This is a genomic window from Plantactinospora sp. WMMB334, assembly GCF_049179095.1.
Classification (GTDB): Bacteria; Actinomycetota; Actinomycetes; order Mycobacteriales; family Micromonosporaceae; genus Plantactinospora.
Window position 1 is genome coordinate 863,744 of record NZ_JBMHME010000002.1, and the last position, 461,373, is coordinate 1,325,116.

General features: G+C 72.3%; 400 protein-coding genes, 3 tRNA genes and 11 pseudogenes (2 of these 414 only partly in view). 253 read left to right on the plus strand and 161 right to left on the minus strand.

Going from position 1 to position 461,373, the window contains the following annotated elements:
• The 3 genes from ACN27G_RS03665 to arfB all read left to right on the plus strand — a co-directional run.
• Positions 1 to 718, plus strand: the 3' portion of a protein-coding gene (locus ACN27G_RS03665) for a VWA domain-containing protein (protein ID WP_421491367.1). It extends 242 nt beyond the left edge of the window; only the last 718 of its 960 coding nucleotides appear in the window; the start codon falls outside the window, past its left edge; it ends in the stop codon at positions 716 to 718.
• 96 nt (positions 719 to 814) lie between these two features.
• On the plus strand, positions 815 to 1,690 hold the full coding sequence (locus ACN27G_RS03670) for a S1C family serine protease (RefSeq protein WP_421491368.1): 876 nt from the start codon (positions 815 to 817) through the stop codon (positions 1,688 to 1,690).
• A 19-nt stretch (positions 1,691 to 1,709) separates the two neighbouring features.
• Entirely contained in the window at positions 1,710 to 2,132 is a 423-nt protein-coding gene (gene arfB, locus ACN27G_RS03675) for an alternative ribosome rescue aminoacyl-tRNA hydrolase ArfB (RefSeq protein WP_421491369.1), read from the plus strand.
• 24 nt (positions 2,133 to 2,156) lie between these two features.
• Here the strand turns inward: arfB and ACN27G_RS03680 are convergent, their stop codons facing one another.
• The 3 genes from ACN27G_RS03680 to ACN27G_RS03690 are packed head-to-tail and all read right to left on the minus strand — an operon-like array spanning position 2,157 to position 5,953.
• On the minus strand, positions 2,157 to 3,194 hold the full coding sequence (locus ACN27G_RS03680) for an aminotransferase class V-fold PLP-dependent enzyme (RefSeq protein ID WP_421491370.1): 1,038 nt from the start codon (positions 3,192 to 3,194) through the stop codon (positions 2,157 to 2,159).
• Between the two features lie 47 nt (positions 3,195 to 3,241).
• Positions 3,242 to 4,114, minus strand: a complete 873-nt coding sequence (locus ACN27G_RS03685) for a 3-methyladenine DNA glycosylase (protein WP_421491371.1) — start codon at positions 4,112 to 4,114, stop codon at positions 3,242 to 3,244.
• 30 nt (positions 4,115 to 4,144) lie between these two features.
• On the minus strand, positions 4,145 to 5,953 hold the full coding sequence (locus ACN27G_RS03690) for a hypothetical protein (protein ID WP_421491372.1): 1,809 nt from the start codon (positions 5,951 to 5,953) through the stop codon (positions 4,145 to 4,147).
• 147 nt (positions 5,954 to 6,100) lie between these two features.
• On the opposite strand from ACN27G_RS03690, the gene ACN27G_RS03695 reads away from it, so the two are divergent.
• The 3 genes from ACN27G_RS03695 to ACN27G_RS03705 all read left to right on the plus strand — a co-directional run bounded on the left by ACN27G_RS03695 (position 6,101) and on the right by ACN27G_RS03705 (position 7,227).
• Entirely contained in the window at positions 6,101 to 6,904 is an 804-nt protein-coding gene (locus ACN27G_RS03695) for a fumarylacetoacetate hydrolase family protein (RefSeq protein ID WP_421491373.1), read from the plus strand.
• 94 nt (positions 6,905 to 6,998) lie between these two features.
• Positions 6,999 to 7,070: transfer RNA gene (locus ACN27G_RS03700), tRNA-Gln, on the plus strand.
• A gap of 84 nt (positions 7,071 to 7,154) precedes the next feature.
• Positions 7,155 to 7,227, plus strand: a tRNA-Glu gene (locus tag ACN27G_RS03705).
• Positions 7,228 to 7,481: 254 nt separating this feature from the next.
• Here the strand turns inward: ACN27G_RS03705 and ACN27G_RS03710 are convergent.
• Complete coding sequence (locus ACN27G_RS03710) at positions 7,482 to 8,168, minus strand: IclR family transcriptional regulator (protein ID WP_421491374.1); 687 nt, start codon at positions 8,166 to 8,168, stop codon at positions 7,482 to 7,484.
• Positions 8,169 to 8,217: 49 nt separating this feature from the next.
• On the opposite strand from ACN27G_RS03710, the gene leuC reads away from it, so the two are divergent.
• The 3 genes from leuC (at position 8,218) to ACN27G_RS03725 (ending at position 11,056) form a co-directional block, all read left to right on the plus strand.
• A complete protein-coding gene (leuC, locus tag ACN27G_RS03715) occupies positions 8,218 to 9,672 on the plus strand; it encodes a 3-isopropylmalate dehydratase large subunit (protein WP_421491375.1) in 1,455 nt (484 codons plus the stop codon).
• A 31-nt stretch (positions 9,673 to 9,703) separates the two neighbouring features.
• Complete coding sequence (leuD, locus tag ACN27G_RS03720) at positions 9,704 to 10,291, plus strand: 3-isopropylmalate dehydratase small subunit (RefSeq protein ID WP_421491376.1); 588 nt, start codon at positions 9,704 to 9,706, stop codon at positions 10,289 to 10,291.
• 174 nt (positions 10,292 to 10,465) lie between these two features.
• Positions 10,466 to 11,056: an HU family DNA-binding protein gene (locus tag ACN27G_RS03725; protein ID WP_421491377.1), complete on the plus strand. Its 591-nt coding sequence runs from the start codon at positions 10,466 to 10,468 to the stop codon at positions 11,054 to 11,056.
• A gap of 220 nt (positions 11,057 to 11,276) precedes the next feature.
• Here the strand turns inward: ACN27G_RS03725 and ACN27G_RS03730 are convergent, their stop codons facing one another.
• The 5 genes from ACN27G_RS03730 to cofC all read right to left on the minus strand — a co-directional run bounded on the left by ACN27G_RS03730 (position 11,277) and on the right by cofC (position 17,320).
• Positions 11,277 to 12,227, minus strand: coding sequence for an NUDIX hydrolase (locus ACN27G_RS03730; RefSeq protein ID WP_421491378.1), 951 nt, complete (start codon positions 12,225 to 12,227; stop codon positions 11,277 to 11,279).
• Entirely contained in the window at positions 12,215 to 13,744 is a 1,530-nt protein-coding gene (locus ACN27G_RS03735) for a CHAD domain-containing protein (RefSeq protein WP_421491379.1), read from the minus strand. Before ACN27G_RS03735 ends, ACN27G_RS03730 begins: the two co-directional genes overlap by 13 nt.
• 23 nt (positions 13,745 to 13,767) lie before the next feature.
• Positions 13,768 to 16,002 carry an RNA degradosome polyphosphate kinase gene (locus ACN27G_RS03740; protein WP_421491380.1) on the minus strand — a complete coding sequence of 745 codons (2,235 nt, stop codon included), beginning with the start codon at positions 16,000 to 16,002 and terminating at the stop codon, positions 13,768 to 13,770.
• A 357-nt stretch (positions 16,003 to 16,359) separates the two neighbouring features.
• Entirely contained in the window at positions 16,360 to 16,557 is a 198-nt protein-coding gene (locus ACN27G_RS03745) for a cold-shock protein (RefSeq protein ID WP_421491381.1), read from the minus strand.
• Positions 16,558 to 16,648: 91 nt separating this feature from the next.
• Positions 16,649 to 17,320 (minus strand): 2-phospho-L-lactate guanylyltransferase, encoded by a 672-nt coding sequence (cofC, locus tag ACN27G_RS03750; RefSeq protein ID WP_421491382.1) that lies wholly within the window; start codon positions 17,318 to 17,320, stop codon positions 16,649 to 16,651.
• 172 nt (positions 17,321 to 17,492) lie between these two features.
• Between cofC and ACN27G_RS03755 the strand changes: the two genes are divergently transcribed.
• The 4 genes from ACN27G_RS03755 to ACN27G_RS03770 all read left to right on the plus strand — a co-directional run bounded on the left by ACN27G_RS03755 (position 17,493) and on the right by ACN27G_RS03770 (position 21,551).
• Positions 17,493 to 18,260, plus strand: a complete 768-nt coding sequence (locus tag ACN27G_RS03755; RefSeq protein WP_421491383.1) for a lysophospholipid acyltransferase family protein — start codon at positions 17,493 to 17,495, stop codon at positions 18,258 to 18,260.
• Positions 18,257 to 19,252: an NAD(P)H-dependent glycerol-3-phosphate dehydrogenase gene (locus tag ACN27G_RS03760; protein ID WP_421491384.1), complete on the plus strand. Its 996-nt coding sequence runs from the start codon at positions 18,257 to 18,259 to the stop codon at positions 19,250 to 19,252. The genes ACN27G_RS03755 and ACN27G_RS03760 overlap by 4 nt, the downstream gene beginning before the upstream one ends.
• Positions 19,249 to 20,373, plus strand: a complete 1,125-nt coding sequence (locus ACN27G_RS03765) for a cystathionine gamma-lyase (protein WP_421491385.1) — start codon at positions 19,249 to 19,251, stop codon at positions 20,371 to 20,373. The genes ACN27G_RS03760 and ACN27G_RS03765 overlap by 4 nt, the downstream gene beginning before the upstream one ends.
• Positions 20,374 to 20,510: 137 nt before the next feature.
• Positions 20,511 to 21,551 (plus strand): ROK family protein, encoded by a 1,041-nt coding sequence (locus tag ACN27G_RS03770; RefSeq protein WP_421491386.1) that lies wholly within the window; start codon positions 20,511 to 20,513, stop codon positions 21,549 to 21,551.
• A gap of 36 nt (positions 21,552 to 21,587) precedes the next feature.
• Here the strand turns inward: ACN27G_RS03770 and ACN27G_RS03775 are convergent, their stop codons facing one another.
• From ACN27G_RS03775 to ACN27G_RS03785, 3 genes are all read right to left on the minus strand, one after another.
• Positions 21,588 to 21,773 carry a DUF397 domain-containing protein gene (locus ACN27G_RS03775; RefSeq protein WP_421491387.1) on the minus strand — a complete coding sequence of 62 codons (186 nt, stop codon included), beginning with the start codon at positions 21,771 to 21,773 and terminating at the stop codon, positions 21,588 to 21,590.
• A gap of 150 nt (positions 21,774 to 21,923) precedes the next feature.
• Positions 21,924 to 22,109, minus strand: a complete 186-nt coding sequence (locus ACN27G_RS03780; RefSeq protein WP_421491388.1) for a DUF397 domain-containing protein — start codon at positions 22,107 to 22,109, stop codon at positions 21,924 to 21,926.
• Between the two features lie 36 nt (positions 22,110 to 22,145).
• Positions 22,146 to 22,931, minus strand: a complete 786-nt coding sequence (locus ACN27G_RS03785) for a helix-turn-helix domain-containing protein (protein WP_421491389.1) — start codon at positions 22,929 to 22,931, stop codon at positions 22,146 to 22,148.
• 253 nt (positions 22,932 to 23,184) lie between these two features.
• Here ACN27G_RS03785 and ACN27G_RS03790 point away from each other — a divergent pair, with 253 nt between their 5' ends.
• Positions 23,185 to 23,436: a hypothetical protein gene (locus ACN27G_RS03790; protein WP_421491390.1), complete on the plus strand. Its 252-nt coding sequence runs from the start codon at positions 23,185 to 23,187 to the stop codon at positions 23,434 to 23,436.
• Positions 23,436 to 23,876 carry a hypothetical protein gene (locus ACN27G_RS03795; RefSeq protein WP_421491391.1) on the plus strand — a complete coding sequence of 147 codons (441 nt, stop codon included), beginning with the start codon at positions 23,436 to 23,438 and terminating at the stop codon, positions 23,874 to 23,876. Before ACN27G_RS03790 ends, ACN27G_RS03795 begins: the two co-directional genes overlap by 1 nt.
• A 21-nt stretch (positions 23,877 to 23,897) precedes the next feature.
• Here ACN27G_RS03795 and ACN27G_RS03800 read toward each other — a convergent pair whose 3' ends face one another.
• Positions 23,898 to 24,344: a hypothetical protein gene (locus tag ACN27G_RS03800; protein ID WP_421491392.1), complete on the minus strand. Its 447-nt coding sequence runs from the start codon at positions 24,342 to 24,344 to the stop codon at positions 23,898 to 23,900.
• 38 nt (positions 24,345 to 24,382) lie between these two features.
• On the minus strand, positions 24,383 to 26,566 hold the full coding sequence (gene fxsT / locus ACN27G_RS03805) for an FxSxx-COOH system tetratricopeptide repeat protein (RefSeq protein ID WP_421491393.1): 2,184 nt from the start codon (positions 26,564 to 26,566) through the stop codon (positions 24,383 to 24,385).
• 392 nt (positions 26,567 to 26,958) lie between these two features.
• Here fxsT and ACN27G_RS03810 point away from each other — a divergent pair, with 392 nt between their 5' ends.
• A complete protein-coding gene (locus tag ACN27G_RS03810) occupies positions 26,959 to 27,639 on the plus strand; it encodes a DUF998 domain-containing protein (protein ID WP_421491394.1) in 681 nt (226 codons plus the stop codon).
• A gap of 480 nt (positions 27,640 to 28,119) precedes the next feature.
• On the opposite strand, the gene ACN27G_RS03815 is transcribed toward ACN27G_RS03810, so the two are convergent.
• Both ACN27G_RS03815 and ACN27G_RS03820 read right to left on the minus strand, forming a co-directional pair.
• Positions 28,120 to 28,371: a DUF397 domain-containing protein gene (locus tag ACN27G_RS03815; protein WP_421491395.1), complete on the minus strand. Its 252-nt coding sequence runs from the start codon at positions 28,369 to 28,371 to the stop codon at positions 28,120 to 28,122.
• A 1-nt stretch (position 28,372) separates the two neighbouring features.
• The gene (locus tag ACN27G_RS03820; RefSeq protein ID WP_421491396.1) at positions 28,373 to 29,218 is read right to left on the minus strand and encodes a helix-turn-helix domain-containing protein; all 846 of its coding nucleotides are present in this window, start codon (positions 29,216 to 29,218) and stop codon (positions 28,373 to 28,375) included.
• A 469-nt stretch (positions 29,219 to 29,687) separates the two neighbouring features.
• Between ACN27G_RS03820 and ACN27G_RS03825 the strand changes: the two genes are divergently transcribed.
• Together ACN27G_RS03825 and ACN27G_RS03830 are read left to right on the plus strand one after the other, a co-directional pair.
• Positions 29,688 to 29,909, plus strand: a complete 222-nt coding sequence (locus tag ACN27G_RS03825) for a hypothetical protein (protein ID WP_421491397.1) — start codon at positions 29,688 to 29,690, stop codon at positions 29,907 to 29,909.
• Positions 29,910 to 30,309: 400 nt separating this feature from the next.
• Positions 30,310 to 31,404, plus strand: coding sequence for a D-alanine--D-alanine ligase family protein (locus ACN27G_RS03830; protein ID WP_421491398.1), 1,095 nt, complete (start codon positions 30,310 to 30,312; stop codon positions 31,402 to 31,404).
• A gap of 61 nt (positions 31,405 to 31,465) precedes the next feature.
• Here ACN27G_RS03830 and ACN27G_RS03835 read toward each other — a convergent pair whose 3' ends face one another.
• Together ACN27G_RS03835 and ACN27G_RS03840 are read right to left on the minus strand one after the other, a co-directional pair.
• Positions 31,466 to 32,119 (minus strand): DUF3515 domain-containing protein, encoded by a 654-nt coding sequence (locus ACN27G_RS03835; RefSeq protein ID WP_421491399.1) that lies wholly within the window; start codon positions 32,117 to 32,119, stop codon positions 31,466 to 31,468.
• Positions 32,120 to 32,353 carry an Lrp/AsnC ligand binding domain-containing protein gene (locus ACN27G_RS03840; RefSeq protein WP_421491400.1) on the minus strand — a complete coding sequence of 78 codons (234 nt, stop codon included), beginning with the start codon at positions 32,351 to 32,353 and terminating at the stop codon, positions 32,120 to 32,122.
• Between the two features lie 200 nt (positions 32,354 to 32,553).
• Between ACN27G_RS03840 and ACN27G_RS03845 the strand changes: the two genes are divergently transcribed.
• A complete protein-coding gene (locus ACN27G_RS03845; RefSeq protein WP_421491401.1) occupies positions 32,554 to 33,492 on the plus strand; it encodes a thiamine-phosphate kinase in 939 nt (312 codons plus the stop codon).
• 173 nt (positions 33,493 to 33,665) lie between these two features.
• Positions 33,666 to 34,112: a GNAT family N-acetyltransferase gene (locus ACN27G_RS03850; RefSeq protein ID WP_421497220.1), complete on the plus strand. Its 447-nt coding sequence runs from the start codon at positions 33,666 to 33,668 to the stop codon at positions 34,110 to 34,112.
• Between the two features lie 126 nt (positions 34,113 to 34,238).
• Here the strand turns inward: ACN27G_RS03850 and rpmB are convergent, their stop codons facing one another.
• Complete coding sequence (gene rpmB / locus ACN27G_RS03855) at positions 34,239 to 34,430, minus strand: 50S ribosomal protein L28 (protein ID WP_278060137.1); 192 nt, start codon at positions 34,428 to 34,430, stop codon at positions 34,239 to 34,241.
• 199 nt (positions 34,431 to 34,629) lie between these two features.
• Here rpmB and ACN27G_RS03860 point away from each other — a divergent pair, with 199 nt between their 5' ends.
• A complete protein-coding gene (locus tag ACN27G_RS03860) occupies positions 34,630 to 36,261 on the plus strand; it encodes a DAK2 domain-containing protein (protein ID WP_421491402.1) in 1,632 nt (543 codons plus the stop codon).
• Between the two features lie 102 nt (positions 36,262 to 36,363).
• Positions 36,364 to 38,622: an ATP-dependent DNA helicase RecG gene (recG, locus tag ACN27G_RS03865; protein WP_421491403.1), complete on the plus strand. Its 2,259-nt coding sequence runs from the start codon at positions 36,364 to 36,366 to the stop codon at positions 38,620 to 38,622.
• A gap of 105 nt (positions 38,623 to 38,727) precedes the next feature.
• Here the strand turns inward: recG and ACN27G_RS03870 are convergent, their stop codons facing one another.
• Complete coding sequence (locus tag ACN27G_RS03870; protein ID WP_421491404.1) at positions 38,728 to 39,852, minus strand: cell wall anchor protein; 1,125 nt, start codon at positions 39,850 to 39,852, stop codon at positions 38,728 to 38,730.
• Between the two features lie 417 nt (positions 39,853 to 40,269).
• Between ACN27G_RS03870 and rsmD the strand changes: the two genes are divergently transcribed.
• From rsmD to mutM, 9 genes are all read left to right on the plus strand, one after another.
• Positions 40,270 to 40,851, plus strand: a complete 582-nt coding sequence (rsmD, locus tag ACN27G_RS03875; RefSeq protein WP_421491405.1) for a 16S rRNA (guanine(966)-N(2))-methyltransferase RsmD — start codon at positions 40,270 to 40,272, stop codon at positions 40,849 to 40,851.
• Positions 40,848 to 41,333: a pantetheine-phosphate adenylyltransferase gene (gene coaD / locus ACN27G_RS03880; RefSeq protein ID WP_421491406.1), complete on the plus strand. Its 486-nt coding sequence runs from the start codon at positions 40,848 to 40,850 to the stop codon at positions 41,331 to 41,333. Before rsmD ends, coaD begins: the two co-directional genes overlap by 4 nt.
• Positions 41,334 to 41,544: 211 nt before the next feature.
• Positions 41,545 to 42,042: a hypothetical protein gene (locus tag ACN27G_RS03885; RefSeq protein ID WP_101370278.1), complete on the plus strand. Its 498-nt coding sequence runs from the start codon at positions 41,545 to 41,547 to the stop codon at positions 42,040 to 42,042.
• A 91-nt stretch (positions 42,043 to 42,133) separates the two neighbouring features.
• Complete coding sequence (locus ACN27G_RS03890; RefSeq protein WP_421491407.1) at positions 42,134 to 42,697, plus strand: YceD family protein; 564 nt, start codon at positions 42,134 to 42,136, stop codon at positions 42,695 to 42,697.
• An 8-nt stretch (positions 42,698 to 42,705) separates the two neighbouring features.
• Positions 42,706 to 42,879, plus strand: a complete 174-nt coding sequence (gene rpmF, locus ACN27G_RS03895; protein ID WP_089254967.1) for a 50S ribosomal protein L32 — start codon at positions 42,706 to 42,708, stop codon at positions 42,877 to 42,879.
• Between the two features lie 117 nt (positions 42,880 to 42,996).
• Positions 42,997 to 43,977, plus strand: coding sequence for a phosphate acyltransferase PlsX (locus tag ACN27G_RS03900; protein ID WP_421497221.1), 981 nt, complete (start codon positions 42,997 to 42,999; stop codon positions 43,975 to 43,977).
• Complete coding sequence (locus tag ACN27G_RS03905; RefSeq protein ID WP_421491408.1) at positions 43,974 to 44,273, plus strand: hypothetical protein; 300 nt, start codon at positions 43,974 to 43,976, stop codon at positions 44,271 to 44,273. The genes ACN27G_RS03900 and ACN27G_RS03905 overlap by 4 nt, the downstream gene beginning before the upstream one ends.
• On the plus strand, positions 44,270 to 45,211 hold the full coding sequence (gene rnc, locus ACN27G_RS03910) for a ribonuclease III (protein WP_421491409.1): 942 nt from the start codon (positions 44,270 to 44,272) through the stop codon (positions 45,209 to 45,211). The genes ACN27G_RS03905 and rnc overlap by 4 nt, the downstream gene beginning before the upstream one ends.
• A 13-nt stretch (positions 45,212 to 45,224) precedes the next feature.
• Entirely contained in the window at positions 45,225 to 46,085 is an 861-nt protein-coding gene (gene mutM / locus ACN27G_RS03915; protein ID WP_421491410.1) for a bifunctional DNA-formamidopyrimidine glycosylase/DNA-(apurinic or apyrimidinic site) lyase, read from the plus strand.
• A gap of 4 nt (positions 46,086 to 46,089) precedes the next feature.
• On the opposite strand, the gene ACN27G_RS03920 is transcribed toward mutM, so the two are convergent.
• Both ACN27G_RS03920 and ACN27G_RS03925 read right to left on the minus strand, forming a co-directional pair.
• Positions 46,090 to 46,917 carry an endo alpha-1,4 polygalactosaminidase gene (locus tag ACN27G_RS03920; protein WP_421491411.1) on the minus strand — a complete coding sequence of 276 codons (828 nt, stop codon included), beginning with the start codon at positions 46,915 to 46,917 and terminating at the stop codon, positions 46,090 to 46,092.
• 112 nt (positions 46,918 to 47,029) lie between these two features.
• Entirely contained in the window at positions 47,030 to 48,157 is a 1,128-nt protein-coding gene (locus ACN27G_RS03925; protein WP_421491412.1) for a CAP domain-containing protein, read from the minus strand.
• A 475-nt stretch (positions 48,158 to 48,632) separates the two neighbouring features.
• Here ACN27G_RS03925 and ACN27G_RS03930 point away from each other — a divergent pair, with 475 nt between their 5' ends.
• The 3 genes from ACN27G_RS03930 to ACN27G_RS03940 all read left to right on the plus strand — a co-directional run bounded on the left by ACN27G_RS03930 (position 48,633) and on the right by ACN27G_RS03940 (position 53,553).
• The gene (locus ACN27G_RS03930) at positions 48,633 to 48,827 is read left to right on the plus strand and encodes a hypothetical protein (protein ID WP_203858414.1); all 195 of its coding nucleotides are present in this window, start codon (positions 48,633 to 48,635) and stop codon (positions 48,825 to 48,827) included.
• Between the two features lie 434 nt (positions 48,828 to 49,261).
• Positions 49,262 to 52,840 (plus strand): chromosome segregation protein SMC, encoded by a 3,579-nt coding sequence (gene smc / locus ACN27G_RS03935; RefSeq protein WP_421491413.1) that lies wholly within the window; start codon positions 49,262 to 49,264, stop codon positions 52,838 to 52,840.
• Complete coding sequence (locus tag ACN27G_RS03940) at positions 52,840 to 53,553, plus strand: HAD family hydrolase (RefSeq protein WP_421491414.1); 714 nt, start codon at positions 52,840 to 52,842, stop codon at positions 53,551 to 53,553. Before smc ends, ACN27G_RS03940 begins: the two co-directional genes overlap by 1 nt.
• Positions 53,554 to 53,563: 10 nt before the next feature.
• Here the strand turns inward: ACN27G_RS03940 and ACN27G_RS03945 are convergent, their stop codons facing one another.
• From ACN27G_RS03945 to ACN27G_RS03955, 3 genes are read right to left on the minus strand one after another with little or no spacing between them, the layout of a single operon-like run.
• Complete coding sequence (locus tag ACN27G_RS03945; RefSeq protein ID WP_421491415.1) at positions 53,564 to 53,956, minus strand: hypothetical protein; 393 nt, start codon at positions 53,954 to 53,956, stop codon at positions 53,564 to 53,566.
• Positions 53,957 to 53,963: 7 nt separating this feature from the next.
• Positions 53,964 to 55,523 carry a hypothetical protein gene (locus ACN27G_RS03950; protein ID WP_421491416.1) on the minus strand — a complete coding sequence of 520 codons (1,560 nt, stop codon included), beginning with the start codon at positions 55,521 to 55,523 and terminating at the stop codon, positions 53,964 to 53,966.
• Positions 55,520 to 55,828 carry a WXG100 family type VII secretion target gene (locus ACN27G_RS03955; protein ID WP_421491417.1) on the minus strand — a complete coding sequence of 103 codons (309 nt, stop codon included), beginning with the start codon at positions 55,826 to 55,828 and terminating at the stop codon, positions 55,520 to 55,522. Before ACN27G_RS03955 ends, ACN27G_RS03950 begins: the two co-directional genes overlap by 4 nt.
• A gap of 130 nt (positions 55,829 to 55,958) precedes the next feature.
• Between ACN27G_RS03955 and ACN27G_RS03960 the strand changes: the two genes are divergently transcribed.
• Positions 55,959 to 56,405 (plus strand): protease inhibitor I42 family protein, encoded by a 447-nt coding sequence (locus ACN27G_RS03960; protein ID WP_421491418.1) that lies wholly within the window; start codon positions 55,959 to 55,961, stop codon positions 56,403 to 56,405.
• A 37-nt stretch (positions 56,406 to 56,442) separates the two neighbouring features.
• Here ACN27G_RS03960 and ACN27G_RS03965 read toward each other — a convergent pair whose 3' ends face one another.
• Complete coding sequence (locus tag ACN27G_RS03965) at positions 56,443 to 56,961, minus strand: DinB family protein (RefSeq protein ID WP_421491419.1); 519 nt, start codon at positions 56,959 to 56,961, stop codon at positions 56,443 to 56,445.
• 370 nt (positions 56,962 to 57,331) lie between these two features.
• Positions 57,332 to 59,134 (minus strand): alkaline phosphatase D family protein, encoded by a 1,803-nt coding sequence (locus ACN27G_RS03970; RefSeq protein ID WP_421491420.1) that lies wholly within the window; start codon positions 59,132 to 59,134, stop codon positions 57,332 to 57,334.
• A gap of 187 nt (positions 59,135 to 59,321) precedes the next feature.
• Here ACN27G_RS03970 and ftsY point away from each other — a divergent pair, with 187 nt between their 5' ends.
• The 12 genes from ftsY (at position 59,322) to ACN27G_RS04030 (ending at position 73,880) form a co-directional block, all read left to right on the plus strand.
• Positions 59,322 to 60,521, plus strand: coding sequence for a signal recognition particle-docking protein FtsY (gene ftsY, locus ACN27G_RS03975; protein ID WP_421491421.1), 1,200 nt, complete (start codon positions 59,322 to 59,324; stop codon positions 60,519 to 60,521).
• A gap of 45 nt (positions 60,522 to 60,566) precedes the next feature.
• Entirely contained in the window at positions 60,567 to 61,400 is an 834-nt protein-coding gene (locus ACN27G_RS03980) for an aminoglycoside phosphotransferase family protein (RefSeq protein WP_421497222.1), read from the plus strand.
• 251 nt (positions 61,401 to 61,651) lie between these two features.
• A complete protein-coding gene (locus tag ACN27G_RS03985; protein WP_421491422.1) occupies positions 61,652 to 63,010 on the plus strand; it encodes an ammonium transporter in 1,359 nt (452 codons plus the stop codon).
• Positions 63,011 to 63,034: 24 nt separating this feature from the next.
• The gene (locus ACN27G_RS03990) at positions 63,035 to 63,373 is read left to right on the plus strand and encodes a P-II family nitrogen regulator (protein WP_196205300.1); all 339 of its coding nucleotides are present in this window, start codon (positions 63,035 to 63,037) and stop codon (positions 63,371 to 63,373) included.
• A 33-nt stretch (positions 63,374 to 63,406) separates the two neighbouring features.
• Entirely contained in the window at positions 63,407 to 65,818 is a 2,412-nt protein-coding gene (locus ACN27G_RS03995; RefSeq protein WP_421497223.1) for a [protein-PII] uridylyltransferase, read from the plus strand.
• Positions 65,819 to 66,039: 221 nt separating this feature from the next.
• Positions 66,040 to 67,434, plus strand: coding sequence for a sensor histidine kinase (locus ACN27G_RS04000; RefSeq protein ID WP_421491423.1), 1,395 nt, complete (start codon positions 66,040 to 66,042; stop codon positions 67,432 to 67,434).
• Entirely contained in the window at positions 67,431 to 68,108 is a 678-nt protein-coding gene (locus ACN27G_RS04005) for a response regulator (protein WP_421491424.1), read from the plus strand. Before ACN27G_RS04000 ends, ACN27G_RS04005 begins: the two co-directional genes overlap by 4 nt.
• Before the next feature lie 195 nt (positions 68,109 to 68,303).
• Entirely contained in the window at positions 68,304 to 69,851 is a 1,548-nt protein-coding gene (ffh, locus tag ACN27G_RS04010) for a signal recognition particle protein (RefSeq protein WP_421491425.1), read from the plus strand.
• Positions 69,852 to 69,935: 84 nt separating this feature from the next.
• Positions 69,936 to 70,514, plus strand: coding sequence for a Uma2 family endonuclease (locus ACN27G_RS04015; protein WP_421491426.1), 579 nt, complete (start codon positions 69,936 to 69,938; stop codon positions 70,512 to 70,514).
• Positions 70,515 to 70,648: 134 nt separating this feature from the next.
• A complete protein-coding gene (locus ACN27G_RS04020; RefSeq protein WP_421491427.1) occupies positions 70,649 to 71,728 on the plus strand; it encodes an amidohydrolase family protein in 1,080 nt (359 codons plus the stop codon).
• A gap of 77 nt (positions 71,729 to 71,805) precedes the next feature.
• Positions 71,806 to 73,212: a proline--tRNA ligase gene (proS, locus tag ACN27G_RS04025; protein WP_421491428.1), complete on the plus strand. Its 1,407-nt coding sequence runs from the start codon at positions 71,806 to 71,808 to the stop codon at positions 73,210 to 73,212.
• Between the two features lie 23 nt (positions 73,213 to 73,235).
• Positions 73,236 to 73,880 (plus strand): DUF402 domain-containing protein, encoded by a 645-nt coding sequence (locus ACN27G_RS04030; RefSeq protein ID WP_421497224.1) that lies wholly within the window; start codon positions 73,236 to 73,238, stop codon positions 73,878 to 73,880.
• Positions 73,881 to 73,944: 64 nt separating this feature from the next.
• On the opposite strand, the gene ACN27G_RS04035 is transcribed toward ACN27G_RS04030, so the two are convergent.
• Positions 73,945 to 75,021, minus strand: a complete 1,077-nt coding sequence (locus tag ACN27G_RS04035) for a LacI family DNA-binding transcriptional regulator (protein ID WP_421491429.1) — start codon at positions 75,019 to 75,021, stop codon at positions 73,945 to 73,947.
• Positions 75,022 to 75,163: 142 nt separating this feature from the next.
• Between ACN27G_RS04035 and ACN27G_RS04040 the strand changes: the two genes are divergently transcribed.
• The 13 genes from ACN27G_RS04040 (at position 75,164) to ACN27G_RS04100 (ending at position 84,884) form a co-directional block, all read left to right on the plus strand.
• Positions 75,164 to 76,471: an ABC transporter substrate-binding protein gene (locus ACN27G_RS04040; RefSeq protein ID WP_421491430.1), complete on the plus strand. Its 1,308-nt coding sequence runs from the start codon at positions 75,164 to 75,166 to the stop codon at positions 76,469 to 76,471.
• A complete protein-coding gene (locus tag ACN27G_RS04045) occupies positions 76,468 to 77,469 on the plus strand; it encodes a carbohydrate ABC transporter permease (RefSeq protein ID WP_421491431.1) in 1,002 nt (333 codons plus the stop codon). Before ACN27G_RS04040 ends, ACN27G_RS04045 begins: the two co-directional genes overlap by 4 nt.
• Positions 77,466 to 78,332, plus strand: a complete 867-nt coding sequence (locus ACN27G_RS04050; RefSeq protein WP_421497225.1) for a carbohydrate ABC transporter permease — start codon at positions 77,466 to 77,468, stop codon at positions 78,330 to 78,332. The genes ACN27G_RS04045 and ACN27G_RS04050 overlap by 4 nt, the downstream gene beginning before the upstream one ends.
• A gap of 477 nt (positions 78,333 to 78,809) precedes the next feature.
• Complete coding sequence (gene rpsP, locus ACN27G_RS04055) at positions 78,810 to 79,265, plus strand: 30S ribosomal protein S16 (RefSeq protein WP_421491432.1); 456 nt, start codon at positions 78,810 to 78,812, stop codon at positions 79,263 to 79,265.
• Positions 79,240 to 79,500, plus strand: coding sequence for an RNA-binding protein (locus ACN27G_RS04060; protein WP_421491433.1), 261 nt, complete (start codon positions 79,240 to 79,242; stop codon positions 79,498 to 79,500). The genes rpsP and ACN27G_RS04060 overlap by 26 nt, the downstream gene beginning before the upstream one ends.
• 13 nt (positions 79,501 to 79,513) lie before the next feature.
• Positions 79,514 to 80,083: a ribosome maturation factor RimM gene (gene rimM, locus ACN27G_RS04065; protein WP_421491434.1), complete on the plus strand. Its 570-nt coding sequence runs from the start codon at positions 79,514 to 79,516 to the stop codon at positions 80,081 to 80,083.
• A 66-nt stretch (positions 80,084 to 80,149) separates the two neighbouring features.
• Positions 80,150 to 80,926: a tRNA (guanosine(37)-N1)-methyltransferase TrmD gene (trmD, locus tag ACN27G_RS04070; RefSeq protein ID WP_421491435.1), complete on the plus strand. Its 777-nt coding sequence runs from the start codon at positions 80,150 to 80,152 to the stop codon at positions 80,924 to 80,926.
• Between the two features lie 141 nt (positions 80,927 to 81,067).
• On the plus strand, positions 81,068 to 81,424 hold the full coding sequence (gene rplS / locus ACN27G_RS04075) for a 50S ribosomal protein L19 (protein ID WP_421491436.1): 357 nt from the start codon (positions 81,068 to 81,070) through the stop codon (positions 81,422 to 81,424).
• Positions 81,425 to 81,636: 212 nt separating this feature from the next.
• Positions 81,637 to 82,596, plus strand: coding sequence for a signal peptidase I (gene lepB, locus ACN27G_RS04080; protein WP_421491437.1), 960 nt, complete (start codon positions 81,637 to 81,639; stop codon positions 82,594 to 82,596).
• Positions 82,593 to 83,240: a signal peptidase I gene (lepB, locus tag ACN27G_RS04085; protein WP_421491438.1), complete on the plus strand. Its 648-nt coding sequence runs from the start codon at positions 82,593 to 82,595 to the stop codon at positions 83,238 to 83,240. The genes lepB (ACN27G_RS04080) and lepB (ACN27G_RS04085) overlap by 4 nt, the downstream gene beginning before the upstream one ends.
• Positions 83,241 to 83,290: 50 nt before the next feature.
• Complete coding sequence (locus tag ACN27G_RS04090; protein ID WP_421491439.1) at positions 83,291 to 83,749, plus strand: NUDIX hydrolase; 459 nt, start codon at positions 83,291 to 83,293, stop codon at positions 83,747 to 83,749.
• 2 nt (positions 83,750 to 83,751) lie between these two features.
• A complete protein-coding gene (locus tag ACN27G_RS04095) occupies positions 83,752 to 84,564 on the plus strand; it encodes a ribonuclease HII (protein ID WP_421491440.1) in 813 nt (270 codons plus the stop codon).
• Positions 84,561 to 84,884: a DUF2469 domain-containing protein gene (locus tag ACN27G_RS04100; RefSeq protein ID WP_007075222.1), complete on the plus strand. Its 324-nt coding sequence runs from the start codon at positions 84,561 to 84,563 to the stop codon at positions 84,882 to 84,884. The genes ACN27G_RS04095 and ACN27G_RS04100 overlap by 4 nt, the downstream gene beginning before the upstream one ends.
• 124 nt (positions 84,885 to 85,008) lie before the next feature.
• On the opposite strand, the gene ACN27G_RS04105 is transcribed toward ACN27G_RS04100, so the two are convergent.
• Positions 85,009 to 86,127, minus strand: a complete 1,119-nt coding sequence (locus ACN27G_RS04105) for a sulfite oxidase (RefSeq protein WP_421491441.1) — start codon at positions 86,125 to 86,127, stop codon at positions 85,009 to 85,011.
• Between the two features lie 289 nt (positions 86,128 to 86,416).
• Between ACN27G_RS04105 and ACN27G_RS04110 the strand changes: the two are divergent.
• Positions 86,417 to 87,043: pseudogene (locus ACN27G_RS04110) on the plus strand (murein hydrolase activator EnvC family protein); the annotation flags it as partial.
• A gap of 144 nt (positions 87,044 to 87,187) precedes the next feature.
• Here the strand turns inward: ACN27G_RS04110 and ACN27G_RS04115 are convergent.
• The 6 genes from ACN27G_RS04115 to ACN27G_RS04140 form a co-directional block, all read right to left on the minus strand.
• Entirely contained in the window at positions 87,188 to 88,372 is a 1,185-nt protein-coding gene (locus ACN27G_RS04115) for an aminotransferase class V-fold PLP-dependent enzyme (protein ID WP_421497226.1), read from the minus strand.
• Between the two features lie 64 nt (positions 88,373 to 88,436).
• Complete coding sequence (locus ACN27G_RS04120) at positions 88,437 to 89,453, minus strand: tyrosine recombinase XerC (RefSeq protein WP_421491442.1); 1,017 nt, start codon at positions 89,451 to 89,453, stop codon at positions 88,437 to 88,439.
• Between the two features lie 209 nt (positions 89,454 to 89,662).
• Positions 89,663 to 90,859 carry a DNA-processing protein DprA gene (locus ACN27G_RS04125; RefSeq protein WP_421491443.1) on the minus strand — a complete coding sequence of 399 codons (1,197 nt, stop codon included), beginning with the start codon at positions 90,857 to 90,859 and terminating at the stop codon, positions 89,663 to 89,665.
• Between the two features lie 224 nt (positions 90,860 to 91,083).
• The gene (locus ACN27G_RS04130; RefSeq protein ID WP_421491444.1) at positions 91,084 to 92,604 is read right to left on the minus strand and encodes a YifB family Mg chelatase-like AAA ATPase; all 1,521 of its coding nucleotides are present in this window, start codon (positions 92,602 to 92,604) and stop codon (positions 91,084 to 91,086) included.
• A 207-nt stretch (positions 92,605 to 92,811) separates the two neighbouring features.
• On the minus strand, positions 92,812 to 93,927 hold the full coding sequence (locus ACN27G_RS04135; protein ID WP_421491445.1) for a threonine aldolase family protein: 1,116 nt from the start codon (positions 93,925 to 93,927) through the stop codon (positions 92,812 to 92,814).
• A gap of 151 nt (positions 93,928 to 94,078) precedes the next feature.
• Positions 94,079 to 94,438 carry a YraN family protein gene (locus ACN27G_RS04140; RefSeq protein ID WP_421491446.1) on the minus strand — a complete coding sequence of 120 codons (360 nt, stop codon included), beginning with the start codon at positions 94,436 to 94,438 and terminating at the stop codon, positions 94,079 to 94,081.
• Between the two features lie 297 nt (positions 94,439 to 94,735).
• Here ACN27G_RS04140 and ACN27G_RS04145 point away from each other — a divergent pair, with 297 nt between their 5' ends.
• The 8 genes from ACN27G_RS04145 to ACN27G_RS04180 all read left to right on the plus strand — a co-directional run bounded on the left by ACN27G_RS04145 (position 94,736) and on the right by ACN27G_RS04180 (position 104,094).
• On the plus strand, positions 94,736 to 96,133 hold the full coding sequence (locus ACN27G_RS04145; protein ID WP_421491447.1) for a hypothetical protein: 1,398 nt from the start codon (positions 94,736 to 94,738) through the stop codon (positions 96,131 to 96,133).
• A 372-nt stretch (positions 96,134 to 96,505) separates the two neighbouring features.
• Positions 96,506 to 97,402, plus strand: coding sequence for a 30S ribosomal protein S2 (gene rpsB, locus ACN27G_RS04150; RefSeq protein ID WP_421491448.1), 897 nt, complete (start codon positions 96,506 to 96,508; stop codon positions 97,400 to 97,402).
• 167 nt (positions 97,403 to 97,569) lie between these two features.
• Complete coding sequence (tsf, locus tag ACN27G_RS04155) at positions 97,570 to 98,400, plus strand: translation elongation factor Ts (protein WP_421491449.1); 831 nt, start codon at positions 97,570 to 97,572, stop codon at positions 98,398 to 98,400.
• Between the two features lie 214 nt (positions 98,401 to 98,614).
• On the plus strand, positions 98,615 to 99,382 hold the full coding sequence (gene pyrH / locus ACN27G_RS04160; protein ID WP_421491450.1) for a UMP kinase: 768 nt from the start codon (positions 98,615 to 98,617) through the stop codon (positions 99,380 to 99,382).
• A gap of 83 nt (positions 99,383 to 99,465) precedes the next feature.
• Positions 99,466 to 100,023 (plus strand): ribosome recycling factor, encoded by a 558-nt coding sequence (frr, locus tag ACN27G_RS04165; RefSeq protein WP_421497227.1) that lies wholly within the window; start codon positions 99,466 to 99,468, stop codon positions 100,021 to 100,023.
• Positions 100,023 to 101,495: a phosphatidate cytidylyltransferase gene (locus ACN27G_RS04170; RefSeq protein WP_421491451.1), complete on the plus strand. Its 1,473-nt coding sequence runs from the start codon at positions 100,023 to 100,025 to the stop codon at positions 101,493 to 101,495. Before frr ends, ACN27G_RS04170 begins: the two co-directional genes overlap by 1 nt.
• 106 nt (positions 101,496 to 101,601) lie before the next feature.
• A complete protein-coding gene (gene rlmN, locus ACN27G_RS04175) occupies positions 101,602 to 102,738 on the plus strand; it encodes a 23S rRNA (adenine(2503)-C(2))-methyltransferase RlmN (protein ID WP_421491452.1) in 1,137 nt (378 codons plus the stop codon).
• Between the two features lie 102 nt (positions 102,739 to 102,840).
• Positions 102,841 to 104,094: a DivIVA domain-containing protein gene (locus tag ACN27G_RS04180; RefSeq protein WP_421491453.1), complete on the plus strand. Its 1,254-nt coding sequence runs from the start codon at positions 102,841 to 102,843 to the stop codon at positions 104,092 to 104,094.
• A 409-nt stretch (positions 104,095 to 104,503) separates the two neighbouring features.
• Here ACN27G_RS04180 and ACN27G_RS04185 read toward each other — a convergent pair whose 3' ends face one another.
• Positions 104,504 to 104,728, minus strand: coding sequence for a hypothetical protein (locus ACN27G_RS04185; RefSeq protein WP_421491454.1), 225 nt, complete (start codon positions 104,726 to 104,728; stop codon positions 104,504 to 104,506).
• 242 nt (positions 104,729 to 104,970) lie between these two features.
• On the opposite strand from ACN27G_RS04185, the gene ACN27G_RS04190 reads away from it, so the two are divergent.
• Positions 104,971 to 106,599, plus strand: coding sequence for a Rieske 2Fe-2S domain-containing protein (locus ACN27G_RS04190; RefSeq protein ID WP_421491455.1), 1,629 nt, complete (start codon positions 104,971 to 104,973; stop codon positions 106,597 to 106,599).
• A gap of 65 nt (positions 106,600 to 106,664) precedes the next feature.
• Here the strand turns inward: ACN27G_RS04190 and ACN27G_RS04195 are convergent, their stop codons facing one another.
• The gene (locus ACN27G_RS04195; RefSeq protein ID WP_421491456.1) at positions 106,665 to 108,272 is read right to left on the minus strand and encodes a phytoene desaturase family protein; all 1,608 of its coding nucleotides are present in this window, start codon (positions 108,270 to 108,272) and stop codon (positions 106,665 to 106,667) included.
• 11 nt (positions 108,273 to 108,283) lie between these two features.
• Entirely contained in the window at positions 108,284 to 109,195 is a 912-nt protein-coding gene (locus tag ACN27G_RS04200; protein ID WP_421491457.1) for a TetR/AcrR family transcriptional regulator, read from the minus strand.
• A gap of 107 nt (positions 109,196 to 109,302) precedes the next feature.
• On the opposite strand from ACN27G_RS04200, the gene ACN27G_RS04205 reads away from it, so the two are divergent.
• From ACN27G_RS04205 to ACN27G_RS04240, 8 genes are all read left to right on the plus strand, one after another.
• Positions 109,303 to 111,639 carry an MMPL family transporter gene (locus ACN27G_RS04205; RefSeq protein WP_421491458.1) on the plus strand — a complete coding sequence of 779 codons (2,337 nt, stop codon included), beginning with the start codon at positions 109,303 to 109,305 and terminating at the stop codon, positions 111,637 to 111,639.
• Between the two features lie 150 nt (positions 111,640 to 111,789).
• Positions 111,790 to 112,956 carry an alkaline phosphatase PhoX gene (locus ACN27G_RS04210; RefSeq protein WP_421491459.1) on the plus strand — a complete coding sequence of 389 codons (1,167 nt, stop codon included), beginning with the start codon at positions 111,790 to 111,792 and terminating at the stop codon, positions 112,954 to 112,956.
• A 152-nt stretch (positions 112,957 to 113,108) separates the two neighbouring features.
• Positions 113,109 to 113,651: a GNAT family N-acetyltransferase gene (locus ACN27G_RS04215; RefSeq protein WP_421491460.1), complete on the plus strand. Its 543-nt coding sequence runs from the start codon at positions 113,109 to 113,111 to the stop codon at positions 113,649 to 113,651.
• 52 nt (positions 113,652 to 113,703) lie between these two features.
• Positions 113,704 to 114,894, plus strand: coding sequence for a 1-deoxy-D-xylulose-5-phosphate reductoisomerase (gene dxr, locus ACN27G_RS04220; RefSeq protein ID WP_421497228.1), 1,191 nt, complete (start codon positions 113,704 to 113,706; stop codon positions 114,892 to 114,894).
• Positions 114,894 to 116,135 (plus strand): M50 family metallopeptidase, encoded by a 1,242-nt coding sequence (locus ACN27G_RS04225; protein WP_421491461.1) that lies wholly within the window; start codon positions 114,894 to 114,896, stop codon positions 116,133 to 116,135. The genes dxr and ACN27G_RS04225 overlap by 1 nt, the downstream gene beginning before the upstream one ends.
• 7 nt (positions 116,136 to 116,142) lie before the next feature.
• A complete protein-coding gene (gene ispG, locus ACN27G_RS04230) occupies positions 116,143 to 117,315 on the plus strand; it encodes a flavodoxin-dependent (E)-4-hydroxy-3-methylbut-2-enyl-diphosphate synthase (RefSeq protein WP_421491462.1) in 1,173 nt (390 codons plus the stop codon).
• A 121-nt stretch (positions 117,316 to 117,436) separates the two neighbouring features.
• Positions 117,437 to 118,003 carry an RNA polymerase sigma factor gene (locus ACN27G_RS04235; protein WP_421491463.1) on the plus strand — a complete coding sequence of 189 codons (567 nt, stop codon included), beginning with the start codon at positions 117,437 to 117,439 and terminating at the stop codon, positions 118,001 to 118,003.
• Positions 117,988 to 118,758, plus strand: a complete 771-nt coding sequence (locus tag ACN27G_RS04240; RefSeq protein WP_421491464.1) for a hypothetical protein — start codon at positions 117,988 to 117,990, stop codon at positions 118,756 to 118,758. Before ACN27G_RS04235 ends, ACN27G_RS04240 begins: the two co-directional genes overlap by 16 nt.
• Before the next feature lie 130 nt (positions 118,759 to 118,888).
• Here the strand turns inward: ACN27G_RS04240 and ACN27G_RS04245 are convergent, their stop codons facing one another.
• The 6 genes from ACN27G_RS04245 to ACN27G_RS04270 form a co-directional block, all read right to left on the minus strand.
• Positions 118,889 to 119,458 (minus strand): PadR family transcriptional regulator, encoded by a 570-nt coding sequence (locus tag ACN27G_RS04245; RefSeq protein ID WP_421491465.1) that lies wholly within the window; start codon positions 119,456 to 119,458, stop codon positions 118,889 to 118,891.
• Positions 119,459 to 119,631: 173 nt separating this feature from the next.
• Entirely contained in the window at positions 119,632 to 121,674 is a 2,043-nt protein-coding gene (locus tag ACN27G_RS04250; RefSeq protein WP_421491466.1) for a CotH kinase family protein, read from the minus strand.
• A gap of 3 nt (positions 121,675 to 121,677) precedes the next feature.
• Positions 121,678 to 122,544, minus strand: coding sequence for a polyphosphate polymerase domain-containing protein (locus tag ACN27G_RS04255; RefSeq protein WP_421491467.1), 867 nt, complete (start codon positions 122,542 to 122,544; stop codon positions 121,678 to 121,680).
• On the minus strand, positions 122,541 to 123,143 hold the full coding sequence (locus ACN27G_RS04260) for a DUF4956 domain-containing protein (protein WP_421491468.1): 603 nt from the start codon (positions 123,141 to 123,143) through the stop codon (positions 122,541 to 122,543). Before ACN27G_RS04260 ends, ACN27G_RS04255 begins: the two co-directional genes overlap by 4 nt.
• A gap of 232 nt (positions 123,144 to 123,375) precedes the next feature.
• A complete protein-coding gene (locus ACN27G_RS04265; protein WP_421491469.1) occupies positions 123,376 to 124,959 on the minus strand; it encodes a glycoside hydrolase family 53 protein in 1,584 nt (527 codons plus the stop codon).
• Between the two features lie 190 nt (positions 124,960 to 125,149).
• Positions 125,150 to 127,294, minus strand: coding sequence for a beta-galactosidase (locus ACN27G_RS04270; protein WP_421491470.1), 2,145 nt, complete (start codon positions 127,292 to 127,294; stop codon positions 125,150 to 125,152).
• A gap of 182 nt (positions 127,295 to 127,476) precedes the next feature.
• On the opposite strand from ACN27G_RS04270, the gene ACN27G_RS04275 reads away from it, so the two are divergent.
• From ACN27G_RS04275 to ACN27G_RS04295, 5 genes are all read left to right on the plus strand, one after another.
• Positions 127,477 to 128,778 (plus strand): ABC transporter substrate-binding protein, encoded by a 1,302-nt coding sequence (locus ACN27G_RS04275; protein ID WP_421491471.1) that lies wholly within the window; start codon positions 127,477 to 127,479, stop codon positions 128,776 to 128,778.
• Between the two features lie 68 nt (positions 128,779 to 128,846).
• Positions 128,847 to 129,776, plus strand: coding sequence for a carbohydrate ABC transporter permease (locus tag ACN27G_RS04280; protein WP_421491472.1), 930 nt, complete (start codon positions 128,847 to 128,849; stop codon positions 129,774 to 129,776).
• Position 129,777: 1 nt separating this feature from the next.
• Entirely contained in the window at positions 129,778 to 130,710 is a 933-nt protein-coding gene (locus ACN27G_RS04285; protein ID WP_421491473.1) for a carbohydrate ABC transporter permease, read from the plus strand.
• Positions 130,711 to 130,903: 193 nt separating this feature from the next.
• Positions 130,904 to 131,932 carry a LacI family DNA-binding transcriptional regulator gene (locus ACN27G_RS04290; RefSeq protein WP_421491474.1) on the plus strand — a complete coding sequence of 343 codons (1,029 nt, stop codon included), beginning with the start codon at positions 130,904 to 130,906 and terminating at the stop codon, positions 131,930 to 131,932.
• 210 nt (positions 131,933 to 132,142) lie between these two features.
• Entirely contained in the window at positions 132,143 to 132,982 is an 840-nt protein-coding gene (locus ACN27G_RS04295) for a GNAT family N-acetyltransferase (protein ID WP_421491475.1), read from the plus strand.
• Positions 132,983 to 133,053: 71 nt separating this feature from the next.
• Here ACN27G_RS04295 and ACN27G_RS04300 read toward each other — a convergent pair whose 3' ends face one another.
• Positions 133,054 to 133,752, minus strand: coding sequence for a DUF998 domain-containing protein (locus ACN27G_RS04300; RefSeq protein WP_421491476.1), 699 nt, complete (start codon positions 133,750 to 133,752; stop codon positions 133,054 to 133,056).
• A 236-nt stretch (positions 133,753 to 133,988) separates the two neighbouring features.
• Here ACN27G_RS04300 and ACN27G_RS04305 point away from each other — a divergent pair, with 236 nt between their 5' ends.
• From ACN27G_RS04305 to ACN27G_RS04315, 3 genes are all read left to right on the plus strand, one after another.
• Positions 133,989 to 134,807, plus strand: a complete 819-nt coding sequence (locus ACN27G_RS04305; RefSeq protein ID WP_421491477.1) for an SAM-dependent methyltransferase — start codon at positions 133,989 to 133,991, stop codon at positions 134,805 to 134,807.
• A 107-nt stretch (positions 134,808 to 134,914) separates the two neighbouring features.
• Entirely contained in the window at positions 134,915 to 137,110 is a 2,196-nt protein-coding gene (locus tag ACN27G_RS04310; protein WP_421497229.1) for a putative bifunctional diguanylate cyclase/phosphodiesterase, read from the plus strand.
• 140 nt (positions 137,111 to 137,250) lie between these two features.
• Positions 137,251 to 137,754 (plus strand): DUF456 domain-containing protein, encoded by a 504-nt coding sequence (locus ACN27G_RS04315; RefSeq protein ID WP_421491478.1) that lies wholly within the window; start codon positions 137,251 to 137,253, stop codon positions 137,752 to 137,754.
• 342 nt (positions 137,755 to 138,096) lie between these two features.
• Here ACN27G_RS04315 and ACN27G_RS04320 read toward each other — a convergent pair whose 3' ends face one another.
• The 4 genes from ACN27G_RS04320 to ACN27G_RS04335 all read right to left on the minus strand — a co-directional run bounded on the left by ACN27G_RS04320 (position 138,097) and on the right by ACN27G_RS04335 (position 142,100).
• Positions 138,097 to 139,323, minus strand: coding sequence for an XRE family transcriptional regulator (locus ACN27G_RS04320; protein WP_421491479.1), 1,227 nt, complete (start codon positions 139,321 to 139,323; stop codon positions 138,097 to 138,099).
• Positions 139,320 to 139,997 carry a hypothetical protein gene (locus ACN27G_RS04325; protein ID WP_421491480.1) on the minus strand — a complete coding sequence of 226 codons (678 nt, stop codon included), beginning with the start codon at positions 139,995 to 139,997 and terminating at the stop codon, positions 139,320 to 139,322. The genes ACN27G_RS04320 and ACN27G_RS04325 overlap by 4 nt, the downstream gene beginning before the upstream one ends.
• An 82-nt stretch (positions 139,998 to 140,079) precedes the next feature.
• Positions 140,080 to 141,771 carry a SulP family inorganic anion transporter gene (locus tag ACN27G_RS04330; protein WP_421491481.1) on the minus strand — a complete coding sequence of 564 codons (1,692 nt, stop codon included), beginning with the start codon at positions 141,769 to 141,771 and terminating at the stop codon, positions 140,080 to 140,082.
• Positions 141,768 to 142,100 (minus strand): ArsR/SmtB family transcription factor, encoded by a 333-nt coding sequence (locus ACN27G_RS04335; RefSeq protein ID WP_421491482.1) that lies wholly within the window; start codon positions 142,098 to 142,100, stop codon positions 141,768 to 141,770. Before ACN27G_RS04335 ends, ACN27G_RS04330 begins: the two co-directional genes overlap by 4 nt.
• Before the next feature lie 169 nt (positions 142,101 to 142,269).
• Here ACN27G_RS04335 and ACN27G_RS04340 point away from each other — a divergent pair, with 169 nt between their 5' ends.
• The 6 genes from ACN27G_RS04340 (at position 142,270) to ACN27G_RS04365 (ending at position 148,993) form a co-directional block, all read left to right on the plus strand.
• A complete protein-coding gene (locus tag ACN27G_RS04340; RefSeq protein ID WP_421491483.1) occupies positions 142,270 to 143,871 on the plus strand; it encodes an amino acid permease in 1,602 nt (533 codons plus the stop codon).
• Entirely contained in the window at positions 143,868 to 145,253 is a 1,386-nt protein-coding gene (locus ACN27G_RS04345; protein ID WP_421491484.1) for a glutamine synthetase family protein, read from the plus strand. The genes ACN27G_RS04340 and ACN27G_RS04345 overlap by 4 nt, the downstream gene beginning before the upstream one ends.
• A gap of 180 nt (positions 145,254 to 145,433) precedes the next feature.
• Positions 145,434 to 146,492 carry an FG-GAP repeat domain-containing protein gene (locus ACN27G_RS04350; protein ID WP_421491485.1) on the plus strand — a complete coding sequence of 353 codons (1,059 nt, stop codon included), beginning with the start codon at positions 145,434 to 145,436 and terminating at the stop codon, positions 146,490 to 146,492.
• Positions 146,493 to 146,618: 126 nt separating this feature from the next.
• Positions 146,619 to 147,389, plus strand: coding sequence for a 3-oxoacyl-ACP reductase (locus ACN27G_RS04355; RefSeq protein ID WP_421491486.1), 771 nt, complete (start codon positions 146,619 to 146,621; stop codon positions 147,387 to 147,389).
• Positions 147,390 to 147,410: 21 nt separating this feature from the next.
• A complete protein-coding gene (gene map, locus ACN27G_RS04360) occupies positions 147,411 to 148,268 on the plus strand; it encodes a type I methionyl aminopeptidase (RefSeq protein WP_421491487.1) in 858 nt (285 codons plus the stop codon).
• A gap of 14 nt (positions 148,269 to 148,282) precedes the next feature.
• Complete coding sequence (locus ACN27G_RS04365) at positions 148,283 to 148,993, plus strand: VIT1/CCC1 transporter family protein (protein WP_421491488.1); 711 nt, start codon at positions 148,283 to 148,285, stop codon at positions 148,991 to 148,993.
• A 40-nt stretch (positions 148,994 to 149,033) separates the two neighbouring features.
• On the opposite strand, the gene ACN27G_RS04370 is transcribed toward ACN27G_RS04365, so the two are convergent.
• The 3 genes from ACN27G_RS04370 to ACN27G_RS04380 all read right to left on the minus strand — a co-directional run bounded on the left by ACN27G_RS04370 (position 149,034) and on the right by ACN27G_RS04380 (position 150,646).
• Positions 149,034 to 149,585 (minus strand): nitroreductase/quinone reductase family protein, encoded by a 552-nt coding sequence (locus ACN27G_RS04370; RefSeq protein ID WP_421497230.1) that lies wholly within the window; start codon positions 149,583 to 149,585, stop codon positions 149,034 to 149,036.
• 142 nt (positions 149,586 to 149,727) lie between these two features.
• Positions 149,728 to 150,150 (minus strand): ferritin-like domain-containing protein, encoded by a 423-nt coding sequence (locus ACN27G_RS04375; RefSeq protein ID WP_421491489.1) that lies wholly within the window; start codon positions 150,148 to 150,150, stop codon positions 149,728 to 149,730.
• Positions 150,151 to 150,184: 34 nt separating this feature from the next.
• The gene (locus tag ACN27G_RS04380) at positions 150,185 to 150,646 is read right to left on the minus strand and encodes a hypothetical protein (RefSeq protein WP_421497231.1); all 462 of its coding nucleotides are present in this window, start codon (positions 150,644 to 150,646) and stop codon (positions 150,185 to 150,187) included.
• A gap of 260 nt (positions 150,647 to 150,906) precedes the next feature.
• Here ACN27G_RS04380 and rimP point away from each other — a divergent pair, with 260 nt between their 5' ends.
• The 13 genes from rimP to ACN27G_RS04445 all read left to right on the plus strand — a co-directional run bounded on the left by rimP (position 150,907) and on the right by ACN27G_RS04445 (position 164,026).
• Complete coding sequence (gene rimP, locus ACN27G_RS04385) at positions 150,907 to 151,641, plus strand: ribosome maturation factor RimP (RefSeq protein ID WP_421491490.1); 735 nt, start codon at positions 150,907 to 150,909, stop codon at positions 151,639 to 151,641.
• Complete coding sequence (gene nusA, locus ACN27G_RS04390; RefSeq protein ID WP_421491491.1) at positions 151,638 to 152,693, plus strand: transcription termination factor NusA; 1,056 nt, start codon at positions 151,638 to 151,640, stop codon at positions 152,691 to 152,693. Before rimP ends, nusA begins: the two co-directional genes overlap by 4 nt.
• A 48-nt stretch (positions 152,694 to 152,741) precedes the next feature.
• Positions 152,742 to 153,053, plus strand: coding sequence for a YlxR family protein (locus ACN27G_RS04395; RefSeq protein WP_421497232.1), 312 nt, complete (start codon positions 152,742 to 152,744; stop codon positions 153,051 to 153,053).
• Between the two features lie 93 nt (positions 153,054 to 153,146).
• Complete coding sequence (infB, locus tag ACN27G_RS04400; RefSeq protein WP_421491492.1) at positions 153,147 to 156,134, plus strand: translation initiation factor IF-2; 2,988 nt, start codon at positions 153,147 to 153,149, stop codon at positions 156,132 to 156,134.
• Positions 156,135 to 156,268: 134 nt separating this feature from the next.
• Positions 156,269 to 156,562, plus strand: a complete 294-nt coding sequence (locus ACN27G_RS04405) for a DUF503 domain-containing protein (protein WP_421491493.1) — start codon at positions 156,269 to 156,271, stop codon at positions 156,560 to 156,562.
• A 197-nt stretch (positions 156,563 to 156,759) separates the two neighbouring features.
• On the plus strand, positions 156,760 to 157,263 hold the full coding sequence (gene rbfA / locus ACN27G_RS04410) for a 30S ribosome-binding factor RbfA (protein ID WP_421491494.1): 504 nt from the start codon (positions 156,760 to 156,762) through the stop codon (positions 157,261 to 157,263).
• Complete coding sequence (locus tag ACN27G_RS04415; protein WP_421491495.1) at positions 157,260 to 158,357, plus strand: DHH family phosphoesterase; 1,098 nt, start codon at positions 157,260 to 157,262, stop codon at positions 158,355 to 158,357. Before rbfA ends, ACN27G_RS04415 begins: the two co-directional genes overlap by 4 nt.
• Before the next feature lie 52 nt (positions 158,358 to 158,409).
• Positions 158,410 to 158,817: a hypothetical protein gene (locus tag ACN27G_RS04420; protein ID WP_421491496.1), complete on the plus strand. Its 408-nt coding sequence runs from the start codon at positions 158,410 to 158,412 to the stop codon at positions 158,815 to 158,817.
• Entirely contained in the window at positions 158,814 to 159,023 is a 210-nt protein-coding gene (locus ACN27G_RS04425) for a DUF6186 family protein (RefSeq protein WP_421491497.1), read from the plus strand. The genes ACN27G_RS04420 and ACN27G_RS04425 overlap by 4 nt, the downstream gene beginning before the upstream one ends.
• A gap of 728 nt (positions 159,024 to 159,751) precedes the next feature.
• Positions 159,752 to 160,117, plus strand: coding sequence for a hypothetical protein (locus ACN27G_RS04430; protein WP_421491498.1), 366 nt, complete (start codon positions 159,752 to 159,754; stop codon positions 160,115 to 160,117).
• A gap of 6 nt (positions 160,118 to 160,123) precedes the next feature.
• Positions 160,124 to 161,761: an alpha/beta hydrolase gene (locus tag ACN27G_RS04435; protein ID WP_421491499.1), complete on the plus strand. Its 1,638-nt coding sequence runs from the start codon at positions 160,124 to 160,126 to the stop codon at positions 161,759 to 161,761.
• A gap of 22 nt (positions 161,762 to 161,783) precedes the next feature.
• The gene (locus tag ACN27G_RS04440; protein WP_421491500.1) at positions 161,784 to 162,263 is read left to right on the plus strand and encodes a hypothetical protein; all 480 of its coding nucleotides are present in this window, start codon (positions 161,784 to 161,786) and stop codon (positions 162,261 to 162,263) included.
• Positions 162,264 to 162,670: 407 nt separating this feature from the next.
• Positions 162,671 to 164,026, plus strand: coding sequence for an IS4 family transposase (locus tag ACN27G_RS04445; RefSeq protein WP_421491116.1), 1,356 nt, complete (start codon positions 162,671 to 162,673; stop codon positions 164,024 to 164,026).
• Positions 164,027 to 164,062: 36 nt separating this feature from the next.
• Here the strand turns inward: ACN27G_RS04445 and ACN27G_RS04450 are convergent, their stop codons facing one another.
• A complete protein-coding gene (locus ACN27G_RS04450) occupies positions 164,063 to 164,326 on the minus strand; it encodes a hypothetical protein (RefSeq protein WP_421491501.1) in 264 nt (87 codons plus the stop codon).
• A gap of 275 nt (positions 164,327 to 164,601) precedes the next feature.
• Between ACN27G_RS04450 and ACN27G_RS04455 the strand changes: the two genes are divergently transcribed.
• The 10 genes from ACN27G_RS04455 (at position 164,602) to ACN27G_RS04500 (ending at position 182,449) form a co-directional block, all read left to right on the plus strand.
• A complete protein-coding gene (locus tag ACN27G_RS04455; protein ID WP_421491502.1) occupies positions 164,602 to 166,281 on the plus strand; it encodes a trypsin-like peptidase domain-containing protein in 1,680 nt (559 codons plus the stop codon).
• Positions 166,282 to 166,461: 180 nt separating this feature from the next.
• Complete coding sequence (locus ACN27G_RS04460; protein WP_421491503.1) at positions 166,462 to 168,798, plus strand: tetratricopeptide repeat protein; 2,337 nt, start codon at positions 166,462 to 166,464, stop codon at positions 168,796 to 168,798.
• A 22-nt stretch (positions 168,799 to 168,820) separates the two neighbouring features.
• Positions 168,821 to 170,296, plus strand: a complete 1,476-nt coding sequence (locus tag ACN27G_RS04465) for a vWA domain-containing protein (protein WP_421491504.1) — start codon at positions 168,821 to 168,823, stop codon at positions 170,294 to 170,296.
• Positions 170,293 to 171,447 carry a hypothetical protein gene (locus tag ACN27G_RS04470; protein ID WP_421491505.1) on the plus strand — a complete coding sequence of 385 codons (1,155 nt, stop codon included), beginning with the start codon at positions 170,293 to 170,295 and terminating at the stop codon, positions 171,445 to 171,447. The genes ACN27G_RS04465 and ACN27G_RS04470 overlap by 4 nt, the downstream gene beginning before the upstream one ends.
• Positions 171,444 to 172,850 carry an ABC transporter substrate-binding protein gene (locus tag ACN27G_RS04475; protein ID WP_421491506.1) on the plus strand — a complete coding sequence of 469 codons (1,407 nt, stop codon included), beginning with the start codon at positions 171,444 to 171,446 and terminating at the stop codon, positions 172,848 to 172,850. Before ACN27G_RS04470 ends, ACN27G_RS04475 begins: the two co-directional genes overlap by 4 nt.
• A 100-nt stretch (positions 172,851 to 172,950) precedes the next feature.
• Positions 172,951 to 174,303, plus strand: a complete 1,353-nt coding sequence (locus ACN27G_RS04480; protein ID WP_421491507.1) for an MATE family efflux transporter — start codon at positions 172,951 to 172,953, stop codon at positions 174,301 to 174,303.
• A gap of 143 nt (positions 174,304 to 174,446) precedes the next feature.
• Positions 174,447 to 178,628 carry a BREX system serine/threonine kinase PglW gene (pglW, locus tag ACN27G_RS04485; RefSeq protein ID WP_421491508.1) on the plus strand — a complete coding sequence of 1,394 codons (4,182 nt, stop codon included), beginning with the start codon at positions 174,447 to 174,449 and terminating at the stop codon, positions 178,626 to 178,628.
• Between the two features lie 48 nt (positions 178,629 to 178,676).
• A complete protein-coding gene (locus ACN27G_RS04490; protein WP_421491509.1) occupies positions 178,677 to 179,942 on the plus strand; it encodes an AAA family ATPase in 1,266 nt (421 codons plus the stop codon).
• The gene (locus ACN27G_RS04495; RefSeq protein WP_421491510.1) at positions 179,932 to 180,780 is read left to right on the plus strand and encodes a hypothetical protein; all 849 of its coding nucleotides are present in this window, start codon (positions 179,932 to 179,934) and stop codon (positions 180,778 to 180,780) included. The genes ACN27G_RS04490 and ACN27G_RS04495 overlap by 11 nt, the downstream gene beginning before the upstream one ends.
• Positions 180,781 to 180,793: 13 nt before the next feature.
• The gene (locus tag ACN27G_RS04500; RefSeq protein WP_421491511.1) at positions 180,794 to 182,449 is read left to right on the plus strand and encodes a DUF262 domain-containing protein; all 1,656 of its coding nucleotides are present in this window, start codon (positions 180,794 to 180,796) and stop codon (positions 182,447 to 182,449) included.
• A 20-nt stretch (positions 182,450 to 182,469) separates the two neighbouring features.
• Here ACN27G_RS04500 and ACN27G_RS04505 read toward each other — a convergent pair whose 3' ends face one another.
• Genes ACN27G_RS04505 through ACN27G_RS04520 form a run of 4 tightly spaced genes read right to left on the minus strand, consistent with a single transcriptional unit; the run spans position 182,470 to position 184,832 of the window.
• On the minus strand, positions 182,470 to 183,744 hold the full coding sequence (locus ACN27G_RS04505; RefSeq protein WP_421491512.1) for a hypothetical protein: 1,275 nt from the start codon (positions 183,742 to 183,744) through the stop codon (positions 182,470 to 182,472).
• A complete protein-coding gene (locus tag ACN27G_RS04510) occupies positions 183,741 to 183,992 on the minus strand; it encodes a YbaB/EbfC family nucleoid-associated protein (RefSeq protein WP_421491513.1) in 252 nt (83 codons plus the stop codon). Before ACN27G_RS04510 ends, ACN27G_RS04505 begins: the two co-directional genes overlap by 4 nt.
• A gap of 10 nt (positions 183,993 to 184,002) precedes the next feature.
• Positions 184,003 to 184,587 carry a hypothetical protein gene (locus tag ACN27G_RS04515; protein WP_421491514.1) on the minus strand — a complete coding sequence of 195 codons (585 nt, stop codon included), beginning with the start codon at positions 184,585 to 184,587 and terminating at the stop codon, positions 184,003 to 184,005.
• The gene (locus ACN27G_RS04520; RefSeq protein WP_421491515.1) at positions 184,584 to 184,832 is read right to left on the minus strand and encodes a YbaB/EbfC family nucleoid-associated protein; all 249 of its coding nucleotides are present in this window, start codon (positions 184,830 to 184,832) and stop codon (positions 184,584 to 184,586) included. Before ACN27G_RS04520 ends, ACN27G_RS04515 begins: the two co-directional genes overlap by 4 nt.
• Positions 184,833 to 185,059: 227 nt before the next feature.
• Here ACN27G_RS04520 and ACN27G_RS04525 point away from each other — a divergent pair, with 227 nt between their 5' ends.
• Positions 185,060 to 185,533 (plus strand): hypothetical protein, encoded by a 474-nt coding sequence (locus ACN27G_RS04525; protein WP_421491516.1) that lies wholly within the window; start codon positions 185,060 to 185,062, stop codon positions 185,531 to 185,533.
• A gap of 89 nt (positions 185,534 to 185,622) precedes the next feature.
• Here the strand turns inward: ACN27G_RS04525 and ACN27G_RS04530 are convergent, their stop codons facing one another.
• Entirely contained in the window at positions 185,623 to 186,636 is a 1,014-nt protein-coding gene (locus ACN27G_RS04530) for a DUF5954 family protein (RefSeq protein WP_421491517.1), read from the minus strand.
• Positions 186,637 to 186,795: 159 nt separating this feature from the next.
• Between ACN27G_RS04530 and ACN27G_RS04535 the strand changes: the two genes are divergently transcribed.
• The 3 genes from ACN27G_RS04535 to ACN27G_RS04545 all read left to right on the plus strand — a co-directional run bounded on the left by ACN27G_RS04535 (position 186,796) and on the right by ACN27G_RS04545 (position 193,242).
• Positions 186,796 to 187,746: a GIY-YIG nuclease family protein gene (locus ACN27G_RS04535; RefSeq protein ID WP_421491518.1), complete on the plus strand. Its 951-nt coding sequence runs from the start codon at positions 186,796 to 186,798 to the stop codon at positions 187,744 to 187,746.
• Between the two features lie 50 nt (positions 187,747 to 187,796).
• Positions 187,797 to 191,312: a BREX-2 system adenine-specific DNA-methyltransferase PglX gene (pglX, locus tag ACN27G_RS04540; protein ID WP_421491519.1), complete on the plus strand. Its 3,516-nt coding sequence runs from the start codon at positions 187,797 to 187,799 to the stop codon at positions 191,310 to 191,312.
• A gap of 217 nt (positions 191,313 to 191,529) precedes the next feature.
• The gene (locus ACN27G_RS04545) at positions 191,530 to 193,242 is read left to right on the plus strand and encodes an IS1634 family transposase (protein ID WP_421491520.1); all 1,713 of its coding nucleotides are present in this window, start codon (positions 191,530 to 191,532) and stop codon (positions 193,240 to 193,242) included.
• A gap of 291 nt (positions 193,243 to 193,533) precedes the next feature.
• Here the strand turns inward: ACN27G_RS04545 and ACN27G_RS04550 are convergent, their stop codons facing one another.
• The 4 genes from ACN27G_RS04550 to ACN27G_RS04565 form a co-directional block, all read right to left on the minus strand.
• The gene (locus ACN27G_RS04550; protein WP_421491521.1) at positions 193,534 to 194,514 is read right to left on the minus strand and encodes a hypothetical protein; all 981 of its coding nucleotides are present in this window, start codon (positions 194,512 to 194,514) and stop codon (positions 193,534 to 193,536) included.
• A gap of 391 nt (positions 194,515 to 194,905) precedes the next feature.
• Positions 194,906 to 197,296 carry an AAA family ATPase gene (locus ACN27G_RS04555; RefSeq protein WP_421491522.1) on the minus strand — a complete coding sequence of 797 codons (2,391 nt, stop codon included), beginning with the start codon at positions 197,294 to 197,296 and terminating at the stop codon, positions 194,906 to 194,908.
• A gap of 275 nt (positions 197,297 to 197,571) precedes the next feature.
• Positions 197,572 to 197,715 carry a hypothetical protein gene (locus tag ACN27G_RS04560; protein ID WP_421491523.1) on the minus strand — a complete coding sequence of 48 codons (144 nt, stop codon included), beginning with the start codon at positions 197,713 to 197,715 and terminating at the stop codon, positions 197,572 to 197,574.
• 49 nt (positions 197,716 to 197,764) lie between these two features.
• A complete protein-coding gene (locus ACN27G_RS04565; RefSeq protein WP_421491524.1) occupies positions 197,765 to 197,941 on the minus strand; it encodes a helix-turn-helix transcriptional regulator in 177 nt (58 codons plus the stop codon).
• A 216-nt stretch (positions 197,942 to 198,157) separates the two neighbouring features.
• On the opposite strand from ACN27G_RS04565, the gene ACN27G_RS04570 reads away from it, so the two are divergent.
• Genes ACN27G_RS04570 through ACN27G_RS04580 form a run of 3 tightly spaced genes read left to right on the plus strand, consistent with a single transcriptional unit; the run spans position 198,158 to position 200,969 of the window.
• On the plus strand, positions 198,158 to 198,478 hold the full coding sequence (locus ACN27G_RS04570) for a DivIVA domain-containing protein (protein WP_421491525.1): 321 nt from the start codon (positions 198,158 to 198,160) through the stop codon (positions 198,476 to 198,478).
• Entirely contained in the window at positions 198,478 to 198,789 is a 312-nt protein-coding gene (locus ACN27G_RS04575; RefSeq protein ID WP_421491526.1) for a hypothetical protein, read from the plus strand. The genes ACN27G_RS04570 and ACN27G_RS04575 overlap by 1 nt, the downstream gene beginning before the upstream one ends.
• Positions 198,786 to 200,969 (plus strand): hypothetical protein, encoded by a 2,184-nt coding sequence (locus ACN27G_RS04580; RefSeq protein ID WP_421491527.1) that lies wholly within the window; start codon positions 198,786 to 198,788, stop codon positions 200,967 to 200,969. The genes ACN27G_RS04575 and ACN27G_RS04580 overlap by 4 nt, the downstream gene beginning before the upstream one ends.
• A 63-nt stretch (positions 200,970 to 201,032) precedes the next feature.
• On the opposite strand, the gene ACN27G_RS04585 is transcribed toward ACN27G_RS04580, so the two are convergent.
• Positions 201,033 to 201,614, minus strand: coding sequence for a Uma2 family endonuclease (locus ACN27G_RS04585; RefSeq protein ID WP_421491528.1), 582 nt, complete (start codon positions 201,612 to 201,614; stop codon positions 201,033 to 201,035).
• 190 nt (positions 201,615 to 201,804) lie between these two features.
• Between ACN27G_RS04585 and ACN27G_RS04590 the strand changes: the two genes are divergently transcribed.
• The 9 genes from ACN27G_RS04590 to ACN27G_RS04630 all read left to right on the plus strand — a co-directional run bounded on the left by ACN27G_RS04590 (position 201,805) and on the right by ACN27G_RS04630 (position 219,190).
• Complete coding sequence (locus ACN27G_RS04590) at positions 201,805 to 205,737, plus strand: phage resistance protein (protein ID WP_421491529.1); 3,933 nt, start codon at positions 201,805 to 201,807, stop codon at positions 205,735 to 205,737.
• A complete protein-coding gene (gene pglZ, locus ACN27G_RS04595) occupies positions 205,734 to 208,787 on the plus strand; it encodes a BREX-2 system phosphatase PglZ (RefSeq protein ID WP_421491530.1) in 3,054 nt (1,017 codons plus the stop codon). Before ACN27G_RS04590 ends, pglZ begins: the two co-directional genes overlap by 4 nt.
• Complete coding sequence (gene brxD, locus ACN27G_RS04600) at positions 208,784 to 210,139, plus strand: BREX system ATP-binding protein BrxD (RefSeq protein ID WP_421491531.1); 1,356 nt, start codon at positions 208,784 to 208,786, stop codon at positions 210,137 to 210,139. The genes pglZ and brxD overlap by 4 nt, the downstream gene beginning before the upstream one ends.
• 11 nt (positions 210,140 to 210,150) lie before the next feature.
• Positions 210,151 to 212,283 (plus strand): DEAD/DEAH box helicase, encoded by a 2,133-nt coding sequence (locus ACN27G_RS04605; protein WP_421491532.1) that lies wholly within the window; start codon positions 210,151 to 210,153, stop codon positions 212,281 to 212,283.
• Between the two features lie 102 nt (positions 212,284 to 212,385).
• A complete protein-coding gene (gene truB / locus ACN27G_RS04610) occupies positions 212,386 to 213,390 on the plus strand; it encodes a tRNA pseudouridine(55) synthase TruB (protein ID WP_421491533.1) in 1,005 nt (334 codons plus the stop codon).
• 126 nt (positions 213,391 to 213,516) lie between these two features.
• On the plus strand, positions 213,517 to 214,461 hold the full coding sequence (locus ACN27G_RS04615) for a bifunctional riboflavin kinase/FAD synthetase (RefSeq protein ID WP_421491534.1): 945 nt from the start codon (positions 213,517 to 213,519) through the stop codon (positions 214,459 to 214,461).
• A gap of 173 nt (positions 214,462 to 214,634) precedes the next feature.
• Entirely contained in the window at positions 214,635 to 214,904 is a 270-nt protein-coding gene (gene rpsO, locus ACN27G_RS04620; protein ID WP_421491535.1) for a 30S ribosomal protein S15, read from the plus strand.
• 332 nt (positions 214,905 to 215,236) lie between these two features.
• Positions 215,237 to 217,642, plus strand: coding sequence for a polyribonucleotide nucleotidyltransferase (locus ACN27G_RS04625; RefSeq protein ID WP_421491536.1), 2,406 nt, complete (start codon positions 215,237 to 215,239; stop codon positions 217,640 to 217,642).
• Between the two features lie 198 nt (positions 217,643 to 217,840).
• Positions 217,841 to 219,190 carry a M16 family metallopeptidase gene (locus tag ACN27G_RS04630; protein WP_421491537.1) on the plus strand — a complete coding sequence of 450 codons (1,350 nt, stop codon included), beginning with the start codon at positions 217,841 to 217,843 and terminating at the stop codon, positions 219,188 to 219,190.
• Positions 219,191 to 219,287: 97 nt separating this feature from the next.
• On the opposite strand, the gene ACN27G_RS04635 is transcribed toward ACN27G_RS04630, so the two are convergent.
• Both ACN27G_RS04635 and ACN27G_RS04640 read right to left on the minus strand, forming a co-directional pair.
• Positions 219,288 to 219,944 (minus strand): PaeR7I family type II restriction endonuclease, encoded by a 657-nt coding sequence (locus ACN27G_RS04635; RefSeq protein WP_421491538.1) that lies wholly within the window; start codon positions 219,942 to 219,944, stop codon positions 219,288 to 219,290.
• 8 nt (positions 219,945 to 219,952) lie between these two features.
• A complete protein-coding gene (locus ACN27G_RS04640) occupies positions 219,953 to 221,629 on the minus strand; it encodes an Eco57I restriction-modification methylase domain-containing protein (protein WP_421491539.1) in 1,677 nt (558 codons plus the stop codon).
• A gap of 241 nt (positions 221,630 to 221,870) precedes the next feature.
• On the opposite strand from ACN27G_RS04640, the gene dapB reads away from it, so the two are divergent.
• Complete coding sequence (gene dapB / locus ACN27G_RS04645; protein ID WP_421497233.1) at positions 221,871 to 222,608, plus strand: 4-hydroxy-tetrahydrodipicolinate reductase; 738 nt, start codon at positions 221,871 to 221,873, stop codon at positions 222,606 to 222,608.
• A gap of 79 nt (positions 222,609 to 222,687) precedes the next feature.
• On the opposite strand, the gene ACN27G_RS04650 is transcribed toward dapB, so the two are convergent.
• Positions 222,688 to 223,263, minus strand: a complete 576-nt coding sequence (locus ACN27G_RS04650; protein WP_421491540.1) for a GNAT family N-acetyltransferase — start codon at positions 223,261 to 223,263, stop codon at positions 222,688 to 222,690.
• Between the two features lie 35 nt (positions 223,264 to 223,298).
• Between ACN27G_RS04650 and ACN27G_RS04655 the strand changes: the two genes are divergently transcribed.
• The 4 genes from ACN27G_RS04655 (at position 223,299) to ACN27G_RS04670 (ending at position 228,400) form a co-directional block, all read left to right on the plus strand.
• Entirely contained in the window at positions 223,299 to 224,606 is a 1,308-nt protein-coding gene (locus ACN27G_RS04655) for a glycosyltransferase 87 family protein (RefSeq protein WP_421491541.1), read from the plus strand.
• A gap of 65 nt (positions 224,607 to 224,671) precedes the next feature.
• Positions 224,672 to 225,901 carry a winged helix-turn-helix domain-containing protein gene (locus ACN27G_RS04660; RefSeq protein ID WP_421491542.1) on the plus strand — a complete coding sequence of 410 codons (1,230 nt, stop codon included), beginning with the start codon at positions 224,672 to 224,674 and terminating at the stop codon, positions 225,899 to 225,901.
• Between the two features lie 242 nt (positions 225,902 to 226,143).
• A complete protein-coding gene (locus ACN27G_RS04665) occupies positions 226,144 to 226,749 on the plus strand; it encodes a DUF2752 domain-containing protein (RefSeq protein ID WP_421491543.1) in 606 nt (201 codons plus the stop codon).
• A gap of 367 nt (positions 226,750 to 227,116) precedes the next feature.
• Positions 227,117 to 228,400, plus strand: coding sequence for an IS256 family transposase (locus ACN27G_RS04670; protein ID WP_421490881.1), 1,284 nt, complete (start codon positions 227,117 to 227,119; stop codon positions 228,398 to 228,400).
• Between the two features lie 18 nt (positions 228,401 to 228,418).
• Here the strand turns inward: ACN27G_RS04670 and ACN27G_RS04675 are convergent, their stop codons facing one another.
• The 3 genes from ACN27G_RS04675 to ACN27G_RS04685 all read right to left on the minus strand — a co-directional run bounded on the left by ACN27G_RS04675 (position 228,419) and on the right by ACN27G_RS04685 (position 231,184).
• Positions 228,419 to 228,817: a bleomycin resistance protein gene (locus ACN27G_RS04675; RefSeq protein ID WP_421491544.1), complete on the minus strand. Its 399-nt coding sequence runs from the start codon at positions 228,815 to 228,817 to the stop codon at positions 228,419 to 228,421.
• Positions 228,818 to 229,424: 607 nt separating this feature from the next.
• On the minus strand, positions 229,425 to 230,219 hold the full coding sequence (locus ACN27G_RS04680; protein ID WP_421491545.1) for an SDR family NAD(P)-dependent oxidoreductase: 795 nt from the start codon (positions 230,217 to 230,219) through the stop codon (positions 229,425 to 229,427).
• Between the two features lie 68 nt (positions 230,220 to 230,287).
• Positions 230,288 to 231,184: an oxidoreductase gene (locus tag ACN27G_RS04685; protein ID WP_421491546.1), complete on the minus strand. Its 897-nt coding sequence runs from the start codon at positions 231,182 to 231,184 to the stop codon at positions 230,288 to 230,290.
• Between the two features lie 100 nt (positions 231,185 to 231,284).
• Between ACN27G_RS04685 and ACN27G_RS04690 the strand changes: the two genes are divergently transcribed.
• Positions 231,285 to 232,154, plus strand: coding sequence for a helix-turn-helix transcriptional regulator (locus tag ACN27G_RS04690; RefSeq protein WP_421491547.1), 870 nt, complete (start codon positions 231,285 to 231,287; stop codon positions 232,152 to 232,154).
• A 117-nt stretch (positions 232,155 to 232,271) separates the two neighbouring features.
• Here the strand turns inward: ACN27G_RS04690 and ACN27G_RS04695 are convergent, their stop codons facing one another.
• Both ACN27G_RS04695 and ACN27G_RS04700 read right to left on the minus strand, forming a co-directional pair.
• Positions 232,272 to 235,670 carry a S8 family serine peptidase gene (locus ACN27G_RS04695; RefSeq protein ID WP_421491548.1) on the minus strand — a complete coding sequence of 1,133 codons (3,399 nt, stop codon included), beginning with the start codon at positions 235,668 to 235,670 and terminating at the stop codon, positions 232,272 to 232,274.
• A gap of 147 nt (positions 235,671 to 235,817) precedes the next feature.
• A complete protein-coding gene (locus ACN27G_RS04700; protein ID WP_421491549.1) occupies positions 235,818 to 237,038 on the minus strand; it encodes a hypothetical protein in 1,221 nt (406 codons plus the stop codon).
• A 686-nt stretch (positions 237,039 to 237,724) separates the two neighbouring features.
• Here ACN27G_RS04700 and thyX point away from each other — a divergent pair.
• The 5 genes from thyX to ACN27G_RS04725 all read left to right on the plus strand — a co-directional run bounded on the left by thyX (position 237,725) and on the right by ACN27G_RS04725 (position 243,514).
• Entirely contained in the window at positions 237,725 to 238,468 is a 744-nt protein-coding gene (gene thyX / locus ACN27G_RS04705; RefSeq protein WP_421497234.1) for an FAD-dependent thymidylate synthase, read from the plus strand.
• Positions 238,469 to 238,514: 46 nt separating this feature from the next.
• A complete protein-coding gene (dapA, locus tag ACN27G_RS04710; RefSeq protein WP_421491550.1) occupies positions 238,515 to 239,435 on the plus strand; it encodes a 4-hydroxy-tetrahydrodipicolinate synthase in 921 nt (306 codons plus the stop codon).
• 64 nt (positions 239,436 to 239,499) lie between these two features.
• The gene (locus ACN27G_RS04715; RefSeq protein WP_421491551.1) at positions 239,500 to 241,188 is read left to right on the plus strand and encodes a ribonuclease J; all 1,689 of its coding nucleotides are present in this window, start codon (positions 239,500 to 239,502) and stop codon (positions 241,186 to 241,188) included.
• A gap of 196 nt (positions 241,189 to 241,384) precedes the next feature.
• Positions 241,385 to 243,016, plus strand: a complete 1,632-nt coding sequence (locus ACN27G_RS04720; RefSeq protein ID WP_421491552.1) for a S1 family peptidase — start codon at positions 241,385 to 241,387, stop codon at positions 243,014 to 243,016.
• Between the two features lie 99 nt (positions 243,017 to 243,115).
• Positions 243,116 to 243,514 carry a DUF2784 domain-containing protein gene (locus ACN27G_RS04725; RefSeq protein WP_421491553.1) on the plus strand — a complete coding sequence of 133 codons (399 nt, stop codon included), beginning with the start codon at positions 243,116 to 243,118 and terminating at the stop codon, positions 243,512 to 243,514.
• A gap of 65 nt (positions 243,515 to 243,579) precedes the next feature.
• On the opposite strand, the gene ACN27G_RS04730 is transcribed toward ACN27G_RS04725, so the two are convergent.
• On the minus strand, positions 243,580 to 244,932 hold the full coding sequence (locus tag ACN27G_RS04730; RefSeq protein ID WP_421491554.1) for a YbjN domain-containing protein: 1,353 nt from the start codon (positions 244,930 to 244,932) through the stop codon (positions 243,580 to 243,582).
• 245 nt (positions 244,933 to 245,177) lie between these two features.
• Here ACN27G_RS04730 and ACN27G_RS04735 point away from each other — a divergent pair, with 245 nt between their 5' ends.
• The 10 genes and pseudogenes from ACN27G_RS04735 (at position 245,178) to pspM (ending at position 255,427) form a co-directional block, all read left to right on the plus strand.
• The gene (locus tag ACN27G_RS04735; RefSeq protein WP_421491555.1) at positions 245,178 to 247,646 is read left to right on the plus strand and encodes a DNA translocase FtsK; all 2,469 of its coding nucleotides are present in this window, start codon (positions 245,178 to 245,180) and stop codon (positions 247,644 to 247,646) included.
• A gap of 98 nt (positions 247,647 to 247,744) precedes the next feature.
• Positions 247,745 to 248,443 carry a helix-turn-helix transcriptional regulator gene (locus ACN27G_RS04740; protein WP_421491556.1) on the plus strand — a complete coding sequence of 233 codons (699 nt, stop codon included), beginning with the start codon at positions 247,745 to 247,747 and terminating at the stop codon, positions 248,441 to 248,443.
• A 47-nt stretch (positions 248,444 to 248,490) separates the two neighbouring features.
• Positions 248,491 to 248,994, plus strand: a complete 504-nt coding sequence (locus ACN27G_RS04745) for a DUF3291 domain-containing protein (RefSeq protein ID WP_421491557.1) — start codon at positions 248,491 to 248,493, stop codon at positions 248,992 to 248,994.
• 122 nt (positions 248,995 to 249,116) lie between these two features.
• Positions 249,117 to 249,319, plus strand: a pseudogene (locus ACN27G_RS04750) (ornithine cyclodeaminase family protein); the annotation flags it as partial.
• A gap of 99 nt (positions 249,320 to 249,418) precedes the next feature.
• Positions 249,419 to 250,933, plus strand: coding sequence for a 30S ribosomal protein S12 methylthiotransferase RimO (gene rimO, locus ACN27G_RS04755; RefSeq protein ID WP_421491558.1), 1,515 nt, complete (start codon positions 249,419 to 249,421; stop codon positions 250,931 to 250,933).
• A gap of 226 nt (positions 250,934 to 251,159) precedes the next feature.
• Positions 251,160 to 251,693 carry a CDP-diacylglycerol--glycerol-3-phosphate 3-phosphatidyltransferase gene (gene pgsA, locus ACN27G_RS04760; protein ID WP_421497235.1) on the plus strand — a complete coding sequence of 178 codons (534 nt, stop codon included), beginning with the start codon at positions 251,160 to 251,162 and terminating at the stop codon, positions 251,691 to 251,693.
• A 177-nt stretch (positions 251,694 to 251,870) separates the two neighbouring features.
• Positions 251,871 to 252,413, plus strand: coding sequence for a CinA family protein (locus tag ACN27G_RS04765; RefSeq protein ID WP_421491559.1), 543 nt, complete (start codon positions 251,871 to 251,873; stop codon positions 252,411 to 252,413).
• A 240-nt stretch (positions 252,414 to 252,653) separates the two neighbouring features.
• Positions 252,654 to 252,983 (plus strand): annotated as a pseudogene (locus ACN27G_RS04770) (helix-turn-helix domain-containing protein); the annotation flags it as partial.
• A gap of 716 nt (positions 252,984 to 253,699) precedes the next feature.
• A complete protein-coding gene (locus ACN27G_RS04775; protein ID WP_421491560.1) occupies positions 253,700 to 254,566 on the plus strand; it encodes a PspA/IM30 family protein in 867 nt (288 codons plus the stop codon).
• Positions 254,567 to 254,647: 81 nt separating this feature from the next.
• Positions 254,648 to 255,427, plus strand: coding sequence for a phage shock envelope stress response protein PspM (gene pspM / locus ACN27G_RS04780; RefSeq protein WP_421497236.1), 780 nt, complete (start codon positions 254,648 to 254,650; stop codon positions 255,425 to 255,427).
• Positions 255,428 to 255,556: 129 nt separating this feature from the next.
• Here pspM and ACN27G_RS04785 read toward each other — a convergent pair whose 3' ends face one another.
• The 4 genes from ACN27G_RS04785 to ACN27G_RS04800 form a co-directional block, all read right to left on the minus strand.
• Positions 255,557 to 259,258, minus strand: coding sequence for a hypothetical protein (locus ACN27G_RS04785; protein WP_421491561.1), 3,702 nt, complete (start codon positions 259,256 to 259,258; stop codon positions 255,557 to 255,559).
• A 248-nt stretch (positions 259,259 to 259,506) separates the two neighbouring features.
• On the minus strand, positions 259,507 to 260,337 hold the full coding sequence (locus ACN27G_RS04790; protein ID WP_421491562.1) for a DNA-formamidopyrimidine glycosylase family protein: 831 nt from the start codon (positions 260,335 to 260,337) through the stop codon (positions 259,507 to 259,509).
• Positions 260,338 to 260,500: 163 nt separating this feature from the next.
• Positions 260,501 to 260,746: a CPCC family cysteine-rich protein gene (locus ACN27G_RS04795; RefSeq protein ID WP_421491563.1), complete on the minus strand. Its 246-nt coding sequence runs from the start codon at positions 260,744 to 260,746 to the stop codon at positions 260,501 to 260,503.
• Between the two features lie 157 nt (positions 260,747 to 260,903).
• Positions 260,904 to 261,842: an SAM hydrolase/SAM-dependent halogenase family protein gene (locus tag ACN27G_RS04800; protein ID WP_421491564.1), complete on the minus strand. Its 939-nt coding sequence runs from the start codon at positions 261,840 to 261,842 to the stop codon at positions 260,904 to 260,906.
• Between the two features lie 22 nt (positions 261,843 to 261,864).
• On the opposite strand from ACN27G_RS04800, the gene ACN27G_RS04805 reads away from it, so the two are divergent.
• Complete coding sequence (locus ACN27G_RS04805) at positions 261,865 to 262,803, plus strand: LLM class F420-dependent oxidoreductase (RefSeq protein WP_421491565.1); 939 nt, start codon at positions 261,865 to 261,867, stop codon at positions 262,801 to 262,803.
• A 61-nt stretch (positions 262,804 to 262,864) separates the two neighbouring features.
• Here ACN27G_RS04805 and ACN27G_RS04810 read toward each other — a convergent pair whose 3' ends face one another.
• Positions 262,865 to 267,520: an ATP-dependent helicase gene (locus tag ACN27G_RS04810; RefSeq protein ID WP_421497237.1), complete on the minus strand. Its 4,656-nt coding sequence runs from the start codon at positions 267,518 to 267,520 to the stop codon at positions 262,865 to 262,867.
• A 190-nt stretch (positions 267,521 to 267,710) separates the two neighbouring features.
• Here ACN27G_RS04810 and ACN27G_RS04815 point away from each other — a divergent pair.
• The 11 genes and pseudogenes from ACN27G_RS04815 to ACN27G_RS04865 form a co-directional block, all read left to right on the plus strand.
• Positions 267,711 to 268,046 (plus strand): annotated as a pseudogene (locus ACN27G_RS04815) (hypothetical protein); the annotation flags it as partial.
• 434 nt (positions 268,047 to 268,480) lie between these two features.
• The gene (locus ACN27G_RS04820) at positions 268,481 to 271,381 is read left to right on the plus strand and encodes a Na+/H+ antiporter subunit A (protein ID WP_421491566.1); all 2,901 of its coding nucleotides are present in this window, start codon (positions 268,481 to 268,483) and stop codon (positions 271,379 to 271,381) included.
• Positions 271,378 to 271,866: a Na(+)/H(+) antiporter subunit C gene (locus tag ACN27G_RS04825; RefSeq protein ID WP_421491567.1), complete on the plus strand. Its 489-nt coding sequence runs from the start codon at positions 271,378 to 271,380 to the stop codon at positions 271,864 to 271,866. Before ACN27G_RS04820 ends, ACN27G_RS04825 begins: the two co-directional genes overlap by 4 nt.
• Positions 271,863 to 273,368, plus strand: a complete 1,506-nt coding sequence (locus ACN27G_RS04830) for a Na+/H+ antiporter subunit D (protein ID WP_421491568.1) — start codon at positions 271,863 to 271,865, stop codon at positions 273,366 to 273,368. Before ACN27G_RS04825 ends, ACN27G_RS04830 begins: the two co-directional genes overlap by 4 nt.
• A complete protein-coding gene (locus ACN27G_RS04835; protein WP_421491569.1) occupies positions 273,365 to 274,021 on the plus strand; it encodes a Na+/H+ antiporter subunit E in 657 nt (218 codons plus the stop codon). Before ACN27G_RS04830 ends, ACN27G_RS04835 begins: the two co-directional genes overlap by 4 nt.
• The gene (locus ACN27G_RS04840) at positions 274,018 to 274,278 is read left to right on the plus strand and encodes a monovalent cation/H+ antiporter complex subunit F (protein ID WP_421491570.1); all 261 of its coding nucleotides are present in this window, start codon (positions 274,018 to 274,020) and stop codon (positions 274,276 to 274,278) included. The genes ACN27G_RS04835 and ACN27G_RS04840 overlap by 4 nt, the downstream gene beginning before the upstream one ends.
• Positions 274,275 to 274,634: a monovalent cation/H(+) antiporter subunit G gene (gene mnhG / locus ACN27G_RS04845; protein WP_421491571.1), complete on the plus strand. Its 360-nt coding sequence runs from the start codon at positions 274,275 to 274,277 to the stop codon at positions 274,632 to 274,634. The genes ACN27G_RS04840 and mnhG overlap by 4 nt, the downstream gene beginning before the upstream one ends.
• Before the next feature lie 53 nt (positions 274,635 to 274,687).
• On the plus strand, positions 274,688 to 275,173 hold the full coding sequence (locus ACN27G_RS04850; protein ID WP_421491572.1) for a hypothetical protein: 486 nt from the start codon (positions 274,688 to 274,690) through the stop codon (positions 275,171 to 275,173).
• Positions 275,174 to 275,359: 186 nt separating this feature from the next.
• A complete protein-coding gene (locus ACN27G_RS04855) occupies positions 275,360 to 276,724 on the plus strand; it encodes a hemolysin family protein (protein ID WP_421491573.1) in 1,365 nt (454 codons plus the stop codon).
• Positions 276,721 to 277,785 carry a hemolysin family protein gene (locus ACN27G_RS04860; protein ID WP_421491574.1) on the plus strand — a complete coding sequence of 355 codons (1,065 nt, stop codon included), beginning with the start codon at positions 276,721 to 276,723 and terminating at the stop codon, positions 277,783 to 277,785. Before ACN27G_RS04855 ends, ACN27G_RS04860 begins: the two co-directional genes overlap by 4 nt.
• Before the next feature lie 74 nt (positions 277,786 to 277,859).
• Complete coding sequence (locus tag ACN27G_RS04865) at positions 277,860 to 278,888, plus strand: sporulation protein (protein WP_421491575.1); 1,029 nt, start codon at positions 277,860 to 277,862, stop codon at positions 278,886 to 278,888.
• A gap of 71 nt (positions 278,889 to 278,959) precedes the next feature.
• Here the strand turns inward: ACN27G_RS04865 and leuE are convergent, their stop codons facing one another.
• Together leuE and ACN27G_RS04875 are read right to left on the minus strand one after the other, a co-directional pair.
• Positions 278,960 to 279,628, minus strand: coding sequence for a leucine efflux protein LeuE (gene leuE, locus ACN27G_RS04870; protein WP_421491576.1), 669 nt, complete (start codon positions 279,626 to 279,628; stop codon positions 278,960 to 278,962).
• Positions 279,625 to 281,247, minus strand: a complete 1,623-nt coding sequence (locus ACN27G_RS04875) for a GNAT family N-acetyltransferase (protein WP_421491577.1) — start codon at positions 281,245 to 281,247, stop codon at positions 279,625 to 279,627. The genes leuE and ACN27G_RS04875 overlap by 4 nt, the downstream gene beginning before the upstream one ends.
• A 39-nt stretch (positions 281,248 to 281,286) precedes the next feature.
• Between ACN27G_RS04875 and ACN27G_RS04880 the strand changes: the two genes are divergently transcribed.
• Positions 281,287 to 282,627: an aminotransferase class I/II-fold pyridoxal phosphate-dependent enzyme gene (locus ACN27G_RS04880; protein WP_421491578.1), complete on the plus strand. Its 1,341-nt coding sequence runs from the start codon at positions 281,287 to 281,289 to the stop codon at positions 282,625 to 282,627.
• A gap of 130 nt (positions 282,628 to 282,757) precedes the next feature.
• On the opposite strand, the gene ACN27G_RS04885 is transcribed toward ACN27G_RS04880, so the two are convergent.
• A complete protein-coding gene (locus ACN27G_RS04885; RefSeq protein WP_421497619.1) occupies positions 282,758 to 282,955 on the minus strand; it encodes a hypothetical protein in 198 nt (65 codons plus the stop codon).
• 4 nt (positions 282,956 to 282,959) lie between these two features.
• Positions 282,960 to 283,067, minus strand: a pseudogene (locus ACN27G_RS04890) (sigma factor); the annotation flags it as partial.
• A gap of 171 nt (positions 283,068 to 283,238) precedes the next feature.
• On the opposite strand from ACN27G_RS04890, the gene ACN27G_RS04895 reads away from it, so the two are divergent.
• The 11 genes and pseudogenes from ACN27G_RS04895 to rny all read left to right on the plus strand — a co-directional run bounded on the left by ACN27G_RS04895 (position 283,239) and on the right by rny (position 293,933).
• Positions 283,239 to 283,955 carry a UdgX family uracil-DNA binding protein gene (locus ACN27G_RS04895; RefSeq protein ID WP_421491579.1) on the plus strand — a complete coding sequence of 239 codons (717 nt, stop codon included), beginning with the start codon at positions 283,239 to 283,241 and terminating at the stop codon, positions 283,953 to 283,955.
• 2 nt (positions 283,956 to 283,957) lie between these two features.
• Entirely contained in the window at positions 283,958 to 285,181 is a 1,224-nt protein-coding gene (locus ACN27G_RS04900; RefSeq protein WP_421491580.1) for an acyl-CoA dehydrogenase family protein, read from the plus strand.
• Positions 285,182 to 285,393: 212 nt separating this feature from the next.
• Positions 285,394 to 286,782 carry an MFS transporter gene (locus tag ACN27G_RS04905; RefSeq protein ID WP_421491581.1) on the plus strand — a complete coding sequence of 463 codons (1,389 nt, stop codon included), beginning with the start codon at positions 285,394 to 285,396 and terminating at the stop codon, positions 286,780 to 286,782.
• A gap of 39 nt (positions 286,783 to 286,821) precedes the next feature.
• Positions 286,822 to 287,022 carry a DUF3046 domain-containing protein gene (locus ACN27G_RS04910; RefSeq protein WP_278060421.1) on the plus strand — a complete coding sequence of 67 codons (201 nt, stop codon included), beginning with the start codon at positions 286,822 to 286,824 and terminating at the stop codon, positions 287,020 to 287,022.
• Positions 287,023 to 287,238: 216 nt separating this feature from the next.
• Positions 287,239 to 287,853 (plus strand): annotated as a pseudogene (recA, locus tag ACN27G_RS04915) (recombinase RecA); the annotation flags it as partial.
• A gap of 306 nt (positions 287,854 to 288,159) precedes the next feature.
• Positions 288,160 to 288,717, plus strand: a pseudogene (locus ACN27G_RS04920) (LAGLIDADG endonuclease); the annotation flags it as partial.
• A gap of 171 nt (positions 288,718 to 288,888) precedes the next feature.
• Positions 288,889 to 289,104, plus strand: a pseudogene (locus ACN27G_RS04925) (recombinase RecA); the annotation flags it as partial.
• Positions 289,084 to 289,986: pseudogene (locus ACN27G_RS04930) on the plus strand (LAGLIDADG family homing endonuclease); the annotation flags it as partial. The pseudogenes ACN27G_RS04925 and ACN27G_RS04930, both read left to right, overlap by 21 nt.
• 207 nt (positions 289,987 to 290,193) lie before the next feature.
• Positions 290,194 to 290,703 carry a hypothetical protein gene (locus ACN27G_RS04935; RefSeq protein WP_421497238.1) on the plus strand — a complete coding sequence of 170 codons (510 nt, stop codon included), beginning with the start codon at positions 290,194 to 290,196 and terminating at the stop codon, positions 290,701 to 290,703.
• A gap of 23 nt (positions 290,704 to 290,726) precedes the next feature.
• Positions 290,727 to 291,485: a regulatory protein RecX gene (locus ACN27G_RS04940; protein WP_421491582.1), complete on the plus strand. Its 759-nt coding sequence runs from the start codon at positions 290,727 to 290,729 to the stop codon at positions 291,483 to 291,485.
• Positions 291,486 to 292,157: 672 nt separating this feature from the next.
• Positions 292,158 to 293,933, plus strand: a complete 1,776-nt coding sequence (gene rny, locus ACN27G_RS04945) for a ribonuclease Y (RefSeq protein ID WP_421491583.1) — start codon at positions 292,158 to 292,160, stop codon at positions 293,931 to 293,933.
• A 28-nt stretch (positions 293,934 to 293,961) separates the two neighbouring features.
• Here the strand turns inward: rny and ACN27G_RS04950 are convergent, their stop codons facing one another.
• The 8 genes from ACN27G_RS04950 to ACN27G_RS04985 all read right to left on the minus strand — a co-directional run bounded on the left by ACN27G_RS04950 (position 293,962) and on the right by ACN27G_RS04985 (position 300,103).
• Positions 293,962 to 295,002: an amino acid ABC transporter permease gene (locus tag ACN27G_RS04950; RefSeq protein ID WP_421491584.1), complete on the minus strand. Its 1,041-nt coding sequence runs from the start codon at positions 295,000 to 295,002 to the stop codon at positions 293,962 to 293,964.
• A gap of 61 nt (positions 295,003 to 295,063) precedes the next feature.
• A complete protein-coding gene (locus tag ACN27G_RS04955; protein WP_421491585.1) occupies positions 295,064 to 295,774 on the minus strand; it encodes an amino acid ABC transporter permease in 711 nt (236 codons plus the stop codon).
• A gap of 64 nt (positions 295,775 to 295,838) precedes the next feature.
• Positions 295,839 to 296,729 carry a glutamate ABC transporter substrate-binding protein gene (locus ACN27G_RS04960; protein ID WP_421491586.1) on the minus strand — a complete coding sequence of 297 codons (891 nt, stop codon included), beginning with the start codon at positions 296,727 to 296,729 and terminating at the stop codon, positions 295,839 to 295,841.
• A gap of 62 nt (positions 296,730 to 296,791) precedes the next feature.
• Complete coding sequence (locus ACN27G_RS04965) at positions 296,792 to 297,571, minus strand: amino acid ABC transporter ATP-binding protein (protein ID WP_421491587.1); 780 nt, start codon at positions 297,569 to 297,571, stop codon at positions 296,792 to 296,794.
• Positions 297,572 to 297,823: 252 nt separating this feature from the next.
• Positions 297,824 to 297,919 (minus strand) — tRNA-Sec (locus ACN27G_RS04970).
• 186 nt (positions 297,920 to 298,105) lie between these two features.
• Positions 298,106 to 298,765: a hypothetical protein gene (locus ACN27G_RS04975; RefSeq protein WP_421491588.1), complete on the minus strand. Its 660-nt coding sequence runs from the start codon at positions 298,763 to 298,765 to the stop codon at positions 298,106 to 298,108.
• Between the two features lie 494 nt (positions 298,766 to 299,259).
• Positions 299,260 to 299,553, minus strand: coding sequence for a hypothetical protein (locus tag ACN27G_RS04980; RefSeq protein ID WP_421491589.1), 294 nt, complete (start codon positions 299,551 to 299,553; stop codon positions 299,260 to 299,262).
• A 121-nt stretch (positions 299,554 to 299,674) separates the two neighbouring features.
• A complete protein-coding gene (locus ACN27G_RS04985) occupies positions 299,675 to 300,103 on the minus strand; it encodes a hypothetical protein (RefSeq protein WP_421491590.1) in 429 nt (142 codons plus the stop codon).
• Positions 300,104 to 300,325: 222 nt separating this feature from the next.
• Here ACN27G_RS04985 and cutA point away from each other — a divergent pair, with 222 nt between their 5' ends.
• Positions 300,326 to 300,688, plus strand: coding sequence for a divalent-cation tolerance protein CutA (gene cutA, locus ACN27G_RS04990; protein WP_421491591.1), 363 nt, complete (start codon positions 300,326 to 300,328; stop codon positions 300,686 to 300,688).
• Here the strand turns inward: cutA and ACN27G_RS04995 are convergent.
• Complete coding sequence (locus ACN27G_RS04995) at positions 300,666 to 301,847, minus strand: helix-turn-helix domain-containing protein (protein WP_421491592.1); 1,182 nt, start codon at positions 301,845 to 301,847, stop codon at positions 300,666 to 300,668. The genes cutA and ACN27G_RS04995 overlap by 23 nt on opposite strands.
• Positions 301,848 to 302,382: 535 nt before the next feature.
• Between ACN27G_RS04995 and ACN27G_RS05000 the strand changes: the two genes are divergently transcribed.
• Positions 302,383 to 302,865, plus strand: a complete 483-nt coding sequence (locus tag ACN27G_RS05000; RefSeq protein WP_421491593.1) for a hypothetical protein — start codon at positions 302,383 to 302,385, stop codon at positions 302,863 to 302,865.
• Positions 302,866 to 303,047: 182 nt separating this feature from the next.
• On the opposite strand, the gene ACN27G_RS05005 is transcribed toward ACN27G_RS05000, so the two are convergent.
• Together ACN27G_RS05005 and ACN27G_RS05010 are read right to left on the minus strand one after the other, a co-directional pair.
• Positions 303,048 to 304,622: an IS1182 family transposase gene (locus ACN27G_RS05005; protein WP_421491308.1), complete on the minus strand. Its 1,575-nt coding sequence runs from the start codon at positions 304,620 to 304,622 to the stop codon at positions 303,048 to 303,050.
• A 64-nt stretch (positions 304,623 to 304,686) separates the two neighbouring features.
• Positions 304,687 to 304,917 carry a DUF2277 family protein gene (locus tag ACN27G_RS05010; protein ID WP_421491594.1) on the minus strand — a complete coding sequence of 77 codons (231 nt, stop codon included), beginning with the start codon at positions 304,915 to 304,917 and terminating at the stop codon, positions 304,687 to 304,689.
• 78 nt (positions 304,918 to 304,995) lie between these two features.
• Between ACN27G_RS05010 and miaB the strand changes: the two genes are divergently transcribed.
• Positions 304,996 to 306,483 carry a tRNA (N6-isopentenyl adenosine(37)-C2)-methylthiotransferase MiaB gene (gene miaB / locus ACN27G_RS05015; protein WP_421491595.1) on the plus strand — a complete coding sequence of 496 codons (1,488 nt, stop codon included), beginning with the start codon at positions 304,996 to 304,998 and terminating at the stop codon, positions 306,481 to 306,483.
• 281 nt (positions 306,484 to 306,764) lie between these two features.
• Here the strand turns inward: miaB and ACN27G_RS05020 are convergent, their stop codons facing one another.
• A complete protein-coding gene (locus ACN27G_RS05020; protein ID WP_421491596.1) occupies positions 306,765 to 307,145 on the minus strand; it encodes a VOC family protein in 381 nt (126 codons plus the stop codon).
• Positions 307,146 to 307,334: 189 nt separating this feature from the next.
• On the minus strand, positions 307,335 to 308,543 hold the full coding sequence (locus ACN27G_RS05025; protein WP_421491597.1) for a DUF349 domain-containing protein: 1,209 nt from the start codon (positions 308,541 to 308,543) through the stop codon (positions 307,335 to 307,337).
• Positions 308,544 to 308,791: 248 nt separating this feature from the next.
• Here ACN27G_RS05025 and ACN27G_RS05030 point away from each other — a divergent pair, with 248 nt between their 5' ends.
• The 3 genes from ACN27G_RS05030 (at position 308,792) to dapF (ending at position 311,727) form a co-directional block, all read left to right on the plus strand.
• Positions 308,792 to 309,655 (plus strand): hypothetical protein, encoded by an 864-nt coding sequence (locus tag ACN27G_RS05030; RefSeq protein WP_421497239.1) that lies wholly within the window; start codon positions 308,792 to 308,794, stop codon positions 309,653 to 309,655.
• A complete protein-coding gene (gene miaA / locus ACN27G_RS05035) occupies positions 309,652 to 310,605 on the plus strand; it encodes a tRNA (adenosine(37)-N6)-dimethylallyltransferase MiaA (RefSeq protein WP_421491598.1) in 954 nt (317 codons plus the stop codon). The genes ACN27G_RS05030 and miaA overlap by 4 nt, the downstream gene beginning before the upstream one ends.
• A gap of 243 nt (positions 310,606 to 310,848) precedes the next feature.
• Positions 310,849 to 311,727 carry a diaminopimelate epimerase gene (gene dapF / locus ACN27G_RS05040; RefSeq protein WP_421491599.1) on the plus strand — a complete coding sequence of 293 codons (879 nt, stop codon included), beginning with the start codon at positions 310,849 to 310,851 and terminating at the stop codon, positions 311,725 to 311,727.
• Positions 311,728 to 311,948: 221 nt separating this feature from the next.
• Here dapF and ACN27G_RS05045 read toward each other — a convergent pair whose 3' ends face one another.
• Complete coding sequence (locus ACN27G_RS05045) at positions 311,949 to 313,430, minus strand: NAD-dependent malic enzyme (protein ID WP_421491600.1); 1,482 nt, start codon at positions 313,428 to 313,430, stop codon at positions 311,949 to 311,951.
• 641 nt (positions 313,431 to 314,071) lie between these two features.
• Between ACN27G_RS05045 and hflX the strand changes: the two genes are divergently transcribed.
• On the plus strand, positions 314,072 to 315,496 hold the full coding sequence (gene hflX / locus ACN27G_RS05050) for a GTPase HflX (RefSeq protein ID WP_421497240.1): 1,425 nt from the start codon (positions 314,072 to 314,074) through the stop codon (positions 315,494 to 315,496).
• 81 nt (positions 315,497 to 315,577) lie between these two features.
• Positions 315,578 to 317,329, plus strand: coding sequence for a hypothetical protein (locus tag ACN27G_RS05055; RefSeq protein ID WP_421491601.1), 1,752 nt, complete (start codon positions 315,578 to 315,580; stop codon positions 317,327 to 317,329).
• Positions 317,330 to 317,479: 150 nt separating this feature from the next.
• On the opposite strand, the gene lexA is transcribed toward ACN27G_RS05055, so the two are convergent.
• The gene (lexA, locus tag ACN27G_RS05060) at positions 317,480 to 318,265 is read right to left on the minus strand and encodes a transcriptional repressor LexA (RefSeq protein ID WP_421491602.1); all 786 of its coding nucleotides are present in this window, start codon (positions 318,263 to 318,265) and stop codon (positions 317,480 to 317,482) included.
• Positions 318,266 to 318,532: 267 nt separating this feature from the next.
• On the opposite strand from lexA, the gene ACN27G_RS05065 reads away from it, so the two are divergent.
• From ACN27G_RS05065 to ACN27G_RS05095, 7 genes are all read left to right on the plus strand, one after another.
• Positions 318,533 to 318,859: a LysM peptidoglycan-binding domain-containing protein gene (locus tag ACN27G_RS05065; RefSeq protein WP_421491603.1), complete on the plus strand. Its 327-nt coding sequence runs from the start codon at positions 318,533 to 318,535 to the stop codon at positions 318,857 to 318,859.
• 411 nt (positions 318,860 to 319,270) lie between these two features.
• On the plus strand, positions 319,271 to 319,780 hold the full coding sequence (gene nrdR, locus ACN27G_RS05070) for a transcriptional regulator NrdR (protein ID WP_421491604.1): 510 nt from the start codon (positions 319,271 to 319,273) through the stop codon (positions 319,778 to 319,780).
• 82 nt (positions 319,781 to 319,862) lie between these two features.
• Positions 319,863 to 322,757, plus strand: coding sequence for a vitamin B12-dependent ribonucleotide reductase (locus ACN27G_RS05075; protein WP_421491605.1), 2,895 nt, complete (start codon positions 319,863 to 319,865; stop codon positions 322,755 to 322,757).
• Between the two features lie 204 nt (positions 322,758 to 322,961).
• The gene (locus ACN27G_RS05080) at positions 322,962 to 323,231 is read left to right on the plus strand and encodes a GlsB/YeaQ/YmgE family stress response membrane protein (protein ID WP_421491606.1); all 270 of its coding nucleotides are present in this window, start codon (positions 322,962 to 322,964) and stop codon (positions 323,229 to 323,231) included.
• Between the two features lie 107 nt (positions 323,232 to 323,338).
• Positions 323,339 to 324,277 carry a DUF2332 domain-containing protein gene (locus tag ACN27G_RS05085; protein WP_421491607.1) on the plus strand — a complete coding sequence of 313 codons (939 nt, stop codon included), beginning with the start codon at positions 323,339 to 323,341 and terminating at the stop codon, positions 324,275 to 324,277.
• A gap of 66 nt (positions 324,278 to 324,343) precedes the next feature.
• Positions 324,344 to 324,625 (plus strand): DUF5522 domain-containing protein, encoded by a 282-nt coding sequence (locus tag ACN27G_RS05090; protein WP_421491608.1) that lies wholly within the window; start codon positions 324,344 to 324,346, stop codon positions 324,623 to 324,625.
• A 267-nt stretch (positions 324,626 to 324,892) separates the two neighbouring features.
• Entirely contained in the window at positions 324,893 to 325,435 is a 543-nt protein-coding gene (locus ACN27G_RS05095) for a hypothetical protein (RefSeq protein WP_421491609.1), read from the plus strand.
• 78 nt (positions 325,436 to 325,513) lie between these two features.
• Here ACN27G_RS05095 and ACN27G_RS05100 read toward each other — a convergent pair whose 3' ends face one another.
• Entirely contained in the window at positions 325,514 to 326,203 is a 690-nt protein-coding gene (locus ACN27G_RS05100; protein WP_421491610.1) for a metal-dependent transcriptional regulator, read from the minus strand.
• A 111-nt stretch (positions 326,204 to 326,314) separates the two neighbouring features.
• Between ACN27G_RS05100 and ACN27G_RS05105 the strand changes: the two genes are divergently transcribed.
• Positions 326,315 to 327,178, plus strand: a complete 864-nt coding sequence (locus tag ACN27G_RS05105; RefSeq protein WP_421491611.1) for a sulfurtransferase — start codon at positions 326,315 to 326,317, stop codon at positions 327,176 to 327,178.
• A 116-nt stretch (positions 327,179 to 327,294) separates the two neighbouring features.
• Positions 327,295 to 328,476 (plus strand): acetoin utilization protein AcuC, encoded by a 1,182-nt coding sequence (locus tag ACN27G_RS05110; RefSeq protein WP_421491612.1) that lies wholly within the window; start codon positions 327,295 to 327,297, stop codon positions 328,474 to 328,476.
• A gap of 59 nt (positions 328,477 to 328,535) precedes the next feature.
• Here the strand turns inward: ACN27G_RS05110 and ACN27G_RS05115 are convergent, their stop codons facing one another.
• Positions 328,536 to 329,612 (minus strand): TetR family transcriptional regulator, encoded by a 1,077-nt coding sequence (locus ACN27G_RS05115; RefSeq protein ID WP_421491613.1) that lies wholly within the window; start codon positions 329,610 to 329,612, stop codon positions 328,536 to 328,538.
• Positions 329,613 to 329,730: 118 nt separating this feature from the next.
• Between ACN27G_RS05115 and ACN27G_RS05120 the strand changes: the two genes are divergently transcribed.
• Positions 329,731 to 330,657 (plus strand): ATP-binding cassette domain-containing protein, encoded by a 927-nt coding sequence (locus ACN27G_RS05120; protein ID WP_421491614.1) that lies wholly within the window; start codon positions 329,731 to 329,733, stop codon positions 330,655 to 330,657.
• Complete coding sequence (locus ACN27G_RS05125; protein WP_421491615.1) at positions 330,654 to 332,282, plus strand: ABC transporter permease; 1,629 nt, start codon at positions 330,654 to 330,656, stop codon at positions 332,280 to 332,282. The genes ACN27G_RS05120 and ACN27G_RS05125 overlap by 4 nt, the downstream gene beginning before the upstream one ends.
• A gap of 85 nt (positions 332,283 to 332,367) precedes the next feature.
• Here the strand turns inward: ACN27G_RS05125 and sigB are convergent, their stop codons facing one another.
• Positions 332,368 to 333,318, minus strand: a complete 951-nt coding sequence (gene sigB, locus ACN27G_RS05130) for an RNA polymerase sigma factor SigB (protein WP_421497241.1) — start codon at positions 333,316 to 333,318, stop codon at positions 332,368 to 332,370.
• Positions 333,319 to 333,590: 272 nt separating this feature from the next.
• Between sigB and ACN27G_RS05135 the strand changes: the two genes are divergently transcribed.
• Both ACN27G_RS05135 and ACN27G_RS05140 read left to right on the plus strand, forming a co-directional pair.
• A complete protein-coding gene (locus ACN27G_RS05135) occupies positions 333,591 to 333,785 on the plus strand; it encodes a hypothetical protein (RefSeq protein ID WP_421491616.1) in 195 nt (64 codons plus the stop codon).
• Positions 333,767 to 334,555 (plus strand): sporulation protein, encoded by a 789-nt coding sequence (locus tag ACN27G_RS05140; protein ID WP_421497242.1) that lies wholly within the window; start codon positions 333,767 to 333,769, stop codon positions 334,553 to 334,555. The genes ACN27G_RS05135 and ACN27G_RS05140 overlap by 19 nt, the downstream gene beginning before the upstream one ends.
• Before the next feature lie 56 nt (positions 334,556 to 334,611).
• Here the strand turns inward: ACN27G_RS05140 and dtd are convergent, their stop codons facing one another.
• From dtd to tnpA, 4 genes are all read right to left on the minus strand, one after another.
• On the minus strand, positions 334,612 to 335,034 hold the full coding sequence (dtd, locus tag ACN27G_RS05145; protein ID WP_421491617.1) for a D-aminoacyl-tRNA deacylase: 423 nt from the start codon (positions 335,032 to 335,034) through the stop codon (positions 334,612 to 334,614).
• Positions 335,035 to 335,092: 58 nt separating this feature from the next.
• Entirely contained in the window at positions 335,093 to 336,577 is a 1,485-nt protein-coding gene (locus ACN27G_RS05150; RefSeq protein ID WP_421491618.1) for a DUF7059 domain-containing protein, read from the minus strand.
• 5 nt (positions 336,578 to 336,582) lie between these two features.
• Positions 336,583 to 337,731, minus strand: coding sequence for a CPBP family intramembrane glutamic endopeptidase (locus ACN27G_RS05155; RefSeq protein WP_421491619.1), 1,149 nt, complete (start codon positions 337,729 to 337,731; stop codon positions 336,583 to 336,585).
• Positions 337,732 to 338,037: 306 nt separating this feature from the next.
• Positions 338,038 to 338,454, minus strand: coding sequence for an IS200/IS605 family transposase (gene tnpA, locus ACN27G_RS05160; protein ID WP_421491620.1), 417 nt, complete (start codon positions 338,452 to 338,454; stop codon positions 338,038 to 338,040).
• Positions 338,455 to 338,479: 25 nt separating this feature from the next.
• Between tnpA and ACN27G_RS05165 the strand changes: the two genes are divergently transcribed.
• A complete protein-coding gene (locus tag ACN27G_RS05165; RefSeq protein WP_421491621.1) occupies positions 338,480 to 339,841 on the plus strand; it encodes an RNA-guided endonuclease InsQ/TnpB family protein in 1,362 nt (453 codons plus the stop codon).
• Positions 339,842 to 339,895: 54 nt separating this feature from the next.
• Here the strand turns inward: ACN27G_RS05165 and ACN27G_RS05170 are convergent, their stop codons facing one another.
• Both ACN27G_RS05170 and ACN27G_RS05175 read right to left on the minus strand, forming a co-directional pair.
• Complete coding sequence (locus ACN27G_RS05170) at positions 339,896 to 340,336, minus strand: cupin domain-containing protein (protein WP_421491622.1); 441 nt, start codon at positions 340,334 to 340,336, stop codon at positions 339,896 to 339,898.
• Between the two features lie 180 nt (positions 340,337 to 340,516).
• Positions 340,517 to 340,912 carry a hypothetical protein gene (locus ACN27G_RS05175; RefSeq protein WP_421491623.1) on the minus strand — a complete coding sequence of 132 codons (396 nt, stop codon included), beginning with the start codon at positions 340,910 to 340,912 and terminating at the stop codon, positions 340,517 to 340,519.
• Positions 340,913 to 341,213: 301 nt separating this feature from the next.
• Here ACN27G_RS05175 and ACN27G_RS05180 point away from each other — a divergent pair, with 301 nt between their 5' ends.
• A complete protein-coding gene (locus ACN27G_RS05180) occupies positions 341,214 to 342,752 on the plus strand; it encodes a hypothetical protein (RefSeq protein WP_421491624.1) in 1,539 nt (512 codons plus the stop codon).
• A gap of 142 nt (positions 342,753 to 342,894) precedes the next feature.
• On the opposite strand, the gene ACN27G_RS05185 is transcribed toward ACN27G_RS05180, so the two are convergent.
• Positions 342,895 to 343,479, minus strand: coding sequence for a hypothetical protein (locus tag ACN27G_RS05185; RefSeq protein ID WP_421491625.1), 585 nt, complete (start codon positions 343,477 to 343,479; stop codon positions 342,895 to 342,897).
• Between the two features lie 473 nt (positions 343,480 to 343,952).
• Between ACN27G_RS05185 and ACN27G_RS05190 the strand changes: the two genes are divergently transcribed.
• Positions 343,953 to 344,351, plus strand: a complete 399-nt coding sequence (locus tag ACN27G_RS05190) for a RidA family protein (protein WP_421491626.1) — start codon at positions 343,953 to 343,955, stop codon at positions 344,349 to 344,351.
• A 50-nt stretch (positions 344,352 to 344,401) separates the two neighbouring features.
• Here ACN27G_RS05190 and ACN27G_RS05195 read toward each other — a convergent pair whose 3' ends face one another.
• Positions 344,402 to 344,767 carry a hypothetical protein gene (locus tag ACN27G_RS05195; protein WP_421491627.1) on the minus strand — a complete coding sequence of 122 codons (366 nt, stop codon included), beginning with the start codon at positions 344,765 to 344,767 and terminating at the stop codon, positions 344,402 to 344,404.
• A gap of 44 nt (positions 344,768 to 344,811) precedes the next feature.
• Here ACN27G_RS05195 and ACN27G_RS05200 point away from each other — a divergent pair, with 44 nt between their 5' ends.
• From ACN27G_RS05200 to ACN27G_RS05210, 3 genes are all read left to right on the plus strand, one after another.
• Positions 344,812 to 345,375, plus strand: coding sequence for a Scr1 family TA system antitoxin-like transcriptional regulator (locus ACN27G_RS05200; RefSeq protein ID WP_421491628.1), 564 nt, complete (start codon positions 344,812 to 344,814; stop codon positions 345,373 to 345,375).
• Positions 345,376 to 345,523: 148 nt separating this feature from the next.
• Positions 345,524 to 346,099: an HhH-GPD-type base excision DNA repair protein gene (locus tag ACN27G_RS05205; RefSeq protein WP_421491629.1), complete on the plus strand. Its 576-nt coding sequence runs from the start codon at positions 345,524 to 345,526 to the stop codon at positions 346,097 to 346,099.
• A gap of 162 nt (positions 346,100 to 346,261) precedes the next feature.
• Positions 346,262 to 347,479 carry a low temperature requirement protein A gene (locus ACN27G_RS05210; RefSeq protein WP_421491630.1) on the plus strand — a complete coding sequence of 406 codons (1,218 nt, stop codon included), beginning with the start codon at positions 346,262 to 346,264 and terminating at the stop codon, positions 347,477 to 347,479.
• A gap of 97 nt (positions 347,480 to 347,576) precedes the next feature.
• On the opposite strand, the gene ACN27G_RS05215 is transcribed toward ACN27G_RS05210, so the two are convergent.
• Positions 347,577 to 347,888, minus strand: a complete 312-nt coding sequence (locus ACN27G_RS05215) for a hypothetical protein (RefSeq protein ID WP_421497243.1) — start codon at positions 347,886 to 347,888, stop codon at positions 347,577 to 347,579.
• Between the two features lie 91 nt (positions 347,889 to 347,979).
• A complete protein-coding gene (locus ACN27G_RS05220) occupies positions 347,980 to 348,267 on the minus strand; it encodes a hypothetical protein (protein WP_421491631.1) in 288 nt (95 codons plus the stop codon).
• A 185-nt stretch (positions 348,268 to 348,452) separates the two neighbouring features.
• Here ACN27G_RS05220 and ACN27G_RS05225 point away from each other — a divergent pair, with 185 nt between their 5' ends.
• Entirely contained in the window at positions 348,453 to 348,809 is a 357-nt protein-coding gene (locus ACN27G_RS05225) for a DUF3099 domain-containing protein (protein ID WP_421497244.1), read from the plus strand.
• Positions 348,810 to 348,871: 62 nt separating this feature from the next.
• Here ACN27G_RS05225 and ACN27G_RS05230 read toward each other — a convergent pair whose 3' ends face one another.
• On the minus strand, positions 348,872 to 349,825 hold the full coding sequence (locus tag ACN27G_RS05230; protein WP_421491632.1) for a carbohydrate kinase family protein: 954 nt from the start codon (positions 349,823 to 349,825) through the stop codon (positions 348,872 to 348,874).
• Positions 349,826 to 349,992: 167 nt separating this feature from the next.
• Positions 349,993 to 350,913, minus strand: a complete 921-nt coding sequence (locus ACN27G_RS05235) for a pseudouridine-5'-phosphate glycosidase (RefSeq protein WP_421491633.1) — start codon at positions 350,911 to 350,913, stop codon at positions 349,993 to 349,995.
• Positions 350,914 to 351,020: 107 nt separating this feature from the next.
• On the opposite strand from ACN27G_RS05235, the gene ACN27G_RS05240 reads away from it, so the two are divergent.
• The 3 genes from ACN27G_RS05240 to ACN27G_RS05250 all read left to right on the plus strand — a co-directional run bounded on the left by ACN27G_RS05240 (position 351,021) and on the right by ACN27G_RS05250 (position 353,860).
• Positions 351,021 to 351,239, plus strand: a complete 219-nt coding sequence (locus ACN27G_RS05240; RefSeq protein ID WP_421491634.1) for a DUF3039 domain-containing protein — start codon at positions 351,021 to 351,023, stop codon at positions 351,237 to 351,239.
• 40 nt (positions 351,240 to 351,279) lie between these two features.
• Entirely contained in the window at positions 351,280 to 351,921 is a 642-nt protein-coding gene (locus ACN27G_RS05245; RefSeq protein WP_421491635.1) for a trimeric intracellular cation channel family protein, read from the plus strand.
• Between the two features lie 211 nt (positions 351,922 to 352,132).
• On the plus strand, positions 352,133 to 353,860 hold the full coding sequence (locus ACN27G_RS05250) for a DEAD/DEAH box helicase (RefSeq protein WP_421491636.1): 1,728 nt from the start codon (positions 352,133 to 352,135) through the stop codon (positions 353,858 to 353,860).
• A 96-nt stretch (positions 353,861 to 353,956) separates the two neighbouring features.
• Here ACN27G_RS05250 and ACN27G_RS05255 read toward each other — a convergent pair whose 3' ends face one another.
• Entirely contained in the window at positions 353,957 to 354,190 is a 234-nt protein-coding gene (locus ACN27G_RS05255) for a DUF7455 domain-containing protein (RefSeq protein WP_203860997.1), read from the minus strand.
• A 244-nt stretch (positions 354,191 to 354,434) separates the two neighbouring features.
• Positions 354,435 to 356,084, minus strand: a complete 1,650-nt coding sequence (locus ACN27G_RS05260; RefSeq protein ID WP_421491637.1) for an RNA polymerase sigma factor — start codon at positions 356,082 to 356,084, stop codon at positions 354,435 to 354,437.
• A 288-nt stretch (positions 356,085 to 356,372) separates the two neighbouring features.
• Between ACN27G_RS05260 and ACN27G_RS05265 the strand changes: the two genes are divergently transcribed.
• Positions 356,373 to 357,197: an inositol monophosphatase family protein gene (locus ACN27G_RS05265; protein WP_421491638.1), complete on the plus strand. Its 825-nt coding sequence runs from the start codon at positions 356,373 to 356,375 to the stop codon at positions 357,195 to 357,197.
• Positions 357,198 to 357,258: 61 nt separating this feature from the next.
• On the opposite strand, the gene ACN27G_RS05270 is transcribed toward ACN27G_RS05265, so the two are convergent.
• Entirely contained in the window at positions 357,259 to 357,801 is a 543-nt protein-coding gene (locus ACN27G_RS05270; protein ID WP_421491639.1) for a LytR C-terminal domain-containing protein, read from the minus strand.
• Between the two features lie 422 nt (positions 357,802 to 358,223).
• Here ACN27G_RS05270 and ACN27G_RS05275 point away from each other — a divergent pair, with 422 nt between their 5' ends.
• Entirely contained in the window at positions 358,224 to 358,520 is a 297-nt protein-coding gene (locus ACN27G_RS05275; protein WP_203861001.1) for a DUF4193 domain-containing protein, read from the plus strand.
• A 455-nt stretch (positions 358,521 to 358,975) separates the two neighbouring features.
• Positions 358,976 to 359,755, plus strand: a complete 780-nt coding sequence (locus ACN27G_RS05280; RefSeq protein WP_421497245.1) for a hypothetical protein — start codon at positions 358,976 to 358,978, stop codon at positions 359,753 to 359,755.
• Between the two features lie 61 nt (positions 359,756 to 359,816).
• Here ACN27G_RS05280 and ACN27G_RS05285 read toward each other — a convergent pair whose 3' ends face one another.
• Positions 359,817 to 360,308, minus strand: a complete 492-nt coding sequence (locus ACN27G_RS05285; protein WP_421491640.1) for a DUF3093 domain-containing protein — start codon at positions 360,306 to 360,308, stop codon at positions 359,817 to 359,819.
• A gap of 91 nt (positions 360,309 to 360,399) precedes the next feature.
• Here ACN27G_RS05285 and dut point away from each other — a divergent pair, with 91 nt between their 5' ends.
• From dut to ACN27G_RS05305, 4 genes are all read left to right on the plus strand, one after another.
• Entirely contained in the window at positions 360,400 to 360,933 is a 534-nt protein-coding gene (gene dut / locus ACN27G_RS05290) for a dUTP diphosphatase (RefSeq protein ID WP_421491641.1), read from the plus strand.
• A 205-nt stretch (positions 360,934 to 361,138) separates the two neighbouring features.
• Positions 361,139 to 361,912, plus strand: a complete 774-nt coding sequence (locus ACN27G_RS05295; protein WP_421491642.1) for a DUF3710 domain-containing protein — start codon at positions 361,139 to 361,141, stop codon at positions 361,910 to 361,912.
• 116 nt (positions 361,913 to 362,028) lie between these two features.
• Positions 362,029 to 362,409 (plus strand): OB-fold nucleic acid binding domain-containing protein, encoded by a 381-nt coding sequence (locus tag ACN27G_RS05300; protein WP_421491643.1) that lies wholly within the window; start codon positions 362,029 to 362,031, stop codon positions 362,407 to 362,409.
• Between the two features lie 47 nt (positions 362,410 to 362,456).
• Complete coding sequence (locus ACN27G_RS05305; protein WP_421497246.1) at positions 362,457 to 363,173, plus strand: DUF3159 domain-containing protein; 717 nt, start codon at positions 362,457 to 362,459, stop codon at positions 363,171 to 363,173.
• Between the two features lie 38 nt (positions 363,174 to 363,211).
• Here ACN27G_RS05305 and ACN27G_RS05310 read toward each other — a convergent pair whose 3' ends face one another.
• Positions 363,212 to 363,904 (minus strand): potassium channel family protein, encoded by a 693-nt coding sequence (locus ACN27G_RS05310; RefSeq protein WP_421491644.1) that lies wholly within the window; start codon positions 363,902 to 363,904, stop codon positions 363,212 to 363,214.
• Between the two features lies 1 nt (position 363,905).
• Complete coding sequence (locus tag ACN27G_RS05315) at positions 363,906 to 364,571, minus strand: potassium channel family protein (RefSeq protein ID WP_421491645.1); 666 nt, start codon at positions 364,569 to 364,571, stop codon at positions 363,906 to 363,908.
• Positions 364,572 to 364,801: 230 nt separating this feature from the next.
• Here ACN27G_RS05315 and ACN27G_RS05320 point away from each other — a divergent pair, with 230 nt between their 5' ends.
• Both ACN27G_RS05320 and ACN27G_RS05325 read left to right on the plus strand, forming a co-directional pair.
• A complete protein-coding gene (locus tag ACN27G_RS05320) occupies positions 364,802 to 366,922 on the plus strand; it encodes an APC family permease (RefSeq protein ID WP_421491646.1) in 2,121 nt (706 codons plus the stop codon).
• Complete coding sequence (locus ACN27G_RS05325) at positions 366,919 to 368,322, plus strand: class I SAM-dependent RNA methyltransferase (protein WP_421491647.1); 1,404 nt, start codon at positions 366,919 to 366,921, stop codon at positions 368,320 to 368,322. The genes ACN27G_RS05320 and ACN27G_RS05325 overlap by 4 nt, the downstream gene beginning before the upstream one ends.
• A 556-nt stretch (positions 368,323 to 368,878) precedes the next feature.
• On the opposite strand, the gene ACN27G_RS05330 is transcribed toward ACN27G_RS05325, so the two are convergent.
• The 3 genes from ACN27G_RS05330 to ACN27G_RS05340 all read right to left on the minus strand — a co-directional run bounded on the left by ACN27G_RS05330 (position 368,879) and on the right by ACN27G_RS05340 (position 370,103).
• Complete coding sequence (locus ACN27G_RS05330; protein WP_421491648.1) at positions 368,879 to 369,028, minus strand: matrixin family metalloprotease; 150 nt, start codon at positions 369,026 to 369,028, stop codon at positions 368,879 to 368,881.
• A gap of 535 nt (positions 369,029 to 369,563) precedes the next feature.
• Positions 369,564 to 369,851, minus strand: coding sequence for a hypothetical protein (locus ACN27G_RS05335; protein WP_421491649.1), 288 nt, complete (start codon positions 369,849 to 369,851; stop codon positions 369,564 to 369,566).
• A gap of 3 nt (positions 369,852 to 369,854) precedes the next feature.
• A complete protein-coding gene (locus ACN27G_RS05340) occupies positions 369,855 to 370,103 on the minus strand; it encodes a hypothetical protein (RefSeq protein WP_421491650.1) in 249 nt (82 codons plus the stop codon).
• Positions 370,104 to 370,519: 416 nt separating this feature from the next.
• Here ACN27G_RS05340 and ACN27G_RS05345 point away from each other — a divergent pair, with 416 nt between their 5' ends.
• Together ACN27G_RS05345 and ACN27G_RS05350 are read left to right on the plus strand one after the other, a co-directional pair.
• Entirely contained in the window at positions 370,520 to 371,305 is a 786-nt protein-coding gene (locus tag ACN27G_RS05345) for a helix-turn-helix domain-containing protein (RefSeq protein WP_421491651.1), read from the plus strand.
• Positions 371,296 to 371,484, plus strand: a complete 189-nt coding sequence (locus tag ACN27G_RS05350; protein WP_421491652.1) for a DUF397 domain-containing protein — start codon at positions 371,296 to 371,298, stop codon at positions 371,482 to 371,484. The genes ACN27G_RS05345 and ACN27G_RS05350 overlap by 10 nt, the downstream gene beginning before the upstream one ends.
• A 257-nt stretch (positions 371,485 to 371,741) precedes the next feature.
• On the opposite strand, the gene ACN27G_RS05355 is transcribed toward ACN27G_RS05350, so the two are convergent.
• Entirely contained in the window at positions 371,742 to 371,984 is a 243-nt protein-coding gene (locus tag ACN27G_RS05355; protein WP_421491653.1) for a hypothetical protein, read from the minus strand.
• A gap of 330 nt (positions 371,985 to 372,314) precedes the next feature.
• On the opposite strand from ACN27G_RS05355, the gene dxs reads away from it, so the two are divergent.
• On the plus strand, positions 372,315 to 374,309 hold the full coding sequence (dxs, locus tag ACN27G_RS05360) for a 1-deoxy-D-xylulose-5-phosphate synthase (RefSeq protein WP_421491654.1): 1,995 nt from the start codon (positions 372,315 to 372,317) through the stop codon (positions 374,307 to 374,309).
• A gap of 60 nt (positions 374,310 to 374,369) precedes the next feature.
• Here dxs and ACN27G_RS05365 read toward each other — a convergent pair whose 3' ends face one another.
• Positions 374,370 to 375,566, minus strand: coding sequence for a hypothetical protein (locus ACN27G_RS05365; RefSeq protein WP_421491655.1), 1,197 nt, complete (start codon positions 375,564 to 375,566; stop codon positions 374,370 to 374,372).
• A 281-nt stretch (positions 375,567 to 375,847) separates the two neighbouring features.
• On the opposite strand from ACN27G_RS05365, the gene ACN27G_RS05370 reads away from it, so the two are divergent.
• Both ACN27G_RS05370 and ACN27G_RS05375 read left to right on the plus strand, forming a co-directional pair.
• Positions 375,848 to 377,752: a hypothetical protein gene (locus ACN27G_RS05370; protein WP_421491656.1), complete on the plus strand. Its 1,905-nt coding sequence runs from the start codon at positions 375,848 to 375,850 to the stop codon at positions 377,750 to 377,752.
• Complete coding sequence (locus ACN27G_RS05375; RefSeq protein WP_421491657.1) at positions 377,749 to 379,668, plus strand: hypothetical protein; 1,920 nt, start codon at positions 377,749 to 377,751, stop codon at positions 379,666 to 379,668. Before ACN27G_RS05370 ends, ACN27G_RS05375 begins: the two co-directional genes overlap by 4 nt.
• Before the next feature lie 50 nt (positions 379,669 to 379,718).
• Here the strand turns inward: ACN27G_RS05375 and ACN27G_RS05380 are convergent, their stop codons facing one another.
• A complete protein-coding gene (locus tag ACN27G_RS05380) occupies positions 379,719 to 381,515 on the minus strand; it encodes a hypothetical protein (RefSeq protein ID WP_421497247.1) in 1,797 nt (598 codons plus the stop codon).
• A gap of 301 nt (positions 381,516 to 381,816) precedes the next feature.
• Here ACN27G_RS05380 and ACN27G_RS05385 point away from each other — a divergent pair, with 301 nt between their 5' ends.
• Both ACN27G_RS05385 and ACN27G_RS05390 read left to right on the plus strand, forming a co-directional pair.
• Positions 381,817 to 382,503: a response regulator transcription factor gene (locus tag ACN27G_RS05385; RefSeq protein WP_421491658.1), complete on the plus strand. Its 687-nt coding sequence runs from the start codon at positions 381,817 to 381,819 to the stop codon at positions 382,501 to 382,503.
• A pseudogene (locus ACN27G_RS05390) lies at positions 382,500 to 383,657 on the plus strand (sensor histidine kinase); the annotation flags it as partial. The gene ACN27G_RS05385 and the pseudogene ACN27G_RS05390, both read left to right, overlap by 4 nt.
• Positions 383,658 to 384,178: 521 nt before the next feature.
• Here ACN27G_RS05390 and ACN27G_RS05395 read toward each other — a convergent pair.
• Complete coding sequence (locus ACN27G_RS05395) at positions 384,179 to 385,123, minus strand: DUF2637 domain-containing protein (protein ID WP_421491659.1); 945 nt, start codon at positions 385,121 to 385,123, stop codon at positions 384,179 to 384,181.
• Positions 385,124 to 386,039: 916 nt separating this feature from the next.
• A complete protein-coding gene (locus tag ACN27G_RS05400) occupies positions 386,040 to 387,431 on the minus strand; it encodes an NAD(P)-binding domain-containing protein (RefSeq protein WP_421491660.1) in 1,392 nt (463 codons plus the stop codon).
• Between the two features lie 81 nt (positions 387,432 to 387,512).
• Between ACN27G_RS05400 and ACN27G_RS05405 the strand changes: the two genes are divergently transcribed.
• From ACN27G_RS05405 to ACN27G_RS05430, 6 genes are all read left to right on the plus strand, one after another.
• Positions 387,513 to 387,890, plus strand: coding sequence for an ArsR/SmtB family transcription factor (locus ACN27G_RS05405; protein WP_421491661.1), 378 nt, complete (start codon positions 387,513 to 387,515; stop codon positions 387,888 to 387,890).
• A gap of 140 nt (positions 387,891 to 388,030) precedes the next feature.
• Positions 388,031 to 388,336 carry an ArsR/SmtB family transcription factor gene (locus ACN27G_RS05410; protein ID WP_421491662.1) on the plus strand — a complete coding sequence of 102 codons (306 nt, stop codon included), beginning with the start codon at positions 388,031 to 388,033 and terminating at the stop codon, positions 388,334 to 388,336.
• Positions 388,336 to 389,436, plus strand: coding sequence for an ACR3 family arsenite efflux transporter (gene arsB, locus ACN27G_RS05415; RefSeq protein WP_421491663.1), 1,101 nt, complete (start codon positions 388,336 to 388,338; stop codon positions 389,434 to 389,436). Before ACN27G_RS05410 ends, arsB begins: the two co-directional genes overlap by 1 nt.
• A 198-nt stretch (positions 389,437 to 389,634) precedes the next feature.
• The gene (locus ACN27G_RS05420; RefSeq protein ID WP_421491664.1) at positions 389,635 to 390,051 is read left to right on the plus strand and encodes an arsenate reductase ArsC; all 417 of its coding nucleotides are present in this window, start codon (positions 389,635 to 389,637) and stop codon (positions 390,049 to 390,051) included.
• A gap of 97 nt (positions 390,052 to 390,148) precedes the next feature.
• Entirely contained in the window at positions 390,149 to 390,835 is a 687-nt protein-coding gene (locus ACN27G_RS05425; protein ID WP_421491665.1) for a MarR family transcriptional regulator, read from the plus strand.
• Positions 390,832 to 391,491: an arsenate reductase ArsC gene (locus ACN27G_RS05430; protein ID WP_421491666.1), complete on the plus strand. Its 660-nt coding sequence runs from the start codon at positions 390,832 to 390,834 to the stop codon at positions 391,489 to 391,491. The genes ACN27G_RS05425 and ACN27G_RS05430 overlap by 4 nt, the downstream gene beginning before the upstream one ends.
• 30 nt (positions 391,492 to 391,521) lie before the next feature.
• Here the strand turns inward: ACN27G_RS05430 and ACN27G_RS05435 are convergent, their stop codons facing one another.
• Together ACN27G_RS05435 and ACN27G_RS05440 are read right to left on the minus strand one after the other, a co-directional pair.
• Positions 391,522 to 392,046: a roadblock/LC7 domain-containing protein gene (locus ACN27G_RS05435; RefSeq protein WP_421491667.1), complete on the minus strand. Its 525-nt coding sequence runs from the start codon at positions 392,044 to 392,046 to the stop codon at positions 391,522 to 391,524.
• Positions 392,043 to 392,414, minus strand: a complete 372-nt coding sequence (locus ACN27G_RS05440) for a hypothetical protein (protein ID WP_421491668.1) — start codon at positions 392,412 to 392,414, stop codon at positions 392,043 to 392,045. The genes ACN27G_RS05435 and ACN27G_RS05440 overlap by 4 nt, the downstream gene beginning before the upstream one ends.
• A 421-nt stretch (positions 392,415 to 392,835) precedes the next feature.
• Here ACN27G_RS05440 and ACN27G_RS05445 point away from each other — a divergent pair, with 421 nt between their 5' ends.
• A complete protein-coding gene (locus ACN27G_RS05445; protein ID WP_421491669.1) occupies positions 392,836 to 393,495 on the plus strand; it encodes a hypothetical protein in 660 nt (219 codons plus the stop codon).
• A 123-nt stretch (positions 393,496 to 393,618) separates the two neighbouring features.
• On the opposite strand, the gene ACN27G_RS05450 is transcribed toward ACN27G_RS05445, so the two are convergent.
• Complete coding sequence (locus ACN27G_RS05450) at positions 393,619 to 395,715, minus strand: 3-hydroxyacyl-CoA dehydrogenase NAD-binding domain-containing protein (RefSeq protein ID WP_421491670.1); 2,097 nt, start codon at positions 395,713 to 395,715, stop codon at positions 393,619 to 393,621.
• Positions 395,716 to 395,770: 55 nt separating this feature from the next.
• The gene (locus ACN27G_RS05455; RefSeq protein ID WP_421491671.1) at positions 395,771 to 396,967 is read right to left on the minus strand and encodes a thiolase family protein; all 1,197 of its coding nucleotides are present in this window, start codon (positions 396,965 to 396,967) and stop codon (positions 395,771 to 395,773) included.
• Positions 396,968 to 397,152: 185 nt separating this feature from the next.
• On the opposite strand from ACN27G_RS05455, the gene galE reads away from it, so the two are divergent.
• Positions 397,153 to 398,178 carry a UDP-glucose 4-epimerase GalE gene (galE, locus tag ACN27G_RS05460; protein WP_421491672.1) on the plus strand — a complete coding sequence of 342 codons (1,026 nt, stop codon included), beginning with the start codon at positions 397,153 to 397,155 and terminating at the stop codon, positions 398,176 to 398,178.
• A gap of 47 nt (positions 398,179 to 398,225) precedes the next feature.
• Here the strand turns inward: galE and ACN27G_RS05465 are convergent, their stop codons facing one another.
• Both ACN27G_RS05465 and ACN27G_RS05470 read right to left on the minus strand, forming a co-directional pair.
• Complete coding sequence (locus tag ACN27G_RS05465) at positions 398,226 to 399,545, minus strand: ribonuclease D (RefSeq protein ID WP_421491673.1); 1,320 nt, start codon at positions 399,543 to 399,545, stop codon at positions 398,226 to 398,228.
• Between the two features lie 166 nt (positions 399,546 to 399,711).
• The gene (locus ACN27G_RS05470) at positions 399,712 to 400,284 is read right to left on the minus strand and encodes a DUF3000 domain-containing protein (RefSeq protein WP_421491674.1); all 573 of its coding nucleotides are present in this window, start codon (positions 400,282 to 400,284) and stop codon (positions 399,712 to 399,714) included.
• Between the two features lie 135 nt (positions 400,285 to 400,419).
• Here ACN27G_RS05470 and hemE point away from each other — a divergent pair, with 135 nt between their 5' ends.
• Genes hemE through hemQ form a run of 3 tightly spaced genes read left to right on the plus strand, consistent with a single transcriptional unit; the run spans position 400,420 to position 403,754 of the window.
• Positions 400,420 to 401,502 carry a uroporphyrinogen decarboxylase gene (gene hemE / locus ACN27G_RS05475; protein WP_421491675.1) on the plus strand — a complete coding sequence of 361 codons (1,083 nt, stop codon included), beginning with the start codon at positions 400,420 to 400,422 and terminating at the stop codon, positions 401,500 to 401,502.
• A gap of 18 nt (positions 401,503 to 401,520) precedes the next feature.
• Positions 401,521 to 403,035: a protoporphyrinogen oxidase gene (hemG, locus tag ACN27G_RS05480; RefSeq protein WP_421491676.1), complete on the plus strand. Its 1,515-nt coding sequence runs from the start codon at positions 401,521 to 401,523 to the stop codon at positions 403,033 to 403,035.
• Complete coding sequence (hemQ, locus tag ACN27G_RS05485) at positions 403,032 to 403,754, plus strand: hydrogen peroxide-dependent heme synthase (RefSeq protein WP_421491677.1); 723 nt, start codon at positions 403,032 to 403,034, stop codon at positions 403,752 to 403,754. The genes hemG and hemQ overlap by 4 nt, the downstream gene beginning before the upstream one ends.
• Here the strand turns inward: hemQ and ACN27G_RS05490 are convergent.
• Genes ACN27G_RS05490 through msrB form a run of 3 tightly spaced genes read right to left on the minus strand, consistent with a single transcriptional unit; the run spans position 403,738 to position 404,979 of the window.
• A complete protein-coding gene (locus ACN27G_RS05490) occupies positions 403,738 to 404,235 on the minus strand; it encodes a GNAT family N-acetyltransferase (RefSeq protein ID WP_421491678.1) in 498 nt (165 codons plus the stop codon). The genes hemQ and ACN27G_RS05490 overlap by 17 nt on opposite strands.
• 18 nt (positions 404,236 to 404,253) lie before the next feature.
• Positions 404,254 to 404,514 (minus strand): Prokaryotic metallothionein, encoded by a 261-nt coding sequence (locus ACN27G_RS05495; RefSeq protein ID WP_421491679.1) that lies wholly within the window; start codon positions 404,512 to 404,514, stop codon positions 404,254 to 404,256.
• Positions 404,515 to 404,550: 36 nt separating this feature from the next.
• The gene (msrB, locus tag ACN27G_RS05500; protein ID WP_421491680.1) at positions 404,551 to 404,979 is read right to left on the minus strand and encodes a peptide-methionine (R)-S-oxide reductase MsrB; all 429 of its coding nucleotides are present in this window, start codon (positions 404,977 to 404,979) and stop codon (positions 404,551 to 404,553) included.
• Between the two features lie 142 nt (positions 404,980 to 405,121).
• On the opposite strand from msrB, the gene ACN27G_RS05505 reads away from it, so the two are divergent.
• Together ACN27G_RS05505 and ligD are read left to right on the plus strand one after the other, a co-directional pair.
• Positions 405,122 to 405,655 (plus strand): hypothetical protein, encoded by a 534-nt coding sequence (locus tag ACN27G_RS05505; protein WP_421491681.1) that lies wholly within the window; start codon positions 405,122 to 405,124, stop codon positions 405,653 to 405,655.
• A 70-nt stretch (positions 405,656 to 405,725) separates the two neighbouring features.
• A complete protein-coding gene (gene ligD, locus ACN27G_RS05510) occupies positions 405,726 to 406,766 on the plus strand; it encodes a non-homologous end-joining DNA ligase (protein WP_421491682.1) in 1,041 nt (346 codons plus the stop codon).
• Between the two features lie 189 nt (positions 406,767 to 406,955).
• Here ligD and ACN27G_RS05515 read toward each other — a convergent pair whose 3' ends face one another.
• From ACN27G_RS05515 to ACN27G_RS05540, 6 genes are all read right to left on the minus strand, one after another.
• Positions 406,956 to 407,528 (minus strand): hypothetical protein, encoded by a 573-nt coding sequence (locus tag ACN27G_RS05515; RefSeq protein ID WP_421491683.1) that lies wholly within the window; start codon positions 407,526 to 407,528, stop codon positions 406,956 to 406,958.
• Positions 407,525 to 407,851 (minus strand): hypothetical protein, encoded by a 327-nt coding sequence (locus ACN27G_RS05520; RefSeq protein ID WP_421491684.1) that lies wholly within the window; start codon positions 407,849 to 407,851, stop codon positions 407,525 to 407,527. Before ACN27G_RS05520 ends, ACN27G_RS05515 begins: the two co-directional genes overlap by 4 nt.
• Before the next feature lie 85 nt (positions 407,852 to 407,936).
• On the minus strand, positions 407,937 to 409,052 hold the full coding sequence (locus ACN27G_RS05525) for a helix-turn-helix domain-containing protein (protein WP_421491685.1): 1,116 nt from the start codon (positions 409,050 to 409,052) through the stop codon (positions 407,937 to 407,939).
• A gap of 173 nt (positions 409,053 to 409,225) precedes the next feature.
• Positions 409,226 to 409,702, minus strand: coding sequence for a GNAT family N-acetyltransferase (locus ACN27G_RS05530; RefSeq protein WP_421491686.1), 477 nt, complete (start codon positions 409,700 to 409,702; stop codon positions 409,226 to 409,228).
• A 446-nt stretch (positions 409,703 to 410,148) separates the two neighbouring features.
• A complete protein-coding gene (locus ACN27G_RS05535) occupies positions 410,149 to 411,720 on the minus strand; it encodes an alpha/beta hydrolase (protein ID WP_421491687.1) in 1,572 nt (523 codons plus the stop codon).
• 31 nt (positions 411,721 to 411,751) lie between these two features.
• The gene (locus ACN27G_RS05540) at positions 411,752 to 412,846 is read right to left on the minus strand and encodes an ATP-dependent DNA ligase (RefSeq protein WP_421491688.1); all 1,095 of its coding nucleotides are present in this window, start codon (positions 412,844 to 412,846) and stop codon (positions 411,752 to 411,754) included.
• 141 nt (positions 412,847 to 412,987) lie between these two features.
• Between ACN27G_RS05540 and ACN27G_RS05545 the strand changes: the two genes are divergently transcribed.
• Positions 412,988 to 413,212 (plus strand): hypothetical protein, encoded by a 225-nt coding sequence (locus ACN27G_RS05545; RefSeq protein WP_421491689.1) that lies wholly within the window; start codon positions 412,988 to 412,990, stop codon positions 413,210 to 413,212.
• A 30-nt stretch (positions 413,213 to 413,242) separates the two neighbouring features.
• Here the strand turns inward: ACN27G_RS05545 and ACN27G_RS05550 are convergent, their stop codons facing one another.
• The 12 genes from ACN27G_RS05550 to ACN27G_RS05605 all read right to left on the minus strand — a co-directional run bounded on the left by ACN27G_RS05550 (position 413,243) and on the right by ACN27G_RS05605 (position 427,454).
• Positions 413,243 to 413,446: a hypothetical protein gene (locus tag ACN27G_RS05550; protein WP_421491690.1), complete on the minus strand. Its 204-nt coding sequence runs from the start codon at positions 413,444 to 413,446 to the stop codon at positions 413,243 to 413,245.
• Positions 413,447 to 413,605: 159 nt separating this feature from the next.
• Entirely contained in the window at positions 413,606 to 414,667 is a 1,062-nt protein-coding gene (locus tag ACN27G_RS05555; RefSeq protein WP_421491691.1) for a glutathione S-transferase family protein, read from the minus strand.
• A 75-nt stretch (positions 414,668 to 414,742) separates the two neighbouring features.
• On the minus strand, positions 414,743 to 415,663 hold the full coding sequence (locus tag ACN27G_RS05560; RefSeq protein WP_421491692.1) for a DNA-3-methyladenine glycosylase family protein: 921 nt from the start codon (positions 415,661 to 415,663) through the stop codon (positions 414,743 to 414,745).
• A 147-nt stretch (positions 415,664 to 415,810) separates the two neighbouring features.
• On the minus strand, positions 415,811 to 416,797 hold the full coding sequence (locus tag ACN27G_RS05565; RefSeq protein ID WP_421491693.1) for a Pecanex-like protein 1: 987 nt from the start codon (positions 416,795 to 416,797) through the stop codon (positions 415,811 to 415,813).
• Between the two features lie 664 nt (positions 416,798 to 417,461).
• Complete coding sequence (locus ACN27G_RS05570; RefSeq protein ID WP_421497248.1) at positions 417,462 to 418,094, minus strand: hypothetical protein; 633 nt, start codon at positions 418,092 to 418,094, stop codon at positions 417,462 to 417,464.
• A 251-nt stretch (positions 418,095 to 418,345) separates the two neighbouring features.
• Positions 418,346 to 419,110 carry an anti-sigma factor family protein gene (locus ACN27G_RS05575; RefSeq protein ID WP_421491694.1) on the minus strand — a complete coding sequence of 255 codons (765 nt, stop codon included), beginning with the start codon at positions 419,108 to 419,110 and terminating at the stop codon, positions 418,346 to 418,348.
• Positions 419,107 to 419,799 carry a sigma-70 family RNA polymerase sigma factor gene (locus tag ACN27G_RS05580; protein WP_421491695.1) on the minus strand — a complete coding sequence of 231 codons (693 nt, stop codon included), beginning with the start codon at positions 419,797 to 419,799 and terminating at the stop codon, positions 419,107 to 419,109. Before ACN27G_RS05580 ends, ACN27G_RS05575 begins: the two co-directional genes overlap by 4 nt.
• Positions 419,800 to 420,012: 213 nt before the next feature.
• The gene (locus ACN27G_RS05585) at positions 420,013 to 420,870 is read right to left on the minus strand and encodes a spermidine synthase (protein WP_421491696.1); all 858 of its coding nucleotides are present in this window, start codon (positions 420,868 to 420,870) and stop codon (positions 420,013 to 420,015) included.
• Between the two features lie 65 nt (positions 420,871 to 420,935).
• Entirely contained in the window at positions 420,936 to 421,919 is a 984-nt protein-coding gene (locus ACN27G_RS05590; RefSeq protein WP_421497249.1) for a hypothetical protein, read from the minus strand.
• A gap of 80 nt (positions 421,920 to 421,999) precedes the next feature.
• Complete coding sequence (locus tag ACN27G_RS05595) at positions 422,000 to 424,483, minus strand: AAA family ATPase (RefSeq protein WP_421491697.1); 2,484 nt, start codon at positions 424,481 to 424,483, stop codon at positions 422,000 to 422,002.
• A 48-nt stretch (positions 424,484 to 424,531) separates the two neighbouring features.
• Positions 424,532 to 425,680: an exonuclease SbcCD subunit D gene (locus tag ACN27G_RS05600; protein ID WP_421491698.1), complete on the minus strand. Its 1,149-nt coding sequence runs from the start codon at positions 425,678 to 425,680 to the stop codon at positions 424,532 to 424,534.
• A gap of 16 nt (positions 425,681 to 425,696) precedes the next feature.
• Positions 425,697 to 427,454, minus strand: coding sequence for an ATP-binding protein (locus ACN27G_RS05605; RefSeq protein WP_421491699.1), 1,758 nt, complete (start codon positions 427,452 to 427,454; stop codon positions 425,697 to 425,699).
• 215 nt (positions 427,455 to 427,669) lie between these two features.
• Here ACN27G_RS05605 and ACN27G_RS05610 point away from each other — a divergent pair, with 215 nt between their 5' ends.
• On the plus strand, positions 427,670 to 427,882 hold the full coding sequence (locus ACN27G_RS05610; protein ID WP_421491700.1) for a hypothetical protein: 213 nt from the start codon (positions 427,670 to 427,672) through the stop codon (positions 427,880 to 427,882).
• 20 nt (positions 427,883 to 427,902) lie between these two features.
• On the opposite strand, the gene ACN27G_RS05615 is transcribed toward ACN27G_RS05610, so the two are convergent.
• Positions 427,903 to 428,643, minus strand: a complete 741-nt coding sequence (locus tag ACN27G_RS05615) for a pyrimidine reductase family protein (RefSeq protein WP_421491701.1) — start codon at positions 428,641 to 428,643, stop codon at positions 427,903 to 427,905.
• A gap of 149 nt (positions 428,644 to 428,792) precedes the next feature.
• On the opposite strand from ACN27G_RS05615, the gene ACN27G_RS05620 reads away from it, so the two are divergent.
• From ACN27G_RS05620 to ACN27G_RS05645, 6 genes are all read left to right on the plus strand, one after another.
• Positions 428,793 to 429,338: a plasmid pRiA4b ORF-3 family protein gene (locus ACN27G_RS05620; RefSeq protein ID WP_421491702.1), complete on the plus strand. Its 546-nt coding sequence runs from the start codon at positions 428,793 to 428,795 to the stop codon at positions 429,336 to 429,338.
• A 296-nt stretch (positions 429,339 to 429,634) separates the two neighbouring features.
• Positions 429,635 to 430,945, plus strand: coding sequence for an extracellular solute-binding protein (locus ACN27G_RS05625; RefSeq protein ID WP_421491703.1), 1,311 nt, complete (start codon positions 429,635 to 429,637; stop codon positions 430,943 to 430,945).
• 126 nt (positions 430,946 to 431,071) lie between these two features.
• Positions 431,072 to 432,055: a carbohydrate ABC transporter permease gene (locus ACN27G_RS05630; RefSeq protein WP_421491704.1), complete on the plus strand. Its 984-nt coding sequence runs from the start codon at positions 431,072 to 431,074 to the stop codon at positions 432,053 to 432,055.
• 65 nt (positions 432,056 to 432,120) lie between these two features.
• Positions 432,121 to 432,954 (plus strand): carbohydrate ABC transporter permease, encoded by an 834-nt coding sequence (locus ACN27G_RS05635; protein WP_421497250.1) that lies wholly within the window; start codon positions 432,121 to 432,123, stop codon positions 432,952 to 432,954.
• Positions 432,951 to 434,384, plus strand: coding sequence for a GH1 family beta-glucosidase (locus ACN27G_RS05640; RefSeq protein ID WP_421491705.1), 1,434 nt, complete (start codon positions 432,951 to 432,953; stop codon positions 434,382 to 434,384). Before ACN27G_RS05635 ends, ACN27G_RS05640 begins: the two co-directional genes overlap by 4 nt.
• 82 nt (positions 434,385 to 434,466) lie before the next feature.
• The gene (locus ACN27G_RS05645) at positions 434,467 to 435,510 is read left to right on the plus strand and encodes a LacI family DNA-binding transcriptional regulator (RefSeq protein ID WP_421491706.1); all 1,044 of its coding nucleotides are present in this window, start codon (positions 434,467 to 434,469) and stop codon (positions 435,508 to 435,510) included.
• A gap of 61 nt (positions 435,511 to 435,571) precedes the next feature.
• Here ACN27G_RS05645 and ACN27G_RS05650 read toward each other — a convergent pair whose 3' ends face one another.
• Complete coding sequence (locus tag ACN27G_RS05650) at positions 435,572 to 436,819, minus strand: acyl-CoA dehydrogenase family protein (RefSeq protein WP_421491707.1); 1,248 nt, start codon at positions 436,817 to 436,819, stop codon at positions 435,572 to 435,574.
• A 57-nt stretch (positions 436,820 to 436,876) separates the two neighbouring features.
• A complete protein-coding gene (locus ACN27G_RS05655; RefSeq protein WP_421491708.1) occupies positions 436,877 to 437,998 on the minus strand; it encodes a phosphotransferase family protein in 1,122 nt (373 codons plus the stop codon).
• 283 nt (positions 437,999 to 438,281) lie between these two features.
• Between ACN27G_RS05655 and ACN27G_RS05660 the strand changes: the two are divergent.
• Positions 438,282 to 438,989 (plus strand): annotated as a pseudogene (locus ACN27G_RS05660) (amino acid-binding protein); the annotation flags it as partial.
• Between the two features lie 316 nt (positions 438,990 to 439,305).
• Complete coding sequence (locus tag ACN27G_RS05665) at positions 439,306 to 440,409, plus strand: GNAT family N-acetyltransferase (RefSeq protein ID WP_421491709.1); 1,104 nt, start codon at positions 439,306 to 439,308, stop codon at positions 440,407 to 440,409.
• Between the two features lie 148 nt (positions 440,410 to 440,557).
• Here ACN27G_RS05665 and ACN27G_RS05670 read toward each other — a convergent pair whose 3' ends face one another.
• Positions 440,558 to 442,129: an aldehyde dehydrogenase family protein gene (locus tag ACN27G_RS05670; protein WP_421491710.1), complete on the minus strand. Its 1,572-nt coding sequence runs from the start codon at positions 442,127 to 442,129 to the stop codon at positions 440,558 to 440,560.
• Positions 442,130 to 442,925: 796 nt separating this feature from the next.
• Here ACN27G_RS05670 and ACN27G_RS05675 point away from each other — a divergent pair.
• Entirely contained in the window at positions 442,926 to 445,469 is a 2,544-nt protein-coding gene (locus tag ACN27G_RS05675) for a glycoside hydrolase family 9 protein (RefSeq protein WP_421497251.1), read from the plus strand.
• 117 nt (positions 445,470 to 445,586) lie between these two features.
• Here ACN27G_RS05675 and ACN27G_RS05680 read toward each other — a convergent pair whose 3' ends face one another.
• The gene (locus tag ACN27G_RS05680; RefSeq protein ID WP_421491711.1) at positions 445,587 to 446,261 is read right to left on the minus strand and encodes an SMI1/KNR4 family protein; all 675 of its coding nucleotides are present in this window, start codon (positions 446,259 to 446,261) and stop codon (positions 445,587 to 445,589) included.
• An 86-nt stretch (positions 446,262 to 446,347) separates the two neighbouring features.
• Positions 446,348 to 448,363: a glycoside hydrolase family 3 protein gene (locus ACN27G_RS05685; RefSeq protein ID WP_421491712.1), complete on the minus strand. Its 2,016-nt coding sequence runs from the start codon at positions 448,361 to 448,363 to the stop codon at positions 446,348 to 446,350.
• Between the two features lie 353 nt (positions 448,364 to 448,716).
• Here ACN27G_RS05685 and ACN27G_RS05690 point away from each other — a divergent pair, with 353 nt between their 5' ends.
• Together ACN27G_RS05690 and ACN27G_RS05695 are read left to right on the plus strand one after the other, a co-directional pair.
• A complete protein-coding gene (locus ACN27G_RS05690; RefSeq protein ID WP_421491713.1) occupies positions 448,717 to 451,248 on the plus strand; it encodes an ATP-binding protein in 2,532 nt (843 codons plus the stop codon).
• A 154-nt stretch (positions 451,249 to 451,402) separates the two neighbouring features.
• Entirely contained in the window at positions 451,403 to 453,025 is a 1,623-nt protein-coding gene (locus ACN27G_RS05695; RefSeq protein ID WP_421491714.1) for an alkaline phosphatase D family protein, read from the plus strand.
• 60 nt (positions 453,026 to 453,085) lie between these two features.
• On the opposite strand, the gene ACN27G_RS05700 is transcribed toward ACN27G_RS05695, so the two are convergent.
• From ACN27G_RS05700 to bioB, 3 genes are all read right to left on the minus strand, one after another.
• Entirely contained in the window at positions 453,086 to 455,023 is a 1,938-nt protein-coding gene (locus tag ACN27G_RS05700; RefSeq protein ID WP_421491715.1) for a lectin, read from the minus strand.
• Between the two features lie 243 nt (positions 455,024 to 455,266).
• Positions 455,267 to 455,521, minus strand: coding sequence for a hypothetical protein (locus ACN27G_RS05705; protein ID WP_421497252.1), 255 nt, complete (start codon positions 455,519 to 455,521; stop codon positions 455,267 to 455,269).
• A gap of 31 nt (positions 455,522 to 455,552) precedes the next feature.
• Complete coding sequence (bioB, locus tag ACN27G_RS05710) at positions 455,553 to 456,548, minus strand: biotin synthase BioB (RefSeq protein ID WP_421491716.1); 996 nt, start codon at positions 456,546 to 456,548, stop codon at positions 455,553 to 455,555.
• Positions 456,549 to 456,863: 315 nt separating this feature from the next.
• Between bioB and ACN27G_RS05715 the strand changes: the two genes are divergently transcribed.
• The 4 genes from ACN27G_RS05715 to ACN27G_RS05730 all read left to right on the plus strand — a co-directional run.
• Positions 456,864 to 458,000 carry an 8-amino-7-oxononanoate synthase gene (locus tag ACN27G_RS05715; protein ID WP_421491717.1) on the plus strand — a complete coding sequence of 379 codons (1,137 nt, stop codon included), beginning with the start codon at positions 456,864 to 456,866 and terminating at the stop codon, positions 457,998 to 458,000.
• 151 nt (positions 458,001 to 458,151) lie between these two features.
• The gene (bioD, locus tag ACN27G_RS05720) at positions 458,152 to 458,856 is read left to right on the plus strand and encodes a dethiobiotin synthase (protein WP_421497253.1); all 705 of its coding nucleotides are present in this window, start codon (positions 458,152 to 458,154) and stop codon (positions 458,854 to 458,856) included.
• Between the two features lie 111 nt (positions 458,857 to 458,967).
• Positions 458,968 to 460,839, plus strand: a complete 1,872-nt coding sequence (locus ACN27G_RS05725) for a sensor histidine kinase (protein ID WP_421497254.1) — start codon at positions 458,968 to 458,970, stop codon at positions 460,837 to 460,839.
• Between the two features lie 115 nt (positions 460,840 to 460,954).
• On the plus strand, positions 460,955 to 461,373 hold the 5' portion of the coding sequence (locus tag ACN27G_RS05730) for a response regulator (RefSeq protein ID WP_421491718.1). 229 nt of this gene lie beyond the right edge of the window; the window shows 419 of its 648 coding nt (coding positions 1–419); its start codon is at positions 460,955 to 460,957; its stop codon lies off the right edge, out of view.

Sequence of the window (461,373 nt, forward strand, 5' to 3'; positions counted from 1 at the left end):
TCCCCGGGAACGGGCCACCGTGATGGTCGCGGTGGACGTCTCCACCTCGATGCTCGCCACCGACGTCGAGCCGGACCGGCTGGCGGCGGCGAAGTCGGCGGCGCACCGGTTCGCCGAGACGCTCCCGGACGAGTTCAACGTCGGGCTTGTCGCCTTCGCCGGCAGCGCGGCGGTGCTGGTGCCGCCGGGCACCGACCGCGCGGTGCTGCACTCCGGGATCAGGCGGCTCGCCGAGGGCAGCACCGGCGTGCAGGGCACCGCCATCGGCGAGGCGATCGGCACCTCGCTGGAGGCGATCAGGACCTCCGACGCGCAGGCCGCGAAGAATCCACCACCGGCCAGGATCGTGCTGCTCTCCGACGGGGCGAACACCTCCGGGCGGGATCCGCTCGCGGCGGCGGACGAGGCGGTGCAGGTCGGTGTGCCGGTGCACACCATCTCGTTCGGCACCGCCTCCGGCTACGTGGCCCGGGGTGGCCGGCCGATCCGGGTGCCGGTCGACGGCCAGACCCTGCGGGCGGTCGCCGAGCAGACCAGGGGCGGCTACCACGAGGCGGGCACCAGCGACGAACTGCGCGCCGTGTACGAGGACATCGGCACCTCCGTCGGCTACCGGACGGAGCAGCAGGACGTCTCCGCCCGGTTCATCGGCATCGGCCTGCTGCTGGCCATGGCGGCGGCCGGCGGCTCGATGGCCTGGTTCTCCCGACTGCCGTAGGCGGCACTGCCCACCCGGCCCGCCGCCCGGCCGGCACCGACCTGACCCCGGAACCGCCCGATCCGACCCCGACGACGGAGTGACGAGGAGTGAGCTATGGCAACCCAGACCGGGCTCGGCGAACCGCGCGGCCCATGGTTCGTCTCGCCGGACCTCGAACCGGACGGGCGCGGGGTTCCGGGCGTACCCGGTGAGGTGCTCGCGGCCGACCGGGCGAGCCGGCGGCGGCGGGCGCTGCTCGCCGCGCTGGCGGTGGTGGCGCTCTCCATCGGCTCCGGCGGCCTCGCCGGCGGCTGGGTGGCCAGCCAGGAGACGTCCGCCGAGCGGGGCAACGCGGCGCAGGCCGCCGTGCCGGCCGACCTGGTGGCCGCCGCCGCCCAGGTCGTGCCCGGGGTGGTCTCGGTGATGGTGGCCGGGGACGGCAGGTCCGCCGGCGGTTCCGGGTTCGCCCTCGACGACCTCCAGCACATCGTCACCAACGACCACATCGTGGCCCGGGGCGGTGGCGGGGATCCCGGCGGCGCGGTGCTGGTGGAGACCTCGGACGGCCGGCAGTATCCGGCCCGGGTGGTCGGCCGCGACGCGAGCAGCGACATCGCGGTGCTCCGGGTGCCGCCGTCGGCCGGCCTGACGGCGCTGCCGCTGGCCAGGCCCGGTGCCACCCGGGTGGGCGAGCCGGTGCTCGCGGTCGGCTCGCCGCTGGGGCTCTCCGGCACGGTCACCGCCGGGATCGTCAGCGCGCTGGACCGCCAGGTGAAGCTCGGCGAGAACCGGCACAGCGCGGTACAGACCGACGCCTCGATCAACCCGGGCAACTCGGGTGGTCCACTTGTCAACGCCCGTGGCGAGGTGGTCGGGGTGAACACCGCGATCGCCACCATCGACGGCAACGGTTCGATCGGGATCGGCTTCGCCATCCCGATCGAACAGGCGCAGCAGACCGCGGACACCATCATCGGCAAGGGCGGCTGATGCCCGTACGGTTGAGGACATGGCATCCCTGACCATCCGACCCGGACTCGTCATCCCGGAGACGGAACTGCACTGGCGGTTCTCCCGGTCCAGCGGGCCGGGCGGGCAGGGCGTGAACACCACCGACTCCCGGGCCGAACTCTCCTTCGACGTGGCCCGCTCGTCGGCGCTGCCGGAGCGGCTCCGGGCCCGGGCGGTGGAGCGGCTGGCCGGGCGCCTCTCCGACGGGGTACTGACGATCTCGGCGTCGGAGCACCGCGCCCAACTGCGCAACCGGGAGGCGGCCCAGGCCCGGCTGGTCGCCCTGCTGGCCGACGCGGTCGCGCCACCCGCGCCGCCGAGGCGGGCGACCAGACCGAGCCGGGCGGCGAAGGAACGGCGCCTCTCCGCGAAGAAGCGCCGGGGACAGCTCAAACAGACGCGGCGCCGCGACCAGGAATGACCGGCGCCCGCTGCCGCCACCCCGTCAAGCCGACAGCGCGGTGAGCGCCAGGTCGACGTCGTGTTCGGTGGAGTAGAGGTGGAACGAGGCGCGTACCCGTCCGGCCCGGACCGCCGCCCGCACGCCGGCCGCCGCCAGCTTCTCCGCCGCGCCCGGCACGTCGACGGTGACGATCGCGCTCTCCCCGGGCGGCCGGCCCAGGCCGGTCAGGAACCGGTTCGCCAACCGGACGTTGTGCTCCCGGATCGCCGGCAGTCCCACCTCGGCGAGCAGCTCCATGGCCGGGGCGGCCCCGACGAAACAGAACCAGGCGGGGGAGATGTCGAACCGGCGGGCGTCGTCGGCGAGGCGTAGCGGCGGCCCGTAGTAGGAGGCGTGCGGGTCGGAGCCGGCGTACCAGTTCGCGGCCAGCGGGGTGAACCGGTCGCGGATCCGGGGGCTCAGGTAGCCGAAGGTGGCGCCGCGCGGCGCCATCAGCCACTTGTACGCGCCGACCGCCACCACGTCGGCCCGGCCCGCGTCGAACGGCAGCCAGCCGCAGCCCTGGGTGGCGTCGACCACCACCAGCGCGTCGTGCGCCCGCGCGGCGGCGAGAATGTCGTCGTACCGGGCGATGGTGCCGTCCGCCGACTGCACCAGGCTGAACGCGACGAGGTCGGTGCCGGCGTCGATCGCGTCGACGAGCCCGTCCAGCGGGACGGTCCGGACCCGCACCCCGCGCTCGGCGTGCACCAGCCAGGGGAAGAGGTTGGAGGTGAACTCCACCTCCGGCGCCAGCACGGTGGCTCGGGAGGGCAGCGCCGCCCCGACCGGGGCGAGCAGTTGGGAGACGGTAGCGCCGACGGTCACGTCCGCCACCGGCACGCCGACCAGCTCGGCGAAGGCGGCCCGGGACCGCCCGGTGGCGGAGTCCCACCCCTCCCAGGAGGTGCTCCCGGCCCGCCACTGTGCCAGGGCGTCCTGCACCGCCTCCCAGGCCGGATCCGGCGGGAGCCCGTAGCTGGCGGTGTTCAGCCACCCCGGCTCGGGCCGCCACAGGTGCTGCGCTCCGGCGAGATCCACCGGGCCAGGCTATCCGCCGGCGGCGAGGTGGCGCCTCCGGGTTTCCGTCAGCCGTCTCCGGCTGCCGCCAGCAGCCGGGCCCGCAGCGGGGCGGCCCGTTCCGCGAAGCCGCGCTGTGCGGCGGCGTACTCGGCCCGGCCCTCGGGAGTCTCCACCCGCACCGGCGGATGGCCGAGCGCGGTCAGGTCGTAGGGACTGGCCCGCATGTCCAGGGTGCGGATCTCCCGGGCCAGGGCGAACGCGTCGGCGACCAGCTCGCTCGGCACCAGCGGGGAGAGTTTGTACGCCCACCTGTAGAGGTCCATGTTGGCGTGCAGGCACCCCGGCTGCTCGTTCTCGTGCTGGGTCTCCCGGCTCGGGGTGAGCAGGTTCAGCGGCCGGGCCGGCGCGGTGAAGAAGCGGTACGCGTCGAAGTGGCTGCACCGGATGCGGTTGCCCTCCACCACCCGGGCGGTCTGCTCGGGAGAGAGGCGCAGCGGCCAGGCGTCGTGGCGTACCTCCGCCTGGGTCTGCCGGTAGACCATCGCCCACTCGTGCATCCCGAAGCAGCCGAACTGACCGGGCCGGCTCGCCGTGCGGGCCAGCAGGGTGCGGATCCACTCGACGGAGTCGCCGCGGCGGTGCCGTACCGCTGCGGTGTCGAGGGTGAGGCCGGCGGAGTCGGCGCGGTAGTCCCGGCCGAACTCGGCCGGGTCGGCGTCCCGCAGCACGACGCCCGCGCCCGGATGCCAGCGTCGCAGTTGCGCCGGGCGGTGCGAGTAGTAGGTGAAGAGGAAGTCCTCCACCGGGTGCCGCTCGCCGGTGCCGCGCCGGGCCAGGTGCGGCGCCAGCCAGGCGTCCACCCGCCGCTCGTGGGCCCGCCGCCGGGCCCGCCACCGCGCCGCGTCGAGCACGGCGGTACGGGCGGGAGCGGCGGTCACCGCTCCAGGGTACGGCGGCGGCGGGGCGGGTCAGTGCGGCACGTCCACGCTCACCCCGGCCGAGAAGACGGCGCTGCGCAGCTCGATCCGGGTCGGTGCCGCCCCGCCCGTCGCGGCGAAGACCAGCGGCGTGACCACGCGCTCACCGGCCGGGACCGGGTCGGCGAACGGGTCCCGGCCGGCGTTGGCGATCTGCGTCGCCGGCACGTCGGCCCCGACCCAGTCCCCGTTCGGCAGGTACGCCCGCTGCAGCGTGCCGTGCCACTCCTGGCTCCGGTCGGTCAGGTTGCGTACTCCGACGATCGCCTGGCAGCCGCCGGGCGCGGGCGGGCAGGTCAGCCGGTAGACGGTGAACTCGAAGGCGCTCTCCCGCAGGCTGGTGCCGACCGGCCCGGCCACGGTGCTGCCCACCCACGCCCCGCTCGACGGCTGCCGGTCGCCGTTGATCGCGCTCACCTGGCTGGAGCCGGTCCACGCGGTGAGGGCGGCGAGCGCCACGGCGAGCAGGGCAGCGGTGCCGACCGCGGCCCAGGCCGGGGGCCGGGGACGCCGTCGCGGTGGCCGATAGGTGGTGGCGGGATGCGGTGCGGGCCGGGCCCGCCCCACCACCGGGGCGAGTTCCTCGGCGCTCGGCTCCGGCGGCTCGGCTGCCTCGGCAGCCCCGGGCCCGGGGCCGGCCGGTGTGTCGGGATCCGGCGCGGGGGAGCGGGGTGGAATGGGCGCCCGGCCGACGTATCGGGCGCCGCCAGCGATGCCGACCAGGCCGTCCTCGACCGCTTCGTCGGTCCGGGCCAGCTCGACCGCTTCGTCGGTCCGGGCCAGCTCGACCGCTTCGTCGGTCCGGGCCAGCTCGACCGCTTCGTCGGTCCGGGCCAGCTCGACCGCTTCGTCGGTCCGGGCCAGCTCGACCGCTTCGTCGGTCCGGGCCAGACCGCCGTCGCGCAGCAGGCCCTCGCCCCCCTCGGGGACCTGCTCGGCCGCCGTGGCGGGAGCCGGCTCGGCCGCGCTGCCGGTCCGGGGGTGCCCGGTGGCCCGGCGTACGCTCTCGGGTGCCGGGATCTTGTTGTCGCCGCGTACCCGGGCCCGGGCACGCGCGATCGGACCTCCGGACCTGCGGACCCGCCGGGCCGCCGCGGTGGCCTGCCGCTCGGCGGCGCGCTCCTGCGCCGCACGCCGCTTCGCGGCACGCCGGGCGGCCCGCTTCTCGGTGCGTCCCGGCGGTGCCGCGTTGACCTGGTCGGCGATCCGCCGTCGCCGTCGCCGTCGCCACCAGAGGGCACCGCCACCCGCGAGAAGCAGTGCCAGTGCCGCGACGGCGGTGCCAAGCAGCGTGCCGCGTCGCCACCAGGGCGGCGCGGCCCCCGCACCGGCCTGCACCGAGTCGCCCCTCCCACGCACCCAGGTCGTGGTGGCGCAGTCGTACGGCACGGCGCCGCCCGCGACGAAGGCGCAGGCCGGAGCGGTGACGTCGGCCCCGGCCGCCGGTGGTGCGAGCGTGCTGCTCAGCAGCGCCTGGCTGCGGGCGCCCAGCTGGACCTGCCAGACCACCTCGGTGCCGACCTGGCCCGGCAGAGTGCCGGGCGGGGTGGCCGCACCGCCCTGGCTGATCATGAAGGGGGTGGCCCCGGGCGGCAGCTCCTGCCGCACGGTCGTCCGCACCATGCCGTCGGTGCCGTTGCGCACCCGGATGTCGTACCGGGGCGCCGGGTCGCCGTAGCTGGTCATCGCGACGGTGACCGGCGGGGTGGCCGCCTGGGCGAGGGCTCCGGGCGCGGTGGTGGCCAGCAGGCAACCCGCGATCACCGCCCCTGCCGCACGTAGTCGGGTCGATGCAGGCATCACGAATGTCCTCCCGCCCCGACGCTAGGCCGGTCGGGTGGCGGGCCGGTGGGGAAGGACCGAACCGCCGCCCGTGGCCGCGGCGCTGCGGTATCGTGCGCCGCGGGTGGCGCCGGCCCGCCCCGGGGTGGGGGATAGATTGGCGGCGTGCGTATCGCTCGTTTCGCTCATGCAAAGGGAATGTCGTTCGGCGTGGTCGAGGGCGACCCGGCGGCCGGCCCCGAAGGGTTGACGGTGGCCGAGGTCGAGGGCCATCCGTTCGGCGAGATCCGGTTCACCTCGGCCCGGTGGGCCCTGGCGGACGTCCGGTTGCTCTCGCCGATCCTGCCGAGCAAGGTGGTCTGTGTCGGCCGCAACTACGCCGAACACGCCGCCGAGCACGGCAACGACGTGCCGGCCGAGCCGCTGCTCTTCCTCAAGCCCTCCACCTCGGTGATCGGGCCCCGCGACGCCATCCGGCTGCCGGCCCAGTCGAAGCAGGTCGAGCACGAGGCGGAGCTGGCCGTGGTGATCGGTCCGCCCGGCGCGCGCCGGGCCGACCGGGCGACCGCTGCCCGGGCCATTTTCGGCTACACCTGTGCCAATGACGTGACAGCGCGCGACCTGCAGCGTTCGGACGGCCAGTGGACCCGGGCCAAGGGCTTCGACTCGTTCTGCCCGCTCGGCCCGTGGATCGCGACCGGGATCGACGTCGGCGACGTCGAGGTCCGCTGCGAGGTGGGCCGGGGGGCGGACGAGATGGAGGTACGCCAGCTCGGCCGGACCAGTGACATGGTCTTCGACGTTCCGACCCTGGTGTCCTATATCTCACACGTGATGACGCTGCTGCCGGGTGACGTGGTGCTGACCGGTACTCCGGCCGGGGTTAGTCCGATCGTCGACGGGGATACGGTCACCGTGCGCGTCGGCGGCATCGGCGAGCTGTCGAACCCGGTGGTGGCCCTCGACTGAGGGCCGGCGTGCGGCCGCGGCGGGCGGGTGCCGGGCCGATTTGGTCTCCACCGAGGGGTCCGGTAAAGTTCGCTTTCGGTGCGACGAGCACCGATGGGGTATGGGGTAATTGGCAGCCCGACTGATTCTGGTTCAGTTAGTCTAGGTTCGAGTCCTGGTACCCCAGCAACCGAAGCCCGCAAGGGCGCCGGTAGCTGGTCTCTGATAGAGTTCAGCGGCGTTGATCGCAAGGTCAACAACGGAAAGTCCTGGCCCCGTCGTCTAGCGGCCTAGGACGCCGCCCTCTCAAGGCGGTAGCGCCGGTTCGAATCCGGTCGGGGCTACGATCGACGGCCCGCGTCACTCCGGTGGTGCGGGCCGTTTCCCGTTCCACGGGCCGTTTCCCGTTCCACGGGCCGTTTCCCGTTCCACGGGCGCCGGGCCGGTTCCCGATGTCGAGCATCGCACACCATCCCGGGTCATGGTCGCCGAAACCCTGAGCTGGCCCTCGAAGCCCTTCGCGTGGTTGCCGGGCACGCCCGGCAACCACGGCGGCGTCCGGTGTCCCCCGGCCGGCGCCGCCGGGCACGGGGCCGGGCTACAGGCCGCTCAGGCGTTGGCCGGCCCGGACCACGGCCATCGCGTGCCGGTCGCCGGGACGGCGGCCGAGCCGCTCGATCGGCCCGGAGATGCTGACCGCGGCGATCACCCGACCGGTCCGGTCGCGGATCGGCGACGAGACGCTCGCCACCCCGACCTCGCGCTCGGCCACGCTCTGCGCCCAGCCCCGGCGGCGTACCTCGGCGAGGGTGCGGCCGGTGAACTTGCACCGGGGCAGTAGCGGCATGACCGCCTCCGGCGGCTCCCAGGCCAGCAGGATCTGCGCGGCGGAGCCGGCGGTCATCGGGAGCACCGAGCCGACCGGCACGGTGTCGCGCAGCCCGCTGGCCCGCTCGGCGGCGGCGACGCAGATCCGCTCGTCGGCCCGGCGCAGGTAGAGTTGGGCACTCTCGCCGGTCGCGTCGCGCAGCGCGGAAAGCAGTGGCTCGGCCGCGGTGAGTAGCACGTCGGGCGCCGCGTTGGCCAGCTCGCCGAGCCTGGGCCCCGGGCGCCACCGTCCCTGGGTGTCCCGGACCAGCATCCGATGGATCTCCAGGGCCTGGGCCAGGCGGTGCGCCGTGGCCCGGGGGAGCTTGGTGCGATCGACGAGTTCGGCCAGGCTGGCGCCGTCGACGCAGGCGGCCAGGATGACCACCGCCTTGTCGAGAACGCCGACACCGCTCATACTGTGTCCCACAAGCCGAAACCTACCTCCCAGAATTTAGGATGTCCAGATGGTGGGAGTCACTCCAGAGCCGTCCTCGCCGAGGACCTTGGCCGAGAAGGTCTGGGATGCTCACGTGGTGCGATCCGCTGACGGTGAGCCGGATCTGCTCTATATCGACCTGCACCTGCTGCACGAGGTGACCAGCCCGCAGGCCTTCGACGGGCTGCGGATGGCGAACCGCAAGGTCCGCCGGCCCGATCTCACACTCGCGACGGAGGACCACAACACCCCGACCGGTTACGACGACCCGTCGTTCCGGTCCCGGCGCGGTGACCTGCTCACCATCGCCGATCCGACCTCGCGGACCCAGATCGAGACGCTGCGCCGCAACTGCGCCGAGTTCGGCCTCCGGCTGCATCCGCTCGGCGACGACAACCAGGGCATCGTGCACGTGATCGGCCCCCAGCTCGGGCTGACCCAGCCGGGCCTGACGATCGTCTGCGGCGACTCGCACACCGCCACCCACGGCGCGTTCGGCGCCCTGGCCTTCGGGATCGGGACCAGCGAGGTCGAGCACGTCCTCGCCACGCAGACCCTGCCGCAGATCCGCCCGAAGACCATGGCGGTGACCGTGATCGGCGAGCTGGGCCCCGGGGTCACCGCCAAGGATCTGGTGCTGGCGCTGATCGCGCAGGTCGGCACCGGCGGCGGGCGCGGCCACATCGTCGAGTACCGGGGCGAGGCGATCAGCCGGCTCTCCATGGAGGGGCGGATGACCATCGCCAACATGTCCATCGAGTGGGGCGCCAAGGCCGGCATGATCGCGCCGGACGAGACCACCTTCGCCTACCTCAAGGACCGGCCCAACGCCCCGCAGGGCGCCGACTGGGACGCCGCCGTCGAATACTGGCGGAGCCTGCCGACCGATTCGGGTGCGACCTTCGACAGCGAGGTGGTGCTGGACGCGAGCCGGATCAGCCCGTTCGTCACCTGGGGCACCAACCCCGGGCAGGGCACCGCGCTGGACGCGGCCGTGCCGGATCCGGAGGAGTTCGTCACCGACGCCGAGCAGACCGCCGCCCGCCGGGCCCTGGAATACATGGACCTCAAGCCCGGCACCCCGCTCCGGGACGTCCCGGTGGACGTGGTCTTCGTCGGCTCGTGCACCAACGGCCGGCTGGAGGACCTGCGCGCCGCCGCCGACGTACTGCGCGGGCACCGGGTCGCCGACGGGGTACGGATGCTCGTCGTACCCGGATCGGCGGCGGTCCGCGAGGCGGCCGAGCAGGAAGGGCTGGACCAGATCTTCACCGCGGCCGGTGCCGAATGGCGGTTCGCCGGCTGCTCGATGTGTCTCGGCATGAACCCGGACACCCTGAAGCCGGGCCAGCGCGCGGCCTCGACATCCAACCGTAACTTCGAGGGCCGGCAGGGCCGGGGCGGGCGCACCCACCTGGTCTCGCCACCGGTCGCCGCCGCCACCGCCGTGGTCGGCCGGCTGGCCGCGCCGGCCGACCTGTGAAGGGGCTGACCTGAGATGGAGCTGACCTGAGATGGACAAGTTCACCGTGCACACCGGCACGGCGGTCCCGCTGCGCCGGTCCAACGTGGATACGGATCAGATCATCCCCGCCGTGTACCTCAAGCGGGTGACCCGGACGGGCTTCGCCGACGGTCTCTTCAGCGCTTGGCGGGAGGACTCCGCATTCGTACTCAACGATTCTTCATATTCCGGCGCATCGATTCTGGTTGCCGGTCCGGAGTTCGGCACGGGCTCCTCCCGGGAGCACGCTGTGTGGGCGCTGCGGGACTGGGGGTTCCGGGCCGTCATCTCTCCCCGCTTCGGTGACATCTTCCGGGGGAACGCTCTCAAGGAAGGGCTCCTTCCGGTCGAGCTTGAATTGAAGGCTGTCGAAGCCCTGTGGGAGCTGGTCGAGTCCGACCCCACCGCGCGGATCACCGTCGACCTGACCGCCCGGGAGGTCCGGGCCGGGGAGGAAACCTGGTCCTTCCCGCTCGACGACTTCAGCCGCTGGCGCCTCATCGAGGGCTTGGACGACATTGGACTGACCCTCCGGCACGAGGCCGACATCACCGCGTACGAGACCCGGCGATCCCCCTTCCGGCCCGTGGTGGCATAGGCCGAACCGCCGTCCGCACAGCCGTTTTCGCCCCCGCCGGTTCGCCCGGCGGGGGCGAATCCGTTGCGACACAATGGGTTTTTTCGAGCAGATGTTTGTGTCCCGGTGGCACAGGGCATACCGTGCGCGCAGAATGGCTCGCGTTGAGTCCAGTTGCACATTGGGAGGGAAGTCGTGAACAAGGCCGAGCTCATCGAGGCTCTCGCCGCTCGTCTGGGGGACCGGAAGACGGCGACGTCGGCGCTCGACGCGGTCCTCGCGGAGGTCCAGGCGGCGGTCACCAAGGGGGACCGGGTCGCCATCACCGGGTTCGGGGTGTTCGAAAAGCGCGTGCGCGGTGCTCGAACAGCCCGCAACCCCCGCACCGGGGAGTCGGTGAAGGTGAAGAAGACATCCGTTCCGGCCTTCCGGCCGGGCGCCGGGTTCAAGGAGATGGTGGCCAGCGGCAAGGCCCCGAAGAACACCGTGGCGGCGAAGAAGACCACCACGGGGTCGACGGCCAGGTCGACCGCCGCCAAGAAGACGACGACCAAGAAGGCCGCACCGGCGAAGAAGACCGCCACCAAGGCGGCGGCGAAGAAGACGGCTCCGGCGAAGAAGGCGACCGGCGTCAAGAAGGCCACCACGGCCAAGAAGACGGCGACGGCAAAGAAGACGGCGACGGCCAAGAAGACGACGGCAGCCAAGAGCACGTCCACCCGCGCCACGGCGACCAAGAAGGCGACCGCCAAAAAGGCTCCGGCCAAGAAGGCCGCCAGGCGCTGAGCCGGCTCTGCACCGCAGGGCGCCTCCGGCTGGTCCGGGGGCGCCCTTTCGCGTCGCCCGGCCCGCCGTCGGCTGTCCCCGGCCCGCCGTCTGCCCCGGGACAGCACTGCCCTCGCCTTCCCTGCGGGTGTTGGAGCCGCTCAGCGGCCGCCCAGCGGCGCGAACCCCCGGATCGGATGCCCGGGGTACCCTCGGCCGGTTCGGGCCCGCAGAGCCGCAGTCACGCCGCCAGGCCGCTGCCGCCGGCCAACCGGTCCGCGCCGTCCAGCCGGCTGGCGGCGACCAGCCGGTCGCCGGCAAAGGCGAGCAGCCAGCCGGTGCCCTTGCGGGCCCGGAAGCTTTCCACCGACCCGGGGCCCCGATCCGGGACCGTGGCCGGGTTCGCCAGCAGGGCCAGCGCCGGCGGGATCACCTTGCCCTGACTGCACACCACCGCGGGCGCCCCGGCCCGAGCCAGCTCCAGCAGGGCGCCGGCGGCGGCGAGCGCGTTCTCCCCGGCGTCCTGCCCCGGCCTCGGCTCGTCGTACGCGGAATCCGCCTCCACCGGCAGGTCGAGGAGTTCGGCAAGTGCCTGCAGCGTCTGTACGCAGCGCCGGGGCGTCGCCGAGAGGAGCCGGCCCGGCCGGAGCGGCGCGAGCAGTCCGGCCAGATCCCGGGCCTGTGCCCGACCGGTGGCATCCAGCGGGCGGGCGGTGTCCGGGCCGGACCAGGTGCCCCGCTTGCCGGCACGGGCGTGCCGGACGAGCCCCAGCACCACGCTCACCGGCGGCAGCGCGGCGAAGTCCTCCAGCACCCGGACGTCGTGCGGATAGCTGGCCAGCCGGGCGGCCTCGGGCAGCGGCAGCCAGCGTACGGCGTCCACCTCGGTATCCGGCTGGAAGCCGCCGCTGCCGGCCGCCCGCATCGACCAGTACTCGACCGTCTTCGGCGTGCCGTCGCGCATCAGGTAGCGCACCGGCGGCAGGCGTACCTCCGGCACCGCGCGCACGTCGGCCTCCTCGGCCACCTCGCGTACCGCGGCGGTCAGCGGATGCTCGCCGGGATCCAGTTTCCCCTTCGGTAGGGACCAGTCGTCGTAGCGGGGACGGTGCACCAGGCACACCTGCACGCCGACGGCGGAGCGGCGCCAGACCACGCCACCCGCCGCCCGGACCGGGGTCAGGCCAGCCATGCCGTCCGGCGTCTCCGGCTCGCCCGCTCCCACGCCTCGGGGAAGGCGGCGCGGGCGGTGCGGATGGCGGCGCGCTCCCGCTCCACCAGCCGGCCGGCGGTCACCGCGACCGCGTGGTCGGCCGGATTCTCCGCCGCGATCGACTGCCAGGTCTCCGCCGCGACCGCCGCGTCCTGGTGCTCGCCGAGCAGGTTCTGCACCTTCGACAGCGCCCTGGCCAGCTTCGCCGCGTCCCCGCCGAGCACACCGGCGACGGCGTCGACGGCGTACCGGGCCCGCTTGCCGTTGATCCGGACCGCGTGCCAGCGTTCGTCCGGGGCGTCCCGGCGCAGATCGGCGGCGCCGTCGACCTCGTCGTCGCCGTCGGTGAGCCGGTGCCAGGGCCGGGCGACCAGCCGCGGCAGCACCTCGGCGGCCGGCTCGTCGGCCCGGGCGGTCAGCTGGGGTGCCCGGGCGGCGTCGACAAGCGACTCCACCAGGGCGTGATAACGCGGCGAGCCCAACGCCTCGTCGACCGCGGCCAGCGCCGCGTCGTGCCGGTCGGCGAGGACCCGGTCGATCCGCTCCACCGCCTCCGCGTCGAGCGGGCTGAGCGGGTCGGCGGCGGCCGTCTCGTGCAGCCGGGCCCGCAGCACCTCGGCGTCCCGGGCCTGCCCCAGCACGCCGGCCAGCCACTTCAGCTCGTCGCGCAGCGGCGTGGCCCACGCCTTGCGGACCAGCGGCCCGAAGGTCCGCAGGTCGCTGCGGAGCCGCCGGCAGCCGACCCGCATCTGGTGTACGGCGGTGTCGTCGTCGCCGACCGGTGCCCGCAACCGGACCAGCGGGTCGTGCGCGAGGATCCGGCCGATGCCGTGCCGGATCGCGACGACCACCACGTCACCGGCGCTCGGCGGCTCGGGCAGCTCGCCGGGGGGCACCAGGTCGGGTGGGCCGTCGGCGGCCGGCCCGAGCGCCCGGACGTGCTTCGGGGTGAAACCGCCGGCCCGGGCGCCGGCGTCGGTCAGTGCCGCCTCGACCAGGTCGAGCAGGTCACCGTCGCCCTCCTTGCGCTCCACCTCGATCTCACGGAACGTCGCGCGGATCCGCTTGCCGTCCAGCACCGAGACCGCGTCGTCGGCAATCTCGGCGAGCAGCCGGTCGGCGCCGTCGCGCAGCTCGTACGCCCGGCGGACCGTCCGGACCACCGCGGCGGGCGCCAGCTCCGCGCCCCGCGAGTATGCGGTGACCAGCGCCGTCAGCTCGGCCGGCGGCGACTTCCGCCGACCGGGCCGGGAGACCTCGTGCCGCACACCGGGGCTGTCGGCCGGCAGCTTCACCGTCCAGGGCAGGTCGTCACCGCGCCGGTGCCGCAGCGACACCCCGGCCCGGGCCAGCCGTAGGTCGGCGGTGTCGAGGTAGATCGCCGTGAGCGTCACCGGGGAGAGCTCCACCACGCGTACGCCGTCCGGCAGCGCACCGGCGAGCTCGGGCAGGGTGAAGTCGGGGTCGACGTCGTACTTCCGCTCCTCCTCCAGCATCGGTCCAGCCTAGTCCGGGCGGGTCACTTGGCGGCCCCGGAGAAGCGGCGCAGCAGCGCCTCCTGGAGGTTCACCAGCGGTGCCTCCAGGCTCCCCCTCCGCCGGGTCCAGCCGCCGTCCCCGGTCAGGTCGAACGCCTCGACCTCCGGGCTCATCGCGGCGGTCAGCAGCTCGTCCAGCTCGGCCCGCGCGGTCGGGTCGGTGACCTGCACCAGCGCCTCCACCCGGCGGTCGAGGTTGCGGTGCATCAGGTCGGCGGAGCCGATCCAGAACTCGGCACCGGTCTCCGGCCCGCCGCCGTCGCCGGCGGCCGTGACCCCGCTGCCGAACCGGAACACCCGGGAGTGCTCGAGGAACCGGCCCAGGATCGAGCGCACCCGGATGTTCTCCGACAGCCCCGGCACGCCCGGCCGCAGCGTGCACATCCCGCGGATCAGCAGGTCGACGTGGACCCCGGCCCGGGAGGCCCGGTAGAGCGCGTCCACGATCGCCTCGTCGACCAGCGAGTTGACCTTGAACTGGACCAGCCCCGGCACCCCCTGCCGGGCCTGCTCGATCTCCCGCTCGATCCGCTCGATCAGCCCGCGCCGGATGCCCTGCGGCGCCACCAGCAGCCGCCGGAACGACCTCTGCCGGCTGTAGCCGGTGAGCACGTTGAACAGGTCGGTCAAATCGGCGCCGATCTCCGGGTCGGCGGTGAGCATGCCGAAGTCCTCGTAGAGCCGGGCCGTCTTCGGGTGGTAGTTGCCGGTGCCGATGTGGCAGTACCGCCGGATCTGGCCGCCCTCCTGCCGGACCACCAGCGCGGTCTTGCAGTGCGTCTTGAGCCCGACCAGCCCGTACACCACGTGGCAGCCGGCCCGCTCCAGCACCCGGGCCCAGCCGATGTTGGCCACCTCGTCGAAGCGGGCCTTGATCTCCACCAGCACCACCACCTGCTTGCCGGCGGCGGCGGCGTCGATCAGCGCGTCGACGATCGGCGAGTCGCCGCTGGTGCGGTAGAGGGTCTGCTTGATGGCGAGCACGTTGGGGTCGGCGGCGGCCTGCTCGATGAAGCGCTGCACGCTTGTGGAGAACGAGTGGTACGGGTGGTGCACCAGGATGTCGCCGTCGCGCAGGGTGGCGAAGACGCTGCGCGGCACCTCGCCCTCCGCCAGCCGGGGATGGGTGGCCGGCACGAACGGCGGGTCCTTCAGGTCGGACCGGTGGGACTCGTTGTAGACCTGCCAGAGCGCGGTCAGGTCGAGCAGTCCCGGCACCCGCAGCACGTCCTGGCTGTCCATGTCGAGTTCCCGGACCAGCAGGTCGAGCACGTGGTCGGAGACGGAGGCGGCGACCTCCAGGCGGACCGGCGGGCCGAACCGGCGGCGGGCCAGCTCGCGTTCCAGGGCCTGGAGCAGGTCCTCGTCCCGGTCCTCGTCGACCTCCACCTCGGCGTTGCGGGTCACCCGGAACAGGTGGCACTCCATCACCTGCATGCCGGAGAAGAGCTGGTCGAGGTGGGCGGCGATGAGGTCCTCCACCGGCAGGAAGCGGCTGCCGGGCGCGTCCCGCTCGACCCGGACGAACCGGGGTACGTTGTTCGGCACCTTGACCCGGGCGAAGAGCTCCGAATTGCCGTCGGAGTCCCGGACCACCACGGCCAGGTTCAGCGACCGGCTGGAGATGTACGGGAACGGGTGCGCCGGATCGACGGCGAGCGGGGTGAGCACCGGGAAGATCTGCTCCCGGAAGTACGTCCGCAGCCGCTGCCGTTCCGGGGCGGGCAACTCGTCCCAGTGCAGCACCGCGATGTCCTCGGCGGCGAGCTTCGGCATCACCTCGTCGACGAAGCAGGCCGCGTGCCGGGCCACCAACTCGGCGGCGCGCTCGGAGACCAGTTCGAGCTGGGTGGGCAGCGGCATCTGGTCGCCGCCGCGCACCGGCAGCCCGGCCGAGAGCCGGCGCTTCATCCCGGCGACCCGGACCATGTAGAACTCGTCGAGGTTGTTGGCGAAGATGGCGAGGAACTTGGCCCGTTCCAGCAGTGGGGTGTCCGGGTCCTCGGCCAGGGCCAGCACCCGGGCGTTGAAGTCGAGCCAGGAGAGCTCCCGGTTGAGGAACCGCTCCGGCGGCAGGGGGTCGGCCGGCCCGACCGGCGCGCGGGCGGCGGGCTCGGCAGGAGGTTCGGTGGCGGGCCCGGCAGGGGGTTCGGTGGCGGGCCCGGCAGGGGGTTCGGTGGCGGGCCCGGCAGGGGGTTCGGTGGCGGGCCCGGCCACCGGATCGCGCTCCGGTGCCTTCTCGCCCCGGGTCTCTGCTGTCTTCTCGACCCGTTCGCCGGGGCTGGCCGGCCGGGCAGCGCGGGAGGCACGGCCGGTCCGGGGCGTGCGACCGGGGTCGGCTCGGGCCGTCGGCGTCGAGGCTGACGTCGACCGCCGGGATCGACCCGTCTGCGATGATTCGTCTGGGACGTCCGTGGCGTCCGATACCCGATCGGGAGCCGACCGTTCGGTGGCGCGGGAGCGCTGCTGGCGTGCGGAAAGGGGGCGGCGGGACGGCGGCGTGCTCACGGTCCCATCATTGCCCGAGCCTGGTTAACGGAAAATGAACTTGACCGACCCGCTCGGGGACCCCGCTCAGGGGAAGGTCGGCAGCGTGATCCGGACCAGCGCGCCGCTGGCGTCGTGCTCCAGCCGGACCCGCTGGCCCAGCCGGAGCAGGCGCAGGCCGGAGGCGTCGAACGCGCTCGCGGGAAAGGCGACCCGGCTGCCGTCGTCGAGCAGCAGCGTGCCGGTCCGGGTGCGCGGATCGTAGTCGGCCACCGTGCCCTGCATGCCGAGCACCGTACACCGGCGACCGGCCGTACACCGCTCGCCGGCCGCCAACCGCTCTGCCGGGTCGACGGCCGCCAACCGCTCTGCCGGGTCAGCGGTCCGCGGCGGCCGGTGCCGCCCGCCGGGTCACTGCTGCGGTGTGGCGGCCGAGCCCGAGCGCGGTCGCGGCACGCAGGTCCGCCGGGGTGTCGACGTCCCGGCGCAGCGTCGGCCAGGCGGCGACGAGCGGACGGGCGCCGGAGGCCGCGTGGGCCGCCGCCGAGCGCGGGCCGAACCGGGGATCCAGCGCCGTGCCGGGAGCGGCGGTGAGCAGTACGGTGCCGGTGCCGGGGGCGTCCGCGACGAACCGCCGTACGCCCGCCGGTCCGCCCCCCGGTTCACCGGCCTCGGCGGCCTCGGCGGCCCGGAGCGCCTCGGCCAGTTCGTCCGGCCGCAACGCCGGTAGGTCGGCGGTGAGTGCCGCCACCCGTCCTCCGGGGACCAGCGACGCGCCCCGGGCGAACGCGGGATTGAGCCCGGGAGTCGGCGGTTCCGGCACGATCCGGGCGCCGAGCCGTCCCAGCCTCCGGGCGATCGACGGATCGTCCGTCACCACCAGCAGTTCCCGGACGGCCCGGCAGGCCAGCACGGCTTCGGCGGTGTCCTCGGCCAGCGCGAGGGCGAGCGCCTCGTGCGGTACACCGTCGAGCGCCCCACGCAGCCGACTCTTCGCCGCGTCGAGGCGCTTGACCGGCACCACCACGGTCCAGTTCCGCTCTGCCACGCGGCAATCCTGCCAGTTCACCCGCGACCCTCCCCGTCGACGTACATCCCGTCCCGGCACGGCCGGCCGGATGTGGCGCTTCCGGACCCGCCTGACCCCTGGCTGGCCGTACCGGGGGCGAGCAGGCATGATTTCGCTGCGGGCGGCGAGGTTGGGACGACGAGGAGGCAGAGTGGCACGGCGCAGGCTGGGGTTCTGGCGACGGTTCGCCGTGATGTTGGTCAAGCCCGTGCTGACGGTCTGGACGCGGCGCGACTGGAGCGGGATGGAGCACCTCCCGGCCTCCGGTGGCGTCATCGTCGTGCCGAACCACCTCTCCCACTTCGACCCGCTGGTCTCGGCACACTTCATCTACGACGCCGGCCGCTGGCCCAGCTATCTGGGCAAGGCCAGCGTCTTCAGGGTGCCGGTGATCGGCTGGATCCTGCTGAAGTGCCAGCAGATCCCGGTGGAGCGCGGCACCGTGGACGCGGCCAGGTCGCTGGAGACGCTGCAGCGGGCGGTGCGGGCCGGAAGCGCGGTGGTGATCTATCCGGAGGGCACCACCACCCGGGAGCCCGAGTTGTGGCCGATGCGTGGCAAGACCGGCGCCGCCCGGCTGGCGCTGGCCACCGGCGCCCCGGTGGTCCCGGTCGTGATGTGGGGGCCGGAGCGGATCTTCGATCCGCGGACGAAGAAGTTCAGCCTCCGGCCGCGTACCCCGGTGACCGTGGTCGCCGGTCCGCCGGTGGACCTGAGCCGGTGGGCCGGCGCGACGCCGACCCGGGCGGTGCTCGACGAGATGACCGAGGCGATCATGCTGCGGCTCCGGGACATGCTCGCCGAGGTCCGCGCCGAGACACCTCCGCCGCTCTGGTCGGCCCAGCCGAAGCGGCGGACGGAGGAGCGGCGGACGGAAGACCGGTCGACCCAGCCGAAGCGGACGGAGGACATGGCATGACGCACGCTGTCGTCCTCGGCGCCGGCTCCTGGGGTACGGCCTTCGCCAAGGTGCTCGCCGACGCCGGGCGGGAGGTGGTCGTCTGGGCCCGCCGGCCGGCGGTGGTCGAGTCGATCCGGGCCACCCGGACCAACCCCGACTACCTGCCCCGGCTGCGACTGCCGGCCGCGGTCCGGGCCACCACCGACGCCGCCGAGGCGATCGGCGGCTCCGACCTGGTGGTGCTGGCGGTGCCCTCGCAGACGCTGCGCGGCAACCTGGCCGAGTGGGCCCGGCACCTGGAACCCGACTCGACGCTTGTCTCCCTGATGAAGGGGATCGAACTCGGCACCACCAAACGGATGAGCGAGGTGATCGTGGAGACCGCCGGGGTGGCGGCGGACCGGGTGGTGGTGGTCTCCGGACCCAACCTCGCCCCCGAGATCGCCGACGAACAGCCGGCCGCCACCGTGGTCGCCTGCACCGACACGGACCGGGCGACCCTGGTGCAGACCTCGGTCAACACGCCGTACTTCCGGCCCTACACCAACGACGACGTGATCGGCTGCGAGCTGGGCGGCGCGGTGAAGAACGTGATCGCGTTGGCCTACGGCATGACCTCCGCGATGGGGCTGGGCGACAACACCCGGGCGACCCTGATCACCAGAGGGCTGGCCGAGACCGCCCGGCTCGGGGTGGCCCTCGGCGCCGATCCGCTCACCTTCGCCGGCCTGGCCGGCCTCGGTGACCTGGTCGCGACCTGTTCGTCCCCACTGTCCCGCAACCGCACCTTCGGCGAGCACCTGGGCCGGGGGGAGAACCTGGAACAGGCGCAGACGGCGACCCGGCAGACCGCCGAAGGGGTGAAGAGCTGCCTGGCGATCCGGGACCTGTCCCGGGCACACGGGGTGGAGATGCCCATCACCGAGCAGGTCGAGCGGGTCTGCCACGAGGGCGCCGACCCGCGCGCCGCGATGGCGGTGCTGATGAGCCGGAAGCCGAGGCCGGAATGACCGCGTCGACGTACGGCGACGGCACGCGGTGCGTGCACGCCGGGCTGCCGGAGCCGGTGCCGGGTGAGCCGTTCCTTCCGGGGCCGGTCTTCGCCGCCCCGTACCACCTCGATCCGGCGGCCGGGCCGGAGGCGACCCCGAACGGGTACGGCCGGCCGGACAACCCGACCCGGCGTGGCCTGGAGGCGGCGATCGGCGAGCTGGAGGGCGGAAGCGCGCTCGCCTTCGCCAGCGGGCAGGCCGCGATCACCGCCGTGCTCCTCTCGGTGCTCCGGCCCGGTGACACCGTGCTGCTCCCCACCGACGGCTACTACCCGGTCCGGGCCTTCGCCGCCGAGACGCTGCGCGGCATCGGGGTACGCGTCGACTTCGTGCCGACCGCCGGCCCGTACCCGGCGTTCGACGGCGTACGGCTGGTGCTGGTCGAGACGCCGGCCAACCCGGGCCTGGACGTCTGCGATCTCGCCGACCTGGCGGCGCGGGCACACGCCGCCGGTGCGCTGCTCGCCGTGGACAACACCACCGCGACCCCGCTCGGCCAGCGCCCGCTGGACCTCGGTGCCGACCTGGTCGTCGCCTCCGGCACGAAGGCGTTGACCGGGCACTCGGACCTGCTCCTCGGTTACGTGGCCAGCCGTACCGCCGGGCTGCTGGACGTGATCCGGGCCTGGCGGACCAGCACCGGCGCCGTCCCGGGCCCCTTCGACGCCTGGCTCGCCCACCGGTCACTGGCCACACTGGACCTGCGGCTCGCGCGGCAGAGCGCCAACGCGGCGGCGGTGGCGGCGGCGCTGCGGGACCGTGCCGACGTCTCCGGCGTACGCTGGCCGGGGCTCGCCGACGACCCGGCGTACCCGGTCGCCAGCCGGCAGTTGCGGCGGATGCCCGGCATCGTCGCCTTCGACCTCGGCGACGCCGACCGGGTGGCGCGGTTCCTGACCGCCAGCCGGCTGGTCTTCGCGGCCACCTCCTTCGGCGGCCTGCACAGCAGCGCCGACCGGCGGGCCCAGTGGGGCGACGACGTGCCGGACGGCTTCGTGCGGCTCTCCTGCGGGGTCGAGGACACCGCCGACCTGGTCACCGACCTGACGACGGCGCTCGACGCGGCCGGCGGTGCCTGACACGGTCCGGGCAAGCGGCCGGGGGTGCGGGATAACCCGGCGTGCGGCAGGGTATTGAGATCGGTCGGCTGGCGATGTTGAGATCGGTCTGCCGGCGATGTCGGCCCGAACCGACCGTCGTACCCGGGAGGCACACCATGGCGAAATCCGAGATACCGGTGGTGGTCGGGCTCGACAACGGCGGAAACAGCAACAACGCCACGGTTCTCGACGCGACCGGGCGGTTTCTGGTCGACCAGCTCGTCGAGACGCCGTGCCGGGTGCTGGAGGGGCCCGAGGCGGCCGTCGAGGCGCTGGCGGAGTCGATGGAGCAGGTGCTGACCCGGACCGGCACCCGTCCCGACCAGGTCCGGGCGGTGGGGCTGGACACCCCGGGGCCGGCCAGCGCCGCCGGGGTCATCTCGTCGAAGGGCTCGACGAACTTCTCCCAGCCGGCCTGGCGCGGTTACGACATCCGCAGCGCGCTCGAACGGCGGCTCGGCCTGCCGGTGGTCTATCACAACGACGGCAACGCGGCGGCGCTCTACGCGCACCACTCCTTCTTCGGCGCCGACGCGCCGAACCGGTCGTCGGTCTCGGCGATCGTCGGCACCGGCCTCGGCGGCGGCGTGGTCGAGCGGGGGGAGGTGGTGACCGGCACCGCCGGAATGGCCGGCGAACTCGGGCACGTGCACATCCCGCTCTTCGGGCTGCTCGCCGAGGGGCAGCCGGTGCCGACCTGCAACTGCGGCTTCGTCGGCGACGTGGAGAGCGTCGCCTCGCTCACCGCGATCCGGCGCAACCTGCTGCCGTACTGGCTGACCCGCTACGCCGGGCACCCGCTCGGCGACCTGGACCGGGGGCGCGCCGCCAGGCAGGTGCGGGCGTACGGGATCGACGGCGACCCGATGGCGCGGAAAATCTTCGAGCAGCAGGCGATGGCGCTGGGGCGGCTCTTCACCATCGTCGCCAACTTCACCGACCCGGACGGCTACTTCGTCGGGGGTGGGGTGGTCGAGGCGACGCCGGAGTTCCGGGAGTGGTTCCTGGCGAGGGTGCGCGAGCACACCACGCTCCGCGCCGAGCAGGCGGAGCGGGCGCGGTTCGCGCTCGTACCCGATCTGGACATGGCGGGCGCCCGGGGCGCCGCCATCGCCGCGCTGAAGCTGCTCGACGGCGCGGCGGCGCCGGTCGTCTGAGCGCCGGGCGTTCGCCCCGCCGTCAGCCCTGTGGCGTCAGCCCGGTGACTTCGCCAGGTCGACGAAGGCGCGCCAGGCGGTGGGGTCGAAGGCGAGCGTGCCGCCGTCGCGGTTCTTGGTGTCCCGGACCAGCACGCGGCCGGGGAGGTTGTCGGCAACCTCCACGCAGTTGCCCTGGTTGGTGCCGCTACGGCTGCTCTTGCGCCAGCTCGGCTCGGTCATTGTCGTCTCCGGCATCACTTGTGGCTCAGGCAAGGTTGCGGACCGCTCTCGTAATCAGCTCTTGCGACAAACTTCCGGGCAGGGCCAGACTTCGGACGATGGCGCGGCGACCCCGACCGGATGTGTTGACCGTCGGGCCTGGGCCGGCGGTCAGCCGTGCGACTTCGCCAGGTCGACGAAGGCGCGCCAGGCGGTGGGGTCGAAGGTGAGCGTGCCGCCGTCGCGGTTCTTGGTGTCCCGGACCAGCACGCGGCCGGGGAGGTTGTCGGCAACCTCCACGCAGTTGCCCTGGTTGGTGCTGCTGCGGCTGCTCTTGCGCCAGCTCGGCTCGGTCATTGTCGTCTCCGGCATCACTTGTGGCTCGGGTGCGGCTCAGTCAAGATCGCCGATCGCTCTCGCGATCAGCTCTTGCGACAAGCTTACGGGCAGGGCCAGACCCCGGACGATCTCCCAGGAGCGCTCCAGTTCGTCCACGTCTGCCCCCTCGGTCACGGTACGGCCGCGCAGCTGGTCGTCGAGGTAGACGGCCCGGGTCCGGGCGGGGAGGGTCGCCAGCACGAACGCCCCCGCCAGGCCAGGGTGCAGGCCGGCGGTCCGGGGCACCACCAGGATCTGCACCTGGGGGCGGCGGCTCGCCTCCAGCAGGTGCTCCAGTTGGCCCTTGACGACGTCGGACGGCCCGTAGGTCAGGGCCACCTCCCCGATGAGCGCGGAGAGCATCGGCGGGTTCGGCCGGTCGACGGTGGCGGCCTGCCGTTCCCGCCGGACCTGCACCGTCCGGTCGATCACGTCCTCCGGCAGCCGGCCACTACGCAGGAGCGCCCGGGTGTATGCCTCGGTCTGCAACAGGCCGGGGATCAGGCTGTGCTCGAAGGAGCGGAGCATCGTGGCGCGCAGCTCGTGCTCCGCCCAGGGGCGTAGCCAGGTCGGCCGGGCGTCATCCCGGGCCTCCTGGGCGGCCCGCTGGAACGTGTCGCCGGTCTTGAAATGCGCGTCGAGGCGTTCGGCCGTGTCCGGCTGGGGGATCATCCGGCCCTGCTCGAACGAGGCGATCGACGCTCCGCTGAGCCCGACTGCCGCCCCCACCTGATCCCGGGTCAGCTTCGCCCGCCTCCGGTGCTCCCTGAGGATCTCGCGGATGTCGTTCACGTACTCCACTCCACTCCTGATCAACTGAGCGATATCTCTCGATACTCTCTATGGCTCATCTTCCACTCCGGGTGGCCTCTGGTCCAGGGTGGAGGGCAGACGGAGGAGCCATCACATCGGCCCATCGACACGCCGGGGTGCGGGGCGGCAATCCCGCCCCCGGGTGGGCCACTTCCGTCAACGGGGCGGGGACGGGCTCGAGCGGAACGGGCCCTCCCCGCCCCTTCCTGGTCCTGTTCCCGGCGAGCTGAGAGGTGACCCGATGGCATTCCGGAAGGGGAAGCGACACCGGCGGGACTGGCGGCGGCTCTGGCGGTACTGCCGGTGCGGCCACCGCTGGCGCTGCCCCGACTCGGCCACACTGGTGCCGACGCCGTACCAGCCGTTCGTCCGGCCGATGACCGAGGAGGAGTACCGGGCGGGCCTGCGCGCCTCCTCGCCGGTGCCGGAGGTCGTGCGCTACGAGCCGATCGGCCCGCCCCCAGCGGGCGCCCGGACCGGGACCGACCGGTGATGGGCATCGTCGTGCTGCGGGACCTGGCGGCGCTGACCGACCCGAACCGGCCGCACTCGCCCCGGCGGCCCTTGTGGACCTGCCGCCAGTGCGGTCATCCGTGGCCGTGCGCCTGGGCCAGGGCCGCCCTGCCCGAGGAGTTCCGGCAGGAGCCGCTCTCGCTCTTCGTCTATCTCGGCTCGGCCCTCTTCGAGGCGGCCGGAGATCTCTACCGGCTCTGCCCGAACCCGGCGCCCAACCCGGCCGAGCTGCACGCGCGGTTCCTCGGATGGGTACCGACACACCGCATGATCACGTGGGCGCTCGCCCGCCGGGACGCCGCCCTCCCCGCGCCTACGGCAGTCGATCCACCGGCGATCCCGGCATCCCGACACGCAACAAGCGCGCCGTCGTCGGCCCGGCACCGTCCAGACCGGCGAGGCACCTCCGGCAGCCCGTGACGACTGCGAAGGCCGTGATGACTACCGGACGATCGAAATCGTGGTGAGGATGATCCCGTACGCGGCTATCGCGAGGTTGAGGCTGGTCCAGAGCCAGTGCAGGCGGATGCGGTGCAGCCGAGGATAGGTGTCGTAGTGGGCTTCGCGGCGCTCGGTGATATTGGCGTCGTCGGGCAGGGCGCCGGTGCTCTTGAGCGTGGCGGTGAGCCCCCGGGCCTGGTTGAGGTGGTAAGCGGCCCGCTCGTGATATTTCGCCGCGACGAGGGCGCCGAACAGTCCCACCAGGATGATCAGGGCGCCCAGGGCTATCGTCGTCGTCGCGAACTTCTGCTGGACGATGAGCCCGCTCAGCGCGGCGGTGATGACCAGTACGAAGTTGGTGGTGGTGGCACGCTGGTTCTCGGATTGCCGTAGCTGTTGACGATGCTCGTTCCAGTACGCGAGCACGATGTCCGACGGGTCACTCATCACAGTCCTCTCCGGCGGCTGACACCGGGCCTGTCCCTCTACTCCCGCCCCTCTAATCGATCAAGGTTGTCACGGATGGTCCGGGTCTGCGGGTGGTCGGGGCCGAGGGCGGTCAGGCTGATGGTGAGTGCCTGCTGGTACTGGGTGTGTGCTTCCTCCAGCCGGCCCAGGTCCCGCAACACGTTGCCGAGGTTGTTGCGCCGGATGCCGATGTCGGGGTGGTCGGGGCCGAGGGCGGTCAGGCCGATGGTGAGTGCCTGCTGGAATTGGGTGTGTGCTTCCTCCAGCCGGCCCAGGTCCCGCAGCACGCCGCCGAGGTTGTTGCGCCAGCTGCCGATGTTGGGGTGGTCGGGGCCGAGGGCGGTCAGGCTGATGGTGAGTGCCTGCTGGTACTGGGCGTGTGCTTCCTCCAGCCGGCCCAGGTCCCGCAACGCGCCGCCGAGCGCATCGTGCCGGTTGGCGGTCTCGATGTGGTCGGGGCCGAGCGCGCTGCGGGTGATGGTGAGTGCGTCGCGGGCGAGAGGCTCGGCCTGCTGATACTGACCCCGTTCTCGCAGATAGCTCGACGCCCCGGCGAGCAACCAGCCGACCTCTTCCGCAGCGACGCCTAGCCTTCGGGCGTGACCGGTCACGGCCAGCAGGTGCGGTAGCAGTTGTTGGCACGACGGCCAGCGAACCGGCTCCCGACTGTCGTCCGGGAACTCCTGCCGGATCAGAGTCACGGCCGCCGTCGCCCACTGCTCCTCCTGCTCGCGGCCGAGCCGGGCCTGAACCACCGCTTGGACCAGCCGGTGCATCTCGATCACGTCCGGGTCGAGCCCGACCAACGCATACCGGCCCACCGCATCCAACAGCCGGTTATGAGCCAAGCGGTCGGTCACCGCCGCCGCCAACTCCGCTGGCAGTGTGTCCGGCGCCGCCGCAGGCAACTGCCGGGGGACGCGCGGAGCCAGGAACGCCAACAGCTTCAGCAACTCTCCGGCCAGCGGCTGATCCTCGCCGACCCGGGTCAGTGACAAGGTCCACACCGTCGCCACCCGCCGCCCGTCCGCACCCTCCGCCGCATCGGAGACCGCGAACAACTCCCGCGACCGCTCCCGCACCAGTTCCAGATAGACCGCCAGATCCTCGCCCGTCTGCGACAGGTAGGTGGCGGCCTCCTCCACCGCCAACGGCAGATCCCCCACCAACTCCGCCAACTCACCCAACAACCGCTCGTCGACGTGCTGCGTCCGGGCCCGCAGAAACGCCACCGACTCCTCCCGCGACCACACCTCCAACCGCACCACACGGCCGCGCGCGCGCCAGTCCGGCCAGCGCGAGGTGACCAGCACATGCCCGGCCCCGCCCGCCGGTATCAACCCCGACAGCGACGACGGCCGCTCCGCGTTGTCATATACCAGCAGCCACCGGTCACGACCCCGCAGATGATCGAAGACCGCCGCCACCGCGTCCTGGTCGTCCACCATCTCCGGCAGCACTCCCAGTCTGCGGCCGAGCCCCGTCAGCTGCGCCGGCACCGTCGCCGGCTGTTGCGCGTCGACCCACCACACCACGTCGTAGTCGCTGCCGAATCGGTATCCGTACTCCGTCGCAACCGCCGTCTTGCCCACTCCGCCCAGGCCATGCACCGCGCCCGACACCACTGCGGACGGACCGCCCGTCCGCAACCCCTCCCACACCGACTGGATCACCTCGCTCCGGCCGGTGAAGACCGGATTCCGCGTCGGCAGATTCGTCACCACCGGCCCGGCGCCCGGAAACCGCATTCCGCCCCGGCCAGGAAAATCCACCATCGACGGGCGTGGTCGATCCTCGTCCACGGCGGCCAGCAACTTCTTTCGGGCCGCCGGCTCATCCGTGTCGACCAGATCCGCATACACCCGCGACGCCAGGAAGCCGGTCGGCTCGCACGGCTGCACCCGCACCGGAAGCAACAACCCACGCTCACCCGTGGGATCGCGCAGGTACATCGCCCGCCACTCCGCGCCACCGAAGACCGAGACCAGATAGGCCGGCGTCAGCACCGCGATCATTCGGCGCGCGGACGTGACCGCCCCCTGCATCTCGAAGACGAAATCGCGGCCTGGTCGAAAATCCGCCGACTGGTACACGGTCGAATAGCCCGCCTGCTCCAACTGCACGGCGATCCACTCGGCCCACGCGCGATTTTCGGTCGCGTAGCTGATAAAGAAATCCTTACCCGATGCCGCGTCGCCCACCCACCGCCCTCCCATCTGCCGCGCGTCATCCTACAAAGCCAACATCCATCAGCGACACTCCGCGATGCCGCACAACTGACGAGACGAACGGGCAAGCCCGAGAAAGATGATCAGGAAACGGCACCAGGTCAGATCACCGACTGATAGAAGATCAGCCGAACCGGGATCGGACATACGTACCTGCCACGCTCGGCGGCGGTCAGTCGGAAGCATGACAAGACACGTACGCCGGAAAACCGTGTGCCAGGGCGGCGTGTCGGTGTCGATGGTGCTGGGGGTAGTGCCGGCGGTGAGGAAAACCCGACCCTGACCTGCTCAGGGTCGCCGAACCCCGGGATCGGTCCGGGATCGCGCCGGATTCGCCTCCGTACCGGCGCGACGACGCTTGTCGTATGACGTCCGGATCTCAACCACAGCCATGGACCGCCCGACCGCTCACCCTGGTCGCGGCGCTCGGCCTGCTCGTGACGGCGGTCCTCGGCGTCGCGGCGCACCTTGTGCCCGCCCCCGGGATGAGTCCGCTGACCCTGACCATCAGCGACTACGCGGTGTCGAGCAACGGCTGGCCGATGAACCTGGCGATCCTGGCCCTCGGGGTCAGCTCGCTCGCCGTACCGCTGGCGTTGCGCGCCGTCCGGGTCGACGTGGGACGGCTCGCCGAGACGCTGCTGCTGATCTGGTGCGGAGGGCTGATCGCCTCGGCGCTGATCCCTACCGATCCGCTCCACGTCGTCGAGCTGAGTACCCAGGGCTACGTGCACCGGTTCGTCTCGGTGGCCGCCTTCGTCGCCCTGCCGGTCGCGACGCTGCTGGCGGTCCGGCGGCTCGCCGCCGACGCCCGCTGGCATGATGCCGTACAGCGGCTGCGGGCGCTCGCGGTGACCAGCGTGCTCGCCCTGCTCGCGCTCTACTACGTCGCGTTTCCCGGCGAGCGGGTGATGATGGGGCTGGTCGAGCGGATCCTGGTCCTTGTCGAGCTGGCGTTGCTCGCGGGTCTGGTCGGCAGGCTGTACCGGATCACCGCCGGCCCGCGACGCTTGACCGGATCGCCGGGCCGCGGCCACCGGTCATAGCTGCTCGGAGTGGGCCGCGATGCGGGCGGGCTCCGGGACCCAGGTGTCCGGTTCCGACGCTGTCGAGCTGCCCCGCCTGTGCGCCCATCGGCTCTGTGCGCCCATCGGCATGTGCGCCCATCGGCTCTGTGCGCCCATCGGCATGTGTGGCTGTCGGCTCTGTGCGCCCATCGGCATGTGTGGCTGTCGGCTCTGTGCGGCTGTCGGCCGGTGCGGGGATAGCAGCCGGAATGTCGTGCCCCGTTCCTGCACCCAGCTCGACAGCGTCCCACGGAGGTGTCTGCCGGTCCTGGAGTGGGCGATGAGGCCGGGGCACGCCCGGATACGGAGAGGCGGACGGACGGGCGGGCGTCGCCGTGAACCGCCACGCCCCCTGTCCGCCGACCCGGACCGGGCGGAGCAGGGGGCGTGGGGCACCGTAGCTGGGCGGACCGAGCCTTGCCGGGGGGACTCAGCTCGGGACCGCCGACCTCCCACCCGTCAGGGGAGAATGTGGGAGGCGGGCAGCGCGGTGGTGAATGCGGTCCAGGCGGCCGGTGCGAAGAGCAGCACCGGACCGGTGGCGTCCTTCGAGTCGCGGATCGCCACGGCGGCGTCGGCCGCCCCGGCGTGAGCGGCTCCGACATCGCCGGCCCTGCCGAGCAGGGCGAACTCGACGCAGGCGCCCTGGTCGCCGCTGTAGCTGCTCGTGCGCCAGGTGACCTCGTCGAGCTGGTCGGTCGTCTCCGACATCTCACAGTCCTTTCAGGAGGCGGTTGATGGTGTCGCGGCTTTCCGCGGGGCTCAGGGCGACGGCCCGCAGGTGTTCCATGATCTTCGCGCAGGTCCGCAGGTCGGCCGGCCGGTCGAGGATCAGTTGCCCGGCGACCGTCTCGACCGAGGCCAGGGTCGGGTCCTCCGGGTCTTCGAACTCCAGGATGTGCAGCGAGCCGCGCGTGCCGCGGTGGTAGCCGGCCTTGAGCGGTACGACCTGGATGGTGACGTTCGGCAACTCGGACATCTTGAGCAGGGCCTGGAGTTGCGCCGCCATCACGGCCTCGCCGCCGACCGGGCGCAGCAGCGCGCCCTCGTCGACGATGGCGTCGAAGATCGGCGGGTCGGTCTCCTTGAGCCGCTCCTGCCGGCCGATCCGGATCTGCACCCGCTGCTCCACCTCCTCGTCCCGGAGGGTGTGCGGGCCGCCCCGCATGATCGCCCGGATGTACTCCGGGGTCTGGAGCAGGCCGGGCACCAGCGATGGCTCGAAGTTGGCGATCGCGGTCGCCTCGGCCTCGACCGCGATGAAGTCGATGGTGCGACGGTCCAGGATGTACGAGTAGGAAACCCACCAGCCCGGCTTCCTGGCTTCTTTGGCAAGCGCCACCATGTCGTCCATCTCGCCTTCCGGCCGCTTGTAGAGGGTGAGCAGGGCACGTACCGAGGCTGGGCTGACCATCGTCTGTGCGTTCTCGTAGCGGGAGAGCGTGCTGCGGGTGCTGTTGATCTCGTCGGCGGCCTGTTCGAGGGTGAGGCCGGCCGCCTCCCGGGCGTGGCGCAGGGCGATGCCGAGACGGCGGGCGCGGAACGACTTCGGAGCCATGCATCGATACTGTCACATCGAATCGGGAAAGCGTGCATGAGAGAAGGCTCATGAGAGTTGCATTCATGCGTTCACAACTGGCAATCTGTATCCACGTCCTCACCGCCGGTGGTCGTGTCGACGGTGGCTGTGGGTGACCGAAGGGGAATGAGGCGCACGGCGATCGGACCTTCCCGTACCCGATCGCCGTGTCCCTCCCGCCAGCAAGCGGACCTGGAGGTGACGAATGACGACGACCCCGTGCTGGCCTCGGATCTCCCGATGCCGTTGGTGTGCGCGACCGGTGTTGCGGGACAACGACGGCGCGTGGATCCACGCCGACCTGGCCTACGTGTGCCGGGACCGGTGGGGCGGGTTGGCCGGCACGACAGCAGAGCCGGAGGCGGCTCGCCGTGCCCTCTGACCAGTATGGACGCCCGAGCGGTCGAGGGCGGGGGCAGCACCCGCGGCGGTCGTCGGGGCGGTCGCGGTGACCCGGTTCCTGGTCGTACTCACCGACGTGCGGCCACTGACCAGGGATGGCCGGGACGAGCGGATCGAGCCGGAGCGGCGTCGCCAGGTGGTGGGCGCCACCAGCCGGGAGGCCGCCGACCGGATCGCCCACGCCTTCGCGGCACTCGGGATGGTGCGCGCCGGGCGGCAGCGGGTCAAAGTGCTCGCCGTCGGTCGTCGTCGGTCGCCGGTCGGCTGAGCATCGGTCCGGCCTGTCGATGACCCACTCGTGAGGCACAGGACGAGCAGCCTGGACCGCGCCGGCACCCCGGTGACGACACAGCGGCAACTCGGATCGCTCCGGTCCCTCGAATTCCCGTGCGCCCCCCGTTACCCGTTGTGTTCGTGTCATCTCCTCCCGCGAAGGTTTTCCAATCGCGAAAAGGGGGGTGGACCCGAGAGTTGGCCACGCAGAGTAGGGTCACCCGGTGAGCGAAACGAGGCGACGGTACGGCCGGCCACGGTGACACGGAAACGGCCGGTCATGGTGGCACGGACGACCGCCGAGGAGGTCGCGGTGGCCGTTGCGTGCACCCGTGGTGACCCGTGCGCCGAGTGGTGACGCCGACCAGCGGGAACGCAAAGGAAAGGTGACCGGAGTGACCACCCCAGGCAGAACCCGCGTGGCCGTCGTCTTCGGCGGTCGCAGCACCGAACACGCGATCTCCTGCGTCAGTGCCGGCAGCATCCTCGCCGCCCTCGATCCGGACGAGTACGACGTGGTCCCGGTCGGCATCACCCGGGCCGGCCAGTGGGTGCTGACCGACGGCGACCCGGCGCAGTTCGCCATCACCGAGCGCCGGCTCCCCGAGATCACCGCCGCCGCCGGATCCACCGTGGTGCTGCCGGCCGACCCGACCGGCGACGGCCTGATGGTCCTCGACCCGGCCGAGGGCCCCCGGGCGCTCGCCGGGGTCGACGTGGTCTTCCCGGCGCTGCACGGCGCCTACGGCGAGGACGGCACCATCCAGGGGCTGCTGGAGATGGCCGGCATTCCGTACGTCGGTGCCAACGTCTTCGCCTCGGCCGCCGCCATGGACAAGGAGTTCACCAAGAAGCTCGCCGCCGCCGAGGGTATCCCGGTGGGGCCGTACGCGGTGCTGCGCAGCGGCGTCAGCCTCACCGAGGAAGACAAGGAACGGCTCGGCCTGCCGGTCTTCGTCAAGCCGTCCCGGGCCGGTTCGTCGGTCGGGATCAGCAAGGTCTCCGACTGGGCGGACCTCGACGCCGCCGTAGCGCTGGCCCGGCAGGTGGATCCGAAGGTGCTGGTGGAGGCGGCGATCGTCGGCCGCGAGATCGAGTGCGGGGTGCTGGAGGCCGAGGTCGGTGGCGGCCCCGAGGCGTCGCTGCTGGCCGAGATCCGGGTCGCCGAGCACGAGTTCTACGACTTCGAGGCCAAATACCTCGACGCCAGCGACTTCGACATCCCGGCCGACCTGCCGGACCGGGTGACCCGGCAGGTGCAGGACTACGCCTGCCGCACGTTCACCGCGCTGGACTGTGCCGGGCTGGGCCGGGTCGACTTCTTCGTCACACCGGAGCTGGACGTCTATCTCAACGAGATCAACACCATGCCGGGGTTCACCCCGACCTCGATGTTTCCGCAGATGTGGGCGGCGACCGGGCTGGAGTACCCCAAGCTGGTGAACCGGCTGATCCGGACCGCGCTACGCCGGGGCACCGGTCTGCATTGACGAGCCTCCGCCTGCTGCGCGTCCCCGGCCGGAGGTGCTCCGCGCCCCGGGACGCCGGTGATCACCCGGCGGCGCAGCTGGCCGGTGCGTCGGGCAGCGAGGGAACCGAGGCGACCAGCGTCTCCGACACCGGTGCGGCCCACTGCACCGTCTGTTCCTGCCCGGCCGGCACGGTGAGCCGGACCGGCACCTCCCGGTCCACAGTGGTCAGCACGAGTCCGGCGTTGTCGTGCTCGGCGAGCCAGCAGACCCGGTTGATCACCCAGGTGTCGGCGACATCCGCCAGCACCGGCCTGGCCACCCCGCAGGCGAGCGTGACGGCCGGGTCGCCGTACGCGGCGTTCTGTTCCGGGCCGGCGGTGACCGGCCGCTGGTCGAGGTCGCGGAGAGTGGCCGGCAGCCGGGACATCAGGGCCCGGCAGACGGTGGCGGGCCGCTCGGCCAGGGTCGGGGCGGCCATCTGCACCGGTGCGGTCACCCGCGGGGCGGCGGAGTTCGGGTTCGGCGTGGGCCAGCCGGCCGGATCCGGGCTGAGCTGGCCGAAGACCAGCAGGGCGACCAGGACGGTCAGCGGCACCGCGACCAGGGTCGCCCAGAGCGCCGCCTGCCGGGTGGTCCGGTCCGGCCCGGCATCGGTCGCCGGTTGCGTCGTCCCGGTCCCGTCCGTCGGTGGTCGGCGTGGTTCGAGCTGGTCGGACCTGGTGGCGTGTGCCATCTACAACCGCACCACCGAGCAGGTCAGGGTGCGGGTGATGCCGGGCACCATCTGCACCTTGCTGACGATCATCTTGCCCAGCTCGTCGACGGTGTGCGCCTCGGTGAGCACCACGACGTCGTACGGCCCGGTGACCGCGTCGACCCGGACGACTCCGGCGATATCCGAGATGTGCGCGGCCACGTCACGTGCCCTTCCGACCTCAGTCTGGATGAGGATGTACGCCTGGACCACGACCCGCCTCCCGTCCGCCGCCGAGCGGCTAGACCGTGAAAATACCGTACGGGCCAGGTGGGATTTCGATCGGTGGTCGGAGGAGACACGATGAGCGACCGAAGCGGCCGGCTCGGTGTGAGTGCGGTTCCGGGTTCCGACGTACCTGGTAGCGGGGGCTGTCGGCTCCGGGGCGGGAAGCGGCGTCTCCGGAGGCCGGTGTGAGTGTCGCGCGGGCCGGCGAGTTCGGCCTGATCGCCCGGGTCACCGCCCGACTCAGCACCGGCCACGCCACGCTGCTCGGTCCCGGCGACGACGCTGCGGTGGTGCACGCACCCGACGGCCGGGTGGTCGCCTCCACGGACGTGCTCGTCGAGGGCCGGCACTTCCGGCGAGACTGGTCGAGTGCGGTGGATATCGGGCATCGCGCCGCCGCGGCGAACCTGGCAGACGTGGCGGCGATGGGTGCCGTACCGACGGCGCTGCTCGTCGCGCTCTGCATGCCTCCCGACCTGGAGATCCAGTGGGCGGAGGAGCTTGCCGACGGGCTGGCGGCGGAGGCGGCCCGGGTCGGGGCCAGCGTGGTCGGCGGGGACATGTCGGCGAGTCCCACCCTCACCATCGCGGTCAGCGCCCTCGGTGACCTGGGCGGGCTCGCCCCGGTGGTACGCAGCGGGGCGCGGGCCGGCGACATCGTCGCGCTCGCCGGCCGGCTCGGGTACGCGGCCGCCGGCTACACCGTGCTCTCGCGCGGCTTCCGCACCCCGAAGGTGCTGGTCGAGGCGTACCGGCGGCCCGAGGTGCCGTACCCGGCGGGGCCGTCCGCCGCCCGGTTCGGCGCCACCGCCATGATCGACGTCTCGGACGGGCTCCTCGCCGACCTGGGGCACGTCGCGACGGCGAGCCGGGTCGGCATCGACCTGCTCGGCGGCGCCTTCGAGGTGCCGGAGCAGATGCGGGACGCGGCACACGCGCTCGGGGTGGACCCGCTGGCCTGGGTCCTCGCCGGCGGCGACGACCACGCGCTGGTGGCGACGTTTCCCGAGGACCAGCCGCTGCCCGGGGGCTTCCGGCTGATCGGCCACGTGGTGCACGGCACCGGAGTGACCGTGGACGGCCGCCCCTTCCGTGGCCCAGGCGGCTGGGACCACTTCCGCTGACCCCACCACCGCCGCGCGTGAAACGGCTTTGTGCGTAGCGTCCGGCTCGTCGGGGCGAGCCGGCCGCAACACGATCACGATCCCGGGTGTGGGGGGCTGTGGGTGGGGCCCGGGTGGGGGTGGGGCGTGGAGCGGGTCGTAGCCTTCGTCGCGTGGGTGAGCTGGACATTCGGATGATGCGCTACGACTCCCCGGTAGCCCGGGAGTTGGTCGCCGCCGCCCTGGCGGACCTGGCGCAGCGGTACGGCGGTGAGGGCGACGAGACCCCGGTAGCGGCGTGCGAGTTCGAGCCACCGGCCGGCGCATTCCTGATCGCCTATCTCGACGGCGCCCCGGTCGGCTGCGCCGGATGGCGGACCCACGGCAACACCGGTCACGTCGCCGAACTCAAGCGGATGTACGTCTCACCGGCAGCTCGCGGCCGGGGCGTTGCTCGGCGGGTGCTGGCCGGGATCGAGGAGTCGGCCCGGAAGCACGGGCGTAGCCGGCTGATCCTGGAGTGCGGCGCCCGGCAGCCGGAGGCGATCGCGCTCTACCGGGCCAGCGGCTATGAGCGGATCCCCGACTTCGGCTACTACCGCGAGGAGCCGGAGGTCATCTCGTTCGGCCGCTCTCTGTGAGCGGCCCCGGCATCCCGCTCAACCCAGCCGTAGGCGGGAGTGGTCGCACAGAAGTAATGGTGCACACAGCAATAGCCGCCGGAGCGGTGCTCCGGCGGCCATCCGTGTGTCACGGCTTGCGCAGGCTCAGGCGCGGGTGACCTTACCGGCCTTGATGCACGAGGTGCAGACCTTGAGCTTGCGGGTCGTGCCGCCACCCGCCGGCGTCCGCACCGACTGGATGTTCGGGTTCCAGCGACGGTTGGTCCGCCGGTGCGAGTGGGACACGTTGTGGCCGAAGCCAGGCCCCTTGCCACAGATGTCGCACACGCTAGCCACGGGATACTCCTGGGAATTGATCGTCGTCAGGTTGCCGGCGAGGCGCAGGCCGGGCAACCTGGTCAGGGTACCCGATCCCCCGGTCGCCCGGCGAATCGGCTCGGTCGGCATCGTGACCATGGCAGGAAGTGCTCCCGCCGACCGGCCCCGCCCGGCGCGTGCCGGCGCGGCGTCGGGGCGCGCCAGTAGGCTTCTCGCCGTGCTGGAGACCCTTGACGCCACGGCCCTGCACCGGTGGTGCGCCGCCGGGTTGGCCGCGCTCAAGCGGCACCAGGACGAGATCAACCAGCTCAACGTCTATCCGGTTCCCGACGGTGACACCGGCACCAACCTGGTGCTCACGATGACCTCCGCCGAGCAGGCGCTACGGCTCGGCCGCGACGATCCGGGCGTCGACGGGCAGCCGCCGCACGCCCGGGTGCTGCGGCTGCTGGCCCGGGGTGCGCTGCTCGGCGCCCGGGGCAACTCGGGCGTGATCCTCTCGCAGATCCTGCGGGCCCTGGCCGAGGCGCTCGGCGACATCCCGGTGGTCCGGGGCCGGGCCCTCACGGCGGCGCTGCGGCGGGCCAGCGTCGCGGCGTACGCGGCGGTGGCCGAGCCGGCGGAGGGGACGCTGCTCAGCATCGCCGCCGCCGCCGCGAGCGCCGCCGGAGAGGCCGACACCGACGATCTTCCGACCGTGGCCAGGGCCGCCGCGACCGCCGCCGACCAGGCGCTGGCGCGTACCCCGGAGCAGTTGCCGGCGCTGGCCCGGGCCGGCGTCGTCGACGCGGGCGGGCGCGGTCTCTGCGTCCTGCTGGACGCCCTGGTCGAGGTGGTCACCGGCAGCGCGCCGGAGCGGCCGGAGTTCGTGCCGGCACCGCCCCGCCGGCCGCTGACGGCCGCCCGGGAGGCCGGCTCGACGGAGTACGCCTACGAGCTGCAGTTCCTGCTCGACGCCGACGCCCCGGCGGTACGCCGGCTCCGGGCCGAGCTGGGCCGGCTCGGTGACTCGCTGGTGGTGGTCGGGGACGGGGCGGAGGCCGCCGGCACGTCGACGTGGCAGGTGCACGTGCATGTCAACGACGTCGGGGCGGCGATCGAGGCCGGGTTGCGGGCCGGCCGGCCCTATCAGATCTCGGTCACGCGTTTCGAGGACGAGGTGCCGTCCGGCGTCGGAGGCAGGGCGGTACGGCCGCAGCCGGAGCGGGCTGCGGTGGTGGTGGCCGCCGGCAGCGGCCTCGCCACGATCTTCGCGGCCGAGGGTGCGACGGTGGTGGACGGCAACCCGTCCGCGGGTGAGCTGCTCGGGGCGATCCGGTCGACCGGCGCGTCCCGGGTCGTGGTGCTGCCGAACGATCCGGACACCCAGGCGGTGGCCCGGGTGGCGGCCGAGGAGGCCCGGCCGCTCGGCGTCGAGGTGAGCGTGGTGCCGACCCGCTCTCCGGTGCAGGCCCTCGCCGCGCTCGCGGTCCGGGATCCGGCCCGCCCGTTCGCCGATGACGTGATCGCGATGGCCGAGGCGGCCGGCGCCTGCCGCTACGCGGAGGTCTGTTCCGCCGGCCGCGAGGCACTGACGGTGGCCGGCCGGTGCCAGCCGGGTGACGTGCTCGGCCTGGTCGACGGCGAGGTGCACCTCATCGGCAGCGACCTGGTGCCGACCTGCACGGCGCTGCTCGACCGATTGCTCGGCGGCGGCGGCGAGCTGGTCACGCTGCTGCTCGGCGCCGACGCGCCCGACGAGCTGGCCGAGCTGCTCCGGACGCACCTGGCCCGGCAGTGGCCCTTCGTCGAGGTGCAGGACTACTCCGGCGGTCAGCCGTTCTACCCGCTGCTGGTGGGCGTCGAATGACGGCGGTGGCGGAGGACCGGACGGCACGCTGCGGGGATGGGGCGGGGGCCGGATGACAGCGCACGTGGCCGGGGGCCGGACGACAGCGCACGTGGAGGGCGGATGACCGGAACGGAGTCGACCTCGGCCGGCCTGGAGACGCCGCTGCGCAAGCTGCTCGGCGACAAGACGGCGAAGGCGCTCGCCAGCCACCTCGACCTACACACCGCCGGGGACCTGCTCTATCACTTCCCCCGCCGCTACGACGAGCGGGGCGAGCACACCGACATCCGGTCCCTGGAGGTGGGTGAGCAGGTCACGGTGCTGGCCCAGGTGCAGCGTACGGCCGTGCGGCCGATGCGCCAGCGCCGGGGAAAGCTGCTGGAGGTGACCGTCGGGGACGGCTCCGGCGGCGTACTGACGCTCACCTTCTTCGGCAACCAGGCATGGCGGGAGCGGGACCTGAAGCCCGGCCGGTGGGGGATGTTCGCCGGCAAGGTCACCGAGTTCCGGGGCAGGCGCCAGCTCAACGGCCCTGAGTACGTCCTGCTCGGCGACGGCGGCAGTGAGTCGGACACCGGCGGTGGTGCTGGCAGCGGGTCCGGTACCGGCGCTGACGGTGGCGTTTCGGGCGAGGAGATCGAGGAGTTCGCCGGTGCGCTGATCCCGGTCTACCCGGCCGCGGCGGCGGTGCCGACCTGGGTGATCGCCCGCTGCGTCCGGGTGGTGCTGGACACCGTCACGCCGCCGGGAGATCCGCTGCCGGCGACGCTGCGCGCCACCCGCAACCTGGTCGGGCTGGCCACCGCCCTGCGGGAGATCCACCGCCCGGCCAGCAGGGAGGAGCTGTACCGGGCCCGTCACCGGTTGAAGTGGGACGAGGCGTTCGCCCTGCAACTGACCCTGGTGCAGCGCAAGTACCGGGCGGCGGCCTGGCCGGCGAAGCCGCGTCCGCGCCGCGAGGACGGCCTGCTGACCGCGTTCGACGCCCGGCTGCCGTACGAGCTGACCGAGGGGCAGCGCAGGGTCGGTGAGGAGGTCGCCGCCGACCTGGGCACCGCGCACCCGATGCACCGGCTGCTCCAGGGCGAGGTCGGCTCCGGTAAGACGGTCTGCGCGCTGCGCGCGATGCTCCAGGTCGTCGACGCGGGCGGCCAGGCGGCGCTGCTGGCCCCGACCGAGGTGCTCGCCGCACAGCACTACCGGGGCATGCTCGACCTGCTCGGCCCGCTCGGCCGGGCCGGCGAGCTGGACGGCGACCCGGACGGCACCCGGCTCGCCCTGGTCACCGGCTCGCTCGGGGCGGCGGCCCGGCGGCGGGCACTGGAGACCGTCGCGGCCGGCGAGGCCGGCATCGTGGTCGGCACCCACGCGCTGCTCTACGAGGGGGTCGACTTCGCCGACCTCGGGCTGGTGGTGGTGGACGAGCAGCACCGGTTCGGGGTCGAGCAGCGGGACGCGCTGCGGGCCAAGGCCGAGCAGCCGCCGCACGTGCTGGTGATGACGGCGACCCCGATTCCGCGCACCGTGGCGATGACCGTCTACGGCGACCTGGAGATCTCCACCCTCTCCCAGTTGCCGCGTGGGCGGTCGCCGATCGCCTCGCACGTCGTACCGGCGGCGGAGAAACCGGCCTATCTGGACCGGGCCTGGCGCCGGCTGCGCGAGGAGGTCGCCGCCGGCCATCAGGCGTACGTCGTCTGCCCGCGCATCGGTGACCAGGCGGCGACCGCCGAGGAGGTCGGCGCGGCCGGCGAGGACGGTCGACGCCCCCCGCTGGCGGTGGCCGAGGTGGCGCCGTTGCTCGCCGAGGGGCCGCTGCACGGGCTGCGGATCGGCGTACTGCACGGCCGGTTGCCGGCCGACGAGAAGGACTCGGTGATGCGGACCTTCGCCGCCGGTGAGCTGGACGTGCTGGTGGCGACGACGGTGATCGAGGTCGGGGTGGACGTGCCGAACGCCACGGTGATGATCGTGCTCGACGCGGACCGGTTCGGCGTCTCGCAACTGCACCAGTTGCGCGGCCGGGTGGGGCGGGGCACAGCGGCCGGGCTCTGCCTGCTGGTCACCGAGGCGGTCGAGGGTACGCCGGCCCGGGAGCGGCTGGACGCGGTCGCCTCCACCACGGACGGGTTCCGGCTCGCCGAACTCGACCTGGAACAGCGCCGCGAGGGGGACGTACTCGGGGCGACCCAGTCGGGGCGGCGCTCGCACCTGCGGCTGCTCTCGCTGCTCCGCGACACCGACCTGATCCGGGACGCCCGGGTCGAGGCGATCGCCCTGGTCGAGGAGGATCCCGAGCTGGCGCGGCACCCGGCCCTGGCCGCCTCGGTGGCCGCACTGGTTGACGAGGAGCGTGCCGAATACCTGGAGAAGGGCTGAGATCCGGCGAAGGCTGAGATTAGGTGCGAAACGCTGAGGGCGCGCCGACCGTTTCCGGTCGACGCGCCCTCAGACGGTTGGATCAGTTGACGCGGTGGTTACCGATCAGGCGGTGAAGGTGACCCGACGGCGACGGGCCATGATGAACAGCACCACGCCGGCTCCGATCAGCAGCGCGGCGCCGACCGCGATGCCGCCGGCAGCGGCACCCGTCAGCGGCAGCTCCCCGCCGCCACCGCCGGACTCGCAGTTCTCCGGCTTCTCCCAGGCGAGCGGCTCACCCTCCTGGCCCTCGCTGCTGGGCGTGACGGTCAGTCCCTCCTCGGCCGGGAACGTGACGGTCTCGACCGTGCCCGGCTCGGCGGTGACCGTCTTGGCCTCGCCCTTGCTCGGGGTGAAGGTGACGGTGACGCTCTCGCCATCCTCCGGGTTGTCGATCTCGAAGATGAACTCGTCACAGGTCATCGCGTAGCTGAGGGCCGGCTCGCCGGGCTCGACGCAGTCCTCTGCAGCCGGCGGAGCGGCGTCGTAGAGGGGTTCCTCCTGGCCCTCCTCCGTGACAGTGATCTTGCCGGCGTTGGCGGCCGGCACGTTGATTGCCTTCTCCTCGCCGGCGGCGACGGTGGCCTTCTCCTCGAAGCCCTCGCTGCCCTTCACGACGAACTTGGCCGGCGCGGTGGCGTCCTCGCCGTTCTGGAGCTTGACTACGACGCTGCCCTCGCAGTCCGAGCCGACCGTGGCCGCCGGGCTGGCGGTCGCCGGTGGCTCCTCTTCTTCCTTCTCACAGGAGCCGGCGAACTTGACTGCCGCGCCGGCCCACTTGTCCTCCTGGAACCCGTTGTTCCACTTCGCCTTCACCTTCAGGGAGACGCCCGTGACCTCGCCGGGAAGGCTCTGCTTGAACTCGAGGTTCTGGTTCACCGGGTGCGGGTAGTCCCTACCCGAGGTGACCTCGATGCCCGGAATCGTGAGCGGGGACGGTGCGACTCCGACGAGCTTGAAGGCCTCGACCTTGGTGAACTTGAACGCCCGCACGCCAGGTGGGGCGACGCTGCGGACAGTCCAGGTAACGTCCCATTCGCCGGTGGTGGTGTTGCACACACCCTCGACCTTGACCTCGCTGTGATGGGCGCTCGCGGGTGCGGCGACAGCTAGTGCCGCGGTGAGGCCGAGGAAGGCAGCCCCGACGATGGCGAGCGGCCGCCGGAGCGGCAGCTTAGGACGGATCACGCATACTCCTGAGAGATGAGGGCGTCACGGTACGACGCGGAGGCGAGGCGAGCTGGGGCGCCATGGGGTGGCGCTCGACCTGCGAGAACTGCCTCTCCGACGTCGTCGGCCGGCACGACGCAGCCGGCACAGCGCACGACCTTAGCGATTGGCGTGGTACAGGAACACCCTTCAGAGTCTTCTAACGATGATGTTGTCAATTCGAGATGATTGATATACAGGGGGTAGCAGAGCTATCTCCCACGGTGTGTGTGTCGTATCTGTTCGTCCGTTGTCAGGTGACGAAAGGCCCTTGACCCGGACGGAAGAGTCCCACCCTGTGTCCGAAAGACGATCACCGCTGCCAGAAGGGGTGCGACCTGCCGCAGCGGTGGTCCGGCGGTCGCGTAGCGTCGGGGTCATGCGGAAGGCGGTGCGATGACCCGGATCGTGGCCGGAGTGCTCGGCGGCCGCCGGATCGCCGCGCCGCCCGGCGGGCGGACCCGGCCGACCAGCGACCGGGTCCGCGAGGCGCTGTTCAGCGCGGTCGAGGCGAGCACGGAGCTGGCCGGGGCCCGCTTCGCCGACCTGTACGCCGGCTCGGGCGCGGTCGGGCTGGAGGCGCTCTCCCGGGGCGCCGCCGAGGTGCTGCTGGTCGAGTCCGATCCCCGCGCCGCCCGGGTCGTCCGGGAGAACCTCGCCGCGTTGCGCACCAGCCCGGCCAGCCCGGTCGCGGGCACGGCTCGGCTGGTCACCGCAAAGGTCGCCCAGGTGCTCGCCACCCCGCCCGAGGGCGGTCCCTACGACGTCGTCTTCGCCGACCCGCCGTACGCCGTACCGGACTCGGAGCTGGCGCTGGTGCAGGCCGCGCTGCGCGACCACGGCTGGCTGGCCCCGGGCGCGCTGCTGGTGCTGGAACGGTCCAGCCGCGGCGGGCCGGTCGAATGGGTGCAGGGGATCACCGCTGATCGCAGCCGCCGGTACGGCGAGACCACTCTTTGGTACGGTCGCCGATCGTGAGACGTGCGGTCTGTCCCGGCTCCTTCGATCCGGTCACCAACGGTCACCTCGACATCATCGGCCGGGCGAGCCGGCTCTTCGACGAGGTGATCGTCGGTGTGTTGATCAACGAGTCCAAGCGCGGGCTGTTCACCGTCGACGAGCGGATCGACATGCTCCGCGACGTGAGCGGCTCCTACGGCAACGTCCGCGTGGAGTCGTTCCAGGGCCTGCTTGTCGACTTCTGCCGGACCCAGCGGGCCGGGGTGGTCGTCCGTGGTCTCCGGGCGGTCAGCGACTTCGACTACGAGTTGCAGATGGCCCAGATGAACATCGGGCTGGCCGGCGTCGAGACCCTCTTCATGCCCACCAGCCCGCTCTACTCGTTCCTCTCGTCCAGCCTGGTGAAGGACGTGGCGAAGTGGGGTGGGGACGTGTCGCCGCACGTACCGGACGTGGTCCGCGAGCGGCTGCGGGAGCGTCTGGTGCGTCCCGGCTCCTGACCGGCCGCCTCCGGGACCCGGCTAACGGAGCGCGTACCGCCGAACACCGGCCGACCGGCGCCGCGGAGCAGCCCGTCGGCGACGGCGACGCGCCGTTCCCGGGTCGATCACCGACCGGGTACGGGCCGCACCGCATCATTGGTTGAGCAGTAATCCGGTCCGACACCTCATCATGTATGTCGACCGACGTAACGACGGGAGTGAGGTACCGGTGGACCCGCTCGATCGCATAGACGAGATCATCGCCATGGTGGAGACGGCGCGCTCCGTCCCGATGTCCCGCAACAACGCCATGGTCGACCGCGCCGAGATGATCGGTGCCCTTGAGGAGCTGCGCGTCGAGCTGCCCGTCGAGCTGCGCCGGGCGGCGGCGCTGCTGGAGGAGCGCGACAAGATCATGGACGCCGGCAAGCGCGAGGCGGACCGGATCATCAGCGAGGGCGAGGCGGAGCACGCCCGGCTGGTCTCGGTCAACGAGATCACGGTCTCGGCCGAGCACGAGGGTGCCCGGATCATCGCGGAGGCCCGGGCCGAGGCCCAGCGGCTGCGCGAGGAGGTCGACGACTACGTCGACACGGCGCTGGCCAACTTCGAGCAGTTCCTGACCCGGGCACTCGCCTCGATCGAGCGCGGGCGGGACAAGATGCACGCGCTGCGGGAGATCGGCACCTTCGTGGGCGAGGAGAACGAGCGCCCCCTGCCGTTCTGAGTCGGATGCCGGCGGGCTCGCCCCGGTTCGACGCTAGGGCCGCTGCTCAGGTAACCTGTTACGTCGGCCTCGCACAGGCCGGAGTCTGACTATGCCCAAACATCTGCCGACCCATCTCAACCCCAGGTCGCCGCTGGTCCTCGACACGAGGGAACTGCCGCGCCGACCTGGCGTGTTGCGTGCGGTCAATCGGACGGTGGCGGCACCGGCGGACCTCGGCGTGGAGCTGATCGGCGTGCCGGAGGGCGCTGACCTGAGCCTCGATCTGAGGCTGGAGTCGGTGTCCGAGGGCGTACTCGTCTCGGGGACCGTCACCGGTCCGGTCGAGGGCGAGTGCGGCCGTTGCCTGCGCCCGATCACGGACTCGCTGGTCGTCCCGATCCAGGAGCTGTACGCCTACGCGCACAGCACCACGGACGAGACGACCGACGAGGACGAGGTGGGCCGGATGCAGGGCGACCTGATCGACCTGGAACCGGCACTGCGGGACGCGGTGGTGCTCGCACTGCCGACCAACCCGGTGTGCCGGGAGGACTGCCCAGGACTGTGCCCCGAGTGCGGGGTGCATTGGGACGAGCTGCCGGCTGGGCACAGCCACGAGCAGGTCGACCCGCGCTGGGCGGGCCTGTCGCAACTGACCCGTCAAGAGGAGTAGGAAGAACCGTGGCCGTCCCCAAGCGCAAGATGTCGCGCAGCAACACCCGGTCCCGCCGGGCGCAGTGGAAGACCACGGCGGTCGCGACCGTGGCCTGCCCGCAGTGCAAGTCGCCGAAGCTGCCGCACGCGGCCTGCAGCGTCTGCGGCACCTACAACGGCCGCCAGGTCATCGAGGTCTGATCCCCTGGAACTCGAGTGACGCCACCGACCTCCGGTCGGGCGGCGCACCCGCCCTGGCGACTGCCCGGTGCACCGGCTCCCGCCGACGCCGACCGACCCCGGTCGGCCGGCGTTCCCGTGGAGCCGGGCACCGTGCGGATCGCCGTCGACCTCCTCGGCGGGGACGAAGCTCCCGACGTCGTGGTTGACGGCGCTCTGCGGGCGTTCGGCGCCGATCCCGACCTGCGTTTTCTGCTCGTCGGCCCCGCCGAGGTGGCCGACGAGCTGATCGCCGCGCTCCCACCCGCCGACCGGGACCGGGTCGCCGCCCGGCCGGTCCGCGACGCGGTCACGGTGAGCGGTCATCCGGCCGCGATCGTCCGCTCGGAGAACACCATCCAGGCCGCCGTGGCGGCCGTGCGCGAGGGTACGGCCGACGCGGTCGTCTCCGCCGGTGCCACCGGCGCGACCGTGACCGCCGCCGTGCTCGGCTTCGGCCGCTGGCCCGGCGTACGCCGGCCGGCCCTCGTCGCCACCCTGCCCGCGCTCGGCGGCCCGGTGGTGCTGCTCGACGTCGGCGGCTCCCTGGAGGCCCGACCGGCCACCCTGGCCCGGCACGCCGTGCTCGGCGCGGCCTTTGCCGCGGTCACGCACGAGGTGCGCAGGCCGCGGGTCGGGCTGCTCTCCATCGGCACCGAACCGGGCAAGGGCGACCGGACCCGGCGCGCCGCCGATCCGGCCCTGGCCGGGCAGGCGCTGCCGGCCGACGCCCGCTACGTGGGCCTGGTCGAGGGGTACGACGTGGCGTTCGGTAGCCGGGCGGACGTGGTCGTCACCGACGGGTTCACCGGCAACATCCTGCTCAAGGGGATCGAGGGCGCGTACGCGATGGCCGGCGGCCCACCGGCCGGCGGCGGGGCGCCGCGGGCGGCCGTCCTGCTCGGGGTGGCCGGTGCCGTGGTGGTCTGCCACGGCGCGGCCCGGGACGACGACGTCGCCTCGGGGATCGCGCTCGCCGCCCACCTGCACCGGCGCCGGACCATCCCGGCGGTGTCGGCGTTGCTCGCCGACTCCGCCGCCGTGGCCGGCCGTGTCCCCGATCGCGAGGTGCCGGCATGAGTGGCGGAACCAACCAGCTCAGGACCTGGTCCCGGGACGCCCATCGGCTTTCGTGCCGGGGCCGGGACCTCTGCCGACGGCGCGGGGAAGTCGCCGTCGACGCGCACGGCGAGCGCGTCGGCCATCGGCACGGCGAGCGCGTCGGCCATCGGCACGGCGAGCGCGTCGGCCACCGGCGCGGCACGCGCATCGGTTACCGGCGCAGCGCGCACATCAGCCAGCGGGGCAGCGAGTGCATCAGCCAGCTCAGTCGCCGGGGTCGTGGCGGCGACGGGCGAAGCGAGGAGACGGCATGACCAAGGAGAAGCGGCGGCGGCCGCCGATCACGCATCTGGAGGCGGCGTTCGGGGTCGCCCTGGACCCGGAGCTGCTGGAGCGGGCCCTGACGCACCGGTCGTTCGCGTACGAGAACGGCGGCCTGCCCACCAACGAGCGGCTGGAGTTCCTCGGCGACTCCGTACTCGGCGTCGTGATCACCACGGCGCTCTTCCACAACCACCCGGATCTCCCCGAGGGGCAGTTGGCGAAGCTGCGGGCCAGCGTGGTCAACATGCGTGCCCTGGCCGATGTCGCGCGGCGGCTCGGGCCGGCCGGGCTCGGCCCGTACCTGCTGCTCGGCAAGGGCGAGGAGAGCACCGGTGGCCGAGACAAGGCGAGCATCCTCGCCGACACCCTGGAGGCGCTGCTCGGGGCGATCTATCTCCAGTACGGGCTGGACACCGTCGCCATCGTCATCCATCGGCTCTTCGACCCGCTGATGGCGGAGTCCGCCGGCCGGGGCGCGGCGCTGGACTGGAAGACCAGCCTCCAGGAGTTGACCGCCGCGCTCGCGCTCGGCGTGCCGGAGTACCGGATCGACGAGGCGGGGCCCGACCACGCCAAGACCTTCACCGCGTGGGTGGTGGTGGCCGGCCGTAAGTACGGGGGTGCCGACGGACGCAGCAAGAAGGAGGCGGAGCAGCGGGCCGCCGAGGCGGCCTGGCGGACCCTCTCCGAACAGCAGAACGCGTCCGTGGTCGCCGCCGCCTCGTCCGAGGCCGCCGGACCCGCCGCAGCGCCGGCCGACCCCGCCGCGGCGGCCGGAGCGGCGGTGGCAACGCCCGCCTCCACGCCTGCCGGACCGGGCTCGGGTGGGCCGGCCGTCGCGGCCTCCGGCGCACCGGTCGATCCGGACGCACCGGTCGATCCGGACGGCCGCGTCCCGGGTACGGCGGCCGGCGCCGTACCGGACTGAACGAAGGTGGTACATGCCTGAGCTGCCCGAGGTGGAGACGGTCCGGGAAGGGCTGTCCCGCTGGGTGACGGGTCGGCGGATCGCGGCCGTCGAGGTGCGGCACCCGCGTGCCGTACGCCGGCATCTCCCCGGTGCCGGACACTTCGCCGCGGTGCTCGCCGGGCGGACGATCCTGGGCGCCCGGCGTCGCGGAAAATATCTCTGGCTGCCGCTGGACAGCGGCGACGCGGTCGTCGGGCACCTGGGGATGTCCGGGCAGCTGCTGGTCCGGCCGACCGAGGCGGCCGACGAGATCCACCTGCGGATCCGGTTCACCTTCGACGACGGCGGGACCGACCTGCGCTTCGTCGACCAGCGCACCTTCGGCGGGCTGGCCGTCTCCGAGGGCGGCGCGACGCTGCCGACCGAGATCGCGCACATCGCCCGGGACCCGATGGATCCCGAGTTCTCCGACGCCGCCTTCGTGGCCGCCGTACGCCGTCGGCGTACCGAGATCAAGCGGGCGCTGCTCGACCAGACCCTGATCTCGGGCGTCGGCAACATCTACGCCGACGAGGCGCTGTGGCGGGCCGGCCTGCACGGGGCACGACCGACGGAGGCGCTCACCGGTCCGGCGGCCGCCCGGCTGCTCGGCCACGTCCGGGACGTCCTCGCCGAGGCGATCAAGCAGGGCGGCACCAGCTTCGACGCCCTCTACGTCAACGTCAACGGCGAGAGCGGCTACTTCGACCGCGAACTCAACGTCTACGGCCGGGAGGGCCTGCCCTGCCGGCGGTGCGGTACGCCGATCCGGCGGGAGGCGTTCATGAACCGCTCGTCGTTCAGTTGCCCCCGCTGCCAGCCCCGGCCGCGCGGGGTGCGACCGGCCGGCTGACCCGTCACGGCGGCAGGCAGGTGTCCCGGCGTACCCCGAGGTCGCGGTCCTTGCGGATCGAGCTGAGGCCGTAGCCGACCGCGGTGCTGCAGAAGTCTGCCGTGGACCCCTGGTATTCGACGTGGAAGACCGGCTTGCCGGCCCGGGTGAACGGCACCAGCCGGGCGCACTCGGTACGCCGGACGCACTCCTCGTTGACCGCGAAGTCGAAGTACGGCTCCAGGGCCAGCACCTGGTCGATGTCGTTGCCGAGGCCGGGCGCCAGACTCGCCTGTCGGGCCAGGTCGGCGACCCGGCGGTTGAAGGTGAGCTGGTCGTCGAAGGTCAGTGGAAAGCCGGACCGCTGCGCGTAGCCGTCCAGCCCGACCGGCAGCACGGCGACGAACCCCTTGCCGCGGCAGAGCCGGAACCGGTCGGCGAGCACCGGTTCCAGCATCGACCACTGCCGGATGTCCAGCCAGCGGCCGCGCGGTGCGCCCGCCGGCTGTCCCGGCACCCGGGCCGGCGCACCGAGCACGGCGGCCGGAAGGCGCGCCGCGTCCGGGCGGGACTCCTGGTGGATGCCGGCCTCGACGTGGCAGACCAGGCGCCGCCCGTCCGCCCGCAACCGCCGCGCTGCCTCCAGCGACGTCCGGAACCCGTCGAGCACGTACACCTGGGCGTCGACGGTGCTGTCGAGCGTGCCGGTGAGCTGCCACTGCCAGGTCGGCGCCGGCCCGCCGGGCCAGGGTGGCACCGGGGCGGACCGGTCCGGCAGGAGGCGGCACCCCGGGGTGGCCAGCAGCAGCACGGCGGTGACGAGCAGGCCGGCGCTCCGGCGTACCCCGGGCACCTCATCCCGCAGCGCTCAGCACGACCGCGCACCCCCTCGTACGGGCCCAACGAGTCAGGCCGGGCCCGGGGCACGGCGGGCGATCGGGGGTCGGTGGGTGGGCGGGTCGGCCTCAGGCGGCCGAGCCGAACATCTGGGTCCAGTAGAGCCGTCCGTCGGGCCCGGTGGCCACCCCGACGCCCATCGCCCTGGCGTCACAGTTGAGGATGTTGGCCCGGTGCCCGGAGCTGTTCATCCAGCCCTCCATCACGGCGGCGGCGTCGCGGTAGCCCATGGCGACATTCTCGCCGATCGGCCGGTCGTAGCCGGCCCGTCGGGCGCGTTCGACGAAGTCGCTGCCGTCGCTGCCGGTGTGCGACATGTCGGTGTTCTCCGCCTGGTCCTGACTGTGCAGCCGGGCCGCCTCGGCGAGATCGTTGTTGATCACCACGGCAGCACAGCCGTTGGCGGCGCGTTCGCGGTTGACGATCGTCAACACCTGCGTCTCCTGGCTGCTGCTGCCCGCCCCGCTGGCTCCCGACCCGGACCCGGGACCCGGGTCGGAGCCCGAGCCGCCGGGGGTACGCCGGGCAGGTGGAGCGGACGTCCGGGCCGGCTTCGGCGCGGTCGTGGTGACCCTGGGCTTCGGGGAGGTACGGGTGGTGGTCGGGGTCGTGGTCGGGCCGGGAGTCTCCTCGTCGACGTCCGCCGGTTCCGGCGTCGCCAGGTCGATCGGCTCCTCCGGGCCGGCCGCCTCGACCGCCGACTCGTTGCCCCGGGTGCCGGCCGGCGCATCGGTGAGGCCGGCCGGTAGCAGGGCGGCTCCGGCGCCGATGACGCCGAGCAGCGCGGTGACCGCCACGCCCAGTCCGATCGGGCCGCGCAGTGAGGTCGGCCTGCGGTGCCGGCCGGCGCCCGCCCGGTCGGGCCGCTCGTCGTCGTCCCCGCCGCTCTGGACGCTGCTCCAGCCCGGGTACGCGTCGGACAGGTCGGCGTAGGCCCCGGACCGGTCGGCGTAGGCCCCGGACCGGTCGGCGTGCCCGGCGACCGCACGGCGCTCGCCGTCCCGGTCGCGTTCGCCGCGCCGCTCGTCCCGGTGGCGCTCGTCCCGGTGGCGCTCGTCGCGCTCGCCCCGGGCGTGCCGGGACGGGGGCGGATCATCCGGATAACCGGCGCGACCGGCCGGGTCGGCATGACCGGCGGGCGGGGTGGGCCAGTCGGCGCCATCCTCCCAGTCGGCCTCTTCGCTCCACCCCTGCACGCGACGCCTCCACTGATTCCGGAATCCGGGCCACTGCTCCCGGAGGCCACTGCCGCCGGACACTCCCGGGTCACTGCTTCCGAGATCTCGGCACGGCCTGATCACTGTCCGTGCGGACGCTACGCGGGCCCTCGGGCCAGGAGCAACGCGGCTAAGGAAGAAATAAGGGGGGACCCATCGGCGGGATTACGTCCTTGGCCAGGGCTCTTGCTGATCCAGACATCGATCGGGGATAGACTGTGGTCGTCCGGACAGCGTCCTGTTCGTGCCGCTGCGGCAGCTCTCGGTCAGCGAGTGGTTGACGGCACAGGTGGCTCATGCCCGGGGAAACTTGACTCCGCCGGGACATCGGCACACTATGTAAGTGTCGCCAGTCGCGCCCGACCGTGCCCGCGTTTTCGCGCGGGTGGGCAGTCGCGTACGAGTTGGGCGCGCGTTGGCCGGCCTTTCCGGCAGCGCATTACAAGGAGACGATATGGCGAAGGCCCTCTACGGCCACGTCGGTGCGGCGCCAGACCGGCGCCTCCTCGACGAGGTCACCCGACTGCGTGCCAGGGTTCAGGCACTGGAGTTCGAGACAACGCGGTTGCGTGCCGAGAACGATCGGCTCGCGGCGGCGGCGGCCGAGGCAGACGATCTGCTGCGGCTGGCCGAGCCCGCGCTGACCTGAGCTTCGGGCGCCGGGTGACCGGCGCCCCGCCTGGACAACTGAATCGCACCAGAAAACGCGCGCCGACACATCCGTGACGGCGCGCAGTTCTGTTCCCGGCGTCGCCGCAACCGTCTCCTCCCCGGGGCCACGTCCCCGCCGACGGCCGTGTTCCACCCGAACGGCCGTCCCCGCCGGCGGCCGTTCGATCCGAACGGCCGTTGAACGCTGCGCAGACGGTTTTCGGCGATCCGATACGCTGGGCGAGGCGTGCCACGTCGGGCATGACGCCCAGCCCCGGGTTACTCTGCGGGTTGACCAGGCTCCCACCGCCGGGGGCAGGCAGTCTCCGCCGAGCCGGGGCGCGGCCGAGCGGCTGACGATCCGGTCGTGGCGGTGCCGGACCGGGAAACGCTGCGTCTGCCCGGCGGTCGCGCCGGACGAGGATCGGGAACGTGTATCTCAAGAGCCTGACGGTGAAGGGCTTCAAGTCCTTCGCCTCCAGCACGACCTTCAAGCTGGAGCCGGGGATCACCTGCGTGGTGGGTCCCAACGGCTCGGGCAAGTCGAACGTGGTCGACGCGATCGCCTGGGTGCTCGGCGAGCACAGCGCCAAGGCGCTGCGCGGCGGCAAGATGGAGGACGTGATCTTCGCCGGCACCGCCGGCCGGGCGCCGCTGGGCAGGGCCGAGGTCACCCTGACGATCGACAACACCGACGGTGCGCTGCCGATCGACTACACCGAGGTGTCGATCACCCGCCGGATGTTTCGGTCCGGCGAGAGCGAATACGAGATCAACGGCGACTCCTGCCGGCTCCTCGACATCCAGGAACTCCTCTCCGACTCCGGGATCGGCCGGGAGATGCACGTCATCGTCGGGCAGGGCCAGCTCGACGCCGTGTTGCACGCCAAGCCGGAGGACCGGCGGGCCTTCATCGAGGAGGCTGCCGGCGTACTCAAGCATCGCAAGCGCAAGGAGAAGGCCCTGCGCAAGCTCGACGCGATGCAGGTCAACCTCAACCGGCTGACCGACCTCACCGCCGAGCTGCGCCGGCAGCTCAAGCCGCTGGGCCGGCAGGCCGAGGTGGCCCGGCGGGCCCAGGGCATCCAGGCCGACCTGCGGGACGCCCGGCTGCGGCTGCTCGCCGACGACCTGGCCACGCTCCGCTCGACCCTGGACAAGGAGATCGCCGACGAGGCCGCCCTGCGGCAGCGCCGCGAGCAGGTCGAGGCGGAGCACGGCGAGGTGCAGTCCCGGCTCGGCGAGCTGGAGGCGGCGCTGGCCGAGGACGCCCCGCTGCTCGCCCGCGCCCAGGAGACCTGGTACGCACTCTCCGCGCTCACCGAGCGGTTCCGTTCCACCGAGCAGCTGGCCCGGGAGCGGCTGCGGCACCTCAGCACCACCCCGGACGACGAGCGCCCCGGCCGCGACCCCGACCGGCTCGACGCCGAGGCCGAGGAGGTCCGCGCGCACGAGGAGGAGCTGCGCGCCGCGCTCACCGAGGACCAGGTGCGGCTGGCCGAGGCGGTGGAGAACCGCCAGCAGCTCGAACGCCAGCTCGCCGAGGCCGAACGGGCGCTTGTCGCCGCCGCGAAGGCGATCGCGGACCGGCGGGAGGGGCTGGCGAAGCTGACCGGGCAGGTCAACTCGGCGCGGGCGCGTACCGGGTCGGCGGCCGAGGAGATCGAGCGGCTCGCCGCCGCGCACGCCGACGCGCAGCTGCGGGCCGAGCAGACCCAGGCCGAGCTGGACGCCGTCGCCGAGCAGTCCTCCGAGGCGGACCGGGACAACGCCGAGCTGGACGCCCGGCACGCCGAGGCGGTCGCCGCGCAGGAGGAGGCGGCGGCCCGGGTGCGTACCCTCTCCGACGCCGAACGGGCGGCGGAGAAGGACGCGGCGACCTGGAAGGCCCGGGAAGAGGCGCTGGCGATGGGGCTGCGCCGCAAGGACGGCGCCGGGGCGCTGCTGGCCCGCGCCGACCAGGTGCCGGGGCTGCTGGGCGGGCTGGCGGGAATGCTGACCGTGGCACCCGGGCACGAGGCGGCGCTCGCCGCCGCGCTCGGCTCGCTCGCCGACGCGGTCGCGGTCGCCGGGGTCGACGAGGCGGCGGAGGCGATGCGCTGGCTGCGGATCCAGGACGCCGGCCGGGCCGAGCTGCTGGTCGGCGGCCAGGCCGGACCGGGCATGATCGGCTCACCGGACGCGCTCCGCCCGGCCCTGCCGGCCGGCGCGCACTGGGCGCCGGACCTGGTCGGCTGCCCCGAGGACGTCCGCCCGGCGGTGCATCGGGCGCTGCGCGACGTGGTGCTTGTCGACACGCTGGAGACCGCTAGCCGGGTGGTGGCCGGCAACCCCGAACTGCGGGCGGTCACCGCCGACGGTGACGTGCTCGGCGGCTACGCGGCGGCCGGCGGCGCGGCGAAGGCGCCGAGCTTCATCGAGGTGCAGGCCGCCGTCGAGGAGGCCCGCACCAACCGGGCCGTCGCCGAGCAGACCATCGCCGAGCTGCGCGACCAGCTCGGTGAGGCGCGCGAGGAGGTGGCCGAGCGCAAGCAGGCGGTCGCCGCCGCGGCGGCGGTGAAGCGGGACGCGGAGGGGCAGCGCAACGCCGCCGCCCGCCGGCTCGCCGAACTGGGTGCCGCCGCCCGGTCGGCGAAGGCGGAGATGGACCGGCTCGCCGAGTCGCGCGGCCGGGCCGAGCAGGCGCGGGAGCGGGATCTCGCCGGCCTGGCCGAGCTGGAGGAGCGACTCCGGCTCGCCGAGGCGACCCCGGTCGACGCCGACCCGTCGACCGAGGAACGGGACGAGCTGGCCGCGTACCTGCCGCAGGCCCGGCAGAACGAGATGGAGGTGCGGCTCGCGGTGCGTACCGCCGAGGAGCGGGTCGCCTCGATCGCCGGCCGGGCCGACTCGCTGGCCCGGCAGGCCGCCGCCGAGCGGGCCGCCCGGGAGCGGGCCGCCGCCCGGCGGGCGGCCAGGGCCCGGGGCGCCGCCATCGCCCGCGCCGTCGAGTTCGGCGCCCGCGAGGCGCTGACCCGGCTCGCGGTCTCGCTGGCGGCGGCCGAGCAGACCCGGGACGCCGTGGCGCAGGCCCGCTCCGCCCGCGAGGCCGAGCTCCAGGAGGTACGCGGCGCGGCCAAGCGGCTCGGCGCCGACCTGGAGCGGCTGACCAGTGCGGTGCACCGGGACGAGGTGGCCCGGGCCGAGCAGCGGCTGCGGATCGAGCAGTTGGAGGCGAAGGCGGCCGAGGACTTCGGGCTCGACGTCGAGGCCCTGGTCGCCGAGTACGGCCCCCAACAGCCCGTCCCGCCGAGCCAGGCGGAGATCACCGCCGCCGAGCGGGACGAGCGGCCGGCGCCCGAGCCGGTGCCGTTCGACCGGCCGGTGCAGGAGAAGCGCGCCGCCAAGGCGGAACGCGAGCTGGCGCTGCTCGGCAAGGTCAACCCGCTGGCCCTGGAGGAGTTCGCCGCCCTGGAGGAGCGCTACAAGTTCCTCTCCGAGCAGCTCGAAGACCTCAAGGCGACCCGCCGGGACCTGCTCACCGTGGTCAAGGACGTGGACGACCGGATCCTGGAGGTCTTCGCCAGCGCCTACCAGGACACCGCCCGGGAGTTCGAAGAGGTCTTCACCGTCCTCTTCCCCGGCGGCGAGGGGCGGCTGGTGCTCACCGACCCGGAGGACCTGCTCACCACCGGTGTCGAGGTCGAGGCCCGGCCGCCGGGCAAGAAGATCAAGCGGCTCTCGCTGCTCTCCGGCGGCGAGCGGTCGCTGACCGCCGTCGCGCTGCTGGTGGCGATCTTCCGGGCCCGGCCCAGCCCGTTCTACATCATGGACGAGGTCGAGGCGGCGTTGGACGACGTCAACCTGGGCCGGCTGATCACCCTGATGGCCCAGTTGCGGGAGAAGAGCCAGTTGATCGTCGTCACCCACCAGAAGCGGACGATGGAGGTGGCCGACGCCCTGTACGGCGTGACCATGCGCAGCGGCGTGACCCAGGTGATCAGCCAGCGACTCGGCAACGAGGAGGAGTGATGCCGCGCGAGCGCGCCAGCGCCCTGCTGGTGGACCTGGACGGGGTGCTCCGCCGCTGGGACCCGGAAGCGACCGCCGCCGTCGAACGACGCCACGGCCTCCCGGCCGGCGCCCTCTACGAGACCGCGATGCGCTGGTCGCTGCTGCAACCGGCGGTCACCGGCCGGCTCAGCCACGCCGACTGGCTGGCCGGGGTCGCCGACGCGCTCGCCGAGGCCGCCGCCGGAGCGGACCGTGCCGGGACGGCGGACCGTGCCGGGACGGCGGACCGTGCCCAGGCGGCGGTGCGGGCCGAGGCGACGGCGAACCGGGCCGAGGCGGCGGTGCGGGCCGAGGCGGCGGTGCGGGAGTGGCAGGCCGACCGGGGCACCGTGGACCCGGAGGTGCTGGCCTTCGTCCGGGAGGTCAGGGCGGCCGGGATCCGGGTCGGGCTGGCCAGCAACGCGACCGACCTGCTCGACGCCGACCTGGCCCAGCTCGGCCTGACCGACGAGGTGGACGTGGTGGTCAACTCCTCGGCGCTGGGCGTGGCGAAGCCGAGCCGGGAATACTTCGAGCGGGCCTGCCTGGCCGTCGGCACCCCGCCGGCCCAGGTGCTCTTCGTCGACGACGAGGACCGGTCGGTGCGCGGGGCCCGGGTCGCCGGGCTCTCGGCGTACCGGTGGAACGGGCCGGCGGACCTGCGCTACCTGCGGGCGGCGCTGGCCGCCTGAACGAGCCGCGTCAGGTGTCGGCCGTGCCGGTGCCGGTGGCGGCCCGGCGGCGGGCCGCCACGACGAGGGCGACGTTCTCCAACCAGCGGGCCAGCGTCTCGTCGTGCTCCGGGCCCTGCTCCGGCACCGCGTACGCCGCCGCCAACCAGCTCGCGGCGAGCGCCGCCTGCTCCGGTGTGGGGAGCGGTTCCGGCAGCGTGACCGCGTAACCGGTGCCGCCCCGGCGGACGACCTCGGCCAGGAACGTCAGCGACCGCGGCCGGGTGCCGAGCCGGTCGGCCGCGAGCGCCGCCGCCACCGCCACCTCGCCGGGCGGCCGGCCCCCGTCGCGCAGCCCGGCCGCCAGCGCCGCCGGCACGTCCAGGGCCCGCAGCTCGTCCTCGCCGATCCTCGGATAGCTCATCTCGTCCTCACCCGGGCAGCCGGACGCTTGTCAGCTCGTGCGGTACGCCGTTGCCGATCGAGTCGAGCCGGCCGTCGACGAAGTCGTCCTCGTCGACCCAGACCGTGTAGCCCCACGGGTTGTAGACCTGCAACCGGTCGCCGTCGTGGCCGATGACCAGCATCTGGTGCCCGCCGTTGTCGTCGTGGCTGGAGAAGGGGACGGCGTGCCCCTCGTCGACCGCGCGTTCGATCTCCGGCAGCACCGCGCGGCGCTCCTCGGCGTTGTCGACGCCCCGGTTCTCGTAGTCGACGCCGGTCCGGGCGCCGATCTCCTCGTCGGCGATCGTCTCGGACTGGTCGTTGCTCATCCCGTCGCTGCCGAGCACCGGCAGGTCCTGGTACCAGGAACGGCCGCCGTCGTAGACGCGTACCTGCTCGTCGCGGAGGCGTTCGGCGAACGCGGCACCGTTGTCGTACGCCGGGTCGCCCGGGTGGCCGCCGGTGGTGAGCTGGAGGGCGTAGAGGGGGTCGACGTGGGCCCGGGCGGTGACCGTGGAGGACGCCACGCAGGTCGGGTACTGCCCCTGCGTCCACTCCGTGCCGTCGAAGACCGTGTCCTGCCGCAGCCCGGTCGGCATCGGGCCACCGGCGTCCAGCGGGCTGAGGTGATCGCGCAGCCAGGCCGGGTCGTCGCCGTACGGGCCGATCAGCCGGTCGAACTCGGCGATCCTGTCGAGGTCGTAGCCGGCGGCGAGGGCGCGCATCAGGTATGCCCGGTGCTCCGGGCTGCCCGCCCCGGCCAGCAGCGCCGCCAGCCTGGCCTGGTCGGCCTCGCTCAGCGCGGCGAGCCGGTCGGCCGCCCGGTCGGCCATCGAGGCCGACAGGATCGCCGAGTCCATGCCGGTGCCGGTGCTGCCCGCGTCGGTCAGCAGCAGCTCGTCCAGGGCGGGGAGCGGCGAGTCGCCCAGCCGCGGCAACCGGGCCTGCGAGGCGAGGTCGAAGAAGGTGCTGCTGGTCTCCCGGGACGACTCCTGCACGGCGGCGTGCGCGGCGACCCGTTCGGCCATCGCGCCCTTCGCGAGCTGGTGGGCCCGGTACATCGTGTCGCCGTCGTAGTGCAGTGGGTCGGTGAAGGGCCCGGCGGTGACCTCTTCGGTCAGGTCGTACGCCTCGCGTAGCGGGGTGAGGGCGGCGGTGTCCCGCTGCTTCGCGGTCTCCAGGGTGCCGGCCAGCGAGCGCAGCCCGTGCGCGACCTTGCCCATGACGCCGACACCGCGCTCCAGGGCCCGTTCGGCGGCGGCGAGCGCGTCCGTCGCCGCGACCCGGGTCTCGCCCGCCCAGACCGCCGGGAGCCGCCGCTGCCGGATCTCGCTCACCGCCATCAGCGCGGTGTCGAGGCGCTTCTCGGCCCGGTCGTGGTCGGCGGCGAGCGACTCCAGTGTCGACGGTTCGCCGCCCGGCCCGGAGACGCCCAGGGCCTCCCGGGTGGAGTAGTGCAGCGCGCCGGCGTTCCAGAAGCCGTTCTGGTCGTCGATGTCGCGCTTCAGCTCCCTGAGCCGGGGCAACGGGGTGTCGTCGTCGCTCATCGGGGGCCTCCGGGACCGAACCGGGCGCTGGCGTTCTCGTCGGACCGGTCGTAGTTGTCGGCCGCCGTGTCGAGTGCGTCGGCGAGCTGGCGCAGTGCCTCGGCGATGCCGCTCAGCTCGCCGCGCCAGGCCTGCGAGACGGCCTTGTAGCCGTCGTGACTGCCGTAGCGGTCGAAGGCGAAACCGACAAGCGTGCGGTCCTCGGTCGACCGGGTCGCCCTGCCCGCCTCGCCGACCGCGTCGGCGGCCTCGTCCCGGAGTTGTTTCGCCGCCGCCCGCAACGCGGCGGTGTCCACCCGCACCATCGCCCGTCCCCTCGTCGCCCCGCACCATATCGCCCGGACGCCTGCCGCGTGGCCCCGTGCCGGACGCCTGCCGCGTGGCCCCGTGCCGGACGGCGGTGCGGTGAGCCGAGCAGCGGTATCGTGATCGGCCGTGGCCCATCCCAGACGCGTCGTGCTGATCTGCGCCGCCCTCGCCCTGCTGGTCGTCGTGGCGGCGGTGGTGGGGCTGGTGATCCGCCGGCAGATCCGATACGGCGCGATCGCCGACCAGGAGACCGGGTCGATCAGTGTGGACGTCGGCGACCGGTTCTCGCTGCGGGTGCCGGACCGCGGTCCGTCGGTCGGCGACCGGTGGTCCGCGTCGACGGAGCCCGCCGGCCTGGTGGAGCAGGTCGGCGACGAGCTGGTCTCGGACAGTCTCGGTGACCGGTTGCTCGGGCCGGCCCTCGGCGGTGGCGGCGGCTTCCGTTATTTCAGGTTCGACGCGGAACGGGCCGGCCAGGTGACGATCACCCTGTCGAACTGCTTCCAGGGCTGCCGGAACGAGCGCACCCGGAGCCGGTCGACGGCCACCGTCTGGACGGTGACGATCTCCTGAAGCCGTCCGGACCAGCACCGTCCGGACCTGCGCGTGGCTATTCGCCGGTCGTACCGTCGATACGTTCGCGGATTAGGTCGGCGTGGCCGTTGTGCCGGGCGTACTCCTCGATCATGTGCAGATAGACCCAGCGCAACGTCATGTCCCGGCCACGCGGGCCGACGAAAATCTCCTCCAACGACCGGCCGTCGACGGCTTGGCGAACGAGGCCGATCTCGGTCCGCAGGGTGTCGAGGTCGGCCGACGGATCGGCGTCGTCGAGCGCTTCGAGGTCGCGGTCCGGTTGCGCCTCCGTGAAATAGAGCGGCGGCAGGTCGAGCCGGGCGAACCACTTGCGGAACCAGTGCCGCTCGTTGTCCGCGGCATGCCGGACCAGGCCGAGCAGGGTCAGCCCGGAGGGCGCGACACTGGCGGTGCGAAGCTGCTCGGAGGTGAGGCCGGCGCACTTGCCGAGCAGGGTCTGCCGGTGGAAGTCGAGCCAGCCGTCGAGCATGGCGCGCTCGTCGGCGACGAGGGGTGCGCGCTGCCGCTCGACCTCTGGTGCGGTCCAGTCCATCGGCACATGATCGCACGATCCCCCCGGGGCCCTCCCCGCCGTCGATGACCTCCCTGACCGCCTGTCTGCGGCCAGCAACCGGCGCCGCTGCCGGCAACGGACGTCGCCCGTCAAGATCTTGGTAATCCGTGGTTCGCGTCGAACCACGGATTACCAGGATCCTTTCGGGTCCTGTCGCTTGTGCACGTGAGGCAGCCGGAGGGTGCGGTGATCGTCTACACCAGAGCGGAGTGGGACGCCTTCCTGACCGGTGCCAAGAGACGGCCAGTTCGACTTCTGACTCGTTCGACTTCTGATGCGGGTCCCTGGTCCTGGGCTGGCCGCCGGTCCGCCGATCGCCGATCCTCTCCGTCTGCGGGGCCGTGGGGGATCAGCCGGTGAGCGCGCGCCGGGCGACCGTGCGCAGGCTGCCGTCCGGCGCGGTCCCCTCGATGGTCACCTCGGCGGCGCGGTCCTCGTGGCGGAGCGTGCTGACCGCGTTGCCGAAGTAGGGGCCGTCGAGCTTGCGCCAGCGCACCGGCGGGCGGCGGATCCCGGCCGTGCGCGCCAGTGCCCGGGCCGCGACGGTGGGGCCGCGCCACCAGCCGAGCCGGAGCAGCGGTCGCATCGGCCCGGGTATCTGGTTGTGGATCGGCGAGCAGGTCAACTGGTGCACCGGGGTGGTGACCGACCCGCCGGGGAAGCGGGCCCGGGCGACGTACGAGTGGTGCACGTCGCCGGAGAGCACGCTGATCGACGCCGGTGGCGGGTACGCCGGTCCGGCTCCGACCCGCGCACCCGGCCGCCCGCCGCCGGGTTGCTCCGGCCCCCCGCCGCCGGGTTGCTCCTGCGGTCCGGTGCCGAGTCGGACGAAGACCTGGGCCAGCGCGTCGAAGGACCGGCGGAAGGCGGCCCAGTGCTCCAGGTCCAGCGCCCGGCGCAGCCGCTCGGCGAAGGCCGCGACCCGGGGCCGCTCCGAGTCGGCGAGCCGCTCGTTCCAGGACTCCAGGTGGTGGATGCCGGGCGGCAGCAGCCAGGGCAGCGAGGAGCCGACCACCAGGTGGTCGTAGTCGCCGTGCACCTGGTCGACGAACCACGCCCACTCGGTCGGCGGCAGCATCGCCCGGTGCCGGCGGTCCAGTACCCGGCTGCACCGGTTGTCCAGCACCACCAGCCGGGTCCGGCCGACGTCCAGCGAGTAGCTCCACTGGTAGCGGCCGGGTACGGCGGCCTCGGCCGGCGACCCGCCCCGGCCCAGCGCGGCATCGTAGCCGGTCGCCTCGGCGTCGACGCGCTCGCCGAACTCGCGCAGCACCGAGGTGGCGTCCTCGGCGGCGACGACCTTGGCGTACACCGGGTCGGCGGCGAGCTCGTCCGGCTCGAGGTTGCCCAGGTGCTGGTAGACCCAGTACGACGCGAGGCCGCTGGAGATCCGCTCCGCCCACCACGGCTCGGCGTGGGTGGCGCTCCGCCACGGCGTCGAGGTGTTCCAGTCGTCGATGATCTCGTGGTCGTCGAAGATCATCACGCTCGGCACGGTGGAGAGCAGCCAGCGGATCTCCGGGTCGCGCCACGACTCCAGGTAGAGCTTCGTGTACTCGTCGAAGCTGACCACCTGGTCGGCCGGGGCACCCGCGCTCCGGTCACGGCGGCGGCGCAGCAGCTTGCGTACCGTCGGCGAGGTCTGGTCGGCGTAGACCTGGTCACCGAGGAGCACGAGGAGGTCGGGCCACTCGCCAGCGGCGTCCGCGGTGGCGCCGGCGCCGCCCGCCCCGCCGGCACCGGTCGACGCCATCAACCGCCGGGAGTACGCGTCGAGCGCGTCCGGCGGCAGCTTCCGGGCGGTGGCGTGCTGGGTGGTCTCCCGGCAGGAGCCGAAGACCAGGCGCGCCCCCGGATCGCCGGCCGCGCGGGTCCGGATCACGCTCGGCGGAAACGTCGTCCCGGGCTCCGGCCAGACCTGCTCACCGTCGAGGAGGACCTGGTACGGGACGGCCCGGCCCGGCTCAAGCCCTTCCACCACGACCAGTGCGTAGTGGTGGTCGAAGGCGCTGAACGTGGCCGCCTCGCCGGCCGCGCCCTCCGTCGTCTCGACCCGGACCAGGGCCGGCCCGCTGGTCTCCACCCAGACGGTGGCCCTGGAGCCGACCACCCGGCGCAGCACCGGGCCGATCAGTAGCCGGGCGGTGGACATGCGGGACCTCCGAGCGGGGAAGGGTGACGACCTCGATCCTGCTGTCCGGTCGGCCGCGACACCCGCCCGTCCCGGCGGGCCACGGCATTACCGGAGTCTCGGCGGCGAGCCTACTCGTCCGGGGTAACACCCGGGCAGAGGTGCGGCGGCTGCGCCGAGCCGTTCGGTGTCTGACAGGATCGCCCGTATGGACAACCTCGTCGTCATGCTGATCGTGGCCGGCGTGCTGGTGCTCCTCGCGGTGGGCCTGACGATCGGTCTGGTGGTGACCCGCCGGGGTGGCCGGGCGGCCCCGCCGCTCCCGCCGATCCCGCCCGCGCCGCCGGTGCCGCCGGTGCCGCCCAGCCCGCCGGGCGCACCGCCGACGGAGCTGGTGGCCCCGCCGGTCGAGGCGCCGCCGGCACCCACCGACGTCGAGACCCCGGTGGTGGTGGAGCGGCCGGAGCCGACCGCCGGGCGGTTGGTCCGGCTGCGGGCCCGGCTCTCCCGCTCGCAGAACGTCTTCGGCAAGGGGCTGCTCAGCCTGCTGAGCCGGGACCACCTGGACGAGGAGGTCTGGGAGGAGATCGAGGACAGCCTGATCGGCGCCGACGTGGGGGTCGAGGCGACCCAGGAGATCGTCGACCGGCTGCGGGAGCGTACCGCCGTGCTCGGCACGCGCAGCGCCACCGAGTTGCGCGCACTGCTCGCGGCCGAGCTGGTGGACGTGCTCGACCCGACGCTCGACCGTTCGCTGCGGGCGACCCGCTCCGGCGGGACCCCGGCGGTGCTGCTGGTCGTCGGCGTGAACGGCGCCGGCAAGACGACCACCTGCGGCAAGGTGGCCCGGGTGCTGATCGCGGACGGTCGTACGGTGCTGCTCGGCGCCGCCGACACCTTCCGGGCCGCCGCCGCCGAGCAGCTCACCACCTGGGCCGGCCGGGTCGGCGCCGAGGTGGTCCGGGGCCCCGAGGGTGCCGACCCGGCCAGCGTCGCCTTCGACGCGGTGCAGCGCGGCATCGAGGCATCGGTCGACACGGTGCTTGTCGACACCGCCGGTCGCCTGCAGAACAAGGTCGGCCTGATGGACGAGCTGGGCAAGATCAAGCGGGTGGTCTCCCGGCACGGGCCGGTGGACGAGACGCTGCTGGTCCTCGACGCCACCACCGGGCAGAACGGCCTGGAGCAGGCCCGGGTCTTCACCGAGGTGGTGGACGTCACCGGCGTGGTGCTGACCAAGCTCGACGGCACCGCCAAGGGCGGCATCGTGATCGCGGTGCAGCGCAAGCTCGGCATCCCGGTCAAGCTGGTCGGGCTCGGCGAGGGTCCGGACGATCTGGCGCCCTTCGATCCGGCACAGTTCGTCGACGCGCTCCTCGGCACCGAGCCGCTTGGCGCCGACGCGTAATCTCGGGGGACTGTTCGGATACCGCGCCCATTCCCGGGCGCGGGCCTGGTGACGCTGTTTCCCAGCGCCGCTCCGGTAGGAGAGACGTACGTGACATCGCAGGAGATCCCGCTGCACGGCGGGAACGTCAGCACCGTCGTGCGGGTGGGCGACACGGTACGCCGCAACGCCGGCCCGTGGACGCCGTCGGTGCACGCCCTGCTGCGACACCTGGAATACGTCGGCTTCACCGGCTCGCCCCGGGCCCTCGGGATGGACTCGCGCAACCGCGAGGTGCTGTCGTATCTGGAGGGGGAGTGCGGGGAGTATCCGCTCGCCCCGCACTGGGTCACCGACGAGGCGCTGGTCACCGTCGCCACCATGCTGCGGATGTTCCACGACGCGCAGTACGGCTTCCAGCCGCCGCCGAACGCGGTGTGGCGGTCGTTCGGGCCGCCGCCGCCGGACACCGAGGTGGTCTGCCACCACGACGCCGCCCCGCACAACGTGATCTGGCGGCCGGACGGCACCCTGGCGCTCATCGACTTCGACCTCGCCTCGCCCGGTGCCCGGATCTACGACGTCGCGTACGCGGCCTGGACCTGGGTGCCGCTCTTCTCGGACCGGGACTCCTACACCCTCGGCTGGCAGCGCCCCAACCGGCCGCGCCGGCTGCGGCTCTTCGCCGACGCGTACGGGCTGATCCCGAGGGACCGGCACCGGCTGGTCCGGACCATCCGGAAGCGGATCGTGGACCACGTCGAGGGGATCCGCCGGATGGCGGCGGCCGGTGACCCGGCCTTCGTCCGGATCGTGCACAAGGGTCACCTCCGGCGCCCGATGCGCGATCTGCGGCTGCTGGACTACGAACGGCACACCCTGGAGTACGCGCTTCGCTGATCCGGGTACGCGCTCCGGTAACCTCGCGTCGCTTTCCGTACACCTACTCCGGGCTATTCGGCTGGTATGCCCCTGTCCGTTCCATCGATTGTGCGGACTTCTTCACACGTTGGAAACAACCCGTGACAGGGCAGAAACCAACTGGGCACCACGGGTGAAACCTCCAGCCACGAAGCTTCCGCGCAACCGGCGTACGGGCGATGCTGCCTCGGTGGGCCGGGAAGGAGGGTAACCAACTTTAGGAGGCCAGCGTGCCTGAAGCACCGACGATCGATACCGGCAATACCGCCTGGTTGCTGATTTCCAGCGCGATCGTGCTGCTCATGACACCGGGTCTGGCGCTGTTCTACGGCGGCTTGAACCGGTCCAAGGGCGTCCTGAACATGATGATGATGAGCTTCTCCGCCATCGGGCTCGTCTCCATCCTCTGGCTTTTTTACGGCTTCACCGTCGCCTTCGGCGACGACCAGAACGGCATCTGGGGTGACCTCGGCCAGTACGTCGGCACCAAGACGTTCATGGCCGAGACCGACCTGTGGGGCGAGACCGGCATCCCGCTCTACGTGTTCATGGCCTTCCAGATGATGTTCGCGATCATCACCGTCGCGCTCATCAGCGGCGCCATCTCCGACCGGGCCAAGTTCTCCGGCTGGCTGATCTTCGCCTTCGGCTGGGCCACGCTTGTCTACTTCCCGGTCGCGCACATGGTCTGGGGCGGTGGCTTCATCGGCGCGGGTCTCGGCGCACTGGACTTCGCCGGCGGCACCGCGGTGCACATCAACGCCGGTGCGGCGGCGCTCGCCCTGGCGATCGTGCTCGGCAGGCGGGTCGGCTGGCCCAAGGAGAGCATGAAGCCGCACAACGTGCCGATGGTGGCGCTCGGTGCCGGCCTGCTCTGGTTCGGCTGGTTCGGCTTCAACGCCGGCTCGGAGCTGACCGCCGACGCGACCACGGCGATCGCGTTCATGAACACCCAGGTCTGCACCGCCGCGGCCGTGCTCGGCTGGATCATCGTGGAGTGGCTGCGCAACGGCAAGCCGACCCTGGTCGGTGCCTCCTCGGGTGCCATCGCCGGCCTGGTGGCGGTCACCCCGGCCTGTGCCTTCATCGCGCCCTGGGCGGCGGTCGTGCTCGGCCTGGTGGCCGGCGCGGTCTGCGCCCTGGCGGTCAGCCTGAAGTACGCGCTCGGCTACGACGACTCGCTCGACGTGGTCGGCGTGCACTTCGTCGGCGGCTGGATCGGCTGTCTCTGGATCGGCCTCTTCGGCACCAGCACGGTGAGTTCGCTGGTGGAGAACGAGGGGCTCTTCTACGGTGGTGGACTCACCCAGCTCGGGATCCAGGCGCTCAGCGCGTTGATCGTCACGGCGATCTCCTTCGTGATCGCCCTCGGGCTCGGCTTCCTCATCGAGAAGACCATCGGCTTCCGCACCTCCGCCGAGGCCGAGGTCGAGGGGATCGACATCGCGGAGCACGCGGAGAGCGGATACGACCTCTCCACGGCGACCGGCGGTGGCGGCGCGTTCGCCATGGCCGGGATCGGCTCCCCGAACAGCAGCACTGCGGCGGGGGAGCCCGCCGCTCCGGTCAGCGAAAAGGTCGCCGGTTAAGTTTCTCCGATGGAGGGGTTGGACATGAAGCTGGTGACTGCGGTCATCAAGCCGTACCAGCTGGACGCGGTCAAGGAGGCCCTGCACGCCCTCGGCGTGGCCGGCCTGACCGTCAGCGAGGTCCAGGGGTACGGACGGCAGAAGGGGCACACGGAGGTGTACCGGGGAGCCGAGTACACCGTCGAGTTCCTGCCGAAGATCCGGGTCGAGGTGCTGACCGACGAGATCGACGTCGACAAGGTGGTCGACGCGGTGGTCACCGCCGCCCGTACCGGCAAGATCGGTGACGGGAAGGTCTGGGTGACCGGCGTCGAGGACGTCATCCGGGTCCGGACCGGCGAGCGCGGCCTCGACGCGCTCTAGGAGATCATGACGATGACCAGGGGACCCTCGCCGTTGACCGTCGGAGAGGTCGACCCGAGGCCCCTGGTCATCCCCGGCATCGGCGCCGCCGCGCGCGAGCAGCGTGCGGCGGCGCTCGACGCCTGGTTGGCCGGGCTGCTCGCGGCAGGGTTGCGGGACACCGCAGCCGCGCGAGGCGGTGCCGACCTGACCTCGGTCGAGGGTGTCGCCCTGATCGCGGTCGGCGGGCTGGGCCGCCGGCAGTGCGCACCCTGTGGCGACCTCGACCTCGTGCTGCTGCACGCCGGTGTGCCCGGCATGGACGAGCTGGCCACCGCGCTCTGGTACCCGATCTGGGACGCCCGGCTCGGCCTGGACCACTCGGTGCGGACCATCCCCGAGGCGCTCTCGGTCGCGCACGACGACGTCAAGGTCGCGCTCGGCCTGCTCGACGCCCGGCACGTCGCGGGCGACCGGGACCTCTCCGCCCGGCTCGTCACCGCCGCCGCGGACCAGTGGCGGCGGACCGCCGTGCGGGTGCTCCCCGCACTGCGCGAGATCACCGTCAACCGCTGGCGGGCCCACGGCGAGCTGGCCTTCCTGCTGGAGGGCGACCTGAAGGAGGCGGCCGGCGGGCTGCGGGACGTGGCGCTGCTCCGGGCCATCGCCTTCGCCGGCATCAGCGACACGCTCCGCCCGGCCGTCCGGGCCGCGCACCTGCGGCTGCTCGACACCCGGGACGCCCTGCACACCTCGGTGGGGCGGCGGGTCGACCGGCTGCTCGCCCAGGAGCGGGCCGCCGTCGCCAACCTGCTCGGCCTGCGCCAACCCCGCCCCGGCGGCACCGGAGCGCCGCGCCAGCTCCCGACCGGCCGCCCGGACACCGGTGGGTTCGACAACGCCGGATCGGATATCGGCGGCGTGGGGACCGGCTGGCCGGACGGGAACGTCACCGACGCCGGGGACGCGCTGCTGCGCAAGGTGGCCGGCGACGCAAGGACGATCAGCCACGCCCTGGACGACGCCTGGCGGGCCGCCGACCGGCTCCGCTCCGGCCGGCGCCGGGGTGCCGACGGCCGGCCGCTGCGCCGCCCCATCGCCCGGGACGTGGTGGAGCAGGACGGCGAGCTGGTGCTCGCCCGTACCGCCATCGGGGCCCGCCCCGACCCGAGCCTGTCGCTGCGGGTCGCCGCCGCCGCGGCCAGCGCCCGGCTGCCGATCGCCAGAGCCACCTGCGAATGGCTCGCCGCCTACTGCCCACCGCTGCCGACGCCCTGGCCCCCCGGGGCCCGCGCCGCGTTGATCACCCTGCTCGGCGCCGGGCCCGGCCTCGTCGCCACCTGGGAGACCTGCGACCGGTACGGCCTGGTCGACGGCTGGCTGCCGGAGTGGCCCCGGATGCGCAGTCTGCCGCAGCACAACCCGGTGCACCGCTACACCCTGGACCGGCACCTGGTGCAGGCCGCCGCCGAGGCGACCGGGTACGCCCGCGAGGTCGACCGGCCCGACCTGCTGCTGCTCGCCGCCTTCCTGCACGACGTCGGCAAGGGACTCGGCGGCGACCACAGCCTGGTCGGCGCGCCGATCGCGGCCCGGATCGCGGCCCGGGTCGGGCTGCCGCCGCCCGAGGTCGACCTGATCGAGAGGCTGGTCCGGCTGCACCTGCTGCTGCCCGAGGTGGCGACCCGGCGCGACCTGGCCGACCCGGTCACCATCGCACGCGTCGCCGAGGCGGTGCAGGACACCACCACACTGAGCCTGTTGCACGCCCTCGCCAGGGCGGACGCGAAGGCGACCGGGCCGGCTGCCTGGTCGGACTGGAAAGCCCGCCTGATCGCCGAACTGGCGCGCCGGGTGCACACCCGGCTCGACACCGGCGAGCTTCCCGAGCCGCCGACCCCGGATCCGGCGCTGGTGGCGGGGCCGCTGCCCGCCGTACACCTGGAGGGGGACCGGGTGGCGGTGGCCGCGGCGGACCGGCGCGGCCTGCTCGCCGCGGTCGCCGGATGCCTGGCCCTGCACCGGCTCGAAGTCCTCGCCGCCGACGCCAGCATGGTCGAGCAGACCGCCCTGGTCGAGTTCCTGGTCCAGCCCCGGTACGGCACCCCGCCGGACCCGGTCGCCCTCGCCGCCGACCTCCGCAAGGCGGTCGGCGGCGACATCTCCGTCACCCAGCGCCTGCGGGGCCGCGCCCTGACCACCCGGGGCGGCGGCTCGCCACCCCGGGTGGTCTGGCACCGTGCCGCCGCGACCGACGCCGTGGTGCTGGAACTGCGCGCCGCCGACTCCGGCGGGCTCCTCTACCGGGTCACCAGCGCCCTGGACGAGGCGGGTGCCCAGGTCAGGGCGGCCCGGATCTCCACCCTCGGCGGCGACGTGGTCGACGCCTTCTACCTGGTCGGCGGCTGGCCCGACGACGCCGAGCGGGCCCGCGTCGAGGCCGCCGTCCTGGCCGCCGCCGGCTAGCGCGCAAGGAAGCGCAAGGAAGCGCAAGGAAGCGCAAGGAAGGGCCCCCGCTTATCGTTTTCTGTAGAAGAAGGGCCCCCGCCTAACCACCGTCGGGACGTACGTCGGCGGGCGTACGCGCACAGCCGCCCGACGGCCGACGCCGTCGGACCGCCGGGGCGGGATCGTCGGTGGCATGACGGATTCGCCCGCGTTGCCGGCCGCCGTGGTGGAGCGTCGGCGTGACATCCTCTGAACCGATGGCGCAGAACGATCCGGTGCCGGAGCCCGACGCGGCGGACGACGGCCCGCACGGCGTGGCGGGTGCGGTGGCGGCAACCGGCGCAGCGGACGCGCGTGGCTCAGCGGGTGCGCGCGGCGCAGCGGGTGCGCGCGGCGCAGCGGACGCGCGCGGCAGGGTGGGTGCGCGCGGCAGGGTGGGTGCGCGCGGCAGGGTGGGTGTGCGCGGCAGGGTGGGTGTGCGCGGCAGGGTGGGTGCGGGGCGGGGTGGCCGGGTCCGGCTGGCCGACGCGGCGCTGGCGGTCGGGCTGTTCGCGCTGACCGTGCCGGTGACGACGGTGATCAGCCGGAACATGCCCGGCGCGGTGCCGGCGGACGGCTGGTGCTACGTCCTGATCGCGTCCGCCACGCTCACCCTGGCGGTACGCCACCGCTGGCCGCTGGCCACGCTCGCGGTCGCCACGGTGGCAGTCTCCAGCTATCTGCTGCTCGGCTATCCGTACGGGCCGATGTTACTGAGCTACTTCGTCGCGCTGTACACGGTGGCGGCGCACCTTCCGGTGCGGCGGGCGGCGTTCGGCGGCGCCGCCTCCCTGCTGGCGCTGACGGCTCACACGGTGTTCGCCGTCCGGACCGCGCCACAGGGGCTGATCGGAGTACTTCCCGCCTCGGCCTGGGCCGTCGTGCCGTTCGCTCTCGGGGTCACCGTCCGGGTCAGCCGCGAGTCCGCCGCCCGGAACCGGATCGAGCAGGCTCGCCGGCTGGCCGACGAGGAGCGGTTGCGGATCGCCCAGGAGGTGCACGACGTGGTCGGGCACGGGCTCGCCGCGATCAACATGCAGGCGGAGATCGCCCTGCACCTGCTGGCCAAGCGTCCGGAGCAGGCGGAGACGGCGCTGACCGCGATCAGCCGGACCAGCCGGGAGGCGCTGGACGAACTGCGGGTCACCCTCTCGGTCGTCCGCCGCGACGCCGCTGTCGAGCGTGCACCGGCGCCGGGGCTGGACCAGGTGCCGGCGTTGACGGCCCGGCTGCGCGGCAGCGGCCTGCCGGTCACCCTGGAGGTCGTCGGGGAGCGGCGGGCGCTGCCGGTGGCGGTGGACCTGGCCGCGTACCGGGTGGTGCAGGAGTCGCTGACAAACGTCCTGCGGCACGCGGGGGCGGCGAGCGCCAGCGTGCGGATCGGTTACCTGCCGGCGGGGGTGACGGTCGAGGTGCTCGACACCGGCCGGGGCGGGTCCGGCCGGGGCGGGTCCGGGGTGGCCGGCCCCGGAGCCGGTCACGGGCTGACCGGGATGCGGGAGCGGGTCGCCGCCCTCGGCGGTGTGCTGGAGGTCGGCTCTCGGGCCGGCGGCGGGTTCCGGGTCTTCGCCCGGCTACCGACGGGGGTCCGATGAGCGGGGAGAGCGCTCCGACGATCGGCGTGCTGATCGCGGACGACCAGGACCTGGTCCGGTTGGGGCTGCGTGCGCTGCTGGAGAGCGAGCCGGACCTGCGGGTGGTCGGTGAGGCGGCCGACGGGCTGCGCACGCTGGCGCTGGCCCGCAGCGAGCGCCCCGACGTGGTGTTGATGGACGTCCGGATGCCGGGGATCGACGGCATCGAGGCGACCCGGAGGATCGTCGCGGATCCGGAGCTCTCCGGTACCCGGGTGGTGGTGCTTACCACCTTCGAACTCGACTCGTACGTCTTCGAGGCGCTCCGGCACGGCGCCAGCGGCTTCCTGACCAAGGACACCAGGCCGGTCGAGCTGCTCCGGGCGATCCGGCTGGTCGCCGCCGGCGAGGCGCTGCTCTCCCCGTCGGTCACCCGGCGGGTGGTCCGGGAGTTCGCCACCCGGCCGTCCCGGGTGCTCCGCCCGCACCCCCGGCTGGAGACTCTCACCGAACGGGAACGGCAGGTGCTCGGGTTGGTCGGCGAGGGGCTGAGCAACGACGAGATCGCCCGCCGGCTGCTGGTCAGTCCGGCCACGGCACGTACGCACGTCAGCCGCGCCATGGTCAAGTTGGGCGCCCGGGACCGCGCCCAACTGGTCGTGTACGCGTACCAGTCCGGCCTCGTCGACCCCTGACCCGGGTCCTCCCACGCCTTGTCGGGGATGATCGGTGAAGTGCTACCACGACGGAGTTCCCCGTTCGGGGAGCGGCGGGTGGAAGCGGCGGGAGAGGCGGGCGGCTACCCTTGCGGTGGCTGGGAACCGTTGTGCCCGGCACGCCACGCTCGGGCAACCGTGCTCGGGTAAATACGACAAACGGGATGCTGCGCCGTGTTTGACACTTTGAGTGACCGCCTCTCCGGGATCTTCGGAAAGCTGCGCGGCAAGGGTCGCCTCACCGACGCCGACATCGACGCCACCGCCCGGGAGATCCGGCTGGCGCTGCTGGAGGCGGATGTCGCCCTGCCCGTGGTCAGGTCCTTCATCGCCAACATGAAGGAGCGGGCCCGGGGCGCCGAGGTGTCGCAGGCGCTCAACCCGGCCCAGCAGGTCATCAAGATCGTCCACGAGGAACTCGTCGCCGTGCTCGGTGGCGAGAGTCGCCGGTTGCAGTTCGCCAAGCAGTCGCCGACGGTGATCATGCTCGCCGGCCTCCAGGGCTCGGGTAAGACCACCCTCGCCGGCAAGCTGGCCGGCTGGCTGAAGGGGCAGGGGCACCAGCCGATGCTGGTCGCCGCCGACCTCCAGCGGCCCAACGCGGTCAACCAGTTGCAGGTGCTCGGCGGCCGGGCGGGGGTCGAGGTCTTCGCGCCGGAGCCGGGCAACGGCGTCGGCGACCCGGTCCAGGTCGCCAAGGCGTCGATCGAGCACGCCCGACGGGCCGCCCGGGACATCGTCATCGTCGACACCGCCGGCCGGCTCGGCATCGACGCCGAGATGATGGCCCAGGCCGCCGCCATCCGGGACGCGGTCGACCCGGACGAGGTCATCTTCGTCATCGACGCGATGGTCGGCCAGGACGCGGTACGCACCGCCGAGGCGTTCCGGGACGGCGTCGGGATCACCGGCGTGGTCCTCTCCAAGCTCGACGGTGACGCCCGGGGTGGCGCCGCGCTCTCCGTCCGGCAGGTCACCGGCCAGCCGATCCTCTTCGCCTCCACCGGCGAGAAGTTGAGCGACTTCGACGTCTTCCACCCGGACCGGATGGCCAGCCGGATCCTGGGGATGGGCGACGTGCTGACCCTGATCGAGCAGGCCGAGCAGGCCTTCGACGCCGATCAGAAAGAGAAGATGACCGCCAAGCTGATGGGCGGCGAGCAGTTCACCCTGGAGGACTTCCTCGACCAGCTCATCGCGGTCCGCCGGATGGGCCCGATCGCCAACGTGCTGGCGATGATGCCCGGCATGGGGCAGATGAAGGACCAGTTGGCCGAGGTCGACGACAAGCACTTCGACAGGGTCACCGCGATCATCCGGTCGATGACCCCGGGCGAGCGGACCAACCCGAAGATCATCAACGGTTCCCGGCGGGCCCGGATCGCGAACGGCTCCGGGGTCACCGTGATGGACGTCAACCAGTTGCTCAACCGCTTCGCCGACGCGCAGAAGATGATGAAGCAGATGGGCGGCATGATGGGCCTGCCCGGCAGCCGGCGCAAGGCGACGAAGTCGCCGAAGAACAAGCGGAAGGGGACCAAGGGCGGCGGCCGGCCCCGGGTCGGCGGTCCGGCCGGCGGCTTCCCGGGCGGCATGCCGCAGTTGCCGCCGGGGCTGGACCCGAGCGCGCTGCAGGGTGGCCAGGGCCTGCCGCCGGGCTTCACGCCGCCGAAGCTCGACTTCAACAAGTTCACCAAGCGCCGGGACGACAAGGACCGCTGACCGACGGACAGGGCGTCCGTCGGCAGGGACAGCGGGCGATAATCTGAGCGCGTAGGGTGACGGCGTCACCGGGAAGGAGTGGTCATGACCGCGGCGCCGATGTTGCCGGAGCGGCAGGAGTGGACGGTTGACGACCTCGGCGAGCTGCCGAAGGACCTTCCGTACGAGTTGATCAACGGAAGGTTGATCGTGCCGTCCCCCACCCACCTGCACCAGGACCTCTGTGTCGAGATCCTGCTCGCACTGCGAGCGAACTGCCCGCCGGAGTACGTCGTCAGCATCGACCTGTCGATGCGGGTCGACCGGCGCAACGAGCCCCGGCCCGACGTGGTGGCGCTGCGCCCCGAGCACGTCACCCGCAGCCCGGTCCCGATCGGTGACGCGATCCTCGCCGTCGAGGTGATATCGCCCGACTCCACCTTCCGGGACATGTACGACAAGGCGCGGATCTATGCCCACGCCGGGGTGCCGACCTACTGGGTGGTCGATCCGCTGCACGAGCGGATGACCCTCACCGAGTTCGTCCTCGGGCCGGCGGGCGAATACGAGCCGGCCACGCACACCGACGACGTCCACAACACCGAGCGGCCCTGGAAGGTGACCCTCGACCTGCCGGCCCTGACCGGCCGCTGGACCGGCCTGCGGGGCCGCGCCGAGTCGTGAAGCCGGCGGGCCACACCGGGACGCCGGTCTCCGGCGCGGCGCGGCGCAACGGGCACGCGCGGGCGGGCGTGATCTTCGGCGGGACCCGGCGGGGTGCGGCGGGCGCCCGGGCGCCGATCGGGTAGGAATGGCGCATGGCGCTGCACGTACGAGGGGTCGTGCTCCCGGACGACGAGGTCCGCGATCTGTGGCTGGTCGGTGACCGGGTCACCTTCACCCCGGTCCCCGACGCGGTCACGGTGGCCGATCGCGGTTTCGTGCTGCCGGGGCTGGTCGACGCGCACTGCCATCCGGGCATCGCGCCCGGGGCGGTGCCGGTCGGCTCCCTCGACCAGGCCCGTGAGCTGGCCCGGATCGACCGGGACGCCGGGGTGCTCGCGATCCGGGACGCGGGATCGCCGTTCCCGTACCCGGAGTTGGAGGACGAGCCGGACCTGCCGCGACTGGCCCGCGCCGGGCGGCACGTCGCGCCGCCGAAGCGATACCTGCGGGGCATCGCGGTGGAGGTCGAGGCCGCCGACGTGGCGGCGACCGTGACCGAGCAGGCCCGGGCCGGCAACGGCTGGGTCAAGCTGGTCGGCGACTGGATCGACCGGAGCGTCGGCGACCTGGCGCCGTCCTGGGACCCGGAGACGATGGCGGCGGCGGTCCGGGCCGCGCACGCCGCCGGAGTCAGGGCCGCGGTGCACACCTTCTCCGAGGCGGCGGTCGAGGTGATGGTCCGGGCCGGGGTCGACTCGGTGGAGCACGGCACGGGCGTGGGGCTCGACCTCGTCGACGAGATGGCCCGGCGCGGCACGGCCCTGGTGCCAACGATGATCAACATTGCCACCTTCGGCGGGATCGCCGAGCAGGCCGCCGGGAAGTTCCCCGGGTACGCCAAGCACATGCTCGCGCTCCGCGACGGCTTCCCGGCGGTGGTCCGGGCGGCCCACGAGGCGGGGGTGCCGATCTACGTCGGCACCGACGCGGGCGGCGGGATCGACCACGGGCTGGCTGCCGAGGAGATGCTGCTGCTGCACGAGCAGGCCGGGATGTCCCCGGTCGACGTCCTCGCCGCCGCCTCCTGGCGGGCCCGGGACTGGCTCGGCTTTCCCGGCCTGGTCGAGGGCGGCCTCGCCGACCTGGTGGTCTACCCCGAGGACCCCCGCGCCGACCTACGGGTGGTACGGGCACCCGAGCGCATCGTGCTGCGCGGCCGCGTGCTCCGCTGACCGTCTGTGCCCCCGGGCGCGGGCCGGGCGCGGGCCGGGCGCGTCGGTTCCGGCGTCGGCGCCTAAGATGTGCCCTCATGGCACGCGTGCTCACTCCCCGGGCGGAGGACTTCCCCCGCTGGTACCAGGATCTGATCGCCAAGGCGCAGCTCGCCGACAACGGCCCGGTCCGGGGGACCATGGTCATCCGACCGGCCGGCTACGCCATCTGGGAGCGCATGCAGGCCGAGATGGACGCCCGGATCAAGCTGGCCGGTGCCGAGAACGCGTACTTCCCGCTCTTCATCCCGGAGAGCTACCTGCGCCGCGAGGCACAGCACGTCGAGGGCTTCTCGCCGGAGCTGGCGGTGGTCACCCACGGTGGCGGCAAGCAGCTCGCCGAGCCGGTCGTGGTCCGGCCGACCAGCGAGACGGTGATCGGCGAGTTCATGGCGAAGTGGGTCGACTCCTACCGTGACCTGCCGCTGCTGCTCAACCAGTGGGCCAACGTGGTCCGCTGGGAGCTGCGGCCCCGGGTCTTCCTGCGGACCAGCGAGTTCCTCTGGCAGGAGGGGCACACCGCGCACGCCGACGAGGCGGACGCGCGGGCGTACGCCCGGAAGATCCTGCACGAGGTCTACGAGGACTTCATGGTCGGGGTGCTCGGCATCCCGGTGCTGGTCGGGTTGAAGACCGCCCGGGAGCGCTTCGCCGGCGCGACCCGCACCTACACCCTCGAAGCCATGATGGGCGACGGCAAGGCGCTGCAGATGGGCACCTCACACGAGCTGGGCCAGAACTTCGCCCGCGCCTTCGACATCACCTACACCTCGGCCGAGCGGAGCGTCGAGCACGCCTGGACCACCTCCTGGGGCAGCTCCACCCGGATGCTCGGTGGACTGATCATGTGTCACGGCGACGACAACGGGCTGCGCGTGCCGCCGAGGCTGGCGCCGGTGCAGGCGTACGTGATGGTGGTCAAGGCCGGCGACGGCGTCGCCGAGGCCGCCGCGAAGCTCTGCGACGCGCTGCGCGATGCCGGGGTGCGGGTCGCCCTCGACGACCGGGTGGAGACCCCGTTCGGCCGCCGGGCCGTCGACGCCGAGCTCAAGGGCTATCCGGTACGCGTCGAGCTCGGCCCCCGCGACCTGGCCGCCGGCAACGCGGTGCTGGTGCGCCGGACCACCGGTGCCAAGACCCCGGTCCCGGTGCCGGACGTGGTGGCGGCGGTGCTCGCCGCGCTCGACGCCGACCAGAAGGCGCTCTACGACGAGGCGCTGGCGCGCCGGGAGTCGCAGACCGTCGGGGTGGACTCGCTCGCCGAGGCGATCGAGGCGGCCGCCACCGGTTGGGCCCGGGTGCCGTGGTCGGCCGTCGGCGCCGAGGGGGAGGCGGAGGCGAACGCCCAGGGCGTGACCGTCCGCTGCCTGCGCCGGGCCGACGGTTCGGTGCCGGACTCGGAGGACGAGCCGGAGCTGAGCGCGATCCTGGCCCGCTCCTACTGACCGGCCGTCCGGACATGACCGGGATGCGCTTCTCGCCGGGCCGGCTCGTCGTGCACCGCAACGTCCGGCACGGCCGGATCGGCTGGGCCCGGCCGGCCCGGGTGGTCAGCGACGACGACCGTGGCCTGCTGCTCTGGGTCGCCCAGGGGAGCCAGGTGGCCAGCGAGGTCACCGAGGACGGCCGGGGGATGCGGACGATGCCCTTCACCGAGTGGGTGACCTTCGGCTACCGGCTGCACGTGGCGCCCTGGAGCGGTCCACCGGTGCTGAAGTTCCTGCCGGCCGGTGCCGACCACTCGGTCTGGTTCTTCCGGGACGAGGCGGGCCGGTTCGCCAACTGGTACGTCAACCTGGAGGAGCACGGGGTCCGCTGGGACGACGGCGAGCTGGCCGGGGTCGACGTGGTGGACCAGGATCTCGACGTGGTGGTCCGGCCGGACCACACCTGGGCGTGGAAGGACGAGGAGGAGTTCGCCGAGCGGCTCGCCCTGCCCGAGCACTACTGGGTCGCGGACGGCGCGGCGGTACGCGCCGAGGGCGAGCGGGTGATCAAGATGGCCGAGGCGGGGCAGTTCCCCTTCGACGGCACCTGGTGCGACTTCGTCCCCGACCCGACCTGGACCCCGCCGGCGTTGCCGGCCGGCTGGGACCGCCCACCCGTACGCTGATCGACGCGACGCGACGCGACGCGACGCGTGCCGTGCCGGCGGCTGCGGGTCAGCCGGCCGCAGGTCAGCCGGCCGCGGGTGCGGCGGGCGTGGACACGGCGGGGGCGGGCAGCGGAAGGCTCGGCTGCCGGGCGGTCGCGTCGTAGGGCCGGCAGGACGCCCGGATGACCAGCTCGGTGGGGAGCCGGATGTGCGTGTCGCGCTCGACGCCGCCGATCAGGTCGATGAGCAGGCGCAGCGCCTCGGCGCCCATCCGTTGCAACGGCTGCATGATGGTCGTCAGCGGCGGGTTGACCAGCGCCGACTCCGGGACGTTGTCGAAGCCGATCACGGAGAGGTCGTCGGGCACGCCGATGCCCATGCTCCGGGCGACGTCCAGTGTGGAGATCGCCGAGAGGTCGTTGCCGGCGAAGACCGCCGTCGGCCGGTCGGGGAGGGCCAGCAGTTCGGCGGCGGTGCCGGCGGCGCTCGCCGTTCGGAACCCGCCGACGCGGACCAGCCGCTCGTCGACCGGGACGCCGGCGTCCGCCATCGCCCTGCGGAAGCCCGCCTCGCGCAGGCGCGCGGACTCGAGATCGGGGCGTCCGCTGATGTGCCCGATGCGGCGGTGGCCGAGCGAGAGCAGGTAGTTGGTGGCGAGCACGGCGCCGGCGAAGTTGTCGGAGTCGACCGTGGGTAGGCCGGACGGGCCGGTGTGCGGGTCGACGGCGACGACGTGGAAGCCCTGCTTGGTCTCGACCACGGTCGGGGTGACGATCACGGCACCGTCGATGAGCGTTCCCGAGAGGCGGGCCAGTGAGCGCCGCTCCCAGCCGATGGCCGCGCCGCCGCCGTCGCCGCTGGAGTAGGCCAGCAGCTGGTAGCCGGTGCCGGCGACCTCCCGGGAAGCGCCCTTGAGCAGCTCGGTCGAGAAGGGCTCGAACTCGGCGACCAGGATGCCCAGCACGTTGGTGCGGTGGCTGCGCAGGCTCTGCGCTCCGAGGCTGGCCTCGTACCCCAGTTGGTGGATAACCTGCTGGACACGTTCCACCGTCGCCTGCGCCACGCCGTACCGTCCATTGACCACCTTAGATACGGTTGCCACCGAGACGCCGGCCGTACGGGCCACGTCCGACATCTTCACACGCTGCGGGAACACCACGCCGACGATGATAGAGGGCGTGTCGGGCCCCGCCATAGGGGTGTCGAAAACGTTATCGACAACGGTTGACACCGCGTTACGGGGCTGTAAAACTCGCCGTTCAGGTTGAAGTACCGCGACTGACTAGTCGAGGAGACATTCGATGCCGATCAAGCGCCGTACGGGCGCAGTCTTCGCGCTGCTGACCACCAGCGCACTCCTGGCCGCGGGGTGTGGTGGCGGCGAGAGCGAGGAACCCGCCGAGAACGAGCTGTACAAGAACCCGGTGACCCTGACCTGGTGGCACAACGCCTCGCAGGACGGGCCCGGCAAGACCTACTGGGCGAAGGTCGCCCAGGACTTCTCCGCCCTTCACCCGACCGTCACGATCGAGATCGAGGCGATCGAGACCAACCAGCTCCAGCGCACCCGGCTCCCTGCCGCCCTGCTCAGCAGCGACCCGCCGGACCTCTTCCAGGCGTGGGGTGGCGGCGAGATCCGCGAGCAGGCCGAGGCCGACTACCTCAAGGACATCACCGACGAGGTCAAGGCGGAAATCGAGAACATCGGCAGCGCCGCCGAGATCTGGGCGGTGGACGGCAAGCAGTACGGCCTGCCGTACCGGATGGGCATCGAGGGCATCTGGTACAACAAGGACATGTTCGCGCAGGCGGGCATCGCGACGCCTCCGACCACCTTCGACGAGCTCAACGACGCGGTGGCGAAGCTCAAGGCCATCAACGTCATCCCGATCGCCCTCGGCGCCGGTGACAAGTGGCCCGCCGCGCACTGGTGGTACAACTTCGCCCTGCGCGCCTGCTCGGTCGAGTCCCTCAAGAAGGCTTCCCAAGAGGCCGTCTTCGACGACCCGTGCTTCGTCAAGGCCGGCGAGGACCTGCAGAAGTTCATCGCCACCGAGCCGTTCCAGCCCAACTTCATCGCCACGCCGGGCCAGAACGACCCGACCAGCGCCAACGGCCTGCTCGCCAACGGCAAGGCCGCGATGGAGCTGATGGGCGACTGGAACAAGGGCACCCTGGAGACCGTCGCCGAGGACAAGGCGGCCCTCGCCAACTTCCTCGGCTGGTTCCCCGTACCGGCCATCACCAACTCGGCGGGTGACCCGAAGGCGGCCCTCGGCGGTGGCGACGGCTTCGCCTGCGCCAAGAACGCGCCGGCCGAGTGCGTCGAGTTCCTCAAGTACATCGTCAGCCCCGAGGTGCAGAAGGGCTACGCCGAGACCGGCACCGGCCTCCCTGTCGCCAAGGGTGCGGAGGACGGCGTCGCGGACCCGGCGCTGAAGTCCATCCTGGAGGCCACCTCCAGCGCGACCTACGTCCAGCTCTGGCTGGACACCGCCTTCGGCAGCACCGTCGGCAACGCGATGAACGACGCGATCGTCGCCATCTTCGCGGGCAACGGCAGCCCGCAGCAGGTCGTCGACGCCATGAAGGCGGCCGCACGCAAGTGACCGCCACCAACTCAACCCTGTATCCCGCCGGCGGCGCCTCCGCGCCGCCGGCGGGCCGCCGGCCCGACCGGCGGCGACCGACGGGCGCGGCCCAGACCCGGCGGAAGTGGTACGAGATCATCGGGCTGACCACGCCGGCGATCATCGTCTACGTGATGTTCGTGCTGGTGCCGATGGGTTTCGCCGTCTACTACAGCCTCTTCCGCTGGCGTGGCGTCGGCGCGCCCACCGACTTCGTCGGCTTCGACAACTACGTGCTCGCCTTCGAGGATCCGATCTTCGTCGACGCGCTGCGCAACAACGCCTTCATCGTGGTCGGGTCGCTGCTGATCCAGGGCCCCGTCGCGCTGGGCATCGCCCTGCTGCTCAATCGTCGCTTCCGCGGGCGCGGCGTCTTCCGGATGCTGGTGTTCGTGCCGTACGTGCTCGCCGAGGTCACGGTCGGCATCATGTGGAAGCTGATCCTGACCGACGGCGGTACGGTAGACGCGCTGCTGCGGTCGATCGGACTGGGCAGCCTGGTGCAGGCGTGGCTGGCCGACCTCGACATCGTGATCTGGACGCTGCTGGCCATCCTCACCTGGAAGTACGTCGGTTTCGCCATCATCCTCCTGCTCGCCGGCCTGTCGAACGTGCCGCACGAGCTCACCGAGGCCGCCGCGATCGACGGCGCGAACTGGTGGCAGGTCCAGCGCCACATCACGCTCCCGCTGCTCGGCCCGACCATCCGGATCTGGATGTTCCTGTCGATGATCGGTTCGCTGCAGGTCTTCGACGTCATCTGGGTGACCTCGGTGCCGGCGGTGCGGTCGCTCGGCGCGTCGGCCACCATGGCGACGTACATGGTGGACAACGGCTTCTTCGCCCGGCTGTGGGGCTACGGCAATGCGGTGGCCGTGATCCTCTTCGCCATTTCGTTCGTCGCGGCGCTGCTGTTCCAGCGTTTCCTCCTGCGCCGTGACATCCAGGGTGCCATCACCAGCAGAAGGGTGAACTGACCGTGGCCGCGAACGCCGTCCTGCCTCCGCCGTCCAAACGCCGCCCGGTGGCCTGGGGCAGCCCGCTCACCTACGCGCTGGCGCTCGCGGTCGCGGCCGTGTCGATCGCCCCGGTGGTCTACGTGATCGTGGGCGGTTTCCGCACCACCCCGCAGATCGTCGCTGATCCCGCCGGTTTTCCGGACCCGTGGGTCTTCGACAACTACGCCAGGGTGCTGACGCAGAGCGACTTCTGGGGGCAGGCGTTCAACAGCGCCGTGATCGCCCTCGGTACGACGCTCGGCGTCGTGGTGCTCGGGGTCTGCGCGGCCTACGTGCTCGCCCGGTACACCTTCCGGGGGCGTGAGGCGCTCTACACCTTCTTCACGCTCGGCCTGCTCTTCCCGGCCGGCGCGGCGATCCTGCCGCTCTACCTCATGCTGCGCGACCTGAACCTGATCAATTCCTACTACGCGGTGATCCTCCCGCAGGTCGCCTTCGCGCTGCCGCTCACGATCGTGATCCTGCGGCCGTTCCTGACCGCCATCCCCCGGGAGTTGGAGGACGCCGCCGCCATCGACGGTACGGGTCGGCTCGGCTTCCTCTGGCTGATCGTGCTGCCGCTGTCCCGCCCCGCGCTGGTCACCGTCGGGATTCTCGCCTTCGTGACCAGCTGGAACGCATTCCTCCTGCCGCTGCTCGTCCTCGGCGACGTCAGCCTGCACACCCTGCCGCTCGGTGTGCAGAACTTCTCCAGCCAGTACACCTCCGACACCGCCGGAATCCTCGCCTTCACGTCGCTGGCGATGCTGCCGGCACTGCTCTTCTTCACGTTCGCCGAGAAGCAGATCGTCGGCGGCCTCCAGGGCGCGGTCAAGGGCTGAGCGGAAGCGGCACCGCACCGACAACGGGGAAGCGGCAGCGCAGCACCAGCGGTGTGCGCGGTGGTGGCCGGGCCGGCTCAGGACCGGCCCGGACCGCCACCGCCACCGCCACTCACCGCCACCGCCACCTGCCGTCACCGGCCGTCACCGCCGGACAGTCGGCGCACCGATGGCGCCGTCCGGGAGAACGGTCACCTGTTCATGATCGTTTCCCGGGAACCGGTCATGATCGTGCGGGACGGGCCGGCATCGTGCGGGACGGGGCGTTCGGGCGAGTTTGCTGGCCGGTGTGAGGTCTCCGCGCCGGGTCTGGCACAATGGGTCGCTGGTATCCGGCGCGCGTCCGGCGCCCTCTAACCCGGGCGCGTCGCCAGTCCATCGAGCAGTCCCCGGCTCAACCCCACTGTGCCGGTCGGCTCTCACCCGCGCACCGCCCGTGTCCCGAGCGGTGGAAATCGCAACAGGAGCGAACAGACTGTGGCCGTAAAGATCCGGCTCCTGCGGATGGGAAAGATCCGCAACCCGCAATACCGCATCGTGGTCGCCGACTCGCGTACGAAGCGCGATGGTCGGGCGATCGAGTTCGTCGGGATCTACCAACCGAAGGAAGACCCTTCGGTGATCCAGGTCAAGTCGGACCGGGTGCAGTACTGGCTCTCCGTCGGCGCCCAGCCGAGCGAGGCCGTCCAGCGACTGCTGGAGAAGACCGGCGACTGGCAGAAGTTCAAGGGCCTGCCGGCCCCGCCGCCGCTGCTGGTGGCTCCCGAGCGGGCCGACCGCACGGCGGCCTACGAGGCCGAGGCGAAGGCGGCGGCCGGGCTGACCGAGTCGGCCAAGCCGGCGAAGAAGGCGGCCAAGGCGGCCAAGGCGGCGCCCGCCGAGGCGCCCAAGACCGAGGAGCAGGCCGGTGCGGACTCCGGCGAGCATGCCTGACGTGGCGCTCCGGCCAGCGCTCGAGCACCTGGTCAAGGGCATCGTCGACCACCCGGAGGACGTACGGGTCCGGATGGTCGACTCCCGGCGCGGCAAGCGACTGGAGGTGCGGGTGCACCCCGAGGACCTGGGCACGGTGATCGGCCGCTCCGGCCGTACGGCAAAGGCGCTGCGCCAGGTGATCGGGTCGATCGGTGGCCGTGGGGTACGCGTCGACATCGTCGACGCGTACTGACCCGCCCGCCTCCATGCTCCTGATCGTCGGCCGGATCGGGCGCCCGCACGGCATCCGCGGCGAGGTGACCGTGGAGGTGCGGACCGACGATCCCGAGGCCCGATTCGCCGCCGGGGCGGTGTTGCTTACCGGCCCGGCGGCGTCCGGCACCGGCCCGGCGGGCGCGCGCTCGGTGCCCGGATACGGCGAGCTCTTCCAGGTGCCCGAGCAGGTCACAGTCGAGACCGTCCGCTGGCACCAGGGCCGGTTGCTCGTCGGCTTCGAGGGTGTCCACGACCGGAACCTGGCCGAGGCGCTCCGGGGCACCCTGCTCTGGGTGGAGAGCACCGAGCTGCCACCGCCGGCCGACCCGGACGAGTTCAACGACCACCAGTTGATCGGGCTCGCCGCGGTCACTCCGGCCGGTGATCCGCTCGGCGAGGTGACCCGGATCGACCATGCGCCCGCCTCCGACCTGCTGGTGCTCCGCCGCCCGGAGGGACGGACCGCCCTGATCCCGTTCGTCAAGGCGATCGTGCCGGAGGTCGACCTGGCCGCCGGCCGGGTGGTCGTGGACCCTCCCCCCGGCCTGCTGGACCTGTGACCCGGCACGGTGGTTAGGAAGGGGCCCTTCCTATACAGAAAACGATAAGAAGGGGCCCTTCCTTACATGCGGGTCGACGTGGTGTCGATATTTCCGGAGTACCTGGCGCCGTTGGGGTTGTCGCTGATCGGGCGGGCGCAGGCGGCCGGGGTGCTGCAGGTCGGGGTGCACGACCTGCGGACCTGGACCCACGACGTGCACCGTACGGTCGACGACACCCCGTACGGTGGCGGGCCGGGAATGGTGATGCGGCCCGAGCCGTGGGGGGAGGCGCTGGACGCTCTGGTGCCGGCGGGTGCCGAGGCCGGCACCAGGTTGGTGGTGCCGACGCCGGCGGGGGACCGGTTCGGTCAGGCGCTGGCGCACGAGCTGGCCGGCGAGTCCCACCTGCTCTTCGCCTGCGGGCGGTACGAGGGGATCGACCAGCGGGTGCTGGAGCACGCCGCCACCCGGATACCGGTGACCGAGGTCTCGCTCGGCGACTACGTGCTCTTCGGCGGTGAGGTCGCGGTCCTCGTGATCATGGAGGCGGTGACCCGACTGCTGCCCGGGGTGCTGGGTAACGCCGATTCGCTCGACGAGGAGTCACACGCGCACGGGCTGCTGGAGGCGCCGGTCTACACCAAGCCGCCGAGCTGGCGGGGTCACGACGTACCGGAGATCCTCCGCTCCGGCGACCACGGCCGGATCGCCCGGTGGCGGCGGGACCAGGCACTGGTCCGGACGGCCCGGCGCCGACCGGACATGCTGGCGGCGCTGCCGGCGGAGGGGTTGGACAAACGGGACATCGCCGCCCTGGCCGGGGCCGGATTTCAGCCTCGGGCCGACGATATGGCAAAGTAGGGGGGTTGCCGCAGCCGCCCGTGCCACGGGCGGCGGCGAGGATCTCCGCCGGGGTTGCGATCCTGGAATCCCGCGTGGAGTTCAGAATCACCCATCCGCGCGCCGATGCCCGGTGCGCCGTGAGCCTTCAAGGATGCAGCGATGAACACCCTGGACGCCCTCGACGCCCAGTCGCAGCGGACCGACATCCCGGATTTCCGGGCCGGTGACACCGTCAAGGTGCACGCCCGGGTCGTCGAGGGGAACCGGTCCCGGGTCCAGGTCTTCGAGGGCGTCGTCATCCGGCGTCACGGCGCGGGCCTGCGGGAGACCTTCTCCGTCCGCAAGATCAGCTTCGGGGTGGGTGTGGAGCGGACGTACCCGGTCAACAGCCCGGCGATCGACCGGATCGAGGTGATGGTCCGTGGTGACGTCCGTCGGGCGAAGCTCTACTACCTCCGCGAGCTGCGCGGAAAGAAGGCCAAGATCAAGGAGAAGCGCGAGAAGCGGGTCGGCTGACCCCCGGGCCGGCCACGCCGGCACCGATCGCGGGGTGCCGACCTTCGCCGGGCCGACTACGCTGGCCGCACGGGCGGGCGCGAGGCGCGGCGACCCCGGCAGCTGCCGGGGTCGCTCGTTACCTCCGCGTTTCCGTTCGCGGTGCCCGTCGTCCAGGCTCTGGATGACGGCGCCCTGGATGACGGCGTCGTCTCTCGGGACCGGGGAGTTGCATGGTGCGTAGGGTGGACGACGAGGACGAGGTCGAGTCATGGCGTCCTCGGCGCCGGCGATCCCGCCGCACGCGCAAGCAGATGCCACTGTGGCAGGAGCTTCCGCTCCTGCTGGTCGTGGCGTTCTGCCTCGCGGTCCTGATCCGCACCTTCCTGCTCCAGGCGTTCTTCATCCCCTCGGGGTCCATGGAGGACACGCTGCTGATCGGTGACCGGGTCCTGGTCAACAAGATCGTGTATGACGTGCGCGATCCGGTACGCGGCGAGATCGTGGTGTTCCGGGGGACCGCGGCCTGGGCACCCGAGGTCCGCGACGAGCCCGATCCGGGGTTCGTCGCCAAGCTGGGTCGTACCGTCGGCGACCTGGTCGGGGTGAGCCGCCCGGGCGAGAAGGACTTCATCAAGCGGGTGGTCGGGCTGCCCGGCGACCGGGTGCAGTGCTGCGACGACCAGGGCCGGGTGACCGTCAACGGCGCTCCGATCGACGAGCCGTACGTGCTGGAGGACTCTCCGCTGGACGTACCGCCCAACCGGCAGGAGTGCCGGTCGCGCCGCTTCGACGAGGTGGTGGTGCCGCCGGGGCAGATCTTCGTGATGGGCGACCACCGGCTGGTGTCGCAGGACGCGCGGTGTCAGGGGCCGGTGCCGATCGAGAACGTCATCGGCCGGGCCTTCGTGATCGTCTGGCCCTTCGGCCACTGGAGTTCGCTGCCGGTGCCGGAGACCTTCGACGAGTTGCCGAGACCGGCGGCGGCCCCCGCCACCGGCGAACCCGTCACCGATGACGAGGCCGCTACCGCTGACGGACCCGTCAGCGCCGACGGACCCGTCGGCGACAATACGCAGAACAGCGCAAACACGGGAGAAATAGCAATTGCTATGCCAATCTTGGCTTCTCTGCTCGTTACCGCGCGTTCCCGGCGTTCTTCCGGGACCCGGCATCGTAGGCTCCACCCGTGATTGACGAGCAGACCGACAAATCCAAGCCCAGGAGTTCGTTCTGGCGGGAGCTGCCGATCCTGGTGGGCGTGGCCGTCCTGGTCGCGGTGCTGGTGCGGGCCTTCGTCCTGCAGACCTTCTACATCCCGTCGCCGTCGATGGAACACACCCTCGACATCTACGACCGGGTGCTCGTCAACAAGCTGGTCTACGACTTCCGCTCGCCGCACCGTGGCGAGATCATCGTCTTCAAGGCCCCGACGCAGTGGACCGGCAACCCGGAGGGTGAGGACTTCATCAAGCGGGTCATCGGCGTCGGCGGGGACCGGGTGGTCTGCTGCGACGAGCAGGACCGTCTGATGATCAACGGGCAGTCGCTGGACGAGCCGTACATCTTCACCGAGAACGGGGTCCAGGATCCGGCGGCCGACGAGGAGTTCGACATCACGGTGCCGGCCGGCCGGCTCTGGGTGATGGGCGACCATCGCTCCGCCTCCGGCGACTCGCTGGAGCACTGGCAGCAGAGCCGCAAGGACGTCGAGGTCGCGACGATACCGGAGGAGTCGGTGGTGGGGCGGGCCTTCACCGTCTTCTGGCCGGTGGGACGGGCCACCTGGCTCTCCGTGCCCGACTCCTACGGCGTCATCCCCGAGCCGCAGGGCTGACCGGTCCGCCGGTGGGCGGGATACCCGGCCGGCGCGGCTAGGCTGACCGGGTGACCGTGTTCACCCCTCGCCAGGCCGCCCGGATCCTCCTGGTGGACGCCGAGGAGCGGCTGCTGTTGTTCCGTGGTTGGGACCCGGCCCGTCCCGAACGCCGCTACTGGTTCACCCCGGGCGGGGGCCTGGACCCGGGCGAGACGCCGGTGGCCGGTGCCGTCCGGGAGCTGGCCGAGGAGACCGGGCTGAGTCTGGCCCCGGCCGAGCTGGGCGAGCCGATCTGGCGCGAGGTGACCGAGTTCAGCTTCGCCGGCCGGTGGTACCGCCAGGAGCAGCACTTCTTCCTTGCCCGGGTCGCGCGGTGGGTGGTGGACACCGCCGGGTTCGACGCGATCGAGCGGGAGACGATCGACGCCCACCGCTGGTGGTCGCTCGACGAGCTGGCCCGGACGACGGAAGGCTTCTATCCGACCGACCTGCCCGAGCTGCTGCGTCGGGCGTTGGGGAGCGAGTAGCGGTGCTGACCCCACCCCGTACGGTGATCCGCCGCGATGGCGGCATCTACGCCATGGAACGCGCCCTGCGGCGGCGCGGCTTCGCGCAGGTCGCCGGCGCCGACGAGGCGGGCCGGGGGGCCTGCGCCGGGCCGCTGGTGGCCGCCGCCGCGGTGCTGCCCGACGGCCGGCGCGGCGAGATCGAGGGACTGGCCGACTCGAAGCTGCTCACCCCGGCCACCCGGGAGCGGATCTATGCCGAGGTGGTCGACCGGGCCCTGGCGTACGCCGTGGTGGTCGTCCCGGCCGTGGAGGTGGATGCCAGAGGGCTGCACGTCTGCAACCTGGCGGCGATGCGGCGCGCGCTGGCTTCCCTGGCCGTCGCGCCGGACTACGTGCTGACCGACGGGTTCGGGGTGGACGGGCTGGGTGTGCCGGGGTTGGCCGTCTGGAAGGGTGACCAGGTCGCCGCCTGCGTGGCGGCGGCGAGCGTGCTGGCCAAGGTCACCCGGGACCGGATCATGGTGGAGCTGGACGGCCGTCACCCCGGGTACGGCTTCGCCGAGCACAAGGGATACATCACCGTCGAACACAGCGCCGCGCTGGAACGGCACGGACCGTGTCCGGAACATCGCTTCTCGTACGTCAACGTGGCGACCGTCTCCGGCCGGGTCGGCAGCCCGCCGCGCTCCCGGCGGCCGGCGCACCTCGGCGGGATCGAGTCGATGGCGCGGGAGGGCCGGGCAGGGAGTACCGTCGGCGTGGCGTTGGGCGAGCGGCTTCGACCGTCGGCGTCGGTGGGGGAAGATGTGGCCATGGAAGGCGGAGTGGGATGAGCGCGGAAGATCTCGAGAAGTACGAGACCGAGATGGAGCTGCAGCTCTATCGGGAGTACCGCGACATCGTTCGTCAGTTCTCCTACGTCGTGGAGACCGAGCGGCGGTTCTACCTGGCGAATCAGGTCGACCTGCACGTCCGCAACTCCGACGGTGAGGTCTACTTCGAGGTGGAAATGCACGACGCCTGGGTCTGGGATATGTATAGGCCGGCCCGCTTTGTGAAGAATGTCCGAGTGATGACGTTCAAGGATGTCAACGTCGAAGAACTCGAAAAGCCGGACATCTCCCTTCCCGCTGATTCTGGATTCGGCGGCTGATCCTCGCCGCTGCCGCCGCCCGGTCATCGCCACGTCGCGCCCGGTCATCGCCCAACGTCGCGCCGGTCGTCGCCGGTGTCGTGTCGGCTGACCACCCGTCGCCGGCCGCGGGCAAGTTGCCGGCCTAGGCGCTCCCGGTGACCACGACCTCCACCCGCTGGACGAGATTGTTGGCGAACCCGCCCCGGTTCCACGGCTGCTCGACCGGCTGCGTACGGCCGGAGGCGTCGGTGGCGCGCACACCGAGCACGTACCGGCCGGGGGTGGCCGGCCACTCGTACCGCCAGCGGCGCCACGCCCAGCGACCGTCCGCCTCCGGCCCCGCCGGGTCGAGGGTGGCGGCTTCCCAGCTGACGCCCCCGTCCGTGGTCACCTCGACGGCGGTCACCGGGGCGTGCCCGGACCACGCCCGCCCCTCGACCAGGCACGGCCCGGTGCGGACCACCCGGGTCCGGGACATGAAATCCGGAAAGCCCGGCGGCTGGACCAGCGCCCGGGGCTCGATCCGGGTCACCGGGACACCGGGATCGTCGGCGGAGCTGCGCAGCCGGTAGGCCACCGCGTTCTGGTAGCCGTCGAACTCCCGGTCGAGCACCGTGATCCGGGTCAGCCACTTGACGTGCGCCATCCCGTACCAGCCGGGCACCACCAGGCGCAGCGGGGCGCCGTGCTGGGGCAGCAGGGGTGCGCCGTTCATCTCGTACGCCAGCAGCACCTCCTCGCGCAGCGCCTCGGCGACCGGCAGCCCGCGCTGGTAGTCCTGCTCGACGCCGCGCTCCACCCCGTGGTCGGCGCCGGTGAAGACCACGTCGACGGCGTCCGGCGCGAGCCCGGCCTCGCGCAGCAGCGGAGCCAGCGGCGTGCCGGTCCACTCGGCGGTGCCGACCGCCCCGGAGAGCCAGGGCTGGCTGATCGGTCGGGGTGTCAGCAGGGCCCGGCCGTTGCCGGCGCACTCCAGGGTGACGCGCCGGGTGACGCGCGGACGGGCTCGCAGTGCGGCGAGATCGAGGGTCAGCGGGTGCTCGACCCGGCCGTCGACGGTCAGCAGATGCGTCCCGGTGTCGAGGTCCGGGATGTCGTAGTGGATGAGCAGGTAGTGCAGACCCACCGGGGTGACGTCGTAGCGGAGTGCCTCCAGTGGCAGGGCGTGGTTGCGCGCCGCGAGGCCCAGTTCCTCGATGCTGATGCCCTCGTCGGGATCGGCCAGCCGGGCTGGCGGGCTCACTCCATCCACTGTGGTCATCGCCGCTCCTCCTCCGGCCGGCGACGGGTCGTCCCGCCCCCGGCCTGCCCAGCCTAGGCGAGGTGGGTGGGGCCTCGCCGTGCCGGCTCGACCGCTCCGACCGCGACCACGGTCTCCCCGGCCGGGCCCGCCATAGCAGATCATCGGGGCTCGCGGTCGTTTTCCACAGCGGGATGGGTTGTGCACAGGCTCGGGGCCGGGCGGTTGTCCGGCCGGCCGCTCGGCGGGAGGCTGCCGGACCATGAGCAGGAGATGGCCCGGCCGGGGACCGGCGATGGCGCTTCCGGCGATGGCGCTTCCGGCGGTGCTGCTTCCGGCGGTGCTGCTTTCGGTGGTGCTGCTTTCGGTGGTGGTGGCGCTGACGCTGGTACCACCGGCGACGGATCCCGGGACGCCCCGGAGATGGCGGTCGATCAGCTTCGACCCGGCCCGGAGCTGGACGGTGACCGGAGGTGCCGGCCCGGCGCGGTCGGCGCTACCGTCACCGGTGGGCGGTTACCGCTGGCCGCTCGACGGGGTCCCCCGGGTCGTCCGCCGGTTCGATCCTCCGGCGCAGCCGTGGGCGGCGGGGCACCGCGGCGTCGATCTCGCCGCGTCGGCGGGTGCGACCGTCCGGGCCGCCGGTCCGGGAGTCGTCTTCTTCGCCGGCATGGTGGCCGGGCGGCCGGTCGTCAGCGTCTCCCACGGCAACGGACTGCGCACCACCTACGAGCCGGTGCGCTCCGGGGTGGCGGCCGGCGAGGCGGTCCGGGCGGGAGATCCGCTCGGTCTGCTCCAGCCCGGCCATCCCGACTGCGCGGCCATCGGGCCGGCCTGCCTGCACTGGGGCCTGCGCCGTGGTGACGACTACCTGGATCCCCTGCTGTTGCTGGGGCTCGGCCGGGTCCGCCTGCTGCCGGTCACCTCCGGCCGCCCGGCCGGCACCACCCCCAGCCGCCGACGGCCCGGCCCGCGACCGGACCGTCCGCCGGGCGACCGGACCGTCCGCCGGGCGACCGGACCGTCCGCCGGGCGGTCGGGACGCCAGCCGGCCAGGAGCGGGATCGGGGAAGCCAGCCGGTCAGGAGAGGGTGGCCAGCAGGGCCGGCAGGCGTTCGGCGAGCCGCTCGTACTCCTCCGGCCGGTTGTAGACCTGGCCGGAGAGCCGCAGCCAGCCCCGGTCGCGCCAGGCGTTGACGTTGACCTCCGTGCCGAGCACGTCGCTGATCCGGTGCCGCAGCGCCATCGCGTCGGCAATGGTGGTCGCGACGCCGGCCGGCAACGGCAGGATCCGCATCGACACCGTCGGTCCGCCGGGGTCGACCAGATCGGCCGGCGCGATGCCGAGTGCCCGACCGACGACCCACTGCCCGTACGCGGCCAGGCCCGCGTTGTATGCCCGGACCCTGTCGAGCCCGAGCGTACGCAGCGTGTACACGCCCACCGGTGCGGCCAGCCAGGCTGTGTAGTCGAGTGTCGCCTGCCATTCGACCCGGGTCGGGAAGCCGTCCTCGTCGTACCAGGAGACGGCGAGCGGCTCGATCCGCCGTCGCCAGCGGGGCGCCACCGCCAGCGCGGCGGTGCCGCGCGGGGCGAATCCCCACTTGTGCAGGTTGCCGACCCAGAAGTCGGCGCCGATGCCCTGCACCGGGGTCGGCAGCATTCCGGGTGCGTGTGCGCCGTCGACCAGGATCGGCACGCTCCGTTCCCGGGCGACGGCGGCGATCGCCGCGGCCGGGAAGAGCCGTGCCGTCGGCGAGGTGAGCTGGTCGATGACGAGCAGCTTGGTCCGTCCCGGCCGGATCCCGGTCCGGACGATCTCGACGATCTCCTCGTCGCTGGCGGTCAGCGGCACCCCCAGGGTGCGCCGGACCGCCCCGGTCAGGCGTGCCTCCCGATCGATCGAGAGGGCGAACGAGCCGTACCCGTGGTCGGTGCAGAGCACCTCGTCACCAGGCTCCAGCCCCAGCGACCGGAGCACGATGGCCGCCCCGACGGTGACGTTGCCGATCAGCGCGGTCCCGTCCGGGTCGGCGCCGAGAAACCCGGCCAGGTGTCGGCGGGCGTGCGTGATCCGGTCGACCAGGCCACGGTTGAAGAACCGCACCGGGTTGGCCTCGGTCTCGTCGCGCAGCCGCTGCTGGGCCCGCTGCACCCCGATCGGCACCGCGCCGTACGAGCCGTGGTTGAGGTGGGCGACGGCGGGATCCAGCGAGAAGAGGAGCCGGGCGCCGGGGATCGGTACGGGCGGCGGCGGCCCGGCGATGCTCACCCGGTGATCATAGCCCGGGGCCGATCGGGCACCGGCCGGTAAGCCGACATTCCGGTCGTCAGGCCCGCGGGTGCGCCTGCCGGTACGCCGCCCGCAGCCGCTCCACGGAGACGTGGGTGTAGATCTGGGTGCTTGACAGCGTCGCGTGCCCGAGCAACTCCTGCACGGTGCGCAGGTCCGCGCCACCCTCCAGCAGATGGGTCGCGGCGGAGTGCCGCAGCCCGTGCGGGCTGATGTGGGGCAGCCCCGTGAGGCGGGCGTAGGTGTCGACGATCCGCCGTACGACGGTGGGCTGGAGCCGCCCGCCGCGTACCCCGAGCAGCAGCGCGGCGCCGCTGGTCGGGCCGGCCAGGCACGGCCGGCCGGTCCGGAGCCAGTCGTCGAGTGCCCGCTGTGCCGGCAGCCCGTAGGGGACCGTGCGCTCCTTGGCGCCCTTGCCCATCACCCGGACCACCCGCCGCGCCGGGTCGACATCGCCGAGGTCCAGACCGCAGAGCTCGCTGACCCGGATCGCGGTGGCATAGAGGAGTTCGAGCACCAACCGGTCCCGCGACGACTCCGCCGAGCCGGGCTCGCCGGCGGCGTCGAGCAGCCCGCTCGCCTGGTCGGCCCGGAGCACGGTCGGCAGCTCGCGGTGTGCCCGAGGGCTGGCCAACTGGGCGCCGGCATCGGTCGCCGACAGTCCGCTCCGGTGCGCCCACGCGGTGAAGGTACGGGCGGCGGCGGCGCGGCGGGCCAGCGAGGCGCGGGCGGCCCCGAGGGTGCGCAGCTTGGCCAGCCAGCTGCGCAGCACGGTGATGTCGAGGTCACCCGGTCCGGTGCAGCCCATCCGGGTGGCATGGTCGAGCAGTGAGACCACGTCCGCGACGTACGCCCGGACGGTGTGCGCCGACCGGTTCTCGATCGACGCGAGGTGCTGGGCGAAATCGTCCACGACGTCCTGGAATGGCGGTGCCAGAGCCGCGTGCCGGCCGCGGGTGCTGCGGCCGGGTGTGCTCCGGTCGGGTGTGCTCCGGTCGGCTTGGCTGCGGCCGGGTTGGCTGCGGCCGGGTTGGCTGCGGCTGGGTGTGCTCATCACCTGCGACGGTGGACCCGGACCTCCGCTACGTCAAGCCGGCTCGCGCCGGACCCGTCCTGGCCGGTCCGTTGTTCGCTGCCTCCGGATGTCGAGGAACGTGGCGTCCGTCACACCTGCCTCGAGGGCTTCGTGGCCGTGCCGGCGGGTGGACGACGGACGACCTCGACGTGCCGTCGGTGGCCGGCGACCGACCGCTCCATCGACCGTCAGGTCCGCTGCGCGGACGGTGGCGCCGCCGGTCGGGTGGCCAGCGGAGTGAGGGCGTACCCGTCGTCGCGGCGCACCAGCAGGCCGACCTGCTCCAGCAGGGAGAGTTTCCGCAGCGTGGTACGCAGATCGAGGCCGGCCCGCGCGGCGAGGGCATCCGGCCCGGACGCGCCACGCCGGGGGACCGACTCCAGGAGGAGCGCGGACTCGTCATCGAGCGAGTCCTGTGGCCGCAGCGGTCCACGGGGCGGCGGAGCCAGGTCGGCACCGATCCGGCCCACCTCCTCCAGGACGTGCGGCACGCCGGTGACCAGCCGTGCTTCGGGATATTCGCGGAGCAGTTCGTGCGCGCCGACCGACATGGCGGAGGTGACCGGACCGGGCACCACCATCGAGGGGTGCTTCATTGCGATCGCCCGGCGCAGGGTCTGGGTGGCGCCGCTGCGGGCCGCCGCCTCGACCAGCAGGGTGCCGGCGGTGGCCGCGGCGATGACCCGGTTGCGGATCAGGAAGCGTGGCCGCAGCGGCTCCGCTCCTGGGAGCCATTCGCTGACCAGTAGCCCGACATCGCAGATCCGGTCGAAGAGGGCGGCGTTGCCCATCGGGTAGGGGCGGTCGACACCGCAGGCGAGAATGGCCACGGTCAGGCCGCCGGCGTTCAGGGCTCCCCGGTGCGCCGCCGCGTCGATGCCGAACGCGCCACCGGAGACGATGCTCCAGCCCCGCTCGGCCAGGCCGAAGGCGATCCCGGTGGCGACGTGCAGGCCGTACGAGGTCGCGGCGCGGGAACCGACCACCGCCACCGAGCGCTGCAGCGTCTCCCCGAGCGAGCAGGCGCCGCGTACCCAGAAGCAGAGCGGCGGTGCCGTCTCCTGGTCGACCCGGCGGTCCGTGCCGCCCATGGCCAGCCCCTTCAGGCTCCCCAGCCGCGCCGGCCACTCCTCGTCGGCCGGGGTCACGAGACGGGCGCCGAGCCGTTCGGTCTGCTCGGCGGCGGAGTGCGCGACCTGCCACGGGTCGCCGGCGGCAAGCCGGGACTCCGCCGTCGCCCGCAACCGACGATCGGGCACCTTCCCGGCGAGCAACCGTTGCAGCGCCCCCACCGCCCCGAACCGTTCCACCAGATCGAAGACTGCTCGGGTGCCGGGCTCGAAGAGCCAGGTGAGGGCGATCCGGGCCAGCCGGTCGTCGTCCATGGCCGCCGGGGCATCCAGCCCAGGCTGCGGCCCGTCAGGCTGCGGCCCGTCAGGCTGCGGCCCGTCAGGCTGCGGCCCGTCAGGCTGCGGCCCGTCAGGCAGCAGCCCGTCAGGCAGCGGACCGGGGACGGTGGCCGGGGTCGGTCCGGGACCGTCTGCCGGGATCGGTCCCGGGCCACGGTTCGGGTCGGGCGTGGGGGTGGGACGGCTACCTGGTGGTCTGGTCATGTGGCGCTCCCGGTGCGGAGTTGGGTGGCCTCCTCGACGTCACCCGCGTCAGGGCGCGACCGGCCGTCGAGGTCGGCGATGCTCCACGCGACCCGGATCACCCGGTCGAAGCCACGGGCGGAAAGCACGCCGCTGTCCAGCAGGCGGCGCAGGGCGTACGTGTCCCTTGCCGGCAACCGCCACCGGGGAAGGCGCAGGTGAGGGCCGGGCACCTCGGCGTTGATCCGCCATCCGTCGGTGGCCCAGCGGGAAGCGGCGGCGGCCCGGGCCTTGCCGACCCGTTCGGCGACCACGGCGGAGGATTCGACGGTCTGTCCTGCGGCCATGAGCTCCGCCGCACGCAGCGGCTGCACCGTCACCTGCACGTCCAGCCGGTCCAGCAGCGGGCCGGAAAGCCGACCGAGGTAGCGGCGGCGGGCCAGTGGTGGGCACTCGCAGGAGATGTCACCGGAGGGCTTCGCACAGGGGCAGGGGTTCGCTGCCACCACCAACTGCACCCTGGCCGGATATTCCGTCCCGCCCTGCGCCCTGGTCAACACGATCCGGCCGCTCTCCAACGGTTGGCGGAGTGCCTCGAGCGCGCCCCTCGCGTACTCGGGAGCCTCGTCGAGAAAGAGAACCCCGCGGTGGGCCAGCGACACCGCGCCGGGTCGGGCCAGCCCCGAGCCGCCGCCGACCAGCGAGGCGATCGTCGCGGTGTGGTGCGGGGCCTGGAACGGCGGCCGGCGCAGGAGTTGGCCGTCCGGAGGCAGCAGACCCGCGATCGAGTGCAGCGCGGTCACCTCCAGTGCGGCCTCGTCGTCCAGCTCCGGCAGGATCGAGGGCAGCCGCTCCGCGAGCATGGTCTTGCCGGCACCGGGTGGGCCGAGCAGAGCCAGGTGGTGCCCGCCGGCAGCGGTCACCTCCAGTGCCCGCCGACCGAGCCCCTGGCCGGCGACGTCGGCGAGATCGGGCCCGGGCCGGGGCGGCACGGCCGGCGGAGCGGGCGGGTCGAGCAATGGGGCACCGTCGCGGACGAAGGCCACCAGCCGGTGCAGGGCATCGACGGCCCGGACCCGTACGCCCGGCACGACCGACGCCTCGGACGCGTTGGCGAGGGGCACGACCACGCGGTCTATCCCGGCCCGGGCCGCCGCCGCGACCATCGGGAGCACGCCCCGGACGGGCCGGACGGTCCCGTCGAGTCCGAGTTCGCCGAGGATGGCGACCCGGTCCAGCGGGGCGAGCGGCATCTCGCCCGCACCAGCCAGCAGGGCGGCCGCGATGGCCAGGTCGAACGCCGACCCGTGTTTCGGCAGGGTCGCGGGGAGCAGGTTCACGGTGATGCGGCGGTTGGGCCAGCGCTGTCCGGAGTTGACGATCGCGGCACGTACCCGGTCCCGGGCCTCGTTGAGCGCGGTGTCGGGCAGTCCGGAGAGGACAACGGTGGGCAGTCCGGTGGCCACGTCGGCCTCGACCTCGACCACATGGCCGGTCACCCCGACCAGTCCGACACAGAGCACTTTGGCGTAACTCATCGGCACGGCCCGGGGGAGGTGTCTGGCGCTATCGGCATGGTGCCGACGGTGCCCGGCCGGCGTGGGCTGGACGTGCCCGGCGGGGCGGCCTGTGGACAACCAGGGCCCCTGTGGATAGCCGGACAATCATGCTGTGGCTGTGCTATGCGCGCTCAGCCGGCCGCGGTGGACTGCGGCGCGGCGGCACACCCCGCGCCGGCCTCCCGCTCAGGCCGGGGAGGGCCCCGCCACGGCCCGGTCGAGCAACTCACGCAGCAGGGCGACCACCTCCTCCGGGGCGAACTCCATGGCCTGCTCGCCAACGGTGACCTCGAAGCTGCACCGCCTCGGGTCCGGCGCCGAGAGCACTCTGCCGAAGAGCTGGACGCCCCGCTCCGCGACCATCGCCTCGCCGGCCCGTTCGACGTCCCGTTTCGGCGCCGGAAGATGGACGTGGAAAATCGGCGTCTGGGGCGGATCCGGCCAGGCCAGCGCCATGCCGTCGGTGTTGATCGCGGTGGCGAGCGCGATCGCGTGCTCCCGGAACGCCGGCATCCGGGGCAGCAGGGTGTCCAGGCCGGCGAGGCCCGCCAACGCGAGCGGCCAGGCGTCGTGGATCGCTCCGCCCAGGCGGCTGCGCCACACCGCCGCCTCGCCGAGGGTCGCCGCATCGGCGGCGAGAACGGCGCCACGGATGCCCAGTAGGGCCTTGTAGAGCGAGACGTAGACGGTGTCGAAGAGTACGGCGATCTCGTCGAAGGGCCGCCGGTAGTAGGTCTGTGCCTCCCACAGCCGGGCGCCGTCCAGGTGCGCCGCCGCGCCCAGGGACCGTGCGGTCGCGACCTGGCCGCACAGCTCGTCCCATTCCGGGAGCTGCCCGCCGATGTCCCGCTGTGGCAACTCCCAGACGACCGCGGCCAGCGGCTCGTCGATCGCCGCCAGATCCGCGCCGGTCATCAGCTGGTGGCGGTCACCGACCGGGTGGAACCGCAGCCCGTGGACGACGTGGTAACCCCGCCGTTCCCAGACGTCCAGGTGGCTCTGCGGGTGTGCGGCGAACGCCTTCCGGCCACGGCGTTCGGCGTGGATCCGCAGCGCCACCTGCTGCGCCATCGTGCCCGTCGGAAAGAACAGCGCCGACTCCGTGCCGAGCAGGTCGGCGATCCGTCGCTCCAGTCGGGCGACCGGTCCGTCCGGCCCGCTCGGCGGCGTGTCGTCGTCGACCACGTCGAGGAGTCGTTGCAGGACCGTGTGGGGCGACCGGTGGATCGGCGAGTGCAGGAATAGGGATCGCCGGATCGGCACCACGGGGCGGTCGTGCGGGCCAGGCGCGGCGGCGGGCATGCGGACGAGTCTGACCCCACTGCCACAGCATGGCAATAATGATCGTCTCAGGTTGGCGGTGGCGGGCGTCGGGTTGGCAGTGCCGCCGTCCCGGGCACCGGGCGCACCGCTGCCGTCCCGCGTTGGCAGTACGCGCTGCGGGCCGACCCGGTCAGAAGGCCGCGCGTAGGTGCTCGATCCGGGCAGGGCCGCTGCGCGCCGGATAGACCTCGATGACGTCGAACCGGATCTGCTCCGGATGAACGCCGCTGGTCCGCAGCCACTCGAGGGCCAGCCGCCGCAGCCGCTGGACCTTTCGACGCTCCACGGCATCGGCGGGCGCGCCGAAGGTGCCGCTCCGCCTGGTCTTGACCTCGCAGAAGGCGAGGACCTCGCCCTCCCAGGCGATGATGTCGATCTCGCCGTGGCGGCACCGCCAGTTGCGAACCACCACCCGCAGACCAGCCTCGATCAGGTGGCGTACGGCACACCGCTCTCCGTACGCCCCGACCGCCTGTCTCGCTGCTGTCATGGCGTGGACCCTGGCGCCCGGCGAGCGCCAGGGACGACCCGGAGTCACACGGCTGTGGATATCCAGGGGTGCTGTGGACAGCCGGACGATCAAGCCGCTCGGCTGCTATGGGGCTTGCCGGGGGTTTGCTGAGGGCCTCCTGGGCCGGAGATGCCGAGGGGCGGCAGACGGGGCGGCAGACGGGGCGGCCGGACCGGCCGGAACAGTCGGCAGGCAACCCGGAACCGGGGCCCGGGGAAGTGACGACCGGGCGGCCCGAGTGGCGAGGACGCGGCAGGTCACATACGGTGCGGGGCCGTGGAGCAACAACGCAACTTCCCGGAAGAGCCGGTCCCGGACTGGCGGGACGGCGACCGTGGCTACGCCGACCAGCAGTGGTACGGCGCCGGTACGGACCGCTACCCCCGTACGGAACATCCGGCGGCGCCGAGCCAGCCTGCCGCTCCGACACCGGGCGCCCGGCACGGCCAGCCATACGAAGCCGGTGCTGACCGGTACCCGGCACCCGCACCGCGCGACGGCGACTCCCCGGACGCCGCCGGGTACGCCAGCTTCGCGCCGACCAGCGGCTTCGATCCGGCTGGTCCCGCCCTGGAGGTGCCGTTGCCGGCATTCGGCACCGGTCCGGCCGGTACCGACCCCGGCTATCCGCCCGTCCAGTGGACCGGAAACCCGGCCGGCCAGTTCCATCCTGCGGTGCCATCCGGGGAGCGCGATCCCCAGCAGGCCCGCTCGGCGGCGGCCGACGTGACCGTCAGCCCTCCGAAGCAGGAGGCCGCCTATCCGACGGAGTTCGGCCGTCCGACCTCGCAGGCCACCTATCCGAACCCGGAGGCTGGCCGTCCGGGCCCGGACGCTCCGGGCCGGGACCCGGCCGGAACCGGGCACGAGTGGCATTCCAGCGCCCCTGGGCCGGCAGCGGAACCGACGAGGAGTCGGCATGAGGCCGGGTGGATGCCGGAGGACCGTGGCCCGGCCTGGCAGAGTACGGATCGCGCCCGATCGGCACCGCACACCGAACCGGCACGGTCGCCACTGGCGGGCTACCCGGTCGTGCAGCCGGCCGGAGGCGGCGTCGCCGACCAGGCGGGCGCGTTGAGCCACCCCACCGACCTGGTGCCGCAGGTCGACCCGCAGGCCGGGGCAGATGCCGTACCAACCGGTGGGAGCGCTGCGCCGGCTGGTGGGAGCCCGGCACCGGCTGGTGGGAGCGCTGCGCCGGCTGGTGGGAGCGCTGCGTTGGCCGGTGGCGACCCGTCGAGCCGCCACACCGAGGCGATCGACCGGGCCGCACTGCGCCGTCCGACCTCCCCGGCGGCGCCACCGGGACAGCCGGCACCGGGACAGCCGGCACCGGGGCTGCCCGGCGGACTCGGGGCCGCCGCCGGAGACGGCGTCTACCGGACCCGTCGGCCCGCTCTGGCGGTGGTCCTGGCCGTGCTCGCGGTGATCTTCGAGGTGCCGGCGGTACGCCTACTCCTCGCCGGAGTACTCGATGATCCCGTTGCGCCGTCCGTGGTGCTTTCCGGCATCTTCGTGGTGCTGGGTCTGCCGATGTTCGTTGCCGGACTGTACGGCCTGGTCACCAGCGCCGCCGCGTTCGGTGATCCGGTGCGGGCGTGGCTCCGGCCACCGACCGGGTATCTGGGCGTCGGTCTCGTGCTCTTCCTCGCCGCGGCGATCGCAGCCGGCTGACCTGATCCGCCCGCCGATCCGCCCGCCGATCCGCACGCCGATCCGCACGGCAGGCCAACCGTCCGCCGGTCTGCCGAGCCTCCGTCCGGCAGGCCGAGCCTCCGTCCGGGTGGCTGCCGGAGTGCCCGGATGCGCCGGTGGGTGGTGGTGGGCGGGGGTTTGTGTGCTGGTGGGTCCGGCGGGGCGTACACTTGGCGACTGGCGACCGCCCCGCGCGGTCGACCTCGCGTGCCCTCTCCACGGTAGGTCCGTGGAGCGACGGCCCCCTGGTCCCGATCTTGATCGGGTCCGCCATGGCCGGCGATCAGGCGCCAGGACGCCAGGCCGCCGGCCCGGCGTGACAACCAGGGACAACTGAAGGAGCACCTCACCATGGCCGTGGTGACCATGCGCCAGCTGCTGGAGAGCGGAGTCCACTTCGGACACCAGACCCGGCGCTGGAACCCGAAGATGAAGCGTTTCATCTTCACCGAGCGCAACGGCATCTACATCATCGACCTGCGGCAGACCCTCGACTACATCGAGAAGGCGTACGACTTCGTGCGCGGGACGGTGGCCGAGGGCGGCAGCATCCTCTTCGTGGGCACCAAGAAGCAGGCCCAGGAGGCGATCGCCGAGCAGGCGACCCGGGTCGGGCAGCCCTACGTGAACCACCGCTGGCTCGGTGGCATGCTGACCAACTTCCAGACGGTCTACAAGCGGCTGCAGCGGATGAAGGAGCTGGAGGCCCTCGGCGACCTGTCGGGCACCGCGCAGGGCTACACCAAGAAGGAGACCCTGCAGCTCTCCCGAGAGAAGGACAAGCTGACCCGCACCCTGGGTGGCCTCCGGGACATGCAGAAGGTGCCCGCCGCGATCTGGGTGGTCGACACCAAGAAGGAGCACATCGCCGTCGACGAGGCCCGCAAGCTGGGCATTCCGGTGATCGCGGTGCTCGACACCAACTGCGACCCGGACGAGGTCGACTTCCCGATCCCGGGCAACGACGACGCGATCCGCTCCGCCGAGCTGCTGACCAAGGTCGTCGCGGCGGCCGTCGGTGACGGTCTTATCGCCCGTTCCGGCAAGCGCCGGGGCACCGACGAGAAGCCCGAGCCGGGCGTGGTCGGCGCCGACGAGCCGCTCGCCGAGTGGGAGCGCGAGCTGATCGAGGACAACGAGAAGAAGGCGGCCGGCGACTCGGAGCAGAAGGCGGCCGGCGACTCGGAGCAGAAGGCCGGCGAGCCGGAGCAGAAGGCCGGCGAGCCGGCGGGCGTCGCCGCCGAGTGACCGTCGGTGTCGGGTTCCGCCGGCCACTCCCGGTCGGCGGACCCGCACCGGGCAGCAGCAGCCCGCACCGGTAGCTGGCACGGCGGCTCCCGATCGGGGCAACCGCAGAAGACCACGAATCAGCCGCAGACCACGAATCAGCCGCGTTACACACCGAAGAGAGAGCCATGTCCAACTTCACCGCCGCGGACGTCAAGAAGCTCCGGGACCTCACCGGCGCCGGCATGATGGACTGCAAGAAGGCCCTGACCGAGGCCGAGGGCGACTTCGACAAGGCCGTCGAGATCCTGCGCGTCAAGGGCGCCAAGGACGTCGGCAAGCGGGCCGGCCGGACGGCCGCCAACGGCCTGGTGGCGCACTCCGGCAAGGCGCTGCTCGAGCTGAACTGCGAAACGGACTTCGTCGCCAAGAACACCGACTTCATCGCGTTCGCGCAGCTCCTGGTCGAGCATGGGGCGCAGGCCGGGGTGCGCGACGCCGAGGGGCTGCTCGGCAGCACGCTGCCCGACGGTCGCGGCGTCGCCGACGCCGTCCAGGAGCAGTCCGCCAAGATCGGCGAGAAGCTGGTGCTCAACCGCTTCGCCGCGCTGGACGGAACGGTCGCGGTCTACCTGCACCGCAAGGCCCAGGACCTGCCGCCGCAGGTCGGCGTGCTCGTCGAGTACACCGGCAAGGCCGACGAGGCGGGTGACGCCGATGCCCGGGGCGTCGCCATGCAGATCGCCGCGATGCGCCCGAAGTACCTGAACCGGGACGAGGTGCCGGCCGAGACCGTCGCCTCCGAGCGGCGGATCGCCGAGCAGACCGCCCGCGAGGAGGGCAAGCCCGAGGCGGCGCTGTCCAAGATCATTGAGGGTCGGGTCAACGCCTTCTTCAAGGACTTCGTCCTCGTCGAGCAGGCCTCGGTTGCCGACAACAAGAAGACCGTCAAGCAGATGCTCGCCGAGGCCGGCATTGAGGTGACCCGGTTCGTCCGGTTCGAGGTTGGCCAGGCCTGATTCGAGGTCGCCGGGCCCGATTCGTGGCGGTCGCCGGGCCTGAGGCGTACCCGTGGGCCTGGACCGCCGCGCCCCGGGGTCACGGCGGCGTCGACACGGAGGGGAGGCCGCGGGTGTATGCAACGGACACCGCGGCCTCCTCGTCACGTAGGGTCAGCAGCGGCAGGTTGGCTGAACTGGGCGCCGGCGATCCGGCGTGGGAAAGGCGGGTCGGATGACGCAGCTTGTGAGTGACCGGACCCTGGCGGCGGACGATCCGACGGCGCCACCCCCCGGCCGGGCCCGCCGGGTGGTGCTCAAGCTCTCTGGCGAGGTCTTCGGCGGTGGGGCCATCGGCGTCGACCCGGACGTCGTCCAGGCCATCGCGCGGCAGATCGCCACCGTGGTACGCCGGGGCGTGCAGGTCTCCGTCGTGGTCGGCGGGGGGAACTTCTTCCGCGGCGCCGAGCTGCAGAAGCGCGGCATGGACCGGGCCCGCGCCGACTACATGGGCATGCTCGGTACGGTGATGAACTGCCTCGCGTTGCAGGACTTCCTGGAGAAGGAGGGCGTCGAGACGCGCGTGCAGAGCGCGATCACGATGGCCCAGGTGGCGGAGCCCTACATCCCGCTGCGGGCCATCCGGCACCTGGAGAAGGGCCGGGTAGTGATCTTTGGCGCGGGCGCCGGCATGCCGTACTTCTCCACCGACACGGTCGCCGCGCAGCGGGCGCTGGAGATCCGCGCCGACGTGGTGCTGATGAGCAAGAACGGGGTGGACGGCGTCTACACGGCCGACCCGCGTACCGACCCCGGCGCCAGCAAGTTCGACAAGATCACCTTCTCCGAGGTGCTGCGTCGTGGCCTGCGGGTCGCCGATGCCGCCGCGTTCAGTCTCTGCGAGGAGAATGGCCTGCCGATGCTGGTGTTCGGCGCCGAGGGCGACGACACCATCATCCGGGCGGTCGCCGGCGAGCCGATCGGCACGCTCATCACGACCTGAATCGGAGCGGTCCGGGCCGGCGGGTGGGGCCACAGGTGGAGTTTTTTCGGAGCAGTAGCCAGCAGAGGGAGGCGAAGGAGCAGGTGATCGACGACACCCTCCTCGAGGCCGAGGAGAAGATGGAGCGCGCCGTCGAGCACGCCAAGGAGGAGTTTGGCGCCATCCGCACCGGGCGGGCGACTCCGGCGATGTTCTCCAAGATCATTATCGATTACTACGGCAGTCCCACCCCGTTGACCCAGATGGCCTCCGTCGGGGTGCCCGAGCCGCGGATGGCGATCATCAAGCCGTACGACGCGTCGCAGCTACAGGCCATGGAGAAGGCGATCCGCGACTCCGACCTCGGCGTGAACCCCAACAACGAGGGCAACCAGCTGCGCATCCTGCTGCCGCAGATGACCGAGGAGCGGCGCCGGGACATGATCAAGGTGGCCCGGCACAAGGGTGAGGAAGCCAAGGTGGCGATCCGGAACATCCGCCGCCGGGGCAAGGAGGAACTCGATCGGATCGTCAAGGACGGCGAGGCGGGCGAGGACGAGGGCCGGCGTGCCGAGAAGGAACTTGACGACCTCACGCACAGGTACGTCTCGCACGTCGACGAGTTGATGAAACACAAGGAAGCCGAGTTGCTCGAGGTCTGATGTCCCACGTCGACCCCTACGGCGGTAGCGCGGAACCGGGTGGCCGCCCGCGCCCGGAGCAACCGCGCGGTCCCGAGTGGTCCGGTGGCCCGGGACGCCAGGACGGGCCGTCGGGCCGGCAGTGGCCGGCCGGAGAAGACGCCTGGGCGCGGGCGCGGCACGGCGGTGCCGCGCCCGACGCCTATTCGGCGCCGACCGACGCGTACCCGGTGACGCCGTACCCGGGAACCGCCGACGAGTACCCCGGCCCCGCACACCGGCCGGGCGGGTCGACCGTGCACCGCAACGGGCATCCGGCCGAGGGCGTACCGGATCCGGCGGGCCAGTGGCGCCCGGCCGAGCCGGGTGCCGAGCCGCCCGCCGGCCCGGACCACGGCGTGGCGGCGTACCGCGACGGTGGCGACCGGTCGCGCGGCGCCCAGGGTGGCGGCAGGGTCCGGGCCGGAGCCGAGGCGGGGACGGACGCGCCGACCAATCCGGTCGGCTGGCCGTTCGTCGGTGCGGAGCCGGGCACGGAGCCGCGGCTACCGGCGGACCCGCGGCTACCGGCGGATCGGCAGCTACCGGCGGATCCGGAGTCGGGGAGCGACCCGGAGCCGCTGTCGCGGCGCGGCCGGGGCCGGCGTCGCGCGACCCGCTCCGGGAAGCCGGCCGGACCGTCCCGGGCCGGCCGGAATCTACCGGCCGCGATCGCCGTCGGGCTCGGGCTCGGCGCGGCGATCGTGGTCCCGCTCTTCCTGTTCCGTCCGGCCTTTCTGGTCGTGGTGGCGCTCGCGGTCGCCGTCGGCATCTGGGAGATGACCCGGGCGGTACGCCCGGCCGGGATGCAGCCGCCGCTCGTGCCGCTGGTTGCCGGCGGGCTGCTGATGGTCGGGTTGGCCTGGTGGGCCGGTCCCGACGCGCTCAGCCTCGGGCTGCTGGTGACGGTCCTGGCGACGATGGTCTGGCGGCTCGGGGACGGTCCGGCCGGATACCAGCGGGACATGACGGCGGCAACCCTGATCGCGGTCTACGTGCCGTTCCTCGGCGGGTTCGCGGCGCTGCTCGCCGCCGAGCCGGCCGACGGCGACCTGCGGGTGCTGGCCACCCTGGCCGCGGTGGTCCTCTCCGACACCGGCGGGTACGCCGCCGGCGTGGCCTTCGGCAAGCGCCCGATGGCCCCCTCGGTGAGCCCGAAGAAGTCCTGGGAGGGCTTTGCCGGCTCGGTGCTGGCGGCCGCCGTGGGCAGTTCCGTGCTGCTGGCGATCCTGCTCGACGTCGCGTTGTGGTGGGGTGCCCTCTTCGGGGTGGCGGTCTCGGTCGCGGCGGTCCTCGGCGACCTCGCCGAGTCCCTGATCAAGAGAGACCTCAACGTCAAGGACATGAGTAATCTGTTGCCGGGGCACGGTGGGTTGATGGACCGGCTGGACTCGATCCTCTTTGCGGTACCCACCGCCTACCTGTTGCTGGCGATCTTCGTCCCGGCCGGATGAGAGGTGCGATGAGCCTGCACATCCGGGTGGCGGCGCGGCCCTGGTCGCCGGATGGGTCCCTCCGGCGAGGTGCGCTGTCGCGCGGACGTGGGAGACTGGACGGGCCATGACGAGCCTGCCCTTGATCCAGATCGCGCCGGAGACCCCGACCGGCCCCGTGTCGTCGCGCCGTCCGGGGATGCCACCCCGACACCTCGCCGACCTCGACCTGCCCGGACGGCAGGCGGCCGTCGCCGAGTTGGGGGAGCCGGCCTTCCGGGCCCGGCAGATCTCCACGCACTACTTCGGCAGGCTCGTCCGCGATCCGGCGAGGATGACGGATCTCCCCGCCGCCGCCCGGGACCGCATCGCGGCCGAGCTGCTTCCCCACCTGCTCACCCCGGTACGCGAGGTGGCCTGCGACGGCGGCGCGACCCGCAAGGCGCTGTGGCGGCTGCACGACGGATCGCTTGTGGAAAGCGTGCTGATGGGTTACCCCGACCGGGTCACCGTCTGCATCTCCAGCCAGGCCGGCTGCGGCATGGCCTGCCCGTTCTGCGCGACCGGTCAGGCGGGGCTGACCCGCAATCTCTCCACCGCCGAGATCGTGGACCAGGCCGTGCATCTCGCCGGGGTGGCCGCGTCCGGCGCGGTCGCCGGGTCCCCGCCCCGGCTGTCCCACGTGGTGTTCATGGGTATGGGCGAGCCGCTGGCCAACTACGCCCGGGTGGTGGCCGCCGTGCGACGGCTGACCGCGCCCGCCCCCGAGGGTCTCGGCCTCTCCCAGCGGCACATCACCGTCTCCACGGTCGGTCTGGTGCCCGCGATGCGGCGGCTGGCCGACGAGGGTCTGTCGGTGACTCTTGCGTTGTCGCTGCATGCGCCCGATGATGAGCTGCGCGACGAACTGGTTCCGGTCAACCAGCGGTGGAAGGTTGCCGAGGTGCTGGACGCCGCATGGCACTACGCGGAGCGTACGGGGCGTCGCGTGTCCGTTGAATACGCGATGATCAGAGATGTGAACGACCAGCCGTGGCGTGCCGACCTCCTCGGTCGGCTGCTGGCTGGTCGACTGACCCACGTGAACCTGATCCCGCTCAACCCGACTCCGGGTAGCCGCTGGGACGCGAGCCCGAAGCCGGTAGAGCGGGAGTTCGTCCGGCGGCTCCGTGCGGCCGGTGTCTCGACCACCGTTCGGGACACCCGGGGGCGGGAGATCGACGGTGCGTGCGGCCAGCTGGCCGCAGCCGAGGTGACAGGGTGAGCGACCGGGTCGACAGGCTTGGTAGTGCCGCTTGCGGCGCCGGCGCGCGTGGCGGGGCGGTGGCGTGAGCGAGCGAAGCGAGCGAGCGAAGCAGGAGACATAGTGGCGAGTCAGGGTCAGCGTTTCCGGCGCAAGGCGCTCCGGCGAGGCTACAAGGTCGATGAGGTGGACTCGTTCCTCGATCGTGTCGAGGCCACGCTCGCCGGTGAGCAGGTTGGCGCGCCCGTCGCCTCCCAGGAGGTGCACGACGTCGTCTTCCGGGTGCGCTTCGGAGGCTACGACGAGTGGCAGGTGGACCTGCACCTCGACCGCGTCGAGCGGCAGATCGCCGAGCTGGAGGAGCGCGGCGGCGCCGCCGGACGCGGGGCGGACCCACGGATGGCCGATCGAGGAGCGCCGGGCCGGATGGGTCCGCCCGACCGCATGGGTCCGCAGGATCGGATGGGTCCGCCCGACCGCATGGGTCCGCAGGATCGGATGGGTCCGCCTGACCGGATGGGCCCGCCGATGCGCAACGACCGGCCCGTGCCGCCCGGGCCCCCGCCACGGCCGATGCCGGCCCAGGCGGGCCCGCCGAACGACCCGTACGGTCAGTACGACGAGCCGACCGGGACCTTCGGCGGCCAGCGGGGTGGTTTCGAGCCTCAGCGCGGTGGTTTCGAGCCTCAGCGCGGTGGGCTGGAGCCTCAGCGGGGTGGTTTCGAGCCTCAGCGCGGTGGGTTCGAGCGCGAGCGGGGTGGGTTCGAGCCTCAACGGGGTGGTTTCGAGCCTCAACGGGGTGGCTTCGAGCGCGAGCGGGGTGGGTTCGAGCCGCAACGCGGCACAGGCGCACCACTTCCGCCGCGTACCCCGGGCGCTCCCGGAGGGTCGGCGGGTGGCTTCGGGCCGGAGGAGCGCTTCGACGGCTTCGAGCCGGGACGGCGCGGCAAAGCGGACATGACGGCCGAGATCCGGATGCCGGACCGGGACCTTCGCGGCCCGGGACGCGGCATGGGAGGGGCCGTGCCGCCGATGCCTCCGCCGGCCGGTGGCCCGCCGCCGATGAGTGGCCCGTCGATGGGCGGTCCTCCCGGGCTCGGCGGTCCCCCCCTGATGGGTCCGCCCGGCAGCGACATGGCCCGGATCGACCATATCCGGCGGTCCTTTCAGGTGCGCAGGTTCGGCAGCGGCTACGATCCGGACCAGGTCGACCAGCTGTTCGACGGGATTCTCGGCAGCATGGCGGGACGGGGCCCGATGCCGGTCAACCCCGTCGACCTCGACACCACCCGATTCGGTCTGGTGCCCGGCGGCTACTTCGAGGCCGAGGTCGACGCCGCGCTCAAGGAGGTCAAGGACCTGCTGCTCGGCCAGTGACGACAACCCCGTCGACCCCGCCGGGCCCGCGACGAGACTGCGTCAACCTGCGCCGGCGTCCGCCGTCCGCCGTCCGGCGGAGGAGTCTGCGGCTGCCGGCGCGGTGGCGGATTCTTGGCGGCGCGGTGGCGGATTCTTGGCGGCGCGGTGGCGGATTCTTGGCGGCGCGGTGGCGGATTCTTGGCGGCGCGGCGGTACTGGACGACCGTGCGGCCGGCGCTGTACGGCGCCGGCCGCCACCCGGGATCCTCTCCTGGGTCCGAGAACCGGGCGAGGGCCCTGTTGTGACCCGGAGACGGCTCTGCAGCGCCGCTGCGCTGTCGGCGGAGGTGGCGCGGAGGCGCGTGGCGCTGGCGCGGCGGCTCAGGACCGCGGGCCGTTGCGGCTCAGGACCGTAGGCCGTTGCGGCTCAGGACCGTAAGCCGTTGCGGCGCAGGATCGTGTCTCCGACGACGGCGAGCACCAGGAACGCGGCGATCGAACCGAGCCAGAGCTTCGCGGTGCCGCTGACCTCGTTGTTGTTGAACATCATCAGCACCAGCACCGCTGCGGAAAGGATCGCACCGATCCGGCCCGCCCTGCGGTTTCCCGGCTTGCGTTGGTCTGGTGACGTCACCGGCTCGCTTCCAGCCACTTTCCGGTCCTTCCTCACGATCGGATGCTGGTAAGTCTGGCATGCGCCGTCGGGCCCACGCCGCACGGGCCGGCTCCCGTGCCGCATCCGGGCGGTGCCGTGATCGGGGTGGTGCCGTGGTCGGGCGGTGCAACCCGGCGTCGCGGGGCGGCCGGCGTGCGGCCTCCGGTAGCGTTTGGGCGTACGCCTGTGATCGCCTTCGGCGCGAGACAAGATTGCCTAGGTCTTAGGGGGAGTGTGCGGTGCGATTGACCGGTACGGGACACGCGAGCATGCGCATCGACACCGGTGCGGGAAGCATTCTGTGCGACCCGTGGGTCAACCCGGCCTATTTCGCCTCCTGGTTCCCTTTCCCGGACAATTCACAGCTCGACTGGGAGACCCTCGGCGACGTCGACTACCTTTACGTCTCCCACCTGCACCGGGACCACTTCGACGCGGCGCACCTCAAGCGCTTCGTCACCAAGAAGGCGACCGTCCTGCTGCCGGAGTACCCCACCTCCGAGCTCGAGGACGAGCTGCGCGAGCTCGGCTTCGCCAGCTTCCTGAAGACGAAGAACAACGAGGTCGTCGAGCTCGACGGCGGCCTGCGAGTCATGATCCAGGCGCTGACCAGCCCCACCGACGGGCCGATCGGCGACTCCTCGCTCTGGATGGAGTACGACGGCGTACGGCTGCTCAACCAGAACGACGCCCGCCCGACCGACCTGGGCGTCTTCGCGGAGCTGGGGCACGTGCACGCGCACATGCTGCAGTTCTCCGGCGCGATCTGGTACCCGATGGTCTACGAGCTGCCCTCCGCCGCCAGGACCGCGTTCGGCAAGCAGAAGCGGGACCGGCAGATGGACCGGACCATCCGCTACATCGACGACATCAAGGCGTCCTGGGTCTTCCCGATCGCGGGCCCGCCGTGCTTCCTCGACGACGAGCTCTGGCAGTTCAACGACATCCACGGCGACGAGGGAAACATCTTCCCCGACCAGCAGGTCTTCCTCGACCACTACACCGGGCTCGGCTACGACAACGGCGTGATCCTGCTGCCCGGCACCGTCTCCGAGATCGGCCCGGACAGCCTGCACACCAGCCATCCCGTGCCGGACGTGCGGGAGTTCTTCGCGCACAAGGAGGAGCACCTGCGGGAGTACCGGGAGCGGTCCCGGCCGGTGATCGAGGCGGCGAAGGCGTCCTGGCGGCACCCGGAGATCGACGTACTGGCCGAGATGAAGCGCCGGATCGAGCCGCTGCTCGACGAGTCGATCTACCTCGCCAAGGGTGTGGGTGGGCCGGTCCGGTTCGACCTGGTCGGCTACGACGGAGAGTCGGTCGAATCCGTCCTGGTGGACTTCCCGGGCAAGCAGGTCCGGCCGTACGCGGACGAGAAGGTCCGCTACCGGTTCCGTACGGAGCGGGCGCTGATCGAGCACCTGCTGCACATCGAAGAGGTGGACTGGGTCAACTCGCTATTCCTCTCCTGCCGCTTCTCCGCGGCCCGGATCGGCCAGTACAACGAGTTCGTCTACGCCTTCTTCAAGTGCCTCTCCGAGGAGCGTCTCCAGTACGCCGAGGGCTGGTACGACGAGCACGAGCGGACCACCGACGCCGAGGACGTCACCATCGGCGACTGGGTGGTCCAGCGGCGCTGCCCGCACCTGAAGGCGGATCTGACCCGGTTCGGCATCGTCGAGGACGGCCAGCTCACCTGCCAGCTGCACGGCTGGCGCTTCGACCTGGCCAGCGGCCGCTGCCTGACCAGCGTGGGCCACTCGATCCGCGCGCACCGCGTCGACGAGGCCGCCTCCGCACCCGCCTCCGCTGCCTCCGCACCCGCCTCCGCTGCCACCGCACCCGTCAACTCCGAGCCGGCTGGCTGAACCGGCCAGAGGCGTTAAGGAGGGGCCCTTCTGCAACAGAAAGCGATAAGCGGGGGCCCTTCCTTTCACATGAGGCGGCCGAGGTCGGTCAGGATGCGGCGGGCGGCATTGTGTCCGGCGGCGCCGATGACGCTGCCGGCGGGGTGGCAACCGGCGCCACCGGCGTAGAGGCCGTCGAGACCGGTGGCGTACGGCATCCGGTCGGTGAACGAGACGGTGTTGTCGACGTGGTGGATGTGCCCGCCGGTGATGCCGAAGTGCGCCTCGATGCCGGGTGGGGTCAGCGGCACCGCGTCGGCGACCAGTTCGGTGGTGCCGGGGGCGTACCGGTCGCAGAGCTCCAGCAGCCGGGCCACGTATCCGGGCAGCAGGTCGTCCCAGGAGCCGCCGGCCGGGGCGTACGGGACGGACTGGACGAAGAGCGCGGATGAGTGGTGCCCGGCCTCGTCCCGCAGCGACGGGTCGACGGTGGTGTGCAGGTACCACTCGATCGTCGGCTCGTCGGGCAGCCGGCCGGCCCGGACGTCCGCCCACATGTCGCGCAGCTCGGCCATCGGCGTTCCGCCGGTGGTGGCGCCCGGCAGCAGCGCCTCGGAGCCGGGCAGCAGGTGGATGGTGGCGCCGAACGGACTCGGCGCCCCCTCGGGCAGGCAGGAGAAGTCCGGCAGTCCGGCGAGGGCCAGGTTGACCTTGAGAGTGGTGCCGGTGCGCCGGACCGCCGCCATCCGTTCGGTGAGTGCGGCCGGCAGGGCGCCGTCGGGCACCAGCTCCATCAGCCGGTACGGGTCACCGGCGCCGAGCACCACCTCGGCGGCGACGCTGCGCCCGTCGTCGAGCACGACGCCACTGGCCGCGCCACCGTCCACGGTGATCGTGGCGACGGGCGTACCGGTGCGGATCCGTGCGCCGGCGGTGCGGGCAGCGTCGGCGAAGGTCCGGCTGACCGTGCCCATCCCGCCGGCCACGATCATCCAGGTGCCGCCGGCACCGGGGAGTCGGCACATGTTGTGGGCCAGGAAGTTGTGCCCGGTGCCCGGGTCGTCCGGTCCGGCGTGCAGCCCGGAGAGGCCGTCGGTGACCGCGTACATCGAGACGAGCAACTCGGAGCGGAAGTCGAACCGGGCCAGGTAGTCGGCGACCGAGCCGCGTACCAGGTCGACGAAGACCTGGCGCAGCGCGGGCCGGATGTAGCGGTCGGCGGTCTCCGGCACCGGCAGCGGCTCGGCCAGCCAGGCCGGCGCGAGGTCGTCGCGGAGCGCGGCGAGTTCGGCCTGCATGGCGTCGTCGGCCGCCACGTCGGCGCGGGTGAAGAAGCGTTCCATCTGCTGTCGGGTCGCTTCCCGGTCGGCCCCGAAGAGGAGGTACGGCGAGCCGGGCCCGCCGGGGGTGGGCAGGAAGTAGTGCGGGTCCCGGCGCAGCACCGGCAGCTCGACGTCGAGCAGCCGGATCAGTTCCGGTGGCATCAGGCCGAGCAGGTACGACCCGGTGGAGTGCCGCAGCTCCGGCACCTTCGGGAACGGGTTCTCGGTGCGGGCCGCTCCGCCGAGCGTGCCGGCGGCCTCCAGCACCACGACGTCGAGGCCGGCGCGGGCCAGCAGGATCGCGGACACCAGTCCGTTGTGGCCGGCGCCGACGATCACGACATCGGCGCGGGAGGGCAGCTCGGCGGTCATGCTCGGCAAGCCTAGTGGCGCTGGCCGGCCCCTGTGCGTGGTTGGCCGGCGCCGGCCCGCGTCGCGTCCGGCCCGGCGGTCGCGTCGGCTTCGGTCGGCCCGGTGGTCGCCTCGGCTTCGGTCGGGCCGGTGGTCGCGTCGGCTTCGGTCGGGCTGGTGGTCGCGTCGGCTTCGGTCGGGCTGGTGGTGCGACGGGTGCTGGTCGGGTCGGTCCCGTCGCCGGAGCTGGTCGGGGGCAGGATCTGGTGCAGGAAGGCCGCCAGCTCCGCCTCGAAGAGCGCCTCCGGGTCGGTGACCGCCCACCGGAGCTGGGCGTGCACCTCCATGGTGACCAGGCCGTAGAGCATGGTCCAGCCGGAGAGCATCAGGCAGGCCACCTCGACCGGTACCTCGGGATGTCTCTCCCGCACCGGGGTCAGGGCCCTGGCCAGGCGGGCGTCGACCTGTCCGGCCAGCGGCACCGGAAACGGGGCCCGCCGCCAGAGCTCGACCAGGGGGGCGAGGAAGACGTGCCCGAGGCGGGCGCCCGGGTCGTCGTCCCGGGCGCACTCCGGAAACGCGTTGATGCCGGGGACCAGGGTGCCGAAGACCAGGTCGAACTCGACCGGATGCCCGACGGCCCAGCGCCGGAAGGCACGGGACGCGGCGACGATCCGGTCAACGGGTGCGGCACCGGCCCCGTCGCGGGCCGCCGTCAGCACGCCGCAGAGTTCGTCCAGCAGATCGCCGGCCAGGTCGAGGATCAGGGCTTCCAGGCTGGGGAAGTACCGGTAGATGGCGGGAGCGGTCATGCCCATGTCCCGGGCGATGGCGCGCAGCGAGACGGCCTGCGGGCCGCCGGTCACCAACAGCCGCCGCGCCACGTCCTTGATCTCGGTGACGGCGGCGGTACGCAGGCGTTCCCGGCGGGTCGGTGCCGTCATCGCGAACTCCCTTGACCGCAGTGAACGCCGTTGTGATAGTAAACGATGTTCACTCATTTTAAGCCTTGTTACGGGTACGACCTTAACGGCTGACGGGAGAGCAGGCGATGTTCGCGTGGTGGGGGAGGGTGGTGGTCCGGCTCCGCTGGGTGGTGCTCGCCGCCGGCCTGGTGCTGGTCGCCGTCGGCGCGACCTGGGGGACCGGGGTGTTCGGCTCGCTGACCGGCGGCGGCTTCGAGGACCCGGCCAGCGAGTCGGTCCGGACCGACCGGCGGATCACCGCCGAACTCGGCAACCAGGGTGCCGACCTGCTCGTGCTCTATTCCAGCGACACCGCCACGGTCGACCAGCCGGCCTTCCGTGACCCGGTCGTCGCCACCCTGGACCGGCTCCGCCGGCATCCCGACGTCGCCAGTGTGACCAGCTTCTACGAGACCGGGGCGCCGACCCTGGTCTCGGCCGACCGGCACGCCACCTACGCGGCGGTGCAGTTCCGGGCGACCGACCCGGACGAGCAGGCCGAGGTCTACCGCCACCTCCGGCCGGCGCTGGACGCCCCCGGGGTGAGCACCGAGGTCGGCGGCACGGTGGCCTTTCTCGCCGAGGCGAACGACCAGACCACCGAGGACATCACCCGGGCCGAGACGCTCTCCCTGCCGGTCCTGCTCGTGCTGCTCCTGCTGATCTTCCGAGGGCTGGTCGCCGCCGCGACGCCGCTGCTCGTCGGCGGGCTGGCCATCCTCGGTGCCTTCGTCGCGGTCCGGCTGCTCGCCACGGTCACCGACGTCTCCGTCTTCGCCATCAACATCATCACGCTGATCGGCCTCGGCATGGCGGTCGACTACTCGCTCTTCATCGTCAGCCGGTTCCGCGAGGAACTCGCCGCGGGCCATCCGACCACCGAGGCGATCCGGCGCACGATGAGCACCGCCGGCCGCACGGTGATGGTCTCCGGGCTCACCATCGCGACCGCCCTGGCCAGCCTGCTGATCTTCCCGCAGGTGTTCCTGCGCTCGATGGGGCTGGGCGGGATCGCCGCCGTCCTGGTCGCCATGGTCGCCTCGCTGAGCGTACTGCCGGCGCTGCTCGCGGTGCTCGGGCCACGCGTCAACGCGCTTGCCGTGCGCCTGCCCCGGCGGCGCCGGGCACACCGTCCCCGGTCGGCGGACGCCGGCGCGGTGACTGCTGCCGGTGCTGCCGGTGCTCCTGCTGCTGTTGCCGGTGCTCCTGCTGCCGGTGGTGGGGCCGTTCGTGCTGCTGATGGTGCCGTTCGTGCTGCCGCTGCGGTACCGGAGGCCGGTGGGGCGGGCCTCGGCGGCTCCGGTGCCTGGGCGCGGCTGGCCCGCAGCGTCATGCGTCGGCCCGTGCTCTATCTGCTGGGCGTGCTCGCGGTGCTCGCCGTCCTCGCCGTCCCCTCGTTCCGGATGGAGGCCGGCGGCTTCGACGAGCGGGTGCTGCCGGCCGACGCGGTGCCCCGGATCGTCGCCGAGCGGATCGCTTCGGACTTTCCCGACGGCAGCGTCGGACCGGTCCAGGTGCTGGTCACCGGCGCACCGATGGCGGAGGCGCAGCGCTTCGCCGACGAGCTGACCCGGATCTCCGGGGTCACCGGCGTCCAGGTGACGGCGAACCGCGGCGACGCCACGTTGCTCTCGGTCACCTATCCGGGCGAGCCGACCGGCCCGGTGGCGGCGGAGGTGGTGCGGCACGCCCGGGCCCTTCCCGCACCGCCCGGCGCCGAGGTGCTGGTGGGCGGGCGGCCGGCGTTCGACGTCGACCTGCTGGAGAGCCTCACCTCGCGGCTGCCGTTGATGGCCCTCATCATGGCCTCGGCAACGCTGGTGCTGCTCTTCCTCGCCTTCGGCTCGGTGCTGTTGCCGATCAAGGCGGTGGTGATGAACCTCGTCTCGATCGGTGCCTCGTTCGGCGTGGTGGTCTGGATCTTCCAGGACGGGCATCTCGCCGACTGGCTCGACTTCACCCCGACCGGCTTCATCGAGCCGAGCAATCCGATCCTGATGCTGGCGGTGCTCTTCGGCCTCGCCACCGACTACGAGGTCTTCCTGCTCTCCCGGGTACGCGAGGAGTGGGACGCCACCGGTGACAACACCGCCTCGGTCGCCGCCGGGCTGCAACACACCGGCCGGATCATCACCGCCGCCGCGCTGCTGCTGATCGTGGTGGTCGCCGGCTTCGCCACCGGTGGCGTGGTCTTCGTCAAGCTGATCGGCGTCGGGATGATCGTGGCGATCGTGGTCGACGCGACGCTGGTGCGGGCGCTGCTCGTGCCGGCCACGATGCGGCTGCTCGGACGCTGGAACTGGTGGGCGCCGGGCCCCCTTGCCCGGGTCTACCGGCGGTACGGCATCCGCGAGTCGGCACGGGACGCCGGGGGTGGCGGCACGGGCGCCGCGAGCAGCCCGGCCGGGGCGGGCGTGCCCTGAGCCGATCCGCCACCCGGAGCACCAGCACGGCGCGGGCGGTGGTCACGACGATCATGCCGGATGTGCATCGCCTGTTCACGGGGGAACGGGAGTGGTCGATGCCCCGTACGACGTACCTTCCACCAGGCATCGACCTTTGTGGAGGTTCTCGTGGAACGTCGTACCGTCCTTCGCGCCGCGGTCGTCGGCGCCGGCACCGCAGCCTTCTCCGGCGCGCTGTGGCAGCAGGCCTTCGGCGCGGTCGCCCAGCCCGGTCCCAGTCCCTACGGCGAGCTGCTGGCCGCCGACGGCAACGGCATCCAGCTCCCGGCCCGGTTCAGCAGCCGGGTGATCGCCCGCTCCGGCAGCCGGGTAACCGGCACCTCCTACACCTGGCACTTCGCCCCGGACGGCGGGGCGTGCTTCGCCGCCGGTTCGGGCTGGATCTACGTGTCGAACTCGGAGATCCCGCTCGTCGGCGGCGCCTCGGCGGTGCGGTTCAACGCCGACGGCTCGATCGCCTCGGCGTACCGGATCCTCTCCGGCACCAACGTCAACTGCGCCGGTGGCGCGACACCGTGGGGCACCTGGCTCTCCTGCGAGGAGGTGCCGCTCGGCCGGGTCTTCGAGACCTGGCCGGACGGCAGCCGCTCCGGCGAGGAGCGGACCCGGATGGGCCGGTTCACCCACGAGGCGGCGGCCTGCGACCCGGACCGCCGGGTCGTCTACCTCACCGAGGACGAGGAGGACGGCTGCTTCTACCGGTTCGTCCCGGACACCTGGGGTGACCTGCGGACCGGGAAGGTGCAGGTGCTCTGTGCGCCGGCCGACCAGACCAGCGGGCCGGTGACCTGGCGGGACATCCCCGACCGGGACGGGTTCCCGATCTTCACCCGTTGGCAGGTCGGCGCGGCGAAGCACTTCGACGGCGGTGAGGGGTGCTGGTACGACGACGGCACCTGCTACTTCACCACCAAGGGCGACAACCGGGTGTGGGCGTACGACGCGGTGAACCAGCGCATCGACCTGGCGTACGACGACTCCCTGGTACCCGCCGGCACCGCCACGCTGACCGGGGTCGACAACATCACCGGGGCGTCCTCCGGCGACCTCTTCGTCGCCGAGGACGGCGGAAACATGGAGATCAACATCATCACGCCGCAGGGCGTGGTCGCGCCGTTCCTGCGGATCAACGGCCAGTCCTCCTCGGAGATCACCGGGCCGGCCTTCTCCCCGGACGGCTCGCGCCTCTACTTCTCCTCCCAGCGTGGCACCTCCGGCAACTCCATCGGCAGCGGCGGCATCACCTACGAGGTGACCGGGCCGTTCCGGCGCTGACCCCGGCACCGGGCCTCCCGGGCACCGGGTCTCCCCGCACCGGACCCGGGACGGCGCTGTCTCACCGCACCGGGCCCGGGACGGCGCCGGCCGGGCCCGGTGCGGAGGAAACCGCTGGTCCGATCCGGGTCCGGTGGCTAGCATCCGGCCGCGTGACGATCTACGAGACCGAGCGGCTGGTGGTCCGGGACTGGACGCTGGAGCCAGAGGACCTGGCCCGGGTCCTCGACATGTACTCCCGGCCGGAGGTGGTCCGCTTCTTCAACGTGCCCCACCTGCCGCTCCGCGATCCGGCCGGCGCCGCCGAGACGGTACGCCGCTGGCACGCCCGCACCGCCCGGTTCGGCGCGGGCTACGGCATCTGGGCCGTGCAGCGCCGGGACGACGGCGTGGTGGCCGGCACCGTGCTGCTCAAGCCGATGCCGGGGCCGGACGAGCGGGAGCTGACCGACGACATCGAGGTCGGCTGGCACCTGCACCCCGACTCGTGGGGGCAGGGTTACGCCACGGAGGCGGGCCGCGGTGCGGTGCGGCGGGCGTTCGCGGCCGGGGTGCCGGAGATCTACGCCGTGGTGGCACCCGGTAACGAGGCGTCGATGTCGGTTGCCCGGCGACTCGGCATGACCCCGATCGGCCGGCGCACCGACTGGTACGGCGGCGAGGAACTGGAGACCTTCCGGTTGGTCCGGCCGTAGCCTTCCGGGCCGGGTCGGCAACAATGGCGGGGTGAGTCCTCCCCGCGAGATCGTGCTGCTCGGCTCCACCGGCTCGATCGGCACCCAGGCGATCGACATAGTCCGGCGCAACCCGGAGCGGTTCCGGGTGGTCGCACTCGGCGCGGGCGGCGGAAACGTGGCCCAGCTCGCCGCCCAGGCGCTCGAACTCGGGGTCGAGGCGGTCGGGGTCGCCAGGGCCTCCGCCGCGCAGGACCTGCAACTCGCCTTCTACGCCGAGGCGGCCCGGCAGGGCTATCCGGCCGGCGGCTTCCGGATCCCGAAGATCGTCGCGGGACCCTCCGCCATGGCCGAACTCGCGGAGTGGCCCTGCGACATCGTGCTCAACGGCGTCGTCGGCTCGCGAGGGCTGGCACCGACCCTGGCGGCGCTGCGCGCCGGCCGTACTCTGGCGCTGGCCAACAAGGAGTCGCTGGTGGCCGGCGGCCCGGTGGTGCGGGCCGCGCTGCGCCGGCCGGACCAGATCGTGCCGGTCGACTCGGAGCACTCGGCGCTGGCGCAGTGCCTGCGCGGCGGTGGCCGCGCCGAGGTGCGTCGGCTGATCCTCACCGCCAGCGGTGGCCCGTTCCGGGGCCGGCGCCGGGAGGAGCTGACCGGGGTGACGCCCGAGCAGGCGCTCGCCCATCCCACCTGGAACATGGGGCCCGTGGTCACGATCAACTGCGCCACCCTGGTGAACAAGGCGCTGGAGGTGATCGAGACCCACGAGCTCTTCGGCGTGGCGTACGACGACATCGAGGTGACGGTCCACCCGCAGTCGGTGATCCACTCGATGGTCGAGTTCGTCGACGGCTCGACGCTGGCCCAGGCGAGCCCGCCCGACATGCGGCTGCCGATCGCGCTCGCCCTCGGCTGGCCGGACCGGGTCCCCGACGCGGCCGGGGCGGTGGACTGGACCGCCGCGCACAGCTGGCAGTTCACCCCGCTGGACGAGGCCGCGTTTCCGGCCGTACGCCTGGCCAAGCAGGCCGGCGCGGTCGGGCGGTGCCGGCCGGCGGTCTACAACGCGGCCAACGAGGAGTGCGTGGCGGCATTCCTGGCCGGCCGGCTGCCGTTCCTCGGCATCGTCGAGGTGGTGGAGCGGGTGCTGGAGGCCACCCCGGAATTTGCCGAACCGGGTACCGTCGAGGAGGTGCTCGCCGCCGAGTCCTGGGCGCGGGCGCGGGCCCAGGAGATCATCGCCAAAGCGGCAGAAGGAGCCTGATGCTGTATCTACTCGGGGTGGTGGCGTTCGCCCTGGGAATCCTCATCTCGGTGAGCCTGCACGAGGCCGGGCACATGCTCGTGGCCAAGCGGTTCGGGATGAAGGTCACCCGCTACTTCGTCGGCTTCGGCCCCACGATCTGGTCGTTCCGGCGCGGCGAGACGGAGTACGGGCTCAAGGCGATCCCGCTCGGCGGCTTCTGCAAGATCGTCGGGATGACACCGCAGGACGACGACGTCGACCCGGCGGACGAGCCCCGGGCGATGTGGCGGTTTCCGCTCTGGAAGCGGACCGCCGTGATGGCCGCCGGCTCGGCGGCGCACTTCGCGCTCGCCGTCGTCACCCTCTGGTTCGCGGCGATCTTCATGGGGCTGCCCAACCCCGACTACCCGAGCACCACGGCCGAGATCCGCAACGAGCCGGCCCGGATCGAGCTGGCGCCCTGCGTGGTCCAGGAGAACGTGGCTCGGGTCTGCGGGCCCGGCGACCTGGCGAGTCCGGCTGCCCAGGCCGGTCTCCGCGACGGTGACGTGATCACGGCGATCGGCACCCGCCAGATCGGTAACTGGGGCGAGATGCTGGATGCGATCCGGGCGACCGAGCCGGGTCCGGCGGAGGTCAGCTACCTGCGCGACGGCGCCACCCACACCGCCCGGGTCGACCTGGCCGAGGTGCAGCGGCCGCCGCAGGACCGGGCGGACGGCCCGGTCGGTCCGGTGTCGGCGCTCGGCGTCGGGCTCGGCACCCCGCCGACCGTCACCTACAGCCCGCTCTCCGCCTTCGGTGCCACCGCCGATTTCACCGGCACCATGGCGGTCAACACCGCGCACGCGCTCCAGCGCCTGCCGCAGAAGGTCCCGGCCCTCTGGGAGGCGATCACCGGGGCGGAGCGCGACGTCGACACCCCGATCAGCGTGGTCGGGGCGAGCCGGCTCGGCGGCGAGGCGGTGCAGCACGGCCTCTGGGAGGTCTTCGTGCTGCTCTTCATCTCGCTCAACTTCTTCATCGGCGTCTTCAACCTGCTCCCGCTGCTGCCGCTCGACGGCGGCCACATCGCCATCTCCTGGTTCGAACGGGTCCGGTCCTGGCTCTTCGCCCGGCTGGGCAGGCCGGACCCCGGGCGGGTCGACTACTTCAAGCTGATGCCCGTAACGTACGCTTTGATCCTGATCGGCGGCGCGTTCACGCTGCTCACCATCACCGCCGACGTGGTCAACCCGATAACCCTGATCCAGAGGTGAGGACAGAGTGACCGCCGTCAGCCTCGGCATGCCCGCCGTGCCGCCGCCACCGCTGGCCGCCCGCCGGGCCAGCCGACAGATCAAGGTCGGTTCGGTGCTGGTCGGGGGCGGCGCGCCGGTCTCGGTGCAGTCGATGACCACCACGCTGACCGCCGACGTCAACTCGACGCTCCAGCAGATCGCCGAGCTGACCGCCTCCGGCTGCCAGATCGTCCGGGTCGCGGTGCCGTCCCAGGACGACGTGGAGGCGCTGCCGGCGATCGCGAAGAAGTCGCAGATCCCGGTGATCGCCGACATCCACTTCCAGCCGAAGTACGTCTTCGCGGCGATCGACGCCGGCTGCGCCGCCGTCCGGGTCAACCCGGGCAACATCCGGCAGTTCGACGACAAGGTCAGGGAGATCGCGGCGGCGGCCTCGGCGGCCGGGGTGCCGATCCGGATCGGGGTCAACGCCGGCTCGCTGGACAAGCGGCTGCTGGCCAAGCACGGCAGGGCCACGGCGGAGGCGCTTGTCGAGTCGGCGCTCTGGGAGTGTTCACTCTTCGAGGAGCACGGCTTCCGCGACATCAAGATCTCGGTCAAGCACAACGACCCGGTGGTGATGATCCGGGCGTACCGGCAGCTCGCGGAGCAGTGTGACTATCCGCTGCACCTCGGGGTGACCGAGGCGGGCCCGGCGTTCCAGGGCACCGTCAAGTCGGCGGTGGCCTTCGGCGCGTTGCTCGCCGAGGGGATCGGCGACACCATCCGGGTCTCGCTCTCCGCGCCGCCGGTCGAGGAGATCAAGGTCGGCGCCGCGATCCTGGAGTCACTGGGGCTGCGCGAGCGTGGCCTGGAGATCGTCTCCTGCCCCTCCTGCGGGCGCGCCCAGGTCGACGTCTACAAGCTGGCCGAGGAGGTCACCGCCGGGCTGGAGGGGCTGCCGGTGCCGCTGCGGGTCGCCGTGATGGGCTGCGTGGTCAACGGCCCCGGCGAGGCCCGGGAGGCCGACCTCGGGGTGGCCTCCGGCAACGGCAAGGGCCAGATCTTCGTCAAGGGCCAGGTGATCAAGACGGTCCCGGAGGGTCAGATCGTGGAGACCCTGATCGAGGAGGCCGTCCGGCTCGCCGACGAGATGGGCGCCGAGCTTCCCGAGGAGCTGCGCGACCTGGTCGTCAAGCCCACCGTCACGGTGCACTGACCGAGCAGAGCTCGGCCAGGGGCCGGGTCGTCCTGAACACCTGAGAAATCCGGCGATCGGCGTGTGACAGCGGCCGACGAGCCGGACAGGTGGGGGGTATGGACGACGAAGGAAAAAACAGATGAGCGGAGCCGGCCCCGGCGCCCGGGAGGAGCGCTTTCGGGCCCTGCACCTCGAGACGTACGCCGATCTGCTGCGCTTCGTCGAGCGGAGGGTGCCGCCCGGTGAGGCCGAGGACATCGTGTCGACGGTCTTCCTGACGGCCTGGCGGCGCTTTGACGAGCTGCCGGACGACACCCGGCCGTGGCTCTTCGCGGTGGCCCGTAGGACCATGACGAATCAGGCCCGCGGCTGGTTGCGGCGTCGGGCGTTGGACGTCCGGCTGAGGTCGTCCGAGGCGCGCGAGCTCGCCGACGACTCCGCGGGTACGGCGGCACGGATCGACCTGGAGCGCGCCTGGGCCGCCCTGAGCACGGCGGACCGTGAGGTGCTCGCGTTGGTCGCGTTCGACGGTCTGACCGCCGAGCAGGCGGCCACCGTGCTGGGCTGCCGGAGGTCGACCTTCGCGATGCGACTCGGCCGGGCGCGACAACGCCTGCGGGCCGCCCTCGAACCGGCGGAACCCGCCACCCGCTCGTCTCTCCGCCCCCGGTCTCTCAAGGAGCAGCAGTCATGGACGCAAGCGTGAAGGATCTGGAGCAACTGGCTGTCCTTGACCCGGCGCGGGAGCGGGTGCCGACCGAGATGGAGTGGGCCCGCTCGCAGGCGTTCGTCGAGCGGGTGATGGCCGGCGAGGTCACCGGCAGGTCCGCCCACCGGCCGGTGGGGCGCTGGCTGGCGGTGGGCGTGGCCACGGTCGCGGCGGGCGTCGTCGCGGCGGCGGTGGTGCCCGCGCTGCTGCCCGGTGCGGCCGACCGGGCGGTCGCAGGCTGGACGGCGGCACCCAGTCCACGCACCGGCGAGCAGGTACTCCCGCAGGCGCGGGCGTGCGCCGGCAACGGCGTCGGGGGGAACTCCTCGACGGTCCGTCCGTCGGACGTGCTGCTCGCCGAGCAGCGCGGGGACGCGACGCTGCTCATCATGCGCAAGAGCAGCGGCAACATCGTCGAGTGCATGAGCGTGGGCAAGGACCAGCTTGCCTCGATGGGGCTGACCGACGGTCGCCCGCTGCCTCCTCCGCCCGCCGGCACGGTCAACCTGGAGACGATGAGCTCCACCGGGAACGGCCGCGACATGTGGTCGAACATGGTCGGCCTCGCCGGCCCGGGAGTCACCGGGGTGGAGCTGCGTCTCGACGGTGGCCGGGTCTTCCACGCCAGTGTGAAGGGCGGCTGGTGGGCGGCCTGGTGGCCGGGACCCGAGGGCGGCGAGGTCGACCGGCTGACGGTGCTGGTGCACACCTCCGAGGGGACGACCAGCCACCGCCCGTCCGAACTGCCGTAACGACGACCGGGGCCGCTGGTCGAGGGGAGCCGGGGCGGCTGGTCGCGGGGAGCGTCGGAGTGCCCGGACGCTGGGTCGGGTCGGATGATGCCGACCGCCAGCGCCCGGGCACTTGTGGCCGGTGCCGGGGCTATTCCGACTCGGCGAGGATGGCGTAGAGCTTGCGCCGGGTCTCGTCGAGCACCTGGGCGGCCCGCTCGCGCTGGTCGTCGGTGCCGGTCATCATCACCTGGCGCAGCGCGTTCATGGCCTGGAAGCCGGCCTCCCGGATGTCGTGCCAGCTGTTGATGGTGTCCTCGGCGAACTCGGCCCACGGCGGCTGCGTCGCCGCCTGGGCAGCCTCGGCCTGGCCGGCCTCGGTGAGTGCGAAGCGCCGCCGGCCGCCACCCGACTCGGTGCTGCCGGCGATCACGCCCTCGTCCTCCAGGAGCTGCAGGGTCGGATAGATCGACCCGGGGCTCGGTCGCCAGGCGCCGCCGGTACGCGAGTCCAGCTCCTGGATCATCTCGTAGCCGTGCATCGGCCGCTCGGTCAGCAGGGCGAGAACGGCGGCGCGGACGTTGGGTCGGCGGCCCCGGCCGCCGCGGCCTCTGCCGCCGCCCCGGCCGTGGCCGTGCCCGTGCCCGGGGCCGCCCGGCGGGAAGCCGAAGCCGCGCATCCGGGCGTCCTGCATCGCGTAGAAGCGTCGGTGAAAACCCATCTGGGCCTCCTCTGGACTGTCGTTGATAGCTCAACGATATATCGGGAAACTATCGTCGACAACGCCATTGCCTCCGGAGTCGATTCCCCGGGCGCACCTGATGTGACTTCTATCACATGTTGCCGGCGCCACCCTGGGAACGGGCGGCGCCGGCAGCGGGCGTCAGGAACGGGTCAGGATGCCGTACAGGTGGGTGTGGGCGGGCTGTTGGTGCCGTTCCAGGTGCCGAGGAACCCGAAGTTGGTGCTGGCCCCGGCGCCGAGCGCACCGTTGTGCGACACGTTCGTCGCGGTCACCGCCGAGCCACTACTGGTGACGGTCGCCTCCCAGGACTGGCTGACCGTCTGGCCGTTGCCGAACGTCCAGTTCACCCGCCAGCCGCTGATCGCGGACGAGCCGGCGGTGACCCGTACGTTGGCCTGGAAGCCGCCGGTCCACTGGCTGACGACCGTGTACGCCGCCGTACAGCTGCGGCCCGGGGCCGGCGGGGTGGTGGCCGGCGGGGTCGGCGGGATGGTCGGAGGCGTCGTCGGCGGGGTGGTCGGGCCCCCGGGGCCCCAGCCGCCGGTGGTCTCCAGCCAGGCCGCCCGCTGGAACATCCAGTCCCGCATGAACTGCACCTGTCCCTGCCAGGTCGGCGAGGTCGGCGTGATGAACGGGCCGAGCATCCGGGTGCTGAGATTCGGCCAGCGCTGGAAGTTGCGCTGCGCGGCGGCGGTGAGCGGTGCGGTCAGCCGGTCGATCCGGGACTGGAGCTGGGCGTTGGAGAGTACGCCCCGGCGCAGCTCCTGCCAGCGCGCCCTGACCCGGTTGACGAACGCCGGATCCTGGAGCAGCCGCTGGAACCAGTCGTTCGCGCTCGGGGTCCGGGTCTGCTGGTGCTGCCAGCCGGCGATCTGGTCGTTCTGGAAGAAGCCGCCCACCCCGAAGGTGAGGTCGAAGTCCCAGAGCGGGCCGGCGACGATCCTGCTGTCCCGGTCCTTGTGGAAGTAGGCGCTGCGCAGGTATGCGTCCATGCCCCGGGTCAGCTCGTTGACGATGAGCATGTCCACCCAGGAGTTGACGTCGATGAAGGAGGGATAGCCGGTCGTCGGGTCGGCGAAATTCGGACCGCGGAGCACGTCGTGGAACTGCTGGAGGTGTTGCCGGAGCCAGTCCCGCTGTGCGGGTTGCAGCGGGTCCGGGTCGACCACCTCCAGGTAGTGCCAGCAGGTGGCGTCGGCACCCTGGCAGGGCAGGGTCGGCTCCTCCGCCGCCATCCACTCGAACTTGAAGATGTAGCCGCCGGTCAGCTTGGGCAACGTGACGTCGTCCTCGTCGAGCTGCTTCAGGTCGAGCCGGTTCTTCGAGTTCTTGATCGTTTCGACGATCAGGTACACCCCGAGGTAGTCGTTCGCGGCCACCGGTTGGGCGTCGGTGTTCACGTACACCTCGGCGAAGGCGTAGCGCGGGGCGTACAGGCCCATGTCCTGGCCGAGGCCGTGCACGAAGGCGTCGCGGATCAGCGCCTTGTCGGTGTACGGCCCGCGCAGCACCCAGTCGGAGTCGGCCGGCATGCCCAGCAGCGGCAGGTCGGTGTCGTCGTCGGTGTTGTCCCGCAGTTCCAGCCGGTAGGGCGTCTTCGGGAACATCGCACTGGAGTTGCCGCGCAGGTGGAAGGCGCCCCGGCTGACCAGGCTCGGTGCGGCGGAGAGCGAGGTCGATCCGTTGGTCGGCCGGAACTCCATCACGGCGGTGTCGATGTACTCGCGCCCCGGCGCGCCCTGCCCGTACGCGTCGAGCAGCAGTACCGGCAGGTCGTGGTTGGTGGTGACGGCACGGGCGACGTACATGGCGGTGCCGGGCGCGCCGGTCGCGGTGCCGTTGAGGTAGGCCTGCGCCCGGAGTTGGGTGGTGCGGGTGAACCGCAGCGGGGTTCCGGAGTAGACCGGCGAGGCCGGACCGGGCGGCTGGCCGTCGGTGGTGTACCGCACCTGGGCCCCGCTCACCGTGCTGCCCAGCGAGACCGAGACCTCGTTCTGGAAGGTGCCGCTCGGCACGGAGAAGGTGATGTCGCCGGTCGGGTCGGCCGCCGCCCGGGCCTCGGCCGCCGCTGGCGCGTCGGGCACCGCCGCCAGGCGGCCGGCGGCGCCGGCCGGATCCGCGCCCGGACCCGCGGCGGGACCCAGGGCGGCGGCGACCAGGAGGCCAACCGCGTAGTAACTGACTGTACGCACCTTTTACTCCGTTCCGGGGATGTGCGGTGGGTGGATGGTGCCCGCCACCGGGCTGAACCCGGGTGCGTCGGTGCAGCGAGCCGACCGGTGGTCGTCGATGACCCCGGTGGGGTGAAAATGCCGGCGCAGGGTGCGGCGCCACGGCGTGCACGGGAGGTCGGGCCGGAGCGCGGCCATCCCGGTCGCGTACTTGGAGATCCGGGTCGGCCGGTGGCCCCGCGCCCAGAGCAGGCGGTCCACGCAGGACGCCGTCGAGCCGGTCTTGGTCTCGATCACCGCGAGATCCGGGAGCTGGAGCGGTTCGCCGGCACCCTCCCAGGTCAACTCGGTGTCGATGGTGACCCGGCTCACCGTCGAGGCGAGAAAGAGGGTGCTGCGCCGGTAGCGGGTGACGAGGACCGGTGCGAAGGCCCGGTCGTCCATCGCGATCGACTCCCGGGCGAGCACCTCCTCGACGAACCGGCGTCCGGGGGAGAGCGTGGTTTCGTGGTCCGACGGGTACGGGAGCCGGTCCTTCACGGTGTTGCCCCGGGGGCCCCGGGTCTTCACCTCCAGCCAGCATTCGGCGGAGTCGAGATAGGTCCGGGTGCGTACCTTGAACCGGCGTCGCCGGCGCTGGGCGCTGAGCAGATAGCTGGTCAGCTCCGGGGTGTCGAAGTAGACCGAGCGGTAGCTGAAGGAGCGGCGGCCCTCGATCTCCAGGGCCAGGGTGTCCGGGCCGACCTGGCCGATGACGGCGTGCGCCTCGCTGACCGGCAGCACGTACTTGCGGTCCACCCGGGTCTGCAACGCGGCGCGCTCGGTCAGCTCGTCCAGTCCGATCGGCGCGAGGTGCCCGGCCAGGGCGCAGTCGACGGGGGCGGCGGTCATCGGGCCACCCCACCGGAGGCGACCGCGACGTTCCGGACCGCCCGCTGCACCGGCGGGTGCGAGTAGCGGACGTCGACCAGGGTGGTGTCGTTTACCAGGTCGAGCCGCTGGATGCTGGCGGAGTGCACCCGGGCGCCGAGCATCTGTTCGAGGTAGGCGATCAGGGCGACCTGGTCGGTGAAGGCCGAGTCGAGGAACATGCTCTGCCGCCGGTAGTTGCGGAACATCCGGGGGTGGTCGCCGACGAACATCACCAGGAGGATCAGAGCCATCATGGTCGGCACGTGCCAGGCCGGGCCGCCGCCGAGCGCGGAGAGGATGCCGAGGGCCAGCGCGGAGAAGTAGTACGCCACCTCGTGCTGGTCGAGCTCCGTGGAGCGGAGCCGGATGATGGAGAGCACTCCGAAGAGCGCCAGTCCGAGACCCAGGCCGGTGCCGGCGTTGCTGGTGCCGAGCGAACTCGCCACCGCCATCACCCCGATGTTGACACCGAGGTACGCGGCGACGAGGTCTCGACGCCGGTGGCGTGGGAAGTAGAGCCCGAACACGAGCAGGGCAACTGCGACGATGTCGGTCGCAAAGAGGGCGAGTTGGGGCATGGATCCTGTCCTCCTGGATATGATCCGATGGCCGGTGGGTGAACGGACGCCAACCAACAGGTTACATCGAACGATATCGATTTCCTTGCCCGGTTGTCGCTAACAGCTTGTAACAGGGAAAATTCGTGATTGTCTATCTTAGGGGATCTGTCCGCCGAACGCCGACGGCGGCTCCGCCCGGGTCCTTCCCGGGGGAACCGCCGGATGGTCGGCCGTCAGAGGTCGGCGGTGTTCAGGAGGTGGCGCCGCCGAGCACCCGCAGACCGGGCAGGGCCCGGCCCGAGTAGTCGAAGAGCGCCTGGTTCTCCCAGCCGTCGCCGGAGGTCGGGTCGGCCGGATCCCAACCGGCACCGTCGACGGCGGTCCAGGTCGGCTCCCAGTAGAAGACCCCGAGCGCGCCGGGCACGGCGGCGACGGTGGTGACCATGTCGCGGATCGCCTCCGCCTGACCCTGCGGCGTCGCCGGATAGCCGCCGGCCTGTTGCAGGGCGGCGTTGAAGATGTTCGCCTCGTGGTCGTGCTCGACGAGCGTGAAGCCGTAGCCGGTCTCCACCACCATCACCGGCCTGCCGTACCGGGCGGTGAGGTCGAGCAGGTTCGCCTGGAGCGCGCCGAGCGGCCCGTGCCAGTAGGTGTAGTGCGAGACGGCGATGAGATCGAACGGCACGCCACGGCTGACCGCGTTGTCGAACCACCAGCGGTGCCCGCCGTTGTCGCCGCCCTCGGCCAGGTGCAGGGCGACCCTGCTGTGCGGTGAGGCGTCGGTGACCGCCGTGCTCGCGGCGGTGAGCAGCGCCGCCAGCCCGTCCCAGTTGTCCCAGCGGCCGTCCGGCCAGAGCAGCCCACCGTTGATCTCGTTGCCGACCTGCACCATGTCGGCCGGGGTGCCCTGCCGGCGCAGGCTCGCCACCACGTCGTGGGTGTGGTCGTAGACCGCCTGCCGGAGCTGCGCGAAGGGCAGGTCGGCCCAGGCGGCGGGCTTGAACTGCTTGCCCGGGTCGGCCCAGGTGTCCGAGTAGTGGAAGTCGATCAGCAGGCCCATGCCGAGGGCCTTCGCCCGGCGCGCCTTGGCCAGGACGTCCGCCCTGTCGCTGAACCCGTCGGCCGGGTCCACCCAGACCTTCATCCGGGCGTAGTTGACGCCGTTGTGCCGGAGGATCCGCAGCGCGTCCCGGGGCGGGCCGACCCGGTCGCGGTAGACCGCGCCGTGGTGCTCGTTCTTGGTCAGGTGCGAGACGTCGGCGCCGGCGATCCGCAGCGCCGGGGCGCCGGCCGGCCGGGTGGCCGGGGAGAGGGTCAGGTCGTCGAAGTGCGCCCACTGCCCGGCGTCGCCCTCGGAGGCGAGAGTGACGGTGCACCGGCCGGTGCTGACCCGGGCGGTGACGGTCACCTCCACCCACCACTGCTCGCCGGTGCGGGGCAGGTCGACCCGCTGGCTCCGCCCACCGCAGCCGGTGAGCGACACGTACGCGTCGCGCTGACCACCGCTGGCGCGTACCGAGAGCCGGAGGGTGTGGTCGCCCCGGCGCAGCCCGGTGAGCCGCTGGTAGGTCTCCACCCGGTAGGGCCGGTCCGCCCGGTGGGTGAGCCGGTTCGCGCCGGTGCGGCCGCCGGGTTCGACGTAACTGGCGGAGCGCTGGCCGCGTACCGACCATCCGGCCGGTGACCCGTCGGGGGCGGTGGTCTCGAAGCCGGGGTTGAGCACTGCCGGTGTGCCGCCGGCTCGGGGTCCGGCCAGTGCGGGTCGACCGAGATCCGGTACGACCACGGCAGCCGCCAGCGCCAGAGCCACGAGCGTGGTCTTCCTGGTCCGCATCGCTCGACGTTCCTCCTCGATCGAATGCCGTGCCGTCGCCAGCCCCGACCGCCTCGTCGAGGGCATGGATTGGGAGCGCTCACAGAACCATCACCGCCGATGGATGTCAAGCCGCTGCCGATGCGCCCGAGGCGTTAGGAAGGGCCCCCGCTACAACAGAAAACGATAAGCGGGGGCCCTTCCTTGCACCTCAGGTGCGGAGGGTGCGGGCGGTGCCGGCGGGGAGCGGGCAGGTGCCCGGGTGGAAGGTTCCGTCGAGCAGGTCGGTGCCGGTCACCGGCAGGTCCACGTCCCGGTCGGTGTGGTTGATGGCGACCAGGAACCGGGTGCCGTCGGCGCCGGCCCGGCGGACCAGCTCGACACCGTCGGGCACCCCGTCCGGCGGGACCAGGCCGGCGTCCCGGTACGCGGCCCGGAGCACCGGGGCCAGGCCGGCCGCGGTCAGCCGGGTGGAGACGTACCAGGCGTGGCCGGTGCCGAGGGTGTGCCGGGTGACGGCCGGTCCACCGGCGGCCGGACCGTCCTGGTAGGTCAGCACCGGCTCGGCGCCGTGCGGCACGACGATCTCGGCCCAGACGTCCCCGATGTGTCCGGCCCCTCCGGTGTCGCCATCCGTGCGCCCTCCCGGGCTCCCGTCGCCCCCGTCGCCGTCGACGTCGGTACCGCCGACGGTGCCGGCCGTCCCGGCGGACGTCGCCGGTGCCAGTCGGACCGTCTCGCCGGTGCGCAGCGGCAGGAACTCCTCCACGGTCAACCCGAGCAGGTCGCGCAGCGCGCCGGGGTGGCCGCCGGGGTGGACGGCGTCGTCCGCGTCCACGATCCCGGAGAAGTACGAGACCAGCAGTGTGCCGCCGCCCGCGACGTACCGGCGCAGGTTCTCCGCCGCGGCCGGCGTGGTCAGGTAGAGGCTCGGTACGACGACCAGCCGGTAGCCGTCGAGCGGCCGTTCCGGATGGGCGAAGTCCACGGTGAGCCGGTCCCGCCAGAGCCGCTCGTAGTAGGCCGCCACCCGTTCCCGGTAGTCGAGGTCGACCGAGGGTCGCCAGTCCAGCTCAACGGCCCACCAGGACTCCCAGTCCCAGAGCATCGCCACGTCCGCGACGACCCGGGTGCCGCGCAGCGGTTCGAGGCTGGGCAGGTCGGCGCCGAGCGCCACCACCTCGCGCCAGATCCGGGTGTCGGTGCCGCCGTGCGGCAGCATCGCGCTGTGGAACTTCTCGGCGCCGAACCGGGACGCCCGCCACTGGAAGAAGAGCGCCGACTCGGCTCCCCGGGCCAGGTGGGCCAGGCTGTTGCGGCGCAACTCGCCGGGGCGCTTGGCGATGTTGCGGGGCTGCCAGTTCACCGCCGAGGTGGCGTGCTCCATCAGCAGCCACGGCCGGCCACCGGCCACCGCCCGGGTCAGGTCGGCGCACATCGCCAGCTCGATGTGGTTCTCCGGCTCCTCGGCGCGCAGGTAGTGGTCGTTGGAGACCACGTCCACCTCGGCCGCCCAGCGCCAGTAGTCGATGGTCTTGCAGTTGGCGATCATGAAGTTGGTGGTGACGGGAACGCCGGGGGAGAGCCGGCGCAGGATGTCCCGCTCGCGGCGGAAGTTGGCCAGGTGCGCGTCGGAGGAGAAGCGCAGGAAGTCGAGCTGCTGGCTGGGGTTGACCGAGGTCGGTGCGGCGACCGGCGGCTCGATCTCGGCCCAGTCGCCGTACCGCTGGCCCCAGAAGGTGGTGCCCCAGGCCGCGTTCAGCCCGTCGAGGTCGCCGTACCGGGTGCGCAGCCAGTCCCGGAACGCCTCGGCCGAGGTGGCGCAGTGGCAGAGGGCGTTGGCGCCGCCGTACTCGTTGTGCGAGTGCCAGAGCACCAGTGCCGGGTGGTCGGCGTAGCGGCGGGCGAGCTGCTCGGTGATCCGCGCGCTCGCCTCGGCGTACGCGGGTGAGCTGGGACAGAACGACTGCCGCGCCCCGCCGCCCAGCGGTACGCCGTGCCGGTCCACCAGCCGGGCCTCCGGATACCGGCGGCGGAACCAGGCCGGCGGTACCGCCGTCGGGGTGGCCAGGTCGACCGCGATCCCGCCGCCGTGCAGCAGGTCGAGCAGCCGGTCGAGCCAGCCGAACTCGAACCGCCCCTCGGCCGGTTCGAGCAGGGCCCAGGCGAAGATCCCGACGCTGACCAGGTTGACCCCGGCGGTGCGCATCAGCTCGACGTCCTCGGCCCAGACCGGTTCCGGCCACTGCTCGGGGTTGTAGTCGCCGCCGTACGCCAGGCGGGCCAGCCGGGGCAGTGGCCCGGCCCGGCCGGCGACGTCCGCCGCGGCTGCCACCAGTTGCGGGGTCTGACTCATGCGGGATCTCCGTACTGTGTGCGCTCCCAAGGATAGTGCGCATGATTTCACACGGATCTACAAGGTGAACAAGTGCAGAAACGTGTCTTGACATGATTGATCGAGAGTCGAAGACTGTGAGCGCTCCCAGTTGTTTCTGGCCGATCACCAGCCGATGACACCGTGAAAACTGAGAGGTTGAGATGACCCGTACGCTCGGCGCGAAGATCCTGGCGTTGGCTCTCGGCGCCAGCCTGGTCGCCGCCTGCACCTCGACATCGAACGACGACCCGGCGGAGCCGACCGGCCCGGTCGAGCTGACCTTCTGGTCCTGGGCGCCGAACATGGAGAAGCTGGTCGACCGGTGGAACGCCGACAACCCGGAGACCACGGTGACGCTGAGCAAGCAGGCCGGCGGTGCAGACATCGTCGCCAAGCTGCTCACCGCGGCCAAGGCGGGCAACCCGCCGGACCTCGCCCAGGTCGAATACCAGGCGCTGCCGACGCTGGTCAGCAACGACGTGCTGGCCGACATCGCCGAGCAGGCCAAGCCACTCGCGGAGAAGTTCGCCGAGGGCACCTGGCGGCAGGTGACCCTCGGCACCGACGCGGTGTACGCGATCCCGCAGGACGCCGCCCCGATGATGCTCTACTACCGCACCGACCTCTTCCAGCAGTTCGGCCTGACCGTGCCGAAGACCTGGGAGGAGTTCGCGCACACCGCCCGCACGCTGCGGGGTAGGAGTACGAAGCACTTCCTGACCACCTTCTCGGCCAACGACCCCGGGTGGTTCGCCGGGCTGGCCCAGCAGGCCGGGGCGAACTGGTGGGGGATCGACGGCGAGTCCTGGCGGGTCACCGTCGACGACGCGGCGACCAGGAAGGTCGCCGACTACTGGGGCGGGCTCGTCGGCGAGGGTGTCGTCGACGGCAACCCGATGTACACCCCGGAGTGGAACAAGGCGCTCAACGACGGGACCCTGCTGGCCTGGCCGAGCGCCGTCTGGGCCCCGGGCGTGCTGGTCGGCAACGCGCCGGACACCAGGGGAAGGTGGGCGATGGCGCCGCTGCCACAGTGGAGCGCCGGGGAGAACCGGACGGGCAACTGGGGCGGCTCCTCGACCGGGGTCACCTCGGCCTCGAAGCACAGGACGGCGGCGGTCCGCTTCGCCACCTGGCTGAACACCCATCCGGACGCGACCAGCATGCTGGTCCGGGAGTGCGCCGTCTATCCGGCGGCCCGGGACGCCCAGTCCGGCCCGGGGCTGGCCTCGCCGCCGGACTTCTTCGCCGGGCAGGCCGACTTCTATCCGCTGGCCAGGCAGATCGCCGAGACCGCGGCCGGGGTCACCTGGGGGCCCAACGTCAACGTCACCTACGAGACCTACCAGGACGCGTTCGGCAAGGCGATCACCGAGAAGACGCCGTTCGGCGCGGCGGTCGACGCGATGCAGACCGCGACCGTCGACGACATGCGGAAGAACGGCTTCACCATCGCCGGCTGACCCGGCAGCTGACCCGGCCGACCCCAGCACGGCCGGCGACCGAGCCGGCCGACCGAAACGGAGAGTCCATGCCAACGGCCACCGCAGGGGTGCGCCGCCGGGGAAGGCGGACGGGAGCCCCGTACGCCTTCCTCGCCCCGGCGGTGATCCTGTTTCTCGCCTTCTTCCTCGCGCCGATCGGGTACGCGGCGTACCTGAGCCTGCGCAAGGTCCGGATCTCCGGGCTGGGACTCGGTCGGGGCGCCCGGACCGAGGTCTTCGCCGGGCTGGAGAACTACCGCAACGCGGTCAGCGACCCGGAACTCTGGTCCGGCACGCTGCGGGTACTCGGCTACGGTGCCCTGCTGGTGCCGACCATGCTGGGGCTGGCGCTGCTCTTCGCGCTCCTGCTGGACCGGCCCCGGGCCCAGCTCGCCCAGTTCAGCCGCACCGCGATCTTCCTGCCCTACGCGGTCCCGGCGGTCATCGCCAGCCTGCTCTGGGGCTTCCTCTACCTGCCGGCGACGAGTCCGCTCAACGACCTGCTGGCCCGCTTCGGGCTGCCCGAGCCGGACCTGCTCGGCACCGACGTGGTCTTCTACGCGGTGGTCAACATCGCGCTCTGGGGCGGGGTCGGCTTCAACATGATCGTGCTCTACACGGCGCTGCGGGCGATCCCGCCGGAGCTCTACGAGTCGGCCCGGCTCGACGGCTGCTCCGAGATCCAGGTCGCGCTCCGGATCAAGATTCCGCTGCTCGTCCCGGCCCTGGTGATGACCACGCTCTTCACCATGATCGCCACGTTGCAGGTCTTCAGCGAGCCGATGACGCTGGCGCCGATGACCAACTCGATCCCGTCGACCTGGACACCACTGATGAAGATCTACCGCGACGCCTTCGCCACCGACGACCGGTACGCCGCCGCGGCCACCTCGGTGTTGTTCGCCGCGGTCACCCTGCTGCTGTCGCTGGGCTTCCTCCGGCTGGTGCAGCGGCGCGCCTTCGGACAGGAGCAGTGAGATGGCCGGAAGCATCGGCACGGAGACCGTCACCAGCACCACCCGGGCCGGCACCGCCGAACCGCGGCGGCCGGCGGCGACCCCGACCGGGGGCCGGCGAGAGGGCGGGCTCGCCCGGCTGGTGCCGACCGCGATCCTGCTGATCGGGGCGGTCTACTGCCTGCTGCCGGTGGCCTGGGTGGTGGTCGCCTCGACAAAGAGCGCGGGCAGCCTCTTCAGCACCTCCACCTTCGCCCCCGGCGGCGACCTGGTCGACAACCTGGTCGACCTGTCGACGTACCGGGACGGGCTGTTCTGGCGGTGGATGCTGAACACCGCCCTGTACGCCGGGGTCGGTGCCGCGCTCTCGGCCGCCGTCTCCGGGCTGAGCGGCTACACCCTGGCCAAGTTCCGGTTTCCGGGCCGGTCGGTGGTCTTCAACGTCCTGCTGGCCGGGGTGCTGGTACCGGCGATCACGCTGGCCGTGCCGCAGTACCTGCTGCTGGCCAAGGTCGGGCTCACCGACACGTACTGGTCGGTGCTGCTGCCCAGCATCGTCAGCCCGTACGGCATCTACCTGGCCCGGATCTACGCGGCGGCCGCCGTGCCGGACTCGGTGGTCGAGGCGGCCCGGGTGGACGGCGCGACCGAATTCGGCATCTTCCGCCGGGTGGCGCTGCCGATGATGTTTCCCGGGCTGATCACGGTCTTCCTGCTCCAGTTCGTGGCGATCTGGAACAACTTCCTGCTGCCGTTCATCATGCTCGCCAACGACGAGCGGTTCCCGGTCACCCTGGGCCTCTACACGCTGCTCAACCAGGGCAACACCCAGCCCGCGCTCTACCGCCTGGTGATCGCCGGGGCCCTGCTGTCGATCGTCCCGCTGGTGGCGCTCTTCCTGTCGCTGCAACGCTTCTGGCGGATCGACCTGCTCTCCGGCGCGACCAAGGCATAGCGCGCGGAGGCACAGCGCGCGGAGGCACAGCGCGCGGAGGCATAGCGCGCGGAGGCACAGCGCGCGGAGGCACAGCGCGGCGGACGCGGGCGCGGTGGCGGCGGAACGGCGGATGCGGGGCGAGATGGCGCGGGCGAGGTGTGTCACAGGCACCGGTACCGCCACCGGGGGCCGGTGCGGGGACAATGACAGGGTGACCGCGCCCGACCGCAGCCGTATCCGCCGGACAAGGCCCCGCCCGACCATGGACGACGTGGCGGCGGTGGCCGGCGTCTCGCGGGGCACCGTCTCCCGGGTGCTCAACGGCGGGCACAACGTCAGCGGCCCGGCGCTGGAGGCGGTCCGCCGGGCGATCCGCAAGACCGGCTACGTGCTCAACCAGCACGCCCGGAGCCTGGTCACCCAGCGCTCGGACTCGGTGGCGTTCATCCTCTCCGAGCCGCAGGACCGGCTCTTCGAGGACCCCAACTTCAACATCCTGCTCCGCGGCTGCACCCAGGAGCTGGCCGAGCACGACATCACCCTGCTGCTGACGATCGCCGGCACGCAGGAGGACCGCAAGCGGGTCGGCCGGTACGTCACCGCCGGCCACGTGGACGGCGCGCTGGTGATCTCCTCACACGCCGGCAGCCCGCTCCTCGACGAGCTGGACGAGCGGGGCCTGCCGTTCGTGGCGGTCGGCCGCCCGCTCGGCCGGGAGTCCGACGTCAGCTACGTCGCCGCCGACGACCGGGGCGGCGCCCGGCAGATGGTCGGCTACCTGCGCTCCCGGGGGCGGCGCACCATCGCCACCATCACCGGCCCGTTGGACACCTCCGGCGGGGTGGACCGGCTCGCCGGCTACCACGACGTGCTGGGCCAGACCGATCCCCGGCTGGTGGTGACCGGCGACTACAGCCACGACAGCGGCGAGGCGGCTATGGAGCAGCTGCTGCGGCAGGCGCCCGAGCTGGACGCCGTCTTCGTCAGCTCGGACCTGATGGCGACCGGTGCGATCGCCGCGCTACGCCGGGCCGGGCGGCGGGTGCCGGACGACGTCGCGGTCGGCGGCTTCGACGACTCCAAGGTCGCCACCACCTCGGTGCCCCGGCTGACCACGATCCGGCAGCCGTGGACCCGGATCAGCGCCGAGATGGTCCGGCTGCTCCTCGGGCACCTCGCCGGGGACTCGCACGCCGCGGTCATCCTCCCCACCGAGCTGGTGATCCGCGAGTCGGCGTGACGGTCGGCCGGCAGCCGTCGGCCGGGCAGCCGTCGGTCGGGCAACGGTCAGCCGGGCAACCGTCGGTCGGGGAGCGGTCGGTCGGGCAACCGTCGGTCGGGGAGCGGCCGGCCCGGGAGTGCGGGTAACGGTCCGTCTGTCCGGTCCGGCGCGGGCCGGACGCGGTGATCCGGCCCGTTCCCCGGCCGATGATCTGGCAGGCTGGTAAGCGTGCTGATGGTGCCGGTACGCCAACTCGGTGAGGCCGAGCGCGGTGCGGTGGAAGGAATCCTCGACCTCGATCCGTTCGCCGCCGCACAGGTGGCGGAGCGGGTCGCCGCGAACGGCCTGTCCTGGTGGCGGGCGGACGGTCGGGTGCTCGGCTACGGCTCCCGGGACAGCATCGAGGCACTCTGCTGGCTGGGCGGGCAGGTCACCCCGGTCCGGGCCGGCCGTTCGGCCATCACCGCCTTCGCCGAGGCGCTGGGCGCGGAGGAACGGACCTGCTCGTCGATCGTCGGGCGGGCCGACGGGGTGCTCGGGCTCTGGGAGCGGCTCTCCGCCCGGTGGGGGCCGGCCCGGGACGTACGCCCCAACCAGCCGCTGCTGGCGACCGACGCCGCCCCGCAGGTGGCGCCGGACCCCGACGTGCATCCGGTCCGGCCCGGCGAGATCGACGCGCTCTATCCAGCGGCGGTGGCGATGTACACCGAGGAGGTGGGTGTCTCACCGCTGGCCGACGACGGTGGGCGGGCCTACCGGCAGCGGGTCGCCGAGCTGGTCCGGGCCCGCCGGGCGTACGCCCGGTTTCTCGACGGCCAGGTGATCTTCAAGGCCGAGCTGGCGGTCGTCACCCGGCGCACCGCGCAGATCCAGGGGGTTTGGGTCGATCCCGCCTGGCGTGGCCGGGGGATCGGGGCCGCCGCGATGGCGGCGGTGGTCCGGGACGCCCTGGCCCGGGTCGCGCCCACCGTGAGTCTCTACGTCAACGACTACAACGCGCCGGCCCGCCGGGTCTACCAGCGGTGCGGCTTCCGCACCGTCGGCACCTTCGCCACCGTGCTCTTCTGAGCCCACCGGGGCACACCCGTCCCCACCGGGGCACACCCGTCCCCGCCGGGGCACACCCGTCCCCGCGCCGGTCAGGAACCGGACGTCGGCCACCGTCCGTCGACGGTACGACGCCGGTGGGGCCGGCCCGTACCGCCGGCGACCTGCCCGACGGCGACGGGTGCCCGCGCCAGCCCGAGCGCGAGCCCGCTCGCCACCCCCCAGACGGCCAGGTCGAACAGGAGCAGCCGCTCGACCGATCCCATCAGGAGGCTCCGGCCGACCAGCAGCAGGGCGAGACCGGCGACCAGCGAGAGCGGCAGCGCGACCGCGACGGCGACCACCGCGATCCTGCGCAGCGGCCGGTCCACTCCGGCCGCTGCGGCCACCACCAGCATCGCCAGCACCGGTCCGGCCACGGCCGCGATGCTGGCGCCGCCGTGCACCAGATCGGCCGGGACGACCCGGTCGAAGGGAGGCAGCGGGCACGCGGCACGGCAGCTCACCCCGGCGGAGACGCCCGTGGCGACCGCGCTCGCGACCAGCAGCCCGGTCGCCAGGCGGAGGGCGGGCGGCAGGGCCACCCCGAGCAGCACCAGCCCGGCGGCGACGGCCAGCAGTCCGAGCCGGTACGGCCAGACCGTCGCGCTCTCCGCCGCGCCGGCCTCACTGACGTAGCCGGCGAGTTCCGGAGCCGGCCCACCGGCCACGGCGAGAGCCACCGACACCGTGCCGGCCAGCGTGCAGGCCGCGGCCGCGAAGGCGGCGGGCGCCCGGCGGGCGGCCCTCACCTGCGGCGGGCGCCGGCCCGGGGCCGGTCGTCGACGTCGACAACCGAGCCGGAGGAAGCCTGCGCCATGCGGCCAACCTATCCCGCGACCGGAGGGCCGGTGGAGGATCCGCTGGACAGGCCCTAGAGTGTGGATCGATCAACCACGACCCGCCGGATCCCTCGGCGCCGCCCGCCGGTCGCAGGTCGTGGCCGACCAGCCCCTGCACGGACCGGAAGTGACGAGCTGAGGCGGATATGCGATTGCCGGACGGGCTACCCGCGGACATCGATCTGACCCGACCCAGCGCCGCCCGGGTCTACGACTACTTTCTCGGTGGCGCGCACAACTTCGAGGTCGACCGGCGCCTCGCCGAGCAGATCGCCGCGATGACGCCGCACCTGGCCGAGACGATGCGGGCCGGCCGGGCGTTCCTCCGGCGGGGCGTACGGATGCTGGTCGGCGAGGGCATCGACCAGTTCCTCGACATCGGCTCCGGCATCCCCACCGCCGGCAACGTGCACGAGGTCGCCCGAGAGATCGACCCGCGGGTCCGGGTCGTCTACGTCGACATCGACCCGGTCGCGGTGGCGCACAGCCGGTCGATCCTGGCCGGCGACGAGCAGACCGGGGTGGTGCACGGCGACCTGCGGGAGCCGGAGCGGATCCTGGCCGAGGCGCAGAAGCTGGGTCTGATCGACTTCGGCCGGCCGGTCGGCGTACTACTCGCCGGGGTGGTGCACTTCATCCCGGACTCCGACGACCCGCAGGAGATCCTGGCCACCCTGCGCGCCGCCACGGTGCCGGGCAGCCACCTGCTGCTCTCGCACGCCACCCACGAGGGCCAGCCGCCGGAGATGCTCGACGCGCAGCGGCTCTCGGCCCGGACCTCGACCGAGATCACGCTCCGCTCCCGGGCCGACGTCACCGCCTTCTTCGGCGGTTTCACGGTCGTCGAACCGGGGGTGGTGCATCTGCCGCTCTGGCGACCGGACGGACCGGCGGACGCGGTCGCCGACCCGCAGCGGCTCGGGGCCTTCGGCGGCGTGGGCCGGCACGACGGCGGCGCGGGCTAGCGGTGTCGACCTCCGTCACCGGAGCCGGCGATTCGCCGGCGCCCGCCACCGGCCAGCGGCTCGACGCCGACCACCATCAGGTCGGTCCGGGCGGGGACCGGGCCGGCATCGAGCTGTACGCGCACCGCTGGGCGACGGCACTGACCGGGCGGGGCTTCGTGCCGACGAGTGCCGCCGAGCATCAGCGCCTGCTGCTGGGGCAGACCGAACGGCTCGCCCGGGCGATGCTGGCCGAGCCCTTCACCGCGCAGCCGGCGTACGACGTCGGCCGGGCCCTTGTCGACGCCGAACTCACCGAGCCGGAGATGCTGGACTGGTCGGTACGCGTCCTCGGCGACCAGTTCCGCACCCTCGTCGCGCCGACCTCCGGCGGACCGGAGGCGTCCGGACCGGAGGCGTCCGGACCGGAAGCCTCCGGGGGCGGACCGGAGGCGTCCGGGGGCGGACCGGAGGCCCCGGCCCGGGTCGCCGCCCTCCAGGGTGCCCTGGCGGCCGGGTTCGCCCGGGCCCTGCGCGAGCGGACCCTCACCCAGCAGGAACGGATCGCCCGCTCCGTCTGGGAGGCCAGGGACCAGATCGAGCGGGCGCTGCGGGACAGCGAGGCGCGGTTCCGGGCGGTCTTCGTCGACGCCGCGATCGGGATCGGCATCGCCGACATCGACGGGCGGATCCTCGACGTCAACCGCGCCTTCGTCGAGCTGCTCGGCTACTCGGCGGCCGAGCTGCGCGAGATGAACGTCGCCGCCCTCTTCCATCCGGACGACGCGGCCGGGATGTGGGAGCTGTACCAGGAACTGATCGAGGGCAAGCACGACACCATACGGGTGGAGAAGCGCTACTACCGTAAGAACGGCAGTGCGATCTGGACCGACCTGGCGGTGTCGCTGATCCGGCACGACGACGGCCGACCCCGGTTCACCGTGGCGATGATGGAGGATGTCACCGAGCGGCACAGGTTGCAGGAGCGGCTGCGCCACCAGGCGTCGCACGACCCGCTGACCGGGCTGCCGAACCGCACCCTCTTCCTCGACCGGCTCGGCGAACTCTTCGCCACCCGCGAGGCGGACGACCGGGTGGGGATCTGCTTCCTCGACCTCGACGGCTTCAAGGCGGTCAACGACAGCCTCGGGCACGCCCTGGGGGACAACCTGCTGGTCACCGTCGCCAGGCGGCTCGCCGACAGTGTGGCCGGGCAGGGATACCTGGTCGCCCGGATGGGCGGCGACGAGTTCGTGGTCCTGCTCGACCACGACGCCGGGTGCCGGGCGGTCAAGGCGATGGGGGACCGGATACTCGCGACGGTCGCCGAGCCGGTGCAGGTCGGTGAGCACCGGCTCTCGGTGACCGCCAGCATCGGCCTGGTCTCCGGGCCGCTCGGCACCACCTCGGTCGCCGAGATGATGAAGGCCGCCGACGTCACCCTGCACTGGGCCAAGGCCGAGGGACGGGCCCGGTGGGTGAGCTACGACCCGGCGCGGCGGGCCCGGGAGCAGGCCCGGTCGGCCCTGGTCGCCGCCATGTCGGCCGGGTTGGCCCGGGGCGAGTTCCTCCTCGACTACCAGCCGATCGTGGCGCTGGCCGACGGATCGATCTGCGCGGTGGAGGCGCTGGTCCGGTGGCGGCACCCCGAGCGGGGACTGCTCGGCCCGGACGAGTTCATCGGCCTGGCCGAGGAGACCGGGCTGATCGTCGAGCTGGGCCGGTGGGTGCTGACCCGGGCCTGCGAGGCGGCGAGCCGGTGGCACCGGGACTTTCCCGATGCCCGGGTGGTGGTCAGCGTCAACCTGGCCGCCCGGCAGGCCGGCGATCCGACCATCGTCGACACGGTCTCGGAGGCGCTGCGCCAGGCGGACCTCCCCGCCGACCTGCTCCAGCTCGAGCTGACCGAGAGCGCGGTGATGGCCACCGCCGGCGAGCCGCTGCCCGCGCTGCGCCGGCTGGCCGCCCTCGGCGTACGGCTGGCGATCGACGACTTCGGCACCGGATACTCCAACCTGGCGTACCTCCGCCGGCTGCCGATCCACAACCTCAAGCTCGCCGGCCCGTTCGTGGAGGGCATCCGGTCCAGCGACCGGCAGGGTCTGGTGGACGGCCGGATCGTGGACGCGCTCGTCCGGCTCGCGCACGCCCTGGGGCTGACGGTCACCGCCGAGGCGGTCGAGACGGTCGGGCAGGCCGACCAGCTCCGGGCACTGGGCTGCGACGCCGCCCAGGGGCGATACTTCGCGCCGCCGGCCCCGGAGGCCGAGATCATCCGGCGGTTGGCGGCCCGGGCGGAGCGGCGACTCGACACCACGGCCTGACGCGGCGCCCCGGCCTGACGCGGCGCCCCGGCCTGACGGGGTGGCCCGGCCTGACGGGGTGGCCCGGCCTGAACGGGTGGCCGGGCCTGACGGGGTGGCGGATGCGGTGCCTCCGGCGGCGGTAGGGCACCCTGGGAGGCGTGGACATGACCGACACCGAGTCCGTGGTGACCCTCCTGTGTGGCGTGACGATCGTGATCGGCGTCTGCGGGGTGATCGTGCCGATCGTCCCGGGACTCATCCTCTGCTGGCTGGGCGTGGTGGTCTGGTCGTTCCTCGGTGACGGCGAGGGGGGCGGTCGCTGGGTGGTGCTGGGCCTGGCCACGGTGATCGCGGTCTTCGGCACCACTGTGAAGTACCTGTGGCCGGGGCGGAACCTGAAACGCAGCGGTGTGTCGACCGTCTCGCTGCTCGCCGGGGGCGTACTCGGGCTGGTCGGATTCTTCGTGGTGCCGGTGGTCGGGCTGGTGCTCGGCTTCGTGCTCGGGCTCTGGCTCGCCGAGCTTGCCCGGCTCGGGGACGCCCGGCAGGCCTGGCCCTCCACCCGGCACGCGCTGGCGGCGGTCGGGCTCGCCCTGCTGGTCGAGTTGGCCGCCGCGCTCGGCATCACCGGCGTCTGGCTGGTCGGTCTCGTCCTCACCTGAGCGCCGGCCGCCCTGTCTCTCGGGAAGGCCGGACGGGGCGAGTGCGGCGGCGCGGAGCGGGCGCTGGCACGACCGGCGTCGCACCCGATGAGAGAGGTGACCGCGCCCCGCGCCGCCGCGGGAGCCGGGTCGTCCGAGAACCCGGCGTCGGGCCCTGGTGCGGGCCCGTCGGGTCCGGCAGAGCCGGACCGGCGCGCCGAGATCGCGCGCGATGCCGTCCGGTCAGGCCGGGGACCCGGCGCGCCGGCGTGGGCGGCGCGCGGTGTGCAACTCCTGACATGTCACGTCTCAGATCATGCGCCCGGCGACCACCGCCCGGCAACGCAATTACCGGCATCGGCGTTACGGCGCGGATCCGTCCGGTCGCCCGACGCGCTCGGCGACGATCTCCAGTTCCGGGAGGTGCTCGCTGCCCGCCGCCAGTACGGCGGCGGTGAGCTCCGCCGGCAGCCCGGCCCGGACGGCCAGCCGGCCGACCGCCGTGCCCTCGCGGTGGCCCACCACCGTGCCCTCCCGGTGGCCGACCACCGTGCCCTCCCGGTGGCCGGGCGTGCGCTCCTGCCCGGCGAGGAGCTCGACGGCCCTGCCGAGCATCGACGGCTGCTCGCGCGGGCCGAGGTCGCCCGGCTCGGGAAAGCCCCACCGGGCGAGCAGCGCCATCCCGCGCCGGTACGTGTGCTCCCGGTAGACGCCGAGGTCGTGCCCCCGGTAGACCAGTGCCTTCAGGCTGATCCCCCAGCGACGTTTGAGCTCGTGCAGCCGGTCGAAGTCGAGCCGGCCCGGCAGGTCGTCGCGGAGCTTCGCGCTCGGGGCCAGGAATTCGGAGGCGAACGCGCTGGCCTGCCGTTCCAGGAGCTGGCTGCCGGGCTCGGCGTCGTGATGCATCAGCAGGTGGCCCAGCTCATGTGCGGCGTCCATCCGGGATCGCGCCCGGTCCTCCTTGCCCGGGTTGAGGAAGACGAACGGGCGCTGGCCGTACCAGTGCGAAAAGGCGTCGACCCGCTCGGAGACGTCGGGCAGGGCGAGCACGATCACCCCGGCGGATTCCAGCAGTCGCACCATGTGCGGCACCGGGGCGGTCCCGAGGCCGAACGCCTCCCGTGCGGTGACGGCGGCGGCGCGGACCTCCGCGGGGCCGGTCGGCTCGGCCAGCTCCAGCTGCGGCAGGCGCAGCCGGGGGAGCCGGAGCTGCCGCTCGATCACCTCGACCACCCGCCAGGCGAGTTCGCCGAAGGACTCCGCCTGGTCCCGCTCGGCCTGGCTGGTCGTACGCAGGCTGCGGAAGTGCGCCTGCCCGGAGGTGACCGGCACGGGATGCCCGGCGGCGAAGAACTCGACAGGCATCGCCAGCGCCAGGGCCAGCCGGGCCAGTGCCGCCGCCGACGGGCGGGCCTGGCCCAGCTCGTACTGGCTGACCGCCGCTGCCGTGACCCCGACCTGCCGGGCCAGCTCGTTCTTGCGCATCCGCCGCCACCGGCGGGCCAGGGCCAGGGCGTGCGGTGCGAAGGCGGCGGCTACTGCGGCTGCTGTGGCGGCGGCGGGTACGGGTGGCCGGGGCCGTCCCGTCACGCCGACCGCTCGGCGGTGCCGAGGGTGGCCGGCTGGAGCGAGCGCAGGTCCAGCTCGGGAATCGGCGGCTCGTCGGTGCGGGGCAGCGGCACCGAGGGGTCGACGACCGGCAGCGGATGGCCGGTGGTGGCCGGCTGCCCGAACCAGAGCCGCACCTCGAACCAGGGGGAGCCGTTGTCCCGGTTGTCGCGGGGCAGCCCGATGTAGGCGACCGCCTCGCCGGTGGCGATGTCGCCGGTGTGCGCGATCCGGACGTGTCGCTTCGGCGGCACCATGCCGGCGAAGATCTCCGGGAACTGCCCCTCGTCGTCGAAGGCGAGCTGCCGGTCGCGGCTGTTCTCCACGGCGCCGCCGAGCCGGGCCTCGCTGCCCTCCCAGCGGACCGACTCGATCCCGCTCTGCAGCGAGTAGAGCCGGACCACGTAGCCGGCGCAGTGCAGCTCCAGCGAGTTGTCCTCCAGCCGGACCCGGATCCCGTCCAGGCCGTCGAACTCGGCCTTGCCGAGGTTGGTCAGGTTGCGCCACACGGTGGTGCCGAAGCTCATCGCGTCGTCGCCGAGCTCGGGCTCGTGCCGGTCGGCGGCGCGCCGGTAGACCTGCTGGATCAACCGGCCGAGCCGGTCGAGCACGCCCCGCTCCTCGAGTGTCGCCACCGCGTCGCCCAACAGACTCATGCGGAAAAACCTAGCCGATCCACCGGATGATATTGCGGAAATCAAGTGCCGACACGCCACGGCGACGCCTCCCGGCGACACGTCACGGCGACACGTCACCAGCCGGATCAGCCGGATCAGCCGCATCGGCCGCTCCGGCCGCGCCTACGGGTTCCCCCTCCCGGGGATGGTGCCCGTACCGGGGCGGGGCCGCGGGTGTGCGCAGTGCGGCGATCGCGGTCGGGGCGTCGACGTGCACCCGTTCGTGCAGCAGTGCCAGGACGCCGAGCGAGGCCAGGGCCCGGCGGTGCTCGGCCCGGACCCCGGAGGCGTGTACGACGATGTTCCGGTGGTGCAGGTCCTCGACGGCCTCCCGCAGCGCCAGCGCGCCCGAGGCGTCTATCGCGGTGACCCGGGAGAGCCGCAGCAGCACGACGTCGACCCCCTCGATCCGGGCCAGTTCCCGGCGCAGCCGGTGCGCGGCGGCGAAGAAGAGCGGTCCGCTCGGCCGGTAGACGGCGAGGTGCGGCAGGTGCTCGTCGTGCGGTATCTGGTCCACCCGCATCGAGTTGGCGACCTTCCGCAGGGCCAGGCCACCGGCGACGATCAGTCCGAGCAGTACGGCGGCGACCAGGTCCAGCAGCACCGTGGCACCGGCGGTGAGCACCAGCACCAGCGCGTCCGAGCGGCTGGCCCCGGCCATCGCGCGCAGCGTGCCGACATGCACCATCCGGACGGCGGTGGCGAGCAGCACCCCCGCGAGCGCGGCGAGCGGGATGCCGGCCACCAGCGGTGCGGCGGCGAACATGATGACGGCGAGCACGAGCGCGTGGGTCAGCGCGGCGAGCCGGGAAACCGCCCCGGCGCGGACGTTGACCGCCGTACGGGCGATGGCGGCGGTCGCCGGCACGCCGCCGAAGAGCGGGGTGACGAGGTTCGCGATGCCCTGCCCGAACAGCTCGCGGTCGGGGTCGTGCCGCTCGCCGCGCCGCATCCCGTCGGCCACGGTCGCCGAGAGCAGCGACTCCAGCGCGGCCAGGGCCGCGACCGCCACCGCCGAGGTGAGCAGCGGGGCGACGGCGTCGAGCCGAAGGAACGCCAGTGACGGCGCGGGAAGCGTCGCCGGCAGGGCCCCGATGCGGGCCAGGTCGACGTCCCAGAGCTGGGCGGCGGTGGTCGCCGCCACGACGGCGAGCAGGGCGGCGGGGAGCTGTGGCCGCCACCGGAGGAGGATGAGCACCACGGCCGCGACACCGAGCGAGAAGACCACCGACGGCCAGTGGGGAGCGTCGGCGAAGGCCGCCACCGCCCGCCAGGTGGCCGGGAGCACCTGCTCGGCGTGGGACTGCTGGCCGAGCGCCGGTGGCACCTGCTGGAGCAGGATGATGACGGCGATGCCGGCGGTGAAGCCCTCGACCACCGGGGCGGGGACCAGTCGCGCGTACCGGCCGGCCCGGACGAGTGCGAGGCCGAGCAGGATCAGCCCGGCGAGGAACCCGACGGTGAGGACCCCGGCGGGCCCGTACCGGGCGATGATCGGGACGAGGACCACCGTCATCGCCCCGGTCGGGCCGGAGACCTGAAGGTTCGAGCCGCCGAAGACGGCCGCCAGCGCACCGGCCACGATCGCGGTGACCAGCCCGGCCGTGGCGCCGAGCCCGGAGGCGACGCCGAAGCCGAGGGCGAGCGGCAGCGCCACCACCGCGACGGTGAGCCCGGCCAGCAGGTCGGCGCGGGGGTTGCGGCGTACGGCGGCCAGGTCGGCCCGGCCGGGCAGGAGTCCGGTGAATCTCACTCGCTCTCCACGCGCAGCGAGGCGAGCAGCTCGGCCTGGCCCTGGAGCATCTCGGTGAGGATGCGCCGGGCGGCTCTCATCAGGTCGGCCACGTCCGGCCCGGCGAGCGCGTAGACGACGTTGGCACCCTCCCGGTGCGACACGACGATCCCGGCCCGGCGCAGCACGGCGAGCTGCTGGGACAGGTTGGACGCCTCCACATCGGTCTCGACCAGGAGGTCGCGGACCGGCCGCGGGCCCTCGCCGAGCAGTTCGAGGACGCGGATCCGGACCGGATGCCCGAGCATCCGGAAGAACTCGGCCTTGGCCTGGTACAGCGGCACCTGCATATGAGCAATTGAAGACTTCTTCAAATCGTCGATGCGACCCGGAGGTGGCACCAGTGGCCCGGATCACTCCGCCGTGATCGGTTGACGTAGATCTTCCGGGGGCGGACCATCTCGGACAGAGGCGTGACGACGGTCACAAACTCCATCCGGCCGGATGAAGGAGACACCGATGAGCGCACCCACCCAGCCGAGCGGTACGCCGGTCACCGCCGCACCCGACGCCGACGAGCAGCGCCTCGCCGAGCTCGGCTACCAGCAGGAACTGCGCCGCAAGCTCTCCGGCTTCTCCAACTTCGCGGTCTCCTTCTCGATCATCTCCATCCTGGCCGGCGCGATCACCTCGTACGGCATCGCGATGACCGCCGGTGGGCCGCTGGCGATCACCCTCGGCTGGCTCGCCGTGGGCGGCATGGTGACCCTGGTCGCACTCGCGATGGCCGAGATCTGTTCGGTCTATCCCACCGCCGGCGCGCTCTACTGGTGGGCGGCGGCGCTGGCGAAGCGCAACAAGGCGGCCTGGGCCTGGTTCATCGGCTGGTTCAACTTCCTCGGCGAGGTGGCGGTCACCGCCGCCATCGACTTCGGGGCGGCGATCACCACCTCGGCGTTCCTCAGCCTCACCTTCGACATCGAGGTGACCGCGGAGCGTACCTTCGTGGTCTTCCTCGTGATCATCGTCGCGCACGGCCTGTTGAACACCTTCGGAGTCAACCTGGTCCGGGTGCTCTCCGACGTCAGCGCCTGGTGGCACCTGGCCGGCGTGGCGACCATCGTCGGGGTGCTGGCGATCGTGCCCGACCAGCACAAGCCGATCTCCGAGGTCTTCTTCGAGGTACGCAACGCCACCGGCTTCGACTTCACCGGCGCGGCCGTCTACGCCGTCCTGATCGGCCTGCTGATGGCGCAGTACACCTACACCGGCTACGACGCGAGCGCGCACGTGGCCGAGGAGACCCACGACGCGGCCCGCGCGGCGCCCCGGGGCATCGTGATGTCGGTGGTGGTCTCGGTCGTCGCCGGCTTCGTGCTGCTCTTCGCGATCACCTGGTCGATCCGGGACTACGAGGCGCAGCGGCAGACCGAGCTCGGGCTGCCACCGGCCCAGATCTTCATCGACGCCACCGGCGAGGTCACCGGCACCTTCCTGCTCTTCATCTGCGTGGTGGCGCAGTTCTTCTGCGGGATGGCCTCGGTCACCGCCAACTCCCGGATGGCGTACGCGTTCAGCCGCGACGGCGCGCTGCCCGGCTCGGCGTTCTGGCGCCGGGTCAACCCCCGCACCGGTACGCCGACCAACTCCATCTGGCTCTGCGTCGCCTGCTCGACGGTGCTGGTGGTTCCCTCGCTCTGGAACACCACCGCCTACCTGGCGGCCACCTCGATCGCGGTGATCGGCCTCTACATCGCCTACGTCGGCCCGGTCTTCCTGCGCCGCCGCAGCCCCGACTTCCGGCCCGGCCCGTGGCAGCTCGGCCGCTGGAGCCCGCTGGTCGGCTGGCTGGCGATCGGCTGGGTGGCGGTGATCTGCGTCCTCTTCGTGCTTCCGACCACCGCCCCGATCACCGCCTCGACCTTCAACTACACGATCGTGGCGGTCGCGGTGGTGCTCGGCGGGGCCTGGCTCTGGTGGCTGCTGGGCGCGCGACACTGGTTCACCGGCCCGCGCCAGAACCTGGTCCCCACCGTCGCGCAACCCGATCCGACCATCCCCGACCCGGTCCCGGCTGCTGATCCGGGCAGCGGCGGCGGGACGGACGGGGAGGGCGTGTGACGGCGTCGGCGGCCGGCGGGGGCCGGGCACCGGCGCTCAGCCTGGAGGCGCTGCGGGTGGCGGTCGACGGCGGCGAGATCGACACCGTGGTGCTGGCCCTGACCGACATGCAGGGGCGGCTACAGGGCAAGCGGTTCCACGCCCCGTACTTCCTCGCCGAGGTGCTCGGGCACGGCAGCGAGGGCTGCGACTACCTGCTCGCGGTCGACGTCGAGATGAACACCGTCGACGGGTACGCCATGTCGAGCTGGGAGCGTGGCTACGGCGACTTCGCCATGGTCCCCGACCTCGGTACGCTGCGCCGGGTCCCCTGGCAGCCCGGCACCGCGATGCTCCTGGCCGACCTGCGCTGGCTGGACGGCGGCGACGTGGTCGCCTCGCCCCGGCAGATCCTCCGCCGCCAGCTCGACCGGCTCGCCGGGCACGGCCTGACCGCGTACGCCGGCACCGAGCTGGAGTTCGTCCTCTACCGCGACTCCTACGAGGACGCCTGGCGGCGCGGCTACCGCGAGCTGACCCCGGCGAACCTCTACAACGTGGACTACTCGCTGCTCGGCACCGCTCGGGTCGAGCCGCTGCTGCGGCGCATCCGCACCGAGATGGCCGGCGCGGGGCTCGTCCCGGAGAGCGCCAAGGGCGAGTGCAACCTCGGCCAGCACGAGATCGCCTTCCGGTACGCGGACGCGCTGACCTGCGCCGACAACCACGTGATCTACAAGAACGGGGCGAAGGAGATCGCCGCGCAGGAGGGCATGTCGATCACCTTCATGGCGAAGCCGAACGAGCGGGAGGGAAACTCCTGTCACATCCACTTCTCGCTGCGCACCGCGAACGGCCGCTCGGCGATGCTCGGCAACGGTCCGGCCCGGCTCTCCAGCGTCGGGCAGCGGGTGCTGGCCGGGCTGCTGGCGACGATCCCCGACCTCGGCCTGCTGATGGCGCCGAACGTCAACTCGTACAAGCGCTACCAGCCGGGCTCGTTCGCCCCGACGGCGCTGCGCTGGGGCACGGACAACCGCACCTGTGCGCTGCGGCTGGTCGGGCAGGGCCAGGGGATGCGGGTGGAGAACCGGCTGCCCGGCGCCGACGTCAACCCGTACCTGGCGATCGCGGCGCTGGTGGCCGGGGCCGTACACGGGATCGAGGCCGGGCTCGACCTGGAGCCGGAGTTCGCCGGCAACGCGTACGCCGACGGGTCCGCGCCCCGGGCGCCGGCGACGCTGCGGGACGCGCTCGACCGGTGGACGGCGTCGCCGGTGGCCCGGGACGCCTTCGGGGACGAGGTGGTGGCGCACTACGCCAACCAGGCGCGGGTGGAGCTGGCCGCCTTCGACGCGGCGGTGACGGACTGGGAGTTGCGGCGTGGCTTCGAACGCCTCTGAACCCGGTCCCGGCCCGGCGGAGGGCGGGACGACCGAGGTGGGCGCGACTGACGCCTAGTAACTGTCGGAATACGGTTAGCTATCTTCTCTGTGTTGGTGCCGCCGCATAACCTCCCCCCAACGTGCCTTGCGGCGAAAGGGGCTGGTCTGATGCGCGGTCGGAGACTTCTCTGTGCATGGTTGGTCGCGTCGGTGGGTGCCGGGCTGCTGGCCACGACGCCGGCCCAGGCGGGCGGCGCGTTCCGGCCGATCCACGGGGACATGAACGGTGACGGCGTGGCGGACCGGGTACGCTCCGGCGGCAGCGGCGACCGCTGCCAGATCACCGTCGAGCACGGCCGGCCACAGGGTGGATACGGGCCGGCCACTGTGCATCGCTACCTGCTGCCGGGCTTCACCGGCCGGATCGTCGAGTGCCCGGACACCGGGGAGTACGTGGACCTCGGCGGCGACGGGACGCCCGAACTCGTACTCGCCTGGTTCAGCGGGCCGTCCAACCCCGTCACCTACTACACGCTGGTGTTCCGCGACTACCGTCCGGTGGCGACGTACCGGTACGTGCGCCGGCCCGGCGGCATCTACCGGGCCGACTTCAACGGTGACGGCCTGCAGGACATCTACATCGTCACCGACGACGTGGACGGCTTCCAGACGTACCTCAACACGCCGGCCGGGCGGCTGGTGTCCGGACAACCCAGCCACCTGGGCTCCACCCTCGACTACCGCCTCGCGGACTTCGACGGTGACGGTGGGATGGACGTGGTGGTCCACTACAACCAGGGCATCGGCGGGCCCGACGGGGGAGTCGTCGTGGTGTTCGGCGACGGCACGAAGGCGCACCTGACCGAGGAGGCCGACTACACCACGTTCCGGGTCGTCGACGCGAACCACGACGGCCGGCTCGACGTGGAGCTGCGCACCCCGAGTGGCGTGTCGGTCCGGATCAACCGGCGGGACCAGACATTCGTCGAGGCGCCGCTGGCCAACGGCGAGCAGGTGGCGGCGACGCGTACCGGGCCGAACGTGGTCGCGGTCCGGGACAACGACTACGCGAGTTCGAACGCCTCGCTGGCGGTCACCGTCCAGCCCCGCTACGGCCGGGTGACGAAGTCCGCCTCCGGCCGGGAACTGGTCTACGAACGCACCGCAGCACACGACCTGGTCGACATCTTCACCTACCGGCTCAGTCAGAACGGCCGCAGCGACACTGCCAACGTCATCGTCCGGATGCGGGACTGATCCGGAGTACCCGTCGACAGCGCCGGCACCCGGTCTGGCGGCAGTCGTGCGGCACCCGGGCCTCGACCGAGGGCTCCGAGTCGGTGAGGATGCCAGGAGTGCCGGGATCGGGAGGGGAGCGCAGTGGTGAGCAGTGATCGACTGGCCGGCCGGGTGGCCGTGGTGACGGGCGCCGGCAGCGGGATCGGGCTGGCGAGCGCCCGCCGGCTGGCCGCCGAGGGGGCGTACGTGGTCTGTGTCGACGTGGCGGCCGAGGCCGGACGGGCCGCCGCCGACGAGGTGGCGGGCGAGTTCGTCGACTGCGACGTCTCCGACGAGGCGGCCGTACGCGATCTCTTCGACCAGGTCGCGGCCCGGCGCGGCCGGATCGACATCGCCTTCAACAACGCCGGCATCTCCCCGCCGGAGGACGACTCGATCCTGCAGACCGGGCTGGACGCCTGGGAGCGGGTGATCCGGGTCAACACCACGAGCGTCTACCTCTGCTGCAAACATGTGCTCCCGCACATGCTCCGGCAGGGCAGGGGCTCGATCATCAACACCGCCTCATTCGTCGCGCTGATGGGGGCGGCCACCTCGCAGATCGCCTACACGGCGAGCAAGGGCGGGGTGCTGGCGCTGACCCGGGAGCTCGGCGTGCAGTTCGCCCGGCAGGGGATCCGGGTCAACGCGCTCTGCCCGGGGCCGATCGGCACCCCGCTGCTGCGGGAGCTCTTCGCCGCCGATCCGGAGCGGGCGGCCCGGCGACTGGTGCACGTCCCGATGGGGCGCTTCGGGGAGCCGGCGGAGATCGCCGCCGCGGTGGCCTTCCTCGCCAGCGACGACGCGTCGTTCATGACCGCCGCCCAGTTCGTGGTCGACGGGGGGATCACCGGCGCCTACGTCACCCCCCTCTGAAGCGGCGATAGGGTGGAAGTCATGACCGTCCGTGCGCCGTTGACCCCTGGCACGATCTCCCCGTGGCGCGAGGTGCCGCCACACATCGTCCGCCCGGAATACGTCGGCAAGAAGCGGCCGAAGGAGTGGCGCGGCTCGCACGTGCAGTCCGCCGAGACGATCGAGAAGATGCGGGTCGCCGGCCGGATCGCCGCCCAGGCGATCCAGCTCGCCGGCGAGCACTGCAAGCCGGGTGTCACCACCGACGAGATCGACCGGGTGGTGCACGAGTTCCTGGTCGACCACGGCGCCTACCCCTCCACGCTCGGCTACAAGGGCTTTCCCAAGTCCTGCTGCACCAGCCTCAACGAGGTCATCTGCCACGGCATCCCCGACTCCACCGTGCTGACGGACGGCGACATCATCAACGTCGACGTGACCGCGTACATCGGCGGCGTGCACGGTGACACCGACGCCACCTTCTGCGTCGGCGAGGTCTCCGAGCCGGCCCGGCTGCTGGTGGAGCGGACCCACGAGGCGATGATGCGGGGCATCCGGGCGGTCGCCCCAGGCCGGCAGATCAACGTGGTCGGTCGGGTGATCGAGTCGTACGCCAAGCGCTTCGGCTACGGCGTGGTGCGGGACTTCACCGGGCACGGCATCGGCGAGGCATTCCACAGCGGGCTCTACGTGCCGCACTACGACAGCCCGCGCCCGACCGACGTGATGGAACCGGGGATGACCTTCACGATCGAGCCGATGATCACCCTCGGCACGTACGAATACGACGTGTGGGAGGACGGCTGGACGGTGGTCACCAGGGACCGGCGTTGGACCGCGCAGTTCGAGCACACCGTCCTGGTCACCGAGGACGGCCACGAGATCCTCACCCTGCCGTGACGGAGGCTTCGACCGTGACGGACGCCGCCACCCCGGTCAGCGAGCACCAGCACGCCGACGTCTCCGGCGGCTGGCTCCGCCCGGCCGTCTTCGGCGCGATGGACGGTCTGGTCACCAACATCGCCCTGATCGCCGGGGTCGGCGGCGGCGGTGTCGCGCCCCGAAACATCGTGCTGACCGGCTTCGCCGGGCTGGTGGCCGGGGCGATCTCGATGGCTCTCGGCGAGTACACCAGCGTGCAGTCGCAGAACGAGCAGGTCGCCGCCGAGGTTGCCAAGGAGCGCCGCGAGCTGGAACGGAACCCGGCCGGCGAGGCGCGGGAACTCGCCGACGCCTGGGTGGAGCACGGGCTGCCCCGGGAGCTCGCCGAGCGGGTCGCGGAGGCGCTGCGGCACAACCCGGAGCAGGCGCTGCGGGTGCACGTCCAGGAGGAGCTGGGCGTCGACGCCGACGAGCGGCCGAGCCCCTGGACGGCCGCCTTCTCGTCGTTCCTCTGTTTCTCGGTCGGTGCCGTCGTGCCGTTGCTCAGCTATCTGCTGGGCTTCTCCAGCCTGTGGCTGGCGCTCGGCGTGGGCGGTGTCGGCCTCGTCGTCGCCGGTGCGCTGGTCGCCCGCTTCACCCGGCGGAAGTGGTGGGTCAGCGGCGGCCGGCAGCTCCTGCTCGGCGCGGCGGCGACCGCCGCGACCTATCTGGTGGGCCGGCTGGTCGGCGTCAGCGTGGGCTGAGACGGCCGGCCGGCGCGACAAGAGGCCGGTCACCTGGACATCAGAGGCGTTGACCCGCGCCGTTGGCGCCTCCGATGTCCAGGTCGTTGTCGCCGGTGGTGCCCGGCGGCCACTGTCCAACCGGTGGACCGGCCGGTTCCAGGCGGAAGACGCGGATGTCGCGGCCCCCGGCCCGGTGTACGTAGGTCCGGTACGCCGGCCACTCGGCCACCAGCAGAGCCCAGAGCCGGTCCCGCTCGGCGCCCTCGGCCGTTCGGGCCCGGACCGGTGTCCGGATGCCGTCGATGGTGACCGTGGCGGTCGGGTCGGCGAGCAGGTTGAGCGCCCAGGCGGGCTGTTCCGGCCGGCCCCAGTTCGAGCCCGCGACGACCAACGCGTCGCCGTCCGGCACGTAGAGCAGCGGGGTGCTGCGCGGGCGCCCGGACCGGCGGCCGGTGGTGGTGATCAGCAGCGACGGCACCAGACCGAGCGCCACGACCCGGCCCCTGGTCAGCCGGGCGACCAGGCGGTCGGCCGGGACCAGCACCGGCGTGCAGGCGGCGAACCAGCGCGTGTGCCCGAGCCGACGGACGGCCCTGCCCAGCGCGGACAACGATTTCCCCGAAGCGGACATCGACACAGTGTGCCGGCTCCCCACGCGCCGTGCCGCCGCGGGTGCCGTGCCGCCGGGGTGCCTGCCGCGGGAGTGCCTGCCGTGGGAGTGTCGTGCCGCGGGGAGTGCCGTGCCGGAGGTGTCAGGTGGGGCGGCCGGGGAACGGCACCGTCGCCGGGGTTACCCCGGCGGCCTTCCGCCACCGGGTGGCCCGGACCGCCGCGTCGGTGAGCCCGTCGACCGCCCGGGTGCGCGGAGGACCCTCGGTGGCGGGCAGTGCGGCCCGCCACACCGCCGCGGTCCGCTCCTCGATCTCGACCGCCAGCCGGAGCGCGCTCGCCTCGTCGGTCACCGGGAACGGCAGCGCGTACGCCGGTGCGGCCGCCGGCACCGGGCCGCCTCCTTCGGTGAGGAGCAGCACGAGCGCGTCCCGGCGGCTGCGGTGCGCCGCCTCGGCGGAGCGGGCCTGGTCGGCGGCGGCACCACGCAGCCGTACCCCGATCGGCCCGTACGCGTAGATCGCCGCGTGCTCGGCGGCGAGCGCGGCCGCCAGTGCCTCGGACATCAGCCCACCTCCCGCCGTGCCGCTCCCGGTCCGATCACCTCAGCACCTCCAGGTGGGTCGCCCGGGCCGCGGCGATCGACCCGACCAGGGCGGCCCGGCCGGCCGGAGCCTCGGCGGCGGCTCTGCTCGCCGCCTCCCTGCCCTGCTGTTCGGCCTCCCGCAACCCGCCGAGGGTGGCCGTCGCGGTCCCGGCCCCGGGGTCGGTGGCCGGGGCGGAGGCGGTGGGGGTGGCGCTGGGCAGCGCCGTTCCGGTCACCCGGGCGAGCTCGGCGGCGTGCGCGCGGTGCGCCTCGGCGACCGGGCGGAGCCGGTCGGCCAGCTCCGGGTGGGCCGCGACGGCCGCGTCGTAGCGGGCGGCGAGGTCGAGGGCGCCGGTGATCAGCGGTGCCAGCGGGTCCGGTGGAGGCGGCGGATCCGGCTCACCGTCGAAGAGCCCGCAGCCGGTGACCGGGGCGGTGGCGCCGACGAACCCGAGCAGGGCGGCCGCGCGCACCACCTCGCGCCGGGACCGCCCCGCCCGGAGGACCCGTCCCGGGTGTCGGCCCGTCCCGCTCGCCTGGTTCGTGTTCCCGATCCGCACCCGGCAAGTCAACACCATCGGCGCCGCCGTCGGGGTCGGCACCCGGGCGTCGGTGCGCCGACCGGGCTCCGGGGCGGCCCGCGCGTTACGCTCTGCGCAGCCGCCGGACGCACGAGTCCGGTGGCACGCTGGTATGGCTGCCGGGCGGGGCCGGTGATCGTGGGAGGAGGGCGGAGATGACGCAGCGTGGCCGGAACGCCGGTCGGCCGAAGGTGGGCCACCGGGCTCCCGGGCGTCCACGCGAGGACTCGTCCACGCGTCGGCTCCGGCTCCGTGCCGTGATCGAACCGGTGGTGACCGCCGCCGGCTACGACCTGGAGGACCTGTCGGTGTCCCGGGCCGGCCGGAGGTACGTGGTCCGGGTCGTGGTGGACGGTGACGGCGGGGTGAGCCTGGACGCGGTCGCGGACGTCTCCCGGCTGCTCTCCAAGGCCCTCGACGAGGCCGAGGAGACCGGTGGGGACCTGGTCGCCGGGGAATACCAGCTCGAGGTGAGCTCACCGGGCGTGGACCGGCCGCTGACCCAGCCCCGGCACTGGCGGCGCAACGTCGGCCGCCTGGTGAAGGTGACCGTGCGTGGCCCCGGCCGGCGCCCGGAGGCCGGCGACACCGAGGGCGGCCGTGCGGGCGGGCGCCCGGATGCCGGTGCTGCGGGCGGGGCGGCGGTGCCGGCACCCGGCGACCGGCAGTTGACCGCCCGGGTGGTCGCCGCCGACGACGACCAGGTGGTGCTGGAGACCGACGCTGGACCGGTCGGCTGGGCGTACCCCGACCTCGGGCCGGGGCGGGTGCAGGTGGAGTTCGGCCGGCCGGACGAGATCGCCGATGACGATCCGACCGGTGCCGGCGATGATGACGATGATGACGTCGGCAACGGCGACGACGAAGATGTGGAGGGCGAGGAGCGATGAACATCGACCTCGCGGCGTTGCGCGCCCTGGAGCGGGAGCGGGAGATCCCGTTCGACACGATTCTCGCGGCGATCGAGACCGCGTTGCTGACGGCGTACCGGCACACCGAGGGGGCCCAGGCGCACGCACGGGTCGAGATCGACCGCAAGACCGGCGCGGCCCTGGTCTACGCCCAGGAGCAGGACGCCGAGGGCGCGGTGATCCGGGAGTTCGACGACACTCCGCACGACTTCGGCCGGATCGCCGCGATGACCGCCAAGCAGGTCATCCTGCAACGCCTGCGGGAGGCCACCGACGAGGTGCACTTCGGCGAGTACGCCGGCCGGGACGGTGACCTGGTCACCGGGGTGGTGCAGGCGCACGAGGCGCGCAGCGAGAAGGGCATCGTCTCGGTCGACCTCGGCAAGGTGGAGGCGGTGCTGCCCCAGGCCGAGCAGGTCCCCGGCGAGATCTACGAGCACGGTCAGCGGATCCGGTGCGTGGTCGTACACGTGGTGAAGAGCTTCCGGGGGCCGCAGATCACCCTCTCCCGGTCGCACCCCAACCTGGTGAAGAAGCTCTTCGCCCTGGAGGTGCCGGAGATCGCGGACGGCACCGTGGAGATCGCCGCGATCGCCCGGGAGGCCGGCCACCGCACCAAGATCGCGGTGCGGTCGATGGTCTCGGGGGTGAACGCCAAGGGTGCCTGCATCGGCCCGATGGGTCAGCGGGTCCGGGCGGTGATGAGCGAGCTGCACGGTGAGAAGATCGACATCATCGACTGGTCGGAGGAGCCGGCCCAGTTCGTCGGCAATGCCCTCTCGCCGGCCAAGGCGCTCCGGGTCGAGGTCGTCGACGCGGCGACCCGTACGGCCCGGGTGACCGTGCCCGACTTCCAGCTTTCCCTTGCCATCGGGCGGGAGGGGCAGAATGCCCGACTTGCTGCCCGGCTGACCGGTTGGCGGATCGACATCCGCCCTGACACCGAGCAGATGCCGAGCCAGGCGCCGGCCGGCCGGCAGAGCGGTCCTGATCACGCGGCCGAGGCGGACGGCGCGATCTCGGCCGGGTAGGGGTAGACTTTCTCAGTGGTACGACGCGCGGAGCCGGAGCGCACCTGTGTGGGCTGTCGGCAACGGGCGCCGGCCGGCCAGCTGCTGCGGATCGTCGCGGTCGGCGATGAGACTGGTCACAGCCTCCGACCCGATCCGGCTCGTAGCCTGCCGGGGCGGGGAGCTCACCTTCATCCCGACCCGGCATGCTTCACGCTCGCAGTGCGGCGTCGCGCCTTCGGGCGGGCGCTGCGGATCGCTGGCGTACCTGACGCGAGTGAGTTGGCCGAGCATCTCCAAGGCGTCGACCACCACGACCGGCCACCCGGCCGGGCGGGATCGACGCAACGGACCGTAAGCAAGGTAGGACGACCGACATGAGCACACGATGAAGTCCCAGAAATGACCAGGCTTCAAGTGCACGAGTGAGGTCGCTGCGGGTGCTGCCCGCACGACCTCGGAGTGAGGAGTGCAGTGGCAGGCAAGGCCCGCGTACACGAGCTGGCTAAGGAGCTCGGGGTCGAAAGCAAGACCGTTCTCGCCAAGCTCAAGGAGATGGGCGAGTTCGTCAAGTCAGCGTCGAGCACCGTCGAGGCCCCCGTGGCCCGGCGGCTGCGCGGCGCCTTCGTCGCGTCTGCGGAGCCGTCGGCACCTCCGGCCGCTCCGACGCCGCCGCCGACACCCAAGGCGGCCCCGACGCCGGGCACCGGAGAGCCCAGGATCTCCGCGAAGCCGGGACCACCCCGGCGGCCGACGCCTCCGGCCAAGCCCAAGGGCCCGGTGCCGGGCCCGCCGCAGCCGGCGACCCCGGTCGCCAAGCCGGCGAGCGCCCACGACATCGAGCTGGCCGCGGCGGAGGCGCGCGCGGCCGCCCTCAAGGCCGAGCAGGAGGCGACCGTCAAGGCCGCCCAGGCGGCTCGGCAGCAACGCAACGACACCGGCCGGCGGGAGCCGCCGGGCGACGGCGGCACCACCACCACGAACCGGCCCAAGCCGGGTCCCGGTGCCGCCCCGCCGCGTCCGGGCGCCCCGTCGGGCGCGCGGCCGACACCGCCCGGTGCGCCGACGCCCGGCCCCGGCCGGCCCGGTGGCCGTCCCTCGGGACGCAGCGGCGGTAACAACCCGTTCGGCATCACGCCGAGCGGTCAGCGTCCGGCGGCGTCGGGCGGGCCCCGGCCCAACCCGGCGAACATGCCGCCCCGGCCGAGCCCGGCCTCGATGCCGCCCCGGCCGAGCCCCGCGTCCATGCCGACGCAGCGCCCCGGCCGTCCAGGTGGCGGCCCCGGCCGCCCAGGTGGCGGTGCCGGTGCCGGTCGCCCCGGTGGCGGAGGCGGTGGCTTCCGCGGCGGTCCCGGCGGTGGTGGCGGCGGAGGCGGTGGCTTCCGCGGCGGTGGTGGCGGTGGAGGCGGTGGCTTCCGCGGCGGTCCCGGCGGTGGTGGCGGCGGAGGCGGTGGCTTCCGTGGCGGTCCCGGCGGCGGGGCACCGGCCGGTGGCGCCGGCCGTCCCGGTGGCGGCGGCCGTGGCCGCGGCGGCGGTGCCGCGGGTGCCTTCGGGCGTCCCGGTGGCAAGCCGACCCGCGGTCGCAAGTCCAAGAAGCAGCGCAGACAGGAGTTCGACAACCTGTCGGCGCCGACCATGAGCTCGGGCGCGCCGCGCGGTCAGGGCCAGGTCATCCGGCTGCCTCGCGGTGCGTCGCTGTCGGACTTCGCGGACAAGATCAACGCCAATCCGGGTTCGCTGGTCCAGGAGATGTTCAACCTGGGCGAGATGGTCACCGCGACCCAGTCCGTCTCGGACGACACCCTCCAGCTGCTCGGCGAGCACCTCGGCTTCGAGGTCTCGATCGTCAGCCCGGAGGACGAGGATCGCGAGCTGCTCGCGCAGTTCAACATCGACCTGGACGCCGAGGTCGCCTCGGACCGGCTGGTCAGCCGCCCGCCGGTGGTGACCGTGATGGGTCACGTCGACCACGGTAAGACCAAGCTGCTCGACGCGATCCGCAAGGCGAACGTGGTCGAGGGCGAGGCCGGTGGCATCACCCAGCACATCGGTGCCTACCAGGTGCACGTGCCGCACGAGGGTGAGGATCGGGCGCTGACCGTCATCGACACCCCGGGTCACGAGGCGTTCACCGCCATGCGTGCCCGAGGTGCCCAGGTCACCGACATCGTGGTGCTGGTGGTCGCCGCCGACGACGGCGTCATGCCGCAGACGATCGAGGCGCTCAACCACGCCAAGGCGGCGGACGTGCCGATCGTGGTGGCGGTCAACAAGATCGACAAGCCGGAGGCCAACCCGGACAAGGTCCGGCAGCAGTTGACGGAATACGGCCTGGTCGCCGAGGAGTACGGCGGCGACACCATGTTCGTCAACGTGGCGGCCAAGCCCGGCATCGGCATCGAGGACCTGCTCGAGGCGATCCTGCTCACCGCCGACGCGTCGCTGGAGCTGACCGCTCCGACCGACGGGCCGGCCCAGGGTGTGGCCATCGAGGCACACCTGGACAAGGGTCGCGGTGCGGTCGCCACGGTGCTGGTGCAGAAGGGCACCCTGCGGGCCGGCGACTCGATCGTCGCCGGTGGGGCGCACGGCCGGGTCCGGGCCATGCTTGACGAGAACGGCAAGCCGGTCACCGAGGCCGGCCCCGCGCGTCCGGTCATGGTGCTGGGTCTGACCGCGGTGCCGGGAGCGGGTGACACCTTCCTGGCCGCCGAGGACGACCGTACGGTGCGGCAGATCGCCGAGCAGCGGCAGGCGCGGCGGCGGGCGGCGAGCTTCGCCAACTCGCAGCGTCGGCCGAGCCTCGAAACGATCATGGAGCAGCTCAAGGAGGGCGAGAAGACCTCGCTCAACCTGGTGCTCAAGGGCGACGGCTCCGGCTCGGTGGAAGCGCTGGAGGACGCGCTCTTCAAGCTCGACATTCCGGCGGAGGTCCAGTTGCGGATCATCCACCGGGGCGTCGGTGCCATCACGGAGAGCGACGTCATGCTGGCCAGCGCCTCGTCCGAGGCGGTCACGATCATCGGCTTCAACGTCCGGGCCTCCAACAAGGTCCGGGAGATTGCCGACCGCGAGGGCGTGGAGATCCGGTACTACACGGTCATCTACCAGGCCATCGAGGAGATCGACGCCGCGCTCAAGGGCCTGCTCAAGCCGGAGTACGAGGAGGTCGAGCTGGGCACCGCGGAGATCCGCGACGTCTTCCGCTCGTCCAAGATCGGCAACATCGCCGGTTGTATCGTCCGGTCCGGTGTCATCCGCCGCAACGCCAAGGCGCGGCTGCTGCGTGACGGGACGGTCGTGGCCGACAACGTCACGATCAGCTCGCTCAAGCGGTTCAAGGACGACGCCACCGAGGTCCGCGAGGGCTTCGAGTGCGGTCTGACGTTGAGCAACTTCAACAACGTCCAGGTCGGGGACATCATCGAGACGTTCGAGATGCGCGAGAAGCCGCGCGCCTGAGCGAGATCGATCGCCGGTGGCCGGAGCCCGTCGGGCTCCGGCCACCGGCCTGTCCGACCCAAGGAGGCGGAAGAGGGGCCGGGTGCCGGGAAAGGCGGTGAGCGGCGGTGGGGAGATGGCGTACCCTTCCGGCCGTGTACACCGGAACCGCCCTGTTCGACCTGCTGCTGCCCGGAGACTCGCGCTCCCTGAAGGCCAAGCGGTCGTACGTCCGACCCATCGTCGCCGCGCTGCGCCGGTTCGAGGTCTCGGCCGCCGAGGTGGGCGTGCTCGACCTGCACGGGCGGGCCCAGATCGGAGTCGCCCTGGTCGCCTCCGAGCCGCAGCACGTCGGTACGGTGCTGGACGCCTGCGAGCGTCTGATCTCCGGCCGGCCGGAGATCGAGTTGCTCTCCGTGCGGCGCCGGTTGCACGGCGACGACGACTGAACCCCGGCGGACGACGAGGAGCGAGCCTTGACCGACGAGCCGGACCGGACCCGGCTCACCTGCCGGGTCGGCCGATGGCGACGGCGGCGGCGAGGCTCCAGGATGCGCGGGTAGTGTTTCCCAGGTCGGCCGGTCCGGCCGCGGCGCCCAGCGTCGCCGGTCCGGCCCGGAAGCAGGACGGGCGTGGAGGTGCGGAGATGACGGACCAGGCCAAGGTACGTCGGCACGCGGAGCGGGTGCGGGAACTGGTGGCGTCGGTGGTGCGTACCCAGATCAAGGACCCCCGGCTCGGCATGATCACCATTACCGACGCCCGGATCACCCCCGACCTGCGCGACGCCACCGTCTTCTACACCGTGCTCGGCGACGCCTCCGACCAGGCGGCCACCGCCGCCGCGCTGGAGAGCGCCAAGGGGCTGCTGCGGAGCACGGTCGGCAAGGCGCTCGGGCTGCGCCACTCGCCGAGCCTGACCTTCGTCCTCGACAACGTGCAGGACCAGGTGAAACAGATCGACGATCTGCTGGCGGCGGCCCGTACCGCCGACGCCGAGGTGCAGCGGCTGGCCGCCCGGGCGGAGTATGCGGGCGAGGCGCAGCCGTACCGGGTCGATTCCGAGGAGGACGAGGTCGACGCCGAGGAAAAGGCCGACGCCGGGCACGAGGGCCGGCCGCCGGCCGGTGACGGCGGAGGACGTCCGTGAGCGGCGCCCTGCTCACCGACGTGTCCCCGCCGGCCGCCGAGCAGCCGACCGAGGCGGAGTGGGCGGCGGCGGTCTCGGCGATCACCCGACTTCCCGCCGACGGCCGGGTGCTGCTGATCTGTCACGTCAACCCCGACGGCGACGCGCTGGGCAGCATGCTCGGCTTCGGACTGGGGCTGCGGCAGCTCGGCGTACGGCATCTCCAGGCCACCTTCCCCGGGCGTCCGGAGGTGCCGGAGCCGCTCCAGGCGATGCCCGGCCTCGACCTGCTGGTCCCGGCGACGGCCGCGGATCCCGAGCCCGACCTGGTGATCTGCTTCGACGTCGCCGCCGTCTCGCGGCTCGGCGACCTGGCCGACCGGCTCGATCGGGCCGGCGCCGCCCTGGTGCTGGACCACCACGCCTCCAACACCCGGTTCGGCGGCATCCACCTGGTCGACCCGGAGGCCGCCGCCACCTCGGTGGTGGTGGAGAAGCTGCTGGTCCGGCTCGGCGTGCCGCTGGACGCGGGAATCGCCGAGTGCCTCTACATCGCCCTGGCCACCGACACCGGCTCGTTCCGGTTCGACATGACCACTCCGGCGGTGCACGAGATGGCCGCCCGGCTGCTCGCCACCGGCATCAGCCCCGGGCAGATCTCCCGGCGGATCTTCGACACCCGGCCGTTCGGTGCGGTACGGCTCTACGGTGACGTGCTCGGGCGTACCCAGCTCGAGCCGTCGGCGGCCGGCGGGGTGGGGCTGGTCTGGACGTACGCGACGCTGGCGGACCTGGCCCGGCACGGGCAGCGGCCGTACACGCTGGAACCGTTGATCGACTCGGTGCGTTGCACCGCCGAGGCGGACGTGAGCTGCGTGCTCAAGCAGGTCACCGAGGCGGAGTGGGCGGTCTCCATGCGCAGCAAGGGCGCCACGGACGTGAGTGCGGTGGCGGTGGCCCTGGGCGGCGGTGGGCACCGCCTCGCGGCCGGGTTCACCGGACGCGGTACGGCGTCGGAGATCGTCGACGCGATCCGGGCCGAGCTGGCCCGGGCCGGCCGGCCGGGCCCGGCCGGTGAGGGGACGCCCCTCGCCGACCTGCAAGCTCGGGAGTAACCCGGCCGGCGGCGTGCTTTCCGCTCGGCGGTCGCGCGAGGACAATTGGCTGATGGAACAGCAGCCGGAGCTCTCTGCGGATGTGCCCCGGGCCTGGGACCGACCGGTCGTCACGGTTCCGACCCTCACCCTCCTGTCCGTGATCGGAGGGCAGTTTCCCTCCTTCTCCACCCAGGCGAACATCTACGCCATCGGCACCGGCGGGGCGCTGGTGTGGCTGGGGGTAACCAGCCGGGTGCCCCGACGGCCCGTACCGCACCGGTTGCGGTCCGGCGCCGCCTGGTGGCTGCTGCCGGTGCTGGTCTTCGGGGTCTTCGAGGCCGGCACGTTCATGCTCGGTTCCCGGGACGACTTCCCGACCTTCTCCAAGCTTGCCGACCCGCTGCTGGACGACCGGCTGGTGCGATCGGTCGCCTACTTCGCGTGGCTCTCCGCGTTCTGGGGGCTGGTGCGGCGATGAGACACGTCGCGATCGCCGGGTTCAGCCTGGCGCTGCTGCTCTTCGGCGCACTGGAGTGGGCCGCCCGGCGGGAGGGCTCCCGGATTCCGACCTTCGGCGACGTCTGCGCCTACGTGATGCGCTACGAGGTCGGCCCGGTACCGGTCGGCCGGATCGCCCTCTTCGGGTTCTGGTGGTGGATGGGCTGGCACTTCTTCGCCCGCTGACCAGGTTGTCCGGCCGGGCCGGCGGGGCGCGCTGTCCCGGATCGCGGGAATGCCGCACAGGATGTGGACCTGAACGATAACTTGGGTAACGGAACTGAACGATACCTAGGGTTGCGTTCCCACCCGTCCCACCCGGACCGGGTGTGGCAACCCCGCGCAGATCGCCCGGCTGCCAGGGTCGACCGACCCGGGGCTCACGCCGTCCCGGCCGCCCGGTCCGGAGATCCCGGACCCGCCGTCGTCGCGGCCGATCAGCACGACCCCGTCGTGGTGCACCGCGTCGTGCGGTGCCGCCCGCCCTGGAAGGAGCCACTCCGATGGCCGCCAAGCCGACCAAACCGAAGCCGGACAACACCGACGAGGCCCGTGAGCAGGCCCGTCGCGCACTCCAGATGTCGATGGACACCCGCCAGTGATCGAGTGGGGAGTGGCGTGAGGGGCTGGATCCGGCCGTCGGCCCGATCCCTTCGCACCCTCGCCGATCCTCCCTGGGGCCGGCCGACGAGCCGGACCGCTCCGCCCGCACCGGTCTGCCGGACGGCACCGATCCGTCCCGGACAGCCGGTGCGGTCGCGTGTCGGGTGGGAGTCGTGTCTCGGGTAGCTGGCGTGTGTCGGGTGGGGACAGTCGACAGGTGCTGGTCCGTAGGTCGACGTTGGTATATTGCTCTCCCAGCGGGGTGGCCCGGTCGACGGGGTGGTAGCCCCGAGGTGTGGCGGGGAGGCGTGATGACGCAACCGGTGCGGGTCAACGTGCCCGGGTTGCGACGGCTGGGCGCGGAGATCGTCGACCACGGTGCCGAGCTGAAGCGCACCGTCGCGGCGGTCGACGATCGACTCGTACCACCGGGCGGACCCGGGGTCGACGGTTGGGCCGCTCTCGACGCGACGACCAGGGCCGCGCGCGGTTGGAGCTCCTGTCTCACCGGGCTCGGCGCCCGGATCGAGGCGGCCGGGAGCCTGCTGAGCGGCTCGGCCGACAACTACGAGGAGTCGGAGAAGCGCTCCGTCCAGCGGATCGGTCGCGTCCGCCCCATGCCGGCGCCCGAAGCGACCGGCTCGGCCGGTCCGCCCGCCCGGTCCGGCACGGGATAGCCACACATGGCCGGGATCTCCTTCGAGATGGTGTTGCGGGCCGACCCGGAACCGTGGCGGAAGGCGGCAGCCGACTGGGACAGGCTCGGCGCCGCGCTCGACGAGCGGACGGACGCGCTGTCCCGGTCGACGAGGCGGCTCTCCGGCGTCTGGCAGTCCGGTCCGGCGTCGTCGTCGGCGGGTGCGCACTGCGAGGCACTGCGCAAGGACCTCGACGCCGCGTTCCCGCCGCTGCTGCTGATCGCCCAGGCCCTCGCCCAGCACGGCAACACGGTCGCGGAGCTGCGCGTCCGGGCCCGGGAACTGGTCGAGCAGGGCCGGGCCGCACATGTCACCGTCCACCCGGACGGGTCGATGACGGTCGACCCGGCACACGCGACCGAGGCGACGGCCCGGTCCGTCTCCGCCCTGGTCGCGGTCCGCGACGCGCTGCTGCGGGAGGCCGCCGAACTCGACGCGCGGACCGCGAGGACGATCGCCGAGAACACCGCGACGGCATCCGGTACGCCCTCGGCCACGGTGGAGAGGGCGAGCGTGCCGGCCAGGGGCGCCGACCCGACCGACGTCAAGCGGTGGTGGGACTCGCTCTCCCCGGCGCAGCGCCGCTACGCCATCTCGGAATATCCGGAGCTGATCGGGTCGCTCGACGGGGTGCCGGTGGCCAACCGGGACATCGCCAACCGGATCGTGCTGGATCGGGAGATGGACGGGCGTACCGAGCGCCGGGCCGAGTTGCAGGCCCGGGAGGCACACATCCGGGCCATGCTCGAGCAGGGGCGCGCCGCCGAACTCTATCCGCGCGATCACCATCCGGCCACGCACGCCGCCCAGCGCGAGCTTGCCGTGATCGCGGACGAGCGGAACCGCATCGACGCCACGCTGCGCGGGCTCAACCCGATCGATGCCCGGCTGGAGGATCCTGACAAGCCGCGGGCGTACCTGATCGGGCTCTCCACCGCCGACGACGGCCGGGCGATCGTCTCGGTCGGCAACCCGGACGCCGCGGACAACGTGCTGACGTACGTCCCCGGGGTCGGGGCCGAGCTGGCGGGGGTGGAGGCCGGTATCGAGCGGGCCGACCGGATGGCCCTGGACGCCAGGCGGATCGATCCGGGGCAGGAGACCGCGTCGCTGTACTGGCTCGGCTACGACGCCCCGGACGACGCCGTCGTCGACGCGCCCTCCGACAGCTACGCCGAGGCGGGTGCCCGGGAGCTCAACCAGTTCCAGAACGGGCTGCGGGTCACCCACGACGGCGAGCCGTCCCGGAACGTCGTCCTCGGGCACAGCTACGGCTCGCTGGTGATCGGGCACGCCGCCACCGGCGCCGGAATCGACGCCGACGCGGTGGTCTTCGTCGGCGCACCCGGGGTGGACGTCGACTCGGCGGTGGAGCTGCGGGGTGTCACCGCGAACGAGGTGTGGGCCACCCGGGCGCAGCACGACGAGATCGCCGCATGGTCACCGGATGTCGTGCACGGCATCGACCCGACCGAGCCGCGGTTCGGTGGGCGGGTGTTCGGCAGCGATCCGGGCAACGCCGACGACTGGGTGGCGACCCACTCGGCGTACTGGGACCCGGGAAACCTTGCCCGGGAGAACATCGCGTACATCGTGACCGGACACCCGGAGATGGTCCGATGAGGGGCCGCACGACCGAGGTGAGGTGCCCGCCGGCCCCGGCGGCTTCGGCATGTGGAGGAGAGACGAGGACGTGCAGCCCACCGTCACCGCCGTAGCGGCGGCCCAGCGGGTCGGGGAGATCCTGCGGGAGGCCCACGCGCAGCTTCCGCCCGGCGCCGAACTGAAGCCGTTCGGGCCGGGCGGCACGCTGCCGTGCGACGACCCGACCGACGGTGGCCCGGCCGGCCGGGTCTTCGTGGAGCAGCAGTACGAGCTGGTCCACCCGGCAAACTGGCCTACCGAGCAGGCGTTGGCGACACTCGCGGACCACTGGCGGCGGCGGGGCTACCGGATCGTCAACGACCTGCGGGACCGCGGCGATCCCCGGCTGAGCGTGGAGGACCCGGCCGACGGTTACCGGATCGGCGTCGCCGTCCACCATCGAGCCTCGGGCTCGGTGGACATCTATCTGATCGGCAGCTCGCCGTGCGTCTGGCGGCATGGCACACCCGACCCGTCGTAAAAGAAAGCTTCAGGTTCAGTTGTTAACTTGCAAGCTATCGACATAGACGATCGTCGGCGTATACCGTACGGCCACCGATCCCCGACCCGGGGCATCTCGTCGCCCTCGGCCGGGCGGAGACCCGGCCCGCTGCTGAGCCGACCTGCACGCCGCTGGCGTGCGCGGATGCCGTCGAGCGCGGCGTGGACGTCCGGCCAGAGCTGACACAGAGCGTCGGCGGCGTAGCTGGTTACCCTCGCGGATCGTGTCCTTCATCTCGTCGGCATTCACGGCCCAGCTAGCCCCAACGTCGTTCAGTTAGGCGTGGGTGGGGCTGGTCAAGGGGTGTGTTGATCAGGGAATGAGAGGCGGGGTTCCGGTATCAAGGTTTGTCACTCCAAGACAACCCGAACCAGGAACCCCGCTCGGTGGATCAGATTGCCATAACACGGACGGTCACGGTAGCTGCCGGACCGTTCGCGGCGGGTCATCTCGGTGAGTTGACCCGCCTCGTGCCGTTCGAGATGGTCGATGATGTGCTGGCCACGACCCGGCGTACGCAGCGACGGGTCCGCCTGTTGCCGGCCCGGGTCGTGGTGTATCTGCTGCTGGCCGGTTGTCTGTTCGCCGATTGCGGCTACCGGCAGGTGTGGGCGAAACTCGTCGCCGGCCTGCGCGGGCTACCGGTACCGGACCCCAGCGGCAGCGCGTTACGCCAAGCCCGGCAACGACTCGGCCCGGCCCCGTTGCGGGCCTTGTTCGACCTGCTACGAGGGCCTGCGGCCACCGGCGCCGTCGCCACCGTGTGGTGGCGGGGCCTGCTGCCGGTCGTCATCGACGGCACCATGATCACTGTCGCGGACTCGCCGGCCAACCTGCACCGCTACGTCAAACACCGGTGCAACAACGGCGGCTCCGGCTACCCGACACTGCGGCTGAGCGCCCTGCTGACCTGCGGCACTCGTACGGTCATCGACGCCGTGTTCGACCCGAGCACCACCGGCGAGACAGCCCAAGCCGAGCGACTCGCCCGCAGCCTACGCGCCGGGATGCTGCTACTGGCCGACCGCAACTACTGCGCCGCCGACCTGATCACCGCCTTCACCGCGACCGGAGCGAACCTGCTGATCCGCTGCAAGACCGGCCGCAGACTCCCGCTGATCCACCGCTACCGCGACGGATCCTGGCTATCAGTCATCGGCGGCCGACACGTCCGCGTGATCGAGGCCCGAATCAGCATCACCACCACCACCGGCAGCCACATCGGTGACTACCGGCTCATCACCACCCTGCTCGACCCGTCCCGCTACCCCGCCGCCGACCTCGTCACCCTCTACCACCAGCGATGGGAGATCGAGACCGCCTACCTGGAACTCAAATCCACCATCCTCGGCGGCCGGGTCCTACGCGCCCGCACCCCCGACGGCGTCGACCAGGAGATCCACGCCCTGCTGATCGTCTACCAACTGCTACGCACCGCCATGGTCGACGCCACCGACAGCCAGCCCGGCCTCGACCCGGACCGGGCCAGTTTCACCACCGCCCTCAACGCCGCCCGCGACCAAGTCGTCCACGCCGCCGGCGTCATCGCCGACACCGTCATCGACCTGGTCGGCGCCATCGGCGAACGTGTCCTGGCCAACCTGCTGCCCGAACGCCGCATCCGCACCAAGAGCCGCATGATCAAACGCTCGAACTCCAAGTACCAAGCCCGCGGACCGAACATCGATCGCCGCACCTACAAGGCCACCACCAGCATCGATGTCATCACCAACGACCCTTGACCAACCAACCACTGCCCTAACTGAAAGGCGTTGCAACTAGCCCAGGACGCTTACATATTGGCGAGCGGCGGCGGAACTGCCCTGGACGAGGGTCGCCGCCTCGGTGAGCCGCTGCTTGCTCTGCTCGGCGCGCTGGATCGCCTCCGCGATCATCGCGTGGTTCGTGCCGGCGGCGACGGCGCGCAGGCGGTTGAGCATCTGCTCGGTGCTCTCGATCGAGGACCGGATCTGGTTGAGTGTCGTGTTTCCCTGCTCGGCGGCTTGCGCGAGCGCTGCTTTGACTTCCTCGATACTGGCCATGCGGTCCTCCCCAACCTACGGATGTCCTGCTGTGGCAGGACTCGCCAGCACGCCACATCGTGACGCTTGCGTGGCCGACCGAACACTATCCGAGGGCATCGAGGGGATGCAGCCCTGCCCGTTGCTGTCGCCGAGCCTCCCGGCCGCTCTCACCGCCCTCGGCATCGACCGGAGCTGAGGGCGGCGCCACCGATCGGGGAGCGGGGGGATGGCGCGCCGATTTCCGACGTCGGCACGGGTGGCGTCGATTGGACACCTGCGAATAACGTTGCCGTGTGTCGCATTCGGGCCGCGCTGAGTGGCGGGCGTGCATCAGGGACGATCGCGCCGGTATTCGAGGTGGCGGCATCGTCCTCGGTGACCGGCACGTGCTGACCTGTGCGCACATTCTCCTGCCGGCGGCACACGGCGAGCGGAGCACCGTCCACGGACCTCCGTCCGACGATTTCCAGGTGGAGTTCGTCGGGCGCAGCCCGGGGGCGTCGCCGGGTTGGGCACGGGTGGCCGGCGGTTGCTGGAAGCCGCCGCAGGACGACCAGCGTGCCGATCTGGCGCTGCTCGAACTCGCCGATCCGCTGCCGGAGGGCACCGGTCCGGAGGTGCTACGCCGGCTGCCGTCGAACGCACGCCGTCGCGTGCGGATGTTCGGCTTTCCGGCGGCCGTTCCGACCGGGGTCTGGGCGCGGGCGCGGCTCGGCGGGGACGGCGGCCCGGGCGGTGAATGGATACAGCTCGATCGCGACCCGGTCGGCCCGGCCGTGGAGGCCGGGTTCAGCGGTACGGCCGTATTCGACGAGGAGACCGATCAGGTCGTGGGCGTCGTGGTCAGCTACCTTGCCCGCGGCGGTGCGGGCACCTCCTGGATGATTCCGGTCGAGACGATCATCAGATACCTGCCCCGGACCCGCGAATGGGTCAGCGGCGACTCGGCGGTCGATGAGAGCTTCGCCAGGCCGGTCGGTCCGGTGGTCAGCGACGAGACGGTGGTCCGGCAGCTCACCGAGTTCCTTGCCCCCGGAGCCCGGCCGGAGACCAGGGTCATCGTCACCACCCCGGGGTCGGCGGTGCACGCCGCCGTGCGCGACGTGGTGCTGCGAACCAGCCGGGAGTTCCGGCCCGCCGACGCCGGCCCGCCCGAATCCGCGCCGGCTGCTGCCGGCGGACCGCGACCGGGCCGGATCGATCTGGCCCTCGACGTCTCGGGACGGACGGCGGACGAGGTGAGCAGCCGGATCGTCAACTGGATGAGTGTGGGTGCCTCGGCGAAGTCGCTGGCCGACTGCCTGGCCGGGGAGCCGCCCCCGATGAGCCTGGTGCTCGACGGCGTCGACCGGGCGGCAGACCCGGAGGCGCTGATCGCGAAGGTGGTGCTGCCGATCGCGGAGCGGATGACCGGGCACGACCTCAGGCTGCTGCTGGTCTTCCACGACGACCACGCACCGAGCCTCGGATATGCCGCGACCGAGCTGTTGGGGAAGCGGATCGCCGTCCTGCAGGCCGCCGAAGAGGCCGCCTGGCAGCGCTATCTCCACGTCGCCGAGCGGGTCGCGCCGGTCGATCCGCCGAAGCGCAGCGGTGCCAAGCTGCGGCTGCGGTTGACCGCGTTGCGGGCGGCCGCCTCCCGGCCCGGTGACACTCCGCTGCTGCCCGCCGTCGAGGTGTGCCGGCCGCTGGTCGAGGAGGCACTTGCCGTGGCCGAGGAGGCACGGCGGGATCTGGACGCGAGGCTCGACGAGCGCGACCGGTTGCGGGAGCGGCTCGACGTGTACCGGGCGAGCGTGCCCGAGCGGCTGCGGGAGGACCGGGAGCTGACCGCGCTCTACCGCGAGACTCACGAGGCGCTCTGGCACGGGCCGTCCGACCTCGCGGTCTGCGCCGCGCTGGTCGACCGGTACGGAACCCTGATCCGGCGGCGCGGCGCCGGACCGGACGACCAGCCGGCGGAGATGTCGTGACGGGGACGTGGCGGCCGAGCCGTGGTGACGGGGACGTGGGGACGGGGACGGGGTGACGGGGACGTGGTGACGGGGAGCTGCAACCGTCCGGGCTGCACCGGGACGGTGGACGAGACGGGCTACTGCGACAGATGCAACCGCCGGCCGCTGGCTGCGGCCGGCCCTAAGGCACCGCCCGGCGTGCCCGCCCCGGCCGTCGCCGGCACCGCCGGTCCCGGCAGCATCCGTTCCGGCGCCGCCGAAGCCGCCGGCACAGTTGACGGCGGTACGGGTTCCGGCGGCGCCGGCTCGGGTGCTGTCTCCAGGCTGGCCGACGGCCTGGTGCCGATGCCGGACCTGCCGCTGCCCGACCCGCTCAGTCGGGTGGGTGGCGCCACGGAGGTGCCGGAGTCCAGCCGCTTCTGCGGCGAGTGCGGGGCCCAGGTCGGCCGCGGCTACGCCGGTCAGCCCGGCCTGCTGGAGGGCTACTGCCGCCGGTGTCAGACACCGTTCTCCTTCACCCCGAAGCTGCACCGGGGCGACCTGGTCGCCGACCAGTACGAGGTCGAGGGCTGCCTGGCCCGGGGCGGACTCGGCTGGGTCTACCTGGCCCGGGACACGCACCTCGACGGCAACCTGGTCGCCCTCAAGGGCCTGATCACCAAGAACGCGGCGGCGCTGCGGATGGCGGTCGCCGAGCGGCGCTTCCTGACCGCACTCGACCACCCCAACATCGTCCGGATCTTCAACTCGGTCACGCACCAGGATCCGCAGACCCGTGAGCAGACCGGTTACATCGTGATGGAGTACCTGAACGGGCAGTCCCTGCAGGATGTCCTGGAGGTCGCCGCCCGGGGCGCCGAGCCGCTTCCGATCGAGCACGTGCTCGCGTACGGCCACGAGATCCTCGCGGCACTGGACTACCTGCACAGCCGGGGCCTGCTCTACTGCGACATGAAGCCGGCCAACGTGATCCGCTGCCCGGAGCGGATCAAGGTGATCGACATCGGCGGCGTACGACGGATCGACGACAGCAGCGGCCCCTCGGTGACGACAGAGTTCTTCCGGCCACCGGAGTACGAGATCCACCGGCACGGTCTGACCGTCCGCTCCGACATCCACACCGTCGGCCGGACGCTCCAGGTGCTCTTCGAGGTGAGCGACGAGGGGCGCCCGGCGGGGACGCCGGAGAACCGGATCGCCTTCGGCGTGGAGTCGTTTCTCCGGCTGGTCAACCGGGCCGTCGCCCGGCGCGACCGGCGGTTCGCCACCGCTGCGGAGATGTCCCAGCAGCTCACCGGTGTGCTCCGGGAGGTGCTGTCGCTGCGTACCGGCCGGCCCCATCCGGCGCGGTCGGTGGTCTTCGCCCCGACCCCGGCGCTGCTGGACGGCGGGCTCGGTGCCGTACCGGGACTGGAGCGCTGGATCCGGGGCGCGACCGACCTGCTCGACGTCACGCCGCCGTCGCCCTCCTCGGCGGCGGCCGGCGGCCTGCCGGTGCCGATCGTGGACCCGGACGACGACGCGGCGGACCTGTTGGCGACCGCCGGTGCCGCGGACCCGCGCGGCCTGATCGAGAAGCTGGCCAACTCCGGCCGGCAGTCCGTCGAGGTCCAGTTCGCGCTCTGCCGGGCGTACCTGGCGGCCGGCGATCTCGACCGTGCGGCGCGCTGCCTGGACGAGGCAGTCGCCGAGCTGGGCGCCCGGCCCGACCAGGACTGGCGGATCCGCTGGCACAACGCGCTGCTCTGCCTGGCCCGCGCCGACGTGGCGGCGGGAAGCGGGGAATTCGACGCCGTCTACACGGACTGTCCCGGTGAGATCGCCCCGAAGCTCGCCCTCGGTTTCTGCGCCGAGCACCTGGCCGAGTACGCGAGGGCGGAACGCTGCTACGAGGCGGTCTGGCGGCGGGACAACAGCGTGGGCAGCGCCGCGTTCGGGCTGGCCAGACTGCGGCTGCGCGACGGCGACCGGGCCGGTGCGGTACGGATCCTGGACGAGGTGCCGAGGGAGAGCCTGCACTACGAACGGGCCGGGGTGGCGGCGGTCCGCATTCTCTGCGGGCGGCTTCCTGCCGGCGTACCGAGCGCCGGCAGGGGCGGGTCGGGCGCCGGTGGACCGACCTCCGGTGACCTCGCCGAGGCGCTCCGGCGGTTGCCCGCGCTGCACCTGGACGGGGGCAACGAGACCGGCGAGGCCAGAGACCGGTTGACCGCGCTGGTCCAGGTGGCGGCGCTCGGCCTGGTCCGCCGGGATGCCCAGGTCCGCCGGGACGACCCCGCCCGTGTCGGAGCGGGGGGCGTGGGCGGCGTCGACGCCGCCCACGCCGTGGAGGACCGGGACGCCGACGGGCGGCTAGGGGACGCCGACGGGCTCGGGGACGGCGGCGAGGTGCTCGGCCGGGAACTGACCGAGGACGACCTGCGGCGGCGGCTGGAACGGTCGATGCGGGTGCTCGCCGGCCAGGCCCGCACCGCCGACGACCACGGGGCACTGGTCGACCTCGCCAACACGGTGCGGCCGAGGACCCGGTGGTGACGCTGTGACGGGAGGGGACGCCATGACTCCAGGGGCCGGCGCGGGGGGCCCGCTGCACGCCTTCGAGCTGGAGGTCGTGCAGAACAAGTACCGGTCCACCTCGGACACGGGGATGGCCGTGGTGCTCAGGGTCGGTACCCGGCGCTCCGGCGGGGCGGTGGCGGCGGCGCCGGCCTCGGCCGCGGTGGCGATCCTGGTCGACTGCTCCAGCTCGATGGGGTATCCACCGGCCAAGATGTCGGCGGCCAAGCAGGCCACCCGGGCCGCGATCGACACGATCCGGGACGGCAGCCGCTTCGCGGTCGTCGCCGGCACCGACGGCGCCCGGATGGTCTATCCGGAGCCGGCGACGACGGCGGTCGCCGATGCCACCACCCGGGCGGCGGCGAAGCAGGCGGCCGGGCATCTCTACGACAGCGGCGGCACCGCCATGGGAAGCTGGCTGCGGCTGGCGGACCAACTGCTGGCGCCGTACCCGGAACTGGTGCGGCACGTGATCCTGCTGACCGACGGCCGCAACGAGCACGAGACGCCGGAGGAACTGGAGGCGGTGCTGACCGCCTGCGCGGGCAGCTTCGTCTGCGACGCCCGGGGCATCGGCGAGGACTGGGACCACCGCCAGCTGCTCCGGATCACCTCGGTGCTGCGCGGCGAGGCCGAGGCTGTCGGAGACGTCGCCGAGCTGGCGGCCGACTTCGAGTCGATCATGGACAGGGCGATGGGGAAGCGGGTCCCCGACCTGCGGATCCGCCTCGGCACGGCGCCGGGCGTGCGGGTGCGGTCGGTGCGCCAGGAGACGCCGACACTGGCCGATCTGACCGAGCACGCCACGGTACTGGACGAGCGGACCACCGAGTTCTACACCGGCTCCTGGAGCGGTGACGAGAGCCGGGAGTATCTCGTCGACCTGGCGATCGCCTACGGGCGGGACGGGGACCGGCCACCGCTGGAGGAGGATGTCCGGGCGGCCCGGGTGGACCTGATCATGGCAGGGGAGCGGTGCGCCGACCCGCAGCCGATCGAGCTGCGCTGGACGGACGATCCGGTGGCGTCGACCCGGATCGAGCCGCTGGTCGCCCGGCACCTCGGGCAGGAGGAGCTGGGGGAGGCGGTGGCGGCCGGCTGCGACGCCCTGGAGAGCGGTGACCGGAAGACCGCGGAGGCGAAGCTCGGGCTCGCCGTCGTCCTGGCGGAGCGGCTGGGCAACGCCGAGATCCTGCGCCGGCTGGCCGGCCTGGTGGAGGTCACCGGGGACTCGGACCGGCCGGTACGCCTGCGGGACGACTGGACCCGCAGCGCCATGCTGCGGGTCGCGGTCAGCTCGGTGATGGTCGGCTCGGAGCCACGACCGACCAACCACAGGCCGGCACCCGAGCCGGCGATCCCGACCGGTCCGGACCAGGAGTGTCCCTGTGGGCGGATCTCGCCACCGGACGCGCTGGTCTGCGAGGCGTGCAAACGCCCCTTCGACCGCGCCGAGGACGGTGGGCGGGCATGACGGCGGGACCGTCGGCGGGCGACGTGACGGCCGGACCGTCGGTGGGTGGCACGGCGCGGTCGAGCACGACCCGGCGTACGCTGCTGCGCCTGCTCGGCTGCCTCCTCGGCGCGACGGCGCTGGTGCTCGCCACCTCGCTCGCCGTGGTCTGGGGCACCCACCGCACCGCCGAGACGGTACGCACCCGGAGCCTTCCCTCGGTGATGGAACTGGCGGCGGTCCGCACCGCGCTGGTCCGAGCCGACACCGCGGCGATCACGAGCTTCCAGAGCAGGCAGGCGGGGCTGGCCGGGCCGGGCGAGGAATACCAGAACCAGATCGCCGCCGCCAGCCAGAGCCTGGCCCAGGCCGCCGAGGACATCGGCTCCGGGGACGGCACGAGCAGCCGGCAGATCCAGCTCGTCGAGGGGCTGCTTGTCACGTACGTCGGCCTGGTCGGCCAGGCGGACGCGCACTACCGCAAGAGCGGGCCGGGTGGCCTGGCCACCGCCTATCTCTGGTACGCCTCCCGGCTGCTCCACTCCGAGCAGGGCATCCTGGCACAGCTCGACAGCCTGCTCGCGGCCGAGACCGACGCGCTGGAGGCGCGGCTGGCCTCGGGCTGGCTGGGTCCCGCCGCGACCCTGCTCTGGCTGGTGCCGGCGCTGAGCCTGCTGGTCCTGCTCGTCGGCACCCAGCTCTTCCTGCACCGGCGCTTCCGGCGCATGGTCAACTGGGGACTCGCCGCCGCCACGCTCCTGCTCGCCGTGCTCGTCGCCGGTACGTCGTTCGCGCTGGTCTCCAAGGCCCAGCTGGCCGACGCCGGGGCGGAGCTGTCGGAGGTCCGCCGGCTCTCCGGCGAGCAGTTCCGGGCCGCCGACCGGGACGGAGCCATCGCCCTGGAAAGACTGCTGCGGGAATCCTGCGTCCGGGACGACGGCTGCGACGTCTCCAGCGACGTCTTCCGGCCCGGCCTCACCGCCGCGTCCCCGACGCCGGTCGCGGACCGCGACGTGCTGGGCCGGGCCGAGGAGGTCGACGAGCAGGCGGGGGCGGCGACCAGCGCGACGTCCTTGGCCTTCGTCGTCCTGCTGCTGGTGTCGCCGATCGCGCTGCTCGTCTGGCTCGGGCTGCGGCCACGCCTCGAGGAATACCGGTACCGGTCGAGATGAGACTTCACCTGCGGCGCAAGGCCGCCCACCTGGTCCTGCTGCCGCTGCTGACCGCGGGAGCGGGGGCGACCGGCTGCCTCGGCCAGCCGGTCGAGGAGACGGTCAGCGTGCTCGCCTCCTGGACCGGCGCCGAGGAGGCGAGCTTCCGCACCGTGCTGCGGGCGTTCGAGGAGGAGTACGGCGTCGAGGTGGACTACCAGGGCACCCGGGCCGTGCGGCAGATCCTCCTCGCCGAGGTGCAGAAGGGCACGCCGCCGGATGTCGCGGTGCTGCCGACCCTCAGCGAGCTGGCCGGCTATCTGCGCCGGGACGTGCTGCGACCGCTGGACGGCGAGCCCGGCTCGTCGTCGATGGCGCGGCAGTGGCGCGAACTGGCCCAGTTGAACGCGCGCGGTGGCCCGGACGTCATCCCGATCAAGGCCGACCTGAAGAGTCTCGTCTGGTACGTCCCGGAGCGGTCACCGTTCGGCGCCGCGGGGCCGCCGACGAGTTGGGAGGCGCTGGTCGAGACCAGCGGGTCGCTGGCGGAGGCGGGCGCGACACCGTGGTGCCTGGGGATGAGCGCGACGCCGGGATCCGGCTGGCCGGGGACCGACTGGATCGAGGACATCCTGCTGCACCGCTCCGGGGTGGCCGACTACGACGCCTGGGCGGGCGGCAGGCTCGCCTGGGACTCGGCGAAGGTGAAGGCGGCCTGGACGGCCTGGGGCGACCTGGTCACCGCGCCGGGAATGGTCCGGGGCGGTGCCGACGCCGCCCTGCTGACCGAGTTCACCGACGCCGGCCGGCCAATGTTCACCAGCCGACCCGGCTGCCTCTTCGAACACCAGGCGTCCTTCGTGATCGGCATCCGGGAGGGCTACCCGGAGGACGACCGGGGCGGTGCCGTCCGGGCGGCGGAGGTGACCGGCGCCGACTACCTGCCGTTCCCGGCCTTCCGCGACGCCGCCCCGGGCGCCGGACGGCGGGACGCCGCGATGGTCTCGGCCGACTTCGCCGGCCTGCTGAGCGACAAGCCGGCGGCCCGGCGCCTGATCGAGTTCCTCGCCACCGACGAGGCCCAGCGGATCTGGCAGGACAGCAGTGCCGGCACCTCCTTCTCGGTCAACCGGGACGTGCGGCCGAGCGACCGTGGCGCCGAGCCGGCCGGCGCCACCGGGCCGGACCGCCGCGCCGAGGTGCGTACCAGGATCGCGCAGACGCTGACCGCGAGCCGGAGCCCGCTCTGCCTCGACGCCTCCGACGTGATGCCGACCGCGATGGCGAACGCCTTCCAGCACGCCGTGCTCGAATATCTGCGCTATCCGGACCGGCTCGATGCCCTGCTCGGCGACCTCGAAGGGCTCCGCAGGTCGATCGGGCCGGACGAGTGGCTGCCGGGCGCGTGCAGCGGGCCGGGTTAGCCGGCGGCGGGTGGCGACGGGCACCCGGTCCACGCGGCTCCGGCCGGTAAGCCCAGAGCAGTATTGCGCTCCTTACGGGGTCGTGCCACGATCGTCCGCGATGAGCCAGTCCCGCACACCCATCCCGGAGACCGCCCCGCCGTCGCGGGCGGTCGACGCCTCCGCGCGGCGGATCTTCGGACTCGCCCTCCCCGCCCTGGTCGTGCTGGCCGCGGAGCCGCTCTACGTGCTGGTCGACACGGCCGTGCTGGGGCACCTCGGCGCGGTGCCGCTGGCGGCGCTGGCGGTCGGTGGTCCGGTGATGACCCTGGTCGTCTGGATCGGCACCGTCACCGCCTACGGCACCACCGGCCGGGCGGCCCGCCGGTTCGGGCACGGTGACCGGCCGGCCGCCGTCGCCGAGGGCGTCCAGTCCTCCTGGCTCGCCCTCACCGCCGGCCTGCTGCTGGTGGTCGTCATGCAGGCCGCGGCCGGCCCGCTGGCGCGTACCGTCGCCGGGAGCGGAAACCCCGACGTGGCCGACGGCGCGGCCCTCTGGCTGCGGATCGCGGTGCTCGGCGCCCCCGGCCTGCTGCTCGCCGCGGCCGGCAACGGCTGGATGCGCGGCGTGCAGGACACCCGCCGGCCGCTCTGGTTCGTGCTCGGGCCGAACCTGCTCTCCGCCCTGCTCTGCCCGCTGCTGGTCTATCCGGTCGGCCTCGGCCTGGTCGGTTCGGCGATCGCCAACGCGGTGGCACAGACGCTGTCCGGGCTGCTCTTCGCGGGAGCGCTGGTAGCCGAGCGGGTGCCGCTGGCGCCCCGGCCCCGGGTGATCGGCCGGCAACTCGTGCTCAGCCGGGACCTGCTGATCCGGGGTGCCGCCTTCCAGGCCAGCTTCCTCTCCGCGACCACCGTGGCCGCCCGGTTCGGCGTCGCCGCCGTCGGTGCCCACCAGATCGCGCTGCAACTCTGGTTCTTCACCGCGCTGCTGCTCGACGCGCTCGCCATCGCCGCCCAGGCGCTGGTCGGGGCGGCACTCGGCGGCGGCGACGCGGCCAGCGCCCGGCTGCTCTCCCGGCGGATCGCGTTCTACGGCGGGATCTGCGGTGTGGCCTTCGCCGTGCTGATCGGCGCCGGTGCCGGCATCGTGCCGGGTTGGTTCAGCGACGATCCGCAGGTACGCGAACAGGCGATGATCGCCTGGCCGTGGTTCGTCGGGATGCAGCCGCTGGCCGGTGTCGTCTTCGCCCTCGACGGGGTGCTGATCGGCGCCGGCGACGTCGGCTACCTGCGCAACCTGACAGTGGTCAGCGGGCTCGGCGTCTTCCTGCCGATGATCTGGCTCAGCTACGCTCTCGATCTCGGGCTCGGTGGAATCTGGGCCGGGCTCGCCCTCTTCGTCATGGCCCGGCTGGTCGGGCTGCTGCTACGGATGCGTTCCGGCCGCTGGGCGGTGCTCGGCGCCACTCGCTGAGTACGGCCGTGGGCGGCCTGCCGCGAAACATGCCCGCTGACCGGGAACCGTCGGAGTGGCAGGTGCAGGTAGCCTGCCAGGACGAGTGGGACCCTGAATCGGGGGAGTGACGGTGCGACGGCGAGAGCGGTGCGTGGTGGCACATGCGTGACGATTCTCCCCGCTGGGAAGAGGTCAACCCGAGCAACTTTCCGCACGAGAAGGACGGCCTGCGGGAGCTCGCCTCCTACCTGCCGGACGCCCACCCCTTCCACGTCTGGGCCAATGTCGAGTTCGTGGGCACGGATGGGTCGATCAACGAGATCGACGCGCTGGTGCTCACCCGCAGTGGTCTGTACGTGGTGGAGCTGAAGCACTGGCAGGGTGTGATCGAGGGCAGCGGCACCCACTGGACCCGACAGCTGCCGAACGGCCGGAAGGTCCCGGAGGACAATCCGTACATCCTGGCGAACCGTAAGGCGAAGCGGCTGGCCAGCCTGATCAGGCACTACGCCCCCAGGAACGCGCAGGTGCCGTACGTGGGTGCGGTCGTCTTCCTGCATGCCCGGAATGCCCGGTCGAACCTTGACCCGATCGGCCGGCAGCACGTCTACGGGCTTGACGGGCACGAGGCGACCTCCCGACTACCGAGCCTGAAGAAACTCCTGCTCGACCCGGCACAGAATCCGCGTCACCAGATAGATGCGGCCCGGGGCCGGCAGATCGTCGACCTGGTCCGTGGCGCGAAACTCCGGCCGTCGGTACGGGACCGCAAGATCAATCAGCTGGTGCTGAGGGACACCCGCCCCGTCGCGGAAGGGCTCGGCTGGCAGGACTTCCTCGCCGAGCACACCCTGAACGCCTCGGTGGTGCGGCGGGTGCGTTTCTATCTGACCAGCCGCGCGGCCGAGGACGAGATCCCCGACATCCGAAAGGCCGCCGAGCGGGAGTTCCGGTTGCTCCAGGGGATTCACCATCCGGGGATAGCCCGAGCGGTCGACCTGGCCGAGCACGCCTGGGGGCCGGCGGTCATCTTCGACCACCAGCCGGACTGGGTACGCCTCGACCGGTGGCTGATCGAGCGGGGCGGACGGCTGCAGTTGGCGCAGCGGTTGCAACTGCTCCAGGACCTCGCCGAGATCATCGACTACGCACACGCCCGGCGGCTGGCCCACCGGTCGCTACATCCCCGGGCGATCTTCGTCGACCGTCCGGAGGCGGCCCGGCCGTCGTTGGTGGTGACCGACTGGCAGACCGGAACCCGGACGGCGGCCACCTCGCTCACCCAGCTCGGTTCCTCCACCGATCCGGCGACCCTCACCATGTTCTTTGATGACGAGGTACGTCGCTACCAGGCGCCCGAGGCGGCGAACATGACCCGCTCGCTCGGGCACCAGCTCGATGTCTTCTCACTCGGCGTGCTGGCGTACCGGATCTTCACCGACCGGGAAGCGGCGCCGACCCCGGAGGCGCTGCTCGCCGCGGTCACCGGCGGCGGGCTGCACCTGGACGCGGCCGCGGACGGCATGCCGAAGTCCCTGGTCGACCTGGTCTACGACGCCACCCGGGGCGATCCGGCGCAGCGCCTACCCACTGTGGCCGAGTTCCGGCTCCGGCTGGAGGACGTCTGGGAGGAACTGACCGCACCCGAGCCGGAGCCGGTCGTCGACCCGCTCTCCGCGCACAAGGGCGACGTGCTCGACGGCGGTCTGACCGTCGTGGCGCGGCTCGGCAGCGGTGCCACCGCGACCGCGCTGCAGGTGACCCGGCCGGACTCCGACGGCAAGCCGCTCGTGTTGAAGGTCGCCCGGGACGAGCAGCACCGGGAGCGGTTCGCCGCCGAGGCCGCGACCCTGGACAAGATCCGGGACTGGCGGGTGGCTGCCCTGGTCGCCGGGCCGATCGTGGTCGGTGGCCGGACCGCACTGCTGATGGAGTCAGCCGGGGAGCGGACCCTCGCCGAGGAGTTGCGTGGTGGCCGGCTCGCCCTCGAACTGTTGGAACGATACGGCCGTGACCTGCTGGAGATCGTCGCGGTGCTGGACGGCTACGGGGTGTGGCACCGGGACATCAAGCCGGCGAACCTGGCGGCCCGGGCGCGTCCATCGGACAAGCAGCAACACCTGTGCGTCTTCGACTTCTCGCTGTCGGCGACCCCGGCCGACCAGCTCTCCGCCGGCACCGTCGGCTACCTGGACCCGTTCCTCGGGCCGCCGCGCCGGCTCCGCTACGACGCCGCCGCCGAGCGGTTCGCCGCCGCGGTGACGCTCTACGAGATGGCGACCGGCACCCTGCCCCGGTGGGGCGACAACGCGAACCCGGCCGTGATCAGCGAGGAGGTCAGCCTCGATCCGACCTCCTTCGACCCGGCGGTGGCGGACCGGATGGTCGGTTTCTTCGCCCGGGCGCTGGCCCGGGACGACGCCGAGCGGTTCGACACGGTCGACGAGATGACCGACGCCTGGCGGGCGATCTTTCGGGAGATCCCGGACCCGGAGGAGACGTCCGGCCGGCCTGGCGGCCGAATCGAGGCGTTGCACCGGGACTCCCCGCTGGAGGTCGCCGGGCTTACCGCCCGAGCCCGGTCGGCGTTGGAGCGGCTCGGCGTGCACACCGTCGGGCAACTGCTCGACGCCAAGCCGTCGGAGCTGACCCGGGCCAGGGGCGTACCGGACGCCACCCGCAAGGAGATCCTGGCCCAGGCCCGATCGCTCCGGGCCGAGTTGGCGGTGATCGAGTCCAGGATTCCGGAGCAGGTCGGCACCGCCGGATCGGTGACCGGGGACGCCGCCGGTACCGCCGGAATCGAGGAACTCTGTGCGGCGCTGCTGCCCGCCGAGACCAGCCGGAACCGGGTCCAGCGGACGACGCTGCGGGTGCTGCTCGGCCAGGCGACAGGCGACGGTGAGAGCTATCTGCACTGGCCCACCCAGAGTGAGGCGGCGGCCCGGGTCGCCGGGCAGAGCCAGCCACAGGTCTCCACGCTGCTGCGCCGCCAGGTCGGCAGGTGGCTGACCGACCCCGCTGTGGAGGCGGTGCGCAACGAGATCGTCACACTGTTGGACGGTCGGGGCGCGGTGATGTCCAGTGTGGAGCTCGCCGACGCGCTCATCGTCGCGCACGGATCCCTGTCGGCGGAGCCGAAGCGGACGGCGCAGGCGATCGGGCTGGTACGCGCCGCGGTCGAGGCGGAACTGGCCCGGGGCGGTAACGCCCGGCTCGCCGTCCAGCGGTTCCGTAGGACCGACCTCGTGCTGGTCGGTCGGGAGCCGGAGGACGTCTCCGGCGAGGTGACCGCCGCCGACCTGCTCGGTTACGTGGTCCACCTCGGTCAGCTCGCCGCGACGCTCGCGAAGGCGGACCCGTTGCCGACCCGGCAGCGGGCGGTCGAACAGTTGCGGACCCTGGACCCGCCGGTCCTGATGCCGCCGGTGTCCGACGTGCGGCTGTTGCAGCTCGCCGCGGCCGGTAGCAACGGCGAGGCGGACGTCAACGTCCAGGGGCAGCTCTACCCGGTCGGGATGCCTGCCGCACGGGCCCTTCGACTGGCCGCCGGAGGGCTGATCGGCCAGTCACTCACCGTCGACGAACTGCGCAAACGGGTACAGTCCCGGTTCCCCCGCGCGGAGGAGCTGCCCGGCCGTCCGCGGCTGGACGAGGTGCTGGCCGAGTGCGAGGTACCGCTGGTCTGGCTGCCCACTCAGGCCCACTACGGTCGCCCCGAGTCGAGGACGACGGTCGGTGGCGGCACCCGGATGACGAACTCGGTCGCCCCGATCCTCGGCCCGGACGCCACCGCCGAGGCGCACGCCAAACTTGTCGGCGCCATCGAGCGGCGGGGCTTCCTGGTGGTGAAGACGTCGATGCGGCGGCTGACGGCGGCTCGGAAGGCGCTGCTGTCCCGGCTCGGCCTCACCGAGGTGGACGTCACCGCGATCCTGCTGGACCGGTTGCGGGCGCTCGGCTACCCCTGGGAGGCGATCGTCGCCGCCGACAACGGATCGCCGGCCGACGCCGACTTCCGCAGCCTGGTCGACCTGGTACGGCACGAGGTCGTACCGGCGATCGGCGAGGCGTTGGCGGCGGCCGACGGGCCGGCGCTGCTGACCGAGGCGGCGCCGCTGGCCCGGTACGGGCAGATGCGGTTCGTCCAGGAGCTGGCCGACCCGACGCGGCCCCGGCCGGCGGCCCGGCTGCTGCTGGTCCCGGTGCGCAGACCGGAGGCGGCGCTGCTGGACGGCGAGCCGATTCCGCTGGTCTCCCCGGCCAGCCAGGCACTCTGGCTGCCCGACACCTGGCTCCCCGCCCCGTCGCTGCCGGCCTCGCCGCAAGGGCGTGCACCGTAGACGGATAACGGACTGTGAGCGAGTTTCCGATCTGGTAGACATCGGGGAATGCCGCTGCGCAAACTCGTGCTGGAGAACTACCGCTGTTTCCGAGACCGGCAGGAGATCGAGCTGGCCCCGGTCACCGTGGTCCTGGGCAAGAACAACTCCGGCAAGAGCGTGCTGACCCGGGCGCCCCTGGTCATCGCCACCGGCTTCGACACCACAAGTGAGCTGCCGCTCGACCTCGACCGGCTCGGCCCAGACGCCGTCGACGACTGGGCCGACCTCCACTTCGGGCAGAACGTGTACCGCCCCTTCACCATCGGCCTGAGCGTGGATGGCCGACGGACGTTCGACCTGTCCGCGACGATCCAGTACGTCGACCTGATCCGGCGGCCCGTGCTGCAGCGGTGGTCGATCAGGTCGGCGACCTTCAACGCGACGTTGACCTGGGACGTTCCGTCGGCCGCAGTGGTGAGTAGCGAAGGCCCCCGTGCCTACGCCAGGGAGCGGCCGAGCGGGCTACGGACGGTGGGGCCGGTGTCGTTCCAGGGCCTGCGCCCAGGGCTCGACGAATTTCCGGCGGCGGAAATGCGGCGTTGGGGACTATCGCCGGGGCTGATCCGCTATCTGGGGCCGTACCGGGAGCGGTGGGGTCGGCAGCACCGGATGCCGCTCGGCGGGCCGGGTGACGTCGGGGACAACGGTGCGGGCGTACCGGGGATCCTCGCCTACGACCAGGTGCGGCACGGCGGCGCGTTGCTCGACTCGGTCAACCGGCGACTGCGGGACATCGTGCCCGGCTGGCGGCTGGACGAGGTGGCGGACGGCTCGCGCTGGAAGACGGTGCTGACCCGGGAGGACGGCGGCAAGCTCCAGGTCAATCTGGCCGACGCGGGCAGCGGACTGGCCCAGGTGCTGCCGATCCTGGTGCAGTGCGCGCTGGACGAGCGGGACGGGTCGGCGAGCGACCCGCCGTTGCAGATCATCGAGGAGCCGGAGATGCACCTGCACCCGGCAGCGCACGCCGAGCTGGCCGACCTCTACCTGCGTACGGCGAAGGCGACCGGGACCCGGTTCCTGGTCGAGACGCACAGCGAGACGCTGCTGCTGCGGCTGCGCCGCCGGATCGCGCAGCAGGACTATCCGCCGGAGATGGTCGCCGTCCACGTGGTGGAGCAGGTCGACGGCGTCTCCACGGTCCGCCGGGTCGGGATCGACGGTCTCGGCAACCTCGACGACGACTGGCCGGAGGGCTACTTCTCGCAGGACTACCACGAGGTACGGGGACTGGCGAAGGCGCAGGCGAGGAGGCGGCGGGATGCGTCTTGAGATCGCCCGGGAGGTCTTCGACCTCGGCGACCCGGCCCTGCTGCGGAAGCTGATCGACCTGGCCATCGAGGGACGGCACGAGTGGCGGCCGGATCTCGACGAGGCCGTCTACGTTGACGAGCGCAGTGACCGCTTGCCGCCGGACCAGCGGGAATACCTGGAGAAGCTGGTGATCGAGGCGGCGGATCCGACCCCGCCGTCGTCGGCCGCCACCGCCCAGGTCACCCTGGCCGAGCTGCGGGACATGGTCAGCGACCTGGCGAAGCCGGCCGTACTGGTGCTGGAGAACAGGTTCAGCGACGGAGAGTTCGTGCAGCGGGTGGCGGCGGTCTTCGGCGAGGACCGGATCGTCGAGGCGCTGGACGCGGCGAACGAGTGGCTGCGGCTGTGCAACGGCGGCGGCACCGGGCAGTTGGCCGAGTCTGCGATCGCGGAGTGCAAGATGTTCCGGATGCTGGTCCGGGTCGCCGTGCTGCTGGACAGCGACCGGGCGCATGCCGGCGCGGTGAGTGACTACGAGCCGAAGGTGACGGCGATGCGGGCGGCCGGCGTACCCGAGGTGCACATGCTCCTGCTGCGGATGATCGAGAACTATCTGCCGCTGAAGGCGTGGGAGCACCACTTCGCCCACCAGCCGGAGAAGGTCGACGCGTTGCGGCGCAGGCCGCTGGCCGAGCGACACTACCTGCACCTGAAGACGCACTTCGGCAGGCGCAACATGCCGAAGCGGCTACTGCCGGAGGATCTGATGTTGACCACGGAGGACTTCGCCGAGCTGGGCGAGGACGCGGTGGCCGACCTGCGCGAGCTGTTCGCGATGATTCACCGGATCCTGTAGGAGACTGGGCGGCATGCTCTCGCACCGGGGCGACATCCGGCCCGACCCGACCATCATGCTGATGGACGACCTGCTGGACCAGGTCCAGCGGGGCCTGGTCCGGGTGCCGGAGTTCCAGCGGCCGTTCGTGTGGCGCCCGGAGCAGATGCTCGACCTCTTCGACAGCATCGAGCGCGGCTATCCGATCGGCAGCCTGCTGCTCTGGCAGACGGACGAGCCGGTGCCCGCGCTGGAGCGGATCGGCGGCATCGCGATCCCGCACGGCTCGGGCGGGCAGGTCTCATATGTGCTCGACGGCCACCAGCGGATCTCCACCCTCTTCGGGGTGCTGCGCCGGCCGGGTGAACTCTTCGGGCCGAAGGATCCCCGGGACGCGAAGTGGTGGGTCTACCGGGACCTGCGGGGGCCTACGGAGACGGACCGGAACGCCTACCGTTACCAGACTTCGGCCGGTGCGACACCCGAGACCTTCCTGCCGCTGCGGGCGGTCGGCAACACCATCGACTTCCTGCACTTCTCCCGCGACCTCGAACTCCGGCTGGCCCGGCAGCCGGAACGGCTGCTGCCGATGCTGCGTGAGGCGGAGGCGGTCGCCCAGCGGCTCAAGGGCTACAAGCTGACCGTGATCCGGCTCCAGGGCGCCAGCCTCCAGCAGGCGGTCGAGGTCTACACCCGGCTGAACCGGACCGGGACCCGGATGGACGCCGACCAGATGGTCTCGGCGTTGACCCACCGGCGCGGGCAGCCGACGCTGGCCAGCCGGATCGACGACATCGTGGCCCGGATCGCGTCGACCGGGTTCGGCGAGATCCCCCGGATGGCGGTCTTCCGGCTGGTGCTCGCGGTCGGCGGGGAGCCGGACATCATGTCCCCGCGCTGGGAGGCGGTCGCGCACTCGCTCCAGGACAAACTGCACCGGGCGGTGCCACAGGCGGAGGCGGCGACCGAGGCCGCGGTCGGGTTCCTGCGCGGCGAGGTCGGGCTGCCGCTGGCGAAACTTCTGCCGTACGCGCACCAGCTCACGTTGCTGGCCTGGTTCTTCCGGTGGTGCCCGGAGCCGACGGTGCGGCAGCGGCGGATGCTGTGGCGGTGGTTCTGGGTGACCTCGTGGGCCGGCTCGTTCGCCGGCGCCACCTCCACCACGCTGCGCCGGGCGTTGCAGGAGATCGCGGCGTTCGCCCGCGATGACGCCCCGCTGAGCCTGGACCTGGCCGGGGTGCAGCCGATGCCGGAGGAGTTCAATTTCAACAGTGCCCGGACCAGGGCGTTCGTCATCTGGGAGCTGAACGAGCTGCCGGACCGGCTGGATGCCCTCGGACAGCCAGTCGACCTGGTCAAGCAGATCGCCTCGGGCGGCAGTCAGGTGTTCCGCCCGGTGGTGGCGGGCGACAAGCGGCCGGCGAACCGGCTGATCCTGCCCACCCCGCCGAACATGACGGTGCTGACCGCGTTGAAGGAGCTGCGGGAGCCGCTGGTCGGCGAGTTGCTGGCCAGCCACGGCATCCCGACGAGGTCATGGCACCGGCTGCGGGAGGGCGGCCAGGGCGGAAAACTCTTCGTGGACGACCGGACGGAGGTGCTGGCCGAGCGGCTGCGCGCGTTCGCCGCCGATGTCGGGGTGACCCTGACCGACGGCCTGGTCGGCATCGCCGACGAGGACACCGAATAGCGCGGCCGGTCAGCGGCGGCTCACGGCCTCGGGATGCGGGTGCCGGGCTTCCAGCCGTCACCCCGCCACTCGTTCGACGGGCTGGAGGGCGGCAGCGCGAGTGCGTGGTTGTGGTTGTTGAACTCGGGCGCTCGGTTGATCACCTTCTCGGTTATCGGCACTGTGGCCGCCGCTTTCGCGGCAGCCGCCTCCCAACTGGTGATGAGCGACCTGGTCAACGCGTTCACCGCATTGGCCAGGGCGTTGAGGGGAGTGCCGACGTCTTTGCTGAGGCTGCCCGCCACCTCGTTGTAGGCCTGGAGCTGGGCCGAGATGGTGGCGATGTGGGCGAATCCGAGGTTGGCGAACTCCAGCTGCAGATCGTCGAGCGTCTTGGACGCCTTCACCCCCTCGTCGCCGAGCCACTGAAGATTGTCGGCGAGCGCCTCGTAGTGCCGGCCCAGACTGCTGGCGTAGATCACGTAGGCGCTGGCCGCACCGGGCGAGGCCCAGTACTGCTGAAGGTCCTTGACCTGGTTGGCCATGTTCTCGCGAAGGGTCCGGTAGGCGTTCGCTCCGAGTCGCAGCAGGTTGGCGCGGTTGGCGATGATGCCGGGCCAGGCGGCGCTGGCCTCGTCGATGAAGACGGTGCTGGATTCGGCCGGAGCCAGACCCCACTGCCGGACAATTTTTTCAGCGGTCTGTAGCTCGCCGTACCACTCGGTGATGAACTCCCAGAGTTTGCGGCGGCCCTCGGTCATGAGTTCGGCCCGCCGTAGGGCCTCCGGGGTCTTCGAGAGGTCGGCCCCTGCCGGATAGAGGTCCTGCTCGTTGATCGCGCCGTCCCGCAGCAGGATGTTCAGGTCGTGGTTGACCGGAGTGTCGTCGGGGATGGCCGGAATGGAGACGCCGGCGTGGCGATCGGGGATCTTCAGGTCGCCACCGGGCCGGGCAACGGCGCCGGGCGGGATGCCCACCGCCTCTACGAAGGGCATCAGCGGCCCACCGGTCAGAGCGGAGAGGTCCGCGGCGACCCTGATGTCGGCGTCGGCGTAGTTGGCAGCCACCTGATAGAGGGTCTGGCCGACGTCATCGAACCGCTCGCTGGCCAGAGCGGCCTCCCGGACACGGTCGTCGCAGGCTTCGGCCCACTCGGTCCTCCACTTCTGGACCCACTCCATCGGGCCCCAGGCGACGTCGGGGATCGCACCGACGTGCCGGACGTAGCGCCCGATGGCCTCACAGGCCATCGCGTCGCCGAGGCGTCCGCTGGCATGCCGGACCAGGGCGGCGGTCTCGACGCTGATTGTGCTCACAGGTTGTCGCCCCAACGCTGGAAGAGTCGTTCCGAGGTCCGGGCATAGTCGGCGAGCGCGGTGGCCAAGGCACCGTGCACCTCGTCGGTGAGTTGCCGGTGGGTCAGTTCCCGGAAGGCGCCGGGCTCGATCGACACGCTGATCTCGCCCTTGGCGTCGCGGCGCACCTCGACGTAACCCAGGGCGGAGCGGCCGTGTACCGGACTGCTGTCGAGTTCGGCACGGAAGCGGTCGTACTGGGTTTCCATGATTAAGTCCTCACAGCAGCGCGATCAGGTGTGTGGCCAGAGCCTCGGCCTTCTGCTCGGCGTCCGCGCGTAGGGTGGTCTGGTCGGCCTCGGGATCCCACCAGTGCACGCGCACCTCGATCCCGATGTCGTCAGGAAGACCTACCAGGCCGGCGGATCCGCTGTCCGCGCTGACAGCCGTGTAGCAGAACGTGGCCTTGGCTATCGAGGAAACGGGACGTTGGAGGCCCTCGCAGGGCTTGTCGACCCACATCTCACCCCACCGTTTCACCGTCACGCCCCTGTCGGGGTCGATGCGCGGCAGAGCCACACTCACCGTGGCGCTCAGGATGGCCGGCGGGGCGGGCCGCTCGGACGGTTCGAACGAGCAGGCGCGCTGTGCCGGCGTCAGGTCGCTCGACGGCGACGGCTGAGGGTCGAGCCTGCCCATGCCGAGGGAGATCAACGCCGGTACGAGAGCGTCGCAGCTCGGCAGTGGTCGGTCGCGCGGGACCGGCTTCGGGTCGGGTGGTCCGAGCGAGCAGCCGGGCAGCGAGAGAACGGCGAGCAGCAGGGCCAGCAGGGGGTACGGCAGGCTGCGGCGGGCGGTCGTCACGCCGCCCGTGCTTCCTCGACGGCCTGGGCGATGGCGCGGGCCTGCTCCTGCTGGAACGCGGCGATCGCGATCCGGGCCGCGCCGGCGATCTGACGGGCGAGTTGGGCCTCGGTGTGGGTGAACCGCACATCCGGGTCAAGCTCGACCTCGACCTGACCCGGGCCGGTCAGGGTCAGGGTCACCGACCGGTCCGGTGAGCGTCCGACCGCGCGCATGGCGTCGTAGGTGTCGGCAATGGATCCCATGTGCACCCGTCTCCCGGTTGACAGCCGTTCGCGGCGGGCCGACGGACCGCGTCCGCCGGTAGTTCGACTACTCAACTCACCGCTTCGATTACGCTGAGCGTCCTTCAGGATAGGGGTGTGCGACAAGGTCGTGGCGCAGGTGCGGGCACGGAGTATCGGCCGAATGAGCATACGGACCGCAAGGCAGGTACTTTGTGGGCAAAGTGCTCCTGATGGGAAGGAATCTCATGGCTCTGACGACGTACCTGTCACGGCGGCGGGCCCTGGTCGGCGCGTTCCTGGCGACGGTGCTGGTGGCGGCGTCCCTACTGGTGACCGGTTCGCCAGCGTCCGCGCACGTCAAACTGAGCCCCCGGGCGACCTGTTCCGGTACGGAGTTGTCGCCGCACCGGGACGCCTACGGCGGGGCGATCTCGGTCTTCGTCTCCTACTCCAGCGCCAACGGCGGGACGAACTGCGTCTGGGCGCAGAAGAACCTCAACCGCGACCGGGCCGAACACCTGGAGGTCTTTGTCGGCCGCTGTGCCACCGGCAACCCGGGCTACCCGTGTGAGCCGTTGGTCTTCGACCGCGACTACGGCAACTTCCAGTACTACGCCGGTCCGGCGCAGATCACCGGGACCGCCGGCCGCTGCATCCTGGTGTACGTGGTCTACCGGAACCTCTCCGAGGAGCGGTGGGGCCCGATCCACTGCGGTTAGTACGTCGACCGCACCGGCGGACCGGGTGGGCATGCGGCCCATGACGAACGTCAAGCGGCGTACCGGGCCGTACGCCCACCCGTCGTCGGTCAGTCGGGGTCGGGCATCAGGCCCTGGGCGCGGAGGTCGGCGACGTGTCGGCCCGGCGGTGGTTGGGAGTCGTGGTCGGTGGGACGCGGCCCTTCCGGCCCGTCGGGGCCGACCCGGACGAAGGTTTCGACCCGGGTGACCCGGCACCGCACGCCGTTCAGCTCGAAGTCGTCGGTACGCGGCGGCTGGTGTGCCGCGCGGGCGCGCTCGCACGCCGCCATGAACTCCTCGATCGAGGTGGTCCCGTCCATCCGGGGGTGCACCATGGAGTAGGAGCCGGCGTCCCGGGCAGCCTGTGGGGTCGGGTAGGCGTCGAACGACTTGGGTCGCCAACTGCCGTCGACGTACCCGCCGATGGTGAAACCGACCGGGAGCAGCACCACGTTGGGGTGGGTGTCCATGGCCCGGTAGGAGTCGGCGCGGACCTCCCCGGGGACGGTCCCCGCGCGGTGGAAGGCGGAGAGCATCTCCATCCTTGCAATGCCGTCGGTGAGCCCGGTGCCGGCGGTCGGGTCGATGACGAACCCCTCCATCTGGGACGGAGCATTCTCCGCCTGGCCCGGCGGGTACGGGTCGGGGTCGGTGGGTCGGGGTGGCTCCGGCCCGTCCGGTCCCATCCGGATGAACGGCTGGGCGCGGATGATCCGGTATCGGCGGCCGTCGACGGTGAGGTCGTTGACGGGCTCCCAGTCGAGCAGTTCGTACGCGGTCTCGCACTCGGCCCGCTCGGTCGCGTTCTCGGGGGTGTCCGGTGTCTCGCTGTGTCGCTTGCGGAGGTGGTGGGCGAGGCTGTCCCGGGCGTACTGCGGCTCCTCGGCATCGAGCCGGATGATCCGCCACCGGCCGGCATCCAGTTCTTCGGCGAGGCCGAAGACCGGGGCACCCCACATGGTCTTGGGGTAGGCGAGCGAGCGACGCCGGGCGTCGTCCTCCGAGATCATCGAGACGGGGTCGTCCCGCTGCTCGATCTTGATCAGCAGGTGATCAGGCACCGACCTGTCGTGATTGGTCATGTACGCATTGTGTTACCCCGGGCGCCGGAACACAGCCCCGCCACCACCACAGTTCTCCCCAGATTTCGACGTCTCCTCCACAACGGTCGACAATTCCTGGCAACGGGGCTCCTCGAAACTGAACATCGTGGCTTGGCGATGCCCGGTAGCATCCGGCGGATGGCGTACACGGTGGGGTTTGTCTATGTCCTGAGCAACCCGGCGATGCCGGGCATGGTGAAGGTGGGGAGGTCCAGGCACCTGCCCGAGGACAGGGCCAAGCGGCTCAGGTCGACCGGCGTGCCGCTAAGCTTCGCGGTCGAGCACCGCGCGGTCACCTCGAAGCCGGCGGCGGTGGAGCGTAGGGCGCATCAACTGCTGGCGCCGCACCGGCTCCGCGCCGACCGAGAGTTTTTCGAGACCGAGCCAGAGGTGGCGATGGCCGCCGTTCGGCAGGCTTGCATCGAGGTGGCCGGCATCGAGGCATGGGACACGGAGAGACCCGTGATGCTCCGGGACGGGGATCGGGTCGCGCTCACCCTGCGTGCGGGCCAGTTCTTTGCCGTGTTGCCGTACCGCCGGTCGGGGAAGGTCGAACCGCCACTCGACTTCTGGCAGGCGCACTCCGACGGTGACCTGCTGGAGTTGATGGCAACCGACTCACCGGAACATGTCGCGGGTTTCGGCACCGGTGATCCGGGAGGAGACACGGATCCTGTCCCGTACCTCGATCGGTCGGAGGACGCGGCGAACGGGTTCATCATCGGCAGGGAGCGGCTGGAGCCGGGGCAACGACTGTTGTGGCTCGACGGCAAGCTCAAGCCCCCTGCTGCAGCCCTCGGCTGGTTCGAGTTCGACTCGTACTGTCAGGCGGTGTGTCGGACGTGGAGTCCTCAGGTGAGCGAAGAGGGCTTCCCGCTCCTCCTCAACTTCCCCACCGAGGAGCCCACCCCGACGATGATCGACGTCGTCAGCGGCTGTCTCCGACTTCCGAAACCACAGTTGTCGACGCCACCACCGGTCCCTTCGGACTCTGGGCCCGATTTTGGTAGCAGCACGGCATCTCCGGCGTACTGGCTGCGGCAACTCAACCCGCCGGAGCGCCGGAGGCGTCCTGCGCGGGGTGCATGACGCCGGAACGGCGGAACTTTGGGCCACCCGTTGACGCGTAGGATCTGGCCGTGATCGAGCTGCGGGCGCTGCAAGGACAGGTACGGAACCTCGTGGACGACCTGCGCAAGCAGGTGGCGGGGGCACCTGAGCTGCGCGCGGAGCTGCGTGCGGAGCACGGGAAGGCGAAGGACGCCCAGCGGACCGCGGGCACCTTCGAGACGTGGCTGGAGGACATCCTCGACCAGGCGGCGGTCGCCTGGGTGCTCGGCTGCGTTTTCGTGCGCTTCTGCGAGGACAACGACCTGTTCAGCAAGGACCCGGAGCTGGGCGAGCGGCTGTGGATCGGCGGCGACGACCCGGCCGCGCCGGCCGAGCGGGCGATCGAGCGACGGCAGGCGTACCTGGTCGAGAACTCGCGGAAGAACGACCGCGACTGGCTGCGGGAAGCGTTCGAATACCTGGCCGGGCTGCGCGCCACCGGCAAGCTCTTCGACAAGCACAACCAGGTGTGGCGGTTCGACATCTCCGGCGAGGCCGCCGAAGGGCTGAGCGACTTCTTCCGGCGCGGCGCCGGCCGGGTCTCGCTGCGCCGGCCCGAGCTGGACACCCGGTTCCTCGGCGACCTCTACCAGGACCTCTCGGCGCACGCGAAGAAGACGTACGCCCTGTTGCAGACGCCGGACTTCGTCGAGGAGTTCATCCTCGACCGGACCTTCGAGCCGGCGGTCAAGGAGTTCGGGCTCGCCGAGACGAAGGTGATCGACCCGACCTGCGGCTCAGGGCACTTCCTGCTCGGCGCGTTCGACCGGCTGATCCGCAGGTGGAAGGAGCGGGAGCCGAACACCGACATCCGGGTGCTTATCGAACGGGCGCTCGGCCAGGTCACCGGGGTCGACATCAACCCGTTCGCGGTCGCGATCGCCCGATTCCGGCTGCTGATCGCCGCGATGAAGGAAGCCCAGCACTTCGAGCTGGAGACCACGCCGAGCTGGCCGGTCCGGGTAGCGACCGGAGACTCACTGCTGCCTTGGGGAGAGCCGGGCCGGGGTATCCAGGGCGACATGCTCGCCATGCTGGAAGGGCGGGAGATTTTCGCGTACGACAGCGAGGACGCCGACCTACTCAAGGACTACCTGAAGCCGAACCAGTACACGGTGGTGGTCGGCAATCCGCCGTACATCACGGTTGCTGATAGTGCTCGAAACCAGCTCTACCGCGATCTTTATCCGAGCGTCTGTCATCGTCAGTACGCCTTAACTGTTCCGTTCGCTAAGCGCTTTTTTGAGCTTGCTCGGCATTCCGATGACTTCGGTGATGCATCCGGCTATGTCGGCCAAATAACTGGCAACGGCTTCATGAAGCGTGAATTTGGTAAGAGGTTAGTCGAGAACTATTTTGCCAACGTGGTCGAGTTGATTGAGGTAATTGACGCATCCGGAGCATTTATTCCCGGCCACGGAACGCCGACGGTGATTTTGGTTGGACGGATGAATCAGCGTCGGCGAGCTGCAACTGTGCGAGCTTTACTTGGTGGGCGGGGCGAGACATCGCAGCCGGATGAGCCCGGTAAGGGGTTTGTTTGGCGGGCTATTCTAGATCAAGTAGACCGACCGGGTTCTGAGTCGCCGTGGATGACAGCGTTGGAGATCCAGAGAGAGAAGCTGGCGAGCCATCCGTGGAGCCTCTCCGGCGGTGGAGCGGTGGGCCTTCGTGAGGAAATTGAGGCCATTGGACCTCGACTGGCGCAACTGGTCGAGCTTCCAGTCGGGCGGGCGATCCGGGCGGGGGCGGATGAAGCATTCGTGCGTCCTGCCGGTAGACGTCTGCGAACTAAAGCTGATCGGGCTGCACTGAAAACATTGGTCGTTGGTGAAGTGGTACGAGACTGGCAACTGGCGCCAACCGAGGACATCTGGTATCCATACGACGAGCAGGTTGGTGAGCGCGGTCTCGTTGACGAGCTGTGGCAGTGGCGCCATTTCTTACAAGAGCGACGAACCTTTCAAGGAAATATGGCCGACGCCGGCCTTCGCTGGTGGGAATACATGCAACACACTGCGTCTGCGTATCGTTCGCCGCTGTCGATTGTTTTCGCGTTTGTCGCCACTCATAATCAATTTGTGTTGGATCGTGGCGGAAAGATATTTAAGCAGTCTGCGCTCGTGATTAAGTTGCCAGAGGGGGCAGTAGAGGACGACCACCTCCGACTTCTCGGTGTGCTGAATAGCTCAACTGCGTGCTTTTGGCTTAAGCAGGTCAGCCAGCCGAAAGGCGGAACGGCCAACTCCAGTGGTGGTGGCAACCGCTGGAGCCCGGAGCCTTGGTATGAGAGGTACGAGTTCACGGGAACGAAGCTTCAGGAGTTTCCATTGCCGGGGGCGTACCCGTTGGAGAGGGCGAGGGAACTTGACTCGCTGGCGCAGCGGTTGGTGAGCTTGACCCCGGCGGCGATTGCTGGTTCGGGGGTGCCGACGCGGGAGCGGTTGGCGGAGGCGCGGGAGGAGTACAACGCAGTCCGGGCGCGGATGATTGCGGTCCAAGAGGAGTTGGACTGGGAGGTCTACCGGCTCTACGGGCTGCTGACCGAGGATCTGAACTGCGACGATCCGCCTGGGCTGAACCTGGGGGAGCGGGCGTTCGAGATGGTGATGGCGATCGACAACGTCCAGACGGAGTGGTTTACCCGGCACGGGTCGCAGCGGCGGGACAAGCCGCACAATGAGTGGCCGGTGGAGTACCAGAGGCTGGTGGAGCGGCGGATCGAGGCAATTCGTTCGAACCAGCACATCGGACTGATCGAACGGCCGGAGTGCAAGCGCCGATGGTCCTCCAAGCCGTGGGAAGACCTGCAACGCGAGGCGCTACGGGACTGGCTGCTGGACCGGCTGGAAGCGCCGGAGCTGTGGGGCGGGACGCCGGAACCGTTGTCGGTGGCGCAGCTCGCCGACCGAGTACGGCACGACAAGGACTTCCGGTCGGTGCTTGACCTGTGGATCGGGCACGATGACTACAACCTGTCGAAGACCATTGGCACGCTGGTTGCCGACGAGCATGTGCCGTATCTGCCGGCGCAGCGGTACAAGCCGTCCGGGCTGCGGAAGCGTGCGCAGTGGGAGCGGACCTGGGCGTTGCAGCGCCGGGAGGACACGGGGGAGAAGGTCGAGATCGACGTACCGCCGAAGTACGCATCGGCCGACTTCGTGCGGGCGTCGTACTGGAAGGCACGGGGCAAGCTCGACGTGCCGAAGGAGCGGTTCATCTCGTACCCCGGAGCGAGCCGGGACACCGACGGCAGCGAACTGCTCGGCTGGGCCGGCTGGGACCACCTGGCCCAGGCGCAGGCGTTGGCCATGGTCTACCTGGATCGGAAGGCGCAGGAACTCTGGCCCGAAGAGCGGCTGTTGCCGCTGCTTGCTGGCCTGATGGAGCTGGAGCCGTGGCTGCACCAGTGGCACGCTGTCGAGCAGCCCGGTTACCCCGGCTCCCCGGCACAGTTCTACACGGACTTCCTCGACACTGAACTATCCGAACTCGGCTCCGACCGTTCCATCCTCGGCTTGCTGCGAGGACTGTCGAATGCGTAGCAGCGATGTGAGGTACGGAAAGCGGCTTTGACTTGTGACTTAAGGTTCGGTCACGTCCATCCCGGGTTCGACGTAATTCGGCGGGCCTGGAGGTCCTGCGGGGCGGAACGCGCTGGTCAGTGGGCCGCGTGAGGCAGAGAGAGCCGGAAGTCACTAGAGACGCGATTCTCTGGGTTGACCTGTTCTGGCCTGGAGGTATCTCGTATGCTCTAGAGCCGTGTACGTGAAGACGACGAAGCGGGAGAACAAGTCCGGCACGGTCCGGTACCTGCACCTGGCCCACAACGAGTGGGACCCGACCAAGGGCCGGGCGGTGCCCAAGGTGCTGTTCACCTTCGGCCGTGAGGATCAGCTCGACCGCGACGCGGTCAAGCGCCTGGTCGCGTCTCTATCGAAGCTGCTGGAGCCTGGTGACGCGCTCGTGGCCACCGCCGCATCCGACCTGGAGTTCGTCTCCTCGGTGCCGTTCGGCGGCACCTACGTGCTCGACCACCTGTGGCGCAGACTGAAGATCGACCAGATCGTGGCCCGGGTCGGGCAGCCCAAGCGCGGCCGGCCTCGGGACATGGCCACCACCGAGCGGGTGCTGTTCGCCCTGGTCGCGAACCGGGCCCTCGCTCCGTCGTCCAAGCTCGCCGCCGCCGACTGGATCACCAACGACGCGCACATCGACGGACTGACCGAGATCGGCGAACAGCCCTGCTACCGGGCGATGGACTGGCTGCACGAGGTCACCGATGACCTGGAGAAGCAGGTCTTCGACTCCGTCGCCACCCTGCTGAACCTCGAAGTGGACCTGCTGTTCTTCGACACCACCAGCACCTACTTCGAGCTGGCCGAGCCCGACGATCCCGTCGCCCGCGACGACGCCGGCCGCCCGCTTCACCACAGCGAGGCGAACGGCGATGCGAACCACGGCGGGTTCCGCGCCTACGGCAAGTCCAAGGACTCCCGCGACGACCTGCCGCAGATCGTCATCGGCATGGCCGTCACCCGCGACGGCATCCCGGTGCGCTGCTGGTGCTGGCCGGGCAACGCCTCCGACCAGACGGTGATCCGGCAGGTCAAGGACGAGATGCGGGACTGGACCCTCTCGAAGATCGTGTGGGTGACCGACCGCGGCTTCTCCTCCGCCGCCAACCGCCGCTACCTGCGGCAGGGCGACCACGCCTACATCATCGGCGAGAAGCTCCGCTCCGAATCACCCGAGGTCAAAGCCGCCCTGTCCCGGCAGGGCCGCTACACCGAGATCGCCGAGAACATGCGCGTCAAGGAAGTGCGGATCAGCGACACCGACCGGTTCGTGATCTGCCACAACCCCGAAGCCGCCGAACGCGACAAGCACATGCGAGAGCAACTCGTCGCCCACCTGCAAGAGTTGATCGCCGACACGGACAAGCTCAGCGAATTCAAGCGCGGCGAGGTGCGCGGGAAGATCGCCGGCAAGCCCGGACTGAACCGCTACCTCCGCGCCACCCCCGCCGGCAAGCTCCGTGTCGACCAGGCCAGGATCAAGGCGGAGGAGAACCTCGACGGCAAGTACCTCCTCCGCTGCTCGGACCCCCACCTGAGCGCCGAGGACATCGCCCTAGGCTACAAGCAACTCCTGGAAGTCGAACGCGGCTGGCGCGACATGAAACAGATCATCGACCTCCGGCCGGTCTACCACCGGCTCGAAGAACGCATCCGCGCCCACGTCGTCCTGTGCTGGCTCGCCCTCCTGCTCATCCGCATCATCGAGACCCGGTCCGGCACGACCTGGCCCCGGGCCCGCCGTGAGCTCCAACGCCTCCACGTCGGAACGTTCACCGGTCCCACCGGCACATTCCAGCAGGTCACCAGCCTGACCAAGCCCCAGCGAGACCTGCTCGCCAAGCTCGGCATCCCCCACCCCAAGCAGGTCCTCGACCTTCAGCCCACACCCCGCTGACCAGCCGAAACGCCACCGCCTAGAGAAACGCCCTCCAGGCGGCCCCACCCATGTCCGCCCAGGTCAGAACCAAGATTCGACTCTCCAGGTCACCGAATTACGTCGAACCCGGGTCCATGCCACCGACGATGCACTGCTGATCGACCGGCGGGGAACCGTCCGGTGCGAGCCGGCCCACCGGCCGTACCGCCAGAAGTCGGTCGCGGGTGCCGTGACCGACTTCCGCTCATGCCGATGGGAGTGCCTCGCTTGAAGCCAGCGGCGAGGAACAGTTCGCGATATCACGGCCGGCTAGGTGTAGCTCGTGACGAAATCTGAAACCAAGGAATAATATTCCGGAGAACCGCCCGTAAGTGATTGGACTTCCTTGCATACACTATTATCTGGATTCACAACGACCACCTCCTGTCTGAACGGCTTAACCGTATAGCTCAGCAGGTGGCGGACCATGTGGTCGCCCGGTGGCAGCGAGTATCCGACGATGTAGATGCGCTCCGCCTTTCGCAGGGCTTGCTGCGCTAGGGCCCATTGAGCTCGGACGGTTTCGTTCTGAAAGAACGGTGACTTGCCCGCCGTGGGCGGTATTAGGAGTGACACTTTGCCGGACGAGTACCTCTCCATCTCGGCATTCTTCCTGTCTCGGGCCGAGCTTTTCCAGAATGCTCTAACCCCGATATCGTGTATCGCTTCACCAAAGAACGATTCTGAGCCAGAGTAATACCAGTTCAAGGATCCGTGGAGCTTGATAAGCGTGGGCGATTGGACGCGGGGAAATGCCGACGGCATAGCCGTGGTTGCTCCGACTAGCTTACGGCGCATGGGTGAGGGGGACGCGATCTTCGGGAGTGGTACCGCGTAGATAGCAGAATGGAGCCAAGGTAGATCGCGTTTGTCGATGCCTTGGGCTTCACTCTTGAGTGTGTCTGTGAATGCCTTCTCTAGCAGAGTATCATAGTTGAACGTTATGACGGATGTCTGGTCCGCACACCACTTCATCATCAGAGATGAAAGCCACCGAGGCGGGCTTCCACCTCCCTTTTGGATGGCTTTCACTTGTGCCGATCTGATTGTTATGTGCAAAGTTCGCGAAAAAGCTATGAAGTCAGCGCGGTTCCGAAGGTTCTCCGCTTCGGAGAGCCAGGGCTGTGGCTCAGAAAGCAATGTCAGTATCGACTCCACATCGCCAATATGCTGTATTTTTAGCCTCCGAACGGACGCGCTGAGAGCTCTGTTTGCACCGAGGTCGGACGTTAGTGGCATTTCTTCGCTCACTGCACGAGAAAATCCCGCACCAAGCAGGAATACATCTCCCATAGTGTCCAATCTTGGCGGCAGTTTCGAGAGCTTCGTGAGGATCTACAGCAACGGCACAGCAGATCCGCTCATTTTCGACCATCTCTTCGTCGATCGCCACCCCATGGGCGGCTTGGCACTGTCGGATCAACGACTTCTTCGCGCAACGCTGTCTCCACGAGATCTGTGCCGTTCATGTGACGGAGAAGGTCAGTCCGCTTGCTGAAGCGACGATGCTGAGATTGGCAACCCTGCCATACCGGCCTACGCATCTGCCGCCAACCGGGCGTCTCAAAACGTGACCAAGGACGGCAGCGCCCAGCGTGCGGTCGTGCCGATGAGAGTGCACGAACAAGTGCACGAGCCCGCACTAAACTTCCCTTAACTGCAACAAAATGTTCCCGCAACTGCAAGTAGCGATGGTATCGGACTTCCCAAATAACCAGTCGCCGCAAGTGTCACAACGCAGACCTCTGAAGAGAGACCTCACGTTTTCTCCGAATCGTCTTGCCTCTTCCCAAGATAGTGAATCGCCGAAATCGTTGTAATGCGCCCCAACTAGGTTCCTGAGGTCAGCTGCATCATCAATCTCGCGCACCAGGTCACGCAGGGATGATCGTTTTAGGTACTTCGCTAGGCCCGGCCAGAGATCATTGAGAGTGTACTTGTCATCCCTCGCTCGTTTGACGCTGATACGAAATCTCCAGCTCTCCTCTGAGGCGATAGTCTCAAGCAGCCTTCCTGCCGCTGCGCAAGTAAGGGCGGCGTCAGTCGAAAGCAATGCTGCGTCAAGCCCTGCGACAATAGATGGCATCGCCGCCGAGAATACTGGACCCGAGTCGAAGGTCCAGTTGATTAAGCGATGTTCGACGAAGTTGCTTCCGCGCCTTTGCATCAACGCGCGCAACTGCTCGTACCACAAGCGATCATGAAGCGTAATGATTAACTGCCAATCCGGCATTTCGCTAAGAATGTGCGCCATTAGACCGAGCCGAACCCCTGCGTCAACACTTTGGAAGACATCGTCGAGTACCAGGACCTTAGCTTGCCTCCGTCGCGTCGATGCCTGCGCGACCGCAACAAAGAATAGCAGAGCGAGGAGGTCGCGATAACCTTCGCTGAATATCTGTTGAGGAAATGCCGACTCGCCGTTCTTAAGCTCAACCACGACGTCGAGACTTACTGGCCCCGTTTCACCAGCAAATACCTTGATTGCCTTGACGTAATCTGCTTTGGCAACCTTCTGGAAGCTTGCTGTGACTTCCGCCCCAATTTCCCGCATTACTTCCGCAAGCTGCTTAGCCTGCGCTTCATAGGCTTTCGGATTTAGGATCTGAACACCGCGTTCGATCTTGTTTTTTGTCGATCGATACTCTGCGAATGTACTCCGAAGCGAGGCGATCATTCGACGCAGATCTTCGTCGAGTGCGTCCCATGTGCCGTTATTCACGGCCTCCTTCGGGGTTGCTCCGGAAAATAGACGTTCGCGAAGCGTCTTCTCAAGTTGATCCGGCGAGGCGACTAGGTCGTGCGGAACCCCGAGTGTCGCCGCTAGCGTCCGTGCCTGAGCTTGCCGACGCACCCGCAGGGCAAAAAGCTCCTCCTCGAGAAGTACGAGTTGCTCGTCTGGCCTGGTTCCCATCGCCTCGGCATCTGCGGGAAAGTAGTCGAAGAAGACAGTTCCGCGAGATAGGGGATCAGTGTCGAGGAACCGAAGCAGGTCTGAACGCTTGAGCGTAAGAGGAGCCCAACGAAATCCGGCCGTTGGTGGTCGACCATCTGCCACCAGACGCCCACTCGGCGATTTCGCCAAACTTCGCGAGACTTCAGTGCCGTCAGACAGAACGACCTTCGCTGTCGCGCTCTCCCCGGTCTTTAGATTGTTGAGAACGGGCGCGAATGGGGAGTTGAAGTCTTGGGTGCGGCCGACGCGTCCTTGCAGAGCAAACTCAATTGCATCTACAAGCGATGACTTCCCCACACCATTATCGCCGTAGATGAGGGCACTAGCCGGGCGACCATTGCGCAGCAAGCCCAACTCAAGCGAAACACCAATTCCCCGCAGGTTTGACACAGCGACGCTAGTAATCTTCGCTTTCCCTTGAGACATGTCGTACGACGAAGCAGGCGCCCGGCCGACTGACGCAGAAAGGTCTGATCTTTGGACTGTCTCGGCTCCGCGCAATAGCAATGCGGCCGTCGGTTCGATGGTATCCGCATCTGGCCCTTTCAGGCTCGCCAGTTGCATGATTGGCGAGGGGTAAAGTGCAGCGCGGACCGCCGAACACGCCTCGGCGACCTGTTCCTCGCTAGAGCCGATGGCGTCGGCCCAGGCGGCAGAGCGTGCTCCTTCTTGCTGTGATTGGGCAAGGACAAGCCGTCGTCGATATGCTGGCGGTATTTTTATGATCCTGCTAAAGGTCTCACTCGCTGCTACGGCAACAGCCCTTTGTGGTCGCCCGAGTGTGCGATCATCACCGAAGGCCAAGAACGCGTCGATGGTCGACAAGAGTAGACGTCGAATAAAAGCCTCGTCGCTGTATGCATCCCACCTCTCAACGTCCCGGCGGGCATACATCAGTCTCGCTACGACTGTATCGACAGCAGGCAAAGTGCCCCGCAAAGCAAGACCCAATTTGCTCTTCGAAAGAAGAGCGTAGCGCTCCACAACCTTTTTGTCCGGCTTTCTCGCTTCGATGGCTCGATCGATGACCATCAGCAACAAGCTCGAGTCGTTTGATCTGAGAACTGAACCGGTCACCGGACCATTATGCGTTACTCACCCCAAGATCGCGAAGTGCCCGATTGGCCTGGTTTATCTCGCTCGTCAACCACGCACTGGGGTCCGTGAACCTCGGCTGCCAAGACCCACCGGAGTCTATGCAATCAAGATCAGTGCGCTCTTCTGCCGCGCTGAGCGCGGCGGCTCGCACCAGCAGTCGATGTTCTTGCGGTCGATGGTGCGGAAAGAACCTGCCCAGGTGGTGCGCGTTCAAGGTGCCGGTGGTTACCTGGTCTCGGCGATGCGCAGGTGCGTCAGCTCGGATCCGGGCTCTTGGCCCAGGTGGGCGCCTCGTCCTGCTGGCCGTAGACGAGGCGCTCGGCCTTGAGCTGGATCATGGCGAACCGGATCACGGTCTCGCCCACCTCGCAGCGCTCCATCAGTCGCCTGACCGGCACCGAACTACCTCGCCTTCTGCTCGGCATGTCGGTGTCGGCGGGCTCCGCGTTACTCGTCCAGCTCCGGACGGTGTTCTGCGATCCAGCGCTCGACGTCCTCGGCCAGCCACACTCGTCCCTGCCGCAACTCGGCCACCGGCTCAGGGAACGTCCGACGCTGTGTCAACTCATAGACGCGCTGCTTCGAAATCCCGCCCAAACGCACGCGAATCTCGTGTGTGCCCATGAGTCGGAGTTTAGCCACGCTCACGACGGTAGGTATCGCGGTCCTTGACCATCGGCAGGTTGATCACAGACAACCTGCCTGAGGGACTTGACTCAGGGCAGGCCCAACGGCAAGCTGAGCTTCGAGTCGAAGTGCCCCATGCCTGGTCGGCGCACCTCCGGTTGGGCCGGGGTCACCCATCCATGTCCTGCTCCGACGTCGGAAAGGTTGGTGAAGGTGGTGGGTTTTCTGCTCTGGTTGGTGTTCCGGAGAGACCGGCAGCCGCTGCAACAGCTCAGGCCGGCGTACCGGTCGATGCCGTACCGGCGGCTGATGCCGTCGCAGGTGCGGACCCGCCGGTTCACCCCGGTCGGCTTCGGCCGGCGCGGAGTCGACCCGGACGAGGTCGCCCAGTTCCTCGACCAGGTCGCCGGTGACCTGGCCCGGGCGTACATCGAATTGGCGAGCGTCCGGAAGCAGAACGCCCGGATCAAGGACGCCCTGCGGCGCTGGCAGTCCCGCCCGGCACCGACCGCGCACGAACTGGCGGGGCGCTGATGACCGAGCGGTACGTCGTACACGTGCCCTTTACCGCGCCGACCCCGGCGACCGCCCGCATCCTCGCCCGGACGGCGGCCCGGACCCTGGCCCGGTTGCCGCAGGTCGACGTGGCCGAGGCGACCGTCTCGGCCGAGGACGACCAGATCGTGCAGTCCCGGCTCTTCTGCGACCGGCTGCTCGGCGGCGGCCGGCGCTGCGCCCTGCGCGCCGAACATGAGACCCCGTGCGCGCCCGTCGCGACTCCCGACGATCTGGAGGCAGCCGGAACCGACCCGGCAGCCCGGAGGACGTCGGGGCCGGCGCGGTGACCGGGCCGGTCCCGGCCGGGCCGCCGGTGCTGCCCTGCCGCGAGTGCGACGGCATGAGTTTCACCCTCGCCCCGTGCCGCTGCACCTACTACGGGAACAAACTGCTGGTCAGCGAGGAGGACCGAACGCCCGGCGAGCCCTACCACGACTGCCTCCAATGCGACGGGGTCGGCACCGTCGGCCGGCCGTGTCACTCCTGCCGGCAGACCGGCCGCCGCCGCGCCCAGCTCGTCCTCACCATGGCGAATCTTGACACCGGCACCCTCGCCTCGGTGAACGTCGTACCCGGAGTGGTGGAACCGCAGCGCTGGCCGGACCACGCCGACGCGACCTGGTGTCTGCCGCTCGCCCCACTGCTGCACGAGCTGGCGGCCCGCGTCGGAGCCAACTCCTGGACCGACGCACGCCAGCTCGGCCCGCTGGAGGAGCCGGTGCTCCTGCTGCCGCCGCGCTGGCGCCCGGACCTGCCCCCGGCGGACCGGAATCTGCTGGAGGCGGAGGCGATCGCCGCGAAGTCCTACGACCCGTGGCGGCTCTACCTCGGCCGGACGACACACGAGCCTCCCCGAGACCCGGCCGCCGAGCTGGCCCGGCTCTGCCGCCTCGCCGACCTGCTCTGCCTCGACCTGGTGATCGAGGCCCGCCGGGACCGCAGCGGCACCGGACCGAGCTGGCACCTGCGCTACGAGGTGCCCGACAGCCCTGTCCCGGCCGAGGCGCACGGCCACGCCGACGACCTGCCGAGCGCGATCACCGGCACCAGCGAGCGGGACGCCCTCTACGGGCTGGAGGAACGCGGGCGCACCGTCCCGGCGTACCGGTTGAGCTGCCCCGACCTGCCACCGGCCGGCCCCGCCAGCATCGACCTCGACCAGCTCGAACGCCGGATTCTCGCCGACTGCGTCGACGTGCGGACCGGTGCACCGACCGCCGGCGCCCAGGCGATCTGGCGCGACGGCCGGTGGCACCACACCAGCCTGCGGGTCGCCGACACCACCGACAATCTCACCGAATCGTCGACCGGGCAGATCCACAATCGGCGCACGGTGCTGCTGCGGCGCGGCTGGCAGCCGCCGGCCCCGTCGTGGCAGGGCGAGCCGCTCCCGTACGCCGAATGCCCCGACTGCGACCCGGACAGCAACCTGCGGCGCTGCCACTGCCGACTCTGCACCGGGGTCGCCGAACCCGACTGCCCGGCCTGCGCCGGCACCGGCCGCAGCCCGTCGGTGCTGCGCTGCCCCACCTGCCGGGGCAGCCGCCGACTGCACCAGGCCGTTACCGTCACGATCACCGACCTGACCGGTCGGGTCGTCCACCTCACCTGGCAGGCCGACCCGACAAGCTGGCAGACCGCCGAGCTCGTCTGGCACATCGCCCCGGGCACCGTGCCAGCCGGCGGGGAGCGGAGCTGGCGGACCGGACGCCAGGTGACCGCCCCGCACGTCGCCGCCCATTCCGGCGGCAAGCCGCTGCACCAGCTCCCCGGGCGGTTCCGGCTGGCGGTGTGGGCGGCCACCTTCGGGGTACGCCCCGACGACCTCACCGAGCTCGACGGCGGCGGCGATCTCGACGCCGATCTGCGGCACGGCACCGTCACCCTGCACCGGCCCGGGGACGACCCGCTGACCGAGCACCTGACCGCAGCCGCCCGGGGTCGGCCCGGCGCCCGGCTCTTCGTGCTGGCCCGCCGCCCCGACGTGCCGTCCCTGGCCGACCTGGTCCGGCTCGCCCTCGGACTGCACCTGGCGCTCACCGTCACCGTGGTCGACCACGTCCGCAACACCGGAGACCTCCGGCTCGTGCAGGGCGAACGCTGGGACGTGCACATCGGTCCCGCCAGTGTGCCGGTCACCCCGGCCGACCCGCCGACCCGGCCCACTCCGGAGGCGGCCATCGCCCTCTGTCTCGACTATCTCGAACTCGCCATCGCCGGCAGCGTCCCCGCCGACCCGGCCGATCCGATCCCGGTGCCACAGTGCCCGAACCCGATCGAGGCGGCCGACCCGGTGCCGCTGCTGCGCCGACTCGCCCGACACCACGCCGGCCAGCCCGTGGCCGTCCACTACAAATCCGCCACCTGCGCGATCGTGCTCCGCGAACCCGACGGCGTACGCCCGCTCGTCACCGCGGCCACCCTGCCCGCCGCGATCGGCGCCCTCGGCCTGGCCCCGGGCGGCTGACCCGCCGGGCAGGCTCGACCCCGCCGGAACGGCCCTGTTCGACGACGCCGGAACGGTCAGACGTCAGAGCCGGTCGATCCCGGTGAGGTCGATGTCCAGCTCGAAGGGCTCGGAGAGCTTCAGTCGGCCGTGGAAGATGCCGGTCGGCCGGTAGGCGCGGGACGACGCCGCCAGGGCGTGGACGTAGACGGTGGGTTGCCCGGAGGTGTCCTCGACCCGCCAGAAGTGCGGGATGCCGGCCTGCGCGTAGATCTGCGGCTTGCGTTCCCGGTCGCGCAGCACGGAGTCGGGCGAGACCACCTCCACCGCGAGCACCACCGCGTCCGCCGGATACCACGTCTGGTCGTTGTCGACGTCGGCGTCGGCGTGCACCACGATCAGATCCGGCTCGGGGCGCTGCTGCGGGCCGAGCACCACCGACATCTCCCGGCGGACCCGGAACCGGTCCGTCGGCGCGGCGAGGGCCAGCGCCTGCTCCAGCAGCCGGAGCACCTTCATGTGGAAGAGCTTCTGCGGGCTCACGAAGACGAGGCTCCCGTCGATGAGCTCGGTGTGCGGGGGAAGGCCGGGTATCCGGTCGAGATCATCGGCGGTGAAGCCGCCGGGCGGCGGGCGGAACCCTTCGTACACCGGCTCGGCACTCATCGCCTCACCCCCTGCGGTCGACCTGCCCGTGACGCTCAGCATAACGAAGAGTGCCGTTCCGGCGTGGTGGTGCGCGGCAAGCCCGTCCTTACGCGCGTGGCGGGCGGTGGGTAGCCTGGCCGTCACGCCTCGGCGGCGTACGGTGGCGGGCGGCGGAGCGGCACGGCGGCACGGCGGTGGAGGAGAGCGGATGACCCTGCTGCGGGACCTGATCGACATCCCGACCTCGGTGGGCGAGAGCGACTTCGTGGTCAAGGCCGCCGAAGGAGCCGACCTCGACCGGTACGTCGTCACCGACCAGCTCCGGGAGAGCTTCGACCAGGCACTACGGCGGATCGGGCACGCCATCGCCACCGGCCGGTCCCAGGCGATGTTCCTGCACGGCTCGTTCGGCTCCGGGAAGTCGCACTTCATGGCGGTGCTCCGGGAGATCCTGGCGCACAACCCGCAGGCGCGAGAGATCCGCAAGCTCGCCGAGCCGGTCATCGCCGCCGATCCGTGGCTGCCCGGGAAACGGATCCTCACCCTCACCTGCCACATGCTCGACGCCGATTCGGTCGAGCAGGCGGTGCTACAGGCGTACCTGCGTCAGGTCACCGCCCTGCATCCGGAGGAGCCGGTTCCCGCCGTGCACCGCTCGGACGCGCTGCTCTCCGACGCCGACGGGATCCGGCGGCGGATGGGGGACGAGGCGTTCTTCGCCGCGCTGCGCGAGGGGCCGGTGCAGCCGGCCGGCAGCGGCGGGGCCGGCGGGGCCACCCCCGGCCTGGCCGCGCTGCGGGTCCAGCGGACCGGCTGGACCCCCGACCTGTACGCCGAGGCGGCGGCCGAGCCGCCCGGCACCGAACGCCGGGACACCCTGGTCAGCGCACTGACCGCCACCTTCTTCACCGGGGCGGTCCGCAGCGCCGAATACCTCGACCTCGACACCGGCCTCGCGGTGGTCACCCGGCACGCCGTCTCGCTCGGGTACGACGCGATCGTGCTCTTCCTCGACGAGATGATCCTCTGGCTCTCCGGCAAGATCAGCGACCACGTCTTCGTCAACACCGAGGGCGCCAAACTCAACAAGCTCGTCGAGTCGGCCGACGCCTCCCGGCCGCTGCCGCTGGTCTCCTTCGTGGCCCGGCAGCGCAACCTGGAGGAGTTCCTCGGCCCGCAGGTCGGCGGCACCGAACGGCAGGCCCTCGCCGACGTGATGCGCAGCGCCCAGGGCCGGTTCGGCGAGATCGTCCTCGCCGACACCAACCTGCCGGAGATCACCGAGGGGCGGCTGCTCAGGCCGGTCGACGACGCGGCCCGCGACACGATCGACCGGGCCTTCGCCGCCGTCCGGGGAAACCGGGCGATCTGGGATATCCTGCTGCTCGGCGCCCAGTACGGCGACGCCGGCATCGGCTCCGACGCCGCCGCGTTCCGCAAGCTCTACCCGTTCTCCCCGGCCCTGGTCGCGACCCTCGTCGCGCTCTCCCAGGCGCTGCAGCGCGAACGCACCGCCGTCCGGGTGATGACCGAACTGCTGGTGCAGCGCCGCGACACCCTGCGGGTCAACGACCTGATCGGCGTCGCCGCGCTCGTCGACCCGCTGGTGCTGCACGGCGAACTGCCGGACCGGCCCGCCCTCAAGCAGCTCTTCCAGGCGGCCCGCACGCTCTACCAGACCAAACTGCGCAAGATCCTGCTCACCCTCAACGGCATCACCGAGGAGCAGGCCGCCGGGCACACCCAGTTCCAGCTCGACGACAAGCTGATCAAGACGGTGCTGCTCGGCGCGCTGGTCCCCGAGGTGCCGGCCCTGCACAACCTCACCGCCGCCAAGCTGCACGCGCTCAACTTCGGCTCGATCACCTCGCCGATCCCCGGCTACGAGAACACCCTCGTGCTCGGCCGGCTGAAGAAGATCGCCCAGGACGCCGGGGAACTGCACCTCACCGATGACCCCGACCCGGTCGTCACCCTCAAACTGCACACCGTCGACTTCGACAAGCTGCTCGACCTGGTGCCCCACCAGGAGACCTCCACCGGCGTACGGCAACAGTTGCTCCGGGAACTCGTCACCGCCGAGATGGGGCTCGCCGGCGGCGAGGGCAGCCACGGTGAACTGCTGCAACCCCGCGAGTGGCGGGGACGCCGGCACTACGTCCAGGTCAAGTTCGGCAACGTCCGGGACCGGAACTCGATGCCGGACGCCGCGCTGGTCGCCACCGGCGAGGCGTGGCGGATCGTCGTCGACTATCCGTTCGACCCGGAGGATCGGCCCCGCAGCGACGACCGGGCCCGGGTCCAGTCCCTGCCAAGGAACCCGCGTACCGTCTTCTGGCTGCCGCGCTATCTCACCGACGACATGATGAGCCGGCTCGCCCAGCTCGCGAAGGTCAACTATCTGCTCGGGTCCGGTGGCACCGGCGACCGGATCGACAGCCTCGCCGCCGACTGGCCCAAGACCGACCGGCAGCAGGGCAAGGTCTACCTGCAGCAGCGGCAGGCCCAACTGCGCAACGGGCTGGTGGAGGCGCTCAAACAGGCGTACGGCGCCGCCGCCGTCCAGCCGGCTGAGGTGCTCCAGGACCCCGTCGGGGTGCTGCACACCCTCGCCGACGGGCTGCGCCTCGGCGACCCGCGCGGCGGCACCCTGCGCGACGCGTTCCACAACCTCACCGGCGACCTGCTCGACTGGGCGTACCCGGGCCGACCCGCCCTGCCGGTCGAGGAGCGGCCGGTCAGCCGTGCCGAACTGGACAAGGTGCTGGGCTACGCGCGGCAGGCCGCCGCCGACCCGACGCACGGCGTCGTCGTGCCCCAGGCCGACCAGCGGACGGTCCGACGGATCTGCAACAACCTGCAACTCGGCGAGCTGCTGGAACACCGGTACGTCCTCGACATGAGCACCTGCTGGTGGAGCCGGTACCTTCTCCAGGAGGCGGCCGCCCTCGACCACACCGACCGGTTCCCGGTTCGCGAGCTGCGGGCCATCGTCGCCGGGCCGGAGACGAAGCGGCGGGGCTTCGACCCCGAGCTGGAGAGTCTGATCATCGCGGTCTTCGCCCAGCAGCAGCAGCTCGGCTGGTACGACCAGTACGGCGGCAAAGTCAACGTGGACAGCGTCGCCGCGATCCGCGACGAGTACGAGCTGCGTCACCCGCCGATGCCTGACGCCGAGGCGTGGACGGCGGCGGCGAAGCGGGGCCAGGAGCTGTTCGGTGAGGTCCTGCCGGTCTTCCGCAGCCCCGCCAACCTCGGCCGGCTGGCCGGACCGATGCGCCAGGTCGCCCGGCGGTACGTCGACGTCGCGGCGCAGCTCCGCGACGAGCTGACCCGCCGGGCCGAGCTGCTCGGGCTGGACCCGGCCGCGTCGACCGGCCGGCTCGCCAGCGTCAACCGGGTCGCCCGGCTGCTGCACGCCGTCGCGAACGAGACCGACGACGTGGTGCTCGTCGAGCTGGTCGCCGGGGCGGATCTCGGGAACCTCGACGAGCTGGGCGCCAGCCAGGTCTTCAAGCAGGGACAGCCGCTTATCGACACGCTGGGGCGCACCCAGTGGCGGCTGCTGAAGGCGCTCGCCGCACGGGCCCGCACCGACGAGCCGGCCCGGCTCGCAATCGAGCGGCTGCGGCTGGCGGCCCGGCACGAACACCACGCGGCCGACCTGGTGGTCGCCCTGGAGCGGGCGACCGATGAGGCGGCGCAGCTGCTGGCCGACGTCCCGACCGTGCCGCCGCAGCCCGGTGGTTCGGGCGCAGCGGGCGGTCCCGGGACGCAGGCTGGTCCCGGGCCGCAGGGTGGTTCGGGGTCGGCCGGCGGCCCGGGTGCTGGTGTGGGATCGGCCGGTGGCGCAGGTGGCTTGGGATCGGCCGGTGGGAACGGTGCGTCGGGCGGTGCCGACCAGGTGCCGGGCCCGGCCGGGGGGACTCCCGGCGGCGGTGTGGTGCTCGTCGACCCGCGTGGTGGCGCTGCGGTGCACCCGCAGGGCGGGCCGGCGACCGGCCGGGACCTGCCCGGAACCGGGCCGACGGTCCGGCGCTACACCGTCTCCGACGAGGCGACCTGGGCCGGCACCGCCGAGGAGATCCGTGCCGAGATCGCGGCCGGCCGGCAGGTGACGGTGACGGTGGAGATCCGGTGACCACCCCACGAGCCGTCGTACGCCCGACCGCCGTACGCCGCAAGGTCGAGGCATGGCTCGCCGAGGACGACGAGAGCGTCGCGATCGCCCTGCGCGCCCGTCCCGAATGGACGGCCGACCCGGTGCTCACTGTCGCCGGCCACACGTTCCGGGTCGTCGCCTGCCCGACCCCGATCGCCGTCCGCGCCGCCCTGCGGGACCGGACCGGCGACGAACGGCTGGTGCTGCTCACCGAGCTGAACGAGCGCGAACTCGGCGACGGCCTGCTCGCCCACCTCAGCCAACACACCGTACGCACCGTCGACGCCTGGGACCTGGTCCGGCAGGCTTTCGGGGGGCAGGTCCGGCTCGATCCGGCACTCGCCGCCACCGGTCGCTGGGCCGCCGACGCTCTCGGCGACCACGCACCCACCGGCGGCTGGCCGCCACCCCCGGGAACCGTGCTCACCCGGGACTACGCCCTCCGGACGCTCGCCTCCCGGCTGCTCGGCGTCGGACCCGAGGAGCTCGACAGCGCCGGACTCCTCCAATGGAGCAGCAACGTGCCGGCCCAACGCAGCTTCGGCGAGCTGCCGGCCGACCTCGCCGACGGGATCACCGGCTTCCTCAGGGAGATCGCCGGAGCCGGTGCCGCGCCGATCCTCGCCGCGGCACGCGCCGGGCACGGGGTGGACGCGATCCCGCTCGGGCTGCTGGCGGCCGTACTCTGGCCCCGCGAAGCGGACCCGCCGCCCGCCGCCGACGGCGGACCCGGTACCGGCACCGACACCGCCACGGGCACGGGCACGCCGGGCAGCCGGCGGCGGAGCGGCGGCGTCGAGTCAGCCGAGTCGGACGTCGGCATCCTGGTTGCCCGGACCCGGCTCGAACCCCGGTTCGGCGGACTCCGGCTCACCCAGCGGCAGGCCGCCGCGTTCCGGGAGGCTGCCGAAGCGTGGCTGTACCGGGCCATCGACGCCGGAGCCGGCTCCGAGGCGCGGCGGATGGCGCAACGGGCCGAGGAGATCGCCGCCGAGATCGGCATCGAGGACCGGCTCGGCGCCTCCGACCTGCTGCCCAGCGGCTTCGCCCAGCGGATGCGGGCCTTCGCCGTCGCGATTCGGCTCGCCCTGCCGCCGGCCGGTACCCCGCTTACCGGCACCGTGCCGGCCAGCCTGGTCGTCAAGGCACAGGCCGCGTTCGCCGACGTCGAGGCACACCGGGCCGCCCGACCCGACCGGGTCGACCGGGCCCGGATGGCGGTACGGCTGCTGCGCTGGCTCGCCGCCCCGGACACCCCCGCCCCGGCGACCCTGCTCGACGCCGTACACCGGCAGGTGAGGCAGGACAGTTGGGTGGACCGGGCCCGGACGGCGGTCTTCGCCGGCGACCTCGCCCCGCCTGTCGCCGAGGCGTACCGGCTGCTCTGCCGGGCGGTCGAGACCCGACGGGTCCGGCACGACGAGCAGTTCGCCACCCTGCTGGCCCGGGAGACCGGCAGCGACAGCGAGCCGGGCGGGCTGCTCCGGGTGGAGGACCTGCTCGACCGGGTGGTGGCACCGATCCTCGACCGTGGCCGGCGGGTGCTCCTGCTCGTCCTGGACGGCATGAGCACGGCAAACGCCGCCGAGGTCGCCGAGTCGGTGCTCCGGAACCCGACCTGGGCCGAACTGACCCCCGACGGTCGGCACCGGACCGGAGTGCTCGCCGCGCTGCCGACGGTGACCGAGGTGAACCGGTGCAGCCTGTTCAGCGGCCAGATCGCCGTCGGCGGCCAGGACGCGGAACGGAAAGCCCTCCGGGCCCGCTTCCCCGGTGCGGTGCTGCTGCACAAGGCCGGGCTGCGGGCGGGCGCAGGTGCGGTGCTGGACCCCGAGGTGACCGCAGCGCTCGACGACCCGGCGGTGCCGCTGGTCGCCGCCGTGATCAACACCATCGACGACGCGCTCGACCGCAGCGACCCGGGCACCACCCCGTGGCGTACGGACACCCTCCGCCCCCTCGACGACCTGCTCGCGTCCGCCCGGGACCGGGTCGTCATCCTGGTCTCCGACCACGGGCATGTCCTCGACCGTGGACCGGAGGCGGTGGTACGCCCCGCCGAGACCGCCGACAACCGGTGGCAGCCCGGCGCGGCCACCCCCGGTGACGGTGAACTGGTCTTCGCCGGCCGTCGGGTGGCGCTGGCCGGCGGCCGGGTCGTGCTGCCCTGGCGGGAGGAGCTGCGGTACGGCCCCCGCAAGGCGGGCTACCACGGTGGCGCGTCGCCCGCCGAGGCGGTGATCCCGCTGCTGGTGTTCACCACCGCCGACGACACCGCCGTGCCCGGCTGGGCCGGTGCTCCGGTCGCCGCGCCCGACTGGTGGCGGGAACCGCTCACCGCGCCGGCCGGAGACGACGGCCAGCCGCCGCGCTCGGCGGGCGCCCCTGACGACCGACGCGCGGCCGGGGACGCGGCACGCCGGCCGGATCGCCGGCGGAGCGTGCCGGTGCCGAGCCAGGCGGAGAGCCTGTTCGAGCTGCGCCCTGCGGAGGCGGCCCCGGTGGTCGAGGACGTCCCGGTGGTCGAGGACGTCCCGGTGGTCGAGGACGTTCCGGTGGTCGAGGACGTACCGGTGGTCGGCGCGCCGCTGGTCACAGCGGTCTCCGGGCCGCCGGACCGTGCCCCAGCCCAGGCCGGCCGGTCCGCCCCACCGACGGCCGCCGGATCGTCGCATACGGGTGACGCCCGATCGGTGGTCGGCACCGCCGGGGGGCCGGTGTCCGGTCTCGCCGACCGGCTCGTCGCCAGCGAGATCTACCGGCAGCGGCGCGGCACCCGGGCACCGCTGCCGGACGAGCGGGTGGCCAGCATGCTCACCGTGCTGCTCGCCGGAGGGGGCCGGGCCAGCCTCGACACCCTCGCGGCCCGGGCCGGCATCCCCGCCCACCGCATCCACGGCAGCGTCGTGGCGCTGCGTCGGCTGCTCCAGGTCGAGGGTTATCCGGTGGTCACCATCGACCCGGACGGTGCCACCGTCAAACTCGACGTGCCGTTGATGGTCGAACAGTTCGGGCTGGCGGAGCGATGACCGCGGAGGTCTCCGCACGGCGTCGGCGGGACATCGTCGACGCGCTACGGCGCGGCGTCGTACCCAGCAACGGGCTGGACGCGCTGGCGGTCGGACTGGACCGCTTCGAATCCGCCATCGACGACGACCTCGACCGGGTTGCCGGCGGTGGCGGCGTCTTCAAGGCGATCCGGGGCGAGTACGGCGCCGGCAAGACCTTCTTCACCCGCTGGCTCGCCGAACGCGCGAAGCGCCGCGGCTTCGCCGCCGCCGAGGTGCAGATCTCCGAACTCGAGACACCGCTGCACCGGATGGAGACCGTCTACCGCCGCCTGGTCGAGCACCTGAGCACCGAACAGTTCGCGCCAAGCGCCCTCCGGCCGGTCCTCGACGGTTGGATCTTCGCCCTGGAGGAGGACGTCCTGGCCGGGGGAGCGGTCGCCGAGGACGACGCCGGCGGCCTCGACCGGGCCGTCACCGAACTGCTCGAGCGCCGGCTGGCCGAGATCTCCCGGAGCACCCCCGGCTTCGCCGCCGCGTTGCGCGGATACCGTACGGCAACCGCCGCCGGGGAACGGGAGGTCGCCGACGGGTTGGCGGCCTGGCTCGGCGGGCAACCCCACGTCGCGGCGGCGGTCCGGCGACCCGCGGGTGTCAAGGGCGAACTGGACCACTACGCGGCACTCAACTTCCTGCGCGGGCTGCTCACCGTGCTCCGGGACAGCGGCCATCCCGGCCTGCTCCTGGTGCTCGACGAGGTCGAGACCCTGCAACGGGTCCGCACCGACGTCCGGGACAAGGCGCTGAACGCGCTACGCCAACTCGTCGACGAGATCTACGCCTACCGGTTTCCCGGGCTGCTCCTGGTGATCACTGGTACCCCCGCGTTCTTCGACGGCACCCAGGGAGTGCAGCGGCTCGCCCCGCTCGCCCAGCGGCTCGCCACCGACCTCGGTCCCGACCCGCGCTGGGACAACCCCCGCGCCACCCAGCTACGGCTGCCCGGCTTCGGCATCGACGCCCTGGTCGACCTCGGCGCCCAAGTACGGGACATCTACGGTGGCTCCGCCGTGGCGTCCCGGGTGGACGACGCGTACCTCGGTGAACTGGCCAGGGCGGTCACCGGCAGTCTCGGCGGGAAGGTCGGCGTCGCGCCCCGGGTCTACTTGAAGAAGCTGGTCGCCGACGTGCTCGACCGGGTGGACCAGTTCCCGGACTGGGACCCACGGCGGCACTACGCACCGACGCTGCGCAGCGACGAACTCACCGAGGTGGAACGCAATGCGGCGGCCTCGGCCGGCCCGGCCGGTGCGGCTTCGGCCGGCCCACCCGCATCCGCCGGGTCTGCCGACGACATCGAACTTCCGATGTGAGTCGGCTCGGTATGAGCCGGGACACCGACCTCGATCCGGTGCTGGTGCACCACATCGTCAACAGCCTCGGCTGGCCGGACCTGCGGCCGTTGCAGCGCGACGCCGTACCGCCGCTGCTCGCCGGCGAAGACGCCATCCTGCTCGCCCCGACCGCTGGCGGCAAGACCGAGGCGGCGGTATTTCCGTTGCTGTCCCGGATGACCGCCGGACAGTGGACCGGCACCTCGGCCCTCTATCTCTGCCCACTCAAGGCACTGCTCAACAACCTGCTACCCCGACTGGAGCGGTACGCCGGCTGGCTCGGGCGCCGGGCCGCGGTCTGGCACGGCGACGTGACCGCGAGCCGCCGTCGAGCGGTGCTCTGGGAGCGCCCGGACATCCTGCTCAGCACCCCCGAGTCCCTGGAGTCGATGCTGGTCAGCGTCAACGTCGACCACCGGCTCTTCTTCGCCGGCCTACGGGCTGTGGTGGTGGACGAGGCGCACGCCTTCGCCGGCGACGACCGGGGCTGGCACCTGCTCGCCGTACTGGAACGGCTCACCCACCTGGCCGGCCGTCCGCTGCAACGGGTCGGGCTCTCCGCCACGGTGGGGAACCCGGACCAGCTACTGGCCTGGCTCCAGGGCTCCGGCGCCGGCAACCGGCCGGGGCGGGTCGTCGCACCGGAACCGCCGCCGCGACCAGCGGTTTCCGGAGCGATGCTGCCGGAGCCGCCACCGGGTGACATCGAACTGGATCACGTCGGCTCGCTCGACAACGCCGCAACCGTGATCGCCGCGTTGCACGCGGGGGAGAAGCGCCTGGTGTTCTGCGAGTCGAGGCAGACCGTGGAGGAGCTGGGCCAGCTGCTGCGGGCGAGGGGACTGACCACCTTCCTCTCCCACGCCTCCCTCTCCGCTGACGAGCGGCGCAGGTCGGAGCAGGCCTTCGCCGAGGCCCGGGACTGCGTGATCGTCTCCACCAGCACCCTGGAACTCGGCATCGACGTCGGCGACCTCGACCGGGTCATCCAGATCGACGCCCCGACGACCGTGGCGTCGTTCCTGCAACGGCTCGGCCGGACCGGCCGGCGTGCCGGCAGCAGCCGGAACTGTCTCCTGCTCTGCCGCGACGGTGCGGCCCTGACCCAGGCGGCGGCGTTGTTGCTGCTCTGGGGACGTGGCTGGGTGGAACCGGTCACCCCACCGCCCGAACCCCGGCACATCGTCGCGCAGCAGATCCTGGCGCTGTGCCTGCAGGAAGGTCAGGTCGGCGACCAGATCTGGTCCCGGTGGTGGAACGGGCTCGACCCGTACGGCGCCGGAGCCGCGCCCATCCTGCGACACCTGCTGGATCGGGGCTACCTGGAAAGCGATGACGGGCTGCTGTACGTGGGCCCGACCGCCGAGCGGGAGTTCGGGCGTCGCAACTTCATGGCGATGACCGCCGTCTTCACCGGCCCTCCGGAGTTCACCGTGCTCACCGGAGTGCACGAGGTGGGCCGGATCGACCCCAGCCTGCTGACCGACGACGTACCCGGAGAACGCCGTCTGCTGCTGGCCGGCCGGAGCTGGCGGGTGACGTACGTCGACTGGCGCCGACGTCGTTGCTTCGTCGAACCGGCGGACGGCGGCGGACGGGCCCGCTGGCTCAGCGGCGGGTTGCGCGGCCTCGGGTTCGAGCTGGCCTGGGCGATGCGAGAGGTGCTGCTCGGCGCCGACCCGCCGGTGCGACTCACCCGGCGAGCGGTGGAGCGGCTCGCGCGGCAGCGGGAACGAGGGCTGGACCAGGTGCACCGTGCCGGCACCGTCATCCGCCGCCGCAACAACGGCGACCTGCACTGGTGGACGTGGGCGGGATACCGGGCCAACGCCACCCTGGTCGCCACTCTGGCCGAGGTGGTCGACCCGATCCAGCGTTTCGACGACCAGGCGATCCGGCTGCGCGAGAACCTCACCCCGGCGGACTGGCGGTCGTCGACCGCTGACGCGGCGGAGCGGCTGTGCCTACCGGGGGTGGACGAGAAGGCGCTGGTCGGTCTGAAGTTCAGCACGGCGCTGCCCCGGCGACTGGCGGAAGCCACACTTGCCGCCCGGACGGCCGACCTCACCGGTGCCGCTGCCGTGCTACGACAGCCGGTGATCTTCATGTCCGCAGATGGGTGAGGGCTTCCGAGACCGGGGCGTCCGTGTCGGCGTGACCCACGCAGGCCGCAGCGGCGTGGGCGACGCGGCCGGCGGTGGCGGGATCTGGCAGGCTGGTTGCCTGTGAATGGTCCCGCAGCCGCCGACGGTCTGATCGTGGTCGACAAGCCCGGCGGCATGACGTCGCACGACGTGGTGGCCCGGATCCGCAGGCTGGCCCGGACCCGCCGGGTCGGGCACGGCGGGACGCTGGATCCGATGGCCACCGGCGTGCTGGTGATCGGGGTCGGCCGGGCGACCCGGCTGCTGACGTACGTGATCGGCGCCGGCAAGAGCTACACCGCGACGATCCGGCTCGGCCAGTCGACGGTGACCGACGACGCGGAGGGCGAGGTGGTCACCACCAGCCCGACCGGCGACGTCTCCGATGAGGCCATCCACGCCGGGCTCGCGGCACTGACCGGAGAGATCGACCAGGTGCCGAGCGCGGTCAGCGCGATCAAGATCGACGGACAGCGGGCCTACAAGCGGGTACGCGACGGCGAGGCGGTCGCCCTCGCCGCGCGCCGGGTCACCGTCTCCCGCCTGGACCCGCTGGCCGTTCGCCGGCTCGACATCCCGCCGGACCCGGGCGGGTCGGCAGGTCCGGGCGGGTCGGCAGACCCGGGTGAGCTGGCAGGCCCCGGTGGGCCGGTGGCCCCGGCCGGAACCGGCGAGGGCGGGCTGGCGGTGGTGGACGTGGACGTCGCGGTGGACTGCTCGTCCGGCACGTACATCCGGGCGCTGGCCCGGGATCTCGGCGCGGCGCTCGGGGTCGGCGGGCACCTGACGGCGCTGCGGCGTACCGCCGTGGGCGGGTTCACCCTCGCGGAGGCGGTGACCCTGCCGGAACTGGAGGAACGTGCCCCGTGGGTGGTCGACCTGACCGTCGACGCGGCGGCCCGGCGGTTCTTTCCGGAGCGTGGGGCGTCGGCGGACGAGGTGACGGTGCTCTCGCACGGCGGTCCGCTCGACCCCGCCGGCATCGCCGGGCCGTACGCGGTCGTCGACTCCACGGGGAAGGTGATCGCTATCGTCAGCGAGCGGGACGGCCGGGCCCGGGCGGAGATCGTGCTCGCCCCGGCCTGAGCTGTCACCGCTCGCCCGGAGCGAGCCGGTACCGCGGGGACGGGTAGCGCGGGCCACCGGCGGGGACCGGTGTCGCGGGCCACCGGCGGGAGTTGTCAGGAACAGGAGAGGGAACAGGGATCAGGGATGCAGCGGTGGCGGGGGTACCACGGAGCGCCGGTCGGCTGGGGTCGGTCGGTGGTCACCATCGGGGTCTTCGACGGGATACACCGGGGGCACCAGGCGATCATCGGGCACGCGGTGAAGCGCGCCCGGGACATGGGCGTGCAGTCGGTGGTGGTCACCTTCGACCCGCATCCGGCCGAGGTGGTCCGGGCCGGCTCGCATCCGGCGGTGCTGACCGAACAGGCCCGCAAGGCGGAGCTGATCGAGGCACTCGGGGTGGACGTGCTCTGCGTGGTGCCGTTCACCCCCGACTTCTCCCGGCTCCCGCCGGAGGCGTTCGTGCACGACGTACTTGTCGAGCAGTTGCACGCGGCGCTGGTGGTGGTGGGGGAGAACTTCCGGTTCGGACACCGGGCCGCGGGTGACGTGGCGCTGCTGGAGCGGCTCGGCCGCACCTTCGGCTTCGGGGTCGAGGGTGCCCCGCTGATCGCCGACGACGGCACCGTCTACTCGTCCACCTACATCCGGGCCTGCGTCGCCGCCGGGGACGTGACCGCCGCGGCGGCGGCGCTCGGCCGGCCGCACCGGCTGGAGGGTGTGGTGGTCCGGGGCGACCAGCGCGGCCGGGAGATAGGCTTCCCGACCGCCAATCTCCTCTGCCACCGCTACGCGGCGGTGCCGGCGGACGGCATCTACGCGGCCTGGTTGATCCGCCGGGGCGGCCGGGCGGGACAGGGCGCCGAGCGGCTCCCCGCCGCGGTGTCGATAGGAACAAACCCGACATTCTCTGGACGGGAGCGGCGGATCGAGGCGTACGTGCTGGACTTTTCCGGCGATCTTTACGGCGAGCGGCTCGCCCTCGACTTCGTCTCCTACCTGCGGGAGATGCGCAGCTACGACGCGGTCGAGCCGCTGGTGGCACAGATCGACGCCGATGTGGCGCAGACCCGGGAGGCGCTGGGTTGACCGGTCCGGGCGGCCCTGAACTCGGACGAACCCCGCCAGGCTGGTAACCTGGAGGGAACGTCGGGGTTACCGGCGTGGCCTCGCGTGCCTGCACGACGCCGCGGGTGCGAGGTCGTCCCGGCCGGTCCACCGGCCGGCCGCGGGCGGACACGACAATCCAGGAACAGGGAGAGATGGCGCTCGACCAGGAAACCAAGGCCAAGATCCGCCAGGAGTACGCGACCGTCGAGGGTGACACCGGGTCGCCCGAGGTGCAGGTGGCGGTCCTGACCAAGCGGATCGCCGACCTCACCGAGCACCTCAAGGTGCACAAGCACGACCACCACAGCCGCCGTGGTCTGCTGCTGCTGGTGGGTCGCCGCCGGCGGCTGCTCAACTACATGCAGAAGAAGGACATCAACCGCTACCGGTCGCTCATCGAGCGGCTCGGCCTGCGGCGGTGATCTGAGGCGGGGGAGCGGTCGCCCGGGACTGGTCCCGTGCGGCGCGGTCGCCGACGGCGTTCCTGCGCCGCCACGGCACCGACGGGCAGCCGCTCCACCCGCTTCCACCGCCCACCCAACCAGGGGCCAGCGCGACCACCCGACAGCGGAGCCGGTCGACGCACCGGTCCTCGGTAGTGGCCCCCGGGCCGGCAGGTCATCCGCCGCCCCGGGCGCTTCGATCGAAGACCGGTTGTCCGAGCAGCTTCTCTGGCCACGGTCTCGCTCCGGTGCAGGACCACCGGCGCGGAGGGCAGTCGCGGGCCCCCCGATCGAAGGAGTGCTTCCGCACCATGACCGAAACATCCAACCCGAACAGCACCAACCCCAGTGGCGCCGGCACGCTCGGCACCCAGCACCGCACCGCCGTGATCGACAACGGGTCCTTCGGCACCCGGGAGATCACCTTCTCCACCGGCCGGCTCGCCCGGCAGGCCGCCGGCTCCGTCCTCGCCCAGCTCGGCGAGACCGTGGTCCTCTCCGCGACCACTGCGGGCAGGCAGCCGAAGGAGCAGTTCGACTTCTTCCCGCTCACCGTCGACGTCGAGGAGCGGATGTACGCGGCGGGCCGGATCCCCGGCTCGTTCTTCCGCCGCGAGGGCCGGCCCAGCGAGGACGCCATCCTCACCTGCCGGCTGATCGACCGGCCGCTGCGCCCGTCGTTCGTCAAGGGACTCCGCAACGAGGTCCAGGTCGTCGAGACCGTGCTGGCGCTCGACCCGCAGCACCCGTACGACGTCGTGGCGATCAACGCCGCGTCGCTCTCCACCAAGCTCTCCGGCCTGCCGTTCTCCGGCCCGATCGGGGCCACCCGGATGGCGCACGTGGACGGGCAGTGGGTCGCCTTCCCGACGCACGAGGAGCTTGCCCGGGCCACCTTCGACATGGTGGTCGCCGGCCGGGTCCTGCCCGACGGCGACGTCGCGATCATGATGGTCGAGGCGGAGGCCACCGAGCACACCGTGGCGCTGGTCGCCGGCGGTGCCCCGGCACCGACCGAGGAGGTCGTGGCGGGTGGCCTGGAGGCCGCCAAGCCGGCCATCCGGGAGCTGTGCCGGGCGCAGGGCGAGCTGGCCGAGGTCGCGGCCAAGCCGGTCGCCGAGTTCCCGGTCTTCCTCGACTACGCCGACGACGTCTACGACGCGGTCTCCGGGGTGGCGCGCGGCGAGGTCGCCGAGGCGCTCAAGATCGCAAGCAAGGCGGAGCGCGAGGAGGCCCTGGACCGTATCAAGGAGCGGGTCGTCGAGCAGCTCGCCCCGAGCTACGAGGGCCGGGAGAAGGAGCTCGGCGCGGCGTTCCGCTCGCTGAACAAGTCCGAGGTGCGGGCCCGGGTGCTCCGCGAGCAGGTCCGGATGGACGGCCGTGGGCCGCGGGACATCCGGCCGCTGACCGCCGAGATCGCGGTGCTGCCCCGGGTGCACGGCTCGGCGCTCTTCGAGCGCGGCGAGACCCAGATCCTCGGCGTCACCACGCTGAACATGCTCCGGATGGAGCAGGCGCTGGACACCCTCTCCCCGGAGAAGACCAAGCGCTACATGCACAACTACAACTTCCCGCCGTACTCGACGGGTGAGACCGGCCGGGTCGGTGCGCCGAAGCGGCGCGAGATCGGGCACGGGGCACTGGCCGAGCGGGCGCTGATCCCGGTGCTGCCCAGCCGCGAGGAGTTCCCGTACGCGATCCGCCAGGTCTCCGAGGCGCTCGGTTCGAACGGCTCCACCTCGATGGGCTCGGTCTGCGCCTCCAGCATGGCGCTGTTCAGCGCCGGTGTGCCGCTGAAGGCCCCGGTGGCCGGCATCGCGATGGGTCTGATCTCCGACGAGGTCGACGGCAAGACGCAGTACGTCACGCTCACCGACATCCTCGGCGCCGAGGACGCCTTCGGCGACATGGACTTCAAGGTCGCCGGCACCAGGGAGTTCGTCACCGCGCTCCAGCTCGACACCAAGCTCGACGGGATCCCGTCGGACGTGCTGGCGTCGGCGCTGCAGCAGGCGAACGAGGCCCGGCAGATCATCCTCGGGGTGATGCAGGACGCGATCGAGGCCCCGGCCCGGATGTCGGACTACGCGCCCCGGGTCACCACGGTGAAGATCCCGGTCGACAAGATCGGCATGGTGATCGGGCCGAAGGGCCAGACCATCAACGCCATCCAGGACGAGACCGGCGCCGAGATCTCGATCGAGGACGACGGCACGATCTACGTCGGCGCGACCAACGGCCCCTCGGCCGAGGCGGCGGTCGAGCGGATCAACGCGATCGCGAACCCGACCCTGCCGAAGGTCGGCGACAAGTTCCTCGGCACCGTGGTGAAGACCGCCGCGTTCGGGGCGTTCATCTCGCTGCTGCCCGGCCGGGACGGCCTGCTGCACATCTCCAAGGTCGGGGACGGCAAGCGGGTCGAGCGGGTCGAGGACTTCCTCAACGTCGGCGACAAGATCGAGGTGCAGATCGCCGACATCGACGCCCGCGGCAAGATCTACCTGGACAAGGTGCGGCCCGAGGGCGAGGAGGCGCCGGCCGAGGCGGCCGGCGGCGAGCGTCCGGCCGGCCGGGACCGGGGTGACCGCGGCCCGCGCGATCGCAGTGACCGGGACCGGGGCGACCGTGGCCCGAGCCGGGGCGACCGCGAGGGTGGCGAGGGTGGCGAGGGCGGCGGTGGCGGCGAGCCGCGCCGCCGGCGCAACCGGCACAGCTGATCGAGGCGCGCCGCGCCGACCCGGACCGCACGGGACTCGTGCGTACGGGTCGGCGCGGCGCCTGCCGTCGCACCGTCCCGGGGTGGCATCCGCCGCCCCACGGTCCACGGTCCCGGGTGGCGTCCGTCACCCCACCGCCGTCGAGTGAGGAGCCGGAGTCCCTTGAGTCGGGCGAGACGAGCATCGGGTTCTGGTGCCGTGCACGGGGTTGCCGGCCGGGCGGCCCGGGCGGTGACCCAGGTGGTGGAGAGCGATCCGCTCGGCGGCACCGTGCGGCGCACGGTCCTCCCCAGCGGCCTGCGGGTGCTCACCGAGGCGATCCCGACGATGCGGAGCGTGTCGTTCGGCATCTGGGTGGCGGTCGGCTCGCGGGACGAGACCGGGACCCAGGCCGGTGTCTCGCACTTCCTCGAGCACCTGCTCTTCAAGGGGACCCGCAAGCGCAGCGCACTGGACATCTCGGCCGCGATCGAGGCGGTGGGCGGCGAGACGAACGCCTTCACCACCAAGGAATACACCTGCTACTACGCGCGGGTGCTCGACCAGGACCTGCCGCTGGCCATCGACGTGATGTGCGACCTCGTCGCCGACTCGGTGCTGGCCGCGGCCGACGTCGAGACCGAGCGCGGGGTGATCCTCGAAGAGATCGCCATGCACGACGACGAACCCGGGGACGAGGTGCACGACCTGCTGGCCCGGGCGGTCTACGGTGACCATCCGCTGGGCCGGCTGATCTCCGGCACCGAGGAGACCGTCTCCCCGATGTCCCGCCGGCAGATCCAGAGCTTCTACCGGCGCCGCTACGCCGCGCCGTCGATCGTGGTCGCCGCCGCCGGCAACCTCGAGCACGGCGAGGTGGTCAAGCTGGTCCGGCAGGCGCTGCGGGACACGTCGCTGGAGGGGGAGCCGGCGGCGCCGGCGCCGCTGCGTCCAGCCGATTCCCGGGTACGCACCGTCCGGCCCCGCAGCCTCGTCGAGCAGAAGGAGACCGAGCAGGCGCACGTCGTACTCGGCTGTCCCGGCATCGGCCGGCTCGACGAGCGGCGGTTCGCCCTCGGCGTACTCAACAACGTGCTGGGCGGCGGGATGTCGAGCCGGCTCTTCCAGGAGATTCGCGAGCGGCGGGGCCTGGCCTACTCGGTCTACTCCTACTCCAGCCAGTACGCCGACACCGGCCTCTTCGCCGTCTACGCCGGCTGCGCACCGGGGAAGGTCGAGGAGGTGCTGGAGCTGATCCGCGCCGAGCTGGCCGAGGTCGCCGCGCACGGCATCACCGACGCCGAGCTGGCCCGCGGCAAGGGGATGGCGAAGGGGTCGTACGTGCTCAACCTGGAGGACACCGGGTCCCGGATGAGCCGGCTGGCAAAGGGTGAGCTCCTCTTCGGCGACCTGCTCCCGGTCGACGAGCTGCTGGTCCGGGTCGACGCGGTCGGCCCGGACGAGGTGAACGCGCTCGCGGCCGACCTGCTGGCCCGGCCGATGTCGCTGGCCGTGGTCGGCCCCTTCGGCGACAGCGACTTCTCCGTCGCACCGGACCTGCTCGGCTAGGAGTCGTCAGATCGGAAGGCTGGCATCGTTGTCAGGTAGACCCAGCTCCTTGAGATAGCTGAGCCGGGCGTTGACCGCCGCGCAGAAGTGTCGCCAATCAAGTGCCTCCACCGGTTCGGTGGGCGTGGGAGTCGTCTGCCGACGAGGTTATGTAGCACACGGCGTCGTAGATCCGCTCGTCCAGCAAGCGCTGGCAGAACAGGGAAAACCGTTCCTGATACGATCTTCCTGTCCAGATCGGATCGACCGGGAACGCGCCCCGAGCCGTCCTGACCGGGTCGCGCGAACCGGGTGCGTCCTCCATCACGAAGAAATACCCCAGCCAGGGCTTTTCACCGGGGAAGAGTTCGGCCAGTGCCGCTCGCCTCAGGTCCAGTGCACTGCCAAGTGCCTCCTCCACCCGGTTGTTGTAATTGTTTCCGAAGGAGGGGTCGCCGAGCGCCTTGAGTTCGAAGGCTGCGATGAGTGTGTTTCTGTGGGCGACCACGAGGTCCCATTGTTTCTGCGGTCTGTAGTAGCCCGGAAGCTCGAGTCGCTGATTCGGCGTTACGCGAATGTCGTAGGGTGGGTAGCCGGCTTCGAGGAAGAATTTCGCGATCAGTGCTGCGATCTCTTGGAAGTGCTTCCCGCCGCGGACCGATCCTGCCGTTCCCGCTCCCACCTTGTCCTTGATCCGGGAAAGTTCGCTCTGCGACCGCTTCGCTCCCCAGTATGCGGCAACAGCGTCCTCGAAGTCCTGGCGCGTGACCGGCACTGGTCCTCCTAGTCGGGCAGTTCGGAGAGCCCGTACGCACGCAGCGTTGCCTGGGTCGCGGTCGCGACGTCACGCCGGTCGAAGGCATCGGCCAGTACTGCGCGGTCGTCGCTGGCTATGTCGGACGGGCTCGGAACGCGGATCCTGCGGAGGTACTGAGCCTGGAAGCGGAGGGTACCGCCCCGCATCCTGACCGCGTACGCCTCCACGAAGGCCTGGGCGACTCTGGAGAGCAGGATGCCGCCGAGAACACGCAGGTCCCAGTCGTCAGAGACGATGTAGTAGAGGTTGTGGTGTGGGTACAGACCCGTCGAGTCCAGGACCGGATGGATGGTTTGCTTCATGTCCGGGAAGAGGAGCTTGGGTCGTCCGCACAACCGGTGGTCGACCTTGTCAATTGTCTTGTACCAACGTTCTGGCTGCCTTGTCGCGATGTAGCGCCGCCGCAGGACCTCCTGATGGCGTCGCAGGTACGCGGCCAGTCGCGGATGGTCCGCAAGATCGACCAAATCGCCGTCAGGACTCCAGGGATTGACCAGGTAGCTGCCACCCCAGGTCATTTTTCCGCTGGCCGTGTCGCGCACCATGGCCAGTGGCAGGAGGCGGTCCTGTTCGACCGTCTCCGGGTCGTTCGTGACAAAGATTCGGTCGGCCCCGGTGGCGACCCCGATTCCGACCCGGGTACGCGTCGCCGGGTCCTCCAACGGTCGTAGGCGGCCTTCCAGGTCGTTCAGAACCGCGAGGCGGGCTGGTGAGGCCGTCGGCCACGAGTCGCCGCCGGCGTGCCAGTGGGTGAGACGGCTCGCTCGGTACACAGAGGTCTCGACGGTCGTCGTGTCGGAGTCCGCGACCCACGCCCGAAACTCTTCGGCCTGCCGCTCGCCGAAGCCGCGACCGGTGTCGCCGACGACTGCCGCGCGCTGAGCCGAGTTGCTGATAACGGTGATCGCAGGGTACGCGGAAACCTGCCCGTGAAAGGCGTCCACGTCATGCATACGGAGGACGAGGTCCATGCTGTAGTGGCGCGCCACGAGTTGCCGGAGCAACTTGCCGTACTGGTTGTGCATCCAGCGATCTGCGCAGATGAAACCGAGCTTTCCACCACGCCTCAACGCGCGAAGTGCGACTTCGTAGAATCCGACGTAGATATCGGCCCGGCCGGTCATCGTGTGACAGGATGATCGATAAGCGGCCATCCGGCTGTCCGGGACATCTTCGATCCGGAGGTAAGGCGGGTTGCCGACCACGAAATCCGCAGCCCGTTCGAGGTGCGGTCGCAGGAGATAGTCGCCCACCGCGAGCCACGAATCAACGACTGCTTCGACGCCGGCCGCGTCCCATCCTTCTTCGAGTAGCCGGTTGGTGACCAGGACCCGGCTGGCGTGGATGTTCTTCTCGCGCAGATCGAAAGCCCGGATCGCCTGCGCCGCGTCGGCGAGTGGACGCCCGTGGGTACGGCACGAGGCGCTCAGTCGGGCCACGATCGGACCCAGGAACGCACCCGCACCGCACGCCGGTTCGACGATCACCAGACTCGCGAGGTCGCGTTCCGGGGTGTAGCCGACCAGGTCGAGGATTGTTTCGACGACCCACTGGCGGGTGAAGACCTCGCCGTGCCAGGCCGTGTCGCAGGGGGGTGTGAGCGACGGCGAAGGGTCAAGATCGAAGAGAGCGGGCGTCGTCACGCGCCGACTCTACAGTCTCCACCTCGAGTGGCCGCCGACTCGAGCGGCGTTGTCCAGCATCGAGTCATCGAGTTGTCACCCGAACTACGGGTGCCGGCCAAAGGTCGAAACGCCTCGTGGCATGGCCTGGGTCGCCACGATTCACCCATCGGACTGGGATAGGTTGTGCCGCGTGAGCGAGGAGCGTGAACCCAGCGTCCGATCGTCGACCGAGCCGTCCGGGCGACCGGCGGGCGACCGGCTGCGGGTCGGCGTATTCGGCGCCCGGGGCCGGATGGGCGTCGAGGTCTGCCGGGCGGTCGACGCCGCCGAGGATCTCGACCTGGTGGCCACGGTCGACGACGGCGACCGGCTGCTCGACGCCTCGGACGCGGGTGTGCAGGTGGTGGTCGACTTCACCACCCCGGACGTGGTGATGCAGAACCTGCACTGGTGCATCGAGCAGGGCATCAACGTCGTCGTCGGCACCAGCGGCTTCACCGAGCAGCGGCTCGACCAGGTGCGTGGCTGGCTCTCCCCCAGGCCGGGAGTGGGGGTGGTGATCGCACCCAACTTCGGCATCGGTGCGGTGCTGATGATGCAGTTCGCCGCCCGGGCGGCCCGATACTTCGACTCGGTGGAGATCATCGAGCAGCACCACCCGAAGAAGCTCGACGCGCCCAGCGGCACCGCCACGCACACGGCCCGGCTGATCGCCGAGGCCCGCGCCGACGCCGGCCGGGGTCCGATGCCGGACGCCACCACCGACGAGGTGCCGGGTGCGCGCGGGGCGGAGGTCGACGGGGTACGCGTGCACGCGGTCCGGGCCGCCGGCCTGGTCGCGCACCAGGAGGTGCTCTTCGGCACGGCCGGGGAGACGCTGACCATCCGGCACGACTCCTACGACCGCGCCTCGTTCATGCCCGGCGTGCTGCTGGCCGTCCGCGCGGCGCCCCGGCGCCCCGGCCTGACCGTCGGCATCGACACCCTGCTCGTGTAGGGACTCGTGTAAGGAAGGGCCCCCGCTTATCGTTTTCCGTTGTAGCGGGGGCCCTTCCTAACAGGTGTCCCGGCGTCAGTCAGTCGGTCGGGTCGGCGGCGAGCGAGACGTGCAGCCGGAGCTGCGGGACGAGCAGGTCGTCGACGTCGAGGGCCCGGGCTGCCCCGTCCGGCTCCCAGCCGGCGCCGCCGAGGAACTTCCGGGTCGCGGCGTCGCCGTCGAACGCCCAGGCCAGCGCCGTGTCGAAGCCGTCGGAGCGCCACAGGTCGACGCTGGCGGCGAGCAGCCGGCTGCCGTGCCCGCGCCGCCCCCACCTCGGCTCGACCAAAAGGTCCGTCACCGCGACGACGCCGGGTCCGAGCGCCTCGGCCGGCTCCTCCGGGGCGAGCGCCTGCTCGTCGGGGGGCCCGGATGCGGCAAATCCCACCAGATACGATTGTTCGGCCTGCTCGACGGCGACCAGGACCCGGTGCCGTTCGGAGGGCGGCGCCTCGACCGCCGCACTCCACCGGCGACCGAGCCACTCCTCGTCGAGGTTGTCGAGCACGTGCTTGGGCAGCATCCGGCGGTACGCGACCCGCCAGGTCGCGAGCTGGATGCGTGCGATCTCGCCCGCGTCCGACGGACGCGCCGGGCGGACGTACCCGAGAGCCATGGGGAAGAAGCCTACGCAGGGCGAGGGGGGCGGTAATGGCGCAGGGTGCCGGTTGGCGTACCCGGTACCAGGTGCTGTTCGTGATCGCGTTGGCCGTGCTGGTCGCCGGCTTCCTCTCGGTGGCCGCGGTCCGGCACGGCTTCTTCGATCTCCGGGTCTACTACGGGGCCCTGCACCACTGGGTACGCGCCGATGGCGAGATCTACGACTGGCTGAAGCCCGACAGCAAGTACGGCTTCACCTATCCGCCGTTCGCGGCGCTGGTCATGCTGCCGCTGGCGTACCTGAACTGGACGGCGGCGATGGTGATCAGCGTCGCCCTGACGGTGCTGGCCAGCGCGCTGCTGATCTGGTGGCTGGTCGACCCGGTCGCCCGCCGCACGGGCTGGACCCGGTGGTTCACCCTCGCCGTCGCGCTCTGCCTGGCGGCGGCCTTCGAACCGATGCGGGAGACGGTCAACTTCGGCCAGGTGAACATGCTGCTGCTCTTCCTGGTCGGTGCCGACCTGCTCTGGCTGGTCGCCCCGGTGACCCCGTTCGGGCCCCGGCTGCCGCAGCGCTACCGCCACTTCGCCGGGGTGGGTGTCGGGCTGGCGACCGCGATCAAGCTGACCCCGGGCATCTTCATCGTCTACCTGCTGGTCACCGGGCGCTGGCGGGCGGCGCTGGTGGCCAGCGGCACCGCGACGGCGGCGACCCTGCTCGCCGCCGGGGTGGCCCCGGACGCGTCCCGGGAGTTCTGGACCACGGCACTCTGGGACACCGACCGGGTCGGGGCGCTGTCGTTCATCTCGAACCAGTCGTGGCAGGGGGTGGTGGCCCGGCTCGATCCGGACCACCCGAGCACCCCGCTCTGGCTGCTGCTCGTGGCGGCGACGCTGGCAATCTGGATCTGGCGGGTCCGGGCCACGGCGGCGGCCGGCGACGAGGCGACGGGGTTGGCGCTGACCGGCGTGGTGGCCAGCCTGGTCAGCCCGGTGACCTGGGTACACCACCTGGTCTGGCTGATCCCCGCACTGATCCTGCTGGTCGACAACGCGTACGCTGCACCGGCCGGCAGCCGACGGCGGCACTGGCTGCTCGGCTTCGCGATCTTCGCGTACCTGGTGCTGATCAGTCGGCTGGTCTGGATCTGGGAGCGCCGCTTCGACGGCCTGCTCGGCTTCCTCGGCAGCAACTTCTACGTCTGGATCAGCGTCGCGCTGCTGCTCGCGCTCCCGAGGCGGGACCCGGGCCACCTCGAGGTGCCGGGCGGCGCGGCAGAGTCCGACCGGCCAGGGCGGCGACCGTCTCCGCGGCCGTTGCAGTTCGTGGGTCGGCCGCTCACCCTCCGCGGGGAGTAGCGCGGTGTCGCTCACGAATCGGCGCCGTCGTACGGTGTCGGACCCGTCGGTTAGGGTCCGGGGCGATGGTCGTACCTGAATCGTTGTCGCTGTCCCAGGCCCGGCGGATCGCGCTGGCCGCCCAGGGCTTCGCCGATCCCACTCCCGGGGCGGTGCCCAACCGTCGCCACCTGCGTCGGGTGCTGGACCGGCTCGGCCTGCTCCAGATGGACTCGGTGAACGTCCTGCAACGCGCCCACTACCTGCCGCTCTACAGCCGGCTCGGCCCCTATCCGGCAGACCTGCTCGACCGGGCCGCCTACCGGCGCCCCCGGGACGTCTTCGAATACTGGGGGCACGAGGCCTCGCTGGTCCGGGTCGACCTCCAGCCGGCGCTGCGCTGGCGGATGGCGGCCGCGCACACCGACGCCTGGGGCGGGATGCGGCGGATCGCCGTCGAGCAGCCGGCGCTGGTCGCCAGGGTCCTCGACGAGGTACGCGCCAGCGGGCCGCTGACCGCCGCCGAGATCGAGCACGACGCCCCGCGCGAGACCGGCAACTGGGGCTGGAACTGGTCGGCGGTCAAGCGGGCCTGCGAATACCTCTTCTGGGCCGGCGAGCTGACCGCCGCCGCCCGGAACAGTTCCTTCGCCCGGGTCTACGACGTACCGGAGCGGGTGCTGCCGGCCGACGTGCTGGCCGCGCCGACGCCGGAGCCGGCGGAGGCACACCGGCGGCTGGTCGGGGTCGCGGCCCGGGCGCTCGGCGTGGCGGCCGAGCCCGAGCTGCGGGACTACTTCCGGCTCCCGGTGGCCGGCGCCCGGACGGCGATCGCCGAGCTGGTCGATGCGGGCGAGTTGCGGCCGGTCACGGTGCAGGGCTGGCGGCTGCCGGCCTACCTGCACCGGGACGCCCGGCTGCCCCGGTGGATCCGGGCCAGCACCCTGGTCAGCCCCTTCGACCCGCTGATCTGGGAACGGTCCCGCACCGAGCGGCTCTTCGGGTTCAGTTACCGGATCGAGATCTACGTGCCGGCGCCGCAGCGGGTGTACGGCTACTACGTGCTGCCGTTCCTGCTCGGTGACCGGTTCGTCGCCCGGGTCGACCTGAAGGCGGACCGTAGGGCCGGGTTGCTGCTGGTCCCGGCGGCCTGGGCCGAGCCCGGCACCGACCCGGTCGAGACGGCCGGGGCGCTCGCCGCCGAGCTGCGCCGGCTGGCCGGCTGGCTGGGCCTGGACGCGGTGGCCCCGCCGGTCGGCGGAGACCTCGCCGGGCCGCTCGCCGCCGCCCTCGCCGGCACCCTCGCGGTACGGTGAGACGAGGCGGCCGGCATTGCGCCGTGCCGGCCGGGTGGCGCGACGCATGCGGAGGCGCCGCCCCGGCTGCGGTGGCGTTGTGGTTCGGGCGGTGGCGTTGTGGTTCGGGCGGTGGCGTTGTGGTTCGGGCGGTGGCGTCGTGGTTCGGGCGGTGGCGTCGTGGTTCGGGCGGTGGCGTCGTGGTTCGGGCGGTGGCGGATGGGCGTGATCGGTGAGGGACGACCGGCGACGGGACGGGCGGGATGACGAGCGTTGACGAGAATCGGTCCGGCGGGCCTGGTCCGGCGGCGGGGGAGTGGGCGGCGGACGGTGCTGCCGGCGGCTGGTCGGCCGGGGATGGCGGCCAGGCGGGTGGCTATCCGTCGGCGGACTACCCGGCAGCGGGATACCACTATGCCGAGCCCGACCGGCTCACCCGGTGGGTCAACCGGTTCCAGGCGCGGGCACCCCGCTGGCTCGCCCCGGTGGCGGCGCTCGGCTGCGTCGCCGGGGCGGTCGGCTTCACCCTGGTCACCGACCCGACCCGTAGCGCCCCCGACGCGGCCCCCTCCTGCTTTCTCAAGCTGATCACCGGGCTCGACTGCCCGGGCTGCGGCGGTACCCGGGCGTTCTGGTATCTCCTGAACGGCGACCTGCCGGCGGCCGCCCGGCATCACCTGCTCTTCGTCTTCGCGGTGCCGTTCCTGATCTATCTCTACGTCGCCTGGGCCGGGCGGCAGTTCTTCGGCTGGCGGCTGCCGCAGTTGGAGATCACTCCGAGGGCGATCGGCATCTTCCTCGCCGCCTGGGGGGCATTCTCGGTGTTGCGTAACCTGCCCTGGGCACCCTTCGACGCGTTCTACGTCTGACCAACGTAAGAGCCCGTTGTCAAGGCGGGTGATTGATGTTGGTTGATCAGGGTTTGTTTCTCTGGTGGTGTGGGTGGTGTCGTGCTGCTGGGCCGGTCGGTGGTTGCTGATCGGCCCGGTGGGCATGGGTGTGGGCCGGGCCGGTCTGTGTGCGCCGGTCTGGCTGGCTGGGTTGGGTGGTGTTTTCCCTGGTGCCGGTGTGGTCGGGGGCTCCGCCGCGGGTTCCGCGTCTCTACGTAGATCGTCAAACGGGCTGGTCCGCTGTTGGTGGCGGGGTCCCGACAGCGTGCAATCGAGCTTGTGCGGAGCGCGGCGGGGGGGTGTGTACAACTAACGGCGGATCTGCTGATCAAGGGAGATGCGCCAGATGACGACCGAGACCACCATCGAGCAGGAGCCGGCAGGCGGGTCGGTGGATGCGGCCACGGATGAGCAGTTGATCGCGCTGCTGGTGGACCGGGCACGCGGTGAGGGGCTGAAGCTGACCGGTGAGGGCGGCCTGCTGCAGCAGCTGACCAAGCGGGTTCTGGAGTCCGCTCTGGAGGGCGAGATCACCGACCACGTCGGCTACGACAAGCATGATCCGGCGGGCAAGGGCACCGGGAACTCCCGTAACGGCACCCGGGCGAAGACGGTGCTGACCGATGTTGGTCCGGTCGAGGTGCGGGTTCCGCGGGACGTCGCGGGGACGTTCGAGCCGCAGATTGTGCGCAAGCGCCAGCGCAGGTTGTCCGGGGTGGATGAGCTCGTGTTGTCGTTGTCGGCCCGGGGGCTGACGCACGGGGAGATCGCCGCGCACCTGGCCGAGGTGTACGGCGCCGAGGTGTCGAAGCAGACGATCTCGACGATCACGGACAAGGTCGTCGACGGGATGGCCGAGTGGCAGAACAGGCCCCTCGACTCGGTCTACCCGGTCGTGTTCATCGATGCGATCAACGTGAAGATCCGGGATGGGAAGGTTGCGAACCGGCCCGTCTACCTGGCGATGGCGGTCACCGTCGACGGACATCGTGACATCCTCGGCCTGTGGGCCGGCGACGGCGGCGAGGGCGCCAAGCACTGGTTGCACGTGCTCACCGAGCTGAAGAACCGCGGCGTCGCTGATGTGCTCATGCTCGTCTGCGACGGACTCAAGGGCCTACCCGAAGCGGTCGAGGCGGTATGGCCGCGCACCATCGTGCAGACCTGTGTGATCCACCTGCTGCGTAACTCGTTCCGCTACGCGGCCCGACAGGACTGGGAGAAGATCGCCAAAGCGCTCAAGCCGGTCTACACCGCGCCCACGGAGGACGCGGCGACGGAGCGGTTCCTGGAGTTCGCCGAGGCCTGGGGCCGGAAGTACCCGGCGATCGTGAAGCTGTGGGAGAACGCCTGGGCCGAGTTCGTACCGTTCCTCGCCTTCGACGTCGAGATCCGCAAGGTCATCTGCTCCACCAACGCGATCGAGTCCGTCAACGCCCGCATCCGCAAGGCCGTCCGCGCCCGCGGACACTTCCCCAACGAACAGGCCGCGCTCAAGTGTGTGTACATGGCGCTGATGAGCCTCGACCCCACCGGCAACGGCCGCCGCCGGTGGACCATGCGCTGGAAAGCACCTCTCAACGCGTTCCAGATCGCCTTCGAGGGCCGGCTCACCCCGGCCAACCACTGACCATTTCAAAAACCAAGATCAGCCGTTAACTTGACACTCCCTCTGGCGGGTCGGGCCGGGGGAGCCGACGCGGTGCAGCGTGCCGTCCGGGTCGACGAAGGCGAACTCGCGCAGGCCGTACGCGGTGTCGTGGACCTCGCCGAGCCGCCCCTCGACGCCTGACTTCGCCCAGTGGGCACGCAACGCATCGGCGTCGGAGACGTAGAGGTAGACGGCGGAGGCTGTCCGGGCGGGGTCGTGCTCGGCCCACTCGGTGAGGTGCAGGGAGACGGAATCGCGCTCCACGAAGCCGTACCGCTCGCCGCCGGAGTAGGGTCGGATGGTGAAGCCGAGTCGCCGGTAGCGGTCGAGCGCGTTGTCCAGGTCGCGCACCGGCACCACCGGGGCGACCCTGTCGAAGGTGACGTTTTCGGCCATCCGATCCTCCACGTCGTCGACGCGTGATCCACGGGTAGTGGAGCGACGGGCATGATGTCCGAAAACGGTAGCACCGTCTGACGCGACGTGTTCCGTGTCGTTCGCTGGGGACGGGCGGGTCCGTGGCGGGCGCGGTTATCGGAGTCCAGGTAGTCGTGCCATCCGTCTTCATGCGACAAGGTGTGGTCGCCGCACCTTTGACCAGGTTTCGCCGAACGCGTCTAGGACTGTGGTGGCATGAACCGCCGGAAGGCCGGGACGGCCGTGATGGTGACGACCAAGTGCATGATCATGAGGGTGACGATGCCGGTCGTGGTGGTTCCCGCCACAGCGTCCGGGTACACGAAAAGCATCACATCGGGAACCAGGGACGCCAGGAAGACGATGGGAACGAGGAGGCGCAACAGCTGGGCGGCGTTGCGACTTCGGACGACAATGAGGCGCTGGCGACTGTGGGATGGAACGTGCTGAAGGAGGAGCCGGTTGCTCCGGCCGAGACGGACCCAGCGCCTTTCGGGTGCTCCGGGGGCGTTCCAGCGGCGCCCGGAGCAGGCGGTGACTATTCCGCCGACGGGCACAGCCAGGCGGCTTCTCTCGGCCCGCGACGTCAGGGCGCTGACGGCTGCGAGGTGGAAGCGTTCATCATGGCTTGGCCGGCCATCTTCCGGGAGACCGAGGCGGGCAGGCGGTTCAGGATGCGGGCGGTGAGGCCGGGGGTCACCTCGACCTGACCGGCCCGTAGCGCCTTCAACGCCGCGGAGACGCAGTCAGCTGCGGCCATGAGGCCGGCCTGCGGCAGCGACCGGCGGTTCTGCAGCCCGGACCGGGTCGGTCCGGGCGTCAGCACAGTCAAGGTCAGCCCACGAGTGGCGAACTCCGTGTGCAGGCTCCGGCCCAAGGCGTTGGTATACGCCTTGGCGGCGGCATGGGTGGCCGCCCAGGGCATGCCGTTCTCGGCGCCGGCCCCGCCGACGAGCACAACGCCGCCCCGCCCGCGCCGAGCGAGCCGCTTGCCGTAATGGTGCGCCAGCATGACGTGACTCAATGCGTTGAGCTGCATCGACTCGAGGGCGTAGCGCAGATCGCGTTCGAGGAACTCGCCGGGAACCATGTCGCCCGCGTTGGAGACCAGCAGACCAACGTCCAGGTCCGAGGTCGCCTCGGCCACTCGATCGGCGCCCGTGGCCTTGCTGAGGTCCACGAAGACGGCCCGGTGCAGCACGCCGTACTCACGTTCGATTTCCACACCGATGTCGGTGAGCACGGGGCTGCGCCCGGTGATCACGACGTTGAGACCGCACGCAGCCAGCTGCCGAGCGAACTCCCGCCCGATCCCTGAAGATGCCCCGGTCACTACCGCCCACGGGCCGAACTGATCGGTGGAAACACTGACCACTGCCATTTATCTCTCCTTGTATCGTGTCATCTGCGCGATGAATGGTTGTCGGGCTTTGCGGTGCTGAAGTGCGCCTATCGGAGATAGGTGACGCCGGTCAACTCTTCGGCCGCGGCCCACAGCCTTCTGCCGATGTTGGGATCAGTCGCTTCCTCGCTGAAACGCGCCTCGGCGACATTCCCCCGCATCTCTCCTCGTCCTGATGGTCCGAAGAACTGGCCGCCCCGCACGGCCGGAGCGGTCGCAGCGTGCAGTTGTGGTAATGCTCCCTGTTGCACTGGCTGGGCGGTCAGCAGAATTGCCCAGGTGGCGAGGCGCCCGAGCCGGCCGCGGTGTTGCCAGGCGCGCGGGGTGAGGTTGGTGCGGGTGATGCCGGGGTGGGCCAGCACGCTGACGACCGTCGATCCACTGGCGCGCAACCGGCGCTCGAGCTCGACGCCGAAGACCGTGGCGGCGAGCTTGGACCGGCCGTACGCGCTCATCGCCCGGTACCCGCGCTCGAACATCAGGTCGTCGAAGTCGAGGTGGGCGCTGCGGTGGGTGATCGAGCTCACGTTGACCACGCGGGCAGCCCGTGCGGTGGCAAGGTTCGGCAGTAGCAGGCCGGTCAGCGCGAAGTGGCCCAGCATGTTGGTGGCCATCTGCAACTCGAGGCCGCCTGCGGAGGTGCGGCGGGGACCGATCAGCATCGTGCCGGCGTTGTTGATCAATAGGTCCAGTACCGGGTGATCGGTGCTGAGTCTCGTCGCGAACGTTCGTACCGATGCAGGCGAGGCCAGATCCAACTCCCGTACCTCGGCCTCACCGTCGATTCCCCGGGCGGCCTTCCGGCCGGCAGCCGTGTCGCGGACGGCCAGCACCACCCGGGCACCGCGACGGGCGAGTGCTTTGGCGGTGACCAGACCCAGGCCGGAGTTCGCACCGGTAACGACGGCTATCCGGCCACGCTGATCAGGCATTTCTGCGGACATGGAGCAAAACTAGGACCGTGGCGTGCCAGAACGGTCGTACGAGTTTGCCTAGGACTGAGCGCCCCACCTTCGCTCGCCGCAGGGGAGGCACACTTGGGGCATGAACCATCCGTACGCTCGTGAGTTCGGTGACTTCCTGCGTGCCCGTCGCAGTCGGCTGCGCCCGCAGGACGTCGGCCTGGAGCCGGGCGGCCGCCGCAAGGTGACCGGATTGCGGCGTGAGGAGTTGGCCCTGCTCGCCGGGCTGAGTACCGACTATTACCAGCGTATGGAGCAAGGTCGCGAGGTCCGTCCGTCCGACGACATCCTGGACGCTCTCGCTGGAGCGCTCGGCCTCGACGACGAGGAACGCCGCCACTTCTTCACCCTTGCGTACGCGGCTCGCCGGCCGGCGCCCGCGCGAGTCGACAGAGAACCGGACTCGTTGCCCGACAGCGTGCGACGCCTGCTGCCCGCGATGGACACGCCAGCTATCGTCCTCGGCCGACACCTCGACGTGCTCGCGTCAAATCCGATGGCTGAGGCACTTCTCGGCGACCCCACCGCTTATCCACCCGACCGGCGCAACATGCTCCTGCTGATGTTCGACGACACGCAGGCGCGCGAATGGGCCTGCCCGGACTGGGAAGAGCAGGCATTGCAGTACATCGGCATGATGCGTGCCGCAATCGCCAATGACCCCACCCACCCGCGGGCCACCGCGCTCGTCGGGGAGCTGAGCATCCGGAGCGCCGACTTCCAACGGTTGTGGGCACTGCACGACGTGCGCGCCGCTACCAGCGGCACCAGAACTTTCCGGATCCCTGAGGTCGGAGCGATCACCATGCACTGGGACACCTATCCGCTGCCTGGCAACCCGGGGCAGACCATGCTGGTCTTCACCGCAGAGCCGGGCAGCGCTGATGCTGACCGCCTCCGTCTCCTCGCGTCTCTGCACGCCAGCCGAGCGGCCAATGTCCGACGGGTCTGATGGTCTGCGGGACGTCGATACCAGTCTGCCTCGGCAGACTGGTATCGACCGTGACGACATCCTCACGCCGATTCCGAGCGAGCGGACGGTGCGGGGATGCCCGCAGTCCCCACGGGACTAGCCGATCTTGTACGCCCGGATCACCGTCTGCGTCACCGTGTTCCCGGCGGTGTCGGTGGCACTCGCCCGCAGCGAGACGTACCCCGGCCCGGCCGGGTGCCGCAGCACGGCCTGCCCCGCCGTCACCTCCGCCGGAGCCCAGGTGACCCCGTCGTCGTACGACACCTCGACGGTCAGCGTCTCGTTGGCGCCGGCTCCCGACCCCGGCTGCGCGGTGACGGTCACCGGGACGGTGCCGGTCTGCCCGGCCGGGGTGCTGTTGTCGTTGTCCACCCGGGGCGAGAAGCGCACCGTCGAGATGGGCTGCCGGACCGGCGTCTCCCCGGCCACGTGTCCGGAGCGGAAGGTCCAGGTCACGCCGACCCGGGTGGAGAGCGTCGCCGGCCCGCCGCGTTCCGCCGTCATGGTCAGCCGGTAGTCGCCGACCTCCGGCGGCAGTTCCACCGTCCCGTTCACCCCGTCGAGGCCGGCCAGCACCTTGCCGTCGCGTTCCAGGGTTATCCGGCCGGTGGCGATCGACGAGAAGCCGGCCCGGCCGACGCCGTCGCCGTAGAGCGGTGCCTGCACGGTGAGGGTGTCGCCGCGCCGGGTCACCCACTGGTGCTCGTACGGCGGTGCCGCCACCGTCGGCCCGAACACCCCACGGCTCCACTGCTCCTGGTACGACTGCCCGGCCCGGTACGCCATCGGCGGCGCCACCAGACTCGTCAAATACGCCTGCTCCGCCCCGGTCCCGGTCGTCTCGTCCACCGACCGGAACCACCGGGCCCGACCGTCGGTGTTGTAGTACTCGATCCTGGTCGACGGCAGCGGGAACGTCATCGCGTGCGCGAAGCCGCCCATCACCGACTCCGGCAGCACCGCCCAGCCCAGTTTCCGGCCGCTGCTGCCGGCGGACTCGTGCCCGTGGTCGGCCCGCACCGTCGCCAGCTCGGCGGCGGTCACCTGTCGGGTGAAGCCGCTGGTCATCCGCCCTTCGCCGATCCAGCAGAGCAGGTACGCGTACGAGTGGTCGGCCGCGTCGGCCGGGGCGAAGGTGGCGGTGATGCGCGAGACGAACCCCTCGGCCGCGACATCCGGTCCGACCCGGCCGATCCGCAGCTTCCCGAAGGTGGTGCCGAGGGTGCCCACCTCGACGGTGCGTCCGGCGGCCAGCACACTGGTCGCCAACTCGGCGAAGACCTGCCGGGCGCCATCTGCCGGCACGGTCACCGAGAGCGGCCGGCCGAGCCGGGCGTCGAGAACCACGCTCCGGTCACCGTCGACCACCAGCTCCGGCCGGGCGAGCACACTGGTCGGATAGCTGCCGTCGGCGCCCGGGCTGGTGATCGCGGTGAGGACCGAGTAGCGCCCCTTCGGCACCCGGAGGGTGGCCGTGCCGTCGGGGGTTCCCGGCACGGAGATCGAGTGACGGACGTCCAGCCCGCCCAGCATGCTCAGGTGGCCGTTGGTCGGCTCGCCGGAGTGACCCAGGTGCGAGACGGTGACGTCGTAGCTCTCCACCTCACGCTCGATCGCGAGCGGGGTGGGCACACCTGCCCCGCCGCCGGCGACGCTCGCGGTGAGCTGGCCGGTGAGCCGCCCCACCGGGCCGGCGCTGCCGGCCGTGTCGGCGGTGACGGTCACCTCGGCGGAGCCGCCCGCCGGCACGGTGACGCCGGCCGGTTCGACCGTGAACATCCCGGCCGGCACGGCGACACCGTCCGGCGCCACCGCCCGTACGCCGAGGCGCAGCGTCACCGGCTCGCTGCCCGCGTTCTGGTAGCTGACCGTACGCCGGACGGGGGTGTCGTCCTCGTGCGGCCAGGACTGCCGGCCGAAGCTGAGGCTCGGCGGGTCGGCGCTGACCTCCTGGTCGACCGCCCTGGCCACGTCCAGCCGGCCGGCGCCCTGCGCGAAGACGTCGAGTTCGGGGTCGGGCCGGGCGGCGGCCATCAGCGCGGCCTTCAGGGTGGCCGCCGGCAGCTCCGGTCGCCGCTGCGCCAGGATGGCGGCGGCCCCGGCGACGTGCGGGGCGGCCATCGACGTGCCGGACATGCTGATGCCGCCTCCCTCCGGTACGTCCGTCCCGGAGTCCGTGCTGCGGGCGGCGACGATGTCCAGGCCGGGCGCGGTCAGATCGGGCTTGATGGCGCCGTCGCCGAGCCGGGGACCCTGGCTGGAGAAGCCGGCGAGCCGGTCGGACTTGCTGACCGCGCCGACCGCGAGGGCGGCGTCGGCGGTGGCCGGCGAACCGACCGTACTCGCGCCGGGGACGTTGCCGGCGGCGACCACGAAGAGCGTCCCGTGCGCCTCCGTCAGCTCCGCGACGGCCTGCTCCACCGGGTCGACCCCCGGGGCGTCCATCCCGGTCAGGCTCATGTTGACCACCCGCGCGCCGGACTCGGCCGCCCACGCCATGCCGGCGATGATCGCCGACTCGGCGCAGCCGCCGGCCGCGCAGACCTTGCCGTCGAGCAGCCGGGCGCCGGGGGCGACGCCGGTGAACCGGGCCGCGCCGGTGCCGGCCACCGTGGACGCGACGTGGGTACCGTGCCCGACGACGTCCCGGTCGTCCTCGACGTCGTCGGTGAAGTTGTGCCGCCCCGTCACCTGTCCGGCGAGGTCGGGGTGGGTCTCGTCGATGCCGGTGTCCAGCACCGCGACGGTGACTCCGCTGCCGTCGAACCCGGCGGCCCAGGCGGTGGGTGCGCCGACCTGTGGGACGCTCTCGGCGAGGGCGGGATGGCGGAGCCCGTCGAGCCAGACGGTGCGCAGGGGCGCGGCCATGCCGTGCCATGTCGGCTTCGCCCCGGTCAGGTCGGTCCAGAAGTCGGGCAGTCCGGCCCGGTCCACCGCGATCGCCTGGCCGTCGACCGTGGGCAGGTCGCGGACCAGTCGGGCGCCCGCGCCGACCGTCGCCCGCTCTCCCTCGTCCCGGGCGTCGGCACCGGTGTACGTCGCCAGCAGCGGCAGGTCACCGCGCCGGTCGTAGCCGAACTCCAGCAGGGCGGTGACGTCGAAGAGCCGTTCGTCCAGCCGCCCGCCGCGGAGCAGGACGAGGGCGTCGGTCGGGATCACGTGCAGCCGGTCGCCGACGCGGCGGGTGAGGAAACCCATCCCGGTCCGGCCGGGTCCGGCCTCGACGCTCGCCTTGAGATCGGCGGTGACGGTGACCCGGTCACCGGTGATCAGGCTGACGGTCCGGGTGCCGGCTCCCGCCGGCGGGTCGGCCGAGGGAAGCTCCACCGGCGTGTGCTGCCCGATCGGTGCGGGCAGGCCGGTCGATGCCGGATGGGCGGTGCGGTCCGCCGGTCCGCCGGTCGCGGCCGAGGCTGCCGGCGGTGCCGGTACGCCGAACGCGAGTACCAGGGCGAGACTGGCTACTCCCCGCGTAAGCCCCCTACGTGTATTCATGGTGTGCCTCCCTGGATACCGGTCATACCGGCACGCTCCAGATAGACCGAAACACACCACCGGGGGACGCAGCAAGATAGACGTCCATAGATTGAGATGATCACCTGGCCACACGGCGACCGGCGGCGATCCGGGTGCTTCCGATGGTTACCGGCGCTGCTCCGCCGTGCCGGGCCGCGGGCCGCGGGCGTGCGCGGAAAGCTGCCGCAGTGTCACAGCGTCCACCCCGAGGACCGCGCCCAGGTCGTGCAGTTCGACGTCGGTGGGCGTCCGTCGGGCGGTGAGGATCTCCGCCACGACCGCCGCGGCCAGCCCGGCCCGGACGGCGAGCTCGGTGATGGTGGTCCGGCCGAGTTCCGCGTACGCGCAGAGATACTGGGCCAGTGCCCGGTGCGACAGCGGCGCGGCCGGATCGATGTGCCGGGAGAGCTGCCCGAGCGGACCGCGTTGCCGCCCTTGCAGCGCGGCGGACAGCTCGGCGGCCCGGTCCGGGTGGGTGCCGGGCTCCCGGATCAGCAGCACCTCCACCGTCAGCCGGGCGCAGTCGGCGCGTAGGTCCGCGATGTCGATCGCGATGTCGCGGCCGGGCCACGCCTTTTCCGGACCGCTGCCGCGCCCGTACCGCCCGACGGGCTGGTTGGCGTCGGGGCGGGCGTCGCCGACCGGTGCGGTGTTCGGAGTACGCCCGCGCCCGGGGGCGCGGTGCCGCGCGGGTCCGGACGCGTTACGCCCCCGCACCGTCCTGTCCGGACCGACAGGCCCGGCCGGACCGGTGAAGCCGTCCGAACCTTCGGTGCGCTCGTACCCTTCGGCGCACTCGTATCTTTCGTCGGCGAACCCCGCCGGATCGGCGAGCCGGTCCGGACCGGGCAACTTGTCCGGAGCGGCGTCCCTGTCCGAGGTGGCCGGTCTGTCCGGAGCGGCGCCCCTGTCCGAGGTGGCCGGTCTGTCCGGAGCGGCGCCCCTGTCCGGAGCGGGAGGCTTGTCCGGAGCGGGTCTGTCGGGACGGGACGGACCGGATGCCCGCCGGGCGCTGTGTCGGGTGGCGGCCTGGTAGAGGACCATTGCCTCGGCCCGGATCCGGTCCCGGGGTGCGTGCTCCGACAGGCAGCGGATGACCATCTCGGTGGTGTGCCACGGCGGTCCGTGCCGGTAGCGGCCGGAGAGGTGTTCGGAGAGGGTCTGCCGGGTGTAGCCGGTCGGCAGAATCGCCCGGTCGGCGGCCGTACGCAGGACTTGCGCCTGCCCGCCGGCCAGCTCGGGACCGGCGACGAGGCGCCGGACATACAGCGTGTACGCGGCTGCCTCGGCGCTGGCGCAGCGAGCGCGGATCGTGTCGTCGTCGATGCCGGGTGGTCCGGGGGGCATGTCGGTCGTCCTTGCCGGGAGGAGGCGCCCGCGACAGCGGCGGAGCCTGTCGGAAACGCGGGGTGGGGCGGCGGTGGTCTTTTCCGACAGTCGACGGGCCGGCGAGAGTAGTTGCGGCTCCTCGCCGGCCCGACCGGCTGGCGGGCGGGCCGTGGTCCTTCGCACCGGCCGGCCGGCAAGCCCAGGTCGGGGCGGAGGACCACCCTCCGAAGATACTGATCGTGGAAGGTCGATGACAGAATGCCTCATCGTGCCCGCCTGTGGGGAGCCGGGTTCCTGATCGTCGCTGCGGCCGTGGCAACGGCGACGGCCCGTGCCCGTGCCCGTGCCAGGTCCCAGTCCCAGCCCCAGCCCCGGTCGCGGTCGCGGTCCCGGCGCCAACCTGGGTTCCGGGCCCGCCCTCGGCACCGCCGCCGGGCCGCGGCACGCTGGCCGGGCCACCGGTGATGCCCGTCTGCCGTCGATCCGCATTCCTGTGGAGTGGGACTGTGGTGGTGCCGCAGGCAACTCGATCCTCCGGTTCCGTCCGGTTGATCCCCCCGTGGGCGGATCCCGCCCAAGGGCCTGGACGGTCCGCCGGGCCGATCGGCCCGGCGGGGCCGGGTGCCGGGGGAGAAGCGACGCCGACAGGGGGTGGTCGGGACGGCGTCGGGGAGGAGAGGACTAGAGTCCCAGGAATGCCGGAGATGGTGGTCCCCCAGGTCAAGGTCATCGCGTGGACGCACTTCGAGCCACCGGAGGACGTGCCGTGGTCGACCGACGCCGACGGAGGCCAGGCGTTGGCCGAATTCGCCGGCCGGGCCTGCTACCAGTCGTGGCGCAAGCCCAACCCGGCCACCGCGACCAACGCCGGATATCTCGCGCACATCCTGGAGAGCCAGCATCTCTCCGTGCTGGAGCACGGCTCGGTGACCTTCTACTTCACCGGCGTGTCGCGCTCGTTCACCCACGAGCTCGTGCGGCACCGGCACTTCTCCTACTCGCAGCTCTCCCAGCGGTATGTGCCGGAGCGCGAGGCCGCGATGGTGGAGCCCGCGGTGATCGCCGAGGACCCGGAGTTGCACAAGCGGTTCGTGGCGGCGGGCGAGGCGAGTCTGCGGGCCTACAACGACCTGCTGGAGGGGCTGGAGCAGCGCTTCGCCGACGTCGAGAATCCGACACTGCGCCGTAAGCAGGCCAGGCAGGCCGCCCGGGCCGTGCTACCGAACGCGACCGAGACCCGGATCGTGGTCACCGGCAACTACCGCGCATGGCGGCACTTCGTGGCGATGCGGGCCACCGAGGGCGCCGACGTGGAGATCCGTGAGCTGGCCGTCGAGTGCCTGCGGCAGCTCCAGCGGGTCGCACCCAACGTCTTCGCCGACTTCACCATCAGCGCGCTGCCGGACGGCACCGAGATCGCCACCAGCCCGTACGCCCAGTTGTCCTGAACCCTTCCCCGCCGGTCGGGCGGCGGCAGTCCGATAGGTTGTTCGCATGACCCACCACCCTGCCAACGCCGATCGGGCGGCACCCCGCCCGTTCGGGCGCCTGCTCACCGCGATGGTGACCCCGTTCGCCGCGGACGGCTCGCTCGATCTCGACGGCGCGGCGCGGCTCGCGGTCCACCTGGTGGAGGAGCAGGGCAACGACGCGCTGGTCGTGAACGGGACCACCGGCGAGTCGCCGACCACCACCGACGCGGAGAAGGAGCGGCTGATCCGCGCGATCGTCGAGGCGGTCGGCGACCGGGCACAGGTGGTCGCCGGGGTGGGCACCAACGACACCCGGCACACCATCGAGCTCGCCGGTGCCGCCGAGAAGGCGGGGGCGCACGGGCTGCTGGTGGTCACGCCGTACTACAACAAGCCACCCCAGGCCGGCCTGATCCGGCACTTCACGGCGGTAGCGGACGCCACGGCCCTGCCGGTGATGCTCTACGACATCCCGCACCGCAGCGGCGTGCCGATCGCCACCGAGACCATGCTCCGACTCGCCGAGCACGAGCGGATCGTCGCGGTGAAGGACGCCAAGGGCGACCTGGTCGCGAGCTCGTCGGTGACCGGCCGGACGGACCTGGCCTACTACTCGGGGGAGGACGCGTTGACCCTCCCCGCGCTCGCGATCGGTGCGGTCGGCCTGGTGGGCACCTCGACGCACCTGACCGGGGCGCCCACCAAGCAGATGATCGAGGCGTACGACCGGGGGGCCGCCGCCGAGGCGCTGGCCCTGCACCGGCGGCTGCTCCCGCTCTTCACCGGGATCTTCCGTACCCAGGGCACCATCCTGGTCAAGGCGGCGCTGGCCGCCCGGGGCCTGCCCGCCGGGCCGGTGCGCCCGCCGCTGGTCGACGCCACCGCGGACGAGATCACCCAGTTGCGCGCGGACTGCGCCGCAGCAGGTCTGGAGCTGCCGTGACCAGGACCGGAGTTGTAATGATCGGGATCAGCGTCATCGGACGGGAGCGAAGCGGGGCGGCGGCATGAGCCAGCCGGGAATTGAGCTGGAACTGCCGCCGGAGCTGCCCGAGGGCGGGCTCCGAATCATGCCGCTGGGCGGGCTCGGTGCCATCGGGCGGAACATGACCGTCTTCGAGTACGACGGGAAGCTGCTGGTCGTCGACTGCGGGGTGCTCTTTCCCGACGTCGAGCAGCCCGGTGTCGACCTGATCCTGCCGGACTTCGCGCCGATCCTGGACCGGCTCGCCGACGTGCAGGCGATCGTGCTCACGCACGGGCACGAGGACCACATCGGCGCCGTGCCCTACCTCCTTGCCCACAAACCAGACATTCCACTCGTCGGCTCGCAGTTCACCCTGGCCCTGGTCGAGGCGAAGCTCGCCGAGCGGCGGATCGAGCCCTACACGCTGACCGTGCGGGAGGGCGGCCGGGAGCGGCTGGGTCCGTTCGAGTGCGAGTTCTTCGCGGTCAACCACTCGATCCCGGACGCGCTCGCGGTGGCGCTCCGGACCCCGGCCGGCCTGGTCCTGCACACCGGCGACTTCAAGATGGACCAGCTCCCGCTGGACGGCCGCATCACCGACCTGGCCGGCTTCGCCCGGCTCGGCGCCGAAGGCGTCGACCTGCTCCTCTCCGACTCGACAAACGCGGAGATCCCCGGCTTCGTCACCCCGGAGCGCGAGATCGGGCCGGTGCTCGACTCGATCTTCGCGAAGGCGCGCGGCCGGATCATCGTCGCCTCGTTCGCCTCGCACGTGCACCGGGTGCAGCAGGTGCTGGACTCCGCCGCCGAACACGGCCGGAAGGTGACCTTCATCGGCCGGTCGATGGTGCGCAACATGGGGATCGCCCGCGACCTCGGGCTGCTCCGGATCGAGCCCGGCCTGGTCGTCGGGCTCGACGAGGCGACCATGCTGCCGCCGGACCAGATCGTGCTGATGTCGACCGGCTCGCAGGGCGAGCCGATGAGCGCGCTGGGCCGGATGGCCACCGGCGACCACCGGCACATCACGGTCGCCCCGGGCGACACGGTGGTGTTGGCCAGCTCGCTGGTGCCGGGCAACGAGACCTCGGTCTACCGGGTGATCAACCAGCTCTCCCGGGCCGGCGCTACCGTCATCCACAAGGACGTGGCCAAGGTGCACGTCTCCGGGCACGCCCCGGCCGGCGAGCTGCTCTATCTCCTCAACGTCGTGCGGCCGAGCAACCTGATGCCGGTGCACGGCGAGTGGCGCCACCTGCGGGCGCACGCCCGGCTCGGCATCGAGTCCGGCGTCGCCGCCGACCGGGTGGTGCTCTGCGAGGACGGCGACGTCGTGGACCTGGTGGAGGGGCATGCCCGGGTGGTCGGCCACCTCCGGAGCCGGTACGTCTACGTCGACGGCCTCGCCGTCGGCGACGTCGGCGAGTCGCTCCTCACCGAGCGGCGCATCCTCGGCGACGGCGGCTTCATCTCGGCGACCGTGGTGGTCGACTCGGTGACCGGAAAGGTGGTCGGTGGTCCCACCGTCTCCGCCAAGGGCTTCTCCGACGACCCGGAGGCGTTCAGCCCGGTGATCCCGCTGATCACCGAGGCGCTCGGCCGGGCCGCCACCGAGGGCATCACCGACCCGCACCAGTTGCAGCAGATCGTCCGCCGCACGGTCGGGCGCTGGGTGAACGACGCCTACCGACGGCGCCCGATGATCGTTCCCACCGTCGTCGAGGTCTGACAACCCCCGGCCAGGCTGTTAGGAAGGGCCCCCGCTACAACAGAAAGCGATAAGAAGGGGCCCTTCCTTCTACGGATCCGTGGTGCTGGCGGTTCAGCTGATCGGGTGTGAGATTGCCCATTGCCGATCCGTTCATCGTCGGGTGCCCGCCGGCCGTACCTTCCCGCGGGCTGCCCGATGGTGAAGGAGGCGATCGATGGATCGCGGACGCGCGACGCGGAGCCGGCGGAGTTCGTCGGCCGGTCGGCGGAGCACGGCACAGCGGCGGGGAATCGCGATCGGCGTGTCGGTGGCGACCGTCGCCGGTCTGGCGGCGGTCACCCTGCCGGCGCTCGCCGAGGAGGATCCGCCGCGACCGGAGCCCGGGGCGGCCGGGCCGTCCCAACAGATCGTCGACGCGCTCCGCCGGGACCTGTCGCTGACCGAGGCGCAGGCGCGCGCCCGGCTGGACCGGGAGCGGTGGGCCCGGGGGACCAGCCAGCGACTGCGTGCCGAACTCGGCTCCGGATACGCGGGCACCTGGCTCGCCGCCGACGGCAACCGGCTGATGGTGGCGGTGACCGAGGAGGCGGGCGCCGAGCGGGTCCGCGGCGCCGGCGCCGAACCGAAGCTGGTCACCCGCAACGCCCGGCAGCTCGACACGGTCAAGGCAAGCCTCGACCGGATCGCCGACGAGGCCACCCCGGACGTTGCCGGCTGGTACGTCGACGTGTCGAACAACCGCGTCGTGGTACGCGCCCAGCCCGGCACCGAGGCGGCCGTCCGGAAGTTCGTGCGGGCCAGTGGCGCGCCGGAGGGCGCGGTCGAGGTGGTCGCCTCGGCGGAGGCGCCGGTGCCGCTGATCGACGTACGCGGCGGCGACCCGTACCTGATCGACGGGCGGGCCCGCTGCTCGATCGGCTTCTCCGTGGTCGGTGGCTTCGTCACCGCCGGCCACTGTGGAGCACCGGGCGCCACCACCAGCAGCCCGGACGGGGTCGCCCAGGGTGTCGTGGCGGCCTCCTCCTTTCCGGGTGACGACTGGGGCGTGGTGGAGACCAACGACGACTTCGTCCCGCAGCCGGTGGTCAACGACTTCGACGGCGGCACGGTGAGCGTCGCCGGCGGGCAGGAGGCGCCGGTCGGCAGCTCGGTCTGCCGGTTCGGCTCCACCACCGGGGCGCGCTGCGGCGTGATCGAGGCGCTGAACGCCACAGTCGTCTACCCGGAGGGCACGGTGACCGGGCTGACCCGGACGAACGTCTGCGCCGAGCCGGGCGACTCCGGCGGTTCCTGGATGTCCGGCGACCAGGCCCAGGGGGTCACCTCGGGCGGCTCCGGCGACTGCACCGTGGGCGGCACCACCTTCTTCCAGCCGCTGACCGAGATCCTCGAGGTCAACGACCTGACCCTGGTCACCACCGAGGGCCCGCCGGCCGAACCGCCGGCCACCACCGGGCCGCCCGCGCCGACCGAGCCGCCCGCCGCGACCGAACCGCCGCCGGCGGGGACCGAGCCGCCGAGCCCGCCGCCGGGCTCGGAGTGTGCCGGGCACAAGGCGCTGAAGGCCGCCACCCTCGGGGCGGGGCGCCGCCAGGTGCAGCCCGCCGGCCGCTACTTCCGGGCCGGGCACGGCCGGCACACCGGCTGCCTGGACGGTCCGGCCAGGGCCAACTTCGACCTGGTACTCCAGAAGTGGAGCCGGGGCGCCTGGCGGACCGTGGCCGTGGCCGCCGGTCCGACCGCCGACGAGCGGATCTCGTACGCCGGTACGGCCGGTTTCTACCGCTACCGGGTGGAGTCCCGGCGCGGCTCCGGAGACTACGTGCTCGGCTTCTCACTGCGCTGAGTGTCGCCCCCTGCACCACCGGCACGGCCGGCGGGCTGAGTATTCGTACCCGGTCCGCCGGCCGCCCGGCTGGGTAGCCTGTGCCGCGGGAGGGCGGCGATGGGGTACCGGTTGTTGGTCACGTTGGTCCTGACGCTGCACTTCGGGTTCCTGGCCTATCTGGTGGTCGGCGGCTTTCTCGCCTGGCGCTGGCCGAGGACGATCTGGCTGCACGCCGGGGCGGCGGCCTGGGGCGTGCTGGTGGTCGCCGCCCAACTGACCTGCCCGCTCACCTACCTGGAGCACTGGGCGCGGCGCCGGGCCGGCGAACACGGCGTCGGGCAGGGCTTCATCGACCGCTACATCGAGGGCGTGGTCTATCCCGAGCGGTACGCCGCGCTCGCCCAGGCACTCGTCGCCGTGCTGGTGCTGGTCTCCTGGGCCGGCCTCCTCCATCGGCTCAGGACGACCGCCCCGCCGCGACCACGGAGGCGGCTGTGGTGGCGAGGGTCGCGCTGACCGATCATGGCCGGCACGGCGGCCGCGACGAGGGCGGCGAACCGCGACGATCGCCCTCGGGGCGGTCAGCGGGCCGACCGTCTCGGGCGGTCGTCGCACCGCCGCTCCACCGACGACGCCGTCCCGGCGTCTGGTCCTCGCTGCGCGTGCGTCCCCCTCTGGGCGTCCGTCATGCTCTGGGCGTCCGTCTCCCGCACCAGTTCCGGATCCATCCACGGCTCCTGGCCGATCCTGGGGGTTGCCGCCTCCGGGTCCGCGACCACCCACTCGTCGTCGGGCGGCCGCCACTCGTCGTCGGGCGGTGGATCCGCCGGCAGCGGCCGGAGCGCCGCACCGGGTGGCCGGCGCTCGGCCAGCCAGCCGGCGATCCGGCCGGACTGGTGGCCCGTCCCGTTGCGGGCGTCGAACCGGCCGGCCAGGTCCTCGGCGGTGGCCGTCAACTCGGCACCGAGCGCGGCCACGCTGAGGTCGGCGGCGTGCCGCTGCGCGTACCCGGGACGGTGGACCGGATATCGCGCGAAGCCGTCCGCGCCGGCCAGCCGGCAGAGCAGCGCCCCGGCGGCGGCGAACTCCAGTGCGGACGCCTCGTCGTACGGCTGGTCCAGCGCCGGCAGGTGCCGGGCGAGGATCTCCAGGCCGCGTCCGTGGTGACCGGCCAGGGCGCAGAACCGCAGGTGGTCGGCGAGGAACGGGAGGCCGTCCCGCTCCCGCCGGTGTCGCCGGTAGGCGCGGACGTGTGCGTCGCCCGCCTCGTCGTACCGGCCCAGCCTCAGGTAGGCCAGCTGGATGGTGCCGAGGGCGCGTTCCGGCTGGTCGGGGCAGCGGTACGTGCCGGCGAGCAGCGGAGCGACGATCTCCAGTGCCTCGGTCCAGCAGCCCCAGCCGACCAGTAGGCGTGCCTGGTCGGCCGCCTCGCAGTCGGCGCAGCCGCCGGAGTCGTCGACGGGTGCGGCCCGCCATCGCGCCAGCCACCGGCGGGCGGTCGCCTCGGCACCGATGTGGTCGGCGATCCGGCAGCGCAGTGCGTACACCGGGCGCCGGCTCTGCCCTGCGGACCCGAGCCGGCGCTCCAGGCCGTCGAGGGCGGCTCCGGTGCGGGTCAGCCCGATGCGGGAGGTGCCGCAGAGCGCCGCCACCGCCGTCCGGTGATGGCGGCGCAGCCGCACGATCTCCACCGGGTCGAGCACTCCCGGCGTCCGGTCGGCGGCGGCGAGACACCACTGCACGGCCGGCAGCATCCGCCAGGGCTCGACCCGCTGCTTCACCTCGACCAGGACCAGCCGGGCCGCGACGCCGACCCGCACGTCCCCGGCGGCGTCGGCGTATGCGACGATCCGGTCCAGGTCCGCCATCTTGGCCGCGCCGTCCGGCTGGTCCCGGGCGTCGGCCAGGGCGGCGAGCAGCCGGTCGGGGCTCACCGGGCCGTGCGGGTGGGTCGGGTCACCGTGCGGGTGGGTCGGGTCATGGCGGGTCTCCGTTCGCGGGTCGGGGCCGGCCGGACGAGATTTTACTCAGGGTCATGACCTGGACACGGTCGTGCCGCGCCCCTGTGCGCCGGGACGTCGACCTGGCGGATGCCGGCGGTGTGAATCTTGAGGTAACTGACCGGACACGACGCGCAAAGGCGGGGAATCCTCGGCGGACGACGCTAACGTGTGAACTTATGGCGGGCCGTGCCTCCTCTCAGGCGAACCGGCGCCGGAGCGGGTCGACCACCCGTTCCGGCGCTAGTCGGGCGGGCAACACCCGGGGACGGCAGCCGGCCCGGGGCCGGGCCGCGGCCGCTCGCCGGCCGACCCGGACCAGCCCGGCGGCGTACGTCGGCCGGGCGGTCGGCGCGATGTGGATGGGGCTGGCGCACAGCGTCGGCTGGGCCATGCGAGCGGCCGGCCGGCAGGCCGCCACCGCCCGTGACATCGATCCGGAGCACCGCCGCGACGGCGCCGGCCTGTTCCTGCTCGGCCTGGCCATCCTCAGCGCGGTGGCGGTCTGGTTCTCGTCGGCGGGGCCGGTGGGTGGCCGACTCGCCGACACCATCCGGCTCTTCTTCGGCGCGATCTCCATCGTGCTGCCGATCCTGCTGCTGATCGGTTCCGTCCGGCTGATGCGTGCGCCCGCCGAGCCGGAATACCGGGGCCGAGGGCTGGTCGGCTGGACGGCGCTGATCGTCGGGACGGCGGCGCTGCTGCACATCGGACAACGTCCGGTGAACAACGCGGAGCGGGACTTCGCCGGTGGCCTGATCGGGGCCGGGATCGGCGGGCCGCTGGAGCGTGCCGTCAGCGCCTGGGTGGCCGTACCGCTGCTGGTGCTCCTGCTGCTCTTCGGGCTGCTGGTGGTGACCGCCACCCCGATCAACAAGATCCCGGAGCGGCTCGGCCTGCTGGCCGGCGCGGTGCTGGGCCGGCCGGAGTCCGACGAGGACGCCGAGGCGGAACCGGAGCGCGGCGCCGATGGCCGCCGACCTCGCCGCCGCCCCGCACCGCGCCCGGAGCCGCTCGACGACGAGGAACCGGGATACGAGATCGGCTCCCCGGAGCACGAGACCGTGTCACCGCCCCGCCGGTCGGGCAGGGTGCCGGCGGCCCGGAAGGCGACGGAGCCGCCGGAGCACTCGCCGGTGCCGACCCGGGCGGAGCAGTTGGCGATCACCGGGCTGGCCGGCGACTACGCCCTGCCGCCGGGCAACCTGCTGCGCCCCGGTGCCGCGCCGAAGAGTCGCAGCCGGGCCAACGACGAGGTGATCGCCGCGCTCACCGGGGTCTTCGAGCAGTTCGACGTGGACGCCGCGGTGACCGGCTTCACCCGGGGCCCGACCGTCACCCGGTACGAGGTCGAGCTGGGCCACGGCGTGAAGGTGGAGCGGATCACCCAGCTGTCCCGCAACATCGCGTACGCCGTCAAGTCCCCCGACGTGCGGATCCTCAGCCCCATCCCGGGCAAGAGCGCGGTCGGGGTCGAGATCCCGAACAGCGACCGGGAGGACGTGGCCCTCGGCGACGTGCTCCGGTCCCGGGCGGCGACCTCCGACCACCATTCGATGCTGGTGGCGCTCGGCAAGGACATCGAGGGCGGCTTCGTGGTCGCCAACCTGGCCAAGATGCCGCACATCCTCATCGCCGGCGCCACGGGTGCCGGCAAGTCGAGTTGTCTGAACAGTCTTCTCGTCTCCATCCTGACCCGGGCCACCCCGGACGAGGTGCGGCTGCTGCTGATCGACCCGAAGCGGGTCGAGATGAGCAACTACGAGGGGATCCCGCACCTGGTCACCCCGATCGTGACCAACCCGAAGAAGGCGGCGGACTCGCTGGACTGGGTCGTCCGCGAGATGGACATGCGCTACGACGACCTCGCCGCGGCCGGCGTACGCCACATCGACGACTACAACCGCAAGGTGCGCGCCGGCCAGATCAAGCCGCCGCCCGGCAGCGAGCGGGAGATCCGGCCGTACCCCTACCTCCTGGTCATCGTCGACGAGTTGGCCGACCTGATGATGGTCGCACCGCGCGACGTGGAGGACTCGGTCGTCCGGATCACCCAGCTCGCCCGGGCCGCCGGCATCCACCTGGTGCTGGCCACCCAGCGCCCGTCGGTCGACGTGGTGACCGGCCTGATCAAGGCGAACGTCCCCTCCCGGCTCGCCTTCGCCACCTCGTCGCTGGCCGACTCCCGGGTCATCCTCGACCAGCCGGGTGCGGAGAAGCTGATCGGCCGGGGTGACGGGCTGTTCCTGCCGATGGGCGCATCCAAGCCGGTGCGCATCCAGGGCGCCTGGGTAACCGAGAACGAGATCAACGACATCGTCAAGTTCTGCAAGGACCAGCGGGAGCCGGAGTTCCGGCCCGACGTGCTGACCCCGGCGCAGGACGGCAAGAAGAAGATCGACGAGGAGGTCGGCGACGATCTCGACCTGCTCGTGCAGGCGATCGAGCTCGTCGTCACCTCGCAGTTCGGCTCCACCTCGATGCTCCAGCGCAAGCTGCGGGTCGGCTTCGCCAAGGCCGGCCGGCTGATGGACCTGATGGAGACCCGGGGCATCGTCGGGCCCTCCGAGGGCTCCAAGGCCCGGGACGTGCTGGTCAAGCCGGACGAGCTGGAGGAGGCGCTGGCGGCCCTCCGCCCGCCGGAGTGACCGGCGTTCCGCCCGCAGGAGTGACCGGCGTTCCGGCCGCAGGAGTGACCGGCTCTCCGCCCGCCGGAGTGACCGGCGCTCCGGCCTAGGCTGGGCGGATGGCGAGCCTGGATGATCTGGAACCCGGCCTCGACGCCGTCTCGGCGCTGGTCGATCCGGTCCGGCGGGCGGCGTACCGGGTGGTGGCCGGCGCCGGGACGGAGCCGCTGGGGCGGGACGAGGTGGCCGCCGAACTCGGCATCGGGCGTACCCTCGCCGCCTTCCACCTGGACAAGCTGGTCGACGCGGGGTTGCTGACCGTCACCCTGGCACGCCGGTCCGGACGCTCCGGGCCCGGTGCCGGCCGTCCGGCCAAGCTCTACCGGCGGGCGCCGGGCGAGCACGTCGTCAGCGTGCCGCCCCGGGCGTACCGGACCGGCGCGGAGTTGCTCGCCGAGACCGTGCTGCGGCTCGGCGGGGAGGACACCCTCTTCGAGGTGGCGGGGGAGCGGGGCCGTACGGCCGGCGCGGCGGTCGCACCGGGCGCGGATCTGTTGGACGTGTTGCACACCCACGGCTACGCGCCGGCGGCGGGCGAGGAGACCGTCCGGTTGCGCAACTGCCCGTTCCACCAACTCGCCGACGAGTTCCCGCCGGTGGTCTGCGGGATGAACCTGGCCCTGCTGAGCGGGCTGCTGGTCGGTGCGGGGCGGCCGGAGTGGCGGGCCAGGCTCGATCCACTGCCGGGCCTCTGTTGCGTGGTGCTGGAGCGCCGCGGGAAGGGCGCCGCCGAGGGCGGCGCGGCGGAGCCGTTGTAAAACCAATCAGGATTGACAAAGAAATCTTCGGCTGCTTCGCTGCGGGAATGACATACCACCTCGCGCAACTCAACACGGCCCGGCTGCGGGCGCCGTTGGACGACCCACTGATGGCGGACTTCGTGGCCGACCTGCCGGCCCTGAACGGGCTCGCCGACGCCTCGCCCGGCTTCGTCTGGCGGTTGCGGGACGATGACGGCGCCGACGCCACCGCGCTGCGCCCGTTCGGGCCTGACCTGCTGGTCAACCTCACGGTCTGGGAGTCCGTGTCGGCGCTGCGGGACTATGTCTACCGCAGCCCGCACCTGGAGTCGCTGCGCCGCCGCCGGGAGTGGTTCCATCCCGCCGGTACCGATCCGTACCTGGTGCTCTGGTGGCTGCCCGCAGGTGAGCTGCCCACCCTGAACGAGGCGCGGGCCCGGCTCGACCGGCTCGCCCGCACCGGGCCGACATCGGCGGCCTTCACTCTCCGGCACCCGTTTCCGGCGCCGGTTGCCGACGCGCGCCCGGCGCCCACCATCCGGACCGCAGTTGACCTTGGCCGTGGTTGAGCTATCGGAATCGGCTGATGACCCTGTTCGTCACGGACGCCGAGGCGCCGGCCAGGCTGGACGCCGCAACGGCCGTGCGGTGGACGCCGCAACGGCCGTGCGGGCGGTCCGGGAGGCCCTGCTCGCGGCGCACCGGGGCGCTCGGCGGGATTGCCGTCGACTCCCTCACCGGCCGGACGCGGCCACCCTGGGCGTGATCGGCGCCGATGGCCAGGTCTGGGCGCAGGTCTGGGCGCAGGTCTGGGCGATCGCGGCGGTGCGCCGGCTGCGCGAGGTGGCGGTCTTCTGCCGCACCCCCGCCGGTCGGGAGAAGTTCGCGGCCCGGCGGGCGGCGAGGCGTTCCTGTTCGATCGGCTGACCCGGTCGGGTCGACCGGCCGGGGTAGCGCCGTGACGGGCTCGCCCGGCTCTCCCGGTACCCTCGGATGGTGTCTGCCGCTTCCTCCCCATCGACCGCCGGCCGCCGGGTCGCCCTGCTCACCCTCGGCTGTGCCCGCAACGAGGTCGACTCGGAGGAGTTGGCCGCCCGGCTGCACGCCGACGGCTGGCAGGTGACCACCGACGGCGAGGGCGCCGACGTGGTGCTGGTCAACACCTGCGGTTTCGTGGAAAAGGCCAAGCAGGACTCGATCCAGACGCTGCTCGCCGCTGCCGACACCGGCGCCAGGGTGGTGGCGGCGGGTTGCATGGCCGAGCGGTACGGCCGGGAACTCGCCGAGGGCATGCCCGAGGCGGGTGCCGTGCTCAGCTTCGACGACTATCCCGACATCTCGGACCGGCTGCACGAGGTGCTGGCCGGCAAGGAGATTCCCGCGCACGCGCCCCGGGACCGGCGCGAGCTGCTGCCGCTGACCCCGGTGGCCCGGCAGGGCGGCGCGGTCGTGCTTCCGGGCCACGGTGACGCCGCCGCCCGGCCGGCCGGCGGCACGCTGGTGGCCGACGAGCACACCCCCGCGCACCTGCGCCCGGTGCTGCGGCACCGGCTCGACTCCGGCCCGGTCGCCTCGCTGAAGCTCGCCAGCGGCTGCGACCGGCGCTGCGCGTTCTGCGCCATCCCGACCTTCCGTGGCGCCTTCGTCTCGCGTACTCCCGACGACCTGCTGGCCGAGGCGGAGTGGCTGGCCCGTTCCGGAGTCCGGGAACTGGTGCTGGTCAGCGAGAATTCCACCTCCTACGGCAAGGACCTCGGCGACCCCCGGCTGCTGGAGAAGCTGCTGCCGCAGCTCGCCTCGGTCGACGGCATCGTCCGGGTCCGGGCCAGCTACCTCCAGCCGGCGGAGACCCGCCCCGGACTGGTCGAGGTGATCGCCACCACGCCCGGGGTCGCGCCCTACTTCGACCTGTCGTTCCAGCACTCCAGCGAGGCGGTGCTGCGCCGGATGCGCCGGTTCGGCTCGACCGGGCGCTTTCTCGACCTGCTCGCGACGGTGCGGGAGTTCACCCCCGACGCCGGGGCGCGGAGCAACGTCATCGTCGGCTTCCCCGGCGAGACCCGGGCGGACGTCAAGGAGCTGGAACGCTTTCTCGTCGCCGCCAGGCTGGACGCGATCGGCGTCTTCGACTACAGCGACGAGGACGGCACCGAGGCGGCCACCCTGCCCGGCAAGGTGCCGGCGGCCACGGTCCGACGCCGCTACGACCGGCTCTGCGCGATTGTCGACGAGATCTGCTCGCAGCGGGCCGAGGAGCGGCTCGGCTCCACGGTCGAGGTGCTTGTCGACTCGACCGACGGTGGTGTGGTGGAGGGCCGGGCGGCACACCAGGCACCGGAGGTGGACGGTTCGACCACTCTGGTCGCCCCGGCCGCGGGTGGCGGGGTGGAGCTGGGCGCGTTGCACCCGGGTGACCTCGTCCGGGCCACCGTCACCGGCACCGAGGGCGTGGACCTGGTGGCCGTACCCGAGGAGATGGTCTCGGCGGCGCCGCGTGGGGCACGGTGAACGCGGTGATCACGGTGGGCGCGGCGGCGCGGTCGGAAGATCGCTGTCGCCGCGTCGGCGCGGGCGACGGGATCCGGTCGTGACCGAGGCGGCGGAGCCGGCGGCGACCGCGGCCGGTGCGCCGGCGCAGGGCCGCACCGGAACGGGTGTCGGGGCGGGGCGGAGCGGGACCGACGCCGGGACGGCCGGAGAGCCGGCTCCGTCCGGCCGGGTCGGCCCGGTCCCGGTGGTCAACGCGGCCAACGGGCTGACCGCGCTCAGGCTGGCGCTGGTGCCGGTCTTCGTCGGGTTGGTGCTCGCCTCCGGGATGGTGCACTCCGGTTGGCGGGTGGCGGCCTGCCTGATCTTCGTCTTCGCCTCCGTGACGGATCTGGTCGACGGGTGGATCGCGCGTCGCTATGCGCTGGTCACGTCGTTCGGCAAGGTGGCGGACCCGATTGCGGACAAGGCGCTGACCGGTACCGCCCTGATACTACTGTCGTGGTATGACCGTATTCCGTGGTGGATAACCGTACTCATCCTGGTTCGCGAGTTCGGGATCACGCTGATGCGCTTCTGGGTGATCCGGTACGGCGTGATCGCGGCCAGCCGGGGTGGCAAGGCCAAGACCGCGGTCCAGATCCTGGCCATCGTCTGGTATCTCTGGCCGGTGCCGGCCGGCCTGACCGGTGTGGGGCCGTGGATCCTCGGCGTCGCCGTCCTGGTGACCGTGGTCACCGGGCTCGACTACGTCGTGCGTGCGCTGCGGCTGCGGCGCTGACCGTCGAGTCGGCCCGGCGCCCGAGTGCGATCGGAGTTCGGGGCTGACGAGGGCCCGGAGACGGGGGCCTCCCGGAGACGGGGCTCACGGAGACCGGGGGCCCGGGGACGGGGGGCCCGGAGACCGGGCCCGGGGGCGACGGGAGTTCGGTCCGGCTGGGAGACCGAGGAGGATCGGATGGAGGATGTCGCGCGGGCGGCCGACACCTCGGCCGCGGCAGTCGTGCACGCCCTTGCCGACCAGGGCGCCACCCTGGCCGTGGTCGAGTCGCTCACCGGTGGCCTGCTGGCCGCGACGATCGTCGACATCGCCGGGGTCAGCAGCGTGTTCCGGGGTGGTCTGGTGGCGTACTCGACCGAGTTGAAGGCGTCGCTGGTGGGCGTACCGACGGACCTGCTCGCCGGCCGGGGGCCGGTCGACCCGGACGTGGCGGTGGCGCTGGCCGAGGGTGGCCGGCTGCGCTGCGGTGCGGACTGGTGCCTCTCCACCACCGGGGTCGCCGGCCCGGAGCCACAGGGCGGTAAGCCGGTCGGGCTGGTCTACGTGGCCGCGGCGGGGCCGCCGGGCACCGTCGTACGGCGGCTGGACCTCGCCGGCAACCGCCTGCGGATCAGGATCGGTGCGGTGGCAGGGGCGCTGCGGCTGCTCGCCGACCGGTTGCACGCGGAGGCCGGCGAGACCCGGTCGGCGGTGCGCGCTGATCCACGGGTGACCCCGTGAGCAGCCGCGCGGGGCGGCGGTCGACCTGCGGTCGGGTGACGGCGGGAAATATCGGACCGTCGGGGCGGGATGTCGTCGGCGGCCACACCGGGTACGGTTGCGGGAAGGCTCGGGCGGTTGACGTCGCGGTCCCACCGCTGCGGCTGTGGCGGGTGGATCTCGCCGCGGTGCGGCGGGGGCGGGTGGCGGCGACGGCCCGATGTCCGGTCAGTGGCCTGAGCCCGCGACACGGGAGGTGCGATGGTCCTGCTACGCCGGGTGATCGGTGACGCGTTACGGGCGCGCCGGCAGGGACAGCACCGGACCCTGCGCGAGGTCTCGTCCGCCGCCAACGTCAGTCTGGGCTACCTCTCCGAGATCGAGCGAGGGCAGAAGGAAGCGTCGAGCGAGCTGCTGGCGGCCATCTGCGACGCGCTCGGTGCCCGCCTCTCCGAGCTGCTCCGTGACGTCAGTGACACCGTCGAGCTGGCCGAAGGGCTGCCGGGGGTGCTGGTGCCGGTGCAGGACGGACCGGCGACCGGGCGTGACACCGCCACGCCGGGCGAAACCGGTCGGCGCGAGGCTGCTGGGCACGAGGCCGCTGGGCGCGAGGCCGTCGAGCCGCTGGCCGTCGAGCCGCTGGCCGTCGAGCCGCTGGCCGCCGGGCCGGTGCGGCAGCCGGCCGGGGCCGAGCCGGTCCGACCGGCGGCGGCTGCGGAGCCGGCCCAGAGCCAGCCCGCCGTGCAGCCGGCCCAGGCGCAGCCGGCGCGGGCGGACGCGTCGCCGCACCGACCGGCGCTGACCGACAGGCCCCTGCGCACCCTCGCCGAGCCGGGCGTGTCCCACCAGCTCGGCGCCGAGCCGGTACGGCAGATCGCGACCGACGGCACCGTATCCGTGACGGTGCGGCAGGAATCCCCGCTCAAGACGACGCTGCGGGCCACCCGCCGGATCCAGCCGCCCGGCGACCCCGAGCGGGCGGCCAGCTCCGAGCGGGACGTCGTCTGCGTCGGTTGAGTCCACGCCGGCTGACGGCGGGCCGGCCCGCTCGCCCGGTCCCGACCGGCCTGTTGCGGATCGTCGGGCCCCGAGGCTCCGGTTGCGGATCGTCGGCGAGCCGAAGGTGTGGCTCGTCCGGGGCCCACCGCGTTACGGTGGGCCCCTAGCGGCATATCCGGCGGATATCCCCCTGAGGTCGTATGCCGGAGTGGCGCGATCCTGGGACGATGGAGATCCTGTCGTGCGGGCGCCTTTCCGGGCCGGCCGACACGGTCACCGGAATGATGACACTGAGGGGATATCGGGACATGGCGAACCCGTTCGTCAAGGGCTGGCGCTACATGATGGCGCTCTTCGGCGCCAAGATCGATGAGTACGCCGATCCCAAGGTGCAGATCCAGCAGGCCATCGAGGAGGCGCAGCGCCAACACCAGGCGCTGGTCCAGCAGGCGGCGGCCGTCATCGGCAACCAGCGCCAGCTCGAGATGCGGCTGTCCCGGCAGATGTCCGAGGTCGAGCGCTTGCAGGGGATGGCGCGCCAGGCCCTGGTGCTCGCCGACCGGGCCCGCGGGTCGGGCGACGAGGCCGAGGCCAACAAGTACGAGCAGACCGCGCAGACCGTCGCCACCCAGCTCGTCGCCGCCGAGCAGTCGACCGAGGATCTCAAGACCCTGCACGACCAGGCGATCGGTGCCGCGGCCCAGGCGCGCCGGGCGGTCGAGAACAACTCGATGGTCCTTCAACAGAAGCTGGCCGAGCGGGCCAAGCTGCTCAGCCAGCTCGAGCAGGCCAAGATGCAGGAGAGCGTGGCCCGCTCGCTGGAGTCGATGTCCGCGCTCGCCGCGCCCCGCAACACCCCCTCGCTGGACGAGGTGCGGGACCGCATCGAGCAGCGGTACGCCAACGCGATGGGCCGGGCCGAGCTGGCCGGCAACTCCGTCGAGGGTCGGATGCTGGAGATCCAGAAGTCCACCCTCGACCTGGCGGGCGCCTCCCGGCTGGAGCAGATCCGCTCCAGCATGGCCGGGGAGAAGCTGGGTGGCACGGCCAGCCCGGCCGTGGAGCCGGCAGCTCCGGCGGCGGACCCGGCAGGTGTGGCCCGGCTCGACGAGATCCGCGCCAGCCTCGGCCGGGACAAGCAGGCCGGCGGTGGGAGCAGCAGCACGGCCAGCTGAGCCGGGCCGATCCCGCGAGAGGGCGACGGTAGGGCAGTGGAGCCGCCGGCCGGACCGGCGGCGGTGGGGAGTGAGGTCGAGATGGCGGATCTGCGTACCCGCCACCTGCGCCGGCTGCGCGGCCTGCGTCGGTCGGCACGCCGGTGGAGCGTACTCGCGGGCGGGCTCGGCGGAGCGGCCGCGATCCTCACCCCGTACCAGGGGCTCGGGCTGCCGGACGCGTTCTGGGCGGCGGCGGCCGGTGGTTCGGTCGCGCTGGCGGTCTGGCGCTGGGTGGACCTGCGGGCGCTGGCGGCGCAGCCGGTGCCACCGCCGCCGGAGCCGGTGACGCCGGACCAGGTCCGCGCCCGGCTGGTCGCCGCCGTCGAGCGGCTGCCCGTCGGGCGCGAGGCGCTGGCGGAGGTACGCCGGCAGCGCACCCGGATGGCGCTGCGCGGCTCTGCCGCCTCCGGCCCGTGGGGGCGGCTCGACCGGGCCGCCACGACGATGGCGGGGCTGGCCGAGCGGCTGACCGGCCCGGCCGGTCCGGCGGTGCTGGAGGCGGCGGTGGCGGAACGCTCCCTCCGTGACCTCGCCGAACGGGTGGCCAGTGTGGAGAGTGCGGTGCGGGTCGCCCCCGCCGACACCCGGCCCGACCTGGAGGCCGCGCACCGGCACCTCTCGGCGCAGCTCGACAGCGGTGTGGCGGCGTACGAGCGGCTGGTCGCGGCGGCGGCGAGCTTCGTCGCCGAGGACGGCCGGGAGTACGACGGCAACTCCTCGGTGGACCGGCTCACCGAGGCGACCGACCTGCTCCGAAGCGTGGCCGGCGGCCTGGCGGACCTGCGGTCCCGGACCGGCCCGACCCAGGCGATGTCCTGACCGGTGCGACGTGCCGGTCCGGGCGACGTGCCGGTCCGGGCGACGTGCCGGTCCGGGCGACGTGCCGGTCCGGGCGACGCGCCGGTTCCGGTGCGACGTGCCGGTCCGGGCGACGTGCCCGGTCCGGGGTCAGCCCGGGATACGGATCGAGACCGGCCGGCTGACCGTCGACGTTCCGGCGGCGTTGCCGGCCTGGATGCGGTAGTGGTAGACGAGGCCGCCGGTCAGCCCGGTGTCGGTGAACGAGCGGGAACCACCCGGGATCGACACCGTCACCACCCCGGCGGTGAAACCGGGGTCGGTGGCCCGGTGCAGGACGAAGCCGCCGACCACGTCGGTGAGCGGGACCGTCCAGCGCAGCATCACGCTGCTGCTGCCGCCGCCCTGCCCGGCCGGGCCGTCGAGCGCGGCACGCAGGTCGGTGGGGGTGGCCGGCAGCGCGGGTGTGATCACCGTGGAGACGTTCGACCAGGGTGACGAGGCGCCCAGGTAGCCGGTGCGGACCCGGTAGTAGTAGGTGGTGTCCGGGGAGACCCGGGTGTCCGGGGCGGCACCGGTGACCGGGACGGTGCTGGTGACCAGCCCGCTGGTGAAGGTCGGATTGGTGGCCCGTTGCAGGTCCACGGTGGTGGCGAAGGACCGGTTCACCCAACCCCGGTTGACCCGCAGCGGGGGTCCACTCGCCACCGTGGCGACCAGCCCGGTCGGTGCCCGCAGTTGCACCACCGCGCTGGTGGCGTTCGACCACGCCGAATGGGCGACAGCGTTCTCCGCCCGTACCCGGTAGTGGTAGGTGACCCCGGGGGTGACGGTCGAGTCGACGTACCGGTTGTCGGCGGCGGGGACGGGACAGGTGTGCAGGTCCCGGGTGAAGCCGAGGTCGGTGGCGCGCTGCACCACGCTGCGGGTGGCCGGGGGCGCCGGTGCGGCGGTGCCGGCCGGCGGCCGGGTGTTGTTCGTCCAGGCCAGCACGATCGCCGGCAGCACCGTCGCCGAACCCGGTTCCGGCCTCGCGGCGAGTCCGGTGGGCGCCACCGGAGAGCAGCGCAGCACCAGCGGCCGGGCCATCTGGAAGTCGGCGTGGCCGAGGAGTTGGCAGTGCCAGACGTACTCCCAACCGTAGTTCCGCTCCCGGTTGGTCACCGTCGCCGGCTCGCCGGTCTCCGGGTCCACCTGGGTGTATCCCTCCGCCGTCCCGGCCGGCCGGGTGGGATCGGGCAGCCGGACGCTGTCCGGCACGGTGAACGGCAGCGGCTCCGGCAGGGTCGGCCGGATCGCCACGATCGTCGCCTCGAACGGGTTCGTCCGGACGGTCTCCTTCCAGCCGACCTCGTTCGGCTCCGGCGGCTTGACCGCGCCGTCCCGGCGGATCCGGTTGACGAGCTGGACGGTGACGTGGTGGAAGTGGATCGCCTGGGTGTCCGTCCCGTTGTGGGTGATCTTCCAGAGCTGGGTGTTGTCGCCCGGGGAACCGACGGGGACGGCCGGGTCGGACGGGAGCAGCACCTCGGTCGGCGGGTCGATCGGGGACAGCGGGATGGTGCTCTGGACCAGCGCGCTGGTCCTGGGCAGCTCGGTGCCGAGCAGGAAGGTCCGCCGGCCGTACTCGGGATCGAACTCGGCGACGATCGCCTTGGGCAGCAGCGGCAGGGTCACCGGCGTGGTGCCGCCGTACGGGGTGAAGGTGATCGAGGTTTCCTCGACCGGCACGTACGTGTTCCGGGTCGTACCGGTGCCGAACGCCGCGTCGTACACGTTCTGCGGCACGATCGGCGGCGGCTGGCTCTCCCCGTACGCCCGGGGGAGCCTGACCCGGAGCCGGTCGAGGTCGAACGGCGGTGCCGGCGTGCCGACCACCTGGATCTGCATCAGCGTCCGGGTGTTCGGGCCGTAACCGGGGCGGGTGGTCGGCGGCCCGCCCACCGGGGTCCGGTCCGGGGCGCCCGTGTAGTGGTCGTAGCGCGGGTCGAAGCCCGGCATCGGCGCCGGACAGTCGTTGTAGAGGATCAGGTTCGACCCGGGCGGTACGGAGGAGAAGTCCACGATCACGTCGGCGCGTTCGCCGGGGGCGAGCAGCAGGGCGTGCTCGGTGACGTTGAGCGCCGTCACGTCCCGCCGGTTGTACTGGTAGTTGATCGGCTGGCTCGGCAGCACCGCCACCGCCGGCAGCAGGCCGCCCTCGGAACCGATCTGGATCCAGTCCGGTCCGGCCGCGCCCGGGTCGGGCACCCCGCCGCACCGGCCGTCCGTCGGCCAGCCCGGCGGGAAGTCGGGGTTCGGCCGGGCCGCCACCATCGGCACCTCGCCCGCGTCGCCGCAGCGCAGCGTGCCGTCCGGATGCCACATCGGCTCGTGGGCGGCCGCGTAGTAGAGCTGGAGGTTCAGGCTCCGGTCGTTGCAGGCGTTGAGGATCCGGAACCGGTACGCCGCCGGCCGCAGCCGCAGGTGGGGATAGGCGGCCCCGTTGACCAGCGGGGTGTCTCCGAAGGCGTCCGGCACCACCGACGGGGTGGGCGTGCCGGGCTGCACCGGCGGCTCCCACGGCCGGGTGGCCGGGTCGTGGTGCGGGTTCGGCGTCGCGCCGTGCGTGATCCCGGTGACCGGCGGCCAGAACCACGGACCGTAGTCCCACCGGCCCATCGGGTTCGTCCCGGACTCGTTGTAGGGATTCTGGTTCGGCATGTAGACGTGCGGGAACCAGAGGCTGCCCGGGCCGCCCCAGCGCGCCACGTCCCAGGTCGGGTCCTCGGCGGCGAGCTGGGTGTGCTCGGGCACGAACGTCTTGTCCTGGACGACCAGTATGATCTCGTCGGCCGGCAGCACCCCGTCGTCGACGAGCTGGCCCTGCACCGGGTCGTCCAGCCGGTAGAGGGCGAGTTGTCCGGAATAGACGGTCAGCCGGGCGATCCCCTCGGACTGGTCGTGCCACCAGAGCAGCCGGCCGCTCTGCTGGTTGGGATAGTAGGCGGTGGTCGCCCCGGCGCCGGGCCGGGGCATGTCCGGCACGTCCGCGTGACCGGCGCCGCGCGGATACGCCGTCGACTCCCCGGCCGGGGTGGTCCACTGGGTCGGGCCGCCGTTGCTGATCCACGGCGTGCGACCGCCGTGCAGGTGGACCGCGGAACGGTTCTGCGGATAGTGCTCGGTGCCGGCGAGCGGGCCGGTGCCGGCGAGCGGGCCGGTGCCGCCGGGTGGGCCGGTGCCGGCGCCCCGGATCGTGGTGTCGACCGGCAGGAAGAGCCTGCCCGCCTCGCCGACCGGCAACTGGTTGACGTACGTGACCCGGACGGGGCGGTCCCGCCGGGCCAGGACCAGCGGCCCGAGGTGGTACGGCCGGCCCGGCGGGTGCACCGTGTTGTGCCCCGTGGCGTCGGTGCCGATGTTGAGCTGCCGGTAGCCGCGCAGCCGGGTGGGCGGCAGGTCGGGGTGGAGTTGCTGGCGGTACTCCTGCACGCCGATCTCGTAGTAGTCGCAGCCGGGGTAGGTGATCGTGTCCGGGACCGCGATCGGGATGAGGTTGCCCAACTCGTTGGCGGTGTCGCCGGTCCGGGGCAGCGAGGTGACGAACTTGCGGATCCCGGTGCCCGCCGCCACCCGCCCGTCGGCGTCGCAGAGCGGCAGCGGGCTGTGCGCGAAGTTCGGCACGAAGCCGAAGTAGTCCGGTGGGGTGCTCGGGTCCAGGGTGACCGCCGGCAGCGGATCGACGCCGGTCCGGGCGGCCGGCACCACCGTACCCCGGGCCTGGCCGCTGCCGGGTCCGGCGCCGACCTCGCCCCCTCGCCCGGCCCGCTCCGCCCGGGCCGCCCGGCTTGCCGCGAACCTCTTGAACATGACCGCACCCCTTCCCGGGAGATCAGCTCGACCGGATCGCTCCGTCCGTCAGCACCCGGATCCCGCTTCCGCGCGACCGGGTCCGCCCGGCCCGGCTTCCGCCGGGTGAGCTGCTGACGATCCGTAAGCAGTCAACCGCGTACGGCCAGTGTTGGATACGGTGGCCAGCTCGGGGGAAGCGTCTCGCGTTCGATTGGCACGCCGCGCCGCCGCCGAGGGCAGTGACCGGGAGTGCCGCCGCCGGGTTGTCAGGGCGTGCGGCGGCCGGGGCCGGTGGGAACGCGGTGGCCGGGCTCGGGCTGGCAGACCGGACACCAGTACGTGACCCGTTCGCCCTGGTCCCGCTTGCGGATCGTCGCGCCGCACCGGCGACACGGCTCCGCTCGCCGGCCGTAGACGTAGCTGGTCCGCCCCCGGTGCAGCGAGCCGGTCGTGCTCTGCGTCCACCGCCCCCGGTTCGCCATCAGCAGGCGGTGCGCCAGCGCCACCATGCCGGGCAGATCGGGTACGTCCCGGACCGGCGTCCACGGCGAGACACCGCGTAGGAACAGCAGCTCGGACTTGTAGAGGTTGCCGATCCCGGCGAGATTGGTCTGGTCGAGCAGGGCCTCGGCGATCTCCCGGGCCGGCCGGGTGGCGAGCCGGCGGACCGCCTCGGCCGGGTCCCAGTCCGCACCGAGGAGATCCGGCCCGAGGTGCCCGACCAGCGACGGTTCCTCGGCGGTCGGGAGCAGGGCGAGATCGTGCAGGTGGTAGCCGACCGCCACCGCACCGGCGCTACGCAGCACCACCCGGACGGTGTGTGCCGGTCGGGCCGCCCAGCGCTCCCCCGGGGCGTACGTCCGCCAGGATCCGTCCATCCGCAGGTGGGAGTGCAGGGTGACGGCGGCATCGTCGTCCGGGTTACGCAGCCGGAGCAGCAGGTGCTTGCCGCGGGCGGCGGATTCGACGACGGTCGCCCCGGTCAGGTCGGCGGCGGCGAGCTGTGGGACCCGGAACTCGGTGGCGGTCAACCGGTCACCGGCCAGGGCGCGGTGCAGCGCACGGGCGGTGTTCCACACGGTGTCGCCTTCGGGCACCGGTCCATCCTCCTCCAGCCGTACGGCCGCGGCGCCGACGGCGCGCAGGCCGGGCGACGGCGAGGGGCAGGTGGCTGGCGGTGAGAAGCAGGTGGGTGGCGGTGAGAAGCAGGTGGGTGGCGGCGTGGTGGCGCTGGGCCGCCCTACCGCCGCCCACCCGGAGTCAGGGCAACTCCTCGGGACGGGCCTGGCGGACGGCGTCCTGGTAACGCGGGTGGCTCGCGCCGTAGATGGCGTAGTTGAGCCGGGCGTCTGACAGGCTCAGATCACCGTTGGGGCCGCCCCGGGCGGTGCCGGCATTCTGGTCGGTGGAACCGTCGTCGGTCCAGAAACAGACCGGGCAGGTGCCGCCACCGGTCCGGTGCGCGCAGCACGGACAGGCGGCGACGTCGATCGAGTGTTTCCCCACACCCGTAAGCATTTCACAGCCGCCCACCACGGGCACAGTAGACAGTCTTGCCATCCTGGTTCATCCCGGTGGCCGACGTCGGTCCCCGAGATATCCGGCATCACACCCGAACCCACCCTGTCGCCGGCATGGCGCGACCCGCGGCACGTCGCGCGCGTCACTCCAGTCGCAGCACGTCGCCCGCTGTGACGCCGAGCAGTTCGTCGGCGCGGCCACCGTTGACCGCGACCGCCAGGTGGTCGGCCGAGTCCGCGTAGACGACGAGGCCGCCGGACGGCGCATCCCCGAAGGTGCCGCCCCGCACCGCCCGTTTCCCGGTGTCCCGCGCTGCCCGTTTCCCGGTGTCCCGCGCTGCCTGCGCCCCGGCCTCCCCGGCCGTGTGCGTCCCGGCTTCCCCGGCCGTGTGCGTCCCGGCTTCCCCGGCCGTGTGCGTCCCGGCTTCCCCGGCCGTGTGCGTCCCGGCCGCCGGGATCGTCGGCGCGACCCGGAGCGCCGCGGGCAGCCGCCGCAGCGCGGAACCGGCCGCGGCGAGCTGGACGTTGCCGAAGTGGTCGACCGCCAGCACCTCCGCCTCCAGCCAGCCGGCCCCCTCGGCGACGACCGGCTCGGGCAGCCGTACCAGGGTGGCCGGGTCGACCGCCGGCCCGGCGTCGGTCAGCGGCGCCCCGAGCGCGAACCGGGCGCCGGCCGGGGCGAAGACGTCCCGGCCGTGGAAGGTGCGGGACGGGTCGGGGAACCACGTCGTACTGGTCAACTCCACCGCCCCGGTGATCCCGCCGAGCACCGCCGCGGCCCGGGGAAGCAGGCCGTTGTCCGGACCGACCAGCAGGCCGCCGGGCGTGGCCAGCGCGACGCCGCGCCGCGCCGTGCCCACTCCCGGATCGACCACTGCCACGTGTACGGCCGGCGGCAGGTGGCCGACGGTCTGGGAGAGCACCGTGGCGCCCCGGGCGACGTTTCCGGGCGGGACCAGATGGCTGACGTCGATCACCCGGACCTCAGGCGCGATCCGGGCGACCGCGCCGTGGCAGGCCGCCACGAAGCCGTCGGAGAGGCCGTAGTCGGTGGTGAGGCTGAGCCATGCGTAACCGGGCACAGCCGGAGATTAACCTGCGGGTATGCGCTTGTGTATCTTCACCGAACCTCAGCAGGGTGCGAGCTACCAGGATCTGCTCCGGATCGCCCGGCACACCGAGGCGTGCGGGTTCGACGGGTTCTTCCGCTCCGACCACTACCTCACGATGGGCGGCACCGGGCTGCCCGGCCCGACGGACGCCTGGTTGACCCTGGCCGCCCTGGCGGTGCAGACCTCCCGGGTCCGGCTCGGCACCCTGGTCACCTCGGGGACCTTCCGGCTCCCCGGTCCGCTGGCGATCGGGGTCGCACAGGTGGACGCGATGAGCGGCGGCCGGGTCGAGCTCGGACTTGGCACGGGCTGGTTCGAGGCCGAACACGAGGCGTACGGGATCCCGTTCCCGCCGGCCGCCGAGCGGTTCGCCAGGCTCACCGAGCAGCTCGAGGTGATCACCGGGCTCTGGGGCACCCCGGTCGGTGACACCTTCGACTACCCGGGAACCTACTACCAGCTCGCCGGCTCACCCGCGCTGCCGAAGCCGGTGCAGTCGCCGGGCGTACCGGTGATCGTCGGCGGCAAGGGACTTCGGCGTACCCCGGAGCTGGCCGCCCGGTTCGCCGACGAGTTCAACGTGCCGTTCAGCAGCGCCGACGAGGTGGGCCGCAGCTACGCGGCGGTGGCCGGGGCCTGCGAGCGGACCGGCCGGGAGGCGTCGGGGCGCCGCCCGCTGGTGCTCTCCGCCGCACTGGCCGTGCTCTGCGGGCGTACCGACGCCGAGGTGCGCCGCCGCGCGGAGGCGATCGGCCGGGATCCGGAGGAGATGCGCACCGGATACGGCGTCGCCGGTACGCCGGAGCAGGTCGTCGAGCAGATCCAGGCGTACGCCGCGCACGGCGCCGGCCGGATCTTCCTCCAGGTGCTCGACATCGGCGACCTGGACCACCTCGATCTGATCGCCGCCGAGGTGGCGCCCCGGCTCTGAGCCCGTTGGGAAGGGGCCCTTCTACAACAGAAAACGATAAGCGGGGGCCCTTCCTTTCACGTCAGCCGCGTAGGCGTAGTCCGCGCGGGGTGGTCCGGAAGCCGGCGGCGGTGAGCGCGTCCCGCAGCGGCGAGGCATGCACGGGGGCGCCGTCGGCGCGTTCCACCGCGAGCGCGCCGAGCGCGCCGGAGCTGACAGCCGAGGCGAGAGCCCGGGCGGCGGCGTCCAGCGTGTCGCCGTCGTCGCTGAACGAGAGAAGGGTCCGGCCGCCCCGTTCGACGTAGAGCACCAGCTCGCCGCCGACCAGCACCACCAGGGCGCCGGCCTTGCGCCCGGCCCGGTGCCCGGTCGCTGCCGCGCCGGCACCGGGTTCGGCGGCACCGTCCCCGGAGTCGACGACCCGGGCCGGCCAGGGCAGTGCCGCGCCGTACGGGTTCGCCGGATCGGTGGCGGCGAGCACCCGGGCACCGCCGGACCGGCGGCGCAGCTCCTCCGGCTCGGCGAGTGCCCGCAGCCGGTCCACCGCACCGGGCACCGCGAACTGTGCCGCGCCCAGCCCTTCCACGAAGTAGCCCCGGCGGGCAGCGCCGCGCTCCTCCAGTGCGGAGAGGACCGGATAGACCGCCGCGAAGCCGCCGGAGACCCCCTCGGCGACCACCGCGCCCCGGGTGACCACACCGTGCCGCTCCAGCAGCACGTCGGCGAGGGCGGCGGCCCGGCGCGTCGGGTCGGTGTCGCGGGCGGGAAGCCGCGACCAGCGCCCGGCGACCGTCGGTGGCCCGCCCCGGGCCGGCAGCGCCGGGCGGCCCGGTCGCCGGTAGCGGGTCCGGGGCGCGCTGGTACGCGGCCGATGCGCACCCCCGCCGCCGAGTACGGCGCGCAGCGGCGCGAGCGTGTCGTTGGTCAGCCAGCCCGCCCAGACCAGCTCCCACAGCGCAGCCGTCAGCGCGGCCTCCTCCACCGGGCCCGCGGTGGCGTCGTCGACCGGACCCGCGGCGACGGCAGCCGCCGACCCGGCCGTGGAGGAGGCCGACCGGCCGGGCGAGGAGAGCCGCTCGGCGAGCGACCGGAAGAAGAGCGCCTGACCGTCGTCGAGCGCGGCCAGGATCGCCTGGTGCAGCGGGGTCAGCGGCAGCGCCTCGTCCGGCGGTGGCAGCAGCAGGGCGGCGGTGTCGGCGTACGCCAGGGTGACCCAGCCGTCGCCCCGGCCGATCGCGCCGGAACCCGCCCACACCACCTCGCCCCCGGCACAGAGCTCGTCCAGATAACCGGGGGAGTAGTCGGCGATCCGGGCCGGCAGCACCAGGCTCTCCAGCGCGGACGCCGGCACGGCGGCCCCCTGCAACTGCTCCACCACGGCGGCGACGGCCTCGACGCCCCGGGCCGCGCCGCCGACCTGCTGCCAGCGGGGCAGGAAGGTGGCGAGCGCCCGCGCCGGCACCGGCTCGATCTCCCGGCGCAGCGCCGCCAGGGAGCGTCGGCGGAGCAGCCGCAGCACCTCCGCGTCGCACCACTCCGGCCCGGCGCCGGTCGGCGAGAACTCGCCGGAGACCACCCGCCCGTCGGCGCCGAGCCGGCGCAGGGTCTGCTCCACCACGAAGACCCCGAGCCCGAACCGGGCCGCGCAGGTGGTGGCGGCGAACGGGCCGGAGGTGCGGGCGTAGCGGGCGACGAGGTCGCCGAGCGGGTCGGCGACGGGTGCGAGGTGTGCCGCCGCCACCCCGACCGGCAGCGCCACGCCGAGCGCGTCGGCGTACCGGCCGGCGTCCTCCACGCCGATCCAGCGCTCCTGGCCGGCGACCCGGACCCGGAGGATCCGCCGGGCCGACGCCAGCCCGGTCAGCCACTCCGGCGCGACCCCGCGCTCGGCCAGCTCGGCGTCGGAGAGGTCACCGAGCACCCGGAGCAGCTCGACGACGTCCTCGGCGTCGCGCGGGCGGCGCTGCTCGGTCAGCCAGCGCAACTGCCGCTCGGTCTCCGCCACCACCGCCGGGTCGAGCAGCTCGCGCAGGTCGACCCGGCCGAGCAGCTCGCCGAGGAGGGCCGAGTCGAGCGCCAGCGCGGCGGCCCGCCGCTCGGCCAGCGGCGCGTCGCCCTCGTAGAGGAAGGCGCCGACGTAGCCGAAGAGCAGCGAGCGGGCGAACGGCGACGGCCGGGGCGTCTCCACCTCGACCAGCCGGACCCTGCGGGCGGCCACCTCCCGCATCAGGGTCACCAGGCCGGGCAGGTCGAAGACGTCCTGGAGGCACTCCCGGGCCGCCTCCAGGGTGACCGGAAAGTCGGCGTACTCCCGGGCGACGTCGAGGAGCTGGGCGGCCCGCTGGCGCTGTTGCCAGAGCGGTTGGCGCCGGCGCGGGTCGCGGCGGGGCAGCAGCAGGGCGCGGGCGGCGCACTCCCGGAACCTGGCGGCGAAGAGGGCGGACGTGCCGACCGACTCCTCGACGATGGCGGCGATCTCGTCAGGGTCGAAGGCCACCAGCTCGGCGCCGGGCGGGTCGTCGGCGGTGTCGGGGAGCCGGACCACGATGCCGTCGTCGGAGGGGACCACCTGGGCGTCCACGCCGTGGCGTTCGGCGAGCCGGCGTGCGACGGCGAGCGCCCAGGGGCCGTTGACCCGGGCACCGAGCACGCAGTGCACGGCGAGCCGCCAGTCGCCCAGCTCGTCGCGGAAGCGCTCCACCAGCACCGTCCGGTCATCCGGCACCGACCGGGTGGCGGCCTGCTGCTCGCGCAGGTATGCCACCAGGTTGCCGGCGGCCCAGTCGTCCAGCCCTCCGGCCCGCAGTGCGGCGCGGGCCGTCTCGTCGTCGGCCCGGACCAGTCCGCGCAGCCGGTTGCCGAGCGCCCGGCCCAGCTCCACCGGGCGGCCGAGCTGGTCGCCCTTCCAGAACGGCATCCGGGCGGCCTGGCCGGGTGCGGGCGAGACGAGCACCCGGTCCGGGGTGATGTCCTCGATCCGCCAGGACGAGGAGCCGAGCAGGAAGACGTCGCCGACCCGGGACTCGTAGACCATCTCCTCGTCCAGCTCGCCGACCCTGGCGGCCCGCTCGGCGCCGGCCAGGAAGACCCCGAAGAGTCCCCGGTCGGGGATCGTGCCGCCGCTGGTCACCGCCAGCCGCTGCGCGCCCGGCCGGCCGGTGAGCAGGTCGGCGGCCCGGTCCCAGACGAGCCGGGGGCGCAGTTCGGCGAAGGCGGTCGAGGGATAGCGCCCGGAGAGCATGTCGAGCACGGCGTGCAGGGCCGAGTCGGGCAGCTCGGCGAAGGGTGCGGCGCGCCGGACCAGCGCGGCGAGGTCGGCGACCCGCCACCCGTCGAGCGCGACCATCGCGACGATCTGCTGGGCGAGCACGTCGAGCGGGTTGCGCGGATAGTGCAGCTCCTCGATGGCGCCCTCGGTCATCCGCTCGGCCACGACCGCGCAGGAGAGCAGGTCACCCCGGTGCTTGGGGAAGACCACCCCCCGGGAGACCGCGCCGACCTGGTGCCCGGCCCGACCGATCCGTTGCAGGCCGGCGGCGACGCTCGGCGGCGCCTCGATCTGCACCACCAGGTCGACGGCGCCCATGTCGATGCCGAGTTCCAGGCTGGAGGTGGCGACCACCGCCGGCAACCGGCCCGACTTGAGCGCCTCCTCGATGTGCCGGCGCTCCTCCCGGGAGACGCTGCCGTGGTGCGCCCGGGCGATCACCGGCGGCGCCCCGCCCGTCGCGCCGGACTGCGCCATGATCTCGGCCGGCAGCCGTGGCGGCGCCGCCGGAACCGTCCGATCGGGCGGCTCGGGTGCGGGCGTGGCCCCGTCGGGCGCGGGTGCGGCCTCGTCCGCCGCGAGTTCGTTGAGCCGCGCGCAGAGCCGCTCGGCGCCGCGCCGGGAGTTGGCGAAGACGATGGTCGAGCGGTGCGACCGGACCAGCCGGTAGACCCGCTCCTCGACCGCCGGCCAGATCGACGCCCGGCGCGGGGTGCCGACGTCGTCGTCCGGGGCCTCCTGCTCGTCCAGCCGGGTCATGTCCTCGACCGGCACCTGCACGCTGACCTCGATGGTCTTCGCGGTCTCGGGTTGCACCACGGCGACCGGCCGGGCGCCGCCGAGGAAGCGCGCGGTGGCGTCGATCGGGCGGACGGTGGCGGAGAGCCCGATCCGCTGTGCCGGGGTGGGCAGCAGGGCGTCCAGCCGCTCCAGCGAGAGCGCCAGGTGGGCGCCGCGCTTGGTGCCGGCCACCGCGTGCACCTCGTCGACGATCACCGTCCGCACGCCGCGCAGCGAGTCGCGGGCGGCGGAGGTGAGGAGCAGGAACAGCGACTCCGGCGTGGTGATCAGGATGTCCGGCGGCGTACGCGCGAACGCCCGGCGCTCGTCGGCGGGGGTGTCCCCGGTCCGCATCCCGACGGTGATCTCCGGTGGCGGAAGCTCCAGCCGGGCCGCGGCCTGCCGGATGCCGGTGAGTGGAGCACGCAGGTTGCGCTCCACGTCGACGGCGAGCGCCTTGAGCGGGCTGACGTAGAGCACCCGGCAGCGCTGCCGCGGGTCGGCCGGGGCCGGCTCGCGGGCCAGTCGGTCCAGCGACCAGAGGAACGCCGCCAGGGTCTTGCCGGAGCCGGTCGGGGCGACCACCAGGGCGTTGCGGCCGGCGCCGACCGCCTGCCAGGCACCGGCCTGGGCGTCGGTGGGTGCGGCGAACGCGGCGCCGAACCACTCCCGGGTCGCCGCACCGAACATCGCCAGCACACTGTTCACCGACCCATCGTGCCCGGTCGGTCCGACAGGTTCGCCGGAACGGTTGTCCGCATGCCCGGTTGATCGTTGTTTCTGCCTGAGATGCGGGCTAAGTCTCACTTAACTGCTTGCGAATGATGTGCAACCTACAGTAACTTCTCGGAAACCCACGCTCGGCGCCAAGGGGGCCCGGATGACAAGCGTTCCGCGTGACGCCCCGGCCGGTACGGACGTGCTGACCCGCCGGGTCGAGACCTACCTGACCGTGGCCCGGGCCGGCATGCGCGGCGCCGAGCTCGACCTCGCCGAACGGCTCGCCGATTCGCTGCGCCGACTGGTCGCCGCGACCGCCACCGCCAGCGCGGCGGACCGGGCCCGGGTCCGGGCCGCGGTGCACGCCCTGGTGCTGCGGCGCGGGGCCCACGGGCGGATCCTGCCCCGCCGATCCCTGGCCGCCGCGCAGCAAGTGATCAACAAGGTCGCCCGGCAGCTCGACCGCCCCGACCTGGCGGTGCCGTCCACATCGGATGGTTCCGAGCCCGCGCCCACCGGCCGGGCCCACCGCGGCGCCGCTTCCGCCGCCCGTCCCGCGGCCCGGAGCGTGGCCGCCGGGGGCCTGGCTGCCCGCGACGCCGCCGCCGGGGGCCTGGCTGCCCGCGACGCCGCCGCCGGGGGCCTGGCTGCCCGCGACGCCGCCGGGAGCTCCGACGCACGCGACGGCGGGGCGAACCCCGCCGCCGACCCGGCGTGCCGGGTCGGTTGAGTGCTGCGGCCGTCGACGCGTACGCCCTGATCCGGCCGGTAACCGCCGGGGCGGCACCGGACTGCCCGAACGACCGCTGATCCGAAACCCGCTCGGGTGGTTTCGGGTGATTCCGTGCATCCGGTGGCAAATGTCGGTGTGGTCTGTCTGAGTGCAGCCGTCTGCTCGGGCCGGGCACGCCGACACCTACTGGAGTACGCATGCTGATGCTGCTGGCGCTGCACCTGGCGGCCGCGGCACTGGCACCCGCGTTGGTGCACCGGTGGGGGCGCTCGGCCTTCCTGCCGCTGGCGCTCGTCCCGGCCGGCGCCTTCGGCTGGGCACTCGGGCAGACCGGCGCGGTCGGCGACGGTGGTGCGGTTGTCGAAACCTACCGCTGGGTGCCGCAACTCGACCTCGACCTGGCGCTGCGGCTCACCACGCTCTCCTGGCTGATGGTGCTGCTGATCGGCGGGGTCGGCGCCCTGACGATGGTCTACTGCGTGCGCTACTTCGACGCCGACGAGCCCGGTCTGGGTCGCTTCGCCGCGTCCTTCGTCGGCTTCTCCGGTGCCATGTTCGGGGTGGTGGTCGCCGACGACCTGCTGCTGCTCTACGTCTTCTGGGAGCTGACCAGCGTCTTCTCCTTCCTGCTGATCGGGCAGCACCCGGAGCGGCCGGCGAGCCGCCGATCAGCGGCACAGGCCCTGCTGGTGACCACCCTCGGTGGCCTGACCATGCTGATCGGCTTCGTCATGCTCGGCCAGCACGCCGGGACGTACCGGTGGTCGGAGATCGCGGCCCGCCCGCCGCCCTCCGGCGGCTATCTCGCGGTCGCGGTGGTGCTGATCCTGGTCGGTGCGTTGAGCAAGTCGGCGATCTTCCCGACCAGCTTCTGGCTGCCGGCGGCGATGGCCGCGCCGACCCCGGTCAGCGCGTACCTGCACGCCGCCGCGATGGTGAAGGCCGGCGTCTACCTGATCGCCCTGCTCGCCCCGGCATACGTGCACACCGGCCCGTGGCGCCCGCTGGTCTACGTCACCGGAATCGTCACCGTGCTGGCCGGCGGCTGGGCCGCGCTGCGCCAGGTGGACCTGAAGCTGCTGCTGGCCTACGGCACGGTCAGCCAGCTCGGCCTCCTGGTCGTGCTCGTCGGGGCCGGTACGCCGGACGCCGCGCTCGCCGGCATCGCGACGCTGCTCGCGCACGCACTATTCAAGGCCGCCCTCTTCCTGGTGGTCGGGATCATCGACCGCCGGGCGGGCACCCGGGACCTCACCGTGCTCTCCGGACTGTGGCGGCGGATGCCGCTGCTCTTCGCGGTGACCGTGCTCGCCGCGGCCTCGATGGCGGGGATGCCGCCGCTGTTCGGCTTCGCCGCCAAGGAGGTGGTCCTGGCCGCGTTCGCCGCCGAGCCGCCGCTGCTGGCCGCCGTGATGCTCGGTGGCGTGCTGACCGTCGCCTACACCGCCCGGTTCCTCTGGGGCGCCTTCGGACAGAGGCGAGGGAAGGAGCCGACCCCGGTCCGTCCGGTCGAGGTCGCGCTCGCCGCCCCGGCCGGCCTGCTCGCCGTCGTGGGGCTGGTGTTGGGCCTGGCGGCCGGGACGGTGCAGGAGGCACTCGTCGGCTATGCCCGGATCTTCGGAGTGCCCGAGCACCAGCTCGCGTTCCTGCCGGCGTCCGGGCTCGGCCTGGCGCTCTGGGCGGTGGTCGTCCTCGCCGGGCTGCTGGTCTTCGGGCTGCGCCGCCCGGTCGGCGCGGTGCAGGCACGGTTGCGCGCGCCATTCGACGGAGACAGGGTGTACCGGACGCTGAGCCGGGGCCTGGAACTCGTCGCCGTCAAGCTCACCGGCGCCACGCAGCGCGGCTCGCTGCCGCAGTACCTGGGCATCATCCTGATCGCGCTGGTCGTCGTGCTCGGCGGCGCGCTGGTGCGCGGCCCGTGGCCGGAGCGGGCGGTCGCCTGGGAACATCCGCTCCAGGCCGCCGTCGGGGCCGTCCTCGTGGTTGCCGCGCTGCTCACCGTCCGGGCCCGGCGCCGGCTCACCGCCGTGATCCTGACCGGCGTCACCGGATACAGCACCGCCATGCTCTTCGTGCTCTACGGCGCGCCCGACGTGGCCCTGGCACAGTTTCTGGCGGAGACCGTCACCATCGTGATCTTCGTCCTGGTGTTACGGCGGCTACCGGCCCGGTTCTCGGCCCGACCGGTGCGGCGCAGCCGACGGCTCCGGCTGCTCCTCGGGGTGTCGGTCGGGATCGTGGTCGCCGGGATGGCCGTCACCGCGGCCGGAGCGCGGCGGGCGCCGCGGATCTCGGCCGACTACCCCGGCCCGGCACTCTCCTTCGGGTACGGCCGCAACGTCGTCAACGTCACCCTGGTCGACATCCGGGCCTGGGACACCATGGGTGAGATCGCGGTGCTGGTGGTGGCGGCGACCGGCGTGGCCAGCCTGATCTTCCAGAGCCGGCGCGGCCCGGACCTCCCCCGCCGCGACGATCTGCCACCGCCGCCCGGCCCCGAGCGGGTCTGGCTGCGAGCCGGCGCCACGCTGCGGACCCGGCGCCGGTCGATCGTCTTCGAGGTGGTCGTCCGGTTGCTCTTCCACACCGTCGTGCTCTTCTCCATCTTCCTGCTCTACTCCGGCCACAACGCTCCCGGCGGCGGCTTCGTCGGCGGCCTGGTGGCCGGGCTCGCACTCGCGGTCCGCTACCTCGCCGGTGGCCGGCACGAGCTCAACCAGGCGGCCCCGGTCGACGCCGGAGTGCTGCTCGGCGTCGGTCTCTTCGTGGCGGTCGGCACCGGCCTGGCGGCCATGGCGGTGGGTGGTGAGGTGCTGGGTAGCGCGGTCCTGGAGCCGAGGTTGCCGCTTGTCGGCGAGATCCACCTGGTCACGTCGATCTTCTTCGACATCGGGGTCTACCTTGTCGTGGTCGGTCTGGCGCTGGACATCCTGCGCAGCCTCGGCGCCGAGGTGGACCGGCAGATCGAGGTGGAGGACGAGCCGGGCACCGGGCTGCGTACCGACCCGGTGCGGCCGGCCGGAACGGCGGGTGCGGGGTCGCCGGCCAGACCGGGCGGCACGGCTCCCGGGGTGGCCGGCCCGGAGGGTCGGCGATGAGGCCTAACCTGACGCTGGCGATCGTCGTCGGAGTGCTCTTCGGCTGCGGAGTCGTCCTGCTGCTGGAGCGCAGCCTCAGCCGGGTGCTGCTCGGCACCATTCTGCTCACCAACGGAGCCAACCTGCTCGTCCTGCTCGGCGGCCGGTCCGGTGGGGCGCCGATCCTCGGCGTCACCTCCGGGCCCAGGATGAGCGATCCGCTGGCCCAGGCGATGGTGCTGACCGCCATCGTGATCACTCTCGGCCTGACGGCGTTCCTGCTGGCGATGGCGTACCGGAACTGGCAGTTGAGCGGGCATGACAAGGTGCGCGACGACCCGGAGGACCGCCGGATAGTCCAGCGTGCCGAGCGGCACGAACTCGCCGGCCCGGACACCGGCGAGGAGCCACGGACCTCGCCGGGCGGGTCCGCGGAGATCGACCCCGAGCAGGTCGACCCGGAGCCGGCGCCCCGCCGGCTCGGCAACGGGACGGACGGGCCATGAGCCATCTGATACCGCTACCGGTGGTCGTGCCGCTGCTCGGCGCGGCGCTGACCCTGGTGCTGGGCCGCCGGCCGATGGCCCAACAGGTGATCAGTGTCGCGGCCCTGGTGGTCACTCTCGTCGTCGCGGGGATGCTGCTCTGGAACGCGCACCTGGGCGGCCCGTCGGTGGTGAGCATCGGCGGCTGGCCTGCTCCGCTCGGCATCGTCCTGGTGGCCGACCAGCTGGCGGCGCTGATGCTGATCGTCTCGGCGGCGGTGACGCTCGGAGTGCTGCTCTATTCGCTCGGTGAGGACGGTGGGGAGTCCGGTCAGCGGACGCCGGTGGTCATCTACCATCCCACCTACCTGGTGATGACCGCCGGGGTCACCAACGCCTTCCTCTCCGGGGACCTCTTCACCCTCTTCGTCGGCTTCGAGGTCGTGCTGGCGGCCAGCTACGTGCTGCTCACCCTCGGCGGCACCGAGGAGCGCATCCGGGCCGGCACCACCTACGTGGTGGTGAGCGTGGCCTCGTCGCTGATCTTCCTCACCGCGATCGGCCTGGTCTACGCGGCGACCGGCACGCTGAACCTCGCCCAGATGGTGGGCCGGCTCGACGCGCTGCCGCCCAACCTGCGCCTGGCGCTGCACGGCGCGCTGCTGCTCGCCTTCGCCATCAAGGCGGCGGTCTTCCCACTGGCGGCCTGGCTTCCGGACAGCTATCCGACCGCCCCGGCCCCGGTCACCGCGGTCTTCGCCGGCCTGCTGACGAAGATCGGCATCTACGCGATCATCCGTACCGAGACGCTGCTCTTCCCCGACGGACGCGCCAGCGAACTGCTGCTGGTGCTCGCCATGCTGACGATGCTCGTCGGCATCCTGGGCGCCGTCGCCCAGACCGACATCAAGCGGCTGCTGTCGTTCACCCTGGTCAGCCACATCGGCTACCTGCTCTTCGGGGTCGCGCTGACCTCGGGCCCGGGGCTGGCTGCGGCGATCTTCTACGTGGTGCACCACATCACCGTGCAGACCACCCTGTTCCTGGCCGCCGGCCTGGTCGAGCGGCGCGCCGGAAGCACCAACCTGGACCGGATCGGCGGGCTGGCCCGGGTCGCCCCGCTGCTCGGCGTGCTCTTCCTGGTGCCCGCGCTCAACCTCGCCGGCATCCCGCCGTTCTCCGGCTTCCTCGGCAAGCTGGGCCTGTTCCAGGCCGGGGTGTCGGCCGGCGGCGTGCTGCCCTGGCTGCTGGTGGTCACCGGTGCCCTGACCAGCCTGCTCACCCTCTACGCGACGACGAAGGTCTGGAGCCTGGCGTTCTGGCGCCCGCCCCGGCTGGCGAGCCCCGCCGAGTCGGGTCGGCTGCCCCGGCTGATGGTGGGCAGCACGACCGTCCTGGTGCTGCTCGGGGTCGGGCTGACGGTGCTGGCCGGCCCGCTGTTCAAGGTGAGCGCCGACGCCGCCGAGAACCTGTGGGAACGTACGCCGTACGTGCGGGCGGTCTTCCCGGACGGCCCGCCGTGACCGGCGACGCCCGGCCACACGCCCCGCCGCCCCGGCCCGGCCGGCTCTCCGGCCGGCTCGTGACGGGCTGGACCGCGCTGCGGCGCCGGCTTCCGGACCGGCGACGCTGCCGGGACCACCTGATCACCGTCGGCTGGCTGGCCGGGTTCTGGAGCCTGCTCTGGGGGGAGTTCACCTGGGGCAACCTCGTCGGCGGCGCGCTGGTCGCGGTGGTGATCCTGGTCTTCCTGCCGCTGCCCCGGGTGACCTTCGGGGGCCGGCTCCGGCCGCTGGCGCTGGCCGAGCTGGCCGGGCGGTTCTTCGCCGAGCTGGTCGTCGCCAGCGTGCAGGTCGGCTGGGTCGCGCTCCGCCCCGGCCCCCCGCCCCGGAACGCGATCGTCGCCGTCCGGCTGCGGGTGTGCAGCGACCTCAACCTGGCGCTGACCGCCGAGGTGCTGTCGCTGGTCCCGGGCTCGCTGATCGTGGAGGCGGACCGGGAGACCGGAACGCTCTATCTGCACGTGCTGGACGTGCGAGGTGCCGAGGACCTGGCCCGGAACCGGGACCGGGTCCTGGCGTTGGAGGCGCGCATCGTCCGCAGCGTCGGCTCCGCCGCGGAACTGCGCCTGGTCTCGTCGCGGAGCACAGACACCGAAACGGGGGGTACGCCGTGACAGTTGCCGTCGTCATCGTCGCCGTCCTGCTGGCGACCGCCGTGGGGCTCGCCCTGGTGCGGATCGTCCGCGGCCCGGACCTGCTGGACCGGGTGGTCGCCGGGGAGATGCTGATCTCGGTCATGATCGGTGCGCTCGGTGCGGAGGCGGCCGTCAACCGGCACGCCACCACGCTGCCGATCCTGATCGTCCTCAGCGCACTGGGCTTCGTCGGTTCGGTGGCCCTGGTGCGCTTCGCCGCCGGGGAGGAGGCGTGACCGGGGCGGCCGTACTGGACGGGGTGGCGGTGGTCTGCCTGGTCGCCGGGGGCCTGCTGAGCCTGGTCGCCGGGATCGGCCTGATCAGGCTTCCGGACGTACTCAGCAGGATGCACGCGGTCACCAAGCCACAGGTGCTCGGCGTACTGCTGATCCTGGTGGCGCTGGCGGCGAGCCTGCGCAACGGCGCGGACCTGGCCACGTTGGTGCTGATCGGCGGGTTCCAGCTCGGCACGGCACCGCTCGCCGCCCAGATGATCGCCCGGGCCGGGTACCGCAACGGACGTCTCCGCCGGGACCTGCTGGAGGCGGACGAGCTGGCCGAGCGCGGCGGTGGACCGGGCCGGGCGGAGTGAGCGGAGCCGGCGGTCCGATTGCATGAATAGAAGGCTGTAAATACTATGTGCTCATGCGTGTCCGTCCGTCGCTCGCCGCCACGGCGGTGGTGGTCACCGCGGTGCTCCTCCCGACCGCGCCGGTCGGCGCCGCCGTCTCGCTCCGTGGCGCGGCGGCCGACGCCGGTGCCGGGCCGGTGGCCGGTTGCGTCCCCACCGACCCGGCCGGCCGGCCGGTCGAACTCGTCACCGCCGACAACGGGCGCACCGTCTGCCTCCTCCGGCGCCAGAGGCTGCACGTGACGCTCGCCGTGGACCCGGAGAGACATCCGGACCCGGCCAACTGGTGGATGCCGATCCGCGCCTCCGGCACCGCCCTCACTCCCGTGCCGGTACCGGCCCCGCCGGCACCCGGCGAGACGGTGGCGAACTTCGTGGCGACCGGCGGCGGCGAGGGGGTGGTCACCTCCTACTGGAGCATCTGCCCGGCACAGGGGCCGCCGTGCGGCGCGCCGGTGCGGCTGTGGCAGGCGACCGTCCAGGTGTCCCAGCGGTGGTAGTGGAGGCAGGCGTTCCGGCGTTCCGGCGCTGGTCGGGGCTGCCTCCGGTTGGCCGGCAGCGGCCCGTCGGCCTGGGTACGATGGTCGGGTGATCGACTCAACTGTCCAGGAGGGCAGCTGTAGCCAGCCGGGTCGCACCCGGCACCTCTCGCACCGGTCGCGACAGCGGGGAGCGCTGAGCCCCCCGTGTTGATCGCACTCGGTCTCCTGTTGATCCTCGTGCTCACCGCGGCGACGGGCTACTTCGTCGCCCAGGAATTCGGTTACGTCGCCGTAGACCGGGGCAAACTGCGCCAGCTCGCCGAGGAGGGCGACGTCGCCGCGGAACGCGCCCTCGCGGTCACCGGACGGCTCTCCTTCATGCTCTCCGGAGCACAGCTCGGAATCACCGTCACCGCCCTGCTCGTCGGTTACGTCGCCGAGCCGTACCTCGGCGACGGCCTGGCCGACCTGCTCGGCGTGGCCGGGGTCTCGGCGGCGGTCGGCACGCCGCTCGCGGTCGCGCTGGCCCTGGTGATCGCCACCGTCGTGCAGATGGTCTTCGGCGAACTCGCCCCCAAGAACCTCGCCATCGTCCGGGCCGAGTGGCTGGCCCGGTTCCTGTCCCGCTCCACGCTGATCTACCTCGCGGTCGCCGGTCCGGTGATCCGGCTCTTCGACGCCGCCGCCACCCGGCTGCTGCGCCGGGTCGGGATCGAGCCGGTGGAGGAACTGCCCAGCGGGGCGACCCCGGAGGACCTGGAGCAGATCATCGCCGAGTCGCGCCAGGAGGGGCACCTCGACGCCGAGATGTCCACGCTGCTCGACCGGGGCCTCGACTTCCGGCAGCTCACCGCCGCCGAGGCGATGGTGCCCAGGGTGGACGTGCACACCGTACGCGCCGACGAACCGGTCAGCCGGCTGGTCGAGCTGCTCGACACCGGGCACTCGCGCTTTCCGGTACGCGGCGCCGAGGGCGTGGACGACGTCGTCGGGATCGTCGGCATCTCCGACGTGCTCGGCGTGCCGCCGGCACAGCGGGCCGGCACACCCGTCTCGGCGGTCGCCGTACCTCCGCTGCTGGTGCCGGCGACCCTGCCGCTGCCGACGGTGCTGGACCGGCTCCGGGCCGGGCACCGCCAGCTCGCCTGCGTGGTCGACGAGTACGGCGGCTTCGCCGGGGTGATCACCCTGGAGGACATCGCCGAGGAACTGGTCGGGCCGATCCGGGACGAGGACGACCCGCCCGAGCGGGCCCCGGTCCGGCAGGCCGACGGCTCCTGGGTGGTGCCGGCGCGCTGGCGGATCGACGAGGTCGCGGACAGCACCGGGATCACCCTGCCGGAGGCCCCGGAATACGACACCCTCTCCGGCCTGGTCATGCGGGAGCTGGGCCGGATCCCCGAGGTCGGCGACCGGCTGGAGATCAGGCTCTCGGCGGACGGCGAGCCGGACCAGGAGGCGGCGCCGACCCTGGCGCACGTCGAGGTGCTGGCGGTCGACCGGCACGTCGCCGACTCCGTCCGGCTCCGGATCCTGGTGCCGCACGGCGGAGCGGAGCGCAGCTCGTGAGTACCACCTGGGCACTGCTGATCTCCCTACTGCTGCTCGCGCTGAACGGCTTCTTCGTGGCCGCCGAGTTCGCGCTGCTGGCCTCGAAACGCTACCGGCTGGAGCAGGCCGCCGCCTCCGGCGGCCGGGCCGCCCGGGCGGCGCTGGACGGGGTACGCGAGCTGACCCTGATGCTCGCCGGCGCCCAGCTCGGGATCACCATCTGCACGCTGGGGCTGGGCGCGCTCGCCGAGCCGGCCATCGAACACCTGTTCAGTCCGCTGCTGCACGCGGTCGGCCTGCCGGACACGGCGAGCCACGTGATCGCGCTGGTGATCGCGCTCGCCGTGGTCACCTTCCTGCACCTGGTCGTCGGCGAGATGGCCCCCAAGTCCTGGGCGATCACCGACCCCGAGCGCTCGGCCGTGCTGCTCGCCCTGCCGTTCCGGGCGTTCGCCCGGGTCGCCCGGCCGGTGCTGGCCGCGCTGAACGGGCTCGCCAACGTGACATTGCGGCTGGCCCGGGTACGCCCGGAGGAGCAGTTGGCGGTGGCGCACGGGCCGGAGGAGTTGCGGATGCTGATCCAGCAGTCCCGCGAACACGGCCTGCTCGCCGCCGACCAGCACGAGATGCTGACCAGCATGCTCCAACTCCAGGGCACCACCGTCGCCCAGGTGATGGAGCCGGTCGAGACGATCGTCTCGGTACGCCCCGACGACTCCGCCGAACGGGTCGAGGAGGTGTGCCGCTCCAGCGGCCGGTCCCGGCTCGCCGTCTTCGACGGTCCGGGCCGGGTGGCCGGGCTCGTGCACGTCCGGGAGGCGGTCCGGGCCACCACGGCCGGCCGGGCCGCGACGGCGAGAGACCTGATGACGACGCCGTTCACCCTGGAGGCGACGGCGACGGTCACCGAGGCGGTGGCGGCGATGCGGGCCCGGCAGGTGCAGCTGGCGATGGTCAGCAACGGCGCCGGTGCCGGCCGGCCGGTCGGGTTCGTCGCGCTGGAGGACCTGCTGGAGGAGGTCATCGGCGAGTTCGACGACGAGACCGACCCGATCCCGCGCGGCCGCCGGCTGCGCTGACGCGTAACCGGCGCACGCAACCAGCGGAAGCTGACGGGACGGAGGGCGGGACGGAGGGCGGGACGAGGGCGGCGATGGTGGGCTTCGGGGGACTCCTACCGGGTTCGGGACTGACCGTGCGGACCGTGTTGACGAATCCGAGCACCCGGCCGGGCCTGTCGCTGCCCGGCCGGCTCAGCATCACCGCCGGCCGGTCTCCGGTGACCGTCGACCGGGTGACCCTCGGCCTGGTCACCCGGGTCGAGCCGGCCGGCGGGGAGGTCGAGTACCAGCCGGTGGAGTTCCACCGGGTGCCCGCCGCCGGCTCGTTCGTGCTCGCCCCCGACGAGCGCCGGATCCTCGACTTCGGCGTACCGGTGCCCTGGGAGACCCCGGTGACGGTGGTCGACGGCCAGTGCCTGCTCAACCTGCGGATGGGGCTCCGGGCCGAGGTCGCGGTCAGTCCACTGCTCGACCGGGGTGATCTGCGCACCGTCCACGTGCATCCGCTCCCGGCCCAGGCGGGTGTGCTCGGCGCCCTCGGCGAGCTGGGCTTCGAGTTGCGGCAGGTCGGGCTCCTCGCCGAACGGCTACCCGGGATCGACCAGAAGCTGCCGTTCCACCAGAAGATCGCGTACTGGGCGGCACCGCTCTACGGCGGTCCCTTCAGCGAGCTGGAGGTGAGCTTCTTCGCCGACCCGTCCCGGGTGGAGGTGCTCTTCGCCCTGGACCGCCGGGTCGCGCTGGCCGGCGCCGGGCACCTGAGCCTCAGCCGCTTCCGGGTGGCGCACCAGGGAGCGGCGGAGCTCGACTGGATCACCGTGGTCGACAACTGGCTCCGGTACGCCGTACAACGCCACTCGGCCACCGCCGCCGGCTACCAGGTCCGCACCGAACGCCGCCCCTCGCCACCGCCCCGCCCGGCCGGCGCCGAGGGAGCCCACCGGGGCCCGTCCGGCACCAACACGCCGGACAGCGCCCCCGCCGGCGGCGAGCCGCACCGCACGGCACCTGCCGCCGGCCACGACCCGGACCCCGACCGGGGGCTGCGCCAGATGGGCGGCGGCGAGGGCGGGATCGGCGGCGGTGCGGGCGGCGCCGCCGGTGGCAGCGGCGGAACCTGAAAGGAAGGGCCCCCGCTTATCGTTTTCTGTTGTAGCGGGGGCCCTTCCTAACACCTGTCGAGGCGTGTGGCTCAGCCGACGCTGGCGGTGGCGAGTTTGATGCCGAAGCCGAGGAAGAGGGCGCCGATCCCGGTGGTCACCCCGGCGGCCAGCCGCCGGCGCCGGCGGAACTGGAGGGCCAGGAAGGTACCGGTGAAGATCAGCATCGTCAGGTAGAGCGCGCTGGTGACCTGGGCGATCGCCCCGAGCAGCAGGAACGACAGCGCCGGGTAGGGGTAGGTCGGGTCGACGAACTGGATGAAGAAGGAGATGAAGAAGAGGATCGCCTTCGGGTTCAGCAGGCTGATCACGGCCGCCCGGCGGAACGGCCGGTCGGCCACCGCCGGCCGGGTGTCGACCAGGCGCGGCGCCGCCGGGTCGTTCCGGGTACGCCAGCGCCGCCACGCCCCGCGCAGCATCATCAGCCCGACGTAGCCGAGGTACGCCGCACCGGCGTACTTGATCACCAGGAAGATCGGCGGGTACGCCCGGAGCAGCGACGCCACCCCGGCGGCGGAGAGGACCATCAGCACCGTGTCACCGAGGAAGACTCCTGCGGCGGCCCGGTAGCCGGCGCGTACCCCGGACTTCGCGGCCGTGCTCAGCACGTAGAGCGAGTTGGGTCCGGGCAGCAGGATGATGGCGACGGTGCCCAGCACGTACGTCCAGATGTCGGTGATCCCCAGCACGCCGGTCATCATCGCTCCGCCGCGACCGCCAGGCGAAGCCTTTCCCGCAGCCTGACCTGTGCTTTCGGCCACTCGTCGGCGATCATCGCGTACTGCACGGTGTCCCGCCACGAGCCGTCCGGTCGCTGCCGGTGCCGCCGCAGCACCGCCTCCCGGGTGGCGCCGAGCCGTTCGATGGCACGCTGCGACCGCTCGTTGCGGATGTCGGTGTGCCAGACGACCCGCTCCGCACCGAGTACGTCGAAGGCCCGGCCCAGCAGCAGCAGCTTCGCCTCCGTGTTCACCCCGGTACGCCACCAGCGCCGGCCCAGGAAGGTGTGTCCGATCGCGACCGAGCGGTGGACGGGGTTGATCTCGTAGTAGGAGGTGGTGCCGACGACCTCGCCGGTGGCCGCGTCGAGCTGCACCCACGGCACCCGCTCGCCCCGCCAGTGCGCGTCGAGCGCGACCCGGACGATCCCGGCCATCCCGGCCGGGTCGGCCGGCCGGACCGCGCTGAGATGTGGCCAGACCTCCGGGTCCCGGGTTGCCGCGTAGAGGCCGTCGGCGTGCGACTCGGCGAGTGGCTCGAGCCGGACGCGGTCGCCGGCCATCGGCGCCGCGTTGTACCAGGCGGGTGTCGGCGCCGGGTTGTGCCGGGCGGGTGTCGGCGTCTGGCCGTGCCGGGCGGGTGTCGGCGCCGGGTTGTACCGAGCGGGTGTCGGCGCCGTGTTGTGCCGGGCGGGTGTCGGCGTCTGGCCGTGCCGGGCGGGTGTCGGCGCCGGACTGTGCGGGCTTGCTGGCGATGCCGAGGCGTGCCGGCCGGCCGGCGTGTGGGGGTGCGGCGTGTGGGGGTGCGGCGTGTGGGAGTGCGGCGTGGGTGGGGAGAGTGGGAGGGTGGCGGGCCCGGAAGGGTGGCGGTCGCGCAGGTAGGCGGGGAGTTCCGCGGTCACCCCGGCATCCGGCTCGGGCCGGCCGGCAACCGTGCGCAGCGGCAGCACCCCGGCCCAGTACGGCAGGTCGTGGTCGGCGGGCTCGTCACGGACGCCCCCGGTGCGGCTCCGGACCGAAACCTCCCGCAGCGGCAGGGCCAGTACGGCGGTCTCGGCCAGCTCACGCCGGCTCGGTGGCCTGCTGTCGGTGGCGCGGCCACGGCCGACCTTCTCCACCAGCGCGGTCAGCACTGCCCGCTTCTCCGCCTCGCCCTCGACCAGGTGAGCGGTGCCGTGTGCGACCACCGAGCGGTAGTTGGCGCTGTGGTGGAACTGGGACCGGCCGTAGACGAGACCGTCCAGCGCGGTCACCGCGACGCAGACCGGCAGCCCGCTCTCGCGCCGGGCGGCGAGCAGTGGCCGGCTGCCGGTGGAGCCGTGCAGGTAGAGCACGTCGCCGATCCGCACGTGCAGGGTGGGCAGCACCCGGGGCTCGCCGTCCACGACGAATCCGAGGTGGCAGTGGTACGCCTCGTCGAGCAGGTCGTGTGCGGCGGCGCGGCGGTAGTCGGTCCGTCCCCGGTCGCGGCTGGCGGTGGTCCGCCGGGTCTGCGGATAACGGGTCCCGGAGCGGTCCCCGGACCCGCCATGCCGGTCCGTCTGCTGCTGGGGCTGCGTGTTCTGGGATTGCGTGTTCTGGGGCTGCGTCTGTTTGACCATCTCGCGTCCGCCCTCTTGTTATAGTACAATTTTGAAACTGTGTCAGCACATTATCAGGTCGCCGGTACGACCGCAGCCGAGATAGCGGCGAGCGTGGAGGCCGGAGTCCGCACCGGCGACCTGCCGGCCGGCGCGGCACTGCCCCCCGTCCGGGCTCTCGCACAGCGGCTCGGTGTCAGCCCGGCCACGGTCGCCAAGGCGTACCAGGGGCTGCGGCAGCGTGGCGTGGTGGAAACCGCCGGCCGCAACGGCACCCGGATCCGCCCCGAGCCGCCGCTCACCGGCAGCCGGGCCGCACTGCGGCTCCCCGCGCCACCCGGCGCGCTCGACCTCTCGGTCGGCGAACCCGATCCCGCGCTGCTGCCACCGCTCGGCCCGCACCTGGCCGCGCTGGCCGGCACCGCCGGCGGCCCGGTCAACTACCGGGACGGTGGCGTGCTGCCCGAGCTCGTCGATGCGGCCCGGGCGCGGCTGGCCGCCGACGGGGTGCCGGCCGAGGCGGTCACGGTGACCGGTGGGGCGTCCGACGGCATCGAACGGCTGCTGGTCGGCAACCTGAGCCCCGGTGACGCGGTCGCGGTCGAGGACCCGGGCTGGGCGAACACCATCGACCTGGTCGCCACGCTCGGACTGCGGGCGGTGCCGATACCGGTCGACGACGCCGGTCCCACCGAGGCCGGGCTGCGGGCCGCGCTCGACGGCGGAGTCAGGGCGGTGGTGGTGACCAGCCGGGCACAGAATCCGACCGGTGCGGTGGTCACCGCCGGGCGGGCGGCGTCGCTGCGCGCTGTGCTGGCCGGGCATCCCGGCGTGCTGCTGATCGAGGACGACCACGCCGCCGAGCTCTCCGTCGAGCCGCTGCACACCCTGGCCGGTGCCACCCGGAGTTGGGCCTTCGTCCGGTCGACCAGCAAGCCGTACGGGCCGGATCTGCGGCTCGCCGTGCTCGCCGGCGACGAGGTGACGGTGGCCCGGGTCGCCGGTCGGCTCCGGGTCGGCTCCGGCTGGGTCTCCACCGTGCTGCAACGGCTCACCCTCGCGCTCTGGCGGGACCCGGCGACCGCCGAGCGGATCGCACTGGCCCGCGCCAGCTACGCCGGGCGGGTCGCCGCACTCCGCACCGCACTCGCCGAGCGCGGCCTGACCGGGCACGGGCGTACCGGAATCAACGTCTGGGTGCCGGTGCCCGACGAGACCCGGGCGGTCGCGGTGCTGCGCGACGCCGGCTACGTGGTGGCGCCCGGCTCGCTGTTCCGGCTGGCCAGCGGGGCGGGAATCCGGATCACCGTCAGCCCGCTCGCCGAGGCGGAGATCCCGCCGCTGGCCGACGCGGTTGCCGACGCGGCCGGCCCCGGCACGCCGGCCAGCCTCAGCGTGTGACCCGGCGGCACCGCGCAGGGCGGTCCCTGCTGCCCGGCCGAGCCCACGCCGCCGGCTCGCCGGCCACCAGGTCCTCCTCCGCGTTGCCGGTCCGGTGGCGACCGCACGTCGCCACCGGACCGACGCGCGGCTACGTCGTCGCCGGCCGGTACCGCACGCTCACCTCGGCCGTCGGTCGCCGGTAGCCGGCCGCGGCGGGCCGCCCGTTGGCGCTCGTGGTAACCATGCGCAACGCCCCGACGTGGTCCGGCGAGCCCGGGTCCCAGCTTGCCGCCAGCGCCCCGACGACCGACTCGCGGTCGGCGAACCACTCCGGGTAGGGCGGCATCGTCGCGCGCACGTCCTGCCCGCAGGAACGCCTCCTGCACCAGGTCTTCGGCCTGGTCGAACGACCCGAGCATGCGGTAGCGGTGCACCCGCAGCTCACGCCGGTGCTCCTCGACCAGCTGGGCGTAGGTGTCGTCGTCGATCACCGGGCGACCGTACCCGTTGCCGGTACCGTCGCTACGAGATACTACTAACCGTAGTCCGCCGGAAATCCTGACATCGGCGGGGCGGCACGCCGGTGCCGCTGGTGCGTGAGCCCCGGGGTACGGGGTAGAACATCCGACATGCCTGAGACGGAGATTGCACCCGGCGCGCAGGAGTTCATCCCACCCGATGCCGGCAGCCTCGCCGAGCTGCGCGACGCGGCGGGCGGCTGCCGGGGCTGCGAGCTGTACCAGGACGCCACCCAGACGGTCTTCGGCCGTGGCGACGAGCGGGCCCGGGTGGTCTTCGTCGGCGAGCAGCCCGGCGACATCGAGGACCAGAAGGGCCTGCCGTTCGTCGGACCGGCCGGGCACCTGCTGCGGCGCGCCGTGGACGAGGCCGGTATCGATCCGGCGCACCTCTACATCACCAACGCCGTCAAGCACTTCCGCTTCGAGATGCGCGGCAAGCGCCGGCTGCACAAGACCCCCGACCGGGTGCACATCGTCGCCTGCCGCCCCTGGCTGGTCGCCGAGTTCGCCCGGCTGCACCCCGAGGTCGTGGTGGTGCTCGGCGCGACGGCGGCCAAGGCGCTGCTCGGCCCCTCGTTCCGGGTCACCCAGTCCCGGGGGACGCTGCTGCCGTGGCCCGAGTTGGCGCAGCGGCCGCAGGACTTCGCCAAGGTGCCGGTCGGCCCGACCGGTCAGCAGGAGACCGTCGCCCCGACCCGGCTCGTCGCCACCATCCACCCGTCCGCGGTGCTCCGGGCCGACGACCGGGACGCCGCCTACGCCGGCCTGGTCGCCGACCTGACAGTCGTGGCCGGAGCACTCGCCGGCGCCGACGCGGGCCGCTGAGAATGCGGCAGCACCTCTACGAGCCGGTGCACGACGAGTTCCGGGAGTTGTGCCGGGCGTTCCTCCGCCGGGAGGCGGTGCCGTACCACGACCGCTGGGAGGCGGACGGCATCGTCGATCGCGAGGTCTGGCGCCGGGCCGGCGCCGCCGGCCTCCTCGGCGTGGACGTCCCGGAGAGGTACGGCGGTGGCGGCCAGCGCGACTTCCGGTTCAACGCGGTACTCGTCGAGGAGGTCGTCGCCAGCGGCTGCACCGGTCTCGGGTTCGGGCTGCACAACGACGTCGTGGCGCCGTATCTCGCCGAGCTGGGGACCGAGGAGCAGCGTACCCGCTGGCTGCCCGGCTTCTGCTCCGGCGACCTGGTCACCGCGATAGCGATGAGCGAGCCGGGCGCCGGTTCGGATCTGGCCGGGATCCGCACCACCGCCACCCGGGACGGGGACGACTACGTCCTGACCGGACAGAAGACGTTCATCACCAACGGCGAGCTGGCCGACCTGGTCGTGGTGGTGGCCAGGACCGCGCCGGGGCGGGGTGCCCGGGGCGTGAGCCTCTTCGTCGTGGAGCGCGGCACGCCGGGTTTCACCCGGGGGCGGCGGCTGGCCAAGGTCGGGCTGAAGGCCAACGACACCGCCGAACTCTTCTTCGACGAGTGCCGGGTGCCGGCGGCGAACCTGCTCGGCGTGGAGAATCGGGGCTTCTACCACCTGATGGCGAACCTGCCCCGGGAGCGGCTCGGCATCGCGGTCGTGGCGGTGGCCGCCGCCGAGCGGCTGCTCGCGATCACCGTCGAGCACGCCCGGTCCCGCGAGGCGTTCGGCCGGCCGATCGGCGCGTTCCAGCACAACCGGTTCCTCCTCGCCGAGCTGGACACCGAGATCACCATCGCCCGTACCTTCCTCAACCACTGCGTCGCGGAGTTCAACGCGGGCCGGTTGTCCGCGGTGGACGCCGCGAAGGTCAAGTGGTGGACCACCGAGTTGCAGAACCGGGTCGCGGACCGCTGCGTCCAACTGCACGGCGGCTACGGCTACATGCTGGAGTACCCGGTCGCCCGGGCCTGGTTGGATGCCCGGGTGCAGACCATCTACGGCGGCACCACCGAGATCATGAAGGAGATCGTCGGCCGGGACCTCCTCGGCCTGGAGCGGCCGGCCGACCGGGCCGCGCCGCCGGACGGGCCGGCCCCGGGCCCCGCCGCGCCGCCGGACGGGCCGGGGGCGTGAGCCGCGCTACGCCGACGGCGAATCAGGGTTGAATACGATCCAGCGATCGTGCTTCGATCCGCTGGTAAGGAAGGGCACGCCTACCGCTCCTTGCTGGTGCAGGCCGGTCGCCGGTGTCGCGGCCGGGGTGCCGCCCGCCGGTGTCGCGGGAGGGATGCCAGTCGCCGGCATCGTCGAACGGTGCCGGTCCGCACCGGGACGGGGAGTGGTGGATGACGACGGAACTGACCACCGGGGGGATCGCCGCCCCGCCCGACCGGGCGGACCCGCTCGACGTCCCCCGGGTCCAGCGGCGCACGCTGCTGCTGCTCTGTCTCACGCAGATCATCGGCGGTACCGGGATGACCATCGGGATGACCGTCGGTGTGCTGCTCGGCGCCCGCCTCGGCGGCACCGCGATCTCCGGTCTCGTGCAGAGCGCCTCGGTGGTCGGCGCCGCCCTGCTCGCCCTGCCGGTGAGTCGGATCATGCGGAGCGGGGGCCGGCGGTCGGGGCTGGCCACCGCATACCTGGTCGGTGCCGTGGGCGGCGTCCTGATCGTCGTCGCGGCGGTCAGCGGATGGGTGCCGCTGCTCTTCCTCGGGGCGTTGCTCTTCGGCGGCGGCACGACCGCCGGCCTCCAGGCCCGGTACGCCGCCGTCGACCTGGCCGACCCGGCGCGCCGGGGTCGGCACCTGTCGATCGCCGTCTGGGCCACCACGGTCGGCGCGGTGACCGCCCCGAACCTCGCCGCGCCGGCCGACCGGGCGCTCGCCTGGACCGGCGTACCCGAGTTGGCCGGCCCCTTCGTCTTCAGCGTCCTCGCCTTCGTGCTGGCTGCCGGCGTCATCCTGGTGTTCCTCCGGCCCGACCCGCTGCTCACCGCGCGCCGGCTCGCCGCCAAGGCTGCTGCCGGCGCTCCCGCCGCGGGGGCTGCTGCCGGCGCTCCCGCCGCGAGGGCTGCTGCCGGCGCTCCCGCCGCAAGCCCTTCCGGAGACCGGGCGGCCGGTCCGGAGGAGGGGCTGCGCGCGGCGCTCCGGGTGGTCCGCGACCTGCCGGCGGCACGGCTCGGCATCGCCGCCGTCGCGATGGGACACCTGGTGATGGTCGGGGTGATGGTGATGACCCCGGTACGCCTCGGCGAGTGGCACTCCGACGCCCACCTGCTGCGGGTGGTCGGCATCGTGCTCAGCCTGCACATCGCCGGGATGTTCGCGCTCGCCCCGGTGGTCGGCTGGCTCACCGACCGGCTCGGGCGCCGGGCCGTGATCCTCGCCGGGCTCGGCCTGCTGCTCGCCGCCTGCGCGGTCGCCGGCACCGCCGGGCACGACACGGTACGGATCTCGATCGGGCTCACCCTGCTCGGCCTCGGCTGGTCCGGCACGATGGTGGCCGGCTCCACCCTGCTGTCGGAGTCGGTGCCGGTGGCGGTACGCCATTCGGTGCAGGGGCTCTCCGACCTGACCATGGGGCTGGCCGGGGCGCTCGCCGGAGCACTTAGCGGGTTTGTCATCCAGGTCGCCGGCTACCCCACCCTCAACCTGTTGGCGGCGGTCGCGGTGGTGCCGCTGCTGGCGCTAGCGTTGCGGACGGTCCCGCCGAGGGTGCGGGCCGGAGCGTGAGACCGGGTGGGGTCGCCCGGTGTGGAAGGGGAGTTCCCGGTGCGGCTGACAGACTTCTGGGCGCGGCTGGAGCAGGCGTTCGGTCCGGCGTACGCCGGCAGCATCGCCGCCGACCAGGTGTTGCCGCAGTTGGGCGGCCGGACCGTCCGGGAGGCGCTGGAGGCCGGCGAGGAGACCGTGGTCGTGTGGCGCGCGGTCTGCGCGGCGTACCCCGATCGGGTGCCGGCCCGGCTACGCTGAGCCATTGATCGACGCGCGTCTCCGAGTGATCGATTAGGCACTTACGGTAGTTTGGCGTGTCGTGGGTTGAGTCGTACACCTGTTCGGCTATTGTCCACAGCGGGGCGCCGTCCACAGGTCGCGGCCAGCCGGCTGTTTTCTGTCGGACCGAGCGCCTAGCGTGTGCGCGTGACGAAAAGCTCAGCGAAGCAGCCGGCGAAGGCAGGGGTGGCAACCATGGCGGCAGGACCTGACCGGGAGAAGGCACTCGACCTTGCTCTCGCTCAGATCGACAAGCAGTTCGGCAAGGGCTCGGTGATGCGGCTGGGGGAGCGGCCGGTCATCCAGACCGCCGTGATCCCGACCAGCTCCATCGCGCTCGACGTGGCACTCGGGGTGGGGGGCCTGCCGCGCGGCCGCGTCGTCGAGATCTACGGGCCGGAGAGCAGCGGTAAGACCACCGTCGCGCTGCACGCGGTGGCCAACGCGCAGAAGGCCGGCGGCATCGCCGCGTTCATCGACGCCGAGCACGCCCTCGACCCGGAATACGCGAAGGCGCTGGGCGTCGACACCGACGCGATGCTGGTCTCCCAGCCCGACACCGGTGAGCAGGCGCTGGAGATCGCCGACATGCTGATCCGGTCCGGTGCGCTGGACATCATCGTCATCGACTCGGTCGCCGCGCTGGTGCCGCGCGCCGAGATCGAGGGCGAGATGGGCGACAGTCACGTCGGCCTCCAGGCCCGGCTGATGAGCCAGGCGCTGCGGAAGATCACCGGTGTGCTCAGCCACACCGGCACCACCGCGATCTTCATCAACCAGCTCCGGGAAAAAATCGGTGTCATGTTCGGATGTGGATCATGGGACACGAGGGTGACTCTGGCCGACGGGTCCCAGGAGCTTCTTGGCAGGATCGTCGCGGAGAAGATGGACGTCGAGGTGCTCTCCTACGACGGAGAGCTGGGTTGTCTCAGACCGCGCCGGGTCGTCAACTGGTTCAACAACGGTAGGACCGAGGAGTTCCTGCGGTTCAAGGTCGATCGGGCCGGTGGTGGCTCGGGGCATGGTCGGGCGACCATGTCCATGACGCGTAACCACCTCATCATGACCCCTGGTGGTTGGCGCGAAGCCGGCGAGCTTGCGGTCGGCGACCGGGTGATGCTCGCCCAGCCGCACCTGCTCGGCCCCTCGCAGTGGCAGATCGTGCTCGGCTCGCTGATGGGAGACGGCAATCTCTCGCCTGCCGTCCGGCCAGACAGTGAGAGCGGACGGTTCCGGATGGGGCACGGCGCCGAGCAGGCAGCCTACCTGGACTGGAAGGTCTCGCTGCTGGCCAACGTCCCACACAGCCGCAGTTCCAACGCCAAGGGGGCCGTCTTCGCCGACTTCACACCGCTCGCCGAGCTGGGCGAGTTGCGTCAGGCGGTCTACCTGGGCGACGGTAAGAAGCACCTGAGCTGGGACTACCTCAAGGGGCTCACTCCGCTGGCGCTCGCTGTGTGGTACATGGACGACGGGACTTTCACCCTGCGCTCGAAGGGGCTCCAGGAGCGGACCAGGGGCGGCAGCGGTCGCATCGAGATCTGTGTCGAGGCGATGAGCGAGGGAAGCCGGCAGCGTCTGTTGGAGTACCTACGTGACGGTTGGCGCCTCGACGTCAAACTGGACCGCCGAGGTAAGCGCCAGGTCAATACCTTGTTGTTCACCACTGCCGCGTCGGAGAAGTTCCAGGAACTCGTGGCCCCCTACATCCCCGAATGCATGGAATACAAGCTCCTGCCAGAGTTCCGTGGGCAGTGTGCCATGGTGCCGGAGTTCATGGAGCCGGTCATGCATCCGCTTCCCGCGCGGATTCTCGACATCGAGATGCGACGCGACTACAAGACGATGGATCGGTTCGACATCGAAGTCGAGGGTTCGCACAACTACCTCGCGGACGGCATCCTGGTGCACAACAGTCCCGAGACCACCACCGGTGGTCGGGCGCTGAAGTTCTACGCCTCGGTCCGGCTCGACGTGCGGCGTATCGAGAGTCTCAAGGACGGCACCGACGTGGTCGGCAACCGCACCCGGGTCAAGGTGGTGAAGAACAAGTGTCTGGCCGAGGGCACGGCGATTTTTGATCCCACCACCGGTCATACTCACCGGATCGAAGAGATCGTGGACGGTCGTCTTCCCGTCTCGGTCGTCGCGGCAGCCAAGGACGGCATGCTTCACACACGTCCGGTTGTCGCCTGGTTCGATCAGGGCGAGCAGGACGTCATTGGTGTTCGTCTGCGAGGCGGGGCACTTCTCTGGGCCACGCCGGATCACAAGATCATGACTGACCTGGGTTGGAAGCTCGCGGGCGAGTTGACCCCAGGGGATCGGGTGGCGCAGCCACGGCAGTTCCTTGGCTTCGGTGACTACCGGCCCTACTCCCCAGACCAGGCGCGGATGCTCGGCTACCTGATCGGCGACGGATATGTCGGCGGCAAGACACCGGTCCAGTTCATCAACATTCAGGAGTCGCTGAAGGCGGATGCCGCGCGGATCGCGGGTGAACTGGGCTGTGCCACGCACACCCATGCGGACAAGCTGGCGATCTCGTTCTCCCACCGGCCCGGCGAGCGTAACGGGCTGCTCGAGCTGTGCCGTCGCGCAGGTATCCACGGCAAGCTGGTCTGGGAAAAGACTCTGCCCGCCGAGTTCTTCCACCCGGACCTGTCCGACGAGATCGCGGGCAACCTTCTCTTCGGCCTACTCGAAAGCGACGGGTGGGTGAGCAAGGAACAGACCGGTGCCGTCCGGGTGGGCTACACGACTACGTCGGAGCAGTTGGCGCATCAGATTCACTGGCTGCTGTTGCGGTACGGCATTGTCAGTTCGGTACGTCAATACGACCCGACCAGCCAGCGTCCCAGCCTTATCGAGGGGCGTCGTGTCCAGGGGAAGCGGTTGTGCTACGAGGTCCGAGTTGCCGGTAGCGACAATGTCGAGGCCTTCGCCGAGGCCGTTCCGCTGTGGGGGCCGCGCGGTCAGGCGTTGCACGAGGCGCTGGAGAGCGAGGGCGGACGCCGTCGCGGATCGCAGGCAGGTTACCTTTCGTCGGCGGTGACCGAACCGGTGCTGGCGCATCTGTCGAGTCGGGGGATCACCCCAGGACTCGCCGCCCAGCTTATCGGAGCGATCGCCGGTGACCCACGTGGCGGAATGAAGCAGGTACTGGGGTTGCGTCGGATCCGTCGGGACCGGCTCTCCGCGTTGGCCGACGCCCTTGACGACGCGTTCCTGCACGGGATTGTTGCCGAGCAGGTGCGCTACGCGACCGTCAAGGAGATCCTGCCGGCCCGCCGCGCTCGGACGTTTGATGTCGAAGTTGACGAACTACACACGCTGGTGGCCGACTCGGTGGTCGTCCACAACTGCGCCGCGCCATTCAAACAGGCCGAGTTCGACATTATGTACGGCAAGGGCATCTCCCGGGAGGGCTCGCTTATCGACGTCGGCGTGGAGCAGTCGATCATCCGTAAGTCCGGTGCCTGGTACACCTACGACGGTGACCAGCTCGGCCAGGGCAAGGAGAAGGCCCGCGAGTTCCTGCGGGAGAACCCGGACGTGGCCGCCGAGATCGAGAAGAAGATCCTGGAGAAGCTCGGTGTCGGCGTGACCGCCGGAGCCGACGCCACCGGCGGTCCGGAGCTGCCGCCGGTGGACTTCTGACGGTCGGCCGGGTCCACACCGACGTGGCAGGACGACGTGGTGCCCGTACGGGCCGGGGGTGGGACGCCGCCCCGTCGGCCCGTACGGGCGGCAGTGGCCGCTCCCGGCGAGGGGGTCCGGCCGGCTCCGCCGGACAGTCCGGCGGCTCGACCGGACAGCCCGGCGAGTGGCCCGGCGAGCCGGTGCCAGCGGCGGCGGAAGGAGCCGGCGGAGCCGCGGCAGGGACGGCAACTCCCCATGACGAGGCGGAGCGTGCCCGGGAGATCTGCCTGCGCCAGCTCGCCGTGCGGCCCCGTACCCGCGCCGAGCTCGCGACCGCACTGGCCCGGCGCGGGATCTCTCCAGAGGTCGTGGAGCAGGTGCTCGACCGCTACGACGAGGTCGGCATCGTCGACGACGCCGCCTTCGCCCGCGCCTGGGTCAGCAGCCGTCACCAGGGCCGAGGGCTGGCCCGCCGGGCGCTCGCCAACGAGCTGCGCCAGCGCGGGGTCGAGGTCGGCATCGCGACCGAGGCGCTCGGCGAGCTGGACGACACGACGGAGGCCGAGACCGCCCGCCTCCTGGTCGACCGGAAGCTTCGCAGCGCCACCGGTTCCCCGGAGGTGGTCTTCCGGCGGCTGGTCGCGATGTTGGCCCGGAAGGGCTACCCGGCCGGGGTGGCGATCCGGGCCGTCAAGGAGGCGCTGGCCGAGCGGGACGCCGAGGCGGCCGAGTTCGCCGACCAGATCGATGCGGACGCCCTGGCCGAAGCCGGCACGGACCCCGACCGCGACGCCCTGTGAACCGTCAGACGGCACGGACCCCGACCGCGACCCTCTGTGACCCGTCAGACGGCTGCGAGCCGCTCGGTTGTGCACCCCGGGCGGCCGGCCACCTACCGCCGGGCCACTAGCGGGCCACTAGATCGGCGAATATCGATCGAGTTGCCGACTGGGAGCGGTTCCGTCGCGAACCCCGGACCCGCCGATAGCTGCCGGTCGGGCGAGTCGGATACCGGACTCGCCCCTTATGCCCGCCCGAAAAGCAGCTTCGCGTGAGCGTGTCATTGCCCAGAGTCAGACACGCGGTCGGATCATGAGATTCTTGACCGAATGCCCCATCGCGACCTAGCCTCGCCTTAGACGAGTTTTCCCGACCATCGCAGGCTAAGCGCACAACATAGATCGCGTAACAGTACGGCATCACTTCGGCCGGTTCCTCGGCCAGACACCTCGGTTACCGGGCGGGCCGGTCCGGTGACCGCAGAGCACCACCGCACGGTCGTCGGCGGTGTCCCCGGGGGGACACTGCCCGGTGACCGTACCCTCGGCCAGCCGCCTCGGTCGGGCGTCGTGACAGCCGCAGGGCACGCCTCACCCACGGGCGTGGCTCTCCGGCGCGGACGGCACAGGGGAGGCGGCCATGACCGAGCGGGCCAGAATCAGCAGGGGGTTGCGCCACACCGAGGAGCCGGCATGAGCGGCCTCGAATGGGCCCTGCTGGCCGCGATGGTCGGGCTCGCCGCGCTGGTGCTCGTCGCGATCAGTCTGGGCGCCCGCGCGCTGCGCCGGATCGGGAGCGTGGCCGTCACGCCGCCTCCGGACGATCCGGCGTTCGCCGCCGAGAAGGACCGGCAGGAGCAGTCACTCGCCGCGCTGCGTACCGCGGCGGACGAGGCGTCGTCGAGCGTCGACACGGCCAAGTCGGCCGCTGCCGCCGCTCGGGCCGACGCCGCCGCCGCGAAGGCCGAGGCGAGCGCCGCCCGCGCCGAGGCGCAGCGGGTGCTGGACGCGGCCCGCGCCGAGGCCGACACGGTGCTGGACCGTGCGCACCGGCAGGCGGAGCAGGACGCCGAGCAGGTACGCGCATCGGCCCGGCGAAGCGGCGAGCGGGAGATCTCCCTGCTCGCCTCCACCACCCGGGAGCAGGCGGCCGAGGTGGAGCGGCGGGCCCAGCGGATGGACGAGCGGGAGCGGCTGCACACCGAGGAGGCCGAGCGGCTCGCCGAACGGGAGCGCCAGCTGACCGCGAAGGCGACCGAGCTGACGGCCCGGAAGGCGGCGCTCCAGGCCCGGGAGGCGGCGCTGACCGAGGCGGAGGAGAAGCTGAAGCGGGAGCTGGAGCGGGTTGCCGGGCTGACCGCCGACGCCGCCCGCGCCGAGCTGGTGGAGGCGATCGAGGGCCAGGCCAAGCGCGAGGCGGCGATCCTGGTCCGGGACATCGAGGCCGACGCCCGGAACACCGCCGAGCAGCGGGCCCGGCACGTCGTGGTGGACGCCATCCAGCGGGTGGCCAGCGAGCAGACCGCCGAGAGCGTGGTCAGCGTGCTGCACCTGCCCGGTGACGAGATGAAGGGCCGGATCATCGGCCGCGAGGGGCGCAACATCCGCGCCTTCGAGTCGGTCACCGGCGTCAACCTGATCATCGACGACACCCCGGAAGCGGTGCTGCTCTCCTGCTTCGACCCGGTACGCCGGGAGATCGGCCGGCTGACCCTGGAGAAGCTGGTGCTGGACGGGCGGATCCACCCGCACCGGATCGAGGAGGTCTTCGAGACCGCCAGGCACGAGGTGGAGCGGCTCTGCCAGCGGGCCGCCGAGGACGCCCTGGTCGAGGTCGGCATCACCGAGATCCACCCGGAGATGGTCGGTCTGCTGGGCCGGCTGCGCTACCGGACGTCGTACGGGCAGAACGTGCTCAAGCACCTCGTCGAGACCGCGCACATCGCCGGGATCATGGCCGCCGAGCTGCGCCTGGACGTGCCGCTGATCAAGCGTTCCGCCTTCCTGCACGACATCGGCAAGGCGCTCACCCACGAGGTGGAGGGGAGCCACGCCCTGATCGGTGCCGACCTGGCCCGCAAGTACGGCGAGGCCGAGGAGGTCGTACACGCGATCGAGGCGCACCACAACGAGGTGCAGCCGCAGACGATCGAGGCGGTGCTGACCCAGGCCTCGGACGCCTGCTCCGGCGGTCGGCCGGGCGCGCGCCGGGAGAGCCTGGAGGCGTACGTCAAGCGGCTGGAGCGGATCGAGGAGATCGCCGCCGGCAAGTCGGGCGTGGAGAAGGTCTTCGCGATGCAGGCGGGCCGGGAGATCCGGGTGATGGTCAAGCCGGACGACGTCGACGAGATCGGCTCGGCGGTGCTGGCCCGGGACGTGGCGAAGCAGATCGAGGAGGAGCTGACCTATCCGGGTCAGATCCGGGTGACCGTGGTACGCGAGTCCCGGGTCACCGAGATCGCCCGCTGAACCCGTCCCTCCGGACGGGGCGCCCGGGTCAGCTGGTTCCGGCGTCCGCCCTGGTGCCGCTGGTGGGCGCCGCGCTCTGCTCCCGGCCGGTGTCCTCCGCGTCCCTGGCGGCGCCGGGCACGCCCTGCGGCAGGATCGACGGCGGGGCGGTCCCGGCCGGTAGGTCGCGGGTCCTGCGGCCCCGGGCGAGCCGCCGCTGCGCGTACTCGGCGAGCTTCGAGAGCAGATAGTTGATCAGGATGTAGATGGCGCCGACCACCGCGTAGACCTGGATCGGGTTCGCCAGGTTGTCGATGATGAAGCGGCTGACCCGGAGCACTTCCTCGTAGCTGATGATGAAGCCGAGCGAGGTGTCCTTGAGCACCACCACGAGCTGGCTGATCAGCGCCGGCAGCATGATCCGGAACGCCTGTGGCAGCAGGATCATCCGGGTGGTCTGGAACGAGGTGAAACCGACCGCCTGGGCCGCCTCCCGCTGGCCGCCGGGCAGGCCCTCCATGCCGGAGCGGAGGATCTCGCCGATGACCACGCCGTTGTAGATGGTCAGGCCGATGACCAGGTACCAGAGGACGTCGCCGAGGTCGACGCCGAGATCGGGCAGGGCGCTGGCGACGAAGAAGATGGTGATCACGACCGGCAGGCCACGGAAGATCTCCACGCAGAACCGGGTGATCGCGTTGAGGACCCAGCCGAGCCCGCGCAGCGACCAGGCGGCCGGCGCGGAAAGCCCGGCGAACTGCCGCTTCCTGAGCGCCTTGAGCTGGATGCGGAGTATGGCGAGCAGGGTGCCGAAGACGAGCGAGCAGACGATCGCCAGCCCGGCCGCGGTGAGGGTGGCGACGAAGCCGTCCCGCAGCCGCGCCCACACCAGCGGAAACACCTCGTTGCCGGGGTCGATAAGCGGACCCCACTTCTCCATCGTGAACTGGCCGTTCTCGTCGAGCGGCCGATAGACGAGGAAGTATCCGACGGCGGCGATCCCGAGGGCGGCGAGCACGCTCACGATCAGGGTGAGCCGGCGGGCCCGGGGCCCGGGGGCGTCGTAGAGCACCGTCTGCTGTTCACTCATGCCGGCACTCCCTCGTTGGTCACGCGCATGCCGTCGGTCGTCCCCCGGAGTCCCGTCGCGGTCATCGGGCCGCCACCGCCCGGCGCCGTTCGATCTGGTCGAGGAGGATGCCCAGCGGCACGGTCATCACGAGGTAGCCGAGCGAGACCCCGGTGAAGACCGGGATGATCGGCTCGCCGAGCGCGCTGGTCAGGTTGGTCCCGGAGTTGGAGAGGTCCCCGACGACCCCGAAGAAGCCGGCGAGCGCGGAGTTCTTGATCATCGCGATGATGACCGAGCCGAGGGGCACGACCGCCGACTTCCACGCCTGTGGCAGGACGACGTACCGCAGGTTCTGTCCGAAGGTGAGGCCGATGGCCCGGGCGGCCTCGGCCTGGCCGGCCGGTACGGCGTTGATGCCGCTGCGGATCGCCTCGCAGACGAAGGCGGCGGTGTAGAGCGCCAGTGCGAGCACGGCGAACCGGAAGTACGGCAGGTCGATGCCGAGCCGGGAGAAGATGCCGGTGAGCCCGGGGATGCGGAGGAAGTCGGCGTTGGAGCCGAGCGCCGGCAACCCGAACGCGGCGAAGAACATCACGATGGTCAGCGGACTGTTCCGGAACACCGTCACGTATGCCGTACCGATCCAGCGCAGTGGCGGGACCGGGGAGATCCGCATGACCGCCACCAGGGTGCCCACCAGTAGGGCACCGATGGCGGCGAGGACGCAGAGCTGGAAGGTGAGCCAGAATCCTCCGACGAAGACGTCGAAGTGTTCGACGAGCACACTCACGGGCACGCCTCTCTCATGGTCACCTTCCAGCTCCTACCTGTTGCGTCCGTCGACGCGGGTGGCGTCAGTAGCGGTTGACGGCCGGGCCCTGCGGGACGTTCTCGTCGAACTTGCCCGCGGTGTCCTTCCACGCCTTCTCGTACCGACCGTCGGCGTAGATCTTCTCCAGGGTGTCGTTGATGAAGTCCCGGAACGCGGTGTCGCCCTTCTTGACCCCGATCCCGTACGGCTCCTCGGTGAACTTCTCACCGGTGAGCTTGAACTTGCCGTCGCTGTTGGCCACGTAGCCGAGCAGGATGACGTTGTCGGTGGTGACCGCGTCGACCTGCCCGTTGGTCAGCGCGTCCACGCACTTCTGGTAGCCGTCGAAGAGGACGAGCTGCTCGCCGGGGCTGGCCGGGTTGGCCAGGTACTGCTTGATGTTGTCGCCCGGGGTCGAACCCTGCACCGAGCAGACCTTCTTGTCGCCGGCCTTGAACGAGTCGGGGCCGGTGATCGAGCTGTCGTCGGAGCGGACCATGATGTGCTGCCCGGCCACGTAGTACGGACCGGCGAAATCGATCCGCTCCTTGCGCTTGTCGTTGATGGTGTAGGTCGCCACCACGATGTCGGCCTTGCCCTGCTCCAGGACCTCTTCCCGGACGGCGGAGGGCGTCTCGATGTATTCGATCTTGTCTTCGGGGATGCCGAGCTCACCGGCAATGATCTTGCCGATCTCGACGTCGAAGCCGGCCGGCTTGTTGTCCAGGCCCTTGAGGCCGAAGCCAGGCTGGTCGAACTTGGTGCCGATGACGATCTTCTGTGCCTCGTTCAGCCGGGCCATCGTGGTGCCGGCCTCGAAGTCCTTGCTGCCGGCACCGGTGTCCGCGTCGCCTCCGTCGTCACCGCCGCAGGCGGCCACGGTGAGGGCCAGTGCCGCGGCCGCGGCTGCCGCCGCCACTCGCGTCATGCGCATTGCTCTCTCCTTCGTCGACGGAGCGGCCAGACCCGGCGGGCGGTCCGCTCCACTGTGGATACCTAGTGGGTGAGGATTTTGGACAGGAAGTCCTTGGCTCGCTCGCTACGGGGGTTGGCGAAGAACTCTTCCGGTGGGGCGTCCTCGACGAGCTGACCGTCGGCCATGAAGATGACCCGGTTGGCGGCGTGCCGGGCGAAACCCATCTCGTGGGTCACCACCACCATCGTCATGCCGTCCCGGGCCAGCGAGGTCATCACGTCCAGCACCTCGCCGACCATTTCCGGGTCGAGGGCGCTGGTGGGCTCGTCGAAGAGCATCGCCTTGGGCTGCATGGCCAGGGCACGGGCGATCGCCGCCCGCTGCTGCTGGCCGCCGGAGAGTTGCGCGGGATACTTCCCGGCCTGGTTCGCGATGCCGACCCGCTCGAGCAGCTTCATCGCCCGTTCCCGGGCAACTGCGGACTTCTCCTTGCGGACCTTGATCGGGCCGAGAGTGACGTTCTCCAGGATCGTCTTGTGCGCGAAGAGGTTGAACGACTGGAAGACCATGCCGACCTCGCTGCGCAGCCGGGCCAGGGCCTTGCCCTCGGCCGGCAGTGGCTGGTCGTCGAAGGTGATCGTGCCGGAGTTGATCGGCTCAAGCCGGTTGATCGCCCGGCAGAGCGTCGACTTGCCGGAGCCCGAGGGACCGATCACCACGACGACCTCGCCGCGCGCGACCGTCAGGTCGACGTCCTGCAGCACGTGCAGGGGGCCGAACCACTTGTTGACCCCGTCAAGCCTGATGAGCGGTTGATCGGTCGCACCGGTCACTCCGCCCGCCTCGCTCAGCTCGGTCATGCCCCCACCTGTCTCGTCCTGGTCTGCCACACCGGATTCCAGCCGAATCGGTTAGGCAACTCTAGGGGACCTGACGTGCTGGAATGTAATCGAGTTCATCACGGGGCGATAACACCAACGGTGGTGATCGTTGCTAGGCGTAAGGTTCTGACAACCTGGAGTAGTTGACTGCTGCTAGTGGCTGCGCAGCCGGCACCGACGGACGCCGGAAACCGGGCGACGAGGCCGTCGCGGCAAAGTCGCGGAAATTGCTGGCGGAGGCGTACGGGAATCGAACCCGCCCGACCGAGCTACTCGGCCGCACCGGTTGTGAAGACCGCGAGGATCACCAGGCGCCTGCCCGCCTCTCCGGCCAGCGGCGCTGTTCCGCCCCTGACAGTAGGCGGTGCGCCGTTTCCGGTGTTCGTCTGGCGCATGATCAACGCCCGCCGAAGGGCCGCAGCATGGCCACAGATCGCATCAGCCCGTCGCGCCGCCAACTACATAGGCGGCCGGGTCTCGATCTCGGGGGCCGGGTGCTCCCGGTGTACAGGGTCAGAGGTGGCCGAGTTTCTTCAGTTCGTCCATCGCGACCTGCGGTCGGAAGCCGACCGCCGCCCGTAGCTGCCTGTCGTGGAACGCGTCCCGGTTAGCGTCAAGCACCTCCTTCCAGACCGGATGCGAGCGCACGAGGCGCTCGCTGATGAGGAACTCGATCACGTCCTCCAACGAGGGCCGGTACCTGCGTCCGCCGACTGGGAAGTGGAGTCGTTCCAATGAGGTTTTCGGACGCCCCGCCGCATCCAGTAGAGCGGAGAGCTTGTCCGACTGACCGTGGATCTGGAGATGTGCCTCGGTGTATCCGTCGCGAGTGTCCTTCTCGCGCTCGTAGTCGTAGTGGAAGATCGTCTGGTCACCCATCTCGTCCAAGCTGAGGGTGATGAACGAGTTGTACACGGTCAGGTGTCCGTCCTTCATCCACGCGGTGAAGCCCACGTTCAGCCAGGCGTACGGTTTCTTGCCATCGACCGTCAGTCCCACTGGCTGGCCGATCGGGTTGGTGCGCGTGACGTTCAGGCCGATGAAGGTGTATCCGATCGGCTCAGACAGGAGCGCCGCCCCGACTCGAGCGAAGCGGCACACCGTGCCGTTGAGGACCTGCTGGATGGTTCGGGCGAAGTCGTGGGACGCTCGTTCTAGTTCAGATCGAGCCACCCGTCGCCATCCAGAGCTGATGTGCGCGTACAGACTTGAATCGCCCTCGTCTGGCCTGATCGCGGAGTTCTTCCCGACTAATACCGATTTCCTTGAGTGCGCGTTCGATGGCGAGTCGCTGCGTCGTAGGGGTGAGGACTACTACCTCGATATCATCGTCTGCAGTCTGTGCAGCCAGTGGAGGTGTCACTGTTGCCTCCTCGTCGGGTGGTAGCGCCATCGTAAGTACCTCCAACGACTCCTACTACCCGGTGAAACGGTCGGAATCACCGCAAAGTTCTGGCTGACGAACATCCGACAAACGGCTCTAACGGACCGGTCCTCGCCGGGGTCGGCCGGGGCCGCCTTCGTCTGGCGGTGCCTCTCGGTCCGGCCCGCCTACCTGCGCGTAGCCGTGGCCAGCGGCCGGACACACACCGGCGGCCTGTCCCGGCCCGTTGTCGCGACACCAGGGGGCCGGGCCGCCAAGGGACGTCCGGCGGACAGTGGTCTGATCATGTGTCCGGTGTGGTGGGGCCGTTCATGCCGGTGATCCGTCGTAGGTCCTCCGGTGTCGGGGTCGCGGACGGGAGCAGGATCCGCACCGATTCGGGGATCGCGTCGTCGCCGACGACCTCCAGCCACGTGCCGGCGAGTTGGATGCGGCCGCAGTCCGGCAGCCCGCACGGCCGGCAGCCGTCGATCCCGCGCGGCCAGTGCGCGTCGAGGACCTGCCGGGCCACCACGGTGACGAGCTGACACCGTCGCGGATCCCGGCCGACAAGCGCGTCGGTGATGACGACCCACAACGCCCACTCCGCCGTCGGGCACCACGACCCCCGACAGCCGCCACACCGGCCCGCTCGGCATGGGTGGTGACGGTCGCCCACGCCCAGTCGACGGCCAGCCCGGAAGCGCTCTGCGGCACGCTCACCGGACCCGCTCCAGCGCCGCCCGGACATCCCCGGCGGTGACCGCCGCCGGCAGCGTCCCACCGAGCAGCACCCGCACCGCCTGCTCCCGCCGGTGCATCTCGACCGCCCACGACCACAGCGGGCAGCCGTCCGGACCACACCGGCCGCACCGCCGCAACGCGTGGGCACCGAGGACGAGACGGGCGAAGGCGCACTCCACCGGCACCGGCCACTCGACAGTCAGCCACCGCCGCACCAGCCGGATCACACCAGCCTCCCGAAGCCCGACCGGATCGTGCCGGTGCCCCGCCCGGTCGACCCGGCGACGGACGGCGGCGAGCAGCACCACACACCCACCCCGGGGGCCGCATTCGGCACACCGGCCACCGTCCCGATGCTGCTCCTCGATCCGGCGATCCGCCCGCCACCGGTCCACGAGATCCACTCTTCCGTCACCTCCCGGGCCGTGGCGCCCCGGACACCAGTCACGAAGCGCCACTCTCCACCTCATCCGGCGCCGGCCCGGAACGTCCGGGGGACGAAGCTCCGGACCGGCCGGAACGCCGGAGGTAGGTGTAGGTACTGGATCCCCTCGGCGTCCCTGACCTCAGCCTCGCCGGTCGACACGTGCGTAGGACAGCGGTGACGCGTCCTCCGCCTGTCCGCCGTGGTGTCCGCGGACGGCTACGCTTCCGGTGTGACCGACTGTCTGGAAGTCGCCACTGCGACCGAGACGCGGGAGGTGGCGGTCGCGCTCGCCCGGTACGCCGTTGGTGCCCGGCTGGCCGGCAATGCGCAGGTGATCGGGCCCGTGACCAGCGTGTTCTGGCACCTCGGCGAAGAAGGCACCGGAGAAGAGTGGCGCCTGCTGCTCTACACCACGGCGGACCGGTACGCGGAGCTGGAGGCGGCGCTGCTGGAGCGCCATCCCTGGGACAACCCGCAGGTGACGGCCACGCCGATCGTGGCAGGATCCGCCGACTGCCTGGCCTGGCTGTCCAACTCGGTCAGCCCTGAAGCGGGCCGCTGACCAGACTTCGCAGCTCGGCGGCGCAGGGCATCTGCGCATACGGGCCGAGCCGGCCCACGAATGCCTCGATCCGCTGTCCTGGCCGGGCCGACCCCACCCCGGCAGATAGCCGGACGGCGCGGGCAGCAGTGGCGCAGCCCTGCTCGACCTCGTTCGCGTCCAGATAGGCGTCCGCCAGCCAGGACAGGTACAGGGCCTTGTCCCGGGCGTGCGTGTCCTCGTACCGGGCGAGTACGGCTTCGAGGATCGGGATGGCTCGCATCGGCCGTCGCAGGACAGCCCAGCATCGACCGGCCATGATCTCGGCCTCCCGGTGGTCGACCCAGTACACCCAGTCGGGCTCGGGTCGGTCGCGGTGCTCGCCGAGGCACATCGCGCCGAAATCCAAGTGCCGCTCCGTGTCGTTTGCATGCCCGTTGACCGCATGCACCCACGCTCGGCGCAGGTGCAGTAGCGCCCGGACGACAGGCGTCGCCGACGCGGCGGCCGTGTCGTACGCCGCCGTGATCGTCTCTGTCGCTTCCCGCCCGAGCGCCAGTTTCTGATAGGCGAGCAAGACCATCGCGTTGCCGGCCGATGAGACATCCCCGACGTCACGCGCGGCGGCGAGGCTGGACCGGTACCACCGCTCGGCGTCGTCGTGCCGGCCGGCGTCGAACGCCGCCCAGCCGGCCATCTGCGCCTGCTCCGCGTATATCTTCAGCAACTCGCGCCCCGTGGCCTCCGGGTAGCTGCCGTGCTGGATGATCCGCAGCGTCGACTCCAGCTCGGCTGCGTACATCGCGACCGTGTCCGCGCCGCCGAGGTAGTCGTCGATCCGCCGTAGCCGGGCGGTCCGGTCGGCGATCTGCCGCGGCGTGTCTGCGCCGATCCGGCGGCCGTGACTGAGGATCGTGTGCGGGAGCGCGACGGCGAGGCCGGCCCGGGCGATCACTTCCCGCCTGCGCAGGCCGGTGCCGGCCAGCGCGGCGAGCGTCCCGCCCGCCCTGAGTGCGGCGTCGATGCGCTCGGCCGCCTGTGGCGTGGGCTCCTTCATCCCGGTCTCCAACTCGTGAAGGTAGCTCTTGCCGTAGAAGGCGACGGCGGCCAGCTTGCGCAGCGAGATGGCGCGCTCGGCGCGCAGCTCCCGCATCCGAGCCGCGAACCCGAAATCAGACATCGGACACTCCCAGGTAGCGGTCCGCGCTGCCCCGCCAGCCGCGACTCCGGCGAGCCACCGAACCGGACGGTACACCGGTCTACCAGTCTTCGGCCGTGGGTGCTGATCGGCGGCCCATCCGCCGAGATCGATCCGGATGTGGGCACGGGGACCGCCACTTCGGACCGTACACCTTGTTGCATGTGGAACGGTTCTCGCGAACGCCGGGGTACCTGGCGATCATCACAAGGGCGGACATCGGCAGCGCCCGAAGTGTCCGGTGCCCGACGCGAGTCGCTCTACCAGACCACGCTCGGTGAGCGGCGTCGGCGCGCTGCGCCGGGAGGGTGGCGGTCGCCGACTACAATAGGTAGTCAAGGGTCGTCGATTTCGGCGGATATGGTCACAGACCGGTAACTTAGCCGCTCCCGACCCGGTCGGCCCGGCACCATCGTGGGTGAGGCCGTTACACCCAGGTACGGAGGTGCTCGGCCCGACGGGGGATGCCGACCGAGACTGGCATCCAGCCACGACCGATGACGGCGAGGAGGCGGCAATGATCGAGCTGTGGAACTGGAGGACGGAGGGGCGGGTCGCCGCCTCGGAGATCCGCCTGGCGCTTGCCGACGCGCTCGACGTACCGGTGCTGCCGCTCGGCGGGGTCGACCCGGCCCGGCTGCCGCACGGCGCGCTCCTGGTCGACGTCTGGCACTGCCCCGGTGAGTTCCCCACCGCTGTCGACTGCTACGGCGTGCCGGCCGACCTGCCGGAGGTGAGCGCCGTCTCGGCCTTCGCCCGCCGGCTCGGCCGGGCCTGCCTGCTGCCGGACGACACCCTCGACGCCGGGCGGCACCTGCTGGTGGCGGTGGACGGCACCATCCGGCCCGTCCACCACGAGGTACGGGACACCGACGACGGCGAGATCCTCTCCGAGCAGCGGCTCTGCACGCAGCTCAGCCCGCGCTGCCGAGGCTGGTCACCCTGCCAGCGGTCGCGCTGGGTCCCCGACTCGGTCATCCCGGCACTCGCCGCCGCCTAGGAGATCACTGAACAATCCCGGGTTTTGGGGAGGCGGTGGTCGGAGGTGACGGGGAAGGTGTCTCAAGAGGCCGTCTTGCGGCGGTGGTCACAGCGCGTGGCTGGGCTGCGGGCTTGTCTTCCCCGTCGTTGAGGCAGCTTGTGAGGTGGTGTGGGCTGTCGGGAAGTCCCGGTCGGGGTGGTTCAGGCCAGGGCCCAGCCGGTGGGCTGGCGGGTGAGGCCGAGGTTGAGCAAGCGGCGTAGGTTGAGTCCGGCGATGCGGGTGCGCAGCCACCAGGCGTTCGCGGCGGTGCCGCGGTAGCGCAGTTTGCGGCAGCGGCCTTTCGGGCCGATGAGCCAGGCGATGGAGCGTTCGACCATGGGCCGGTGCCGGCGGTAGGTGTCACGCAGATGCTGGTTGCTGGCCCATCGGGCGCGGGCGGCGCGTAGTACCTGGTCATGGGGGTGCAGGCTGATCGAGCGGCCGTCTTTGGCGGTGGTGCATCGCTGTCGTAGCGGGCAGCCGCGGCAGCCGGCGCCGAATGTGGCGGTGCGTTTCGCGGTCAGTCGTCGGATCAGGCCGTTCGGGCAGGTCACTGTGCCGGCCAGTTCGTCGACGGTGAAGTCATCGATGGTGAACCCGCCCTCGACCGCGGGGCGCAATGGGGCGGGCTTGATGATCGGGGTGTGACCGGCTGCGGTCAGGCCGGCTCGGGCCTCACCGGTGCCGTAAGCGGTGTCACCCAGGACTTCGAGATCCTCGACGCTGCTCAGGTCGGGGTCGTGGGCGAGCAGGTTCAGCCCGACCACCGCTTCATGATTGTCCGTGCCGGCGGCTTCGGTCAGGTCAGCGCCGGTGAACAGACCGGTGTCCGGCTCGACCGCGACGTGACCCTTGAAGCCGTCCTGGCGGTGATGGACGGTCTTGTGCACGTGCCGGGCCTGCGGATCGACGACCGAGATCACCCGCTCGGGGGCGACCCGGCGGGCGATACGCCACCGGCCGTCGGTGCCGTCCGAGCCGTCGGCCGGCTCCACGTCCTGCCCGGCGACCAGCGCCAGCAGGGCCAGGGCCTGCTCGGCGGACTCGTCCAGTTTCGTGCCGGTGAACGCGTCAACGACGATCAGTGCGTCGTTGACCAGCGCCGACACCAGAGCATCACGGGCGCTCTTGTCGTCCCAGACGATCCGGGGCTTGCCCGGATCGTCCCAGTCATGGGAGTGACAGCGTTCCGCGATCACCACGGCGGCGCCGGGCACCTCGCGGCGGACCCGGCGCATCGCGGCGATCAGCTGGGTGATGGTGTCCTGGGTGGCGACCGCGTCGTCGAAGACCACCGAGTCCAGAGCCCGGCGGGTCTTGCCCTTGAGCACCCCGGTCTGGGCGACGACCTGCCGGACCGCGTCGAAGATCCGGTCTGGGCGCCCGGAAGCACGTAGCCGCTGCCGCCACACCGTCAACGTCGTGGGATGGAAACCCGCGTGGTCGATCGGCAGCCCGCAGGCCACCTTCCAGCGCAGGTCGCAGCGCACCGCCTGGACCGCTTCCGGGTCGGAGTAGTCCTGCAGGGTCTGCAGCACCAGCACCGAGGCGATCACCGCGCCGGGCAGCGACGGCCGGCCCCGCCCGGACGGGAACAGATCGGTGAACATCCCGTCCGGGAACAACACGTCACGATGCTCGGCCAGCAGGGCGTACACACTGCCCGCCGGCACCAGATGCCCAACCAGCGCCGCCGTGTCCCACAACTGCGGCCCAGACTCAGAACGACCCTGCACCTACCCATTATCGATCAAACCCGATCAAGTGGGATGACGGCACGCCGGATTATTCAGTGGTCTCCTAGCGATCCGCCGCCGCCTGCCCGGAGCCCTTCACCACGAGCTGGTCGAGCAGGTTCCGGGTCGCCTCGGCCACGGCGGCCACCGCGGCGTCGAAGGCCGCCGCGTTGTGCGCGGCCGGGGCACGGAAACCGGAGATCTTACGGACGTACTGCAACGCCGCCGCCTCGATGTCCGTCTCGGTGACGACCTCGGCGTACGGCTGGCGAAGGGTCTTGATGCTCCGGCACATGGCGCTTCCTTCCGGTGGCGGGGGTGGACGTCCCGGGGGAACTGGCTTCCCCGGCCCTGCGGATACTCTGTCACTGTCATGACTACCGCAGCCCTCGGCAGCCCGCGTACCTATCAGGTGCGCACCTACGGCTGCCAGATGAACGTGCACGACTCCGAGCGGATCTCCGGACTGCTGGAGCAGGCCGGCTACGTTCGGGCGGCCGATTCCGACGATCCGGACGTGGTGGTCTTCAACACCTGCGCCGTACGCGAGAACGCCGACAACCGGCTCTACGGCAACCTCGGCCACCTCCGCCCGGCCAAGGACAAGCGCCCCGGCATGCAGATCGCGGTCGGCGGCTGCCTGGCCCAGAAGGACCGGGGTGAGATCGTCCGCCGGGCACCCTGGGTCGACGTGGTCTTCGGCACCCACAACATCGGCTCGCTGCCGGTGCTGCTGGAGCGTGCCCGGCACAACGCCGCCGCCGAGGTGGAGATCCTGGAGTCGCTGGAGGTCTTCCCCTCCACCCTGCCGACCCGGCGCGAGTCGACGTACGCCGGCTGGGTGTCGATCTCGGTCGGCTGCAACAACACCTGCACCTTCTGCATCGTGCCGTCGCTGCGCGGCCGGGAGAAGGATCGCCGCCCCGGCGACATCCTGGCCGAGGTACGCGCCCTGGTCGCCGAGGGTGTGCTGGAGATCACCCTGCTCGGCCAGAACGTGAACTCGTACGGTGTCGAGTTCGGCGACCGGCTCGCCTTCGGCAAGCTGCTCCGGGCCACCGGCGAGATCGACGGGCTGGAGCGGGTCCGCTTCACCAGCCCGCATCCCAAGGACTTCACCGACGACGTGATCGCGGCGATGGCCGAGACGCCGAACGTCTGCCACTCGCTGCACATGCCGTTGCAGTCCGGTTCCGACGCCGTGCTCCGGGCGATGCGCCGGTCGTACCGGGCCGAGCGCTACCTCGGGATCATCGAGAAGGTCCGGGCGGCGATGCCGGACGCGGCGATCACCACCGACATCATCGTCGGCTTCCCCGGCGAGACCGAGGCAGACTTCGAGCGGACCCTGGAGGTGGTCCGCGAGGCCCGCTTCTCCTCGGCCTTCACCTTCCAGTACTCCAAGCGTCCCGGCACCCCGGCCGCGAGCATGCCCGACCAGTTGCCGAAGCAGGTGGTCCAGGAGCGCTACGACCGGCTGATCGGCTGCGTCGAGGAGATCACCTGGGCGGAGAACCGCAAACTCGTCGGCACCCCGGTCGAGGTGCTGGTCGCGGTGGGGGAGGGGCGCAAGGACGAGCGCACCGGCCGGCTCTCCGGGCGGGCCCGGGACGGCAGGCTGGTGCACTTCGCCGCCGGCTCGTACGAGGGGAGGATCCGCCCCGGCGACATCGTGCACACCACGGTCAGCTACGCCGCACCGCACCACCTGAACGCCGACGGCGAACCGCTGGCCCACCGCCGCACCCGGGCCGGTGACGCCGCCGAAGCGGGCCGGGCACCGCGTACCGGTGGGGTCTCGCTCGGGTTGCCCACGGTCGGCGTACCACCGCCGCTGCCCAACTCCGCCTGCGGCGGGTAAGGAAGGGCCCCCGCTTATCGTTTTTTGTTGTAGCGGGGGCCCTTCCTAACCGGGGACTGGGTCACAGGCCGATGCCGGCGACGCTACCGCCGGTCTGCCCGCTGCCCGGCGCCTGCTCGATCGGCAAGCGCCCCCGTCGAGGAAAACATCGTTGTAGGTCGATGTGGACCCGAGGTGTGCGCGTTCCTCCGGGGGATGGGGTTCGGGCTGCCCGGAACAGGCGCGACCGCGCGTCCTGTCCGGCGAGCGATCCTCTACGTCGATGGTTTGGGCGAGGGCCGTCAGAGTGGGTCGAGGCGACGCTTGAGCAGGCAGAACTCGTTGCCTTCTGGATCGGCGAGGACGTGCCAGGACGCGTCCGCGGGCTGACCGATGTCGACGAGTGTGGCACCGGCGGCCAGGAGGCGCGCGAGCTCGGCGTCCTGACCACGGTCGGTGGGGTTGACGTCGATGTGTAGCCGGGCATGCCCGTTCTTCGGCTCGTCGTCGCGGATGAGGAAGATCGTCGGCTGTGGGCCGCCGAACCCTTCGCGCGGACCTATCTCGATGCAGCCTTCCGCTTCGCGATCGAGCTCTATGAAGTCCAGGACCTCGCACCAGAACCGCGCCAGCACCTCGGGGTCGTGGCACTTGAGCACGAGCTCACCGATACGGCATGCCATTGACGAAACCTACTCTCAGCATGGGAACTACCGGGATGGCCGCACACGGATGTCATGAGCTCCCTGTAGCCGTCATCTGAAGCTGGGGTCGCAACAGCGCCGGTGCGTCGCCCGCCAATCGCGTGGCCAGCCGCCATTCAGCACGTCCAGTCACAACGGGCGTGAATCGCTCGCCCTGGTCGGCTCAGCTCAGCTGGCCTGCTCCGCCAGCTCGAGGAAGCGCCGCTTGGCGGTGAGGGCCTGCTCGGCCTCCCGGATCCGCTTGGCGTCACCGGCCGCCTGGGCCCGGGCGAGCCGCTGCTCGGCCTCGGCGACCTGGTCACGCATCTGCGCGAGCAGCGGGTTGGCCGACGGCTCGGTCCGGCGCCACGCGGAGTCCATCGCCTGGCGGACCTTTTCGTCCACGGCCCGCAGCCGCCGGTCCAGGTTGGCCGCCGCGTCCCGGGGCACCCGGCCGGCCTCGTGCCACTGGCCCTGGATCTCCCGGAGCTTCGTCTGGGCGCCGCGCGGGTCCGCGTCGATGTCCAGCGCCTCGGCCTCGGCGAGCAGGGCCTGCTTGCGCTCCAGGTTGCCCCGCTGCTCGGCGTCGCGCGCCGAGAAGACCTCACTACGCCGGGAGAAGAAGGCGTCCTGGGCACCCCGGAACCGATCCCAGAGCCGCTCCTCCGCCTCCTTGGAGGCACGCGGCGCGGCCTTCCACTGTGCCATCAACTCCCGCAGCCGGTTGGCCGTAGGCGCCCAGTCGGTCGAATCGGCCAGCGACTCGGCCTCGACGACCAACTCCTCCTTGGCCGCCTGGGCCTGCTTGCGCTGGGCGTCCAGGGTCGCGAAGTGCGCTCCACGGCGACGGGTGAAGCCGTCCCGGGCGGCCGCGAACCGCTTCCACAACTCGCCGTCGGTCTTCTTGTCGACGCCGCGGATGGTCTTCCACTCTTCGAGGATCTCCTTGAGCCGGTCGCCCGCGGTCTTCCACCCGGTGGACTCGGCGGCAAGCTTCTCGGCCTCCTCGACCAGCGTCGTCTTCCGGGTGACCGCCTCGGCCCGCGCGGTCTCCCGGGCGGCGCGGGCCTCGCCGGCCTTGCTCTCCGCGAGTGTGGCCAGCCGGTCCAGCCGGGTCGCGAGCGAGTCGAGGTCACCGACCACGTGCGCCTCGGCGAGCGAGGCACGCAACCGCCGAATGGTGGCGAGGGATCCCGACGGGTCGGCCGCCCCCGACTGGAGCCGGGCCTCGGTCAGATCGACCTCGGTGACCAGGTCGGCGAAGCGGCGGGCGAAGTGGGCCAGGCCCTCCTCCGGCGCACCGGCCTGCCAGGAACCGACCATACGCTCACCCTCGGCCGTCTTGACGTAGACGTTGCCGTCCGCATCCACCCGTCCAAAGGCAGTCCAGTCACTCATGAGCCCATCCTCGTTCTCCCGGCGCTGCCGGGAATGGGGGTCCCCGGCGGTCGCCGCCACGGCGCAGCCAAGTTTCTCCCGGCATTGTCACAGGTCCAACCCGGTCCGCGTCGAGCGCCTATCGTCGACCGTGACCATACGGTGTCCTAGACCGCACCCGGATCGCCAGGCCCACGGGTGTAGAGTCTGGCGCCCGTTACGGTGGGGGCGTGCCACTGGTCGCCGCCGCCGTCTGCCCGCATCCACCGATGATCGTCCCGGAACTGGCCGGTGCCTCGGCCGGTGAGCTGGATGATCTCCGGCTCGCCTGCGTCGGGGCGGTCGGCCGGCTGCTGGCGGCGACGCCGGACGTCGTACTCGTGCTCGGCACCGCCGACCGGACCCGCCGGCACGGTCCCGCCGACCGGGGCAGCCTCCGGCCGTACGGGCTGGACCGGTTGCTGCGGCTGGGACCGGTGTGCGACGGCGCTCCGGCAGGATTCGACGCCGCCGACGGTGCTGGCGGCGGCCACGGCGAGAGTGCGCACGAGAGCCCGGCGGAGTTGCCGCTCAGCCTGCTGGTCGGCGCCTGGCTGCTGGACCGGGCCGGCGCGGCGGGACCGCGCCGGGGACAGAGCGTCGGCACGGACGCCCCGGTGGAAGAGTGCCGGCGGATCGGTGCCGAGCTGGTCGAGGATCCGGCGGAGCGGGTGGCGCTGCTGGTGATGGGGGACGGGTCGGCCTGCCGGGGCGAGCGTTCCCCCGGGTACGACGATCCGCGCGCCCGGCCGTACGACGATCGGGTCGCCGCGGCGCTGCGTGCCGTCGACGGCCCGGCGCTGCTCGGGCTGGAGCCGGCGCTGTCGGCGCGGCTGCGGGTCGCCGGCCGGGGACCCTGGCAGGTGGCCGCCGCTGCGGTGCTCCGCAGTGGAGCGCCCTGGCGCGGCGCGCTGACCTACTATGCCGCGCCCTACGGCGTGAGCTACTTCGTGGCCAGCTGGACACCGGAGGGTGCGGCCAGCTGGACACCAGAGGGTGCGGCCGGTCGGGCGGCGGAGGGTGCGGCCGGTCGGGCGGCGGGGAGTGCGGGCGGACCGGCGCAGGCGGGCGGCCCCGGAGGGATGCCGGCATGAGCGGACGCGGCCGGGTCGTCGCGATCGTGGGCCCCACCGCCACCGGCAAGTCCGGACTCAGCATCGAGCTGGCCCGGGCCGTTGGCGGAGAGGTGGTCAACGCGGATTCGATGCAGTTCTATCGCGGGCTGGACATCGGTACCGCCAAGCTGACCCCGGCCGAGCGGGGTGGCGTGCCGCACCATCTGCTGGACATCTGGGCCGTGACCGAACCGGCGAGCGTGGCGGCGTACCAGGCGCTGGCCCGGGCGGCGGTCGACGACATCCTGGCCCGGGGACGGGTACCCGTCCTGGTCGGTGGCTCCGGACTCTACGTGCGGGCGGTGCTGGACGAGTTCGAGTTCCCGGGCACGGATCCCGTGGTGCGGGCTCGGCTGGAGGAGGAACTCGCGGTCTCGGGGCCGGCGCCGCTGCACGCCCGGCTGCGGGCCGTCGATCCGGTGGCCGCCGAAAGCATCCTGCCCAGCAACGGGCGGCGGATCGTGCGGGCGCTGGAGGTGATCGAACTGACCGGGGCGCCGTTCACCGCCTCGCTGCCCCGCCCGAGCCCGTACTACGACGCGGTGCAGATCGGCGTCGACCGGGAAACCGCCGAGCTGGACGAGCGGATCGCCGTACGGGTGGAGCGGATGTGGGCAGCCGGCCTGGTCGCCGAGACCCGGACACTGGAGGAGCGGGGACTGAGAGACGGCCGCACCGCCGGCCGGGCACTCGGCTACCAGCAGGTGCTCCGGTTCCTCGACGGCGGGACCTCCGAGTCGCAGGCGCGGGCCGACACGGTCCAGGCGACCCGGCGGTTCGTCCGGCGGCAGCGGGCGTGGTTCCGCCGCGATCCCCGAATCCACTGGCTGGATGCTGCCAGGAACGACCTGGTCGAAGCGGCGCTCGCCCTGCTGACCGCCGCCGGCAACCCACTGACCAACGGTCCGGTCGACCGACGGTCCAGGTGACGCATGATTCCGGATCACCAAGATCTTCGGAAAGTTGTGGCGCGCACCGAACCATAGATTTCCAAGATCTCGGAGATGCCCCGATGCGGGGCGACAGGGAGGGTGGGTGGGATGTGTGGTTTGTGATTGATTGGGGTGTGGGCAAGGGTCAGGTGGTGCCGGAGGGGCGGGTGGGATGACGCCTGGGGCTGGCCCGGGCAAGGGTGCCCGGCGGCGTCCGGACCGTTCGGGAATGATGGAGGGGTGCGGTTCATCAAAGGCCACGGCACCGGCAACGACTTCGTGCTCCTGCCTGATCCTGACGGCCAGCTCGGCCTGACCTCGTCGATCGTGGCGGCGCTCTGCGACCGTCGGCGCGGGATCGGCGCAGACGGCGTACTGCGGGTGGTGCGGGCCGCCAAGCATCCCGACGCGGTCGGGTACGCCGACGCCGCCGAGTGGTTCATGGACTACTGGAATGCCGACGGCACCTTTGCCGAGATGTGCGGCAACGGCGTGCGGGTCTTCACCCGCTACCTGATCTCCAGTGGGCTTGCCGAGCCGGTCGACGGCATCCTGCCGATCGCCACCCGGGCCGGAGTGGTGCGGGCCGAGGTCAGTGGCGAGAAGATCTCGGTGGACCTGGGGCGGCCGCGCATCATCGGGTCGGCCCTGGCCACACTCGGCGGGCTCACCCTGGCCGGCACCGCCGTCGACTGCGGCAACCCGCATCTGGTCTGCGTGCTCCCGGGAAGTGTCGACCTGGCCGGGCTGGACCTCACCCGCTCACCCGGCTTCGACTCGGCGGCCTTTCCGACCGGCGTGAACGTCGAGTTCGTCGCCGCTGGCGACGATGATCCTGCCGACCGGGGCGGCGCCGCACAGCCGGTCGGCGGCGCCGACCTGCACGTGCGGATGCGGGTCTACGAGCGCGGTTCGGCGGAGACGCTCTCGTGCGGCTCCGGCGCCTGCGCGGTGGCGGCGGTGGCGTTGCGCGACGCCGGCCGTACCGGCGGGGTCGTCGCCGTGGACGTGCCGGGCGGACGGTTGACGGTCACCCTGGACGACGAGAGTTGCTGGCTCGCCGGTCCGGCGGTCCTGGTCGCGCACGGTGAGATCGACCTGGCCGCACTCGCCGCCTGATCAGACGGCCGTCGGTGCGGCCGGCACCAGCCTCGCCCCGCAGGACGCAGGAGGCTCGTTCCGGCTTCACTCCGGGACGCTTGGGCCGTCGGACGCTTGCCCCGCTGGACGCTTGCCCCGCTGGACGCTTGCCCCGCTGGACGCTTGCCCCGCTGGACGCTTGCGCCCGCTGGACGCTTGCGCCCGCTGGACGCTCCGGTTGCCGATTCCGGCCCAGCGGATCAGCCTGACAGCGGGCTCGCCGGTGCGGCTGCCCCGGCGGCGATCTCGGGCAGGTCGGCCGGGCCGGAATCGGCGGCCGGCGGCGGGCTCGGATGCCGCGCGGCGGCCCGGACGGCGGCGGCCACCGCCGGAGCCACCCGGGAGTCGAAGACGCTCGGCACGATGACCGTTGGGTTGATCTTGTCTGTCCCCACCACGTCGGCGATGGCGCGGGCGGCCGCGATCGCCATCTCCTCGGTGAACTCCTCGGCGTGCGCGTCCAGCATGCCCCGGAAGACCCCGGGGAAGGCAAGGACGTTGTTGATCTGGTTGGGCTGGTCGGAGCGGCCGGTGGCGACCACCGCCGCGTGCCTGCGGGCCTCCCGGGGATCCACCTCGGGGTCCGGGTTGGCCAACGCGAAGACGATCGCGCCGGGCGCCATCGCGGCGATGTCGTCGCCGCTGAGCAGGTTGGGCGCGCTCACCCCGATGAAGACGTCCGCGCCGCGCAGCGCCGACTGGAGGTCGCCGGAGAAGTCGTGCCGGTTGGTGTTGTCGGCGAGCCACTGCCAGGCCGGGTTGAGACCCTCCAGGCCGCGGTGCAGAGGGCCCTGCCGGTCGTACGCGATGATGTCGCCGACGCCCTGGCGGAGCAGGAGCTTCATGATCGCCGTACCGGCGGCGCCCGAGCCGGAGACGACGACCTTGACGTCCGCGAGCTTCTTGCCCACCACCCGCAGCGCATTGGTCAGCGCCGCCAGGACCACGATCGCGGTGCCGTGCTGGTCGTCGTGGAACACCGGGATGTCGAGCAGTTCGCGCAGTCGGTTCTCGATCTCGAAACAACGCGGCGCGGCGATGTCCTCCAGGTTGATCCCGCCGTACTGCGGTGCGATCGCCCGGACGATCGAGACGATCTCGTCCGGATCCTGGGTGTCCAGCACCACCGGCCAGGCATCCACCCCGCCGAACCGCTTGAAGAGCGCGGCCTTGCCCTCCATCACCGGCAGCGCCGCCGCGGGGCCGATGTTGCCCAGACCCAGCACGGCCGAGCCGTCCGTCACCACCGCGACGGTGTTCCGCTTGATGGTCAACCGCCGGGCGTCCGCCGGATTCTCCGCGATGGCCAGGCAGACCCGGGCGACCCCCGGGGTGTACGCGCGGGAGAGCTCGTCGCGGTTGCGCAGTGCCACCTTCGGTGACACCTCGATCTTTCCGCCCAGGTGGAGCAGGAAGGTCCGGTCGGAGACCTTCCGGACGTCCACCCCGTCCAGCGCGCTGAGCGCCTTCACCACCTGGTCGGCGTGGGTGGCGTCGGCGGTGTCGCAGGTCAGATCGACGACCACCGTGGTCGGGTCGGAGTCGACCACGTCGAGCGCGGTGACGATGGCACCGGCCTCACCGACACAGGTGGTCAGCCGGCCGATGGCCGAGGCGTCCGCCGTTACGCTGATCCGGATGGTGATCGAGAATCCGGCACTCGGCAGTCGGGTGATCGCCACGTGGTCCTCCGTCGTCTTCCCGCGGCCTCGCTGCCGCCGTCAGCATTCTCGCCTGCCGGTCCCGCCCCGCCGTCGGCCGGGCCGGCCTCCGTCGCCATCCGGCGACCCGGACCACCCTAGGCCGAGCCGACGGGGGCGCCTCCGCCAGCCTGCCCGTCCCGCCGGGTCGGGGCACACGGCGCCCCCGAGCGGAATGTCGGGCCGGTGCCAGTGGTTGATCTCCTTGGGCGACCGGTCCGGGCAGCCGGTCCGCCCTGCCGGTCCGCCCTGCCGGTCCGGGCAGCCGGTCCGGGCAGCCGGTCCGGGCAGCCGGTCCGGGTTGACCTCATCGAGCGACCGGTCCGGGTTGGGCGCCCTCGGGTGGCCGGAGCGGATTTATAGCGGGTGCGTCCGACCGGCCCGCGTGTCACGATTGATTGCCGGCAGCACGCACAGCGTAATCAATGCGACGAGGACGCGCAGAGCGTGCAGAGGGTGCAACAGACGACAGACTTCCGGCGGCCGGCGGGGTGGTGACCAGACCCCGCCCCCGTCGACGGGCAGCGAGATCGCGTCGGGTGACGGGATCTCGTCGATGGACAGAGATCAGATGGGCAGAGATCAGGAGGAACGGCTTGCGAGACCAGGAAAGCGTCGTTCGGCTGGCGGACGCGGACCTCGACGCCATCGTCATCGATGACGACGTCACCACCGGCGAGCTGGAGCTGGAGGATCGCCAGGCACTCCGCCGGGTCGCCGGCCTCTCCACCGAGCTCGCGGACGTCACCGAGGTCGAATACCGGCAGCTCCGGCTGGAGCGGGTGGTCCTGGTCGGCGTCTGGGCGGACGGCACGGTGACCGACGCGGAGAACTCTCTCGCGGAACTCGCCGCGCTCGCCGAGACCGCCGGTTCACAGGTGCTCGAGGGCCTGATCCAGCGCCGTAACCGGCCGGATCCCGCCACCTACGTCGGTCGGGGCAAGGTCGACGACCTCGGCTCGGTGGTCCTCGCCTCCGGCGCCGACACGGTGATCTGCGACGGTGAACTGTCGCCGTCGCAGCTCCGCAACCTGGAGCAGCGGATCAAGGTCAAGGTGGTCGACCGGACCGCGCTGATCCTGGACATCTTCGCCCAGCACGCCAAGAGCCGGGAGGGCAAGGCACAGGTCGAGCTCGCCCAGCTCGAATACCTGCTCCCCCGGCTCCGCGGTTGGGGTGAGAGCCTGTCCCGGCAGGCCGGCGGCAGCGGCCGGGGCGGCGGTGCCGGCGGCGGGGTGGGGCTCCGTGGCCCCGGTGAGACCAAGCTGGAGACCGACCGGCGCCGGATCCGGATCCGGATCTCCCGGCTCCGCCGGGACATCAAGGGCATGCGGACCGCCCGGATCACCAAGCGCGCCCGCCGGACCCGCAACGGCGTACCGGCGGTGGCCATCGCCGGCTACACCAACGCGGGCAAGTCGAGTCTGCTCAACCGGCTCACCAATGCCGGGGTGCTGGTCGAGGACGCCCTCTTCGCCACGCTGGATCCGACGACGCGCCGGGCGTACGCCGCCGACGGCCGGGTCTACACCCTGGCCGACACGGTCGGATTCGTCCGACACCTGCCGCACCAGATCGTCGAGGCGTTCCGCTCCACGCTCGAGGAGGTGGCCGACGCCGATCTGGTCGTGCACGTGGTCGACGGGGCGCACGCCGACCCCGAGGAGCAGGTCCGGGCGGTACGCGAGGTGCTGGCCGAGGTCGGCGCCGACAAGCTCCCCGAGCTGCTGGTGGTCAACAAGACCGACGCGGCGGACGAGGAGACGCTGCTCCGGCTGAAGCGGGAGTGGCCGGAGGCGGTCTTCGTCTCGGCGCGTACCGGCGGGGGCGTCGAGGACGTCCGCGCCGCGATCGAGGCGCGGCTGCCCCGTCCGGCGGTCGAGGTGCGCGCGGTGCTGCCCTACGACCGGGGCGACCTGGTCGCCCGGGTGCACCGTCGGGGCGAGGTGCTCGGCACGGCACATCTGGCGGAGGGGACGAAGCTGCACGTACGGGTGGACGAGGCGCTCGCCGCCGAGTTGGCGCCGTACCGGGAGCTGGCGGGATGATCAGCAGTCCCGTCGGGCGGTGACAGAGGGTTGATCACGCCGCATCCGCGGTTGGCGGCACCAGCATGCGACACTGTGCGGATGCGGCGAGTCCTTTCCACGGTGCTGGTTGCCTCCGGCGCACTCGGGCTGACCCTGGGCCTGGTCGGGGCCACTCTCGGTTTCGGCGCTGTCGCGGCCTCCGCCGCCGCCGGCAAGAAGGTCTGCACCATCACGGACGAGCGGATGACCGAGCTCTCCGGCCTGATCGCTACCTCGAGTGGTTACGTGGCGATCAACGACGGGAGCGACGACCCCGCCCGGGAGCGGGTCTTCCTGCTGGACACCAAGTGCAAGCTGAAAAAGGTCGTCCAGTACGCCAGCAACCCGCGCGACCCGGAGGACCTCGCCCTCTCCGCCGACGGCAAGACGGTCTGGATCGCCGACACCGGTGACAACGACTCCGAGCGGCGGACGAGCGTGGTCCTCTGGAGCATGCCGCTCAGCGGGGCCTCCAAGCCGGTGCTGCACCGGCTGACGTTTCCCGGCAACAAGCGGCACGACGCCGAGGCGTTGCTGATCGGCCCCGACGACGTGCCGTTGATCATCACCAAGTCGACCGGGAAGGCGGAGATCTACCGCCCGACGGCGGAGCTGGCGAAGAACAACGACGAGGGCGTGCCGCTGGAGAAGGCCGGCGAGATCGCCCTGCCCAAGTCCTCCACCGCCAACCCGTTCGGCGGGGCGGGCCGGGTGACCATCACGGGTGCGGCCCGGTCGCCGGACGGCAAGCGCGTCGCACTGCGCACCTACGCCGACGCCTTCGAGTGGGATGTCGAGGGCGATGACGTGGTGAAGAGCCTGACGACCGGTAAGCCCCGGATGACGGCCCTGGCCGACCCCTTCGGCGAGGCGATTTCCTACACCCCTGACGGCAAGAGCTTCCTGACCGTTTCCGACGTCGACTCGCTCGGCGAGGAGCAGGACGTGACGGTGCTGAGCTACGCCCCGGCCAAGGAGGTCGCGGCGGCCGCCGACGGGGCGGCGGCGGGTGACAAGAAGTCCGAGCAGTCCTGGACCGACTCACTGACGCTTAACGACATCACCTATCTCATCGCGGCCGTGGGGGTGCTCGGTGCCCTGCTGGTCGGGCTCGGCATCTTCGGCATCGTGCGGGCCCGCCGCCGACCCCGCGAGGACGGGCTGGGCGTCACCGGACCGGACGGGACCGACAACGATCCGCGGGCGGGCCGGGAGGCGAGGCCCGGGGAGGGGCGGCATCCGTCCGGCGGCCGGCGATCCGGTCATGACGACGAGGAGAGCTGGGGGCCGCCGCGATCCGGCGGCTACGGCGACGGCTACCGCTCCGAGCGGCCCGCCGACGACTACGAGCCGGCCGGACGTGGTGGATCCGCCGCCGGTGTTTACGGGGCGAAGCCGGCCGGCGGCGGCGCGGTCTACGGGGCGAAACCGGCCGGTGGCGGCGTCTACGGCGGTGGTGGCCGGCCTCAGGGCGGTGGCGGTGGTGGCCGGCCTCAGGGTGGTGGCCGTCCCTCCGCGGGCGGCGGCGTGTACGGCGGTGCCCCGGCCGGTGGTGCTCCTCCGGCCGGCCGGCCGCGCGCCGGTGGCGGGGTCTACGGCGGCCAGCCGGCCGGCAACACGTACGGCAGCGGCAACGGGAACGGTCGTGGCGGTGGGCGACCCGGGCCGGACGAGCAGTGGCCCGAGCAGCGCGGCGGATCGCCACGCTCCGGCCACGGCGCGGGCCCGCGCGGTGGCGGTCCTCGCGGCGGGCAGTACGGCCAGCCCCGGCAACGCTCCAGCGGACACCCCGACGACTACGACCACCGCTGATCACCCGCCACGGCCCGGCCCATCACCCGCCACCCCCGGGCGCCGAAAGATCAACGAGAGATCACCGGCCGGCGCCGGGAGATCGGAGCGGGCGCCGCGACACCCGGAGGACCGGTCCGGTGCTTCCCCGGTGGCCCGGCGGGCGGCGGGTCAGATCCGCCGGAGCACCGCGACGACCCGTCCCATGATCGTCGCGGTGTCGCCGGGGATCGGGTCGAAGGCGGAGTTGGCCGGCATCAGCCAGACGTGCCCGTCCCGGCGGCGGTAGGTCTTGACCGTCGCCTCGCCGTCGAGCATCGCCGCGACGATCTCCCCGGCATTCGCGGTGGGCTGCTGGCGGACCACCACCCAGTCGCCGTCGCAGATCGCGGCGTCGAGCATCGAGTCGCCCTTGACCTGGAGCATGAAGACCTCGCCCTCACCGACCAGTTCGCGGGGGAGCGGGAAGATGTCCTCGACGGCCTGTTCGGCGAGGATCGGGCCACCGGCGGCGATCCGGCCGAGCATCGGGACGTAGGCCGGGGTGGGGCGCTGGGCCCTGGCGGTCTCGTCGTCGACCAGCTCGTTCGGCGGGCGCACGTCGACGGCGCGCGGCCGGTTCGGGTCGCGCCGGAGGAAGCCCTTGCGCTCGAGTTCCTTCAGTTGATAGGCCACGCTGGACGGGGAGACCAGCCCGACGGCCTCACCGATCTCCCGCACGCTGGGCGGGTAACCGAACCGTTCCACCCAGTCCCGGATGAATTCCAGGATGCGCCGCTGCCGTGCGGTGAGCTCGCTGGAGACCAGTTCCGGAAGGGCACTCACCACCGGAGTGACCGCGCGCAGCGCGGGCGCATCCTCCCGGGTGCGTGGCGCGGCCGGGCGCCGGCTGGCCCGGCTGCCCGATGCGCCGATCTTCTGGGCCTTCTGCCGGCTCGTCCGGTCGTCGGTCGACACGTCGTCCTCCCTGGTGGCGGGTGCGGTGCCCTGGCGGCTCGTGGTGCGTGATGGCTCGTGGTGCGGATGGCTCGGCGCCGGCTTCGCGGTCGTCGCCGCGTGCCGGTGTCGATGTTCAAAACCGTATAGGTGAGATCACGTAGTTTCAAACATCTGTACGACATCGGCGCGGCGTGTCGTTTCCCGCGGGCTCGACATCGAACGCCTGTTCTGATAAACCATCGTACGTCTGTTCGTTCGAACTCCTGTTCGATCTTGGAGGTCGCAATGGGTGCGACGGGGTTTCCGGGGGCGTCGCCGGGCGGTGGTCGACTGCGGCTGACCCGGCGGGGCAGGCTCGTGGTGACGGTCCTCCTGCTGCTGCTCGTGGCGGGCCTGGCGGCGATCCTCTCTCCGGCGTCCCGCGCCGCCGACCCGCCGCGGCCGGCGGAGACGGCGGTGGTCCGTCCCGGCGACACCCTCTGGTCGGTTGCCGAGCGGCACCGGCCGAGTCGGCGTCCGTTCGCCGTGATCGACGAGATCCGCCGCCTCAACGGGCTGGAGGACCACACCGTGCACGCCGGGCAACGGCTGATCCTGCCGGCGAAGCGGTAGTGGCTGCTGCTGAGAGTCCTGGCGGCGAAGCGGTAGCGGCTGCCGCCGAAGGGCGGCGATCCACCCGTGCGGCGCGAGCGGTCGTCCGACGCTGGTCCGCAAACCGTGTCCGCTGAGGCGGTAACCGCCGTGCCGGCCGCGCGGTTGGAAGATTGCGGGCCACGCCACGCCCGCCCAACTTGACCACGACTCCTCTGCGGCCTACCGTCGACCCCTAGATATAGTAGTGACAAGGGTGTAAGTCGCCTAGAAGTTGGGGTTTCGCTACCCACAGCTCTCAGGTTCGCCACGCACTGCGGGAGTCGCCTCCGATGGCAGCCCGCAGCTTCGGGCTGCCTGGGCGCGGCTGCACCCGCGCTGTCCGGTGGGCCCGGACACGTGTGCCACGTTCGGGTGCGAAGGAGGTCGGGAATGCGGTGTCCGTACTGCCGGCACGCCGACTCGCGGGTGGTCGACTCCCGCGAGGCCGACGACGGCCAGCTGATCCGGCGCCGTCGTTCCTGCCCCGAGTGCGGCAAGCGGTTCACCACGGTCGAGGAGGCCGTCCTCGCGGTCGTCAAGCGCAGCGGGGTCACCGAGCCGTTCAGCCGGACCAAGATCATTGGCGGGGTGCGTAAGGCATGCCAGGGACGTCCCGTGGACGACGACGCGCTCGCCCTGCTGGCGCAGCGGGTGGAGGAGACGGTCCGGGCCAGGGGCGCGGCCGAAATTCCCAGTCACGATGTCGGGCTCGCCATCCTGGGTCCGCTGCGCGAGCTGGACGAGGTGGCCTACCTGCGCTTCGCCAGCGTGTACCGGTCGTTCGAGTCGCTTGACGACTTCGAGCGGGAGATCGAGTCGTTGCGGGCGGCGACGATTGCCCGGAGCCGGCCGGCGGAGGGCGTCGGGGGCGTCCAGCCGGCCGGTGAGCGGGCCGGCTAGTTCCTTCAGGAATCAGCTTCTTTCAGAAGATCAGCGAGGCCGTACGGCGGGAGCGCCATACGTGCGTAAGGGGGCGGATGGAATGCCGGGGGAAGGTGTGACAGCGAGTAGGTCACGTACCAGGACGGCGGCGAACGCCGGCCTGAAGGTCGAGCGGGTCTGGACCACCGAGGGGGTGCACCCGTACGACGAGGTGGCCTGGGAGCGCCGGGACGTCGTCATGACGAACTGGCGGGACGGCTCGATCAACTTCGAGCAGCGGGGTGTCGAGTTCCCGGAGTCGTGGAGCGTCAACGCGGCAAACATCGTCACGACGAAATACTTCCGGGGCGCGGTCGGTACGCCGGAGCGGGAGTGGTCGCTCAAGCAGCTCATCGACCGGGTGGTGAAGACGTACCGGGCGTCGGGGGAGCAGCACGGCTACTTCGCCACCCCTGCCGACGCCGAGGTCTTCGAGCACGAACTGACCTGGATGCTGCTGCACCAGGTCTTCAGCTTCAACTCGCCGGTCTGGTTCAATGTCGGCACCGCCTCGCCTCAGCAGGTCAGCGCGTGTTTCATCCTCGCCGTCGACGACTCGATGGACTCGATCCTCGACTGGTACAAGGAGGAGGGGCTGATCTTCAAGGGCGGCTCCGGCTCCGGGGTGAACCTCTCCCGGATCCGCTCCTCCAAGGAGTTGCTCTCCAGCGGTGGCACCGCCTCCGGCCCGGTCAGTTTCATGCGGGGCGCGGACGCCAGCGCCGGCACCATCAAGTCCGGCGGGGCCACCCGGCGGGCGGCCAAGATGGTCATCCTGGACGTCGACCACCCGGACGTCGAGGAGTTCGTGCTCACCAAGGCGCGCGAGGAGGACAAGATCCGCGCGCTCCGGGACGCCGGCTTCGACATGGACCTCGGCGGCTCCGACATCGTCAGTGTGCAGTACCAGAACGCCAACAACTCGGTCCGGGTCTCCGACGAGTTCATGCGGGCGGTGCAGGACGGCGGCACGTTCGACCTGCGCGGCCGGCTGGACGGCTCGGTGATCGAGACCATCGACGCCAAGGGACTGTTCCGGACCATCTCCCAGGCCGCCTGGGAGTGCGCCGACCCCGGGCTGCAGTACGACGACACGATCAACGACTGGCACACCTGCCCGGAGACCGGGCGGATCACCGCATCCAACCCGTGCAGTGAATACCTCCACCTCGACAACTCCTCCTGCAACCTGGCCTCGCTCAACCTCATGAAGTTCCTCCGCGCCGACGGCGGCTTCGAGGTGCAGAAGTTCGTCAGGTCGGTCGAGTTGGTCATCACCGCGATGGACATCTCGATCTGCTTCGCCGACTTCCCGACCGAGAAGATCGGCGAGACCACCCGGGCCTACCGGCAGCTCGGCATCGGGTACGCCAACCTCGGCGCGCTGCTGATGGCGACCGGTCACCCGTACGACTCCGAGAGCGGACGGTCGGTGGCCGCCGCGATCACCTCGCTGATGACCGGCACCGCGTACCGCCGCTCGGCCGAGCTCGCCGGCGTGGTCGGCGCCTACGAGGGGTACGCCCGCAACGCCGAGCCGCACAAGCGGGTGATGCGCAAGCACGCCGCCGCGAACGACGAGATCAAGCCGACCGGCGCGGTCGCCACCGAGATCGTCCGCGAGGCGACCCGGCAGTGGACCCAGGGCAACAAGATCGGTGACAGGTCCGGCTGGCGCAACGCCCAGGCCAGTGTGCTCGCGCCCACCGGCACCATCGGCCTGATGATGGACTGCGACACCACCGGGGTCGAGCCGGACCTCGCGCTGGTGAAGTTCAAGAAGCTGGTCGGTGGCGGCTCGATGCAGATCGTCAACCAGACCGTGCCGCGCGCCCTGCGCAGCCTCGGCTATCCGGAGGAGCAGGTCGAGGCGATCGTCGAGCACATCTCCGAGCACGGCCACGTGATGGACGCGCCCGGGTTGAAGCCGGAGCACTACGCCGTCTTCGACTGCGCGATGGGCCAGCGCTCGATCGCCCCGATGGGACACGTCCGGATGATGGCGGCGGTGCAGCCCTTCATCTCCGGCGCGATCTCCAAGACGGTGAACATGCCGGAGTCGGCGACCGTCGAGGACGTCGAGGGGATCTACTTCGAGGGCTGGAAGCTCGGCCTCAAGGCGCTGGCGATCTACCGGGACAACTGCAAGGTCGGCCAGCCGCTCTCCGCCGCGAAGAAGGAGGCCGCCAAGAAGGAGCAGGAGAAGGCGGTCGAGCAGGCCGCGCCGGAGAAGACGGTCGAGAAGGTCGTCGAGTACCGGCCGGTGCGCAAGCGGCTGCCGAAGAAGCGCCCCTCCGAGACGGTCTCGTTCTCCGTCGGCGGGGCCGAGGGCTACCTCACCGCCTCGTCCTATCCGGACGACGGCCTCGGCGAGGTCTTCCTCAAGATGTCGAAGCAGGGCTCGACGCTGGCCGGGGTGATGGACGCCTTCTCGGTGGCCATCTCGATCGGTCTGCAGTATGGAGTGCCGCTGGAGACGTACGTCAGCAAGTTCACCAACATGCGGTTCGAGCCGGCCGGGATGACCGACGACCCGGATGTCCGGATGGCCGCCTCGGTGATGGACTACATCTTCCGCCGGCTGGCACTGGACTTCCTGCCCTACGAGCGCCGGGCCGAGCTGGGCATCTTCACCGCCAAGGAACGGGCCGCGCAGTTGCGGGCGGAGGCCGAGGCGGAGAGCGCTGTCGACCTTGCCGCGATGGCCGCCTCCGCTCCGGTGAACGCCTCCGCACCGGTGGAGACGGCGAAGCCGGAGCCGGCGGCCGCGCAGCAGCGGGTCGAGGCGGTGGTGGAGCGGCCGGCGCCGCCGGTCGGCTCCTCGACCGAGCTGCTGGAGGCGGTACTCGGCACGGCGGCGGACGCCCCGCTCTGCTTCACCTGCGGCACGAAGATGCGTCCCGCCGGCAGCTGTTATGTCTGCGAGGGCTGCGGCTCCACCTCCGGCTGTAGCTGACTCCGGCTGTAGCTGGGCGGGCGACCTCGCCGGCATCAGGCGGGGCGTAGCGTGAGCGACCGCCCGGTCCCCGGTTACGGGGACCGGGCGGTCGTGCCGTCGAGGCCCTGCCACGGCGACGGCGACGTTGCGGATCCCAAAAGGTTTCCCGTCTGTCGGCACTGGGCACCGAGCCCGGCGAACGACAACGTGAGGGAGATCGTCATGGAGATCGGTGGAATCATCAGCGCCATCATCATCGGCCTGGTCATCGGCGCGCTGGGCCGGCTCGTCGTGCCGGGCAAGCAGAACATCCCGATCTGGCTGACCCTGGCCATCGGTATCGTCGCGGCACTGCTCGGCACCATCATCGCCGGCATCTTCGGCGTCGCCGAGACGGAGGGCGTCGACTGGATCGAACTCATCCTCCAGGTCGCCGTCGCCGCTGTCGGGGTGAGCCTCACCGCCGGCTTCTACGCTCGGCGAACCAGCTGACGGTCTGCGCGTGGGCCCCGTCGGCGAGCTCGGAGACCGTCGACGGGGCCCGGCGTGTGACGGGCGGAACAGGCGGCGGGCGGAGCGACCTCTGGGATCATGACGGCATGACGATCGCCGCCGACTATGCCGACTTCGGTGTCGGCGAGGCTCGGGACGTGTCGCCCGCGTACGAACGCCTGGCCCTGGCCGTTGCCGACGACGACGAGTTGCTCGCCCTGCTCGGTACGCTGCCGGCGGCCAAGCGGCAGCCGAACCTGCTGTTCGGGGTCGTCCGGCTGCTCGGCGGGCCGGTGGAGGATCCGGCGGAGTTCCACGACTACGCGGTGGCGAACTGGCCGCTCGTCGCGGCGGAGATGCGTGTCCGGGCCACCCAGACGAACGAGGCCGGCCGCTGCGCCCTGCTGCTGCCGGTCCTCGCCGGGCTGCCGCAGCCGCTCGCACTGCTGGAGGTGGGCGCCTCCGCCGGCCTCTGCCTCTATCCCGACCGGTACGCCTACCGCTACGGCGACCACCTGCTCGGCACCGGCGAGCCGGTACTCGACTGTGCCGCCACCGGGCTGACGCCACCGGCCCGGCTGCCCGAGGTGGTGTGGCGGGCCGGCCTCGACCTGAACCCGCTGCGGGTGGGCGACCCCGCCGACATCGCCTGGCTCGACGCGGTCATCTGGCCCGAGCATGCGCACCGACGGGCCCGGCTGCGGGCCGCCGCGGCCGTCGCCGCGGCCGAGCCGCCGCTGCTGCTCCGCGGGGACCTCGTGGACGATCTACCGGCGCTGGCCGGGCAGGCGCCGGCCGGCGCCACCCTGGTGGTGTTCCACAGCTCGGTGCTCTACCAGGTGCCGGCATCGCGGCGGACAGCCTTCGTCCACCTGGTACGCGGACTGCCCGGTCACTGGATCTCGAACGAGGCCCCCGAGGTGCTCCCCCACGACGACCTGCCGGAGCCGCCGGGTGGAGCCCGGCACAACGTGCTCGCACTGGACGGTAGGCCGCTCGCCTGGACCCGGGGGCACGGGCAGTCGATGATCTGGTTCGGCGACTGACCGGAGGGCGGGTCCGGCCAGGGCCGTCGTGCGTGTCGCGGGGGCGGCTGTCGTAGGGTCGGCGCGATGGATGCTCCGAAGGCGCGGCCGCCGGGGCGACGCCTGCCGCTGGCGCCCCGACCGCTCGACCGGCCGCACCCGTCCCGGCTCCCGGCCACACATCCGGGCCGGGAGCGGATCCTCGCGGCACACGCCGCCGCGCTCGCCGCCGGTGAGGCGGGTTACCCTGACCCGGACACCGGGCTCTTCGTGCTCACCGCCGGGTTCCTGGCCCGGCGCGGCACCTGCTGCGGGCGCGGCTGCCGGCACTGCCCCTACGTCGACGACCCGGTCCCGGAGACATGGTGACCGTGGCAGGTGGAACGACCAGGTAACGGGAGTACGTTCGCGTGCTCGTCGCGGAGCCGGGCCGCGGCCGCGCGGATACGGGACGATCACGTCGGCGGAGGTGGCCCGCGAACGCGGTGATTGCGGCGCGCCAGGGCCGGGTACCCCGACAAGCGGGTGCCCGGTCATGGCTGTGTGGCGGGAGCGGGGTTTCGCCGGGCGTGCCGAACCCGTACGGTGTCCGACGGATTCCCCGGCGCTCGACGCCGGGCGGGTGGGAGGTGCGAGGTGCGCGGACGGCTCTGCCTGATCGCCAGTGTGCTGCTGCTCGCCGGTTGTGCCGGCGAGCCCGCGCCAGAGCCGGTCGGGCCGGCCCCGAAGGTGGTGCGCCCGCCGGCGGCGTCGGCCGGCGGCGCCTGCCAGCTGCTGGAGTATCCGGCGATCGAGGAGGCCATCGACACCCGCTTCGAGGTCGCTGCGGCGAGTCGGCACGGCAAGACCGACACCTGCGTGCTGCGTGGCGAGGCCGAAGCCCGCCCCGAGCTCGCACTGTCGGTCACCCCGACCACCGCCGACGCGTCGATTTTCGCCGACGAGATGGTGCCGGGCGCTGGCAAGAGCGTGAAGGGGCTGGGCAAGGCCGCCTACCGCGCCACGGCGGCGCCGACGGGAAGCGTGGGAAGCTCCGTGGAGATCGGCTGGCTCACCGGCGACAGCCGGCTGGTCAGCCTGCGTTTCACCTTTCCGGCGGGCGAGGACGAGGCTCGGGCCGACACCCTCGCACCGAAGCTGGTCAACCTCGCCAAGAAGATCGACACCAGCAGCCTCTGACCGGCCTGCGGTGAGGTGTGTTTCCAGGACGGCGCGCCGGGCGATCCTGGGCTGTCCGGCGCACCGTGGCGCGCGGGGTCAGTGCGCGGCGACGAAGACCCGGGAGGCGACCTCCCGGGGCAGCCGTACCTTGTCGCCGGAGCGGTCGATCATGACCCCGTCCCGCTCCTGCGCCACGGTCACCGTCACGCCCGGGTCCACGCCGGCGGCGTGCAACTGCCGGAGCACGTCGCTGTCCTTCTGGACGCTCTCGCAGATCCGCCGGACCACGACCGGACCACTCAGCCCCGGGAAGGCGAGGTTTCGCTCACCCTCGGCGACGGTCTCGACCGCGACGTCCGAGTTGGGGGTGACCAGTGCCTCCAGCCCGGGGATCGGGTTGCCGTACGGCGACCGGGTGGGCCGGTCGAGCAGCTCGTAGACCTTTTTCTCCACCGAGTCGCTCATCACGTGCTCCCAGCGGCAGGCTTCCTCGTGGGCCTCCTCGTAGGGCATCCCGATCACGTTGACGAGCAGAAGCTCGGCCAGCCGGTGCTTGCGCATCACCGAGATCGCATGGCTCCGGCCGAGCGCGGTGAGCTGTAGGTGTCGATCGTCCTCGACGGTCAGCAGACCGTCCCGCTCCATCCGGGCGACGGTCTGGCTGACGGTCGGACCACTCTGGCGCAGCCGTTCGGCGATCCGGGCGCGCAGCGCCGGCACCCCCTCCTCTTCCAGCTCGAGGATGGTGCGCAGGTACATCTCGGTGGTGTCGACTAGGTCGTTCACGTCAGTGGTCCTCCCGATCACGATGCTACCTCGGAGCACCGATATTCAGTGTCGCCGAGCCGGGCCGAGCCGAGCGGCCCGGGCCCGGCCGGATGGTGTTGACTGGACGTCGTGTCCGTACCGGATGACCTTCTCGTCGAGGTGACCGGGCTCGCCGCCGAACTGGCGTCCGTCGAGCCACCGGTCGTCCTGGACGTCCGCTGGCGGCTCGTCGGTCCGTCGGGCCGCACAGATTACCTGGCGGGACACCTGCCCGGCGCGGTCTTCGTCGATCTGGACGCCGAGCTGTCCGGGCCGCCCGGGCCGGGCGGCCGGCATCCGCTGCCCGACCCGGAGGCGTTGCAGCGGGTCCTCCGGGCGGCCGGCGTGCGCACCGGCCGCCCCGTGGTGGTCTACGACGGAGGCGACGGGACGGCGGCCGCGCGGGCCTGGTGGACCGTGCGCTGGGCCGGACACCGGCAGGTCCGGGTCCTCGAGGGCGGCTTCGGGGCGTGGGCCGGCACCGGGCTGCCCGTCAGCACCGAGCCGCCGGCGGTCACGCCGGGTGACGTGACCGTACGTCCGGGCGGGATGCCGGTGCTCGACGCCCGTGCCGCCGCGGAGGTGGCGGCGGAAGGGGTGCTCGTCGACGTCCGGGCGGCGGCCCGCTACCGGGGCGAGACGGAGCCCGTCGACCCGGTGGCCGGACACATCCCCGGCGCGGTGAACGTGCCGGCCACCGAATATGTCGGCCCGGACGGGCGGTTTCCGGCCGCCGACTCGCTCCGTGCCCGGTTCGCCGAGGTCGGCGTCCGGCCGGGGATACGGGTCGGCGCCTACTGCGGTTCCGGGGTGACCGCCGCACAGGCGGTGCTCGCCCTGCACCGGGCCGGACGCTCCGACGCGGCTCTCTACGTCGGGTCGTGGAGCCACTGGATCACCGATCCCGAGCGCCCGGTGGCGGTCGGCACCGATCCCGGCCCGAGCGGCCCCTGATCATCGGCAGCGCGCCGGAAGCGCATGCTGCCGCGGGGGCAACGGCCTGCGGCGGCGCGCGGTGTTCGGGAAGGGGGTTGCGGTCGATCGCCGGTCGGCGTGCGACCATGAACCACATGTCGGACGACACGGTGGTGGTCTGGGACGAGAGTCTGCTGGCGTACGACCTGGGTGATCATCCACTCGATCCGGTACGGGTGGAGCTGACCATCGCACTGGCCCGGGAACTCGGCGTGCTGGACCGTCCCGGCGTGCGACTGGTCCCGCCCGACCCGGCCGACGACGCGGCGCTCGCCCGGGTGCACCGGCCGGACTACCTGGACGCGGTCCGGGCGGCACCGAGCGACCCGCTCTTCTCCGGATACGGGCTCGGCACACCGGACAACCCGATCTTCGACGGGATGCACGAGTCGAGCGCCCTGGTGGCCGGGGCGAGCCTGGCGGCGGCCGAGGCGGTCTGGCGCGGTGAGGCCCGCCGGGCGGTCAACGTGGCCGGTGGCCTGCACCACGCGATGCCGAGCCGGGCGGCCGGGTTCTGCGTCTACAACGACCCGGCGGTGGCCATCGCGCGGCTGCTCGACCTCGGTGCCGAGCGGGTGGCCTACGTGGACGTCGACGTGCATCACGGTGACGGGGTGCAGCAGGTGTTCTACGCCGATCCCCGGGTGTTGACGATCAGCCTGCACGAGACGCCGCTCGCTCTCTTTCCCGGCACCGGTTTTCCGGACGAGACCGGAGCGCAGGGCGCCGAGGGAAGCGCCGTCAACCTGCCGCTGCCGCCGGGGACCGGTGACGCGGGCTGGCTGCGTGGCTTCCACGCCACCGTCCCGGCGCTGCTGCGCGCGTTCCGGCCGCAGATCCTGGTCTCCCAGTGCGGCGCGGACAGCCACCGGCTGGACCCGCTCGCGGACCTCCGGTTGAGCGTGGACGGCCAGCGGGCGAGCTATCTGGCGCTGCGGGCGCTCGCCGACGAACTCTGCGACGGGCGCTGGGTGGCCACCGGGGGTGGCGGCTACGCACTCGTCGAGGTGGTGCCCCGGGCCTGGACGCACCTGCTCGCGGTGGCCACCGGTGAGCCGGTCGAGCCGGCGACGTTGACGCCGCCGGCCTGGCGGACCCTGGCCCGGAGCCGCCGTCCCGACCGGGAGGTGCCGCTGCGGATGACCGACGAGTCGGACGGCTCGTACGAGCCGTGGCAGCCGACCGGCGAGCCGGATGCGGTGGACCGGGCGATCATGGCAACCCGCAGGGCCGTCTTCCCGCTGCACGACCTCGATCCGCAGGACCCGGCACTCTGACCCGGGCGCCGGTCGGCACTCCTGTCGGTTTCCGGCCGCCGACTGTCTCGAAATAGTCTCTAATTAGTCTCGCAAACTGTCTCGCTATAGTTCACCGTCTCGCTCTGGCCGGCCTCGGCCCGGTCGGCGGCCCGCAGGTGCCGGTAGAGAGTGGCCCGGGAGACGCCCAGGCCCGCCGCGATCTGGTCCACCGTGTGCAGGCCGGCGGCATGCATCGACCTCGCCGTCCGGACCTGCTCCGGGTTGAGCCCCGGCCGTCGCCCGGCCCGGCGCCGCCGTCCCGGGCGGCCATGTTCCGGACCGGGGTGCCGGCCGGCGGAGATCCGGTCCGCGCGGCCGGGGCCAGCCTCCGTCGGCGATCCGGCCTCGTCCGATCCGGCCTCGTCCGATCCGGCCTGGTCCGATCCGGCCTGGTCCGATCCGGCCTGGTCCGATCCGGCCTGGTCCGATCCGGCCTGGTCCGATCCGGCCTCGTCCGATCCGGCCTCGTCCGATCCGGCCGGGCCGCTCCGCTGGCCGGGGCGGTCGTCCAGCGCCGACCCGTCTGCCGCGTCCGGGTCCCGGCCTCCGGGGTGGCCGGCCGGCGGCGGGGCCTCGCCCAGCAGCCTGGCCACCCCGTCGAGCATCTCCGCCCGGAGTTCCTCGTCGGACACGTCGCTGAAGAAGACGATCGGGTCGGAGAGCATCGCGGTGGCCTGGACGGCGCGGACCCGTTCGAGCCGGGGCGCGTCGGGCCCGGCCACCAGGGCGTACGCCTGGGCGGCGATTCGCAGCAGCCGGCGGTACGTGCTGCCCTGGGAGAACAGCGTCATGTCGTGGTAGAGCGTCCCGAGGGGGCCGCGGTGCCGCAGCAGGGTGTCGAGCCACCCCTCCAGCGTCGCCCAGCGGGACGCCGGCCACGGCAGCCGGGCAGCCCGCTCCAGTGCCGTCTCCAGGTCGGAGATGAGCGGCTCGGCGAGCGCCATCAGCAGGTGCTCCTTGCTGGGGTAGTGGTAGAGCACGCCGGCCTTGGTCAGGCCGAGCCGGTCGGCGATCTGCCGCAGTGGGGTGCGCTGGTAGCCCTGCGCGGCGAAGAGGTCCAGCGCGGCACGCAGGATCCGGGCCCGCGTGTTCTCGGGCGGCGGTGGTCGCTCCATCCCTGCAGCGTACCTCCGGCGACTGACCGCCGATCAGGAGCTGGTGACGGCGTCCTACCATCGGTCAGTACACTGGCGTCGACACGATGTCATCGACGGCACCAGATAGGGGAGGGTGATGACCACGATCTCGGTGGCCGGCCTGGTGAAGACCTTCGGGGCCACCCGCGCGCTGGACGAACTGGACCTGACGGTCCGCTCCGGCGAGGTGCACGGGTTCCTCGGGCCGAACGGGGCAGGCAAGTCCACCACCATCCGGATCCTGCTCGGCCTGCTCCGCAGGGACGCGGGGGAGGTCAGCGTGCTGGGCGGCGATCCCTGGCGGGACGCCGTGGCGCTGCACCGCCGGCTGGCGTACGTGCCCGGCGACGTGAATCTCTGGCCCAACCTCTCCGGCGGGGAGGCGATCGACCTGTTCGGCTCGCTCCGCGGCGGTCTGGACCCGGCCCGACGCGACGAGCTGTTGCGGCGCTTCGACCTCGACCCGACCAAGAAGTGCCGCACCTACTCGAAGGGCAACCGGCAGAAGGTGGCGATCGTCGCCGCGTTCGCCTCCGACGTCGAACTGCTGGTGCTCGACGAGCCGACCTCCGGGCTGGACCCGCTGATGGAGGCGGTCTTCCGGGACTACGTCGGCGGGCTGCGCGAGGCCGGCCGCACCGTGCTGCTCTCCAGCCACGTGATGTCCGAGGTGGAGGCGCTCTGCGACCGGGTCAGCATCATCCGGGCCGGCCGGACGGTCGAGTCCGGCACCCTGGCCGAGTTGCGCCATCTGACCCGTACACCGATGACCGTCGAGACGGAGCGCCCGGTGGACGGCCTCGCCGACCTTGCCGGGGTGCACGCGGTGACCGTGACCGGCGCGACCACCCGGTTCGAGGTCGAGTCCGGCACCCTCGACCCGGTGCTGGCCCACCTCGCCCGGTTCGGCGTACGCAGCCTGACCAGTACGCCGCCGACGCTGGAGGAGCTGTTCATGCGGCACTACGGCAACGACGGCGACTCCGCCCCCGCCCAGCGCCCGGTCTCGGCAGGCGCGCGGTGACGGCGTTCACCGGCACCGCCCGGCTGACCCGGCTCGCGTTCCGGCGGGACCGGGTCAAGCTGCTGGTCTGGGCGCTGGCCGTGCCGGGGGTCACCGCGGCGGTCGCGCAGAGCGTCACCGCGCTCTACGGCACCGAACAGGACAGGGTCGGCTACGCCACCGCCAGCGCCGCCAGCGTCGTCGCCCGGGCGTTCAACGGACCCGTCTCGGGCCCGAGCCTCGGTTCCGTGGTCACCGCCGAGGCGTACACGTCGCTGGCCCTGCTCGCCGCGCTGCTCAGCACCTTCGCGGTGATCCGGCACACCCGGCAGAACGAGGAGACCGGCCGGGCGGAGCTGCTCGGCTCGGCGGTGGTCGGCCGGCACGCCCCGCTGGCGGCGGCCCTGCTCAGCACGGTGGCGGCCAACGTGCTCAGCGGGCTGCTGCTGGCCGGGGTGCTGGTCGCCGACGGGCTGCCGGCGGCCGGCTCGGTCGCCCTGGCCGCCGCGGTCGCCGGGATCGGGATCTCGTTCGCGGCGATCGCCGCGGTGACCGCCCAGATCTCCGGTACGGCGCGCGGCGCCAACGGCATGGCCGCGGCCGCCGTCGGAATCGCCTTCCTGCTCCGGGCCGCCGGGGACGCCTGGGGCGACGTCTCCGCGGACGGGATGCGGGTGATCAGTGCCTGGCCGTCCTGGATCTCACCGCTCGGCTGGGCCAACCAGGTCCAGGCGTTCGACGCGAACCGCTGGGTGGTGCTGGCGCTGCCGGCCGGGTTCTCGGTCCTCGCCGTCGCGACGGCGTTCGTGCTGACCGCACACCGCGACCACGGCGCCGGGCTGCTGGAGGTCGCCCGGGGTCCCGCGCAGGCGCCCCGGGGCCTGCTCAGCCCGACCGGCCTGGCCTGGCGCCTGCAACGCGGGGTGCTGATCGGTTGGGCGGTCGGGGTCGCGGTGATGGGCTTCGCGATGGGGTCGGTCGGCAACGAACTGGACGGCCTCGTCGGTGAGAACGAGGCCGCCGCCGAGGTGATGGCACAGCTCGGCGGCACCGACGAACTCGTCGACGCGTTCCTCGGCACCATGATGGCGATGTTCGCGCTCGCGATCGGCGGGTTCGCCGTCCAGTCGGTGCTCCGGCTGCGGGCCGAGGAGTCGGCCGGGACGCTGGAGGGCGTGCTGGCCGCCGCCGTGAGCCGGCCCCGCTGGCTGCTCAGCCACCTGCTCTGGACCGTGGTCGGCACGGTCGGCCTGCTGGTGCTGGCCGGCGCGAGCACCGGGCTGGGCTACGGCATGGTCAGCGGCGACGTGCCGGGCTCGGTGGGCCGGCTCGCCGTCGCCGGGCTGGTGCAGGCACCGGCGGCCCTGGTGGTCGCCGCCGCGGTGGTGCTGTTCTTCGGGCTGCTGCCGCAGCTCGCCGTGGCGCTCTCCTGGTCGGCCTTCCTGCTCTGCGTGCTGCTCGGCCAGCTCGGCGCACTGCTGGACCTGCCGCAGGCGGTGCTGAACGCGTCGCCCTTCACCCACCTGCCGGCTGTGCCGGCCGCCGACCCGACCGCCACGCCACTGGTCGTGCTCCTCCTCGTCGCCGCCGCGCTGACCGGTCTCGGCCTGGCGACCTTCCGCCGGCGGGACCTGGCGGTCGGCTGACCGCCCTGCCCCGGACCGGCCGGAGCCCTCGCCACCGCATCGGTGGCGAGGGCTCCGGTGCCGTACCGGGCGACGAGCGTGGAGATCAGCTCGCGTACGCCTCCAGCCGGTCGGCGCGGGAGGGGTGGCGCAGCTTGAGCAGGGTGACCTTCTCGATCTGCCGGATCCGCTCCCGGGAGAGGCCGAACTCGCGCCCCACCTCGTCCAGGGTGCGCTGCCGGCCGTCGTCCAGGCCGAAGCGCAGCCGGATCACCGCCTGCTCGCGGTGCGAGAGGGTGGCGAGCACGATCTCCACCTCGTTGCGGAGCATGCCGGCCGAGACCGCGTCGCCCGGCTCCTCCCGGGGGTCGACGGCGGCGACGAAGTCACCGAGGGCGCTCTCGCCGTCCTCGCCGACCGCCTGGTCGAGGCTGACCGGCTCCCGGTCGTAGGAGATGAGCTCGATGACCTGGAACTCCGGCACACCCAACGCGGCGGCGACCTCGGCCACGGTGGGTTCGCGTCCCAGCTGGGTGGCCAGGTCGCGCCGGGTCCGGACCATCCGGTTGACCTGCTCGACCATGTGCACCGGGATGCGGATGGTGCGGGCCTGGTCGGCCATGGCCCGGGTGATGGCCTGCCGGATCCACCAGGTGGCGTAGGTGGAGAACTTGTAGCCCTTGGTGTAGTCGAACTTCTCGACGGCGCGGATCAGGCCGAGGTTGCCCTCCTGGATCAGGTCGAGGAAGGCCATGCCGCGCCCGGTGTACCGCTTCGCGATGCTGACCACCAGCCGCAGGTTCGCCTCCAGCAGGTGGTTCTTGGCGGCCCGTCCCTGGCTGGCGATGATCTCCAGGTCGGCCCGCAACTGCGCCGGCAGTGCCCCCCGCACGTCGGCGTTCAGTTTTTCCTCCGCGTAGAGCCCCGCCTCGATCCGCCGGGCCAGGTCGACCTCCTGGACGGCGGTGAGCAGCTTGGTCCGGCCGATACCGTTCAGGTAGGCCCGGACCAGGTCGGCCGAGGCGCCGCGCTCGTCGGTGGCGTCGAGATCGACCATGGCGTGCCCGGAGCCGTCGCCGGTCGGCTCGGTGTCGGCGCCGGCCCCGCCGGCCGGGTGGGTGTGGCTCTCGCTGTTGTGCAGGACCATCATCTGTCGCCTCCCCGCTTCGACAATGTGGCGCGTCCCAGCGACAACCGCGCTGGTGACACCTAGCTTGGCCGGTGGGGCGTGAAGCCAAGGTGAGGAGAGCGTCGGGTTGGCATGAATCCGGGAGGTCGCCGAGCGATGTTTGACCCGATTTCCATGCCTTGATCGGATTGGTGGTGCCGGTGCCGGTGCCGGTGCCGGTGCCGGTGCCGCTGCCGCTGCCGCTGCCGCTGCCGCTGCCGCTGCCGCTGCCGGTCGCGGGTCGCGGGTCGGGCGGGGTGGGCCGGGCGGGTGAGGGCTTGCCGGTGACGGTTACCGTGCGAGACGGGATCGAGATCAACGAGGGATGGAGGACGTGGTGGTCTTCAAGCGGTTGATGCAGGCGATGGGTGTGGGCGGTCCGTCGGTCGAGACGGTGCTCAGCAACCCGAACTGCCGGCCGGGCGGCTATCTGGAGGGCCAGGTCCACGTCGCCGGCGGCGACCACCCGGTCGACGTCGAGTACGTCTCGGTCGGCCTGGTGACCCGGGTCGAGGTGGAGAGCGGTGACAGCGAGTACAACACCACCCAGGAGTTCCACCGGCAGCGCCTGACCGGTGCGTTCCGGTTGGAGAGCGGGCAGCGCCACGACGTCCCGTTCCGCTTCGAGGTGCCGTGGGAGACCCCGCTGACCGAGGTCGGCGGTCACCACCTGCACGGGATGACCATGGGGCTGCGTACCGAACTCGAGGTGGCCCGCGCCGTGGACAAGGGGGACCTCGACCCGGTGGCGGTGCATCCGCTGCCGGCCCAGGAGCGGATCATCGACGCCCTGCTCCGGCTCGGCTTCCGGTTCAGCCGGGCCGACGTCGAGCGCGGCCACATCTACGGCGTGCACCAGACGCTGCCGTTCTACCAGGAGATCGAGTTCTATCCCGGCCCGCAGTACGCCCGGGCGATCAACCAGCTGGAGCTGACCTTCGTCGCCACGCCGCAGCAGGTGCAGATCGTGCTGGAGATCGACAAGCGGGGCGGGCTCTTCACCGAGGGCCGCGACGCGTTCGGCCGGTTCACCGTCGACCACGCCAGCGTGGACCGCACCGACTGGCCCGGACAGCTCGACGGCTGGCTGCGCCAGTCGATGCAGAGGCGCGGGCTCTTCTTCTGACCGCACCCTGTGCTTCCGCCCACACCCCGCCCGGCGGGCGGCGGCCGGAGAGCGGGTCAGAGCTCCAGCAGCACCGTGCGCGGGCCGACGTTGACGCTCTCGACCAGCATGTGTGCCCGGAACCGGCCGGTGGAGACCTCGGCACCCCGGTCGCGCAGCGCCTCGACGAAGGCGGTCACCAGGGGTTCGGCCAGCTCGGCCGGGGCCGCCGCGCCCCAACTGGGCCGGCGGCCCTTGCGGGCGTCGCCGTAGAGGGTGAACTGACTGACCACCAGCAGCGGCGCCCCGGCGTCGGCGGCGGAGCGCTCGTCGTCGAGGATGCGCAGCTCGTGCACCTTTCGGGCCATCGTGTCGGCGGTGGCCCGGGTGTCGGAGTGGGTGACCCCGAGCAGCACCAGCAGGCCGTCGGCGATGGCGCCGACCACCTCGCCGTCGACCGTCACGCTGGCCCGCCCGACCGTCTGCACCACCGCCCGCACGGCGGTCAGTCTGCCACGGCGCCGGGCCGGCCGGTCCGCCCGCCGAGGGTGCGGGCAGTCAGTCCGCCACGGGGGCGAGGACTCCGCGTTCCACCAGGTGCGCGACGATCGGCCCGGCCGCCTCCGCAAGATCCTCCGCCGGTACGTCGTGCGCCAGCGCCAGCACCGCGACCTGCTCGCGCAGCGGCACCCGACCGTCGGCCCCGCCGACCAGGGCCAGCACCAGCGGGTCCACCTCCTCGGTCCAGCGCAGCCCGTGCGACTGCACCAGCACCTGCCGGTCCACCGCCCAGCCCTCGTCGCCCATCGACGCCTCCTGGCGCAGTCTCAGCCCGTCGACGGCCCGGAACCTGGTGCCGAGCAGCGCCTCGCCGTCCCGGGCCCGCAGCCAGTCCTGCCGGTCGAACCAGGCGGCGATCTGCTCACCCATCGGCGGCTGTACGGCCTGCCGCAGGTCCTCGACCCGGAGCACCGGCTCGGTGTGGCCGCCCCGGCGCAGGTTGACCACGCCGAAGCCGATCGCCTCCACCTTCTGCCCGTCGAACCAGTCCAGCCAGGCCGCCACCCGCTGCGGGTCGGCGGCCTCGCTGGCGTCGGCCAGCCACAGGTCGACGTACGCCATCGGGTCGGCGACCTCGCGCTGGATGACCCAGGCGTCCAGACCGGTGCCGGCGAACCAGCCGGCCACCCGCTCGCCCCAGTCCTCCCCGGCCACGTGCAGCCAGTTGGCCAGGTACTGCATGGTGCCGCCCTCGCTGAGCAGTGTCGGCGCGGCGGCGGCGAGTTCGGCGGCGACCCCGTCGCCGACCCGGCCCGAGTCGCGGTAGCTGTGCGTGGTGGTGCCGGGGCCGACCACGAACGGCGGGTTGCTGACCACCAGGTCGAACCGGCGTCCGGTCACCGGCGCGACCAGGTCGCCCCGGAGCAGTTCCCAGCGGTGGCCGTTCAGCGCGGCGGTGGTGGCCGCGAACCGCAGCGACCGGTCCGAGACGTCGGTCGCGGTCACCGAGCCGGCGTGCTCGGCCAGGTGCAGTGCCTGCACACCGCTGCCGGTGCCGAGGTCGAGGGCGCTGCCGACCGGGCGCCGGACCGTCGCCCCGAGCAGCGTGGTGGTCGCCCCACCGATCCCGAGCACGTGGTCGGCGGCGAGCGGCTGGCCGGGCCGGGCACTGGCCGGCACGTCGGAGAGGACCCACCAGGAGTCCCCGTACGGCTCCAGGTCGATGCCCTGCCGCAACCCGTCGCCGGCCCGTTCCAGCAGCCCACCGGCGAGCGCCTCGGCGAGCGGCAGCGGGGCGAGCGCGGCGCGTACCGCCGCCTCGGGCTCGGTCTGGGCGCAGACGAAGAGCCGGATCAGGGTGGCGAGCGGGTCGCGGTCCTCGGTGGCCCGCAGCGCCGCCCGGATGTCGTTGCGGGCCAGGCCGCCGGTCGCCGCCGGGCCGAGCCGGTCGGCGATGCCACTCGACGTGTAGCCCGCGCTGGTCAGTGCCGTCCGGAGCTGGTCCACCCCGGCGGGGGAGAGCAGCATGTCGTTGCCGTCCACGGCGTCTATCCTGCCTGCCCGTCGGGCCGGGCTGCCCGCCAACCCTCCCGGTGTCCCCGCGGTAACACCCCGTCGGGTGTAACCGGCCGGTACCCGTCACAGCCGTCCCGCCCCACCCCCACCGGCAGCGGTGCGGTGGCGGACGCCGGCTCCGGTGCGGGGGCCGTCGGCTCCGGTTCGGCGGCGGTCGTCGGGTCCGGTGCGGGGGCCGTCGGCTCCGGTGGTGTCGGCTCCGGTGCGGCGGTCGGCAAGCGGCGGCGCCGGGCCAGCCCGAGCACCACGACCGCGTACCCGAGGTGCACCAGCACGCTGACGACGAGCATCTCCCAGGGCGCGTCCGCGGCCGTCTCCTCGGCCGCCAGTTCCCCGAGTGCCGCCGCGCCACCCAGGGCGATCAGGTTGTTCACCACGTGCAGCCCGACCGCCGCCTCCAGCCCGCCGGTCCGGATGCTCAGCCAGCCGAGCAGCCCGCCCACGAACGCCAGTTCCGCGAAGCCCCACCGGGTGCCCCAGCCGTGGGCGGCGGAGAAGAGCACCGCCTGAAGGGCGATCGCCGGCCACGGGGTGCGGAGGTACGCGCCGACGACCTGCATCAGCCAGCCCCGGAAGACGTACTCCTCGGCGGCGGCCTGCAGCGGCGCCAGCAGGAGCAGCAGGGCGAGCGCGCCGAGGAAGCCCGCCCAGCCGGGCCAGCCGCCGACGGTCCCGCCATCGCCCGTCCCGCCCTCGTCCATCCCGCCGGTCAGGGCGAGCAGCCCGAGGCTGCCGCCGAGCAACAGCAGCACGGTCGGCACGGCGACGAGCAGACAGATGCCGAGCCAGCGCCAGCGCAGCCGGCCGAGCACCGAGGAGACCGTACCGGCGGGCCGGGCCTGGACCCAGCGTGCGGCGAGGAGCACGAACGGCAGCGCGGCGGCGATCATGGCCAGGGTCAGGGCGAGTTCGCCGAGGGTGCCCAGCGCCGGCACGCCGTCCGGGCCGACCGGTCGCCCGGCGAGGGCGGCGATCGCGGTGCCGACACCGGCCAGGAGGCAGAGCACCACGAGAGTGCCGCCGAGGACCAGCAGGCTGCCGAGGAGCGGCCGCCACCAGCGGTGCCGGTCGGTCCGGGCGAGCCGGTGGTACGGCGTACCCGATGGGGGTGGAGTCGTCATGCCTTCGAGGATGCGGCCCGACGGCGGCGGAACATCGGTCGGGGTCGGGAACCCGCACCGCATCCGGCGGCACAGCCGGACCCCGACCGCGGACGGGCCGGACCACAACCTCCGATACAGACGGTCGACGCCCGGCGGAGGATGTGCGGGCGTGGCCGCCGGACCTATCGTCGCAACGTCATGCGCGCTGCTGGTGCTGGCCCTCGCCGACGTGGTCGCGTGCTACCGGAATGCGGGCCAGTGCTCCGGCCGTCAGGTCGGGGGTGAAGGCCCGCGCTGGGCGGGCCGTCAGGCCCGAGCAGTGTCTTAACCGGGATGGTTCTGCTGCTCGATGTACTGCTTCACGACGCTCAGTGGTGCCCCACCGACGGAGCCCGCGAAGTACGAGCCCGACCAGAGTTTGTTGGCCTGGTAGTAGTGCCGGATCAGGTCGGGAAACTCCTGCCGGAGTCGGCGCGACGACACGCCCTTGAGGGAGTTGACCAGCCGGGCCACGGCCATCTTGGGCGGGAAGTTCACCAAGAGGTGCACGTGGTTGTTTTCGCCGTTGAACTCGAGCAGTTCGGCCTCGAAGTCGGCGCACACGTCCCGCATGATCGCCTCTATGCGGGTGAGGTGCCGATCGGTGAACACCTTGTGCCGGAACTTCGTCACGAAAACCAAGTGGACATGCATCGCGAAAACGCAGTGTCTACCGGTACGGATGCCTGCAAGTTCAGCCATAAACCAACATGGTACGGTGCTTTTCGTGCAGCTCCGTTACCAGTTTCGGGTCTACCCGACGCCCGGCCAGCAGATCGAGCTGGCCAGGGTGTTCGGGTGCGCGCGGGTAGTGTTCAACGACGGACTCAGGCTGCGCCAGCAGGCCCGCGAGCAGGGCTTGCCGTACGTCTCGGACGCCGAACTTTCGAAGCGGGTCATCACCAAGGCCAAGACGACCCCGGAGCGGGCGTGGCTGGGCGAGGTGTCGTCGGTGGTGTTGCAGCAGGCCCTCGCGGACCTGAACACGGCGTACCGCAACTTCTTCGCCTCGATCACCGGCAAGCGCAAGGGGCGCAAGTTCGCTGCGCCCCGCTTCCGGTCCCGCAAGGACAACCGGCAGGCCATCCGCTTCACCAAGAACTCCCGGTTCAGGGTCCTGGACAACGGCCGACTGCGGCTGCCGAAGATCGGCGACCTGGACGTCCGCTGGTCGAGGACCCTGCCGTCGGACCCGTCGTCCGTGGCGATCATTCGGGACGCGGCCGGGCGGCACTTCGCCTCGTTCGTCGTGACCATCGACCAGGCCGAGAGGCCGCCGCCGGTGGAGTCCGAGGTCGGTATCGACCTCGGACTGACCCACTTCGCGGTCATGTCCGACGGCACGAAGATCACAGCACCCACGTTCCTGCGCCGCGCTGCCCGCAAACTCAAGCGGTTGCAGCAGGACCTGTCCCGCAGGACCAGGGGCAGCAACCGCCGCGAGAAGGCCGTCGTGAAGGTCGCCAGAGCGCACGCCCGCGTGGCCGACACCCGGCGCGACTGGCAGCACAAACTGTCCACGACGTTGATCCGCGAAAACCAAGCGGTGTACGTCGAGGACCTGTGCGTCACCGGTCTCGGCCGGACCCGGCTCGCGAAGTCCGTGCACGACGCGGGCTGGGCCAGCTTCACCAGCATGTTGGAGTACAAGGCCGCCCGGTACGGGCGCACCTTCGGCCGGGTGGACCGGTTCTTCCCGTCCACACGCATGTGCTCCGACTGCGGCCGGATCAACGACAAGATGGCGCTCAACATCCGAGCGTGGAACTGCCCATGCGGCAGTCACCACGACCGGGACGTCAACGCCGCCAAGAACGTCAAGGCCGCCGGACAGGCGGACTTCAACGACCGTGGAGCGCACGTAAGACCGGGACTCGTCCCAGCAGCGCGCAGAGAAGCGGTAACCCACCCGGACGCCGCGTGTTCCACGCGCAGCGTGGAGGGAATCTCCGTCCTTCAGGGCGGAGAGGATGTCAATCGGTCGCGGTACACCGGCCGCGGGTCGCCGGCCAGGCCGCCGCCGCACTGGTCGGGGTGGCGGCGGTGCGGAGCACTCCGGGTCGGGCTCCAGCCGTTGCGGGTGACGTAGAGGTCGAACCGTCGCCTCGCCGGGCGTGGTGGGGCTCGGCGGGGCTGCCCGGAGTCAGGCCAGCTGGAAGTCGGCGAAGTCGAAGCCGGGTGCCACCACGCAGCTGACCAGGACGGGTTGCTCACCGGCGGGCTCGGCCGCCTGCCAGACGCCACCCGGGATCACCAGTTGCGGCCGCTCGCCGGCCGCCAGGTCCGGTCCGAGTCGGATCTCCGTGTACTCCGCGGCCGGCACCTCGGCCGAACCGCCGAGCCGCAGCCGCAGCGGACCGCCCGAGTGCCACAGCCATAGCTCGTCGGAGCGGACGGTGTGCCACCGGGACCGTTCCCCCGGGTGCAGCAGGAAGTAGATCGCGGTGGCGGCGGTGCGCGGGCCGGCGTAGCCGTCGGGCGTGAAGGTGTGTGCCGAGCGCCAGGTCTCGCGGAACCAGCCGCCCTCCGGGTGCGCCGCCAGGTCGAGTTGCTCGGCCAGCGGGGGCCGGCTCGGCGTTGTCACGGACACACCTCCACACGCGGACACTGCTGCCGCTCCGTCGACGCCGGCGGGCCCGGGGCACCGGAGCGACCGGAAGTGTATCGGGGCCGACAGGTGTCCTCGCGGATACGGTGACCGTGGGCCGCAGGAGTGTCCGTGCCAGGTGTCCGTTCGCCGGAGGGCCCCCGCGCACGTGGCCCGTCAGTCGTCGCCCACGAGGTCACCGGCGGCCGGCCACCTGCCGCCCGCCGGCATGTCCAGGCTCTCGTGCAGGGGTTCACGCCAGTCCGGTGCGGAGAACGGCTCGCCCCAGTAGTCGGTGATCTGGACCGCCCTGCCGTCCCGCACCTCGGCTATCGTCACGTTGCGGAAGATCCGACCGTCGCCGTAGTCGTTGCTCCACTCCACGATCCGGGCGTCGCCAGCCTCCCACCGCTGTCCGACCGCGAGTCGTAGCCCGACGAAATGCGACTCCACCTCGGCAATCATTTTCCGGCCCCGGATCAGCTCACCGGACTGCGGCCACTGGCGTACCGCGTCGTCCGCCAGCGGCATGTCGAGAATCCGTTCGAGTCGCGTTTTCGCGCCTTCGCCCATATCGTCCAGCCTATCCGGCGCAACGGGTGCGGCACGACGCAATCGCGCACACGCCCGATCCTCCGAAACGTTCATGGCCGTTTGATGTCAGTCCGCTCGGCATCGGGTGGCCGCCCTTCGGGACGTCTTGACAGGTGATCCAGGCATTGCGGAGGATCGATCTACGCACCGATGGTGCGTACACGGGGGAATCTGCGATCAGCCTGCGCTGCCCGAGCTGCGTCTCGGTAGCCGGCGGATCCCCCTGTCACCGTGTCCTGTGCCGTAACGGCACCGTCCGACTGGTGGAGGGAAACCGAGCATGAGTCATCCACGCGAGGCCACGATCTATCGACGCGGCGCGTTGCTGCTGGCGCTGGCGGCGATCTGCCTCTCCGTACTCCTGAGTGGCCGGCCGGCACATGCCCAGGTGCCGGCGACGGCCGGTGCCGCAGCCGGTGCCGGCCTCACCGCGACACTGCTGCCCGACTCCGAAGGGGCCGACCGGTCCCGGCTGGCCGTCGACTGGCAGGGCGGCCCCGGCGTACGCCTGCGGGTCAGCCTCGGCACGCCCGGGCGCGCCTCCCGGCCACGCGTCGCCGACCAGGTCCTCGTCGCCGACCAGGTCCTCTCCGCCGGGGCCAACCTGCTCGACCTGGCGCTGGCCGGGGACGCGTCGGGGACGCTGCGGATGGAGGTACGCGGTGCCTCGGGGCGGCTGCTGCGTACCCTGACCCGGGACCTCGGCGCGCTGCGTGCCGACTCCGCCTTCGCCTGGCCGGCGAGCGCCGCCGCCGCGCTGCCGGGGTTGATGGTCGGCGGCTCCTTCGACCAGGTCGGCGCGGTGGCGGCCGACAACATCGCCCGGTGGAACGGCGGCGCATGGTCGGCGTTCACCGGTCCCGGCGGCAACGGCACCGACAGCCAGGTGAGCGTTCTGGCGACCTTCAACGGCGACCTCATCGCGGGCGGCGGCTTCATGTACGCCGGCGGCACCCTGGTCCGGGGCATCGCCCGCTGGGACGGCTCGGACTGGCTGCCGCTGACCGGCTCCTCCGGCACCGGGGTGATGACGTATCCCTTCGACTTCGTGCACAGCCTCCAGGTCTTCAACGGCAACCTGATCGTCGGCGGTCAGTTCCTCAACGCCGGTGGCCTGCCGGCCAACCACATCGCCCGGTGGGACGGCGCCGAGTGGCACACGCTGACGGGGCCGTCCGGCACCGGGGTGAACAGCGCCGCCGTCTGGGACCTGACCATCTACGGCGGGGCGCTGGTCGTCGGCGGCGACTTCACCGAGGCCGGCGGGGTGCCGGCCAGCCGGGTCGCCCGGTGGAACGGCAGCACCTGGTCGGCGCTGGCCGGCGGTCTCAATCCCGGTGAGCTGAACGGCCTGGTGATGTCGCTGGTCAACTACAACGGCGCACTGATCGCGGGCGGCTACTTCCAGACCGCCGACGGTGTGCAGGCCGACAACATCGCGCGGTGGAACGGCAGCGCGTGGTCGGCGCTGACCGGGCCGTCCGGCACCGGAGTCTCCGCCGGGGTCCGGGACCTGGCCGTCTATCAGGGATCGCTGGTGGTCGGCGGGGAGTTCACCCACGCCGGATCGCTCGCGGTCAACTACATCGCGCGGTGGAACGGCAGCGCGTGGTCGGCGTTCACCACGGCGCCGGGCACGGTGCTGAACACCTCCGTCTACGCGGTGACCGTGCACTACGGCGACCTGATCATCGGTGGCGGCTTCACCCAGGCGAACGGTGCGCCGACCGACTACCTCGCCAGGTGGACCGGCACCGGCTGGGCCAGCCTCTCCGGCGGCGCTCCGAACGGGCCGGTGATGGAGCTGTTCAGCCTCTAGTCCGGGGGAGGTTCCGGAGGCCGGGTGGGCGCGGTACTCAGCCCGCCCGGCCGCCGGCCCGCCCGGCTCGGACGCAGCCCGGTCGGACGCAGCCCGGTCGGACGCAGCCCGGTCGGACGCAGCCCGGTCGGACGCAGCCCGGTCAGACGCCCGCGGCGTCGTCGTAGCGGCGGCGCAGGTCGGCCATTTCCGAGTCGGCCAGCGCCTCCTTCTGCGCCAGATCCGCGTACTTGGGCGGGAACATCTGCCGGAGCCGGTCGATGAACATGACGTTCTCCGTCGCCTCGACCACCTGGATGCCCGGGGGCTCGCGGGACATGTCCATGATCACCGGTCCGGCCAGCTTGACCGCCCAGTCCCAGGGCGTCTTCTGCTCGGCGACCCCGCAGAGGTGGAAGCCGTAGACCGTCTGCACGTCGGCGAGCGCGGTGACCTCCGCCGGCTCGTAGCCGTAGACACGCACGCCGCAGATCACCGCCGGCTTCGCCTCCTCGCCGGTTGCCACCTGCTGGATGTCGTGGCCGGCGTGGTTGTGCTGCTCCGGGTCGGCCTGCTCGAGCGTGGTACGCATCCGGGTCAGGATCTGTCCCTGCAGATCCGCCGGCTCGGCATTCGAGCCGGCCGTTCTGACCAGTACGACCGCGCCGGCCGACACCGCCAGCAGGATCACCGCCACCCACACGAAGCGGTTCCGGTACCACCCCGCGAAACTCTCCCGGGTAATCATGATTGTTTCTCACCTCGTCGCCGGTTCTGATGCGTTGGCAGACTGCTTCGGACCGTGTCGCACGGCTCCGACGTGTCAGACGGGTCGGACCTGTCGAGCGCGCCGGACGTGTCGCGGAGACGTCCTCGAGGGGTGCGTACCGCGCGGGGACACGTGCCCGGGAATGCGTGTCCGTCGTCGTGGAGGTGGCCCGGCGGTGTGTGCGGTGCGTCTGCCAAAGCGGCGCGCTGCCGGCACTGCGATGCTCCCGTGCTGGCCGTTCCCAGTGCGGTTGCCCCCGCACTGCGGCGATATGAGCCATTCCAGCACGCCCGAACCCGCTCCGGCAACATAGACGATCCTCGGCGGATCTCCGGTCGGGCCGGAGTGGATGCCCGGCCGGTGGACCTGCCGGCCCCGGCCGGGGTTGCTCCGGTGCGCGGAGCTGCGTACGTTGCCAGTCGATCACCGAGCCATGACCGGGGGAGAGTGTCGTGACGGGCGTCGAGATCCAGCCGATCAATCCGGGTGGGCTGCCGGCCCCGACGGGCAACTACACACACGGCACCCTGGTCAGTGGTGCGGGCCGGACGGTCTTCGTCAGCGGCCAGGTGCCGTGGCCGGACGAGGCGGGCCGGGTCCCGGCGGACTTCGAGACACAGTGCCGGCTGGTGTGGCACAACGTCCTCACCGTCCTCGCCGAGGCCGGGATGGGAGTGCGGAATCTCGCCAAGGTGACCACCTATCTCTCCGACCGTCGCTATCGGGAGGCGAACTCGCGGATCCGCGCGGAGATCCTCGGTGACCACGCGCCGGCACTCACCGTCATCATCGCGGACATCTACGCCGAGGAATGGCTACTCGAAATCGAGGCCATCGCCGTCGCCGCCTGATCCCCAATGTCGTACGCCCACCGACCGGCCCGCGGCGGCCGGAGACGTCTTCACAACGACCGGCGGGACGGCAGCCGGCGTAGCACCGGACCGAGGTTGGGTGGGCGGTGCCGGTCCACCCGCTCCGCCGGACATGCCGTCTCCGGGGTCTCCGGAGGTCGGGCGCACCAGCCGACGAAGCGCTTCATGATCTCGGCGGTGCCGAGGTGCTCCAGTTCGGCCACGGCCTCGGTCAGATATCTGAGCAGATAGCTGACCAGCGCCGGAAGGTTCTCCTGGAACAGCTCCTGCAACTGGCCTCTGCGGGTCCGGCAGGGCCAGGGTTCCGCACAGGCCAGGCAGGACCACTCGGGCCGGTCCGGTGCGTGCAGGGGTGGATAGCCGCCCCTGCTGGCCTGGGTGCCGGTCTCGCTCATCGCGACGCTCCAGTCTCGATCGTGGCGGCCGTTTCCGGTGCGGCATGGCGCCGTCGTGTTGCACCGGCCGTGCAACACACGTTTCTCGGCCTGAGGAGGGAGGTTGCACGGCAGACGACATCGGCTCCACCGTCCCGCGCCGGCACCTGGGCTGGTTCCTTCGAGAAATGCGCGAGCGGGAACGCATCTCCCACGATTCCGCCGCGTCCGCCTTGGACTGTTCCCGGCAGAAGATCTGGCGCATCGAGAAGGGCGCGGTGCCGGTGCGGGCCGGCGACGTACGCCTGCTCTGTGATCTCTACGGTGCCAGCGAGCGGATCAGTCACGCGCTCGCCGCGCTCGCCGCCGAGACCCGGACGAAGGGTTGGTGGCACGCGTACGGCGACGCGGTGCCGGCCTGGTTCTCCCTCTACGTCAGCCTGGAGACGGTGGCGAGCCGGCTGCGCCACTACAACGGCGAGCTGGTTCCGGGCCTGCTCCAGACCAGGCGTTACGCCGACGGCGTCTCGAAGCCGTCGCGTCGGGCATCGAACTCGGCACCGGAGCTCCCTCGGGGTGGAAGATCACGGCGCGGACGTCGGGCATTCGCGCGCAGGCTCGCTCGATGAGTGGGCGGACCTCGCTCCAGGGCCAGTCCACCGTTGCCGCAGCCCAGTCCCTCGTTCGTCGGAAGTGACGACCCTATCCGGTGACGTCCTCGTCACCAGTCAACGCGCCGTCGAACTGCTCGCACGGCGATTGCGGCATCATCGGACCATGACGCTCTCGCTGCCCATCGTCGCCGAAGCCAACGAACTGCTCCGGCGCGACCCGCTGGCGCTGTTGATCGGCATGGTCCTGGACCAGCAGGTCAGCATGGAGAAGGCCTTTGCCGGTCCGTACGAGTTGGCCAGGCGGCTCGGCCACGAGCCGGACGCGGCCGAACTGGCCACCTTCGACCCGGAGGCGCTGACCGCGCTCTTCGCCGAACGTCCCGCCCTGCACCGCTTCCCCAGGGCGATGGCCGCCCGGGTCCAGGAGGTCTGCCGGGCTCTCGTCGAGCGGTACGACGGCGACCCCGCCCGGCTCTGGTCCGGGGCGGAGGACGGCCGGGAACTGCTGAAGCGGATCACCGCCCTGCCCGGGTTCGGTCGGCAGAAGGGGCAGATCTTCCTCGCCCTGCTCGGCAAGCGGTTCGGCGTCCAGCCGACCGGCTGGCGCGAGGCGGCCGGCGACTACGGCCGCGACGGCGTCCACCACTCGGTCGCCGACGTGGTCGACGAGACGTCGCTGACGAAGGTACGCGAGCACAAGCAGCAGGTGAAGGCCGCCGCCAGGGCCGCTGCGGGCTGACCCGACCGGGCGTCGGGCGATTCGGCCGACGGTAGCGCCGGATCCGTCGCTGACTCGTTGAGTGTTGAGATCAACGACACTCAGGGGGCGCTGTGGACCTCTCGGCGGCACCGGCCGGGGTACGCCCTGCGGCGTCGACCCGTGCCGCCGGAGCGACGCCGGATGGCTGACACCCCCACCGACCCGCTGCTGCGCGTCGAGTCCAGTTCGCAGCGGGCCACGTTTCTGGAGCTCTTCTTCGACCTGGTCTTCGTCTTCGCGCTCACCCGGGTCTCGCAACGGCTGGTGGAGGATTTCACCGAGGAACAGCGCGTCCTGCTCTCGGAGGTCGGCCAGTCCCTGGTGCTGTTCCTGGCGCTCTGGCTGATCTGGTCCTCGACCGCCTGGGTAACCAGCACTCTGGAGCCGGACGCGTTCGCCGTGCAGGGTGCGGTGGTGGTGACCGTCATCGGCAGCATGGTGGTGGCCGTCGCCCTGCCGGAGGGGTTCGGCAGACACGGCCTGGTCTTTGTCGTCGCCTACCTCGCGGTCCAGATGGGCCGGGTGGGGTTCTTCCTCTTCGCCACGCGCGGTCGGGGGGCGACTGCCGATCCGGCCGGGCCGCGACGGGTGCTCGTCTGGCTCGTGGCGAGCGCCATGCCATGGCTCGTCGGCGGATTGGCCGGCGAGAGCATGCTGCGCGGGGTGCTCTGGACCGTCGCGCTGAGCATCGACTATCTCGGGTTGACGCTGGGCTGGCCGGTCCCTCGCATGGGCCGGGCACGCTACGGCGATCAACCGTTCGCGGCGGAGCACCTGGCCGAGCGTTACCAGCAGTTCCTGCTGATCGGGCTCGGGGAGCTGATCCTGGTGACCGGTATGGCCTTCGGCGGTGACGGCGGCGACTTCACACCCGGCCGTACCGGTGCGCTGGGGCTGGCGCTGGTGAGTACCGTGCTGCTCTGGCGGATCTACTTCTATCGGGCCGGTCACGTGCTGCCGGCCGCGATCATCAGGTCCCGGAATCCGACCGGGCTCGGTCTCTCCGCCGCGTACACGCACCTGGTCATGATTGCCGGCATCGTGCTGACCGGGGTCGGCTACGAGCTCTCCATCGCCCATCCGGCCGAACAGATCGTCCCCGTCTGGCTGGTCGCGCTCCTGGGTGGCCCGGCGCTCTTCCTGGCCGGACGGTCCCTCTTCGAGTTCCAGGTCTTCGGCCGGATCTCCTGGCCCCGGGTGGCCGCTGTGCTCCTGCTGGGTGCGGTGGCGCCGTTGATGGAGATCCTGCCGTTGCTGGCGGTCGCCGCGACCGTCGTCGCCGTGCTCCTCGGGGTCGCGCTCGCCGACCTGCGCCGCGCGCGTGGCCATGCCCCGGAGCAGCCGGCCCCGCCGATCTGACGGTCGAGGCAGTCGAATCGGAGGGAGGAACCCGCAGGTCCGAGGGCCGACGCCGCCGACCTGACGCCTGACGCCACCGGCCGCCCCGGCGCGGTCCTCAGGCCGCCGTCGGGTGGGCGAGCGAGGCCAGGGCTCGGCGCACGTCGGCCAGCGACACGGTCGCCGAGTCGTCGAGGTCGGCGAGACCGGCCTCGACCCACTGCCGCATCAGCGTGGTCACCCCGATGCCGCGGGCCTCGGCGGCCGAACGGACCCGTTCGTAGGTGTCCAGTGGCAGGCGTATCGAGCGGCTGACCATCGGCACGTCACTGTCCGGGGTGGGCAGCTCGACCGGCTGCGCATCGTTGATCAGGTCCGCGATCTGGTCGTCTCCGGCGTCGAACCGCTTGATGGCATCGTCTCGGTGCATCGTCACCGCCTCCTCCTCGTCACCGTGCTCGATCGCGTGATCGATCCCGGTCTCCTGGTGCGCGATCTCGGGCCCGCCCCTGAGGACGGACTCATCCTCGCCGCCCCTGGATCGCCTCCTCGTAGCGCTTGGACTCGATGTCGGTCAGGTCACGCGCGGAGAGGATGTCCCAGTCGTTGTCAACTTGATCGGCCTCGGCCAGCAGGATGGCCAGTCGCCGCCCGCGACGTGCGGTCACGTAGACCACCATCACGTCGTCACCGAGGTGCCGGATGACCCGTCGGGCGCTGTGCAGCGCCTCCCACACCTCGCCGGGGGTGACGTCGTGGACCCTCAGGTTGCCCAGCGCCTCGTCGGTGAAGCTGAACCTGCTGCCCACGCGGGGAGCGTACCACGCACGTAACACGCAACGACAGCGGCGAGAACGGAGGACGGGAGGGCGGCGGCCGCCGGGTGCGGTGGCCACCGGGAGTGCGAGGATGGCCGAAGGTGCAAGGATGGAGCGTGCATCCCGGTGCAGGGATGTTCCGGGCACACCGACCAGCATCCCCTCCGGAGGTCGTGGTGAAGCGTCAGGCGTACCAGCCGATCCTGATCACCGACGCCTCGCGCAGCCAGGACGACCAGCTCCACAGCCGCCAGCGCCGCTACATCGTGATGATGTCCATCCGGGCGCTCTGTGTCGTCGCCGGTGCGATCCTGGTCGGCGCCAACGCGCCGTTGCTCTGGCTCTGGCTGCCGCTCTGTGCGGTGGGCATGGTGCTGATCCCGTGGCTCGCGGTGCTGCTCGCCAACGACCGCCCGCCGAAGGAGGAGCATCGGATCGGTGCCCGGCTGCGGCGCTCGCACCTCGACGGGACTCCGCCCCGGTCGCTCTCCGCCGAGGATCGACCGCACCGGGTGATCGACGCCGAGCTGTGAACCGCAGGCGTCGGGCCGCGGGCGTCGGGCACCAATGAGCCGTACCGGTCGGGGCTGACGGGTCAGCGGGGTTCGCCGGCCGGCGGCCGGGCGCCGACCACCCCGACCGCCTCCGCGCCAAGCTCGGCCGCCCGGTCCAGCGCCTCGGCGGGTCCCGCCCCGGCGACCCAGGCGGCCAGCAGGCCGGCCGCGAAGGCGTCTCCCGCTCCGGTCACGTCCCGCACCGGCACCCGCCGGGCCGGCGCGGAGACCACCGCCCCGCCCGGAGCCGCCCAGACGGCACCGGCCGCGCCGGCCTTCACGACCGCGTGCCGGGTCACCGTGGCCAGGGCGTGCGCCTGCTCGGCCGGGGTAGCCGGTCCGGCCAGCACTGCCGCCTCGTCCGCGTTGGCGAGCAGCAGGTCGGCATCGCGTACCCACTCCAGGAAGGCCGCCGGGCCGACCCGGCGCAGCGGTTCCGCGGAGGCCGCGTCGACGCTGGTGGTGAGGCCGCGTCCGCGCGCGGCGGCCAGCGCCCGCCGGCCGGCCTCCCGCGACCGGGCGTCCAACAGGGTGTACGCCGACAGGTGCAGATGGGCCGCGTCCGGAGTCCCGCCCAGCGTGGCCGTCACCTCCTCCGGGGTCAGCCGCAGGTTCGCGCCGCGCTGGGTGAGCATCGTCCGCTCCCCCTCCCCGGCCAGCACGATCACCGTGCCGGTCGGCGTACCCGGATGGCGGCGCACCGCGCACCGCACGCCCAGCGTGGTCAGCTCGGCGATCCGGGACCGGCCGGCCTCGTCGGCGCCGACCGCGCCGATCAGGGTCACCCGGCAGCCTCGCCAGGCCAGCCAGGCGGCGGTGTTGGCGGCCTGCCCGCCGCCGGTGACCCGGATCTCGGCCGAGGTGTCCGAGCCGGGCGCCACCGGCCCGGCCAGCACGGCGAGTACGTCGGTGACGATGTCGCCGACCACGACGATCCGGGCCGGCGACGACGACCCTCCGCCGGCACCCGACGGACCCGGCGACGATCCATCCACGCCTGCCGGGCCCGGCGGTGCCACACCCGCGTCCGCCGGGGCCGGCGACGGTCCGTCGGGGTCTGCCGGCGACGGTCCTCCGGGGTCCGGCGGCGACGGTCCGTCGGGGTCCGCCCGGGCCGGCGACGGTCCGCCCGCCTCTGCGCGGACCGGACCGGGGCCGCTCGTCACCCGGCGGTGGCGGCGGCCACGGCGATCCGGGCGGCGAGGGCCGCGTTGCGCAGGATGATCCGGACGTTGACCGCCAGGCTGGCACCCTCGGTGGCGGAGTGGAAGTGGGCCAGCAGGAACGGCGTGACCGCCTTGCCGGTCACCCGCTCTGCGGCCAGCCGGGCCAGTCCCTCGGCGAGGGTGCGGTCGTGCAGGTCGGGGTCGAGTTGCTCGTCGGCGGGGAGCGGGTTCGCCACGATCAGCGCCCCGGGCTGGACCCCGTGCGCCGCCCGGGCGGCCAGCACCGCCGCCGCCTGCTCCGGCGAGTCGACCGACCAGTCCAGGTCGAAGCCGCCGTCGGTGACGAAGAAGCCCGGGAACCGCCGGCTGCGGTAGCCGACCACCGCGACGCCCAGCGTCTCCAGCCGTTCCAGGGTCGCGCCGACGTCGAGGATGGACTTCACTCCGGCGCAGACCACCGCGATCGGGGTGCGGGAGAGCGCGGTCAGGTCGGCCGACTCGTCGAAGGTCTGGGCCGCCTCCCGGTGCACCCCGCCCAGGCCGCCGGTGGCGAAGACCCGGATTCCGGCCGCCGCCGCCACCGCGCTGGTCGCGGCCACCGTGGTCGCGCCGTCCGCGCCGGTCGCGGCGGCCACCGCCAGGTCGCGTACGGAGAGCTTGGCCACCCCGTCCGAGGTGGCCAGCCGGGTGAGCTGGGCGTCGTCGAGGCCGACCACGAGGGCGCCGCCGACCATGCCGATGGTGGCCGGCACCGCCCCGCCGGCCCGTACCGCCGCCTCGATCTCGCGGGCCACCCGGAGGTTGTCGGGACGGGGGAGGCCGTGCGACACGATGGTGCTCTCGCAGGCGACGACGGGGCGTCCGGCGTGCAGGGCCTCGGCCACCTCGGCGCCGTACCGGATCTGGAAATCGCTCACGGTCGACCACCGTACGGGCCGGATCCGGCCGGTCTTCCGGTGGACCGGCCGGCAGTGACCTGCCAGACTTGACCGTTGGCGGGGTCACCGAGGGAGGAATCACTGCCGTGAGCACTGAGGTTCTCGAGCGTCCGGAGCTGAAGGACGCGGATACCGGGCCGGAAATGTTCCATTACGTCCGGAAAGACAAGATCGCTGAGAGCGCGGTCATGGGGACCTTCGTGATCGCGCTCTGCGGCGAGACGTTTCCGGTCACCAAGGCCGCCAAGCCCGGCTCGCCGGTCTGCCCCCGGTGCAAGGAGATCTACGACTCCATGCGGGACTGAGCCGGTGCCGATGCCGCCCGCCCCGGCGTAACATCCGGCGGTGACCGCCGCGGCCGCCCTGCTTCTCGCCGACCTGACCGGCGTGGCGATCTTCGCCGCCTCCGGCGCGTCGGCCGCGGTGGCGAAACGGCTCGACCTCTTCGGTGTGGTCTTCGTCGGCGTCGTCGCGGCGCTCGGCGGCGGCATCCTCCGCGACCTGGTGATCGGTGCAGGGTCGCCGCTCGCCTTCACCGACTGGCGGTACGCGACCACCGCGGCCGCCACCGCCGCCGCCGTCTTCTGGCTGCATCCCCAGCTCACCCGGCTGCGTACCACCGTGCTGGTGCTCGACGCGGCCGGGCTCGGCCTGTTCACCGTGACCGGCACCCTCACCGCGCTCGCCGCCGGGCTGCCGCCGGTCGGCGCCTGCATGATCGGGATGCTCACCGGCATCGGCGGCGGGTTGGGGCGGGACCTGCTCACCGGGGAGATCCCGGTGGTGCTGCGCCGGGAGATCTACGCGGTCGCGGCGCTCGTCGGCGCGGTCGCGGTGGTCGGCCTGGACCGGGCCGGCCTGGCCGGGCCGGGGGCGTTGATGGCGGCGGCGCTCTTCGTCTTCGTCGTCAGGCTGGTCGCCCTGCTCCGGCGCTGGTCGGCCCCGGTCCCGACCGATCCGAAGGTCGGCGACCGCCCAACCGGCTGACCCTGTCCGACTCCTGTGACGGGTTGTGCCCATGGTGTCGGAGGGTGCTGGAGGGTCCGGCTGGTTATGCTGGTACGGCCTTCGCGCTCGGTCCGGCCGCGGGGGCGTTTTCGTGTGGTCGATTTCTGGCTGTCGTGGTCGGTTTCTGGCCGTCGTAGTCGGCTTCTGGCCGTCGTGGTCGGTTTCTGGCCGTCGGAGGGGAGTGTGCCGCGTGGGAGCCCGACTGCCGGTCATCGACTCGTTCCCGCCGCTGCGGGCGTGGCAGCGCAAGGCGCTGGTGGAGTACCTGCGACGCCGGTCCGACGACTTCCTGGCCGTCGCCACACCCGGGGCCGGCAAGACCACCTTCGCGCTGCGCATCGCCGCCGAGCTGCTCGCCGACGGCACCGTCGAGGCGGTCACCGTGGTCGCCCCGACCGAGCACCTGAAGACCCAGTGGGCCGTGGCCGCCGCCCGGGTCGGCATCCAGCTCGACGCCGCGTTCCGCAACGCCGACCTGCACTCGTCGGCGGACTTCCACGGTGCGGTCGTCACCTATGCCCAGGTCGGCATCGCCCCGCAGGTGCACCGCCGCCGCACGATGACCCGGCGCACCCTGGTGGTCCTCGACGAGATCCACCACGCCGGAGACTCCCGCTCCTGGGGTGACGGGGTCAAGGCCGCCTTCGAGCCCGCCGTACGCCGGCTGATGCTCACCGGCACGCCGTTCCGCTCGGACGACAACCCGATCCCCTTCGTCAGCTACGAGCGGGGCGGTGACGGTCTCCAGCGCTCCCGGGCAGACTCCGTCTACGGCTACGCCGACGCGCTCGCCGACGGCGTGGTCCGTCCGGTGATCTTCCTGGCGTATTCGGGGGAGACGCGGTGGCGGACCAGCGCCGGGGACGAGTTGGCCGCCCGGCTGGGCGAGCCGATGACCCAGGACCTGATCGCACAGGCATGGCGTACCGCGCTGGATCCGGCCGGCGACTGGATGCCGCAGGTGCTCCGGGCCGCCGACGCCCGGCTACAGGTGCTCCGGGCCGGTGGCCTCTCCGACGCCGCCGGGCTGGTGATCGCCAGCGACCAGCAGTCCGCCCGCTCGTACGCCCGGCTGATCGAGCGGCTCACCGGCGAGCGGGCGGTGGTGGTGCTCTCCGACGACCAGGGCGCCTCCGAGCGGATCGCGGCGTTCACCGCCTCCGAGCAGCGCTGGATGGTGGCGGTCCGGATGGTCTCCGAGGGCGTCGACATCCCCCGGCTCGCCGTCGGCGTCTACGCCACCAGCGCCTCGACGCCGCTCTTCTTCGCCCAGGCGATCGGCCGGTTCGTCCGGGCCCGCCGTCCGGGGGAGACCGCGTCGGTCTTCCTGCCCAGCGTGCCGCACCTGCTGGGGCTGGCCAGTGAGATGGAGACGCAGCGGGACCACGTGCTCGGCGAGCCGAAGCAGCGCGACGGGCTCGACGACGACCTGCTGGAGCGGGCGCAGCGCACCGAGCAGGCCAGCGGCGAGCTGGAGAAGCGGTTCGAGGCGCTCTCGGCCACGGCCGAGCTGGACCAGGTGATCTTCGACGGCGCCTCCTTCGGCACCGGCGCCCACGCCGGGACGCCGGAGGAGGAGGAATATCTCGGCCTGCCGGGCCTGCTCACCGCCGACCAGGTCGCGGTGCTGCTGAACAAGCGTCAGGCCGAGCAGTTGGCGGCGCAGCGCCGCCGGAAGGTCGGCGAGGCCGAGCCGGTGCCGGCGCCCAGGCCGGAGAGCCGACCGCTGAGCGCGGCGGAGCGCCGGGTCAGCCTGCGCCGTCAGCTCAACGCGCTGGTCGCGGCGCACCATCACAGGACCGGGCTGCCGCACGGCAAAATCCATGCCGAGCTGCGCCGTCGCTGCGGTGGGCCGCCCAGCGCGCAGGCCACCATCGAGCAACTGGAGGAGCGCATCGCCACCGTCCAGACGCTCTGAGCGCCGGACACCGTCAACGGGGACGGACACCGCAGCGGGGAATAGACGACCGGAGGCGCCCTTTGGGCACCTCCGGTCAACTATGTCCTTGTTGGGTCAGTTTGCCATTAACTCGGCGCCCCGCCAGCTGAACTCGGGGTCAACCGCGTAACGAACCGTGATCTTGACCAGATCCTCGGCGTACTTGTTCGCGTGATGCCCACAGAACACCAGCTCGCTCCCACCCGCGAGGGTGATCCGGAGCTTGCCGGCGGCGTTACAGCGGTCGCACCGTTCATCGGCGGCTGGGGGAGCCACCGTCTCGGGCGGCGGCGTGAGGGTTGGGGTCATCGCCTTCCTCCTGCGGTCGTCACCGATGAACACTCTCGTCGGTCATTGCTCACCTATCGTGCAACACCCTTGTGGGGTGTGGCCTTCCCAGTGTGCCCCCGGGGGACCGATGTCACACGTGGTAGAGACAGTGTGCCGTGCCACCAGGGTGCCACGTCAACGATCACAAGTGGGGAACACCCGATCACCGCGTGCCCGTTGTACGTGTGGTGATCAGATGGACACGACTGGTTGACTTTTGGGGTCAGTCAAGATAATCGCGAAGCACCTGCGAACGGGACGGATGGCGCAGCTTCGACATCGTCTTCGACTCGATCTGCCGGATCCGCTCGCGGGTCACGCCGTAGACCTGGCCGATCTCGTCCAGGGTACGCGGCTGCCCGTCGGTCAGCCCGAAGCGCAGCCGCACCACGCCGGCCTCCCGCTCGGAGAGGGTCTGCAACACCTGCTGGAGCTGGTCCTGCAGGAGCGAGAAGGAGACCGCGTCGACCGCGACGACCGCCTCGGAGTCCTCGATGAAGTCGCCGAGCTGGCTGTCGCCCTCGTCGCCGATGGTCTGGTCGAGCGAGATCGGCTCCCGGGCGTACTGCTGGATCTCCAGCACCTTTTCCGGTGTGATGTCCATCTCCTTCGCCAGCTCCTCCGGGGTGGGCTCGCGGCCCAGGTCCTGGAGCAGCTCGCGCTGGATCCGGCCCAGCTTGTTGATCACCTCGACCATGTGCACCGGGATGCGGATGGTGCGGGCCTGGTCGGCCATGGCCCGGGTGATGGCCTGCCGGATCCACCAGGTGGCGTAGGTGGAGAACTTGTAGCCCTTGGTGTAGTCGAACTTCTCGACGGCGCGGATCAGGCCGAGGTTGCCCTCCTGGATCAGGTCGAGGAAGGCCATGCCGCGCCCCGTATACCGCTTGGCCAGCGAGACCACCAGCCGCAGGTTCGCCTCGAGCAGGTGGTTCTTGGCCCGCTCGCCGTCCCGGGAGATCCACATCAGGTCGCGCTGCATGTCCCGGACCAGCTTCTCCTCGCCCTCGTCGGCGGCGCGCAGCCGCTCGGCGGCGTAGAGGCCGGCCTCGATCCGCTTGGCCAGCTCGACCTCCTGCTCGGCGTTGAGCAGCGGGACCTTGCCGATCTGCTTGAGGTAGGCCCGGACCGAGTCCGCCGAGGCGGTCAGCTCGGCGTCCCGGCGCGCCTGCTTGAGCGCCTCGGACTCCTCGTCGTCCCACTCGAAGTCGTTGTCGGTCGCGGCGTCGGCGGCATCGGCCGCGGCGGCCTTGGCCAGCTCGGCCGGCTCCTCGACCACCACGTCCTCGATCTCGGCGGCAAGCTCCTCCGGAGAGATCTCCTCGCCGGGACCCTCCGGATCGGCGCCCTTGGTCGGGGAGCCCGCCTTGGCGGCCTTGGCCGGGCCGGCGCCGGGCGCCGCCTTGGCGGCACCGCGGCCGGCCTTCGCCGGAGCCTTGGCGGGCGCGGCGGCCTTCGCGGCCGGCTTGCCGGCGGCACCGGCCGGCGCCGGGCCCTCGGCCGAGAGCGCCGGCTTGCGGGACGCCGCCTTGCGCGTCGCGCCGGCCGCCTCGTCGGCGGCGGGCGCCTGCTTCTGCGCCGGCGGAGCCGACTTCTTGGTCGCCTTGGCGGTGGTCGCCCGGGACGCGGGAGTGGCGGAGCGCGCGGCGGCGACGCGGCGGCGGGTACTCGCCGAGCCGTCCACCACGACGGTCACCCCCGCGTCGGAGAGCGCACGCAGGATCTTCTTGGCCTGGGCCGGAGTCACCTCAGCAGACTCGACCGTGCGCGCCAGCTCGGCCGACGTGAGCTGGCCGCCGGCGTTCTGCGCGTGGGCGATCAGGGTGTCGGTGAGCGAGCGTACGTCGGCGCCGATGTGGCGGGGTTCTGTCACGAATGACCTTCCGGAGGCGATGAGCGAGCACGGCCGGGATCGGCCGGCGCAGCGCTATGCGTTGTGTCGGGCCGATGTGGTTGAGGGACCCCCGTGTCCGGGCCGTCCGTTGCTTGGCGGTCCGTGGCGCGTGGGCAGGCGTGAATTGTAACGCCGTCTGCGGCGATCATCCCGCGCCGCACGCCGGAGAGGTGGTCCGGGGCCACCGACTCGATGGGCGTTTTGACTTTGTAAGGATGATACTCGCGCCTGGGGCGGCACGTCACAGGCGTGCGGGAAGGGGACGTCATGCAGGGCACGGAACCGGCTCCGGAGGAGCTGCTCACGATCGCGGTCGAGGTGGCCCGGGAGGCGGCGGGGATCGCGTACCGGATGCGGGCCGAGGGAGTCTCCGCGGTCGCCACCAAGAGCACGGTGACCGACGTGGTGACCGCCGCGGACCGGGCGGTCGAGCGGCACGCGGTCGCGGCGCTGCGGGCGGCCCGCCCCGCCGACGCCGTGCTCGGCGAGGAGTACGGCGATGCCGGCGGGACCGGAACGGGTGGCGGCAGCGGCGTACGGTGGATCCTCGATCCCATCGACGGGACGGTGAACTACCTCTACGGACTGCCGCACTACGCCGTCTCGCTCGCCGCCGAGCTCGACGGCGAGGTGGTCGCCGGGGTGGTCCGGAACGCGGCCACCGGCGACGAGTGGACCGCCGTCCGGGGCGGGGGAGCCCACCGGGCGGGCCGGCGGCTGGGCGGCTCGGTCGAGACCGACCTCGGCCAGGCGCTGGTCGCCACCGGGTTCGGGTACGACCCGGCGCGTCGGGCGCACCAGGCCGGCGTGCTGCACCAGCTACTGCCGTACGTCCGGGACATCCGCCGGTTCGGCGTCGCCTCGATCGACCTGTGCCTGGCCGCCGAGGGGATGGTCGACGGCTACTACGAGAAGGGCCTGAACCTCTGGGACCACGCCGCCGGCGGGCTGGTCGCCGCCGAGGCGGGGCTCCGGGTCGACGGGCTGGACGGTGCCGGCCCCGGGCCGGACCTGGTGATCGCGGCACCGCCGGCCCTTTTCGGCCCGCTGCACGACCACCTGGCCCGGCTCGACGCGGCCGGCGGCCCCTGAAGCCGAGCCGGCCGGGTGGGACCCGGTCAGGGACCGGCGCCGGTCGGCCGGGCCGGCGCTCTCAGGTCAGGTCGGGGTCCACGCACGTCTGCGGCGGCAACTGCGGGCCGCCGCTGCCCTGTGCGAGTGCCTGGTGGACCTCGGTGATGGTGGCCAACTGCTTGAACTCGCCGCCGATGACCACGTCGACCACGTCGTCCTCGCGGTCGAGCTGGAACTCCGGCTCCGCCTCGTTGAGGAAGTACGCCTTGAGGACGTGGTACGAGCCGACGCCCCTCGGCCCGTACCGCAGCACCGCCACGGCGTCGTCGATGCCCTTGCGGTTGGGCTCGTCGCCGGCCTTGAGGACCTGGAACTGCCGGTTCTGGAAGTCGGTCTTCACCGTGTTGGCCAGGCCGACGCTGTCGGTCCCGTTGTAGACGTTGATTTTGATGTCCTTCGGGAGCCGCAACCGCGTGTCGGCCAGCTTGTCGCCCTCGTTGCAGTCGCTGGCGGCCTGCTTGCCCGCCTGGGTGTCGCGCACCAGGGTGACGGCGACGAACACCACGGCGATCACCGCGAGCACGCCGACGACGAGGAGGGCTCGGACGCGCGCGAAACTCATCTGGTTGGCTCCTGCGAAGGTGGTGTGGGACAGCCGCCGGTCGGTCGACCGCGTGGGCCGCCGTGGCTACCGAGTATGCCGGTGCCGCCAGCCGTTGTCCGACCGGGTGTTGAATCCGCCGGATTTGTCGGCGCGGCGACGACGATCGGCCGACCACTACCCCTATCTTCGTGTCGCCTGAGTCACATTGGGAACAACTCCGCGCGCTCGGACGTACATGCATGCCGCAGGGACGGTATACATGCCTCGCCCGAAGGGGGGTAAGGTACCCCGCTCGCCGGGGGAGTTCCTCCCGGCGGCCGCGACCCGGAACGCGCGCCGGGTCGGGCGACCGGAAAATGATGACCGGCCAGCGGGAACCGAAACAGCGTCCTCCGGCGTTACAACCGGAAGCGACTATATCGATATGGGAGAGTGAACCGATGGCCACCGACTACGACGCCCCGCGTCGCGACGAGGTCGACCTCGGCGAGGACAGCCTGGAAGAGCTCAAGGCTCGGCGGGTCGACTCACAGTCGGCCGCAGTGGACGTCGACGAGGCCGAGGTCGCCGAGAGCTTCGAACTGCCCGGCGCCGACCTGGCCGACGAGGAGCTCACCGTCAAGGTGCTGCCGATGCAGTCGGACGAGTTCCGCTGCGCGCGCTGCTTCCTGGTGCACCACCGCAGCCAGCTCGCGGTGGAGCGCAACGGTGAGCTGATCTGCCGCGAGTGCGCCTGACCCTCCGCCGCCGGGCGGTTACTCCGGCGTGGTGGAGCCGGCCCGCCGGGCGGGGACGAGCCCGCGGGGCGTGAGATGAGCCCGTCGCGCCGGCACGGGCCCGCCGGGGAAGCGGCGACCTCCACCGGTGGAGGTCGCCGCGCGTGATTCGACACGGGAGCTGGCGGGTACCTGCTTGACTCGATGCGCGTGACCGCACGCCCCGACGACTACGCGCGCTGGAGGTCATGATGAGCCGTTCCGACCGGGCGTCCGAGGCTTCCGCGCCGGCACCGACCGGACCGGCGTCGACGGATCAGCCAGCGTCCGATCAGGCACCAGCCGCTCCGACGTCGACCGAGCAGGCACCGACTCCGCCGACGTCGACCGAGCAGGCACCGACTCCGCCGACGTCGACCGAGCAGGCGGCGGCCGCTCCGGCGTCGACCGAGCAGGCACCGACCGAACGGGCGGAGATCGGCCGGCAGGGCGGGCCGACCACCGCGACGGGGAGCGAGGTCGTGGCCCGCGACGACCTGGGACCGACCGTCGCCGCACTGACCGCGGACGAACTTGACCAGTCGCGTCGGCGGCGGCTGCTGGGCCGGCTGGTCGACCAGGTGCGGGGCAGCAGGCCCGGCAACCTGTTCAGGCCGAGGGCGGCGATCCGCTGGCTGACCGACACGGTGGCCGAGGTCGCGCCGCACGTCCCGGTGCGCGACCGGGAGACCCTGCTCCGGCACTTCGACGGCCTCGACGGGGACGCACTCGCCGACCGGCTGATCCGCAACGCCGTCCGGGCAACGGCCGGGGTGGGCGCGGCCGGCGGGGGAGTGGCGGCGGTGGAGTGGGTGGTCACCCCGACCCTGCTCTCGGCGCCGGTGCTGTTGGCCGCCGAGACCGTCGCGGTCGTCGCCATCGAGCTGAAGCTGATCGGCGAACTGCACGAGGCATACGGCGTGCGGCTACCGGGTGGCACCAGCCAGCGGGCGGTCACCCTGGTCCGGTCCTGGGCGGCCCAACGCGGGGTCAACCCGCTGCTGCCCGGGGTCGGGGTGGGTGCCGTGTTGGGCACGGCGGCCCGCAAGGAGTTGCGGGAGCGGCTACTGCGCCGGTTCGGCCGCAACCTGACCACCCTCGGACCGTTCCTGACCGGCGCGGCGGTGGCCGGGTTCCTGAACGGCCGGGCGACGAGGGGACTCGGCGAGCGCATCCGGGAGGACCTCCGCAACGGCCCACCGGCGCTCGGCAGCTGAGCGGGAGGCCGGGGCCCGCCGGGCGGGCGACGGTGCTGTCAGGTGCCGTCGCGGTGCGGCGTCAGGCGCTGTCGCGGGCCGCCAGGATCGCCTCGGCCAGCCGTACCGGATGGCGGGAGCTGACCACCCAGTAGGGCGTCGGATCGGCCGGGTCGTCGAGGACCACCTGCACCGCTCCGGAGACCCACGGGCGCTGCACCACGAAGGCCAGCGGGTCGGCGCCGACCCCGAGCACCTCCCGCCGCCCCGCCGCGTCGAGCGGGATCGCGTCGGCGACGTACCGGACCGGCAGGCGGGCGTCGTCGACCAGCAGCTCACGGTCGTGTACGGCGATGGGGATCCGGCCGAGCCAGCCGAGACCGACGGCGGCCAGCGGCAGCAGGACCGCGTACGGCAGCCAGGCCCGCAGCCCGGTGGAGCCGAGCCAGAGCTCGGTGGCGAGCAGACCGGCGGTGGCCAGCCCGGCGAGCCAGAGCCACCAGGGCAGGGTCAGCCGCTCGGCGTATTCCGGGCGGGCCGCAACGGCGGCGGGATCGGAACTCGTCGGGGCCACGCTGGAAGGGTACGACCCGGCGCGGCCGGTCGACCCGGCAGGATGGGGGCAGCACCGGTGGAGCCGCGAACTGCCAGGAGAGTGAGAGAGCGTGACGCACCTGCTGCCCGTACCCGTCCGGCGACTCGATCCCGACCTGCCGCTGCCGGCGTACGCCCATCCCGGCGACGCCGGAGCCGACCTGGTCGCCGCCGAGGAGGTCGAGATTCCGCCTGGCCAGTGGCGGCTGGTCCGCACGGGCATCGCGCTCGCCCTTCCGGCCGGGTACGTCGGACTGGTCCACCCGCGGTCCGGACTGGCGGCCCGGCTCGGCGTGACGGTGCTCAACGCCCCCGGTACGGTCGACGCCGGTTACCGGGGCGAGATCCTGGTCAATCTGATTAACCACGACCGGGTGTCCCCGGCGAAGATCTCCCGGGGCGACCGGATCGCGCAGCTTCTGGTGCAGCGGGTGGAGCGGGCCGGGTTCCTGCCCGTCGAGGAGCTGCCCGACTCCGCGCGCGGCGCGGGCGGGCACGGCTCGACCGGCGGGCATGCCGGCCTCTCCGCCACGGACGATCCCGGCGATCCGGGTGAGCCTGTCGCGGAAGCGGGCGGGCGGACCGAGCAGGTGGGCCGCCGGTGACGCGGCCGGGACCGCCCCGGGGCGGCCGCCGCCGTGCGCCGTGCCGGACAATGCGATCCGCGCCGTCCCGGACAATGCGATCCGCGCGCCGTGCCCGACAATGCGAGCCGGGCCCGACGACGCGGGTCGGACCCGACGAGGTGACCGACGGTGCGAGTCAGATCCGCCACCGGCAGCTGGAAACGGAAGGTAGCAGGTAAGCACGATGATCTTCTCCCGAGGCCGCGGCGGGCGGCACTCCCGCGACGAGCGCTCCGGTCGGCAGCCCGCCGACACCCAGGACCTCGCCGCCGCGGCCGAGCCCGATGTGCCCACCCGCGGGCCGTACGACATCGCCGAGGCACCGGCCGGCGTGCAGCGGCTCGACCTGGGCAGCCTGCACATCCCCGCCATCGACGGTGTGGAGGTGCGGGTCCAGGCCAACCCGGACGGGGTGATCCAGCAGGTCGTCCTGGTGCACGGCGAGAGCGCCCTCCAGCTCGGGGTGTTCGCGGCCCCGCGTACGGAGGGGATCTGGGCGGAGTGGCGGGAGGAGATCCGCACCTCGCTGGCGTCCGACGGTGTGGTGGCCGAGGAGGTGACGGGCGCGCACGGCACCGAGCTGCGGGCCCGGGTCCGTACCCCGGACGGCGGCGTCGCCGACCTGCGCTTCGTCGGCGTGGACGGGCCGCGCTGGATGATCCAGGGCGTCTTCCAGGGGCGGGCCGCCACCGATCCGGCCGCGGCGGGGGCGCTTGCGGAGTGCCTGGACGGGCTCGTGGTCGACCGTGGTCAGGAGGCCAAGCCGGTCCGCGAGCCGCTGCCGCTGCGGCTGCCCAGGGATGCGGCGGCCGGCGCCGGTCCGGGACCGGACGGGACCCCGGGACCGGACAGGGCGCGGGGCGACGGACGGGCCGGTGCACCGGTCAACGGGGTGGTCTCGGGTCACCAGACACCGCACCGCTCCGAACCGTCGCCGCGCCGCCGGGAGGGTTCCTGACCGGGCGTACGCTTGAAGGCGGCCCTGGTACGGCGGCGGCCGGTCCGGCGCGCGGTTGCCAGGGTCGTGTCGAGCACGCGCCGGACACGGCGCGTCGAGGAGGGTGACACCGGGTCATGGCGACCGACCAGGGCCGAGTCTCGTGGCGGGGCTTCCTGCAACGGCTGACGGCGAGCGAGGCCGAGATCGAGGCCGAGGAGTTGCGCCGGGAGAGCGCCGAGTGCGGCAGCACCCCGGCCGGGCAGTGCATGCGGGGCCAGGTGGTCTCCGTCTCGGGCCGGCTCCGCACCGTGGTCTACACCCCCCGGACGAACCTGCCGACCCTGGAGGCGGATCTCTACGACGGCAGCGACGTGGTGACCCTGGTCTGGCTGGGGCGACGGCACATCTCCGGGATCGAGCCGGGACGGCAATTGACCGCGCGCGGTCGCATGGCGGTACGGGATGACCGTAAAGTCATCTACAACCCGTACTACGAGCTGGAGCCGCCGAGGTGAGCACGGGCACCGGCGGCGGCGACGGCCGCGACCGGAAGACGGCACAGATGACCGCTGGACAACCTCGCACCGACAGCACGGCCGGCGACCCGACGGCCGACGATCCGACGGGCGGCCGGGCCGGGGAGGACGAGCAGCTGCCGAGCCTGACCGAGCAGATGGCCGAGCAGCTCGGCGGCTGGCGGGGGATGGTCGAGTCCAGCATCCCGGTGGTCGTCTTCGTCGTGGTCAACATCATCACCGAGCTGCGCCCCGCGGTGATCGCCTCGGTGGCGGTCGCGGTGCTGATCGCCGCCGTCCGGCTGGCCCAGCGGCGGCCGGTCCGGCACGCGGTCAACGGCCTGGTCGGCATCGGCATCGGCGCGATGATCGCCTGGCGTACCGGTGACGAGCGCGACTTCTATCTGCCCGGCATCCTCTACGGCATCGTCTACGGGCTGGTGCTGCTCGGCTCGGCGCTGATCCGGCAGCCGCTGGTCGGCTGGATCTGGTCGATCATCGCGGCCGGTGGGCGCTCGGAGTGGCGGCAGGATCCCCGGCTGGTCCGCACCTTCACCCGGCTGACCGTGCTCTGGGGCGTCGTCTGGCTGGCCAAGGTGGGCGTGCAGGCCGGGCTCTACCTGGCCGACAAGGACACCGCGCTGGGCATCGCCCGGCTGCTGCTGGGCTATCCGCCGTACGCACTGCTGCTGGTGATCACCATCTGGGCGGTCCGCCGGGCGAACCGGATGCCGGGCGTACCGGCGGCAGCGGTCGGCAACTGAGCACCGGCTGGCCGGCCCCCGACGCCCGGCGGGCCGGTTCAGCCGCTGGTGCCGCGGGTCCGTTCGACACTGTCCGGGCCGAGGACCACCTTGCGGACCTGGTCCTCGACCTCGGCCGTGCAGACGAAAATCAACTCGTCGCCGGCCTCCAGCGGGTCGTCCGGGCTGGGCACCAGCACCCGCTTGCCGCGCAGGATGGCGACCAGCGCCGCGTCGCGGGGGAGTGGCACGGCGTGGATCGGGTGACCGACGTACGGTGCGGTCGGCGGCAGGGTGATCTCGACCAGGTTCGCCTCGCCCTGCCGGAACGTCATCAGCCGGACCAGGTCGCCGACGGTGACCGCCTCCTCGACCAGCGCCGCCATCACCCGTGGCTTGCTGACCGCCACGTCGACGCCCCACTGGTCGGTGAAGAGCCACTCGTTCTCGGCCCGGTTGATCCGGGCGACCACCCGGGGCACCGCGAACTCCGTCTTGGCCAGCAGCGAGAGCACCAGGTTGACCTTGTCGTCACCGGTGGCGGCGACCACCACGTCGCAGCTCGCGAGGTCGGCCTCCTCCAGGCTGGCCAGCTCGCAGGCGTCGGCCAGCACCCACTCGGCGGCCGGTACGCGCTCCGGCCGGAGCATCTTCGGCTTCCGCTCGATCAGCATCACCTGGTGCCCGTTCTCGATCAGCTCCTGGGCGATCGAGCGGCCCACGTTGCCGGCGCCGGCGATGGCGACCCGCATGTCAGCGCCCTCCTTCCGGCGGCGAACCCGCCACCGTCGTCACCTGGTCGGCGATGTCGTCGGTGACCAGCATGGAGACCTGGTCGCCCTCCTGGAGCACGCTGGAGGAGGTGGGCAGGGCGGCGATGCCGAACCGGGTCAGATAGCCGACCCGGGCACCGGTCGCCTCCTCCAGGGCGCGGATCGGCCGGCCGATCCAGGCGTCGTGCGCCGGCACCTCGATGATCGACACGGTGCTGGTCGGGTCGCGGAAGATCTCCACGTGCCCCTCGGGCACCAGGTGCCGGACGATGCGGTCGGCGGTCCACCGCACCGTGGCCACGGTCGGGATGCCGAGCCGCTCGTAGACCTGGGCCCGCTTGGAGTCGTAGATCCGGGCCACCACCCGGGAGACGCCGTACGTCTCGCGGGCCAGCCGGGCGGAGATGATGTTGGAGTTGTCACCGCTGGAGACGGCGGCGAAGCCGTCGGCCCGCTCGATGCCGGCCTGGCGGAGCACGTCGCCGTCGAAGCCGGCGCCGGTGACGGTGATCCCGCCGAAGTCCGGGCCGAGCCGGCGGAACGCGTCGGCGTCCTGGTCGATGACGGCCACCGAGTGGCCGCGCGACTCCAGGTTGTGCGCGAGGGTCGAACCGACCCGGCCACAGCCCATGATCACGACGTGCAAGGTAGTCCTCCCGGGTCACCGCGGGCCCGACCCCGTGCGGTGGGTGGTGTCACCATGAGCGTAGTCATCCGGTCCTGTGCCGGTGCCGCCCGACCTCCCCGGCATCCGCCCGCTCGAAACCCCTTCCTGATCTGTTGTCCGCACCCGTCGTGAGCTGCTGACCGCCGCCCCGGCGAAGATCGGCCGCACCGGCCGCCCCGACGAATCCGGCGGCCGTACCCTTAGCGGTTGTGGCCAGACCCACCTCGTTGCTGAAGCGGCTGCTGCTGGGCCGACCGTTCCGGTCCGACAGGTTGCAGCACACGCTGCTGCCGAAGCGCATCGCGCTGCCGGTGTTCGCCTCCGACGCGCTCTCCAGCGTGGCGTACGCCCCGGACGAGATCCTGCTGACCCTCTCGATCGCCGGCACCTCGGCGTACCTCTTCTCGCCGTGGGTCGCCCTGGCCGTCGTGGTGGTGATGCTCACCGTGGTGGCCAGCTACCGACAGAACGTGCACGCCTATCCGTCCGGCGGCGGCGACTACGAGGTGGCCACGGTCAACCTGGGCCCGAAGTTCGGCGTCGGGGTGGCCAGCGCGCTGCTGGTCGACTACGTGCTGACCGTCGCCGTCTCGGTCTCCTCGGGGGTGGCCAACCTCGGCTCGGTGCTGCCGTTCGTCGCCGAGCACCGGGTGGGGATCGCGGTCACCGCGGTCGCCGTGCTGACCGCGATCAACCTGCGTGGGCTGCGGGAGTCCGGCACCGCGTTCGCGATCCCGACGTACGGCTTCATGATCGTGATCCTCGGGATGATCCTCACCGGGCTGGTCCGGATCTTCGTCCTCGGCCACGACCTCCGGGCACCGAGCGCGGACCTGGTGGTCAGCGCCGAGCACGCCGACATGACCGCCTTCGCCATGGCGTTCCTGCTGCTGCGCTCCTTCTCCTCCGGCTGCGCCGCGCTCACCGGGGTGGAGGCGATCTCCAACGGCGTCCCGGCGTTCAAGCCGCCGAAGAGCCGCAACGCCGCCACCACGCTGCTGATGCTCGGCCTGGTGGCGATCACGATGATTCTCGGGATCATCTGGCTCTCCCGGCTGACCGGTCTCCAGTTCATGGAGAATCCGGCGATCCAGCTCGAACGCGGCCCCGCCGGCTACGTGCAGCAGACCGTGACGGTCCAGCTCGGCGAGGCCATCTTCGGCGGCGGGATCCTGCTCTTCGTGGTGGCCGGCGCGACCGCGCTGATCCTGTTCCTCGCCGCCAACACCGCGTTCAACGGCTTCCCGGTGCTCGGCTCGATCCTGGCGCAGGACCGCTACCTGCCCCGGCAACTGCACACCCGGGGCGACCGGCTGGCGTTCAGCAACGGCATCGGCTTCCTCGCCGTCACCGCGATCCTGCTGATCGTCGCCTTCGAGGCCGAGGTCACCCGGCTGATCCAGCTCTACATCGTCGGCGTCTTCGTCTCGTTCACCCTCTCCCAGGCCGGGATGATCCGGCACTGGAACCGGATGCTGCGCACCGAGCGGGATCCGCTGGTGCGGCGCCGGATGGTCCGGTCCCGCCGGATCAACGCCTTCGGGATGGGGCTGACCGGAGCGGTGCTGGTGGTCGTGCTGGTCACCAAGTTCCTGCTCGGCGCCTGGATCGCGATCGCCGCGATGGCGGTCATCTACGCGACGATGCTGGGCATCCGCCGGCACTACGACCGGATCTCCGCCGAACTGACCCCGGCCGAGGGGCGCCCGGTGCTGCCGGCCCGCAACCACGCCATCGTGCTGGTCAGCAAGGTGCACCAGCCGACGCTGCGGGCGATCGCGTACGCCCAGGCGACCCGGCCGGACACCCTGACCGCGCTGACGGTCAACGTGGACGAGGCGGACACCCGGGCGGTGCAGGCCGAGTGGGAACGGCACGACGTGCCGGTGCCGCTGACCGTGATCGACTCGCCGTACCGGGAGATCACCCGGCCCATCCTGGACTTCGTCGCCTCGGCCCGCCGGGAGTCGCCGCGCGACGTGGTCACGGTCTTCATCCCGGAGTACGTCGTCGGGCACTGGTGGGAGAACCTGCTGCACAACCAGAGCGCGCTGCGGATCAAGGGCCGGCTGCTCTTCGAGCCCGGGGTGATGGTGACCAGCGTGCCGTGGCAGCTCGCCTCCACCGCCCGGAAGAACCTCGACCGGTTCGACGCGACGCTGAGCCGCGGACCGGCCCGGGGGCCGCGCGGCGGCACCGTCGGCGGCATGCTCGGGCCACCCCCGCCGTCGAACACCGCCGCCGCGCCGCCACCCCCGCCGCCGCTGGCCGGCACCGACCTCGACGAACCTCCGCCCGGCCCGGGGCGGGACGCCGCCGGTCCGCGATGAGCGCCGGCGAGCGGGTCCGGGAAACCCCGACGGGTCCGGGCGAGGCGGAGCGGGTGGAGCTGACCGTCGGTGCGGTCGCGCACGGCGGGCACTGCGTGGCCCGGCTGGACGGGCAGGTGGTCTTCGTCCGGCACGCGCTGCCGGGGGAGCGGGTGGTCGCCGAGATCACCGAGGTACGCCGCGACTTCCTCCGGGCGGACGCGGTGTCCGTACTCGACGCCTCGCCGGACCGGGTCGTGCCGCCCTGCCCGTGGGCGGGCCCGGACCGGTGCGGCGGCTGCGACCTCCAGCACGTGGCGCCCGCCGCGCAGCGGCGCTGGAAGGCCGAGGTGGTCGTCGAGCAGCTACGTCGGCTGGCCGGGCTGGCGCCGGAGGAGATCGCGGCGCTGGACGTACGCGTCGAGGAGCTGCCCGGCGGCCCGCTGGGCTGGCGGTCCCGGGTCCGGTACGCCGTCGACGCCGCCGGCCGGGCCGGCCTGCTCAAGCACCGCTCGCACGAGGTCGTCCCGATCGACCGCTGCCGGATCGCCCGCCCGGCGATCCAGGAGTTGCCGCTGCTGGCGCCCGGCGGCCGGCGCTGGCCCGACGCCGACGTGGTGGAGGTGGTCGCCTCCTCCGGCGGCGACGTCACGGTACGCGGCCGTCGGGCCACCGGGTCGGCGGCCGGCGGCGGCTCGGCGGCCGGTGGCGGTGACCCGGCCGGCGATCCCACCGGGGCGGGTGCGGGCGGGGCCGGCGGGGCGGCGCCGGGAGACGTCGACGTCGACGGCGCGACAACCGGGGACGGCGGGCTGCGGGAGGCTGCGGAGGAACGGGTCCGGGAGCTGGCCGTCGGCCGGACGTGGCGCCTGCCGCCGGAGGCGTTCTGGCAGGTGCACCCGGTCGCCGCGGACACGCTGGCGGCGGCCGTGCTCGAGCTGCTGGCGCCGGAGGTCGGCGAGTCCGCCTGGGACCTGTACGGCGGGGCGGGACTCTTCGCGGCGGCCCTGGCCGAGCGGGTCGGTCCGGCCGGCCGGATCACCCTGGTGGAGGCGGCCCAGCCGGCGGTCGAGGCCGCCCGGGACAACCTGCGAGACCTGCCCGGCGTCGAGGTGGTCCGGGCGTCGGTCGGTCCGGCGCTGCGCCGGCGCCGGATCGTCGGGCCCGTCGACCTGGTGGTGCTGGATCCGCCGCGCTCCGGCGCCGGGGCCGAGGTCGTCCGGGCGGTCGCCGCCGCCACCGGCCGCGCCGTGGCCTACGTGGCCTGCGACCCGGCCGCCTTCGCCCGGGACGCGCGCACGTTCCGGGAGGCGGGCTGGCGGCTCGCCGCGTTGCGTGGTTACGACCTCTTCCCGATGACCCGGCACGTGGAGCTGGTGGCGCTGCTGCTACCCGCCGATCGGGCCCGGCCGGACCGCTGAGGCGGCACTGACAGACCCCGGCGCTGTCGGCCGAAGCGCTTCCGCGTTCGCCCTATGCGACGTTGCGCACGGCGGAGACGAGTTCGCTCATCCGGGCGTAGCGTCTGCCCTCTGCCGCCATGTCACCGGTTACGGTCTCCGCGAGCGGCGTCTCAACGTGGTCTGGGCCCTGGACGAAGAGACCCTGCGGGGAGATGGTGAGGAAGAAAGCCTCTGATTCCGACAGCTTCGCCCCGAAATGCGCGGGTCACCTTGACGTCGGCAACCTCCGCCACCACGAGGGCCCCGCCCCTTTCACACCATCGGAAAGATTCTCGTAGTACTCGGCCGGGATCGCTGCCGGCCCCAAGGCGAAAGACTTGAGAGCGGCAACGACGTCAGCGCGATGTACGTCCAGGCTGTCTCCGACACGAGCCGACGTGACGGCTCCGGCCGGCGTAGTCTGCGGATTCGACTGTCCCGCACATGCGGTTGTGGTAATCGCGAGCAGCGCGGCGCACACGGCCCTTATCGCAAGCCGGGTAATCCGTGATCGCTTCATCTTCTGCCTGTCCCCTCAATATTGAGTGTTGATGTGGGCCAGGTCGTGCGCCTCCAGCCCGGTCGTGGTCGCCGCAGTCGGATAGGTGTATATGCAGGTCCCGGCCGAAGTCGAGTGCCGCAGGCCGACCGTGTGCCCCAACTCGTGACAGACGATCCCAGCCAAGAATCCCGGTAGCTCCGTACGGCTCGTCCCATGCTCTGACGTCGGGTAGGGGATCGGCGCTGTCTTCGTAGGCGACCATGTCTGTCGGGTTGTAGACATTTCCAACCACCCACCAGAGCGATGGGCCGATACCGGCAATGTCCTGGTCGCCCTCCCATCTGACGACGTGGTAGGCGTTGTTCGCCTGGGACACACAGTTTCGCGGACTGCCCCCGCAGGTGGTCGCACCGAAGTTGGTGGCCTGTGCCGGTGACGCGATCACCACGGCGCCGACTGTCATCGTCAGCACCAGGGCGACGGCCGCCGCCGCTCTTCGGACGGCTACTCCGGTTCTGTTCGCGGGTGCGGTCGGATTGATCACGGATGAACTCCAATCCGTATGGGGGGAGGGATGGACTCGGGTCGCACCCCGGGGCCGATCCGAAGGGGAGAACGAACGACCCCGGGGCGCTTCCCTTGTCGGCTCCGGCCCTGGGTGATGCGGGGGAAGGGGCCGAAGGCCGGTGCCGACGTTCCTGGGGGTGCCGAACCGGCGTCAGCGGCGTCGGGGAATCCAGTAGAGGATCTGGCCGACGACCATGCCGGGGTGCTGGTCGGGTAGCGCTTGCAGGGCGCGGGTGAGATGCGCGGCGAGGTACATCACCAGCCCGATCCGGTTGCCGTTGAAGCTGGCCAGCAGGGCCAGGCGGGCGTCCTGACAGGGCCAGTCGTGCTCGCACACCAGGCAGGCGTACCGGTCCCCGGGGAGGTGCTGCCCCGAGCGGACCGCCGCCAGCCGTCGCCGTGCGGCGTGCCGCTCCCATCGCACCCACGGCCCGATCACGGCCTACACCCGCTCGGCGTGCCTGGCCCGGTGGCGCTGAGCCGGCGTCAGGTTGCCCGCGCTCCCGGTACGCACCTCCGGATAGGCCCAGGTGACGCCGTTCCATCCGTCGTGCCGGGTGCTCGGCGGTGGCGAGGGTGGGGGTGGTGGGGACGCGGCTGCGCCAGCGGCCCGCGCCTCCCTGACGATCCTGGCGTCAACCGTGGCGGCCCGTACCGCCGCCCGGAAGGCGTGCCGGCCGATAGGGCGCACCCTCGGTCCATGCGGCACCGGTACCCGCTCGATCGAGCCGGGACAGGTCCAGCGGTGGCCGCACCGGCAGTACAGCCAGAGGTGCCACCACGCGCGACGATGGCGGGGGTTGCGGGTCTGTCTCATGTGTTGCCTCCCGTCGGCAGATTGGGGACGGGGGCGGTGCCGCCGGAGGTCCCTCTGACTTACCCCACACACCGCCCCCGTCCGACGGAAGATGGATCCGCCATCGGGGCGGATCCTTGCGGCCACTCCCCGGCGAATTGGCAGGAGCCGCTGTGAACGCTTCCGTCTTGCGATCCACCCTGGACCGTGACAGCGCGATAACGGAAGATGTACGGAAGTCATGGCGGGGGAAGACTAAGCCGGAAAAATGACCGCCCCGTCTGGAGAGACATGGAGAATGTGAGGACTTTGTGGCCGGAAGTGAATACCTGATCAAGGAATTGCGGCGCGTCCGCGAAGCCTTCGGCCTCACTCAAGAGGCGTGGGGACAGCGGATCAAGTTCTCCGCACAGCACGTCAGCTCGATCGAGCGCGGAACGCGGGCCGCGCACCCGCGCTACCTGGAGTCCGTAGATCGGGCGTTCGGCACGGCCTTCCTTGACTTCTATCGAGAGTTCATCGTCGGCGAGGCCGCGCCGGTCTGGTTGAGGCCGTTCATCGAGTACGAGGCACGCGCCAGCCTGGTCCGAACCTTCCAAACGATCGTCATTCCCGGGCTACTCCAGACGGAGGCGTACGCGCGTGCGGTACTGCTCGGGCATGGGCACCGTGGGGAGAGCATGGAGGCCGCCCTGCTCACTCGACTTCATCGGCAGGACATCTTGCAGCGCGAGCCCGACCCCTGTCAGTTCGTCGCGGTGCTCGACGAATCGGTGTTGCGCCGCCGGATCGGATCACCTGATCTGATGCGCGATCAGTTGAAGGCGATCGTTACGGCCTGTGACAGTCCAACCGTTGCGGTGCAAGTGGTCCCGGCCGATGTCGGAGCGTACCCGGGACTTGACGGACCGTTCACGCTGGCGAGCGTCGATGGTCGCCCAATCGGCTACCTTGAAGGCCACCTCAAGGGACGAGTGATCGAGAACCCGGACGCTACATCGGACCTTGAGGGGATCTGGGAAAGTATCCGGGGGTACGCTCTGCCCGTACAGCAGAGCCTCGACCTGATCGTGAGGACGGCGGAAGAATGGACATAGGCGGCATCCCTCGGTGGCACAAGTCGACGCACAGTGACAGCTCCGGGTGCGTTGAGGTTGCCGACAACCTTCCCGGCCGGGTTCTGGTCCGGGACACCAAGGACCGGGACGGCGGAACCCTCGCGTTCGACCCGGCGAGCTGGCGAGCGTTCGTCACCCTGGCGAAGCACCACGGCTGACGCGGGTCCGCGCTGCGGGCCACAACGACGAAAAGCCCCGGCCCTACCTCGCGGTAGGGTCCCGGGGCTGTTGTGCTTCCAGGGCGTCCACCACGCCGACCCGTTTACCCGGGACGCACTACCCGGCGGCGAACCTGGGCAGCCTCACCGGGCCGGCGGCCCGTTCGCCTCACGCCGCACGGCCGGCAACTGCCGCGCGCTGAGGCGGGTGGTGTAGCGGCGCCGTAGCGGGCGGTGTGGCGACGTTCTGGATCGGTTCAGACAGTGGCGTGCAGGGTGGGTTGGGGGACCGCCTCCGTATCCCGGCGGGCGGCCCGGGCGGCGGCCCGGTCGCGGAGCCGGATCCAGGCGACGATCAGCAGTATCACCGGAAGCAGCGGCAGCGCGATCAGCAGCACGATGCCGACCGCGAGGACCTGACCGGCGGCGTACCGGCCGGATGTCGGCGTGCTGCGGACGTGGTCGGAATTCCGGCCGGGGCGGGAGTCAGCAGGCGGCATGTCGAGACCTTAGGGAAGGGTCGGGGTTACCGGCCATGCTACGGCCGTTTGCGGGATCTGCCCGATTTTTCGTTCGTTCGGCGGAACTGCTCCCCGCCACTCGCGGTGTGGGGTCGTCAACTGTCCGCGACCGTCGACCGTCCGGTCAACGGGACTCTACCGATCGCCGCCCGCCCCGGCGGCACCGGTCGACCCACCGGCTTCGCCGGCCGGGCTGCGGGGCGGCCCGGCCCCGATAGACTCTGCGGCTATGAGCCTGTCTAGGGAGCGAATCAGCCAGCCCGGCGCCGTGCGGCCCGATACCGCTGCCGAGCGCGGCGAGGTGACGGAATGAGCGTGGAGGAGTCGGAAACTCCCGTCGGGCGGCTGTTGGGCGCGATCCGCGGGCCGCAGGACGTCAAGCGGATGCCCGCCGAGGATCTGGCGCTGCTCGCCGCCGAGATCCGGGACTTCCTGGTCGCCAAGGTCTCCCGCACCGGCGGGCATCTCGGCCCCAACCTCGGGGTGGTCGAGCTGACAGTGGCCATGCACAGGGTCTTCGACTCGCCGCGCGACCGCTTCCTCTTCGACACCGGCCACCAGGCCTATGTGCACAAGATGCTCACCGGCCGGCAGGAGGGCTTCGACCAGCTCCGCCAGCGCGGTGGCCTCTCGGGCTACCCGAGCCAGGCCGAGAGCGAGCACGACCTGATCGAGAACTCGCACGCCTCGACCGCACTCTCCTACGCCGACGGGCTCGCCAAGGCGTACGCGCTGCGCGGCGAGTCGCGCAGCGTCGTCGCGGTGGTCGGTGACGGCGCACTGACCGGCGGCATGTGCTGGGAGGCGCTGAACAACATCGCCGCCGCCCGCAACCCGCTGGTCATCGTGGTCAACGACAACGGCCGGTCGTACGCGCCGACGATCGGCGGCCTCGCCGACCACCTGGCCACGCTCCGGCTCAACCCCGGCTACGAGAAGGTGCTGGACGCCGTCAAGGAGGCGCTCGGTTCCACCCCGATGGTCGGCAAGCCGATGTACGAGGTGCTGCACGCGGTCAAGAAGGGCATCAAGGACGCCGTCGCGCCCCAGGCGATGTTCGAGGACCTCGGCATCAAATACTTCGGCCCCGTCGACGGACACGACATCGCCGCGATGGAGTCGGCGCTGCGCCGCGCCAAGGGCTTCGGCGGGCCGGTCATCGTGCACGCGGTGACCCGCAAGGGCCTCGGCTACCGCCCGGCGGAGGAGGACGACGCCGACTGCCTGCACAGTCCGAGCGCCTTCGACGTCGAGACCGGCAAGCTGCTGGCCGCCTCGTCGGTGAAGTGGACGCACGTCTTCGCCGACGAGCTGGTGGCGATCGCCGACGAGCGGCCGGACGTGGTCGGCATCACCGCCGCGATGGCCGAGCCGACCGGCATCGCCGCGCTGGCCCGGAAATATCCGGAGCGGGTCTACGACGTCGGCATCGCCGAGCAGCACGCCGCCACCTCCGCCGCCGGTCTCGCCCTGGGCGGCCTGCACCCGGTGGTGGCCGTCTACGCGACCTTCCTCAACCGCGCCTTCGACCAGGTGCTGCTCGACGTGGCGATGCACAAACTGCCGGTGACGTTCGTGCTGGACCGGGCCGGGATCACCGGCCCGGACGGGCCGAGCCACTACGGCATCTGGGACATGTCGGTCTTCGGGGTGGTGCCCGGCCTGCGGATCGCCGCGCCCCGGGACGCCGCGACCCTGCGGACGGAGCTGCGCGAGGCGGTCGCCGTCGAGGAGGGGCCGACCATCCTGCGCTTCCCGACCGGCTCCGTCGTCGCCGACCTGCCGGCGGTGCGCCGGGTCACCGCCGCCGGGTCGGTCTCCGGCGGGGTCGACGTGCTCGCCGAGTCCGCCCGCACAGACGTGCTGCTGGTCGCGGTCGGCGCCTTCGGCAAGCTCGGCGTGGAGGTGGCCGCCCGGGTCGCCGAGCAGGGCTACGGGGTCACGGTGGTCGACCCGCGCTGGGTCAGGCCGGTCCCGCCGGAGCTGCTCACGCTGGCCGGCAGTCACCGGCTGGTGGTCACCGTGGAGGACGGCGTACGGGCCGGTGGGGTCGGTGACGCGCTCGCCAAGGCGCTGCGCGACGCCGACATCCGGGTCCCGCTGCGCGACCTCGGCGTACCGGCGGTCTGGCAGCCGCACGGCACCCGGGCACAGATCCTCGCCGATGTGGGGCTGACCGCGCAGGACGTGGCCCGGGACGTGACCGGCTGGGTCTCGCAGCTCGACGACGAGCCGATCGCCCGGGTCCGGGTGACAGCAGCCAACGGCGACCGGTCGGCGAAGGGACGCAACGCCCGGGGCTGACCCGTCCACGACCTGCCGGTGCCGGCGGGCGGGGGCCGTGGTTGCTGCCCGTCCCGCCGGTCAGTCGTCTTCGCCGCCGACCGAGCGGTCGGTGGTCTTCCCCGGCGTGATCAGGCTGAAGGTCTGCCGGGTCGCGGGTTTCGCCACCACCATCAGCCCCGGACGGTCGACCAGGCGGGTGGTGTCGGGCGGCACCGCGAGACTGGCGTCCCGGCCCGGCTGCCAGACCAGCACCGCGACGGGGCGGGCCAGCGGCAGGACGTACGTCTGGAGTGGCTCGAGCCGGTCGGCGGCCGACACCACCGGCGGCCCGGCGGCGGGCCGGAACAGGACCGCCGACATCATCCCCTCGTCGGTGCGCCAGTTGAGCTGTTCCAGCTTCCTCGGCTCCCCGCTGCCGTCCAGCTCGACATCGTCGGCCAGCGGCTTCGTGGAGAGTTGGTCGATCGGCCAGGAGACCGGCACCGAGTCGGGCTGCGCCTCGCCGTGCACCTGGTGCGGGATGCTGCCGAACGGCCCGGTCTCGGCGGCGAGCCCGCAGGTGTCCAGGCCGTCCAACACCCGGGCGCCGCTGCCGGTGTCGTCGCCGACCAGCGGGTAGCGCGGCGCCTCGATGCCGGTGCCGAGATCGATCGTCCGCTCGGCGGACTTGCCGGTCGGCAGCGACTCGCTGGGGCGCAGCCGGGCGGTGACGGTGCTCGCCGCGCAGGCCGGCAGCGCGACCGGCCCGGTCAGGCCGCCGGTGATGGTCAGCGGCCGGCGGTCCGGTCCGAGGAGGCGCTCCACCCGGGCCGAGACGAGGTAGCGCCGGCCGGTCGGCAACTGCACGGGCAGGACGTCGGAATAGACCAGGTAGCCCGGGTCGGTGTATTCGACCGCCCGGTCGACGGTGAAGCCCGGGCCGTCGCCGGTCAACTGCAGCAGCCAGGACGCCGCCTCGCCCGGCACGTCGGCGGCGACGAGCGCCAGCCGGACGCCGTCGACCTCGCCGAGCCAGAGGATGCCGGAGGTCGGGAAGTGGACCCGGTCCTCGACCGGCGAGCGCCACTCGTCGACCGCCCGGGCCACCGCCGCCGTCGCCTGTGGATCGCCGGAGAGCGAGCCCCGGGACGGCCAGACCCGGAGCGTGCCGTCCAGCGTGTCGTAGCCGACCCGCAGCGTCGCCGGAGGTTCCTTCGGGATGCTGCCACACCCGCCCGCGAGGAGGGCCAGCGTGAGGGCCGCGCCGACGATGCCGGTACGAGCGAGTGGACCCACCGCTGTGCTCCCGATTCGCCTCAGTCGTTGACGGAAGCCACATCCTACGAGATCTCGGACGCCCTCCGGGCGGGACCCGGGAAAGCCCGACCCGATCGGGGACGGCCGGCCGGGCGGGACCGCCCGCCCCGCGGACACCCGCGGCCCAGGCAACTGGGACCAATGGGGTACTCCTGTAGACTCCGCCGACTGTGACGCTTGCCGAGCCACGTCTGCACAGCACGCCCGACCAGGACGGCCCCGAGTCAGGTAGCCGAACGGCGACCGGGGTCGATGGCGGCGTGGCCGGACCTTCCGGTCCGGGCAGTGGTGCCGAGAAGGGCTCACAGAACGGGTCGGCTGGCGGGCCCGCCGGTCGCGAGCCGGGCCCACGGTCCGGCGGCCCGGAGGAGGACCCCGGCACGCCGGACCGGCCCACCGGTGCCCCGAACACCCGGCCGGGCCGCTGGCCGACCTGGCGGCGCGACCTCGCCGTCTACGCCTTCTTCCTGGTCGCCGGCTTCTGGGTGACCAGCCAGATCTGGCTCGACCCGGCCGGCCGGGTCGCCGCCCTCTACAGCAGCGACCCGGCGCAGGTGCAGTACTTCCTCGCCCACTCCGTGCGCGTGGTGCTGCACGGCGAGTACCCGTTCTTCACCGACCGGTTGAACTATCCGGACGGTGTCAACCTGATGGCCAACACGGCGATCCTGGGGCTGGGCATCCCGATGGTGCCGGTGACGCTGCTCTTCGGACCGGCGGTCTCCTTCGTGGTGCTGGTGACCCTCGGCCTGGCCGGCACCGCCTCCGCCTGGTATTACGTGCTCTCCCGACACCTGGTGAGCGCCCCGATCGCGGCCATCGCCGGCGGCTGGTTCTGCGGCTTCTCCCCGGCGCTGTTGTCGCACGCCAACTGGCACCCCAACATCATTTCGCAGTTCCTGCTCCCGTTCATCGTCTGGCGGGTCCTCGTGCTGACCCGCTCCACCCGGCCGGTCCGGGACGGGGTGATCCTCGCGCTGATCGTCACCTACCAGGCGTTCATCAACGAGGAGATCCTGCTCTTCACCGCGATGGCGTGCGGAGTCTTCCTCTTCGCCGTGCTGGTGCAGCAGCCTGGCCGGTGGCGGGCGGCGTGGCGCCCGCTCGGCGCCGGGCTGGCGGTCTGCGCCCTGCTCGCCGGGGCGCTGCTGGCGTACCCGCTGATCGTGCAGTTCGCCGGGCGGCAGGCGTACCACGGGCTCAGCGACGCGGTCCGGGACTACGGCAACGACCTGGCCGCGTTCTTCGCGCCCGGCTCCACCACGCTCGGCGGCAACCAGGAGGCCAATGCCGACCTGGCTCCGAACTACTCGGAGGAGAACGCCTTCTTCGGCTGGAGTCTCGCGTTGCTGACCGTGGCGATCGTGGTCTGGCTCCGCCGCGAGGTGGTGATCCGGGCCCTCGCCGCGACCGCCCTGCTCTTCGCGATCCTCTCGCTCGGCGAGCGGATCTCCTGGTGGAACCGGGGCGCGTTCTGGGGGCCGTGGGACATCCTGGTCAGGGCGCCGCTGCTCGACGCGGTGGTGCCGACCCGGTTCGGTCTGATCACCACCGTGGTGATCGGGCTGATCCTCGCCCTCGCCACCGACCGGGCCTGGACGATGCGGTTCGCCGAGCCGCGGGCGCTACGCGCGGTCGTGGTGACGGCGCTGGCGATCGCGCTGGTGCCGATCCTGCCGCTGCCGCTGCGCGAGGTCAGCCGGCCGCCCGTGCCGCGCTTCATCACCTCCGGCCAGTGGCGCCCGTTCGTCGGCGACGACCAGACGCTGGTGCCGGTGCCGATCCCGGCGATGGGGCACACCAACGGGATGCGCTGGGCCGCCGCCACCGATCTCGACTTCAAGATTCCCGGCGGCTACTTCCTGGCGCCCCGCAACGGCAACACCGGCGACGCGGGACGCTTCGGCGGCCGGCCCAGCGGGCTGAGCGCCGTGCTCGACCAGGTGGCCACGAACGGGCAGCCGGCAACCCTGAACGACCGGCAGCGCCGCCGGGCCCTGGACGAGCTCCGGCACTGGCGGGCGGCGATCCTGGTCCTGCCGGAGCGGCAGGAGCACTCCGATGCGCTGCGTACCACCGTCGACCAGCTCGCCGGGCCGGCCCAACGCACCGCCGACGTGTGGGTGTGGGACGTCCGCGCCCTGACCAACCGCTCGGCGGGGTGAGCGGCCCGAGCCGACCGCGGACCGCGCCGGACGCCGCGGTCCCGTCGGCCGTGCCGGCGGCGGCCGACGGGCGCGTCCCGGGGCGCCGGGCGGCGCTGCGGCGCGCCGCCGACCTGCTCACCGGGCTGCGTGCCTGGTCGGCCCGGCGTCGCGGCCCGCTTGTCGACGCGGCCGTCGTGCTGTGCTACCTGGCCGCGGCCGGCTACGTCACCTCCGGGCTCTGGTGGCACCGCGACCGGATGACCTACGCCAGCAACGACATGATGCTCTTCGAGTGGATGCTGGCCCGCGCCGCCCGGGCGGTGACCCATCTGGAGAACCCGCTGTACAGCACCGCGCTGAACGCGCCGGACGGGATCAACCTGATGGCGAACACCTCGGTGCTCGGCCTGGGCGTGCCACTGACGCCGGTGACCCTGCTCTTCGGTTCGCAGACGACCTACCTGACCGCGGTCGTGCTCGCCCTGGCCGGTACGGCCACCGCCTGGTACCTCTTCCTCTCCCGCCGGCTCGTCGGCTCCCGCCTCGGCGCCGCCGTCGCCGGTCTCTTCTGCGGTTTCGCCCCGGGGATGATCTCCCAGGCCACCGGTCACCTGCACATGATCGCGCAGTTCCTGGTGCCGGCGATCCTCGCGGTGGTCTTCGACCCGCGCACCGACCGGGTGCTCCGGCGGGGTGTCCTGCTCGGGCTGCTCGTCTGCTACCAGGTCTTCCTCGGCGAGGAGGTGCTGGTCTTCCTGGCGCTCGGCTGCGGGGTCTTCACCATCGGATTCGTCGTGGCGGCACCCCGCACGGCCCGCCGGCTGGCGCCGGCGTTCGTCGGCCGGCTCGGCGTCGGCGCGCTGGTCGCGGTGGTGCTGCTGGCGTACCCGCTCTGGTTCCAGTTCCTCGGGCCGGGGCACTACCGCGGGCTGCCCTTCGACCCGGCGGCGTACCCGCTCGACCTGGAGTCGTTCACCGCCGCCTCCCGGCAGTCGATCGCCGGTCACGAGTCGGTGCCCGGAAAGCTCTCGCCCAACCTCACCGAGGAGAACTCCTTCTTCGGCCTGCCGCTGATCGTGCTCTGCGCGGTCATCGCGCTCTGGCAGTGGCGGCGGCCACTGGTCAGGGCGCTCGTCCTCTGCACGGTGGTCTTCGCCGCGCTCTCGCTCGGCGAGGAGCTGCGGGTCGGCGGGGAGGTGCTGGAGCTGCCCGGCCCGTACCGGCTGGTCTCCTGGCTGCCACTCATCGACCTGGCGGTGCCGGCGAGGTTCCCGCTGATCTGCGTACCGGCCCTGGCGATCCTGCTGGCGATCTCCTTCGACCGGATCCCTCGCCGCACGGCGGCGGGCGACCCGGTGCCGGGGACCGGGACGACGACCGCGACGGATACGCCCGGCGGGCGGGTGCCGGTCCGGCTGCTCTGGACCGGGGCGGTCGCCGCCGTCCTGCTGCCGGTGGCGCCGACCCCGCTGCACACCAGGCCGGTCTGGCCGGTGCCGGACTTCGTCGCCAGCGGCGAGTGGCGGGCGTACGTGCCGCCGGGGCGCACCCTCGTGCCGGTGCCGCCGACCAGGGGCACCGAGGCGATCGCCGGGATGTACTGGTCGGCCCGGACCGGACTGGCCTTCACCGCACCCGGCGGGTACTTCATCGGGCCCACCGGCCCGGACGACCCGCAGGGGCGCTGGGGTGCGCCGGACCGGCCGACGGCGGTGCTGCTGGACCGGGTCGCCGCCACCGGCGAGGTGCCGCCGATCGGCGAGACCGAACGGCGGCAGGCGGTCGAGGACCTGCGGCACTGGCGGGCCGCCGTCGTGGTGCAGGGCGGCCTGCACCGGGGCGCCCCGGTCAAGGAGACCCTGGACCGGCTGCTCGGGCCGGGGCGGGGCATCTCCGGCGCATGGGTGTGGGACGTCCGCGACCGGGTCGGCTGACTTACCGGCGGGCGGGTGTCGGCTGACTTACCGGCGGGCGGGTGTCGTGGTCAGCCGACGAGGGGGCGGACGTCCCAGAGCCAGACGTCGTCCACCCGCTGCCCGGGACCGAGCAGCCCGGCGAGCAGGACGTGCAGGGCGGGCGCGGACGGGTGGTCGCCGAGCACCACCACCGAGGCGTTCCAGAACCGCAGGTCCTCGACCGCCTGGCGCCGGTTCTCCTCGGTGACCACCGGCGCGGCGCCCCGGTCCATGGTGCCGTAGATCAGCAGGCTGGTCGGCCGGGACGGCGCGCCGAAGACCCCGTTGCCCTCCGCGTCCGGCCCGATGAAATAGCCGGCCGGGATCGGGAAGGCGTGCTGGGTCAGGGCGCTCCAGCGCAGCGTGCTGAGGCCGTGCACGTTGCTGGGGATGGGCACCGGCACCAGGGTCCGGCCCGCCGGCACGTAGGGGCGCCAGGCTCCGGAGGTGATGAAGTGCGGCGGCGGGTCGACGTGCATGGCCGGCAGCGGGCGCGGGACGATCGGCAGCAGCGCGAGCGCGATCGCGGCGTACCCCAGGATCCGCACCCGGGCCGGCGCCCCGCCCCGGCTCTTCGCGACCTCGTTCCAGCCGAGCGCGACCAGGACGCCGACGGCGGCCACCGTGACCAGGCTCAGCCGGGTCGGCATCATCATCTCGACCAGCGGCAGGTCCTCCGGCAGCAGGTGCCACGGCCCCTCGTGGTCGGTCAGCTCGCCGTCGACGCGGACCTGCCGGCCGAGCGAGGCGAGCGCGAACCCGGCGCCGAGCAGCCCGGCGATCCGGGCGGCGACCGAGCTCCGCCAGAGCAGCACCGCGAGCAGCACGGCCAGCCCGACGAGCGGCCAGCCGAGCCAGGTGTTCTGCTCGGTGATCCCGATGGTCTTCTCCACCTCCGGCGAGCCGGCGATGGTGTCCCGGGAGTAGGTGACGAAGGCCCGCAGGTCCTCGCCCCAGTTGTGGAAGACGCCGCCCTGCAGGCCCCGGTAGGACTGCGGGCCGTTGAACTGGTACCAGATCGGGTAGCCGGCCAGCAGCAGTGCCAGCAGGCCGCCGACGCCGAGGGCGCGGAGGTAGGTCCAGAGCCGTGCCCGCATCAGCGACCAGCGGAACGCCACGTGCAGCGGCACCACGACCGCGCAGGCCAGCGCGGTGAGCAGCAGCATCTCCTCGTTGATGAAGATCTGGTACGCCACCAGCAGGCCCAGCACCACCCCGTTGCGCAGCCAGCGCCCCGGCTCGCCGAGCCGGAGCACCCGGACGACGATGAGCGGGAGGAGGAAGTTGGAGACGAAGTTCGGCTGCCCGTTGGCGTGGTGGATGATGCCGGGCGCGAAGCCGAGGAACGCGCCGCCGACGAACGCCGCGCCCCGGGAGGAGACCAGGTGCCGGGAGAGCATCCAGTAGGAGGTGGCGGACGTCGCCGCGAGCGCGCCGCCGAGATAGAGCGCGTACGTCACCTGCGGGCCGAACGCCCAGGTGAGCGGCGCCAGCGGCAGGGTGACGCCCAGCAGCGACGTGTTGGCCATCAGGTTGACCCCGTCCGGGGCGTTCTGCCGGGCGGAGAAGAGCGGGTCCTCCAGGTGCCGCAGCGAGTACGCGCCATGCGCGAACAGCCACTCGAACCAACTGTGGTCCGTGGGCAGGTGCGACGAGACCCGGTGGTTCACGTCCACCCAGTAGTTGGCGCAGACGAAGACGCCGAGCAGGACGTACGCTCCGATGGCCAGCAGGTCGGCCCGCGCGGGAGCCCGGAGGCGCCGCCACCGTCGGGATTGCCGGGCCTCGGTCGAGCCGGCTTCGGCATCCGAAGAACTGTCCACCACCGGAAGTGCCACGAGGCGCCATCGTACAGGTGACCTCGCGTCCGAATTGCGGGGTACCCGTCTGGGATATCCCGAGTGTGCCCGACCTGCGCGAAAGGTCCGGCCGGGCCGGGACGGCCGGGGGAGAAGGGAGCCGGTGGCCGGGGGACCGGCCACCGGAGGCGGGGACGCCGCGGTGCTGCACTGCCGCCGCCTGGACGCGTCGGTCGGGGTGTGGCGGCTGCCCCGGCAGGTTCGGCCGCGGGCCGTTGCTTGTCCGGCACGGATAGGTTGTCCCCGACAGCTAGTCCGGGAGGTCCTGGTGCGGGTACTGGTGGTGGAGGACGAGCGCAACCTGGCCGACGCGATCGTCCGGGGACTGCGCCGCAAGGGCATGGCGGTGGACGTCGCCTACGACGGCTCGGTCGGACACGAGATGGCGTTCGTCACCCGGTACGACGTGGTGGTGCTCGACCGGGACCTGCCGGGCGTGCACGGTGACCAGATCTGTGCCGACCTGGTCACCTCGGAGGCCCTCACCCGGGTGCTGATGCTGACCGCGAGCGGCACCGTGGCCGACCGGGTGGAGGGGCTCCAGCTCGGCGCCGACGACTACCTGCCGAAGCCGTTCGCCTTCGACGAGCTGGTGGCCCGGGTGCAGGCGCTGGGCCGCCGGGCCACCCCGGTCACCCCGCCGGTGCTGACCGTGGCCGACCTGGTGGTCGATCCGGCCCGGCGGGTGGCGACCCGGGGCGGGGCGGCGGTGGACCTGACCCGCAAGGAGTTCGGCGTGCTGGAGGAGTTGCTCAAGGCGCGCGGGGCGGTGGTGTCCAGCGAGGAACTCCTGGAACGGGTCTGGGACGCCAACACCGACCCGTTCACCACGACCGTCCGGGTGACCGTGATGACGCTGCGGAAGAAGCTCGGTGACCCACCGTTGATCGAGACCGTCGTCGGCGCCGGCTACCGGGTGCCGGATCCGTACGTGCCGGGGCAGGTGAGCGCATGACGGTCTATCTGACCCGGCGCCGGCCACGGTTGCGGCCCACCCTGCGGCTCCGGCTGACCCTGCTCAACGGCATCCTGCTGATCGGGGCCGGTGCGATCCTCGTGCTGCTCGCCTGGCTGCTGGTCGGCGACGCGCTGACCCCGGCCACCCAGCTCACATCGGATCCGATGCTCGAACTCTCCGACGGCAGACTGGTCCAGGCGAGCGAGTGGCAGCGGGAGATGGCGCAGAGCGCGTCCCGGGAGCTGCTGGTCAAGGGTCTGGTGGCGCTGCTGGCGATCAGCGTCGTCGGGGTCATCGGGGCGTACGCGGTGGCCGGCCGGGCGCTGCGCCCGCTGCACCAGGTCACCTCGACCGCCCGCCGGCTCGGCGAGGCAACCCTCGACCAGCGGATCCGCTACTCCGGCGCGGACGACGAGGTGGCCGAGCTGGCCGGCACCTTCGACGCGATGCTGGACCGGATCGGGGAAGCGTTCGAGGCGCAGAAGCGGTTCGTCGCCAACGCCTCGCACGAACTGCGTACGCCGCTGGCGGTGATGCGTACCGAGATCGACGTGACGCTCGCCGACGACGAGGCGGACGTGGCCGAGTACCGGCGGATGGCGACCGTGGTCCGGGACGCCTCCGAGCGGGCCAACAACCTGGTCGACGCGCTGTTGGTGCTGGCGCGCAGCGAGGCGCAGGCGGGCCGCCGGCTGGCCCGGAAGGCGCCGACCGATCTCGCCACCGGCGCCGGCGCGGCGCTCTCGGCCGTCCGGGCCGAGACCGGCCGCCTCAAGCTCCAGGTCTCCACGGCACTGGCGCCGGCACCGGTGGTCGGCGACCCGGGCCTGCTGGAACGGCTGGCCGGCAACCTGATCGAGAACGCGGTCCGCTACAACCACCTGCACGGCCGGATGTGGGTGCGGACCGGGTCGGATCCCGAGCAGGCGTGGCTGGTGGTCGGCAACACCGGCTTCGAGGTGGAGCAGGCGGACGTACCGGGGCTCTTCGAGGCGTTCCGGCGGGGCGGCCGGGAGCGGACCGGGGCCCGGGGTTCCGGGTTGGGGCTCTCGATCGTCCGGGCGGTCTGCGACGCGCACGGCGGCACGGTCAGCGCGGTCGCCCAGCCCGGCGGCGGGCTGGAGGTGACCGTGACGCTTCCGGCCGCCGACACCACCCCGGTGGTGGCCGCGTCGGCCGTGGTCGGCGGGGCCCCGGGCGCGGCGCCGGTCCGGCCCTCGACCGCGAACCCGGCCCCGTCGCCGGCCGGTCCGGCGGGCGTGACACTGCCGGCCGGTCCGGCGGGCGTGACACTGCCGGCCGGTCCGGCGGGCGTGTCCGCGCCGAGCGGTCCGGCGGGCGTGTCCGCGCCGAGCGGTCCGGCGGGCGTGTCCGCGCCGAGCGGTCCGGCGGGCGTGTCCGCGCCGAGCAGTAACGCCAGCACGGTGCCGCTCGGATCGACGGCCGCCCGGGCCGCTCCGGCCGGTGCACCCGTGCCGGGGCCGCAGCCGGAGACGCCGGGAGGGATCCGCCGGGACCTGCCGGAGTCCGGGCCCGGCGGCGACGCGGCGCGCGACTGACCGATGCCCGACCGGGGCGTGCACGTAACGCCGGGCGGCAACGCCGGACGGGGCCGACGGGCGGCGTGTCCCCGTGACCGGCCGATGACGGGCCCCGGGCGGTAACCCGACCCTCAGGCGGCGAGATCGAGGTCGCGTACCTCGCGGCGGATCGCCCGCAGCCGGGCGGGGGTGATGCCGAGTTCCTGTGCCACGTCGGCATCGGTGGCCTCCGGCCGCTCCGCCTGGATCGCGGCGGCCAGCGCGGCGGTCTCGGCGATCGGGCGCCGGGGCCGGCCCGACGTGCCGGCCTTCCCGGCGCGGCCGGGTGAGGCTGGCTTTCGGGAGGCTCCCGATGTCCTCCGGGGCTTCGCCGCCGCGACCGGTTTCACCCCTGGGGACGCGACGGCGACGACCTGCTCGCCGATCCGGGTGACCGGCCCGATCGGCCCGATCGGCTCGACCGCACCGGCCAGGGCGGGGTGCGCCGGTTGGGCGGCCTGTGGCACCGGCGGACGCGGCGCTGCCGGTGCGGACCGTGCCGCCACGGAGAGCACGCCTGCGGGGACGGCAGATGTGGCCCTGTCGCGGGCCGGGGCCGTCTCGGAGGCCGGCGTGTCCTGGCCCGCAGCGGTCGTCTCCTGGCCCGCAGCGGTCGTGTCCTGGGCAGAGCTGGCCGCGGCCTGGGTGGCGGAAATCCGTCCGCCCAACTCGACCAGGCAGATGCTGGCTACGACTATCAGGCCGTCGACCGACAGCGGAAGCAGGTACGGCGAGGCGCCCGTCTCGCCGTACCGGGCGGCCACCCCGACCATGTGCCAGTACGACACCCAGGCGGCGATCCCGGCGATGATGGCGGTGGCCGCCAGCCGGGCGAACGCCAACGAGCGGCGGTGTACCGGCACCCGCGAGATCAGCTCGACGGTGAGCAGCAACGCCAGCGGGGGCCAGGCGGCGATGGCCTGGCTGATCGGGTTGTCCCGGGCGTGCAGGATGTTGGCCACCACCGAGGCGGCGACCCCGAGGGTCAGGGTGGCGCGTACGGCCCAGCGGACCCGGCGAAGCTGTGTGAGGGGCACAGGTCGCTCCTTGCCTGTCGTCGTGCCTTCTCTCGGCCCAGCGGACCAGCCGGCCCGACCGCTCATCCTTACGGGCGAAGCCATCCAGCCGGTGCACCACCCCGATCTCCGGCGTGTCGCTCACCGCCCGTCGGCCGTCCGTGTGCTTGGCGTTGCGGCGCGGCCCTTGTCGCACCGACCAGAGCACGTCACGGAGTTCCTTCCCGGCCGGACTGCTGGGAGCGCTGAAACCGCGTCACGCAGCTTGTCGCGTACCAGGGGTGATGAAAACATTGGCGAATGCCGGCAAGCGACGCCTCCCCGATCAAGCTGTATGCGGAGCGGGCCCGCCTATGGTTCGACGGCCGACTGGTCACCGTGCGGCGAAGTGACCGACTGGGACGTCAGCGGTCCTTCCGGCAGTACGCACTATCCGATTTTCACCATCTTCGCGTGGTACGACACGGGACTGACTCACTCACCGTCGTCGTTCTCCATATCGAGCGTGCCCTCCATACGGTCGATCGGCTGACGATCAAGAGGGGGGACCGGCATTTCTGGACCGCTCAAGCGATCGTGAAAACCGTCAACGAGGCGCGGGCGCAGCGTGTCCGGGCCGTCCTCATGCGCACCGTCGGTCTCGGCCCCTGGCCGGTGCAGACCTGGGACCGGATCCGTTCAATGATCATGGTCCAGGGTTATCCGGAGCCGTGGCCACCCGGGTCAGGTACGCCCGACGGAAGCCGGGCGCTGTATGAGCCCGGCGAATCCGCGCTGCAGCATCTGATCGCCCACTGGCTGAGTTACGTCGCACCGGAGAACCGCTACGGTTACCCCGACGACGCACCCAGATTTCCCGAACTCGGCGGTTTCACCACACCAGCCGAACTGCACTACAGTTCACTTGTTCAATTCGGCCATGTGTGGAACGGCATCATCACCGCCCTGGAGGGCGATTATCCGGCAACGGCCGACCCCGGTTGGGAGCGGACCGCGACCGATCTCCTGCGATGGGGGCACGACCAGGCCGATCGCTACCTGGTACGCAGCAGCCACCACCGCTGTCGGTGATGGTGGTGTCGTCGAGGACCGGGTTGCTGTTGCAGACCCCGGTCTCGGGCAGGTCGAGCCGGACGTCGCGGGCCGCGGCCCAGTCTCCGGCGAGGGCGGCGACGACGGAGCGGGCCTGTTCGTAGCCGGTGGCCATCAGGAACGTCGGGGCGCGGCCGTAGCTCTTGACCCCGATGGCGTGGTAGCCGGGTTCGGGGTGGGTGAGTTCGTCGACACCGTGGGGTGGGACGGTACCGCAGGAGTGCTGGTTCGGGTCGATCAGCGGGGCCAGGGCCCGGGTCGAGCCCATGATCGGGTCCAGGTCGAGACGGAGTTCGGTGGCGATGGAGTGGTCGGGTCGGAAGCCGGTCGCCGATACGATCCGGTCCGCGGTGAGGGTCCGGGTCCCGTCGGACACCGTCACCGCGCCGTCGGCCGCCGGGGCGATCCGGTGTACGGAGAAGCCGGTGACCAGGCCGATGCGGCCGGCGTCGACGTGTTCCCGCAGTCGGGTGCCGAGAGCGCCGCGGGCGGGTAGGGCGTCGGCGGTCTCGCCGCCGTAGGTACGGGCCGGGTTGGCGGCTCGGATCGCCCAACCGACCGTCGTGCCGGGTGCCTGCTCGGCGAGGGCGGCCAGGGCGAGGAGGGTGTTCGCGGCGGAGTGGCCGGCGCCGACGACCAGGACCCGCTTGCCGGCGAACCGGTCCCGGTCGCTGCCGAGCACGTCGGGTAGCGCGTGTTCGATGTTCCGGGCGGCGGTGGCTTCTCCGTGGGCGGGGATGCCGGCGGCGCCGAGGACGTTCGGTGTGTGCCAGGTGCCGGACGCGTCGACGACCGCTCGGGCCAGCAGGTCCGCACCGGACGCGAGCCGCAGCAGGAACGGGGTGTCTTCTCGCCCGGCGGTGCGGAGCCGGTCCAGTCCGAAGCGGGTCACGGCGACCACTCGCGTTCCGTACCGGATGGTCGGCTTCATCGCCGGCAGGTTGGCCAGCGGTCGCAGGTAGTCCGCGACGAGTTCGCCACCGGTGGGCAGGACGTCAGGGTCGGGTTCGACCCAGCCGGCGTCGCGCAGCAGCCGGGCGGCGGTCTGGTCGACGTTGAACCGCCACGGCGAGAACAGCCGCACGTGCCCCCACCGGCCGACGGCCGCGGCAGGACCCTCACCGGCCTCCAGGACGATGAACGGCAGTCCGCGCTGGTGGAGCTGAGCGGCGGCGGCCAGGCCCACCGGGCCCGCGCCGATCACGGCTATGGGCAGATCTTCCAGGCGGTCCGGCATGATCCTGTCACCTCGACGCTGTCTCGACGTTTCTCGAATCAGAGGTTTGCACGCTGTTTTGAGATCTGTCAACCTAGAGGCATGTCGAAGCAGAAGGTGGCGCTCGCCCTGAGCGGTCTCAATGCCGCGACGCCGTGCTGTGCGCCGATAAGTGAACAGCGGATCCCGGCGGAAACCGCCGCCGTGCTCGCTCCGGCCTTCAAGGCGCTCGGTGATCCGGTGCGGCTGCAGTTGATGTCGATGATCGCCTCGGCGCCCGCCGGCGAGATCTGCGTCTGTGACCTCACCCCGGCGTTCGACCTGTCCGGGCCGACGATCTCCCACCACCTCAAGGCCCTGCGTGCGGCCGGTCTCGTCGATGCCGAGCGTCGAGGCACCTGGGTCTATTACCGGGCCCGACCAGGGATCATGCGGCAGCTCGCCGGCCTGCTCGAAGTCGGGGTTCCGGTGAGCGCGTAATCCGGCCCACCTGGCGCGCCGGGCCGCATGCCGGCGCGTTGCGGCGGCCGGTGCGGTGCCGAGGACGTCGGCGCCGGCCGTACATCTGATGTTCACCCGCCGGCCGGACGGGTGAGACCAGCACATGGTTACATCAGGGCGTGCTGATATCAGAAGCGGCTGATGTGATCAGGTTGCTGGCCGACCCGCTGCGGGCGCAGATCGTCGACCTGCTGGCCCAGGGGCCGGCCTGCACCTGTCACCTCGTCGCCGACACCGGGGCGAAGCAGCCGAACGTCTCCGGGCACCTGCGACAACTGCGCGACGCCGGCCTGGTCGTCACCGAACCACGCGGCCGGTTCACCTACTACCGGCTGCTGCCCGACGCCCTGGAGGCCGCCGCCGCGAAGCTCACCGACCTTGCCGCCCAGGCCCGGGCCAACTCCGAATCCCGCCGGGAGTGCTGATGACCACCACCGCCCCCACCGCCGACGAGGCACCCGGGGTCGTCGCCCGGCTGTCCCGCCTGGACCGGTTCCTGCCGCTCTGGATCGGCCTGGCGATGGTCGTCGGCCTGCTGCTCGGCCGACTCGTCCCGGGACTCGACACCGCGCTGGAAGCGGTCAAGATCAGCGAGATATCCCTGCCGATCGCCGTCGGCCTGCTGGTCATGATGTATCCGGTGCTGGCGAAGGTCCGCTACGACCGGCTCGACACCGTCACCGGTGACCGTCGACTGCTGATCTCCTCCCTGGTGTTGAACTGGCTGATCGGCCCGGCGGTCATGTTCGCCCTGGCCTGGATCTTTCTGGCCGACCACGCCGAGTACCGCACCGGCCTGATCATTGTCGGCCTGGCCAGGTGCATCGCCATGGTGATCATCTGGAACGACCTCGCCTGCGGCGACCGGGAGGCGGCCGCCGTCCTCGTCGCACTCAACTCGATCTTCCAGGTCCTCGCCTTCGGCGTCCTCGGCTGGTTCTACCTGTCCGTGCTCCCGGACCGGCTGGGGCTGTCCGGCGAAGCGTTGCAGGTGTCCGGCTGGGACATCGCACGCAACGTGCTGATCTTCCTCGGCATCCCGCTGCTCGCCGGCTACCTCACCCGCCGCTTCGGCGAGCGGGCGAGGGGACGCACCTGGTACGAGCAGACGTTCCTGCCGAAGATCGGCCCAGTCGCCCTGTATGGACTGCTGTTCACCATCGTCGTCCTGTTCGCCCTGCAGGGCGAGGCGATCACCAGCCAACCGTGGGACGTCGCGCTGATCGCCGTACCGCTGCTGGTGTACTTCGCGGTCATGTGGTCCGGCTCGTACGCCCTCGGGCTTGCGATCGGGCTCAGCTACGAGCGCACCACCACCCTGGCGTTCACCGCCGCCGGCAACAACTTCGAGCTCGCCATCGCGGTGGCGATCGGCACCTTCGGGGTCACCAGCGGGCAGGCCCTGGCCGGGGTCGTCGGCCCACTGATCGAGGTCCCTGTCCTCGTCGCGCTGGTCTACGTCAGCCTCGCGCTGCGTCGGCGTCTGTTCCCGGTCGACCCCGCGGTGCCGGCGGGTCGGTCGTGACCGACACACCCGGGGCCGGTTGCGCCGACGACGCCGTCACGGCTGCGGGGCAGGCCCTCGGCGCGGGTCTCCCGCCGAACGTTCGCCCGGCCCCGATCAGTCGCTACCTCAACGGGCCGTACATCGCACGTTCCAGTACCGCTCGGTGCGACCAGCGCCAGAACCGAGCCGCACGACGCCACCTCGGAGGAACCGATCATGTCTGACACGCCCACCGTCCTGTTCGTCTGCGTACACAACGCCGGCCGCTCGCAGATGGCCGCCGGTTGGCTACGCCACCTCGCCGGCGGCGCCGTCGAGGTCCGCTCCGCCGGCTCCGCGCCCGCCGACCAGATCAACCCCGCCGCCGTCGAGGCGATGCGCGAGGTTGGCATCGACATCACCGACCAGATTCCCAGGAAGCTGGAGTGGGAGACCGCGGAAAGCTCCGACGTCATCGTCACCATGGGCTGCGGCGACGCCTGCCCGGTCTTCCCGGGCAGGCGGTACGAGGACTGGCAGCTCGACGACCCGGCCGGCAAGGGCGTCGAGGCCGTCCGACCGATCCGCGACGAGATCCGGACCCGGGTCGAGAAGCTACTGGCCGAGCTGGCAGCGGAGCGGACGGTGGGATGACCCGGCTGCTGATCGTCGGCGGCGGTGACGCCGGACCGCCGGACCGCTGGCGAACCCACGCTTGACATCGGAAATCGGCTCAGTAATCATTGACTCAATGATTACTGAGTCTAACTCTCTTGAGCTGCGCGCCCGGGTGCATGCCGCGTTGGGCGACCCGGCCCGGTTGGCGATCGTCGACACGCTGCGCCTGGGTGACGCGGCCCCGGGAGAGATCGCCCAGGCGCGGGGCCTGGCCACCAACCTGGTCGCGCACCACGTCAAGGTGCTGGAGGCGACGGGACTGGTCGTGCGTACCCGATCGGAGGGCGACCGGCGCCGCACCTACCTGCGCCTCCTACCCGATGCCCTGGCCGCCATCGCGTTCCCGGCGCTACCCCCGGCCGACCGGGTGGTCTTCGTCTGCACCCACAACTCCGCCCGCTCCCAGTTGGCCGCCGCGCTCTGGGCGCGGCGCAGCCGCATCCCGGCCGACTCGGCCGGCACCGAGCCGGCCGACCGGGTCCACCCCCGGGCGGTACGCGTCGCCGGCCGGCACGGCCTGCGGCTGGACCCCGCACACACCGCACACGTCCGCGACGTCGTCCGCGCCGGTGACCTGGTCATCGCCGTCTGCGACAACGCCCACGAACACCTGCCCGACCAGGCGCGACCCCGGCTGCACTGGTCGGTGCCGGACCCGGCCCGGGCCGACACCGACGATGCCTTCGAAGCCGCCCTCACCGAGATCTCCGACCGGATCGACCGCCTCGCCCCCGCACTCACCCCCAGGGACACCCCATGACCGACCTCGCCCGGCAACGCCAGCAGATCCCCATCGACCAGCAACTCGCCCTGCACACCGCCGCCGTCCGGCTCGCCGACGAGTTCACCGGCGTCTACGGCGCCGAAACCATCGAACGGTTCCTGCACACCAGCTACGACCAGTTCGCCGGCGCCAGCACCGTGCCGCACTACCTGCCGCTGCTCGCCGAACGCTTCGCCCGGCAACGACTGACCGCCCTGGCCAGAGTGGAGGGCCGGCACACCGACGGCCGCCCCGTCGTGCTCTTCCTCTGCGTACAGAACGCCGGCCGCAGCCAGATCGCGCTCGGCTTCTTCCAGCACCTCGCCGGCGACCACGCCCTCGCCTGGTCCGGCGGCTCCGAACCAGGCGCCGACATCAACCCCGCCGCCGTCGCGGCCATGGCCGAGCGGGGCATCGACATCTCCACCGAATACCCCAAACCCTGGACCGACGAGGTCGTCCGCGCCGCCGACGTCGTCGTCAGCATGGGCTGCGGCGACGCCTGCCCGATCTTCCCCGGCAAACGCTACGAGAACTGGACCGTCGACGACCCCGCCGGCCTCACGGTCGAGCAGATCCGCCCCATCCGCGACGACATCGAACGCCGCGTACGCCACCTCCTCGACCAACTCGACATCCCCGTCGCCGGTTGACGAGCGGGTCACCGAAAGACCACGGCCGGGCTACTGCCGGGCGGTGCCGGCGAGGAGGGCGGCGAGCCGTTCGGCGGCCGTCGGCGCGTGCAGGTGCAGTCGGGCCACGTTGATGGCGTCCGTGCCGACGACCCCGAGCAGGGCGCTCGGGCCGGCGGCGTAGACGCTGAGGTAGCCGTCCTGGTTGCGTACGGTCGATTCCCGGAACGCGCCCTGGCGGAGCCGGAGCCCGACCTGCCGGCCGACCCCGAAGGTGGTCGCGGCGAGCGCTGCCAGATCCCAGGGGTCCGCGTCGTCGGGCAGGTTGTGGGTGATCAGCATGCCGTCGACGCCGCCCAGGACGCAGCCGAGCACACCGGGAATCAGCAGGCGCAGCTCGGAGAGGACGGCGTCGATGGCGATGTGCGGAACCCGTTCGGGCCCGGCCGGGAAGTCGGGTGCCGAAGGCTGCCCGGTCGTGCCGGCCTGCTCCGGCGGGAACTCCGTGACCTGGTCCGCCCCGGGCTCGGGTACTCGTCGGGGCAGCGTCGTCTCGCGGCCGTCGAGAGTGCTCACAACTCCAGGCTCTCCTCGATGCCGCGCAACTGGTGCCGGGCGAGCGCGAGGTTGGCGCGGCTCTTGCTGAGCATCAGATAGAGGAACAGCCCCTTGCCCGAGTGCGAGCGCAGCGGCCGGATCACGTGGTACTGGCTGCCGAGCGTGATCAGGATGTCCTCGATCGTGTCGTTGAGCTTGAGCATCTCCATCGTGCGTATCTTGGCCCGCACCACCTCGGTGTTGCCGGCGGCGGCGACGGTCAGGTCGAGTTCGGCGGTCCCCCCTGCGACACCGAGCGTCATTCCGCTGGTGTAGTCGACCAACGCGACGCCGATCGCACCGTCGATGCTCATCGCGCCCTTGAGTGCGACGTCCAGGTTCGCCACGGTTCTCCCTCCGGTCGTGTGGTCACCGGCGGCGGGGTACGCGGTGCCGAGGACCTTCGCTGCCGGTGGCTGCCGTGGAACTTCCACGGAGAGGCTCGCATACCGGCAGGTCCCGCGCACCAGCGAAAACGATCATCAGGCTGACCGGTCCAAAGTGATCATCCGGCGGGCGGACAACTCCAGGTGGCAAGGGGATGGTAATGCCCAGCCCTACCTGCTAGCGCGTCGCCCGATCCAGGATCAGCGGTCGGGCCGGCGGCGGGTCCAGTCGCCGTCCAGTCGCCGTCCAGTGCGGTGGGTGAGCCTCTAACCCTGCCCGGCCGGCGCCCCCGCCCGGCCGGGCAGACCAACCGCGGCACCCCGGCCACCACCGTCGGCAGCCGTACGACGCGTCCGCGTCAGGCACCCCCCGGGAGGTCACGTGAACACCTGGAAAGCCACGCTCGGCAGGGCCGCGGGTCAGGGCGGGAGGCGATGGCGGGCGCGGCTGGGCGTACTCGCCGCGCTGGCCGGCCTGCTCGCCGTGCCGGTGGTGACGGTCGCACCGGGCGTCGCCAGCGCCGGTGCGATCGTGCCCTGCCCGGGCACCATCACGAGCTGGAAGCTCATCTCCAGCAGCCGGGCCGGGCGGGTCTGGGAGGGCTACCGCTACACCCTCTACAGCGCCACCCCGACGTTCCTGGTCAGCGACGGGCAACTGCTCGACAACGGCACCGACAGCACCGTCAGCTACACGATCACGTCGCGGGTGTCCCAGACCTTCAGCATCCAGACCACCATCGGCATCTCGGCAACCGGGCAGCAGGACTTCCTCACCACCAACGTCAGCACCCAGATCGTGTCGACCCAGGTGACGGAGCGCGGCGTGAGCATCCAGGTGCCGGTGCCGCCCCGGACCCGGCTGATCGCCGAGTACGGGGTGGAGGCGTACCAGGTGAGCTACGCGGTCGAGGCATGGCGGGCGACGACCCGGATCAATGAGCAGCCGGTGACCGGAGGCCGCTGCGAGGAGTGGGGCTACTACCCGCAGAACAGCACCGCGCCGACCCACATCGAGGGCTGGCGGTTGCGGATCGGCTGACGCCGCCCCGCTGCGTACCGCCGGTGTCCGGGCAGATCGCGGTGATCAGGGACCAGGTCGCACGGCGCGCCGTGCGACCCGCCGGGACGGGTCCCTGATCACCGCGATCGTGGGTGGTCGGGCTCAGCCGGGGAGGCTGGCCAGGCCCGGGGGCAGGAAGCGGGCGCCGGTGACCCGCTCGGAGGTGCCGGTCCGGTCCAGGTACGGCGTGACGCCGCCGAGGTGGAACGGCCAGCCCGCGCCGAGGATCATGCAGAGGTCGATGTCCTGCGGCTCGGCGACCACACCCTCGTCCAGCATCAGCCGGATCTCCTGGGCGAGGGCGTCCAGCGCCCGCCGGCGTACCTCCTCGGCGGTCAGCGGCGCCGAGCCGACCTCCAGCAGGCCGGCCACCTCGGGGTTGATGTCGCCGTCCACCACCAGCGGCCTGCCGGACTCGGCGATCCGCCGCAGGTTCTCGCTGACCGCGAAGCGGTCCGGGAAGGCGGCGTGCAGCGTCCCGCCGACGTGGTACGCCACCGCCGGCCCGACGAGCTGGAGCAGCGCCAGCGGCCGCATCGGCAGGCCCAGCGGGTCGAGGGCGGCATCCGCCACCTCGGGCGGGGTGCCGGCGTCCACGGCCGCGAAGATCTCGCCGAGGAAGCGGGTCAGCAGCCGGTTGACCACGAACGCCGGGGCGTCGGCGACCAGGACGCAGGACTTGCGCAGCTCCCTGCCGACCGCGAACGCGGTGGCCAGGGTGGCCTCGTCGGTGCGTTCGCCCCGGACGATCTCCAGCAGCGGCAGCACCGCCACCGGGTTGAAGAAGTGGAACCCGACCACCCGCTCCGGGTGCTCCAGATCCGCGGCCATCGCGGTGACCGAGAGCGAGGAGGTGTTGGTCGCCAGCACCGCCTCCGGAGAGACGATCTTCTCCAGCTCGGCCCAGACCTGCTTCTTCACGGCGAGGTCCTCGAAGACCGCCTCGACGACGACGTCGGCGTCGGCGAAGACGGCCTTGTCGACCGAGCCGCTGACCAGGCCGCGCAGGGTGGCCGCCGTACCTTCGGGAAGCCGGCCCTTGCCGACCAGCTTGTCGATCTCGGTGTGCACCCAGCCGACACCCTTGTCCACCCGGGACTGGTCCAAATCGGTGAGGACCACCGGCACCTGGAGCCGGCGGGCGAAGAGGAGCGCGAGCTGCGAGGCCATCAGGCCGGCGCCGACGATGCCGACCTTGGTCACCGGCCGGGCCAGCTCCCGGTCCGGCGCGCCGGCCGGCCGCTTGGCCCGGCGCTGCACCAGGTCGAAGGAGTAGAGGCCGCTGCGCAGCTCCTCGCTGAAGACCAGGTCCGCCAGGGCCTCCACCTCGGCGGCCATCCCGGCGGGCAGCCCGTCCGGGTCGTCGCCGCCGGCCACCGGTGCCTCCCGGGCCAGTCCCAGCAGCTCCAGCGCCCGGTACGCGGCCGGGACCGCCCCGTGCAGCCGCTCGTCCAGCGTCTGCCGGGCGAAGTAGAGCACCCCGTCCCACATCTCCCGGTCGACCTCCGGCCGGGTCACCCGGGTCTCGCCGCGCACCACCTGCGCGGCCCACTCCAGCGAGCGTTCCAGGAAGTCGGCCGGCTCGAACAGCACGTCCGCGATGCCGAGCTCGGCGGCCTGCTTCGGCTTGAGCATCCTGTTCTGCATCAGCGGGTTCTGGATGACCACCTGGGCCGCACCGGCGATGCCGATCAGGTTGGGCAGCAGTTGGGTGCCGCCCCAGCCCGGCACCAGGCCGAGCGAGACCTCGGGCAGGGCCAGCGCGGAGGCACCGCCGGAGAGGGTCCGGTAGTGGCAGTGCAGCGCCAGCTCCAGCCCGCCGCCCATGGCGGCGCCGTTGACGAAGGCGAACGTCGGCACCGCGCTGGTGCGCAGCCGGCCGAAGACCCGGTGTCCGAGCCGGCCGATCTCGCGGGCCTGGTCGCGGTCTGCCAGCATCGGCAGGCCGGTCAGGTCGGCGCCGACGCAGAAGATGTACGGTTTGCCGGTCACCGCGACGAAGGCCGGCTCCGCCGCCAGGGCCGAGGTGACCGCCTCGTCCAGACTGGACAGACCGGTCGGGCCGAAGGTGTTCGGTCTGGTGTGGTCGAAGCCGTTGTCCAGAGTGATCAGTGCGGCCGGCCGGTCCAGCCCGGGCACGTCCACCAGGCGCAGCAGCGACCGGGTGACCACCTCGTTCGGGTTACGCGGAACCGTCACTGCGCCACCTTCCGATCGCACTGCGGGGCTCGCAGACCCGGCTCACTCCTCGCACTCACTTGTCGTCACCCTCCCAGTTCGGGTTCTCCCAGATGACCGTGCCGCCCATGCCGATACCGATGCACATCGCGGTGACGCCGTACCGCACCTCCGGGTGCTCGGCGAACTGCCGGGCGAGCTGTGTCATCAGCCGTACGCCGGAGGAGGCGAGCGGGTGCCCGACCGCGATCGCCCCGCCCCACTGGTTGACCCGGGGGTCGTCGTCGGCGATGCCGAAGTGGTCGAGGAAGGCCAGCACCTGCACCGCGAACGCCTCGTTCAGCTCGAAGAGGCCGATGTCGTCGATGGTCAGGCCGGCGATCCGCAGCGCCTTTTCGGTGGAGGGGATCGGGCCGTACCCCATCACCTCCGGCTCCACCCCGACGAAGCCGTACGACACCAGTCGCATCGCCACCGGCAGCCCGAGTTCCCGGGCGACCTCCTCGGCGGCGAGCAGCCCGGCGGTGGCGCCGTCGTTGAGCCCGGCGGCGTTGCCGGCGGTGACCCGGCCGTGCGGGCGGAACGGCGTCTTGAGGGTGGCGAGCTTCTCCAGCGAGGTGTCCCGGGGTGCCTCGTCGACGGCGGCGAGCCCCCAGCCGGCCTCCGGGTCACGGGTCGCCACCGGCACCAGGTCGGGCTGGAGCTTGCCGTTGGCGTACGCCTTGGCGGTCTTGACCTGCGAGGCGAGCGCGTACGCGTCGGCACGCTCCCGGGTGATCCCCGGCAGCCGGTCGTGCAGGTTCTCGGCGGTGGCGCCCATCACCAGGGCGGAGGGGTCGACCAGCTTCTCGGCCAGGATCCGCGGGTTGGGGTCCACCCCCTCGCCCATCGGGTGCCGGCCCATGTGCTCGACGCCGCCGGCGATCGCCACGTCGTAGGCGCCCATCGCGATCCCGCCGGCCACGGTGGTGACCGCGGTCATCGCGCCGGCGCACATCCGGTCGATGGCGTAGCCGGGCACGGTCCGGGGGAGCCCGGCGAGCAGTGCGGCGGTCCGGCCGATGGTGAGGCCCTGGTCGCCGGTCTGGGTGGTGGCGGCGACCGCCACCTCGTCGACGCGCTCCAACGGCAGTTGCGGGTTGCGCCGCAGCAGCTCGCGGATGCAGCGGACCACCAGGTCGTCGGCGCGGGTGTGGGCGTACATCCCGCCCGCCTTGCCGAACGGGGTGCGGACGCCGTCGACGAAGACGACGTCGCGGACTTCACGGGGCACTGGAGCCTCCTTGCCGCTGGGGCCGGGGTGGGCGGACACCTCGGATGCTACTAGTCAGTAACTAGCGCCGTTCGCGCCCCTGGTGTGGCTCGGGCCACATATCGTCCGGCTGAGTGCCCGACAATCCCGCTATTGCCCGTTAAAGGCTGAGCAATGATAAACCTCTCGATCGGTCCGGAGTCAGCGTGAAGGTGCTCGTCGCCGGCGGCGCCGGCTTCATCGGCAGCACCGTCGCGTCGGCCTGCCTCGACGAGGGCATCGAGCCGGTTATCCTGGACAGCCTCTGCACCGGCCGGGTCGAGTTCACCCGGGAGCGGGCCTTCTACCGTGGTGACATCGCCGACGCGGCGCTGCTCGACCGGATCTTCACCGACCATCCGGACATCACCGCCGTGCTGCACGCGGCGGCGCTGATCGTGGTGCCCGAGTCGGTGAGCGAGCCGCTGCGTTACTACCGGGAGAACGTCGCCAAGTCGCTCGACTTTCTCGACCACGTGCTCCGGAACGGGGTCACCCGCTACGTCTTCAGCTCGTCGGCGGCGATCTACCGTGCCGGCGCCGACTTCTCGGTGGACGAGAGCTCGCCGATCGAGCCCGTCAGCCCGTACGCCCGGACCAAGGCGATGATGGAGAGCGTGCTCGCGGACACCGCCCGGGCCACCCCGCTGCGGGCGCTGTCGCTGCGCTACTTCAACCCGATCGGGGCCGATCCTCGGCTGCGTACCGGCCTCCAGGTGGTGCGGCCGACACACGCGCTGGGCAGGCTGATCGACGCCTGGACCGGCGGCGGAGAATTCTCGATCACCGGCACCGACTGGCCCACCCGGGACGGCTCCGGGATCCGGGACTACATCCACGTCTGGGACCTGGCCCGGGCACACGTCCAGGCGCTGCGCCGGTTCGACGAGATCCTGCCGCCCGGCGGCGACCACGCGGTGGAGGCGGTCAACCTCGGCACCGGGGACGGCACCACCGTACGGGAGCTCGTCGCCGCCTTCGCCGAGGCGGTCGGGCCGGTACGCAGCCGCGAGGCGCCACCCCGCCCCGGTGACGGACCCGGCGCGTTCACCCGGAGCACCCGGTCCCGCCTACTGCTCGACTGGAAGCCCGAGTATTCCGTCGTCGACGGCATCCGGCATGCCGTGCAGTGGTGCCGGATCAGGGACGAACTGCTCGGCTCCGGGAGTCACCGGCACGAACTGCTCGGGTGACCGGGCGCCTGCGGCGCCCGGCATGCCCGCGACCCCCGGCCGCCGACTCAGCCGGGCCCGACAAGCGCTCCCGCGAGCTCCCCGGCGATCAGCTCGACCTGCCAGGTCCGGGCGCCGTAGCCGCGCAGGGTCTCGGCGACGATCTCCGGGGTGATCTCGTCCGGCGGGGTCCAGGCCAGCCGCCGGACCGAGTCCGGGGTGATCAGGTTCTCCGGCGGCAGGGTGTGCGCGGCGGCGATCCGGACGACCACCTCCCGGCACCGGGCCAGCCGGGCCGCCGCCGCCGGATCCCGCTCGGCCCAGCGGTGCGGCGGGGGCGGACCCTCGACCGTCGGGCTCACCGGCAGCGCGTCGTCCGGCAGCTGCCGGGCGTCGGCGAGAGCGTCCAGCCAGGTCCGGACGAGCCGGCGTACCGACCGGCCGCCGAAGCCGGGCAGCATCAGCAGGCTCCGCTCGTCCTTCGGGTCCATCTCGGCGGCGGCGATGATCGCGGCGTCCGGGAGCACCCGGCCGGGGGCGGAGTCGCGGCGGGCGGCGATCTCGTCCCGGGCGTACCAGAGCGAGCGGACCCGGGCCTGCGCCCGCGCCCCGCGCACCCGGTGGATGCCGGAGGTGCGCCGCCACGGGTCCGGTCGTTGCCGCAGCGGTTGGGCGCCCCAGGCGACCAGTGCGGCGAACTCCTCCGCCGCCCACTTCTGCTTGCCCTGCCGTTCCAGCTCGGCCGCGAGCGCGTCGCGCAGGTCGGTGAGCATCTCCACGTCGAGCGCGGCGTAGGTCAGCCAGGACTCCGGCAGCGGCCGGCTCGACCAGTCCGCCGCGGAGTGGTGCTTCTCCAGGGTGAAGCCGAGGAGCTGCTCGGTCAGCGCGGCCAGGCCGACCCGCTCGAACCCGGCCAGCCGGGCCGCCAGCTCGGTGTCGAAGAGCCGCCTCGGCCGCAGCCCGACGTCGGCGAGGCAGGCGAGGTCCTGGCTGGCGGCGTGCAGCACCCATTCGGCGTCGGCGATCGCCTCGTCGAGGGTGCTCAGGTCGCCGAGCGGCAGCGGGTCGACCAGCGCGGTGCCGGCTCCGGCCCGGCGGAGCTGCACCAGGTAGGCCCGCTGGCTGTAGCGGTAGCCGGAGGCGCGCTCGGCGTCGACCGCGACGGGGCCGGTGCCGGCCGCGAACCGGGCCACCACGTCGGCCAGGCCGGCGGGTGTCTCGACGGGGATCGGCGTTCCGTCGCGGGGGGCGAGGAGCGGTACGGGCCCGCCGGGCGTTGGGTCGGGCCCCACTGTCTCGGGCTCCGGCGCGGGCGCCGGAAGGCTGTGCGGCTCGTCCCCTGCTCGGCGTTGCGCGGCCCGACGGCGCAGGGGTGGTTCGTCGGTCACCTGACAACCCTAGTCTCAGCCCCGATTCGGTTGGCGCAGCCGGTCCGGCGAGTCGGGTCGGGTGGGACCCGCGGGGCCGCCGAAACGCTTGGGGCTGCTGGGTTCGGCCGCCCCGCCCGAACCCCAGGGGCCGTACCGGCAGCGGCCGACAGACCCAGGGGCGGCCTCAGGCGGCGCCGGCCGGGCGGGAGTGCGGCAGCACGCTGACGCCGGGCGGCGGCAGCCCGGCGGTGGAGGCGAGCAGGGTGCACCAGGCCAGCAGGTGCGCCCGCAGGTCGTCGTCGATCGGCGTCCAGGAGGCGCGGATCTCGATGTCGCCGGCAGCCGGCGGGCCGGCCAGCTCGCCGAACCGGGTGGACATGGTCTGGGTCACCGTCCCACCGAGCGCCCGGTAGGCCGCACCGCGCGCCTGCAGCGCGTCGGTCAGCCAGGTCCAGCCGACGCCGGGCAGCAGCGGGTCGGCGGCCAGGTCGATCTCCAGCTCGGCGGTGACGTAGGTGACCAGGCGCAGCGTCCCCTCCCAGCCGTCGTGTCCGGCCGGGTCGTGCAGCAGGATGAGTCGGCCGGTGGCCACCTCCTCGCCGTCGCGGCTCACCGTGGCGCTCAACGCGAAGGCGTACGGGGCCAGCCGCTGCGGGGCGCCGACCTCCTCCAGCAGGATCTCCGCACGTGGCGTCGCCGACCGCAGCCCGGCCACCGCACGGGCGAAGGTCTCCGGCTGGACGATCGGCGAGGCCATATTCGCAGCCTAAGCCGATCGTCGGCGCTGTGGTGGGGCGCCGCGCCGGTCGGCCGGTGCCACAGCGCGTCTGGCGGGCCACAAAACCGGACGGTGGCCGTCGCCGGTGTCGCGGGCCGTGGCACGATTGCGCCGATGAGCACCACGACTGCGGGCACTCCGGCCCGGGACGACCAGCCGACCCCGGGCGGCCCGGCCGATTCGCCGTTCGTCCGGGCCTGCCGGCGCGAGCCGGTGCCCCACACCCCGGTCTGGTTCATGCGGCAGGCCGGGCGTTCACTGCCGGAATACCGTGCGGTGCGGGCCGGGATCGGCATGCTGGACTCCTGCCGCCGGCCGGAGCTGGTCGCCGAGATCACCCTCCAGCCGGTACGCCGGCACGGCGTCGACGCGGCGATCCTCTTCAGCGACATCGTCGTGCCGGTGGCGGCCGCCGGGGTGGACCTGGACATCGTGCCCGGGACCGGTCCGGTGGTGGCCGAGCCGGTGCGCACCCTCGCCGACGTCGACCGGATCCGGCCCATCGACTCCTCCGATGTCTCCTTTGTGGACAAGGCGGTCCGGCTGCTCGTCGCCGAGCTCGGCGACACCCCGCTGATCGGCTTCGCCGGTGCGCCGTTCACGCTCGCCAGCTATCTCGTCGAGGGCGGCCCGTCCCGCAACCACGTCCGGACCAAGGCACTGATGCACGGCGCCCCCGACGTCTGGCACGCGCTGCTGGCCCGGCTGGCCGAGATCACCCTCGCCTTCCTCCGCGTGCAGGTGACGGCCGGTGTCTCGGCGGTGCAGCTCTTCGACTCGTGGGCCGGGGCGCTCTCCGAGGCCGACTACCGCCGCTTCGTGTTGCCGCACTCGGCGGCGGTGCTGCGCGGGCTGGCCGACGCGGGCGTGCCACGCATCCACTTCGGGGTCGGCACCGCCGAGCTGCTCGGTGCGATGGGCGAGGCCGGTGTGGACGTGGTCGGGGTGGACTGGCGTACCCCGCTGGACGTGGCGACGGTGCGGGTCGGGCCGGACCGGGCCGTGCAGGGCAACCTGGACCCGGCCGTGCTCTTCGCCCCGTGGCCGGTGGTCGAGGCCGAGGTGCGCCGGGTGCTCGGCGAGGGCGCCACCGCACCCGGGCACGTCTTCAACCTGGGACACGGCGTACTCCCGGAGACCGATCCCGACGTGCTGACCCGGGTGGTCGCCCTGGTCCACGAGGCGTCCGGGAGCTGAGCGAAAGGCGGGCACGGGGTGACGGAGACGACACGGGCCGGCGGGCTGCGGATCGCCGTGGTGGGCGGCGGGATCAGCGGGCTGGCCGCCGCCGTCCGGCTGCGGGACCGGCTTCCCGCCGACACCGAGATCCTGCTGTACGAGCGGTCCGCGGTGCTCGGCGGCAAGCTGCGCACCGGCTCGCTGGCCGGTTCCACTGTCGAGTTGGGCGCCGAGGCGTTCCTGGTGCGCGACCCGGCCGGCGGGGACTCGGCGGCGGTCGCCCTGGCCCGGCGGGTGGGGCTGGCCGACGCGCTGGTGCACCCGACGACCGGCCGGGCCGCCCTGGCGATCGGTGGCGAGCTTCGGCCGATGCCCCCGGGCACCCTGGTCGGCGTACCCGGAGACCTGGCCGCGGTGGCGGCGGTGGCCCGGCCGGCGGCGGAGCGGGACACCGACGAGGGCCGCCCGCTGCTCGGCCCCGACGAGGACCCGACCGTCGGAGAGCTGGTCCGGCGCCGGCTCGGCGACGAGGTGGTCGACCGGCTCGTCGACCCGATGCTCGGCGGGGTGTACGCCGGCCGCGCCGACGAGCTGTCGCTGGCCGCGACGATGCCCGGGCTGGCCCGGGCGGCGCGCACCGAGCCGACCCTGACCGGGGCGGTCCGGGCGGCCCTGGCCGCCGCTCCCCGGCCGGCCGGCACCCCGGTCTTCGCCACCGTCGACGGCGGGATCGGCCGGCTGGTGGCCGCCGCCGCCGAGGCGGCCCGGGCCCGGATCCGGCTCGACGCGACCGTCCGGGAGCTGCTCCCCGCCGGGCACGGCTGGCGGCTGGTGATCGGCCCGACCCGCGACCCGGAACTGGTCGAGGTCGACGCCGTGCTGCTGGCGCTGCCGGCCCGGCCCGCCGCGCGGCTGCTCGGCGGGTTCGACGTGGCGGCCGGCGCGCTTGTCGGCCGGCTCGACTACGCCAGCGTGGCGCTGGTCAGTCTCGCCCTGCCCGGGCCGGCGGCAGCCTTGGGCCCGCTCGGCGGCGACCTGGCGCCGGCGCTGGCGGCGGCGGCTCCGGCCGCCGGCAGGGTCCCGGCGACCGGCGGGATCCCGGCCGACCTCTCCGGCTTCCTGGTGCCGGCGAACGAGGGCACCCTGGTCAAGGCGGCCACCTTCTTCACCAGCAAGTGGGCTCACCTGCGCCGGCCGGACGGGACAGTGCTGCTGCGCGCGTCGGTCGGCCGGCACGGCGAGGAGCACCTGCTGCAACGCGCCGACGACGAACTGGTCTCGGCGGTCCGCCAGGAGCTCTCCGACCTGCTCGGCGCCGGGCTGCCGGCGCCGCTCGACAGCTCCGTGCAGCGCTGGGGCGGTTCGCTGCCGCAGTACGCCCCGGGGCACCTGGACCGGGTGGCCGCGGCCCGGACGGCGCTGCGGACCGCGCACCCCACACTGACGCTCGCCGGTGCCGGCTACGACGGGGTGGGGATTCCGGTCTGCGTACGCTCCGGCGAGACCGCGGCCGAGGAGATCATCAAGGTGTTGGGAGTATCGACGGTATGACTGCGGAACAGATCGGCGGACGGGACCAGAGCAACGCGGCACGGCTGCGCGAGCTGAACGAGAGCATCCGCTACACGATGTGGTCGGTGTTCCGGGCGACGGCTCCGCTGCCGGAGGCCCGGGACCGGATCGCGGCCGAGATCGAGTCGCTCTTCGAGGAGCTGGCCGGCAAGGACGTGGTGGTACGCGGCAGCTACGACGTCTCCGGGTTGCGCGCCGACGCGGACGTGATGATCTGGTGGCACTCCTCCTCCAGCGACGCCCTGCAGGACGCGTACGCCCGGCTGCGCCGCACCACGCTCGGCCGGCAGTTGGCGCCGGTCTGGTCGCAGATGGCGCTGCACCGGCCGGCGGAGTTCAACAAGAGTCACGTGCCGGCGTTCCTGGCCGGCGAGCCGCCCCGGGGCTACGTCTGCGTCTACCCCTTCGTCCGCTCCTACGAGTGGTATCTGCTGCCCGACGCCGAGCGCCGGGAGATGCTGGCCGAGCACGGCGGGATGGCGCGCGGTTATCCGGACGTCCGGGCCAACACGGTCGCCTCGTTCGCGCTCGGCGACTACGAGTGGCTGCTCGCCTTCGAGGCCGACGAGCTGCACCGGATCGTCGACCTGATGCGCGACCTGCGCGCCTCCCGGGCCCGCCGGCACGTCCGCGAGGAGGTGCCGTTCTTCACCGGCCGGCGCCGCAGCGTCGGCGAGCTGGTCAACGCCCTGCCGTAGCGGCGGCCTCGCGGCGCATCGGCACGTGCGGGATGCCGTCCTCGACGTACTCGGGGCCGCTGGTGGTGAAGCCGTAGCGGGCGTAGAAGTCGACCAGGTGTGCCTGGGCGTCCAGGACGCAGGGCCGGGCGCCGACCACGGTCAGCGCCTCGCGCATCAGCCGCCCGGCGTGCCCGCCGCCCCGGGCGTCCCGGGCCACCGCCACCCGGCCGATCCGTTCGACCCCGCCCGGGTCGGCCAGCAGCCGCAGGTACGCGACGGGCGCGCGGTCGCGGGCCAGCCAGAGGTGCCGGGTGCCCGGCTCGACGTCCCGGCCGTCGAGCTCGGGATAGGCGCACTCCTGCTCCACCACGAAGACGTCGACCCGCAGCTTCAGCAGGTCGTGCAGGGTCCGGGTGTCGAGGTCGGCGAAGGACGCGACCCGGAACCCGACCCGCTCCGAGGGGTCCGACCGGCGCGGTGGCGACTGCGAGGGGTGCATCCCGCGATGGTAGGCGGGTCAGGCGGGACGGGCGCCGACGGCGTCCCGGATCTCCGCTCCGCGCTCGCCCTCGACGGTGCGGGCGCAGTGCCCGCAGCAGAAGAAGCGGCCGGAGACCTCGACGCCGTGGCCGAGGATCCGGATCCCGCAGTGTTCGCAGACCGGCGCGAGCTTGTGCGCGGCGCACTCGAACGAGTCGAAGGTGTGCACGTCCCCGCTCGTGGTGCGGACCTCGAACGCCAGCCAGTAGTCGTTCCCGCAGACCTCGCAGGTTGCCATGTCAGATTCCCCCCATTAGACACATCTGACCGAATTCTACGTCTTGGCGGGGTCCAGGCGCATGGAGACGGAGTTGATGCAGTACCGGGCGTTGGTGGGCGTGAACCCCTCGCCGTCGAAGCGGTGCCCGAGGTGCGAGTCGCAGGTGGCGCAGCGCACCTCGATCCGGACCATGCCGAGCGAACGGTCCTCCAGGTAGCGGATCGCACCGGGCAGCGCCTGGTCGAAGCTCGGCCAGCCGCAGTGCGAGTCGAACTTGGTGTCGCTGCTGAAGAGCTCCGCGCCGCAGGCCCGGCAGCGGTAGAGGCCCGGGGTCGTGGTGTCGACGTACTCGCCGGTCCAGGGGCGTTCCGTGCCCGCCTGGCGGAGCACCCGGAACTCCTCCGGTGTGAGCCGGACCCGCCACTCCTGCTCGCTGTCGGGCAGCCGGTTCTCCGCGTCGTCCCGGACATCGTTGTCAGTCATGCCTCTACGGTACGGCGGGGAGCGCCGACCGGCGCAGCGGCGATGATCACGGGGGAGAGCGGTGACGATCACGGGAACCGCCGGGAAAACAGCGGGAAACGGGCAACGAATCACCGGTCGGCGGGCGAGTCGTTGACAGGGCATGCGGGCGGCCACCGGGCCGGGCGGAGGTAGACGACGCCGCCAGCACCCGCCGGTGCTGGCCGAGTTCCGGCTGAGCTGGCGGCAGGCGGTGGTACGCGGGCTGCGCTGGGGCGGGCTGGGCAGCGGTGCCGTGATAGTGCTCGCGAGCGCCCTGCCGGGGCAGCGGGAGCTCACCGAGCTGGCCTGGATCGCCGTGCTCGCACCGCTGCCGCTCGGCGTGTTGTGCGGTGCCGCCGACCGCCTCCGGGCCCGGACCCGGCTGGACGAGGCCGGGCTGCGGGGCCGGGCCTACGGGACGTACGCCTTCGTGTCGTGGCTGCGGGTGGCCGACATCCGGGCGGAGCGGCGCCGTGACCGTACCGTCGTCGCCGTCTATCTCACCGACGGCGGGATGCTCCGGCTGCACGCACCGTACGACGGTGGCCTCTTCGACCGGGACCCGAGGTTCGAGCAGAAGCTGGTGCTGATCTGCCAGGTCTGGGAGGCGCACCGGCACGGCAGCCGGGAACCGGAGGCGCGCGCCCTGTCCTGACCCGGGCCCGTCCCGACCGGTGGTTCCGTGTCGGGTCACCGGAGTCCGACCGGTGGCATAGGGTCGGCGCATGGCTGGTGGCGGCGCTGGTGGCAGCGCGAAGGCGAAGCCCATCGAGGTCGAGGTGGCCGGGCACACCGTGCGGCTGAGCAGCCCGGACCGGGTCTACTTCCCCCGGCGCGGGTTCACCAAGAAGGACATGTTCGACTACTACCTCGCGGTCGGCGACGGGATCATGCGTGCGCTGGGCAACCGGCCGACGGCGTTGCAGCGCTTCCCCGAGGGCATCGAGGGGGAGATGTTCTACCAGAAGCGGGTGCCGGCCCGGGGCGTGCCGCCCTGGATCGAGACCGCGACGATCCAGTTTCCGAGCGGCCGGAGCGCCGACGAGCTCTGCCCGGCCGACCTGGCGCACGTCGCCTGGGCGGCCCAGATGGGCACCGTGGTCTTCCACCCCTGGCCGGTCCGGGGCGGCGACGTGGACCGCCCCGACGAGCTGCGCATCGACCTCGACCCGCAGCCGGGCACCGACTTCGCCGACGCGGTCGAGGCGGCCGGCGAGGTGCGCGGGCTCCTCGACGAGCTCGGCGCCACCGGCTGGCCGAAGACCTCCGGCGGCCGGGGCGTGCACGTCTACCTCCGGATCGCGCCGCGCTGGACCTTCACCGAGGTACGCCGGGCGGTGATCGCGTTCGCCCGGGAGGTCGAGCGGCGCCGCCCCGACCTGGTCACCACCGTGTGGTGGAAGGAGCAGCGCGGTGAGAAGGTCTTCGTCGACTACAACCAGATGGCCCGGGACCGCACCATCGCCTGCGCGTACTCGCTGCGGGCCAATGCCCGGGCCACCGTCTCCACCCCGGTCACCTGGGACGAGCTGCCCGACGTCGAGCCGGACGACTTCGACCTGAAGACCGTGCCCGAGCGGATGGCCAGGATCGGCGACCCGCACGCCGGCATCGACGACGACCCGTGGGACATCACCCCGCTGCTGGAGTGGGCCGACCGGGACGACCGGGACGGCTCCGGCGACCTGCCCTACCCGCCCGACCACCCGAAGATGCCGGGCGAGCCGAAACGGGTGCAGCCCAGCCGCGCAAAGCGGTCCACGTAGGCCGTTGAGCTGACCGAGCAATCTCTCAGGTGGCCGGGCCCTCCGATCCGCCCCCACCTGCGTCGTGTCGTGACCGGCGGCCAAAGCGTGGTCACCCCGACATCGGCAGCCTGCCCGACGCCGTTGCGGCGACGCCACGGCAGGCTGCCGAGCCGTGGGCAAGCGGGCGCCCTGTGGACAGCAACCTGATCAAAAGTCCGGTGTGGTTAACCCCGACCCGCCGCGCATCTCGCGGGCGATCCGTTCCACCTCGTCGAGGGTCTTCGGGCCGGACGGCCAGCGGCCCGCCACGTCGTCGAAGACCACCGGCACCGCCGCGTCCTCGGCCGGACAGCCCGTCGGTGTGCACTGTGGGCAGCCGTACCCCTGGTGCTGCCGCACCACCCGCCGCGCCTCGTCCAGGTCCGGTGTGAGGACGTCCACGACGGTCCGGGGCGCGGCGGTCTGCTCTGCGGCGACGTGCAGCCAGGCGGTCGCGATCTCCAGCGGCTCGCACTCCTCCAGCAGGCACGGGGAGCAGAGCCGGTCGTCGCCGGGTGCGTGCACGTCGGCGATCCGCCGCGCGGCGGTGGTGATCGCGGCGTACAGGGTCGGGTCGATCGGCTCACCGGCGAACGCGACGACCTTGACGGCGGTCTCCAGCAGCCAGCAGCGCCGTTCCCGGCACTGGGTGCAGGGTGCGGGCGGATCGGTGGCGTGGCCGAGGACGATCCGCTGTGCGGTGTCGATCGCGAGTCCGGGTGGTCCGTCGGCGGGGTTCACACCAGCCGCCCGAGGCCGACCCGGATCGTGCCGGTGTCCGCCCGGTCGACGCGGCGGCGGACGGCGGCGAGCAGACGGAGGCACCCGCCGCGCGGTGCGCACTCGGTGCACCGGCCGCCGTCCTGGTGCTGTTCCTCGATCCGGCGATCCGCCTGCCACCGGTCCATGAGATCCACTGTCGCGTCACCTCCTGGGTCGTGGCGCCCCGGAAACCAGTCGCGGAGCGCCACTCTCAACCTGATCCGGTGACCGGTCCGGAGCGTCCGGGGGACGAAGCTCCGGACCGGCCGGGGCGCCGCGACCCGGATGGCGACGATCCACACGGGCCGAACTCCCCGTGGTCAGCGTTGCTGCCGGCGGTCGATCGGCGGAATCCCTGCGCTGTCTGCCGCGTGTCCGCGGACAAGCTCAGTCGTCGAGGGCGCGCTCGACCTCTGCGACGTCCCGGGACAGTCGCGTGGCACCCGTCGCGTCCGCGATGGACCGGGCCTCACCGATCCGACTACGCGCCACATCCGCTTCTCCAGAGGCTGCGTGGGCGCTGGCGAGTTGGACCACGTACCAGCCGATCCAATCGGATTGCCGGACCTCCGCCGGCAGCCGGTCCAGGCCGCCCGACAGCAACTCGGCAGCCCGGTCAGGCCGGCCCAGGTAGTGCTGCGCCAAGCCGCGCTGAAGCTGGAAGAACGTCGGATCGTAGAAGTACATCCAGTCGGGCTCTGCCTCGGGATGGTCCGTCGCCCGTACGGCCAATTCCTCTGCCCGGTCGAGACCGTCCTCGGCGGCGCGGGCATCCTCCAACAGAGCCAACCCGCGGGCTTCCTGTTGCACGGCGAGAGCGCGGACGCCGAGGCTGGCCGGCTGCCAGGCCGCCGCACGGGAATGCCCGACCATCGCGGGGAACTGTCCCCGCACCCAGGCGAGATGCCCGCGCATCGACAGGATGGTGGCCAGCAGATGGGGGTTTCCCGCCTCGGTCGCCCACTCCAGTCCCCGCTGATACCAGGCGCGGCCCTGGTCGTGCTCGCCGGTCGTCGTACACAGCCATCCGGCGAAGTGGGCCCACTGACCCGCCGTGTCGATCAGGGGGCGCCACGTCTCATCTTGCCGGGCGCCGTTCACCATCGCCTCGATGAGACGTAGCTGCGCCAGCACGGGGGCGACCATGGCCGATGACCCGACGGCATCCTCCAGACGTCGCTGGTGAGCCAGTACAGCGGCGAGAGATTCCACGGTGGCGGCATCCACCCGCCCGCTACGCGCTGCGTACTGGAGTCGATCGGCTTCCCCGGAACCGAAGGGAAGCTCCTCCCGGACCATGGCGGCTAGAGCACCGTCAGCGCCGAGAACCTCGTCAAGCCGCTCGGCGGTCTCCCTGGTCGGTCGCTTCCGGCCGTGTTCGAAGTCGGCTAGGTGACTCCGGCTCGACAGCACCAACGGCGCGAGGGCACGCAGCGTCAGTCCGCGCTGTTGACGCAGGGTGCGTAGCAGGATCGGAAAGCGTGGATCGACGATCCGGGGCATGGTGATTGGCCTTCCCAGGTTACGGCTGGGGTGGCGACGGCCTGGGCCGTAACCCCGGACCGCCACTTTCGACGGTACCCGAGCTGCCGCCGCTGGTCCGCGACCCGGCCGCCGAGCTCGCACCAGGCGGATGGACGCGACTACTGAGCCTCATCTTCTGCCGATGGCCTGCGTCAGAGCGTCAGCTTCATGCCCTCGTGACTGGCCTCGAAGCCCAGCGAGGCATAGAACCGGTGCGCGTCCGTACGCCGCTTGTCGGTGGTCAACTGGACCAGCCGGCAGCCGCGTTCCCGGGCCCGGTCCACCGCCCAGGCCATCATCCGCCGGCCGATGCCATCGCCGCGCCGGTCGGCGCGGACCCGGACCGCCTCGATCTGCATCCGTTCGGCGCCGCGCCGGCTGACCGAGGGGATGAAGGTGAGCTGCATCGTGCCGACCGCCTCGCCGTCGAGTTCGGCGACGATCAGCTCGTTGCGTGGATCGGCGTCGACCGCCTCGAAGCCGGCCCAGTAGGCGGCGTCGACCTCCTCACCCGTCGGCTCCGTCGGCTCTGCCGCCTCTCGGCTGGCGGTCACCTCGTCGTCGAGCAGCATCGTGACGATGGCCGGGACGTCCGCCCTGCGCGCGCTCCGGAAGATCAGCTCACTCACCGGCCCAGCCTGGCACACCGGCCCTCCGCACGGGCTCGCCGCTCCCAGGCGTCCGATGCGCACACTGTCGAGCTGCCCCGCTTGTGCGCCCGCTGGCCCGCCGCGAGGGCTCGGCGGTCAAGCCTGCGATGCGCACACTGTCGAGCTGCCCCGCTTGTGCGCCCGCCTGGAGTCACCCGCTGGTCGCGGGCCGTCGTCGGCAACCGTCGTCGGCAGCGGCCGTCGGCAGGCGGGGCGCCCCGTTCGTGCACCCAGCTCGACAGGGGGCGCACCGAGTATCACCACCCAGGTCCCGCCCCGCCGCAGGCGACCACCGGGCAAGCCGTCCCGCCCCGCTCGCCGCCCCGCTCCCCCCGCTCGCCGTCCGGGGTCGCCGTCCGGGATCGGGTGCTGTCGCCGCACCCGCGTCAGGGCCGGCCCGGTGCGGGCGGGCGGGCGGTGTCGGGTCAGCGGGCCGGGCAGGTGGTGCCGGCGCTCGGCGGCTTCAGCTCGATCAGGTACTTGTCGACCGCGTCCGTGATGCAGCGGGTCTGCGGATACGCCGTGTGCCCCTCACCCTGCCAGGTCAGCACGACCCCGACGTCGAGCATCCCGGCGAGTTTCGGCGTCTGCTCGTAGGGGGTGGCCGGGTCACCGGTGGTGCCGACGACCACGATCGGCGGCGCGCCGGTGGCGGGTCCGGTCGGATAGGGATCCCGCTGCGCGGGCCAGAACTCGCAGCTCAGCATCCCCACCGCGAGCGGGGCGCCGAAGAGGGGATACTTCGTGCGCCACTCCGTCTGCAACGACCGGATCCGGTCGACGCCGACCCGGTTCTCCTCGTCGGCGCAGTTGACCGCGAGGTTGGCGTCGAAGAGGTTGGTGTAGCGGCCGTCCTCGCCCCGCTCGGCGTACGAGTCGGCGAGCTCGAAGACCTCCTCCGGATCGCCCTTGGCGAGCGAGTCGATCGCGGCGGCGAGCTTCTGCCAGCCGGCCTCGGTGTAGAGCGAGGAGATGACCGCGTAGAAGACCCAGCCGGCGGTCGCCTCCCGGCCGCCGTCGCCGCGTACCGGGGAGACCCGGGCCTTCTCCAGCGCGTCGGTCACCGCACCCCGGGCGTCCGGGGAGATCGGGCATCGGCCGGGATTGCCGGCACACCAGGCGGTGAAGTTGGTGAAGGCCCGCTCGAAGCCCTTGGCCTGGCTCTCCGAGCCGGCGACGATGTCCTGCTCCGGGTCGACCGCGCCGTCGAGCACCAGCGCCCGGACGTTGCGCGGGAAGAGCTGCGCATAGGTGGCGCCGAGCAGGGTGCCGTAGGAGTAGCCGAGGTAGCTCAGCTTCTCGTCGCCGACGGCGGCGCGGATCGCGTCCATGTCGTGCGCGGCCTGCTCGGTGGAGAAGAGCCGCAGCCGCTCGCCGTACCTGGCGCCGCAGGCGTCGCCGATCGTGCGGTTCAGCGCCACCAGCTCGTCGAACTCCGCCTGGTCGTCCGGGTCGGGCTCGAAGCCGAAGGCGCGGTCCAGGTCGGCGTCGGAGACGCACTTGACCGGGGAGGAGCGGGAGACGCCCCGGGGGTCGAAGCCGATGATGTCGAAGCGCCGGGTGACCTCGTCGGGCAGGCCGCCGAAGCTGGACCCGAACGAGAGGTAGACCGCCGCGTCGACGCCGGAACCGCCCGGCCCGCCCGGGTTTATCAGCAGCGAGCCGATCCGGTCCCGCTGCTTGCTCGACCGGATCCGCAGCAGGGAGATCTCCAGCTTCCCGCCACCGGTGCCGGCCGCGCCGGCCGCGGCCCAGTCATCGGGTACGGAGATGGTGGCGCACTCGTACCGCATGTTCGGCGCGGTCCGGCCGACGAGCTCGCGCGGCACCTCCGGGCAGGGTTGCCAGTCCGCGCCCGCGCCGTTGGCCGGTGCACCGGCGCCGCCAGGCTCGTCCCCGGCGTCCGGCCGGAACAGCGGAATGGTGCAGCCGGCGGTGAGCACCACGACGGCCAGGAAGCCGGCGAGGGCCAGCCGGCGAGGGTGGGAGCGGGCCAAGGGATCCTCCGTGGTCGTGTCGATCGACAGGCTACGCGCCGGGGGCGAGCGGATCGCCCCGGAGCACCTGGTCGACGTCGAACCGGACCGGGCGGTCGAGCTGGTCGTACCCGCAGGAGGCCGGGTCCCGGTCGGGCCGCCAGCGGACGAACTGGGCGGTGTGCCGGAACCGCTCGCCCTCCATCGCGTCGTAGCCGACCTCGACCACCAGCTCCGGCCGGAGCGGCACCCACTCCAGGCTCTTGGTGCCGGACCACCGGCTCGGCCCGCCCGGGATGCGCTGCCCGGCGGTGTGGTCGCCGTGCGCCCACGGGTGGTCGGTCACGCCCTCGCGGTACGGCGCCAGCTCGTCCAGCAGCTCGGCCCGGCGGGCGGCGCTGAACGACGCCGAGACGCCGACGTGGTGCAGGGTGCCGCTGTCGTCGTAGAGGCCGAGCAGCAGCGAGCCGACCACCGGGCCGGACTTGTGCCAGCGGAACCCGGCGACCACGACGTCGGCCGTCCGGGTGTGCTTGACCTTGAACATGAGCCGCTTCCCCGGCTCGTACGGGATGTCGGCCGGCTTGGCGACCAGCCCGTCCAGCCCGGCCCCCTCGAAGATCTCGAACCAGCGGCCCGCCGTCTCCGGGTCGGTGGTGGTCTGGGTGAGGTGCACCGGCGGGACGACCCCGCGCAGCTCGTCGGCGAGCCTGGCCCGGCGCCGCTGGTAGGGCAGGTCGAGCAGCGACTCGTCGCCGACGGCCAGCAGGTCGAAGGCGACCAGGTCGGCCGGGGTGGTCTCGGCCAGCATGGTGACCCGGGACGCGGCCGGGTGGATGCGCTGGCTGAGCAGCTCGAAGTCGAGCCGGGGGCCACCGTCCGGGCCGTCCCGGCGGATCACCACGAGCTCGCCGTCGACCGCGCACCGGGCCGGCAGTTGTGCACGGGCCTGGGCGACGACCTCGGGGAAGTAGCGGGTCAGTGTCTTGCCGCCCCGGCTGGCCAGCTCGACCTCGTCGCCGTCGCGGAACACGATGCAGCGGAAGCCGTCCCACTTCGGCTCGTAGCTCATCCCGGGCGCGGTGGGAATCTTCGGCACGCTCCTGGCCAGCATCGGCTCGACCGGCGGGTTGATCGGCAGCTCCACCCGGCCAAGTCAACCAGATGGGCGACGTACCGGGGTGCCCTGCGCGGCAGAAGGGCGGCACACCGGCCCCACCGGTCCCACCCGTCCCGTGCCGGCTACCGCGCTCGGAGCGTTTTCGCTGGTCAGGGCTATCTTCTCGGGATGCGGGGCTGGGTGTGCGCCTGCTGCGGGCGGTGGCAGGTGAGTGTCGAGCGGGTCGGCGGGAGATATCTCTACCGGCTGGCGTATCGCTATCGCCGGGACGTCGGCGGGGTGGACGTACTCGGTGAGGTGGGCACGATCGCGGCGCTGGAGCGGCTGCTGCGGGACCGTACCCCGGTGACCCTGGCCGACCTGCGTGAACGTCCGGCCGGCCGGGCCTCGTGAACCGAAATGGTTACCGGAGTCGGCGCAGAGCTAGAGCTTCTTCGCGATCTCGGCCAGGACGTCGGCCGGCACCTCCACCGCGGTTTCGTGCGCGGGGATGTCGAGCTGGGCCAGGGCCTCGGGGTCGGAGACCCGCCACCCCTGCACGATGAAGGTGTCCCGGTCGGTGCGGTACAGCGACGGGCAGTTGTTGACCTGGCTCTGCGCGGTCTTCCGAATGAACGTCAGCTTCACTATCAGGGCCTTTCGCTCCTTTTATGCCGCTTTGGGGCGGATGCCCCAGCGGTCTGCGTTGCATTATGCGGCTATTCGGGACGTTCGGGCACGGACCACCGCACCGTCGTGCCATGAATCTAGGTGAGTGGCCGATTCATTTCACGGCCGCGTAGCGGGTCAGGCCGTCGGCAGCGGGGTGTGCCCGGCGGGGACGACCTCGCCGTCACGCGGGGGCGGCGGCGGACTGCCGGCGCCGAAGGGGCGGCCACCCAGCGCCTCCCGGCCGTGCGGCTCCAGCCAGTTCGACAGATCCGGCCCGAGCGGCACGATCCCGGTCGGGTTGATGTCCCGGTGCACCTCGTAGTAGTGCCGCTTGATGTCGTCGAAGTCGACCGTGTCGCCGAACCCCGGCGTGCTGAAGAGGTCCCGGGCATAGGCCCAGAGCACCGGTTGCTCGGTCAGCTTCTGCCGGTTGCACTTGAAGTGGCCGTGATACACCGCGTCGAACCTGACAAGCGTGGTGAAGAGCCGCACGTCGGCCTCGGTGATGGTGTCGCCGACCAGGTAGCGCTGGGTCGCCAGCCGGGCCGAGAGCCAGTCCAGCCGGTCGAAGAGCCGCTCGTACGCCGTTGCGTACGCCTCCTGGCTGCCGGCGAAGCCGCACCGGTAGACGCCGTTGTTGACGTCGGCGAAGACGACCCCGTTCACCTCGTCGATCTCGGCGCGCAGCGGCTCCGGGTACAGGTCCGGGGCGCCGGGCCGGTGGTACGCCCGCCACTGCGTCGACAGGTCGAGGGTGATCTGGGCGTAGTCGTTGGTCACCACCTGCCCGGTCGGCACGTCGACGATCGCCGGCACGGTGATCCCGCGCTCGTACCCGGGGAAGCGGGCGAAGTAGGCCGCCTGGATCCGCTCGATGCCGAGCACCGGGTCACGGCCGCCCGGGTCGAGGTCGAACGTCCAGCTCCGGGCGTCGTGGGTCGGCCCGGCGACACCCATCGAGAGCACGTCCTCCAGGCCGAGCAGCCGGCGGACGATGATCGCCCGGTTGGCCCACGGGCAGGCCCGGCTCACCACCAGGCGGTACCGGCCGGGCTCCACCGGATAGCCGTCCCGCCCGTCGGCGGTGATCCGGGTGGCGATGTAGCGCTGGTCCCGGGTGAACTCCCCACCCTGGCTGACGTAACTGCCCTCGGTGGTGCTGCCCTTTTCGGTGCTGCCCGCTGCGGTGTTCGACATTCCGCTATCGTTCCCCAAACCTCCGCCGGATCCACACCCCTCCGGGTCACCGGCCATCCGGATCACACCGAAGGCTCAGAAACGGGCGAAGGAGCGGACCGGCATCCGGGGGCCGAACCGGGGCGCGTGCTGGCCGCCGGCCTCCAGCAGCAGGCAGACCCGGCCCCGGTGCCCCCGGAAGGGCTCCAGCAGCGTGAGCATCCGGGCGTCGTCGCCGCGTGCCTCGCCGGCCAGCGCCCAGGCGACCAGGTTGGGGATGTGGTAGTCGCCGACACTCACCGCGTCCGGGTCACCGAAGGCGATCCGGACCACCTCGGCGGCGGTCCACGGACCGATCCCGGCGATGGCGGTGAGCCGGCGGGTCGCCTCCGCCGGATCGGCGCACCGCTCCAGCCGGTCCGCCGCGGCGGCCGCCCGGCGCAGCGTCTCGGCACGCCGCTGCTCCACCCCGAACGGATGGAACACCCAGTACGGTGTGCCGGCTATCGCCGCCGGATCCGGCGGAGTCCAGAGATTCGGCAGCGGACCGGGGGCGGGGCCGCCGAACCGGCGCACTGTCGAGGCGTACGCCCGGAACGCCTCCTTGCCGGTGACCTTCTGCTCCAGGATCGCCCGGAGCAGCCGGGGGAAGACCTGCCCGGTGGCGGGCAGCCGGAGCCCGCGGTGCGTACGGGCCAGCCGGGCCACGAGCGGGTGCCCGGCGGCGAGGCGGTCGAAGCCGGTGAGATCGTCGTGGAGCCCGGCCACGGCGTCGGCCCGGTCGACCACCCAGCCGGCACCCGGCCCGTAGCCCTCCGCGGTCAACTCACCGCCGAGCCGGCGCAGCGCCAGGGTCCCGGGGCCGGCCGGAGTGCGGGTCACCCACCAGAACGCCCCGCTGGCGAACCGGGCGCACGGGTCGTGCGCCCCCATCGCCAGCGAGCCGACGGAGGCGCCGAGATGGTAGTGCTCGGGTGGGCGCAGCACCCGGCTCGCCGCCGGCCCGGTGTCGGTCACCCGGACACTCTGCCACGCGAGCGGGACCGGCCGGAGCGGCGGGCCGGTGCGGCGCAAGGCGCCGGGACGGCATGACGGGACGGCACCGGAACGCCCGTGCGCGTCCCGGTGCCGTCCCGTCGGTAGCTCGCTCGGCCCGGTCCGGATTTACCGGACGGTGATCCGGACCGCGTCGAACGCCGGGACCTGGTTGGCGCGGGCCATCATCGGGATCCGGTGCGAACCGTCGCCGGCCCAGACCGCACACTGCGCGGTACCCCGCTGGGTGAGCCCGGGCACGGTCACCACGACGGTGTCCGGCTCGGCGCCACCCTGGCTGTCCTCGGTCGCCACGAAGAACGCCGGGGCCGGCGCCGGGTCGGGCGCGGAACGGGTGCTGTCCAGCATCCGGCAGGCCGAGTGGAAGTGGCCACGGACCAGCTCGTCCTCGTTGAGGAACGAGCTCTCCTTGTAGTAGCCGCCCTGCCCGGCCGGCAGGAACCGGTCCCGGACCAGGTTGCGGGTGCTGACCCGCAGCGTGAACTGCTGGTTGACCCGGACCGAGTTCGGCGCCTGGGTGATCAGCAGGGTCGGGTTCTTCTCGGGGGCACCGACCTCGCCGAACGCGGTGCCGACGCAGCGCTCGCCGTTCTGGAAGCCGTCGTGCGTCTCCAGTTCACTGCCCGAGCAGTCCGCGCCCAGCGGCTCCGAGGCGGCCGGGTTGCCCGGTGCGGCGCTGGACGTACCCGGGCTGGGGGTGCAGTTGGCGTTGCCGCCGCCGGGGCGACCGCGCTGGGCCAGGGTGCCCGGCTCCTGCCCGTCGCCGGGGTGGTGGATGGCGCCGTGGTCACGGTACGACCGGGTCTGCGGCCGCGCCGCCGTGCCGGGGCCCTCGGGGACCGCGGAGGCGGAGGGGTCGGCCGCGCCGGGCGAGCTGGACGGGTCCGCCGCGGGCGGGGTGGCGGCCGGGGGCGTCGGGCAGGGCCGTGCCGCGGTGGGCCGACCCCACCGGTTCCAGGTGCCGGCGTTCGAGACCTGGGTCACCGTGACGATCGCGCCGAACACGCCCAGCGTGGCCAGCACGGCGATCAGGCGCTTGTTGCGTGGTGGTCGGTTCGAGCGCCGCCGTGAGGAGCGGACGGGGGTGTTCTTCACGTGGTGCCACCTCTTCCTTAGAGGGTTCGGTCAGCTAGGTCGGACTTCCGCGGGACCAGGCTGGTGGTGCCGACGGCCAGACGGGCCGTCGGCAGGGGGCGGGACGCTGGGCGGGCCGACGGCGAGACGGGCCCGGGAGCCGGCGAGCGGCGCGCTGCCGGCCCGGCGGGGGTCACCGGGCGCGGCGCCGGCAACGGAGATCGGCGGAGCGGACGACGATCGTAGTCGCCTTGTGGCAACGCGTATATCGTCGTCATCTTCCTGCCTTTCCGAATATTCAGCCGGTTCGGTTGCGAAAAAAACCGTACGGAATGCGTTGCCTGAGAGTCAAACCGTGATAGGGAAGATAGGAATCTCTTGAGGTCCACTTAAAAGGAAATTATGTTTCCGCGAGCTAACCATCCGCGGTGGCCCGTGGCGGCCTGGCCGTCCGCACCACTGACCGCCGTCCGGTCCGCGTCGGTTGCCGCCGACCGGGCCGCTCAGGGTGCCGCCGACCCGGCCGCCGCAGGCCGCGACGCCGGCCCCGAGCAGGGCCGGCGTCGCAGCCGGACAGCGACCGTTGCCGCGCGCCGCGTCCGGGATCACGGCGACGACCGACCGCGCCCACCCTGGCAACGGCCGGCCGCCGGGTCCGTGGAACTGCACCGGTGGCAGTGGACGGTCAGTAGCTGAGTCGGCCGCCTTCCTCGGCCGCGGCGTCGTCCTTGGCCGGCGGCGGCGCGACCGCCTTCGGGGTACCGGTGGGCAGGCAGCTCAGGTTCTTGGTGCCGGCCGGCGTCACCACGAACCAGGTGCCGCCGACGCCCTGGCCCTTCCACTGGCCGGGCTTCTTGTCACCGATGTAGCGGTACACCGGCCAGTCGCCGATGGTGACCTGCCTGGTGCCGTCCTCCCGGGTCACCGTGCCGACCTTGTCGGCGGCGATGCCGGTGATGTCCGGCGTTCCGTTGGTGAGCACCGGCGGCCACAGCCGCGCGCACTCGCCGGCGCAGTTCGTCGTGGGCGGCTTGGCCGAGTCGCGGTCGAACCGGTAGAGCACGAAGCCCTTGTCGTCGGTCACCACCTGACCCATCCGGGAAACCCGCTTGCCGACCAGGCCGGCAGTCAGGTCCACCTCGGCCACCTCGACGGGTGTCGGTGCCGGTGGGGCGCTCGGCTCGGCGGCGGGTTCGGACACCGCGTTCGCGGCCGGCTCCGCATTGCCGACGGGGGTGTTCGGGGTGGTTCCTGCGGGCGCGCAGGCCGTCGTCGCGGCCAGCGCCGCGCTGGCGATAACGATGCCGCTCCGCTTCATCGCTGCCACGTCGTCCCCTCCTTTGCTGGACAAGGTTGCCGGGAAGTACGGCTGGCCGTCCCGCCCGGATGAGGCTATTTGCAGTGGACAATTTCACAGCGAAACGTTGAACCGTCGCACCGTGCCGTACGTACAAATCATGAGCGGCCCCGACATCCTGCTTTTCCGGCCGGCGGGCAATGCCCGGCCACCCGTCGGTGACAATTCCGCCGGACGGCGGAAACGCCTGGTTATCCGGCTGCCGGCAACTGTCAGACCGGTACCGTCACCAGCGGCTCCGCCTCGCCGTCGTCGAGCACCTGCACCTGGAGCCGGTCGATGTCGTCCTGGTCGGTGGCGGTGGCGGCCTCCAGCACCAGTGCGTTGGGCTGGGCCGCCGTGCCGTACCCGGCGGGCGGCACCTTCCAACTGGAGAGCACCTCGGCCTCCCCGTTCTCGTGCATCAGCACCAGGCGGCAGACCTGTGGGCCGGAGAGCCCGCTCAGCGCGAACGAGACCCGGGTGCCCCAGGGCGTCGCACCGAGGCGTACCTCGGCGTGCACGCCGCTGGCCGGGTCGGTCGCGACGAAACGCTCGCCGGTCGGCCCGCCCGTGCCGGGGCGGCCGGTGCTGCCCAGGCTGCCCGGGACGGTGCCGGTGCTGCCGGGGCCCGGCTGCGCGGTCGTCCCGGTGCTGCCGACCCGGGTCCCGCCCAGGAACGCCAGCCCGCTCAGCATCGCCACCAGCACGAACCCGGCGGCGAGAGCGTAGAGCCGCCGGCTCCGGGCCCGACGCCGGTCCGCACCGACCGCCGCCGCGACCCGTTCGAAGAGGACACCGTCCGCCTCGGAGCGCTCCGCCACCATCAGGTCGTGGCCGTCGATCTCGCCGAGCAGGTCCACCACCGGCAGCAGCGACTCCAGTTCGTGCGCGCACTGCGCGCAGCTCGCCAGGTGCTCCTCGAAACGCAGGGTGTCCCGCTCGTCCAGGACGCCGAGCGCGTACGACGCGACATCCCAGTGGATCTCGGTGCTCACTCGGTCACCCCCCGCTCCAGCAGGGCTGCGCGGAGTGCCCGGAGCGCGTAGTAGACCCGGGACTTCGCGGTGCCGAGCGGCAGCCCCAACTCCTCGGCCGCCTCCGGCACCGTGCGCCCCTGGAAGTACGTCGCCACCAGCACCTCCCGGTGCGGCTGGCTCAGCGTACGCAGTGCGTCGGTGATGGTCATCATCCGGAGCACCCGATCCGTGTCGTCGGACTCGGAGAATCCTTCGAGGTCGCGGTCGTACGTCTCGGCGGGGCGGGCCTGCTCGCTGCGGTGGTCGTCGATCACGATCCGCCGGGCGACGGTGACCAGCCACGGGCGCAACGACGACTGGCCGTTGGCGCCCAGTCGATGTGCGTTGCGCCAGGCACGCAGCAGCGTCTCCTGCACCACGTCCTCGGCGCGCTGGCGGTCGCCGCCGGTCAGCCGCAGGACGAACATCAGCAGAGGTTTGGCATGTTCCTCGTAGAGCACTCGAACGAGCTCGTCGGAATGCCTCTTCTCGGCGGGGGTCGAATTGTGGCGGCCGGCAGCCGGTCGCGATGTCACCGGCTCATCATTCCGTCCGATCGCCCGCGCGTCGAGACCTTTGCGGGACCGAATTGACCGGCGTTGCGAGGTGGCGCACAATCGCCCCGGCATGACCGTCTCGCCATACCATCCGCCGGCTACCGCCTGCATCGCACCCCTACCTCCGCGTCGAACGCGTCCGACCCGGGCCCTCGTGCCGGGCCCGGTCGAGTCCGCCGTGAAGTACGGATTCCGGCCCCGGCCGGATCAACGCGCCGCCGGGAACTTGTCCGGGCCGCCGGGTTGCCCAACTGGGTGCCGGGCTGCCCAACTGGTGCCGGGTTGCCGAACTGGTGCGGGTTGCCCAACTGGGTGCCGGGCTGCCTAGCTGGCGATGGTGAAGCCACCCGGCGGCGGTGGCGCGGACGGCCGGGCGGCAGAGTCGGTGACCACCCGGGCGCCGTCGGCGAAGCGGTCCAGGTCGGGACCGGTCAGCACCCGGCCGGGGAACCAGTCCCCGGCGGTGCGGCGGACCAGCTCGGCCACCGGCAGGGCGGCCCGGCTGGCGGCGAGCACGAGGTTGCCGTACCGGCGGCCGCGCAGGACCGCCGAGTCGGCGATCAGGCAGGTCTCCGGCAGGACCGAGCGGACCGTGGCGACCTGGGCCCGGGCGTAGCGCAGCGGCGGCCCGTCCGCGACGTTCACCAGGTGGACACCGCCGGGGGCCAGCACCCGGGCCGCCTCGGCGGCGAACTCCACAGAGGATATGTGCGCGGGCGTGCGGGCACCGGCGAAGACGTCGGCCACCACCACGTCGTAGCTGCCGTCCCGGCTCGCGCCGAGCACCTCGCGCGCGTCGCCGACCCGGACCCGCAGCCTCGGGTCGGCGGGCCACGGCAGCTCCTGGCGGACCAGGTCGACCAGCTTCCCGTCGATCTCCGCCACCCGCTGCGCCGACCCGGGCCGGGTGGCCGAGAGATAGCGCGGCAACGTCATCGCCCCGCCGCCGAGATGCAGCACCCGCAGCGGCTCGCCGGCCGGTGCGATCAGGTCCAGCACGATGGCGATCCGGCGGACGTACTCGAACTCCAGGTGGGTGGGATCGGTGAGGTCGACGTGCGACTGCGGCGCACCGTCGACCAGCAACGTGTAGGAGCGCGGGCGGTCCGGATCGGGGCGCAGCTCCGCCAACCCGCTGCCCACCTTCACCGCGACCGCGTCGCCCCGCCGCTTCCGTCCCACCGTTCGAGTGTAAGGAAGGGCCCCCGCTTATCGGTTTCTGTTGTAGCGGGGGCCCTTCCTAACAGCTAAGACAGCGTGGCGAGGGTCAGGGCGCGGTGCAGCAGGCGGCCGTCGCCGAGCCGGGCCCGCAGCCGGCGCTCCAGCCCCGCGATCGGGATCAGGTTCTGCGGGGCCCGGGGATCCTTGTAGGCGGCCGAGGCGAACCTCGGCAGGGTGACCAGGGAGAGGTCGGCGAGCTCGATCGCCTGCTGCTCGGCCAGGTCGGCCGAGCACTCCACCCGGACGATCCCGGCCCACGGGCCGCGCCCGGCGCCGGGCAGCCGCAGATACCAGGAGTAGCCGCCCCAGGCGGTGCCGAGCCGGAACACCGGGGAGCGTTCCCGGGGGCGCAGCCCGGTGACCAGCGCGGTGTGCCGGGCCTCCAGGTATTGACTGTGCTGGGTCTTGATGTAGCCGATGGTGCGCGGCAGTTGCCGCCGGCTGCGCAGCGGGCCGTCCACCACCAGCAGGTCGCCGTCGTCGCGTACCGCGCCGGAGACCTTCACCTCCAGCGCGGTCAGCGGCCCCTGCACCGCCGCCGGCAGCTTGCTCAGCTCGCCGGTGCCGCTGAGCCGGTGTACGGCGTACCTGATCTGCCCGGCGACCACGTCCCGGGCCGACGGGCTGGCGGTGAAGAGACCCCGCTCCACCTCGGCGCCGGCCAGTTCCGCCGCGCCCCGCCGCAGGTCGCACCGGACCACCCCGGCGGCGTACGACGCGGCCAGGCCGGCGAAGGAGGTGCCGTCCGGCTCCTCCGTCCAGACGCTGGCGTCGATCCGGCGGACCCCGTCGACCAGCAGGACCACGTCCGGCGGCGCGACCGTCTCCGGTGCGGTGAGCGGGCGCCACTCGTCGGCCGGCAGCTCGACGTCGGCCTGCACCTGGGCGCTGCTCGGTGCCGCCGGACCGCCGGCCGCCTCGAAGGAGGCGCCGTAGGCCGGATCCCAGGTGTCGACGAAGAGCCGGGTGCCGGGACGCGGCGGCGTGCCGCGCCGGTCCGACGCGTTCACCGGCCGGCCCGACGCGCTCACCGGCGGGTCCGACGTGTTCACCGGCGGGTCCGACGTGTTCACCGGCGGGTTCGACGCGCTCACCGGCCGGTCCGTTCGACCCGGGAGCTGCGGGCGTCCTTGCGCACCTCGAACCGGACCGGGATCCGCTCGGCGAGCGCCGGCACGTGGGTGACCACCCCGACCATCCGGTCGCCCCGGGCGGCGAGATTTTCCAGGGTGGCGGCGACCGTCTCCAGGGTGGCCGCGTCGAGGGTGCCGAAGCCCTCGTCGAGCACGATCGACTCCAGGCTGGCGGTGGTGGTCGAGAGCCCGGCGAGCTGTTCGGAGAGGGCGAGCGCCAGCGCCAGCGACGCCTGGAAGGTCTCGCCGCCGGAGAGCGTCCGGACGGCCCGGCGCAGCCCGGCGTCGTGGTGGTCGACGACGAAGAACTCGCCCTTGTCGTGCGCGAGATCGTACTGCCCGCCGGTGAGCTCACGCAGGATCCGGGAGGCGCCCTCGACCAGCATGTCGAGGGCCTCGGCGAGCAGCCAGCGTTCGAAGTTGTTGGCCCGCAGGTGCCCGGCGAGCGCCTTGGCGACCCGGGACTCCCGCTCGTGCCCGGCCCGCTGCCCGGTCAGCTCCCGGGCCTGCTCGCGCCGCTCGACCAGCCGGCGGTGCTCGGCCTCGGCCCGCTCCACCGCGACCACCGCCGGCCGTACCGGGTCGGCGTCGGCGGCCGGAGGGTCGAGCCCGGCGGCGGTGAAGAGCCCGGCGATCCGCGCCGTCACCGCGCCGACGGTGTCGTGCGCCCCACCGACCGCCGTGGCGGCCTCGGCCCGCTCGGCGCGCCGCCGCCGCCCGGCCTCGGCGGCCCAGTCGCAGAGCCCGGCCCAGGCGGCGGTGATCTCCGCCCGGTCGGCGGCGGGCGGGCCGAGCCGGGCCACCCGGTCCCGGGCGGTGTCGAAGGCGCGCCAGGCGCCGCGCTGTCGCTCCTCGGCCGCCTCCACGCCGGCCCGGGCCCGCCGGGCCGCGTCCCGGGCCGTCCGTACCGCGCCGCCGGCCGCGTCCAGGTCGCGGCGGAGCCGGGTGAGCAGGTCGAGCTGCTCGCGCAGCGCGGCCGGGCCGGGGGAGTCGGCGAGCCGGGAGTCGAGGTCGGCGAGCCGGGCGGTGAGCTGCTCGTGCCGGGCGCGGGCCTGGTGCAGGGTACGTTCCAGCTCGCGGGCGGCCCGGTCCCGCTCGACGACCAGCTTCTCGGCGGCGTCGGCGGCGGCCCGGGCGGCCTCGCCGGCCTTCTTCGCGGCGGCCACCGCCGAGCCGGCCGGCAGCGCCGGCACCTCGGTCACCGGCTGTGCGCAGACCGGGCAGGGCGCCCCGGCGTGCAGGTGTGCCCGGAGCGCGGCGGCCCGGTCGGCGGTCTGTGCCTCCTGGTAGGCGACCCGGGCCGCCTCCAGCTCGGCGGCGGCCCGCTGCGCCGCCGCACGGGCCGCATCGAGCGCGGCCACCGCCGCGGCGTGGTCGGCGTCGGCGGAGTCCAGCGCGCCGGCCAGCGTCGCCGCCTCGCCGGCCACCTTCCCGCGCTCGGTGTGTGCCTGTTGCAGCAGCTTGAGCGCTGCCGGGTCGCCGGCGCCGGCCAGCTCGCCCCGGAGCTTCTCCTCGCGCTCCTCGGCGCCGGCCACCGCCGCCGACGCCTCGGTCGCCGCCGTCCGGGCGACCGCGACCGCCTCGGCGATCCCGGCCAGCTCCTTCGGCGGCCGGATCCGGTCCAGCTCGGCCAGGTCGGCGTCGAGGGCGGCCAACGCCCGCTCCGCCTCGGTCGCGGCCGTCCGGGCGGCCCGGAGTTCGGGTACGGCGGCGTCGACCCCGCCGGCCAGCTTCCGCATCTGCTCGACCCGCCCGGTGGCGGCGGCCAGCGCCTCGTCGTCGATCCCGGTGAGCCCGTCGAGCATCCGGTCGACGGCGGCGAGCGCGGCGTCGGCCCGGCCGGCCCGGCCCGTCGCCAGCTTCTGCACCTGCTCGTAGACGCCGAGACCGAGCAGGTTGACCAGGATCTGCTGCCGGGTCGCCGGCTTGGCGTGCAGGAAGTCGGCGAACTGCCCCTGCGGCAGCAGCACGCAGCTGGTGAACTGCTCGTAGGGCAGCCCGACCGCCTCCAGCACCGCCTCGTCCATCTCGGCCGGGGTGCCGGCGACCACCTCACCGAGGTCCTCCGGGCTCATCCCGGTGTCCAGCTTGGTCACGTCGAAGCCGGGCGGCATCAGCTGCAGTCCGGCGTTGCCGGTCTTGACGTTGCCCCGGCTGTCCCGCCGGACCACCCGGGTGGCGACGTAGCGGGCGCCGGCCGACTCGAAGACCAGCCGGACCCGGGCCTCGACGGCGGACGGGGCGAGCGCGTTGGCGAGTCCCCGGGCACCGCCCCAGCGCGGCACCGTGCCGTAGAGGGCGAAACAGATCGCGTCGAGCACGCTGGACTTGCCCGAACCGGTCGGTCCGACCAGGGCGAAGAAGTCCGCGTCGGTGAAGTCGACGGTGGTGGCGTCCCGGAAGGCGGTGAAGCCGGCCAGGTCGAGCCGGAGCGGACGCACTATCTGGTCGCCTCCTCGTCAGTCACTGTTCGGTCGCCCTGTCGCGGGTCACTGTCCGGACGCCTCCTCGTAGAGCTCGTCGAAGAGTTCGCGTACCCCGTCGTCGGCCTGGCCCCGGCTGGTCAGGTAGTCGCCGAAGAGCTCCCGGGGGGAGCGCCCGGCCCGCTGCGCGGCCCGGGTCGCGCCGACGTCCGGCAGCATCTCCGGGTCGATCCGCACCTCCAGCGCGCGGGGCAGCAGCTCCTGCACCTCCTCGCGCAGCCCGGCCCGGGGGGCCTCCCGGACGAAGACCCGGAGCCAGGCCGTGGGGTCGTCGACCTTCGCGAGATCGGCGAGTGTTCCGCGTACGGTGCGCAGCGGCGCCCCGCCGGTGATCGGCACCTCGCGGACCCGGGCGGCGGTCCGGCTGGTCACCTCGACGATGCTGACCGAGGAGCGGTTCTCCTCCTCGCCGAAGTCGACCGCGAGCGGGCTGCCGCTGTAGCGGATGTGGCACGGCCCGAGCACCTGCTGGGCCCGGTGCAGGTGGCCCAGCGCCACGTAGTGCGCGCCGCCGGGAAAGACCGTCGCCGGTACGGCGTAGTTGAGCACGGTGTGCGCCTCCCGCTCGCCGCCGCCGGTCCGGGCGCCCGCCACGGTCAGGTGCCCGGTGACCAGGTGCACCCGGTCCGGCTCGTCGAAGCCCTCGGTCAGCCGGCCGAGCACCCGCCCGACGTGGTCGGCGTACGTCTGCACCGCCTCGGCGGCGGTGAGCTCGTACATCTCGACGGCGCGGACCGCGTACCGCTGGGAGAGGAACGGCAGCGCGACCAGCCGCCACGTCTCGCCCCCGGCGGTGCTGCCGTCGATGACGTGCTCGGCCGGGTTGTCCCGGACGCTGCCGCGCAGCGACACCCCGGCGGCCTCGGCCCACGGCCGCAGCGCGTCCAGCGCGGGCCCGTTGTCGTGGTTGCCGCCGATCGCCACCACCTGGGCGCCGGTGCGGCGCAGCGCGGAGAGCGCCCGGGTGACCAGCCGGGTCGCCTCCGGGGTCGGCGCGGCGGTGTCGTAGAGGTCACCGGCGACGATCACCAGGTCCGGCGACTCGGCCTGGGCGACCTCCACCAGCTGGGCGAGCGCGTCCCGGTGCTCGTTCGTCCGGGACTGTCCCTTGAGGACCTTGCCGACGTGCCAGTCGGAGGTGTGCAGGATCTTCACGGCCCACCGTCCGTCGCTAGAAGGGGATGTCGTCGTCGGAGAGCGTCCCGGCCCGGGTGCCGACCACTGCGAACGGGTCGGCGGCCTGGGTGATCGAGCGCAGCGTGCCGGCCGGCGCGGCGCCGGCCTCGGAGACCCGGGTCGCCCAGGCCGGGAAGGGGAAGTCCAGGCAGAGCGGCACCGGGATGTCCGGCTGGTTGACGAACATGGTGCCGGGCTTGGCCAGCAGTGCCCGCTGCCGCTGCGCGGCGGGGAGGAAGCCGTACTCCGGGCGGGACGCCTCGGCCGGGTCGAGCCGGCCGACCACCCGGATCGCCGAGTTGGTGACGATCCGCCGCTCCACCTCGCTGGCGGTCTGCTGCGCCCCGATCAGGATCACCCCGAGCGAGCGGCCCCGCTCGGCGATGTCGAGCAGCACCTCCTTGATCGGCGACGAGCCCTCCCGGGGCGCGTACTTGTTCAGCTCGTCGAGGACGACGAAGAGCAGCGGCTTGGCGGTGCCGGCCTTCTCCTTCCGCTCGAACTCGGTCTTCAGGGTCACCCCGACCACGAAACGCTGCGCCCGGTCCGGCAGGTTGTGCAGGTCGACAACTGTCACCTGGGCGCTCTCGGCGGTGTTCACGCTGTGCGGGCGGCGGGTGGCGAGGTCGCCCCGGATCAGCCGGGCCAGGTCCTTCTTGCTGCCGATCAGGCGGCGGGCGAAGGCGTTGACGGTGCCCATGTTGACCGCGCTGCCGGCCCACTCGGAGCGGGTCTCGTCGTCGGTGAGCTGCTCGACGACGTGGTCCACCAGGTCGGGGTAGGAGTGGATCCGTACCCCGTCGATGCTGACGCCGCCGTCGGCGGGCTGGGCGTACCGGGCCAGGTGGGCGGCGACCGAGTGCACCACCATGGTGTACTGCTGGCGCTCGTCGTCGGCGTCGGCGAAGACGTAGGGGAGCAGCCGGTCGGCGCAGAACTCGGTGAGCGTCCAGTAGAAGCTGTCCACCCCGGCGAGCCGGCTGCTCACGTCGGGCGTGCCGGAGGAGTCGCCGGCCCGGGGCGGTGCGTAGACCCGTACGTCCGGGAAGGCCCCGGCGGAGAGCCCGAGCTTCGCGTAGGTCTCCGTCGTGGCGTCGTCGAGCCGGCTGTTCGGGTGGTCGAGGAAGAGCAGGTCCTCGCCCTTGACGTTGAAGATCAGTGCCTTGGCGTTGACCGCGTCGCCGCCGAGCACCCCGGAGCGGAAGACCGAGTAGAGCAGGAAGGTGGCGAAGCTGGTCTTGGTGGCCACCCCGGAGATGCCGGAGATGGAGACGTGCGCGCCGCGGCTGCCGTCCAGGAAGTCGGCGTTGAGAAAGACCGGCACGCCGTCCCGGCCGATCCCCATCGGCACCCGCCGCTCCATCCGGTCGAAGTGCAGCGCCGCCGACCGGGCCTCGCCCTCGGCCCGGTGCACCACGGCGCCGGGGGAGGGCGGGACGTAGAGCTCGGGGTCGACCCGGGTGGTGGTGATCTCGGCCGCCTCCTGCACCATCGCCGGCAGGGTGCCGTCGGCGATGGCGAAGACGTCGGAGTCGAACTGCGCCCCCTCGTGCCTGGCCCGGACCTGGGTGACCACCCCGGCGATGGTCACCGGCTCCCGGTCGGGCAGCTCGCGCCGGGTCACCACCACGTCGTCGAGCTGGAGATAGCTGCCCGGGGTGACGGCCGTCCAGAACTGCAACGGAGTGGCGTCGGCGGTGCCGAGCACCCGGCCGACCTCGGCGCCCGGACCGTCCGGCCGGCTCTCGGTCACCGGACCGACCCGGTCCGGTAGAGGATCAGATCACGACACACGAGTCGCATCCTGCCTCACAGATGCGACAGCGTGCCACGCGACGCGGCGGGACCGGTCGAGGAACGGCACACACTCGCGCGCTTCGTGGCGTAGGTGGTAGTACACGGTTACTTTCCGCCACCGTAACCTGATCTTGGTGGTGCGATCCGCAGGGGTCACTACCTTGCTTCGCCATGACGAGCTTCAATCCACGGTCGTACCCGGACCGTCCGGCATCCTCCGCCCGGCGCCACCGCGGCGCCGCCCTCCTCTCCGCCCTGCTGCTGGCCGCCGGCGTCGGCGTCGCGTCCGGCGGCGCGGTCGAGCCCGCTGCGGCGGCCGCCGAGCCGGGGCGGGTGCACGTCTCGGAGAAAGGAAGGGCCCCCGCTTATCGTTTTCTGTTGTAGCGGGGGCCCTTCCTTGCACCTCAGCGGGTGTAGCGGAGCAGGAGTTCGTCGGCGGCGGCGAGGACGTGCCGCAGGGCCATCCCGCGTGGTCTGGTGGTCTCCCCGGCGGTGATCCGGCCGGCGCCCGGACCGGTCAGCATCGGCGCCACCGTCAGGCAGACCTCGTCGACCAGGTCGGCGGCGGTCAGCGAGCCGAAGAGGTGCGGTCCGCCCTCGCAGAGCAGTTGCCGGTGCCCCCGGCGGTGCAGCTCGGCCAGGCCGGCGGCAAGGTCGACCTGCTCCCCGCCGCGGCGGAGCAGGTCGGCGACGTCGGCGAGCCCCGCCGGCGCGTCGGCCCGCTCCCGGGTGAGCACCACGGGGCGGACCGGGGCGTCGGTGAAGGCCGCCGAGGTGGGGTCGAGGTTCAGCGCCCGGGAGACCACCACCAGGGTGGGGTAGTCGGCCAGCCCGTGCTCGCGGCGCCAGGCCCGCCGTCGCTCGTCGAGGCGTACCGCCCGGTAGCCCTCGTTGCGCAGCGTGCCGGCGCCGACCAGCAGCGCGTCGCAGACCATCCGCAGCAGTCCGAAGACGCGCTTGTCCGGCCTGCTGGAGAGGCCGGCGGAGTGCCCGTCCAGCTCCACCGCGCCGTCGATGCTGGCGACGAAGTTCATCCGCAGGTGTGGCCGGTCGGTGCGAGGATAGAGGTCGATCAGTGCCGAGTCGTCCAGGGTGGCCGTCGCCGGCCCGGGCCACACCCGGGTTATTCCGACATTACCGCTCATTCGCTCGCCGGACCGGTGACCGGAGGGACGGGTGCGGGGGTACGGTGCTGGCAGTCGCACCAGTTGCGGCCCCGGCAGTGGTCGTGCCTGTTGTCCCGGCAGGCTCGGCAGATCATGCCGGTAAGCCTATGCCGAGAGGGTGGGAGACGATGCGCCGTCAGATCTTCCAGCTCAAGGTGTCGCTCGCCGACGTCACGCCGCCGGTCTGGCGGCGCGTGCTGGTGCCGGGCGGCTACACCCTGGACCGGGTGCACCGGGTGTTCCAGTCCGCACTGGGCTGGCAGAACTGCCATCTGCACTCGTTCGACATCGACGGGGTGCAGTACGGCGTACCGGATCCGGAGGGTGAGCTGACGCTCCGTGACGAGCTGGACACCCGGCTCGACGCGGTGGCGACCAAGGGCGGCCGTTTCCTCTACACCTACGACTTCGGCGACTGGTGGGAGCATGACGTGACCGTCGAGGATGTCTTCGGTGCCGACCCCGACGAGCGCTATCCGGTCTGCCCGGCGGGAGCGGGGGCGTGCCCGCCCGAGGACGTCGGCGGTCCGTTCGGCTACCGGCAGTTCCTCGTCGCGATCGCCGACCCGGACCATCCGGAGCACGATTCGCTGCGGAGCTGGCTCGGCCGGCCCTTCGACCCGGCGGCCTTCGACCCGGGCCGGGCGAGCACCCTCGCACGCTGGCTGAGCTGACCCGTCCCCGGGCGGGACGCACGACACGTCGCCGTGCCCGTTACCTCAGTGATAACGCCCGCTTTGCCTGGTGAGTGTCCCAGCGCCGACGGTAACGAAATGGGAACGCTCCCAGTGGCCCATTGACACCCCCGAAACGCGCCGGCAATCTCATGGGAGCGCTCCCGGCGGTTTGTGCGCTTAGCCACATCGGCAACGAACTGCGCCGTCCGGCACACCCACCACCGGAGCACCACCACCGACACACGAATTCCAGCCACCACAAACACGAGTTACCCACCTGAGAGGGGTCAGGGATGAGCGTCATCAGGCGCCGGCTCCGCACCGCTGCGGTCGCCGCGCTCGCCGCGGGCGTGGCTCTCGGCAGCGCGGCCTGTAGCAAGAGCGACGACGGGGGGTCCAGCGGCGAGGGCGGAGAGGTCAAGCTGGTCCTGCAGACCTTCCAGAACTTCGGCTACGACCAGGCCATCAAGGACTTCGAGGCGGCCAACCCGAACATCACGGTCGAGCACCAGAAGATGGGCGAGCTGCGCGACTTCCAGCCGAAGCTGGTGCAGTGGCTCGCCGCGGGCAGCGGCGCCGGCGACGTGGTCGGGCTGGAAGAGGGCGTGCTCCTGCAGTACGTGCAGAACCACGACAAGTTCGCCAACCTGCTCGAACTCGGGGCGGACGAGCTGAAGTCGAACTGGCCGGAGTGGAAGTGGAACAACGCTCTGACTCCGGACGGCAAGAAGCTGATCGCGCTCGGCACCGACGTGGGCGGCCTGGCCATGTGCTACCGCAAGGACCTGTTCGAGCAGGCCGGTCTGCCGACCGACCGCGAGGAGGTCTCGAAGCGGATCAGCACCTGGGAGGACTACATCGCGCTGGGCCGCGAGTTCAAGGCCAGTGGCAAGGCCAAGGCCGCCTGGCTGGACAGCGGGACCAGCCTGATGCAGCCGCGCGTCATGCAGAACTCCGAGACGTTCTTCTTCGACAAGGAGAACAAGTTCATCGGCGACACCAACCCGGTCGTCAAGGAGACCTGGAACATGGGTCTCCAGATGGCCTCGGAGGGCCTGACCGCCAAGGCGCAGCGCTGGAGCGCCGACTGGGACGCCGCCTTCAAGAACTCGGCGTTCGCCACCATCCCGTGCCCGGCGTGGATGACCGAGGGCGTCATCGCCCCGAAGTCCGGCCCGGCCAACTCCGGCAAGTGGGACATCGCCACGATCCCCGGCGGTGGCGGTAACTGGGGCGGTTCCTACCTCGCCGTTCCGGCCCAGACCAAGCACCCGAAGGAGGCGTTCGAGCTGGCCAAGTACCTGACCAGCAAGGAGGGCCACCTGGCGGCGTTCGCGGAGGCCGGTGCCATGCCGTCGAGCATCGCCGGCATCGAGGACCCCGCCTTCAAGGACAAGAAGAGCGAGTACTTCAGCGGCGCCCCGACCGGCCAGATCTTCGGCGAGAGCGTCAAGAACATGAAGCCGGTCTTCCTCGGCGCCAAGCACCAGCAGGTCTGGGAGACCATCGTCGAGCCGCAGATGCAGGCGGCCGAACGCGGCCAGCTCAGCTCGGACGCGGCCTGGCAGAAGGCGATGGACGAGGCCAAGAAGGCCACCAGCTGAGTCGATGGTGACCCGCCGGCCCACGGGTGAGGATCTGCCCGTGGGCCGGCGGTGGTGCCCACACCCGTTCGGGGTGTGGGCACCACCGCGAGGTCACGCGCCGCTCCCTCCCCGGAAGGACCCGCAATGAGCTCTGCTGTCGGCGCGGCACCCAGGCACGCTGCCACGCCACCCCCCGCCCCCGATCCCGCGCGCCGTCAACGGTCGTACCGCCTCGGTCGCTGGGACATCAAGTACTCTCCCTACCTCTACGTCGCCCCGTTCTTCTTCCTCTTCGGGGCCTTCGGCCTCTTCCCGGTCCTCTACACCGTCTACGTCTCGTTCTTCGAGTACGACCTGCTCAGCGACACCAAGGAGTTCGTCGGCCTGGAGAACTACCGGGTGGTGCTGGACGACGCACAGTTCTGGAACGCCGTCTACAACACCGTCGGCATGTTCGTGGTCAGCACGGTGCCGCAGCTCGTCGTCGCGCTGATGATCGCCAACCTGCTGAACCGGCAGATGCGGGGCCGAACCCTCTTCCGGATGGGGATCCTCATTCCCAACATCACCTCGGTGGCGGCCGTCGGCATCATCTTCGGGCTGATCTTCGCCGACCGGTACGGCCTGGTGAACTGGCTGCTCGGCACCGTCGGCGTCGACCCGATCGCCTGGCGGGACAGCCGTTTCGCCTCCTGGTTCGCGGTCGCCTTCATGGTCGACTGGCGATGGACCGGCTACAACGCGCTGATCTATCTCGGTGCCATGCAGGCGATCCCGAAGGACCTCTACGAGTCGGCGGCCCTGGACGGCGCCTCCGCCTGGCGGCAGTTCTGGAAGATCACCGTGCCGTTGATCCGGCCGACCATCCTCTTCACGATCATCATCTCCACCATCGGCGGTCTCCAGCTCTTCACCGAGCCCCTGATGTACGGCTACGGCCTGATCCGGGGCGGCGCGGCGAACGAGTTCCAGACCCTGGCGATGTACATCTACGAGCGGACCTTCACGGGCAACTTCGAGTACGGCTCCGGCGCGGCAATGTCCTGGCTGCTCTTCCTCATGATCATTGTCTTCGCGGTGATCAACTTTGCGCTGGTCCGCCGCTCGGTCAAGGGGGAGCAGAAGTGACCACCATGCAGACCCTCCCCCGGACGGTCGCACCGACACCGCCCACCCGCCGCCGTCGCCGCGGCATGCCCGGCGCCCGGCTCTGGGAGGCCAGCCCGCTGACCTACCTCGCGCTGGTCATCGGCTGCGTGCTCTCGATCTTTCCGATCCTCTGGTCGTTCATCATCGCCTCCCGGGACAACAGCGCGGTCTACGAGATGCCGCCGACCCCGGGCGGGCAGCTCTTCAGCAACATCGACCGGATGCTCGCCAACGAGGACGCCGCGTTCATCTACGGCCTGGTCAACTCGTTCGTGGTCTCCACGGTGGTCACCATCTCGGTGATCTTCTTCTCCACGCTGGCCGGCTTCGCCTTCGCGAAGCTGCGCTTCCGGGGCAGGAACGCCCTGCTGCTGGTGATCATCCTCACCATGATGGTCCCGACCCAGCTCGGCATCATCCCGCTCTACCTGATGATGGTGGAGCTGGGCTGGACCGGCACCCTCCAGGCGGTCATCGTGCCGTTCCTGGTGCAGGGTTTCGGGGTGTTCATGATGCGCCAGTACGCGATGGCGGCGGTCAGCGACGAGCTGATCGAGGCGGCCCGGCTCGACGGCTGCTCCACCTGGCGGGTCTACTGGAACGTCGTGCTGCCGGCACTGCGCCCGGCCGCGGCAGTGCTCGGCCTGCTGACCTTCATGCAGACCTGGAACGAGTTCCTCTGGCCCTTCGTCGTGCTCACTCCCGACACGCCGACCGTGCAGTACTCGTTGAAGATCCTTTCGTCCGGCCCGTACCAGACGGATTATGTAGCCCTGTTCGCCGGTACCGCGCTGGCGACCCTGCCGCTGCTGATCGTGTTCATCATCTTCGGCCGCCAGATCATCGGCGGCATCATGGAAGGCGCCGTCAAGTCGTGAGCAACCCCGCGAGCCCACACTCCACCCAACTGCTCGAGCAGGGCGAAGGCATGGCCTTCCCGCCCGGTTTCGTCTGGGGCGCGGCCACCGCGGCGTACCAGATCGAGGGGGCGGTGCACGAGGGCGGTCGAAGCGCATCGATCTGGGACACCTTCAGCCACACCCCGGGGCGGGTCCTCCAGGGGCACACCGGTGACGTCGCCTGCGACCACTACCACCGGTACCGCGACGACGTGAAGCTCATGGCCGAGCTGGGGCTGAAGGCGTACCGGCTGTCGGTGGCGTGGCCCCGGATCCAGCCCGACGGGCACGGGCCGGGCAACCCCGCCGGGCTGGACTTCTACCGGGCCCTGGTCGACGAGCTGCTGGAGCACGGCATCGAGCCGTGGATCACCCTCTACCACTGGGACCTGCCGCAGGCGATCGAGGACGCCGGCGGCTGGCCGAACCGGGACACCGCCGGCCGGTTCGCCGAGTACGCCGAGCTGACCGCCGCCGCCCTCGGCGACCGGGTCCGGCACTGGATCACCCTGAACGAGCCGTGGTGCTCCGCCTTTCTCGGCTACGGCTCCGGGGTGCACGCGCCGGGGCGTACCAATCCGGGCGAGGCGGTGCGGGCGGCGCACCACCTGATGCTCGGGCACGGCCTGGCCACCCGGGCGATCCGGGCGGCCCGGCCGGACGCGGAGGTCGGGGTCACCCTCAACCTCTACGCGGTCTCCCCGCAGACCTCCTCCGAGGGTGACGCGGACGCGGCCCGCCGGATCGACGGGCTGGCCAACCGGATCTTCCTCGACCCGGTGCTGCGCGGCAGCTACCCGGCGGACGTGGTCGCCGACCTCGCGCCGGTGAGCGACTTCGGTCACGTCCGGGACGGTGACCTGGAGACCATCGCCACCCCGATGTCCTTCCTCGGCATCAACTACTACAGCCGGCACGTGGTCGCGGCCCCGATCGAGGGCGTCGAGCCGGAGCCGTACTGGCGGGCCCAGTCGAGCTGGCCCGGCAGCGAGCAGGTCCGGTTCGTCACCCGCGGGGTGCCGGTGACCGACATGAACTGGGAGATCGACGCGCCCGGGCTCACCGAGACCCTGGAGCGGGTGCACCGGGACTACCCCGAGCTGCCGCTCTACATCACGGAGAACGGCTCCGCCTTCGTCGACGAGGTGGTGGACGGCCGGGTCGACGACACCGACCGGCGGGACTACTTCGACGCACACCTGCGGGCGTGCCTGTCCGCGATCGCCTCCGGTGTGCCGCTCCGGGGCTATTTCGCCTGGTCGCTGCTTGACAACTACGAGTGGGCGTGGGGCTACACCAAGCGCTTCGGCATGATCCACGTCGACTACGACAGCCAGCGCCGGATCCCCAAGGCGAGCGCCCGCTGGTACGCCGACGTGATCCGACGTAACGGTTTGGCCGCACAATAGGCGTGGTCAAGCAGTATTGGGGGTGCCCGGCGCCGGTCCGCACGCGGTCGGCGCCGGACGCCCGACGTCGGAGGGACAGACGATGACAACCCAGCGCACCCGCTCGCTCGGGCGGCCCACCCTGGATGCGGTCGCCGCCCGCGCCGGAGTGGGGCGGGGCACGGTGTCCCGCGTCGTCAACGGCTCGCCCCAGGTGAGTCCGGAGGCCCGGGCGGCGGTGCAGCGCGCCATCGCCGAGCTGGGCTACGTGCCCAACCGGGCGGCCCGGGCCCTGGTCACCCAGCGGACCGACTCGGTGGCCCTGGTGGTCTCCGAGTCGGAGGAGCGGGTCTTCGGCGAGCCGTTCTTCGCCGGCATCGTCCGGGGGATCAGCTCCGCGCTGCTGGAGACCCCGATGCAGCTCTGGCTGGCGATGGCGCAGTCACCGGCCGAGCGGGAGCGGGTCGAGCACCACCTGACCAACCAGCACGTGGACGGCGTACTCCTGCTCTCGCTGCACGACGCCGACCCGCTGCCGACCCTGCTGGAGCAGCGCGGGCTGCCGACCGTGCTCGGCGGCCGGCCGGCCCGGATGCTCGGCAACCCGGCCGGGGCGTACTTCGTCGACGTGGACAACGCCGGTGGCGCCCGGCAGGCCGTCGAGCACCTCGTCGGCCAGGGCCGCAAGCGGGTGGCGACCATCGCCGGTCCGCAGGACATGGGGGTCGGCGTCGCCCGGCTGACCGGCTACCAGGACGCGGTACGCGACAGTGGTGGGTATGTCAGCGACGGCATGATCGCGTACGGCGACTTCAGCGAGACCAGCGGTGCGGCGGCGATGCGGCGGCTGCTGGACAGCTGCCCGGAGCTGGACGCGGTCTTCGTCGCCTCCGACCTGATGGCCTGCGGCGCGCTGCGGGCGCTCCGGGAGGCGGGCCGGCGGATCCCCGAGGACGTCGCGGTGGTCGGCTTCGAGGACGCCCCGATCGCCCGGCAGACCGAGCCGCCGCTGACCACGGTCTTCCAGCCGATGGAGGAGATGGGCCGGCAGATGGCCCGGCTGCTCGTCTCGCGGATCCGCCGGGAGGAGCGGGACGTGCCGTACGTGCTGCTCGACACCCACCTGGTGCACCGCACCTCCGCCTGAGGCCCGCCGCCCCGTCCGGCCCGGCCAAGCCCCTAAGGCCCGCGCCGTCCGCACGCGGCGCTCAGTCGCCCGTCCAGCGTCGCAGCTCGCGGCGGGCCAGCGCGGCCCGGTGCACCTCGTCCGGGCCGTCCGCCAGGCGCAGGGTCCGGGCCCCGGCCCAGAGCGCGGCGAGCGGGGTGTCCTGGCTGACGCCGGCACCGCCGTACGCCTGGATCGCCTTGTCGAGCACCCACTCGGCCATCGCCGGAGTCACGATCTTGATCGCCTGGATCTCGGCGTGCGCGCCCCGGTTGCCGACCGTGTCCATCAGCCAGGCCGTCTTCAGCACCAGTAGCCGGGCCTGCTCGATCCGGACCCGGGACTCGGCGATCCAGTCCTGCACCACGCCCTGCTCAGCCAGGGGCCGACCGAAGGCGACCCGGTCGGCGACCCGCCGGCAGAGGAGTTCGAGGGCGCGCTCGGCCATCCCGACCAGGCGCATGCAGTGGTGGACCCGGCCCGGACCGAGCCGGGCCTGCGCGATGGCGAAGCCCTCCCCGGGGGCGCCGATCAGATGGTCCGCCGGCACCCGTACGCCGTCGAAGCTCACCTCGGCGTGGCCACCGTGCGCGCCGTCGGAATAGCCGAAGACGGTAAGCGCCCGGTGCACCGTCACCCCCGGGGTGTCCCGGGGCACCAGCACCATGCTCTGCTGCCGGTGCCGGGGCGCCGCCGGGTCGGTCTTGCCCATCACGACGAAGATCCCGCAGCGCGGGTCCATCGCCCCGGTCGACCACCACTTCCGCCCGGTGATCACGTAGTCGTCGCCGTCGGCGACGATCCGGGTGGCGATGTTCGTCGCGTCCGAGGAGGCGACCTCCGGCTCGGTCATGCAGAACGCCGAGCGCAGCTCGCCGTCGAGCAGCGGGCGCAGCCAGCGCTCCCGCTGGGCCGGGCTGCCGAAGTCGGCCAGCAGTTCCATGTTGCCGGTGTCCGGGGCGGCGCAGTTGAGCGCCTCCGGTGCCAGGTGCGGGCTGCGGCCGGTCAGCTCGGCCAGCGGGGCGTACTGGAGGTTGGTGAGCCCGGCACCGTACTCGGGGTGCGGCAGGAAGAGGTTCCACAGGCCGCGCCGGCGGGCCTCGGCCTTGAGCTCGTCGAGGACGGGCGGCCGGCTCCACGGCCCGGCGCCGGTCGCCGGGTCGGGCGGAGCCTGCGCGGCGGCGGCGACCTGCTCGGCGAAGATCGTCTCGGCCGGCAGGATCCGGTCGGTCAGGAAGTCGTGCAGCGCCTCGTGCAGCTCGGCGGTACGCGCGTCGAAGCCGAAGTCCATCGGTGCTCCTCGGTAAGTCCGGCCGTGCCCCCGGTGGCCCGGCCGGTCGGGACGGGGTCAGGGCCGGCCGAGCGCGGCCAGGCCCTGCGCGACCAGTGGGTCGACGAGGGCGCCGATCCGGTCGAACCCCTCGCCGATGGTCTGCCCGAGGGTGTGCCGGTAGTGGATGCCCTCGCAGATGACGGCGAGCTTGAAGCAGCCGAGCGCCACGTGCCAGTCCAGCGGGCCGACGTCGACGTCGCTGCGCTCGGCGTACCGGCCGATCAGTTCGGCGGCGGCCGGGAAGCCGGCCCGCGGCCCGAGCCCGTCGGCGACCGGGTTGCCGGCGGCGGCGTCGGAGTCGCCGAGCACCTCCCAGTAGGTCACCAACAGCCCGAGGTCGGCGAGTGGATCACCGAGGGTGGCCATCTCCCAGTCGAGTACCGCCCGGACCGTCACCGCCTCCGTCGCCGGCCCGGACCCCGGTGTGCCGGCGAGAGTCATGCGGCAGTCGGCGACCAGGTTGTCCAGCCGGTAGTCGCCGTGCACGACCCGCCCGGTGTTCGCGCCCTCCGGCGCGGTCGCGGCGAGCCGGTCGCGCAGCTCGTCGATGCCGGGCAGCGGCCGGCTGCGGGACCGGTCGAGCTGCCCGCCCCAGCGGCGGACCTGCCGGGCCAGGAAGCCCTGCGGCCGGCCGAAGTCGGCCAGGCCGACGGCCGCCGGGTCCACGTCGTGCAGCGTCGCCAGCACATCCATCATCGCCAGGGCGAGCTGCCGGCGCCGGGCCGGCGTCAGCGCGTCGGTCTGGCTGCGGTTGCGGTAGACCACCCCGGGGACGCGCTCCATCAGATAGAACGGCGCGCCGAGGACCGCCTCGTCGGCGCAGTGCAGCAGGGTGGTGGGCACCGGCACCCCGGTCGGCGCCAGTGCCGAGATCACCCGGAACTCCCGGCCCATGTCGTGCGCGGTGGCCAGCACGTGCCCGAGCGGCGGGCGGCGGAGCACGAACTCCTGCTCTCCGGCATGCACCAGGTAGGTGAGGTTGGAGCGGCCACCGGCGAAGAGTTCCGCCCGGAGCGGGCCGGTCAGCAGCTCGGGGCGGTGCACCGCGAGGTGCCCGGCCAGCCGGTCGAGGTCGAGCCCGGACGGTGGCCTGGCGGGTGGGTCCGGCCGGACGGCGGTGGCCGGCGGATCGGTCATCCGGACAGTTGATGGCATCTGGCCCGTCCAGTCAAGTCCTGCCAGCCGTGCGTCCAGGCCGCCCGTCCCGCGAGACACGGATCGGCCCGCTACGGCGCCGGACGGGCCTTCAGCGGACGGGCCAGCGGGGCGGGACGACGGTGAGCACCGTACGTCTTCGGGGTGAACACGGGTTGTTGCTGCCGGGACATGCCACGGCAACAGGGGCGAAATGGTCATAGGGCAGCCTGGTTGACAGCTCGCCGGCGGAACGCGCGCCGGTCCGCCGACGGAGGGGACGGACATGTTGCTGAGGGTTCGGGTGACCCTGCCGGATCGACCCGGAACGCTCGGTCAGGTCGCTCGTACGCTGGGCGTCGCAGGTGCCGACATCGTTCAGGTCGTGGTGCTGGAGCGGCTGGGCGGCCGGGCCGTGGACGATTTCACGGTGGTCTGGCCCGGCGCGGCCCGGGTCGACCGGCTCTGCGCCGGCCTCGGTGCCATCCCGGGGGTGCGGGTCAACGGCATGTGGCGGGCGATCGGCGCGCCGAACGGCGGTGGGCAGGACGCGGAGCTGCTCGCCCAGATCGCCGCGAACCCGGCGGACGGGTTGGCCACGCTGGTCGACGCGGTCCCCGGCCTGCTCGCCGCCGACTGGGCCGCCGCGGCCGTGGTGCCGGCGGACTGGGCGGCCCGCACCGGCATGGGCGCGGGGACGGTTCGCGGCAGCGGCGCGCCGGCGGTGGCGTACGCGAGCTGGCGGGCGCCGAGCCCGCTGCACCTTCCCGAGGTGACCCCGTTGCGGGCCCGGTCGTTGAACGGGCCGGCGGGCACCCACTACGCGGTCGCCCCGTTCGGCCGGGCCGGGCTGGTGCTGATGCTGGCCCGGGTCGACGGCGACGGGCTGACGGCGGCCGGTTTCCACATCACCGAGGTGGACCGGATCGCCCAACTGGTCCGGGCGGCGGCCACCATCCTCGGTGACCGGCTCGACCTGGTCAGCGCGCCACCGGCGGCGGAGCCGATCGAGTCACCGGAGGCGGCGGCCCTGCCGGCGACACCGACCACGCCAACGGCCGGCCCGGACGGCGCGGCGGGGATGACGGCGGCGATGGCCTCCGGATCCGCCGTGGCGCCGGTCCGCCCCAGCGCGACCGCTCCGGCCGTCGGGCGGCTGCCGGCCATCACGAGCCGGCCCGGCTGAGCGGCCATGACCCGGTCCGGCTGGGCGGTCACGGGTCGGCCCGGCTGGGCGAGCGTGACCTGTCACGGCAGAGCAACCGACGGGTAACAGCGAGCGGGCAGGCTGGATCCGGGAAGGAGTGCAGATGACACTGTGGCGGATCAGAGCGACGGTGGCCGACCGGCCGGGATTCCTCTCCGTGCTCACGGCGAGCCTCGCGCTGCGCGGCGTCAACATCCTCACCGTGCAGGTGCACACCACCGAGGCCGGGGCGGTCGACGACTTCCTGGTCGACGCGCCGGCCGAGTTGACCGCCGACGACCTGGTCGCGGCGGTGGAACGCGGGCGCGGCCGGAACTGCTGGGTGACCCGCAGCGAGGCGCAGGGGCTGGCCGACCAGCCGACCCGGGTGCTCGGCCTGGCGGGCCGGTTGGTCCGGGACCCGGACGCCCTCGGTGAGTCGCTGCGCAGCCTGCTCAGCGCCGACTCCGTCACCTGGCGGCCGGTCTCCGGCGTGCCGGTGCCGGAGCACGGTGCCGGGGCGATGCGGCTGCCCGACCCGCACGGCGGCTGCTTCGAGGTCTTCCGGACCGCCCCGAGCTTCACCCCGGCCGAGTACGCCCGCGCCCAGGCGCTGGTGGACCTGGCCGGCGCGGCCGTGCGGCAGGCCGCCGAGCGGGTGACGCTGGTGCTCCCCGACGGTGCCGAGCTGGCGGTACGCCCGGCAACCCCCGACGACCTGCCCGGTGTGACGGCGATGCACGCCCGCTGCTCGGCACGGAGCCTGCACCGCCGTTATCCGGCGCTGGGGCGCCCGACGGCCGACCGGCTGCGTCGGCTGCTCTCCCCGGCGCACGGGGTCACCCTGCTGGCGCTGGCCGCGGAGACCGGGGACGGCCGGCCCGAGCAGGTGGTGGCGACGGCGACGCTGACCGCAGAGGGTCTGCTCGCCGAGCTCGCCCTGCTGGTGGAGGACGGCTGGCAGCGCCGTGGCCTCGGCGGTGCGCTGCTGCGCCGGCTCGTCGGGTACGGCACCCGGGCCGGTTACGCGGCGCTGCTGGCGCACACCTCCGCCGACAACGTGGCGATGCTGCGGATCCTGGACCGGATGTACCGGCCGGGCGCGATCGACCGCGACGGCAACCTGATGACTCTGACGATGCCGTTGGCCGACCCGCGGGTCACGTCGCGGCAGCGCGGCCTGCCGACGCCCGCCCCCGAGACTCCCGCCGCCGTCGCCGAGGCGTAGCGGCGCGGCACAGACCCAGCGGCCCGGTCCTGGTTCGGGACCGGGCCGCCGGAACCGCCTGACTGGGGCGAGTGGGGTCCCTCCGGTAGGACGGCCGGAGGGACCCCTTTCCAGCTCCGCCGCGCGGCGGTCGACTCAGGTCGCCGGGTCAGGTGGCCGGATAGCTGTTGTAGTCGGGAAAGTTGCCGTACAGGCGCGGGGCCGAGGAGCTGACGGTGACCGCCTGCACCAGCAGGTCGCCGCCGACGAAGGCGCCCTTCCAGGAGGCGCCTCGACCGCCGAAGGGCTCCGCGCGGTCGCCCCGGGAGCGGGGCCGGTTGATGCCGACCTTGAACGCCTGGAGGTCGACCGCGAGCTTGGCCGCCTCCTCCTCGTCGTCGCAGGCGAGGCTGGCGACAAGTGCGCCGTTGCTGGCGTTCATCGCCGCCAGCAGTTCGTCGGTGGTGTCCACCACCACGATGGTGTCGACCGGGCCGAACGGCTCGGCGTGCATCAGCCGGGACCGGCCCGGCGGCGCGAGCAGCACCGACGGTGCCACGTACGCCGAGGTGTCCTGCCCGGCGAGGAACGGCGCACCGTCCAGCCTGCCCCGGTAGAGCGGTACGGCGCCGCCCCGGACCGCCTCCTCCACCTTGCGGCGCAGCTCGTCGGCCTTTGCCGCGCTGATCAGCGGCCCGAAGTCGAGTTCGGGCAGTGGATCACCCTCGGGCCGGTCCTCGTCGACGGCGAGCGGGTGCCCGAACCGGACCGAGCGGACCACCGGCAGGTACGTGTCGAGGAACTGGTCGACCAGGTCCCGCTGCACCACGAAGCGCGGATACGCGGTGCAGCGCTGCTTGCCGTACTCGAAGCCCTTCTTCAGGTGCGCGGCGAGGCTCTCCCACCGGGAGAAGTTCCAGATGCCCCAGGCGTTCAGCCCCTCCTGTTCGATCATGTGCCGCTTGTCGGTGTCGAGCAGTGCGGCGGCCACCTTGCCGCCGTTGGAGCGGCCGCCTACGAAGGCCACCGCACCGATCTCCGGCGCCCGGACCAGCACCTCGGAGAGTTCCTCGCCGCCACCGCTGAGCAGGGTGGCGGGCAGCCCGGCCCGGCGCATCAGCGCGTGTGCCACGGTGAGGCAGACCGCGCCGCCCTGCGACGGCGTCTTGGCGATCACCGCGTTGCCGGCGAGCAGTTGCACCAGTTCGGCGTGGACCAGCACGCTCATCGGATAGTTCCAGCTCGCGATGTTGCTGACCGGGCCGGCCAGCGGCTCGCGGCCGTCGGCCAGCATCCGGTCGATCTCCTCGACGTACCACCGGACGCCGTCCAGGGCCCGGTCGACGTCGGCGCAGGCCAGCCGCCACGGCTTGCCGATCTCCCAGACCAGCAGGAGGGCCAGCAGGTCGCGGTGCCGGCTCAGCTCGTCGAGCGCGTCGCCTACCCGGGCCTTCCGGGCGGCCAGCGGGACGTCGGCCCAGTCCCGGTGCTGGCCGGCGGCGAACCCCACGGCGGCGCGTGCGGCGTCCGCGTCCACCCTGGCCAGGTTGACCAGCACGGTGTTGTCCACCGGGGTACGGACCGGGGTGGGCGTGCCGGCCGACTGCCAGGCGCCGGTCATCAGGTTGCGCAGGGTGACGGTCCCGTCGGGACGGTCGAGATCGAAGGCTTCGGGGGCGGCCCGCACCGCGCGGGCCAGGATCTCCGGCCAGGCGGTGCCGTCGGCAAGGCGCAGTGCCATCGCTGTCTCCTAGCGGTTGGCGGCCGCCGCGGCACCGGTGTCCGAGGGCCGCGCGGCCGGGAACGAGCAGCGTGCGGCAGCGTCGATGGCACCGCTGAGCTGGGCGTACTGTCTCCCGGCCCGTTCGGCGGCGGCAACCGTACGCCCGTATCCCAGGACGGCCGTTCCGCCAGTTGACCCTGCGGCGCCGGCTGCTGACTCGTCACTCAGCTCTCTGAGCTGGGAGGATGTCGCCAGTTGATCGATGTTTATAGATGGTGTGAGTCGCGTCAACCCGGGGGGAAGGGCTTTCCTCACGGCGATCCGCCGTGCCGTCCCCCGCCCGGCGGTTCCGCTGTCGCCGGTTTGGGTCCTTCACAAACCGGCAATGGCGCAGTTACATTGTTGGCTATCCATGGGAGCGCTCCCGGGGCTCCGATGGACGAGATCCGCAGACCCCCGAGAGCAGCGCCAGCGCCAACGCACCGCAGACCGCAGTAGCCCCCGCACCCGCGTCGTGCCCCGCGCAGGGAGAGGGGCGGATGCGCCCACATCCGCCCCTCGTGTCCTCCGCTACGCGTCGCCGCGCGCGGCTCCACGGACAGGAGCAATTCTAGTGCGCGACCGCAGCACCCCGGCCCGGCCGAACGGGCAACGTCCCCGGCCCGGTCCCCGGCCGAAACCAGGCGCCCGGCAACGCCTCAACGGCCGGCAGCGACCCGACGGCCGGCAGCGGCCCGACCGCGGCCAGCGGCCGGGCCGCTGGTACCTCCGGGCGGTGACCGCCGGCACCTCGGCACTGACCGCCGCCGCACTGATGCTCACCGGTTTCACCCCGGCCGCCGCGGCGGCCCCATGGGCGGCCGGCGCGGCCCCCGGAGCCGGATCGGCGCCGGCCCCGGTCGCCGCGCCGGCCTTCAACTACGCCGAGGCGCTGCAGAAGTCGCTCTTCTTCTACGAGGCGCAGCAGTCCGGCCCGCTGCCCGCCTGGAACCGGGTCTCCTGGCGTGGCGACTCCGCGCTGACCGACGGCTCCGGCGTCGGGCTGGACCTCACCGGCGGTTGGTACGACGCCGGTGACCACGTCAAGTTCGGCTTCCCGATGGCGTTCAGCGCCACCATGCTGGCCTGGGGAGCGGTCGAGTACCGCAGCGGCTACCAGGCCGCCGGCCAGCTCCCGCACCTGCTCGACAACCTGCGCTTCGTCAACGACTACTTCATCCGGGCGCACCCCTCGGCCAACGTGCTCTACGGGCAGGTCGGCAGGGGCGACGACGACCACAAGTGGTGGGGGCCGGCCGAGGTGCTGCCGATGGCGCGCCCGGCGTACAAGATCGACGCGAGCTGTGGCGGCTCGGACCTGGCCGGCGAGACGGCGGCGGCGATGGCCGCCTCCTCGATGGTGTTCCGGCCGACCGATCCTGCCTACGCCGACCGGCTGCTCACGCACGCCCGGCAGCTCTACACCTTCGCCGACACCGTGCGCCGGGCCTACCACGAGTGCATCACCGACGCGACGAACTTCTACCGCTCCTGGAGCGGCTACTCCGACGAGCTGGTCTGGGCCGCGATCTGGCTGCACCGGGCCACCGGCGAGGCGAGCTACCTGACAAAGGCGGAGACCGATTACGACCGGCTCGGCACCGAGCCGCAGCAGAGCAACCGGCTCTACAAGTGGACGGTGGCCTGGGACAACAAGCAGTTCGGCGCGTACGTGCTGCTGGCCAACCTGACCGGGAGGCAGAAGTACGTCGACGACGCCAACCGCTGGCTCGACTACTGGACCGTCGGCGTCAACGGGGAGAAGGTGCGCACCTCGCCGGGCGGGATGGCCGTGCTGGACACCTGGGGCGCGCTGCGCTACGCCGCCAACACCGCGTTCGCGGCCCTGGTCTACAGCGACCGGACCACGGACGCGACCCGGAAGGCCCGCTACCACGACTTCGCCGTGCGGCAGATCGACTATGCGCTCGGCGACAACCCGCGCAACTCCAGCTACATGATCGGATTCGGCGCCAACCCGCCGCGCAACCCGCACCACCGCACCGCGCACGGCTCCTGGTGGGACAGCATGCAGGTGCCGGAGGCGACCCGGCACACCCTCTACGGCGCGCTGGTCGGCGGGCCGTCCTCGCCGAACGACGCCTACACCGACAGCCGGAGCGACTACGTGATGAACGAGGTCGCCACCGACTACAACGCCGGGCTCACCTCCGCGCTGGCCCGGCTCGTCTCCGAGTACGGCGGCACGCCGCTGCCGAGCTTCCCACCGGCCGAGTCGCCGGACATCGACGAGATCACCGTGGAGACCACGGTGATGCAGGCCGAGCCGAGGGCCACCGGCATCAAGGCGATCGTCTACAACAGGTCCGCCTTCCCGGCCCGGGCGCTGACCGATTCCTCGTTCCGGTACTACTTCCGGCCCGAGGGGAGCGGCCCGATCCAGGTGACCAGCTCCTACACCCAGGGTTGCCCGGCACCGACCGCCGCCCGGCAGCTCTCCGGCGACATCTGGTACGTCGAGGTCGACTGCTCCGGCCACACCATCGCCCCGGCCGGGCAGTCGGCGCACCGGATGGAGGTGCAGTTCAAGATCGGGGTGCCCGAGGGGGGCACCTGGGATCCGGGCAACGACCCGTCGTACCAGACCACCGCCGGGCCGAACCCGAAGGTGACGCTCTCCGAGGGCAGCACCCTGGTCTGGGGCACCGCACCGGCGGCGTCGGAGCAGCCGGACCCGTCCGAACCCGACACCACCGCGCCGAGCGCGCCCGGCACCCCGACCGCCTCGGCGGTGACCGCCACCGGAGCCACCCTGAGCTGGACCGCGTCGACCGACGACGTCGGGGTCACCGGTTACCGGGTCTACCGGGAGGCCGGCGCGACGGACGCGCTGCTCGGCACGGTGACCGGCACGACGTACCCGGTCACCGGGTTGACGGCCGGCACCGCGTACCAGTTCTACGTGGTCGCGGTGGACGCGGCCGGCAACGTCTCGGCGGCGTCGGCGCCGGTCGCGGTGACCACACCTACCGCGCCGGCCGGCGGCTGCCGGATCGGCTGGACCGGCAACGACTGGAGCACCGGGTTCAGCGGCACCGTCACGATCACCAACACCGGCACCGGCACCATCGACGGCTGGACCCTCGCCTTCGCGTTCACCGCCGGACAGCGGATCACCCAGGCATGGTCGGCCACCGTGAACCAGTCCGGCACGGAGGTGACCGCCACCAACGTGGGCTACAACGGGACGCTCGCCCCGGGCGCCTCGACCAGCTTCGGCTTCAACGGTACGCACACCGGCAGCAACCCCCGGCCAACGTCGTTCACGCTCAACGGCGTGGCCTGCGCGACCGGCTGACCCGTCCCTTGGCCGGTCCCCGGCGGGGCCGTCGGGCAGTACCCCAGCAGGCTGCCCGGCGGCCCCGACCCGGTGCGCGCGACCCGACCGGTGTGCGCGACCCGACCCGGCGGTGTTTCAGCGTGCCGGTGCGTTCGCCTCGGCGGTCGCCTGGTCGAGCCAGTCCAGATACCAGCGGGCGAAGCTGACCCGCTCGCCCTCCGGGCCGGCCAGCGGCGAGAAGCCGCTGTCGTCGGCGCTGTCGTCGGCCCACATCGTGCCCCGCTCCGGTCCGCTGACCACCAGCATCTGCCGCAGCGCGCAGCCGAGGTGGCTCAGGTAGAGGGTGCCGACGGTGTGCCTCGGGTCGTAGGCCACCCGGTCGTGCAGCTCCCAGTAGGCGTCCTCGGCCGCGTCGAACTCCTCGACGGTGCCGAACTCCTCGGGGTCCGGCGGCTCGGGCAGGCCGGCGGCCGGGTTGAACGGTCCGGTGTGTGGAAAGGGCTCGGCGAGGGTGTCGAGCGCGGTGAGGTCGCCGCCGTCACCCTCCCAGCCCCAGCGGCCGTCCACCCGTCGCAGCGGGAAGAGCCCGTAGAACGGCCCCGCCCCGCCCCGGCTCACCTCCAGCAGGAAACTGCGGTAGTCCTCCGGCAGCCGGACACCGAGCTGCTCCTCCAGCTCCGCCAGCTCGGCCGGGCGCAGCGGCGGCTCCAGCGCCCACTCGTGGCCGTAGGCGCCGAAGACCCTGTCGGGCGGGGTACGGGAGAGCGCGGTCACCCGTTCGCGTACTCCCGACCATTCGATGTTCGTCACGGGCCCGCACCCTACCGGGATGTCTCGGCCGGCGCCGCCGGTCTCCCCGGAGGTGGGGAGGCCGGCGGCGGCTCGTCGGACCGGTCTCAGCGGGTCCGCAGCCCGTACCCGTACGGGAAGAGCGGGCGGTAGTTCCGGTCGCCGATGTTGATCGGCACCTGGGCCTCGCTCGCCGGCCAGCTCACCGAGAGCTTGCCGGTGAACGGCCGCCGGCCGAAGAGGACGTCGGCGACGCCGGCTCCCTCGCTGCCCGGCAGCCAGGAGGCGACCAGCGCGTCCATCTCGCCGAGCTGGTCGGTGAGCACCTGCGGCCGGCCGGAGACGACGAGTACGACGCAGGTGTCGATCGCCCCGCAGACCTTGTCGACCACGGCCTTGTCGCCGGGCTGGAGGGAGAGCGACTTCTCCTCCTGCTGCGGCGCCGAGCACCAGGTGCACTCCGGCCCGCCGACGTCACCGAACCCCTCGGTGTACGGCGTCTCGCCGACCACCACGACGGCGACGTCGGAGCCGTCGGTCGGTGCCGAGCCGTCCGCGCTGTAGGTGATCTCGGCGCGCGGCGCCACCTCGCGGATGCCCTCCAGGATGGTGGTGCCCGGGATGATGTCGCCGGAGGAGCCCTGCCAGCTGATGGTCCAGCCACCGGCCTGGTTGCCGATGTCGTCGGCGTTGCGTCCGGCCACGTAGATCTTCGCGTCCCTGCGCAGCGGAAGCGCCCGGTTGCTGTTCTTCAGCAGCACCTGCGACTCGGCGACCGCCCGCCGGGCCAGCGCCCGGTGCTCGCGGCTGCCGACCTCGTCGACGTCGCGGGTCGAGGCGTACGGGTGCTCGAAGAGGCCGATCTCGAACTTCGCCCGCAGGATCCGGCGCACCGCGTCGTCGATCCGGGCCTGGCTGACCCGGCCGGCCCGCACCTCGGCGAGGAGCAGGTCGATGAACTGCTTGGCGTTGTTCGGCACCATGAACATGTCGATGCCGGCGTCGACCGAGGTCCGCACCTTGTACGCGGTGAGCCCGGCCACGTCCGGCTCGATCGGGTCGGGGATCTGGTTGATCCCCTCCCAGTCGGAGATGACGAAGCCCTTGAACCGCTGCGCCCCCTTGAGCACGTGGGTGAGCAGCTCCTTGTGCGCGTGCATCTTCACCGGGTTGCCGATCCCGTCCTCGATCCAGTCCACGCTGGAGAAGGAGGGCATCACGCTGTCGACGTCGTGCCGGCGCAGCGCGGTCCAGAACGGGGCGAGGTTGGTCCGGGCGAACTCGGCCCGGCTGGTCACCGTGACGCCCTGGTCGATGACGTACCGCTGGGAGCCGGGCGGCAGACTCTCGTTGGCCTCGGCGGCGGCCTGGTCGTACTCGGTGTCACCGTCACCGGCGTAGTGCTTGATGGTGGCGAGCACGCCGGCGCTGCGCAGCCCGTCGATGTAGCTGGTCATCTCGCTGACCAGTGCCGGGTTCTCGCTGAAGCTCTCGTACGCCCGACCCCAGCGTTCGTCCCGGGAGACGCAGAGGCAGGGGGCGAAGTTCCACGGGATGCCGGTGGCCCTGACCTCCTCGCCGGTGGCCCTGCCGATCTCCCGGACGAGGGCGGGGTCGCGGGTCGCGCCGAGGCCGATGTTGTGCGGGAAGACGGTGGCACCGTAGACGTTGGAGTGCCCGTGCACGGCGTCGACGCCGTAGATGATCGGGATGCCCAGCCGGGTGCTCAACGCCTGCCGTTGGAAGTCGTTGACCATCGACACCCAGGCTTCCGGGGTGTTCGGGGTGGGGACGGAGCCGCCGCCGGAGAGCAGCGAGCCGAGTCCCCACTGGGCGACCAGCGTGGGATCGGCGTCGACCGCCAGCCGTTCGGCCTGGGCCATCTGGCCGACCTTCTCCGGCAGCGTCATCCGGCGGAGCAGGTCGTCGACCCGGCGGTCGATCGGCAGCCGGGGATTGCGGTAGTCGGGCCGGCCACCGTGCCAGCCGGAGCCACCGGAGGCGGTGCTGCCGCCGGCGGCGTCGGGGGCCGCCGACGCGCTGCCGGCGGGTAGCAGCGAGGCGACCAGAAGGCCGGTGAGCAGGGTTATCAATGGTGTTCGGGATCGCGCATGTGGACGCATGTCGTGCCCTCCAGAACCGATCGGGGTACGCGCCAGGACCGATCATTCCCATGTCGATAAGATGACGTCAATATTAAACGGTTAAGTTTCCTTTCTGAGAGCGCTCTTTCCGGGCGCTTACGTCCGGTTTTACGGGCATTGACGCGGTGAATCGGCATGCAAACCGCGGAGACGGTGCCGCCCGGCCGGAGACGCCGCGCACGTTCGCCGCCGCCGTCGCCCTCCGGTGGTGTCACCGGCTGTACATGGTGGACCTCACAGCCGTGCCGATGCCGGCACCGCAGCGCATGTGCAAGCATCGACACCAGGTGCGGTGCGCGTGGGGGCGCGCACGGGTGGTTGGGGGGAGCCTGGTGGGCCAGCCGCAGCACGACCAGTTCGGCGACCTGCTCCGGACGCTCCGGCGCCGTGGCGGGCTGACCCAGGAGGAACTCTCGGAACGCTCCGGTTCGAGCGTCCGGAGCATCCGGGAGATGGAACGGGGCCGCGTCCGGTCACCGCAACGGCGTACCGCCACGCTGCTCGCCGACGCCCTCGGGCTCGACGGCGCGGACCGGGCCGACTTCCTCGCCGCCGCCCGCACCGAACGCATCCCGCCGGACGGTACGCCCGCCACGGTCGTGCCCGGGGAACTGCCCAGCGCCGTGCCCGACCTTGCCGGCCGGGGCGCCGAACTGGCGGTGCTGCGCGCCCTGGTCGCCGATCTCGCGGCCGGCCGCACCGGCACCGCCGGGCTCGTGGTGCTGCACGGGCCACCGGGGATCGGCAAGACCAGCCTGACCGTCGCGGCCGGCCACCTGCTCAGTCCGAGCTTTCCGGACGGGCAGCTCTTCGTCGACCTGGCCGGAGCGGTGGTCGACTCCGGCGGCGGCGCGCAGGCGGCGCCCGCTGGCGGGACGCAGGCGACGCCTGCTGGCGGGACGCAGGCGACGCCTGCTGGCGGGACGCAGGCGACGGCCGCTGGCGGGACGCAGGCGACGGCTGCGGGCGGACCGGCGGCCGCGCCGGAACGGGGTCGGGTGCATCCGGCTGAGGCGCTGGCCGGGCTGCTGCGCTCGCTCGGCCTGCCGGATGCCCGGCTGCCGGTGCCGCCGGCCGAGCGCAGCGGCCTGTTCCGCACCCTGACCCGGGACCGCCGCCTGCTGCTGGTGCTCGACAACGCGGCCGACGAGGCGCAGATCCGCCCGCTGCTGCCGGCCGGGCGGCACTGTCTGGTCCTGGTCACCAGCCGCCGCCCGCTGACCGGGCTCACCGGTGCGGTACGGGTGCCACTCGGCGTACTGGAGCCGGAACCGGGGCGGGAGCTGCTGGCCTCGATCGTCGGTGCCGGCAGGGTGGCCGCCGAGCCGGCCGCCGCCGAGCAGCTCGTCCGGCTCTGCGGACGGCTGCCGCTGGCGCTCCGGATCGCCGGCAACCGGCTGGCCGGCCGACCACAATGGACGATCGCGCGCCTGGTCGGTCAGTTGCGCGACCAGCGACGGCGGCTGACCGTCCTCACCGCCGGAGACCTCGACGTGCGGGCCGCGTTCGAGGTGTCGTACCGGCAACTCGACCCGTTGACGGCGGCGGTGTTCCGGCGGGCGTCGCTGATCCCCGGCGGCGACTTCGACGCCGGACTGGTCGCGGCCGCCGCCGGCTGCGACGAGGAGAGTGCCGCCCAGGCGGCCGAGGACCTCGTCGACGCCGGCCTGCTGCTGTCGCCCGGCGACCGCTACCAGTTCCATGACCTGGTACGCCTCTACGCCCACGAGCGGCTCGCCGGCGACGACCCTCCGGAGCGGCGGAGCGCGGCGCACGACCGGTTGGTCGGCTGGCTGCTGCGCCGGACCGAGCAGGCGGGGGCGATGTTCTCCCCGGGCGCGTGCCGCAAGGGCAACCCGTTCGACGACGACCGGGAGGCGGCCGCCTGGTTGGACCGGGAGTCCGGCAACTGGCCGGCGGCGCTGCGGGACGCGGCCCGGCAGGGCTGGCACGCCGACGTCGTACGGGTGGCCCGGGCGCTGCACTGGTATTCCGACGCGGCCACCCACCGGCACTCCTGGGAGGAGGTCTTCTCGCTCGGGGTGACCGCCGCCCGCGCGCTCGGCAGCGCCCGGGACGAGGCGGTGCTGCTCAACTTCCTCGGCTGGGCCCGGTACTACTGCCGGGAGCGCAACTCCGACGGACTGGCCGCACTGGAGCAGGCGCTGGAACTGGCCCGGCGGATCGGTGACCGCCGGGAGGAGGCGTGGGCGCTGGCCTACTCCGCCTCGATCTTCATCCGCTCTGGCCGAGCCCTGCACGCCGTCGACTCCGCCCGCCAGGCCGTCGGGCTGTTCCGCCAGGTCGGCTACCTGCTCGGCGAGGCGTGTGCGGCCAACGTGCAGGGCTCCGCCCTGGCCGCGCTCGGCCGGTTCTCCGAGGCCGCCGAGCTGCACCGCGAGGTGCTCGAGTTCTATCGCGGGGAGTCCGGGCTGAGCAGCACCGGCGCGCTGATCGCCCAGGGCGCCACGATGATGGCCCTCGGCGCAGACCTGGCCGGCGAGGGCGACTGGCCGGCAGCGGTCGCCGAGTACGCCCGCACCCGTGTGCTCTTCCGGCGCTGCCGGGCGGCGTTCGCCGAGGCGGGCGCGGCGTACCAGCAGGGCATGGCGCTGCGGGAACTCGGCGCGTACGACGCGGCCGCAGAAGAGCTGCGGCAGGCCCTGGCGCTCTTCGCCGGCGTACCCAGTCCGTGGTGGGAGGCGCGGACCCTGCACGCCCTCGCCGCCCTGGCCGGCGCGGGCCCGGCGGGCGCGGCGGACGCCCGGCGGCTGCGCCGGAGGGCGCTGGACCGGTGCGGCGAGCTGGACGCCCCCGAGGCCCGCCACCTGCGCGCCACCCTGCTGCGCGAGCTGGCCGAGTAGCCCCGATCAGGCGGCGTGGTGGCCGGCCCGGACCGTGCGTCGACCCGGACCGTACGCCGACCCGGGGAAGTCGACCTGCTGCCCCGCCGCGGACCCCCAACGTTCACCGGAAACAGGGTGAAGGCCGGCCGGCGTCGTACTAGACACAGAGGACATGACGAATACCCCCCTCGATCGTCGTTCCCTGCTGCGACTCGCCGGCGCCTCCGCCGGCACGGCCATGCTCGCCGGATCCGCCCTCGCCGACCCGGCCCGGGCGGCAGCCACGACCTTCCTGCACGGTGTCGCGTCCGGCGACCCGCTGCCCGACGGGATCCTGCTCTGGACCCGCCTCACCCCCACCCCCGAGGCGCAGCCCGGCTCCGGCGTCGGTCCCGCCGCCGAGGTGACCTGGCAGGTCGCCACGGATCCGGACTTCGCCGGCATCGCGGCCAGCGGAACCCAGCAGACCGGACCGGCCCGGGACCACACGGTCAAGGTCGAGGTGTCCGGGCTCGCGCCGATGACCACCTACTGGTACCGCTTCGGCTACCAGGGCGTCTGGTCGCCGACCGGCCGGACCATGACGGCACCGGCTCCGACGGCCGGGGTCGACCGGCTCCGCCTCGGCGTCGTCTCCTGCGCCAACTGGGAGGCCGGCTACTTCGCCGCGTACCGGCACCTGGCCGACCGGGGCGACCTCAACCTGGTGGTCCACCTCGGCGACTACCTCTACGAGTACGGCACCGGCGAGTTCGACGCCGGCGGCAGCGTGGTCCGCGCCGTGCGGCCCGCGCACGAGGTGCTGACTCTCGCCGACTACCGGATCCGGCACGCGCTCTACAAGACCGACCCGGACCTCCGGGCGCTGCACGCCGCCGTGCCCTGGGCGATCACCTGGGACGACCACGAGGTCGCCAACGACCAGTGGTCCGGCGGGGCGGAGAACCACACCCCGGCGACCGAGGGCAGCTTCGCGGCCCGGCTGGCCGCCGCCCGGCAGGCGTACTTCGAGTGGATGCCGGTGCGGACCGGCCCGAACGGGCGGATCTACCGGCGGCTGCGGTTCGGTCGCCTCGCCGAGCTGTCAATGCTCGACCTGCGGACCTACCGCTCGGAGCAGTCGTCGGGTACGGGGGTCGACGACCCGGCCCGGACGATCACCGGCGACGACCAGATGTCCTGGCTCAAGAGCGGCCTGGCAGCCTCCACCGCACAGTGGAAACTGGTCGGCAACCCGGTGATGATCGCCCGGCTGGACGTCGGTGCGCTGCCCTCCTGGCTGCTCGGCCCGCTCGGCGCGCTGCTCGGCATCCCGCAGAACGGCCTGGTGCTCAACGCCGACCAGTGGGACGGCTACAACGCCGACCGGAACGAACTCGTGGACCACCTGCGGGCGAACAACACCCGCGACGTCGTCTTCCTCACCGGCGACATCCACACGTCCTGGGCCAGCGAGCTGACCACCCGGTCCACCGGCATCCAGAACCCGGCCGCCGCCGAGTTCGTCGTGCCGTCGGTGACAAGCGACAACGTCGACGACTTCCTCAACCTGCCGGCCGGCAACGCGCTGAGCAGACTCGGCGTCAGCCTGATCCGGTCGACCAACCCGCACGTGCGCTGGACCGAGCTGGACGGGCACGGCTACGGGGTGGTCGAGGTGACCCCGCAGCACTGCCGGATGGACTGGTACCACCTGACCGACCGGACCCGGGCGGAGAGCGGCAGCCGCTGGGTGGCCGGCTGGTCGGTCGGCAGCGGCTCGTCGCGCCTCCGCCAGGAGAGCACTCCGCTGTGAAAGGAAGGGGCCCTTCTTATCGTTTTCTGTTGTAGAAGGGCCCCCTCCCAACCCTTCTGTTCAGGCGGGAACGGTCCACTTCTGGTTGGCGGCGCCGGTGCAGGTCCAGAGCTGCGTCGGGGTGCTGTTGGCGGGGTTGTTGTCCAGCACGTCCAGGCACTTGCCGGCGCTGGCGCTGGTCAGGTCCCGGCCGGCGGTGGCGGTCCAGCGCTGGTTGGCACCGCCGGTGCAGCTCCAGATCTGCACCCGGGCACCGTTGGCGGTCGAGTTGTCGCGGACGTCGAGGCACTTGCCGAGTGCCCGCACGGTGCCGTCGGTGCCCAGGGTCCACTGCTGGGCCGCGCTGCCGTTGCAGTCGTAGAGCTGCACCGTCGTACCGTCGGCGCTGTTGGCGCCGGCCACGTCCAGGCACTTGCCGGCGAGCCCGACGATCTGGCCGGTCCGGCCGCCGCCTCCGCCGCCGGACTGGCTGCCGGACCAGGTGAAGGTCGCGGTGGTCCGGGCCGGCAGGGTGTACGCGAACGACTGTCCGCCCCAGACCACCCGGATCGACTGGCTGCCGGTGCCGCCGTTGTGCGCGATCAGCGCCTTGGAACCGTCAGGGTTGATCCAGGCGACGTTCGGCACGGTGCCGTTCGCGGTCGAATCGATCCGGTACGCCCCCGGCCGGACGAACTTGGTGAGGTGCCCGGTCGTGTAGTACTCGATGGTGTAGTCGACCTGGCCGGCCCGGGCGCCGCCCTCCTGCACGGTGACCAGCCCGGTGCAGACGTCGCAGCCGCCGTTGTGCGGACCCATGTGCTGGTTGAGCGCCAGGCTCCACTTGACGATGCTGCCGCTCCAGTTCCGGGTGTAGTTGACGATGTCGGCCAGGTCCTCGTTGTGCTGGTTGCCGATCCAGGTGCCGCCGGAGTGCTCGGTGCTGAACTGGCGTACCGACGGATACTGGGTGTGCACCTGGGAGCCGACGCTCGGGCTGCCGGCGTAGCCGTGCCAGGCGATGCCGGCGAAGAGCGGATCGTCGCGCAGTGCGGCGTCGGCGACGATCCCGCTGCCGATCTGGCCCCAGTCGCCGTAGTTCCAGTCGTGCACCATCACCTTGGTGGTGATTCCGGCGGCCCGGAAGGCGGGCAGCAGGTGGTTCCTGGTGAACTCCAGCAGGCCGGAGGAGTTCCAGCTCATCCCCGGGTAGTTCATCGCGGTCGGGTTCCCCGCCTGGCAGCAGTTCGGCTCGTTCTGCACCGAGACGTAGTCCACCGGGATCCCGGCGGCCTGGTACGACTGGACGTACTTCACGAAGTACTGGGCGTACGTCGGGTAGTACTCCCACTTCAACCAGCCCATCTGGTCCATCCGGCCGTTGTCCTTCATCCAGCCCGGCGCGCTCCACGGCACGCCCTTCACCCGCAGCGCCGGGTTGAGCTGTTTCGCCTGCGCGGTGAGCAGCCGGACGTTCGTGTCGTAGCCGTTGGCGCCGAAGTCGTTCAGGTCGCAGCAGGTGTCGTCCAGCGACACGTGGCCGGGCTGGGACAGGTCGGAGGCGCCGATCGGGTTGCGGACGAAGGAGAGCCCGATTCCGTCGGTGGGGGAGAAGAGCCGGCGCATCACCGTGTCCCGGGTCGCCGCGCTGATCGGCCCGCCCCGGAACAGGTACGCGGTGGTGTCGGTGATCGAGGCACCGCCGCCCTCGAACTGCTGGTAGCGGGTGTTCTCGTTGACGGTGATGGTGTGCGTCGCCCCGGGGCTGGAGGCGGCGAAGGCGATCGGGGACTGCTGTTGCAGGCCCCGGCTCACCGTCCGGCCACCGGAGTCGGAGGTGCTGGTCAGCCAGACGTTGACCGGTTCGTTGGCGGCGTACGCCGCCGGCTGTGGACCGGCGACCGCCATGGCGACCGTGCCGGCGGCGGTCAGGCAGAGGGCGAGCAGCCGGACCGGGACCGGGTGGTGACGGCGCGGCCGTCTCCGGCGGTTGGTGACCGCCGTACGGATGGAGGACATGCGGGATCTCCCTCTCTGGACGGGATCCGAGGGTCAGCCGCCGGCCGGCAGTAATAGGTAACACTCTTTAATAAAGAGTGTCAATGTTGGGTGGGATCGGCGGCCGGATTGGGTGGGATCAGCGGCCGGATTCAGTCGGCGAAGAGCGGCTGCCCAAGAGCGGCTGCCCAAGAGCGGCTGCCCAAGAGCGGCTGTTGAAGATCGGCTGCCCAAGAGCGGCTGTTGAAGATCGGCTGTCGTCGATCAGCTGTCGGAGGCGGTCTCGCCGTGCTCGACGCAGCGCGCCGACCAGCCGGAGGGGAGGACCTGCACCTTCATCCGGCGCCGGCACCGGGGGCAGTAGCGCGGTGGCTCCAGGGTCCGGGCACTCCGGCAGGCGTCGTGCGTACCGGTGCCGGCGGCCTCACCGCACCGGTCGCACCATCCCGCCGGCTCCGTGAGCGGTCCGGTCCCCGCCGGCTCCGTGACCGGTCCGGTCCCCGCCGGCTCCGGTGGCATCATCACGACGTCGCCCCTTCCGGTGGCGTCGTCACAGCGTCGCCGAGAGCGCCTTGACCGGCATCCTCAGCTCGTCCAGCAGCGCCAGGTCCTCGTCGGCGGGGCGGCCGAGCGTGGTCAGGTAGTTTCCGACGATCACCGCGTTGATCCCGCCGAGCAGGCCGTCCCGGGTGCCGAGGTCGCCGAGGGTGATCTCACGGCCGCCGGCGTACCGGAGGATGGTCCGGGGCATCGCGAGCCGGAAGGCCGCGATGGCGCGCAGCGCGTCGCGCGCCTCGACCACCGGCTGGTCGCCGAGCGGCGTGCCCGGCCGGGGGTTGAGGAAGTTCAGCGGCACCTCGTGCGGGTCCAGTTCGGCGAGCTGCGCGGCGAACTCGGCCCGCTGCTCGACCGTCTCGCCGAGCCCCAGGATGCCGCCGCAGCAGACCTCCATCCCCGAGGCGCGGACCATCCGCAGCGTCTCCCAGCGCTCCTCCCAGGTGTGCGTGCTGACCACCCTGGGAAAGAAGGAACGGCAGGTCTCCAGGTTGTGGTTGTAGCGGTGCACGCCCATCTCGACCAGTTCGTCGACCTGAGCCTGGGTCAGCATGCCGAGCGAGGCGGCGACCTGGATCTCCACCTCGGCCCGGATCGCGGCGACGCCCTCGCGCAGCTGCCTCATCAGCCGCTCGTCCGGACCCCGGACGGCGGCGACGATGCAGAACTCGGTCGCCCCGGTGGCGGCGGTCTGCCTCGCCGCCTCGACCAGGGACGGGATGTCGAGCCAGACGGATCGGACCGGCGAGGCGAAGAGGCCGGACTGGGAGCAGAAGTGGCAGTCCTCCGGGCAGCCGCCGGTCTTCAGCGAGACGATCCCCTCGACCTCGACCTCCGGACCGCACCAGCGCATCCGCACCTCGTGGGCGAGCTGGAGCGCGGCGGATAGCTGCTCGTCGGGCAGTCGCAGCACGTCGAGCACGCCCGCCTCGTCGAGCCCCGTACCGCCGTCGAGCACCTGGGTGCGTGCCCGGTCGAGGATGTCTGGCATGGGTCGTACCCTACAAGGCGGACCGCCCGTCGATGCGGGCCGACCCGGCCCACCTGCCCGGATGCGGCAGGCCGGTGGAGCACCCTCCGCGCCGTCGCGGACCGGTCGTGGCGCGGCCGGCCCGGCGGGCCGCCGGCGAGCGCGCCGGATGGTATTTTCGCCGGTTGAGGCGGTTGCACGAGCGGCGCCGGAAGGCCACCGATCCGGACCGGACGCAGACGGGCTCCGGCCGGACCGGCGGAGGAGGACGGCGCCCGCCGATCGGGTTTCCGACAGCGCCCACGGGCGGACGCGGACCAGTGTGGGGGAGTGGCGGTGCCGAGCTGGCTGGAGGGCCTGGACCGGCGCGCGCGGCTGCGCGCCAAGGCCGGTCTCAGCCGGCGGCTGCGACCGAGGAGCACGACCGAGGAGGTCGTCGACCTCGCGGGCAACGACTACCTCGGGCTGGCCCGGCATCCGGCGGTCACCGCCGCCGCGGCCGAGGCGCTGACCGGGTACGGCCTCGGCGCCACCGGCTCCCGGCTCGTACGCGGTTCCACCGACGCCCATCACGCGCTGGAGTCCTGCCTCGCCGACTGGCTCGGTGCCGGGCAGGCACTTGTCTACTCCTCCGGTTACCTCGCCAACCTCGGCGCGGTCCGGGCCCTGGTGCAGCCCCGCACCCTGCTGGTCTCGGACGCGCACAACCACGCCTCGCTGATCGACGGCTGCAAGCTCTCCGGCGCGGAGAGCCGGGTCACCCCGCACCTGGACGTCGCCGCCGTCGAGGCGGCCCTGGCCGGGGTGCCGGGCCGGCCGGCGGTGGTGGTCACCGAGTCGGTCTTCTCGGTCGACGGCGACCTCGCCCCGCTCGCCGAGCTGCACGCGGTGGCCCGCCGGCACGGCGCGCTGCTGCTGGTCGACGACGCGCACGCGCTCGGGGTGCTCGGGCCGGCCGGGGCGGGTGCGGTGGCCGGTGCCGGTCTGGCCGGTGAGCCCGACGTGGTGGTGACCGCGACGCTCTCCAAGGCGCTCGGCGGGGCCGGCGGGCTGGTGGCGGGGCCGGCCGAGCTGGTCCGGCACCTGATCGACACCGGTCGTACCTTCATCTACGACACCGCACCGCCACCGGCGGTGGCCGCCGGGGTCCTCGCTGCCGCCCGGCTGGCCCGGACCGGTGACGGTCTCCGGGTCGAGCTGGCCGACCGGGCCGCAGCGGCGGCGCGCCGGCTCGGCGCCGCCGGGCTGGAGGTCTCCCGCCCGGCCGCCGGGGTGGTCTCGGTGACCGCGCCCGGTCCGGAGACCGCCGTGGCCTGGGCGGCCGACTGCCGGGACCGGGGTGTGGCGGTCGGATGCTTCCGTCCGCCGTCGACCCCCGACAACCGGTCCCGGTTGCGGCTGACCATCAACGTCGGCATCGACCGCTCCGACTTCGACCGGGCCCTTGACGTGATCGTGGAGTGTGCCCCGTGACCGAGACCGCGACCGCGACTGAGACCGAGACCGCTAGGGGCGGGTCGGCACCGACCGTGATGGTGCCCGCGTGGTCGGCAGCGGGCGTGACGATGACGGCTGGTGCGGTGGCGGGTGATCGACGGTGAGCGGCGTGGCGTGGCGAGGGCCGATCCTGGTCACCGGCACCGACACCGACGTGGGCAAGACGGTCGTCACGGCGGCGATCACCGCGGCGGCCCAGGCCGCCGGCCTGCGGGTCGCGGTCATCAAACCCGGCCAGACCGGTACGGCGACCGGCGTCGAAGCCGACGTCGACACGGTGAACCGGCTCGCCGCGCCGATGACCGCCCGCACCCTGACCAGCTACCCCGAGCCGCTGGCACCGCTCGCCGCGGCCCGGGTCGCCGGTGCCGAGCCGCTGGAACTGTACGCGGTCGCCGACGAGATCCGGGCCGACGCCGAAAAGCACGACCTGGTGCTGGTCGAGGGAGCCGGCGGGCTGCTGGTACCGATGGGGTTGCGCCCGTCCGGTGAGGCGTGGACCCTCGCCGACCTGGCGGTGACGATCGGCGCCCCGGCGGTGGTGGTCACCCGTGCCGGGCTGGGCACGCTCAACCACACCGCGCTCACCCTGGAGGCGCTGGACCGGCGCGCCGTGCCGGCCGGCGTGGTGCTCGGGGCGTGGCCGGCGGAGCCCGAGTTGGTGCACTGGGCCAACCTGCGGGAGCTGGTCCCGACCATGGTCGGTGCGCTGCCGGACGGTGCCGGCACGATGGAGCCGGGCGTGTTCCGGCGCTCCGCACCGGGCTGGCTCACCCCGGCCCTCTACGGCGTGCTCGACGACTGGCGCGCCTGGGCCGAAGAGGTCAGCTAGTACGGTGTCCGGCAACCGCACCGGAGCCGGGGAGCCTCGCCGCCACCAGGGGACGACTACTGACTTTCGGTGGTAACCGCCGGGCCGGGCGGCTTGTAGCCTGGCCGGGTGATGACCCGGGCAGCCGAGGTGGCGCCGGGATGCGCCGCGTCCCCGCTCCGAGGGTGGGCACGACTCGCGTCCCCGGCCCGCCGGTGGGCACGACTCGCGTCCCCGGCCCGGGCCGTCTTCCGGCGCTCCGATGCGCCGCTGCGGCCACGTGACCGGGTCCTCGACCTGGTGCTCTGGGCTGTATTGTCGGCACCGATCGCGATTGCGTTGCTCACTCCGCCGCTCCCGTCCTGGCACCCGCTCCGGCTCGCCGGCTCGGTGCTCCTGGTCGGGCTGGCGGTGCTGGTGAGCCGGCGGGCACCGCTGCTCGGCCTCGTCCTGGTGGTGCTGCCGACGGCCGGTGACGGCAACTTCATGTTCGCGATGCCGGTGCTGAGTTACCTGGTCGGTCTCCGCGAGCGCCGACCCGGTCCGGCCGCCCTGGTCTTCACCGGGATCGGGCTCGGTGGCAGCGCCATCAACCTCGGCCTGCTCGGCACCGACGCGGAGATCTGGTTCATGCTCGCCGGCACGCTGCTGGTCGGCGGCGTCTTCCCGTGGCTGGTCGGCCGTTACCACCGGCAGCACCGGGCCCTGGTGCTGGCGGGCTGGGAGCAGGCCGACCTGCTGGAGCGGGAGCAGCGCGGGGCGGCCGAGCGGGTCCGGATGCGGGAACGGGCCCGGATCGCTCAGGAGATGCACGACTCGCTCGGCCACGACCTGAGCCTGATCGCGCTGCGCGCGGGCGCCCTGGAGATGGCGCCGGACCTGGCCGGGCGGCACCGGATGGCAGCCGGTGAGCTGCGGGCCAGCGTGGCGCTCGCCACCGAGCGGCTCCGGCAGGTCATCGGGGTACTGCGGGACGACGACGAACGGGCGCCGACCCGGCCGGCGGGGGAGCGGGTGGACGACCTCGTCGAGCGGGCCCGGTCCGCCGGGATGGCGGTACACCTGCTGGTCGAGGGGGACCCTCCGGCGCCCGGCCGGGAGGGCGCCACGCCGGCGATGGTGGAGCGGGCGGTCCACTCCGTGGTGCGGGAGGCGTTGACCAATGCGGCCCGGCACGCGCCGGGAGCGACCGTGACGGTGACGCTCCATTACGGCACCCACCGGACCTCCCTACGGGTCGGCAACGACCGACCACCGGCCGGACCGCCGCCCCGGACCGGAAGCGCCGGCTCCGGCCTGGTCGGGCTCGACGAGTGGGTACGCCTGGCCGGTGGCACGCTGCGGGCCGGTCCCAGCGGCGGCGGCTTCGAGGTGTACGCCGAGTTGCCGGCCGGGCACCGGTCGCCGGCCGGACACGGCGAGGCGCCCGCCCCGCTCCGTCGTCCCGCCCCGCTCCGTCGTCCCGCCTCCGCTCCGTTCCGGCTTCCGCAGAAGGGAGCCACCGAGCCGCCTGCGGCGGCGTACCCGGTCGGGCCGGTGGCGGTCGGTGATGGCCCGGTGGAGGAGGTGGAGCGGGAGGGCGGGCTGCCGGAGGACGGGCTGCCGGGGAGTGCCGGCCGGGCGGCCTGGCCGGCCGGGGCGCTCACCGCGCACCGGCTGCGGTCCGCGCGGCAGCGGGTTCGACGCAGCCTGTTGGCGGCGGTCACCGTTCCGGTGGCGATCGGCGTCCTGCTGGTGCTCGCCTACTACCCGCTCGCGACCTTCCGCGCCGTGCTGGACAGCGACCGGTTCGAGGAGCTCCGGCTCGGCCAGGACCGGGCCGAGCTGGGACACCTGCTGCCGCAGCGGCAGGTCCTGGCGCCGGAGGAGGCCGCCCGGCGAGCGGTGCCGACGGGTGCCAGCTGCGAGTTCTATTCCGACGGTGCCTTCCCGTTCGGGCAGGTGATCTACCAGGTCTGCTTCCTGGACGGGCGACTCGTGGCCAAGAACCGCCTCGGCGACTGATCCGGGCCGTACCGGCTGATCCCGGCCGGTCCGGCGCCGCGTCCGCCGTCCCCGGTCCGTCCGGGGTGATTTCCGGCCTCCGGCGCGAGCCGACTTCCCGAGTTGAGGAGCGAGTGTGATCCCCGTCCTGCTGGCCGACGACGAAGCGATGATCAGGGCCGGTGTCCGGGCGATCCTCGCCGCCGATCCGGAGATCGAAGTGGTCGCCGAGGCCGCCGACGGGCGGGACGCGGTCGAGCTGGTCCGGGCCCACCGGCCCCGGGTGGCGCTGCTGGACATCCGGATGCCCCGGCTCGACGGGCTCGCCGCCGGAGTGGAGATCCGCCGGCTGGTGCCGGAGACCGCCGTGGTGATGCTGACCACCTTCGGCGAGGACGACTACATCGTCCGGGCGCTCGGCGAGGGGATGAGCGGTTTCCTGCTCAAGTCCGGTGACCCCCGCGAGTTGATCGCCGGGGTGCGGGCGGCGGCGGAGGGTGCGGCGTACCTGTCGCCGGTGGTGGCGCGCCGGGTGATCGAGCTCGGCGCCGGGAT

Coding starts and splice junctions, on each gene's coding strand:
- ACN27G_RS05025 (WP_421491597.1), bottom strand. CDS start 308,543: ATGAGTGACTGGACTGCCTTTGGACGGGTGGATGCGGACGGCAACGTC.
- ACN27G_RS03760 (WP_421491384.1), top strand. CDS start 18,257: ATGACGCACGCTGTCGTCCTCGGCGCCGGCTCCTGGGGTACGGCCTTC.
- ACN27G_RS03730 (WP_421491378.1), bottom strand. CDS start 12,227: ATGGCTGGCCTGACCCCGGTCCGGGCGGCGGGTGGCGTGGTCTGGCGC.
- ACN27G_RS04020 (WP_421491427.1), top strand. CDS start 70,649: ATGGCGCTGCACGTACGAGGGGTCGTGCTCCCGGACGACGAGGTCCGC.
- ACN27G_RS04030 (WP_421497224.1), top strand. CDS start 73,236: ATGCGCTTCTCGCCGGGCCGGCTCGTCGTGCACCGCAACGTCCGGCAC.
- ACN27G_RS03835 (WP_421491399.1), bottom strand. CDS start 32,119: ATGGCACACGCCACCAGGTCCGACCAGCTCGAACCACGCCGACCACCG.
- ACN27G_RS04885 (WP_421497619.1), bottom strand. CDS start 282,955: ATGCCGCCCTACCCGGAGTGGTTCGCCGACCGCGAGTCGGTCGTCGGG.
- brxD (WP_421491531.1), top strand. CDS start 208,784: ATGACCGCGGAGGTCTCCGCACGGCGTCGGCGGGACATCGTCGACGCG.
- ligD (WP_421491682.1), top strand. CDS start 405,726: ATGGCTGGTGGCGGCGCTGGTGGCAGCGCGAAGGCGAAGCCCATCGAG.
- ACN27G_RS04235 (WP_421491463.1), top strand. CDS start 117,437: ATGAGCGGAGCCGGCCCCGGCGCCCGGGAGGAGCGCTTTCGGGCCCTG.
- ACN27G_RS05155 (WP_421491619.1), bottom strand. CDS start 337,731: ATGACGACTCCACCCCCATCGGGTACGCCGTACCACCGGCTCGCCCGG.
- ACN27G_RS05185 (WP_421491625.1), bottom strand. CDS start 343,479: ATGATTACCCGGGAGAGTTTCGCGGGGTGGTACCGGAACCGCTTCGTG.
- ACN27G_RS04830 (WP_421491568.1), top strand. CDS start 271,863: ATGAGCCATCTGATACCGCTACCGGTGGTCGTGCCGCTGCTCGGCGCG.
- ACN27G_RS04895 (WP_421491579.1), top strand. CDS start 283,239: ATGCCTGAGACGGAGATTGCACCCGGCGCGCAGGAGTTCATCCCACCC.
- ACN27G_RS05405 (WP_421491661.1), top strand. CDS start 387,513: ATGTCGAAGCAGAAGGTGGCGCTCGCCCTGAGCGGTCTCAATGCCGCG.
- ACN27G_RS04495 (WP_421491510.1), top strand. CDS start 179,932: ATGCGTCTTGAGATCGCCCGGGAGGTCTTCGACCTCGGCGACCCGGCC.
- ACN27G_RS05675 (WP_421497251.1), top strand. CDS start 442,926: ATGCTCACCGGTTTCACCCCGGCCGCCGCGGCGGCCCCATGGGCGGCC.
- ACN27G_RS04740 (WP_421491556.1), top strand. CDS start 247,745: ATGGCGAGCCTGGATGATCTGGAACCCGGCCTCGACGCCGTCTCGGCG.
- ACN27G_RS05075 (WP_421491605.1), top strand. CDS start 319,863: ATGCCGGGGGAAGGTGTGACAGCGAGTAGGTCACGTACCAGGACGGCG.
- ACN27G_RS04665 (WP_421491543.1), top strand. CDS start 226,144: ATGACGAGCGTTGACGAGAATCGGTCCGGCGGGCCTGGTCCGGCGGCG.
- ACN27G_RS04305 (WP_421491477.1), top strand. CDS start 133,989: ATGCGATTGCCGGACGGGCTACCCGCGGACATCGATCTGACCCGACCC.
- rimO (WP_421491558.1), top strand. CDS start 249,419: ATGGTGTCTGCCGCTTCCTCCCCATCGACCGCCGGCCGCCGGGTCGCC.
- ACN27G_RS03990 (WP_196205300.1), top strand. CDS start 63,035: ATGAAGCTGGTGACTGCGGTCATCAAGCCGTACCAGCTGGACGCGGTC.
- ACN27G_RS05490 (WP_421491678.1), bottom strand. CDS start 404,235: ATGCACCCCTCGCAGTCGCCACCGCGCCGGTCGGACCCCTCGGAGCGG.
- ACN27G_RS04105 (WP_421491441.1), bottom strand. CDS start 86,127: ATGACCACAGTGGATGGAGTGAGCCCGCCAGCCCGGCTGGCCGATCCC.
- ACN27G_RS05650 (WP_421491707.1), bottom strand. CDS start 436,819: ATGGACTTCGGCTTCGACGCGCGTACCGCCGAGCTGCACGAGGCGCTG.
- ACN27G_RS03670 (WP_421491368.1), top strand. CDS start 815: ATGGCAACCCAGACCGGGCTCGGCGAACCGCGCGGCCCATGGTTCGTC.
- ACN27G_RS05085 (WP_421491607.1), top strand. CDS start 323,339: ATGACGATCGCCGCCGACTATGCCGACTTCGGTGTCGGCGAGGCTCGG.
- ACN27G_RS04465 (WP_421491504.1), top strand. CDS start 168,821: ATGACTCCAGGGGCCGGCGCGGGGGGCCCGCTGCACGCCTTCGAGCTG.
- ACN27G_RS05115 (WP_421491613.1), bottom strand. CDS start 329,612: ATGGAGCGACCACCGCCGCCCGAGAACACGCGGGCCCGGATCCTGCGT.
- ACN27G_RS04670 (WP_421490881.1), top strand. CDS start 227,117: ATGACGACCGAGACCACCATCGAGCAGGAGCCGGCAGGCGGGTCGGTG.
- ftsY (WP_421491421.1), top strand. CDS start 59,322: ATGGACAACCTCGTCGTCATGCTGATCGTGGCCGGCGTGCTGGTGCTC.
- ACN27G_RS04200 (WP_421491457.1), bottom strand. CDS start 109,195: ATGACGGCACCGACCCGCCGGGAACGCCTGCGTACCGCCGCCGTCACC.
- ACN27G_RS04170 (WP_421491451.1), top strand. CDS start 100,023: ATGTCCCACGTCGACCCCTACGGCGGTAGCGCGGAACCGGGTGGCCGC.
- ACN27G_RS04240 (WP_421491464.1), top strand. CDS start 117,988: ATGGACGCAAGCGTGAAGGATCTGGAGCAACTGGCTGTCCTTGACCCG.
- ACN27G_RS04510 (WP_421491513.1), bottom strand. CDS start 183,992: ATGGAAACCCAGTACGACCGCTTCCGTGCCGAACTCGACAGCAGTCCG.
- ACN27G_RS04615 (WP_421491534.1), top strand. CDS start 213,517: ATGCAGCGGTGGCGGGGGTACCACGGAGCGCCGGTCGGCTGGGGTCGG.
- ACN27G_RS04575 (WP_421491526.1), top strand. CDS start 198,478: ATGACCGAGCGGTACGTCGTACACGTGCCCTTTACCGCGCCGACCCCG.
- ACN27G_RS05310 (WP_421491644.1), bottom strand. CDS start 363,904: ATGCGGGTCGCCATCGCCGGCGCCGGCAACGTGGGCCGCTCGATCGCC.
- ACN27G_RS05685 (WP_421491712.1), bottom strand. CDS start 448,363: ATGCGTCCACATGCGCGATCCCGAACACCATTGATAACCCTGCTCACC.
- rplS (WP_421491436.1), top strand. CDS start 81,068: ATGAACACCCTGGACGCCCTCGACGCCCAGTCGCAGCGGACCGACATC.
- rpsO (WP_421491535.1), top strand. CDS start 214,635: ATGGCGCTCGACCAGGAAACCAAGGCCAAGATCCGCCAGGAGTACGCG.
- ACN27G_RS03780 (WP_421491388.1), bottom strand. CDS start 22,109: ATGACCGAGCCGAGCTGGCGCAAGAGCAGCCGCAGCAGCACCAACCAG.
- ACN27G_RS05705 (WP_421497252.1), bottom strand. CDS start 455,521: ATGCCACCGGAGCCGGCGGGGACCGGACCGGTCACGGAGCCGGCGGGG.
- ACN27G_RS04420 (WP_421491496.1), top strand. CDS start 158,410: ATGGAACAGCAGCCGGAGCTCTCTGCGGATGTGCCCCGGGCCTGGGAC.
- ACN27G_RS03970 (WP_421491420.1), bottom strand. CDS start 59,134: ATGTCCACCGCCCGGCTACTGATCGGCCCGGTGCTGCGCCGGGTGGTC.
- ACN27G_RS04715 (WP_421491551.1), top strand. CDS start 239,500: ATGAGCCAGCCGGGAATTGAGCTGGAACTGCCGCCGGAGCTGCCCGAG.
- ACN27G_RS04225 (WP_421491461.1), top strand. CDS start 114,894: ATGCTGTATCTACTCGGGGTGGTGGCGTTCGCCCTGGGAATCCTCATC.
- lepB (WP_421491437.1), top strand. CDS start 81,637: ATGGTGCGTAGGGTGGACGACGAGGACGAGGTCGAGTCATGGCGTCCT.
- ACN27G_RS03930 (WP_203858414.1), top strand. CDS start 48,633: ATGGCGAAGGCCCTCTACGGCCACGTCGGTGCGGCGCCAGACCGGCGC.
- ACN27G_RS03815 (WP_421491395.1), bottom strand. CDS start 28,371: ATGTCGGAGACGACCGACCAGCTCGACGAGGTCACCTGGCGCACGAGC.
- ACN27G_RS04270 (WP_421491470.1), bottom strand. CDS start 127,294: ATGAGTCAGACCCCGCAACTGGTGGCAGCCGCGGCGGACGTCGCCGGC.
- ACN27G_RS05570 (WP_421497248.1), bottom strand. CDS start 418,094: ATGAAGCGGAGCGGCATCGTTATCGCCAGCGCGGCGCTGGCCGCGACG.
- nusA (WP_421491491.1), top strand. CDS start 151,638: ATGAACATCGACCTCGCGGCGTTGCGCGCCCTGGAGCGGGAGCGGGAG.
- ACN27G_RS05210 (WP_421491630.1), top strand. CDS start 346,262: ATGGCTGACACCCCCACCGACCCGCTGCTGCGCGTCGAGTCCAGTTCG.
- ACN27G_RS04900 (WP_421491580.1), top strand. CDS start 283,958: ATGCGGCAGCACCTCTACGAGCCGGTGCACGACGAGTTCCGGGAGTTG.
- ACN27G_RS05205 (WP_421491629.1), top strand. CDS start 345,524: ATGACGCTCTCGCTGCCCATCGTCGCCGAAGCCAACGAACTGCTCCGG.
- ACN27G_RS04285 (WP_421491473.1), top strand. CDS start 129,778: ATGGCCGGAAGCATCGGCACGGAGACCGTCACCAGCACCACCCGGGCC.
- miaA (WP_421491598.1), top strand. CDS start 309,652: ATGAGCGGACGCGGCCGGGTCGTCGCGATCGTGGGCCCCACCGCCACC.
- ACN27G_RS04875 (WP_421491577.1), bottom strand. CDS start 281,247: ATGGTCAAACAGACGCAGCCCCAGAACACGCAATCCCAGAACACGCAG.
- ACN27G_RS04500 (WP_421491511.1), top strand. CDS start 180,794: ATGCTCTCGCACCGGGGCGACATCCGGCCCGACCCGACCATCATGCTG.
- ACN27G_RS04960 (WP_421491586.1), bottom strand. CDS start 296,729: ATGCGCATGACGCGAGTGGCGGCGGCAGCCGCGGCCGCGGCACTGGCC.
- dapA (WP_421491550.1), top strand. CDS start 238,515: ATGACCCACCACCCTGCCAACGCCGATCGGGCGGCACCCCGCCCGTTC.
- nrdR (WP_421491604.1), top strand. CDS start 319,271: ATGCGGTGTCCGTACTGCCGGCACGCCGACTCGCGGGTGGTCGACTCC.
- ACN27G_RS04655 (WP_421491541.1), top strand. CDS start 223,299: ATGGCGCAGGGTGCCGGTTGGCGTACCCGGTACCAGGTGCTGTTCGTG.
- ACN27G_RS05325 (WP_421491647.1), top strand. CDS start 366,919: ATGAGCGCCGGCGAGCGGGTCCGGGAAACCCCGACGGGTCCGGGCGAG.
- ACN27G_RS04905 (WP_421491581.1), top strand. CDS start 285,394: ATGACGACGGAACTGACCACCGGGGGGATCGCCGCCCCGCCCGACCGG.
- ACN27G_RS04480 (WP_421491507.1), top strand. CDS start 172,951: ATGAGCCAGTCCCGCACACCCATCCCGGAGACCGCCCCGCCGTCGCGG.
- ACN27G_RS04720 (WP_421491552.1), top strand. CDS start 241,385: ATGGATCGCGGACGCGCGACGCGGAGCCGGCGGAGTTCGTCGGCCGGT.
- ACN27G_RS03940 (WP_421491414.1), top strand. CDS start 52,840: ATGCCGCGCGAGCGCGCCAGCGCCCTGCTGGTGGACCTGGACGGGGTG.
- ACN27G_RS05655 (WP_421491708.1), bottom strand. CDS start 437,998: ATGACCGATCCGCCGGCCACCGCCGTCCGGCCGGACCCACCCGCCAGG.
- ACN27G_RS04015 (WP_421491426.1), top strand. CDS start 69,936: ATGACCGCGGCGCCGATGTTGCCGGAGCGGCAGGAGTGGACGGTTGAC.
- ACN27G_RS05670 (WP_421491710.1), bottom strand. CDS start 442,129: ATGGCACTGCGCCTTGCCGACGGCACCGCCTGGCCGGAGATCCTGGCC.
- ACN27G_RS04590 (WP_421491529.1), top strand. CDS start 201,805: ATGACCCTGCTGCGGGACCTGATCGACATCCCGACCTCGGTGGGCGAG.
- ACN27G_RS03850 (WP_421497220.1), top strand. CDS start 33,666: ATGATGCGCTACGACTCCCCGGTAGCCCGGGAGTTGGTCGCCGCCGCC.
- ACN27G_RS03955 (WP_421491417.1), bottom strand. CDS start 55,828: ATGGTGCGGGTGGACACCGCCGCGTTGCGGGCGGCGGCGAAACAACTC.
- ACN27G_RS04120 (WP_421491442.1), bottom strand. CDS start 89,453: ATGAGCACACCCAGCCGCAGCCAACCCGGCCGCAGCCAACCCGGCCGC.
- ACN27G_RS04435 (WP_421491499.1), top strand. CDS start 160,124: ATGGCCGGGATCTCCTTCGAGATGGTGTTGCGGGCCGACCCGGAACCG.
- ACN27G_RS05270 (WP_421491639.1), bottom strand. CDS start 357,801: ATGAGTTTCGCGCGCGTCCGAGCCCTCCTCGTCGTCGGCGTGCTCGCG.
- rimM (WP_421491434.1), top strand. CDS start 79,514: ATGCTCCTGATCGTCGGCCGGATCGGGCGCCCGCACGGCATCCGCGGC.
- ACN27G_RS05725 (WP_421497254.1), top strand. CDS start 458,968: ATGACCCGGGCAGCCGAGGTGGCGCCGGGATGCGCCGCGTCCCCGCTC.
- ACN27G_RS05630 (WP_421491704.1), top strand. CDS start 431,072: ATGAGCTCTGCTGTCGGCGCGGCACCCAGGCACGCTGCCACGCCACCC.
- rlmN (WP_421491452.1), top strand. CDS start 101,602: ATGACGAGCCTGCCCTTGATCCAGATCGCGCCGGAGACCCCGACCGGC.
- ACN27G_RS04520 (WP_421491515.1), bottom strand. CDS start 184,832: ATGGGATCCATTGCCGACACCTACGACGCCATGCGCGCGGTCGGACGC.
- ACN27G_RS04700 (WP_421491549.1), bottom strand. CDS start 237,038: ATGCCCCCCGGACCACCCGGCATCGACGACGACACGATCCGCGCTCGC.
- ACN27G_RS03790 (WP_421491390.1), top strand. CDS start 23,185: ATGGCATTCCGGAAGGGGAAGCGACACCGGCGGGACTGGCGGCGGCTC.
- ACN27G_RS04625 (WP_421491536.1), top strand. CDS start 215,237: ATGACCGAAACATCCAACCCGAACAGCACCAACCCCAGTGGCGCCGGC.
- ACN27G_RS05430 (WP_421491666.1), top strand. CDS start 390,832: ATGACCGACCTCGCCCGGCAACGCCAGCAGATCCCCATCGACCAGCAA.
- ACN27G_RS05420 (WP_421491664.1), top strand. CDS start 389,635: ATGTCTGACACGCCCACCGTCCTGTTCGTCTGCGTACACAACGCCGGC.
- ACN27G_RS05300 (WP_421491643.1), top strand. CDS start 362,029: ATGGCGACCGACCAGGGCCGAGTCTCGTGGCGGGGCTTCCTGCAACGG.
- ACN27G_RS03690 (WP_421491372.1), bottom strand. CDS start 5,953: ATGCCTGCATCGACCCGACTACGTGCGGCAGGGGCGGTGATCGCGGGT.
- mutM (WP_421491410.1), top strand. CDS start 45,225: ATGCCTGAGCTGCCCGAGGTGGAGACGGTCCGGGAAGGGCTGTCCCGC.
- ACN27G_RS05180 (WP_421491624.1), top strand. CDS start 341,214: ATGAGTCATCCACGCGAGGCCACGATCTATCGACGCGGCGCGTTGCTG.
- ACN27G_RS04335 (WP_421491482.1), bottom strand. CDS start 142,100: ATGCAGGTGCCGCTGTACCAGGCCAAGGCCGAGTTCTTCCGGATGCTC.
- ACN27G_RS04100 (WP_007075222.1), top strand. CDS start 84,561: ATGAGCGCGGAAGATCTCGAGAAGTACGAGACCGAGATGGAGCTGCAG.
- ACN27G_RS05625 (WP_421491703.1), top strand. CDS start 429,635: ATGAGCGTCATCAGGCGCCGGCTCCGCACCGCTGCGGTCGCCGCGCTC.
- arsB (WP_421491663.1), top strand. CDS start 388,336: ATGACCACCACCGCCCCCACCGCCGACGAGGCACCCGGGGTCGTCGCC.
- proS (WP_421491428.1), top strand. CDS start 71,806: ATGGCACGCGTGCTCACTCCCCGGGCGGAGGACTTCCCCCGCTGGTAC.
- ACN27G_RS05635 (WP_421497250.1), top strand. CDS start 432,121: ATGCCCGGCGCCCGGCTCTGGGAGGCCAGCCCGCTGACCTACCTCGCG.
- ACN27G_RS05010 (WP_421491594.1), bottom strand. CDS start 304,917: ATGTGCCGGAGCATCAAGACCCTTCGCCAGCCGTACGCCGAGGTCGTC.
- ACN27G_RS04965 (WP_421491587.1), bottom strand. CDS start 297,571: ATGACCGAGCTGAGCGAGGCGGGCGGAGTGACCGGTGCGACCGATCAA.
- ACN27G_RS03810 (WP_421491394.1), top strand. CDS start 26,959: ATGACGTCCGGATCTCAACCACAGCCATGGACCGCCCGACCGCTCACC.
- ACN27G_RS04825 (WP_421491567.1), top strand. CDS start 271,378: ATGAGGCCTAACCTGACGCTGGCGATCGTCGTCGGAGTGCTCTTCGGC.
- rnc (WP_421491409.1), top strand. CDS start 44,270: ATGACCAAGGAGAAGCGGCGGCGGCCGCCGATCACGCATCTGGAGGCG.
- ACN27G_RS04850 (WP_421491572.1), top strand. CDS start 274,688: ATGCGTGTCCGTCCGTCGCTCGCCGCCACGGCGGTGGTGGTCACCGCG.
- ACN27G_RS04450 (WP_421491501.1), bottom strand. CDS start 164,326: ATGGCCAGTATCGAGGAAGTCAAAGCAGCGCTCGCGCAAGCCGCCGAG.
- ACN27G_RS04340 (WP_421491483.1), top strand. CDS start 142,270: ATGAGCGCACCCACCCAGCCGAGCGGTACGCCGGTCACCGCCGCACCC.
- ACN27G_RS04950 (WP_421491584.1), bottom strand. CDS start 295,002: ATGAGTGAACAGCAGACGGTGCTCTACGACGCCCCCGGGCCCCGGGCC.
- ACN27G_RS04005 (WP_421491424.1), top strand. CDS start 67,431: ATGAGCGGGGAGAGCGCTCCGACGATCGGCGTGCTGATCGCGGACGAC.
- ACN27G_RS04745 (WP_421491557.1), top strand. CDS start 248,491: ATGACATACCACCTCGCGCAACTCAACACGGCCCGGCTGCGGGCGCCG.
- ACN27G_RS04680 (WP_421491545.1), bottom strand. CDS start 230,219: ATGGCAGTGGTCAGTGTTTCCACCGATCAGTTCGGCCCGTGGGCGGTA.
- ACN27G_RS04685 (WP_421491546.1), bottom strand. CDS start 231,184: ATGTCCGCAGAAATGCCTGATCAGCGTGGCCGGATAGCCGTCGTTACC.
- ACN27G_RS03800 (WP_421491392.1), bottom strand. CDS start 24,344: ATGAGTGACCCGTCGGACATCGTGCTCGCGTACTGGAACGAGCATCGT.
- hemE (WP_421491675.1), top strand. CDS start 400,420: ATGAGCACCACGACTGCGGGCACTCCGGCCCGGGACGACCAGCCGACC.
- ACN27G_RS04660 (WP_421491542.1), top strand. CDS start 224,672: ATGGTCGTACCTGAATCGTTGTCGCTGTCCCAGGCCCGGCGGATCGCG.
- dxs (WP_421491654.1), top strand. CDS start 372,315: ATGAGCGTGGAGGAGTCGGAAACTCCCGTCGGGCGGCTGTTGGGCGCG.
- ACN27G_RS05120 (WP_421491614.1), top strand. CDS start 329,731: ATGACCACGATCTCGGTGGCCGGCCTGGTGAAGACCTTCGGGGCCACC.
- ACN27G_RS04490 (WP_421491509.1), top strand. CDS start 178,677: ATGCCGCTGCGCAAACTCGTGCTGGAGAACTACCGCTGTTTCCGAGAC.
- msrB (WP_421491680.1), bottom strand. CDS start 404,979: ATGACTGACAACGATGTCCGGGACGACGCGGAGAACCGGCTGCCCGAC.
- ACN27G_RS04205 (WP_421491458.1), top strand. CDS start 109,303: ATGTTCGCGTGGTGGGGGAGGGTGGTGGTCCGGCTCCGCTGGGTGGTG.
- ACN27G_RS04535 (WP_421491518.1), top strand. CDS start 186,796: ATGGCGTACACGGTGGGGTTTGTCTATGTCCTGAGCAACCCGGCGATG.
- leuD (WP_421491376.1), top strand. CDS start 9,704: ATGGACAAGTTCACCGTGCACACCGGCACGGCGGTCCCGCTGCGCCGG.
- ACN27G_RS05495 (WP_421491679.1), bottom strand. CDS start 404,514: ATGGCAACCTGCGAGGTCTGCGGGAACGACTACTGGCTGGCGTTCGAG.
- ACN27G_RS05195 (WP_421491627.1), bottom strand. CDS start 344,767: ATGAGCGAGACCGGCACCCAGGCCAGCAGGGGCGGCTATCCACCCCTG.
- recG (WP_421491403.1), top strand. CDS start 36,364: ATGACCGGAACGGAGTCGACCTCGGCCGGCCTGGAGACGCCGCTGCGC.
- ACN27G_RS04430 (WP_421491498.1), top strand. CDS start 159,752: ATGACGCAACCGGTGCGGGTCAACGTGCCCGGGTTGCGACGGCTGGGC.
- ACN27G_RS05215 (WP_421497243.1), bottom strand. CDS start 347,888: ATGCACCGAGACGATGCCATCAAGCGGTTCGACGCCGGAGACGACCAG.
- ACN27G_RS04375 (WP_421491489.1), bottom strand. CDS start 150,150: ATGTCCGAGGCACTGGCGGCCGCGCTCGCCGCCGAGCACGCGGCGATC.
- ACN27G_RS03905 (WP_421491408.1), top strand. CDS start 43,974: ATGAGTGGCGGAACCAACCAGCTCAGGACCTGGTCCCGGGACGCCCAT.
- ACN27G_RS05175 (WP_421491623.1), bottom strand. CDS start 340,912: ATGGGCGAAGGCGCGAAAACGCGACTCGAACGGATTCTCGACATGCCG.
- rny (WP_421491583.1), top strand. CDS start 292,158: ATGAGCGGCCTCGAATGGGCCCTGCTGGCCGCGATGGTCGGGCTCGCC.
- ACN27G_RS04690 (WP_421491547.1), top strand. CDS start 231,285: ATGAACCATCCGTACGCTCGTGAGTTCGGTGACTTCCTGCGTGCCCGT.
- arfB (WP_421491369.1), top strand. CDS start 1,710: ATGGCATCCCTGACCATCCGACCCGGACTCGTCATCCCGGAGACGGAA.
- ACN27G_RS04805 (WP_421491565.1), top strand. CDS start 261,865: ATGCGCTTGTGTATCTTCACCGAACCTCAGCAGGGTGCGAGCTACCAG.
- ACN27G_RS03890 (WP_421491407.1), top strand. CDS start 42,134: ATGCCCAAACATCTGCCGACCCATCTCAACCCCAGGTCGCCGCTGGTC.
- ACN27G_RS05200 (WP_421491628.1), top strand. CDS start 344,812: ATGGCGCCGTCGTGTTGCACCGGCCGTGCAACACACGTTTCTCGGCCT.
- ACN27G_RS05425 (WP_421491665.1), top strand. CDS start 390,149: ATGATTACTGAGTCTAACTCTCTTGAGCTGCGCGCCCGGGTGCATGCC.
- ACN27G_RS04275 (WP_421491471.1), top strand. CDS start 127,477: ATGACCCGTACGCTCGGCGCGAAGATCCTGGCGTTGGCTCTCGGCGCC.
- ACN27G_RS05615 (WP_421491701.1), bottom strand. CDS start 428,643: ATGAGCGGTAATGTCGGAATAACCCGGGTGTGGCCCGGGCCGGCGACG.
- ACN27G_RS04125 (WP_421491443.1), bottom strand. CDS start 90,859: ATGGACGACGACCGGCTGGCCCGGATCGCCCTCACCTGGCTCTTCGAG.
- ACN27G_RS04725 (WP_421491553.1), top strand. CDS start 243,116: ATGGGGTACCGGTTGTTGGTCACGTTGGTCCTGACGCTGCACTTCGGG.
- ACN27G_RS04140 (WP_421491446.1), bottom strand. CDS start 94,438: ATGACAGCAGCGAGACAGGCGGTCGGGGCGTACGGAGAGCGGTGTGCC.
- ACN27G_RS04265 (WP_421491469.1), bottom strand. CDS start 124,959: ATGCGGACCAGGAAGACCACGCTCGTGGCTCTGGCGCTGGCGGCTGCC.
- ACN27G_RS05610 (WP_421491700.1), top strand. CDS start 427,670: ATGACGAGCTTCAATCCACGGTCGTACCCGGACCGTCCGGCATCCTCC.
- ACN27G_RS05350 (WP_421491652.1), top strand. CDS start 371,296: ATGGACATAGGCGGCATCCCTCGGTGGCACAAGTCGACGCACAGTGAC.
- ACN27G_RS03710 (WP_421491374.1), bottom strand. CDS start 8,168: ATGAGCGGTGTCGGCGTTCTCGACAAGGCGGTGGTCATCCTGGCCGCC.
- ACN27G_RS04280 (WP_421491472.1), top strand. CDS start 128,847: ATGCCAACGGCCACCGCAGGGGTGCGCCGCCGGGGAAGGCGGACGGGA.
- ACN27G_RS04865 (WP_421491575.1), top strand. CDS start 277,860: ATGGTGGGCTTCGGGGGACTCCTACCGGGTTCGGGACTGACCGTGCGG.
- ACN27G_RS05665 (WP_421491709.1), top strand. CDS start 439,306: ATGACACTGTGGCGGATCAGAGCGACGGTGGCCGACCGGCCGGGATTC.
- ACN27G_RS04325 (WP_421491480.1), bottom strand. CDS start 139,997: ATGAGTCTGTTGGGCGACGCGGTGGCGACACTCGAGGAGCGGGGCGTG.
- ACN27G_RS04475 (WP_421491506.1), top strand. CDS start 171,444: ATGAGACTTCACCTGCGGCGCAAGGCCGCCCACCTGGTCCTGCTGCCG.
- rpsB (WP_421491448.1), top strand. CDS start 96,506: ATGGCCGTGGTGACCATGCGCCAGCTGCTGGAGAGCGGAGTCCACTTC.
- tsf (WP_421491449.1), top strand. CDS start 97,570: ATGTCCAACTTCACCGCCGCGGACGTCAAGAAGCTCCGGGACCTCACC.
- ACN27G_RS03775 (WP_421491387.1), bottom strand. CDS start 21,773: ATGACCGAGCCGAGCTGGCGCAAGAGCAGCCGTAGCGGCACCAACCAG.
- ACN27G_RS03820 (WP_421491396.1), bottom strand. CDS start 29,218: ATGGCTCCGAAGTCGTTCCGCGCCCGCCGTCTCGGCATCGCCCTGCGC.
- ACN27G_RS05505 (WP_421491681.1), top strand. CDS start 405,122: ATGCGGGCGGCCACCGGGCCGGGCGGAGGTAGACGACGCCGCCAGCAC.
- ACN27G_RS05295 (WP_421491642.1), top strand. CDS start 361,139: ATGATCTTCTCCCGAGGCCGCGGCGGGCGGCACTCCCGCGACGAGCGC.
- ACN27G_RS05645 (WP_421491706.1), top strand. CDS start 434,467: ATGACAACCCAGCGCACCCGCTCGCTCGGGCGGCCCACCCTGGATGCG.
- ACN27G_RS04135 (WP_421491445.1), bottom strand. CDS start 93,927: ATGCCCGCCGCCGCGCCTGGCCCGCACGACCGCCCCGTGGTGCCGATC.
- pspM (WP_421497236.1), top strand. CDS start 254,648: ATGGCGGATCTGCGTACCCGCCACCTGCGCCGGCTGCGCGGCCTGCGT.
- ACN27G_RS04820 (WP_421491566.1), top strand. CDS start 268,481: ATGCTGATGCTGCTGGCGCTGCACCTGGCGGCCGCGGCACTGGCACCC.
- ACN27G_RS04995 (WP_421491592.1), bottom strand. CDS start 301,847: ATGTCTGATTTCGGGTTCGCGGCTCGGATGCGGGAGCTGCGCGCCGAG.
- ACN27G_RS04040 (WP_421491430.1), top strand. CDS start 75,164: ATGCCGATCAAGCGCCGTACGGGCGCAGTCTTCGCGCTGCTGACCACC.
- ACN27G_RS05030 (WP_421497239.1), top strand. CDS start 308,792: ATGATCGTCCCGGAACTGGCCGGTGCCTCGGCCGGTGAGCTGGATGAT.
- map (WP_421491487.1), top strand. CDS start 147,411: ATGACCGTCCGTGCGCCGTTGACCCCTGGCACGATCTCCCCGTGGCGC.
- ACN27G_RS05620 (WP_421491702.1), top strand. CDS start 428,793: ATGCGCCGTCAGATCTTCCAGCTCAAGGTGTCGCTCGCCGACGTCACG.
- ACN27G_RS05055 (WP_421491601.1), top strand. CDS start 315,578: ATGCGGCGAGTCCTTTCCACGGTGCTGGTTGCCTCCGGCGCACTCGGG.
- ACN27G_RS03745 (WP_421491381.1), bottom strand. CDS start 16,557: ATGCAGGGCACGGTGGCCGACTACGATCCGCGCACCCGGACCGGCACG.
- ACN27G_RS03965 (WP_421491419.1), bottom strand. CDS start 56,961: ATGGACTGGACCGCACCAGAGGTCGAGCGGCAGCGCGCACCCCTCGTC.
- pglW (WP_421491508.1), top strand. CDS start 174,447: ATGCGTGACGATTCTCCCCGCTGGGAAGAGGTCAACCCGAGCAACTTT.
- ACN27G_RS04565 (WP_421491524.1), bottom strand. CDS start 197,941: ATGGGCACACACGAGATTCGCGTGCGTTTGGGCGGGATTTCGAAGCAG.
- ACN27G_RS05065 (WP_421491603.1), top strand. CDS start 318,533: ATGGGTGCGACGGGGTTTCCGGGGGCGTCGCCGGGCGGTGGTCGACTG.
- rbfA (WP_421491494.1), top strand. CDS start 156,760: ATGACGGACCAGGCCAAGGTACGTCGGCACGCGGAGCGGGTGCGGGAA.
- ACN27G_RS03735 (WP_421491379.1), bottom strand. CDS start 13,744: ATGCTGGAGGAGGAGCGGAAGTACGACGTCGACCCCGACTTCACCCTG.
- hemQ (WP_421491677.1), top strand. CDS start 403,032: ATGACTGCGGAACAGATCGGCGGACGGGACCAGAGCAACGCGGCACGG.
- ACN27G_RS03765 (WP_421491385.1), top strand. CDS start 19,249: ATGACCGCGTCGACGTACGGCGACGGCACGCGGTGCGTGCACGCCGGG.
- ACN27G_RS04765 (WP_421491559.1), top strand. CDS start 251,871: ATGGAGGATGTCGCGCGGGCGGCCGACACCTCGGCCGCGGCAGTCGTG.
- ACN27G_RS03770 (WP_421491386.1), top strand. CDS start 20,511: ATGGCGAAATCCGAGATACCGGTGGTGGTCGGGCTCGACAACGGCGGA.
- miaB (WP_421491595.1), top strand. CDS start 304,996: ATGACTACCGCAGCCCTCGGCAGCCCGCGTACCTATCAGGTGCGCACC.
- ACN27G_RS05470 (WP_421491674.1), bottom strand. CDS start 400,284: ATGGCCTCGCCGATCGTCCAGCCGGAGACCTTCGCCCGTGCGGTGGCC.
- thyX (WP_421497234.1), top strand. CDS start 237,725: ATGGTGGTCCCCCAGGTCAAGGTCATCGCGTGGACGCACTTCGAGCCA.
- ACN27G_RS05695 (WP_421491714.1), top strand. CDS start 451,403: ATGACGAATACCCCCCTCGATCGTCGTTCCCTGCTGCGACTCGCCGGC.
- bioB (WP_421491716.1), bottom strand. CDS start 456,548: ATGCCAGACATCCTCGACCGGGCACGCACCCAGGTGCTCGACGGCGGT.
- ACN27G_RS04530 (WP_421491517.1), bottom strand. CDS start 186,636: ATGACCAATCACGACAGGTCGGTGCCTGATCACCTGCTGATCAAGATC.
- pyrH (WP_421491450.1), top strand. CDS start 98,615: ATGACGCAGCTTGTGAGTGACCGGACCCTGGCGGCGGACGATCCGACG.
- ACN27G_RS04585 (WP_421491528.1), bottom strand. CDS start 201,614: ATGAGTGCCGAGCCGGTGTACGAAGGGTTCCGCCCGCCGCCCGGCGGC.
- ACN27G_RS05525 (WP_421491685.1), bottom strand. CDS start 409,052: ATGCCCCGGATCGTCGATCCACGCTTTCCGATCCTGCTACGCACCCTG.
- trmD (WP_421491435.1), top strand. CDS start 80,150: ATGCGGGTCGACGTGGTGTCGATATTTCCGGAGTACCTGGCGCCGTTG.
- ACN27G_RS04735 (WP_421491555.1), top strand. CDS start 245,178: ATGGCGGGCCGTGCCTCCTCTCAGGCGAACCGGCGCCGGAGCGGGTCG.
- ACN27G_RS04775 (WP_421491560.1), top strand. CDS start 253,700: ATGGCGAACCCGTTCGTCAAGGGCTGGCGCTACATGATGGCGCTCTTC.
- leuE (WP_421491576.1), bottom strand. CDS start 279,628: ATGATGACCGGCGTGCTGGGGATCACCGACATCTGGACGTACGTGCTG.
- ACN27G_RS03795 (WP_421491391.1), top strand. CDS start 23,436: ATGGGCATCGTCGTGCTGCGGGACCTGGCGGCGCTGACCGACCCGAAC.
- ACN27G_RS05275 (WP_203861001.1), top strand. CDS start 358,224: ATGGCCACCGACTACGACGCCCCGCGTCGCGACGAGGTCGACCTCGGC.
- ACN27G_RS05110 (WP_421491612.1), top strand. CDS start 327,295: ATGTCGGACGACACGGTGGTGGTCTGGGACGAGAGTCTGCTGGCGTAC.
- ACN27G_RS04260 (WP_421491468.1), bottom strand. CDS start 123,143: ATGCCCCAACTCGCCCTCTTTGCGACCGACATCGTCGCAGTTGCCCTG.
- ACN27G_RS04810 (WP_421497237.1), bottom strand. CDS start 267,520: ATGTTCGGTGCGGCGACCCGGGAGTGGTTCGGCGCCGCGTTCGCCGCA.
- ACN27G_RS04605 (WP_421491532.1), top strand. CDS start 210,151: ATGAGCCGGGACACCGACCTCGATCCGGTGCTGGTGCACCACATCGTC.
- ACN27G_RS04245 (WP_421491465.1), bottom strand. CDS start 119,458: ATGGGTTTTCACCGACGCTTCTACGCGATGCAGGACGCCCGGATGCGC.
- rsmD (WP_421491405.1), top strand. CDS start 40,270: ATGACCCGGATCGTGGCCGGAGTGCTCGGCGGCCGCCGGATCGCCGCG.
- ACN27G_RS05090 (WP_421491608.1), top strand. CDS start 324,344: ATGGATGCTCCGAAGGCGCGGCCGCCGGGGCGACGCCTGCCGCTGGCG.
- tnpA (WP_421491620.1), bottom strand. CDS start 338,454: ATGGCTGAACTTGCAGGCATCCGTACCGGTAGACACTGCGTTTTCGCG.
- ACN27G_RS04650 (WP_421491540.1), bottom strand. CDS start 223,263: ATGGCTCTCGGGTACGTCCGCCCGGCGCGTCCGTCGGACGCGGGCGAG.
- sigB (WP_421497241.1), bottom strand. CDS start 333,318: ATGGTCGATCTCGACGCCACCGACGAGCGCGGCGCCTCGGCCGACCTG.
- ACN27G_RS04195 (WP_421491456.1), bottom strand. CDS start 108,272: ATGACCGCCGAGCTGCCCTCCCGCGCCGATGTCGTGATCGTCGGCGCC.
- ACN27G_RS05080 (WP_421491606.1), top strand. CDS start 322,962: ATGGAGATCGGTGGAATCATCAGCGCCATCATCATCGGCCTGGTCATC.
- ACN27G_RS03950 (WP_421491416.1), bottom strand. CDS start 55,523: ATGAGCGACGACGACACCCCGTTGCCCCGGCTCAGGGAGCTGAAGCGC.
- leuC (WP_421491375.1), top strand. CDS start 8,218: ATGGTGGGAGTCACTCCAGAGCCGTCCTCGCCGAGGACCTTGGCCGAG.
- ACN27G_RS05000 (WP_421491593.1), top strand. CDS start 302,383: ATGATCGAGCTGTGGAACTGGAGGACGGAGGGGCGGGTCGCCGCCTCG.
- ACN27G_RS05580 (WP_421491695.1), bottom strand. CDS start 419,799: ATGCAGGCGGTAGCCGGCGGATGGTATGGCGAGACGGTCATGCCGGGG.
- ACN27G_RS05305 (WP_421497246.1), top strand. CDS start 362,457: ATGACCGCTGGACAACCTCGCACCGACAGCACGGCCGGCGACCCGACG.
- rimP (WP_421491490.1), top strand. CDS start 150,907: ATGACGCAGCGTGGCCGGAACGCCGGTCGGCCGAAGGTGGGCCACCGG.
- ACN27G_RS05400 (WP_421491660.1), bottom strand. CDS start 387,431: ATGCCGGACCGCCTGGAAGATCTGCCCATAGCCGTGATCGGCGCGGGC.
- ACN27G_RS04255 (WP_421491467.1), bottom strand. CDS start 122,544: ATGACCGCCGCCCCCGTCGACTGCGCCCTGGCCGGGCACCTCGCGCCG.
- ACN27G_RS04675 (WP_421491544.1), bottom strand. CDS start 228,817: ATGGCCGAAAACGTCACCTTCGACAGGGTCGCCCCGGTGGTGCCGGTG.
- ACN27G_RS05255 (WP_203860997.1), bottom strand. CDS start 354,190: ATGACCCCAACCCTCACGCCGCCGCCCGAGACGGTGGCTCCCCCAGCC.
- ACN27G_RS04785 (WP_421491561.1), bottom strand. CDS start 259,258: ATGTTCAAGAGGTTCGCGGCAAGCCGGGCGGCCCGGGCGGAGCGGGCC.
- ACN27G_RS05020 (WP_421491596.1), bottom strand. CDS start 307,145: ATGGCATGCCGTATCGGTGAGCTCGTGCTCAAGTGCCACGACCCCGAG.
- ACN27G_RS04525 (WP_421491516.1), top strand. CDS start 185,060: ATGGCTCTGACGACGTACCTGTCACGGCGGCGGGCCCTGGTCGGCGCG.
- ACN27G_RS05700 (WP_421491715.1), bottom strand. CDS start 455,023: ATGTCCTCCATCCGTACGGCGGTCACCAACCGCCGGAGACGGCCGCGC.
- ACN27G_RS04470 (WP_421491505.1), top strand. CDS start 170,293: ATGACGGCGGGACCGTCGGCGGGCGACGTGACGGCCGGACCGTCGGTG.
- ACN27G_RS04130 (WP_421491444.1), bottom strand. CDS start 92,604: ATGAGTTACGCCAAAGTGCTCTGTGTCGGACTGGTCGGGGTGACCGGC.
- ACN27G_RS04425 (WP_421491497.1), top strand. CDS start 158,814: ATGAGACACGTCGCGATCGCCGGGTTCAGCCTGGCGCTGCTGCTCTTC.
- ACN27G_RS05355 (WP_421491653.1), bottom strand. CDS start 371,984: ATGCCGCCTGCTGACTCCCGCCCCGGCCGGAATTCCGACCACGTCCGC.
- ACN27G_RS04695 (WP_421491548.1), bottom strand. CDS start 235,670: ATGAATACACGTAGGGGGCTTACGCGGGGAGTAGCCAGTCTCGCCCTG.
- ACN27G_RS04935 (WP_421497238.1), top strand. CDS start 290,194: ATGAAGCAGGTACTGGGGTTGCGTCGGATCCGTCGGGACCGGCTCTCC.
- ACN27G_RS05555 (WP_421491691.1), bottom strand. CDS start 414,667: ATGTCGAACACCGCAGCGGGCAGCACCGAAAAGGGCAGCACCACCGAG.
- ACN27G_RS03945 (WP_421491415.1), bottom strand. CDS start 53,956: ATGAGCTATCCGAGGATCGGCGAGGACGAGCTGCGGGCCCTGGACGTG.
- ACN27G_RS05545 (WP_421491689.1), top strand. CDS start 412,988: ATGCGGGGCTGGGTGTGCGCCTGCTGCGGGCGGTGGCAGGTGAGTGTC.
- ACN27G_RS05265 (WP_421491638.1), top strand. CDS start 356,373: ATGCAGGGCACGGAACCGGCTCCGGAGGAGCTGCTCACGATCGCGGTC.